465 protein-coding genes, 6 tRNA genes, 4 pseudogenes, 1 riboswitch and 1 other annotated feature (2 of these 477 only partly in view) are annotated in these 450071 nt (G+C 59.1%); of the genes and pseudogenes, 223 read left to right on the top strand and 252 right to left on the bottom strand.

What is annotated here, in order from left to right:
- Positions 1-1125: the 3' portion of a polysaccharide biosynthesis GNAT family N-acetyltransferase UppA gene (gene uppA / locus G6L97_RS04560; protein ID WP_111783135.1), read on the top strand. Its footprint begins 108 nt before the window's first position; only the last 1125 of its 1233 coding nucleotides appear in the window; the start codon falls outside the window, past its left edge; the stop codon is at positions 1123-1125.
- A gap of 21 nt (positions 1126-1146) precedes the next feature.
- Here uppA and uppB read toward each other — a convergent pair whose 3' ends face one another.
- Positions 1147-3411: a polysaccharide biosynthesis protein UppB gene (uppB, locus tag G6L97_RS04555; RefSeq protein WP_111783136.1), complete on the bottom strand. Its 2265-nt coding sequence runs from the start codon at positions 3409-3411 to the stop codon at positions 1147-1149.
- 209 nt (positions 3412-3620) lie between these two features.
- On the opposite strand from uppB, the gene uppC reads away from it, so the two are divergent.
- From uppC to G6L97_RS04525, 6 genes are all read left to right on the top strand, one after another.
- A complete protein-coding gene (gene uppC / locus G6L97_RS04550) occupies positions 3621-4193 on the top strand; it encodes a polysaccharide export protein UppC (protein ID WP_003512614.1) in 573 nt (190 codons plus the stop codon).
- A gap of 17 nt (positions 4194-4210) precedes the next feature.
- On the top strand, positions 4211-5353 hold the full coding sequence (gene uppD / locus G6L97_RS04545) for a polysaccharide biosynthesis type 4 glycosyltransferase UppD (RefSeq protein ID WP_111783137.1): 1143 nt from the start codon (positions 4211-4213) through the stop codon (positions 5351-5353).
- A gap of 221 nt (positions 5354-5574) precedes the next feature.
- The gene (gene uppE / locus G6L97_RS04540) at positions 5575-7128 is read left to right on the top strand and encodes a polysaccharide biosynthesis glycosyltransferase UppE (RefSeq protein ID WP_003512611.1); all 1554 of its coding nucleotides are present in this window, start codon (positions 5575-5577) and stop codon (positions 7126-7128) included.
- A complete protein-coding gene (gene uppF / locus G6L97_RS04535) occupies positions 7125-8366 on the top strand; it encodes a polysaccharide biosynthesis O-antigen ligase family protein UppF (RefSeq protein ID WP_111783138.1) in 1242 nt (413 codons plus the stop codon). Before uppE ends, uppF begins: the two co-directional genes overlap by 4 nt.
- A 78-nt stretch (positions 8367-8444) precedes the next feature.
- Positions 8445-8594 carry a hypothetical protein gene (locus tag G6L97_RS04530; RefSeq protein ID WP_003512607.1) on the top strand — a complete coding sequence of 50 codons (150 nt, stop codon included), beginning with the start codon at positions 8445-8447 and terminating at the stop codon, positions 8592-8594.
- A gap of 268 nt (positions 8595-8862) precedes the next feature.
- The gene (locus G6L97_RS04525) at positions 8863-9504 is read left to right on the top strand and encodes a hypothetical protein (protein ID WP_111783139.1); all 642 of its coding nucleotides are present in this window, start codon (positions 8863-8865) and stop codon (positions 9502-9504) included.
- Positions 9505-9600: 96 nt separating this feature from the next.
- On the opposite strand, the gene G6L97_RS04520 is transcribed toward G6L97_RS04525, so the two are convergent.
- The gene (locus G6L97_RS04520) at positions 9601-10137 is read right to left on the bottom strand and encodes a DUF1269 domain-containing protein (protein WP_111783140.1); all 537 of its coding nucleotides are present in this window, start codon (positions 10135-10137) and stop codon (positions 9601-9603) included.
- A 218-nt stretch (positions 10138-10355) separates the two neighbouring features.
- Between G6L97_RS04520 and G6L97_RS04515 the strand changes: the two genes are divergently transcribed.
- The 3 genes from G6L97_RS04515 (at position 10356) to G6L97_RS04505 (ending at position 11205) form a co-directional block, all read left to right on the top strand.
- Positions 10356-10432: transfer RNA gene (locus G6L97_RS04515), tRNA-Pro, on the top strand.
- A gap of 138 nt (positions 10433-10570) precedes the next feature.
- Entirely contained in the window at positions 10571-10831 is a 261-nt protein-coding gene (locus G6L97_RS04510) for a hypothetical protein (RefSeq protein ID WP_111783141.1), read from the top strand.
- Between the two features lie 170 nt (positions 10832-11001).
- On the top strand, positions 11002-11205 hold the full coding sequence (locus G6L97_RS04505) for a hypothetical protein (protein WP_013635930.1): 204 nt from the start codon (positions 11002-11004) through the stop codon (positions 11203-11205).
- Between the two features lie 59 nt (positions 11206-11264).
- On the opposite strand, the gene G6L97_RS04500 is transcribed toward G6L97_RS04505, so the two are convergent.
- The 7 genes from G6L97_RS04500 to G6L97_RS04470 all read right to left on the bottom strand — a co-directional run bounded on the left by G6L97_RS04500 (position 11265) and on the right by G6L97_RS04470 (position 17009).
- Positions 11265-11762 carry a ferritin gene (locus G6L97_RS04500; protein ID WP_111783142.1) on the bottom strand — a complete coding sequence of 166 codons (498 nt, stop codon included), beginning with the start codon at positions 11760-11762 and terminating at the stop codon, positions 11265-11267.
- A gap of 116 nt (positions 11763-11878) precedes the next feature.
- Positions 11879-12334, bottom strand: a complete 456-nt coding sequence (locus tag G6L97_RS04495) for a pseudoazurin (protein ID WP_111783143.1) — start codon at positions 12332-12334, stop codon at positions 11879-11881.
- Positions 12331-13152, bottom strand: coding sequence for an ABC transporter ATP-binding protein (locus tag G6L97_RS04490; protein WP_111783144.1), 822 nt, complete (start codon positions 13150-13152; stop codon positions 12331-12333). Before G6L97_RS04490 ends, G6L97_RS04495 begins: the two co-directional genes overlap by 4 nt.
- Entirely contained in the window at positions 13149-14201 is a 1053-nt protein-coding gene (locus G6L97_RS04485; protein ID WP_065704973.1) for a FecCD family ABC transporter permease, read from the bottom strand. Before G6L97_RS04485 ends, G6L97_RS04490 begins: the two co-directional genes overlap by 4 nt.
- 120 nt (positions 14202-14321) lie before the next feature.
- Entirely contained in the window at positions 14322-15416 is a 1095-nt protein-coding gene (locus tag G6L97_RS04480) for an ABC transporter substrate-binding protein (RefSeq protein ID WP_035198131.1), read from the bottom strand.
- Between the two features lie 312 nt (positions 15417-15728).
- Positions 15729-16283: a dual specificity protein phosphatase family protein gene (locus tag G6L97_RS04475; protein WP_162686632.1), complete on the bottom strand. Its 555-nt coding sequence runs from the start codon at positions 16281-16283 to the stop codon at positions 15729-15731.
- A gap of 138 nt (positions 16284-16421) precedes the next feature.
- Entirely contained in the window at positions 16422-17009 is a 588-nt protein-coding gene (locus G6L97_RS04470) for a YqaA family protein (protein WP_003512594.1), read from the bottom strand.
- A gap of 515 nt (positions 17010-17524) precedes the next feature.
- On the opposite strand from G6L97_RS04470, the gene G6L97_RS04465 reads away from it, so the two are divergent.
- Complete coding sequence (locus G6L97_RS04465; RefSeq protein WP_003512591.1) at positions 17525-18169, top strand: exopolysaccharide biosynthesis protein; 645 nt, start codon at positions 17525-17527, stop codon at positions 18167-18169.
- 3 nt (positions 18170-18172) lie between these two features.
- Here the strand turns inward: G6L97_RS04465 and G6L97_RS04460 are convergent, their stop codons facing one another.
- A complete protein-coding gene (locus G6L97_RS04460; protein ID WP_013635921.1) occupies positions 18173-18451 on the bottom strand; it encodes a hypothetical protein in 279 nt (92 codons plus the stop codon).
- 176 nt (positions 18452-18627) lie between these two features.
- Here G6L97_RS04460 and G6L97_RS04455 point away from each other — a divergent pair.
- Positions 18628-18702, top strand: a tRNA-Asn gene (locus G6L97_RS04455).
- Between the two features lie 91 nt (positions 18703-18793).
- On the opposite strand, the gene G6L97_RS04450 is transcribed toward G6L97_RS04455, so the two are convergent.
- Complete coding sequence (locus G6L97_RS04450; RefSeq protein ID WP_065704729.1) at positions 18794-19186, bottom strand: DUF2934 domain-containing protein; 393 nt, start codon at positions 19184-19186, stop codon at positions 18794-18796.
- 169 nt (positions 19187-19355) lie between these two features.
- Here G6L97_RS04450 and G6L97_RS04445 point away from each other — a divergent pair, with 169 nt between their 5' ends.
- Complete coding sequence (locus G6L97_RS04445; protein WP_013635919.1) at positions 19356-19595, top strand: hypothetical protein; 240 nt, start codon at positions 19356-19358, stop codon at positions 19593-19595.
- Between the two features lie 69 nt (positions 19596-19664).
- Here G6L97_RS04445 and G6L97_RS04440 read toward each other — a convergent pair whose 3' ends face one another.
- From G6L97_RS04440 to G6L97_RS04430, 3 genes are all read right to left on the bottom strand, one after another.
- The gene (locus tag G6L97_RS04440) at positions 19665-20108 is read right to left on the bottom strand and encodes a TIGR02594 family protein (RefSeq protein ID WP_025593218.1); all 444 of its coding nucleotides are present in this window, start codon (positions 20106-20108) and stop codon (positions 19665-19667) included.
- Between the two features lie 113 nt (positions 20109-20221).
- Positions 20222-20779 carry a methylated-DNA--[protein]-cysteine S-methyltransferase gene (locus G6L97_RS04435; protein ID WP_111783320.1) on the bottom strand — a complete coding sequence of 186 codons (558 nt, stop codon included), beginning with the start codon at positions 20777-20779 and terminating at the stop codon, positions 20222-20224.
- Between the two features lie 131 nt (positions 20780-20910).
- Positions 20911-21198 carry a DUF982 domain-containing protein gene (locus G6L97_RS04430; protein WP_003512562.1) on the bottom strand — a complete coding sequence of 96 codons (288 nt, stop codon included), beginning with the start codon at positions 21196-21198 and terminating at the stop codon, positions 20911-20913.
- A gap of 189 nt (positions 21199-21387) precedes the next feature.
- Between G6L97_RS04430 and G6L97_RS04425 the strand changes: the two genes are divergently transcribed.
- The 4 genes from G6L97_RS04425 (at position 21388) to sseA (ending at position 26175) form a co-directional block, all read left to right on the top strand.
- The gene (locus G6L97_RS04425) at positions 21388-22827 is read left to right on the top strand and encodes a cryptochrome/photolyase family protein (RefSeq protein ID WP_127966027.1); all 1440 of its coding nucleotides are present in this window, start codon (positions 21388-21390) and stop codon (positions 22825-22827) included.
- A gap of 122 nt (positions 22828-22949) precedes the next feature.
- Complete coding sequence (locus tag G6L97_RS04420) at positions 22950-23987, top strand: cysteine synthase A (protein ID WP_003512558.1); 1038 nt, start codon at positions 22950-22952, stop codon at positions 23985-23987.
- Between the two features lie 12 nt (positions 23988-23999).
- Positions 24000-24737 (top strand): alanyl-tRNA editing protein, encoded by a 738-nt coding sequence (locus G6L97_RS04415; RefSeq protein WP_111783148.1) that lies wholly within the window; start codon positions 24000-24002, stop codon positions 24735-24737.
- A gap of 16 nt (positions 24738-24753) precedes the next feature.
- Positions 24754-26175, top strand: a complete 1422-nt coding sequence (gene sseA, locus G6L97_RS04410; RefSeq protein ID WP_111783149.1) for a 3-mercaptopyruvate sulfurtransferase — start codon at positions 24754-24756, stop codon at positions 26173-26175.
- 141 nt (positions 26176-26316) lie between these two features.
- On the opposite strand, the pseudogene G6L97_RS04405 reads toward sseA, so the two are convergent.
- Both G6L97_RS04405 and G6L97_RS04400 read right to left on the bottom strand, forming a co-directional pair.
- Positions 26317-26956 (bottom strand): annotated as a pseudogene (locus tag G6L97_RS04405) (dihydrofolate reductase family protein); the annotation flags it as partial.
- A gap of 54 nt (positions 26957-27010) precedes the next feature.
- Positions 27011-27895 (bottom strand): DUF4344 domain-containing metallopeptidase, encoded by an 885-nt coding sequence (locus tag G6L97_RS04400; RefSeq protein WP_013635909.1) that lies wholly within the window; start codon positions 27893-27895, stop codon positions 27011-27013.
- A 162-nt stretch (positions 27896-28057) separates the two neighbouring features.
- Here G6L97_RS04400 and G6L97_RS04395 point away from each other — a divergent pair, with 162 nt between their 5' ends.
- The 3 genes from G6L97_RS04395 to G6L97_RS04385 all read left to right on the top strand — a co-directional run bounded on the left by G6L97_RS04395 (position 28058) and on the right by G6L97_RS04385 (position 31162).
- Positions 28058-28525: a DUF1203 domain-containing protein gene (locus G6L97_RS04395; protein ID WP_111783150.1), complete on the top strand. Its 468-nt coding sequence runs from the start codon at positions 28058-28060 to the stop codon at positions 28523-28525.
- A gap of 98 nt (positions 28526-28623) precedes the next feature.
- Positions 28624-28959 carry a PilZ domain-containing protein gene (locus G6L97_RS04390; protein ID WP_003512551.1) on the top strand — a complete coding sequence of 112 codons (336 nt, stop codon included), beginning with the start codon at positions 28624-28626 and terminating at the stop codon, positions 28957-28959.
- Between the two features lie 214 nt (positions 28960-29173).
- Positions 29174-31162, top strand: coding sequence for a bifunctional 2',3'-cyclic-nucleotide 2'-phosphodiesterase/3'-nucleotidase (locus G6L97_RS04385; protein WP_111783151.1), 1989 nt, complete (start codon positions 29174-29176; stop codon positions 31160-31162).
- A gap of 45 nt (positions 31163-31207) precedes the next feature.
- Here G6L97_RS04385 and G6L97_RS04380 read toward each other — a convergent pair whose 3' ends face one another.
- Both G6L97_RS04380 and G6L97_RS04375 read right to left on the bottom strand, forming a co-directional pair.
- A complete protein-coding gene (locus G6L97_RS04380; protein WP_111783152.1) occupies positions 31208-31759 on the bottom strand; it encodes a DUF2087 domain-containing protein in 552 nt (183 codons plus the stop codon).
- 200 nt (positions 31760-31959) lie between these two features.
- On the bottom strand, positions 31960-32928 hold the full coding sequence (locus G6L97_RS04375) for a LysR family transcriptional regulator (RefSeq protein WP_013635904.1): 969 nt from the start codon (positions 32926-32928) through the stop codon (positions 31960-31962).
- Positions 32929-33077: 149 nt separating this feature from the next.
- On the opposite strand from G6L97_RS04375, the gene G6L97_RS04370 reads away from it, so the two are divergent.
- Entirely contained in the window at positions 33078-33695 is a 618-nt protein-coding gene (locus G6L97_RS04370) for an FMN-dependent NADH-azoreductase (protein WP_003512545.1), read from the top strand.
- A gap of 42 nt (positions 33696-33737) precedes the next feature.
- Here G6L97_RS04370 and G6L97_RS04365 read toward each other — a convergent pair whose 3' ends face one another.
- The 3 genes from G6L97_RS04365 to ilvA all read right to left on the bottom strand — a co-directional run bounded on the left by G6L97_RS04365 (position 33738) and on the right by ilvA (position 36779).
- A complete protein-coding gene (locus G6L97_RS04365; RefSeq protein WP_111783321.1) occupies positions 33738-35003 on the bottom strand; it encodes a GGDEF domain-containing protein in 1266 nt (421 codons plus the stop codon).
- A 117-nt stretch (positions 35004-35120) separates the two neighbouring features.
- The gene (locus G6L97_RS04360) at positions 35121-35429 is read right to left on the bottom strand and encodes an HlyU family transcriptional regulator (protein ID WP_174002771.1); all 309 of its coding nucleotides are present in this window, start codon (positions 35427-35429) and stop codon (positions 35121-35123) included.
- 75 nt (positions 35430-35504) lie between these two features.
- Positions 35505-36779, bottom strand: a complete 1275-nt coding sequence (gene ilvA / locus G6L97_RS04355) for a threonine ammonia-lyase (protein WP_029658759.1) — start codon at positions 36777-36779, stop codon at positions 35505-35507.
- 79 nt (positions 36780-36858) lie between these two features.
- Between ilvA and G6L97_RS04350 the strand changes: the two genes are divergently transcribed.
- Both G6L97_RS04350 and G6L97_RS04345 read left to right on the top strand, forming a co-directional pair.
- Positions 36859-38316: a TrkH family potassium uptake protein gene (locus G6L97_RS04350; protein ID WP_003512541.1), complete on the top strand. Its 1458-nt coding sequence runs from the start codon at positions 36859-36861 to the stop codon at positions 38314-38316.
- 107 nt (positions 38317-38423) lie between these two features.
- A complete protein-coding gene (locus tag G6L97_RS04345; protein WP_003496638.1) occupies positions 38424-38678 on the top strand; it encodes a heavy-metal-associated domain-containing protein in 255 nt (84 codons plus the stop codon).
- A 391-nt stretch (positions 38679-39069) separates the two neighbouring features.
- On the opposite strand, the gene G6L97_RS04340 is transcribed toward G6L97_RS04345, so the two are convergent.
- From G6L97_RS04340 to G6L97_RS04305, 8 genes are all read right to left on the bottom strand, one after another.
- Positions 39070-40563 (bottom strand): ABC transporter substrate-binding protein, encoded by a 1494-nt coding sequence (locus G6L97_RS04340; RefSeq protein ID WP_013635898.1) that lies wholly within the window; start codon positions 40561-40563, stop codon positions 39070-39072.
- Positions 40564-40802: 239 nt separating this feature from the next.
- Complete coding sequence (locus G6L97_RS04335; RefSeq protein WP_174002769.1) at positions 40803-41813, bottom strand: ABC transporter ATP-binding protein; 1011 nt, start codon at positions 41811-41813, stop codon at positions 40803-40805.
- 12 nt (positions 41814-41825) lie between these two features.
- A complete protein-coding gene (locus G6L97_RS04330; protein ID WP_065661117.1) occupies positions 41826-42890 on the bottom strand; it encodes an ABC transporter ATP-binding protein in 1065 nt (354 codons plus the stop codon).
- Positions 42891-43031: 141 nt separating this feature from the next.
- Positions 43032-43937 carry an ABC transporter permease gene (locus tag G6L97_RS04325; RefSeq protein WP_013635895.1) on the bottom strand — a complete coding sequence of 302 codons (906 nt, stop codon included), beginning with the start codon at positions 43935-43937 and terminating at the stop codon, positions 43032-43034.
- Positions 43927-44871: an ABC transporter permease gene (locus tag G6L97_RS04320; protein ID WP_111783322.1), complete on the bottom strand. Its 945-nt coding sequence runs from the start codon at positions 44869-44871 to the stop codon at positions 43927-43929. Before G6L97_RS04320 ends, G6L97_RS04325 begins: the two co-directional genes overlap by 11 nt.
- Before the next feature lie 72 nt (positions 44872-44943).
- Complete coding sequence (cueR, locus tag G6L97_RS04315) at positions 44944-45432, bottom strand: Cu(I)-responsive transcriptional regulator (RefSeq protein WP_013635893.1); 489 nt, start codon at positions 45430-45432, stop codon at positions 44944-44946.
- An 11-nt stretch (positions 45433-45443) separates the two neighbouring features.
- Positions 45444-46466 carry a 2Fe-2S iron-sulfur cluster-binding protein gene (locus G6L97_RS04310; RefSeq protein ID WP_065658048.1) on the bottom strand — a complete coding sequence of 341 codons (1023 nt, stop codon included), beginning with the start codon at positions 46464-46466 and terminating at the stop codon, positions 45444-45446.
- A 12-nt stretch (positions 46467-46478) separates the two neighbouring features.
- The gene (locus G6L97_RS04305) at positions 46479-48983 is read right to left on the bottom strand and encodes a heavy metal translocating P-type ATPase (protein ID WP_162686651.1); all 2505 of its coding nucleotides are present in this window, start codon (positions 48981-48983) and stop codon (positions 46479-46481) included.
- Positions 48984-49412: 429 nt separating this feature from the next.
- On the opposite strand from G6L97_RS04305, the gene G6L97_RS04300 reads away from it, so the two are divergent.
- The 16 genes from G6L97_RS04300 to G6L97_RS04225 all read left to right on the top strand — a co-directional run bounded on the left by G6L97_RS04300 (position 49413) and on the right by G6L97_RS04225 (position 60447).
- Positions 49413-50615 (top strand): tyrosine-type recombinase/integrase, encoded by a 1203-nt coding sequence (locus G6L97_RS04300; RefSeq protein WP_174002767.1) that lies wholly within the window; start codon positions 49413-49415, stop codon positions 50613-50615.
- The gene (locus G6L97_RS04295; RefSeq protein ID WP_149909803.1) at positions 50608-51021 is read left to right on the top strand and encodes a hypothetical protein; all 414 of its coding nucleotides are present in this window, start codon (positions 50608-50610) and stop codon (positions 51019-51021) included. The genes G6L97_RS04300 and G6L97_RS04295 overlap by 8 nt, the downstream gene beginning before the upstream one ends.
- 80 nt (positions 51022-51101) lie before the next feature.
- Positions 51102-51341: a helix-turn-helix transcriptional regulator gene (locus tag G6L97_RS04290; RefSeq protein ID WP_149909802.1), complete on the top strand. Its 240-nt coding sequence runs from the start codon at positions 51102-51104 to the stop codon at positions 51339-51341.
- Positions 51342-51473: 132 nt separating this feature from the next.
- Positions 51474-51632, top strand: coding sequence for a hypothetical protein (locus G6L97_RS04285; RefSeq protein ID WP_174002765.1), 159 nt, complete (start codon positions 51474-51476; stop codon positions 51630-51632).
- Between the two features lie 173 nt (positions 51633-51805).
- Positions 51806-52900 carry a hypothetical protein gene (locus G6L97_RS04280; protein WP_174002763.1) on the top strand — a complete coding sequence of 365 codons (1095 nt, stop codon included), beginning with the start codon at positions 51806-51808 and terminating at the stop codon, positions 52898-52900.
- 3 nt (positions 52901-52903) lie between these two features.
- Positions 52904-54460: a DUF3987 domain-containing protein gene (locus G6L97_RS04275; protein ID WP_174002761.1), complete on the top strand. Its 1557-nt coding sequence runs from the start codon at positions 52904-52906 to the stop codon at positions 54458-54460.
- A 718-nt stretch (positions 54461-55178) separates the two neighbouring features.
- The gene (locus G6L97_RS04270) at positions 55179-55361 is read left to right on the top strand and encodes a hypothetical protein (protein WP_149909799.1); all 183 of its coding nucleotides are present in this window, start codon (positions 55179-55181) and stop codon (positions 55359-55361) included.
- Positions 55354-55551 carry a hypothetical protein gene (locus tag G6L97_RS04265; protein WP_149909798.1) on the top strand — a complete coding sequence of 66 codons (198 nt, stop codon included), beginning with the start codon at positions 55354-55356 and terminating at the stop codon, positions 55549-55551. Before G6L97_RS04270 ends, G6L97_RS04265 begins: the two co-directional genes overlap by 8 nt.
- Positions 55544-56263: a terminase small subunit gene (locus tag G6L97_RS04260; RefSeq protein WP_174002759.1), complete on the top strand. Its 720-nt coding sequence runs from the start codon at positions 55544-55546 to the stop codon at positions 56261-56263. The genes G6L97_RS04265 and G6L97_RS04260 overlap by 8 nt, the downstream gene beginning before the upstream one ends.
- Positions 56260-56721 (top strand): hypothetical protein, encoded by a 462-nt coding sequence (locus G6L97_RS04255; protein ID WP_149909796.1) that lies wholly within the window; start codon positions 56260-56262, stop codon positions 56719-56721. The genes G6L97_RS04260 and G6L97_RS04255 overlap by 4 nt, the downstream gene beginning before the upstream one ends.
- 79 nt (positions 56722-56800) lie before the next feature.
- On the top strand, positions 56801-57511 hold the full coding sequence (locus G6L97_RS04250) for a recombinase family protein (RefSeq protein WP_174002757.1): 711 nt from the start codon (positions 56801-56803) through the stop codon (positions 57509-57511).
- Positions 57512-57719: 208 nt separating this feature from the next.
- The gene (locus G6L97_RS04245; RefSeq protein ID WP_174002755.1) at positions 57720-57971 is read left to right on the top strand and encodes a hypothetical protein; all 252 of its coding nucleotides are present in this window, start codon (positions 57720-57722) and stop codon (positions 57969-57971) included.
- Positions 57971-58153, top strand: coding sequence for a hypothetical protein (locus tag G6L97_RS04240; protein WP_174002753.1), 183 nt, complete (start codon positions 57971-57973; stop codon positions 58151-58153). The genes G6L97_RS04245 and G6L97_RS04240 overlap by 1 nt, the downstream gene beginning before the upstream one ends.
- A gap of 6 nt (positions 58154-58159) precedes the next feature.
- Positions 58160-58741: an HK97 family phage prohead protease gene (locus tag G6L97_RS04235; RefSeq protein WP_174002751.1), complete on the top strand. Its 582-nt coding sequence runs from the start codon at positions 58160-58162 to the stop codon at positions 58739-58741.
- Positions 58738-59277, top strand: a complete 540-nt coding sequence (locus tag G6L97_RS04230; protein WP_174002749.1) for a hypothetical protein — start codon at positions 58738-58740, stop codon at positions 59275-59277. Before G6L97_RS04235 ends, G6L97_RS04230 begins: the two co-directional genes overlap by 4 nt.
- 915 nt (positions 59278-60192) lie before the next feature.
- Complete coding sequence (locus G6L97_RS04225) at positions 60193-60447, top strand: hypothetical protein (protein WP_174002747.1); 255 nt, start codon at positions 60193-60195, stop codon at positions 60445-60447.
- 46 nt (positions 60448-60493) lie between these two features.
- On the opposite strand, the gene istB is transcribed toward G6L97_RS04225, so the two are convergent.
- Positions 60494-61270, bottom strand: a complete 777-nt coding sequence (gene istB / locus G6L97_RS04220) for an IS21-like element helper ATPase IstB (protein WP_174004807.1) — start codon at positions 61268-61270, stop codon at positions 60494-60496.
- A 17-nt stretch (positions 61271-61287) separates the two neighbouring features.
- A complete protein-coding gene (gene istA, locus G6L97_RS04215) occupies positions 61288-62841 on the bottom strand; it encodes an IS21 family transposase (protein ID WP_174004805.1) in 1554 nt (517 codons plus the stop codon).
- A 782-nt stretch (positions 62842-63623) separates the two neighbouring features.
- Between istA and G6L97_RS04210 the strand changes: the two genes are divergently transcribed.
- The 3 genes from G6L97_RS04210 to G6L97_RS04200 are packed head-to-tail and all read left to right on the top strand — an operon-like array spanning position 63624 to position 64368.
- Positions 63624-63773, top strand: a complete 150-nt coding sequence (locus tag G6L97_RS04210) for a ribbon-helix-helix protein, CopG family (RefSeq protein ID WP_174002736.1) — start codon at positions 63624-63626, stop codon at positions 63771-63773.
- On the top strand, positions 63770-63985 hold the full coding sequence (locus G6L97_RS04205) for a hypothetical protein (protein WP_149909788.1): 216 nt from the start codon (positions 63770-63772) through the stop codon (positions 63983-63985). The genes G6L97_RS04210 and G6L97_RS04205 overlap by 4 nt, the downstream gene beginning before the upstream one ends.
- Positions 63982-64368: a hypothetical protein gene (locus tag G6L97_RS04200; RefSeq protein WP_174002734.1), complete on the top strand. Its 387-nt coding sequence runs from the start codon at positions 63982-63984 to the stop codon at positions 64366-64368. Before G6L97_RS04205 ends, G6L97_RS04200 begins: the two co-directional genes overlap by 4 nt.
- Positions 64369-64450: 82 nt before the next feature.
- Here G6L97_RS04200 and G6L97_RS04195 read toward each other — a convergent pair whose 3' ends face one another.
- From G6L97_RS04195 to G6L97_RS04150, 10 genes are all read right to left on the bottom strand, one after another.
- Positions 64451-64963 (bottom strand): hypothetical protein, encoded by a 513-nt coding sequence (locus G6L97_RS04195; protein ID WP_210247560.1) that lies wholly within the window; start codon positions 64961-64963, stop codon positions 64451-64453.
- A gap of 2 nt (positions 64964-64965) precedes the next feature.
- Positions 64966-65595 carry a DUF5343 domain-containing protein gene (locus tag G6L97_RS04190; RefSeq protein ID WP_149909786.1) on the bottom strand — a complete coding sequence of 210 codons (630 nt, stop codon included), beginning with the start codon at positions 65593-65595 and terminating at the stop codon, positions 64966-64968.
- Positions 65596-65973: 378 nt separating this feature from the next.
- Positions 65974-66059: transfer RNA gene (locus G6L97_RS04185), tRNA-Leu, on the bottom strand.
- Positions 66060-66200: 141 nt separating this feature from the next.
- On the bottom strand, positions 66201-66929 hold the full coding sequence (locus G6L97_RS04180; RefSeq protein WP_013635890.1) for a hypothetical protein: 729 nt from the start codon (positions 66927-66929) through the stop codon (positions 66201-66203).
- Positions 66930-67045: 116 nt separating this feature from the next.
- Positions 67046-67579, bottom strand: a complete 534-nt coding sequence (locus G6L97_RS04175; protein ID WP_003512531.1) for a MerR family transcriptional regulator — start codon at positions 67577-67579, stop codon at positions 67046-67048.
- Between the two features lie 275 nt (positions 67580-67854).
- A complete protein-coding gene (locus G6L97_RS04170) occupies positions 67855-68193 on the bottom strand; it encodes an integration host factor subunit alpha (protein WP_003512530.1) in 339 nt (112 codons plus the stop codon).
- 243 nt (positions 68194-68436) lie between these two features.
- Positions 68437-69408 carry a beta-ketoacyl-ACP synthase III gene (locus G6L97_RS04165; RefSeq protein WP_003512529.1) on the bottom strand — a complete coding sequence of 324 codons (972 nt, stop codon included), beginning with the start codon at positions 69406-69408 and terminating at the stop codon, positions 68437-68439.
- Positions 69409-69412: 4 nt separating this feature from the next.
- Positions 69413-70474, bottom strand: coding sequence for a phosphate acyltransferase PlsX (gene plsX, locus G6L97_RS04160; RefSeq protein ID WP_003512528.1), 1062 nt, complete (start codon positions 70472-70474; stop codon positions 69413-69415).
- A gap of 99 nt (positions 70475-70573) precedes the next feature.
- Complete coding sequence (locus G6L97_RS04155; RefSeq protein ID WP_025593091.1) at positions 70574-71137, bottom strand: YceD family protein; 564 nt, start codon at positions 71135-71137, stop codon at positions 70574-70576.
- Between the two features lie 8 nt (positions 71138-71145).
- A complete protein-coding gene (locus G6L97_RS04150; RefSeq protein WP_080798824.1) occupies positions 71146-71685 on the bottom strand; it encodes a ubiquinol-cytochrome C chaperone family protein in 540 nt (179 codons plus the stop codon).
- 270 nt (positions 71686-71955) lie between these two features.
- Here G6L97_RS04150 and G6L97_RS04145 point away from each other — a divergent pair, with 270 nt between their 5' ends.
- A complete protein-coding gene (locus G6L97_RS04145) occupies positions 71956-72486 on the top strand; it encodes an outer membrane protein assembly factor BamE (RefSeq protein WP_065661135.1) in 531 nt (176 codons plus the stop codon).
- Between the two features lie 75 nt (positions 72487-72561).
- Here G6L97_RS04145 and G6L97_RS04140 read toward each other — a convergent pair whose 3' ends face one another.
- The 12 genes from G6L97_RS04140 to G6L97_RS04085 all read right to left on the bottom strand — a co-directional run bounded on the left by G6L97_RS04140 (position 72562) and on the right by G6L97_RS04085 (position 84917).
- On the bottom strand, positions 72562-74700 hold the full coding sequence (locus G6L97_RS04140) for a sodium-translocating pyrophosphatase (protein ID WP_035251686.1): 2139 nt from the start codon (positions 74698-74700) through the stop codon (positions 72562-72564).
- Between the two features lie 219 nt (positions 74701-74919).
- Positions 74920-76143: an MFS transporter gene (locus G6L97_RS04135; protein WP_111783157.1), complete on the bottom strand. Its 1224-nt coding sequence runs from the start codon at positions 76141-76143 to the stop codon at positions 74920-74922.
- Positions 76144-76164: 21 nt separating this feature from the next.
- On the bottom strand, positions 76165-76662 hold the full coding sequence (gene nusB / locus G6L97_RS04130) for a transcription antitermination factor NusB (RefSeq protein ID WP_013635887.1): 498 nt from the start codon (positions 76660-76662) through the stop codon (positions 76165-76167).
- A gap of 4 nt (positions 76663-76666) precedes the next feature.
- Positions 76667-77113, bottom strand: coding sequence for a 6,7-dimethyl-8-ribityllumazine synthase (gene ribH, locus G6L97_RS04125; protein WP_025593086.1), 447 nt, complete (start codon positions 77111-77113; stop codon positions 76667-76669).
- 164 nt (positions 77114-77277) lie between these two features.
- Positions 77278-77910, bottom strand: a complete 633-nt coding sequence (locus G6L97_RS04120; RefSeq protein ID WP_003512513.1) for a LysE family translocator — start codon at positions 77908-77910, stop codon at positions 77278-77280.
- Positions 77911-78172: 262 nt separating this feature from the next.
- Positions 78173-78784, bottom strand: coding sequence for a riboflavin synthase (locus G6L97_RS04115; RefSeq protein WP_003512512.1), 612 nt, complete (start codon positions 78782-78784; stop codon positions 78173-78175).
- The gene (gene ribD / locus G6L97_RS04110) at positions 78784-80034 is read right to left on the bottom strand and encodes a bifunctional diaminohydroxyphosphoribosylaminopyrimidine deaminase/5-amino-6-(5-phosphoribosylamino)uracil reductase RibD (RefSeq protein ID WP_111783158.1); all 1251 of its coding nucleotides are present in this window, start codon (positions 80032-80034) and stop codon (positions 78784-78786) included. Before ribD ends, G6L97_RS04115 begins: the two co-directional genes overlap by 1 nt.
- Before the next feature lie 2 nt (positions 80035-80036).
- Positions 80037-80516, bottom strand: coding sequence for a transcriptional regulator NrdR (nrdR, locus tag G6L97_RS04105; protein WP_003512508.1), 480 nt, complete (start codon positions 80514-80516; stop codon positions 80037-80039).
- A 12-nt stretch (positions 80517-80528) separates the two neighbouring features.
- On the bottom strand, positions 80529-81818 hold the full coding sequence (gene glyA / locus G6L97_RS04100; protein ID WP_003512506.1) for a serine hydroxymethyltransferase: 1290 nt from the start codon (positions 81816-81818) through the stop codon (positions 80529-80531).
- Positions 81819-82028: 210 nt separating this feature from the next.
- Positions 82029-83360, bottom strand: coding sequence for a L,D-transpeptidase family protein (locus tag G6L97_RS04095; RefSeq protein ID WP_111783159.1), 1332 nt, complete (start codon positions 83358-83360; stop codon positions 82029-82031).
- Positions 83361-83735: 375 nt separating this feature from the next.
- Positions 83736-84245: a transcriptional regulator LdtR gene (gene ldtR, locus G6L97_RS04090; protein WP_025593036.1), complete on the bottom strand. Its 510-nt coding sequence runs from the start codon at positions 84243-84245 to the stop codon at positions 83736-83738.
- A 234-nt stretch (positions 84246-84479) separates the two neighbouring features.
- Positions 84480-84917: a DUF6163 family protein gene (locus G6L97_RS04085; protein ID WP_003512497.1), complete on the bottom strand. Its 438-nt coding sequence runs from the start codon at positions 84915-84917 to the stop codon at positions 84480-84482.
- 181 nt (positions 84918-85098) lie between these two features.
- Between G6L97_RS04085 and hemB the strand changes: the two genes are divergently transcribed.
- The 5 genes from hemB to G6L97_RS04060 all read left to right on the top strand — a co-directional run bounded on the left by hemB (position 85099) and on the right by G6L97_RS04060 (position 88310).
- Entirely contained in the window at positions 85099-86112 is a 1014-nt protein-coding gene (hemB, locus tag G6L97_RS04080) for a porphobilinogen synthase (protein WP_003512495.1), read from the top strand.
- A gap of 115 nt (positions 86113-86227) precedes the next feature.
- Entirely contained in the window at positions 86228-86686 is a 459-nt protein-coding gene (locus G6L97_RS04075) for an RDD family protein (protein ID WP_038490628.1), read from the top strand.
- A 176-nt stretch (positions 86687-86862) separates the two neighbouring features.
- Positions 86863-87630: an arginyltransferase gene (locus G6L97_RS04070; protein ID WP_065704982.1), complete on the top strand. Its 768-nt coding sequence runs from the start codon at positions 86863-86865 to the stop codon at positions 87628-87630.
- A 72-nt stretch (positions 87631-87702) separates the two neighbouring features.
- On the top strand, positions 87703-87924 hold the full coding sequence (locus G6L97_RS04065; protein ID WP_038490623.1) for an AbrB/MazE/SpoVT family DNA-binding domain-containing protein: 222 nt from the start codon (positions 87703-87705) through the stop codon (positions 87922-87924).
- Complete coding sequence (locus G6L97_RS04060) at positions 87921-88310, top strand: type II toxin-antitoxin system death-on-curing family toxin (RefSeq protein WP_065688205.1); 390 nt, start codon at positions 87921-87923, stop codon at positions 88308-88310. The genes G6L97_RS04065 and G6L97_RS04060 overlap by 4 nt, the downstream gene beginning before the upstream one ends.
- Positions 88311-88374: 64 nt before the next feature.
- Here the strand turns inward: G6L97_RS04060 and parC are convergent, their stop codons facing one another.
- Positions 88375-90627, bottom strand: a complete 2253-nt coding sequence (parC, locus tag G6L97_RS04055; protein ID WP_013635880.1) for a DNA topoisomerase IV subunit A — start codon at positions 90625-90627, stop codon at positions 88375-88377.
- 230 nt (positions 90628-90857) lie between these two features.
- Here parC and G6L97_RS04050 point away from each other — a divergent pair, with 230 nt between their 5' ends.
- Positions 90858-92048, top strand: a complete 1191-nt coding sequence (locus G6L97_RS04050) for a hypothetical protein (RefSeq protein WP_111783160.1) — start codon at positions 90858-90860, stop codon at positions 92046-92048.
- Positions 92049-92091: 43 nt separating this feature from the next.
- On the opposite strand, the gene G6L97_RS04045 is transcribed toward G6L97_RS04050, so the two are convergent.
- The 3 genes from G6L97_RS04045 to aspS all read right to left on the bottom strand — a co-directional run bounded on the left by G6L97_RS04045 (position 92092) and on the right by aspS (position 97278).
- On the bottom strand, positions 92092-93573 hold the full coding sequence (locus G6L97_RS04045) for a SulP family inorganic anion transporter (RefSeq protein ID WP_111783161.1): 1482 nt from the start codon (positions 93571-93573) through the stop codon (positions 92092-92094).
- Positions 93574-93647: 74 nt separating this feature from the next.
- Positions 93648-93703, bottom strand: a sequence feature (sul1 is cis-regulatory element that is thought to sense ions involved in sulfur or methionine metabolism; They are found in Alphaproteobacteria).
- Between the two features lie 76 nt (positions 93704-93779).
- Positions 93780-95234, bottom strand: coding sequence for a cell envelope integrity protein CreD (gene creD, locus G6L97_RS04040; protein ID WP_162686631.1), 1455 nt, complete (start codon positions 95232-95234; stop codon positions 93780-93782).
- Between the two features lie 256 nt (positions 95235-95490).
- Complete coding sequence (aspS, locus tag G6L97_RS04035; protein ID WP_174002732.1) at positions 95491-97278, bottom strand: aspartate--tRNA ligase; 1788 nt, start codon at positions 97276-97278, stop codon at positions 95491-95493.
- Between the two features lie 180 nt (positions 97279-97458).
- On the opposite strand from aspS, the gene G6L97_RS04030 reads away from it, so the two are divergent.
- The 8 genes from G6L97_RS04030 to G6L97_RS03995 all read left to right on the top strand — a co-directional run bounded on the left by G6L97_RS04030 (position 97459) and on the right by G6L97_RS03995 (position 105264).
- On the top strand, positions 97459-98730 hold the full coding sequence (locus G6L97_RS04030) for an MFS transporter (protein ID WP_003512472.1): 1272 nt from the start codon (positions 97459-97461) through the stop codon (positions 98728-98730).
- Between the two features lie 82 nt (positions 98731-98812).
- A complete protein-coding gene (gene rnd, locus G6L97_RS04025) occupies positions 98813-99973 on the top strand; it encodes a ribonuclease D (RefSeq protein WP_003512471.1) in 1161 nt (386 codons plus the stop codon).
- Positions 99974-100110: 137 nt separating this feature from the next.
- The gene (locus G6L97_RS04020; RefSeq protein ID WP_111783162.1) at positions 100111-100725 is read left to right on the top strand and encodes a hypothetical protein; all 615 of its coding nucleotides are present in this window, start codon (positions 100111-100113) and stop codon (positions 100723-100725) included.
- A 185-nt stretch (positions 100726-100910) separates the two neighbouring features.
- Positions 100911-101939, top strand: a complete 1029-nt coding sequence (locus G6L97_RS04015) for an adenylate/guanylate cyclase domain-containing protein (RefSeq protein WP_003512469.1) — start codon at positions 100911-100913, stop codon at positions 101937-101939.
- A 150-nt stretch (positions 101940-102089) separates the two neighbouring features.
- Positions 102090-103445, top strand: a complete 1356-nt coding sequence (locus tag G6L97_RS04010) for an esterase-like activity of phytase family protein (RefSeq protein WP_111783163.1) — start codon at positions 102090-102092, stop codon at positions 103443-103445.
- 160 nt (positions 103446-103605) lie between these two features.
- Positions 103606-103953: a YunG family protein gene (locus G6L97_RS04005; RefSeq protein WP_111783164.1), complete on the top strand. Its 348-nt coding sequence runs from the start codon at positions 103606-103608 to the stop codon at positions 103951-103953.
- Positions 103954-104125: 172 nt separating this feature from the next.
- The gene (locus tag G6L97_RS04000; protein WP_111783165.1) at positions 104126-104473 is read left to right on the top strand and encodes a hypothetical protein; all 348 of its coding nucleotides are present in this window, start codon (positions 104126-104128) and stop codon (positions 104471-104473) included.
- Positions 104474-104631: 158 nt separating this feature from the next.
- Positions 104632-105264, top strand: coding sequence for a DapH/DapD/GlmU-related protein (locus tag G6L97_RS03995; protein ID WP_111783166.1), 633 nt, complete (start codon positions 104632-104634; stop codon positions 105262-105264).
- 97 nt (positions 105265-105361) lie between these two features.
- On the opposite strand, the gene G6L97_RS03990 is transcribed toward G6L97_RS03995, so the two are convergent.
- The 5 genes from G6L97_RS03990 to G6L97_RS03970 all read right to left on the bottom strand — a co-directional run bounded on the left by G6L97_RS03990 (position 105362) and on the right by G6L97_RS03970 (position 111581).
- The gene (locus G6L97_RS03990) at positions 105362-105829 is read right to left on the bottom strand and encodes a GNAT family N-acetyltransferase (RefSeq protein ID WP_111783167.1); all 468 of its coding nucleotides are present in this window, start codon (positions 105827-105829) and stop codon (positions 105362-105364) included.
- 64 nt (positions 105830-105893) lie between these two features.
- A complete protein-coding gene (gene ppx / locus G6L97_RS03985) occupies positions 105894-107417 on the bottom strand; it encodes an exopolyphosphatase (protein WP_003512464.1) in 1524 nt (507 codons plus the stop codon).
- Positions 107414-109612: an RNA degradosome polyphosphate kinase gene (locus G6L97_RS03980; protein WP_075807550.1), complete on the bottom strand. Its 2199-nt coding sequence runs from the start codon at positions 109610-109612 to the stop codon at positions 107414-107416. Before G6L97_RS03980 ends, ppx begins: the two co-directional genes overlap by 4 nt.
- Before the next feature lie 98 nt (positions 109613-109710).
- On the bottom strand, positions 109711-110439 hold the full coding sequence (gene hdaA, locus G6L97_RS03975) for a DnaA regulatory inactivator HdaA (RefSeq protein WP_013635869.1): 729 nt from the start codon (positions 110437-110439) through the stop codon (positions 109711-109713).
- A 2-nt stretch (positions 110440-110441) separates the two neighbouring features.
- On the bottom strand, positions 110442-111581 hold the full coding sequence (locus G6L97_RS03970) for an AI-2E family transporter (protein ID WP_003512458.1): 1140 nt from the start codon (positions 111579-111581) through the stop codon (positions 110442-110444).
- A 296-nt stretch (positions 111582-111877) separates the two neighbouring features.
- Between G6L97_RS03970 and purM the strand changes: the two genes are divergently transcribed.
- The 3 genes from purM (at position 111878) to G6L97_RS03955 (ending at position 114691) form a co-directional block, all read left to right on the top strand.
- Positions 111878-112951 carry a phosphoribosylformylglycinamidine cyclo-ligase gene (purM, locus tag G6L97_RS03965; protein WP_003512456.1) on the top strand — a complete coding sequence of 358 codons (1074 nt, stop codon included), beginning with the start codon at positions 111878-111880 and terminating at the stop codon, positions 112949-112951.
- Positions 112948-113622 carry a phosphoribosylglycinamide formyltransferase gene (gene purN / locus G6L97_RS03960; protein ID WP_065658060.1) on the top strand — a complete coding sequence of 225 codons (675 nt, stop codon included), beginning with the start codon at positions 112948-112950 and terminating at the stop codon, positions 113620-113622. The genes purM and purN overlap by 4 nt, the downstream gene beginning before the upstream one ends.
- 133 nt (positions 113623-113755) lie before the next feature.
- Positions 113756-114691, top strand: coding sequence for an omptin family outer membrane protease (locus G6L97_RS03955; protein WP_111783168.1), 936 nt, complete (start codon positions 113756-113758; stop codon positions 114689-114691).
- A gap of 412 nt (positions 114692-115103) precedes the next feature.
- Here G6L97_RS03955 and G6L97_RS03950 read toward each other — a convergent pair whose 3' ends face one another.
- Positions 115104-115730, bottom strand: coding sequence for an NUDIX domain-containing protein (locus G6L97_RS03950; protein ID WP_025593009.1), 627 nt, complete (start codon positions 115728-115730; stop codon positions 115104-115106).
- Positions 115731-115795: 65 nt separating this feature from the next.
- Positions 115796-118015, bottom strand: a complete 2220-nt coding sequence (locus G6L97_RS03945) for a molybdopterin-containing oxidoreductase family protein (RefSeq protein ID WP_162686630.1) — start codon at positions 118013-118015, stop codon at positions 115796-115798.
- A gap of 29 nt (positions 118016-118044) precedes the next feature.
- Here G6L97_RS03945 and G6L97_RS03940 point away from each other — a divergent pair, with 29 nt between their 5' ends.
- Positions 118045-118908: a 23S rRNA (adenine(2030)-N(6))-methyltransferase RlmJ gene (locus tag G6L97_RS03940; RefSeq protein WP_174002730.1), complete on the top strand. Its 864-nt coding sequence runs from the start codon at positions 118045-118047 to the stop codon at positions 118906-118908.
- Positions 118909-118917: 9 nt separating this feature from the next.
- Here the strand turns inward: G6L97_RS03940 and G6L97_RS03935 are convergent, their stop codons facing one another.
- The gene (locus G6L97_RS03935) at positions 118918-119853 is read right to left on the bottom strand and encodes a lysylphosphatidylglycerol synthase domain-containing protein (RefSeq protein WP_019565412.1); all 936 of its coding nucleotides are present in this window, start codon (positions 119851-119853) and stop codon (positions 118918-118920) included.
- Positions 119854-120052: 199 nt separating this feature from the next.
- On the opposite strand from G6L97_RS03935, the gene G6L97_RS03930 reads away from it, so the two are divergent.
- Together G6L97_RS03930 and G6L97_RS03925 are read left to right on the top strand one after the other, a co-directional pair.
- On the top strand, positions 120053-120826 hold the full coding sequence (locus G6L97_RS03930; RefSeq protein ID WP_112650383.1) for a ribonuclease T2 family protein: 774 nt from the start codon (positions 120053-120055) through the stop codon (positions 120824-120826).
- 33 nt (positions 120827-120859) lie between these two features.
- Entirely contained in the window at positions 120860-121456 is a 597-nt protein-coding gene (locus G6L97_RS03925; RefSeq protein WP_111783170.1) for a glutathione S-transferase, read from the top strand.
- 115 nt (positions 121457-121571) lie between these two features.
- Here G6L97_RS03925 and G6L97_RS03920 read toward each other — a convergent pair whose 3' ends face one another.
- Positions 121572-122228 carry an outer membrane protein gene (locus tag G6L97_RS03920; RefSeq protein ID WP_003512439.1) on the bottom strand — a complete coding sequence of 219 codons (657 nt, stop codon included), beginning with the start codon at positions 122226-122228 and terminating at the stop codon, positions 121572-121574.
- A gap of 347 nt (positions 122229-122575) precedes the next feature.
- On the opposite strand from G6L97_RS03920, the gene G6L97_RS03915 reads away from it, so the two are divergent.
- The 5 genes from G6L97_RS03915 (at position 122576) to G6L97_RS03895 (ending at position 126816) form a co-directional block, all read left to right on the top strand.
- Complete coding sequence (locus tag G6L97_RS03915; RefSeq protein ID WP_003512437.1) at positions 122576-123364, top strand: SDR family oxidoreductase; 789 nt, start codon at positions 122576-122578, stop codon at positions 123362-123364.
- Positions 123361-125412, top strand: a complete 2052-nt coding sequence (gene uvrC / locus G6L97_RS03910; RefSeq protein ID WP_013635857.1) for an excinuclease ABC subunit UvrC — start codon at positions 123361-123363, stop codon at positions 125410-125412. Before G6L97_RS03915 ends, uvrC begins: the two co-directional genes overlap by 4 nt.
- A gap of 102 nt (positions 125413-125514) precedes the next feature.
- Entirely contained in the window at positions 125515-126102 is a 588-nt protein-coding gene (pgsA, locus tag G6L97_RS03905; RefSeq protein WP_003512433.1) for a CDP-diacylglycerol--glycerol-3-phosphate 3-phosphatidyltransferase, read from the top strand.
- Positions 126102-126356 carry a molybdopterin converting factor subunit 1 gene (moaD, locus tag G6L97_RS03900; RefSeq protein ID WP_019565410.1) on the top strand — a complete coding sequence of 85 codons (255 nt, stop codon included), beginning with the start codon at positions 126102-126104 and terminating at the stop codon, positions 126354-126356. Before pgsA ends, moaD begins: the two co-directional genes overlap by 1 nt.
- Before the next feature lie 4 nt (positions 126357-126360).
- Positions 126361-126816 (top strand): molybdenum cofactor biosynthesis protein MoaE, encoded by a 456-nt coding sequence (locus G6L97_RS03895; RefSeq protein ID WP_013635855.1) that lies wholly within the window; start codon positions 126361-126363, stop codon positions 126814-126816.
- Between the two features lie 60 nt (positions 126817-126876).
- Here the strand turns inward: G6L97_RS03895 and G6L97_RS03890 are convergent, their stop codons facing one another.
- Positions 126877-127773: a branched-chain amino acid ABC transporter permease gene (locus G6L97_RS03890; protein WP_003512428.1), complete on the bottom strand. Its 897-nt coding sequence runs from the start codon at positions 127771-127773 to the stop codon at positions 126877-126879.
- Between the two features lie 59 nt (positions 127774-127832).
- Here G6L97_RS03890 and G6L97_RS03885 point away from each other — a divergent pair, with 59 nt between their 5' ends.
- Together G6L97_RS03885 and G6L97_RS03880 are read left to right on the top strand one after the other, a co-directional pair.
- The gene (locus G6L97_RS03885; RefSeq protein WP_065704776.1) at positions 127833-128384 is read left to right on the top strand and encodes a CGNR zinc finger domain-containing protein; all 552 of its coding nucleotides are present in this window, start codon (positions 127833-127835) and stop codon (positions 128382-128384) included.
- Complete coding sequence (locus G6L97_RS03880; RefSeq protein WP_065704779.1) at positions 128381-128893, top strand: hypothetical protein; 513 nt, start codon at positions 128381-128383, stop codon at positions 128891-128893. The genes G6L97_RS03885 and G6L97_RS03880 overlap by 4 nt, the downstream gene beginning before the upstream one ends.
- 293 nt (positions 128894-129186) lie before the next feature.
- Here G6L97_RS03880 and ndk read toward each other — a convergent pair whose 3' ends face one another.
- A complete protein-coding gene (gene ndk / locus G6L97_RS03875) occupies positions 129187-129609 on the bottom strand; it encodes a nucleoside-diphosphate kinase (protein WP_003502118.1) in 423 nt (140 codons plus the stop codon).
- A 103-nt stretch (positions 129610-129712) separates the two neighbouring features.
- Complete coding sequence (locus G6L97_RS03870; RefSeq protein WP_038490568.1) at positions 129713-130408, bottom strand: glutathione S-transferase family protein; 696 nt, start codon at positions 130406-130408, stop codon at positions 129713-129715.
- Positions 130409-130664: 256 nt separating this feature from the next.
- Here G6L97_RS03870 and G6L97_RS03865 point away from each other — a divergent pair, with 256 nt between their 5' ends.
- Positions 130665-131711 (top strand): GGDEF domain-containing protein, encoded by a 1047-nt coding sequence (locus G6L97_RS03865; RefSeq protein WP_162686628.1) that lies wholly within the window; start codon positions 130665-130667, stop codon positions 131709-131711.
- Positions 131712-131781: 70 nt separating this feature from the next.
- On the top strand, positions 131782-133665 hold the full coding sequence (locus G6L97_RS03860) for an ABC-F family ATP-binding cassette domain-containing protein (RefSeq protein ID WP_111783171.1): 1884 nt from the start codon (positions 131782-131784) through the stop codon (positions 133663-133665).
- Positions 133666-133690: 25 nt separating this feature from the next.
- Here G6L97_RS03860 and G6L97_RS03855 read toward each other — a convergent pair whose 3' ends face one another.
- Positions 133691-135628, bottom strand: a complete 1938-nt coding sequence (locus tag G6L97_RS03855) for an EAL domain-containing protein (protein ID WP_111783325.1) — start codon at positions 135626-135628, stop codon at positions 133691-133693.
- A 747-nt stretch (positions 135629-136375) separates the two neighbouring features.
- Between G6L97_RS03855 and G6L97_RS03850 the strand changes: the two genes are divergently transcribed.
- Positions 136376-137302, top strand: coding sequence for a Gfo/Idh/MocA family protein (locus G6L97_RS03850; RefSeq protein ID WP_111783172.1), 927 nt, complete (start codon positions 136376-136378; stop codon positions 137300-137302).
- Positions 137303-137344: 42 nt separating this feature from the next.
- On the opposite strand, the gene G6L97_RS03845 is transcribed toward G6L97_RS03850, so the two are convergent.
- From G6L97_RS03845 to G6L97_RS03835, 3 genes are all read right to left on the bottom strand, one after another.
- Complete coding sequence (locus G6L97_RS03845; protein ID WP_003512406.1) at positions 137345-138373, bottom strand: sensor domain-containing diguanylate cyclase; 1029 nt, start codon at positions 138371-138373, stop codon at positions 137345-137347.
- Between the two features lie 157 nt (positions 138374-138530).
- A complete protein-coding gene (locus tag G6L97_RS03840) occupies positions 138531-138980 on the bottom strand; it encodes a DNA polymerase III subunit chi (protein WP_013635847.1) in 450 nt (149 codons plus the stop codon).
- A 25-nt stretch (positions 138981-139005) separates the two neighbouring features.
- Complete coding sequence (locus G6L97_RS03835; RefSeq protein ID WP_111783173.1) at positions 139006-140499, bottom strand: leucyl aminopeptidase; 1494 nt, start codon at positions 140497-140499, stop codon at positions 139006-139008.
- A 313-nt stretch (positions 140500-140812) separates the two neighbouring features.
- Here G6L97_RS03835 and G6L97_RS03830 point away from each other — a divergent pair, with 313 nt between their 5' ends.
- The 7 genes from G6L97_RS03830 (at position 140813) to G6L97_RS03800 (ending at position 149236) form a co-directional block, all read left to right on the top strand.
- The gene (locus G6L97_RS03830; protein ID WP_003512402.1) at positions 140813-141982 is read left to right on the top strand and encodes an LptF/LptG family permease; all 1170 of its coding nucleotides are present in this window, start codon (positions 140813-140815) and stop codon (positions 141980-141982) included.
- Complete coding sequence (gene lptG / locus G6L97_RS03825; protein ID WP_003512400.1) at positions 141979-143067, top strand: LPS export ABC transporter permease LptG; 1089 nt, start codon at positions 141979-141981, stop codon at positions 143065-143067. The genes G6L97_RS03830 and lptG overlap by 4 nt, the downstream gene beginning before the upstream one ends.
- The gene (locus G6L97_RS03820; protein WP_111783174.1) at positions 143067-145448 is read left to right on the top strand and encodes an LPS-assembly protein LptD; all 2382 of its coding nucleotides are present in this window, start codon (positions 143067-143069) and stop codon (positions 145446-145448) included. The genes lptG and G6L97_RS03820 overlap by 1 nt, the downstream gene beginning before the upstream one ends.
- Before the next feature lie 297 nt (positions 145449-145745).
- Entirely contained in the window at positions 145746-146693 is a 948-nt protein-coding gene (locus tag G6L97_RS03815) for a SurA N-terminal domain-containing protein (RefSeq protein WP_065661158.1), read from the top strand.
- 19 nt (positions 146694-146712) lie between these two features.
- A complete protein-coding gene (gene pdxA / locus G6L97_RS03810; RefSeq protein WP_111783175.1) occupies positions 146713-147735 on the top strand; it encodes a 4-hydroxythreonine-4-phosphate dehydrogenase PdxA in 1023 nt (340 codons plus the stop codon).
- Entirely contained in the window at positions 147735-148565 is an 831-nt protein-coding gene (rsmA, locus tag G6L97_RS03805) for a 16S rRNA (adenine(1518)-N(6)/adenine(1519)-N(6))-dimethyltransferase RsmA (protein ID WP_111783176.1), read from the top strand. The genes pdxA and rsmA overlap by 1 nt, the downstream gene beginning before the upstream one ends.
- A gap of 56 nt (positions 148566-148621) precedes the next feature.
- The gene (locus G6L97_RS03800) at positions 148622-149236 is read left to right on the top strand and encodes an alpha/beta hydrolase (protein WP_111783177.1); all 615 of its coding nucleotides are present in this window, start codon (positions 148622-148624) and stop codon (positions 149234-149236) included.
- A 27-nt stretch (positions 149237-149263) separates the two neighbouring features.
- Here the strand turns inward: G6L97_RS03800 and gmk are convergent, their stop codons facing one another.
- From gmk to fabD, 7 genes are all read right to left on the bottom strand, one after another.
- Positions 149264-149926 carry a guanylate kinase gene (gene gmk, locus G6L97_RS03795; protein ID WP_003512388.1) on the bottom strand — a complete coding sequence of 221 codons (663 nt, stop codon included), beginning with the start codon at positions 149924-149926 and terminating at the stop codon, positions 149264-149266.
- Between the two features lie 4 nt (positions 149927-149930).
- The gene (locus G6L97_RS03790) at positions 149931-150818 is read right to left on the bottom strand and encodes a YicC/YloC family endoribonuclease (protein ID WP_065688184.1); all 888 of its coding nucleotides are present in this window, start codon (positions 150816-150818) and stop codon (positions 149931-149933) included.
- A gap of 68 nt (positions 150819-150886) precedes the next feature.
- Positions 150887-152107, bottom strand: coding sequence for an endolytic transglycosylase MltG (gene mltG / locus G6L97_RS03785; protein ID WP_003512383.1), 1221 nt, complete (start codon positions 152105-152107; stop codon positions 150887-150889).
- Between the two features lie 365 nt (positions 152108-152472).
- Positions 152473-153735, bottom strand: coding sequence for a beta-ketoacyl-ACP synthase II (gene fabF, locus G6L97_RS03780; protein WP_111783326.1), 1263 nt, complete (start codon positions 153733-153735; stop codon positions 152473-152475).
- A 246-nt stretch (positions 153736-153981) separates the two neighbouring features.
- Positions 153982-154218, bottom strand: a complete 237-nt coding sequence (locus tag G6L97_RS03775; RefSeq protein WP_003502080.1) for an acyl carrier protein — start codon at positions 154216-154218, stop codon at positions 153982-153984.
- Positions 154219-154568: 350 nt separating this feature from the next.
- Positions 154569-155306, bottom strand: a complete 738-nt coding sequence (gene fabG / locus G6L97_RS03770; RefSeq protein WP_003512379.1) for a 3-oxoacyl-[acyl-carrier-protein] reductase — start codon at positions 155304-155306, stop codon at positions 154569-154571.
- A 99-nt stretch (positions 155307-155405) separates the two neighbouring features.
- Positions 155406-156350 (bottom strand): ACP S-malonyltransferase, encoded by a 945-nt coding sequence (fabD, locus tag G6L97_RS03765; RefSeq protein ID WP_111783178.1) that lies wholly within the window; start codon positions 156348-156350, stop codon positions 155406-155408.
- 222 nt (positions 156351-156572) lie between these two features.
- Here fabD and G6L97_RS03760 point away from each other — a divergent pair, with 222 nt between their 5' ends.
- The 5 genes from G6L97_RS03760 (at position 156573) to rplI (ending at position 160384) form a co-directional block, all read left to right on the top strand.
- Entirely contained in the window at positions 156573-157616 is a 1044-nt protein-coding gene (locus G6L97_RS03760; RefSeq protein ID WP_111783327.1) for an aldo/keto reductase, read from the top strand.
- Positions 157617-157907: 291 nt separating this feature from the next.
- Entirely contained in the window at positions 157908-158369 is a 462-nt protein-coding gene (rpsF, locus tag G6L97_RS03755) for a 30S ribosomal protein S6 (RefSeq protein WP_003512373.1), read from the top strand.
- A gap of 13 nt (positions 158370-158382) precedes the next feature.
- Positions 158383-158631: a 30S ribosomal protein S18 gene (gene rpsR, locus G6L97_RS03750; RefSeq protein WP_003496832.1), complete on the top strand. Its 249-nt coding sequence runs from the start codon at positions 158383-158385 to the stop codon at positions 158629-158631.
- Between the two features lie 188 nt (positions 158632-158819).
- Positions 158820-159794, top strand: coding sequence for a YybS family protein (locus G6L97_RS03745; RefSeq protein ID WP_111783179.1), 975 nt, complete (start codon positions 158820-158822; stop codon positions 159792-159794).
- Positions 159795-159808: 14 nt separating this feature from the next.
- Entirely contained in the window at positions 159809-160384 is a 576-nt protein-coding gene (gene rplI, locus G6L97_RS03740; RefSeq protein ID WP_003512362.1) for a 50S ribosomal protein L9, read from the top strand.
- 269 nt (positions 160385-160653) lie between these two features.
- Here the strand turns inward: rplI and G6L97_RS03735 are convergent, their stop codons facing one another.
- The 4 genes from G6L97_RS03735 to G6L97_RS03720 are packed head-to-tail and all read right to left on the bottom strand — an operon-like array spanning position 160654 to position 164145.
- Complete coding sequence (locus tag G6L97_RS03735) at positions 160654-161721, bottom strand: HlyD family secretion protein (RefSeq protein ID WP_003512361.1); 1068 nt, start codon at positions 161719-161721, stop codon at positions 160654-160656.
- A gap of 18 nt (positions 161722-161739) precedes the next feature.
- Positions 161740-163440 (bottom strand): MFS transporter, encoded by a 1701-nt coding sequence (locus tag G6L97_RS03730; RefSeq protein ID WP_162632957.1) that lies wholly within the window; start codon positions 163438-163440, stop codon positions 161740-161742.
- Positions 163437-163892: a MarR family winged helix-turn-helix transcriptional regulator gene (locus G6L97_RS03725; protein WP_003512359.1), complete on the bottom strand. Its 456-nt coding sequence runs from the start codon at positions 163890-163892 to the stop codon at positions 163437-163439. The genes G6L97_RS03730 and G6L97_RS03725 overlap by 4 nt, the downstream gene beginning before the upstream one ends.
- A gap of 40 nt (positions 163893-163932) precedes the next feature.
- Positions 163933-164145: a hypothetical protein gene (locus G6L97_RS03720; protein ID WP_127966030.1), complete on the bottom strand. Its 213-nt coding sequence runs from the start codon at positions 164143-164145 to the stop codon at positions 163933-163935.
- Between the two features lie 57 nt (positions 164146-164202).
- Here G6L97_RS03720 and G6L97_RS03715 point away from each other — a divergent pair, with 57 nt between their 5' ends.
- Positions 164203-165699, top strand: coding sequence for a replicative DNA helicase (locus tag G6L97_RS03715; RefSeq protein WP_003512358.1), 1497 nt, complete (start codon positions 164203-164205; stop codon positions 165697-165699).
- Positions 165700-165790: 91 nt separating this feature from the next.
- Here the strand turns inward: G6L97_RS03715 and G6L97_RS03710 are convergent, their stop codons facing one another.
- The 3 genes from G6L97_RS03710 to G6L97_RS03700 all read right to left on the bottom strand — a co-directional run bounded on the left by G6L97_RS03710 (position 165791) and on the right by G6L97_RS03700 (position 167744).
- Positions 165791-166093, bottom strand: a complete 303-nt coding sequence (locus tag G6L97_RS03710; protein ID WP_003512357.1) for an AzlD family protein — start codon at positions 166091-166093, stop codon at positions 165791-165793.
- On the bottom strand, positions 166090-166794 hold the full coding sequence (locus tag G6L97_RS03705) for an AzlC family ABC transporter permease (protein WP_111783180.1): 705 nt from the start codon (positions 166792-166794) through the stop codon (positions 166090-166092). Before G6L97_RS03705 ends, G6L97_RS03710 begins: the two co-directional genes overlap by 4 nt.
- 92 nt (positions 166795-166886) lie before the next feature.
- Positions 166887-167744, bottom strand: coding sequence for an AraC family transcriptional regulator (locus G6L97_RS03700; RefSeq protein WP_162686627.1), 858 nt, complete (start codon positions 167742-167744; stop codon positions 166887-166889).
- An 86-nt stretch (positions 167745-167830) separates the two neighbouring features.
- Here G6L97_RS03700 and alr point away from each other — a divergent pair, with 86 nt between their 5' ends.
- From alr to rarD, 13 genes and pseudogenes are all read left to right on the top strand, one after another.
- Positions 167831-169006 (top strand): alanine racemase, encoded by a 1176-nt coding sequence (gene alr, locus G6L97_RS03695; RefSeq protein WP_111783181.1) that lies wholly within the window; start codon positions 167831-167833, stop codon positions 169004-169006.
- Positions 169007-169071: 65 nt separating this feature from the next.
- Positions 169072-169245: a hypothetical protein gene (locus G6L97_RS03690; RefSeq protein WP_164876623.1), complete on the top strand. Its 174-nt coding sequence runs from the start codon at positions 169072-169074 to the stop codon at positions 169243-169245.
- Positions 169246-169437: 192 nt separating this feature from the next.
- Complete coding sequence (gene radA / locus G6L97_RS03685) at positions 169438-170838, top strand: DNA repair protein RadA (RefSeq protein ID WP_003512347.1); 1401 nt, start codon at positions 169438-169440, stop codon at positions 170836-170838.
- A 95-nt stretch (positions 170839-170933) separates the two neighbouring features.
- Complete coding sequence (locus G6L97_RS03680) at positions 170934-171521, top strand: CvpA family protein (RefSeq protein ID WP_003512345.1); 588 nt, start codon at positions 170934-170936, stop codon at positions 171519-171521.
- A 138-nt stretch (positions 171522-171659) separates the two neighbouring features.
- Positions 171660-173153: an amidophosphoribosyltransferase gene (gene purF, locus G6L97_RS03675; RefSeq protein ID WP_003512343.1), complete on the top strand. Its 1494-nt coding sequence runs from the start codon at positions 171660-171662 to the stop codon at positions 173151-173153.
- A gap of 150 nt (positions 173154-173303) precedes the next feature.
- Complete coding sequence (locus G6L97_RS03670; protein WP_019565381.1) at positions 173304-174044, top strand: SDR family NAD(P)-dependent oxidoreductase; 741 nt, start codon at positions 173304-173306, stop codon at positions 174042-174044.
- Positions 174045-174269: 225 nt separating this feature from the next.
- Positions 174270-175658, top strand: coding sequence for a cysteine--tRNA ligase (cysS, locus tag G6L97_RS03665; protein ID WP_111783182.1), 1389 nt, complete (start codon positions 174270-174272; stop codon positions 175656-175658).
- A gap of 256 nt (positions 175659-175914) precedes the next feature.
- A pseudogene (locus G6L97_RS03660) lies at positions 175915-176283 on the top strand (endonuclease domain-containing protein).
- Entirely contained in the window at positions 176280-176756 is a 477-nt protein-coding gene (locus G6L97_RS03655) for a GFA family protein (RefSeq protein ID WP_111783183.1), read from the top strand. Before G6L97_RS03660 ends, G6L97_RS03655 begins: the two are co-directional and overlap by 4 nt.
- Positions 176753-177217 carry a GFA family protein gene (locus G6L97_RS03650; RefSeq protein ID WP_111783184.1) on the top strand — a complete coding sequence of 155 codons (465 nt, stop codon included), beginning with the start codon at positions 176753-176755 and terminating at the stop codon, positions 177215-177217. The genes G6L97_RS03655 and G6L97_RS03650 overlap by 4 nt, the downstream gene beginning before the upstream one ends.
- Positions 177214-177693 carry a GFA family protein gene (locus G6L97_RS03645; protein WP_111783185.1) on the top strand — a complete coding sequence of 160 codons (480 nt, stop codon included), beginning with the start codon at positions 177214-177216 and terminating at the stop codon, positions 177691-177693. Before G6L97_RS03650 ends, G6L97_RS03645 begins: the two co-directional genes overlap by 4 nt.
- A gap of 3 nt (positions 177694-177696) precedes the next feature.
- The gene (pip, locus tag G6L97_RS03640; protein ID WP_111783186.1) at positions 177697-178653 is read left to right on the top strand and encodes a prolyl aminopeptidase; all 957 of its coding nucleotides are present in this window, start codon (positions 177697-177699) and stop codon (positions 178651-178653) included.
- A 215-nt stretch (positions 178654-178868) separates the two neighbouring features.
- Positions 178869-179777, top strand: a complete 909-nt coding sequence (gene rarD / locus G6L97_RS03635) for an EamA family transporter RarD (RefSeq protein ID WP_003512314.1) — start codon at positions 178869-178871, stop codon at positions 179775-179777.
- Positions 179778-179834: 57 nt separating this feature from the next.
- Here rarD and G6L97_RS03630 read toward each other — a convergent pair whose 3' ends face one another.
- Entirely contained in the window at positions 179835-181595 is a 1761-nt protein-coding gene (locus G6L97_RS03630; RefSeq protein WP_038490500.1) for a peptidoglycan D,D-transpeptidase FtsI family protein, read from the bottom strand.
- 194 nt (positions 181596-181789) lie between these two features.
- On the bottom strand, positions 181790-182410 hold the full coding sequence (locus G6L97_RS03625) for an LOG family protein (protein WP_003512311.1): 621 nt from the start codon (positions 182408-182410) through the stop codon (positions 181790-181792).
- A 156-nt stretch (positions 182411-182566) separates the two neighbouring features.
- On the opposite strand from G6L97_RS03625, the gene G6L97_RS03620 reads away from it, so the two are divergent.
- The 6 genes from G6L97_RS03620 to G6L97_RS03595 all read left to right on the top strand — a co-directional run bounded on the left by G6L97_RS03620 (position 182567) and on the right by G6L97_RS03595 (position 190322).
- Positions 182567-184570, top strand: coding sequence for a LysM peptidoglycan-binding domain-containing protein (locus G6L97_RS03620; protein ID WP_111783188.1), 2004 nt, complete (start codon positions 182567-182569; stop codon positions 184568-184570).
- Positions 184571-184679: 109 nt separating this feature from the next.
- Complete coding sequence (locus G6L97_RS03615; RefSeq protein WP_111783189.1) at positions 184680-186566, top strand: ABCB family ABC transporter ATP-binding protein/permease; 1887 nt, start codon at positions 184680-184682, stop codon at positions 186564-186566.
- A gap of 164 nt (positions 186567-186730) precedes the next feature.
- Entirely contained in the window at positions 186731-187429 is a 699-nt protein-coding gene (locus G6L97_RS03610; protein ID WP_003512305.1) for a phosphatidylserine decarboxylase, read from the top strand.
- A gap of 23 nt (positions 187430-187452) precedes the next feature.
- The gene (gene pssA, locus G6L97_RS03605) at positions 187453-188322 is read left to right on the top strand and encodes a CDP-diacylglycerol--serine O-phosphatidyltransferase (protein ID WP_111783190.1); all 870 of its coding nucleotides are present in this window, start codon (positions 187453-187455) and stop codon (positions 188320-188322) included.
- A 172-nt stretch (positions 188323-188494) separates the two neighbouring features.
- A complete protein-coding gene (locus G6L97_RS03600) occupies positions 188495-188626 on the top strand; it encodes a hypothetical protein (protein WP_003496883.1) in 132 nt (43 codons plus the stop codon).
- A 403-nt stretch (positions 188627-189029) separates the two neighbouring features.
- The gene (locus G6L97_RS03595; protein ID WP_111783191.1) at positions 189030-190322 is read left to right on the top strand and encodes a GGDEF domain-containing response regulator; all 1293 of its coding nucleotides are present in this window, start codon (positions 189030-189032) and stop codon (positions 190320-190322) included.
- Positions 190323-190397: 75 nt separating this feature from the next.
- Here G6L97_RS03595 and G6L97_RS03590 read toward each other — a convergent pair whose 3' ends face one another.
- Together G6L97_RS03590 and G6L97_RS03585 are read right to left on the bottom strand one after the other, a co-directional pair.
- Positions 190398-191159 (bottom strand): SOS response-associated peptidase, encoded by a 762-nt coding sequence (locus G6L97_RS03590; RefSeq protein WP_111783192.1) that lies wholly within the window; start codon positions 191157-191159, stop codon positions 190398-190400.
- A gap of 10 nt (positions 191160-191169) precedes the next feature.
- On the bottom strand, positions 191170-191493 hold the full coding sequence (locus G6L97_RS03585; RefSeq protein ID WP_026330795.1) for a YnfA family protein: 324 nt from the start codon (positions 191491-191493) through the stop codon (positions 191170-191172).
- 106 nt (positions 191494-191599) lie between these two features.
- On the opposite strand from G6L97_RS03585, the gene G6L97_RS03580 reads away from it, so the two are divergent.
- The 9 genes from G6L97_RS03580 (at position 191600) to G6L97_RS03540 (ending at position 197757) form a co-directional block, all read left to right on the top strand.
- Complete coding sequence (locus tag G6L97_RS03580) at positions 191600-192016, top strand: NUDIX hydrolase (RefSeq protein WP_003512297.1); 417 nt, start codon at positions 191600-191602, stop codon at positions 192014-192016.
- A 178-nt stretch (positions 192017-192194) separates the two neighbouring features.
- Entirely contained in the window at positions 192195-192635 is a 441-nt protein-coding gene (locus G6L97_RS03575) for a TIGR02301 family protein (protein WP_080798898.1), read from the top strand.
- A gap of 105 nt (positions 192636-192740) precedes the next feature.
- The gene (locus tag G6L97_RS03570; protein WP_003496894.1) at positions 192741-192998 is read left to right on the top strand and encodes a hypothetical protein; all 258 of its coding nucleotides are present in this window, start codon (positions 192741-192743) and stop codon (positions 192996-192998) included.
- Between the two features lie 14 nt (positions 192999-193012).
- On the top strand, positions 193013-193780 hold the full coding sequence (locus tag G6L97_RS03565) for a hypothetical protein (protein ID WP_026330794.1): 768 nt from the start codon (positions 193013-193015) through the stop codon (positions 193778-193780).
- A 190-nt stretch (positions 193781-193970) separates the two neighbouring features.
- Positions 193971-194819, top strand: a complete 849-nt coding sequence (ygfZ, locus tag G6L97_RS03560) for a CAF17-like 4Fe-4S cluster assembly/insertion protein YgfZ (protein WP_013635811.1) — start codon at positions 193971-193973, stop codon at positions 194817-194819.
- A 2-nt stretch (positions 194820-194821) separates the two neighbouring features.
- Complete coding sequence (locus tag G6L97_RS03555) at positions 194822-195457, top strand: YfbR-like 5'-deoxynucleotidase (protein ID WP_003512289.1); 636 nt, start codon at positions 194822-194824, stop codon at positions 195455-195457.
- The gene (locus tag G6L97_RS03550) at positions 195454-195972 is read left to right on the top strand and encodes a tyrosine phosphatase family protein (RefSeq protein WP_019565367.1); all 519 of its coding nucleotides are present in this window, start codon (positions 195454-195456) and stop codon (positions 195970-195972) included. Before G6L97_RS03555 ends, G6L97_RS03550 begins: the two co-directional genes overlap by 4 nt.
- Positions 195973-196051: 79 nt before the next feature.
- Positions 196052-196873, top strand: a complete 822-nt coding sequence (locus G6L97_RS03545; RefSeq protein ID WP_019565366.1) for a mechanosensitive ion channel family protein — start codon at positions 196052-196054, stop codon at positions 196871-196873.
- A gap of 200 nt (positions 196874-197073) precedes the next feature.
- Complete coding sequence (locus G6L97_RS03540) at positions 197074-197757, top strand: metal-binding protein ZinT (protein WP_038490476.1); 684 nt, start codon at positions 197074-197076, stop codon at positions 197755-197757.
- A gap of 117 nt (positions 197758-197874) precedes the next feature.
- Here the strand turns inward: G6L97_RS03540 and G6L97_RS03535 are convergent, their stop codons facing one another.
- The 3 genes from G6L97_RS03535 to G6L97_RS03525 form a co-directional block, all read right to left on the bottom strand.
- On the bottom strand, positions 197875-198693 hold the full coding sequence (locus G6L97_RS03535; RefSeq protein WP_003512280.1) for an ABC transporter permease: 819 nt from the start codon (positions 198691-198693) through the stop codon (positions 197875-197877).
- The gene (locus G6L97_RS03530; RefSeq protein WP_003512279.1) at positions 198690-199478 is read right to left on the bottom strand and encodes an ABC transporter ATP-binding protein; all 789 of its coding nucleotides are present in this window, start codon (positions 199476-199478) and stop codon (positions 198690-198692) included. The genes G6L97_RS03535 and G6L97_RS03530 overlap by 4 nt, the downstream gene beginning before the upstream one ends.
- A gap of 88 nt (positions 199479-199566) precedes the next feature.
- Positions 199567-200610 (bottom strand): ABC transporter substrate-binding protein, encoded by a 1044-nt coding sequence (locus tag G6L97_RS03525; RefSeq protein WP_065704825.1) that lies wholly within the window; start codon positions 200608-200610, stop codon positions 199567-199569.
- Between the two features lie 292 nt (positions 200611-200902).
- Between G6L97_RS03525 and G6L97_RS03520 the strand changes: the two genes are divergently transcribed.
- The 4 genes from G6L97_RS03520 to G6L97_RS03505 all read left to right on the top strand — a co-directional run bounded on the left by G6L97_RS03520 (position 200903) and on the right by G6L97_RS03505 (position 206963).
- A complete protein-coding gene (locus G6L97_RS03520; RefSeq protein ID WP_111783332.1) occupies positions 200903-202456 on the top strand; it encodes a VOC family protein in 1554 nt (517 codons plus the stop codon).
- Positions 202457-202697: 241 nt separating this feature from the next.
- Positions 202698-205469: a DUF2339 domain-containing protein gene (locus G6L97_RS03515; RefSeq protein ID WP_162686626.1), complete on the top strand. Its 2772-nt coding sequence runs from the start codon at positions 202698-202700 to the stop codon at positions 205467-205469.
- Complete coding sequence (locus G6L97_RS03510; protein WP_013635802.1) at positions 205466-206110, top strand: HD domain-containing protein; 645 nt, start codon at positions 205466-205468, stop codon at positions 206108-206110. Before G6L97_RS03515 ends, G6L97_RS03510 begins: the two co-directional genes overlap by 4 nt.
- Positions 206111-206120: 10 nt before the next feature.
- Positions 206121-206963: an MOSC domain-containing protein gene (locus G6L97_RS03505; protein WP_111783193.1), complete on the top strand. Its 843-nt coding sequence runs from the start codon at positions 206121-206123 to the stop codon at positions 206961-206963.
- Positions 206964-206994: 31 nt separating this feature from the next.
- Here G6L97_RS03505 and G6L97_RS03500 read toward each other — a convergent pair whose 3' ends face one another.
- Positions 206995-207729, bottom strand: a complete 735-nt coding sequence (locus G6L97_RS03500) for a class I SAM-dependent methyltransferase (protein WP_003512256.1) — start codon at positions 207727-207729, stop codon at positions 206995-206997.
- Between the two features lie 176 nt (positions 207730-207905).
- Between G6L97_RS03500 and G6L97_RS03495 the strand changes: the two genes are divergently transcribed.
- Positions 207906-209120, top strand: coding sequence for an MFS transporter (locus G6L97_RS03495; protein WP_111783194.1), 1215 nt, complete (start codon positions 207906-207908; stop codon positions 209118-209120).
- A gap of 2 nt (positions 209121-209122) precedes the next feature.
- Here the strand turns inward: G6L97_RS03495 and recO are convergent, their stop codons facing one another.
- From recO to rpoZ, 11 genes are all read right to left on the bottom strand, one after another.
- Positions 209123-209887 carry a DNA repair protein RecO gene (gene recO / locus G6L97_RS03490; protein WP_025592903.1) on the bottom strand — a complete coding sequence of 255 codons (765 nt, stop codon included), beginning with the start codon at positions 209885-209887 and terminating at the stop codon, positions 209123-209125.
- A 56-nt stretch (positions 209888-209943) separates the two neighbouring features.
- Entirely contained in the window at positions 209944-210321 is a 378-nt protein-coding gene (locus tag G6L97_RS03485) for a response regulator (protein WP_025592901.1), read from the bottom strand.
- A 136-nt stretch (positions 210322-210457) separates the two neighbouring features.
- Positions 210458-211210, bottom strand: a complete 753-nt coding sequence (locus G6L97_RS03480) for a Crp/Fnr family transcriptional regulator (protein WP_003512249.1) — start codon at positions 211208-211210, stop codon at positions 210458-210460.
- A gap of 182 nt (positions 211211-211392) precedes the next feature.
- Positions 211393-212343, bottom strand: coding sequence for a GTPase Era (gene era, locus G6L97_RS03475; protein WP_013635798.1), 951 nt, complete (start codon positions 212341-212343; stop codon positions 211393-211395).
- Between the two features lie 83 nt (positions 212344-212426).
- Positions 212427-213140, bottom strand: coding sequence for a ribonuclease III (gene rnc / locus G6L97_RS03470; RefSeq protein ID WP_003512245.1), 714 nt, complete (start codon positions 213138-213140; stop codon positions 212427-212429).
- A complete protein-coding gene (gene lepB / locus G6L97_RS03465; RefSeq protein WP_003512243.1) occupies positions 213137-213883 on the bottom strand; it encodes a signal peptidase I in 747 nt (248 codons plus the stop codon). The genes rnc and lepB overlap by 4 nt, the downstream gene beginning before the upstream one ends.
- A 211-nt stretch (positions 213884-214094) precedes the next feature.
- Positions 214095-214499: a holo-ACP synthase gene (gene acpS / locus G6L97_RS03460; protein ID WP_003512241.1), complete on the bottom strand. Its 405-nt coding sequence runs from the start codon at positions 214497-214499 to the stop codon at positions 214095-214097.
- Complete coding sequence (locus G6L97_RS03455; RefSeq protein WP_111783195.1) at positions 214496-215074, bottom strand: DUF2062 domain-containing protein; 579 nt, start codon at positions 215072-215074, stop codon at positions 214496-214498. The genes acpS and G6L97_RS03455 overlap by 4 nt, the downstream gene beginning before the upstream one ends.
- A 446-nt stretch (positions 215075-215520) precedes the next feature.
- Positions 215521-215667: a hypothetical protein gene (locus G6L97_RS03450; protein WP_003496944.1), complete on the bottom strand. Its 147-nt coding sequence runs from the start codon at positions 215665-215667 to the stop codon at positions 215521-215523.
- 196 nt (positions 215668-215863) lie between these two features.
- Positions 215864-218098, bottom strand: coding sequence for a RelA/SpoT family protein (locus G6L97_RS03445; protein WP_003512236.1), 2235 nt, complete (start codon positions 218096-218098; stop codon positions 215864-215866).
- Between the two features lie 132 nt (positions 218099-218230).
- Complete coding sequence (gene rpoZ, locus G6L97_RS03440) at positions 218231-218623, bottom strand: DNA-directed RNA polymerase subunit omega (protein ID WP_003512234.1); 393 nt, start codon at positions 218621-218623, stop codon at positions 218231-218233.
- 391 nt (positions 218624-219014) lie between these two features.
- On the opposite strand from rpoZ, the gene G6L97_RS03435 reads away from it, so the two are divergent.
- Together G6L97_RS03435 and G6L97_RS03430 are read left to right on the top strand one after the other, a co-directional pair.
- Entirely contained in the window at positions 219015-219584 is a 570-nt protein-coding gene (locus G6L97_RS03435; protein ID WP_013635795.1) for a LabA-like NYN domain-containing protein, read from the top strand.
- Positions 219585-219808: 224 nt separating this feature from the next.
- Positions 219809-221308 (top strand): globin-coupled sensor protein, encoded by a 1500-nt coding sequence (locus tag G6L97_RS03430; protein WP_065704832.1) that lies wholly within the window; start codon positions 219809-219811, stop codon positions 221306-221308.
- Positions 221309-221467: 159 nt separating this feature from the next.
- Here the strand turns inward: G6L97_RS03430 and smpB are convergent, their stop codons facing one another.
- Together smpB and dapA are read right to left on the bottom strand one after the other, a co-directional pair.
- On the bottom strand, positions 221468-221950 hold the full coding sequence (gene smpB, locus G6L97_RS03425) for an SsrA-binding protein SmpB (protein WP_174002729.1): 483 nt from the start codon (positions 221948-221950) through the stop codon (positions 221468-221470).
- Positions 221951-222111: 161 nt separating this feature from the next.
- The gene (gene dapA, locus G6L97_RS03420; RefSeq protein WP_003512226.1) at positions 222112-222996 is read right to left on the bottom strand and encodes a 4-hydroxy-tetrahydrodipicolinate synthase; all 885 of its coding nucleotides are present in this window, start codon (positions 222994-222996) and stop codon (positions 222112-222114) included.
- Between the two features lie 387 nt (positions 222997-223383).
- Here dapA and G6L97_RS03415 point away from each other — a divergent pair, with 387 nt between their 5' ends.
- Positions 223384-225456 (top strand): lytic transglycosylase domain-containing protein, encoded by a 2073-nt coding sequence (locus G6L97_RS03415; RefSeq protein ID WP_162686625.1) that lies wholly within the window; start codon positions 223384-223386, stop codon positions 225454-225456.
- 145 nt (positions 225457-225601) lie between these two features.
- Here G6L97_RS03415 and G6L97_RS03410 read toward each other — a convergent pair whose 3' ends face one another.
- The 3 genes from G6L97_RS03410 to G6L97_RS03400 form a co-directional block, all read right to left on the bottom strand.
- Positions 225602-226648, bottom strand: coding sequence for a porin (locus G6L97_RS03410; RefSeq protein WP_013635791.1), 1047 nt, complete (start codon positions 226646-226648; stop codon positions 225602-225604).
- A 264-nt stretch (positions 226649-226912) separates the two neighbouring features.
- Positions 226913-227203 carry a hypothetical protein gene (locus tag G6L97_RS03405; RefSeq protein WP_142851133.1) on the bottom strand — a complete coding sequence of 97 codons (291 nt, stop codon included), beginning with the start codon at positions 227201-227203 and terminating at the stop codon, positions 226913-226915.
- Between the two features lie 37 nt (positions 227204-227240).
- Positions 227241-228308 carry a porin gene (locus tag G6L97_RS03400; RefSeq protein ID WP_013635790.1) on the bottom strand — a complete coding sequence of 356 codons (1068 nt, stop codon included), beginning with the start codon at positions 228306-228308 and terminating at the stop codon, positions 227241-227243.
- A gap of 894 nt (positions 228309-229202) precedes the next feature.
- Between G6L97_RS03400 and G6L97_RS03395 the strand changes: the two genes are divergently transcribed.
- From G6L97_RS03395 to G6L97_RS03370, 6 genes are all read left to right on the top strand, one after another.
- A complete protein-coding gene (locus tag G6L97_RS03395) occupies positions 229203-230375 on the top strand; it encodes a tyrosine-type recombinase/integrase (RefSeq protein WP_174002727.1) in 1173 nt (390 codons plus the stop codon).
- A gap of 214 nt (positions 230376-230589) precedes the next feature.
- Positions 230590-230802, top strand: coding sequence for a helix-turn-helix transcriptional regulator (locus G6L97_RS03390; RefSeq protein ID WP_236773610.1), 213 nt, complete (start codon positions 230590-230592; stop codon positions 230800-230802).
- Positions 230799-231032, top strand: coding sequence for a hypothetical protein (locus tag G6L97_RS03385; protein ID WP_174002725.1), 234 nt, complete (start codon positions 230799-230801; stop codon positions 231030-231032). Before G6L97_RS03390 ends, G6L97_RS03385 begins: the two co-directional genes overlap by 4 nt.
- Before the next feature lie 80 nt (positions 231033-231112).
- On the top strand, positions 231113-231460 hold the full coding sequence (locus G6L97_RS03380) for a hypothetical protein (protein ID WP_174002723.1): 348 nt from the start codon (positions 231113-231115) through the stop codon (positions 231458-231460).
- Positions 231447-232256, top strand: coding sequence for a hypothetical protein (locus tag G6L97_RS03375; RefSeq protein ID WP_174002721.1), 810 nt, complete (start codon positions 231447-231449; stop codon positions 232254-232256). The genes G6L97_RS03380 and G6L97_RS03375 overlap by 14 nt, the downstream gene beginning before the upstream one ends.
- The gene (locus tag G6L97_RS03370) at positions 232253-232570 is read left to right on the top strand and encodes a hypothetical protein (protein ID WP_174002719.1); all 318 of its coding nucleotides are present in this window, start codon (positions 232253-232255) and stop codon (positions 232568-232570) included. The genes G6L97_RS03375 and G6L97_RS03370 overlap by 4 nt, the downstream gene beginning before the upstream one ends.
- Before the next feature lie 66 nt (positions 232571-232636).
- On the opposite strand, the gene G6L97_RS03365 is transcribed toward G6L97_RS03370, so the two are convergent.
- The 4 genes from G6L97_RS03365 to G6L97_RS03350 all read right to left on the bottom strand — a co-directional run bounded on the left by G6L97_RS03365 (position 232637) and on the right by G6L97_RS03350 (position 234035).
- Positions 232637-233047: a hypothetical protein gene (locus tag G6L97_RS03365; RefSeq protein ID WP_174002717.1), complete on the bottom strand. Its 411-nt coding sequence runs from the start codon at positions 233045-233047 to the stop codon at positions 232637-232639.
- Positions 233048-233133: 86 nt separating this feature from the next.
- The gene (locus G6L97_RS03360; protein ID WP_236773609.1) at positions 233134-233586 is read right to left on the bottom strand and encodes a hypothetical protein; all 453 of its coding nucleotides are present in this window, start codon (positions 233584-233586) and stop codon (positions 233134-233136) included.
- Positions 233587-233736, bottom strand: coding sequence for a hypothetical protein (locus G6L97_RS03355; protein WP_174002715.1), 150 nt, complete (start codon positions 233734-233736; stop codon positions 233587-233589).
- Between the two features lie 20 nt (positions 233737-233756).
- The gene (locus G6L97_RS03350) at positions 233757-234035 is read right to left on the bottom strand and encodes a DUF3892 domain-containing protein (RefSeq protein WP_174002713.1); all 279 of its coding nucleotides are present in this window, start codon (positions 234033-234035) and stop codon (positions 233757-233759) included.
- A 284-nt stretch (positions 234036-234319) separates the two neighbouring features.
- On the opposite strand from G6L97_RS03350, the gene G6L97_RS03345 reads away from it, so the two are divergent.
- The 6 genes from G6L97_RS03345 to G6L97_RS03320 all read left to right on the top strand — a co-directional run bounded on the left by G6L97_RS03345 (position 234320) and on the right by G6L97_RS03320 (position 237922).
- Positions 234320-235102, top strand: a complete 783-nt coding sequence (locus G6L97_RS03345) for a hypothetical protein (protein ID WP_174002711.1) — start codon at positions 234320-234322, stop codon at positions 235100-235102.
- A 293-nt stretch (positions 235103-235395) separates the two neighbouring features.
- Positions 235396-235890, top strand: a complete 495-nt coding sequence (locus G6L97_RS03340) for a hypothetical protein (protein ID WP_174002709.1) — start codon at positions 235396-235398, stop codon at positions 235888-235890.
- Positions 235887-236174 (top strand): hypothetical protein, encoded by a 288-nt coding sequence (locus G6L97_RS03335; RefSeq protein ID WP_174002707.1) that lies wholly within the window; start codon positions 235887-235889, stop codon positions 236172-236174. The genes G6L97_RS03340 and G6L97_RS03335 overlap by 4 nt, the downstream gene beginning before the upstream one ends.
- Complete coding sequence (locus G6L97_RS03330) at positions 236175-237272, top strand: phage major capsid protein (protein WP_174002705.1); 1098 nt, start codon at positions 236175-236177, stop codon at positions 237270-237272.
- 103 nt (positions 237273-237375) lie between these two features.
- Positions 237376-237624: a hypothetical protein gene (locus G6L97_RS03325; protein WP_174002703.1), complete on the top strand. Its 249-nt coding sequence runs from the start codon at positions 237376-237378 to the stop codon at positions 237622-237624.
- 64 nt (positions 237625-237688) lie between these two features.
- Entirely contained in the window at positions 237689-237922 is a 234-nt protein-coding gene (locus tag G6L97_RS03320; protein ID WP_174002701.1) for a cold-shock protein, read from the top strand.
- Positions 237923-238439: 517 nt separating this feature from the next.
- Here G6L97_RS03320 and G6L97_RS03315 read toward each other — a convergent pair.
- Entirely contained in the window at positions 238440-238868 is a 429-nt protein-coding gene (locus G6L97_RS03315) for a super-infection exclusion protein B (RefSeq protein WP_272438381.1), read from the bottom strand.
- A 165-nt stretch (positions 238869-239033) separates the two neighbouring features.
- On the opposite strand from G6L97_RS03315, the gene G6L97_RS03310 reads away from it, so the two are divergent.
- From G6L97_RS03310 to G6L97_RS03300, 3 genes are all read left to right on the top strand, one after another.
- The gene (locus G6L97_RS03310) at positions 239034-239396 is read left to right on the top strand and encodes a gene transfer agent family protein (RefSeq protein WP_174002697.1); all 363 of its coding nucleotides are present in this window, start codon (positions 239034-239036) and stop codon (positions 239394-239396) included.
- On the top strand, positions 239389-239850 hold the full coding sequence (locus G6L97_RS03305) for an HK97-gp10 family putative phage morphogenesis protein (protein WP_174002695.1): 462 nt from the start codon (positions 239389-239391) through the stop codon (positions 239848-239850). Before G6L97_RS03310 ends, G6L97_RS03305 begins: the two co-directional genes overlap by 8 nt.
- A gap of 137 nt (positions 239851-239987) precedes the next feature.
- A complete protein-coding gene (locus G6L97_RS03300; RefSeq protein ID WP_272438379.1) occupies positions 239988-241802 on the top strand; it encodes a phage tail tape measure protein in 1815 nt (604 codons plus the stop codon).
- A gap of 198 nt (positions 241803-242000) precedes the next feature.
- Here G6L97_RS03300 and G6L97_RS03295 read toward each other — a convergent pair whose 3' ends face one another.
- The gene (locus G6L97_RS03295) at positions 242001-242948 is read right to left on the bottom strand and encodes a DUF2971 domain-containing protein (RefSeq protein ID WP_174002691.1); all 948 of its coding nucleotides are present in this window, start codon (positions 242946-242948) and stop codon (positions 242001-242003) included.
- 837 nt (positions 242949-243785) lie between these two features.
- Positions 243786-244070 carry a helix-turn-helix domain-containing protein gene (locus tag G6L97_RS03290; protein ID WP_174002689.1) on the bottom strand — a complete coding sequence of 95 codons (285 nt, stop codon included), beginning with the start codon at positions 244068-244070 and terminating at the stop codon, positions 243786-243788.
- Between the two features lie 104 nt (positions 244071-244174).
- Between G6L97_RS03290 and G6L97_RS03285 the strand changes: the two genes are divergently transcribed.
- Positions 244175-244429, top strand: a complete 255-nt coding sequence (locus G6L97_RS03285; protein WP_174002687.1) for a hypothetical protein — start codon at positions 244175-244177, stop codon at positions 244427-244429.
- The gene (locus G6L97_RS03280; protein WP_174002685.1) at positions 244426-244665 is read left to right on the top strand and encodes a hypothetical protein; all 240 of its coding nucleotides are present in this window, start codon (positions 244426-244428) and stop codon (positions 244663-244665) included. Before G6L97_RS03285 ends, G6L97_RS03280 begins: the two co-directional genes overlap by 4 nt.
- 165 nt (positions 244666-244830) lie before the next feature.
- On the opposite strand, the gene G6L97_RS03275 is transcribed toward G6L97_RS03280, so the two are convergent.
- Together G6L97_RS03275 and G6L97_RS03270 are read right to left on the bottom strand one after the other, a co-directional pair.
- Entirely contained in the window at positions 244831-245508 is a 678-nt protein-coding gene (locus G6L97_RS03275; RefSeq protein WP_174002683.1) for a hypothetical protein, read from the bottom strand.
- Positions 245509-245607: 99 nt separating this feature from the next.
- Positions 245608-245698 (bottom strand) — tRNA-Ser (locus G6L97_RS03270).
- A 163-nt stretch (positions 245699-245861) separates the two neighbouring features.
- Here G6L97_RS03270 and G6L97_RS03265 point away from each other — a divergent pair.
- Together G6L97_RS03265 and G6L97_RS03260 are read left to right on the top strand one after the other, a co-directional pair.
- Positions 245862-246203 carry a hypothetical protein gene (locus G6L97_RS03265; RefSeq protein WP_003512218.1) on the top strand — a complete coding sequence of 114 codons (342 nt, stop codon included), beginning with the start codon at positions 245862-245864 and terminating at the stop codon, positions 246201-246203.
- A 96-nt stretch (positions 246204-246299) separates the two neighbouring features.
- The gene (locus tag G6L97_RS03260) at positions 246300-246476 is read left to right on the top strand and encodes a hypothetical protein (protein ID WP_164876626.1); all 177 of its coding nucleotides are present in this window, start codon (positions 246300-246302) and stop codon (positions 246474-246476) included.
- A gap of 3 nt (positions 246477-246479) precedes the next feature.
- Here the strand turns inward: G6L97_RS03260 and G6L97_RS03255 are convergent, their stop codons facing one another.
- Positions 246480-247280 (bottom strand): aldolase/citrate lyase family protein, encoded by an 801-nt coding sequence (locus G6L97_RS03255; RefSeq protein ID WP_111783196.1) that lies wholly within the window; start codon positions 247278-247280, stop codon positions 246480-246482.
- 7 nt (positions 247281-247287) lie between these two features.
- On the bottom strand, positions 247288-248505 hold the full coding sequence (locus G6L97_RS03250; protein ID WP_111783197.1) for an NAD(P)/FAD-dependent oxidoreductase: 1218 nt from the start codon (positions 248503-248505) through the stop codon (positions 247288-247290).
- A gap of 328 nt (positions 248506-248833) precedes the next feature.
- Here G6L97_RS03250 and G6L97_RS03245 point away from each other — a divergent pair, with 328 nt between their 5' ends.
- The gene (locus G6L97_RS03245; protein ID WP_013635784.1) at positions 248834-249181 is read left to right on the top strand and encodes a hypothetical protein; all 348 of its coding nucleotides are present in this window, start codon (positions 248834-248836) and stop codon (positions 249179-249181) included.
- Positions 249182-249340: 159 nt separating this feature from the next.
- Positions 249341-250453, top strand: a complete 1113-nt coding sequence (locus G6L97_RS03240) for a pyridoxal phosphate-dependent aminotransferase (RefSeq protein WP_111783198.1) — start codon at positions 249341-249343, stop codon at positions 250451-250453.
- Between the two features lie 412 nt (positions 250454-250865).
- Here the strand turns inward: G6L97_RS03240 and G6L97_RS03235 are convergent, their stop codons facing one another.
- The gene (locus G6L97_RS03235; protein WP_003496982.1) at positions 250866-251132 is read right to left on the bottom strand and encodes an SEL1-like repeat protein; all 267 of its coding nucleotides are present in this window, start codon (positions 251130-251132) and stop codon (positions 250866-250868) included.
- Between the two features lie 481 nt (positions 251133-251613).
- On the opposite strand from G6L97_RS03235, the gene G6L97_RS03230 reads away from it, so the two are divergent.
- The 5 genes from G6L97_RS03230 (at position 251614) to amn (ending at position 254804) form a co-directional block, all read left to right on the top strand.
- Entirely contained in the window at positions 251614-251952 is a 339-nt protein-coding gene (locus G6L97_RS03230; protein WP_013635782.1) for a DUF2147 domain-containing protein, read from the top strand.
- Positions 251953-252073: 121 nt separating this feature from the next.
- Positions 252074-252670 carry a P-loop NTPase family protein gene (locus G6L97_RS03225; RefSeq protein WP_111783199.1) on the top strand — a complete coding sequence of 199 codons (597 nt, stop codon included), beginning with the start codon at positions 252074-252076 and terminating at the stop codon, positions 252668-252670.
- A gap of 159 nt (positions 252671-252829) precedes the next feature.
- Positions 252830-253012, top strand: a complete 183-nt coding sequence (locus tag G6L97_RS03220; protein WP_013635780.1) for a hypothetical protein — start codon at positions 252830-252832, stop codon at positions 253010-253012.
- A 10-nt stretch (positions 253013-253022) separates the two neighbouring features.
- The gene (locus G6L97_RS03215) at positions 253023-253196 is read left to right on the top strand and encodes a hypothetical protein (RefSeq protein WP_003512206.1); all 174 of its coding nucleotides are present in this window, start codon (positions 253023-253025) and stop codon (positions 253194-253196) included.
- Between the two features lie 102 nt (positions 253197-253298).
- Positions 253299-254804 (top strand): AMP nucleosidase, encoded by a 1506-nt coding sequence (amn, locus tag G6L97_RS03210; RefSeq protein WP_003512205.1) that lies wholly within the window; start codon positions 253299-253301, stop codon positions 254802-254804.
- A 212-nt stretch (positions 254805-255016) separates the two neighbouring features.
- On the opposite strand, the gene G6L97_RS03205 is transcribed toward amn, so the two are convergent.
- From G6L97_RS03205 to G6L97_RS03195, 3 genes are all read right to left on the bottom strand, one after another.
- On the bottom strand, positions 255017-255487 hold the full coding sequence (locus G6L97_RS03205) for an OsmC family protein (RefSeq protein WP_025592887.1): 471 nt from the start codon (positions 255485-255487) through the stop codon (positions 255017-255019).
- 58 nt (positions 255488-255545) lie between these two features.
- On the bottom strand, positions 255546-256922 hold the full coding sequence (locus G6L97_RS03200; RefSeq protein WP_111783201.1) for an aspartate aminotransferase family protein: 1377 nt from the start codon (positions 256920-256922) through the stop codon (positions 255546-255548).
- Positions 256923-257132: 210 nt separating this feature from the next.
- Positions 257133-258041: a diacylglycerol/lipid kinase family protein gene (locus G6L97_RS03195; RefSeq protein WP_003512196.1), complete on the bottom strand. Its 909-nt coding sequence runs from the start codon at positions 258039-258041 to the stop codon at positions 257133-257135.
- Positions 258042-258275: 234 nt separating this feature from the next.
- Between G6L97_RS03195 and G6L97_RS03190 the strand changes: the two genes are divergently transcribed.
- The gene (locus G6L97_RS03190; protein ID WP_013635774.1) at positions 258276-259520 is read left to right on the top strand and encodes an MFS transporter; all 1245 of its coding nucleotides are present in this window, start codon (positions 258276-258278) and stop codon (positions 259518-259520) included.
- A gap of 286 nt (positions 259521-259806) precedes the next feature.
- Positions 259807-261180 carry a magnesium transporter gene (gene mgtE / locus G6L97_RS03185; protein ID WP_111783202.1) on the top strand — a complete coding sequence of 458 codons (1374 nt, stop codon included), beginning with the start codon at positions 259807-259809 and terminating at the stop codon, positions 261178-261180.
- A gap of 68 nt (positions 261181-261248) precedes the next feature.
- Here mgtE and G6L97_RS03180 read toward each other — a convergent pair whose 3' ends face one another.
- Together G6L97_RS03180 and G6L97_RS03175 are read right to left on the bottom strand one after the other, a co-directional pair.
- Positions 261249-262085, bottom strand: coding sequence for an undecaprenyl-diphosphate phosphatase (locus G6L97_RS03180; protein ID WP_003512187.1), 837 nt, complete (start codon positions 262083-262085; stop codon positions 261249-261251).
- Between the two features lie 120 nt (positions 262086-262205).
- On the bottom strand, positions 262206-262595 hold the full coding sequence (locus G6L97_RS03175; RefSeq protein ID WP_111783203.1) for a winged helix-turn-helix transcriptional regulator: 390 nt from the start codon (positions 262593-262595) through the stop codon (positions 262206-262208).
- A 103-nt stretch (positions 262596-262698) separates the two neighbouring features.
- Here G6L97_RS03175 and G6L97_RS03170 point away from each other — a divergent pair, with 103 nt between their 5' ends.
- A complete protein-coding gene (locus tag G6L97_RS03170) occupies positions 262699-263715 on the top strand; it encodes a zinc-binding alcohol dehydrogenase family protein (protein WP_111783204.1) in 1017 nt (338 codons plus the stop codon).
- Positions 263716-263770: 55 nt separating this feature from the next.
- Here G6L97_RS03170 and G6L97_RS03165 read toward each other — a convergent pair whose 3' ends face one another.
- The 4 genes from G6L97_RS03165 to G6L97_RS03150 all read right to left on the bottom strand — a co-directional run bounded on the left by G6L97_RS03165 (position 263771) and on the right by G6L97_RS03150 (position 268886).
- Complete coding sequence (locus G6L97_RS03165; protein ID WP_013635767.1) at positions 263771-264511, bottom strand: pentapeptide repeat-containing protein; 741 nt, start codon at positions 264509-264511, stop codon at positions 263771-263773.
- A gap of 302 nt (positions 264512-264813) precedes the next feature.
- Positions 264814-266478: an electron transfer flavoprotein-ubiquinone oxidoreductase gene (locus G6L97_RS03160; protein ID WP_111783205.1), complete on the bottom strand. Its 1665-nt coding sequence runs from the start codon at positions 266476-266478 to the stop codon at positions 264814-264816.
- Positions 266479-266982: 504 nt separating this feature from the next.
- Entirely contained in the window at positions 266983-267747 is a 765-nt protein-coding gene (locus tag G6L97_RS03155; RefSeq protein WP_003512171.1) for an isocitrate lyase/PEP mutase family protein, read from the bottom strand.
- Positions 267748-267965: 218 nt separating this feature from the next.
- A complete protein-coding gene (locus G6L97_RS03150) occupies positions 267966-268886 on the bottom strand; it encodes a cation diffusion facilitator family transporter (protein ID WP_111783206.1) in 921 nt (306 codons plus the stop codon).
- Between the two features lie 143 nt (positions 268887-269029).
- On the opposite strand from G6L97_RS03150, the gene G6L97_RS03145 reads away from it, so the two are divergent.
- Entirely contained in the window at positions 269030-269818 is a 789-nt protein-coding gene (locus G6L97_RS03145) for an SDR family oxidoreductase (RefSeq protein WP_013635763.1), read from the top strand.
- Positions 269819-269840: 22 nt separating this feature from the next.
- Here G6L97_RS03145 and G6L97_RS03140 read toward each other — a convergent pair whose 3' ends face one another.
- On the bottom strand, positions 269841-270818 hold the full coding sequence (locus G6L97_RS03140) for a sensor domain-containing diguanylate cyclase (protein WP_038490403.1): 978 nt from the start codon (positions 270816-270818) through the stop codon (positions 269841-269843).
- 299 nt (positions 270819-271117) lie between these two features.
- Between G6L97_RS03140 and G6L97_RS03135 the strand changes: the two genes are divergently transcribed.
- The 3 genes from G6L97_RS03135 to G6L97_RS03125 all read left to right on the top strand — a co-directional run bounded on the left by G6L97_RS03135 (position 271118) and on the right by G6L97_RS03125 (position 273704).
- On the top strand, positions 271118-272416 hold the full coding sequence (locus G6L97_RS03135) for an Hsp70 family protein (protein ID WP_003512167.1): 1299 nt from the start codon (positions 271118-271120) through the stop codon (positions 272414-272416).
- Positions 272417-272459: 43 nt separating this feature from the next.
- Complete coding sequence (locus tag G6L97_RS03130; protein ID WP_003512166.1) at positions 272460-273359, top strand: uracil-DNA glycosylase; 900 nt, start codon at positions 272460-272462, stop codon at positions 273357-273359.
- A 153-nt stretch (positions 273360-273512) separates the two neighbouring features.
- Entirely contained in the window at positions 273513-273704 is a 192-nt protein-coding gene (locus G6L97_RS03125) for a hypothetical protein (protein ID WP_003497027.1), read from the top strand.
- 161 nt (positions 273705-273865) lie between these two features.
- On the opposite strand, the gene G6L97_RS03120 is transcribed toward G6L97_RS03125, so the two are convergent.
- Positions 273866-274804, bottom strand: a complete 939-nt coding sequence (locus tag G6L97_RS03120) for a DMT family transporter (RefSeq protein ID WP_003512165.1) — start codon at positions 274802-274804, stop codon at positions 273866-273868.
- Between the two features lie 493 nt (positions 274805-275297).
- Here G6L97_RS03120 and pepN point away from each other — a divergent pair, with 493 nt between their 5' ends.
- From pepN to G6L97_RS03105, 3 genes are all read left to right on the top strand, one after another.
- On the top strand, positions 275298-277946 hold the full coding sequence (gene pepN, locus G6L97_RS03115) for an aminopeptidase N (protein WP_111783207.1): 2649 nt from the start codon (positions 275298-275300) through the stop codon (positions 277944-277946).
- A gap of 143 nt (positions 277947-278089) precedes the next feature.
- Complete coding sequence (locus G6L97_RS03110) at positions 278090-278410, top strand: carboxymuconolactone decarboxylase family protein (RefSeq protein ID WP_111783208.1); 321 nt, start codon at positions 278090-278092, stop codon at positions 278408-278410.
- Between the two features lie 238 nt (positions 278411-278648).
- Positions 278649-280985: a PAS domain-containing sensor histidine kinase gene (locus tag G6L97_RS03105; protein WP_019564062.1), complete on the top strand. Its 2337-nt coding sequence runs from the start codon at positions 278649-278651 to the stop codon at positions 280983-280985.
- A 62-nt stretch (positions 280986-281047) separates the two neighbouring features.
- Here the strand turns inward: G6L97_RS03105 and G6L97_RS03100 are convergent, their stop codons facing one another.
- On the bottom strand, positions 281048-284017 hold the full coding sequence (locus G6L97_RS03100) for a bifunctional [glutamine synthetase] adenylyltransferase/[glutamine synthetase]-adenylyl-L-tyrosine phosphorylase (protein WP_111783209.1): 2970 nt from the start codon (positions 284015-284017) through the stop codon (positions 281048-281050).
- Positions 284018-284340: 323 nt separating this feature from the next.
- Between G6L97_RS03100 and G6L97_RS03095 the strand changes: the two genes are divergently transcribed.
- Entirely contained in the window at positions 284341-285204 is an 864-nt protein-coding gene (locus G6L97_RS03095) for a MipA/OmpV family protein (protein ID WP_162686624.1), read from the top strand.
- 113 nt (positions 285205-285317) lie between these two features.
- On the opposite strand, the gene G6L97_RS03090 is transcribed toward G6L97_RS03095, so the two are convergent.
- From G6L97_RS03090 to G6L97_RS02990, 21 genes are all read right to left on the bottom strand, one after another.
- Complete coding sequence (locus G6L97_RS03090) at positions 285318-285743, bottom strand: thiol-disulfide oxidoreductase DCC family protein (protein ID WP_065661211.1); 426 nt, start codon at positions 285741-285743, stop codon at positions 285318-285320.
- Positions 285744-285934: 191 nt separating this feature from the next.
- Positions 285935-287344: a sensor histidine kinase gene (locus G6L97_RS03085; protein ID WP_111783210.1), complete on the bottom strand. Its 1410-nt coding sequence runs from the start codon at positions 287342-287344 to the stop codon at positions 285935-285937.
- A gap of 9 nt (positions 287345-287353) precedes the next feature.
- Complete coding sequence (locus tag G6L97_RS03080; RefSeq protein ID WP_013635754.1) at positions 287354-288112, bottom strand: response regulator transcription factor; 759 nt, start codon at positions 288110-288112, stop codon at positions 287354-287356.
- Between the two features lie 270 nt (positions 288113-288382).
- Positions 288383-289936, bottom strand: a complete 1554-nt coding sequence (locus G6L97_RS03075) for a Do family serine endopeptidase (protein ID WP_003512147.1) — start codon at positions 289934-289936, stop codon at positions 288383-288385.
- A 156-nt stretch (positions 289937-290092) separates the two neighbouring features.
- Positions 290093-290557 (bottom strand): cytochrome c-type biogenesis protein, encoded by a 465-nt coding sequence (locus tag G6L97_RS03070; protein WP_025592862.1) that lies wholly within the window; start codon positions 290555-290557, stop codon positions 290093-290095.
- A complete protein-coding gene (locus tag G6L97_RS03065) occupies positions 290554-292548 on the bottom strand; it encodes a heme lyase CcmF/NrfE family subunit (protein WP_003512142.1) in 1995 nt (664 codons plus the stop codon). Before G6L97_RS03065 ends, G6L97_RS03070 begins: the two co-directional genes overlap by 4 nt.
- Entirely contained in the window at positions 292545-293057 is a 513-nt protein-coding gene (ccmE, locus tag G6L97_RS03060; RefSeq protein ID WP_003512141.1) for a cytochrome c maturation protein CcmE, read from the bottom strand. Before ccmE ends, G6L97_RS03065 begins: the two co-directional genes overlap by 4 nt.
- A complete protein-coding gene (ccmI, locus tag G6L97_RS03055; protein ID WP_162694266.1) occupies positions 293054-294208 on the bottom strand; it encodes a c-type cytochrome biogenesis protein CcmI in 1155 nt (384 codons plus the stop codon). Before ccmI ends, ccmE begins: the two co-directional genes overlap by 4 nt.
- 143 nt (positions 294209-294351) lie before the next feature.
- Positions 294352-294780 carry a membrane protein gene (locus G6L97_RS03050; protein WP_025592860.1) on the bottom strand — a complete coding sequence of 143 codons (429 nt, stop codon included), beginning with the start codon at positions 294778-294780 and terminating at the stop codon, positions 294352-294354.
- 107 nt (positions 294781-294887) lie between these two features.
- Entirely contained in the window at positions 294888-296288 is a 1401-nt protein-coding gene (locus G6L97_RS03045) for a sensor histidine kinase (RefSeq protein WP_003512137.1), read from the bottom strand.
- Positions 296278-296949 (bottom strand): response regulator transcription factor, encoded by a 672-nt coding sequence (locus G6L97_RS03040; RefSeq protein ID WP_003512135.1) that lies wholly within the window; start codon positions 296947-296949, stop codon positions 296278-296280. Before G6L97_RS03040 ends, G6L97_RS03045 begins: the two co-directional genes overlap by 11 nt.
- A gap of 96 nt (positions 296950-297045) precedes the next feature.
- The gene (locus G6L97_RS03035; protein WP_003497070.1) at positions 297046-297300 is read right to left on the bottom strand and encodes a hypothetical protein; all 255 of its coding nucleotides are present in this window, start codon (positions 297298-297300) and stop codon (positions 297046-297048) included.
- A 139-nt stretch (positions 297301-297439) separates the two neighbouring features.
- A complete protein-coding gene (locus G6L97_RS03030) occupies positions 297440-297646 on the bottom strand; it encodes a hypothetical protein (RefSeq protein ID WP_019564069.1) in 207 nt (68 codons plus the stop codon).
- Positions 297647-297680: 34 nt separating this feature from the next.
- On the bottom strand, positions 297681-301484 hold the full coding sequence (locus tag G6L97_RS03025; RefSeq protein ID WP_111783212.1) for a baseplate multidomain protein megatron: 3804 nt from the start codon (positions 301482-301484) through the stop codon (positions 297681-297683).
- 17 nt (positions 301485-301501) lie between these two features.
- Entirely contained in the window at positions 301502-301936 is a 435-nt protein-coding gene (locus G6L97_RS03020; protein ID WP_111783213.1) for a C40 family peptidase, read from the bottom strand.
- Positions 301933-302817: a DUF2163 domain-containing protein gene (locus tag G6L97_RS03015; RefSeq protein ID WP_174002681.1), complete on the bottom strand. Its 885-nt coding sequence runs from the start codon at positions 302815-302817 to the stop codon at positions 301933-301935. The genes G6L97_RS03020 and G6L97_RS03015 overlap by 4 nt, the downstream gene beginning before the upstream one ends.
- On the bottom strand, positions 302814-303452 hold the full coding sequence (locus G6L97_RS03010; RefSeq protein ID WP_025592850.1) for a TIGR02217 family protein: 639 nt from the start codon (positions 303450-303452) through the stop codon (positions 302814-302816). Before G6L97_RS03010 ends, G6L97_RS03015 begins: the two co-directional genes overlap by 4 nt.
- A 90-nt stretch (positions 303453-303542) precedes the next feature.
- Positions 303543-304124, bottom strand: a complete 582-nt coding sequence (locus tag G6L97_RS03005) for a phage tail tape measure protein (RefSeq protein WP_111783215.1) — start codon at positions 304122-304124, stop codon at positions 303543-303545.
- Between the two features lie 97 nt (positions 304125-304221).
- Positions 304222-304443: a rcc01693 family protein gene (locus G6L97_RS03000; protein WP_013635743.1), complete on the bottom strand. Its 222-nt coding sequence runs from the start codon at positions 304441-304443 to the stop codon at positions 304222-304224.
- The gene (locus G6L97_RS02995; protein WP_111783216.1) at positions 304440-304796 is read right to left on the bottom strand and encodes a gene transfer agent family protein; all 357 of its coding nucleotides are present in this window, start codon (positions 304794-304796) and stop codon (positions 304440-304442) included. The genes G6L97_RS03000 and G6L97_RS02995 overlap by 4 nt, the downstream gene beginning before the upstream one ends.
- The gene (locus G6L97_RS02990) at positions 304796-305203 is read right to left on the bottom strand and encodes a phage major tail protein, TP901-1 family (RefSeq protein WP_003512111.1); all 408 of its coding nucleotides are present in this window, start codon (positions 305201-305203) and stop codon (positions 304796-304798) included. Before G6L97_RS02990 ends, G6L97_RS02995 begins: the two co-directional genes overlap by 1 nt.
- Positions 305204-305310: 107 nt before the next feature.
- On the opposite strand from G6L97_RS02990, the gene G6L97_RS02985 reads away from it, so the two are divergent.
- A complete protein-coding gene (locus G6L97_RS02985; protein WP_174002679.1) occupies positions 305311-306510 on the top strand; it encodes an MFS transporter in 1200 nt (399 codons plus the stop codon).
- A gap of 7 nt (positions 306511-306517) precedes the next feature.
- On the opposite strand, the gene G6L97_RS02980 is transcribed toward G6L97_RS02985, so the two are convergent.
- The 11 genes from G6L97_RS02980 to G6L97_RS02930 all read right to left on the bottom strand — a co-directional run bounded on the left by G6L97_RS02980 (position 306518) and on the right by G6L97_RS02930 (position 314968).
- Positions 306518-306913, bottom strand: coding sequence for a DUF3168 domain-containing protein (locus tag G6L97_RS02980; RefSeq protein ID WP_111783217.1), 396 nt, complete (start codon positions 306911-306913; stop codon positions 306518-306520).
- Positions 306910-307245 (bottom strand): phage head closure protein, encoded by a 336-nt coding sequence (locus G6L97_RS02975; RefSeq protein ID WP_065658132.1) that lies wholly within the window; start codon positions 307243-307245, stop codon positions 306910-306912. The genes G6L97_RS02980 and G6L97_RS02975 overlap by 4 nt, the downstream gene beginning before the upstream one ends.
- A 3-nt stretch (positions 307246-307248) precedes the next feature.
- Positions 307249-307818, bottom strand: a complete 570-nt coding sequence (locus tag G6L97_RS02970) for a head-tail connector protein (protein WP_111783218.1) — start codon at positions 307816-307818, stop codon at positions 307249-307251.
- 112 nt (positions 307819-307930) lie between these two features.
- Positions 307931-309199, bottom strand: coding sequence for a phage major capsid protein (locus tag G6L97_RS02965; protein ID WP_065661220.1), 1269 nt, complete (start codon positions 309197-309199; stop codon positions 307931-307933).
- Between the two features lie 37 nt (positions 309200-309236).
- Complete coding sequence (locus G6L97_RS02960) at positions 309237-309827, bottom strand: HK97 family phage prohead protease (protein WP_065661221.1); 591 nt, start codon at positions 309825-309827, stop codon at positions 309237-309239.
- A gap of 41 nt (positions 309828-309868) precedes the next feature.
- The gene (locus G6L97_RS02955; RefSeq protein ID WP_003512100.1) at positions 309869-310189 is read right to left on the bottom strand and encodes a DUF6107 family protein; all 321 of its coding nucleotides are present in this window, start codon (positions 310187-310189) and stop codon (positions 309869-309871) included.
- A gap of 187 nt (positions 310190-310376) precedes the next feature.
- Positions 310377-311543 (bottom strand): phage portal protein, encoded by a 1167-nt coding sequence (locus tag G6L97_RS02950; RefSeq protein WP_111783219.1) that lies wholly within the window; start codon positions 311541-311543, stop codon positions 310377-310379.
- Positions 311544-311729: 186 nt separating this feature from the next.
- Positions 311730-312053 (bottom strand): Dabb family protein, encoded by a 324-nt coding sequence (locus G6L97_RS02945; protein ID WP_003512096.1) that lies wholly within the window; start codon positions 312051-312053, stop codon positions 311730-311732.
- Positions 312054-312095: 42 nt separating this feature from the next.
- On the bottom strand, positions 312096-312734 hold the full coding sequence (locus tag G6L97_RS02940; protein ID WP_111783336.1) for a hypothetical protein: 639 nt from the start codon (positions 312732-312734) through the stop codon (positions 312096-312098).
- A gap of 450 nt (positions 312735-313184) precedes the next feature.
- The gene (locus G6L97_RS02935) at positions 313185-314444 is read right to left on the bottom strand and encodes a DNA-packaging protein (RefSeq protein ID WP_162686622.1); all 1260 of its coding nucleotides are present in this window, start codon (positions 314442-314444) and stop codon (positions 313185-313187) included.
- The gene (locus G6L97_RS02930; RefSeq protein ID WP_013635731.1) at positions 314441-314968 is read right to left on the bottom strand and encodes a hypothetical protein; all 528 of its coding nucleotides are present in this window, start codon (positions 314966-314968) and stop codon (positions 314441-314443) included. The genes G6L97_RS02935 and G6L97_RS02930 overlap by 4 nt, the downstream gene beginning before the upstream one ends.
- 253 nt (positions 314969-315221) lie before the next feature.
- Here G6L97_RS02930 and G6L97_RS02925 point away from each other — a divergent pair, with 253 nt between their 5' ends.
- Positions 315222-316862: an alpha/beta hydrolase gene (locus G6L97_RS02925; protein WP_065704941.1), complete on the top strand. Its 1641-nt coding sequence runs from the start codon at positions 315222-315224 to the stop codon at positions 316860-316862.
- A gap of 26 nt (positions 316863-316888) precedes the next feature.
- Here G6L97_RS02925 and G6L97_RS02920 read toward each other — a convergent pair whose 3' ends face one another.
- The gene (locus tag G6L97_RS02920; RefSeq protein WP_111783220.1) at positions 316889-317728 is read right to left on the bottom strand and encodes an SDR family oxidoreductase; all 840 of its coding nucleotides are present in this window, start codon (positions 317726-317728) and stop codon (positions 316889-316891) included.
- 143 nt (positions 317729-317871) lie between these two features.
- On the opposite strand from G6L97_RS02920, the gene G6L97_RS02915 reads away from it, so the two are divergent.
- Positions 317872-318243: a winged helix-turn-helix transcriptional regulator gene (locus G6L97_RS02915; protein ID WP_065704945.1), complete on the top strand. Its 372-nt coding sequence runs from the start codon at positions 317872-317874 to the stop codon at positions 318241-318243.
- Positions 318244-318347: 104 nt separating this feature from the next.
- Here the strand turns inward: G6L97_RS02915 and G6L97_RS02910 are convergent, their stop codons facing one another.
- The gene (locus G6L97_RS02910; protein ID WP_003512084.1) at positions 318348-318779 is read right to left on the bottom strand and encodes an Lrp/AsnC family transcriptional regulator; all 432 of its coding nucleotides are present in this window, start codon (positions 318777-318779) and stop codon (positions 318348-318350) included.
- Between the two features lie 147 nt (positions 318780-318926).
- On the opposite strand from G6L97_RS02910, the gene G6L97_RS02905 reads away from it, so the two are divergent.
- The gene (locus G6L97_RS02905; RefSeq protein ID WP_003512083.1) at positions 318927-320027 is read left to right on the top strand and encodes a saccharopine dehydrogenase family protein; all 1101 of its coding nucleotides are present in this window, start codon (positions 318927-318929) and stop codon (positions 320025-320027) included.
- Positions 320028-320164: 137 nt separating this feature from the next.
- Here G6L97_RS02905 and G6L97_RS02900 read toward each other — a convergent pair whose 3' ends face one another.
- Positions 320165-321625 carry a protein adenylyltransferase SelO gene (locus G6L97_RS02900; RefSeq protein ID WP_174002740.1) on the bottom strand — a complete coding sequence of 487 codons (1461 nt, stop codon included), beginning with the start codon at positions 321623-321625 and terminating at the stop codon, positions 320165-320167.
- 177 nt (positions 321626-321802) lie between these two features.
- Between G6L97_RS02900 and G6L97_RS02895 the strand changes: the two genes are divergently transcribed.
- The 3 genes from G6L97_RS02895 (at position 321803) to G6L97_RS02885 (ending at position 324886) form a co-directional block, all read left to right on the top strand.
- Positions 321803-322873 carry a sensor histidine kinase gene (locus G6L97_RS02895; RefSeq protein WP_233283638.1) on the top strand — a complete coding sequence of 357 codons (1071 nt, stop codon included), beginning with the start codon at positions 321803-321805 and terminating at the stop codon, positions 322871-322873.
- Positions 322874-322936: 63 nt separating this feature from the next.
- Positions 322937-324655 carry a glycoside hydrolase family 32 protein gene (locus G6L97_RS02890; RefSeq protein ID WP_038490330.1) on the top strand — a complete coding sequence of 573 codons (1719 nt, stop codon included), beginning with the start codon at positions 322937-322939 and terminating at the stop codon, positions 324653-324655.
- Positions 324656-324712: 57 nt separating this feature from the next.
- A complete protein-coding gene (locus tag G6L97_RS02885) occupies positions 324713-324886 on the top strand; it encodes a hypothetical protein (RefSeq protein ID WP_003512077.1) in 174 nt (57 codons plus the stop codon).
- 22 nt (positions 324887-324908) lie between these two features.
- Here the strand turns inward: G6L97_RS02885 and G6L97_RS02880 are convergent, their stop codons facing one another.
- Positions 324909-326297, bottom strand: a complete 1389-nt coding sequence (locus G6L97_RS02880) for an MFS transporter (protein ID WP_161986910.1) — start codon at positions 326295-326297, stop codon at positions 324909-324911.
- A 175-nt stretch (positions 326298-326472) separates the two neighbouring features.
- Here G6L97_RS02880 and G6L97_RS02875 point away from each other — a divergent pair, with 175 nt between their 5' ends.
- Positions 326473-326721, top strand: a complete 249-nt coding sequence (locus G6L97_RS02875; RefSeq protein ID WP_003512073.1) for a hypothetical protein — start codon at positions 326473-326475, stop codon at positions 326719-326721.
- A gap of 28 nt (positions 326722-326749) precedes the next feature.
- On the opposite strand, the gene cueR (G6L97_RS02870) is transcribed toward G6L97_RS02875, so the two are convergent.
- The 4 genes from cueR (G6L97_RS02870) to G6L97_RS02855 all read right to left on the bottom strand — a co-directional run bounded on the left by cueR (G6L97_RS02870) (position 326750) and on the right by G6L97_RS02855 (position 329409).
- Positions 326750-327175 carry a Cu(I)-responsive transcriptional regulator gene (gene cueR / locus G6L97_RS02870; RefSeq protein ID WP_003512071.1) on the bottom strand — a complete coding sequence of 142 codons (426 nt, stop codon included), beginning with the start codon at positions 327173-327175 and terminating at the stop codon, positions 326750-326752.
- A gap of 139 nt (positions 327176-327314) precedes the next feature.
- On the bottom strand, positions 327315-327923 hold the full coding sequence (locus tag G6L97_RS02865) for a class I SAM-dependent DNA methyltransferase (protein WP_111783222.1): 609 nt from the start codon (positions 327921-327923) through the stop codon (positions 327315-327317).
- A gap of 34 nt (positions 327924-327957) precedes the next feature.
- Positions 327958-328779 carry a class D beta-lactamase gene (blaOXA, locus tag G6L97_RS02860; RefSeq protein ID WP_111783223.1) on the bottom strand — a complete coding sequence of 274 codons (822 nt, stop codon included), beginning with the start codon at positions 328777-328779 and terminating at the stop codon, positions 327958-327960.
- A gap of 150 nt (positions 328780-328929) precedes the next feature.
- A complete protein-coding gene (locus G6L97_RS02855; protein WP_019564095.1) occupies positions 328930-329409 on the bottom strand; it encodes a YcgN family cysteine cluster protein in 480 nt (159 codons plus the stop codon).
- 255 nt (positions 329410-329664) lie between these two features.
- Here G6L97_RS02855 and G6L97_RS02850 point away from each other — a divergent pair, with 255 nt between their 5' ends.
- Together G6L97_RS02850 and G6L97_RS02845 are read left to right on the top strand one after the other, a co-directional pair.
- Complete coding sequence (locus G6L97_RS02850) at positions 329665-331860, top strand: transglycosylase domain-containing protein (RefSeq protein ID WP_013635720.1); 2196 nt, start codon at positions 329665-329667, stop codon at positions 331858-331860.
- Positions 331861-332041: 181 nt separating this feature from the next.
- Positions 332042-332500 (top strand): VOC family protein, encoded by a 459-nt coding sequence (locus G6L97_RS02845; protein WP_019564096.1) that lies wholly within the window; start codon positions 332042-332044, stop codon positions 332498-332500.
- 6 nt (positions 332501-332506) lie between these two features.
- On the opposite strand, the gene G6L97_RS02840 is transcribed toward G6L97_RS02845, so the two are convergent.
- Positions 332507-333406, bottom strand: a complete 900-nt coding sequence (locus tag G6L97_RS02840) for a LysR family transcriptional regulator ArgP (protein ID WP_111783225.1) — start codon at positions 333404-333406, stop codon at positions 332507-332509.
- Between the two features lie 294 nt (positions 333407-333700).
- On the opposite strand from G6L97_RS02840, the gene G6L97_RS02835 reads away from it, so the two are divergent.
- Complete coding sequence (locus tag G6L97_RS02835) at positions 333701-334309, top strand: LysE/ArgO family amino acid transporter (protein WP_003512058.1); 609 nt, start codon at positions 333701-333703, stop codon at positions 334307-334309.
- Here G6L97_RS02835 and G6L97_RS02830 read toward each other — a convergent pair.
- Entirely contained in the window at positions 334306-335694 is a 1389-nt protein-coding gene (locus G6L97_RS02830; RefSeq protein ID WP_111783226.1) for a M20 family metallopeptidase, read from the bottom strand. The genes G6L97_RS02835 and G6L97_RS02830 overlap by 4 nt on opposite strands.
- Positions 335695-335802: 108 nt before the next feature.
- Between G6L97_RS02830 and G6L97_RS02825 the strand changes: the two genes are divergently transcribed.
- Entirely contained in the window at positions 335803-336390 is a 588-nt protein-coding gene (locus G6L97_RS02825) for a DUF1214 domain-containing protein (RefSeq protein ID WP_174002677.1), read from the top strand.
- Positions 336383-336931: a DUF1254 domain-containing protein gene (locus G6L97_RS02820; protein ID WP_097101931.1), complete on the top strand. Its 549-nt coding sequence runs from the start codon at positions 336383-336385 to the stop codon at positions 336929-336931. The genes G6L97_RS02825 and G6L97_RS02820 overlap by 8 nt, the downstream gene beginning before the upstream one ends.
- Before the next feature lie 20 nt (positions 336932-336951).
- Here the strand turns inward: G6L97_RS02820 and G6L97_RS02815 are convergent, their stop codons facing one another.
- Complete coding sequence (locus tag G6L97_RS02815) at positions 336952-337140, bottom strand: hypothetical protein (RefSeq protein WP_013635714.1); 189 nt, start codon at positions 337138-337140, stop codon at positions 336952-336954.
- Between the two features lie 555 nt (positions 337141-337695).
- Here G6L97_RS02815 and G6L97_RS02810 point away from each other — a divergent pair.
- The gene (locus tag G6L97_RS02810; protein WP_003512047.1) at positions 337696-338604 is read left to right on the top strand and encodes a DUF2336 domain-containing protein; all 909 of its coding nucleotides are present in this window, start codon (positions 337696-337698) and stop codon (positions 338602-338604) included.
- A gap of 58 nt (positions 338605-338662) precedes the next feature.
- On the opposite strand, the gene G6L97_RS02805 is transcribed toward G6L97_RS02810, so the two are convergent.
- The 3 genes from G6L97_RS02805 to G6L97_RS02795 form a co-directional block, all read right to left on the bottom strand.
- Positions 338663-339016 carry a DUF1491 family protein gene (locus G6L97_RS02805; protein WP_003512046.1) on the bottom strand — a complete coding sequence of 118 codons (354 nt, stop codon included), beginning with the start codon at positions 339014-339016 and terminating at the stop codon, positions 338663-338665.
- Positions 339017-339128: 112 nt separating this feature from the next.
- Positions 339129-340052, bottom strand: a complete 924-nt coding sequence (locus tag G6L97_RS02800) for a peptidoglycan-binding domain-containing protein (protein WP_162633820.1) — start codon at positions 340050-340052, stop codon at positions 339129-339131.
- A complete protein-coding gene (locus G6L97_RS02795) occupies positions 340024-341553 on the bottom strand; it encodes a sensor histidine kinase (RefSeq protein WP_038490306.1) in 1530 nt (509 codons plus the stop codon). The genes G6L97_RS02800 and G6L97_RS02795 overlap by 29 nt, the downstream gene beginning before the upstream one ends.
- Positions 341554-342038: 485 nt before the next feature.
- Here G6L97_RS02795 and G6L97_RS02790 point away from each other — a divergent pair, with 485 nt between their 5' ends.
- Together G6L97_RS02790 and G6L97_RS02785 are read left to right on the top strand one after the other, a co-directional pair.
- Positions 342039-342464: a DUF5330 domain-containing protein gene (locus G6L97_RS02790; protein ID WP_025592804.1), complete on the top strand. Its 426-nt coding sequence runs from the start codon at positions 342039-342041 to the stop codon at positions 342462-342464.
- A 195-nt stretch (positions 342465-342659) separates the two neighbouring features.
- Entirely contained in the window at positions 342660-343076 is a 417-nt protein-coding gene (locus G6L97_RS02785; RefSeq protein WP_025592801.1) for a SufE family protein, read from the top strand.
- 4 nt (positions 343077-343080) lie between these two features.
- Here the strand turns inward: G6L97_RS02785 and G6L97_RS02780 are convergent, their stop codons facing one another.
- The 10 genes from G6L97_RS02780 to G6L97_RS02735 form a co-directional block, all read right to left on the bottom strand.
- Positions 343081-343938: a DUF6456 domain-containing protein gene (locus G6L97_RS02780; RefSeq protein WP_174002675.1), complete on the bottom strand. Its 858-nt coding sequence runs from the start codon at positions 343936-343938 to the stop codon at positions 343081-343083.
- Positions 343931-344353: a helix-turn-helix domain-containing protein gene (locus G6L97_RS02775; protein ID WP_003512040.1), complete on the bottom strand. Its 423-nt coding sequence runs from the start codon at positions 344351-344353 to the stop codon at positions 343931-343933. The genes G6L97_RS02780 and G6L97_RS02775 overlap by 8 nt, the downstream gene beginning before the upstream one ends.
- Before the next feature lie 390 nt (positions 344354-344743).
- Positions 344744-345172, bottom strand: coding sequence for a MucR family transcriptional regulator Ros (gene ros / locus G6L97_RS02770; protein WP_003512037.1), 429 nt, complete (start codon positions 345170-345172; stop codon positions 344744-344746).
- A 431-nt stretch (positions 345173-345603) separates the two neighbouring features.
- Positions 345604-345936: a monovalent cation/H(+) antiporter subunit G gene (gene mnhG / locus G6L97_RS02765; RefSeq protein WP_003512029.1), complete on the bottom strand. Its 333-nt coding sequence runs from the start codon at positions 345934-345936 to the stop codon at positions 345604-345606.
- Positions 345933-346319 carry a cation:proton antiporter gene (locus tag G6L97_RS02760; RefSeq protein WP_003512027.1) on the bottom strand — a complete coding sequence of 129 codons (387 nt, stop codon included), beginning with the start codon at positions 346317-346319 and terminating at the stop codon, positions 345933-345935. The genes mnhG and G6L97_RS02760 overlap by 4 nt, the downstream gene beginning before the upstream one ends.
- On the bottom strand, positions 346316-346795 hold the full coding sequence (locus tag G6L97_RS02755; RefSeq protein ID WP_013635705.1) for a Na+/H+ antiporter subunit E: 480 nt from the start codon (positions 346793-346795) through the stop codon (positions 346316-346318). Before G6L97_RS02755 ends, G6L97_RS02760 begins: the two co-directional genes overlap by 4 nt.
- Positions 346792-348369, bottom strand: a complete 1578-nt coding sequence (locus G6L97_RS02750; RefSeq protein WP_097101917.1) for a Na+/H+ antiporter subunit D — start codon at positions 348367-348369, stop codon at positions 346792-346794. The genes G6L97_RS02755 and G6L97_RS02750 overlap by 4 nt, the downstream gene beginning before the upstream one ends.
- A gap of 20 nt (positions 348370-348389) precedes the next feature.
- On the bottom strand, positions 348390-348767 hold the full coding sequence (locus tag G6L97_RS02745; protein WP_003512021.1) for a Na+/H+ antiporter subunit C: 378 nt from the start codon (positions 348765-348767) through the stop codon (positions 348390-348392).
- Positions 348767-349186: a Na(+)/H(+) antiporter subunit B gene (locus G6L97_RS02740; protein WP_003512013.1), complete on the bottom strand. Its 420-nt coding sequence runs from the start codon at positions 349184-349186 to the stop codon at positions 348767-348769. The genes G6L97_RS02745 and G6L97_RS02740 overlap by 1 nt, the downstream gene beginning before the upstream one ends.
- On the bottom strand, positions 349183-351552 hold the full coding sequence (locus G6L97_RS02735; RefSeq protein ID WP_003512011.1) for a putative monovalent cation/H+ antiporter subunit A: 2370 nt from the start codon (positions 351550-351552) through the stop codon (positions 349183-349185). The genes G6L97_RS02740 and G6L97_RS02735 overlap by 4 nt, the downstream gene beginning before the upstream one ends.
- A gap of 205 nt (positions 351553-351757) precedes the next feature.
- Here G6L97_RS02735 and msrB point away from each other — a divergent pair, with 205 nt between their 5' ends.
- Together msrB and G6L97_RS02725 are read left to right on the top strand one after the other, a co-directional pair.
- Positions 351758-352165, top strand: a complete 408-nt coding sequence (gene msrB / locus G6L97_RS02730) for a peptide-methionine (R)-S-oxide reductase MsrB (RefSeq protein ID WP_003512009.1) — start codon at positions 351758-351760, stop codon at positions 352163-352165.
- A gap of 116 nt (positions 352166-352281) precedes the next feature.
- A complete protein-coding gene (locus G6L97_RS02725; RefSeq protein WP_019564107.1) occupies positions 352282-352908 on the top strand; it encodes a LysE family translocator in 627 nt (208 codons plus the stop codon).
- 20 nt (positions 352909-352928) lie between these two features.
- On the opposite strand, the gene G6L97_RS02720 is transcribed toward G6L97_RS02725, so the two are convergent.
- From G6L97_RS02720 to G6L97_RS02700, 5 genes are all read right to left on the bottom strand, one after another.
- Positions 352929-353426 carry a GNAT family N-acetyltransferase gene (locus tag G6L97_RS02720; protein WP_003512007.1) on the bottom strand — a complete coding sequence of 166 codons (498 nt, stop codon included), beginning with the start codon at positions 353424-353426 and terminating at the stop codon, positions 352929-352931.
- Between the two features lie 107 nt (positions 353427-353533).
- On the bottom strand, positions 353534-354202 hold the full coding sequence (gene trhA, locus G6L97_RS02715) for a PAQR family membrane homeostasis protein TrhA (protein WP_003512005.1): 669 nt from the start codon (positions 354200-354202) through the stop codon (positions 353534-353536).
- A gap of 188 nt (positions 354203-354390) precedes the next feature.
- Positions 354391-354711: a TraR/DksA family transcriptional regulator gene (locus tag G6L97_RS02710; RefSeq protein ID WP_003512004.1), complete on the bottom strand. Its 321-nt coding sequence runs from the start codon at positions 354709-354711 to the stop codon at positions 354391-354393.
- A gap of 61 nt (positions 354712-354772) precedes the next feature.
- Complete coding sequence (locus tag G6L97_RS02705) at positions 354773-355183, bottom strand: universal stress protein (RefSeq protein ID WP_025592781.1); 411 nt, start codon at positions 355181-355183, stop codon at positions 354773-354775.
- Positions 355184-355224: 41 nt separating this feature from the next.
- A complete protein-coding gene (locus G6L97_RS02700; protein ID WP_141566650.1) occupies positions 355225-355473 on the bottom strand; it encodes a hypothetical protein in 249 nt (82 codons plus the stop codon).
- Between G6L97_RS02700 and G6L97_RS02695 the strand changes: the two genes are divergently transcribed.
- Both G6L97_RS02695 and G6L97_RS02690 read left to right on the top strand, forming a co-directional pair.
- Positions 355456-356316 carry a VOC family protein gene (locus tag G6L97_RS02695; RefSeq protein ID WP_111783230.1) on the top strand — a complete coding sequence of 287 codons (861 nt, stop codon included), beginning with the start codon at positions 355456-355458 and terminating at the stop codon, positions 356314-356316. The two genes, G6L97_RS02700 and G6L97_RS02695, sit on opposite strands and share 18 nt — an antisense overlap.
- Positions 356317-356399: 83 nt before the next feature.
- Positions 356400-357584 carry an AI-2E family transporter gene (locus tag G6L97_RS02690; protein ID WP_003512001.1) on the top strand — a complete coding sequence of 395 codons (1185 nt, stop codon included), beginning with the start codon at positions 356400-356402 and terminating at the stop codon, positions 357582-357584.
- Between the two features lie 7 nt (positions 357585-357591).
- On the opposite strand, the gene G6L97_RS02685 is transcribed toward G6L97_RS02690, so the two are convergent.
- The 4 genes from G6L97_RS02685 to G6L97_RS02670 all read right to left on the bottom strand — a co-directional run bounded on the left by G6L97_RS02685 (position 357592) and on the right by G6L97_RS02670 (position 360978).
- Positions 357592-358668 carry a bifunctional transcriptional activator/DNA repair enzyme AdaA gene (locus G6L97_RS02685; RefSeq protein WP_111783231.1) on the bottom strand — a complete coding sequence of 359 codons (1077 nt, stop codon included), beginning with the start codon at positions 358666-358668 and terminating at the stop codon, positions 357592-357594.
- Positions 358669-358784: 116 nt separating this feature from the next.
- A complete protein-coding gene (locus tag G6L97_RS02680) occupies positions 358785-359510 on the bottom strand; it encodes a polysaccharide deacetylase family protein (protein WP_013635693.1) in 726 nt (241 codons plus the stop codon).
- Positions 359511-359562: 52 nt separating this feature from the next.
- Complete coding sequence (locus tag G6L97_RS02675; RefSeq protein ID WP_111783232.1) at positions 359563-360471, bottom strand: dihydrodipicolinate synthase family protein; 909 nt, start codon at positions 360469-360471, stop codon at positions 359563-359565.
- A gap of 105 nt (positions 360472-360576) precedes the next feature.
- On the bottom strand, positions 360577-360978 hold the full coding sequence (locus G6L97_RS02670) for a DUF930 domain-containing protein (protein WP_003511997.1): 402 nt from the start codon (positions 360976-360978) through the stop codon (positions 360577-360579).
- 223 nt (positions 360979-361201) lie between these two features.
- On the opposite strand from G6L97_RS02670, the gene G6L97_RS02665 reads away from it, so the two are divergent.
- The 5 genes from G6L97_RS02665 to G6L97_RS02645 all read left to right on the top strand — a co-directional run bounded on the left by G6L97_RS02665 (position 361202) and on the right by G6L97_RS02645 (position 367725).
- Positions 361202-363301 (top strand): S9 family peptidase, encoded by a 2100-nt coding sequence (locus tag G6L97_RS02665; protein WP_111783339.1) that lies wholly within the window; start codon positions 361202-361204, stop codon positions 363299-363301.
- A gap of 495 nt (positions 363302-363796) precedes the next feature.
- On the top strand, positions 363797-364807 hold the full coding sequence (locus G6L97_RS02660) for an ABC transporter substrate-binding protein (RefSeq protein ID WP_019564115.1): 1011 nt from the start codon (positions 363797-363799) through the stop codon (positions 364805-364807).
- A 264-nt stretch (positions 364808-365071) separates the two neighbouring features.
- On the top strand, positions 365072-365980 hold the full coding sequence (locus G6L97_RS02655; protein WP_174002673.1) for an ABC transporter permease: 909 nt from the start codon (positions 365072-365074) through the stop codon (positions 365978-365980).
- Positions 365973-367079, top strand: coding sequence for a quaternary amine ABC transporter ATP-binding protein (locus G6L97_RS02650; RefSeq protein WP_111783234.1), 1107 nt, complete (start codon positions 365973-365975; stop codon positions 367077-367079). Before G6L97_RS02655 ends, G6L97_RS02650 begins: the two co-directional genes overlap by 8 nt.
- A 178-nt stretch (positions 367080-367257) precedes the next feature.
- Positions 367258-367725, top strand: coding sequence for a hypothetical protein (locus tag G6L97_RS02645; RefSeq protein WP_013635687.1), 468 nt, complete (start codon positions 367258-367260; stop codon positions 367723-367725).
- Positions 367726-367735: 10 nt separating this feature from the next.
- Here G6L97_RS02645 and dmeF read toward each other — a convergent pair whose 3' ends face one another.
- Positions 367736-368746, bottom strand: a complete 1011-nt coding sequence (gene dmeF / locus G6L97_RS02640) for a CDF family Co(II)/Ni(II) efflux transporter DmeF (protein ID WP_025592771.1) — start codon at positions 368744-368746, stop codon at positions 367736-367738.
- An 81-nt stretch (positions 368747-368827) separates the two neighbouring features.
- Positions 368828-369100 carry a Ni(II)/Co(II)-sensing transcriptional repressor DmeR gene (gene dmeR / locus G6L97_RS02635; RefSeq protein ID WP_003494395.1) on the bottom strand — a complete coding sequence of 91 codons (273 nt, stop codon included), beginning with the start codon at positions 369098-369100 and terminating at the stop codon, positions 368828-368830.
- Between the two features lie 127 nt (positions 369101-369227).
- Here dmeR and G6L97_RS02630 point away from each other — a divergent pair, with 127 nt between their 5' ends.
- The 4 genes from G6L97_RS02630 to G6L97_RS02615 all read left to right on the top strand — a co-directional run bounded on the left by G6L97_RS02630 (position 369228) and on the right by G6L97_RS02615 (position 371373).
- The gene (locus G6L97_RS02630) at positions 369228-369581 is read left to right on the top strand and encodes a hypothetical protein (RefSeq protein ID WP_111783235.1); all 354 of its coding nucleotides are present in this window, start codon (positions 369228-369230) and stop codon (positions 369579-369581) included.
- A 96-nt stretch (positions 369582-369677) separates the two neighbouring features.
- Complete coding sequence (locus tag G6L97_RS02625; RefSeq protein ID WP_065658158.1) at positions 369678-370091, top strand: MerR family transcriptional regulator; 414 nt, start codon at positions 369678-369680, stop codon at positions 370089-370091.
- A gap of 205 nt (positions 370092-370296) precedes the next feature.
- The gene (locus tag G6L97_RS02620; RefSeq protein WP_003511975.1) at positions 370297-370785 is read left to right on the top strand and encodes a GNAT family N-acetyltransferase; all 489 of its coding nucleotides are present in this window, start codon (positions 370297-370299) and stop codon (positions 370783-370785) included.
- A gap of 21 nt (positions 370786-370806) precedes the next feature.
- Positions 370807-371373, top strand: coding sequence for a type 1 glutamine amidotransferase family protein (locus tag G6L97_RS02615; protein WP_111783236.1), 567 nt, complete (start codon positions 370807-370809; stop codon positions 371371-371373).
- A gap of 105 nt (positions 371374-371478) precedes the next feature.
- Here G6L97_RS02615 and G6L97_RS02610 read toward each other — a convergent pair whose 3' ends face one another.
- The 6 genes from G6L97_RS02610 to G6L97_RS02585 form a co-directional block, all read right to left on the bottom strand.
- Entirely contained in the window at positions 371479-371793 is a 315-nt protein-coding gene (locus G6L97_RS02610; RefSeq protein WP_111783237.1) for a hypothetical protein, read from the bottom strand.
- Between the two features lie 4 nt (positions 371794-371797).
- Positions 371798-372514, bottom strand: coding sequence for a CbtA family protein (locus G6L97_RS02605; protein ID WP_111783238.1), 717 nt, complete (start codon positions 372512-372514; stop codon positions 371798-371800).
- A gap of 10 nt (positions 372515-372524) precedes the next feature.
- Positions 372525-372707, bottom strand: coding sequence for a CbtB domain-containing protein (locus G6L97_RS02600; protein ID WP_003494386.1), 183 nt, complete (start codon positions 372705-372707; stop codon positions 372525-372527).
- A 167-nt stretch (positions 372708-372874) separates the two neighbouring features.
- Positions 372875-373099, bottom strand: a riboswitch (cobalamin riboswitch).
- Positions 373100-373190: 91 nt separating this feature from the next.
- Positions 373191-374111: a c-type cytochrome gene (locus G6L97_RS02595; protein WP_111783239.1), complete on the bottom strand. Its 921-nt coding sequence runs from the start codon at positions 374109-374111 to the stop codon at positions 373191-373193.
- 85 nt (positions 374112-374196) lie between these two features.
- Positions 374197-374631 (bottom strand): c-type cytochrome, encoded by a 435-nt coding sequence (locus G6L97_RS02590; RefSeq protein ID WP_025592760.1) that lies wholly within the window; start codon positions 374629-374631, stop codon positions 374197-374199.
- A 115-nt stretch (positions 374632-374746) separates the two neighbouring features.
- Complete coding sequence (locus tag G6L97_RS02585; RefSeq protein ID WP_065702659.1) at positions 374747-375376, bottom strand: LysE family translocator; 630 nt, start codon at positions 375374-375376, stop codon at positions 374747-374749.
- 133 nt (positions 375377-375509) lie between these two features.
- On the opposite strand from G6L97_RS02585, the pseudogene G6L97_RS02580 reads away from it, so the two are divergent.
- Positions 375510-376224: pseudogene (locus G6L97_RS02580) on the top strand (helix-turn-helix transcriptional regulator).
- Between the two features lie 111 nt (positions 376225-376335).
- Here G6L97_RS02580 and G6L97_RS02575 read toward each other — a convergent pair.
- Together G6L97_RS02575 and G6L97_RS02570 are read right to left on the bottom strand one after the other, a co-directional pair.
- A complete protein-coding gene (locus G6L97_RS02575) occupies positions 376336-377205 on the bottom strand; it encodes a metallophosphoesterase (protein ID WP_065702663.1) in 870 nt (289 codons plus the stop codon).
- Positions 377206-377337: 132 nt separating this feature from the next.
- Positions 377338-377940 (bottom strand): superoxide dismutase, encoded by a 603-nt coding sequence (locus G6L97_RS02570; protein WP_003511955.1) that lies wholly within the window; start codon positions 377938-377940, stop codon positions 377338-377340.
- A gap of 220 nt (positions 377941-378160) precedes the next feature.
- On the opposite strand from G6L97_RS02570, the gene G6L97_RS02565 reads away from it, so the two are divergent.
- Positions 378161-378505: a hypothetical protein gene (locus G6L97_RS02565; protein ID WP_173994939.1), complete on the top strand. Its 345-nt coding sequence runs from the start codon at positions 378161-378163 to the stop codon at positions 378503-378505.
- A gap of 4 nt (positions 378506-378509) precedes the next feature.
- Here G6L97_RS02565 and G6L97_RS02560 read toward each other — a convergent pair whose 3' ends face one another.
- Complete coding sequence (locus G6L97_RS02560; RefSeq protein WP_003511952.1) at positions 378510-379052, bottom strand: GNAT family N-acetyltransferase; 543 nt, start codon at positions 379050-379052, stop codon at positions 378510-378512.
- A 95-nt stretch (positions 379053-379147) separates the two neighbouring features.
- Between G6L97_RS02560 and G6L97_RS02555 the strand changes: the two genes are divergently transcribed.
- Positions 379148-380035, top strand: coding sequence for a LysR family transcriptional regulator (locus G6L97_RS02555; protein WP_111783241.1), 888 nt, complete (start codon positions 379148-379150; stop codon positions 380033-380035).
- A gap of 173 nt (positions 380036-380208) precedes the next feature.
- Here G6L97_RS02555 and G6L97_RS02550 read toward each other — a convergent pair whose 3' ends face one another.
- Complete coding sequence (locus G6L97_RS02550) at positions 380209-382557, bottom strand: methyl-accepting chemotaxis protein (RefSeq protein ID WP_080799137.1); 2349 nt, start codon at positions 382555-382557, stop codon at positions 380209-380211.
- 260 nt (positions 382558-382817) lie between these two features.
- On the bottom strand, positions 382818-383699 hold the full coding sequence (locus G6L97_RS02545; protein ID WP_111783242.1) for a branched-chain amino acid aminotransferase: 882 nt from the start codon (positions 383697-383699) through the stop codon (positions 382818-382820).
- A gap of 393 nt (positions 383700-384092) precedes the next feature.
- Between G6L97_RS02545 and tam the strand changes: the two genes are divergently transcribed.
- Positions 384093-384863, top strand: coding sequence for a trans-aconitate 2-methyltransferase (gene tam, locus G6L97_RS02540; RefSeq protein ID WP_003511945.1), 771 nt, complete (start codon positions 384093-384095; stop codon positions 384861-384863).
- A gap of 108 nt (positions 384864-384971) precedes the next feature.
- Here tam and G6L97_RS02535 read toward each other — a convergent pair whose 3' ends face one another.
- Together G6L97_RS02535 and G6L97_RS02530 are read right to left on the bottom strand one after the other, a co-directional pair.
- Positions 384972-385340, bottom strand: coding sequence for a VOC family protein (locus G6L97_RS02535; protein WP_003511943.1), 369 nt, complete (start codon positions 385338-385340; stop codon positions 384972-384974).
- A 49-nt stretch (positions 385341-385389) separates the two neighbouring features.
- The gene (locus G6L97_RS02530) at positions 385390-386100 is read right to left on the bottom strand and encodes a helix-turn-helix transcriptional regulator (RefSeq protein WP_111783243.1); all 711 of its coding nucleotides are present in this window, start codon (positions 386098-386100) and stop codon (positions 385390-385392) included.
- A gap of 186 nt (positions 386101-386286) precedes the next feature.
- Here G6L97_RS02530 and G6L97_RS02525 point away from each other — a divergent pair, with 186 nt between their 5' ends.
- Positions 386287-387114, top strand: a complete 828-nt coding sequence (locus tag G6L97_RS02525; protein WP_013635670.1) for an aldo/keto reductase — start codon at positions 386287-386289, stop codon at positions 387112-387114.
- A gap of 21 nt (positions 387115-387135) precedes the next feature.
- On the opposite strand, the gene G6L97_RS02520 is transcribed toward G6L97_RS02525, so the two are convergent.
- The 3 genes from G6L97_RS02520 to G6L97_RS02510 form a co-directional block, all read right to left on the bottom strand.
- Positions 387136-387747 carry a LysE family translocator gene (locus G6L97_RS02520; RefSeq protein WP_111783244.1) on the bottom strand — a complete coding sequence of 204 codons (612 nt, stop codon included), beginning with the start codon at positions 387745-387747 and terminating at the stop codon, positions 387136-387138.
- A gap of 125 nt (positions 387748-387872) precedes the next feature.
- Complete coding sequence (locus tag G6L97_RS02515) at positions 387873-388679, bottom strand: AraC family transcriptional regulator (protein WP_111783245.1); 807 nt, start codon at positions 388677-388679, stop codon at positions 387873-387875.
- 70 nt (positions 388680-388749) lie between these two features.
- Positions 388750-389508 carry an SDR family oxidoreductase gene (locus tag G6L97_RS02510; protein WP_013635667.1) on the bottom strand — a complete coding sequence of 253 codons (759 nt, stop codon included), beginning with the start codon at positions 389506-389508 and terminating at the stop codon, positions 388750-388752.
- Positions 389509-389611: 103 nt separating this feature from the next.
- Here G6L97_RS02510 and G6L97_RS02505 point away from each other — a divergent pair, with 103 nt between their 5' ends.
- Positions 389612-390043 carry a winged helix-turn-helix transcriptional regulator gene (locus tag G6L97_RS02505; protein ID WP_013635666.1) on the top strand — a complete coding sequence of 144 codons (432 nt, stop codon included), beginning with the start codon at positions 389612-389614 and terminating at the stop codon, positions 390041-390043.
- A 9-nt stretch (positions 390044-390052) separates the two neighbouring features.
- Here the strand turns inward: G6L97_RS02505 and G6L97_RS02500 are convergent, their stop codons facing one another.
- The gene (locus G6L97_RS02500) at positions 390053-390445 is read right to left on the bottom strand and encodes a hypothetical protein (RefSeq protein ID WP_003511926.1); all 393 of its coding nucleotides are present in this window, start codon (positions 390443-390445) and stop codon (positions 390053-390055) included.
- A 311-nt stretch (positions 390446-390756) separates the two neighbouring features.
- Here G6L97_RS02500 and G6L97_RS02495 point away from each other — a divergent pair, with 311 nt between their 5' ends.
- Positions 390757-392319 carry a helicase HerA-like C-terminal domain-containing protein gene (locus G6L97_RS02495; RefSeq protein WP_111783246.1) on the top strand — a complete coding sequence of 521 codons (1563 nt, stop codon included), beginning with the start codon at positions 390757-390759 and terminating at the stop codon, positions 392317-392319.
- Between the two features lie 60 nt (positions 392320-392379).
- On the opposite strand, the gene G6L97_RS02490 is transcribed toward G6L97_RS02495, so the two are convergent.
- Together G6L97_RS02490 and G6L97_RS02485 are read right to left on the bottom strand one after the other, a co-directional pair.
- On the bottom strand, positions 392380-392730 hold the full coding sequence (locus tag G6L97_RS02490) for an Atu4866 domain-containing protein (protein ID WP_111783247.1): 351 nt from the start codon (positions 392728-392730) through the stop codon (positions 392380-392382).
- Between the two features lie 14 nt (positions 392731-392744).
- Positions 392745-393467, bottom strand: a complete 723-nt coding sequence (locus G6L97_RS02485) for an SDR family oxidoreductase (protein WP_111783248.1) — start codon at positions 393465-393467, stop codon at positions 392745-392747.
- A gap of 122 nt (positions 393468-393589) precedes the next feature.
- Between G6L97_RS02485 and G6L97_RS02480 the strand changes: the two genes are divergently transcribed.
- The gene (locus tag G6L97_RS02480; RefSeq protein WP_111783249.1) at positions 393590-394486 is read left to right on the top strand and encodes a LysR family transcriptional regulator; all 897 of its coding nucleotides are present in this window, start codon (positions 393590-393592) and stop codon (positions 394484-394486) included.
- Positions 394487-394532: 46 nt separating this feature from the next.
- Here the strand turns inward: G6L97_RS02480 and G6L97_RS02475 are convergent, their stop codons facing one another.
- The 3 genes from G6L97_RS02475 to G6L97_RS02465 all read right to left on the bottom strand — a co-directional run bounded on the left by G6L97_RS02475 (position 394533) and on the right by G6L97_RS02465 (position 396659).
- The gene (locus tag G6L97_RS02475) at positions 394533-395315 is read right to left on the bottom strand and encodes a VOC family protein (protein ID WP_065702682.1); all 783 of its coding nucleotides are present in this window, start codon (positions 395313-395315) and stop codon (positions 394533-394535) included.
- Between the two features lie 100 nt (positions 395316-395415).
- Positions 395416-395904: a DUF1579 domain-containing protein gene (locus tag G6L97_RS02470; RefSeq protein ID WP_003511919.1), complete on the bottom strand. Its 489-nt coding sequence runs from the start codon at positions 395902-395904 to the stop codon at positions 395416-395418.
- Positions 395905-395930: 26 nt separating this feature from the next.
- Positions 395931-396659 carry a DUF899 domain-containing protein gene (locus tag G6L97_RS02465; protein ID WP_025592728.1) on the bottom strand — a complete coding sequence of 243 codons (729 nt, stop codon included), beginning with the start codon at positions 396657-396659 and terminating at the stop codon, positions 395931-395933.
- Positions 396660-396809: 150 nt separating this feature from the next.
- Here G6L97_RS02465 and G6L97_RS02460 point away from each other — a divergent pair, with 150 nt between their 5' ends.
- From G6L97_RS02460 to G6L97_RS02445, 4 genes are all read left to right on the top strand, one after another.
- A complete protein-coding gene (locus G6L97_RS02460) occupies positions 396810-397256 on the top strand; it encodes a MarR family winged helix-turn-helix transcriptional regulator (protein ID WP_013635660.1) in 447 nt (148 codons plus the stop codon).
- A gap of 100 nt (positions 397257-397356) precedes the next feature.
- Positions 397357-397779: a YciI family protein gene (locus G6L97_RS02455; protein WP_111783340.1), complete on the top strand. Its 423-nt coding sequence runs from the start codon at positions 397357-397359 to the stop codon at positions 397777-397779.
- Between the two features lie 25 nt (positions 397780-397804).
- Positions 397805-397993, top strand: coding sequence for a hypothetical protein (locus tag G6L97_RS02450; protein ID WP_111783250.1), 189 nt, complete (start codon positions 397805-397807; stop codon positions 397991-397993).
- A 159-nt stretch (positions 397994-398152) separates the two neighbouring features.
- On the top strand, positions 398153-399667 hold the full coding sequence (locus G6L97_RS02445) for an ABC-F family ATP-binding cassette domain-containing protein (protein WP_111783251.1): 1515 nt from the start codon (positions 398153-398155) through the stop codon (positions 399665-399667).
- Between the two features lie 43 nt (positions 399668-399710).
- Here G6L97_RS02445 and G6L97_RS02440 read toward each other — a convergent pair whose 3' ends face one another.
- The 3 genes from G6L97_RS02440 to G6L97_RS02430 form a co-directional block, all read right to left on the bottom strand.
- Positions 399711-400472, bottom strand: coding sequence for an RES family NAD+ phosphorylase (locus G6L97_RS02440; RefSeq protein WP_164876627.1), 762 nt, complete (start codon positions 400470-400472; stop codon positions 399711-399713).
- Entirely contained in the window at positions 400432-400815 is a 384-nt protein-coding gene (locus G6L97_RS02435) for an MbcA/ParS/Xre antitoxin family protein (protein ID WP_003511907.1), read from the bottom strand. Before G6L97_RS02435 ends, G6L97_RS02440 begins: the two co-directional genes overlap by 41 nt.
- 96 nt (positions 400816-400911) lie before the next feature.
- A complete protein-coding gene (locus G6L97_RS02430) occupies positions 400912-401334 on the bottom strand; it encodes an organic hydroperoxide resistance protein (protein WP_003511906.1) in 423 nt (140 codons plus the stop codon).
- 193 nt (positions 401335-401527) lie between these two features.
- Here G6L97_RS02430 and G6L97_RS02425 point away from each other — a divergent pair, with 193 nt between their 5' ends.
- Positions 401528-401986: a MarR family winged helix-turn-helix transcriptional regulator gene (locus G6L97_RS02425; protein WP_038490190.1), complete on the top strand. Its 459-nt coding sequence runs from the start codon at positions 401528-401530 to the stop codon at positions 401984-401986.
- 78 nt (positions 401987-402064) lie between these two features.
- Positions 402065-402934 (top strand): hypothetical protein, encoded by an 870-nt coding sequence (locus G6L97_RS02420; protein ID WP_111783252.1) that lies wholly within the window; start codon positions 402065-402067, stop codon positions 402932-402934.
- Positions 402935-402977: 43 nt separating this feature from the next.
- On the opposite strand, the gene G6L97_RS02415 is transcribed toward G6L97_RS02420, so the two are convergent.
- The 5 genes and pseudogenes from G6L97_RS02415 to G6L97_RS02395 form a co-directional block, all read right to left on the bottom strand.
- The gene (locus tag G6L97_RS02415) at positions 402978-403241 is read right to left on the bottom strand and encodes a hypothetical protein (protein ID WP_272438355.1); all 264 of its coding nucleotides are present in this window, start codon (positions 403239-403241) and stop codon (positions 402978-402980) included.
- 12 nt (positions 403242-403253) lie between these two features.
- Positions 403254-403421, bottom strand: a pseudogene (locus G6L97_RS02410) (calcium-binding protein); the annotation flags it as partial.
- Positions 403422-403436: 15 nt separating this feature from the next.
- Entirely contained in the window at positions 403437-404006 is a 570-nt protein-coding gene (locus G6L97_RS02405) for a hypothetical protein (RefSeq protein WP_211391331.1), read from the bottom strand.
- Positions 404007-404272: 266 nt separating this feature from the next.
- Positions 404273-404998 (bottom strand): L,D-transpeptidase, encoded by a 726-nt coding sequence (locus G6L97_RS02400; RefSeq protein WP_013635657.1) that lies wholly within the window; start codon positions 404996-404998, stop codon positions 404273-404275.
- Positions 404999-405157: 159 nt separating this feature from the next.
- On the bottom strand, positions 405158-406066 hold the full coding sequence (locus G6L97_RS02395) for a L,D-transpeptidase (RefSeq protein ID WP_019564146.1): 909 nt from the start codon (positions 406064-406066) through the stop codon (positions 405158-405160).
- 167 nt (positions 406067-406233) lie between these two features.
- On the opposite strand from G6L97_RS02395, the gene G6L97_RS02390 reads away from it, so the two are divergent.
- Positions 406234-408954 carry a heavy metal translocating P-type ATPase gene (locus G6L97_RS02390; protein ID WP_111783253.1) on the top strand — a complete coding sequence of 907 codons (2721 nt, stop codon included), beginning with the start codon at positions 406234-406236 and terminating at the stop codon, positions 408952-408954.
- A 45-nt stretch (positions 408955-408999) separates the two neighbouring features.
- Here the strand turns inward: G6L97_RS02390 and G6L97_RS02385 are convergent, their stop codons facing one another.
- The 4 genes from G6L97_RS02385 to G6L97_RS02370 form a co-directional block, all read right to left on the bottom strand.
- Positions 409000-409965 (bottom strand): alpha/beta hydrolase family protein, encoded by a 966-nt coding sequence (locus G6L97_RS02385; RefSeq protein WP_111783254.1) that lies wholly within the window; start codon positions 409963-409965, stop codon positions 409000-409002.
- Positions 409966-410225: 260 nt separating this feature from the next.
- Positions 410226-411851: a cisplatin damage response ATP-dependent DNA ligase gene (locus G6L97_RS02380; protein WP_003511896.1), complete on the bottom strand. Its 1626-nt coding sequence runs from the start codon at positions 411849-411851 to the stop codon at positions 410226-410228.
- A 1-nt stretch (position 411852) separates the two neighbouring features.
- Positions 411853-412869 carry a ligase-associated DNA damage response exonuclease gene (locus G6L97_RS02375; protein ID WP_174002671.1) on the bottom strand — a complete coding sequence of 339 codons (1017 nt, stop codon included), beginning with the start codon at positions 412867-412869 and terminating at the stop codon, positions 411853-411855.
- A 226-nt stretch (positions 412870-413095) separates the two neighbouring features.
- Positions 413096-414628 carry an MDR family MFS transporter gene (locus G6L97_RS02370; RefSeq protein ID WP_162686621.1) on the bottom strand — a complete coding sequence of 511 codons (1533 nt, stop codon included), beginning with the start codon at positions 414626-414628 and terminating at the stop codon, positions 413096-413098.
- A 141-nt stretch (positions 414629-414769) separates the two neighbouring features.
- Here G6L97_RS02370 and G6L97_RS02365 point away from each other — a divergent pair, with 141 nt between their 5' ends.
- A complete protein-coding gene (locus tag G6L97_RS02365; protein ID WP_003511890.1) occupies positions 414770-415285 on the top strand; it encodes a MarR family winged helix-turn-helix transcriptional regulator in 516 nt (171 codons plus the stop codon).
- Positions 415286-415366: 81 nt separating this feature from the next.
- On the top strand, positions 415367-416026 hold the full coding sequence (locus G6L97_RS02360) for a glutathione S-transferase family protein (protein ID WP_003511889.1): 660 nt from the start codon (positions 415367-415369) through the stop codon (positions 416024-416026).
- Between the two features lie 99 nt (positions 416027-416125).
- On the opposite strand, the gene G6L97_RS02355 is transcribed toward G6L97_RS02360, so the two are convergent.
- Positions 416126-416746, bottom strand: coding sequence for a glutathione S-transferase family protein (locus tag G6L97_RS02355; RefSeq protein ID WP_013635651.1), 621 nt, complete (start codon positions 416744-416746; stop codon positions 416126-416128).
- Positions 416747-416972: 226 nt separating this feature from the next.
- Positions 416973-417965, bottom strand: coding sequence for an asparaginase (locus G6L97_RS02350; RefSeq protein ID WP_065702701.1), 993 nt, complete (start codon positions 417963-417965; stop codon positions 416973-416975).
- A gap of 73 nt (positions 417966-418038) precedes the next feature.
- Between G6L97_RS02350 and G6L97_RS02345 the strand changes: the two genes are divergently transcribed.
- Complete coding sequence (locus tag G6L97_RS02345) at positions 418039-418791, top strand: DUF3750 domain-containing protein (protein ID WP_003511884.1); 753 nt, start codon at positions 418039-418041, stop codon at positions 418789-418791.
- Positions 418792-418798: 7 nt separating this feature from the next.
- Here the strand turns inward: G6L97_RS02345 and G6L97_RS02340 are convergent, their stop codons facing one another.
- On the bottom strand, positions 418799-420142 hold the full coding sequence (locus G6L97_RS02340; RefSeq protein ID WP_065702702.1) for a chloride channel protein: 1344 nt from the start codon (positions 420140-420142) through the stop codon (positions 418799-418801).
- Between the two features lie 146 nt (positions 420143-420288).
- Between G6L97_RS02340 and G6L97_RS02335 the strand changes: the two genes are divergently transcribed.
- Together G6L97_RS02335 and G6L97_RS02330 are read left to right on the top strand one after the other, a co-directional pair.
- Positions 420289-420561: a YlcI/YnfO family protein gene (locus tag G6L97_RS02335; RefSeq protein ID WP_111783255.1), complete on the top strand. Its 273-nt coding sequence runs from the start codon at positions 420289-420291 to the stop codon at positions 420559-420561.
- Positions 420558-420857: a type II toxin-antitoxin system RelE/ParE family toxin gene (locus tag G6L97_RS02330; protein WP_065661272.1), complete on the top strand. Its 300-nt coding sequence runs from the start codon at positions 420558-420560 to the stop codon at positions 420855-420857. Before G6L97_RS02335 ends, G6L97_RS02330 begins: the two co-directional genes overlap by 4 nt.
- Before the next feature lie 3 nt (positions 420858-420860).
- Here the strand turns inward: G6L97_RS02330 and betA are convergent, their stop codons facing one another.
- From betA to betI, 3 genes are all read right to left on the bottom strand, one after another.
- On the bottom strand, positions 420861-422510 hold the full coding sequence (gene betA, locus G6L97_RS02325) for a choline dehydrogenase (protein WP_111783256.1): 1650 nt from the start codon (positions 422508-422510) through the stop codon (positions 420861-420863).
- Positions 422511-422581: 71 nt separating this feature from the next.
- The gene (betB, locus tag G6L97_RS02320) at positions 422582-424063 is read right to left on the bottom strand and encodes a betaine-aldehyde dehydrogenase (protein ID WP_111783257.1); all 1482 of its coding nucleotides are present in this window, start codon (positions 424061-424063) and stop codon (positions 422582-422584) included.
- An 11-nt stretch (positions 424064-424074) separates the two neighbouring features.
- Complete coding sequence (gene betI, locus G6L97_RS02315; RefSeq protein WP_174002669.1) at positions 424075-424695, bottom strand: transcriptional regulator BetI; 621 nt, start codon at positions 424693-424695, stop codon at positions 424075-424077.
- A 346-nt stretch (positions 424696-425041) separates the two neighbouring features.
- Between betI and G6L97_RS02310 the strand changes: the two genes are divergently transcribed.
- The 3 genes from G6L97_RS02310 (at position 425042) to G6L97_RS02300 (ending at position 428368) form a co-directional block, all read left to right on the top strand.
- Complete coding sequence (locus tag G6L97_RS02310; RefSeq protein WP_065702807.1) at positions 425042-425281, top strand: ribbon-helix-helix domain-containing protein; 240 nt, start codon at positions 425042-425044, stop codon at positions 425279-425281.
- Between the two features lie 182 nt (positions 425282-425463).
- Positions 425464-427266: a GGDEF domain-containing protein gene (locus G6L97_RS02305; RefSeq protein WP_013635646.1), complete on the top strand. Its 1803-nt coding sequence runs from the start codon at positions 425464-425466 to the stop codon at positions 427264-427266.
- An 88-nt stretch (positions 427267-427354) separates the two neighbouring features.
- The gene (locus tag G6L97_RS02300; protein ID WP_003511875.1) at positions 427355-428368 is read left to right on the top strand and encodes an NAD(P)H-quinone oxidoreductase; all 1014 of its coding nucleotides are present in this window, start codon (positions 427355-427357) and stop codon (positions 428366-428368) included.
- A gap of 383 nt (positions 428369-428751) precedes the next feature.
- On the opposite strand, the gene G6L97_RS02295 is transcribed toward G6L97_RS02300, so the two are convergent.
- From G6L97_RS02295 to G6L97_RS02275, 5 genes are all read right to left on the bottom strand, one after another.
- Positions 428752-429792, bottom strand: coding sequence for a sulfate/molybdate ABC transporter ATP-binding protein (locus G6L97_RS02295; protein ID WP_003511873.1), 1041 nt, complete (start codon positions 429790-429792; stop codon positions 428752-428754).
- Positions 429793-429803: 11 nt separating this feature from the next.
- Positions 429804-430673 (bottom strand): sulfate ABC transporter permease subunit CysW, encoded by an 870-nt coding sequence (gene cysW / locus G6L97_RS02290; protein WP_003511871.1) that lies wholly within the window; start codon positions 430671-430673, stop codon positions 429804-429806.
- Positions 430666-431523, bottom strand: coding sequence for a sulfate ABC transporter permease subunit CysT (gene cysT / locus G6L97_RS02285; RefSeq protein ID WP_038490139.1), 858 nt, complete (start codon positions 431521-431523; stop codon positions 430666-430668). The genes cysW and cysT overlap by 8 nt, the downstream gene beginning before the upstream one ends.
- 201 nt (positions 431524-431724) lie before the next feature.
- The gene (locus tag G6L97_RS02280) at positions 431725-432750 is read right to left on the bottom strand and encodes a sulfate ABC transporter substrate-binding protein (RefSeq protein ID WP_003511869.1); all 1026 of its coding nucleotides are present in this window, start codon (positions 432748-432750) and stop codon (positions 431725-431727) included.
- 245 nt (positions 432751-432995) lie between these two features.
- Positions 432996-433436 (bottom strand): RrF2 family transcriptional regulator, encoded by a 441-nt coding sequence (locus tag G6L97_RS02275; protein ID WP_025592702.1) that lies wholly within the window; start codon positions 433434-433436, stop codon positions 432996-432998.
- A 204-nt stretch (positions 433437-433640) separates the two neighbouring features.
- Between G6L97_RS02275 and G6L97_RS02270 the strand changes: the two genes are divergently transcribed.
- The 3 genes from G6L97_RS02270 to cysN are packed head-to-tail and all read left to right on the top strand — an operon-like array spanning position 433641 to position 436885.
- Positions 433641-434423, top strand: coding sequence for a phosphoadenylyl-sulfate reductase (locus G6L97_RS02270; protein ID WP_174002667.1), 783 nt, complete (start codon positions 433641-433643; stop codon positions 434421-434423).
- A 27-nt stretch (positions 434424-434450) separates the two neighbouring features.
- Positions 434451-435404, top strand: coding sequence for a sulfate adenylyltransferase subunit CysD (gene cysD, locus G6L97_RS02265; RefSeq protein ID WP_003511863.1), 954 nt, complete (start codon positions 434451-434453; stop codon positions 435402-435404).
- Positions 435404-436885, top strand: a complete 1482-nt coding sequence (gene cysN, locus G6L97_RS02260) for a sulfate adenylyltransferase subunit CysN (protein ID WP_003511861.1) — start codon at positions 435404-435406, stop codon at positions 436883-436885. Before cysD ends, cysN begins: the two co-directional genes overlap by 1 nt.
- A 79-nt stretch (positions 436886-436964) precedes the next feature.
- Here cysN and G6L97_RS02255 read toward each other — a convergent pair whose 3' ends face one another.
- Positions 436965-437192: a hypothetical protein gene (locus G6L97_RS02255; protein ID WP_111783258.1), complete on the bottom strand. Its 228-nt coding sequence runs from the start codon at positions 437190-437192 to the stop codon at positions 436965-436967.
- 103 nt (positions 437193-437295) lie between these two features.
- Between G6L97_RS02255 and G6L97_RS02250 the strand changes: the two genes are divergently transcribed.
- Both G6L97_RS02250 and G6L97_RS02245 read left to right on the top strand, forming a co-directional pair.
- On the top strand, positions 437296-437535 hold the full coding sequence (locus G6L97_RS02250; protein ID WP_111783259.1) for a hypothetical protein: 240 nt from the start codon (positions 437296-437298) through the stop codon (positions 437533-437535).
- Positions 437532-437852, top strand: a complete 321-nt coding sequence (locus G6L97_RS02245; protein ID WP_111783260.1) for a hypothetical protein — start codon at positions 437532-437534, stop codon at positions 437850-437852. The genes G6L97_RS02250 and G6L97_RS02245 overlap by 4 nt, the downstream gene beginning before the upstream one ends.
- 160 nt (positions 437853-438012) lie before the next feature.
- On the opposite strand, the gene G6L97_RS02240 is transcribed toward G6L97_RS02245, so the two are convergent.
- Positions 438013-438089: transfer RNA gene (locus G6L97_RS02240), tRNA-Pro, on the bottom strand.
- Positions 438090-438353: 264 nt separating this feature from the next.
- On the opposite strand from G6L97_RS02240, the gene G6L97_RS02235 reads away from it, so the two are divergent.
- Together G6L97_RS02235 and mqo are read left to right on the top strand one after the other, a co-directional pair.
- Positions 438354-438773 (top strand): hypothetical protein, encoded by a 420-nt coding sequence (locus G6L97_RS02235; protein ID WP_003511854.1) that lies wholly within the window; start codon positions 438354-438356, stop codon positions 438771-438773.
- A 389-nt stretch (positions 438774-439162) separates the two neighbouring features.
- On the top strand, positions 439163-440896 hold the full coding sequence (mqo, locus tag G6L97_RS02230) for a malate dehydrogenase (quinone) (RefSeq protein WP_025592695.1): 1734 nt from the start codon (positions 439163-439165) through the stop codon (positions 440894-440896).
- A 263-nt stretch (positions 440897-441159) separates the two neighbouring features.
- Here mqo and G6L97_RS02225 read toward each other — a convergent pair.
- Positions 441160-441234 (bottom strand) — tRNA-Gln (locus G6L97_RS02225).
- Between the two features lie 202 nt (positions 441235-441436).
- Here G6L97_RS02225 and G6L97_RS02220 point away from each other — a divergent pair.
- Positions 441437-442345, top strand: a complete 909-nt coding sequence (locus G6L97_RS02220; RefSeq protein ID WP_111783261.1) for an MBL fold metallo-hydrolase — start codon at positions 441437-441439, stop codon at positions 442343-442345.
- Positions 442346-442467: 122 nt separating this feature from the next.
- Here the strand turns inward: G6L97_RS02220 and G6L97_RS02215 are convergent, their stop codons facing one another.
- Positions 442468-443388: a DUF1499 domain-containing protein gene (locus G6L97_RS02215; RefSeq protein WP_111783262.1), complete on the bottom strand. Its 921-nt coding sequence runs from the start codon at positions 443386-443388 to the stop codon at positions 442468-442470.
- A gap of 507 nt (positions 443389-443895) precedes the next feature.
- Between G6L97_RS02215 and G6L97_RS02210 the strand changes: the two genes are divergently transcribed.
- From G6L97_RS02210 to G6L97_RS02200, 3 genes are all read left to right on the top strand, one after another.
- Entirely contained in the window at positions 443896-445260 is a 1365-nt protein-coding gene (locus G6L97_RS02210) for a dicarboxylate/amino acid:cation symporter (protein WP_111783263.1), read from the top strand.
- A 162-nt stretch (positions 445261-445422) separates the two neighbouring features.
- Positions 445423-445785 (top strand): MliC family protein, encoded by a 363-nt coding sequence (locus tag G6L97_RS02205; RefSeq protein WP_236762568.1) that lies wholly within the window; start codon positions 445423-445425, stop codon positions 445783-445785.
- Between the two features lie 184 nt (positions 445786-445969).
- Positions 445970-446242 (top strand): hypothetical protein, encoded by a 273-nt coding sequence (locus G6L97_RS02200; RefSeq protein ID WP_111783265.1) that lies wholly within the window; start codon positions 445970-445972, stop codon positions 446240-446242.
- Here the strand turns inward: G6L97_RS02200 and ppdK are convergent.
- On the bottom strand, positions 446220-448946 hold the full coding sequence (gene ppdK / locus G6L97_RS02195; RefSeq protein WP_003511838.1) for a pyruvate, phosphate dikinase: 2727 nt from the start codon (positions 448944-448946) through the stop codon (positions 446220-446222). The genes G6L97_RS02200 and ppdK overlap by 23 nt on opposite strands.
- A gap of 228 nt (positions 448947-449174) precedes the next feature.
- Between ppdK and G6L97_RS02190 the strand changes: the two genes are divergently transcribed.
- A protein-coding gene (locus G6L97_RS02190; RefSeq protein WP_174002665.1) for a VOC family protein crosses the window boundary here: on the top strand, positions 449175-450071 show its 5' portion. The gene runs 81 nt beyond the window's last position; the window shows 897 of its 978 coding nt (coding positions 1-897); its start codon is at positions 449175-449177; the stop codon falls past the right edge of the window.

Genomic DNA, 450071 nt, shown 5'->3' with positions numbered 1-450071 from the left:
TCCACTATCCGCGCCGACTGGGAACAGCTGGAGAGCGACCCGCTCAATTCGCTGCATCAGGGTTACGGCTGGTGCTCCATCTGGGCGCAAACGCAGGACAGACCCCTCCTCATCATTCGCGGCAGGCAAAGCGGAAAGACCGTGTTCCTGCTGCCGCTCGAAATCGTTCTGGAAGGCGGCATCCGCAAGGCACGTTTTCCCGGCGGCCGTTTCAACAATATCAATACCGGGCTTTTCGACCGGTCCTTCGCCGAAGCAGCCAACCACAAAACGGCGGCAGCCATTGCCCGCGAAGCGCGAAAGCTGCTGCGTGGCCAGGCGGATATTCTGGCCTTGCAGAACATACCGCTGATCTGGCGTGGCAGGGCCAACCCGCTCTCGCATCTGGCATCAGTCGAAAACCAGAACCCGGCCTTCCAGATTCCCTTACTGGCAAATTTTGAGAGCACGCTTCGGCAGATCAACGCCAAGAGGCGCCGGAAGAAATTCCGCATCCAGAGCCGGAGAGCCGAGGAAATGGGTGGTTACAGCCATGTGATCGCCCGTTCGCCACGGGAAAAGTGCGAATTATTGCAGACGTTTTTCCGGCAGAAGGCAGCCCGGTTCGCATCGCAGGGCATTCCGGATGTTTTTCGCGACCAATCGGTAAAAGACTTTTTCTATGACCTCGCAAATTTTCCGGAGATCGGCACAGACAGTCTTCTGGAACTACACGCCATTCGTCTGCATGGTCAAAATGAAGGTTTCATCGCTGCCATATCCGGCCTTTCGCGCAAGCAGGATCACATTATCTGCCAGTTCGGTTCTATCGATGAGACCTTCGCGGAAATCAGCCCCGGTGAGCTGCTGTTCTGGCTGATGATTGAACGGGCTTGCAGTGAAAATGCGGCGATCTTCGATTTCGGCGTCGGTGACCAGCCCTACAAGCGCAGCTGGTGTCCGCTTTTCACCGTGCAGCATGATATTTTCCTGCCGGTGACGTTGAAGGGCCGCGCGGCAGCCTCGGCCTACGTTGCCATTGCCCGGACAAAGAGCCTGATCAAATCCAATCCGGCACTCTATGCGTTCATTCAGCGTTTCCGCGCGGGTCGGCCGAGCATGGACGCAACGCCCGCTGCCGACTGACCGGTTATCGGCCGCAGCATCTCAGGCGGCGCTCAGACGGTCCGGTTTGCGCATGCCGGTCATCGGCAATGCCTGCTCGTAGCCGTGGGCAACCAGTTCTCCGAGGGTCTTTTCCAGCAATTCGCTATCATTACCGGGAACGGACACGACGATTTCCGCCGGCAGATTGCGCAGCATTTTCTCAAGGCTCGATATCTGCGCCGCGCCGCATTCCACCAGAACCGTGTCATAGGCGTCGGAAAGCGCGCTAAGGATCATCGTCAGCCGGTCGATCGCGCGCATGGCCTCTCGCGGCTGCGCATTGCCGCGCGGCACGATATGGGCATCGGAAAGCCGGTCGCCGTGAATGGTTTCGCCAAAGGCGGCGGCACCTGCCAAAAGGTCCATGACGCCCGGCAGTCCGGTCTCAGGCGCCATCAGGCGCGTCGGACAGGCCGATGCCGTCATATCGACGAGAACGACCGAACGGCCCATTTCGGACAGGGCGCGCGCCAGCATGACGGTGGTGGTCGAACCACTGTCGCCAGCTGGAGACACGACCGCTGCGACGGATTTCGCAAGACGGGTGGCGAGGAAAGACGCGACGGAGTCGATCGAGAAATTGTCGGCGTTGTCGATCTCTTCTTCCGCAGCGTCCACTTTCGCAGCCGCGGCGTCTGCAACCGGCAGGGCCGATTTGGCAGCAACGGCTGCGACCGGTATCTGCGCTTCCTGTTCGACAATGGACTGGCGGGCAGCGGCAGGCATGGAACGAACCGCAGGCGGCGCATCCTCTTCACGTGCGGGAAGCGGTTGCTCCGGCGTATCCGGTGTCTCATCCGTGTCAGCACGCGCTTTGGCGGGCGGTGGTGGATCGGACAGCGGCGGGACATGGGTCTTGCCCACCGGCTTCAACGCCCGCCCGGTGAACAGTTCCACGAGCATGACAACGATGCAGGAGAGAAGGAAGGCCGCCAGCGTGACGACAATGGTGATGGCGCCGGTCTTCGGGAAGTAGGGTTCGCGCGGCTCCACTGCAGTTGAAATCACGCGGGCATCGGCGGGCGTGGATTCGGCTGAACCGGCGCGCGACGTCGCCTCGCGGTAACGGGCGAGATAGGTTTCAAGAAGCTGGCGCTGAGCCGAAGCCTCGCGCTCCAGGTCGTTGAGGCCAACCTGCTGCTCACCGGCGCGTACGCTTTCCGTTTTCAGCACATTCAATTGCTGAACCAGTTGCCGCTCTCGCAGGCGGGACACATTTGCCTCGTTTTCGAGACTTGCGAGCACCTTGCGGGTCTCTTCCTGAATCTGCCGCTGTATGCCGTCAATTTGGCTGCGCAGCGCCTTGATACGCGGATGGCCTTCCAGCAGCGAGGAAGACAGATCGGAAATCTGGCTGCGCATGGCAGCCTCGCTTTCCTTCAGTCTCTGGATCATCGGCGAGGCGACGACGTCGGGGAAAGTATCGAGTGGGCGACCGCTCGAAAGCGCGTTGCGCACGCCCTCTGCCCGCGCCTCCGCATTCGCCCGCTCGCCGCGGATACGGCCAAGTTCGGTCGAGATATCGCTGAGTTGCCGGGTGGCGAGCGTTTCGCCCTGCCCTGCCGACAGAATATCGGACGAGGCGCGGTAATCCGCGACCTTCCTGTCCGCATCGCGAACCTTCTCACGCAGACTGGCGATTTCCGGCTCCAGCCAGCGTGCCGCCTCCGTGCTTGTGTCCAGTTTCGCGCCGCTCTGCAGCGCGATATAGGCCTTCATCATCGCGTTGGGGACTGCTGCCGCAAGCATGGGGTCCTCGGACGAGAACTCGACCGTGATGACGCGCGAGCTTTCGACCTGGTAGACCTGCAACCTCTCCTGGAACGCCTTCAGTATCCGTTCCTCTGGCGGCACCTGCTGCGGATCTTTCTTGACGCCGACAGCAACCAGCAGCTTCGAGACGAGAGAAGGACGCGCCGCCGGGTCAAGCTCCTGCCGCTCATAAAGCTTCATATCTTTCGCGACCTGCTTGATGAGGTCAACAGATTGCAGGATCTGCACCTGGCTGGAGATGGTCAATTCATCGAGCACGGGTTCGGCGGGCGCATTCGACTGCTGCGACGCACCGAAGGAGGCCGCGCGCGATTCGATGAGGACGCGCGCCTCGCCCTTGTAAGCGGGCGACATCATGCTTGCGACAACGAAGGCGGCGCCCCCGGCAAGCAGCGTGATCGCCGCTATCCTGCCCTTGCGCTGCCATATGGCAGCGACGAGCCGCGCGAGATCGATATCCACATCCCTGTCATCAATGCGATCGCCGTTCATACGGGCTCCGTAACCGAGATACACCTCGGGCGCTCAAATATAGAGGCCAATTTTCGCGAAGTTTAAGTCTTTCCGGTAACACAACAGTTAATTGTGACGAAGCCCACGAAATAAAGCCGATATTACCATCCTTGCGACTGGCTGTTTACCGCCCATTAACCCTAACAGAACGATAAGAATGCTCATAGTTCGACTCGGAGCCAGATGAGATGCCGCTCGCCGGATCACGACATGTCACCGCACTGACGCTTGCCGTTCTAACGGCCCTTTCCGGTTGCGCGGCATATCAACCTGCGCCCAAGGCGTTTCACGAGGGCGCCCTGCAGCCCTATCATGTCGATAGCGGTGACAGGCTGCGCATCAACGTATTCGAACAGACCGGGCTGACAAATACCTATACGGTCGATCAGGCTGGTTATGTCGCCTTCCCGCTCGTCGGTCAGGTTCCCGCCCGAGGCAAGACGCTGCCGCAGCTCGAAGCCGCCATTGCCGCCAAGTTGCGTCAGGGTTATCTGCGCGATCCCGATGTGACGATCGAGATCGATCGTTATCGCCCCGTCTTCATCATGGGCGAAGTCGGCCGTCCCGGCCAATATTCCTACGTGCCGGGCATGACGGCGCAGAACGCCATCGCCATCGCCGGCGGCTTCACGCCACGCGCCAATCAGGCCGATGTCGATATCACCCGCAAGATCAATACCGAGGTGATGACCGGCCGGATCGGGATCACCGCACCAATTCTTGCGGGCGATACGGTCTATGTGCGTGAACGCTTCTTCTGAAAAACGGAGCGGCTGACATGGCGGATGACGGTCGTCCCCTGCGCATCATTCACTGTTTCCGCTCTCCCGTCGGTGGCGTGTTCCGCCATGTCCGCGACCTGATCGAAGAACACGTCAAGCAGGGCCACAAGGTCGGCATCGTCTGTGATAGTTCGACCGGCGGCGCGCATGAGGAACGGCTTTTCGCGCAGATCGCCCCGATGCTGGAGCTAGGGTTGACCCGCCTGCCGATCAAGCGGTCGATCAGCCCCGGCGACCTCTGGGCGCTCGTTAAGTCCTACAACCATATCAAAAGTTTGCGGCCGGATATTTTGCATGGGCACAGCGCCAAGGGTGGCGCTCTGGCCCGGCTGATCGGCTCACTGTTGCGGGTGAACAAGTATCGCGTAGCCCGCCTCTATTCGCCGCACGGCGGCAGCCTGCATTACGATCGCAAAAGCCTTAAAGGGCAGCTGTTCCTGCGTATCGAGCGGTTTCAGGAGCATTTCACGGACGCCCTGTGTTTCGTTTGCAATTTCGAACAGGAAACCTACGAAACCAAGGTCGGCAAACCACGCACCCGCACGGCGATGATCTATAACGGCGTGCAGGAAAGCGAGTTTGAAACCGTGCCCGCCCGCGAAGGGGCAGCGCGCTTTCTCTATATCGGCATGTTGCGTGACCTGAAGGGCCCCGACATCTTCATCAGGGCATTCGCCAAGATGGAACGCAGCATCGGCCAGCCCATGTCCGGCGTCATCGTCGGCGATGGGCCGGACAGGGACAAATATGCTGATATGATCGTCAAGACCGGACTTTCGCAGCGCATTTCCATGCACGCCGCCATGCCCGCCAGACAGGCATTCGCGCTGGCGACCACGGTGGTGGTTCCCTCACGCGCCGAGGCGATGCCTTACATCGTGCTGGAAGCGCTTGCTGCGGGGAAAACCGTCATCGCCTCGCATGTTGGAGGCATAGCTGAGGTTCTGGGAGAAGACAGCGAGGCGCTCGTTCCGGCTGGAGACGCCGATGCGCTGGCAAAGATAATGGTCAAGGATGCCGAAAGCACGGACTGGGGGAAACGGGTGATGCCCCGCCCCGACAGCTTCAAGGCGAAATTTTCAACGCCTGTCATGGCCGACGACATGATGAAGCTCTATCGTCACCTGCTTTCCCTCTAGAAACATTTCAAAAACACGATTTTTAATTGTATATTCTGCCGTCCTGTAGAAACTCATCATAAACGTTTCTTAGCATGTTTCGGCTAGTTTCCTGCTCGTAGAGCGCACGTATCCGCACGGATGCGAAAACTGTGCTCTACCACTTTGAAGTTGCGCATCGTTCCCTTCGAAAATCGATTCCGATTTTCGGGCCGATGGGCTGGAGGGTGCGGACCAAAGCAATGACCAAGGCTGACAAGGGAAGACTTGAATTCGATCTGGCGACGTTGCGCCAGCAAATCTCCGAGCGCGATGCGGGTGAGCCTTCCGCATCGGAAAGCGTTGTTCTCAATCCGCTTGCACGGCAGATCGCCAACCAGCTTCGCGCCGGCAACCATTCGCCAAACATGGTCATAGGCCAATTGCGTCTTCTCGAATTTTCGATGCTTGCGATCATCGCGGCCATCGTCAACGGCATCGCTGCGCGGCAGGGGCTTGAAACCTTTCTTGCGGTTTTCGGCATTGGGGTGCTGGGCGCGGCGGTTTGCGTGTTTCTTTTGCAGGCTGGCGACTGTTACCAGTTGCCGACGCTGCGCGCGCCGCTGAAAATGTTTGCACGCATTCAGGGCGCCGTCTGTCTGTCCTTCGTCACCGTCGCCGGCATCCTTCTCCTGTTTTTGCCAGAAGCGCTGCATTCCTGGCAGACTTTTGCCATCTGGTACGCCACCGGCGCAATCGCCATTTTCACCGGACGGCTGATCCTCGGCTTCGCCATTCGCCACTGGGGCCGCAACGGCGTGATGGAGCGTCGCGCCGTGATAGTCGGTGGCGGCGATGCCGCCAAGGACCTCATCCGCTCGCTCGAACAGCAAACGGACAATGATATCCGCATCTGCGGCATTTTCGACGACCGGAAAAGCGAGCGTTCGCCCGATGTGGTTGCCGGCTACCCCAAGCTCGGCACCTTCGCGGAACTGGTGGAATTCGCCCGCCTGACGAAGCTCGACATGCTGATCATCGCCCTGCCGCTCAGTGCCGAGGCGCGTATCCTCCAGCTCCTGCGCAAGCTGTGGGTGCTACCCGTCGATATCCGTATCGCGGCCCATGCCAACAAATTGCGTTTCCGCCCCCGCGCCTATTCCCATGTCGGCGCGGTGCCGATGCTCGACGTGTTCGACAAGCCGATACGCGACTGGGATTCGGTCGGGAAAAGGGTGTTCGACATCGTCTTCAGCATTATCGGCATCGTTCTGTTGTGGCCGGTGATGCTGGGCGCGGCTATTGCCGTCAAAACGACATCCAAAGGCCCGGTGTTCTTCAAGCAGAAGCGTCATGGCTTCAACAATGAAACGATCAATGTCTGGAAGTTCCGTTCCATGTATACGGAACTCAGCGATCCCACGGCAAAAAAGGCCGTCACGAAAAACGATCCGCGTGTCACGCCGGTCGGGCGGTTCCTGCGAAAATCCTCGATGGACGAGCTGCCACAGCTTTTCAACGTTCTTTACGGCGATCTTTCACTGGTCGGGCCGCGTCCGCACGCCGTGCATGCCCAGACGGGCGACCTGAAATATACCGAGGTGGTGGAGCATTATTTCGCCCGGCACAAGGTCAAGCCCGGTGTTACCGGCTGGGCGCAGATCAATGGCTGGCGTGGTGAGATTGACCACGGCGACAAGATCAAGTTCCGCACCGAATACGATCTCTATTATATCGAGAACTGGTCGCTGCTTCTCGATCTCAAGATCCTGTTCCTGACGCCGATCCGGCTGCTCAAATCGGAAAATGCCTATTGACCCACACCGGTTACCAGCACGCACCGGATTTTGACGCACCGCTTGCTGCCATGCGGCTGGTCGGCGCGTTCTTCATTGCCTTCGGCGTCTTTCTTTCCGGCTTCGTGATTTCCGAACCGGCGCCCTATGAGCTGATGATGGTGGGGCAAGTAGCCATCTGGTTCCTGCTGGGATTGCGCCTTTCGCGCACCGTCGTCCTGCTTTTGTGCCTGCTGCTTGCCTTCAATGTCGGCGGTTATCTTTCGCTGACCACCATGGCCAATCTCGACGAGGGGCCGCTTTATCTCGCCGTGTCGACCTTTCTGGCGCTGACCTCGGTTTTTTATGCTGCGATCATCGAGGACAAGCACCAGCGGCTGCTGCTGATTTTCCGGGCCTGGCTCGCCGCAGCGTTGATTACCTCCCTGCTCGGCATCATCGGATATTTTCACGCCATTCCCGGTTTCGAGGTCTTTACCCTTTACGATCGCGCCAAGGGCGCCTTTCAGGACCCGAACGTCTTCGGTCCCTTCCTGGTGACGCCGTCGCTGTACCTGATTTACGGCCTGCTCTCCGGCAAGGCGATGCATGCGCCATGGCGGATCCTTGGCCTGCTCATTCTGTCTCTTGCCGTGTTCCTGTCGTTTTCACGCGCCGCATGGGGCCTTTTCCTGTTTTCGGCAGTGCTTCTGGTTTTCGTCATGCTGCTGAAAGAGCGTACGGCGGCATTCCGGCTGAAAATCCTCGTTCTGTTTCTCGTCGCCGTGGCATTGATGGTGGCAGCCGTCATCATCGCCCTGCAATTCAAGCAGGTAGCAGACCTGTTCTCCAGCCGCGCCTCGGCGGTGCAATCCTATGATGGCGGCCATCTCGGGCGTTTTGCCCGCCACTATCTCGGTTTCCTGATGGCGATGGAACATCCGCTCGGCATCGGCCCCATGGTGTTCGACGACATCTTTCCCGCCGCGGAACATAATATCTGGCTGAAGAGCCTGACCACGCATGGCTGGTTCGGCTTCGTCATCTATCTCACGCTGATCTGCTGGACCATTGCCGCCTGTTTCAAACTGCTGCTGCGCCAGCGGCCCTGGCAGCCGTTTCTCATCATTTCCTGGGTAACCTTTGTCGGGCATGTGATGATCGGCAACGTCATTGACACCGACCACTGGCGGCATTTCTTCCTGCTGCTCGGCATATTGTGGGGATGCATGGCTCTGGAAAAGCGCGAAAGCCTGCGCCGAAGCAGAAGTGCCACCTAAAGTCCTTACCCTTACGGAACCTTACATTATTTCATGCGTTTAGCCCGCGATCATGATTGTCAAACGGGGAGACATCCTATGACGCAGACGAACAATCTCTATTTTATCATTGGCGCACTTCTGGTGGTTCTTGTCGGGCTTGGAGCCTATGTATGGCACGAAGAAAGCAAACCGAAGGGGATCGAGATGAATATCGGCCCGAACGGTGTTTCCGTGCAGGAAAACTGAGCACTTCCAGTAAAAAATGCGTAGCGGTTTCATGACTGAAACCAAGGCATTGAGTGCGTCCAACGCTTCGTTTCATTAGAGACGCACTATATGTCCGCAAGCGTCGCGCAAAGTTCGGCTATTAGACCGGGTGCATCCCAAGCTTGAGACGGCTGGGGATACACCCGGTCTTCTTATGAGAGGAGACGAAAGGCGGGATCGAGAATCTTCGCCAAGCCGGTTCGGTATGCATGACGTGTATCGGCCTATCATGGAAACAGTGAGCGCAATGGTCTCCTCCGTCGACCTGTCCACACGCATCAACTCCACCAAACTCGCACTCAAGGCCATCAAGGAGCAGGAGGACAATTCCGCTTCCACCTCCTCGCCACGAACTGCGATCCTCGACTCCTACGGGATCGACACCTCGCCCTCCTCCACCAATACGCGGCTGACACAGCTTCTGGCGCAATATGCGCAAGTCTCCGGCACTGACGCGGAGACCGACGACACCAGCACGCAGGCGCCCTCCGGCGACATTACACAGGCCAGTTTCATGACAAGCCTGAAGGCGACGCTGGAAGAACTCTCCAAGGACCCCAGCAAAGCTACGCAAGCCAAGGCAATGCTGGAAGCGCTGGCCGCTGGAACGCTGACAGTCTCCGATCCGACCGAAGGCGCAAAGATAAAAGCCTGGGACGTGGAGGCCGACAAGACAACCACCTCAAAACCGGCAACCGAGATCACCACGACCGGCTGGAGCGATTTTCTGAAGGACCACCTCAAGCGCGACGGTTCCGCTTATGCCAAGACCACCGGTGGCGCCTATGTAGACAGTATTTCCGGCGACAATGCATTTTTTGGCAATGTCGGTAGTCGGTATTATTATCTGACCTGGCCGCAGCCTAAAACCGGAACGCTGACGGTTTAAGCCAACGTTTCCGGCAAGGGTCGCAAAGAGCGCCACCGCACTTTCATAGATCTGCTGCGACATGAATCATGCCGCAGCATTGTCTCCCTGGCTCGTTCAGACGGCAGGTGCTGCCGCTTGTTCCGTTCCGCCGGAAAGCGCCTTTTGCAGTTGTGCTTCCTGCTCTGGCGAAAGCGAGGTTTTGATGACCCGCCCACGAAGACCTTCCAGTTCCGCCATCACCTTTTCCGGCTGCACCTTGCGGATCAGCACGAACAACGCCGAAGAGCCATTCGGGATGGTTTCACCCAGAGATTTGATGAAATCGTCGTCGATGCCGTAATCCGTCAGCGACCCCGCAAGCGCACCCGTTCCCGCACCGATCGCGCCGCCAATCGCAAATCCCGCGAGCGGATTGAGGAACAGCAGGCCAACGAGGCCGCCCCAGAGACCACCGGAGAGAAAACCGGAGCTTGCACCGATCGCCGTCAGATTGACGCTCTGCTTCAGGTGCACCTTGCCGTTTTCATCGCGAACGACGACGACGGCATCTTCCAGATCGACCAGATATTCCTTTTTCATTCCAGCAAGTTTCAGAAGGACCCGGTCGGCATCTTCCGTTCCGTCAAAACCGACAACGACGAGTTCGGACATGTTTCATCTCCCTGAATTTCAGTTTCGCTTAGATTGGAACGCCAAAGAACACGGCAGGTTCCCGCCATGATGGAAGGATGATGTGTCACGCGTTTGACGGGCAACATCTTCGGGAAGAAAGTCCCTGCCCACCGTCCACAGCCTTTGTTCCTTTTTTCAAGAAAAGGCTATTTTCCGCTTGCGCCCTAACAGGCTTATATATAAACGGCTTTCAGGTTCGGAGCGTAGCGCAGCCCGGTAGCGCACTTGACTGGGGGTCAAGGGGTCGTGGGTTCGAATCCCGCCGCTCCGACCATTAAAAACAGATAGATAGCCAGTTCCCCCAGAGCTGGCTATAATTTTTTAAGCCACATTCTCGCCGGCGCCATGCGCGAATTGACAAGATGCGGTCTGGGTGTGCGTTTATCCAAGCCTGAGAACGAGGTGTGCGGTGATGGTCAAAAAAACAAAAATTGAACACTCGGAATTCTCAGGCGAATTTGAAGACGACGGTATCACGGTTCTGGTTGATATCTACCGGCCGGCCGGCACCCAGCAGGATTGGACGCTCGAGGTTATCAGCGAGCATGATGATGTCACCACCTGGGAAGAACCTTTCACGACAGACAAGGACGCCTGGGAAGAATTCCTGGCCACCTGTGAGAAAGATGGAATTCGCAGCTTCCTGAACGGCGAAGATCCATCCGTTCATTGACGCTTGACACTGCGGTGCGTGGCCGTGGCGGGCGCGAGTGCGTTCAACGATAATTCCAGAAATATACTCTTATTGCAAAGCCTGTGACCGTCCAGAGACGGCACGCATTTGCCTTGTTGACTCTCTGCTAAAATTAGAACATTTAGTGAACAAACGAGAGGTCAACCGATATGCCCGATGCGGAAAAAATCACCCCTGTACGGCCTGACGACATAGCTGGATATGTCATCCAGTGTCATGATGGCGATGCGAAGGCGGCTGTTGAAACGCTGCTGGGCGAAATCGAACATTTGCAGGAACAGCTTTCCCTTGCGGTTGCCATCATGGGAAAAGGCTATACGCGTGGATGGACGCCGGATTTGGGAAGTGACTGAACCAGCCACAAGCTGCGTTTGATGCAGCTTGTGGAATATCAGTGAATGCTGCGCAGCTTTCAGGCCTTTTCAGCCAGTTCGCCGATTTCGCGGTCAATCAGATAAAGCGCATTGGGACCGTCACCGATCAGCTCGATCTTGCCCATTATCGTGCGGCACAGGCTGTCCTCCTCATGCTGTTCGTTCACGAACCATTGCAGGAAGGATGTGGTCGCATGGTCTTTTTCAGACCGCGCGAGATCAACCGCTGCGTTGATGGCGGAGGTGACACGCGATTCGTGTTGCGCGACAATTGCAAACAACCCTTTGATATCGTTTGCGGTGACCTGTGGAGCCGGCAGCTCGGTGAAAATAACTGGAGCTCCGAGATCGTTCAGAAAGCTGAAGATGCGGTGCATATGCTCCAGCTCTTCGGCAGCATGGCCAAGCAGAAACTTGTAGCAACCATCGAGATTGCGCTCAGCCGCCCAGGCGGCTGCCTGAAGATAGGCGTGGTGGGCGCGCAATTCGCCGTTGAGCAGGTCGTTCAATGTCGTTTCGACTAGTTTATTTGCCATTGGTTTATCCTTGTTATGGTGATTGCAGCCAATTTTTTCGTGTGGGCTGCTTCACACACCCGGCGAGCGAGATTTGAGGGACCGAGCGTCCCATCCGGTCGAGCACGGAGATGGCGTCATTGCGCCGGCGTTACCTGTGCCAGAGCCGCGTCCAGCCTTTCGCCCTTCATGACCAGTTTGGGGCGCAGCTTCTCCGCCTTTTGCCTGACCGCTTCCAGATTGACGGGCTTGCCGACCTGGATCACGCCGATCATCGCCATCATCAGATGCGGTGGGCAATAATAGAGATAGACGCCTTCCTTCTCGACGGTAACGGTGAAGGCCTCATCAAGCTTGCCTTTCCAGGGCGTTACGCCTTCCGGAACGGCATAGGACTGCACGTAATGGCTGGAATTTTGCGGCACGAAGGTGATGGTGTCGCCGGGCTCTGCCTTTACATAGGAAGGCTCAAACACCATGCTGCCGTCCGCGCCGTAATTGAGCATCAGCACCTTGTGTTCGGCAGCAAAGGACGGCGCGACAGAGAAGGTTACGGCCAAAGCCGCGGCAAACGTCATCAAAAATCGTTTCATGCAATTATTCCTTCAAGGGTTTTGAAATGTTCGGGCAGCGGGTCGCCAGCCGGCTGAATGACGGGATTGCCGCGCCTGTCCCGCAAAACTTCCACCGTCACCCCGTAGGTCTCGGAAATGAGTTTCGGCGTGACGATATCTCCCGGCGCGCCGGTCGCCTTCAATGCGCCATCGGAAATCACCAGCAGGTTGTCGGCATATTGGCAGGCGAGGTTGAGATCATGCAGCACGACCAGCGTTACCCAGCCATTGGCGCGGGTTTCCTGCCGCACCAGATCGAGAAGCGCCACCTGATGTTTGAGGTCCAGCGCGCTGACCGGCTCGTCCAGCAGCATCGCCTGCGGCTCGCGCATCAGAACCTGCGCGAAAAGCGCCATCTGCCGCTGCCCGCCGCTGAGGGAGGCGATCTCCCTGCCCGCCAGATGCGCTATTCCCGCCTGATGCAGGCGTGTCATGGCCAGGTCGAGCGTCTCGTCGTCAATATGCAACGACAGACGCCCGAAACGGCCGAGTGCCACCACCTCCAGCACGCTGAGCGCAATATCGGCCGTGGTGTCCTGCGGCATGTAGGCAAAGCCATCGCGCCACTGCCTTATATACCGCCCCGCCCGCTCCCCGGCCCGAAGACGGCGGTCGCCGAGGCTGATCGAACCGGCAGCAAGTGGCAGATCGCCGAAGATCGCTCTCAAAAGGGTCGTCTTGCCCGTTCCGTTTGGGCCGATGACGGCATGAATATGCCCCGCCTCCAGACGCGCCGACAGCCCTTTCACAACAGTCTGTCCGCCGCGCTCGGCGGAAATCGAATCGAGAACCATCATCGGCCGCGCCTCTTCGGAGCGAAAATCAGCCACATCAGAAACGGCACGCCGACAATGGCCGTGACGATGCCAACCGGGAACAGCGCACCGGGAACGATCGATTTGGAGAGGATCGAGGCAGCCGACAGCATCAGCGCGCCGCTCAGCACCGACATGGGCAGGAAGAAGCGCTGATCCTCGCCCACGGTCATGCGGGCGATATGCGGCGCGACCAGCCCGATAAAACCGATGACGCCGACGAAGCTGGTGGCCGTCGCGGTCATGATGGCAACGATGACGAGAACCTTCATGCGCAGCCAGCGGACATTGATGCCGAGGCTTGCCGCCCGCATCTCCCCCATTCTGAGCGCGGTCAGCTTCCAGCAATCCGCCATCAGCAGGGCGCAGCAGAGGGCGGTCACGGCAGCGGTCAGGCCAAGCGTCGGCCAGGTCGCCTTAGTCAGGCTGCCGAACAGCCAGAAAAGAATCTGCTGGGACAGCTCCGGTGAGGACAGGAACTGGATGAGCGACAGCAGCGACTGAAACAGGAAAAGAAGCGCGATGCCGCCGAGAATGATGGTTTCGGTCGTCATCTGCCGCATGGAGGCCAGCGTGAAGAGAAAAAGTGCTGCGAGCATGGAAAAGACGAACGCGCCCAGCGGAACGGCAATCATGGCATCCAACCCGAGACCGCCAAGCGCCAGCACCAGCGCCGCACCGAAACCGGCCGCTGCGGCCATACCGAGCGTATAGGGGCTCGCCATGGGATTATTGAGCAGGGTCTGCATCTGCGCGCCACCTGCCCCGAGTGCCGCACCGACGGCAAGCGCCATCAACGCCATGGGCAGGCGAAGGCCGCGCACGATGGAATCGGTCATGGCGGCCCGTTCGCCAAGGCCGGTCAGCGACTTCACCACTTCGGCGGGCGACAGCAGCGAAGGACCAGTGGCGATATCGAGAACGAGGCTCACTGCCATCAATACGAAGAAGATAGAGACGACACGCCAGCGACGGCGCTCGCGCAGCCGGTGCGCACCGATGGCCTCGGCGTTGCGGGCAGCAATTGTCATGAAAACCTGCCTGAAAGGACTGTCTGGAAAAGCGGACGCCGCAACGGCGGCGTGCGCGAGATTTCGCCACTGTGGCGTCGAAGAAAGCACGTTTCTACGCCGCCACAGGCAAGCGCGATATCAATCCTTGACGGCGATGGCGAAAGTGCCTTGAGGCGTTACCGGAAGGTACTTCTTGTAATAGCCGAGATAGTTGGCGATCGGATCGACATCCTTGAACTGCTCGGGATATAGCTGCTTTGCGATGTACTGAACCATGGCGAAATCGGAGAGCGTGCGCGACGCACCCTGGTAAACACCGAACAGCTGGCCGTTCTTGATGGCGGGCAATTCGCTCCAGCCCTGACGGGCCTCAAATGCCTTGAGTTTCTCGCCTGCGTCTGCCGCCTTCACCGCCTGTCCCATGGGCAGCGCTGCCGGGTTTTTGTTGTTTTCGCGACCGGAAATGAAGATGGCGTCAGGCTTGGACGCCAGAACCTGTTCTGGATTGATCGGTCCCCACCATTCGACGAAGGGAGCGGCAATGTTGTCGCCGCCAGCCGCCGTGGACATGGCGCCCCACATGTTCTTGCCGTAGGTGAAAGAATATTCGGCCGGGCCCTTGTTGCCGAACTCGACATAGACCTTCGGTTTCGGCTTTCCGGACTTGGCGACCCGGTCAGCGACCTCTTTCAGCGAACCGGCATAGAAGTCGGCAATTTCCTTGCCACGCTTCTCCTGGCCGGTCAGGTCGCCAAAAAGCCGGGTCGAGGCGACGTGCCGCTCGACCGTCTGGGCGTTGTAGTCGACGACGACGACGGGAATGCCTTCTTCTTCCAGACGATCGGCATCGAGACCAAGCGCTTTGTATTGCCAGTCTGCCAGAATCACCAGATCGGGATTGAGGCTCAACACTTTTTCGACCGAGAAAGTCTGCGCTTCCACTTCACCGACATCGGCAATGTCGGCAAGCGAGGCGCGATGCGCGAGATGCATCTTCCAGTTGGCGGGTACCCAGCCTTCCCAGGCTTCGCGAGAAATGCCGACGACGGAATCATAGGCTTTCTCGCCGCCGACCGCCATGTAGTCCTCGAAGTAGAAACCGAGAACAACGCGCTTTGCTGGAAGGTCAACCTTCACTTCGCGTCCGATGACATCTGTGATGGTCTTTTGTTCAGCCATTACATAAGGGGCGGTAAAGAGAATAGACAAGAGCGATGCGGCAAGGCCGCTCATAAATGATTTTGGGGTCATGATGCGATCCAGAAGTTGAAACAAAGTCGCTCTATAAAAGATGATTAAAGGAGTCAACTTAATTGTTGGATCGCATAAGTTACTAATATATAGACAAAAAATGTGATTTCCGACGAACCTCGAGAGGGAGAAAGCGGGTCGCCTGATGAAAGACAGGCTGCGTCGTTGAGAACTCAACAGTTAAGAAACCAAGCGTTTGGGTCCCGTCCCGACCGTTGCGCGATCAGAACGGAACGCCAAATCCCGCTTCAGGAGATCGATCAGCAATTTTGCGGACGCTATGCCCGACCGTTTTCAAAACTCGTTTGAAGCAATTGTGAAGTCGTCGGCGATCGACATGTGTTCGACATTTTCCCAGGTCTGGTCCATGGCATAGGTCTCAGACAGATAGGGGATGCCGATATGGCCGTAGCGGACGGAAAGCTGGCTCTCAGCCGCCTTTTCACCGAGATACGCGACGCGGCCGAGATAAAGCGCGGTCGCAAGGCCTGTCCTGTCCGCACCGGACTTGCAATGGATGAGGATGGGCTTCGGCGCATCACGCATGATCGCGACCAACTGATTCACCTTGGTCATGTCAAGTTCGTGGCGGGCTGACATGCCAAAATCGATATGGGTCAACCCAAGCTCGCGCGAGGTTTTGATCTCATCCTTGTACCAGTCCTCGGATTCATTCTCTCCGCGCAGATTGATGACCGTCTTGATGCCATGGTCCATGGTATAGCGGACCAGCTGCTCACTGCTTGGCTGGTTGGAGCGGTAAAGCTGCCCTGCCACCACCTCGTGAAAGTTGCCGAGAAGCTGGATGGCGAGGAGATAACCGCCTGCGGCAAGCACAGCAATACCCATGCCCCCCAAGGAGCACTTCCATAATCTTCGCATAATAAATCGGTTCTCTCATTGGACGAGACAACCGATACAGCTGGATTCTGACAGTAGGCTGAAAGTTATGCGACAGTATTGTAAGAGTAGAAAAACTGCGTTTCGTCAGCGCACGAAAACGTAGACCGCATAGATGGCGATGAGCGCTGCGGCCACAGCGGCGGCAATAACACCAAGGCGTTTTTCGATGAAGTGGCGCACCGGTTCACCGTATCTTTGCAGCAACCCGGCGAGGATGAAAAAGCGCGCGCCGCGCGTGACGACAGCCGAGAGAATGAACAGGCCGAGGCTGATATTGGCCGCACCGGAGAGGATGGTGACGACCTTGATCGGCGGCAGATGCGCAAAGCCCGATGTCACCAGCAGGAGAATGATGGTCTCGTAATTTACCGAATTCTTGAGCTGCTCGAAGCTGTCCAGCTTGCCGTAAAATTCCAGAATTGGCCGCGCAATACTCTCGAAAGCATAGTGGCCGAGAAACCAGCCGGCAATGCCACCGAGAACGGAAGCGACCGTTGCGACGAGCGCATAAAACATCGCCTTTTTTGGCTTTGCCAGCACCATGGGCAGGAAAAGCACATCCGCCGGCACAACGAAGACGGAGCTTTCGACGAAGGCCACGATCGCCAACCACCACACGGCGCTTTTGCGCGCGGCAAGCGCCATCGTCCAGGCATAGATGTTTTTCAGCATTTCATGTCCCCGGGGAAGATCGTTTTAGACCGACGGCAAGGCGGGAGCCAGGCATCTCAGTGGCGGTTTGTCAGCGGCGGACGGTCTGACTATCGACCGCCACCAAATCAGGATTAGAGACAACGCAAGAGAATGGCAAATGTTGGAAGATTTATTTTTTGCGTTGCGGCAAATGAGAAAAACAAACAATTCCAGACCGCAGCGGCGAATGGTTGCTGCGATGCGAAATTTCATCCTCAGGTAGATAAACCGGCCTTTTTGCGGTAGAATAAGGTGTGGCGGAAAGAGGAGGAAGTTATCATGGACTATGTAAGCTTCATTACGTCGATCAATCCGGTCATACTGGTCATCCTGCTGATTGTTCTTCTCGCAGGCGCCTACAGCAGCTGGGTTTCCCACTGACAAAGGCGGGCGGCAGCACCGGTCCGAAAAGACGCTGATTTTCCATCGGCGGTAGGCATTCGGCCGGATGAATGTTATCAAACCCGGAGTTAAAGCAACTTCCGGGAAGCCTGATGTCGAACGAATTCGCATTCACTGATACGTCTGAAAAGCTCAGCACCACGCTCGAAAAGCTGATTGGGAAACTGCAAGGTCAGACGATCACATTGCGCGAGCTGATGGAGGCAATCGGCGAACAGGGCCTGCTGCTCATCTGTGCAATAGCTTCCCTGCCCTTCCTCATTCCGGTCTCCATTCCAGGCGTCAGCACCGTGTTTGGCGCAGCGATCATTCTCGTCAGTCTGGCCATCACCCTCAACCGTCTGCCATGGCTGCCGGCCAGGATTCTCGACCGGCAGATGGAAACGGCAAAGCTGGTGCCGGCACTCCAGAAAGGCGTCGCCATCGTCTCCAGGCTCGATCGCTTCATCCGCCCGCGCCTTCCGGCGCTGACGGCGGGCATCGTCGCCAATAGGGTGAACGGACTTGCGCTGATGACCGCTGGCGTGTTGCTGATGATGCCGCTCGGCTTCATTCCCTTCTCCAACACCCTGCCGGGCGTCGCCATCCTGCTTTTTTCGGCGGGTATGATCCAGAGGGACGGCGTGACCGTTCTCGGCGGGTATCTGTTTCTCATCCTGACGGCGATTTATTTTGCAGCACTCGCCTATGCCGCCTTCTGGGCCGGACAGGGCCTCAGCAGCTCGATGGGCGGCTGAGCCTTATTGTCCACCTCTATTGCGGGTGTTGCGACCATTGCGTCGCGATGCCCACCACACTGCCAGCCGCCGCCGCCTGCGGCGAACCGCCGGCAAATCGTGGGAAAGCACGATAAGACCAAGCGGGACCATCCAGAAACCGAGGATGGGCAAAAACCCGAGCGTTCCGCCCACCACCAGCGCCGAGCCGGTGGCGATCCTGCCGACGCGCGAACGCGGCATGGCAACGCTCCATTTTCCGAGATTGAGACGACCCGTTCTGTGGTCCATTCCAAATTTCATTCCATACTGCCCTTTAACATCTGGCCTGTGGATAATTTTTTCACCGTCGATAAGCCCGGAAAATCGGGACTCCGGCGAGATAAAACAAGATGAATGCGTTTTTTTTGAAAAAAGCGCTTGGCAAATCGGAAAAGCATTTGTATTACCCCGCTCACACCGCGCCAAGCAGCGCACGTTCCCTGGTAGCTCAGCGGTAGAGCATTCGACTGTTAATCGACAGGTCGCCGGTTCGAATCCGGCCCGGGGAGCCATTTTTTCCAAAATATGGCATGACGAGCGAGATGCCGCAGCATTCGCTCTATATCGATCTTGGCATAGGCGCGTAGCTGGGCGTTATTGACCTCAGGTCTTCTTCGCCACACGCTTCGTCGAAGTAGACGCGTTGGTGAGTGCCGGCGGATCGCTTGCCGGGAAACTTTCCTCTAGGCTTTCGGTCAGGTCGTCGTCTTTTCGGCTGGTCTCCGCTTTTTGCTCTTTCTGAAGAGATTTTACCGCTGGTGATTTGGCATTTTTTGCCGAAGCCTTATCCGCAGTCACCTTCTTCTGGACCAAGGACTTGGCGGCAGCGGGTTTCTTCGCGCCATTTTTACCATTGGTCTTTCCCGTTTCCGTGCTTGCCGAGACCTCCCGTTCCGCCTCCATCCAGTGGCGTTCGTGATGTCCCTCCGGCCTGCCTTCTCTCTCCCATATTGCGCGGGCTTTTTCGCGGATTGCTGCTTCGCGATCATGGTTCATAACGTCCTCCTCTTTGCGTCGCATCGGCTTTGACTGTGCCAATTGAAAAACAGAAATGGCCGGAAATTGTTCCGCGTCCGGAGATTGCGCATGCGCATTTCCCTGAAAAAAGGGAACCCTACTCACTGCAGGATCGTTTGTCCGGCAGGAACCCGCAGGAGGACCATCCATGAGCGATCCGAAACAGAAGAAAAACGAACCTCTCGATATCAAAGACGAAGATTTGCCGCGTTTTGAAACCGACAGCGAACTCAAATCGAAAGAAAGTGAGATTTACCCCGATGAATCCATAAGCCTGCGCGCACGCCGGCAGGCAGCGCGGCAACACGAGGATGCCTTCATCGTCGCCACAGACCTTGAGGATGACGACCAGCGCGATGCGGCACCCGGCACAAGGGAACAGCCATAGGGGCCTTAAAACGCATAAGGCGGGCCACAGCCCGCCTTTATAAGGATCGTCGTAAAATTGGTCCGGCCTTCAGCGACGCACGGAAACGATGGCCTTGCGGTTGAAGTTCGACACCTGCACACGGCCGGACTGATTGCCGCCGAGAATTTGCGCTGTCTTGCCGCTCATGCTCTTCAATATTCCGGCGTGATAACCGCGGCCGTTGCGAATGACGACAACATCGCCCGGTTTGGCGGCGGCGACGGGAACGGCATAACCGAATGACGTCCAGGATTTTGCAAATCCGTAGGATTTGGGCGATGCGCGCCCGGCCTTGCTGGCAACGGCATGCAGGAACAGGCCACACCACGGTGTGCTGCGGGGATTTGCCCCAAGAATATTCTTCAGGCTCTTGTTGTTTTTGGATTCATGCAGTCCGGTGTATTTTTCAGCCTGGTTCAGCATGCCAGCCGACGCGGGTGCCACGACTGTAAAAGCCAATGCAGCGGATAGAATTAACGCGGATACTCTCAAACGTCTCGCCCTTATGTTAGAGGGCGTCCGTGTATTGTGACAATTTAGCGACAATTTGACGAGAAAAGGGCAGAAATCAGACGGCTATTCATGTGGACTGATCTGTCATTGCTTTAAAACAGGCTGCCCTGTGCATCGTCAGCACGGCTGCGGCCGGCATTTTCGAGATCCAGCATACGTAATTTGGTGTTCGTTCCGCCCGGCGCGGAAAAGCCACCCAGCCGGCCGCCAGCCGCCAGAACACGGTGGCAGGGAATGATCAGCGGCACGGGATTTTTCGCCATGGCCTGCCCGACGTCGCGGGCCTTTTCCATGGAGAGGCCCAGCGTTTTTACGATACCGCCATAGGTCGTCGTGCGGCCCCAGCCGATATGCCGTGCCACCTGATAGACATCTAGAAAGAACCGCTCCTGCCCGGCAAGATCGAGTTCCACCGGCGTAAAATCAATCTCTTCACCATCGAAATAGCGGGTAACCATCGCAATCGCCTCACGGGCGCGTGTGTCGGGTACAGCAATGGAAGATGACGGCAGGCGTTTCTGGATAAGTTTCTCGGTTTCACCGGCATCTGCGCTGGGCAATTGCAGACGGGCGATACCGCGCTCTGCCCATGCGAGGCCGCAATGGCCGAGAGCTGTCGGGAAAACAATATAGCCGTAGTGGTTGGTCATTGCCGTATTCATCCGCTTTGCACGCGCACGATGCCATATCCTGCGTTCGACACAACCCGTTTCTGGCGGCGGATAAAACAAGGCCACCCGGCTTTACGGGTGGCCTTTCACATCTCAATCCGGCAACGCTGTCAGGATGCAAGTTTACCCTGATCTTCCACCTTGTTTCCGGCCTCCAGGAGGCATTGCGCCTGCCGGCTTGCGGTAACGAAGGCGGCGCGCGCAATCTCTCCAGCCACGTCCCCCATCAGCGAGGCGCGGCACAGACGCAGGGCCTGCTCATGCGCCTTGTCACCGCGTTGTGGCCATTCATGCTGGAGAAAATCGAAGGCCTCGTAAACGCCGTTGAAAATCCGGGGAGCACCGTTTTCCAAGGATATGGTAACAGGCTTTTCCCACTTAACGTCTTTCAGCAACATTGATTGTACTTCCATGCTCTATTAACCAGCGAAAAACGCCGGCTCCTCCAGTTGGTTCCCTTCACTTTCGGTTTCAAGGTCGAAAAAGTAGCCCTCGAAAAACCATGTGCCTCCAGCTTTCCATTCTACGCGATTTGAGGAACAAAGCGTTTCAACACTCGTTCAAGCGGAAGTGAACCGGATCCCTTCATGCCAACAAAATCCTCTCCTGTTATCGTCTGGTTCCGCAAGGACTTGCGTCTTGCGGACAATCTCGCCCTTCTTGCAGCGGTGGAGCATGGCGGCCCCGTCATACCGATCTATATCCGTGAGACATCCAGCGGCCCGCTGGGCGGCGCACAGGAATGGTGGCTTCACCATTCGCTTGCCTCTCTTTCCGCGATGCTGGAAAAATGCGGCAGCCGTCTACTGCTCAGAAGCGGCAACGCAGAGGAGACGCTGCGCCGGCTGATAGCCGAAACCGGCGCGGATGCAGTCCTCTGGAACCGTCGCTATGAGCCGACCGGCATGGCAACGGACAAGGCAATAAAAGAGGCGCTCGGGGACGACGGACTGACAGTTCGCAGCTTTGCCGGACACCTGCTGCATGAACCATCCCGGGTGCAGACCAAATCCGGCGGTCCCTACCGGGTCTACACGCCCTTCTGGCGGGCTCTGGAGGGCGGCGAGGAGCCACATACGCCGGCGGATGCACCGCAGAGCCTGAAGGCACCTGAGACATGGCCAAAATCGGAGAAACTCGATGATTGGAAGCTTCTGCCGGTCAAACCGGACTGGGCCAGGGGTTTCAGCGAGATATGGACACCCGGTGAAAATGCCGCGCGGGAAAAACTCGATGATTTCATCGATGGTGCCTTGAAGGGTTATGAGGAAGGCCGCGACTTTCCGGCGAAGGACGCCACGTCGCTTCTTGCGCCGCATCTGGCGCTCGGCGAAATATCGCCCGCCGCCGTGTGGCATGCGACGAAGGGGCTCTCACGCCATATCGCGTCCAACGATATCAGCCGTTTCCGCAAGGAACTCGTCTGGCGGGAATTCTGCTACCATCTGCTGTTCCACTTTCCCGAGCTGGACGAGAAAAACTGGAACGACAGTTTCGACGCCTTCGGCTGGCGGGACGATGACACATCTTTCAACGCCTGGACGCGTGGCATGACGGGTTATCCGATCGTGGATGCCGGCATGCGGCAATTGTGGAAACACGGCACCATGCACAACCGGGTGCGCATGATAGTGGCATCCTTCCTCATCAAACATCTACTTATCGACTGGCGCAAAGGCGAGAAGTGGTTTCGCGATACGCTTGTCGATGCCGATCCGGCCTCCAACGCTGCCAACTGGCAGTGGGTGGCGGGTTCGGGCGCGGACGCCTCGCCGTTCTTTCGCATTTTCAACCCCATATTGCAGGGGGAGAAATTCGATGCCGAGGGAGACTACGTGCGCCGCTTCGTGCCGGAGCTTGAAAAGCTTGAGCGAAAATACATCCACAAGCCGTTTGAAGCACCGAAAGAGGTGCTTCAAAAGGCGGGTATCGAGCTCGGCAAGACCTATCCCCTGCCGATCGTCGACCATGGGAAGGCACGGGAAAGAGCACTTGCAGCCTATGCCGCAGTGAAGAACAACGCATAAAATTGGGTATCGGCAAAATTTTGCGTGGCGAAGCCTAAGGCGGGAAGATAATTTCTTGCCTTGAGGCGGTTGTAACGGGACATAACGGCACCTAATTTCCGCTCAGACAAGAAGGCTCAATCATGACCATTCATCCCTCTGCGCTCAGTGCTATCGGCAACACGCCGCTTATCCGTCTGAAAGCTGCCTCTGAAGCGACGGGGTGTGAAATCCTCGGCAAGGCGGAGTTTCTCAATCCCGGCCAATCGGTGAAAGATCGCGCCGCGCTTTACATCATCCGCGATGCGGAACGGCGCGGACAGCTGCGGCCGGGCGGCACCATCGTGGAAGGCACGGCAGGCAATACCGGCATCGGTCTGTCGCTGGTGGCCAATGCGCTCGGCTACAAGACTGTCATTGTCATTCCCGAGACGCAAAGCCAGGAAAAGAAGGATGCGCTGAAGCTTCTCGGCGCAAAGCTGGTCGAGGTTCCGGCGGCACCCTATTCCAACCCGAACAATTACGTGAAGGTTTCCGGCCGCCTGGCAAAACAGCTGGCCGCGACGGATGAAAACGGCGCGATCTGGGCCAACCAGTTCGACAATATCGCCAACCGTCAGGCCCATATTGAGACAACGGCACCGGAAATATGGGACCAGACGGACGGCAAGGTCGATGGTTTCATTTGCTCCGTCGGTTCCGGCGGAACGCTTGCGGGCGTGGCTGACGGCCTGCGCGATTTCAATCCCGATATAAAGATCGGCCTTGCCGACCCTGAGGGCGCCGCCCTCTACGAATTTTACAAGCATGGCGTCCTGAAGTCGGAAGGCTCCTCTATCACCGAGGGCATCGGACAGGGGCGCATCACCGCCAATCTGGAAGGCTTCGCGCCGGATTTCTCTTATCGTATTTCGGATGCGGAAGCCCTGCCGGTGCTGTTCGATCTGGTCACGAAAGAGGGTCTTTGCCTCGGTGGCTCCTCCGGCATCAACATTGCCGGCGCAATCCGCCTTGCCCGCGAGCTTGGTCCGGGGCATACAATCGTGACGATACTTTGCGACTACGGTAATCGTTATCAGTCGAAGCTGTTCAATCCGGATTTCCTGCGCTCCAAGGGGCTTCCGGTTCCCCAGTGGCTGGCAACGAAAAGCGAGATTGCGGTTCCGTACGAAACCGTTTGAGGACATGCCGAAATGCCTGTGAATGCCCTGTTCCGTGACGATTTTTATCTTTCCACCGCAGAAGCGATCGTCACGGCGGTGCATGAGGATGGCGGCATCGAGCTCGACCAGACCTGCTTTTACGCCACGTCCGGCGGCCAGCCGGGCGACAGCGGCTTTCTCGAGCGGGCCGATAGTTCGCGCATCGAACTCGGCATTACCAAAAATGGCGCCGACAAGAGCGTTATCATCCATGTGCCGCTGGAAGGTCAGCCTTCGCCCGAGGTCGGTGAAAAACTGACCCTGCATGTAGACTGGCCGCGCCGTTACAAGCTGATGCGCATGCACACGGCCTGCCACCTGCTATCCGTCGTCTGTCAGTGGCCGATCACCGGTGCTGCCGTCGGCGAAGACGAATCGCGCGTCGATTTCGACATGTCGGAAACCATCGACAAGGATGAAGTCACGGCAAAGCTGATGGAACTGGTGAAAGCCAACCATCCCGTTTTCCTGCAATGGATTACCGACGAAGAACTTCAGGCCAATCCGGGCATCGTCAAATCCAAGAATGTGCGCCCGCCAATCGGCCTTGGCCGGGTCAGCCTTGTCTGCATCGGCGAAAACTCTACCATCGACAGCCAGCCCTGCGGCGGCACCCATGTTTCCGAAACGCAGGAAGTGGGCGATATTCACATTGCCAAGATAGAAAAGAAGGGCAAGGAGAACAGGCGGTTCCGCATTCGTTTCGGCACGCCTGAAGCTGCTGCCTGAAATCAGGAGAGACATCGTGAGCACGGATAAGAGCCGTTTCGTCGTTTCGGCGGACTGGGTAGAAAAGCAGCTCGGCACGGCCGGGTTTCGTCTCGTTGATGCCTCGTGGTATCTGCCGGCGCATAAACGCAACGGTGCGGAAGAATTTGCGGCGGGTCACCTGCCCGGTGCCGTGTTCTTCGATCAGGACAAGATCGCCGATCATGCAACCGGATTGCCGCATTCCCTACCCTCGCCGGAGTTCTTTGCTGAACAGGCGGGAGAGCTTGGCCTCAGCGACACTGATACCATCGTGGTCTATGACGGCCCCGGTTTCTTTTCCGCACCGCGCGTGTGGTGGATTCTGCGGGTGATGGGCGTGCGCAAGGCCTACGTGCTGGATGGCGGTCTTGACGGCTGGAAGCGCGAAGGCCGGCCGCTAGAAAGCGGCACGCCGGAGATCGAACCCGCCACCTTCACACCCGATTTCAACGAAAAGCGCGTGACCTCGCTATCGACCATGCGCGGCATCGTTGACAGTGGCGAAAAGCAGATTGCCGATGCCCGCGGCGCGGGACGTTTCACCGGCGACGAGGCCGAGCCGCGTGCCGGCATGCGTTCAGGCCATATGCCTGGCGCTCGCAGCCTGCCCGCCACCGCATTTTCCGAGAACGGCCACTTCAAGGACCTCACCGCCATCCGCAAGATGGTGGCGGATGCCGGTATCGATCTTGGCAAGCCAGTGGTGACGAGCTGCGGCTCGGGCGTTACCGCCGCCGTCATTACGCTGGCGCTGGAATCGCTCGGCCACCAGGATAATTCGCTATATGACGGTTCGTGGTCGGAATGGGGTGGACTGGAAGACACGCCTGTTGTCACCGGCCCTGCCGAACCTCTTCCCGTGGTGTCACATGGGCCGTTGAAGGCGCATGTCACGCAGCTTGAAATGACGGCGCCGCCGAAGGTCAGCCTTGCTATCCCCGTCAACATCCAGACGGCACTGATGCGGGTCACCGATATTCCCTTGCACTTCTACCGCTACATGTACTGGCGGGTGGGAAAACGTTGGCACTGGCAGAAACGCATGCGAATGAGCGATGCGGAACTGTCCGCCGTCCTCAAGGACCCGAAGAACAGCGTCACCGTCCTTTATATGAACGGTGCACCCGCCGGTTTCTTCGAGCTGAACAAGGCAAGCGACGAGGTAACCGAGCTTTCCTATTTCGGGCTTCTCGAAGAGGCAATCGGTGCTGGCGTCGGCAAGTGGTTCCTGTTGCAGGCGCTCTACGCCGCCTGGCAGGACAATCCGAAGCGCGTGACGGTGACCACCAACACGCTTGACCATCCGCGCGCGCTGCAACTCTACCAGATGATGGGATTTTCGCCTGTTGGTACCTATGAGGCCTGGGTAGAGCCGCTGTCCGATACAGAGCTTCTGGAAATCTCGCTGCGCAACTGAGTTCGTCACGTCGGGGATGGCCCGCGCTATTCCCCGACTATAGAGCAGATCGGACTGCTCCTCCCTCATTCCTTTGCTTGTCACAGGAATGAGGGAGTGGGAGGCAACCGCACATGAAACCATTGTGTAGTTTGCGACTCCGGCTTTATCGATAATCAAATGGGTCGCGCCCTCACCCGCCGAGGTCCCGGTGCAGCGATAACCAAGCGCAGGCAAATCCAGCCCCTCGAAGAGGTTTTCGCCCTTGCCGAGAAAGACCGGGCCACGCCAGATGCAGTTCGTCGATCATGCTTCCGGCCATATATTGCCGAATGGTCGAAACGCCGCCGCCGATCCGGACGTCCCTGCCGTTTGCCGCCTCCAACGCCATGTCGAGGGCGGCCTTGATGCCCGTGTTGACAAAATGAAACACGGTGCCGCCCTTCATCGCAAAGGAGGCGCGCGCATGGTGCGTCAGCACGAAAACCGGCACGTGATAAGGCGGCTCTTCCCCCCACCAGCCCTTCCAGTGTTCATCCGGCCAAGCACCGCGGATAGGGCCGAACATGTTGCGGCCCAAGATCCAGGCGCCGATATTTTCGAAACTCTTCTCGGAAAACTGCTCGTCCGTGCCGGTCGAGCCGCCTTGCTTGCCGAACATGCGGTGAAAGGTGCGGGTCTTGAACGCCCATTGATGCAGGGTTTCGCCATTCACACCCAGCGGGTTCTGAAGACTTTGATCCGGCCCGGCACCGTATCCGTCAATCGAAATGGCGAAATTTCGAACGACAACCTTCGGCATGGCAATATCCTCCCGTTTCAAGAGGACAGGTTGCCGTGCATCCGGTAACTGGCCTCAGATCTCTCTTTCCAGAGTGACGGCCGTCGGGGTATGCCCGCCGGCGGAACCTTTGTCTTCGGTAACGCTGTTGAGGAGATGATCGGCAATCAGCTCCGCCTGGAATTTACCCAGCTCGTAGCAATAGGTGATCTCACGTTTTTCGGCCGACCAGTAGACATCGGGACGCCCGCAGGACTTCGCCGTCAACTTGACCTCGCCTTTCAAGCCGTAAACGCCGAAACTGCGGCTGATAAGATCGAGAACCTTCGATTCCTTGACCATGATGGCGTAAGGTTCCAGCTCCGGATCGCGCGGCGGCACATAGCTCACGGTAAATCTTGATGGCGTCTGCGCGCGGTGGGGCGTCAGAAAATCTTCCCACGCCGATGCGATACGCGGATAGGCGGCGCCACATTTGGCAAATTCGTCATTGGCGAGCCCCATCATGGTGGCAAGATCACCATAGCCGTCTTTGTCGCGGCCGACCATCAGGCAGGCCATGTTGCGATCGCGGCTCCTGTCGGGAACAAGCGCCGAAAACACCGGTGCTTCGTGCTGGGGCAAAGCCTCCGTCTCGCGCGCCAGATACCAGCTGTCGGTAGCGTTGACGAGTGCGGTATCAAGCCATTCCTCGTTGGCCTGAAGGATGAGCGTGCCCGCCAGCTGATCGGCAGGTGCTTGCGCGCTGCCGGTCTCCGGCGCGCCGAAATCCGAGATCAGCATGCGTGCACCCTCGTGATAAAGCGAGAAGATCGCATTGCCGATGACGAAATTGACCGCCTGCTGGAGCTGATCGTCGGACAGGCCATCGAGACCGGAGGCGACCTGCGCCTGCGTGTCGATCGGAACCGTCAAAGAAACGAAAGCCAGCGGAACGGCGGCCAGAAAACGACGGAACATAAAATCAGACCTTCCGGGATCGAGGAGCGCCACTGATTCCCGATGCTAACGAGTCACGCAATGGGCTGGTTGCATCACCCGTCAAGAATCGGGTGGATAGAGGTCTGTTTCGAGATCATAGCTGCAAAGAAGCAACGCCGATCCCAACAGAAGGACCTCGCCATGACCGATCTCGTCTTTACAGCAATGCCGGCTAAGGAAGCTGAAGCTTTCCGGGCGGGAGCCGCCGACGCCTATGGCAACCCGCCGGAAAAGGCCGTTTCTCCAGGCGGCATGCCGTGCCGCCATTGCCTTTCCCAGATTAATGAAGGCGAAGGAATGCTGATCCTCGCCTACCGGCCCTTCCCTTCGCTCCAGCCCTATGCGGAAACGGGGCCAGTCTTTCTTCACGCTGAGGCCTGTGAGCACTATCCGCAGACGGATGCCCTTCCCCCGATGCTTAACAGCCCCGATTATATCGTTCGCGGCTATGGCACTGACGACCGCATCGTCTACGGCACCGGCGCGGTGACGGCGACGGACGAAATCCTTTCACGCGCAGCGCATATTCTGGAGCGGGCAGACGTCGCTTATGTGCATGTGCGCTCCGCCCGCAACAATTGCTACCAGTGCCGTATCGACACAGCATAATCGCGCGATTACTTGCAATTTTAAGCAAACGGCTAAACGGCTCTCAAACTTTCTACGTCATGATGCAAGCATCGGAAACAATTGATTTGAGTAGCGAAATGACAAACAACCTCAATATGGCGACCCGCACTGCGACCCGTAGCAAGACCCGGATCTACGCGACCGTGCACTATTTCAGCCAGTCGACCCGAGGCCGCGTGGTGGACCTGTCCGCCACCGGCATGGCGCTCGAACTGGACGGACCTTTCGCTGCCGCCAAGGGAAGCCGGGTGAAGGTGCAGAGTGAAGATCTGGGTTTCATCGAGGGTGTCGTGCAATGGCAGCACATGAACCGGCTCGGCCTGCAACTCAAACTTTCCACCAACACGCTGGCACAACTATCGTCTTATTTCCGCTTCTTCCACGAAGAAGTAAAACCGACTCTCGCCCGCTAAGCAGACGTTTCCGACAAGGGGAATGCGCAGATCGGACATAGCGCATTCCCGAAGCGGGCCATGCGCGCGCGGCCACCTTGTGGCAAAAAATTTATCAAACGGTTGAAAACTGGCCCGTCCGTCACGGGCTTGTCATTTTGATGATGGACTCCTCGGGGATTGCTTCTACCTTGTCGTTTTCCTGACAGAGCAAGCTTCATACGAAGGAGTTCCCATGTCGTCGCTTCTCGCTCTCCACCCCATCACTCGCCGTTCGCTTCTGGGTGGCATCGCCGCCTCTTCGGCTCTGGTGCTGTTGCATCCCTTCGCCGCACGCGCCGCAGCCAACCAGGCGCATCTGCGCATCATGGAAACGACTGACATCCACGTTCACGTCTTTCCCTATGATTATTACGCCGACAAACCGAACGACACGATGGGTCTGGCGCGCACCGCTTCGATCATCGGCGCCATCCGTGCCGAGGCCGGAAACTCGATGCTGGTGGACAATGGCGACTTCCTGCAGGGCAATCCGCTCGGCGACTACATCGCCTATGAGCGCGGCATGAAGGCCGGCGACAAGCATCCCGTCATCAACGCCATGAATGTCCTTGGCTATGATTGTGGCACGCTTGGCAACCACGAATTCAATTACGGCCTCGACTATATGTCCAATACGCTGGCGGGCGCCGGTTTCCCTTATGTCTGCGCCAACCTCACCAAGGGTCAGCTGGCTTCCGATCCCAAGCAGGATGAGCTGTTCTTCAAGCCTTACGTCATCCTCGAGAAACAGATCCGCGATGGTGCAGGCGTAACCAGCCCGGTCAAGGTCGGCATCATCGGTTTCGTGCCGCCGCAGATCATGATGTGGGATTCCAAGAATCTGGAGGGCAAGGCCCAGACGCGCGATATCGTCGAGGCGGCTAAAGCCTGGGTTCCGGTCATGAAGGAAGAAGGTGCCGATATCGTCATCGCGCTTTCCCATTCCGGCATCGATGGCAAGGGCCAGACCGATCGCATGGAAAACGCCTCGCTTTATCTGGCGGGCGTGGAAGGCATTGACGCCATCTTCACCGGTCACCAGCATCTGGTCTTCCCCGGTCCGAAGACATGGGACGGCATCGAGGGTGCGGATGCGGTCAAGGGTACGCTGATGGGCAAGCCGGCCGTGATGGCCGGTTTCTGGGGCTCGCATATGGGCCTCATTGACCTTCTGCTCGAAAAGGACGGCAAAAGCTGGAAGATCGTCGATTTCACCTCGGAGGCCCGGCCGATCTACCACCGCGACGACAATCGCAAGGTCGTTGCAGATGTCACGGACAAACCGGAGGTCATATCCGCCGCCAAGGCAGATCACGAAGCGGCGCTCGCCTATGTGCGTCGCCCGGTCGGCAAGACGTCGGCGCCACTCTATTCCTACTTCGCGCTGGTGGCCGACGACCCGTCCGTGCAGATCGTCTCCAATGCCCAGACGTGGTACATCAAGGACATGCTGAAGGAAGGGCAATATAAGGATCTGCCCGTGCTTTCGGCAGCAGCGCCCTTCAAGTCTGGCGGTCGCGGTGGTGCGGATTATTACACCGATGTCCCTGCCGGTGACATCGCCATCAAGAACGTCGCCGATCTCTACCTCTACCCCAACACGGTGCAGGCGGTGCTGATCAACGGTGCGCAGGTGAAGAACTGGCTGGAAATGTCCGCCGGCATGTTCAACACGGTCGAGGCCGGCGCAAAGGATGCGCCGCTCCTAAACGCGGATTTTCCGTCCTATAATTTCGACGTCATCGACGGTGTCACCTACCAGATCGACATTTCCAAACCGGCAAAGTTCGACAAGGACGGCAAGGCCGTCAATCCCGACAGCAACCGCATCGTCAATCTGCAATTCGATGGCAAGCCGATCGACCCCGAGCAGAAATTCGTGGTGGCGACCAACAATTACCGTGCAAGCGGCGGCGGAAAATTCCCCGATATCGCCGCCGACAAGGTGATCTTCGTGGCGCCCGACACCAACCGCGACGTGATCGTGCGCTATATCATCGATCAGGGCACCATTAACCCGTCGGCGGATGCCAACTGGTCCTTCGCCCCAGTTGCCAATACGACCGCCATCTTCGAGACTGGTCCGAAGGGTCGTAATTACGCGGCTGACATCAAGGGCGCAAAAATCGAGGATGCCGGCGACGGCGCCGAAGGTTTCGCAAAGTTCCGCCTCGTTCTCTAGAGCTTGCAGCCCTCCCGGCGTTTCATCGGCCGGGAGGGCATTTACTCAATTGCGGTCACTGACGATACGCAACAACAGTGGCAGTTCCGGCGGTGGCTTCTGCTCGATGCGTTGATAGTCGCTGCCATCGCGGTTACGGCGGATGAGCCGGAGACCCGCCATGTCACGCCGCAGCATCGCGGCATCTCCAAACAGGTGCAGACCATCGAGAAAGCTGCTGAATTCGCGCTCTGAGAAACTGCGACCGGCTGGTATTCTTGCCCACAGATACCAGAGGCACAGTTCCTGCTGGGAGCGGCGGGCCGGCCATTGCACCAATCTACCGGCAGCATCGACAGTCCGCGCGGTCTTCAGCACCCTGCCCTCATTGGCAGGCATTGTCTCCGGTCGTGTCTGCGGTGGCGGCAAGCCACTTGCTACGGGTGGCGTGCGCGCGGCGCGCAGATGCTGAAAGTTGCGAAACCCGGCAGCCCGGCTCAGAAGATTGAGCATCTCCACATGGCTTGGCTGGCGGTCCAGCCTGCCGATTTGTTCGCGTAGCGATTTGGCAAAGGTGGAGAGGTCGGCGATATCGATGGAAAAGATCGAACGTGGCATGACTTACCCTCAAGTGCCATTCCGAAGAGGTGTCGCTGATCGCCGGCTTCCGACTAGGCACGGGATAAGTGCTGTCAATCTTTCAAAATGCAGGTTTAGCTTCCCTTGCGGGACGGCGATGCCTCGGTGAACTGCTGACCGTGTTTCCTGTATAAGGCAGGCCATTCACCTTCGTCAATTGGTCACTCAGTCAACCCATGTCACTCGGCGGCGACAGAAATAGTCCGCTGTTTGCCTCCGGCAATTATCCTGTTGAAATCCTTCTGGTTAGGGCATGCCGACAGACGCTGCTGAAAGGCCGTGGCAAGCCACTGGCCAGCAGGACCGGCGGGTGAATCCACCCGGCGCAGCGCAAAGATTGGATATTCGCCCTGCTCATAAGCTTCGAGATCAAGTGCCTTCAGGCTGCCATTGGTCAGGTCGTTGCGCACGATCGATGCGGGCAGACCGCCCCAGCCGAGACCGCCCTTGATGAGCTGGTATTTCGTGGCAATGTCGCTGACCCGCCATGTCTTGTAGGACAGCACGTTGAAATCGCGCCCCTTGGTCAGCCCCGACGCATCGGTGACGACGAGCTGGACCTCCTCGCGGACATCGCCCAGAACCAGCGGCCTCTCAATCTGTGCCAGTGGATGATCGGCGGCGACGACCGGCAGCATGAAGGAATGGCCGACCTTTTCGACGACGAGTTCGTCATCCTGGCGCAACAGCGCCCCGCCGATGCCAATGCCAGCCTTGCGGGAGAGCACCATATCCATAACCATGCCCAACTCCCCCACATTGAGGCTGAGGGTAACGGTGGGGAATTCCTTGCGAAAATCGCGAAGCACCGCAACGACAGCTTCCGCCGGCACCATGGTGCTGATGGCGACAGAAAGCTCGGCCTCCAGTCCCTGCTTCAAACCCTTGGCACGCGCACGCATTTCCTGCAGACCGGCCACGATGCGCCTTGCATCTTCCAGCATGGCGCGACCCTCGTCCGTCAATCGAGGCTGGCGTACGCCATTGCGCTCGAACAGGCTGACTTCAAGCTGCGCCTCGAGATTGGCGATGGTGTAGCTGACAACAGACTGGGCGCGATTGAGCGCCCGTGACGCGGCAGAGAAACTTCCGGTTTCGGCAACCGTCAAAAACACCTGCAATTGGTCGAGCGTCGGGTTCGCGTCCATGTTCCATCCATTTCATCGATAGGTCGCTTCCACATTATCACAGTTTTCTTGATGGCATCAATTGGTCATATAGGGGGCAAAGGAAGGGCATCGTGCTCTCCCGCCCTCCCAAGGCGCCCGTCAATTCATCGCTTATGCAAGGAAAGACCATGTCCAACATTCTGCTCATCACCTCCAGCCCGCGTGGCGACGAATCGGTTTCCAACAAGTTTTCCGGCGAACTCGCAAACAAGCTGAAGGCCAAGTCGGCTTCCAACACCCTTGTCCACCGCGATCTTGCTGCCGACCCCATTCCGCATCTCGACACCGTCAAGACCGCTGCGATCCGCAAGGCTCCAGACCAGCGCACGGCTGAAGAAGCGGTTGCAGCCGATTATTCCGACAAGCTGGTTGCAGAGCTTATGGCCGCCGACACTGTCGTCATCGGCACCGGCCTCATCAACTTCAATATCTATTCCGGCCTGAAGTCGTGGATCGACAACGTCGCCCGCGCTGGTCAGACCTTCAAGTACACCGAAACCGGCCCGGTTGGTCTTGCCACCGGCAAGAAGGTCTACATCGTGCTGGCCGCCGCCGGCGTTTATTCCGAAGGCCCGGCTGTGTCGATGAACCACGCCGTTCCCTACCTCAAGACCGTTCTTGGCTTCATGGGCATGACGGATGTTGAAGTGATCTATGTCGAAGGTCTGGCATTTGGACCGGAAGCCGTTGAAAAGGCCGTTGCGGCAGCCGAAGCAAAGGTTGCCGAACTCGCGCAGGCCGCCTGAGGCGCCATTTGACACGTGGTGATGCCGGCTCGATTGCCGGTATCAGCCGACCCACATTCCGTAACGGCCGTGCACCTGATCGCGGCCGTTATTTTTTGCCGCATAGAGCCGCGCATCGGCTTCCGATAGCAGCGCGCGGAAAAGCTGCCCGTCCTCGAAAGCCGTGGCGACGCCGATGCTGACAGTCAGCGGCGAACCGTCCGGCCGTTGCAGATCCTTCAATATCGCCGTCCGCAGACCTGCTGAAAAGGCAAGTGCCCCCTCATGGGTCATCGTCGGCAACAGGGCCACGAACTCCTCGCCGCCGAACCGGTAGAGATGGCCGTGCGGTTGCACGATGCGTTTCAGAACGGCGGCGAATTCCCGCAACATCTCATCGCCCTGCAAGTGCCCAAAGGTGTCGTTGACGGTCTTGAAGTGATCGATATCGACGATCAGCACGCTGACGGGACGTTTCTTTTCCAGACATTCCACGACGACGGACGGCGCATCGAGTTCCATGCGGGCGCGGTCAGGCACACCGGTCAGCATGTCGCGGCCAGACCGGGACAGAAGCTCCTCGTAGCGTTCCCTGAAGGTGAGGTCGTTGAAGACATCGGCAACGCTGCGGCGCGTCAGGAAGCGGCCTTTCGCCGCCGTCAGCTTCAGATAAATGGCAAAGAGCAGAGCATAGATGGCAACGGCCACCATCTTCGCTTTCCAGCCATCGTAAAAGACATCGACCGGCGCGTTCAGCATATATCGCAACGCCGCGTAAAAGCCTGCCTGATCCAGGCTCAAAATCACCACGCCACAGATTGCGAAGCGCAGGACAATATGGCGCTGCAAATAGCGTCCCAGCTTTTCGTAAAACAGGATGATGGCGATGGCGTCGATATAAAGCAGGCTGGTTCCCCAGACCATCAGCACGCCCATCTCATCCAGAAATCCGGTATCTACCGACTGTCCGGGGACAATTGCCACCGTCGGATGGAAGCGGATGATCTGCACCATGATGATGGTGAGTATATTGCCGAGAAACAGGCCGTAGATCGGCTGGCGGACGACTGCCGCATCCTCGCGCATATAGAGCATGAGGATCATCATCAGTTTGCCGGCAAAAAGGATCGAGGAGCCGGGTGATACCACGCCAAATGGCAGCTCGACGTAAAAGACCGCCGCCAGGTAGGTTTCCAGGAAATGCATGACGCCCAGCGCGGTGAGAAAAACACCGATGCCGAGAATATGCCGGTAATGAAGGAATGCCGTCATTACCGAAAAATAGACGATGGCTTCCGCCACGAAGAGGGCCAAATTTGCCCATTGCATCGGCATACGCCCTATCGATCCACATCGCGCCGGTTCATCGGCGCGACTTCATGCCCTCTGAAGACGATAGGCCGAAGCAACCAACGGAATCTTAATGTCCAGCAGAAGAAACCGCCATCATTTTCCTGGGAAGAGCGATGCACCGTTCTGGTCGATGATCAGCTTTGCCTTGCGGATGGTGAACTCAACCGCATCGTCCATGCTGGTGAAGACATCGGCGCGCACGAATTCATGCACGAACGTTTCCTCGCCGTCCTTTTTCTCGATGCGGCCCGCCAAACGGACCTGGCCGCCTTCCTTCAGCGGCGTCGCATAGATCAGATAGTCTCCATGCACATGCGGTTCCGACTGCGCTGCCTTCTGCGGCGCATCCGCGGACTGGCCGGAGCCGAAGGCCGAAAGGATTTTGGAAAAAAACGATGCCATGGCTTTCACTCCCTTAATCTGTCTCGCATTTCGAAGGGCGGATATGCTCCGCCCTTCCCGTCGCTCTTATCCCGATCAGATGATCAGGTTCGACAGGATCTCGTTTTCGGTAATATCCTCATAGCCGAGGCCCGCAGCCTCGAAGCGCTCCAGAAGCCCTGCGAAGTTTTCCTGCGCGTTGGTTTCGATGCCGATCAGGATCGAACCGAAATTGCGGGCCGATTTCTTCAGATACTCGAAACGGGCGATATCGTCGTCCGGGCCAAGCAGATTGAGGAAATCGCGCAGCGCGCCGGGGCGCTGCGGCAGGCGCAGAATGAAGTATTTCTTCACGCCGGTGTAACGCATGGCGCGTTCCTTGACATCAGGCAGGCGCTCGAAATCGAAATTGCCGCCGGAGACGACGACGATAACCGTCTTGCCTTCCAGTTTCTCGCGGCCGAGCTTCTCCAGCGCGGCAATGGACAGCGCACCCGCTGGCTCCAGCACCACGCCTTCGAGGTTCAGCATCTCGATGATGGTCACGCAGATGGCGTTTTCGGGGATGAGCAAAACCTGCTCGGCCGGAAAATCCTTCAGCGCCTGAAAGTTGAGATCGCCGATGCGGGCAACAGCGGCGCCGTCGACGAAATTGTCGACCTTGGGGAGCGTTACCGCTTCGCCGCGCTCGAGGCTCCTTTTCAGGCTCGGCGCGCCTTCCGGCTCGCAGAACACGAAGTTGCCCTTTTCAACGGTGCCCGCCAGAAAGCCGGTAAGGCCTGCCGAAAGCCCGCCGCCGCCAACCGGCATGACAACCATATCCGGTTTGGTGCCTTCGGGAAGCTGGTCCATGATTTCGGCAGCAACCGTCGCCTGGCCTTCGATGATATCCTGATGGTCGAAGGGCGGCACCATGTAGGCGTCATTGTCTTCGACGTATTTGCGCGCGGCGGCGTAACATTGGTCGAAAATATCGCCCACCAGACGGATGCTGATGAATTCACCACCGAAGATACGGGTCTTGTCGATCTTCTGCTGCGGCGTGGTCACCGGCATGAAAACAACACCGTGAACGCCGAAATGGCGGCAGGCGAAAGCAAAGCCCTGCGCATGGTTGCCGGCCGAAGCACAGACGAAAACCTTGTCCTTGCCAGCCTTCGCAACAGCCTTGCGGAGAAAGTTGAATGCGCCTCTAATCTTGTAGGAACGAACCGGAGACAGATCCTCACGCTTCAGCCAAATCGACGCGCCATACCGACGGCTGAGATGTTCATTCAACTGCAACGGCGTTTCCGGGAATATCTCCCGCACTTCCCGCCGCGCTGCCTCCACAAGCTGCTTGTCCACGATTGTCAATCCATTGAAATTCATAATGGCACCCGCTATGCCATAGGAAGGCGTCAGAGACAAAGACTCATTTCACGCTGCCACGAACCCTGGGTTTCATTTCTTGAACAGCAATCTTCTGCGCTCGGTCATATATGTGGCGTCCATCTTCGGGCTCTATCTCGCGACGGCCATGTTCCTGCCCGCGCTGACGGACCTTTATTACGGCAATGACGACTGGACGGTGTTTGCGCTTTCAGGCTTCATGTGCGGCGGCTTTGCGCTTGCCTGTGCGCTGGCCACGCGCGCACCGATCGCGTCCTTCAACAAACGCTTCGGCTTCCTGCTCGTCAACGTGCTCTGGCTTGTATTTTCCATTGTCGGAGCGGTTCCGCTCTATCTGTCCGAGCTTGACCTGACGCCCGGTCAGGCCCTTTTCGAATCGGTCTCGGCCATCACGACGACGGGATCGACCGCCATATCCGGCCTCGATAATGCGCCGCAGGGCATTCTTCTGTGGCGGTCGTTGCTCTGTTGGCTCGGCGGCATCGGTATTGTCGCGCTTGGCCTCTTCATCCTGCCGCTCTTGCGCGTTGGCGGCATGACCTTCTTCCGCATGGAATCATCCGACACCGGCAATGACCGGCCCTTCGCGCGGCTGGCAAGCTTCACCCGCGCTTTCGTGGCGATCTACATCATCATGACCATCGCCTGCACGGTGGCTTTCGATTTTGCTGGCATGTCGCATTTCGATGCCCTCAACCATGCCATGTCGACGGTTGCGACCGGCGGTTTTTCCACCCACGACGCCTCGTTTGCCTATTTCAACAACACGGCGCTGCTTTGGATTGCCACCATCTTCCTGATCTTCGGCAGCCTGCCCTTCTCGGTGATGATCCTGCTTGCGGTGCGCCGCAGGTTGGAGACGCTGCGCGACCCGCAGATAGCGGTCTTCCTTGGCTATCTCTGCGCGATTTCCATCGCAGTCGGCGTTTATCACCACCTTAGAAACGGCGTACCGCTGGATACTGCGCTCAGCCACTCCTTCTTCAACATGACATCAATCCTCTCGACCGGTGGCTTTGCGAGCGACGACTACACGCTGTGGGGTCCGTTCGTTGTCGTCGTTGCATTTTTCGCAACCTTCATGGGCGGCTGCTCCGGCTCGACGGCGGGTGGTATCAAGGCCTATCGTTTTCTGATCATGTTCAATGTCGTTCGGGCAGGCCTCAAAAAGCTGATCTATCCGAACGCGGTTTATTCGGTCCGTTACGGCCAGCAGGTGGTCGATCCCGACACGATCCGGACGATCTTCCTTTTCGTCAGCTGTTTCATCGCGCTCTGGATCGCCGGCAGCCTCGCCATGAGCCTGATGGGTTACGATTTCCTGACTGCGACCTCGGGCGTTGCGACCGCACTTGCCAATGTCGGCCCCGGCATCGGCCCGATCATCGGGCCTGTCGGCAATTTCTCCACGATCAGCGATCCGGCGCTCTATCTCCTGTCTGTCCTGATGTTGCTTGGACGTCTGGAAATCCTCACCGTTCTCGTGCTGCTGATGCCGATTTTCTGGCGCAACTAAAATGCCGGTGCGCTTATTTTGGCTGCCTTAATAAAGCGCTTGACCTTCCCACGTTGGAATAGTCCAGGCTCCTGCTGTTACAAGTTCCAACCCAAGGAGAACCGCCTATGTGCACCGCCCACCAGCATCACCCCGAAACCGCTGCCGCACCTGTTGATGCCGACCTTTCTTTCCACGTTGAAGACATGACCTGCGGTCACTGCGCCGGTGTGATCAAGGGCGCTATCGAAAAGACCGTTCCCGGCGCCGCCGTTCATGCTGATCCGGCAAGCCGCACGGTTGTGGTTGGCGGCGTCTCCGACGCGGCACGTATTGCTGAAATCATCACCGCTGCAGGCTATACGCCGGAAGCGCGCGCCTGATTTGACGAGATGCCGGCGGCGGCCTTCATCCCTGCCGCCGGATCGACCTGCCTGCCCCCGCTTCACGCCGAGCTTGCGTGACAGCCGCTGGACGATACCAACGTTCGTCCTTCTCCATACCTCCCGCGGCAAGTGACTCTCCCTTTCGACCGGGGATGACAGTGGAGGTTTTCCCGGTTCCTGAAATTCATATTTTCAACGGCTGACAAGGTCTGAAAACCTGTCCTTCATCATGCTCGGGCCTGTCCGGGCATCTGATACCTATTGATTTTACGATAGGTGGAAAGATCCTCAGGACGAGGATGACGTTGAGTGTGGGCGATGGCCTGTCAACAGGCAAAACCCGGCTCTTTCGAGCCGGGCCATATCTCGTCAGCAATGTCACATTGGCCTATTTCACTGCCAGATCCTTGGTCATGATAAAGTAGTTGATCGGATGCGGCTTGAAGTTTTCGACCTTGTCCGAATAGGCATCGAAAGCGGTCTCATGGACGAGGTAGACGGTGACGGCTTCGTCGTAAATCCGCTTCGCCGCCTCGGCATAGATGGCGTAACGTTTTGCCGGCTCAGCCGCCATATAGGCAGATTTGATCAGCTTGTCCGTCTCCTCACTGCAATAATGCGAGATGTTGTAGCCGCCTCCGCAGGTATAGTCGGCGTTGAGGAACCCGATCGGTTCTGCAACATCGGTGGCATAACCGCGTGACAGAAGGACCATGTCGAAATTGCCGGACAGGAGATCGGGCTCGATCGCAGTGTAATCAGCAACGCGAACATCGACCTTGATGCCGATTTCCTGCAATTGGGCCTGAATAACGGCGGCAACATCCTTGAGTTCGGTTCTTTCAGTATAGGCCAGAAGTGTCAGCTTCAGGCTGCCGGGGGCAATGCCCGCCTCTTTCAGCAGAGCCTTTGCCTTCTCTATGTCATAAGCGGGCGTGACGTTTTGCGGCGCCCACGGCTCTCCCGGTGCGAAGGGCATCGTTGCGGGCTTTACCATGCCTTCATAGATGCTGTCGGCAATACCGGCGGTGTCGATGGCGGCCCGGATCGCCTGCCGAACCTTGATGTCCTTAAACGGCGGCTTCGAATTATTGAGCAGCATTTCCGTAATCCGGGGCACGGTAATTGGCGCAACCTTGACACCCTTCGTGGCTACAATGGTCTTTACCGCCCAAGGTGGAATCACGCGCGAAATTTGCACTTCACCGCTTCTTATCTGGGTGGCGCGGGTATCGGCATCCGGAATAAAGTTCACACGGCCGCCCGAGAGCTTCGGCATACCGTTCCAATAGTCATGGTTCGCCGTCAGTTCCATATATTGGCTGGCATCGACCTTGGTGATCTTGAACGGTCCGGTGCAGGTTCCGATCGGATCGACCTTGCCGTCCTTATAGGCGGATGGCGCGAGGATCGAAGTCGCCGGGCTTGCCATTTGCGCCGGCAGCAGCACCGATGGCTCGATGGTCGTGATCTTCACGATATCGTCGCCACCAACCTCGACGGCAGCGACCAGCTTAGGCGAAAAGGCCCGGGCCGGAACGGGCGCTTTCAGAAGATTGGTGAGCGCATTGACCGCGGCTTTTGCATTAAGCGGCTCGCCGTTCTGGAACTTCACGCCCTTGCGCAACTTGAACTCCCAAACCTTCGGTGAGGTTTGTGTCCAGGATTCGGCCAAGCCCGGCTCCAGTGCGGTGTCATAGCCGACGCGGACCATGCTTTCGAAACACCCTGCGCGCGAACCGAGATAGGCATCGTCGGAAGCCATCTGCCAGCCGGTCTTGACGCCGGTATAATCGTCATAGGTAATCGTATCGGCCTTGGCCGTTTGAACTGAAAACGAAAACACAATGGCGCTTGTCGCCAAAAGTACGTGCTTTATCATTGAATATTCCCCTTTTATTTTTGATGACAACGCTCAAAATTCAGTCGTCTCACGAGATTTAAGATATTAATAAGATAGATCTCGAAAGACATAAGAATATCCCTCGGACGATCCACGAACATCCGCTTGAATATCATTCATTTTATGTTTTTATACTCGGAATTTAATTCCGATATTAATTCACAAACGCACAAATCATCTGTTTTTACAGAACCAGAAGACTGTAACTGCGCTGCTCCTCAGCCCCATTCGCGCCAGTGATGGCAACGAGCGAAATGCTCCCCGGCAACATCTTCCAGAAGCGGTTCCTGTTCGCTGCAAATCTGCGTCGCATATTTGCAGCGGGTGTGAAACTTGCAGCCACTTGGAGGATTGAGCGGGCTTGGCAGATCACCATCCAGAAGCATTTCCGGTGCATATAGTCCGGTTTCATCAAGCATCGACGAGGCAATAAGAGCCTTCGTATAGGGATGCTTAGGCGCCCGGAAAAGCTCATCCCGGTCGGCGATTTCAACGATCCGCCCGAGATACATCACCGCGATACGGTCGCAGAGATAACGCACCACGCGCAGGTCATGGGAAATCATCAGCACCGTCAAACCATGACGACGCTTCATGTCCATCAGCAGGTTCAGGATCTGCGTGCGCATGGAGGCGTCGAGCGCCGATGTCGGTTCGTCGCACACAAGGAAACTTGGATTGAGAAGAAGCGCGCGTCCTATGACCACGCGTTGCAACTGCCCGCCGGAGCACTGGCTCGGATAACGGTCATAATAGGAGGCATCGAGGCCGACCTCCTCCAGCATCTTGAACACGCGCGCGATGCGTTCTTCGCGCGTGCCGATGCCGTTCTGGGCAAGCGGCGCTTCCATGCTTTGCCCTATGCGCATGCGCGGATCGAGCGCGGAATAGGGATCCTGGAACACCAGTTGCACGACACGGCGCATGCGCCGCAGCGTCTCGCCCTGCATGTGCAGAATATCGTGGTCTCCGATGCTGACCTCGCCCTTCGTCGCGTTGGTCAACCGCGTTATCAGCCCGGCGACAGTGCTTTTGCCGCAGCCGGATTCGCCAACGAGACCAAGAACCTCACCCTCGCCGATCGTGAGCGAAACATCGTCGACGGATTTGACCACGCGATTGCCGAAACCCGATATCGGATAATATTTGCACAGGTTGTTTGCGACCACATAGGGCTTGATCTTGCCATCCTCCTGAGGCCGGTTCGGTGTTTTGACTGTCGATAGCATCGCAACCCTCCTTCAGCAGACTGTGTGACTGGCATGGCTGCCGGCATGGTCGTCGTCGACCGCCCAGCACCGCGCCTTGCGACCTTCCGGCAAGGCATTCAGATCCGGCTCCGTTGCCATGCAACGGCCGCCCATGCCGGCCGACTGGGCAAGCGCGCAGCGGGGATGGAAACGGCAACCGCAGGACATGTCATGGGCCTGCGAGCTGGAGCCGGGGATCGTCAGCAGCTGCCCCTCGCTGTCGGTCGTCAGAAGCGAGCAGCTGATGAGCGCCTTGGTATAGGGATGTTGCGGCGCCTTGAGGATTGCCTGCGTCGGCCCTTCCTCGACAATGCGACCAGCATACATCACCGCAATCCGGTCCGCGAAAGCGGCAACGACCGAGAGGTCATGGGTGATGAGCAGCGTGGCGAGCCGCCGCTTCCGACGCTCATCGTCGAGCAGGCGCAATATTTGTGCCTGGACGGTGACATCGAGTGCCGTCGTCGGTTCATCGGCGATCAGCAGTTGCGGATTGCCGGAGAGTGCCGCAGCAATCATGACGCGCTGCGCCATGCCGCCGGAGAGTTCATGTGCGAAGCATTGCGCCCGCGCCGACGGATCGGGAATTCCAACATCCGAGAGCATGCCGACAACCCGGCCCAGTGCCGCATGCCGACTCATCTTGCGGTGGACCCACAGTGGCTCGGCGACCTGCGTCCTCACCCGGCTGGTCGGATCGAGCATTGCCTGCGGTTGCTGAAAAAGCATTCCGATATCGGCGCCGCGCAACGCATCAAGCTCGGAGGGCGAGAGAGCGAGAATGTCGCGCCCGGCAAAAGAAATGCGGCCGGAGTTGATTTCCGCGCCGTGCGGCAACAGCCGCATCAGCGACAGAGCCGTCATGCTCTTGCCGGATCCGGATTCGCCGACCAGTGCAACGACCTCTCCGGCATCGACGGAGAGCGTCAGACCGGAGATAACAAACTTGCGGCCATTTCCAGACGGCACCGAAACGTGCAAATCCTCGATTTCCAGAAGCGGTGTCCGCTCCGGGGCGATGGCCGTATTGGCATGCGTGTGTCCTTCGATATTCATAAGAGTTCCCCTTATTATTATTGCATCGGAGGCATGGGCGTATTTTCAAGCGGCTTCAGACGATAATACTCTCCTTGGGGCTATCGTGCCCTGTGTATGTTTGATCGGCGCGGGCGCCGGTCATTGCTCTAACCGCAGGCGTCAATGGCCGTTCGGTTTCCTGGTATCCATGTTCAGGCCGTGGCCGATCCATGTCACGCTCAACGCCGACAGGAAAATCGCCAGACCTGGTGCGATCACGAGAATGGGCATACGTTCCGCATAGGCCTGCGCATCGGCCAACATCAGCGCCCAGTCTGCGGCCGGCGGCTGCACGCCGAGGCCGAGAAACGACAGTCCGCCCACCGTGATCAGCTTGTGGCCGAAGCGCAGGAAGGCAACTGCTGCGATCGGCCAGATCGTGTTGGGAATGACATGCCGGAAAATAATGAAGCGGCGTGTGCATCCAAGCACCTCGGCGGCGCGCATATATTCTCGGGAATTGATCGAAAGCGTCAGTCCGCGTGCCAGTCGCGCAAAAGGTGTCCAGCCGACGATCGTCAGCGACGCGATCAATGTGCCATATCCCGGGCCGAAGATGGCGACGAGGAAAATGGCGATCACCACGTCAGGGATGGCGATGAGCAGATCCACCACCCGCATCAGGACTTCATCGACAACGCCGCGGCTGCGACCGCTGATGATGCCGATAAATGTTCCGATGGCGACCGACAGGATGACGGTGATGGCGGCAATCGTGACCGTGAAGCGTCCACCGATAAGCAGCCGGCTCAAGACATCACGCCCGAGATGGTCAGTGCCCAGCCAGTAGGCGGCGCTTGGCGCATTCAACCGCAGGCGAAGGCTTTGCTGCGCGGGATTATAGGGCGAAATCCACGGCGCGATGACGAGCAGCACGATGATGACGAGAAAAATCGCCGAACCCGCGTAGAACGTCCAGTGCCGCCGGCGGATGAAATCCGTGAACCGGAAAAGTGTCGACGGGCGCTTGGGCAAGGTCATTGGCATGGCGGCTACCGGCGCGCTCGGGAAGTGACTAATGGTCATGTTGACCTCGCATTGCTGGATTGATCAGGACATAGAGGCCATCGGCCAGGGTATTGATCAGGATGGAAAGGGCGACGATGCAGATGAAACCGCCCTGCAGCATGGGGATGTCCCGATTGACCACGGCGTCGTAAAGAAGCCGGCCCATTCCGGGGATGGCAAATATCACCTCCACGACCACCGATCCGCCAAGCAGGCCCGCAAGCCATAGGGCAAAGAAGGTGACGATCGGAAGCGAACCGTTGCGAATGCCGTGGCGCATGACCGTGCCATGCATGCCGAGACCGCGGCTGCGGGCCGCCGTGATGTAAGGCGCGCGCAGAACCTCAGCCATGGCGGCGCGCGTCACCTGCGTGAAATAGGCCAGTGGGCGCAGCGTCAACGTCAAAGCGGGAAGCACCATCGAGCGCCAGCTATCCCAGCCCGCAGACGGCAACCAGCCGAGATAAAGCGCAAAGACGAGCGCCGACATCGGCGCAAACCAGTATTCCGGCGTGGCAACGAAGGTCTGGATCATCAGCGTTGCGAAATTGTCCAGCCGGCCACCCGGACGCATCGCCGCCAACGTGCCGAGCGGCAAGGCGACGGCGACCGCAATCGCCAGCGCCGTCAGTGCCAATGTCACGGACACGCCGAGAGAGCGCAAAAGCTCACCCGCCACGGGCTGGCTGCTGGTGAAGGAAAAGCCCAGATCACCGCGCAGCGCGCCCGACAGCCATGCGAAATATTGGACGTAAAGCGGCCGGTCGAGCCCGAGGCTTAACCGAAGGGCCTCGACTGCATGCGGATCGAGCGCCGTATCGCGCATGCGCGAAAACAGAATGGTGCGAGCAGGATCGCCACCGGCCATGTAGGGCAAAAGAAACGCGATGACGGAGACGATCATCAGCATAAGGCACAGAATAAGGAAGCGTTGTATTATCTGTATCCACATTGCCTGTTCTCCTTCGCCGAAAATGGCCATTGCACTGCAATTGATGATCGGTCCCCGCCGGGGAAATGCGGTTTATTTCATGAGGCGCGGCAAATCCGTCACCACACCGGACGTGCCTTTCAGCATGCCGGAACGCTTGGGTAGGATCGCCACCGGCGTAAAATCGGGATCTTCAGATTGAGCAAGATCCTGAATGATCGGGCAATCCGGCTCACCATTGTCAGGGCAATAGGTCGCGATATTTCGCAGCGTGTCGGCCATCTCCCGAAGAGCATGCATCTTGGCCTCGAGATCTACGACATGTTCCATGACGATGCGCTTGACGTCGCAGGATGCACCGCCGGGATCGCGCCACAGGGTCATGAGCTGCCTGATCTTTTCGATCGAGAAACCGAGGTCGCGGCCGCGGCGGATGAAACGCAGCGTCTCCAGATCGTTGGTCGTATAGACCCGATAACCGGATTCCGTGCGGTTTGCGGATTTGATCAGCCCGATCGTCTCGTAGTGGCGGATCATCTTTGCGGAAACACCGGATGCGGTGGCGGCTGTACCAATGTTCATCGATCCTGCTCCTATCTTTCCGGGGTGAAAAACACGTCTGCATGAATGTCGGCGGTGCGGATGCCCCTTGCCAGGAGCTGCGGCACCGTTGCCTCGATCATCGCCGGCGGTCCGGCCAGATAGGCTTTCCAGCCATCGAGATCGTCGAAGTCGTCCGCCACGGCGGAACCGACATAACCGCGCCGCATCTGCGCATGGTATTCATTCGAGAGAACTGGAACGAAGCTCAGATTGCCGTAGCTTACGGCAAGTTCTTCGAAACGGTCGACCATGTAGAGGTCACGCTCGGCGCGGGCGCCGAAATAGACATGGATCGGGCGTTGCCGGCCCGTGGTCCGATCAGTGGCGACCGCTGCCTCTACCACCGCCTTCACCGGCGCCAGCCCCGAACCGCCGGCAATGCCGAGGATCGGTCCGCAATGCTTTTCCCGCAGATACGAAGACCCGAAAGGACCGACCAGCACGACAGGGTCACCCGCCTTGGCGTTCGCGAAAATATGGCCACTCGTGACGCCGCCGGGGACATGCCGGATATGGAATTCGATCAGGTCCTCATCGATGCGGCTGGCAATGGAATAGTCACGCGGCGAACAGTCCGGATAAAACAGGCGCACATATTGGCCGGCCTTGAAGGTAAACAGTTCGCGATCGTCGAGCCTGATGCGAATGAGCTTGATATCATGCGTCGCATCCACCGCTTCCGCGATGACGCCATCAAAGCGGCCGGCCGGAATATCGGCAAACTCATCCTCACCGTCGAGCCAGCCAATCGTTACGTCGCTCAACGGCACGGCGCGGCAGGCGAGTGTCAGCCCTTCCGCCTTTTCCTCTTCTGTCAACGAAAAGGGCGTATGCTTGAGAAGGTCGATCTCGCCTGAGACGAGGCGCGATTTGCACGCCCCGCACCGGCCCATGCGACAGCCGTGCGGATAGGAAATTCCGGCGGCAAGGGCGGCCTGAAGGACGGTCTCGCCCTGCGCTGCCACAATGCTACGTCCGATACGTGGCAAATAGACTGTGTTTCCAGGCGTCATCACATCCGCCCCCTATTCTGCCGCTGCGAGTTGCATGCCGGACGATCTGTCCAGCAGCGGCGGGCGGAAGCTTTTGAGACGCAGCGCGTTGGTCAAGACAAACACGCTGGAAAGCGCCATGGCTCCGGCAGCAAGAACAGGCGACAGCAGAACACCGTTGGCAGGATACAATATTCCGGCCGCCACGGGAACGAGTGCGGCATTATAGGCAAAGGCCCAGAACAGGTTCTGGCGGATGTTGCGGATCGTCGCCTTGGACAACGCAATGGCATTCGCGACACCGCGCAAATCGCCAGACATCAACACCACATCGGCGCTTTCTATGGCGACATCCGTACCCGTGCCGATTGCGAGACCTACATCGGCCGCCGCAAGGGCCGGCGCATCGTTGATGCCATCACCGACGAAGGCCACCCGCCGGCCATCGGCCGCAAGTCTTTTAACGGCCTCGACCTTGCCGTCAGGCAGTACTTCCGCCACCACTTCGTCGATACCAAGACGGCGGGCAATGGCTTCGGCCGTGCGGCGGTTATCGCCTGTTATCATCGTGACCTTGAGACCAAGCGCATGCAGCGCTGCTATCGCCTCCGGGGTCGTCGGCTTGATCGGATCGGCAACAGCGATGATGGCGGCCAGCCGGCCATCGACAGCGGCATAAAGCGGCGACTGCCCTTCCCTGCCCAGCCGGTCGGCATCGTCGGCGAACTTCGCAATGTCGTAACCGAGCTTCACCATGAAGCGGTCGGCGCCCGCCTCGACCTTGCGGCCGTCAACCGTTGCCGCAACGCCGAAACCTGGGGTCGCCTCAAAGCCGGCCGCGTCGGCAAGCGTCAGGCCACCATGTTTTGCCGCCTCGACGATAGCTTCGGCTATGGGATGTTCGGAACGGCTCTCAAGCGAGGCGACAAGGCGCAACACCTCATCCTGATCGAAGCCTTCGGTCGTGGTGAAATGCACCAGTGTCGGCTTACCGAGCGTCAGCGTGCCGGTCTTGTCGACGGCGATGACATCGGCATCACGCAAAGTCTGGAGAGCATCGCCGCGCCGGAACAGCACGCCCATTTCGGCTGCACGGCCGGTTCCGACCATGATCGAGGTCGGGGTGGCAAGGCCCATGGCGCAGGGGCAAGCGATGATGAGGACAGCGACGGCGTTAACCAGCGCAAAGGTCAAGGCCGGGTCCGGTCCGAGAATGAACCAGACGATGAAGGTGACGAGTGCAGCGAGCATGACTGCAGGCACGAACCAGTTGGTCACCTTGTCCACCAGCGCCTGTATCGGCAGTTTGTCGGCCTGCGCTGCCTCGACCATGCGGATGATCTGCGCGATCAGCGTGTCGGCGCCGACCTTCGTGGCGCGGAACGTGAAGGAGCCGTTTCTGTTGACCGTACCGCCCACGACTTCGGACCCAGCCGTCTTGGTCACCGGCACCGGCTCGCCTGTAATCATCGATTCGTCGACATAGGAAGAACCATCAAGCACCAGACCATCGACTGGCACTTTCTCGCCGGGACGGACGACGATGACATCGCCAGTCGCAACATCCTGCAGCGGCACATCGATGGTTTCACCATTGCGTATCACACGGGCGGACTTGGCCTGCAGGCCGACGAGCCGCTTTATCGCCTCGCTGGTGCGGCCCTTGGCGCGCGCCTCGAGGAAACGGCCGAGCAGGATAAGCGTGACGATCACCGCTGCGGCCTCATAATAGACATTGGCCGTGCCTCTCGGCAGGATTTCGGGCACGAAGGTGGCGACTACCGAGAACCCCCAGGCGGCGGCGGTGCCCAGCACCACCAGCGAATTCATATCCGGCGCCAGCCGCAGAAGTGCGGGGATGCCTTTTTTGAAGAACCGCAGGCCCGGCCCGAAGAGGACAAGCGTGGTCAGCGCGAATTGCAGATACCAGCTTTCCCGCATGCCGACGGTTTCCATCACGAAATCATGGATGGCGGGCACCAGATGCGAGCCCATCTCCAGAATGAAGACCGGCAGCGTCAGGGCAACAGCGGTGGCCAGGCTGATTTTCAAACCGCGCAATTCGGCTTCGCGCCGGTCCGGCTCGTCACCCTTGGCCTTGTCGGCGACGATCTCGTTTGCCTTGTAACCGGCTTGGCTGATTGCTTCGGCCAGCCTGGCGGCAGAGACGGCATTGCCGGCGACGCGGACGGTGGCGCGCTCCGTTGCGAGATTGACACTCGCGTCTGAGACACCGGAAACGGCCTTCAGCGCCTTTTCGACACGGCCGACACAGGACGCGCAAGTCATGCCCTCGATATCGAGTTCGATGGTTTTCTCGTCGACGCTATAGCCTGCATTTCGCACGGCATCGACAACGGCCGAAACGTTCGGCGCTCCTGAAAAAGCAATATCGGCGCGCTCCGTCGCAAGATTGACCGAAGCCTTGACGACCCCCGGCACCTTGGCAATAGCCTTCTCGACACGACCGACGCAGGAGGCACATGTCATTCCCTCGATGGCTATCGAATGGTTCGCCTGTATCTGGATTTGTGACATGCGCATGACCTCTTTTTCTCTTTACAAAAAAAAGATAGGGCTTCCCATCGTGGCAAGGTCAATAGGCTCTTTTGGATGATTTTCACGGAGAAATGCCGCGAGCGTGAACAAGCCCATTTTTTAGGCTGACTCATGCATCATGATGCAATCGATTGCCCGGATATCGACTATCCCGGCGCAGAATCCATCCGGAATGCCCGCATGTCGCAGGAAAACGGCAGAGAAATCTTTTAATTGGAGATGGAAATGGTGCGGACGGCGGGCATTTTTACCTTTTCCCAAAGCCGCCCAAACTAACCAAGCCGTACACAAAGACGCATAAAAGTTCTTTTATATCAATCACTTGAACATAAAAAACTAACCCTAGCTCGTCTTTACTAGCACAAGCCATCTGTGTACTCGTTGTGTATATTCAACCGGAGTACACAAATGGCGCAGATGCATAAGCTTACCCAAAAGCAGATCAACGAAGCGGCGCGGAAGCCGTGCGATACGGCGTACCGCATGAGCGACGGCAGCGGGCTTTCCCTGATGGTTAGGCCGGGCGGTTCCATGTACTGGTCAGTGCAGGTGACTATCAAAGTTCCCTATGGTCAAGGCAAGCGCGTGGAAGTCGGGCTGGGGCCTTATCCCTCGTTGGCCTTAGCTGATGCGAGGGAGGCGGCCAACGGGGTTCGCGACACGGCAGCGTCAGGCATCGATCCACGGGCCGCTAAAACCGCCGCGCTTGTAGCCGCCACTGCACCAGCGCCCAGCCGCCCCACACTGGAAGCCGTGTGCAAGCTTACGTTTGAGGCGAAGAAGGCCGAGCTTAAGGGTGGTGGCGTTAATGGGCGCTGGTACAGCCCGCTTGAACTGCATCTGCTGCCGGAGCTGGGGCAGACCCCGATTGAGGAAATTACGCCTGCAATGCTGGTCAACGTCCTGCGCCCACTTTGGCTGACCAAGGGCGAAACAGCTAGCAAGGTAATTGACCGCTTGGGGATGGCCTTCAAATACGCCAGCGCCATGGATTTGGATGTCAGCTTGGAAACCATGCTCAAGGTCAAGGTGTTGCTCGGCGCACAACCACGGCGGCCCCAGCATATCCCCTCCATGCCGTGGCAAGAGGTGCCCGCGTTCTACGCGAGCTTAAACGAGGACTTGGTGACGCACCTTGCCCTTAAGTTCCTCATCCTGACCGGGGCACGCAGCTACCCGGTGCGCTTCGCCCGTGCAGACGAAATGCGGGACAATGTGTGGTGGATACCGGCTGCCAATATGAAGGGCGGCGAAGCGTTCGAAATCCCGCTGTCAACCGAGGCCCAGCGCCTTGTCACGTTGGCCGCAGAAAGCGCTCGGGACGGCTACCTGTTCCCCAGCCCCAAGAAAGGCGTCATTAGCGACACGGCCACCATTGAACTGATGAAGGGTCGCGAGCTTAGCTACCGCCCCCATGGATTCAGATCGTCGCTTCGAGACTGGATGACGGAAGAGACGGACACGCCATGGGACACGAAGGAAAAGGTTCTCGCTCACAAGGTTGGCGATGCCACCAGCCGCGCATATGATCGGACCAAAGATTTAAAGCGCCGGGCAACCATCATGGAGGCTTGGTCGCAGCATTGCACGAAGGCGGTCATTAATGGTTGAGTTTCACTTTGACGCGGAACTGTTTGAGTCGGTGGCTGACCCTGCCCAGCACGTCCGCAATCTATGGCATGGACTAGACGGCGCAGTGGTGAAAGACCTGCCTAGTCGTATTGCCTTGGCTGCCGTGCCCGGCCACGGGTACGACGACCTTATGGCGTGGGCAAAAGAGCACCAGCACGAACTTGATGATGCCTGCAAGGCCGCCATCTTCGACGTTATTATGCGGGGGCGGCCAACGGTGAAAAGCAGCCACGGTCAGCGTGATTACAAACTTCGCTATATTGCTTGGGTACTTCGCAGTCAGCACAGCATGACGTGGTCGCAGGCGGTGCACCTACTGAAAAACACGGTGGCGCGTGAGCTATCCGAAGCCACCATTAGCGATGTGGTGAGGGGTAAAAGGTAGGACTGTCTTTTACCTCCTTTTCGGAAGAATCCCAAACTCGTAACTTCGCTCCATAAGCAACCAACGCAGGAGCGAAAGCAGTGCAATACCTTAATGTGAAGCAGGTGGCCGAAAAACTTGGCCGCAGTACCAACAACGTTTATGACCTTGTTGATAAAGGCGATCTTCCCAAGCCGGTTAAACTTGGCGGAACCAATATCTGGCGTGCCGACCTTATCGACAATGCAATCGAAAAACTGGCCAAGGTGCAGGGCGCAAACTGGTCTGCCTTTGCCCTCCCGCCCGCCCTCCCAGCGGCACCGCAGGGTGCGCGAGCATAAACACAATTAAAGAATATCCGAATAAACCCCGCCATTGAGCGGGGTTTTTATTTGCAATGAACTATGTAAGCCCCGTTTACAGGGGTAAATAACCATGTATTACTTTGGCCACAGCAACACTTGAGCAAGCAAATGGAAAAAGAAATCAAAACTGTACTGGCTGTTCGCATGGGCAAGGAAGACCTTGCTTTGCTGGACCGGCTGGCAAAACAGAACGGCGTAAAGCCGTCCACGTTTCTGCGCAAAGCACTGTGGCTGGCGGCGGAGCAGTCCAATGCGCAGGCCGCATAAAGCAAAACCCCCGGCATGCAACGGACCGGGGGTTTTAAGTTCGGAGTAACTTGGAATCACACACAGCAAATGAAATAAATCACCGCCGCACTAAGTACTACACAGCAACTTATTTGTACCATAGCGCGGCTTCCTAAGCAACAACAAACCCGCAGGAGTAACGGGAATGTTTAATGGAAAGCAGTATTATGGAGCATGTCTTTTGCGCCGGAAATGGCCAGAACGATACTCACGGAAGGCCGGTATTTTCAAATGGCAGGCCGAATCCTAACTATCTAAAACCGTACGATACTATCACCTATGCGCAAGTTGTAGAACTTGCCGCTGCTCAGGCGGTTGCCCTTGTGGGTCTTCCGAAGGGACAAGGCAGGTGGATGCAGGCTAGTGACTATAACGGTTACGACGCCCGCTTCGGCAATGCGCAGCACGCAAACGGCAAGTTCGCCGTAATGACCGGCGACATCGACAGCGGCAACCCCCCGTTGGAAATCGTTACGCTAATGGTGCGGCGCTCCATTGGTGAAGTGCGCTTTCTTATTTGGTCTACTCCCGGCAGCACAGAAGAATCAAAGCGCTGGCGCGTCATCGTACCGCTAGCAATAGCAATGACGGCCACGGGCTATAAGGCGATTCAACACGTCTGGTTCTCCCACCTCAAAGAGTTCGGCGTCACCTGCGACGAAAGCCTAAAGAACCCCGGCCAAATCATTTACCTGCCGAACAGAGGCTCGTTTTACCAGTGGTATGAGCATCAAGCGCCGCTCTTTGATCCTCGAACATACAGCCGTCTGGAGGCCGTTCAGGCATACCGTGCCACGCTGAACGATTCGGTACCGGCAGGCAAGGATCATGACGACTACGCGCCGCGCCTCGCCGTAAAGCAATATTTCAACACCAGAGACGTGATGCTTGCCGGTGGCTACGTGCAGGGACCGGGGCGCGATCTGCAAAGCTATTTCAGTCACGACAAAAAGGGCTTTGCCGTGGTCATTTACAGCGACGGCCGCTGGACTAGTCAGCATACCGGCGACCGCGAAACTTACAGCGGCCGAAGCGCTAATGGGCATCCAACGGGTGACGTAATCGATGTGCTGGAAAAGCTGCACGGATGGACGCCGGGAACGGCTGTTGCCGTGGGCAACATCATCATGGCCGGTTTTAATCCCGCTGGTATCCCATATCCGGCAGTGCCCCAAGCCGCCGCCCGCTGGTGGCTGCAAAAGCGCGAAGAACTCATGTCCGCTCTAACCACGCAATTCGGAATTTAAACCATGACAGAACAACCAATGACGACCGTGGCCGAGCGGGACGCACTTGAAGATTTTAAGGCAAGTGCGGCCACAAGAACCAGCAAGGAATCCGTTGCTAAACAACCGTTGCCGGAGGTGACATTATCGCCCGTTCCCAAGTTCGACAGTGCAACGCTCCTTCCGCCACAGTTGCGCTGGTGGGTTGAGGACGAAGCCCGTCGCGTCGGAGGACCCATTGAGTTTGTGGCCACGTCGGCCATTGCTGGCGCTGGCGCAATTGTTTCTCCAAAAAGACTTGTGCAGCTCACGCGACTAAACACGGACTTTAAGGTCGCCATGACCTTTTGGGGCGCGTGTGTAGGCGACCCGTCGACTAAGAAAACGCCTTGCACAGATGCCGGATTCAAACACCTAAAGGCGGTGGACAAAGCTGCAAGCCTTGATCTTAAAAATCAAATGCTCGCCTACGCTAAAGAGGAAAAGATTTATAAGGCCCGCGTGAAAGCGGCAGAAAGTAAGGTCATCGGACTATCCATCGGTATGGACGAGCAACCGAACAATGTGGACTTGCCGCAGAAGGTGGCCGAAGCCAAAATAGCGCTGAGTTTGATTGAACAGCAGGCTCCTGCACTGCCAACAAGTCGGCAGTATATTGTCAACGACACCACCATCGAACGGCTCGGCATAACACTGCAACATTCCCCCGGCGTGCTTTATTTCCGTGACGAGCTTATGGGCCTTCTGCACGACATGGAAAAGAAAGACCGCGCTTCGGACCGGCCCTTCCTGCTCCAAGCGTTCAACGGCACCAGCGGCTATAAGGTGGAGCGCATTTCGCGCGACGACGTATATATTGAGAAAAATGTGCTCACGCTTTTTGGCGGCATTCAGCCGGATAAACTGCGCACCTTGGTCCAGGCAGCACCGGATGGAACAAAGGATGACGACGGCTTCCTTGCGCGTTTCCACCTGATGGTTTTTCCAGATTGGGAGTACATGTCGGATGAAGACCGCGAGCCCCACGCAGAATCCTTTGAAGCCGCGCAGGCCGTATACGCACACCTAGCTCAACTACCAGAGGCGCAGGAGCCGCTGACATTTACGGAAACCGCCATTGTCAAGTTCCGCCGTTGGAAGGACGAGCACGAAAAACGTTTAGCCGAATCCAAGGACATGCCCTCAGGTCTTCGCTACGCGCTGGGCAAGTATGTCAAACTGTGCGGCGGCCTTGCCGGGCTGTTCTGCCTCATCGATAGGAAGGCCGACGTGGAGGATGCGCATGTGGAAATGGCGATTGCGTGGTGCCAGTTTTTGGAACCGCATGCCGCCCGCGTCTACGGCCTCAGTCAGTCAACCGCGCTAGTCGCCGCGCACATGGTTCTGGCTCGCAAGGATCGGCCGCAGGTGGCCGACGGGTTTACCGCCAAAAAGCTGCAACTCACTGGATGGGCTGATGTTACCAAGGATAACGTGCAAGAGATTCTGGATATCCTTGTGGAGTTTGGTCACTTGGAAAAGCGAGAGGCTCCAAGAGGTCCGCAGGGAGGTAGACCTTCTGTTCAGTACTTCTGGCAGTAAGCATTTAGGTGCACATAGTTCCACAAAGGGCGCGTCATGCGCCCTTTTGCATTTATGCTTATTACACAAGGTTTAGTAGGTTTGGTAGGGCTAGGTGCAGGCCCCTAGCCGTGCCCGCAAGGGGTACATTGTATATAAAAGTTATATGAAATATGTTAAAAAATGGGTTGTATGCGCAGGGGCGCGTAAGGCAGCTAGGGGCCTGCACCCACACCTACTAAACCCACCAAACCCCCAGCCGTAAATACGCAGGGGCACCGGCACCCATACCTACTAAGCCTACGCAACCTCCGGTTAGGTTTGGGGGCCTTAGTTCCAAACATCCACATGTCTGACGGTGACCAGCTAGAAAACTTCCGGAGTTTACGGCACAGTTTACGCATACATGCCGCCAGCTAAAATCATACCCGGAAACCGGCCATATTTGCCCACCAGCAAGCGCGCCGGGGTGCCCGGCCACTACCACCGCCAAAAACCTCTAAGCCCACCTACAAAGCCCGCTATGGCGGCTTTGCAAAATGCGTCAGGCATGCTGCCCCTGCCAACCTCGTTGGCCATTGCATCAGTTCAATACCAATTTTGCCCAAGCTTAATTGAGCCTACCCCGGTAGACAGTTTTAAGATGCAAAGTATTTTCTAAAGTAGAGCAATGAACTTTTGCTTGCGCGCCCGCGTACATGTAATGTGTAGTCATGCTAAAAGCAGTGGAGTTCTTGTAATGCTTGCAACAAAACCCAAAAAGACACCAGTAACAGTTTACCTAACGCCCGACGTTGCTCACCATGTTGCTATGGTGGCAATCAACGAGCGGCGCAGCTACAGCGCAGCTATCGAGAAGATTTTGGCCGACCATATGGCCTCGCACCCTTCCACGTCGGCCAGCGAGGCATCGCATGGCTAAGCTCCAGCGCCGTTACCGATACCCCCTCGGCACCCGTGTTAATCAGGACGTTGATGCATACGTTCGCTACCTCGCCCGCAAGGATGGCGTCAACGTTAGCAAAACGGTTGAACGCATCCTTGAGGAACACATGATGGCCGCCGCTCGTGCGTGGCGCGCTGCCCAGCAGAAAGAGGCATCCAATGGCTAAGCGCGCCCGCACGCCGCAGCTACCCCCGCCGCCCGGCGAAACTCCGCCATTGCCCCCGCAGCGCCAGCCGGATGGACGCTTTGCCCCCGGCAATCAATCCTCCGTTGGCAACAAGGGAAGGTTTGCCCGCATATTCCACACGGAGGACGAACTGTACGACGCGTTCTTCGCCTACCAAGCCTATCAGGACGCCAACCCCTACGACCTGTCAAAGCATACGCAGTACAAAGGCTCGCCGGTCAAACTGCCTGACGTGCAGCGCAAACCATATTCGCTCCTTGCCTTTGCCAAACACGCGGGCTTCCATCCACAGCGCTGGTATGACTGGAAGAAGCGACCGGACCTTAAAGATGCCGTTGAAATGATCGACGCCATAATTGCGGACGAGAAACTGACCGGGGCCATCGCAGGCATTTACAATGCTCTCATCGTGGCGCGTGACCTTAAGCTGGCAGAACGGACAGAGGTTGGTGGCTTGGATGGTGCCCCGCCCGTGGCCTTCACCATTGCCCCCATCGCAAAGGGCACCTTCCTGCCGCCAGACATACAGGCCCCCGAGCAAACCATATCACCGGCTGGGGACAGTGGTGCAAACCACGTCCCCTCACCGTTGGCCAACGAGAAGGGAGTCCCGCCGACGCTTGCGGGGCCGAAGCCGCAAACACAGGCTGAGCCGCTTGATATGTCCAAGGTGGAAGGCTGGGGGCAATGAACATCATGCAGGTATTGGCAAGAACGCTCGACCCCACCATCAAGCGCGGCATATGGGCAGTGCAGCGGGGGCACAGCCGGGGATGCGACACTGCTAGCGCCCCTCACCTCGCCGTTCGAGTCGATGTTAAGCCGCACGCAGACGAGGAAGCGGGATATGTCTACTTGCGCGAAGCGGTTTACCTTGATCCCGACTGGCACAGCTTCCCCGACTTCCTTGCCGCGCTGAAGGACCGATGCCGGGCGCACACGGTGGCGGTAAAGACGGAGGATGCGGGCACCATCGCAGACTTGCGCAAGGCAGGTTTCGCGGCAGTCCCTGCATACTACCAGAAGGATATCAAGCTTATCGTGCCAACGGGTTATGACGCGCATCTGGTGGCGCTGGTGACGCCGCTTGCCAAAGCGGCCACGGCGTTGGGGCTGTTAAAAGAAGAAGGCGGCGTGGTCTACCTCTAGCGATAGCTGTTTTAAGATGCTAGGCACAACTTAAACGTGAACCAATGGTGGTAAGCACGCTTAAGGAGAACACAGCATCATGACCAACTATGTAACGTACTATCGCGTATCGACCGCCCGCCAAGGTCAGTCAGGTTTAGGCTTGGAGGCGCAGGAAGCCGCCGTGAAAGCTTTCATAGCCAGCCGGGGCGCAACCGAGGTCGGGCGCTTCGTTGAAGTGGAGTCGGGCAAAGTCGCCGCCCGCCCGCAACTGGCCGCCGCCCTCACGTTGGCCAAGGCAAAGGGGGCGACCCTGCTAATTGCGAAGCTCGACCGGCTATCGCGCAACGTGGCCTTCATCGCCAACCTGCTTGAAGCTGGGGTGGAGGTTACGGCGGCAGACATGCCCAGCGCCGACCGCTTTATGTTTCACATCATGGCAGCCGTGGCAGAACACGAGGCCAAGGCAATTTCGCAGCGCACCAAAGCCGCGTTACAGGCCGCCAAGGCACGCGGCAAGGTGCTGGGCTTTGCACAGGCAAGCCGGGGGCCAAACGCCGCTAGCCGGGCCGCTGCGGTGGCGGCAGAAGCCCGTACAGCCGCTGCCAACGCCTACGCCAGCCGGTTGGGGCCGAAGGCTTATGCGCTGCGCACCCGTGGCCATACATTGCAGCAGATCGCCACCCATTTTGTTGAGCTAGGCGTGTCGCTGCCGAGGGGCGGCACCAACTGGACGGAAACCAATGTGCTGCTCCTGTTGCGGCGGTATGACGCGCTGCTGGCAGACAACCCACAGACAACCGCCGCTTAAACGTCCTAACCCACGCTTGTTAAGACCTAAAAGCCTCGCAGCAATGCGGGGCTTTTCTTTTACGTAAAGTATAAATGAACATTTGCAGACCAATAAACTTACGTATAAATTACGTAACACCAGCAGAAATGCTTGACATTCAATTACTATTCTGGAGCTGTCGAAAGTTATATTGCAGCACCTCAAGCTTACCGCAAAGGATATACTTGTGGCAAAGAAGCACATTTTTCAGGTTCCCATGGAAGAAAGCATGCGTGATCAGCTTAAAGCCGTAGCAACCGCCAAGGGCGTTTCAGCAGCGACCGCCGCACGCATCTACATCACCAAAGGCATGATGCATGCCGACCCCGCCACAGCAGCGCAGCGCATGGTTGACGCCGGGGTGGTTGTTAACGGTGCCCCCATCACGTTGGCCGAAGCCCTCAAGCTCGCGCCCTTCCTCACAGGGGAGTTTGCGTAATGGTCCAGATTCTTAAAGACGGCAAGCTGGTGCCATCCGCCCTGAAGGGTATCGACGTTGCCAAGCTGAACAACTCCGAAAAGCTGGGCCTGCACAACGCCATGCAGAAGTCAGCCGCAGGAGGCAAAATGTCCATCAACGACCTTCGGGCCGTGACCGACGCGATCACCAAATCAAGGTAAGCCCACATGACGTACCCTGTAAGCGGCTGGGCATCGACCCCGGGCCTCGATCACTACCGGCACGTTGTGCAGGCTGGGGCCTTTGATACCAGCATTCGCAAGAAGGGCCTCCGGGGTCCACAGGGGATTAAGTTCCTCGCCTACCACGACAGCAAGCTGCCACTTGGGCACATTAACAAGCTTGAAACACGGGGCAACCGGTTGTGGTTGGAAGCGGTCATTGAGGACGAGCTTAGCTACGGCAAGGATGTCGCTCTGGCTAGCAAAAGCCAAGGCGGCCTCAACTTCTCCGTTGGCTTCTACTTGCTTGACGCCGAGTGGCTTAAGGGGCCGGACGGGCAGGAATACCTGCTGATTACCAAGGGCGAATTGACCGAGGTTAGCGTGGTGGTGTTCCCCGGCAACGACGAGGCCACCATGACCAGCGAGGAGAAGGCGGCCCCCGGTACGCTGGACGCCGTTCTGGCCTCACTTGCGAAGACCTCAGCAACGTTAGCGAACCTCAAGTGCAGTGCACAACGAACCAATGAACCCGTGCCCGGCAACCTGCTGGGCCACATCCAGAAACTTAAGGAAGCGCTCAAATGAAACCGCAGGACATTGCCAAAATCCTCAACTACCGTGGCCCGGAATTCTACAGGTACGTCAAGGACTGCCTCAAGGACCACGGCCACGGCCTGCATGACAGCAAGTTGCAGGATTTCATGAAGTTCCCGCACAAGGTGGAGCTTACGGAAGATCAACTTGTGTTCCTCGGCGACGCCATCCACCAGCGTTTTACCAAGGTTGAAAGCTACAACGCCATTACCGGCGAACCCACGGGCTTTACCATGGTGCGGATGAAGGACAATGGCACCCAAGTGATTGCCGCCCCAGCGCGCCCCCCCACGTTGGCCAGCGGTGCACTCGACGCCATGCAGCGAACATACGTGCCGGGCGCAGGCAACACCATCGGCAAAACCACGGCGGCCAAACCGATGGTTACCACCACGGAAGAAGAGCTTCGCCACGCCGAACGCAAGGCGGCAGTCCTCGCCGAACAGAAGGCAGCCGCCAATGCGAAGAAGGCCCCCGTGCAGTCACTGCTCGGAGCCGGATGGGGCAAGCTGGTGGCAAGCGCATGAAGCTCCAGCCCGAACCAAAGGTGGTGCACCGGCCAATAACGGTGCAGCAGCCCCCGCCTATCGCGCAGGGGCCTAAGCTGGGGTGCGACGGCAAAAGCCCCCAGCGCGAGGACAAGGGTTAAGGGTCGACACAGCAAGGCACCCACATAGGACCCAAAGACATGGAACACGCATACTACTCGCAGTACGGATACGTACACAAAGTTGAAGGCCCGGCTCGCGAACTGCTTGAACGCCTTATTGCCGGGCCTGTTAGCATCACACCCTATCTGTACCACGTCGTGCACCAGCTTCGCGTAAAGTACGGGATCGTAGTCGCTACCCGCCTTACGCCGAAGGGCAATTTCTACATGCTCGCGGCCTCCGTTGACCCTGTCGAACAGACGCATCGGGCCTACGGGTTTGTGCGTCACGGTCATGCGTTTCCGACGCCTATCGAATGCGGGTGCCCCTGCGCCCCTTAATCCAAGTTCGCAGCGGACCCCCCCCTTGCCTCACTCGTTGGCCAGCTCAACGACCTCAATGAAGTGGGTGTTAAGGCAGCGCGTGCAGAAGGCAGCCGCCCGCCAGAAGTAGGCTCGTTTAAGAAATCTACGCGTTAGCCAACGCGGGTTAGGAAAGGAAACCAAATGTCTTGTTTGCCGGGGTGCACCCCTCAAGTCACCGCCTCCACTAACACCAGCACGTTCACGCCAGTGCAGCCGGGGCTCCGGCTCCTTAAAGGATACTACAGCGCCGGTGCGCTGTTCCTGGACGTGCCGATTGTAGGCTTTATGGACGGCGCGTGGCCAGTAGACAGCGCAGGCGTTGTTTACGACAGGGGCGAAAACGCGGAGGCCGAGCGCCAAGGGGTACATCTACGCGGTTGAGCGTCCCGGGGGCAGCGTACACGGCATCCGCTGGGAAAACGGGCGCATGGGAAGTATCGCGGATAACGGCTTCAACGGCGAGTGGATCAACCGGGAATCGTTCCTGCAAAACATGGAAAACGCCACGCCGCAGGAGAACCACGTTCTTAACCTCATCATTTCCGAGGAGTCCATCTACGAAGAGATTACCAGCCGGTACGCCATCGGGGAGCTTATCGATGTCCCCACGGTGGCCCTTGCCTGCGTATTTCGGGAGAACGGGACAGTCGTTTCAGTAAATCGCGGACAGTGGTTTCACTAATTCCGGGACAGCATGATGTGGTCGATTTTCGCCTGCCTGGTTGAAGTCATGAGAGATTGATTTCTCCGTTTTCAGCGCCGGTCAAGTGGGATGGTGTTTTTTGCCGTCGCATGCTGTCGCCTTCAAGGGCAATGCGGTGCGCATTGTGGATGATCCGATCGAGGATTGCGTCTGCTATTGTCGGTTCTCCTATCATGTCGTGCCACTGGGCGACGGGAAGCTGCGCGGTGATGAGCGTCGATTTCCGGCGATAGCGTTCCTCGAAGATTTCCAACAAGTCGAGGCGCTGTTGATCGGTGAGCGTGTGCGTTCCCCAGTCGTCGAGGATCAGCAACGGGACGCGGGCGAGTTTATCGACCAGCCGTGGAAAGCGACCGTCGAGCCTGGCAAGGCTAAGGTCTTCGAACAGACGCGGCATGCGCAGATACAGGATGGAATGATCGAGCCGGGCAGCTTGGCGACCGAAGGCGCAGGCAAGCCAGGTTTTTCCCGTGCCGGTCTGGCCTGTGATGATCATATTCTCATGCGCCTTCAGCCATGCCCCTTGCGCAAGCGACAAAGTGTTGCGGCGGTCGAGACCACGATGAGCGGCAAAGTCGATGTTCTCGATGCAGGCATCGGGAAAGCGGAGCTTTGAAGCTGCAAGCCGGTTGGTCAGGCGCTTGTCGGATCGCAGAGCCGTTTCCCGATCAAGCATCAGGCCAAGCCACTCGTCACGGCTGAGATCGCTGCTGTTGTTCTGAGCGGCAAGTTCGCGATAGGCCGTTGCCATTCCGGCAAGGCCAAGGGCCTGCATCTGTTCAAGAGTTGGATGTGTCAGCATGGGTCTTTCCTTTTCCTTCACTGGTAATAGGAGCCACCGCGGATGTTGGTGTGCGGCGGGGTGGGTTTTGCCGAATCGATCTGGGGTTTGGTCCGATCGAGACCGGATTTGAGAATGGCGGCGACAGAGGAATAGGTGATGGAGTTTATGACCAGCGCCCGCTCACAAGCCGCTTCCAGGCGATCCGTCTCATAACGGCGGGCAAGGGACAGAATGCCGAAAGCCGAGCGATATCCCTGTTCGGGATGAGGACGATCGCGCATCACCCGCTCGACCAGAATGGCAGTGTTCACCCCGATCCTTGCGGCTTGGTTCAAAAGTGATGCCGGCGTCGTGTTGGCATAACGCTGGTGGGATTTGGGCATGTGCTCGTTGATTGTGACATGCCCGGATCGCTGAGAACGCCTGATATGGCTGGCAATCCGCTTGTGATCGAGGAATATCTCGACCACCCGATGGGTAAGACGCACATCAACTTGTCGGCCGATCAAGCGATGCGGCACAGAGTAGAATGTCTTGTCGACTTCGACGTGGTAATCGGGATGGACCTTTGCCGATTTCCATTCCGCATAGTCGAATGGCGTCGCTGGCAGCGGCGCAAGCGCCTTTCTCTCCACCTCCTCGAACAGATCTCGGCGCGACTTGCCGATATGGCGCATCGGGCGGTTGTTCAAGTCGTCAAGCAGAACCGAGATCGCGGCGTTTAGATCAGACACGCTGAAGAAGCGCCGGTTTCTGAGGCGAGCCAGTATCCAACGCTCGACGATCAGCACGGCGCCTTCGACCTTGGCTTTGTCACGCGGCTTGCGGCTTCTGGTCGGCAGGATGGTCGTATCATAATGTTCGGCCATGGCAGCGAAGGTGGCGTTGAGCGTGGGCTCGAACCACAGAGCCTTGGCAACGCCTGCCTTCAGATTGTCGCACACGATCGCCTTCGGGACGCCGCCGAAGAAGCTCAGTGCGCGTTCCTGACCCTCGATCCAGTCCGGCAGTTTCTGGCTGAAGCTGGCATAAGCGAATGTCAGTGACGAGGCGGGAAGCATCGCCACGAAGATTTGCGCAGAGTGGATGACGCCGGTCGAAGGGTCGGTGATGGGGATGGTGTGGCCGGCGTAATCCGTCTGCATCACCGCGCCCGCCTCATGGCGGTTGCGGAAGGTTGCGTGAGCGCGGCGTTCGAAGGCGGCAAAACGGTCGCAGAACCATGTGTAGCCGTAGCCGTCGGGATGGCTCGCCCTGTATTCCTGCCACAGCAGCGTCAGCGTCACACCCTTGCGCTTCAGCTCGGCAGAAACGGACCGCCAATCCGGCTCGACCAGGTCTTGTGGCGGTCGACCAACCCGCCGGAAGAGATGTCGCTCCAGCGCGGCATCGTCATCGAGACCCGCAGGTAACGGCCAGACCGAAAGGCCGGTCTCCTTCGCTCGCAGCAGATACGTCGCCACAGAGGTTTTGCTGATCTTCAGGCGTTCCGAAACGGCGCGAACCGAAAGGCCCTGTTCATGCGTCAGCCGCAGTATCGATCGAATGTCTTTCACTGTCGTTCGTCTCGCTTGCTTCCGTCTTGGCATGGCCCCTCTCAACCGATGATGAGGAGGCAATCTGCCAGAACGGCGCTTGCGAAAATCGACCTAAATCTGCATCCGAGACTGTCTCGGAATTAGCGGAATCGCTGTCCCGTATTTACTGAAATCGCTGTCCGCGAATTACCGGAAGCGCTGTCCCGAGATTAGTGAAACACGCACCTTGCCACCGGGTACAGTCAGACCGTTACCAGCGCCACACTAAACGGGCTGTCTCAAAAGAACCTCGTTAATACGGAAATTGCAATTGGGAAGTTTTGGAGAAGCCAATGAACCGCTTTAGCCGAGCCGATCGCCTCGTTTACGCGCACTTCGTTGGCCTGCAAGAGCTGGGCCATCCCACGGACGTGGCTAGCCTTGTATTGCAGACCAAGCTGCCGCAGGCCACCGTAGAAGGACGGCTTGCGTCGTTAAGGCGAGGGGCTTTTTGAACGAAGAATAAAAAGGGGGCGAAAGCCCCCTTTTGCATCGCCCTGACGTACATCCGGCCAAGGGCGGTAACGCAGCGGTGCCGGTAGGAAAGTCCCATGGAACTAGGGCGAAGAACCCGGCACCGCTGCTAATGTGGTGTGCGCGCTGTCAAGCCATTGTCAGCATCCCCAGCAGCACAGGCCAACCCGTGTGTGGAAAATATGCCGCACCACGGCAACCCTTATACACGCTCCGGCGCACTCTCCAAAGTAGAACTTTATTTGAACTATGTAATAATAGTTGTATAATGCGCGTTTCACAGTTACTTAAAGTTAGTAACTGTAAAGGAGCATCAGCAATTGACACGCAAGATCAACATCATGGTCAGGCTTAGCTCGGACGAAGACAAAGCAGTCGAGGAGTTGGCAACGAAGCTTAACCTTGGCCGCGCCGTCTTGGCGCGCAAAGCGTTGCTTTATTTAGCTCAAGCCAACGGTGTGCGGACTTGAACAGCCCATTTAAAATACTTGACGTTGGGCTGCGGCCTGATGAGGTGGACAGCATATTTGCTATTGCCGCGTGTGACGCTGAATTCCGCCAAGCTATCGAGGACATAACCCTGCTTTGGGGCAAGGCCATCGACTTTCCCGCTAACAAAAGCGTGGCGGCAAACTTCTACCGCTTCGTTCTTTTCATGCACCATAAGGAGACCGTACATTGACTCAAGGGCAAAGACTCCCCATTGGCGTGCGCGCCGCAACTGCCAAGCAGTTCCTTGACCAAGCGCAGGATTATCTACTGCAAGGCGGAAAGAGCGCCCAGCGCCCTTTCGCGCACGCCATGGGAAAAGCGCTCAGCAACATCAACCGCGTTAAGGCCGTGGCCGCCTTCAACATCCTAGCCAAGCGTTACAACGAACTGGCCAACAGCCGAACGGATATCAAGCTGCTGGAACTGCGGGTGCACGACGAAGAGGGTGACGGCACTAGTGACCGCAAGCCGCCGCAGCGCAGCAAACTCTACCATGAGCTGCATATGCGGGCCGCCAGCACGCCCCAACCGTTGGCCGCAGTGTTACCCCCAGCCCCGCCGCCAAGCGCGTAGGCGGCCCGCCTACCCCGGTTTCCGGGCAAGATTTTACATACCGCGCCACGGCGGCACCGGGGCATAAAACCACGGGTAACCCTTATTTCTTTAACCCCGAAAGGAAGACAAGCTCCTGAACTACCGTACGAATTTCGGGAAGCAGAGGCTCAATATCTCTTCGCTGTGCGATATATCGCCTGCTATGCGCAGATTTGTCTCCAAGGTCTTTCAACTTGGGAAGCGCTTGCTTGGCGTTGCGGCTGAGATTCCATTTCGTCTCGGCCAGAGTCTTCGTCACCAAATCCCGTAGGAAAAAGAAGTCTCCCTCTGAGTTTTTGATTTTGCTGTCAATTTGGTGATGCTCGAACGCCTCAATGATCAGGGTCTCCACAAGCCGCCTCAGCATCACTGCCGAGGCGTCGTACCAGCCATTCTCGTATGCACCATTGGCTTGGTTAGCAATGTTCTCGATGTACTGGCGAGTTCCACGCACCAATGACAAGAACACAACTGGCTGCGTCTTCGAAAGGAAGCCTTCTTCTGGAGGTGACAACTGGCTAGCAAGATCAGCGCTAATCGCTTTAGCTGTCGCGACTAGGTTATCAATCGACATAATTATTCGTCTTTCCTGCCATACAGATGTTTCGACATGCTCTCGAAAATCTTGTCGATTTGTTGGGGAGTTGACTCCGCAGAAATGTGGATTTGTATATCTATGTGAAGCGCCGGTCCGCCATTTAAGGTCGGGCGCGACGGCGATGTGGGCGCATGATCGGCCGGTGGAGCATGAAGCGGACCAGCGTGCAGGTTCGTATCGGCACCGTTCTGTAAATTGTCAAATTCGGCTTCAGCAACCAGCGCTTTGAAGGTGTTTACTGTTTTCTGGATTACCTGCTGGCCCGCCGACGAACTAGTTGAAAATACGTGGCCAAGGTCAACGTTCGAACGCGCGTGTGCATCGGGATAAACAGCATAGAGTTCAGCATAGCTCTTCCTGATCGCATCTCCCAAAACGGCTTTGTAATTACCACCACGATACTCTTTCCAAAGAGGTTGTGGAACCGATTGACTATCAGTGAAGCCCACGAATTTGAGAACGCCTACCAACGAAGCATCGTTACTTGATGTATAACCAATGGTCTTCAGCCACACTCCATTACCTTTTGGTGGTATGCCCGTGGACCTAATTTTCGAAAGTATCCCAGGAATTTTTCCGGTCACTTTTGTGTAAGGAAAATCTGCCATTTGTCCCCCGTATAAGCGTTATTGCTTAGTGTTGCTGCGCCGAACCCTCAACTGAGTCGCAAGTTTAGCGGGTACTGTTCTAATTTCAACTCAGCTGTGTATACAGAGAGACGGCTGTATACCCTCAATATTCTACAGCGCGCCTATGCACCTGCTGGCTTTTCGCACCGTCGGCCTCCCCATAGGCGGCTTCCGGAACATGAAGGTGGTGTATTGGTGCCAGACGGGCGCGGGAATTTTTATGGTTTTCGCCGGACGAATGCTGAGCGTTAGCCCTAGCGCGCCCTAACTAACCATCGCCATTCGTGTATGGATTGTGTACAGGAAGCCCCAAAAATAAGCAAAAAGCCCGCAAATGCGGGCTTTTTAGTCTGCGAATGGTGCGGACGGCGGGACTTGAACCCGCAAGACCAATGGTCGGCAGATTTTAAGTCTGCTGCGTCTACCGATTTCGCCACGTCCGCATTGTCGCACCGCGTGCCAACAGGCCCCGGCGCTACAAAATTGCCTTGTCATTCCTCAGGCGCAGGATCGAACGAGACCCTGACCCCAAGCACCGACAGCGCCACATCTACACAGGCCGCACCGTTTCGGTCAACCGGGCCTTAGCCACACCAGGACTGATTTTTTGCCGAGACCGGATGAGCCAGGCCTTCCCGCACGAGTTGATCGGCAAAGGATACGCCCGAACGTGAAATCCGTTTGCGTTCCATGGCTTGCCCGCCGGCTGTTGCCGACGACGCCACATCGAATGCGCCAGCATTCAACATATCCCGCAACCGCACCTTGGCAATGAAACCGCGCTGACGCTCTTCCATGCATCGCGCCCGGTCGATCTGCGGGACCTCGATGCCGGCGAGCTGCATTTTCACGCCCTTCATCCAGAAGGTATTGCCATCGGCCACGCAATTGGTGAGACCTGAGCGACCACAAAAGGCAAAGGCGCCGCTTTTTTCTCCCAGCGAGACTTTTTCGACCGAAGGGCGTGTTTCCGGCAGGATAGCGGCAACCTGGCTCTGCTGTGCCGCAGGCGGCATGGCAATCGAGCGTGGCGGCACCGGACCATTGATCGGTGAAACCGGCGATGCGGGGCGGATGGCCGCCACCTTCTCCGGTGCGGCCGTCTCGCGTTTGGCGGCTACGGCGATCTTGGGGGAATTTGTCGTGGTGGATGTTGCCTTCGCGACATGCCGCTGCGGCATAAGACTGTCGCGATGTTCGTAAGCCTGAATGCCGCCGGCCACGACGCCCAGCATCAGCACCCAGGGCCAAACGCTGCCGCCGGCCGATTTCTTCGCCGTACGGCGTCGCGTTGTCGGTTTTCGATTGCTCACGATCAGACTCCTTTTTACGGAGCCGCATTATCGGTCAAGAGAGTTTCTGAAAGGTTGGCATTCCAGAGCGCCATCGCTTTTCCTGAAAATGCTCGAACAGAGTTGTGGATAAACGATCAGCGAACCTGATCAAGCAGCCGCTTGCATTCGAGAAGATCGAACAGCGCCTCCTGCAACAGCGCTTGGTCATCCTTGCCGATGCCAGATTTGCCGACTGATATCTCGGTATCGCTGTTACCGCCACCGAAGCCGAAAAATCGGCCGCTCGGCTTGGCTTTCGGGCGGCCGACGACCTCGTCTCCGTCCGGATCCAGCACGCGCGGTTCGGCAACTTCCTTTTCGCCGCTCGCTGCCATGATGGCTTCCATGGTAGCAAGATCGCCCGACGCGATTGCCGCCACGAAACGGTTTCCGTTGGTTTTCAGAAGTTTCTGCACACCTTTGATGGTGTAGCCGTGGTCATAAAGAAGATGACGAATGCCCTTGAGGAGATCGATATCATCAGGCCGGTAATAACGGCGGCCCCCGCCCCGTTTCATCGGCTTGATCTGCGGAAAGCGCGTTTCCCAGAAACGCAGCACGTGCTGCGGCAGGTTCAGCTCATCCGCCACTTCACTGATCGTCCGAAACGCGTCGGGGCTTTTGTCCAAACTTCCACTCCCATCCGGACCTTGAGCGCCATGCACCCAGCCGGACACTGAACAAGAACGCTTTTCACCAGCCGATACCGTGCATCATGTCTTGCGAAAAATCGAACCCGATCCTCGCACCGATGCCCGTGGCGGCAAGATACCATTTATCTAAAATTGATTATGATGTGAGTCGACCAGATTTCAACGGCTTGCACGTCGAAATTCAAGCATGTTCACAAGAAGAATGGGGATAAAGGCTTGCCATGCGGCAAAAAAACCGTGTTACAGCCGGCTTACGCCCCGGCTTTCTGACCCTTTTGCTTGGTCTTGCGAGCCGTATGCGCCTTCAGGATTCGCTGTTTCAGCACGTTTGACGCCTTGAAGGTCATGACGCGGCGTGGCGAAATCGGAACTTCCTCACCCGTTTTCGGGTTGCGGCCGATACGCTCGTTCTTTTCCCTGATCTGAAATGTCGCGAAGGACGAGAGCTTGACGACCTCGCCACGCGTGATCGCATTACAAATCTCGTCGATGATCGTTTCGACCAGTTCGGCGGATTCGGTGCGGGACAGCCCGACTTTACGAAACACAGATTCTGCAAGATCTGCGCGTGTCACTGTCTTCCCGGCCATTTTTCCCCACAAACCGTGTCTGAATTTTTCTCTAGGAGCCGCCGAGATTATTTCCCTTGTGGCGACCGGTCAAGGGATTGTTCCAGATTCATTTGAGGCTTTCGGCAATCAGTGCAATGGCTTAGAGCGACTGACGCGGTTTTGCCGCACGCGGGGGTCGCTTCAGCGCGTTTGAACGGGGTACTGCCGCAAAAATCACAACCGATTTTGTGCCAGCGCCCCGGTAAACGCTAAAATTTGCCGTTACCAGCGCAGCAGCACTGCGCCCCAAGTGAAACCGCCGCCCATGGCTTCCAGCATGACCAGATCGCCCTTCTTGATGCGTCCGTCACTGGCCGCAACGGCAAGCGCCAGCGGAATGGATGCGGCCGACGTATTGCCGTGCTTATCGACGGTGATGACGACTTTTTCCGGATCGATATTGAGCTTTTTTGCCGATCCGTCGATGATGCGCTTGTTGGCCTGATGCGGAACGAGCCAGTCGAGATCATCAGCCGTCGTGCCTGTCGCCTCGAAAGCCTGTTCGATGACGTCGGTGATCATGCCGACAGCGTGCTTGAACACTTCCCGGCCTTCCATACGCAGATGGCCGACCGTGCCGGTCGTGGAAGGTCCACCATCGACGTAAAGCTTGTCCTTGTGCGAACCGTCGGAGCGCAGCTGCGAGGTGAGGATGCCACGATCGCTGGAAGTACCCTCGCCTTCCCCTGCCTCGATTACGAGTGCGCCTGCACCATCACCGAACAGAACGCAGGTGGTGCGGTCCTTCCAGTCGAGAATGCGCGAGAATGTTTCGGCGCCGATCACCAGCACGCGCTTGGCCATGCCGCCGCGAATGTAAAGATCGGCGGTGGCCACGGCATAGACGAAGCCGGAGCAGACGGCCTGCATGTCGAAAGCGAAACCGTGGGTCATGCCGAGACGGTTCTGGATGTTTACCGCCGTTGCCGGAAATGTATTGTCCGGTGTCGAGGTTGCCAGAATGATGAGGTCGATATCATCGGGCGTCAGGCCGGCATTGTCGAGCGCCGCACGCGCCGCAGCCTCGCCGAGCGAAGCGGTGGTCTCGCCTTCTCCCGCTATGTAGCGCTGACGAATGCCCGTGCGCTGCACGATCCATTCATCGGAAGTCTCCACGACCCCTTCGATTTCACTATTGGTCATGACACGCTTCGGAAGCGCTGCCCCGAAACCACGTACGATAGAGCGGATCATTCCCTTATTCCTCGTCAGCCACGAGAGCTTCGGGCGCCGGGGGCGGAAGCCGTCTTGCGTGGTAAATCTTCAGATCGTTTTCAATTTTTGCCGTAAGACCGTTATGGACCATGTCGTAGCCGACATCGACCGCGGAGGCAAAACCGATGGCGTCCGTGCCGCCATGGCTTTTGATGACAATGCCGTTCAGGCCGAGAAACACGCCGCCATTGACCTTGCGCGGGTCCATTTTTTCTCGCAGCACATCGAAAGCGCTTTTCGCGAGAATATAACCGATCTTGGCAAAGAAGCTGCGGGAGATCGCCTCACGCAGAAGCGTGGTGATCTGGCGCGCCGTGCCTTCGGCGGCTTTGAGCGCAATGTTGCCGGTGAAACCTTCGGTCACCACCACATCCACCGTGCCCTTGCCAATGTCGTCACCCTCGACGAAACCGCGGTAATCGATGGTGCCTAGATCGGCCTCGCGGATCAGCCGTCCGGCTTCACGGACCTCTTCCTGACCCTTCACCTCCTCGACGCCGACATTCAGCAAACCGACGGTCGGACGGTCGATATCGAAAAGCGCACGCGCCATGGCGCCGCCCATCAGGGCAAAATCGAGCAATTGCTGGGAATCGGCGCCAATCGTGGCACCAACATCGAGCACGATGCTTTCGCCTTTCAGCGTCGGCCATATGCCGGCGATGGCCGGGCGTTCCACCCGCGCCATGGTGCGCAAACAGAATTTGGCCATGGCCATCAGCGCGCCGGTATTGCCGGCGGATACGACGACGTCCGCTTCACCGAGCTTCACGGCCTCGATGGCGCGCCACATGCTGGAGACATAGCGGCCACGACGAAGCGCCTGACTTGGCTTTTCGTCCATGGCGACCGAGATTTCACAATCGTGAAAGACCGATTTTTCCCGAAGTGCGGGATATTGTGCCAGAATGGGGTCGCACTTGCTTTTCTGCCCGTAGAGCAGAAAAGTCACATCGTTGTGCCGTTCAAGCGCCTTGGCGGCACCGGGTATGGCAACATCAGGGCCGAAATCGCCACCCATGACGTCAATCGCTATTCTGATCACTCGTCCCTTATCCTTTTTGCCGCCACTCAAGCGGATTTTGCGCGAAAATACCTGTTCCGGCCTGTGTTACAATAAAATTATTTCAGCACGGCGGCGCATTCAGTCTTTTTTCCAGTCTTTCAACACGGCGAAAGGCGACGGACGCTTTTCTTCTTCAGGCTCATTTTCGGTCGTATCGGTAAATTCGATATCCGATTTGCGCGGATAGGGATCGATCGCAAGGGCCGCGAATTCTGCAACCGTCGCGCCAACATCAATGCTGTCGCCGGTGAACTGGTCGGGAATGTCAGGGCCATTGGGGTCGAGTACGATCTCCCCTTCCTCATTGGTGACCATCCGCGCCAGCTTCGATCCTTCCGGCACGAAAATATGTTCGACGCTCTCGTCGATCTTGCTGGAAACCGGCTCCAGCGTCACGACGCAGGCTTGGGTCACGGCCGCATGCACCTCGCCCTTGATCTTCACGCCATCCCTCTTCCAGCGGGTAACCTGCAGTTCCGCCTTCAGATATTCGACGGAAACCACATCCCAGAATTTCGCCAGCGCCTTCAGTTCCTCGGCATTGGCTTCAAGACCAATCCTCACCGGATTGGCGGAAATATGGCCTACCTTTACGGGGTAGGAAAAAGGCAGATCGTCATTTGCGGCGTGTCGCGCGTTCATCGTAAACCTCATAGTCCAGGCAAAGGCAGCTTCAGGCTTCCGGTTGCTATCGTTTCTTCGGAGCCTGCGGAAAGGGTGGAAGACGCCTCCATCATCCAGCCCGCAAGCCCGTCCAGTTCCGGTGCCTTCTCATCTGTCTGGGGGTATATATTGCGCCGGAGCGCTGCGGCAAGGGCAACGGGGTCGGATGCATCCAGCGCCGCCGCATAGGATTCGAGCCGCCCGTAGAACATACCGGCAAATTTCTTCATGCGCTTCGGCACGCCCTGGTCGCCAATGCCGAGCTCACGGATGGAATGGTCGATATCCTGAAAAAAGGCGTCGACGATCTCCTGGGCGATTTCCTGCCCGCTCACACCGGAGGATTTGGTGCGGCGGAAATAGAGAATCATGATGATCGACAGCATCTCGAAGCGGCCCATCACCGTGTCTGGAACGCCGAGATCAAGATAAAAAGCGGGCGTGCGGGCCGCAGCCGTCAGGATCGCATATTGCCGGTCTACTATGGCGCGGTTGTTGTTTTTCTGTCTGAACAGCCCGAATATCATCGTTTTTTTCCGAACGGGGCTGGTGAATTCGCTCACCCGCCTATCGCACTTGTTGCATGATCGCCAAAGCTGGTTTACCGAAGCATCCACGAATTGCAATGCTGTCGCGGTCACGTTCGTCTTTCGGCTGAAACAGTCTAAGAGACCGGAAGAGTTTCCAAAGGCCGTGAAAGCGTTGAATTTGGGGGGTGATCGGGATTTTCCGTCCCCGGATTGACACAATCATGTGCACAGACACTGTGCACCACGCAATGCCGGAAGGTGCCATTCATGATCGCAGTCGGGGAAAAGCAGTTGAGCAAGCAGAAATCCGCAAGTCACGGTAAAATTCTGGGCAAGACCGCCATCGCAATCGTCGTCGCGTCCACCCTGCTTTCCGCCTGCACCAGCACCACCGATGTGTTCCACAACGGCTACGTCATGGACGAGCAGTCGCTTCAGCTGATCCCGGAAGGTTCCAGCCGCGAGCAGGTTCTGCTGACCATGGGCACGCCCTCCACCACGGCGACGTTCGGCAACGAGGTTTTCTATTACATCTCGCAGAAGCGTGTGCGCCGCGCCGCTTTCATGAAGCCGACGTTGGTCGAACAGAACATTCTCGCGATCTATTTCAACAAGGACGGCGTAATCGAGCGTAAGGCCAATTACGCGCTGCAGGACGGCAAGGTCTTCGACACGATTTCGCGTACCACCCCGACAGGCGGCAAGGATCTCACCTTCCTGCAGCAGCTGCTGTCCGGCGGCACCTCGGGCGCCAACATCGCCAAGAGCATTCTTGGCCAGAGCGGCAACACCCCCTGATCGGAAGACGGAACGAAAATTCAAAGGCCCGGAGATCGCTCCCCGGGCCTTTTTCTTTGTCGATGCTGCAACTCCTTAGTGGGCGAGAACCGCCAATAGCAGTAGCGCCACGATATTGGTGATCTTGATAGCCGGGTTGACCGCCGGACCGGCGGTATCCTTGTAGGGATCGCCCACCGTATCGCCCGTAACCGACGCCTTGTGGGCGTCCGAACCCTTGACGTGGCGCACGCCGTCCTTGTCGATGAAGCCATCCTCGAAGCTTTTCTTGGCGTTATCCCACGCACCACCACCGGAGGTCATGGAAATCGCCACGAACAGGCCGTTGATGATGACGCCAAGCAACGATGCACCGAGTGCGGCAAAGGCAGAGGCCTTGGAACCTGAGATAAGCAGCACGCCGAAATAAACGACGAGCGGCGCCAGAACCGGCAACAGCGACGGAATGATCATCTCCTTGATCGCCGCCTTGGTCAAAAGATCGACCGCCCTGCCGTAGTCCGGTTTTTCCGTTCCTGCCATGATGCCAGGCTTTTCGCGGAACTGGCGGCGAACTTCCTCGACGATCGAGCTTGCCGCCTTGCCCACCGCCGTCATGGCGATACCGCCAAAGAGATACGGAATGAGGCCGCCGAACAGCAGACCGGCAACGACGTAAGGATTGGCAAGGCTGAAGGATATTTCGCCGATATCCTTGAAGTAAGGATAGGTATCGCCATTGGCAGCGAAATAGGACAGGTCGTTGGAATAGGCGGCAAACAGCACCAGCGCGCCGAGACCGGCAGAGCCGATGGCGTAACCCTTGGTCACCGCCTTGGTGGTGTTGCCGACGGCATCCAGCGCGTCGGTCGCCTTACGCACATCCGGGTCGAGACCGGCCATTTCGGCAATGCCGCCGGCATTGTCAGTCACCGGACCGAAGGCGTCGAGCGCCACGATCATGCCCGCCAGACCAAGCATGGCGGTGACCGCGATGCCCGTGCCGAACAGGCCACCGAGCTGGTAGGTGCCGATGATGCCGCCAACGATGACAAGCGCCGGCAGCGCCGTCGATTCCAGCGAGACTGCAAGACCCTGGATGACGTTGGTGCCGTGGCCCGTGACCGAAGCCTGCGCGATGGAATTGACCGGGCGTTTGTTGGTGCCGGTATAATATTCGGTGATGACGACGATCAGCGCTGTTACCACAAGGCCGACCAGCCCGCACAGGAAGAGGTTTGTGCCGGTAATCTCCATTCCGGCAACCGTGCCGATGGTACCCCAGCCCACGGTCGCGTAAGTTGCCACGGCAAGCCCCGCAATCGAGAAGACACCGGTGGCAATCAGCCCTTTATAGAGAGCGCCCATGATGGAGTTGTTGGTGCCCAGCTTGACGAAGAAGGTGCCGGCAATCGAGGTCAGGATGCAGGCGCCGCAAATGGCCAGCGGGTAGACCATCGCGCTTTCCAGTATCGGCGTTCCGGCAAAGAAGATCGCCGCAAGCACCATGGTTGCGACCACCGAGACGGCATAGGTCTCGAAAAGGTCGGCCGCCATTCCGGCGCAATCGCCGACGTTGTCGCCGACATTGTCGGCGATGGTTGCCGGGTTGCGGGGGTCGTCCTCGGGAATGCCTGCTTCGACCTTGCCGACGAGATCGCCGCCGACATCTGCACCCTTGGTGAAGATGCCACCGCCGAGACGGGCGAAGATGGAGATAAGCGAAGCGCCGAAACCGAGCGACACCAGCGCGTCAATCACCTCACGCGATCCGGGCGCATGGCCGAGCACCGAGGTGAGGATGAAATAATAGATGGATACGCCAAGCAGCGCGAGGCCAGCCACCAGCATGCCCGTGATGGCGCCTGATTTGAACGCGATGTCGAGACCGGCGGCAAGGCTGTGGGATGCGGCTTGTGCGGTGCGCAGATTGGCACGGACGGAGACATGCATGCCGATGAAACCGGCAGCACCCGAAAGCACGGCGCCGATGATAAACCCGATGGCCGCGAGAGCCGACAGCAGATACCAGGCGAGAACGGCGACAATCAATCCGACGATGGCGATGGTGAGATATTGACGGGTGAGATAAGCCTGCGCACCTTCACGGATAAAACCTGCTATTTCACGCATACGCTCGTTGCCCTGATCGGCAGCGAGAACGCTCCTGGTCGTCCATGCCGCGTAAACCACGGACAGGACCCCACATAAAATCACTATGGGTATTACGGTCATGCGCACTTACCTCCCAAAAGGCCGGGTCTCACTCCCTCCCCGGCGTGGCGAACCATGTGCAAGGACAGGAGCGATCAAATGCGCGGCCTGTCCTGTCGTGGCCATTCTTCCCCTCCCAAGGAAAAATGACCTGCGCGGCAAGATTGCGTTGGCGAAAGGCGTGGCGTCAAGCCCACAAATTTGCCTGAAACATGAAAGGGGTAGAGATCGAAGGCGATCTTACGCGGCGTTTCTGCGCGGGGTCAGCAACAGCGACGCCACCAGCACGAGGCATAGCCCCGCAACCGGCCAGATAACGAGGTTCATGACCGACCAGCCCCAGGCCGTAAACACCTTGCCGGAAGAGAAGGACGACAGCGCTACCGTGCCGAACAGCACGATATCGTGAAAGCCCTGTACCTTGTCTGCCTCATGCGGGCGGTAGCTGGAGGTGATGATGGCGGTAGCGCCGATGAAGCCGAAGTTCCAGCCGAGACCGAGGAGAATGAGCGCCGCCCAGAAGTTCCACAATTCGATGCCCATATGGGCGACGACGGCGCAGGCCATCAGCACGACGAGACCGGCTGCAACGATTTTTTCCGCGCCGAATCGCGCAATCAACATACCGGTGAAGAAACTTGGGCCGAACATGGCGAGAACGTGCCACTGGATGCCGAGCGTCGCAAGTTCGGTGGGAAACCCGCAGCCGACCACCATGGCGAGCGGCGCGCCGGTCATCATGAAGGTCATCAACGCATAGGAACCGATGCCGCAGACCATGCCGGTAACAAACCGGTGCGTGCGTACGATTTCCGACAAAGGCCGTGCCGCCTGCGCGTGGATAGAGGCGGCCTTCGGGTCCGGCAATTTCAGGAATGCCAGAATGGCAATCGCGATGATGCCGAGCGGCACCAGCGCGATGAAAGCACCGGCGAAGGTGACCGGTGCGAAGACATCCTTGCCGAAAATGGCAAGCTGCGGCCCGATGATCGCCGAGACGATGCCACCCGCCAATATCCAGGAAATGGCTTTCGGCTTGTAGAAAGAGGGGGATGCGTCGGCAGCAGCGAAGCGGATTTTCTGCGTGAAGCCGCCGGAAATGCCGATCAGCAGCAGGCCGATCGCAAATAGCCAGAAGTCGGAGCGGAAGAGTGCCACGGCAGCAATGCCGCCGCCGATGGAGCACATCAGCGCGCCGACCATGAAACCCGCCTTGCGGCCGAGAAAACGCGATGCTGCGGCAACGCAGATGGCGCCCAGCGCCACGCCGATGTTGAAACCGGTAAGCGGCGCCGTTGCCAGCGACTTGTTAGCCCCGAGCAACTGGTAACCGGCAAGCGCGCCAACCGAGAAGCTCATAGGTGCTGCCGAGCCCATGATCGCCTGTGCGGCGGTCAGGAGGAAGACGTTGCGCTTCGCCTCGTCCAGTTGAACTTCAAGTCCGGGGACGGAAACGGCGCTCATATCTTCCTCACCTAACGTATTTTAGCGTTTTGCCTCGCCGCGTACCTGCTTGGCAATGCGGTCCAGAACCGCGTTCACCAGCTTCGGCTCGTCGTGCTCGAAGAAAGCACGGGCGATTTCGACATATTCCGTAACGATGACGGCGACCGGCACGTCCTTGCGCTCCAGAATCTCAAAAGCGCCGGCACGCAAGATAGCGCGAACGGTGGCATCAAGACGCGACAGCGGCCAGTCTTCCAGAAGTGCGGAGCGCACCAGTGGGTCGATCTTCGTCTGATCGCGGACGACGCCGGACACGATGGAACGGAACCAGGAAGGATCGGCCTTCAGATAGGTATCGCCATCGACTTCCTGACCGAGACGATGTGCCTCGTATTCCGCCACGACTTCCATCACGCCGGTGCCGCCGACATCCATCTGATAAAGTGCCTGCACGGCCGCGAGGCGCGCAGCGCCACGCTGGTTGGCGGGCTTTACCGAAGGCTGGCGCGGTTCGCCGCCATTTTCAACATCCGACATGCGTTCAGCCACCCAGTTTTTTCTTGAGCTCGATCATCGTCAGCGCCGCGCGGGCCGCAAAACCGCCCTTGTCCTTGTCAGAACGGCGAACACGCGCCCATGCCTGATCGTCGTTTTCGACGGTGAGGATGCCGTTGCCGATGGCCAGAGATTCGCTGACGGCGAGATCCATCAGGGCGCGGGAGGATTCGTTGGAAACGATGTCGAAGTGGTAGGTCTCGCCACGAATGACCATGCCGAGCGCTACGAAACCATCATATTCCGTGCCTTCGTTGTCGCCGCCATCCAGCGCCATGGCAATGGCAGCGGGGATTTCGAGCGCGCCGGGAACGGTGATGACGTCATAGGTTGCGCCAGCCTCATCCAGCGCGAACTTCGCGCCTTCGAGAAGAGCGTCTGCCATATCGTCGTAAAAGCGTGCTTCCACGATAAGAAGATGGGGTTTGGACATGGGATTTTCCTGAAAAGTTTCGCGCCGGATCATACCGGCTTTTGCGGCGGTCAAACCACGGCTGGCCGTTTTTGGCAAGTAATTTCATGTGTCACCCGCGCAAGAGGCCCCGTTTGCAAGACAATTGCGCAGGTTTTCGCCTTATCCGGCGCGGCTTACGAAAATCAGGTTTTCTGGAAAGCCAGATGCACGCCAAGCCCCATCAGCACCGTTCCCGCAGTGCGACGGGCAAGCACCTGCACCCTGCTGGAGCGCTTGAGCCGCCCGACCATCGCGCCCGCCAGAAGCACGCCAACCAGATCGGCGGAGGAAAAAATGAAATTGACGGCAATACCGAGGATCAGCAATTGCAGCCAGATCGGAAAGGCCGCCGCCGGATCAACGAATTGCGGCAGAAACGCCAGAAAGAACAGCGCCGTCTTCGGATTGAGCACGTCGACGATGATGCTGTCGATGAAGGCGCGCCTTGCCGATTTCGGTTCGATGGTCAGATTGACGGTCTCACCTTCAAGCTTGCTGCGCAGCATCGAGAAGCCGAGCCAGATGAGATAAAGCGCGCCACACAGCTTCACGGCCAGATAAAGCCACGGCACCGCCTGGAACAGCACCGAAAGCCCCGCCGCAGAGGCGACGATATGGAAATAGCAGCCGACATGGATGCCAAGCACCGCCATCAGCCCGGCAAACCGGCCGCGCGCCATGGTCTGCGCCGCCGCATAAAGCATGGCCGGGCCGGGAATATAGGCAAACAGGGCGGTGGTGATGAAAAAGGCTGTCAGCAGTTCGAAAGACGGCATGTCGTAATCCCCCTACCCCGTTTGGGCCTAAAGACGTCTTTATAGTGTTTGCGCGTCAATCGAAAGCGGAGTGCGGGACAACAACTGATCTGTCGCGATGGCGGAGGACGGTAAAGTCTATCCGGCATTCTGGCCTTGAGAGGTAATCCAGTCAACGCGCGTCTGCGCGACGGCAAGAGTCTTTTCAGCCCAAGGATTTGGGCCAGTCGGATACCGGCTCAAGGCCGAGAGTGTATTTCAGCACAATAGATGCCGAAAGGTGTTACGCCGAGGGAAACTCCGCAAGCCTTGCGGCATATCGCGCCATGGTGTCGACTTCGAAATTGACGAAATCACCCGGTTGGCGCTCACCCCATGTGGTGACTGTGAGCGTATGGCGGATCAGGAGCACGTCGAAATCCGTTCCGTCGACCGCATTGACGGTCAGAGAAGTGCCATCGAGTGCAATGGAACCCTTGGGCGCCACGAATTTCGCCAGATGGTCGGGCGCGCGCAGGCGGATACGGACCGCCTCACCTTCCGGCTCGACCGACAGAATCTCCGCCTTGCCATCGACATGGCCGGAAACGATGTGACCGCCAAGCTCGTCGCCAATCTTCAGCGCGCGCTCCAGATTGACGTGCGTGCCCTTCTGCCAGCCCGCAATCGTCGTCAGGCGCAATGCCTCTTCCCAGGCCTCGACCTCGTACCAGCGCTCGTTGCTGCCGTCTTCGGGCAGTTTGGTCACCGTCAGGCAGACGCCGCCATGGGAGATCGATGCGCCCATATCGATGGTCTTGGGATCGTAATTGGTCGCCACCCGCAGACGAATGCCTTCCGCCAGAGCTTCCAACTCGGACACGGTTCCAACATCGGTGACAATTCCGGTAAACATCAAAGCGGCCTTTCATAATCGAAGCAGCGATCCGGCCCGTAGGCGGTTTCGCTGACCAAAACATAATCGCCCGGAATATCGGCACGGCTGAGCGGCGTTTCAATCCCGCCTTCACCAACCACGACCGGGCTTTCAAACAGCATGATACGGTCCACGAGATCGGCTTCAAGGAACGATTTTGCGGCAAAAGCGCCGCCTTCGACCAGAAGTTCCGACATACCGCGTTCAGCGAGAATGTGAAGGAGGTTCTCGAGGGTTGGTGCTTGAAGGATTTCGACGCCTGCGTCGATCAGTTGTTGGCGACGGTGGTCGGGGCTACCCCCCTCTGCCCTGCCGAGCATCTCCCCCTCAAGGGGGGAGATCGATGGGGCGCTGCCTTGCCCGACATCGAAGGTTAACGAATGAGAGGTGGAGTCAAAATTTGAGCGAGCGGCCAGCCCCTTGCCGATCTCCCCCCTTGAGGGGGAGATGTCCGGCAGGGCAGAGGGGGGTAACGCCGCGACCGCAACGATCACCGGTACTTCGCGCGCCGTCTTCACCAGGTTCGACGTCAGCGGCAATTCAAAATGCCGATCCAGCACGATGCGCACCGGCGAGCGATCCTCGATACCGTCAATGCGAACCGTCAGTTCCGGATCATCCGCAATCGCAGTCCCGATCCCCACAAGGATGCAATCACAATGCGCCCGGAGTTCATGCACGGCGTGGCGAGCCTCGCGCCCGGTGATCGCCACCTGCCGCTCGCCTCTCCTGCCGATCATGCCATCAGCGGAAATCGCAAGCTTCAGAATCACATGCGGGCGTTTTTTCACCTGGCGTGTGAGGTAACCTGCAAGCGCTCTCTTGCCTTGTTCGCGCAGCAGGCCGGTTTCCACGACAATGCCCGCCTCCCGCAGGATGGAGTAACCACGACCGGAAACACGCTCGTCCGGGTCGTCAACCGCTACAACGACACGGGCCACGCCGTATTCGACCAGCGCATTGGCGCAGGGCGGCGTCTTGCCCCAGTGCGAGCAGGGTTCGAGGGTGACATAGGCTGTTGCGCCGCGCGCCGCTTCGCCGGCGATTTCCAGCGCCTGGCGTTCGGCATGAGGGCGGCCGCCAATGGCGGTCACCGCTTCGGCGATGATTTTTCCGTCCTTGACGAGAACGCAACCGACGGAGGGATTGGTCTCGGTTTGACCCTGATGACGCAGGGAAACCTCGATTGCCCGGGCCATGAATTTTTCGTCATCGGCGCGGCTCGTCACGTCTATGCTCCGGCGTCTGTATCTCGGGCGATCTTGGCGTTGATTTCGGCAATCACGTTCTCGAAATCCTCGGCATGACTGAAATCGCGATAGACCGAGGCGTAGCGTACGAAGGCCACGTCATCGAGGCTCTTCAGCGCTTCAAGCACCTGGAGGCCGATTTCTTCCGAGGGAATTTCCGTCTCGCCGGAACTTTCCAGACGGCGAGCAATGCCCGAGACGGCTCGCTCGATCCGGTCCCGGTCAACCGGGCGTTTGCGTAGCGCGATCTCGAAGGATCGCACCAGCTTTTCCCGGTCGAAGGGCAGCTTGCGGCCGCTTTTCTTGATGACCATCAGCTCGCGCAGTTGCACGCGCTCATAGGTCGTGAAGCGGCCGCCGCAATCGGGGCAGATGCGCCGCCGGCGGATGGAGGTGTTATCCTCCGCCGGACGCGAGTCCTTGACCTGTGTGTCTTCGGAACCGCAAAATGGGCAGCGCATCTCTTTACGTCCTTACATGTACGGATACATCGGGAAACGGTCAGTCAGGCCGACGACCTTTTCGCGCACCGCAGCTTCAACAGCAGCGTTGCCCTCATCCGAATTGGCGACCTTCAGACCATCGAGAACCTCGACGATCAGCTTGCCGATTTCGCGGAATTCCGCTTCCTTGAAACCGCGCGTCGTGCCAGCCGGCGTGCCGAGACGCACACCCGAGGTGACGAAGGGCTTTTCCGGATCGAAAGGAATGCCGTTCTTGTTGCAGGTGACGTAGGCGCGACCGAGAGCTGCTTCAGCACGCTTGCCGGTGGCGTTCTTCTTGCGAAGGTCAACCAGCATCAGGTGGTTGTCGGTGCCGCCGGAGACGACATCAAGACCACCTTCGATCAGCGTTTCGGCAAGCGCCTTGGCGTTCTTGACGACCTGTGCGGCGTAATCCTTGAATTCCGGCTGCAAAGCTTCACCGAAGGCAACTGCCTTTGCGGCGATGACGTGCATCAGCGGACCGCCCTGCAGGCCGGGGAAAACGGCGGAGTTGAACTTCTTGGCCAGATCCTCGTCATTGGTGAGGATCATGCCGCCACGCGGGCCGCGCAACGACTTGTGCGTCGTCGTGGTGGCAACGTGGCAATGCGGGAACGGCGACGGATGCTGGCCACCGGCAACGAGACCAGCGATGTGGGCCATATCGACCATCAGATAGGCGCCGACTTCATCGGCGATCTCTCGGAAGCGCTTCCAGTCCCAGATACGGGAATAGGCGGTGCCGCCAGCAAGGATAAGCTTCGGCCGGGTTTCCTTGGCTTTGCGCTCCACCTCGTCCATGTCGAGCAGGTTGTCGCCTTCGCGCACGCCGTAAGACACGACGTTGAACCACTTGCCGGACATGTTGACCGGCGAACCGTGCGTGAGATGGCCTCCGGAGTTCAGGTCGAGACCCATGAAGGTGTCGCCCGGCTGGAGCAGCGCGAGGAACACGGCCTGGTTCATCTGCGAACCGGAATTTGGCTGGACGTTGGCGAAGTTGACGCCGAACAGCTTCTTGGCGCGCTCGATGGCAAGCTCTTCAGCAATGTCTACGAACTGGCAGCCGCCGTAATAACGCTTGCCCGGATAACCTTCGGCATATTTGTTGGTCATGATCGAACCCTGCGCTTCAAGCACAGCGCGGGAAACGATGTTTTCCGAGGCGATCAGTTCGATCTCGTGGCGCTGGCGACCCAGTTCCTTCTCGATCGCGCCGAAAATATCCGGATCGACTTCGGCAAGCGGACGGGAGAAGAAAGCATCTGTGTTCGACATGGTGAAGGCTCCTGAAACAGTAATGCGATGGCGTCTTAGCGCCCTGCCCGAACAAGAGCAATACGGGCAGCGAGATTTGCCCGTCAAACTGCGACGTTGCGACAAAAAACGGCAGCTGTTTTTTCAAAACCAGCAGCGAAAATGAAAAAAGCCGCACCCGACGGGGTGCGGCCTTTCACTTAAATATAAAAACCTGATGGCAGCGCCGGATCAGTTGCGCGGCAACAGGTCGTCGTCGACAGGTCCAGCCGGCTGTTCGATGCCGGTGGTGGTGTTGAGCGCCAGTTCGGCGTTGCCGTCCTTTTCATAGATGTCGTCGCGGAACTGCACCACGCCGTCCTTCGCCGACCATGCGGTGATATAGACGAAATAGACAGGCACTTCCTGCGCCAGCTTGATCGGTGTGTTGACGCGGGTGGCGATGACGCGTTCCATTTCCTGACGCGACCAGCCGGGCGTGTCGCGCAGCAGCCAGCTTGTGAGGTCTCGCACGTTCTGTACGCGCACGCAGCCGGACGATTCGAACCGCATCAGCTTGTTGAACAGACCCTGCTGCGGCGTGTCGTGCATATATTCGTTGTTCGGATTGTGGAAGTTGATCTTCGTCGAGGACATGGCGTTGATCTTGCCGGGGTCCTGGCGGAACATCAGGTTCGGTGCCTTTGGCGCAAACCAGTCGACCGCCGTCGGCGAAACTTCCTGTCCCTTGCCGTCGATGAGGCGGATGTTGTTCCGCTCCAGATAGGTCGGGTCCTTCTGCATCAGCGGCACGATGTCCTTTTCGACGATCGAGCGCGGCGCTGTCCAGTAAGGGTTGAGGATGACTTCGTAAATCTTGGAATTGATGACGTGCGTCGGGCGGCTGGCGCGACCGACGACGGCGGTGTTGCGCAGGACGACGCGCTCATTCTCAACCGCCTCGATGACAGCGGCCGGAATGTTCACCATCAGGTGACGCTGGCCGAGATCGCCGGACATGGACTGAATGCGCACGAGGTTGGTCTGCAACTGCGCCAGACGGATCTGGGCCGAAACATTGAGCGCCTTGGTCGTATATTCGCCGCTGACACCATCGGCGGGAAGGCCGTGGCGGGCCTGGAAGCGCTTCAACGCACCATCGACATAAGAATCGAAGGCGCTGGAAATGCCAGCTTCGCGCGGCAGGTCGCCGGAAACCATCAATCGCTGGCGAAGCGCCTGAACGGAAGGATCGGAAACGCCGATCTGGAGACGCTGCTGGGTGACGGGTACGTCCGGCCAGCCGCCATTCTGCACGATCTGCTGATATTGCATGATCGCCTGCTGCATGTAGACAGGCGCTTCCCGTCCGAGAACCGGATTGTTGGAAACGACGCCAACGGCGGAACGCGACGAATTCGCGTCGAACTGGTCATCCCAGTTGCCGCGCCGCGATGAGCCCATGAGATCGTTGAGCGCATTCTGCGCCAGGGCCGGCGCGGCAAGCGCGGCAACACCAACGGAAACAGCCGAGCGCAGAAGCGCACGGCGCGATACGGATTCGGAAACGGATTTTTTTGTCATTCTACCTACCAGCCACTCTCTTCGGCATTCTCAACAATGCCTAAATCAATATGATTAACAAACACGTACAACGTGTCTGCCGGCCGGTAATGCTCAATACCCATGGTCTGGGCGCTATTGTCTGGCAGAACAGTCGGGACTTGCCACGACAGCAGGAGAAACCGCCGGCTCCTTCACCTTTGCGGGTCCCATATCAATATGGCCAATTCGTGTCACGGACCTTTTCTCACGAAGCTGTGTATGCCTGCAAAACAGGGCGAAAACGCACCTAGTAGACCGGGCTTGACACGCACAGGTGAACGGCGCCTCCAACACGAATCCGCAAGCCGGAGGCAAACCGATGCCCCCGGCGCTAACAGTGAAACCGCCGCGGAATTAGAGACGATAAGCGATCGAGTCGTTCCAGAAGCGATCGAGGCGCTGCAGCAGCTTGTTCATTTCGGAGAACTCGCCGGTGCCGATGCCGCCGACCTTTTCGATCGAGCCGACGTGGCGCTCGTAGAGGTGAGCAACCGTTTCTGCGATTTCCTGGCCTTTTTCAGTCAGGCTGATGCGGACCGAGCGGCGGTCGACACGCGAGCGCTGGTGGTTGATGAGACCGAGGTCTACCAGCTTCTTGACGTTGTAGGAGACGTTCGATCCGAGGTAATAACCACGCGAACGAAGCTCGCCGGCCGTCAGTTCGGAATTGCCGATGTTGAACAGCAGGAGCGCCTGAACGGCGTTGACATCATCGCGACCCTGACGATCGAACTCGTCCTTGATGACATCGAGGAGGCGGCGGTGGAGACGTTCCACCAGGTGCAGCGACTCCATGTAGAGCGAACGGATGGTATCTTCATGTGCGTCGGCAACAACGGCCTGCGGCTTTGCTTTGCTATTGATCATGACTGCCTCACTGTTTTGTTTGGCGGTGTGTTTGTTTGTCTCCCGCCTTGAGTGAGAACCTAATCAATGCGCATAAAATTCTACTTAAAAGCTACGATTAACAAATGCTTACCTGCATTTTCCCAAGTGGGTCAAACTTGTGGCGAAGCGGGACTGGCTTATCACCATGCATTACAAATCAAAGACTTAGCAATAAAATTCGACCGAAAACCAGGCTAAACTGCTTTATTCTTATGGTAAATCAATTCTTGCGCGCTCTTCATTCTGGCGCTGATCGAGCCAAAAAGCGACCAGGAATAGTATATAAATGGTTGCCACGAGACCGTGCATGACGGGTACAAGCGTGTTGGCGCCGAAGATATATGGCCACACCTTATACATGGCGATCTGGGTGCCGGCACCCAAGACCCACATGACTGCCCCCCAGGAGGCGCCGAGCCAGAGACCGAGCGCTGCGACGGGGAAAATCACCGCAAGCGCACTACCCGCCACTCGCCATGGCAGGTTAAGCATATCGAACCGCCCATGCCCGCCGAGAGAATATCCCGTCAGCATCGCCCAATATTGCAGGCCGAACCAGAAACAGGAAACCGCGACCAGCCTCATGAAGACCAGAAAGAGGATTTCCGTCAGCGGACGTTTCGGCAGAGGTTGAGAATCAGGTTCCATGGCCGGAAGATACGGTTTCGACGGGCGGGCGACCAGCCCATATTGAATTCGGCGGCTTGCCTTGTCAAAGCACCCTCGCCCACCGGGGAAGTCCAGGGGGAAACATTGTCGCATTCGCACGGCGCTTGCTTCGTGTTATGCAGCTTTCCTGACTTGGGTGGGATACGAAGGACATTCTTACATGCAGGACAAAACGCATCTGGTCGACGCGATCACCGGCCATCGCCGCATGCGCCGCAATCGCAAGGCCGACTGGACTCGCCGTCTGGTTCAGGAAAGCCGCCTGACCGTCGATGATCTCATCTGGCCGGTCTTCATCGTACCGGGCAGCAATATCCTCGATCCCATACCGGCGATGCCCGGCGTAAACCGCATGAGTGTCGATAAGCTGGTCGAAGCGGCGAAGGAAGCCGCCGATCTCGGCATTCCGGCGATTGCGACCTTCCCGAATATCGAGATGGACTTGCGCGACGAGACCGGCTCGAATGCGCTCGAGGCCAACAACCTCATTAATCAGGCGACCATCGCGGTCAAAAAAGCGGTTCCGAATATCGGCATGATTACCGATGTTGCGCTCGATCCCTTCACCAGCCATGGGCATGACGGCATTCTGCGCGGCGACGAAATCGTCAATGACGAGACCGTGGACCAGGTCGTTCGTGCTGCAATCCTTCAGGCCGATGCCGGTTCGGACATTATTTCTCCGTCCGAGATGATGGATGGCCGCATCGGCGCCATCCGCCGCGGCCTGGATGCGGCCGGGCACCAGAACGTCGGCATCATGGCCTATGCCACGAAATTCTCCTCCGGCTATTACGGTCCGTATCGCGAGGCCATTTCGACGGCCGGACTGCTGAAGGGGGACAAGAACAGTTATTACATCAGCCCCGCCAACGGCATGGAGGCGATCCGCGACGCAGCGCTCGACGTGGAAGAAGGTGCTGACATGCTGATGGTCAAACCCGGCTTGCCCTATCTCGACATCTGTTGGCGGCTGAAAGAGAATTTCGGGCTGCCCACATTCGCCTATCAGGTGTCCGGTGAATATACCCAGATCAAGGCAGCGGCCATGCATGGCTGGATCGACGGCGAGCGCGTGATGATGGAAACGCTTCTCTGTTTCAAGCGTGCAGGCTGCGATGGCATTCTGAGCTATTTCGCAGTGGAAGCCGCGCGCAAACTCGCGAAGGGCTGACAGCCGACGCTTATTGTATTCGGTCGTTTTCTTCCCATATTGTTTGCTGACACGGAATGCTGCCTGACGAAAAGCGCGTTTCGAGCTGTCATGTCTTCTCAGGAGAAAACGACCGATGAACCTCGACCAGAACCCTACCTATGTCGCACCGGACGACTGGCGCGCCTATAGCGGCGTCCTGAGCCGACGGGTCTTCGCGTTCCTGATCGATTACGCGATCGTTCTCCTGCTGTGCATTCCAGCCGCCGTGATCGTCTTCTTTCTCGGCGTGATTACGCTGGGTCTCGGCTTCTTCCTCTATCCGGCCCTGTTCGTCATCGTCGCGGTACTTTATTTCGGCGTAACGCTCAGCGGCCCGTCGCAGGCCTCACCCGGCATGCGGGCGATGGGCATCGCGATGGCGCGCATGGACGGACGGCGAATCGATTTCCTTCTGGCCACCGTGCACATTGCGCTTTTCTGGATCATCAACTCGGTTTTGACGCCGCTTATCCTGCTTGCAGGCCTGTTTACGGAGCGCTCGCGCCTCGTTCACGACTTCCTGCTCGGCACCGTCATGGTCAGAACCTACTGATATAAGGGAAAGCCACGAAAACGTGGCTTGCATATCAGGCAAATAGCGCATGGTGCAGTTGACGTTTTCCGTCATTTTGCCATTCTGTGACATTATGCATGTCGCTTGAAGCGTCGCCGCACCCCGTGAAATCGCGGCGCGCTTTCACAACAGACGCAGGAGGCGATCACGGTTCGATGAACACGCAGGCGACGCCCTCTCCCCAATTCTATCTTACGGCACCGGCCACCTGCCCCTACTTGCCGAACCAGATGGAGCGGAAGGTTTTCACGCATCTGGTCGGCCCGCGTGCGTCGGAAATGAACGACCTTCTGACCCAGGGCGGCTTCAGGCGTTCACAGAACATCGCCTATCGCCCGGCGTGCGAAACCTGTCGAGCTTGCGTTTCCGTGCGCATCCTTGCCGAACAGTTCCAGCCGACGAAATCGATGCGGCGCGTTCTCTCCATCAACAAGGATGTCGTCGCCACCGTTCATGCCGCGGAGCCATCCACCGAACAGTTCTCACTGTTTCGCCGCTATCTCGACCATCGGCACCAGTCAGGCGGCATGTCCGACATGTCGGCGCTCGACTATGCGATCATGATCGAAGACACGCACGTCAACACCCGCATCATCGAATACCGTGTGCGAGAGCCCGGCTCCGGCATCGATTCCAGCAAACGAGGTGAACTTCTCGCCGTAGCGCTGAGCGATGTGATGAGCGACGGGCTGTCGATGGTCTATTCCTTCTTCAACCCCGATCTAGAAAAGCGCTCGCTCGGCACTTTCATGATCATGGATCACATCACCCGCACACGCGCGCTCGGCCTGCCGCACGTCTATCTCGGCTACTGGGTCGATGGTTCTGAAAAGATGGGCTACAAGACGCGCTACCACCCGCAGGAGCATCTGACACCGCGTGGGTGGGAGGTTTATTTGCCTGCGGTAGAGACAGCCGAATAGATCCAGTCCAACACCGGCATTGTCTCACCGTGACGACCATGTTATAACTTGGTTATAACAGGAGTTGGCGTCATGAACATCACAATCCGGAAAATCGGTAATTCCGAAGGCATTATCATCCCAAAAGAAGTCCTGGATCGCATGGGTCTCAAGACGGGTGATACCCTTGAACTAAGGGAAGTCTCCGGGAACATCGAACTCGTCCCTGAACAAGCGGATTTGAGCGAGCAGCTTGAAGCTGCCCGGCGCGGCATGAAGAAATACCATGTGGCGCTGAGAGAACTCGCAAAATGAAAAAAATTAAGTGGCTGTCCCGAACTTCCATTGAAATAATACATCGGGAACAACTTGTTGAACATGGTGGCCTGCAAGGTCTAAAAGACGAGAACGCACTTGAGGCAGCTTTGGCACGCCCCCTTCACAAAGCCGCCTACGGTGAGGAAGACGCTCTAAGGCTTGCATCCGCCTACCTTTACGGGATAGCCCGCAACCACCCATTTTCAGATGGAAACAAACGAACCGCGTTTCTAGCGGCCTACACCTTCTTGTTCATCAACGGCCATGAAATCCACGCCGAGCAAGCTGATGTCATCGCTTTTGTTCTCGACGTCGCTGCCGGCAACATTGATGAGGACGGCGTTTATCTTTTTCTACGGGACCACGTCGTCCCACTCGATTAAACGGAAGCGCCGCACATCTTTCAATATGCGGCGCTTATTCTGTTTCTATCGATAGAGGATGGATTTACCCGCCAAATTTCCCGCTACGCGGAAAGCCCTTCGGTACGGTGCGGCCTACTGTGGCGCGGTCTGCCAGCCATTCGCGCAATTCCTCACCGACCTTGGTGAAGAGGCGCCCGGCCGTGTCGGACCAGCTCAAGCCGTCTGCGAGCGCGAAACATTTCACATCAACGACGCCGCCGTCCTTGTAGCGTTGCAGGCGCACGCCCTTGCCGCGTGACATTTCCGGCACCTGCGACAGCGGGAAAGCCAGAAGCTTGCGGTTTTCGCCAACGACGGCGACATGGTCGCCCGTAACAGGTACGGCGAGCTTGGCTTCGTCAGGCATGGCGACATTCATGATCTGCTTGCCCTTGCGGGTATTTGCGACCATTTCGCTTTCGGCCACGATGAAGCCGTTGCCGCCAGTCGAGACGAGCAGAAGCTTGCGCGACGGATCGTGAACGAAGGCCGTCAGGATGTCCTGATCGTTCTCCATATCGACCATGATGCGGATCGGCTCGCCATGGCCGCGACCGCCCGGCAGCTTGTCTGCGCCGAGCGTGTAGGCCTTGCCGCCGGTGGTCAACAGCAGCAACTTGTCGGTCGTCTGCGCCGGGAAGGCGAGCTTCGGGCCATCGCCCTCCTTGAAGGTGAGAGCCGACGTATCGGACATATGCCCCTTGAGCGCCCTGATCCACCCCTTCTGCGAGATGACGATGGTGACTGGTTCCTTTTCGATCATCGCCTGCTGGATGGCCTCGATGTCGGCATCCGGCGCATCCGCAAACTGCGTGCGGCGACGGCCGATCTCCGTTGCCTTGGCATATTTCTTTTTGACCTCGCCGATTTCCCAGGCGACGGTCTGCCACTGCTTTTCATCGGAGGCGAGCAGCCCCTCGATTTCAGCCTTCTCGCTGCTGAGTTCGTCGAACTCCTTGCGGATTTCGAATTCCTCGAGCTTGCGCAGATTGCGCAGACGCATGTTGAGGATGGCTTCGGCCTGATTATCGGTGAGTGACCACTTGGCCATCATCACCTGTTTCGGCTCGTCCTCCTCGCGGATGATACGGATCACCTCATCGAGATTGAGATAGGCGACCAGCAGGCCGCCCAAAATCTCGAGCCTGCGATCGATGGCCGCGAGACGATGGCGGGAACGGCGGACCAGCACGTCCTTGCGATGTGCCAACCATTCGCTCAGCACCTCGTTCAGCGCCATGACCTTCGGCACCCTGCCAAGCGACAGTACGTTCATGTTGAGCGGCAGGCGGCTTTCAAGGTCGGACAGACGGAACAGCGATTCCATCAGCAACGTCGCGTCGACGGTACGGTTTTTCGGAACCAGCACGATACGCACGTCTTCGGCCGATTCGTCGCGGACATCCTCAAGCAGCGGCAGTTTGCGGGCGAGCAGCAGCTCGGCGATCTTTTCGATCAGCCGCGATTTCTGCACCTGGAACGGGATTTCGGTGATGACGATCTGATAGCCGCCACGTCCGAGGTCTTCCGTTTCCCATTTGGCGCGCACGCGGAAACCACCGCGCCCGGTCTTATAGGCTTCGAGAATGTTCTCGCGGCTTTCGATGATCACGCCGCCGGTCGGCAGGTCGGGGCCGGGAATGAATTCCACCAGCTTTTCAACCGTCGCATCCGGATGCTTGATGAGATGCAGAGCTGCGTCGCACAGTTCATGGGCGTTGTGCGGCGGGATGGACGTCGCCATGCCGACGGCAATGCCGGAGGCACCGTTGGCAAGCAGATTGGGGAACGCGCCCGGGAGGACGACCGGCTCCTCATCTTCCTCATTATAGGTAGCGCGGAAGTCAACCGCGTCCTCGCCGATGCCTTCGAGCAGCAGCGCTGCCACATCGGTCATGCGTGCTTCGGTATAACGATAGGCGGCGGCGCCGTCGCCATCGATATTGCCGAAATTGCCCTGCCCGTCCACGATCGGATAACGCTGCGAGAAATCCTGCGCGAGACGGACCAGCGCATCGTAGACCGACTGGTCGCCATGCGGATGGAACTTACCGATAACGTCACCGACGATACGGGCGCATTTCTTGAAAGCCGAGTTGGGGCGGATGCCCATTTCGCTCATGGCGTGGATGATGCGGCGGTGAACCGGCTTCAGTCCGTCGCGCACATCCGGCAGCGCACGATGCATGATCGTGGACAAGGCGTAAGCGAGGTAGCGCTCTTCAAGCGCCGCCTTCAAATCGACCGGATGAATGTTATCGTCTCCGCCTGACGGAGGTACAAGATTTTTTCCCATGGTGCTTGACTAGCGGAAATGCCGATTCCCGGCAAGGAATTCGGGGGTCTCGGCTGTGGACGAAACGATGCCTTTTGTGAGGATTTTTATTAACTGCGTTGCGAATGCCGCAATGCCACCGTCATACGAATCGATCTAAATCCTGTAGACCTTTGAATAATCGCGAATATAAATGTCACCATTCACATTTAGAACACGGTGCACATCCGCACATTGAGGGAAGAAACACTATGAGACTGAAATCCACCCGGCAGATTCTTTTCGCAAGTGCCGCGCTTCTCGCGCTTTCCGCACCGGCATTCGCACTGGATGGCAACGACGTTCTGAAAAAGATCAACGCCGCCTACGCCGCGCAGGGCGGTGAAATCGCCGCAGGATCCGTCGCAGTCAACGGCGACACGGTGACGCTGAACGGCGTAACCTTTAATGCGGCTGCCGATCCGGCCAAAAAAATTCCGGTCGGCAACGTCACCCTTGAAGGCGTCGAGGAAAACAACGGCGCCTACAAGATCAAGAACGCGCGTTTCGACAATGTCGATTACAAGCAGGAAAACGTGGAGATCAAGGCTAACGACATCTACATGTCAGGTCTCACCATCCCTGCAGATGCGACGACGGGCACGATTGATGCGCTGATGTTCTACGACGAGGCGCATAGCGGTCCGATTTCCGTTTCCATCGACGGCAAGCAGGCTTTCTCGCTCGAGGAAAGCAGCGCAACGATGTCCGTCAGCGACGACAAGGCCTCGATCGGCTTCGATCTCGACGCATCCGGCTTCAAAGCCGATCTCAGCGAAGTCAACGATCCGGCCACGAAGGACGCAATTGAAAAGCTCAATCTGCAGGCCCTTTCCGGCAACATGACCATGAGCGGAAGCTGGGAAGTTGCCTCCGGCACCGTAGACGTCGAGGAATATGCCATCGACCTCGACAAGGTCGGCCGTCTCAACATGTCGTTCGGTTTCTCCGGTTACACACTCGCCTTCATCAAATCGATGCAGGAGACGGTGAAGGCGCAGGCTGCAAATCCGAACAAGGAACAGGCGGAACAGGCAGCGGGCCTTGCCATGCTCGGCCTGATGCAGCAGCTTTCCTTCGTTAATGCCGAAATCAGCTTCGAAGATGCCAGCATCACCAAGCGCGCCATCGACTACGCTGCAAGCCAGCAGGGTATGACCAGCGATCAGCTTTCCCAGACCATCAAGGGCATGGCGCCCATCATGATGGCTTCGCTCAACGTTCCGGAATTGCAGAACATGGTGTCGGCTGCGATCAACGCCTATATCGACAATCCGAAGAGCTTCTCCATCTCGGCCGAACCGGAAAAGCCGGTTCCCTTCCCGATGATCATGGGCGCCGCCATGGGTGCACCGAACACCCTGCCGACAATGCTCGGCGTCACGGTGACGGCAAACGAATAGCACAACAAAAAGCCCCGGTTACGCCGGGGCTTTTTACTTCTGGTCAGTGGATTGAGGCTGTCGCTCCATCCTGCTTGTCGTGCAGGGCGAAACGGTCGATCATATGGGCGCTCGCTTCGTTGACGCCGATCACCTCGACCGTCTTGCCGGTCTTGCGGAATTTCAGCACGACCTTGTCCAGCGCACCGACAGCCGAGATATCCCACAGATGCGCCTGTGTGACGTCGATGGTGACCGTTTCCACGTCTTCGGCAAAATCGAAGGCGGCGATGAAGCTCTCCGTCGAGGCGAAGAAAATCTGCCCATCGACGCGGTAGATGCGGTGCCGACCATCCGCGACAAGCTCTGGACGAACGTGGAAGAGTTTTGAAACCTTCCCCGCGAAAAACACGCCGGAGAGAAGCACGCCTGCGAGCACGCCTTTTGCGAGATCATGGGTCGCCAGCACGGTCCCGACCGTTACCAGCATGACGATGCTGGAAGACGGTGGATTGCGGCTGAGATCGAGAATCGAACGCCACGAGAAGGTGCCGATTGAAACCATGATCATGACAGCCACAAGAGCGGCCATTGGAATGATGCGGACAAGATCATCCAGCACCAGAATGAGGAACAGCAGGAAGGCGCCCGCCACAAAGGTGGAGAGCCTGCCCCTGCCGCCGGATCTGACGTTGATGACCGACTGGCCGATCATGGCGCAGCCGCCCATCCCGCCGATCAGCGCGGAGGCGATGTTGCCTGTCCCCTGCCCGATGCATTCCCGGCTCTTGTTGCTGCCGGTATCCGTCATGTCGTCGACGATCTGTGCCGTCAGCAGGGATTCCAGGAGACCGACGGCAGCCAGCGCTGCGGAATAGGGAAAGATGATCTGCAGCGTTTCGAAAGTCAGCGGCACCTGTGGCAGGGCGAAGACCGGCAGTGTCGAGGGCAGCTCACCGAGATTGCCGACGGTGCGGATATCCATGCCGAAAAACACCGCCACGCAGGTCAAAACGACGATGGCGACCAGCGGCGACGGGATGATTTTAGTGACCAGCGGGAAGAGATAGATGATCGCAAGACCAGCCGCGATCATGACGTATGTTGCGATAGGCACGCCTATCAGCTCGGGCAATTGCGCCATGAAGATCAGGATCGCCAGTGCATTGACGAAGCCGGTCATGACCGAGCGAGAGACGAAGCGCATCACCCGCCCGAGCCTTGCAAAGCCCGCAGCGATCTGCAGCACACCCATGAGGATGGTCGCAGCAAAGAGATATTGCAGGCCGTGTTCCTTCACCAGCGTCACCATCAGGACGGCTGTGGCGGCGGTTGCCGCGGAAATCATGCCCGGACGGCCACCGGTGAAGGCGCAGACGCAGGCAATGGCGAAAGAAGCAAACAACCCCACCTTCGGATCGACGCCGGCGATGACGGAAAAGCCGATTGCTTCGGGAATGAGCGCGAGTGCGACGACGATGCCGGAAAGCACATCGCCGCGAATATTGGAAAACCACTCACGTCTGTAAGTCTGAAATCTGTTCATTTGATTTTTTCGCAAAGTATGACGCACCGGCCGGAAACATGTCCGGTAGATTGAAAAAGAATGTCGGTGCTTTGCGTTGTCTGGCGGATCGGCGGCCAGAAGAGCCACCCGGAATTTCACCGGGTCCGTGGTGAATGCTCCACCTATAGACGGCAAAAAAGCGGGCAGCAAGTTGTCTGCCCGCCTTTCGATGCTGGCGATGCGCCTTACGAGGCTTCGCTGCGACCAATATTGGTGTTGTGCTGGGTTGGGCCGGTTCCCGACCAGTCGACCCTGCGGGTTGCGAACATGGTGGCAGCAATGGCGATGAAAGATATCAACGCGCCGGCCAGCAGCGCATATTCATCCTCATTCAGAACCAGATACATGACCCCATAAGCCACCACCAGAACCGTGAACAGGGCTATCCCGTTTTGGCGGCTATCGGTTGCGCTTCCGAGATAGGAGGAGATCAGGAGCGCTGTCAGAAGCGACGCCGCAGCATAGGCGATGGTGAAGCCCGTATGTTCCGCAAGTGCGAGCAGCAGCACGTAGAAAACGATCAGCGCCAGCCCCGTCAGCACGTACTGGATCCAGTGCACGCTGCTGCCGCCCCTCAGTTCGACGATGAAGACGGCCAGGAACACCAGAGAGATGAAGCCTATCGAATATTTGAGTGTCCGGGCGATGATCTGGTAGAATTTCACGGGCTCGACGAGGTTGATCCTCATCAGGCTGTCGGTCAGCGGCAGGCGCGAACTCTCGACCACGCGGTCTATGCCCCTTGCGAGATAGGGGATTGTCCAGTTGGCCGTGAAATCCGAGGCTGTGACGGTCTTTTCCTCCGGCAGGAACAGGCCTTCAAAGCCGGGATGCGGCCAGTTGGCCTTGGCCGCCAAACTGGTGGTCTGGCCGGCGGGCGCGACGGCAAAGCTGCCGGAACCATTCAGGGAGAAGGCTATATCGAAATCGAAGCCTTTTTCGACAAGGCCTCTTTCGATCGATCTGTGCACGCCGGCATCGGACCTGATGGACATGTCCTGCGCACCCGTGCGGGGCGCTATGACAGAGATATCACGCATGCCGGGATCGAACGGCAATACGGAACCGCCATCGATCCTGACACCGGCGCTCGAGCGAATGCCGGTCATATCCTGTATGCTGAGAACGAGAATGGCGCTGTCGAGGCGGGGCGTGCCGGAGAAGCGGGCGAGATCCTGAAGGATGCCGGCACCGAACCGGCCTTTGAGGACAAGGTCGCCATTATAGACCGGCAGGCTGTAGATCGACAGCCGCTTCTCCTCGGTCTTCAGATCGGCCGTGACATCAAGCGTTTCCGGCATGACCAGCGCCCATTCGGTCGTGCGATCGACGATGCTCTGGCCGTTCACCTCGCGGCGTCTTTCCACGTCGAAGGGCACGGCGAGATAAGGGCCGTTCACCACCTGATCGCCACCCCAGCCGCTGGCGATACGGCCCGAAACATCCTCGGCCCGCGAGGCGCGCTCTTCCGTCAGCGCCCAGACGAGAAGCAGCGGTACGAGCAGAACCATCGATATGAAACCGATCATCAGAAACTTGGCGCCCGGTGAGCGCAGGCTGACGGCGAAGCCGTTGCGAGGCGGGGCTGGCGGCATCTGCCCACCGGCCGGGGCGAGGTCTTTTTCCGATTCATGTGCCATTCTGAAATCCTTATAAATATGATCGCGCCGCAACCCCAAGCGAAGTTCGGCCGGCGCTGTCCCAAGTTTAAAATCCCCGATAGTCTTTGCGTCCCCAAAATGAGCGCAAAACTATACTGGGATCGGATTCCGGCTGATTACGTTCGGAATTCCGTTAAACTCGCGGTAAAATTGTGACTTTCCCACGTTCGTTGCAGAAACAGAAAGGGCCGGCGTCGCCGCCAGCCCTTATGTTCAAAACCCGTGGCGGTTAAGATCAGTCCTTCTTGGACGGAACCACGCGCAGCGCCAACTCGCGAAGCTGGGTCGGCGTTGCCGCGGACGGCGCGTTCATCAACAGGTCCTGTGCCTGCTGGTTCATCGGGAACAGCGTGATTTCGCGCAGGTTCTTCGCACCAACCAGAAGCATGACCACGCGGTCGATACCGAAGGCGCAACCGCCATGCGGAGGCGCACCGTACTGGAAGGCGCGGTAGAGACCGCCGAAGCGCTCTTCCACGTCGCTCTGCGACAGGCCGACCTTTTCAAAAGCCTTGACCATCAGCTCGGGCGACTGGTTACGGATAGAGCCGGAGGCGATTTCGAAGCCGTTGCAGACCGCGTCATACTGGAAAGCCTTGATGGAGAGCGGATCCTGCCCTTCCAGCGCTTCCATTCCACCCTGCGGCATGGAGAAGGGGTTGTGGGCGAAATCGATCTTCTTTTCTTCGTCGTTGTATTCGAAGAAGGGGAAATCGACGATCCAGCACATTTCGAAACGGTCGCGGTCAATCAGGTTCAGCTCGTCGGCGGCACGGGTGCGCGCCTCGCCGGCAAACTTGTAGAACTTGGCGGGATCGCCCGCGACGAAGAAGCAGGCGTCGCCCGCCTCAAGGCCAAGCTGCTGGCGCAGCGCCTCAGTGCGTTCCTCGCCGATGTTCTTGGCAAGCGGACCGGAGCCGGCGACCTTGCCTTCTTCTTCCTTCCAGAAGATGTAGCCGAGGCCCGGCTGGCCCTGGCTCTGCGCCCAGGCGTTCATGCGATCGCAGAATGCACGCGACCCACCGGTCTTGGCCGGGATAGCCCAGACCTGCACCTTGGGGTTGGAGGCGATCATGTTGGCGAAAACCTTGAAGCCCGAGCCATCAAAATGTTCGGTCACGGCTTCCATGACAATCGGGTTGCGCAGGTCCGGCTTGTCGGAGCCGTATTTACGGATCGATTCGTCATAGGGAATGCGCGGCCATTCTTTCGTCACCGGCTTGCCTTCGGCAAACTGTTCGAAAACGGCCGTCATCATCGGCTCCATCGTGGTCCAGACGTCTTCCTGGGTCACGAAGCTCATTTCGACGTCGAGCTGGTAGAATTCGCCCGGCAGACGGTCTGCACGCGGGTCTTCATCGCGGAAGCATGGAGCGATCTGGAAGTAGCGGTCGAAACCGGCCACCATCAGAAGCTGCTTGTACTGCTGAGGGGCCTGCGGCAGCGCGAAGAACTGGCCTTCGTGGATGCGCGAGGGAACGAGGAAGTCGCGCGCGCCTTCCGGCGAGGATGCGGTGAGGATCGGCGTCGTATATTCGGCAAAGCCCAGATCGCCCATACCCTTGCGCATGGAGGAGATGATCTGCGTGCGCTTGACGATGTTCTTGTGCAGGGTTTCGCGGCGCAGGTCGAGGAAGCGATACTTCAGGCGAACATCTTCGGGATATTCAGGCTCACCGAAGACGGGCAGCGGCAGTTCCTTAGCAACGCCCAGAACCTCGATCTCCTGCGCATAAAGCTCGATCTCGCCAGTGGCCATGCCCTTGTTGATGGTGTCCTCGGACCGCGCCTTGACGAGACCGTCAATGCGGATCACCCATTCACCGCGCACCGTCTCGGCAACCTTGAAGGCCGGGCTATCGGGGTCGGCCACGACCTGGGTAATGCCGTAGTGGTCGCGAAGGTCGATGAAGAGAACGCCGCCATGATCTCGCACGCGATGAACCCAACCGGAAAGGCGAACGGTTTCGCCGACGTCGGACTTGCGGAGAGCGGCACAGGTGTGGCTGCGGTAACGATGCATTTTAATATCCTGGAGCGTGTCGTGGGCCAGATGGGCGGCACTGTCGAAATTTGCCGGAAAAGCGCATGACCAGCCCGATTTGTCAAGGCAAAGCACAACAATGTCGCGTTCAGCCTGTCCTTTCGCGCGCCTTCGCTTTAGATAGTGCTTATTCAGCCCGCCAAACCGAGTCGGCCCGCAATGAGCCAGATCAGACCTCTTATCCCGCTTCTCGTCACCGCCGGCATTCTGATTGGCGGCAACGGTCTGCAGGGAACCTATATCGCGCTGCGGGGCCTGTCCGAAGGGTTTTCGGCCAGCACCATCGGCCTCATCAGCGCCGCCTACAGCATCGGATTCGCGCTCGGCTGCATTTCGGTGACGCGCCTTCTGCGCAAGATTGGCCATATCCGCACCTTCGCCACCATGGCGGCGGTCGCATCGGCCGCCTCGATCGCCATGCCGCTTGTTCTTCATCCCTTGTTCTGGATGTTGATGCGCTTCGTCATCGGTATTGCGGTCGCCTGTCTTTTCGCCGCGATCGAAAGCTGGATCAATGCGCAGGTGACGAATTCCAACCGTGCGCGCACGCTGTCCATCTATCGTTTCGTCGATCTCGGTTCCGTAACGCTCGCCCAATATATCATTCCCGTCGCCGGCATTGACGGGCCCGTGGTATTTTCGCTGATCGCCATGGCGCTCACGCTGTCGCTGGTGCCGATCTCGATTGCCGACAAATCCAACCCCGCGCCGCCGAAACAGATCCCGTTCAATCTTTTCGCGGTGTGGCGCATCTCACCGCTTGCCGTCGTCGGCTGCGTGGCTGTCGGCCTCAGCATGGCGGCTTTTCGCAACATCGGGCCAATCTATGCCGAACAGATCGGCCTTTCCGTCACCGCCATCGCCACCTTCATGAGTGCGGGCATCATCGGCGGCGTGGTCTTGCAATATCCGCTCGGCGTCTATTCAGACCGTTACGACCGCCGCATCATCATTCTCGCCACCACGGCGTGCTCCGTGATTGTCGGTCTGTTTCTCGCCCTGTTCGCCGGCTCGGACGAATGGAGCAACATCATCGGCGTCTTCGTGTTCGGCGCCTTTGCCCTGCCGCTCTATTCACTGAGTTCCGCCCATGGCAACGACCATGCCAAAGAGGGCGAACATGCGATGGTGTCTGCCGGGCTGCTGTTCTTCTGGTCGGTGGGTGCAACCGTCGGGCCGCTGCTCGCCTCCGTCCTGATCGACCAGTTCGGTCCCAAAGCGCTGTTCAGCTACACGGCCGCGATCCAGATCGTTTTCATCGCCTACACCATATACCGGCTACGGGTGCGCGAGGGAGTACCCGTTGAGGAGCGGAACTGGCGGTTCCGCCCGCTTTTGCGCACCTCGGCCTATTTTCAGAAGCTGGCCGCCCCTGCACCACCCAAAAACGACGGGCCGACGCCAAAACCACCTGAGAAAAACGATCCTTGAGCCTTCAAAAGCGGGCTTTGTATTGACATGCGCCCGGCAAAGGGAAAGTAAGACGGATAATTTTCACGAGTGGCCATTTGCAATGATTGAAACGACTGCCGCCCTCGCCGAAGCCTGCACGGAACTGGCGAAATCGGAATTCATTACCATCGATACCGAGTTTCTGCGTGAAACGACCTTCTGGCCCGAGCTTTGTCTCGTGCAGATGGCGAGCCCTACCCTTGAGGTACTGGTCGACCCGCTCGCCAAGGGTCTCGACCTTACGCCGCTGTTCGAACTCATGGCCAATCCCGATGTCGTGAAGGTTTTCCATGCGGCGCGTCAGGATATCGAAATCATCTATCATCTTGGCGGGCTTATTCCGCACCCGATCTTCGATACGCAGGTCGCGGCCATGGTGTGCGGTTTCGGCGATTCGATCTCTTACGACCAGCTGGTCCAGAGGATCAAGAATGTGCAGATCGACAAATCCTCACGTTTCACGGACTGGAGCCGCCGCCCGCTGACGGAAAAGCAGCTGGATTATGCGCTGGCCGACGTCACCCATCTGCGCGATGTCTATCTGGCGCTCAAGGCGCAGCTGGAGCGTGAAGGCCGCTCGCTTTGGCTGACCGAAGAGATGGACATTCTGGAATCGCGCGAAACCTATGACATGCATCCCGACGATGCCTGGCTGCGGTTGAAATCGCGCCTGCGCAAGCCGACTGAACTCGCCATCCTCAAATTTGTAGCAGCATGGCGTGAACGTGAGGCGCGGTCGCGCAACGTGCCGCGCTCACGCGTGCTGAAAGACGATGCGATCTTCGAAATTGCCCAACAGCAGCCGAAGGACACCGAGGCGCTGTCGCGGCTTCGCACCATCCCGAAGGGCTGGGAGCGCTCCTCCTCCGGCACCGCCATCATCGAGACCGTGAATGCGGCGCTGGCACTTCCGAAAGAGGAAATGCCGAAGGCGCCACGTCACAGCCACGCACCGGAAGGCTCCGGCGCTGCCGTGGAGCTGTTGAAAGTTCTCCTGAAGCTGACGGCAGACAAGCACGGCGTCGCAGCAAAGGTCATCGCCAACAGCGAAGATCTGGACAAGATCGCTTCCGAGGGCGAGGCTGCCACCGTGGCAGCGCTGACCGGCTGGCGGCGCGAACTGTTTGGCGATGTGGCGCTGAAGCTCATCAATGGCGAAGTGGCATTGCGTTTCGCCGGCAAGAAGGTCGAGGCGGTTGATGTGGCGGTGAGCGAGGCCTGATCGCCCGCGCCTCTCGCAGTTTTGCGCATTGTCCGGACGCAAAAGCGTCTCTGCTTTTACTGGACCTGCGCCAACCCAAATTTTGCCCGCATCGCGGTCCATCTCTTTGCAGATGGTCTCGCTTTGAGGGTATTTCCATGAAACCTGCCCGTGCTCTGCTGTTGGCCGCATCGATCGCGGCCGCAGGCATTTTCCCTACTCTTTCATCCACGTCAGCGCGCGCCGATGACGGCAAGGTCGATCTTCAGGGCGAATGGACGACCGATTGCCTTAAGATCGGCAAGAACGACCGTCACGGCATCGTCACGCGCATCACCATACGCGGTGGCCGCATGCATGCTGTCTCACAAATTTACGCCCGCAGCAGCTGCCAGCAGCCCACGGTGCAGGTGCTTTACGAAGGCACGCTGGATGGTGGCCTGAAGGACAACGACAGCATGCTCTTTGCCCATACCGTCACCTCGATCGCCATGACACCCAGCGACCCCGCGGTTGTCGAGCATTATAATGATGACCCGAAGGGTACCGGCTGCGGGTTGACTGGCTGGAAAGAGAATATTCCCTTCGATGTCGATGGTCGGACCTGCGCGGCCATCACCTTTGCCGCCAAGGGAGAAACCCTGTTCGACCGGGCATGGATAGACGGCAACCGGCTGCGTTTTGCCGCCTTCCCCGTCACATGGTCGAACCGCTCGCCGGACGACCGTCCGCAATCCCCGCTTGAAACGGTCTATTACAGAACATCCTATTAAGTAGTAGAGCCGGGTGCACAGCCCTTTTGCGGCAACGGGGCAACAGCCTTTCCAATCCTTCATGTGACCTTACCGAATGGTCACTTTTTGCAGCGCATTTTCCACATTAATGTCGCATATGACCTGAACAGAAGCTTCGCCTGACGGGGGCACGACGCTTCCCTTCCCCGAGATCAAGAACCGACATGAGAAAATTGCTGCCCATTCTGGATTACGTGGTGCTCTTCGTTGCCGTGGCCGGCAGCGGCGTGGCCTACGCGTTTCTGGAATATGGCGGCGGCGCGCTCATTGGCGCCACCTATGCGCTGTTCGCCTGTGCGCCCATCCTCGCCTTCGAGCGTGGTTACGTGCTGCCCGGTCTGTCGCGGCAGGTTAGCGCATTGCCGACACCGGCCTATATTGCCGTGGGCCTCATCATCTATGCCGTCCTCGTCTTCTGTGGCTTCGGGCTTGGCGGTACCATTCTGTGGGTTAGCGGCATATTTCCCGGCACCTGGAAACGGGCGGTGCATGCCGAGGTGCAGACACTGATCTTCACCCTCATCGTCTGCGGCATCATCGTTTTCATCATGCGCGTGCGCGAACTGCTGGGCCGTGACATCTTCATCGATCTCATTCTCGGGCGCTATCGCCGTCCAGTCAGCGAAGACCGCGTCTTCATCTTCATCGACCTCGTCGGCTCCACTTCGTTTGCCGAAACCCATGGCGACCTGAAGGCGCAGGAGTTTCTGGGCGAAATCTTCGCGAGCTACGCAGCCCCCGTCAGAAGACATGGCGGCGTCATTGACGACTACATCGGCGACGCGGCCATCATCACCTGGCCCTATCACATGGCAATAAGGCGGGCAGCCTGCGTGCGCTGTGTTTTCGATATCCAGGCGACCATCGAGGACAAGCGCGACATGTGGCTCGCCCGCTTCGGTGAAGTGCCGCGCCTTCGCTTTGCGATTCATGGCGGGCCGGTCATAACAGCCGAAATCGGCGTCGATCACCACAAGATCACGTATTTTGGCGACACGGTGAACACCACTTCGCGGCTCGAATCACTGAGCAAGATGCTCGGCCATCCCGTGCTGATTTCTGCCGATCTCGCCCATCAGCTGGTGCTACCCAAAGGTGTTCGCAGCGAATATCTCGGCGAACATGCTGTCAAGGGACGCGGGCAGACGCTCGGCGTGTGTACGCTCAGCCAATATCAGGCCCCAGCCGCCTGAAAAAACCCCTGAAAACAAACGGGTAGCTTCGTTTTCCGAGGCCGCCCGTCATCAAAATTCATCAAAGCTTCAAACTGCAATCACCTGCCTGTCATGTGGCACCCCTATCGCCTCAGTCCTGTCTTCAACAGGCATTGAGGGGTCTCCACCATGAAGCATATTCTTTTCGCACCTTTCGCCGTTCTTGCGCTCGCAACCGCATCCCATGCAGAGCAGGAGTTTCCGGCAAAGCTGGTCTCGCACGCCATTCTGCCCGCCAACACCATCATCGCAGCACCTGCCGATGCGCCGGAATACCTCAAGACATCCGCCAAGTTCACGACGGCCGACCGCAAGCGCGCCGAGGGTCTCGGCACCGTGCCCGGCAAGGATGGCGTTCGCCCGACCGGCCTCTCCATGCCGTTCAACGGCCAGGCCATGCAGGGCTTTTCCGGCATCAAGGCCATGGAGGACGGCAGCTTCTGGAGCCTTTCCGATAATGGTTTCGGCTCGAAGCTCAACTCCAGCGACGCCATGCTGATGCTCCACCACATCAAATTCGACTGGGATGCCGGCAAGGTTAACGCGCTGGAGACGGTGTTCCTTTCCGACCCGGACAAGAAAGCTCCCTTCCCCATCGTCATGGAAGGTTCGACCAAACGTTACCTGACGGGCGCCGACTTCGACGTCGAATCCATTCAGCCCGTTGCCGACGGCTTCTGGGTGGGCGAAGAGTTCGGTCCCTACATCCTGAAATTCACCCGCGACGGCAAGCTGACCGACGTCATCGCCACCAAGGCCGGCGATATTGAGGTGAAGTCCCCGGATCATCCGACCCTGGCACTGCCCGGCAACCCCACGCAGAAAATGCCCGCTTTCAACCTGAAACGATCAGGTGGTTATGAAGGCATGGCGCTCTCCAAGGACGGCTCGAAGCTCTACGGCCTTCTCGAAGGCCCGCTCTACACCGCCGAAGGTCAGGTCGAAAAGACCGAAGACGGCTCAACCGCCCTTCGCATCATCGAGCTCGATACCGCCAAGAAGGAATGGACAGGCCGCACCTGGCTCTACCCACTGGCGCAAGGTGGCGAAGCCATCGGCGATTTCAACATGCTGGACGAGAGCACCGCGCTGGTCATCGAGCGTGACAATGGCGCCGGCACCGCCGACAAGGCCTGCGCCGACCCGAAGAAGCCGGACGTAAACTGCTTTGCCGTACCTTCCAAGGTCAAGCGCATCTACAAGATCGAATTCAACGACGCCAATGCCGGCAAGGCGGCGCGCAAGATCGGCTATATCGATCTGCTGAAGATCTCCGATCCTGATAACAGGAAGCATCAGGGCGGCGGCAACGGTTTCTACGACATGCCGTTCGTGACCATCGAGAATGTCGACCGTGTCGACGCCACCCATATCATCGTCGGCAACGACAACAACCTGCCCTTCTCGGCCGGTCGTGCGCTGGACAAGGCTGACGACAACGAGTTCGTCCTGCTGGAAGTCAAGGACCTTCTCGACGCGAAGTAAGGAAAACGGTGCCGGAATACGTTCCGGCACCGTCAGCGCATCGGCGCAATCTCCAACTGAACGGAGCGTTCCTGCGGCCTGAAAAAGGAAGCGCGGCGCTCCGTTACTGTACCGACCCAACCTGACCCGGAACCCGGTTCCGAAACAGGAAAGACCCGTCATGCAGGACAATGCCGAACGACTGTATTACGCCCTGAGGAAAAGCTGGTCACTCGAAACCAGCAGCCTGTGGTCGAGAGAAAACCCAGCCAGGGGGCAAGGCGGCGTTACAGCTCTTGTGGTGCAGGATATTTTCGGTGGCGACCTCGCCAAAACCGTCGTTAGCGGCGCCGACCATTTCTACAATATCGTCAACGGCACCCGCTGGGATTTCACCTTCACCCAGTTCGATATTCCGGTCGGTTACGAGGACAGGCCCGCCACCCGCACGGAGGCGATGGCAGGGGCCACGCCCCTGCAATATGCCTATCTCAGCGCCTGTATCAGGAAGGCGCTGGGGCACTGCTGACCCGTTTGCCCATGCGCGCCAGTCGATTGTGGTTTTGCCCCACCGAATCCGGCATAGCGATCAGCTATTGAGTGTAGTTTCAACACTGCGATCTAGTCTTTCCCGCAAAGCCGACACAATCCATGCGATAGTATCGGTGAGCGAAATGGCGCACCGATAGGAGAGACGTTCGATGAGTGAGAGTTGCCCGGTTCTGACACCGGCTGAGCAGCAAGTTCAGGATATATTGGAACGGACGGAAGCGGCGATGATGGCCACCATTCACGCAGCGCTTGAGCGCGCCAGCAAACAGGCCGCCGAGGAACTCCAGGCCGTTGGCTCGGAAATACAGCCCCCGCCACATGACTATTTCGCCGCCGTCGCTCACCAGCAGCTTTTCCTGCTGTTATGCGGGGCCAACCCGGACACATTCGAGGGCGGAGACCCCGAAATCGCAGGTCATATCATTCGGAACGCTCAAAACATATCCGACCACTACTGGCAGAAGAAAAATGCCGCAGCGGATGTTTCGGGCAACTGACAGACTCTGCGTGAAGGCAAGATTTCGCTCCACGCGATGCAACACGCACAATCTGCATTTTTAGAGGGAATGACCGGACCGACCGGCTCCCTCGGCCTTTCCCACGTCACATGTCCTTCATCATCCCCGGTTAAGCAGGCCAAAATCCGGAGACTGGAATGGACTCGACCGCACAACTCAATCGCCCCAAGCTCGCAGAGACCATTATCCATTCGACAGCAAGCATAAGAGATTCAAGCCTCGGCGAATGCTGCGAAATTCTGGCGGATACCTCCCTGCACAATGTCGAACTCGGGAACTACTCCTATCTTGGACACCGCTGCATGGTCGGTGATGCGACAATCGGAAAGTTCTGCGCCATCGCCGCAGAGGTCAGGATAGGCGCACCGAACCATCCGATGGACCGACCGTCCATGCATCGTTTCAGCTACTGCCCGGAATATTACGCTACAGAGGCGGTGCGCGACCACGCTTTTTTCGATCGCCGCAAGGAGGATCGCGCCGTCATCGGTCACGATGTCTGGATCGGTCACGGGGTCATTGTCTTGCCAGGTGTAAAGGTTGGAGACGGTGCAGTGCTCGCGGCCGGCGCGGTCGTCACCAAAGACGTGCCGCCCTATACAATCGTCGGAGGCGTCCCCGCGAAGATCATTCGCGAGCGATTTTCGCGAACCGTCGCGGAGAAGCTGGCCTCTATCGCCTGGTGGAACTGGCCATTCGAGACGATCATGGCACGGCTTGCCGACTTTCAGTCGAGCGATATCGAAGCCTTTTGCGAGCGTTGGTACTGACACAATTCGTGCCCCAACGGCGAAAACGTCTGTTTGTTATTCGAAGAAAAATGCCAGCCGGCCGTCAGCCTCGCCACGGTGAGACAGAGTTGCAAAATCATGCAACCGACTTTTTCATATCGATGAGGATTTCACCTTCTCTTGACGGATGCGGGCGACGCCCGCACTCCTCAAAGCCGCAATCGCTGTAAAGCGCTATGTTCTTCGTCATCCGCATATTCGTGTAAAGGCGCAATTCGCCAATCCCACATTCCAAAGCGTGTAGCTCCGCGAAACGGAGAAGTGATTTCCCGATGCCTCTTCCCTGAAAGATGGGACTAACGGCTATGCTGTAAATCATGAGATATCGGTGATGGCTTTCGAGAACCACCAATCCAGACGTTTCGCCATCGGTTACGCTAAACCACACTTGTTCCGCAGAAATGCGCGGCAGGTAATCTTCAAAAGCGGGTTCAGGCGCAGCGCCCACGATTTGTAGATATGCTGGAATATAGGCCGCAGCACTGATCTCTTTCACGATCAGCGCTTCGTGCGGCAACGCCAGTCTAAATCGTGTCTCGGTCAACTGATCCCCTTAAGCCAGCTCCCATGTTGACCAGCATTCTATGCTACGTCATGCGCGCGACCATTTATTCGAACACAAACGCCAACCGCTTGCCCGTCAGTTTCGCCAGTTGCTGCAGGCGTCCGTCCAGACGCTCGCCGGCAAAATCGCAATAGGCGTGTGGCACGACGAATTCCAGATCCAGATCCGGATTGGTGGATTTGCGGAATTTCAGGTGATCGACGACACCGGGCATGGAGGCTGAGAAGAGGTAAACGACGCGCAGCAGGCCGCCCAGCAACTTGCCGAGTTCCAGCAGGCGGTCACCCGCCATGGCGGCAAGCGGCTGTGTGGTACCGTTGTCGTTCAACCCTTCGAAGCGGTAATAATTGGCAAGTGCAATATAGGCGCGGCCCGGATGGGTGATCGCCACGAAGGAGGAGTGGGCGATGATGTTGAGCGCCTGCAGGCCGCGATAGTCCGGATGTGCACGCCAGCTGATATCGGCCAGAAGGCAGGCCGCCTGCCGGTAACGGCTTTCCTCTTCCGTCTCCTCGATGCCGAAGACCGGAAAGGTGCGGCCGCTCCAGTCGGCCAGTTCGCGCGCATGTTCGGGCGAACGGGCACGCAGAATGGCAAGCTCGTCGGCCGTGACCAGCAGCGGGTCGGTATCCCGCTCCGCTTCCGTCAGTAGCGAATAAAGATAACCTTCGCGCACGCCCTGCGCCGAGAAGGCGATCGTTGCCGGCTTCATCGCCTTTAGAACTTCACGCATGGCGATGGCGCCAAACGGCAGAAGCGAACGGCGGTTCTTGGAGACCGCCTGCCAGGCCGGGTCCTTGCTGTCCCTGGAGACGATGACTTCTTCCAGAAAATTCAGCATTTCCGCCAGCGGCAATTCATATCCCTGCATCATGTGCAGCGGATAACCCGTGATCTCCATGTGCAGCTTGGCGATGTTTCGCCACGTGCCGCCCACGGCATAAAAGGTACGCCCCTCGCCGGCCGCCAGCAGCTTTGCGAAGGATTTGACGTGCTTGCGGGCAATTGTCGTCGCCTTCTCCAGCGAGCCATCCGATTGCTCCGACAACCGAAGGCCGCCGAGCGGCAGGGTGATGCCCTCGCCGCAGTTCTTGCCCTTGATGTCGATGAGTTCGAGCGAACCGCCGCCCAGGTCGCCTGCAATGCCATCCGGGTCGTGGAAACCGCTGATCACGCCATAGGCGGAATAAAGCGCTTCCTTTTCGCCGGACAGGACCTCGATCTCGCAACCAAGTATGGCTTCGGCTTCACGGATGAAATCCGGGCCGTTTTCCGCTTCACGCGCTGCCGCTGTCGCCAGTACGTAGAGTTGCTGCGCCTGCGCCTGTTCGGAAAGCGCATGGAAGCGACGCAGTGCCATCAAAGCCCGGCTAACGCCTTCCTCATGCATCCGGCCCGTGAGGGCCAGTCCCTTGCCGAGACCGCAAAGGACCTTTTCATTGAACAGCACGGCGGGCGCGCGGGAAAGACCTTCATATACGACGAGACGAACGGAGTTCGAACCAATATCTATGACGGAAACGGGGGCAAGGCCGGTCAGCCGCCCCTGTGCTTCTGATCGAGTCATTCAGCCTGTTTCTTGCGGGAAGAAATCAACCCGGCAATCAATTTGGGCGCACTTGATTTCAGGGCTTCACCACGTCCGGAAAGGCTGGGATTGGTCATGAAATAGTGCTGCGCGTTGAACGGTTCTTCGCCTTTACGCACCTCGATGCGCCTCGACGTTCCGTCCGCAAGTATCTCGTAGCTCTGCTGGTTGTCAATGAGATTGCCCAGCATAATCTGTGAAAGAACCTGCTCGTGCACGGTAGGGTTGGTGAGCGGCACCAGCGTTTCAACGCGGCGATCAAGGTTGCGCGGCATCATGTCGGCGGAGCCGATATAGACCAGCGCCTTGTCGGACGGCAGGCCGAAACCATTGCCGAAGCAGAAGATTCGGCTGTGCTCGAGGAAGCGGCCGACAATCGACTTGACGCGGATATTGTCCGACAGACCCGCAACCTGTGGGCGCAGGCAGCAAATGCCGCGCACGACGAGATCAATCTCCACGCCAGCCGCACTGGCGCGGTAAAGCGTATCGATAATCTCGGGATCGACCAGCGAGTTCATCTTCATCCAGATCGCCGCCGGCGCACCGCGCTTGGCGTGCTCGATCTCTTCGTTGATGTGCTTCACGATGCGCGCACGCAGCGTATAGGGCGAAATGGCGAGCTTCATGCCCTCTTCCGGTTCGCCGTAACCCGTGATGAAGTTGAAGATATTCGCCATGTCGTGGGCGATCTTCGGGTTGCAGGTGAAGAAGGACAGGTCGGTATAGATCTTGGCCGTGATCGGGTGGTAGTTGCCGGTGCCGAGGTGGCAATAGGTTCTGAGCTTGCCGTCCTCGCGGCGCACCACCATCGACATCTTGGCATGCGTCTTGAGTTCGATGAAGCCGAACACCACCTGCACGCCGGCCCGCTCCAGATCGCGCGCCCAGCGGATGTTCGCCTCTTCGTCGAAACGCGCCTTCAATTCGACCAGCGCGGTAACGGATTTGCCGGCTTCCGCCGCGTCGATCAGCGCGCGAACGATTGGGCTGTCGTTGGAGGTGCGGTAAAGCGTCTGCTTGATGGCGAGCACTTCGGGGTCGCGCGCGGCCTGCAACAGGAACTGCACAACCACGTCGAAGCTTTCATAGGGGTGGTGAACCACCATGTCTTTTTCGCGGATGGCGGCAAGGCAATCGCCGGCATGTTCACGCACGCGCTCGGGGAAACGGGCGTTGTAAGGCTCGAACTTCAGATCGTCGCGCGGTGCGCGCACGATTTCCGAGATGGTGTTGAGCGCGAGCAAGCCGGGCAGAACGGCAACGCGATTATCAGGCACGCCAAGCTCGTGCACCACGAACTGGCGGAGCGACTGCGGCATTTCGCTATCGGTCTCGATGCGGATAACCGAACCGCGGCGGCGGCGCTTCAGCGCGCTTTCGAAGAAGCGGACCAGATCTTCCGCCTCTTCCTCCACCTCGATATCGCTGTCACGGATGATGCGGAACGTGCCGAATCCACGGACTGTATAGCCCGGATAAAGACGGTGAATGAACAGGCCGACCACATCTTCTAGCGTGATGTAGCGGATGGCGTTTTTCTCATCCGGCAAACGAACGAAGCGGTCGAGCGCCGTCGGGAGACGCAACAGCGCTGTCATCGGCTCGCGGCCGTTGACGCTGTCGAGCTGCAGGCCCATCGAGAAACCGAGGTTCGGAATGAAGGGAAACGGGTGCGCAGGGTCGATGGACAGCGGCGTCAGCACCGGGAAAATACGTTCCTCGAACTCGGTGCCCAGCCAGGTACGATCCGCTTCGGAAAGTGCGGCAGGCCGCACGATGAAGATTTCTTCCTTGGCGAGATATTGCTGCAGAACCGCAAGCGAAGCCTGCTGCTCCATCTGAAGGTTGTCGATTTCCTTCAGAATGTCTTCCAGCTGCTCGGCCGGTGTCTTGCCGTCAGGTGTCTTGACCGTAATCTTCTGGCGCACCTGGCCTTCGAGGCCGGCGACGCGGACCATGAAGAATTCATCGAGGTTGGCGGCGGAGATGGACAGGAAACGCAGCCGCTCCAATAGCGGATGATCCGTGTTCAGCGTTTCTTCCAGAACACGGCGATTGAACTGGAGCCAGGAGAATTCGCGGTTGATGAAGCGCGCGGGGCTGTCCCAGAGGTTCTCGCCCTCGGTCATCGGCTGAACCTTGTTGAAGTCGTCCTGCACAATAGCGTCCATGTCCTGTACCATCCCCTGACTTTCCGTCCCGTGATCCTGCTGCATCCCGCGATCGTCCCTCTTGCCCGTATAACAGTTTGACGACGGAACTGTGACAGTCAATCGACCTCCAGCCCGCTACCCCTTGTCCCTTCGCCCATCGCGTTAAGGACTTCCGCCGCCAAGGGACGGGTTATCCTTGTTCCACGCGAAAGCGCCAGCCTGTCGATACGGTCCACAATCGTCTGCGCCGTATCGAGTGAACGCTCCATTCTGTTGACGATGTAGCCTATGAGTTTGTCATCCATATAAAGCTGCCGGTCGGCGAAGAGTTTCACCAGAACCTGTGCCAGAAGACCCTCGTCGGGCTCGCCTGTCTCCACCACAGTCACGGCTTTCAGGCGTGAGCGCAGGTCCGGCAAGGTCACCGGCCATGCGGCCGGCCATTGCCGGCTGGTCATCAAAAGCGTGGTGCCGTGCTGGCGCACGCTGTTGATGACATGGAAAAGTTCGGTGTCGTCAAAACCGCGGCGATCGGCATCCTCAAACAGAACCGGTCCAGTTTCGGCAAGGCGCGCAGCGCCAACACCGGCTTGCGGGTGGATATCCTGCGCGCTGCTGATATTTTTCCAGATATTGGCGAGATGCGATTTTCCCGAACCCGGAGGCCCGGCCAGCACCACCACGGGCGAAGGCCAGTTCGGCCATTCATCCACAAGGCTGACGGCAGCCTTGAGCGAGTCAGACACGAGAAGATCGTCCCTTCCGGAAGCGGACTGGTGTGAGAATGCGAGCGGCAGCTGCTCGGCCTTCGACCGGGCGTTGTCGTTTTTGATTTGGTCAGTCATCGTTAGCCCTGAGAGTCAACCTTGCCGGAGGACGTTTCCTGTTCTTCCCAGGGAAGGTTGGCGGCGTGCCCATGGTAAAGATCGCTTTCAAGATATCGCGACAATGCAAAGCGGACAAGCACGCCAACGGCTGCCGCCGCCGGCACGGCGACCAGAAGGCCGACGAAACCGAAAAGCGCACCGAAGGCGAACAATGCGAACATCAGCCATACCGGATGCAGGCCGACGCTGCTGCCGACGAGCTTCGGCTGCAGGATGTTGCCTTCGATGAACTGGCCGGAAAAGAACACGGCAAGTGTCAGAAATACATAGATATAATCAGGCCAGAACTGCACAATGGCAACGCCGACGGCAAGGATGAGGCCGACCATCGAACCAATATATGGAATGAAGCTGATAAGGCCGGAGAAAAGGCCGATCAGCAGGCCGAAATTCAGGCCCACCAAGGACAGGCCGACAGCGTAATAAACACCAAGGATGAGGCAGAGCGACCCCTGCCCGCGCACGAAGCCGGCAATCGTCCTGTCCATGTCGCGGGCGATCTGGCGGACCGTATGCACGTAGTCGCGCGGTATCCAGCTATCGACCTTGTCTATCATCCGGTCCCAGTCGAGCAGCAGGTAGAAAGCGACGACGGGTGTAACGACCAGCAGCGACATGACATCGACCAGCGATTTGCCGGAATTCCAGATCTGCGTCAGCAGGGTGCCAATGAAGCCCGCGCCCTCAGTCAGCAGCTTGGAAAAATTCTCCTTCACTGCATTGATCTGGTTGCTCACCCAGTCAGGCAGCAGATTGGCGTCCGCACCGGCGATCAACTGCTGCAGGGACGAGACATATTGCGGGATGCGCGTGATGAATTCGGATGCCTGGGCGGCAATCAGCGGAATGATGATGATGAGCGACAGCGCGAAAATCAGCACGAAGGAGACGAGGATAACGACGGTGGCCATCAATCGGCTCAGGCCTCGGCGCTCCAGCCAGTCGGCAACCGGATCGAGAAAATAGGCAAGTGCCATGCCCGCCACGAAAGGCAGGAGGATGGAGCTGAAGACCATCAGGAAAAAGATAAAGACGGCAAGCACGCCAATCCAGAAAAAAACCTGCCGGCGCAGGCTCGTACCGCTCACATGGGGTTGCATCCGTTCATCCTCTTGTCGCCGTGCCGTCATTGCCCATGAGGGAGATAGGATGCGCATATGCACATGGTCAAGGCCGGTGGCCCGGTAGCGATAGACACGGCAGTTACCAGGTCCGTGCAACAACGACGGGTTTTCAAGTCTGCGCTGCGCATATCGCCGTCGAGAGGCCCGAGGCACACAAAACGTCAAACCGTCGCAAAGCCGTTAAAAACCGGAGCTTTTGCCACTCAAACCCTTGCATCGGGCCCCGTCCCGTGCGAATGGCGACGCCAAAGGAACCAGCGGAGACGAGAGCGATGAGCCAGTCGGGCAAGAACGGTCTTACCTATAGTGACGCAGGTGTGGATATCGACGCCGGCAACCTGATGGTCGAAAAGATCAAACCGGCGGTGCGCTCGACGCGGCGTCCCGGCGCGGATGGCGAAATCGGCGGCTTCGGCGGCCTTTTCGATCTGAAGGCCGCAGGCTTTAACGATCCGGTTCTGGTGGCCGCCAATGACGGCGTCGGCACCAAGTTGAAGATCGCCATCGACGCGAATTTCCATGACACCGTCGGCATCGATCTCGTTGCCATGTGCGTCAACGATCTCGTCGTGCAGGGCGCAGAACCACTGTTCTTTCTCGACTATTTCGCGACCGGCAAGCTCGACCCGGATCAGGGCGCTGCCATCGTTTCCGGCATTGCTGCCGGCTGCCGCGAATCCGGCTGTGCGCTGATCGGTGGTGAAACTGCTGAAATGCCCGGCATGTATTCCGATGGCGACTATGATCTCGCGGGCTTTGCCGTGGGTGCTGCCGAACGTGGCCAGCTTCTGCCCGCCGGCGATATTTCCGAAGGCGACGTCATTCTCGGGCTTTCGTCCTCCGGCGTTCATTCCAACGGTTTTTCGCTGGTGCGCAAGATCGTTTCGATCTCCGGCCTTGACTGGGACGCCCCGGCACCCTTCGCAGATGGCAAGAAGCTTGGCGAAGCGCTGCTGACGCCGACGCGCATCTATGTAAAGCCGCTTTTGAAGGCAATCCGCGAGACCGGCGCGCTGAAGGCGCTGGCGCATATTACCGGCGGCGGCTTCCCGGAAAATATTCCGCGCGTTCTGCCCAAGCATCTCGCCGCCGAGATCGATCTCGACGCGATCGAGGTTCCGGCTGTGTTCTCGTGGCTTGCAAAAACCGGTGGCGTTGAAGCCAAAGAAATGCTGCGCACGTTCAACTGTGGTGTCGGCATGATCGTGGTCGTTTCGGCTGAAAATGCCGCCAAGGTCACCGATGCTCTGACGGCGGAAGGCGAGACCGTGTTCCCGCTCGGCCGCATGGTCGCCCGCGAAGAGGGTGCGCACGGCACGATCTACAAGGGCGCCCTCAGCCTATGATGAGCGCCGCCTCTCGATCTGGCCGCGCACGTGTCGTCGTTTTCATTTCCGGCAGCGGCTCCAACATGGTGTCGCTTGCCAAGGCCTGTCAGGAGACGGATTTTCCGGCCGAGATCGCCTGTGTAATTTCAGACAAGGCTTCGGCAGGCGGGCTGGAAAAGGCACAGGCGTTCGGTATTCCCACGCTCGTTTTCGAGCGCAAGACCTATGCCAGCAAAGCCGAGCATGAGGGCGCCATTCTGGCCGCACTTGGCGAGATTGCGCCTGATATCATCTGTCTTGCCGGTTACATGCGGCTGATCTCCGGGGATTTCATCGCCCCCTATGAAGGCCGCATCATCAATATCCACCCTTCCCTGCTGCCGCTTTTCCCCGGCCTGCACACCCACCAGCGCGCCATCGACAGCGGCATGAAGATTTCCGGCTGCACCGTACATTTTGTAACCGAAGGCATGGACGAAGGCCCGACGATCGCGCAGGGCGCGGTGCCAGTTCTTTCCGACGACACGGCCGAGACGCTGGCGGCGCGGATACTCACTGTCGAGCATCAGCTCTATCCGCTGGCCCTCAAGCAGCTTGCGGAAGGCAAGGTGCGGATGGAAGGTGGAAAAGCCATTTCCAGCGGCGACGCAAGTAAATCCGAGTATCCCAGCCTGATTTCTGTTTACTGATAAAGATTTCACCAAATTACAAAGATACTTAAAGTGGTATTTCCTCTAAAATAAACCGAACGTTTACCATAATCACCTCTAATGCCCGCAACGGCCCCGCATTTTGGAGCCCTCCGGTCATTCAGGAGCGATTATGCTATTTTCGAGGTTTTCCCTGCCGCTTTCGGCCGTTTTACTGGTGGGCACGAGCCTGCCGCTCGCCGCCGAGCAAAGCGGCATCACCGCTTCGCTCGATGCCGGTGTTCTAAACATCAAGGCCACCGAGACCTTTTACAACGGAAGCCACAAAAACAGTCAACTCGACTGGAAAACAACAAATGCCATGGCGTTACGCGGATCGCTCGGACTTGAGCTGTCACCCGAGTGGCGCATAAAAACGGAAGGTCGAATCGGCTTTGCTGGCGATGGCTACATGACCGACTACGATTGGCTGCCTCCCTATTACAGGGATACATCGAAAACTGGATGGAGCGACCGCTCACAGCACGGCGACACTCGCCTCGACCACTACCTGACCGGAAGCATCGAAATCAACAGAACACTGCTGGAAGACCCGTTGCAGCACCTCAGTGCCGGTATCGGCTTTCGCTATACCGACGTGCAGTGGTCCGCCTATGGCGGTGACTACATCTACAGTTGGAGAGGATTTCGCAATAATGTCGGTGAGTTCAACAATAGCGAAAAAGCCATCACCTACCGGCAGCAAATCCCCGTATTTTACGGCAATGTGACCGGTGGGCGCAAATTCGGGAACTGGTCGCTGAATGCCGGCCTCGAAGGCGGCGCAATGATCTATGCGAAAGCCACGGACGATCACTGGATGCGTTCAATCCGCTTCACCGACAAATTCCATGTTGGCGGCATGTTCGGAGCGAAAGCGGGCATCGCCTATGCCCTGACTGAGAATGCCTCCCTCTACCTGGATGGCGCATACGAATATACGAGCTTCGGTCGCGGTGACAAAACCCTCACACCGACTGGCGGAACTACCGGCCTGTTTTATAAAGATACGGCGGGCGGCGATATGCAGTCGCTTTTCGTTGGGGCCGGCGTAAAGGGCAGATTCTGAGTTGAAGGCTTCCGGTTGAGGCGGGAGAAGATGTTATTATCGCACGCAGAACGAAGCTGTGGCATGCCTCGTAAAAGCGAGCGATCCTCAATCTCGTCGACACCTCATCTCTGCGATGCGGACAGAACGGTCGCAACGAAAAAAGACAACTCCGGATGAGGTCAAGGCGTGGAAAGAAGAAGGCCGCAAGTAATGGCCTTTGTCGTGGACGCCTCGGTAGTCGCGGCTTGGTTCCCGTCTGACGAGGACGGCACAATCGCCGATCACGTCTCTATCATCCGCCTGGCACAAAACATGCGCTTCCCGCCTATGATGCTGCCTACCTCTCGCTTGCGATTTCGCACAATGTGCCTTTAGCAACACATGACAGGAAGCTTGCGGCTGCGGCAAAGCTGGAAAACGTTGCGCTCGCTTAAGGTTTGCGTAGAGCCGCGCGGTTCAACATCGCCCACTGCAACAAAATAATCGTCTTGGAATCGGTGATTTCGCCGGACGCGATCATCGCGAAGGCTTCGTCGAGGCCGTAGGTCAGAACCTCCAGATCCTCGCCTTCGGTTTCCAGACCACCGCCGCTGCCAGCCTGCACGTCGAGATCGATGCGGGCGACGAAGAGGCTGACTTTTTCGGTGAGCGTTCCCGGGCTGGCATACATGTCGAACAGGTATTCGACCTTTTCCACCGCGTAGCCAGATTCTTCCATCGCCTCGCGGCGAATGGCGTCGGCCGCATTGTCGTCATCGAGGAGCCCCGCTGGCACTTCGATCATGAAGCTTGGATCGCCGTTCACGAAGACGGCAGGGCGGAACTGGCGCACCATCACCACGCTGTCGCGTTTGGCATCGTATAGAAGGATGGCGGCGGCGCTGCCGTGATCGTGGACTTCCCTGATGATGCGGATTGTCTTGCCATCCGGCATGCGCTGATCGAAAATGAGCTTCTGCATATGCACGAAGCCCTTCCACACCGTTTCCTTTTCCACCAGCCGGACCCTACCGGAATCAGTGTCGGCCGGAACGTTTTTCGCTTGCGTCTGTGTCACCGGATATCCCTTGCCTGTCGCGGAAGTGTTCAGCTTGGCCCTGTTGCGGTGCAATATCAAGCCTTTCAGGCTTCGTCGTCGCGGTGGAGCCACACCTTGTTGTCGTGGAAAGCCGCGCCGCCATAGGGGGCGACGGCATCGGCGCCCGTCAGAACATTGATACCCTCGCCGTCCAGATGCGCCTTGTTGGGCCACAACCCTTCGGCAACCAGAACGCCGGGCCTCGCACCCTCCACGATTTTCGCATGGAGGCGCACTTCGCCGCGGCCATTGCCGATACGCACGATGTCGCCATCGGCTATACCGTTGCGGGTGGCGTCCTCGGAACAGATCATCACTTCCGGACGGCCTTCCTTCTGCACGGAGGTTTTCGTTTCCGCGAAGGTGGAGTTGAGGAAGTTGCGCGCTGGCGATGTCGCCAGTCGGAAAGGATGCTCTCCGTCGGCGGTTTCGATGACATCTACCTGATCCGGGAATTTCGGAAATTGCGCAACGGGCCCCATCACGCCGATGTTTTTCGGCGGTTTGTTTGGAGACGGCCCTGTCGCCCATTCGGGGCTGAAACGGAATTTTCCGTCACCATAACCAAAACCCTCGAGATAATGCGCCACCTCGAAAGAGGGCTGCGCATCGATCCATTTTTCTTCCGCCAACGTATCGAAATCGCCCCAGCCGCTGACTTTCAGCATATGATCGACATGGTCGCGAGCTGAAAGACCGAAGCCCGGCATATGGTCGATACCAAGACGTTTCGCCAGTTCTTCGATGACGAAGAGATTGGTGCGCACGGTTTCCGGCGGCTCCACCAGCTTGGGGCCAAGCAGAATGTGGTTCTGGCCACCGGCGCGGTAGATATCGTCATGTTCAAGGAACATGGTGGCCGGCAGCACGATATCGGCCAACTCGGCCGTCTCCGTCATGAATTGCTCATGCACGGCAACAAAAAGATCGTCGCGCAGGAAACCCTGTTTCACCAGCCGCTGCTCGGGTGCGACATTGACGGGGTTGGTGTTCTGGATGAGCAGCGCCGTCACCGGGCCACCATGTCGCAGCGCTTCCGCATCCCCCGTCAGCACGCGGCCGATCTGCGACTGGTCGAGCTGGCGCACGTTGGGGTCGGCATAGGCTGTGCCCATCAGTTCCGCCTTGTTGAGCCGGAAGATATCGCCGTTATTGTGGAAGGCGCCGCCGCCTTCATATTGCCAGGAGCCAAGAACGGTGGCGATCGAAAGGGCGGCATGCATGGCGACCGCGCCGTTGCGCTGGCGGGCGAAACCATAACCGAGCCGGAAGAACGTCTTTTTCGTCGTGCCCACGAGCCTTGCGAAATCCTCGATTTCCTCCACGGAAAGACCGGTGATTTCGGACGCCCATTGCGGCGTCTTCGATTTCAGATGCTCTTCAAGTCCCGCCGGATCGTCAGCGAAGCGCGCCATGTAATCGCGGTCGGCATAACCATCGCGGAAGGCAATGTGCATGATGGCGCAGGCGAGCGCCGCATCGGTGCCGGGACGCAGGACGATGCGCATATCGGCCTGTTTCATGGTCGGATTGTCATAGATATCGACGACGACGATCTTCGCGCCACGTTCCTTGCGGGCTTTTACCGCATGGGTCATGACGTTGACCTGCGTGGCGACAGCATTCGTGCCCCAGATGACAACGACATCGGCCTTGCCGATTTCGCGCGGATCTGGCCCGCGAAGCGCGCCTGTACCCATCACATAACCCGTCCAGGCCATGTTGGTGCAGATCGATCCGAAAAAGCCGGAATATTTCTTGGCGTGACGCAGGCGCTCGATGGAATCGCGCTGAACCTGTCCCATGGTTCCGGCATAGAAATAAGGCCAGATGGCTTCGGCGCCGTGCTTTGCCTCGGCTTTGACGAAGGCGTCAGCAACCTCGTCCAGTGCCGCTTCCCAGGATATCTCCTGCCAGTCGCCGGCACCCTTCGCGCCCTTGCGGCGCTTCGGGGTCAAAAGACGGCCGGGATGATAGATACGCTCTGAGTAACGCGCCACCTTGGCGCAGATGACGCCGGCAGTGTATGTATTGGCATTGGCGCCGCGCACGCGGCCGATGCTGCCATCGGCATTGATGTCCACTTCCAGCGCGCAGGCGCTCGGACAGTCGTGCGGACAGACCGTGTGGCCGATGCGCGTGGCACTTTCGGCTTTCGGGGTGGCGTTTTTAGCGGAAATCGGGGTCGCAAGGTTCATGTCTTTTCTATATTGCATCAGCGACGCGGCAAAAAGGCCGAAGTGACGTCCATCAAGAATATTCATCATCCCCATCGGGAAGCGAGACACATCCCATGAACTATCGCCACATCTACCACGCCGGCAATTTCGCGGATGTCCTCAAACACGCCGTTCTCGCCCGTCTCGTCCGTTACCTGCAGAACAAGGACAAGGCGTTTCGGGTGCTGGATACTCATGCCGGCATCGGCCTCTACGACCTGTCGTCGGAAGAGGCGCAGAAGACAGGCGAATGGCAGACCGGCATCGGCAAGCTGATGGACGCCGATCTGCCGGCCCCTGTCGCCGAATTGCTGGAATCCTATCTTTCCACCGTGAGAGAGCTTAACCCCGAAGGCGGCATGCAGTTCTACCCCGGCTCGCCGAAGCTCGCGCGCATGCTGTTCCGCCCGCAGGACAGGCTTTCGGCCATGGAACTGCACCCGGACGACGCACGCGCGCTGGCGCGTCTGTTCGAGGGGGATTATCAAGTTCGGGTGACGGAGCTCGATGGCTGGCTGTCGCTTGGCGCGCATCTGCCGCCGAAGGAAAAACGCGGCCTCATCCTCGTCGATCCGCCTTTCGAGCTTGAAAATGAATATCAGCGGCTGGCGGATGGGTTGAACAAGGCATATCGGCGTTTCTCCACCGGCACCTATTGCCTGTGGTATCCGCTCAAAAAAGGAGCACCGATCAAGGATTTCCACGAGCGGCTGCAATCCTTCGACATTCCGAAGATGCTGTGCGCGGAACTTTCCGTGAAAAGCGACCGGCTGGAAGGCTTGAGCGGCTCAGGCCTCATCGTCGTCAACCCGCCCTACACGCTGAAGGACGAGCTGCACACGCTGCTGCCATTCCTGAAGACGGTGATGGCGCAGGACAGATACGCCTCGCACCGCGCCTTCTGGCTACGCGGCGAGGAAAAGCCGGAAGAGGATTGAGGGCTTACCTCACCCCTTCCGCGCCTGTGCAAGCTGCGATCGCTCAAAGAACAGGATCACGAACAGCGCCATGATGAACGGGATGATGAGGTAGAACAGCCGGAACACCAGCAGCGCCGCAATCACGTCAGCCGGGTTCATATCAGGCAGGCCGGTGACGAACACCAGCTCCAGCACGCCAAGCCCGCCCGGCGCGTGCGAGATGAGCGCCGCGGAAAAGGAAATCAGGAAAATCCCGAGAATGATCATGAAACCGGGATTTCCGGCTTCCGGCAGCGCGAAATAGATGATGCCTGCGGCTCCGATCAGTTCGATCGGACCGATGACAAGCTGTTGCGCCACCAGTTTCGGCACGGGATATGGCAGAAAAAACGAACCGATTTTCAGCGGCCGCAGCTTCAAAAGACTGCCGAGCACATAAAGTGCGACGATGGCGAGCAGCAGGACGCCGGTTGTCGTTGATGCTTCCACGGGCAGGATGCCGGTAAAGCGCTCGGTAATGTCCGGTTCGTAGACCAGCACCAGACCGATGAGCATGATCGTTCCGATGATGAAGGTGAAAGAACAAAGGCCGACGAGAATGCCGACTTCGGCAGCGCTCAACCCTTTGGACGTATAGGCCCGATATCGGACGACGGCACCGGAAAACACGGATGCCCCGACATTGTGGGAAAGCGCGTAGGTGGTGAAGGAGGTGAGCGTGATGAAGAACCAGTTTACCTTCCGGCCGAGATGCTGGAGAGCGATGCGGTCGTAACCTGCAAGGGCGGCATAGGCGACAAGCGTCGACAGGCCGGAGCACACCCAGTCCCGCGCGCGAATGGCCGTGAGGCTTTCCCATAGATCATCGAGTGAAAGACCGCGCAGCTCGTGATAGAGCAGCCAGGCCGAAAAACCGATCGTTGCCAGACCAATGACGGGCCAGATGTATTTCTTCAATGTCATGCGGTCATGCCCGCCTATTTCCCCCAGCTTCACCCCAACCCGATTTCCGCACTCCGCAGAAGATTCGTTCGACTCTATTCGTTATGCGGCGAAGCTTTCAACCTTTTTGCCCGTTTGCCTCGTTCACAAATTTATGTAAGACCGCTTTGTCGTCTGCGGGCGATACGAGGTCGTCCATTTTCCGGAGAACGTGCACGAAATGAAGCGTTATGCCGGTTTCATCGCCCTCGGTCTTCTGTCGCTTGCGGCCCTTTGGTTTTCGCGGGAAAATCCGGCCCCGACCGGTTCTGCAACCAACCGGCAGACCCAATCCCAAACGCAGCCCGCCGGCAATTCCAGGCCCGAAATATCCCAGCCGGAAATTGCCCGACGAGACACGGGCAAAAGCCCTGTGCCCGCCGGAACAGGCTTCGATTTTTATGTGCTTTCGCTCTCCTGGTCGCCGGCGTTCTGCGCCAGCTCCGAAGGTTCCGGCAATCGCCAGCAATGCGGCAGCGACAGGCGGTACGGTTTTGTCGTACACGGGCTCTGGCCGCAAAACGAAACCGGATACCCCGAATTCTGCACGAGCAGCGAGCCGGACCGTGTGCCCGACGCAATCGGCCGCATGATGTTCGACATCATGCCCTCCATGGGCCTGATCGGCCACCAGTGGCGCAAGCACGGCGCCTGCTCCGGCCTTTCGCAGAAGGATTATTTTTCGGCAACACGAACCGCCTTCGAGGCGGTCAAGCTGCCGGAGACGATTGCCTCGGGCGCTAAAGGCGCCACCCTTTCCGCCGACGCCATCGAAACCGCCTTCACCGACGCCAACCCCGGCATGTCGAAACGCGGCGTCTCGATCAGCTGTGACGGAAAACGCCTTGAGGAAGTCCGTATCTGCCTCAACAAGGACATGACATTCCGCGATTGCCCTGAGCTTGACCGCAAGGGCTGCCGCGTCAGCGCTACCGAAATCGTCCCCATTCGCTAATACCCACACATCAACATATGTCAGGACCCGACTATGGAACTGCTTTATTCCGTCACTTCCCCCTACTCCGCCAAGGTGCGCATGGCCGCCCGCCATCTCGGCATCGACATTACCAACGTCGCCGTCGACACCAATGCCGAGCCCGCGACGCTGGTTGACAACAATCCGCTCGGCAAAATTCCGGTCCTGCTTCTGGACGATGGCGGCTCGGTCTATGACAGCGTCGCGATCATGCACTATCTAGACCGCCTTTCGGGCGGCAAGCTCTACCCGAAAAAGAACGGCAAGCGCACCGAAGCGGAAATTCTGGAAGCGCTCTGCGACGGCATCATGGATTGCCTGCTGGCCATCGTTTACGAGCGCCGTTCCCGCCCGGAGGACAGAGTTCACCAGCCATGGATCGACAAGCAGTGGAAAAAGGCGGTGAAGGGTCTGGATCATCTCAACGCCAACCTGCCGAAAACCGGCAAGAAGCTGCATGGCGGACATTTCGCCCTTGCGGCGTTGATCGGTTATCTCGATCTGCGTTTTGCAGGTGAATGGGCCGAAGGGCACGAGGCGCTGGCGCAATGGCCGGAAACATTCGGCAAGCGTTTCCAAGCCTATAAGGACATGAGGGCTGCCGCCTGACGCCAATGTGAGCGCCATGCCTGGCCTGATCGCCGGGCATGGATGCTGTAACTGATGGCAAAAACAAAAAAGCCGGGGCGTAAACCCCGGCTTTTCTTTACCGATCCTTGAAGGATCAGAACTTGACGCCGATACCGGCCTTGACGGAGTGGTCGTCGAAGCCGCGCGAGAACGCGCCGGAGTCCAGGCTGTAGTCCTTCTTCTGGTAGTCGCTGTAGCGATATTCCAGACGGGCAGTGATGTTGTCCGTAACCATGGCTTCAACGCCGGCACCAACGGTGTAGCCGAGGGCGGTTGCGCTGTCCTTGGAGGTCGCGTCACGTACCTTGTTGTCGGAGGCTGCGAGACCAGCCGTACCGTACAGCAGGAACGGGTTCATGTCGTAACCGACGCGAGCACGCAGCGAGCCGTTGACGCCCTGCTTGCCTTCGACGGCGTTGCCACCAACCGTACCAGCGGAACCGCGCTCGCGGCCGAGGTTAACGTCTGCTTCGGCACCGTAAACGATCTGGCCGTTCTGCATGTTGTAACCGCCGTAGATGCCGCCGCCGGCGCCCTTGGCGTCACGGCCGTCGTTGCTGGAGCTGAAACGGCCCCAATCGTAGTTGGCGGTACCACCGAGGTAAGCGCCGGTCCAGTTCTTGACCGGAGCGGGCTGGTCGTAGGCTACCGGTGCCTGCGGCACGTCGTTTACGGCGTCAGCGGCATGAGCAGCCGAGAAACCGGCGGCTGCAATGGTCGAAGCCATAATGGTTGCTACGAAAATACGCATGTTATTCTCCTTTCAGGACCGCGCCGTACTCAAAACATTGTTTTTAGACGCGGTAAATTCGTCGGGTTAATCGCCCCTCTGAAAATTGAATTTGATGGGAGAATGCGGAGATCAAAGAGCCAAAATGTGAATTGTTTGGGGCAGACACGTGACTAGAATTAGACGTTGCCTAATTGCCACAAGGGTTTTATTAACCCTACCGGAAACTTAATTTCCAATATATCGAATTTAAACTTAGTTATATTCAAATTAAATTTAAATTACATTACCAATAAAAATCCACACAATTCTTTTACGGCCCACGGACAGCTTGCGATTTGCGATTATATCCAGCAAATAGGGCGTGTATGAGCAAATGCAGGTCCGCTGTGAAAGAAAATATACCGAAGACAGTCTTGATAACGGGTGCCGCCCGGCGGCTCGGGCGGGCGATCGCCACGGATTTGGCCTCGCATGGCTTTGCGATTGCCGTCCACGCCAATGCCTCTATGGGGCAAGCCGAGGAATTCGCTAACGAAATAAGGCAAAAAGGCGGCAAGGCCGTTGCCGTTCAGGCGGATCTGACACAATCATCGCCAACAATGGCGCTTGTCGAACAGGCATCTTCGGCGCTCGGCCCGATAGGCGTCGTCGTCAACAATGCATCCATTTTTCTGGACGATTCGGCAGAAACGCCCGATCCGGCAATCTTCGACGCGCATTTTTCCGTGCATGTGCGGGCGCCTTCCCTCATCGCGGCCGCATTCGTTCAGCAATTGCCTCAGGATAAATCCGGACTGATCGTCAACATCATCGATCAGCGCGTACTTGCGCTAACGCCGCGTTTTTACTCCTATACGCTTTCGAAATCGGCCCTTTGGACAGCCACACGGACGATGGCGCAGAGTTTTGCGCCGCGGGTGCGCGTCAACGCCATCGGGCCGGGTCCCTCCTTCAAAAGCGAAAGACAGGCGCCGGAGGACTTTCAGGCGCAGATCGACGGCCTTATATTAAAGCGCGGTCCGGAACCCGACGAGTTCGGGCGGACGATTCGCTTTCTTTTTGATACGCCGTCGATCACCGGACAAATGATCGCGCTCGATGGCGGCCAGCATCTTGGCTGGGAAACCCCTGATGTGGCGGAGATACCTGAATGAACGGAAAGAAGCTGCCTGACGGCGGTATTCTCTTCGATGAAACCGATGACGAAGACGACGATGCAAACCTTGCCGCGACAGACGCGGCCGAGGCACCGCGCGACGTTGCCGGCATGGACTGGAATGCCGGCTGGAAAAACGAATCCGGCCTGAAGGGCATGGATCTGATCGGCGAATTCGTCAAACACCTGCCGAACTCGCCGGGTGTCTACCGCATGTTCAACGAGGCGAACGACGTTCTTTACGTCGGCAAGGCGCGCTCGCTGAAGAAGCGCGTCGGCAACTATGCCCAGGGTCGCGTGCATTCCAACCGCATTGCGCAGATGGTGCGGCTGACCGCCCATATGGAATTCGTCACCACCCGCACGGAAACCGAGGCGCTTCTACTGGAAGCTAACCTCATCAAACGCTTGCGGCCGCGCTTTAACGTGCTTTTGCGCGACGACAAGTCATTTCCGTATATCCTGATCACAGCCGACAATCGTGCACCGGCGATTTTCAAGCACCGGGGTGCGCGGGCGCGCAAGGGCGACTACTTCGGACCCTTCGCCTCTGCCGGAGCCGTTGGACGCACGATCAATTCACTGCAACGCGCGTTCTTGATCCGCACCTGCACCGACAGCGTTTTCGAAACCCGCACGCGTCCCTGTCTTCTTTACCAGATCAAACGCTGTTCCGGCCCCTGCACACATGAGGTGAGCGATGAGGGGTATGCGGAACTCGTCAAGGAAGCCAAGGATTTCCTGTCCGGCAAGAGCCAGAGCGTCAAGACCGCGATTGCCCGGCAGATGAACGAGGCGGCCGAGGATCTCGACTTCGAGCGCGCCGCCGTCTATCGCGACCGGCTGGCGGCGCTCTCGCACGTCCAGAGCCATCAGGGCATCAATCCGGCCGGCATCGAGGAGGCGGATGTTTTCGCCATCCATCACGAGGGCGGCATATCCTGCATCCAGGTGTTCTTTTTCCGCACCGGCCAGAACTGGGGCAACCGCGCTTATTTCCCGAAGGCCGACCCGTCCCTGCCCGGCTCGGAAATCCTCAATGCGTTCCTGGCACAATTTTACGACGACAAACCGGTCCCGAAGCAGATCCTGCTTTCCGAAACCGTAGAGGAACAGGAATTGCTGGCCGCTGCTCTTGGCGAAAAAGCCGGACACAAGGTCACGATCAGCGTGCCGCAGCGCGGCGAGAAGAAGGACATCACCGACCATGTTCTTGCCAATGCCCGCGAGGCGCATGGCCGCAAGCTGGCGGAAACCTCGTCTCAGGCGCGGTTGTTGAAGGGGTTCGCGGAAACCTTCAACCTTCCTTACGTGCCGCGCCGGATCGAGATTTACGACAACTCGCACATCATGGGCACCAATGCCGTGGGCGGCATGGTGGTGGCGGGGCCGGAAGGCTTCGTGAAAAACCAGTATCGCAAGTTCAACATCAAATCGACTGACATCACTCCCGGTGACGACTTCGGCATGATGCGTGAGGTCATGACCCGCCGCTTCTCGCGCCTGTTGAAGGAAGAGGGCAAGCCCGACCGCGCGCAGACGCTGACGCCCACACCCGAGGAAGCCGCGGACATGCCCTTCCCCGCCTGGCCGGACGTTATCCTGATCGATGGTGGTCAGGGACAGATGACGGCGGTGCGTGCCATCCTCGATGAGCTCGACATTCGCGACAGCGTGATTGCCATCGGTGTCGCCAAGGGTGTGGACCGCGAGGCGGGCCGCGAGCGCTTCTTTGCGGATGGCCGCAGCGATTTTTCCCTGCCGCCGCGCGATCCCGTGCTTTACTTCATCCAGCGCATGCGCGACGAGGCCCACCGTTTTGCCATCGGCTCACACCGGGCGCGACGCAAGAAGGAAATGGTGCGCAATCCGCTGGATGAAATTTCGGGGATCGGCCCAGGACGCAAGCGCTCGCTGCTGCAGCATTTCGGTACGGCCAAGGCGGTTTCACGCGCAGGCCTCAACGATCTGATGAATGTCACCGGCATTTCAGAAGCCGTAGCGCGGCAAATCTACAATCACTTCCATGAGAGCAGTGGCGATTGAAGGCGCACTGTCGCAACGAACTGCTAAAAAAACATAATAACGTGTTGACCCTATGCGTCAGGGGCGGCATCAAGGCAGCTTATCCAGACTGACAGGTTTCCCATGGCTTCGCGCGCATACAGCATTCCCAACCTTCTCACCTATGCCCGCATTCTGGCGGTTCCCGTCATCGTTTTGTGTTTTTACATCGAAGGAAAGCTGGAAAGCTCGGATTTTGCGCGCTGGACGGCACTTTGGCTGTTCATCGTCGCCTCGCTGACCGATTTTCTGGATGGTTATTTGGCGCGTATCTGGAACCAGACCTCCAATATCGGCCGCATGCTGGACCCGATCGCCGACAAGCTGCTGGTCGCCTCAGTGCTGCTCTTGATGGCAGCGGACGGCACCATTGCCGGCTGGTCGCTCTGGGCCGCCATCACCATTCTCTGCCGCGAAATTCTGGTCTCGGGCTTGCGTGAATATCTGGCGGCGCTGAAGGTCAGCGTTCCCGTCACCCGCATCGCGAAGTGGAAGACCACCATCCAGATGGTGGCCATCGCCTTTCTTCTCGCAGGTCCCGCGGGCGACAAGGTTCTGCCCTACACGACCGAGATGGGAATTACGCTTCTCTGGCTAGCAGCAGCGCTGACCATGTACACCGGCTACGACTACTTCAAGGCGGGTCTCAAGCACATCGTGGACGAAGAATGATGGCGCGGATCGTTTATTTCGCCTGGGTTCGCGAAAAGATCGGCACGGCGGAGGAGGAGCTGGATATCCCCTCCTCCGTTACCACGGCCGGTGAGCTGATCGCCTATCTCTCAACCCTTGGTGAAAACTACGAAGCCGCTTTCGAATTTCCAGATGTGATCCGCGTTGCGGTCAATCAGGAACATGTTGAACATGACGAGAGCATTGCCGGTGCGCGCGAGATCGGCATCTTCCCGCCAATGACGGGGGGATAACCGGATGCAGCCGACGGTCCGCGTGCAGGCACAGGATTTCGACGCTGCGGAAGAAACCCGCAGGCTGACGGAAGGCGACAAGAGCATTGGCGCGGTGGTGGCCTTCACCGGGCTTTGTCGCGATGATGGCGGCACGCTCGCGGCGCTGGAACTCGAGCATTATCCCGGCATGGCCGAAGCGGAAATGACCCGTATCGCGCAACTCGCCATCGAACGCTTCGACCTCCTCGGCCTCACCGCCATTCATCGCCATGGCAAGATCGCCACCGGCGAGAATATCGTCCTCGTCATTGCCGCTTCCCGGCACCGGCAGGCCGCCTTCGACGGCGCAAATTTCGTGATGGACTACCTCAAGACGTCCGCCCCGTTCTGGAAAAAGGAACATGGCAAGGATGGCACGAAGGGCGACTGGGTTGCCGCAAAGACGACCGACGACACGGCCAAGGACAAATGGCGGTAACGCTTTGTGTTTTCCCGCACTTCCGGACGAAAACCGGACGCCACCCCTCCTGGAAATGCTCTAGGGCGCTTCCACCCTGCTACGCATGACGATCAGCCAGCCCACCAGAAGCGCCAGAACCGCCGCATCACGCCAGATAACCGGGCCGTAACCGACCCATAGCGTTTCCGCGAATCCGACGGCAGCAGCCCCGAGCGCGCAGACGAGCGGGCTTGCATAACCGCCCGCTGCCGAAATCAGCACGACCTTCAGGCCGAACACCAGACCGGCACCGAAATCCATGGTGCCGTAATAAAACGTGGCGAGGACGCCGGCGATGGCGGCAAGCAGACCCGCTGCACAGTAGGACAGCAGGAACACCCTGCCTGCATTTACCCCGCACAGTGACGCGGCGAAAGCATCGTCCGACACCGCCTTCCAGCGTCTGCCAAAGCCGGAACGCTGGAGGTAGAAAGTGCCTGTGAGAACGAGCAGGCAGAAGACAGCCGTGTTCAGCATCTGCATCGACGTCAGGGTGACGGCGAAGCTTCCATCGGCCCAGAATCGCACCGGTTCGGACAAAAGCGGCGGCAGCCATAATTGTCGCGTGCCGGCGGCAAGTCTGGCACTTTCGGTGAGCGCGATCAGCACGCCAATGGAGGCGACCGTCACCGCATTGGGGGAGGCTTTAGCCAGGGGCCGCATCACCGCCCTGCCGATGAAAGCCGCCGCCCACAGACCGCCGAAAAGACCGGCCCCTGCCCCAAGCGCGAGTGTCGCAGGCAAGATCAGCCACAGCCGGTTCCAGCCAAAATCGGCAAACAGCAGACAGGTCTGACCGGCAAAAGCGAAGATCGCGCCATAGGTGACATCGGCCCTTTTCGTGACCGAAAAGGCGATGGCATAGCCGAACGCCAGAACCGCATAAAGCGAGGCGACCGGTACGGCATTCAGCAATTGTTGCAGGAAATAAGCCAATCCGTCCTCCCCATCGCATTATAACTGTTAAAATCCATTTTGATAGTTATAATGTCGCCATGACATTTCGCTGGACAGAACATCGTTTCGCAGGCGGCGCATTGGCCCTCGATGTCGCCAATAGCGTCATCCTGCGCGCGGACGCGGCAAAATCGGTCGACCGTTTTGCTGTGCCTGAGCAAATCGCCACTTTTGCCGAGGCGTCGACCCGACTCGGAGCGGAGCGCGACAGGTTTCCCGTCCTCATCGCGCCCGGAGCGGACAGGAGGCAGGTATTTCTCGATCTTCGCGAGGCGATCGACGATTATTTCCGCTCTTCGATGACGAGTGGCGACGATGACGACGGTCGGCTGGCCGGGCTTCTCTTCGCATGCGGCACGGCACTACGGTTGTTTCCCCTGCGAGAGAGCCTTGCCAATGCGACCGCCCATTCAGCTCTGTCGCTGCTTGCGGCGGAAACGCGGAAACGGCTGCGGATTTGCGGCAATTGCGGTTGGCTTTTCATCGACCGCAGCAAGAACAGAAGCCGCATCTGGTGCGACATGACGGTGTGTGGCAACCGCCAGAAAGCCAGCCGGCATTACCACCGCAAGAAGGAGGCGCAGGCATGAGAGGAATAACCATTCCGTTGCTGGCGATCACTACTGTGCTCGGTCTTTCCGGTTGTCAGCGGGACGAGCCGCGCGATGTCGCGAAGGTTTCCGGCCGCATGTTCGTCTTTAACTACCGTGTGGCGATTGCCACCTATCTCGTGACCTTGCAGCGCATCGCCCCCATCCGCGACGGCAGCACGCTGGAAGCGACCTTCGAAAATCCCCGCGGTGGCACCGAGCTGACGACCAGGGAGAAGATTTTCCCGGCAGATGAAAAGATCGCCGTTCAAAGTCCGCCGGTCGAATGCGTGAAGCAGGACCGCCCCTACAAGGTCACGATCCGCATCAAAGGGCCGGAAGGCGATGTACTGCAGACGATAGAGACCACCATCCGCTCCGACACAGACCAATCGCTCCTTCCCGCCAAACCGCTGACGGTAGGGCCGCTCTACACGCCCAACCCGGACGTGTTCAAAGCGGACGGCACGACGGATATGCGGCCAGTCGAGGGGTGTCCGGCGTCGTGACGATCGTCGGAGTAGACGAAGCGAAAATTGAACCTCCCCTCATTCCTGTGCTTGTCACAGGAATCTAGCCAGCCCACGTCCTTGGGCTGGACAGACTCTTTCGCCGCGCGGACGCGCGTCGGCTGGATTCCTGTGACAAGCACAGGAATGAGGGGGGCGGATGCTCGGCACAGGAAACAATCTACCTGCAAATAATACAAAAAAACGGAGCCTTTCGGCTCCGTTTCATCGAGTCTTTTCAGCGGCTTCATGCCATCGCCTGAGATGGCGATTCAAGCCGTTGATATTTTGAATCAGCCGACGATTTCGGTTTCGGCGAACCAGTAGGCGATTTCCTGTGCGGCGGTTTCAGGAGCGTCCGAACCGTGAACGGAGTTTTCGCCGATGGAAAGCGCGAAGCTCTTGCGGATGGTGCCTTCAGCAGCCTGGGCCGGGTTGGTTGCGCCCATGATTTCGCGGTTCTTGAGGATAGCGTTTTCGCCTTCCAGAACCTGAACGATGGTCGGGCCGGAGGTCATGCCTTCAACGAGTTCGCCGAAGAAGGGACGCTCTTTGTGAACGGCGTAGAAGCCTTCAGCTTCGCGCTTGCTCATCCAGACGCGCTTGGAGGCGACGATGCGCAGACCGTTGTCTTCAAATACCTTGGTGATCGCGCCAGTCAGGTTACGCTTGGTTGCGTCCGGCTTGATCATCGAAAATGTGCGTTCAATCGCCATGTGTCCGTTTCCTTTTCCTATAGAGAAAGTGGGCGGTCTTTACCCGCCCAAAGGCCCGAAAACAAGGGGGATCAACCACATTGCGACGATGGCTGCAGACATTTCACGCCGCTGTCACACTGCGGCCTCTGGCGTCGTGGAGGTCTAGGCAGCCTTCGAACCAGTCACGGACGGGGTCGTTTTCGGAAAACAGATCCGCTCCGGTGGTAATCCTTGCCCATTGCAGCGCACCGAAAACGATGTAGTCCGCAAACAGCGGCGATGAGCCACCGATGAAAGGCTGGAAGCCCAGCATGCGGCGGATCGGCGCCAGGAGCGCTGGGAAGGCCGCGATTTCCGCCTCACGGTTCGCCACCACATCCTCTAGCGTCCGGCCTAGCGCCTTCGTTCTGCTGTCGCGGAAATAAAGGCGGTCAGGCTCATCAAGCATATTGTGGATATCGAGCACGGCAATGCGGGTGATGGCCGGGTGCAGTACCGTCTGCGACCAGCTTTCAACGAAACGCGCCATCGCCTTGCCGCCTTCCCCGTTAAACAGCGACGGCCGCTCCGGATAGGCCTCATCCAGATAAAGGGCGATCTCGAAACTGTCGCTCACCAGCTGGTCGCCATCACGAAGGATCGGCACGGTCCTCGAAAAACCGTCCTCCACCGTCGGGATGACCGTGAAGGGCAAGGGACGCTCCTCGAAATCCAGCCCCTTATGCGCCAGCGAAAGCACGGTTTTCCAGCAATGGGGAGAAAACGGCCGTGCGCTATCGCTTCCGCAAAGTGAATATAAGGTTCTGGAGGTCGTCATAGGCTGCACCCTCTTCTGCTACATCGATGATGCGATATAAAAACGACCGCCGCGTGAAATCAAATCAGGATTTGTCATACTACTGATCAAAAACCGCATCCGGCGCGCAACAGTCCCCTCCACGAGAATGGGGGTCTCACGGCAATGAAAACCTCGTCAGGTTTAGCCTATTTTAAACCGTTGCTTGTAAGAATAATCGTGTTCAACAATCGGTTATCACCGGTGCATTCATAATTTATTGGTATTGGGGCTGTCAGTGACGTCAACGGCGGGCGATAAAAAACGCGAGAAGGCAAGGAACGGTCTCGTCTTTACAAAAATTGCTCAGTTCATCGACAAGATGAATATTGCACCGCTGCCGCGAAACTACGAACTGATCTACGAAATATTGTCGGGGCATAACCCGGCGATGGGACGCGATATTCTCGCCCTTGGCAACGCGCCGCAACAGCATGAAATCGATATTGTCGGCCAGAGACACAATCTGCCGGGTTTTTCGAAGATCGAGGCCGAGCAGATGGCAGCGACGGCCTTCGAGACGCTGAAGCAGATTTCCGCGCGGCTGGAAGCCGGCCTGCAACGCACCGAAACATTTATTGCCAGTCTTTCCGGGCAAGATCACTCCGAGCTGCCTGCAACGGAGCGGCTTGCGCAATTGATGGGCGATATTCACGAGGAACAAACGAGTCTCCGGCATTTCGTTTCCATGGGGCTGATGAAAATCCGCGAGGTTGAGAAAAGCCGGACCGATCTTCAGGCGAATTCCCTGCGTGATGCCTTGACGGCGCTTCCCAACCGGGCGGCTTTCCTCGAGAAGCTCGGCGACCTGTTTTCGGGCGCTCAGGGGGCATCAGCCACATCGCTTGTGCTGCTCAACATCGACCATTTCCGCGAAATCAACGGCAAATACGGCCCCACCGCCGGCAACAAGGCGCTGCGCCGGCTGGCAGCGCTTTTCCGCAAGACGATCAAGAAGGACGATTTCGTAGCCCGCATCGGCGGAAACGAGTTCGCTTTTCTGTTCGCCGACGTCTCGCAAAATACAGCTGAAGCAATTGCAGAGCGGTTGCGGCAGAACGTCGAGGCGCTGCGTTTCGTCACCAGTGAGGGCGACGGCGAGCATCTGACCGTCTCGATCGGCGTTGCGGCAGTGGACTGCACCGCGACATCAGCCGAATTTTTCAGCCATGCCGAGCTCGCCCTGCTGTCCGCACGCTGCGGCACGCGCAATTGCGTCATAGGCTACTCCCGGGACGTGGCTCAACGCAGCCGCAGCAGCTATCTGGCGCAGCTCGGCTGTTGAAGCTGCATATCTGATCTGGTGTGGCGCGCGCGCTCTTGCCTTGGCCACGCAGTTCGGCCAAAACGGCGCCATGATTACGATTACCGATCTCTCCGCCCGCATCGCCGGGCGCCTGCTTCTCGACCACGCCAGCGTGACGCTTCCGGCTGGCGTGAAGGTGGGCCTCGTTGGCCGCAACGGCGCCGGCAAATCCACTCTTTTCCGGGTCATCACCGGTGACTTTTCAGCGGAAAGCGGTTCGGTAACGATCCCGAAACTCGCGCGCATCGGCCAGGTTGCGCAGGAAGCGCCGGGAACGGAAGAATCGCTGATTTCCATCGTGCTTTCCGCCGACAAGGAGCGCAGCGCGCTGCTGGCCGAGGCGGAAACCGCAACAGACCCGCACCGGATCGCGGAAATTCAGGTGCGGTTGGTCGATATCGACGCGCATTCGGCCGAAGCCCGTGCCTCCAGCATTCTTGCCGGTCTTGGCTTCGATCACGAGGCGCAGCTTCGCCCCGCCTCTTCGTTCTCCGGCGGCTGGCGTATGCGCGTGGCGCTCGCGTCCGTGCTGTTTGCCGAACCCGACCTCCTGCTGCTCGACGAGCCGACCAACTATCTCGACCTTGAAGGCACGCTCTGGCTGGAAGACTATATCCGGCGTTATCCGCATACCGTCATCATCATCAGCCACGACCGCGATCTGCTGAACAATGCCGTCAATTCCATCGTGCATCTGGACCAGAAGAAACTGACCTTCTATCGCGGCGGATATGACCAGTTCGAGCGCCAGAAAGCCGAAGCAGACGAATTGCAGATGAAGGCGAAGGTGAAAAACGAGGCCGCGCGCAAACATCTGCAAAGCTTCATCGACCGTTTTCGCGCCAAGGCCACCAAGGCGCGCCAGGCGCAGAGCCGTATCAAGGCGCTGGAGCGCATGGGCACCGTCGCCGCCGTGATCGAGGATCACGTCCAGCCGATAACGTTCCCGGAGCCGGAAAAGCAGCCCGCCTCACCCATCGTCGCCATCAATGGCGGTGCCGTGGGTTACGAGCCGGGCAAATCCATTCTGAAGCAGCTCAATCTCCGCATCGATAATGACGACCGCATCGCGCTGCTCGGTTCCAACGGCAACGGCAAATCGACCTTTGCGAAATTCATCTCCGGTCGGCTTGCGCCGCAAGCGGGCGATCTTCGCATCGCCCCGGGCCTGAAGATCGGCTTCTTTGCGCAGCATCAGCTGGACGATCTCGTGCCGGACCAGACACCGGTCGAACACGTGCGCAAGCTGATGCCGCTGGCGTCTGAAGCGCAGGTGCGGGCGCGGGTTGCGCAGATGGGACTTGCGACGGAGAAGATGGCGACGGCGGCGAAAGACCTTTCCGGCGGTGAAAAGGCCCGGCTGCTGATGGGACTTGCGGCCTTCCATGCGCCAAATCTGCTCATCCTCGACGAACCGACCAACCATCTCGACATCGACAGTCGCCGGGCGCTTATCGAGGCGCTGAACGACTATAACGGCGCAGTCATCCTCATCTCGCACGATCGGCATCTCATCGAGGCAACTGTCGACCGCCTGTGGCTGGTGGCCGACGGCACGGTGAAGACCTTTGAAGGCGACATGGAGGAATATCGCGACCTCGTCGTATCTTCCGGAAAAAAGAAGGAAGAGAAGACAGAAGCCACCGCCGACCAGACATCGAAAGCCGACCAGCGCAAGGCCAACGCCGAAAAACGTGCCCAGCTTGCGCCGCTGAAGAAAAAGATCAATGAAATCGAATCTTTGACGGCGAAGCTTGAGAAAGTGATTCAGTCGCTCGACAAGGAACTGGCGGACCCTGCTTTGTACGAAAAGGCACCTGCCAAGGCCGCGCAGAAAGTCAAAGAGCGTGGCGAAGCCGCGAGCAAGCTTTCGGACGCCGAGGAGCAGTGGCTGATGCTTTCGAGCGAATATGAGGATGCGATGACGCAGTGATGCGTCATAAAGCTGGTGCGAAAATCTAAGCGCATTCCCTGCGAGGCTGCAGCCGCTCGAGCGGCACGGCGGGCGAATAAAGATACCCCTGACCGAAACGGATTCCCATCTGCATGAGCAGCCTGCTCTGCTCTTCCGTTCCGATACCTTCCGTCACCAGCGTGGCGCCGTAACGTTCGGCGCTTTCGAAGGCGAGCGCGATGGCCTCCCGGAACCGCGACTGTTCAAGCCGGGACGTCATCCAGTGATCGATCTTGACCTCCTCGAAGGGGAACCGCGCAAGCAGGGTGAGTGCCGCATAACCGGTGCCAAAATCATCGAGCGCCAGCCGCACGCCCGCTTCGCTCAATCTGTCGAAATTCTGCTGAACGATGTCGATGGCCGGTATCCTGCTCATCTCCGTCACTTCGATCGACAGACGGTGCGCCGGGACCCCCATCTCGTTCAAAAAGGCCACAACCCGCCCTCCGAAGCCCGCAGTGGCAAAAGACGATGCGGAAATGTTCACCGCCAAATGAAAGTCCGGGTCGAGGCCCCGCAGGTCGATGAGATCGCGGACGACGGCTTCGATCGTCGACCATTCAAACTCCACCAGCAGCCGGTGACGCTCGGCAATCTCCAGCACATAATAGGGCGAAAGCGGCTGTCCGCACGCATCCACCGCCCGTAAAAGAGCCTCCGCGCCAATCATGCGGCGATTGTGCATTTCGAATTTCGGCTGATAAAATATCGGCGGCTTGCCGGATCTGATCCAGTTGACCAGCATCTGGCGCACCCCCTCGTCCCGCGTGGCCTTATCGGCGAAGGAGAAGGGGAATATCTGCACCGGATTTTCGCTTCCTCGCAGCGCAAGACTAAGCTGCCGGAGGAAGGAAGCCACGTTCTGCCGGGAAAGCTTATCCAGATTAGCGGCACCGATTTTCAGATGCGGCACCGGTTCTGGATCCGCAGACCGTGAAAATGTACTTAACCCGTCGTGGAGACGCATTATCAGCCTTGTGCTTTCCGACTTCTCGAGCGAAATCCCCGACATGACGACTGCAAGCGTGGTATCGCCGAACATGAAGCTGCGCGGTGCATTGGAACTCGACAGCAGACCGTTGTCATCGTTGCAGATTTCCTGTGCCAGCCTCGGCCAGAAAAGATCGCCCCAATCCTCGCCCTGGCAGGCGGCGACATCGGCCATATTGACGATTTCTATGAGAAGGAGAGCGTGCGGAACGGCCGGCTCCTGCCGCATCACGACTTCGATATGGTCTTTGAGGGCGCGCCTGTTGGGCAGGCCCGTCAACGAATCCGTCCGCGCCGCAGCATCGCGTTTCCTTGCCTCTTCACGCGCCCGCGCCTCGCTGCGCAGCAACAGAAACAGACAGGCGATCATCGGCAACCCGACCAACGAGCCGAAGATGCGCCGTCCGACGTTACTGAGAAAAACGTCCTGATTTATCATGCTGAGACTGTAGGTCACGCAAACAGCGAACAACGCCGCGAAAATCCTGACCGCGAATACGCCGAAGACCTCGCGGACGCCGAGTTCAGTGAGACTGCGCCGGCGCATCCAGCCATACATTGCCATCCCGAAAGCCGAGATAATGCTCATATCCAGAAAAGCGGCCCCAAAGAGTGCCGGACCACCAAACAAAAATCGCCCTGCGGAGACGAGTGCCAGGCTTATCAAGCCGCCTTGCCAGGACCCCAACACGCCAGCCAGGAACAGCAGGTCAGAGCGGATATAGGGCTTGGAAGGCAGCTTGATGAACTCGGATACCAGTAGCGTCAGCAAGAAACCGGTAACCCCGAAGATGATGCCGTAGTAGATTTTATAACGAGCGTCATCGAGAGCGATGTTTCGCTGCAGAAGGATCAGCACCGACACCATGCCGACAAGGGCCGCAGCCTGGAGCAGCAGGAACGGCAACTCGGCGGCTGACGCGGCCGCCTGGGCGGCGATCAATTCCATCATCTCTGCATGTCCCCCGGTCATTACTATTCTTTTGCCGTGGTTCCGGCGTTTGACCTTCACAAATCCCGCGTTTACGCAGGAAAATCAGTACATATAGCCAATCGCTCCACACGACCTCTCGCTCCACCGCGGGCTGCCCTCGGCGAAATCGCCGGACAGGTGCCAACAGCAAGCGACTGACAAGACACGAGTTCGAGTACCTCCTCACCGCCGGCGTCGCACAATGCCGAGCAGGAAAATCAAGAAACGAAGCGAAGCGCCAACCAACAACCAAACGAAAAAACCATCGAGACAGTCTGCCGCACGAATTTTACGCCGACACTAAATAACTTAGTGTAGATAAGATGCGAGAATTACGCTGTATGTATTTATTTGACAATTGCCTTCGCTGAAATCCTGAAAAAATCCATATAACGATGTATTTTCAATTCTGATTATAATACATTTAATAATGAAATTTATATTGGTTTAAATATATAATATACGTTAATATTTAGGAACTTAACTTCGAGTTCGAATTTTAAAAGCATTAAGTTATGAAAATCAATACTTTTATATTTGAAACTATATTTTCACATTTCAAATATTAGGCAACATAAAATATGCATACCGATTTTTGCCATGCCGTTACGCACCGAAAAAAGACGAGACTTGCAAGGACGATCGCCTTGCTCCTTTGAGCGTTTCTGTTAAAAAACTCGTAAAGTCACACTTTATCCCACGCATCATACAAATGGGTCCCACTTCATGTCAGCCACCAAGCTTGCCATCGTCGGCGTCGGCAAAATCGTTCGCGACCAGCACCTTCCCGCCATCGCAGGCAATCCGGATTTTGAATTGATCTGCACGGCCAGCCGCCACGGTACCGTGGATGGCGTCGCTTCTTACGGCACCATCGAGACCATGCTGGAGGCCGTCGAGGATATCGAGGCCGTATCGCTCTGCATGCCGCCGCAGTACCGTTACGAGGCTGCATATGCGGCGCTGAATGCCGGCAAGCACGTTTTCCTCGAAAAGCCGCCGGGCGCAACGCTTTCGGAAGTTCAGGATCTCGTTCGCCTTGCGGATTCGAAGGGTCTTTCGCTATTTGCAAGCTGGCACTCGCGTTATGCGCCGGGCGTTGAAGCTGCAAAGGCGTTTCTCGCCTCGACAAAAATCGACAGCGTGCATGTCATCTGGAAAGAGGATGTGCGCCACTGGCACCCCAACCAGGAATGGATCTGGCAGGCGGGCGGTCTCGGTGTGTTCGATCCCGGCATCAATGCGCTGTCGATCATCACCCACATCCTGCCCCGCGCGCTGTTCCTGACCAAGGCAACGCTTGAGTTCCCGGAAAACCGCGACGCGCCCATCGCTGCCGAGCTGCATTTTTCCGACGTTACGAAAATGCCCGTGCGCGCCGAGTTCGACTGGCGCCAGACCGGCAAGCAGAGCTGGGATATCGTTGCCGAAACGGCGGCCGGGCAGATGGTGCTTTCGGAAGGCGGCGCGAAGCTCTCCATCAATGGCGAGCAGGCAGTGTCGGAACCTGAGCGGGAATATCCGGCGCTCTACGAGCGTTTTGCGGAAATCATCAAGGCCGGACGCTCTGATGTCGATCTTGCGCCATTGACTCATGTGGCCGATGCCTTCCTGCTCGGCCGCCACAAATTCGTGGATTCCTTCTACGACTGAGGAGCCGAAAGGCTTTTGGAAGCCTTCCGGAAGACAGGTGCATCAAAGGGCGCGGCTGACGAAACGGTCGCGCCCTGACTTTTTTGCCTGATACAGTGCCTCGTCAACGCTGCGCAAAAGCGTGGCGCGGTCAGCACCGGCCTGAGGGGCGATGGCGCCGCCAATGCTGAGACGCGCACCGACCGCCTGCCCGTCAACATCAAAGGGTTCACGGAAGGCTGCCAGAAGCCTGTCTGCCAGTCCGTTCATCACCTCAGACCTGCTGGGACGGGGTATGAAAATGGCAAATTCGTCGCCCCCCATGCGCACCACCGTATCTTCGCTGCGGATCGAATTGCGAATGCGGTCGGCGGCGGCGGTCAGTACCCGGTCACCCGCCGGGTGACCGAACGTGTCATTGATCGCCTTGAAACCGTCCAGATCGAGATAGAGCACGCCGAAGGCCTCGTTCTCACGCAGAGCCGCGCCAAGCTGGCCATCGACAATCGCCTCCAGCGCCTTGCGATTGTAAAAGCCGGTCAACGGATCAGTCATCACCGCATCCCGCAATTCACGCTCCGCCAGACTCATTGTGAAATTGGCCTTCTGTAGACGCAGCAGTGCGGCCGCCAGCAGCGCGAAGTGCTTCAGATTGTCAATTTCGCTTTGAGAGAATTTTCTCGGCACCGTATCGACAAGGCAAAAGGCGCCGACCACAAGACCCGGTTCCAGCTCGATCGGCGCGCCAGCATAGGAGCGCAATCCGGGACCGCCCTTCACATAGGACATGAAGCGGAAATCCGGATGCTGGGTCAGATCGGAAATGACCACGACATCCTGCCTGGCAATTACTCGGTTGCAGATCGACAGATCGCGCGGGCATTCCGAAAGTTGCATTCCCGCCTGTTCGGCAATATGGAGCCAGTCCTCGTCGACGATATGGACGGCCGCACGCGGGACGTCAAAGACGCCCTGCCCCAATCGAGACAGCACTTCCAGTTCCGGCATCTCGGCATTCTTGACGGACATGATTGACCGCACCGCGACCAGACGCTCTATTTCCCCGTCGGGCCGTGAAATCGCCTGTCCCATGATGATGTCCTTCTGCTGTTTCGTCTGTGGCAGCCGCCACCGTCCGTCACCTGTCGGCCGGATCAGACAGCTATGTCTGATTCGGCTCATAATGCGAAAACCGGCAGGCAGCGCCACATGCGAATTTTTGCCAGTCTTTTTGTGTGGGAAACTGTGATCAGGCCTTCTTCTGCCAGCGGCCTTCCGGCGACTGCTGCCAATAGGTCAGCGCATGACCTTCGGTCTTCAGCCTTTTCCAGTGGTTCCGCGCCATTTCCAGCTGGTAGGCATCATATCCGTCAAACATGAACACTATCCGCTCATAGCCCTCCACCGCCGGCGGTTCGGCACCGTCGACCAGAAAGCGGACACTCGCCTCGTTACCGTTCGCATTCGACGCCGTCAAAAGAATCGGCTGGTTTTGCGGCGCGGCAGAGGTATCCGTTGCGTGCGGCAGAAAACTGTCGTCACGAAAGGTCCACAGATGCGTGTCGAGGAAATCGCGGCGCTCCTCGTCCACCGTCTGGATCGCGACCTTCCAGCCGCGTTCCAGCGATTTTTCGAGCAAGGGCGGCAATGCATCCTCCAGCTTCGATTCCGTCAGATGGTAGAACAGGATTTCAGTCATCTGCGGACTTGCAGCTCCGGTCGCATCAATCTTCGTAATGGGCGCGAACGAGTTCGTTCAGCAGCCGCACACCGTAACCTGATCCCCAGGACTGGTTGATCTCGGTCATCGGCGAACCCATGGCGGTGCCAGCGATATCGAGATGCGCCCAAGGTGTTTCACCCACGAAACGCTTGAGGAACTGAGCGGCGGTGACAGAGCCCGCCAGACGGCCAGAGCTGTTCTTCATGTCGGCGAATTTGGAATCAATAATCTTGTCGTAATCCTTGCCCAGCGGCATGCGCCACAGCTTTTCCGCCGTAACATCGCCCGCCTGCGAAAGACGTGCAGCCAACTCGTCATCATTCGAGAAAAGGCCAGCCTGAAGATTGCCGAGTGCAACCGTGATCGCTCCCGTCAAGGTGGCGAGGTTGATCATGAATTTCGGGTTGAAACGTTCCTTGGTGTACCAGAGTGCATCGGCGAGAACCAGCCGGCCTTCGGCGTCGGTATTGATGATCTCGATGGTCTGGCCGGACATGGAGGCGACGATATCGCCGGGACGCTGGGCGTTACCATCAGGCATGTTCTCCACCAGACCGATGACGCCGATTACATTGGCTTTCGCCTTGCGGGCCGCGAGCGTGTGCATGAGGCCGGTCACGGCGGCAGCGCCACCCATGTCGCCCTTCATGTCTTCCATGTTAAGGCCGGGCTTCAGCGAGATACCGCCGGTATCGAACACGACGCCCTTGCCGACGAAGGCGATAGGCTCATCCTTCTTGGAGCCGCCGTTCCACTGCATGACCGCAAGCCGGGGCGGACGCGCCGAACCCTGCGCCACACCGAGAAGCGCGTTCATGCCAAGCTTCTTCAGCTCCTTCTCGCCGAGAATTTCGACCTCGACACCGAGCTTCTTTAACTCTTCCGCCTTTTCAGCGAACTCGACAGGACCAAGAACATTCGGCGGCAGGTTGACGAGATCACGCGCCAGGACAACGCCGCCCGCGACGGCCTCCGACACGGCAAAGGCCTTTTCCGCCTCCTGATGGACTGCCGTCACGATGACGATTTCTACTTTCTTCGGCGACTTCTCATCATCGGATTTCTTCTTGGTCTTATAGGCATCGAAGCTATAGGCACGCAGCAGCAGGCCAAGCGCAAAATCCGCAGCCGCCTGCGCACCGACATCGACGCCCGGGGCATCTAGATAGACGGCAACCTTGTCCGCCTTCCTGAAATTGGCGGCAGCGGTGCCGCCGGCACGCAACCAATCATGGGCGACAAGTTTCGCCGGCTTGCCGAGGCCAATGACGAGAAGCCGGTCGGCGCCCGAACCCTGCGGCGCAATCACGTCGAGTGTCGTCATGGACTTTGCGGAAAAGCCCGAAATCTTTGCCGCCCGTTCAAGCACGCCGCCCGGATCGGCTTCCGATGCGCCGGCAGCTGCCTGCGCCTCACCCGAGGCTTGCAGCACAACGGCAAGGGTATTTTCAAGCGAGGCGGAATTGGCGAAAGAAATATCGAATTTGGCGGACATGTTTTCCTGCTCTTCGTGGATAACTTGCGTATGCGCCCGATCATGGCCTTTTCGGCCCCCGGCGCAACCCTGCATTTTTAAAGGCTCACATTCTTTAAAGGCCGACATTCGCTAAAGGAAAGGCATTTTTGTGGAATGGCCGATCGCGTCATGAAACCGACAGCTTGTTCCACAAAAAGACACAGGCGGTGGAAAAATCATCGTGCAAAACATTTTTGTGAGCGTGCCGGAATAGCCAATTGCAAACGATGCGATTAGATAGGCGGAAATCCGGCGAGCGATCGCGCAGAAAAACAATGTCGACAAGGGCAGTATGAAGCTTCTCGAGAACTATATCCTGCGACGGACAACGCAGATGTTTCTGGTCGCGCTGCTGCCGGTGCTGGCCATCATCTGGACCATCCAGGTTCTCCAGAGAATCAACCTCGTCACCGATACCGGCCAGTCGATGGGCTCCTTCATGGCGCTGGCGACGATGATCCTGCCGACGCTGATCCCCGTCGTGTTGCCTTTCGCCCTCGTCATCGGCATCACCCAGACATTCACGGCGATGAACAACGATTCCGAGCTTGCCATCATCGATGCGGCCGGATCGTCGCGCTCTGTGATGTTTCGCCCGGTTATCATTCTGGCTGCCGTTCTAAGTGCGCTTTCCTTCACCATCACCAACTTCATCGAGCCGCCTGCCCGAAATTCGGCCAGGCAGATGGTGGCGGCTGCCTATGCCGACCTCCTCTCGTCGGTGATCGAGGAAAAGACCTTCCGCGCCGTTCAGGACGGCCTTTATGTGCAGATCGCCCAGCGTCAGGGCCGTATCCTCAAGGGCCTGTTCGTCGCCGACCGCCGCGATCCGAATTTCGATCTTATCTATTACGCCAAGGAAGGCATGATCGATGAAAGCGGCACGTCGCTGACGATGCGCGACGGCGAAGTCCAGCAGAAAACACCTGATGGCAAGGTCTCCATCGTCAAGTTCCTGTCCTATGCCTTCGACCTTTCGACCATGTCGGAAAAGCAGACTTCCGAACCGTCGCTTTCTCCGGGCGATGCGAGCCTCGGTTTCCTTCTCTCGCCAGACGAGAACAACGCGAGTTACAAGCGGTCTCCCGAAAGCTTCCGCAGTGAGTTGCACAAGCGCCTGTCGGACTGGATGTTCGCCTTCGCCTTCGCACTGATATCGCTGGTCATAGCCGCTGATGCACGCTCGCATCGTGAAGCGCGGATGCATCCGATGGTCGCTGCGCTGGTGACGGCCTTCATGCTGCGCTGGCTCGGTTTTTACGTCACCAACCAGGTCAAGCAGAGCGCGGCCTTCATTCCGCTGGTCTATGCCGTGCCGGGCCTCAGCGGCGCCGCCGCCGCCTTTATTCTCATCACGGGTCGCAAGCCGAGAATGCCGAAGATCATCGCGGATACGGCCAGCCGTCTGCGCCGTCTTTTCTCCAGCCGGCTGGCGCGAAGCTCGGGGAGCGGTAACGCATGATTTTCAGCACCCTCGCCCGGTATTTCCTCAAACGGTATCTGATCACGGCCATCTGGTTCCTGCTCGGCGTATCGGCAATTATCTATCTTGCCGATTTCAGCGAAACGGCGCGGCGCATGTCCAGCGTGCCAGGCTATTCTGTTCCAGGCGCACTTGGCCTCACCGCGCTTCGCCTGCCGCTGATCCTGCAGCAGACTATTCCCTTCATCGCGCTCTTCGTCGGCATGACGACGCTGATCTCGCTCAACCGGCGTTACGAGCTCGTCGTCACGCGTGCGGCGGGCGTCTCCGCCTGGCAATTCATCCTTCCTTTTGTCCTTGGTGCGGTCTTTCTTGGAATCCTGTCCGTCCTCGTCCTCAACCCTATCGCCGCCTGGGGGCAAAACCAGTCGCTGTCGATGGAAGCGGGCTGGCGTAACGAAGGCAGCGGCGGACGCCAGCAGGACATCATTCCCTGGATGCGCCAGTCGAGCGGCGGCCAGGATACGATCATCGGCGCCAAGAGCTTCGAAGACAACGGGACCATGCTTCTCGACGTGGTTCTGATACACCTCGACAAGGCCGGCAACATCGTCTCCCGGCAGGACGCGAAGTCGGCAAAGTTGGAAGATGGTTACTGGCTTCTTAACGGCGTCGCGGAAACCCGTGCGGGACATGTGCCAGTTCGGCAAGAGAGCACGCGGATCAGTACCAATCTGAGACGGGAATTCGTTCAGGAACGTATGACGCAGACGGAAACCGTTGCTTTCTTTGATCTTTCTCACAAGATCGAAGTTGCAAAGTCTTTTGGACTGTCGTCGAAAGCGCTTGAGACGCAGTATCATTTCCTGCTATCGACGCCCCTGCTTCTGGTTGCGATGACCTTGATCGCCGCGACAGTTTCATTAAAGTTCAGCCGCTTCGCCCAGTCGCGCTCCGTGATTCTGGGTGGAATCGTTTCCGGCTTCGTGCTTTATGTAGTAACCGTGCTCGTAAGGGCATTCGGGAGTGGTGGCGTTGTCCCTCCCACCGTCGCGGTCTGGGTTCCAGTCATCGTGGCGTTGGCTTTGGGGGCAACCATTCTGCTTCATCAGGAGGACGGCTAGTGGCGGTATATGACCGCGGGAATATCAGGCGGCTTTGGACGGCCCTTCTGACAGGTGCCGCTGTGTGCGCATATTTGGCATCCAGCCCGGTCGCTTTCGGCCAGGGTGGTTTGCTTGCGCCCGGAAGCCAAGACGATTCGAAACTCCTGCTTACGGCAAATGAACTAACTTATAATCGCGATTCCCAGCGTGTCATCGCAAAGGGTGTGGTTCGCATGCATTATTCGGGCTACCGTATGGTGGCCCAGCAAGTGGAATATAATCAGCAGACGGGCCGCGTGATTGCGCACGGCAACATCGAGCTGATCGAGCCCGGCGGCAACAAGATCTATGCCGACGAGATGGATGTCACTGACGATTTCGGTCAGGGCTTCGTCAATGCGCTGCGCGTCGAGACCCCGGACAATACCCGCATCGCGGGTGAAAGCGCCGAACGGCTCGAAGGCGACCGCATGGTCCTCAATAACGGCGTCTATACCGCCTGTTTGCCCTGCGCCGAACGGCCCGAAAAGGCGCCGCTGTGGCAGGTCAAGGCTGAACGTGTCATTCAGGACGGCAAGACCCATACGATCCGGCTGGAAAAAGCCCGCTTGCAGCTTTTCGGCCATTCGATCGCATACGTCCCGTTCCTGACGGTTCCGGACAATACGGTGAAGCGGAAGTCCGGATTCCTGTTTCCGCAGATGAGCATTACCGACAACCTCGGTTTCGGCATCGGCGTGCCCTATTTCCAGGTTCTGTCCGACACCTCGGATGTGACCGTTACCCCGACCTATTACACGACGCAGGGTCTGCTTCTGCAGGCGGAACTGCGCCAGCGTTTCGAAACCGGCATGCACACCGTGACTGTCGCCGGCATCAGCCAGCTGAAGTCCGATACATTTACTGCCGGAACCAGTGACGCCCTCAACGACAATCGCGGCATGATTGCCAGCAAGGGTAACTTCTCCATCAATCCGCGCTGGGCGTTCGGTTGGGATGCCATGGTGCAGACCGACAACAACTTTTCGCGCACCTATGGGCTGAAGGGTTACAAGAACGACGTCCAGACCAATCAGATCTATTTGGCCGGCACAGGCGAGCGGAACAGCTTCGATGCCCGCGGCTATTATTTCAACGTTCAGGATACGGACAACAACGAATCCAACGAACGCAAGCAGGCCATCGTTCATCCGGTTGTCGACTACCGTTATTTCGTACCGGATCCGATCTATGGCGGCGAACTTTCGCTGACCACCAACCTGACCAGCATCACCCGCCAGAAACAGGATGCCTACGCGCTTGGAGGCTATTCGCGGTTCAACGGGCTTGAAGGAAACTATACGCGTCTTTCCACCGAAGCCGAATGGAAGCGCACCTTCACGATGGATAGCGGCCTGCAGATCACGCCGATCCTGGCCGCCCGTGGCGATGCGCTGTGGACGGATATGTCGGCGGCAAGCTTTACATCGGGTGGCACGTCCTATGCCTATCAGGGCATGATGCAGGACGATGCGGCGTTGCGCGGCATGGTAACCGGCGGTCTGGAAGTGCGTTACCCCTGGCTGTTCACGGCGCTAAACAGCAACCATGTGATCGAGCCGATTGCGCAGATTTTCGTGCGTCCGAACGAACAATATGCCGGCCGCTTTCCCAATGAAGATGCGCAGGCTTTCGTGTTCGACGCGACCAACCTGTTCGAACGTGACAAGTTCTCCGGTTTCGACCGGATCGAAGGCGGCACGCGCGCAAACATCGGTCTGCGCTACAACGGCACGTTTGACAATGGCTACGGCATTCGCGCCATTGCCGGCCAGTCTTTCCATCTGGCGGGCGACAATTCCTTCGCCTCTTACGATCTGCTCAATGTTGGTGCCAATTCCGGTCTCGAATCCGACCGGTCGGACTACGTCGCCATGGCAGCCTTCGATGCGCCGATCGGTCTTTCGCTGTCGTCGAGCCTGCGCTTCGACAAGGACAATCTCGAGATCAACCGTTCCGAGACAGGCGTCAGCTATTCGGACCGCCGCCTCACCGGCAAGCTCAGCTATACGCAGGTCAAGGCGCAGCCGCAGTACGGCTACAATGAAGACCGCGATATCGTTCAGGCGTCCGGTACGCTGCGCATGGACGACAACTGGTCGCTGTTCGGCTCGATCAACTACGATCTGAACGGAAAATTTGCCGCCGAGCGCCGTATTGGCATTGCCTATCAGGATGAATGCACGATCTTGACGGTCAGCTACTCCGACGAGGGCAATATCAATTCCAGCCGGCAGGCCGCCAATGACTGGTCGATCAATGCCCGTCTGGCATTCCGCACGCTCGGCGATGTCAGCATCGGTTCCGCAAACGAGGACTGGGCCGATATGGATATCGGCTGGAAACCGAACAATTACTGAGTTTAAAGGCAGGCCATACAGCATCGTGGCCTGCCTTTTTGCCATCCAGCCAGTAAAAGTCACGGTTTTGCCGCAACAACGCGCCAGGGTCCGTCCGGTATAGAGCCATCGGGTTTCTTTCAACAAACCGACACATTGCCGTCTTGCAGATCGCGATGATATATACGTGGCAAATTCGCGGTGCGGATGCACAGGTGCAGATCTGAAAAGCCGGGGTAAGGAATATTCCCCATTGGCAGACAGAACAGATTGGCGGGACGGGGAAACAGACCCCCGCCCGACGAAAGGGAGAAGGATATGATGAATTTCGGAAAGACGGCTTTGCGTGGCGCTGCTTTCGCCTTTGCGATATTCGCCGTTCCCATGGCCGTTGCGCCCTTTGCCAGCCAGGCCTTCGCCGACAGCACGGTCAAGATCGTCGTCAACAAGACCCCCATCACCAATGATGATATTGCCAAGCGCGTCGCCTTTCTGAAGTTGCAGCGTCAATCCGGCAATCTCGCCGAAAAAGCGCGCGAGCAGCTGGTTGATGAGGCGCTGAAGCGCGAAGAAATCGGTCGCGTGAAAATGTCCGTCAGCACCCAAGAGGTCGATGCGGCTTTTGCGCGCTTTGCTGCCAACAACAAGATGAACCCGCAACAGCTGACGCAGATCCTCGCCAAGGCCGGCGTCGGTGCGGACCATTTCAAATCCTTCATCGCCGTGCAGATGAGCTGGCCGCGCCTTGTGAACGCCCGTTATGGTGCGCGTGGCAAGATGTCTAACCAGGACCTCGTCACCCGCCTGAGGGAACGCGGCGACAAGCCGGTAACGACGGAATATTTCCTGCAACAGGTGATCTTTGTCATTCCGGAATCGAAGCGTAATGCCATTACTGGCAAGCGCAAGGCCGAGGCTGAAGCCTCGCGCAAGCGTTATCCGGGCTGCGACCAGGCCATGACTTTCGCGGCCACCATGCGGGACGTGGCGATCAAGGATCTTGGACGGATTCTGGCGCCCGAACTGCCGGAAGAGTGGAAGCCTCTGGTGGAAAAGACCAAGGAAGGCGGCACCACAGGAACACGTGTGACCGAAAAGGGCGTCGAATATCTGGCAATCTGCAAGCAGCGTCAGGTTTCCGACGATTACGCAGCGGAAATGGTGTTCAAGTCCGAAGACCTGATGAAGGCCAAGGGTGGCGAAAACCCGAACGAGAAGAAATATATGGATGAGCTGCGCAAGAAGGCGCAGATCGTCAACACCTGATACGAGAGCCGGCCTTTCCGTGACACATGCATCCCTGCCGCTTGCCCTGACTCAGGGAGATCCAGCCGGTATCGGCCCTGATATCGCCGTTGCCGCCTGGGCCAAGCGCCGGGAGAACGGCGTGGCTCCCTTCATCTTCATCGGCGATCCCGATGTGGTGGCGAGTCGTGCGGCGCTGCTTGGCATACCGGTCAATATCGAGACCTGCGAAGCGGCGGATGCCGTCGGCGTGTTCGACCGTGCTTTTCCCGTTCTTCCTCTTCCCGTCGGTTTCGAGGTTCAGGCCGGCCAGCCGCATGTCGGAGCCGCTCATGCCACGATCAAGGCGATCGAGCTCGCCGTTGCCTTGACGGTCGAGGGCAAGGCCTCCGCCGTCGTCACCAATCCGATTGCGAAATCCGTGCTTTACGAAGCAGGCTTCGGTTTTCCCGGTCACACGGAATTTCTCGCCGATCTGGCTTTGCGCCTGACCGGCAAACAGGTGATGCCGGTGATGATGATTGCCGGACCCAAGGTCCGCGTCGTGCCGGTAACGATCCATATCCCAGTAAAAGACGTGCCTTCAGCGCTGACGGAAGAGCTGATCGTTACGACCTGCCGCATTATCGATGCTGATCTGCGGCAGAAATTCGGCATTGAAGCACCACGACTGGCGGTCGCCGGTCTCAATCCACATGCGGGCGAGGATGGGGCATTGGGCACGGAGGACCGCGATGTGGTTCACCCTGCGACCATACGGTTGAGGAAAGACGGGATCGACGCTTTCGGTCCCCTGCCCGCCGATACGATGTTCCACGATGCCGCCCGCAGGCGCTATGATGTCGCCGTCTGCATGTATCACGATCAGGCCCTTATCCCGGCCAAGGCGCTTGGCTTTGACGATTCCGTCAATGTCACGCTCGGCCTGCCCTTCATCCGGACCTCGCCCGACCACGGCACCGCCTTCGGCATCGCCGGCCAGGGCATTGCCAGCGAAACGAGCCTTGTCGCAGCGCTGAAGATGGCGGCGGAGATTTCTCTTCGCAGCCGGGTCGGCGCATAATGGCCGCGATTGACGGATTGCCGCCGCTACGCGATGTCATTCAGCGCCATGGGCTAGACGCTAAGAAGTCGCTCGGGCAGAACTTCCTGTTCGATCTCAACCTCACCCAGAAGATCGCCCGAACCGCTGGGCCGCTTGACGGCGTGACGGTCATCGAGGTTGGCCCAGGGCCTGGTGGCCTCACCCGCGCCATTCTATCGCTCGGTGCCAAAAAGGTTATCGCCATTGAGCGGGACAGCCGCTGCCTGCCGGCACTTGCGGAGATCGAAGCGCATTATCCCGGACGTCTTGATGTCATCGAGGGTGATGCGCTGAAGACCGATTTCGAGGCTTTGGTTCCCGCTGGCGAACCGGTGCGGATCATTGCCAACCTGCCTTACAATGTCGGCACGCAATTGCTGGTCAACTGGCTGCTGCCGAAAGAATGGCCGCCTTTCTGGCTCTCCATGACGCTGATGTTCCAGAAGGAAGTCGGCCAGCGCATCGTGGCAGAAGAAGGCGACAACCATTACGGCCGCCTTGGCGTTCTCGCCGGCTGGCGCACGGTTTCGGAAATGGCCTTCGACGTCCCGCCGCAGGCCTTCAGCCCACCGCCTAAGGTTACCTCGACGGTCGTGCATCTGCTGCCAAAGGAAAAGCCGCTGCCCTGCGATGTCGCGAAGCTCGAAAAGGTAACAGAAGCCGCCTTCGGCCAACGCCGCAAGATGCTGCGCCAGAGCGTGAAAAGCCTTGGCGGTGAAGTTCTGCTGGAAAAGGCAGGCATTGACGCGACACGACGGGCTGAAACGCTGTCGGTCGAGGAATTTGTGACGCTGGCGAACTGCCTCTAATTGAAGGCGACGTTTCGGCACTTCTAACGCGGGTGACAGAATTAGAGGACAAGCGCGTGGAGAGTGCCGGTTTTCACTACAAGCTCCACATGCCCGTCGGATCGCCTGATTGCGCGGTCGTGTTGCTACACGGTTCGGGAAGAACGGAGGAAGATCTCGCTTCGTTTGGCCGCGCCGTTTTTCCCAACGGCATTCTGTATGCTCCGAGAGGCATTGTGCGATGGGAAAATGGCTTTGCGTTTTTTCGCAGAAAGCCCGACAGACAACTCGATATCGACGACCTGAAACATCAAGCCGCCGGACTTTGCCGGTTTATCGAATTCGTATATCAGCAGACGGGGCAAAGACCCTTTCTCGCGGGATATTCAAACGGTGCGATCATCGCGGCTGAAACAATCTGCCAGAATCGTCATCTGTCGAGGGGTGCCATTCTGCTTCGGCCACTATCCCCCCGCAATAACGAGCATTTTCCGAAGCTCACCGGATATCCTGCGCTCCTGCTTGCAGGTGCACATGATGAGCGGCGGCATCGCGATGATGCGCCCCATTTGGCCGATCAATTTTCGATTGCGGGCGCGGATGTGGTACTGGAGACACTCGACACAGGCCACGGCTGGGCAACAGACGCGGCAGACGAGCGCCTGTCCCGGCAATGGCTACGTCAGCATTAGAGATAACACGCCGCTTTAACTGCCAAATCAGAGCTGCGGTTCTTCCGCAAGCAGTCCGCGCACGAAATCGAACATGCCGTGGCGGCGGTCGCGGCGCACACGTTCGGCCTTGACTATCGCTTCTACGGCCTCGAAGGCCGCCTGCAGGTCGTCGTTGAGGATGACGTAGTCGTAATCGCGCCAGTGCTCGATCTCGGCGCGGGAATTGAGAAGCCGGGTCTGGATCACCGCTTCGGTGTCTTCGGCGCGGCGGTGCAGGCGCGATTGCAGCTCGGTCATGGTTGGCGGCAGGATGAAGATCGACACGACGTCGGCCTTCATCTTGTCCTGAAGCTGTTCGGCGCCCTGCCAGTCGATGTCGAACAGCATGTCGCGTCCGGCCGCCATCGCGACTTCCACCGGCTCGCGCGGCGTGCCGTAGAAATTGCCATGAACCTCGGCCCATTCCAGAAGCTCATCGCTGTCACGCAGGCGCTCGAAGTCGCGCTTGGAGATGAAGTGGTAGTGGATGCCTTCAATCTCGCTCTGGCGGCGCGGGCGCGTCGTCACGCTGACGGACAGGCTAATGTTCTTGTCCTTGTCGAGCAGGTTGCGCGCTATCGTGGATTTACCAGCGCCCGATGGCGATGAAATCACCAGCATCAGCCCTCTGCGGGCAATCGTAACAGGGGAATTGTTCACCGGAACCATGGGTCTACTCCAGATTTTGGACCTGCTCGCGGAACTGGTCGATAACCACTTTCAGCTCTATGCCTGCTGCGGTTACCGCACTGGCGTTCGATTTGGAACAGATTGTATTCGACTCGCGGTTAAATTCCTGTGCAAGAAAATCGAGCTTGCGGCCAACTGGCCCGCCATGAGCCAAAAGTTCGCGCGATGCCTGGACATGTGCGTGTAGCCGGTCGACCTCTTCGCGCAGATCCGCCTTGGTAGCGATCAGTGCGGCCTCGGCGTGCAGACGGTCGCGATCGAGCCCGTGCATGCCATCGCCAATCAGGGCAATCTGCTGGGCAAGCCTTGCAGCGATCTGTTCCGGCTGGCGGGAAGGATCGTTTTCGATGAGGTTCACGAGTTGCTCGATCCTGTCAATCTGCCCGGACAGGATGGCAAACAGGGACGCCCCTTCCCGCTCGCGCATGTCCTTCAGCTTCTCGACGGCGGCGGCAAAGCCCGCAAGCACGTCGGCGTTGCGCGCGGCCTGCGCCTCGGCATCATCTTCCGCCTCGCGAAAATCGACGAGCCCGCGCAGCGACAGCAGCGTATCGAAGCTCAGCGGCTTGTCGTCGACGACGTCGCCCAATTCTTTCTTGAGAGCGAGAACTGCGGCAAGAGCATCGCGGTTGATCACCGCCTCCAGCCGATTTTCCGCAATCGCCAGCGTCAATCCCGCCTGAATATTGCCACGGGAAAGATGCTGTGCCGCGATTTCCCGCAGGCCCGTTTCCAGCGCTTCCAGACCGTTTGGCAGGCGCAGGCGCACATCGAGCCCCTTGCCGTTCACCGAGCGCAATTCCCACGCCCAGCGGTAACGGCCGGAGGTTCCTTCGCTGCGCGCGAACCCGGTCATCGATTGCAATGTCATATTCAGAAAGCCCCCATCATGCCGTGCAAAAAACCGGGCCTTGCGATGACAAGGCCCGGTCAGAACTATCAGTTATTGGCCGGTTTTTCCGCCTCGGTGCCGCCGGGCTGACCATCCACGACAACATCGGGATTGGCGCCGGAAGCCGCTTTTTCGGCCTCGATCTTGCGCCAGCGGCGCACATTGGCGTTATGTTCGTCCAGCGTCTTCGCAAACACATGGCCGCCGGTGCCATCGGCAACAAAGTAGATGTCATCGGTGCGCCACGGGTTGGCAACCGCCTCGAGTGCGGCCCGGCCCGGATTGGCGATGGGAGACGGTGGCAGGCCCTTGATGACATAGGTATTGAAGGGCGTCTGCTTTTGCAGGTCCGACTGGTAGATCGGACGGTCGGACGGTTTGCCATCGCCGCCGAAGAGACCGTAGATGATCGTCGGGTCGGATTGCAGGCGCATGCCCTTCTTCAGCCGGTTGTAGAACACCGAAGCGACATGGGCGCGCTCGTCGTCCTTGCCGGTTTCCTTTTCCACGATCGAGGCGAGCGTCACGAATTCCTCGACCGTCTTGATCGGCAGGTCTGGGTCACGACGTTCCCAGATCATGTCGATCAGCTTCTCCTGCGCCGCACTCATCTGGTTGATGATTTCCTCACGCTTCGTACCACGGGTAAAGCGATAGGTATCGGGGCGAAGGCTGCCTTCCGGCGGCAGGGTGGCGGGCAATTCGCCATCCAGCACCTCGTCGGCGGCAAGCCGCGCGAACATCTGCTTGACGGTCAGACCTTCCGGCAATGATACGGAATAAAGGATCGATTTGCCCGACTCCAAGAGCATCATGATATCCTTCATCGATGCGCCGGCCTTGATTTCGTATTCGCCCGCCTTCAGCGTCTGGTCCTTTTGCAGGTAGCTGCCCGTCATCAGGCGGAAGACACGGGCATTGGATACGACGTCATTGCGCTCGAGATTATTGGCGATCTCGATGAGGCCTGCGCCGTTGCGAACCGTGAAATGTGTGTTCGTCTGAAGCGGACCGGGCTCCTGGAACGCATTGATCATGTAATAGAAGGCTGCGACAGCAAGCACACAGACGGCAACCGCAAGCGTCATCAGAAAATTCAGGAAGATCACCAGCTGGCCATGGGCCTTGCGGGAGCGCTTCGGTGGAGCCGGCACTTTTTCCGGCCGAAGCGCTTCGGTTGGGGATTTCGGGATGATCGGGCCGCGATTGCCCTCACCCGCGCCGTCTCGTCCGTATGGTCCCTGGCTGTTCTGGTTCGTGTCGCTCACCGTCGGTCCTTTTCAGTTCGGCGTTGTCAGCGCTTTTTGCGCAGGTAATGCGGCAAAAACAGGTTCGGAATGCCTTCCTGCACCACATAGAGACATCGTGAAGACCTCATTGTCCTCCTTCACGAATCGTCGTTTCCGGCAAAGCCGGTCAAGGAAAGCCATCTGCGGCGGGAAATTCACCCGCAGCAGGAAATCATTCCGAAACCGGCAAACCGTCTTCCGTAAACGACTACAATATCGGCGCGAAAATCGAAATGGCTTTCGCAAGCCGCAATGCGTTCTTCAAACAAGAGCGCTCTCAGGCACCCGGCGGGAGGGAGCCGCACCGCTTTAGGCGGTTTGCGGCGCCGGGTTCTCGTCGTGATTTACGCTTCGTAGCGACGCAGTACGAGGGAGGCGTTGGTGCCGCCAAACCCGAAGGAGTTCGACAAGGCGACGTTGACCTGCCTCTTGCGCGCCTTGTGCGGCACCAGATCGATCTTCGTCTCCACGTCGGGATTGTCGAGGTTCAGCGTCGGCGGAACGATGTTGTCGCGGATCGCAAGCGTGGCGAAAATCGCCTCGATAGCGCCAGCTGCTCCGAGAAGATGGCCGGTGGCCGACTTTGTGGAAGACATGGAAATCTTCGACGCCGCGTCACCAACCAGCCGCTCGACCGCGCCAAGCTCGATCGTATCGGCCATGGTGGAGGTGCCGTGGGCGTTGATGTAGTCGATATCGTCAGGCGTGAGGCCGGCGCGCTTCAGCGCCATCGCCATGCAGCGGTAGGCGCCATCGCCATCTTCCGACGGTGCGGTGATGTGATAGGCATCACCGGAAAGGCCGTAGCCTACGACTTCGGCATAAATCTTTGCGCCGCGGGCCTTGGCATGTTCCAGCTCTTCCAGAACGACGATGCCGGCACCTTCGCCCATGACGAAACCGTCACGGTCGCGGTCATAGGGACGCGATGCCTTCTGCGGATCGTCGTTATGCTGGGTGGAAAGCGCCTTGCAGGCCGCAAAGCCGGCAAGCGCGATGCGGCAGACCGGCGATTCGGCGCCACCTGCGACCATGACCTCGGCATCGCCGAACGCAATCATCCGGGCAGCATCGCCGATGGCATGCGCACCGGTCGAGCAAGCCGTCACTACGGCGTGGTTCGGACCGCGCAGCTTGTGACGGATTGAGACGTGGCCGGAAACCAGGTTGATCAGACGGCCGGGAATGAAAAATGGAGAAATGCGGCGGGGGCCTTTGTCGCGCAGCGTATAACCCGCCTCGACAATACCTTCCAGACCGCCGATGCCGGAGCCGATCAGAACGCCCGTGGCGACCTGGTCCTCGTCCGTTTCGGGATGCCAGCCGGCGTCCGCAAGCGCCATGTCGGCAGCGGCCACACCGTAAAGGATGAACGGATCGATCTTGCGCTGCTCTTTGAGTTCCATCCAGTCATCGGCATTGAACGTGCCGTTGGTGCCATCGCCGACGGGAATGCGACAGGCAATCTTTGCGGGCAAGTCTTCGACTTCGAACTCAGTCACGAGACGGGCACCGTTCTGGCCGGCAAGCAGCCGTTCCCAGGTGATTTCCGTTCCGCATCCAAGAGGAGATACCATGCCGGTACCGGTGATAACGACACGCCTCATCGCCAACGCTCCGCCCTTATCCAAATCATCGGTCTTTTTGCAACGCCACACACCATGGAATGGCGGGAACATGCGCTGCACCATTTTGAATGTCCGCATAATCTTCCCCAGGCCGGAGCCGGTTCGGAAACTTATGCATTCGTCAGGACGCACGTCTTTCGGGCGCGTTCTGTTTCACGATAAAATATTGGCCCGGACAAGCCGGGCCAAGACGGGAGGTTGTTACACCTCCCCAATACAGGTCGATCAGGCCTGGGCCTTCTCAATGAACTTGACAGCGTCGCCAACAGTCAGGATCGAGTCAGCTGCGTCGTCTGGGATCTCGACGCCGAATTCTTCTTCGAAAGCCATGACCAGTTCAACGGTATCGAGCGAATCAGCGCCCAGATCGTCAATGAAGCTTGCGCCTTCAACAACTTTGTCGGCGTCGACGCCCAGATGATCAATTACAATTTTCTTTACGCGTTCTGCGATATCGCTCATGTCGGTTTCCTCGACCTTTATTTTGAAGGGAATGCCTTACGGCACCCTGCCCTGTTAGAAGCCCTCATGCGCCGTTCAAATCCGGCACTGCTGGCAAACCCGTTCAACCCGGTCCAAGCTAGACATCGTCGCGCAAAATCGCAACGGCTTCCTGTCTCTCCGGGACGACTGTTCACAGTCTTGGCCCGATTAACACGGTTTCAACCGGTCGAAAAGCCTGAAAACGCGCTAAGCACAACGTATGACAGGCAATTTCGCCGGAAACCGGCATGGAGGGTCTTGCGGCGCCCGACACCAAACAAGGTGCAGAAACAGCGCCGCAATCGTTTCAAGACGCCTTTCAGGTGGCGTCAGATCATCGCCATGCCGCCATTGACGTGCAAGGTCTGGCCGGTCATGTAAGCAGCTTCATTGGAAGCCAGATAAAGTACGGCCGAAGCGACTTCGGCGCCCGTTCCCATGCGCTTCATGGGAATGGCACCCATGATGGCGTCTTTCTGCTTGTCGTTCAGCTTGCCGGTCATCGCGCTTTCGATGAAGCCGGGCGCCACGCAGTTGACGGTGACGTTGCGGGTGGCGATTTCCTGTGCCAGCGACTTCGAAAAACCGATCATGCCAGCCTTGGAGGCGCAATAGTTCGCCTGGCCGGGATTGCCGGTGACGCCGACGATGGAGGTGATGTTGATGATGCGGCCGAAACGGCGGCGCATCATCGGATGCGTCAGTTCACGCGTCAGGCGGAACATCGCGGTCAGGTTCACCTCGATGACGTTGTCCCAGTCCTCGTCGCTCATACGCACGAACAGGCCGTCCTTGGTAATCCCGGCATTGTTGACAAGAATGTCGACGCCTTCCAGCTCGGCCTCGGCCTTTTCGCCCAGCGCCTTGACCTCGGCACGATCGGCAAGGTTGGCCGGGAAAATCTTGACGCGGTCGCCAAGTTCCGCCGCCAGGGCTTCGAGCTTTTCAACGCGCGTGCCGTGCAAGCCGACGGTTGCGCCCTGGCTGTGCAGAAGGCGGGCGATTTCCTCGCCAATGCCGCCGGTCGCGCCGGTTACGAGAGCCTTGCGGCCTGTCAGATCAAACATGTTCCGTTCCTTCTTTAGAGCAATTCCGCAAAAGCCTTTTAGCGAAATCGCATCGGGAATTACCGTAAAACAAAAAGCCGATGCGGGGCGAAGCCCGTCTCAACCGATAAGAGTGGCGAGAAGCTGGTCGATATCGGCAGCGCCGTTGACGGCAACGCCGTTCACCGTCTTGTCGATGCGACGGGCAAGACCCGTCAGCACCTTGCCCGAGCCGATCTCGTAAAGCTGCGTCACATTGTTGGCGGCGAACCATTCCACCGTCTCGCGCCAGCGCACCTGGCCCGTCACCTGCTCGACCAGCAAAGCGGCGATCTCATTGGCGTCGGAAACGGGGGCGGCACGCACATTGGCGATAACAGGCACGACCGGGTTATTCTTTTCGACAGCCGCCAGCGCCTCGCGCATGGCTTCCGCCGCCGGCGCCATCAGCGCGGAGTGGAAGGGCGCGGAAACCGGCAGCATGATGGCGCGCTTGGCGCCCTTTTCGGAAGCGATCGCAGCCGCCTTCTCGACAGCCGCCTTGCCGCCGGAGATGACCAGCTGGCCGCCGCCATTGTCGTTGGCGATCTGGCAGACGCCGAGAATGGAAGCCTCTTCACAGATTGCCGAAACAGCATCGTGCTCCAGCCCGATGATCGCTGCCATCGCGCCCTCGCCCACCGGCACGGCAGCCTGCATGGCATTGCCGCGGATGCGGAGAAGCCGTGCGGTATCGGCAATCGAGAAGGTGCCGGCAGCACAGAGCGCGGAATATTCACCGAGCGAATGGCCAGCGACATAAGAGACGGCGTCGGAGAGCTTCAGGCCCCGCGCTTCCAGAACTCGCATGACCGCCATGGACACCGCCATGAGAGCCGGCTGGGCGTTGGCTGTAAGCGTCAGCGTTTCTTCCGGGCCATTCCACATGATGTCGGAAAGCTTCTGGCCGAGCGCATCATCGACCTCCTGGAACACAGCCCGTGCTTCCGGATAGGTATCGGCTAGTTCCTTGCCCATGCCGATGGCCTGGCTTCCCTGACCGGGAAATGTGAATGCAATACCCATGGGATGTGGTCCTTCTTGTCTGGCCTTGCCTTTATTCTTTTCGACTTCCATTCACATTCCGGCCTGCGGAGTCAAGGCTTGAAGCCCGTCGGCACCCCATCGACGCGGTTTTGCCGATCTATTTTCCCCTTTCTTTTCATCATATTTTTTCTTGCACTGCGGCAATTCCCCATTACTTTCATGCCACCTTTCAAATATCTGGCCAAGCACCGGGACATTTCCATGAAACAGAGACTATTGGGCCGCACGGGCATTTCCGTGTCCGAAATTTGCCTTGGCACAATGACGTGGGGCACGCAGAACACTGAAGCCGAAGCGCATGCGCAGATGGATTACGCGCTGGAGAACGGCGTCAATTTCTTCGATACTGCCGAGCTTTACCCCACCACCCCCGTTTCCGCCGAAACGCAGGGACGGACGGAAGACTATATCGGCACATGGTTCGAAAAGACCGGCAAGCGTGACCAGGTCGTGCTCGCCACCAAGGTCGCCGGTTCCGGGCGTGACTATATTCGCGGCGGGCGCGATATCGATGCGAGCGCCATCCGCGAGGCAGTAGATACCAGCCTCACGCGCCTGAAAACGGATTACATCGACCTCTATCAGATCCACTGGCCGAACCGTGGCACCTATCACTTCCGCGGCGCCTGGAGCTTTGATGCTTCCGGTCAGGAAAAGGAGCGCACGCTTGCCGAGATAACCGAAAAGCTCGACACGCTCGGCGAGCTGGTAAAGGCCGGCAAGATCCGCGCTATCGGCCTTTCCAACGAAAGCGCATGGGGTACACAGAAATATATCGATATTGCCGAGGCCCGTGGCCTGCCGCGCGTCGCAACCATCCAGAACGAATATAACCTGCTCTATCGCAGCTTCGATCTCGACATGGCGGAAGTCGCGCATCACGAAGATGTCGGCCTGCTGGCCTACTCGCCGCTGGCGGCGGGGCTGCTCACCGGCAAGTATCAGAACGGCGCACGCCCTGCGGGCTCGCGCGGCACCATCAACAAGGACCTCGGCGGTCGCCTGCAGCCGCATCAGGAAGCGCCGGTCAAGGCCTATCTTGAGCTAGCCGCACAACACGGCATCGATCCGGCCCAGCTCGCCATCGCGTTCTGCCTGACACGCCCCTTCATGGCCTCCGCCATCATCGGCGCAACGACCATGGAGCAGCTGAAGGTGGATATCGCAGCAGCCGATGTGGCGCTATCGGAAGAGGTGCTGAAGGGTATTGCGGCGATCCATCGGCAATATCCGATGCCGATCTGACGACAGCGCAGCGCGCTTTTTCGCCTCCGGTCCTTGCATTCCGGGCAAAAATGGGTATAAGCGCGCTGTTCACAACACCCGGTCCAATTGGCTGGTGGCTGAACGGAGGGCTGGTTTCGGTAACGAAACAGCAGGAACCATAAGGTTTTTCCGGCCTCCCGTGTCTCCGCTCTCGACCGTCTCGAACAACGCTTTTCTTGCTTTAAGGCTTCGCAGCCTAACCAGGAGCAGTCGTTGAGGCTTAGCGCCGTTGCCGGGTGAAGGACGAAACGCAAGAAAGGCAAAGCTTAAATGGCTCTTTACGAACACATCTTCCTTGCCCGGCAGGATATTTCTGCCCAGCAGGTCGACGCACTTGTCGAGCAGTACAAGGGCGTTATCGAATCGTTCGGCGGTAAAGTCGGACGCGTCGAGAACTGGGGTCTGAAGTCCCTCACCTACCGCATCAAGAAGAACCGCAAGGCTCACTACGCTCTCATGGACATTGACGCTCCGGCGCCTGCGATCCACGAAATCGAGCGCCAGATGCGCATCAACGAAGACGTTCTTCGCTACATGACCATCGCCGTCGAAGCCCACGAAGAAGGCCCGTCCGCGATGATGCAGAAGCGCGACCGTGACGACCGTCCGCGCCGCGATGGCGACCGTCCGGATCGTGGCCCGCGTGAAGATCGTGGTCCCCGCGCACCGCGCGAAGGTGGCTTCGGCGACCGCGAAGACCGTCCGCGCCGTCCGCGCGAAGACCGTGCATAAGGAGAATTGACCAATGGCTGATACATCCTCTTCCCAGGCACGCCGCCCGTTCCACCGCCGTCGCAAGACGTGCCCCTTCTCCGGCGCAAACGCTCCGAAGATCGACTACAAGGACGTTCGTCTCCTGCAGCGCTACATTTCCGAGCGCGGCAAGATCGTTCCTTCCCGCATCACGGCCGTTTCCCAGAAGAAGCAGCGCGAACTCGCCCAGGCGATCAAGCGCGCCCGTTTCCTCGGCCTGCTGCCTTACGTCGTAGCGTAATGATTTGAAACGAGGCCGCGCTTTGGCGCGGCCTCGTCTTCCACGATGCAACTGACTTTTAATCAGTAGGTTGCGAGTTCAAATCCTTCCGCGTTGGGCGCGGATCGATACCATAAAACCCATGTTGGGGACGACGATCCTGATTGGACCGGTCCTCTAACTGCTCAAGTTTCCAGCAGGACAGCGAAGTGCAAAAGTTGAACCAGACAGTGCTGATCACCGGCGTTCTCGCCGGCATATGCGCCGCGTTTCTAACGCTTGGCGCAACGGCACAGTCGTCCTTTTCCTTCCTGCTTTACGCCGGTTCCGCCATGCCCATCTTCATCGCCGGCATGGGCTGGGGCAATCGCGCAGCCGTCGTTGCGATCATCACCACGGCTATCATCGGCGCGCTCGTCATATCGCCGCTTTTCTCGCTGACCATTGCGATCTTCACGCTGATCCCGGCGGGCTGGCTTTCGCATCTTGCCAATCTGGCGCGCCCGGCCTCGGAACTCGGCGGCCCGGATGACCTGCTTGCCTGGTATCCGCTGTCCGGCATCGTCCTGCATCTCTGCCTTCTGGTTTCGGTTGCCGTCGTCATTCTCGGCTGGATGATCGGTTACGGTCCCGATCTCGTCGCGAGCATGGTCGATCTGATGATGACCTCCGTGCAGAGCCGCGAACCGCTGTTCGAACCCAATGTCGAGGCACTGGCGCAGACGAAGTCGCTGCTGGTTCTGATGCTGCCGATCGTTCAGGGCGGCCTGTGGGTCATCCTTTTGTTTGCGGCCTATTATTTCGCGGCCCGGCTGGTCGGTTCCTTCGGCAAGGGTCTTCGCCCACGCGAGGACATTCCTTCCGCACTGCGTATGCACCGCAACGCCATCTTCGTTTTTCTCTGCGGCATCGTCGCCATGTTCTTCGGTGGCGTCGCCGCCATGGTCGGCGCAGTCGTCTGCGGCACCTTCGGCGCGGGCTTCCTGATGGCAGGTTACGCCTCGCTGCACAAACGCGCGCGTGGAAAGGACTGGCGTCTGCCGGTTCTCATCCTCGCCTATCTCTCGGCGGTCTTTGTCTTCCCGCTGCTTATCATTCTCGTTTTGGGATTGAGCGACGTGCGCAGCACGATCTCCCTCACCCCAACGCGGAAAACTGACAATACGAACGAAACCAACACATAGAAAGGATCAAGAAGATGGACGTTATTCTTCTCGAACGCATCAACAAGCTCGGCCAGATGGGCGAAACCGTAAAGGTTCGCGACGGTTACGCACGTAACTTCCTGCTGCCGCAGGGCAAGGCGCTGCGCGCCAACGCCGCCAACAAGACCCGTTTCGAAACCGAGCGCGCAACGCTTGAAGCCCGTAACCTCGAGCGCAAGTCGGAAGCCCAGAAGGTTGCCGAAGCACTCGAAGGCAAGTCCTTCATCGTCGTTCGCTCGGCTGGCGAAACCGGTCAGCTTTACGGTTCTGTTGCTGCTCGCGACGTCGTTGAAATCCTCGGCGCCGAAGGCTTCAACATCGGCCGCAACCAGGTTGAACTGAACACGCCGATCAAGACCATCGGCCTGCACAACGTTACCCTGCACCTGCACGCCGAAGTCGAGCTTCAGGTCGAGCTGAACGTTGCCCGTTCTGCCGAAGAAGCCGAGCGTCAGTCCAAGGGCGAAAGCCTCACCTCCGCCGACGCCATCTACGGCGTTGACGAAGACGCCCTGCGTCCGGAAGACTTCTTCGATCCGGAAGCTGACGGCAACGACGACGACGAATAAGATTTGGCCTTGTGGTCATAAGGAAAACCCCGGATGGCGACATCCGGGGTTTTTTTGGTTTTGTGACTGGAGTGTGTGGAGAGGTTACCCCCCTCTGCCCTGCCGGGCATCTCCCCCACAAGGAGGGAGATCAGCAGGGCGATCCCACATCGCTAATAGCCGCAACGTTGAGGTTGTCGAGCGCAAGCCACAATTTGATCTCCACCCTTGTGGGGGAGATGTCCGGCAGGACAGAGGGGGCGCCTCTCGGCATAACTCCAATAGCCAGACTACCTCGCCGCCGTCTCCGCCCCCTCAGGCGCCACGCTCTTGTCCACATGCACGACCACCGACATGCCCGGCGACAGATCCGCTGCCAGCGGCTGATCGGCGTCAATTGCGATGCGCACGCCGAGACGCTGGGCGATCTTCACGAAATTGCCGGTGGCATTGTCGGGCTTGATGACAGCGAATTCCGATCCCGTGGCGGGCGAGAACCGCTCGACGCGGCCGTTGAGCTTGCGGCGATGCAGGGCATCCACCGAGATCGTCACCGGCTGGCCGACCTGCATGCCCGCGAGCTGGGTTTCCTTGAAATTGGCGATGACCCAGACATCATGCGGCACAACCGCCATCAACTGCGTTCCGGCCGTCACATACTGACCGGTGCGCACGCCGATTTCGCCGAGCCTGCCGTCCACCGGCGCGTGAATTTCGGTATTGTCGAGATCGATCCTGGCGAGTTCGACCGCAGCCTCGGCATTGGCGACAGCGGCCTGCAGGGAACTGCGGTTAACGATGATCGTCTGCAAATCCTGGCGCGAGACCTCAAGTGCCGCTTTCGCCTGCGAGAGCGATGCCCTCGCCTTTTCAAGCGCGGCATGCGCCTCTTCCTGCAGGCTGGAGGTGCCGGCACCGCTTTTGATGAGGTTGTCCTGACGGTCTGATGCCAGTTGCGCCTGTTTCAGAGATGCCTGCGCGCTATCGACAGCCGCCTCGCTGGAACGGATATTGGCGTTGGCGGCGTTTTCCTGCTGGCGGGAATTGTCCAGTGCCGCTTTTTGCGTATCCAGCGCGGCTCCCGCCTGCGCCTGCTTCTGGCGGTAGATGCGGTCGTCGATCTTCGCCAGCAACGTACCCTGTTTGACCTCCTGATAGTCCTTCACCGGCACATCCACGACATAACCGCTCACCTGCGGGCTCATCGTCGTCACGTAACCACGCACGAAGGCGTTGTCGGTCATTTCGACGGTTGAGAGGAATGGCGGCAGGCGCCATGCATAGAGCACCAGCGCGACGCCGGCGAGGCCACCGAGCAGAACGAGAATGGAAACGGGGGTAAAAATCTTCTTCAGCATATTATCACTCTTGGAGGTTCAAGACTGTGGCGCCGGCGCGGCATCGACATTGTCCCGGAAAAAGCGGGGACGGATGCGCAGCCATGCAAGGTGGAGCAAAAGCGCCATGAGCGCCAGCGCCGCAACGGTGGAAATCAACAGGAACGTATCGTTATAGGCGAGCACATAGGCTTCCTTGGTAACCTGCTGGCCAAGGAGGGAAAGCCCCTCGGCCTTCAGCAGCGCCGGATCGGTGATGACGTGGCTGTAGGCGCCGGAAAGTTGCGACACGCGCTGGGCGACCAATGGGTTGGTGAGCAGGATATTTTCCACCAGAATATTGGAATGGAATTTTTCGCGCAGCGTCACGAAACTGCCGAGCAGCCCGGTCATCAACATCGATCCGGTGATCTGGGTGAACAGGAAGATGGTGATGAAATTCACCAGATAGGGCGCTCCGCGCGCAAGTGCGGCAGCGAACCCCTTTGCCATAACGGGCGGCAGGAACATGGCCGCACCGAAGGCGATCATCATCTGGCTCAGATACATCTGCGCTGGCCGCGTCAGATTGTTGGACTGGCTGTCCAGAAAAGCGCCGGCCGCAATCAGGGTAAGCGCAATCACATGAGCGGTATCGACATATTTCGTCAGCATCAGCCAAGCACAGGCCGCACCGCCGAGAACCGTCGCCAAAAGCACCAGAGCATAAAGCGTGATCGTCTGGTCGTTCAAAAGGCCAAGCTGCTGGTAGAAACTCACCGCCGTCGAGGATTGCTCGGAGGAAACTGCACGGTAGATGAGAAGGACCGCTATGACATGCAGGTTGGTTTTCGAAAAAATCCAGCGCAGGTCAAGCAGCGGGTTCTTGCGCGGCAACTCGATGACGACCATCAGCGTGAGAAGCGTGATCGACGTGGCCAGAAGCACGCCCAGCCACCATGTTTCGAACCACCAGTAAAACCGGCCAAGCGTGAGCATGACCGCAAGACAGCCAAGGCCACCCGCAAACAGAAGGTAGCTCAGAATATCCGTGCGCTCGATGACTTTCGCCCGCGGCGGCGGCGTGACTTTCAACAGGTAGATCAAGGCGAGCGAGATCAGCGCGAAGCCCATTTCCATCGTGTAGAGGGCATTCCAGCCGCCGATTTGCAGCAAGGAAGGCGAGACGATGCGCGCGAGCGGTGCAGACAGCAAGGTTCCGGTGAGCGCGATGCTGAAGCCCAGCGAGAATTTCCGTGCCGGCGGAAAGGCCTCCAGAATGTAGAGAAAGCCGAGCGAAGAAAGAGGTGCCGCCGCCATGCCGCTGAGGAAGCGGATGACGATCGCCGAATGCAAATCTGTCACGAACAGGTTGAGGCATGAGGCGACGACGAAGACGATGATCGAAAGTTCGGCAAAGGGCCGCAGGCCATATTGCGTTCGCACCTTGAACAGCGCGATGGAAAACGTGGCATAGGGGGCCATATAGGCGGCGGAAAGCCAGGCGACCTCGGCCACCGTGGCGGAAAATTCGCCCTGCAACTGGTATAGATTGGCCATGACGAGGTTCATGCCCAATCCTTGGGTGATGAAGAACGCCAGGCCCGCGAAGATGAAACACAGCCGCAGCCACACTGGCCGCTCCACCGGTTGCGGCGCGGCGGCCGCAGCAGCAGATTCCGGCGCGCCCGCCGGCTTTACCGTCACGTCGGCATTTTCAGAGGCGGTCTCATCTGCCGTTTGCGGCACCACGGTACTCACGATTGCGCCCTCCCGCTTGCCAGATTTTGCAGATTGGCCGAAAGCCTGCGCATGACATCCAGCGCCATCGCCAGATCCTGCGAGGAAACATCGGCGGCGATTTCAGAACGGAGCGATTTTGCCACCGCCTGCACCGTTTCGGAGGTTTTCTCGCCCTCCTCCGTCATGTGGATGCGTTTGGCACGGCGGTCGGTTTCGTCGGAGCGGCGCTCGATGAGGTTCTGTTTCTCCATGCCGTCAAGCACGCGCACCAGCGTCGGCGTTTCGATTTCCATTTCCTCGGCAAGCTCCGTCTGGGTCAGCGGCCCACGTCGCGACAGCGCGAAAAGCGCACGCGCACGCGCCAGAGTCAGGCCGCTTTCCCCTACCCGCGCGTCAAAAAATGCGCGCAGCTTGCGGGTGAAGGCGGACACCTCGTCCAGAAGCTGTTCCTTGTCGGTTTCGCGGGACATGTCAGCAAGCCTTATAATTAGCACACTACTTATTTTCTGCCTATTTATTTGGAAGCCTGCCGATTTTCAAGTTTCTTTCACGTCGGGTCTGCCATGCGATAAACTCATGGCAGCGAATCACGTTGCCGGGAATTTCCCGCACCTTGTCCCCACCCGCCTGTGGATTGCTGGGGACAACTGAAGATGTGATCCAGCTTCGCAGACAGGACGTCAGGCTGCCATAGAGTGTTGCAACAATATCATTGACTGCCATGGCCAAGGAAGCCAAACCCGAAGTGTAGTGGCAAGGCAAAGGGAGATCGTGCAAACCATGAACGACGCTGTGAGAAAGATCACCCCCGCGCAACCGGCGGAACCGCATTACCGCGAGGCGCCGAACAATATCGAGGCCGAACAGGCGCTGCTGGGCGCCATCCTCGTTAACAACGACGCCTATTACCGCGTGTCGGACTTCTTGAAGCCCGTGCATCTTTACGAACCGCTGCACCGCAAGATTTTCGAAGTGGCGGGCGACATCATCCGCATGGGCAAGACCGCCAATCCGGTGACCATCAAGACCTTCCTGCCCGCAGACGACAAGGTCGGCGACCTGACGGTGGCGCAATATCTGGCGCGTCTGGCGGCAGAAGCCGTTTCGATCATCAATGCGGAAGATTACGGTCGGGCGATCTATGATCTGGCGCTGCGCCGCGCGCTGATCCAGATCGGCGAGGATGTCGTCAACATCGCCTATGATGCGCCGCTGGACATGCCGCCGCAGGCGCAGATCGAAGACACCGAGCGCCGCCTGTTCGAACTGGCGGAAACCGGTCGCTACGATGGCGGCTTCCAGTCGTTCAACGATGCGGTGGCGCTGGCGATCGACATGGCGGGCGCCGCCTTCGAGCGTGACGGCAATCTTTCCGGCATTTCCACCGGCATCCACTCGCTCGACGCCCGCATGGGCGGCCTGCAGCGTTCCGACCTTATCGTACTTGCCGGTCGTCCGGGTATGGGCAAGACCTCGCTTGCCACCAACATCGCCTATAACATCGCCGCGACCTACGATCAGGAAGTACAGCCTGATGGTTCGTTCAAGGCGAAAAACGGCGGCGTCGTCGGCTTCTACTCGCTCGAAATGTCGTCCGAACAGCTGGCAACCCGTATCATTTCAGAGCAGACGGAAGTGTCTTCCTCGAAAATCCGCCGCGGTGACATTACCGAGGCCGATTTCGAGAAGCTCGTCGCCTGCTCCCAGATGATGCAGAAGGTGCCGCTTTACATCGACCAGACCGGTGGTATCTCCATCGCCCAGCTTTCCGCCCGTGCACGTCGACTGAAGCGCCAGCGTGGTCTTGACGTCCTGGTGGTCGACTATATTCAGCTGATGACCGGCGCCGGCAAAAGCGGTGAGAACCGCGTGCAGGAAATCACCCAGATCACCACGGGCCTTAAGGCGCTCGGCAAGGAACTCAATGTTCCCATCATCGCGCTTTCACAGCTCTCCCGTGCGGTGGAAAGCCGTGAAGACAAGCGCCCGCAGCTTTCCGACCTGCGTGAATCGGGCTCGATCGAGCAGGACGCCGACGTGGTGCTGTTCGTGTTCCGTGAAGAGTATTACGTCAAGAACATGGAGCCGCGCGATATTTCCGATCCGAAATATGCCGAGTGGGAGGCCCTGTTCGACAAGGTGAAAGGCACCGCGGACGTCATCATCGCCAAGCAGCGTCACGGCCCCACCGGCACGGTGAAACTCGCCTTCCAGTCCGAATTCACCCGCTTCGCGGATCTGGCCGACCCGAGCTTCAGCCAGTACGAAGAGCATTGATCTAAACCGAGGGCGGAACCGGGTCAGCGTTTCGCCCTGCCTGCTCTAAATCGAAACTGAGGAATCTTTTCAGAACTTTGGCGGGATTGCCTCACAATCCGATTCCGCGCAAAAGCGCCACGGTGACGACGCCGAGCGTTGCGGCTGGGAGCAGGCTGAGGCGGAGTGCCGCGACTGCCGTCACCGCGCAGGCGATTGTTTCCGCCATTCCGCTTGAGAATGCCGTTGGCGTCACCACAGCCATCAAGACCGCAGGCGGAACCACGCCGAGCGCTTTTTTCAGACGCGGCGTCAGGGTGAAATGGTTGACCAGCAGCAGACCCCCAAGACGCGTAGCGACGGTGGCCGCCATCATGGCGAGGATCGCCAGCAGGGTGTTCGTATCAAGCGTCATGCAGGCTGCTCCGCCTCGTCCTCGCAGCCGAAGGCTGCGACGGAAAGCCCCGCAAGCGCACCGGCGGCTATGTACCAGGCGCCTGGGACCAGCGCGTGCGTGACAAAGGCGGCGGCAGCGCTTGCCAGCAGCACCAGGCCCGTTTCCCTGCCCTTCCAGAACCCCATCAGCAGCACGATGAACACGGCCGGAAAAGCGAAGTCCAGACCGATGACCGTCATGTCGCCCATCACCGAGCCTAAAAGCGCGCCCGTGAGCGTGGCGATGTTCCAGACGAGGTAGATTGGCAGCGCAGCGCCGGTGAAAAATGCGGCCGTCAGCCTGCCGGCAACTGCCCTGAATTCCGATAGCGCCCAGGATTCGTCCGTCAGCACCAGCATGGCCGCATATTTTCGCCAGCCGGTAAAATCATCGAGCTTGCCAGCGATGGAAGCGCTCATCAGCACATGGCGAAGATTGACCAGCAGCGCGGCAAAACCGAGCGCGCTCCAGCTTGCCGGATGGGTCCACAGATCCAGGCCGACGAATTGCGAGCCACCTGCAAAGACGAGAATCGACATCAGCGAGGCTTCCAGCGGCGACAATCCCTTGCCGACCGCGACTGCACCGAACACGGCGCCGATCGGCACCATGGCGACCAGCAGGGGTGCCGCAGCTCTCAGGCCTGCGCCAAGCTCTGCACGTTTTTCCAGCACGGACATTGCATTCTCCTTTTCAGAGACATGCGATTACGCCTGCAAGTTTTTCCAGTCTTGAATGAAAGTGACGTTGCGCTTCGGAATGGCCACCAAAATCACGCCGTCCGAAATTGTCCCGGCGTGACGCCGGTGCGCGCCTTGAAATGCCGCGTAAAATGCGCCTGATCGGCAAAACCGCACAGCGCAGCCACCTCGGCCGGCATTTCGCCGGAACGCAGAAGACGGCGCGCGCGCCTTATGCGCACATCCGTCAGATAGGCATGCGGGGTGATGTGGAACTCCTTGCGGAAGGCCCGGATGAGATGCGCGCGGCTGAGACCAGCGATGGACGCCAATTCCTCAAGGCCGATATCGGTCTCGTAATTATCGGAGAGATAGTCGCGGGCGGTATGGACCGCCGTCTTCTCGCGGGTTTCAACGGCCAGGATAATGGCGCTGCCATGCCTGCCGAACAGTGCCGCCAGAACCGAGAACATGCCCTCGTCTGCCTCAAGAGCGCCGGACTTGGCCTCCAGCCTGCGATGCGCCATCTGAAAAGCGGCGGCCATCTGCGGATCACGCGGGAGAAACCTTGGAAAGGACGGCATTCCGTGGAAAGCCCTGCCCGTCACATCCTCGATAATATCACGCAGCAGCGATGCGTCGGGATAGATCATCCGATAACGATAACCGCCGCCACCCGGCGCACCATCGTGAATCTCGTCCGGATTGATGAGATAGAGATGCCCCGGCCCGGTCTGTTCCCTGGTGCCCTGAATGGTGGAAATCTGCGAGCCGCTTTCGATCGCGCCGATCGAGAAGGTATCATGCGCGTGCGGCGAATATTCATGTGTCAGGAACGTCGCGCTCAGACATTCCATGCCGCTAAAACGTGGGTCGCGCCAGAAACGCGTCGTTTCCGTCGCTGCAACCGGCATGACGTCTATGGCCTGTTCCTGCGAAACATTGTGCATAGAACGACTTTAAACCAATCGGTCATTACCGTCTTGAACAAAAGTGCTAGGGTCCGAACCGGTTCCAAATCAACCGGACGCATGGCATGACAGACGACTTCGAAGACACATTTCCCGAACACGAAACCGACGCTTTCGAACATGCGCCGCTGAGGCTGACCGTCGATCTCGGCGCGCTTGCCGACAATTGGCGCGACATGAAAAAGCGGTCCGGCAAGGCGCGGACGGCGGCTGTCGTGAAAGCAGATGCCTACGGGCTCGGTATCGAGGATTGCGGCGCGACGCTCTACCATGCCGGCGCACGCGACTTCTTCGTGGCAACGGTGTCCGAAGGTGCGACCTTGCGATCCTATGCACCGGAAGCGCGCATCTTCGTGCTGTCAGGCATCTGGCAGGGCCAGGAGCGTCAGGTCTTCGACAATGATCTCGTGCCGGTTCTGGCCTCGGAGGAACAGCTCTCCTTCTGGATGGCGACAGTTGCCGAACGCGGCGAACACCCCTGCGCGCTGCATGTGGATACCGGCTTCAACCGGCTTGGCCTGCCGCTGGACGACGCGCTGTTTCTGGCAGACGACGTGACCCGGCCTGCGAGTTTCGATCCGGTTCTGGTGCTCTCCCACCTCGCCTGCGCCGACACGCCGTCTTCGCCCATGAATAAGGTCCAGCTCGAATCATTCCGCAAGGTTAGCGCCGCTTTCGAAGGAATCGAATCAAGCCTTTCCGCTTCTGCCGGAATCTTTCTGGGGCCGGATTATCATTTCGATCTCACCCGCCCCGGCATTGCCCTTTACGGCGGCGAGGCAATCAACGATGTGGCAAACCCGATGCGGCCCGTCGCAAAGGCCGAAGCGCGGATCATCCAGATTCGCGAGGCCGGCGAAGGCCAGACAGTCAGCTATGGCGGCACCTATTTGCTGAAACGGGCGAGCCGCCTTGCCATCGCTTCCGTTGGTTATGCGGACGGATACCAGCGGTCGCTTTCCGGTTCCGGCATTCCATTGCGCGAAATGGGCCATGGCGGTGCTTACGGCATAGTCAACGGCCACAAGGCGCCGGTCGCCGGTCGTGTAACCATGGATCTCACCATTTTCGACATCACGGACATACCGGCAAACGCTGTCCGCACCGGCGATTATATCGAGCTTTTCGGCCCGAAAGTGCCGCTCGATGAGGTGGCGCGCGCCGCCGGCTCCATCGGTTACGAAATGCTGACGGGGCTTGGTTTGCGCTACGAGCGGCAATATCTGATGGCTGACGACTGAACCACGTCTTTAGCTCTTGGAAAGCGGAAGCGACCTGTGCTAAAAGAGAACAAAAGGAGATCGAAATGCCCGAAATCCATTTGAGCGAGCAGGACGAAAGGTTCATCGACGAGCAGGTGGCTGCGGGTGTCTATAGCGATGCGGACGCCGGCCGGGTTCACCGCTATGCCTCACAAGACGACTTCCTGAGCGATATCAAACGCGTTTCCGTGCAGCAAAAAACGGGGACCGGTCATTAAAATCCCCAATCTGGACCACGCGGGCAAGGCGCGATCTTGCCGAAGACCATGGGCCGGGCTTCGCAGTATTGCCTATCGTGAGCGCGTCATCTTTTTTCGCGTTGACGAGGCCGATCTAACCGTTCTGCGCTTGCTGCACCGCCACCAGGACAATTCCGCCAAAGATTTCAAACAAGAAGAAAACTGACATAGATGGCCAAAGCCAAGACCCAATTCGTGTGCCAGAACTGCGGCACGGTTCATACCCGCTGGGCGGGAAAATGCGAAGGCTGCGGCGAGTGGAATACCATCGTCGAAGAAGATCCGATGGGCGGCATCGGCTCCGGCCCCGGCAAGACGCCGAAAAAGGGCCGGGCGGTCGCGCTCACGGCGCTTTCGGGCGAGATCGAGGAGGCGCCGCGCATTCCGACCGGTATCAGCGAACTGGACCGGGCAACCGGTGGCGGTTTCGTGCGCGGTTCGGCGGTGTTGATCGGCGGCGATCCCGGCATCGGCAAATCGACCCTGCTGATGCAGGCGGCAGCTGCCCTTTCGCGGCGCGGACATCGCGTCATCTATGTTTCTGGCGAAGAAGCGGTGGCGCAGGTGCGTCTGCGCGCCCAGCGGCTGGGTGCGGCGGAAACCGACGTGCTGCTGGCGGCAGAAACCAATGTCGAGGATATTCTGGCGACGATTTCCGAGGGCAAACGCCCCGATCTCGTCATCATCGATTCCATCCAGACGCTATGGAGCGACACGGCCGATTCCGCTCCCGGCACGGTAACGCAGGTGCGCACCGGCGTGCAGGCGATGATCCGTTACGCCAAGCAGACGGGCGCGACCATGGTTCTGGTGGGCCATGTGACCAAGGAAGGCCAGATCGCCGGTCCGCGCGTGGTGGAGCACATGGTCGACGCCGTGCTTTATTTCGAAGGTGACCGCGGCCACCATTACCGCATTCTGCGCACCGTCAAGAACCGCTTCGGGCCGACGGACGAGATCGGCGTGTTTGAAATGTCCGATCGCGGATTGCGCGAGGTCTCCAACCCGTCCGAACTGTTCCTTGGCGAGCGCAATGAGAAATCTCCCGGTGCCGCAGTCTTTGCCGGCATGGAGGGCACCCGTCCCATTCTGGTCGAGGTGCAGGCGCTGGTCGCGGCCACCTCGCTCGGCACGCCGCGCCGCGCCGTGGTCGGCTGGGACAGTTCGCGGCTCGCCATGATCCTTGCCGTTCTGGAAGCCCATTGCGGCGTGAAGCTCGGTCAGCACGACGTTTATCTGAACGTAGCCGGCGGATACCGCATTTCCGAACCGGCTGCGGATATGGCGATAGCTTCTGCGCTGGTTTCCTCGCTTGCCGGTCTTGCCCTGCCTGCCGATTGCGTCTATTTCGGCGAGATCAGCCTGTCGGGCGCGGTACGGCCCGTCTCGCATACGGGCCAGCGTTTGAAAGAAGCTGAAAAACTCGGTTTCTCCGCCGCACTTCTGCCGTCTGCTTCGGCTGAATTGCCGAAAGCGGGCAAGGGGCGCTGGACGGAAATAGAAAGCCTGCCGGACCTCGTGGCGCGCATCGCCGGTTCCGGCAACCGGTTCAAACAGGTTGAGGACGACTAAGATTGATCCTTTCGCCAAGGGAAACAGTGGTGTAAGAGGATCGCACAATTGGCAAGGCAGCGCCTGACAGGGCGTCGCACCTCCGGAGTTGGTATATGCCCATTACAATTTTCGACGGCATCGTCATCGCCGTTGTTCTTTTCTCCGCCATTCTCGCGATGGTGCGCGGTTTTTCCCGCGAGATTCTGTCCATCGCGAGCTGGGCCGGTTCGGTCGCCGCCGCCTATTATCTTTTCCCGATCCTGCTGCCCTATGCACGCAACTATACCGATGACGACAAGATCGCCATCGCCGGTTCGGCAGGCGTCGTCTTCCTCATTTCCCTTGTCGTCATTTCCTTCATCACCTCGCGCATTGCCGATTTCATCATCGACAGCCGCATCGGTGCGCTGGATCGCACGCTGGGTTTCCTGTTCGGCGCAGCGCGCGGCATTCTCTTGCTGGTCGTCGCGGTTGCCTTCTGGAACTGGCTGGTGGATGTGAAGACGCAGCCGCAATGGGTAACCCAGGCCAAGTCCAAGCCTTTCCTCGACGGGCTGGTGGGCAAGCTGGAAGCGGTTCTGCCTGACGATATAGAGCCGCAGATCCGCGCCCGTATCCTCGGAAAACCGCAGGAACCGGCAGCCGCGCAGACGCCTGCGGAAGATGTACCGGCGACAAATCCGCCGGCAACGAATAATTGACACAGTGTCGCGCCTTGCAATGCATGCAAGGCGCGCTATTTGTGCTAAATATCAAGCACGACACAGACTGGCCGACCGGGAGACAAGCTCACCGGAGAGGTCTTTCGTTTTTCTCGGTAGAGAGCAAGGGCAAGCCGGATGATTGAGCCGCTTTCGCATTCCACTTTCAATGAAGAGATCGACGGCGACACGCTGCACGAAGAGTGCGGCGTGTTCGGCATTCTCGGCCACGCCGATGCCTCCGCCCTGACTGCACTCGGCCTGCATGCGCTTCAGCATCGCGGCCAGGAGGCAGCAGGCATCGTCTCGTTCGATGGCAAGCGCTTCCATCAGGAACGCCATATGGGCCTCGTCGGCGATCATTATACCGATCCGGCAACTCTTGCCCGCCTGCCCGGCTCCATCGCGATTGGCCATACCCGCTACTCCACGACAGGCGAAGTGGCGATGCGCAACGTGCAGCCACTGTTTGCCGAGCTGGAAGAAGGCGGCATTTCGATTGCCCATAACGGCAATTTCACCAATGGCCTGACGCTTCGCCGACAGATCATCGCCACCGGCGCCATCTGTCAGTCGACATCGGATACCGAAGTCGTGCTGCACCTCATCGCCCGTTCGCGTCACAGCTCCACTGCCGACCGTTTCATCGACGCCATCCGCCAGATGGAAGGCGGCTATTCGATGCTGGCGATGACCCGCACCAAGCTGATCGCAGCCCGCGACCCGATCGGCATCCGCCCACTCGTCATGGGTGAGCTGGACGGCAAGCCGATCTTCTGCTCGGAGACCTGCGCTCTCGATATCATCGGCGCGAAATTCGTGCGTGACGTCGAAAACGGCGAAGTCATCATCTGCGAAATTCAGCCTGATGGTTCGATCACCATCGATGCGCGCAAGCCTTCGAAGCCGCAGCCGGAGCGTCTCTGCCTGTTCGAATATGTCTATTTCGCCCGCCCCGATTCCGTCGTCGGCGGCCGCAACGTCTATACGACGCGCAAGAACATGGGCATGAACCTTGCCAAGGAAGCGCCGCTGGAAGCTGACGTTGTCGTTCCGGTTCCCGATGGCGGCACGCCGGCAGCGCTCGGTTTTGCGCAGGAAAGCGGTATTCCGTTCGAATATGGAATCATCCGCAACCACTATGTCGGCCGTACCTTCATCGAGCCGACGCAGCAGATTCGCGCTTTTGGCGTCAAGCTCAAGCATTCCGCCAACCGGGCGATGATTGAAGGCAAGCGCGTGGTGCTGGTGGATGATTCGATCGTGCGCGGCACGACTTCATTGAAGATCGTGCAGATGATCCGCGAAGCTGGCGCGAAAGAAGTGCATATCCGCGTTGCCAGCCCGATGATTTTCCATCCGGATTTCTACGGCATCGACACGCCTGATGCCGACAAGCTGCTCGCCAACCAATATGCCGATGTCGACGCCATGGCGAAATTCATTGGCGCCGATTCGCTTGCCTTCCTGTCGATCGACGGTCTTTACCGCGCCGTCGGTGGCGAAAACCGCAACAATGCGCGTCCGCAATTCACGGACCATTATTTTACCGGCGACTACCCTACGCGCCTTCTCGACCAGAACGGCGAGGCGATGGGCAGCAAGATTTCCGTGCTGGCCAGCAACGGCTGATAATCTCGAAATAACAAGCGGCCACCGGCTTCCGGTGGTCGCTTTTTTGTGGCGGGCGATTGAAACAGTGCCCGCTTCGGCGTTTTGATCGCTTGCGGTTGGCGTCAGGGGCTTCATAAAACAAGCGGAATGAATTTCGGAGGGGGCAAAATGACCATCAATCTCAAGGGCAGGATCGCGCTTGTCACCGGCGCGTCGCGCGGTATCGGCTATTTCACGGCGCTGGAACTTGCCAAGGCCGGTGCGCATGTCATTGCCTGCGCCCGCACGGTCGGCGGCCTCGAGGATCTGGACGACGCCATCAAGGCCGTCGGCGGCACCGCGACGCTGGTTCCCTTCGATCTCGCCGACATGAACGCCATCGATGCGCTGGGCGCCAATATCTTCGAGCGCTGGGGCAAGCTCGATATTCTGGTCGCGAATGCCGGCGTTCTCGGCGTCATCTCGCCGGTCGGCCATATCGAGGCGAAAGTCTTCGAAAGGGTCATGACCATCAATGTCACAGCTACATGGCGGCTGATCCGCTCGGTCGAACCGTTGCTCCTGCGATCGGATGCCGGGCGCGCGTTGATCCTGTCTTCGGGTGCTGCCCATAGCTGTCGTCCCTTCTGGGGCGTCTATTCCACCTCCAAGGCCGCCGTTGAGGCACTTGCCCGGACCTGGGCTGCGGAAACCGATAAAACCGCACTGCGCATCAACAGCATCAATCCCGGCGCGACACGCACCGCCATGCGCGCCCAGGCCATGCCCGGCGAAGACCCCGCAGACGTGCCGCACCCTTCTGAAGTTGCCGCCGCCATTGTTCAACTCGCCTCGCCTGAGCTTACCGAAACCGGCAAGCTCTTCGTGGTGCGTGAAGGCAAATTCCTGGATTACCGCCAGCCGGAATAGGCTTTTGGTCAAGGCGGTCTCTTAAGGTGCTTCTGGCGCCTGCGAGAAACGCTTGACCGCGAAACACCGGCACGCCATAAGGCAAGGCATGAAAACAACGATCTGCACCTGCTGCTGAATAATTTTTGCTGGTTCACCACCGGCCAGATCGTTTTCGTCTCCCCGCAAGGTCCAACAGACAAACGGTCCGGCCAGGACAATTGACTGCCTTTAGGGAACGCCCGCATGTCCTTGCGCCTGAAACTCCACAACACCCTGACACGCGAAAAGACGGAATTTGCGCCGATCGACGCCGACAACGTGCGCATGTATGTCTGCGGACCAACGGTTTACGATTTCGCCCATATCGGCAATGCGCGCCCGGTCATCGTTTTCGATGTTCTTTACCGGCTGCTGCGCCACGTCTATGGCGAAAGCCATGTGACCTACGCCCGCAACATCACCGATCTCGACGACAAGATCAACGCAAGGGCGCTGCGCGACTATCCGCATCTGCCGCTGAATGACGCCATCCACGCGGTGACGAAAAAGACCGCCGACCAGTTCCATGAGGATGTGGCAGCACTCGGCTGCCTGCAGCCGACCGTTGAACCGCGCGCCACCGACTACATCGCCGAGATGATCGACATCATCGAGAAGCTGATCGCACGCGGCCATGCCTATGCGGCGGGCGGCGAAGTGCTGTTCGACACCCGCTCGATGGCGGATTACGGCCAGTTGTCCAAACGCCCGCTGGACGAACAGCAGGCGGGCGCGCGCGTGGCGGTGGAAGCACACAAGAAGACCCCCGGCGATTTCGTGCTGTGGAAACTTTCCTCTGATAATGAGCCCGGCTGGGAAAGCCCCTGGGGCCGCGGCCGTCCGGGCTGGCACATCGAATGCTCGGCCATGGCCGGTCGCTACCTCGGCGAAGTGTTCGACATTCACGGCGGCGGGCTCGATCTCATCTTCCCGCATCACGAGAACGAAATCGCGCAATCCCGCTGCGCCCACGGCACGCAGGTGATGGCCAATGTGTGGATGCATAACGGCTTCGTGCAGGTAGAAGGCCGCAAGATGTCAAAGTCCGAGGGCAACTTCGTGACCATCTATGAATTGCTGCACACCGAAAAATTTGGCGGTCGCCAATGGCCGGGCGAGGTTCTTCGCCTTGCCATGCTGATGACGCATTACCGCGAGCCAATCGATTTTTCGGTGAAGCGTCTCGAAGAGGCCGAACGTCTTCTCGCCAAGTGGCCGGCGGCCGAAGCCTCCGACGCGGCACCGGATGAAACCGTGCTCGATGCGCTTGCCGACGACCTGAACACGGTTGCCGCCGTGCAGGCGCTTCACGCGCTGGCACATGCCGCCAATACCGATCCTGCCCGCCGCCTGCCCGCCTTTGCGGCCAGCGCCGCCCTGCTCGGCGTATTGCCGAAGAAAGCGGAAGTGGACGAGGCTATCGTTTCGGCAGTCGATGCCCTAGTGCAACTGCGTCTGGAAATGCTGAAGGCGAAAAACTTTGCAGAGGCGGATCGTTTGCGCGACGAGCTTTCCGAGAAGGGCATTCAGTTGAAGGATGGCAAGGATAAGGAAACCGGGGAACGGACAACGACCTGGGAGTTGAAGCGGTAATTTGCTGCTGCGGCTTGGGACTTACCCCCTCTGCCCTGCCGGGCATCTCCCCCTCAAGGGGGGAGATCAGATGCCGCGCGCTAGTGCGATAAGTCCCCGCGCATCCCATAGGCAGCGTGCTAGCCGCTTGTCGATCTCCCCCCTTGAGGGGGAGATGCCCGGCAGGGCAGAGGGGGTGATGCCCCACGACAGGCCCTTGATTTCGTCCACACCATGCTACAATCGCGCGGCAACCGTTCAAGTCGCGAGCATCCCAATGCCCCATGCCAAGGTCAGGCCCCGACATCGGGAACATGCTCGGCAGATGCGCAAGGCCATGACAGGCGCCGAACTCAAGTTCTGGAACGCCGTCCGTGCCCATCGTCTTGCAGGCCTGTCTTTCAGACGCCAGCTGCCTGTCGCAGGATACATCGTTGATTTCGCCTGCCCGTCGCATAAGATCATTGTCGAGTTAGACGGGTTTTAGCATGCGGAAGATGCTGCGGCAGACTATGATCGGCAACGAACGGAGACGCTCGAGCAGTGTGGCTGGCGGGTTCTGCGGCTCTGGAACGAAGATGTTGTGAAAGACATGGACAATGTCTGTCTCCACATTATCCGAACGGTAAAGGAGAGCCAACCATGACCACCTACACCGGCGGATGCCAGTGCGGCGCGATCCGGTTCCGCGCGACCGGCGATCTCAAGGACAGTTCCATCTGTCATTGCCGCATGTGCCAGAAGGCTTTCGGGGCCTATTATGCGCCGCTGGTTTCGGTGCGTGAGGTCGAATTCGAATGGACGCGTGGCGAACCCAAGCGCTTCCAGTCATCCAGCGTCGTCAAGCGCGGCTTCTGCCCCGAATGCGGCACGCCGCTGACCTATGAGGCGCCGGATGGCATGGCGGTTGCGGCCGGTGCTTTCGACGATCCCGCCGCCTTGCCGCCCACCATTCAGTGGGGCGTGGAACGCAAAATCGATTTCGTCGACAGCATCCACACGCTACCCGCCGTCCCAACGGAAGACGATCTGACCTCGGTCGACTATCTGACCAACCTCGTTTCCTACCAGCACCCCGACCATGACACCGAGAGCTGGCCCCCGGAGAGTAAACGATGAGCGAAACAGGCTTTTCCGGCGGCTGCCAGTGCGGCGCCGTGCGGTTTCATGCGGGCAAGATCGGTCGCCCCTCCATTTGCCATTGCCGCATGTGCCAGAAGCATTTCGGCAATTTCTTCGGTGCACTCGTCACCGCTGATCAGGCGCATCTGACATGGACGCGCGGCCAGCCTTCCCTCTTCCGTTCATCTGCGAAAATCCATCGCGGCTTCTGCAACAAATGCGGCACGCCGCTGACCTACCATTATCCTGGCGGCGTAGAGATCGCGATCGGCGCTTTCGATCATCCGGAGCGGATCGAACCGCAGGTGCAGGTCAATATCCACAAGCGCATGCCCTGGATCGAGCAGCTGTTTTCAAAACCTGCAATCGAGCAGAGCGTCGATGAGACTGATATCACCTCCTTCCAACACCCGGACCACGACACCAAGCTCTGGCCGCCGGAAGACGACCGCGCATGAACGGTTCAGAAAGCTTCAGCGGCGGATGCCAGTGTGGCGCCGTGCGTTACCGGATCGATGGCGGGTTACGCTATCCGCATCTGTGTCATTGCCGCATGTGCCAGAAGGCATCGGGCAACTATTTCATGCCGCTTGCAGCAAGTACCCGCGCGAAGTTTGAAATGACCCGTGGCGAGGCTTCGTGGTTCCAGTCGTCCGATCACGTGCGGCGCGGTTTTTGCGGACGGTGCGGCACGCCGCTTTTCTATGACATGCCGGATGCCGATTTCATCAACATCACGCTTGGTTCGCTGGACGAGCCGGAGCTGATAAAGCCCGAGGCGCAATCAAATCTCGACAGCAAAATGCATTGGTTCGGTGACCTTGACGGCTTGCCGGTCGAGCCGGAAGCTGCGCCGGATGAAAACCGGCTACCGGTCAACAACCGGCAACACCCGGATCGTGACACGGCCGAATGGCCACCCGAAGGAAAGTAAGACATGACCGAAGAATTGCGCAGCTTTTACCCCGAGATCGAACCCTTCGAGAGCGGCATGCTCGATGTCGGCGATGGGCACACGATCTATTGGGAGCGGGTTGGTACACGCGGTGCGAAACCGGCGGTTTTCCTGCATGGCGGTCCGGGCGGCGGGGTAAACCCCACGCATCGCCGCGTTTTCGACCCGGCACTTTACGACGTCATCCTGTTCGATCAGCGCGGCTGCGGTCGCTCCACGCCGCATGCGGAACTGGAAGCCAACACCACCTGGCATCTGGTTGCCGACATTGAAAGGCTCCGTGCGCTGTGCGGCTTTGAAAAATGGCTGGTTTTCGGCGGCTCCTGGGGCTCGACGCTGGCGCTCGCCTATGCCGAGACTCATCCCGAACGCGTGAGCGAACTGGTGCTGCGCGGCATCTACACGGTCACCAGGCCGGAACTGGACTGGTATTACCAGTTCGGCGTTTCTGAAATGTATCCCGATCGCTGGGAAAACTTCATAGCGCCAATTCCTGAAGCCGAGCGCGGCGAGATGATGCAGGCCTATAATCGCTATCTCACCGGTACGGACGAAGCCAAGAAGCTCGAATGCGCGCGAGCATGGAGCCAGTGGGAAGGCGCAACCATCGCCCTTGTTACCGATCCGGCGCGCGTCGAGGATTTCGGCGAGGATAAATACGCCATCGCCTTCGCACGCATCGAGAACCACTTCTTCGTCAATGGCGGCTGGCTGGAGGAAGGGCAATTGCTGCGCGATGCCGGCAAGCTTCGCAATATTCCGGGCGTCATCGTGCACGGGCGTTACGATATGCCCTGCCCGCTGAAATATGCCTGGCAGCTTGCCAAGGCCTGGCCGAAGGCGGATTTCCATATTGTCGAGGCAGCCGGGCATGCGCTGAGCGAACCCGGTATTCTTGACCAGCTGATCCGCGCAACCGATCGTTTCGGGGGGGAATAGGCAGGCCTTTCAGATGCTTGAAGCGGCCTGATGAGATAACGATTCACGCAGATTTTTGTGCGTGGATCATCCGTTTGGTCGCAAAGTCGCCTGTTTCAAGAGCAAATCGCCTTTTATTCATGCAGTTTTTCTCATGGACGCTTCACGGAAATGAATTGGCCCGCGCTACGCCGATCCGTTATGAAGGGCCATCCCTAATAATTGGCGGTACTCCCATGGCACTCGATAAAACGCTTCCGGCCCAAGAGGGCGGCGATAGCGCACGCGGTTTTGCTTTCGCGCTCTCCGCATATCTGCTGTGGGGATTCCTTCCCATCTACATGAAGGCGGTTGCGCATATTTCGCCGATAGAGGTCATTGTGCACCGCGTCATCTGGTCGGTGCCGATCGGCGCCGCCGTCCTTATCGCTCTCGGTCGCACGGCGGAAATCCGCACTGCGCTGAAAACCCCTAAAATGCTCGCCATGGCAAGCCTCACGGCTGCGCTCATCAGCATCAACTGGGGCATCTATATCTGGGCGATCGGCGCGGGCCGCGCACTCGATGCCGCGCTCGGCTATTTTATCAATCCGCTGTTCAGCATCTTCCTCGGCGCGGTACTGCTCAAGGAAAAGCTTTATCCGGCGCAGATCGCCGCCATCGGCCTCGTGGGGCTGGCCGTTGCGATCCTCACCTGGCATGCGGGCAGCCTGCCATGGGTGTCCATTGCGCTCACCGTGTCCTGGGGTTTTTACGCCTTCTTCCGCAAGACGCTGCCAATCGGCGCCACACAGGGCTTCCTGCTTGAAGTCATGCTTCTTTCCGTTCCGGCCGTGCTGGTGCTGGCCTGGCTTGCCATTAGCGGACAGGCGCATTTCATGGCCGGCAATGCGACCGACACCTGGCTGCTTGCGGCCAGCGGCATCGTCACCGCCGTTCCGCTTATTCTTTACGGCAATGGTGCAAAGCTTCTGCGGCTGTCGACCATCGGCATCATGCAATATATCGCTCCGACGATGATCTTCCTCATCGCCATCTTCATCTTCAAGGAACCGTTCGACATGGTGCGGATGGCGGCCTTTGCAATGATCTGGGTGGCGCTGGCGATCTATACCGCATCGAGCCTGATGCGGCTGAAGCGATAACCTTCCGCGTCATGCCAGCTCTCCACATTCCCGTATCTGTAACGGGAATGCGGGACTTCAATAATCGACCAGCAATTGCGGTGTCGCGTCATAACCGAAGCGCGGCTTTACGCCGAGAAGTCCAGCCGTCTGGGTGATGATTTCACGGGTCATGGGTGCGGCCGTCGAGGCAGCCGTGCGTCCTCCGTTCACGCCGGTCCTGGGGGCGTCGATCATCGTCAGCACGACATATTTCGGCTTGTGCATCGGAAAACCGGCAACGAAGGCGTTGAAATTGATATCCTTGGCATAACGGCCATTGATGACCTTGTCGGCGGTTCCTGTCTTGCCGCCAACGTGAAATCCTTCCACCTGCGCACCCCTGCCCGACCCTTTGATGCCGTTCCAGTTGAAAAGGTAACGCATATCGGCGCTCGTCTTTCCGTTGATGACGGTGCGGGAAAGCACTGCCGCATCCTCTCGGGAACGCGGCAGGAAGGTCGGCGAAATAAGGCTGCCGCCGTTGATAAGCGCAGCTGCTGCCACCGCCGTCTGCAAAGGCGTAGTGGCAACGCCATGGCCGAAGGAAATTGTGACGGAATTGATCTTCTTCCATGTTCTCGGCTGGGTTGGCGTGGCAACGCCAGGCATTTCCGTATCCATTCTGGAGAGAAGTCCCAGTTTCGTCAGGAACTGCTGGTGGCCTTCGACCCCGACCTTGTCGGCAACAGCCGCCGTGCCGATATTCGATGAATATTGAAACACTTCCGGGATCGACAGCGGGCGGTTCCGGCCCTTGAAATCCTTGATGGTGAAGCCACCCATGCGGATGGGCCGCGACGCGTCAACCACCGAGTTGAGCGTTATGGCACCTGCATCCAGTCCCATGGCAAGTGTGAAGCTCTTGAAGGTGGATCCCATCTCGAAGGTCGCATTGCTCATGCGGTTGAACCAGCCCTTTTCATACTCCCTGTCGATGCTGCCATCGGCAAGGGTGCGGGAAGGCTCGTTCGGGTCGTAATCCGGCACCGACGCCATGGCCAGCACCTCGCCCGTCTCCACATCCAGTATCACTGAACCGGCAGCCTCCGCCTGATAGGCGGTTTTCGCCTTCAGTACGACCTCACGCACGATGTTCTGCACCCGCAGATCGATCGACAACCTCACCGGCTCCAGCGGTGCACCGCTGGCAAGGCCGGTCGCGCGCAAGTCGGCCAGGCCCTGCTGGTCGAGATAACGTTCCATACCCGCAAGGCCCTGATTGTCGACATTGACGTGGCCGATGATATGCGAGGCTGCGGGGCCACCCGGATAAAAGCGCCGTTTCTCCGGCCGGAAACCGATGCCGGGGATGCCGAGGTTGAGAATATCGGCCTGCTGGCGCGGCGTCAGCTGGCGCCGCAGCCATTGAAAGCCGGTGTCCGAGCGCAATCTGCGGTGCGTCTCGCGCCAGTCGAGATTGGGGATGACGGTTGCGAGCTTCTCGACAACCTCATCCGCGTCCACGACCCGGCGCGGATCCGCATAAAGCGACACCATGTTGAGATCGGTCGCGAGCAGCGTGCCGTTGCGGTCGAGGATATCGGGACGGGAGGCGACTGCTGTAGCGCCGGTATTGATCCATGCGGTCGCGATGGGTTCGGCAAGGCCGTATTGGACAAGCCGTGCTGCAACGACGCCATAGATAACGGCAAAGACGGCGATCAATATTCCGAGTCGCTTTTTCGCGTCCACCCGGCGGCGGGCAGCGGAACCGAGGATCGCATCCCTGCCCTGAAACGGACTTCTCTGAATAATAAAATGCGTCCGGCTTTTCAGCCGCACCAAAAAAGCAATCATTCCCCAATGAGCCCCGCTATCATGGCGGCGAAAATCAAATTCCGCGCTCAGCCTACGCCTTGTAGACGCTGGCACAGGATCGGGCGCGGAGCCATGAAAACAGCGGGCAGGGCGATGCCGCAGTCAAATCTCTATTAATATACACTTAAAATTGTAACGAACCGCGTGGCGGCCCGTTAACATTTATTCGATGCCTAGAGACGGGAGATTACCGAGGGGTCGCCTTCCGGGTTCTGCTGCGCAAGCGCCCGGTCGATGATGGCGGGCACGATGTCCTTGACCTCATCGATGACCAGCGGGTTCAGAAGATGGGCGCGATGGATGAAACCCTGATCGCGCATATGCTGCACAAGTTCCAGCATCGGGTTCCAGAAGCCGTTGATATTGGCGAAGACAATCGGCTTGGCGTGACGACCGAGCTGCGCCCAGGTCATGATTTCGACGATCTCTTCCAGCGTGCCGACGCCCCCCGGCAGCGTTACGAAAGCATCCGAGCGCTCAAACATCATATGTTTGCGCTCATGCATGTCCTTGGTGACGATAAGCTCGTTCAATTGTCCGAGAGAATGGCGTGTAGCCTCCATATCGACCAGAAATTCCGGTATGATACCCGTTACTTCGCCGCCGTTGGAAAGAACGCCGCTGGCGACCGCGCCCATGATGCCCTTGGTGCCACCGCCATAGACCAGGCGAATGCCGTTTTCGGCAATGGATTTCCCAAGCGCGCGGCCTGCTTCCATGTGAGCCGGGTCACGTCCGGGCTGGGAGCCGCAATAAACGCAGATGGATCGAATCGCTGTATTTTTGTCCGTCATGATGGGAAGGAACTATGCCGGATGCGACACGTCAAGAAAATTTGGGAAATCCCTTGCAAATATGGCCTTTTACGGCCACGCCGCTTGTCTGGGGCAAGGTAAGACGCTAGCAATCTGAACTCGTGTAAAAAGCTTACAATACCCGGAGATTCCAGGATGAAAAACAATAAAGCCGGTTTGCTGGCACTGATCGTGCTGGGCATCGCGTCCCTGCTCATGATCTTTTTCGTCCTGCCTAGAATTTCCAATGACGTCAAACCGATCGGCGATGCCATCAACGAAGCGGGCAACGCAGTGAAGAACAGCGTTGAAATGGGCAGCGACAAGGCGGGAGACATCCTGTCCGACGCCGCTCAGGAGACCGCCAATATCGCCGACAAGGTCGGGCGCCTCGCGGCTTCCGCAACCCAGTCGATCAAGGATCTGACCACGCTTTTCGCCGATAGCAAGGTTCCGTCCGACGCCGACTTTGCGGCAGCACGCAAGAAGGTCGAGGCATCGCTCAAGGAACTGACCAATATCGAAATTCCAGAGACGCTGGATGAAACGACGTCGCGCCTCATCACCACGGCGCGCACTGCGGCCGAACGCACCACCGCTTTCCTGCGCGGTCTGCCGGATAGTGCAGCGGCGGCGGCGGCACAGGTTCGCCGTCTGGCGGGTGTCTTCACCGGCACCGACGATGGCGCTGCACAGCAGCCCCAACCCGCCGCTCCTGCCGCCGATGCAGCGCAGTCCACATCGGGCGCACCGACCTTCGACGTGCTCCGCGTCGAGCCCGATGGTTCGGCTGTTGTCGCAGGCAAGGCACAGCCCGGCTCCAAGCTTGAAATTCTCAGCAACGGCAAGGTGATCGCGCAGACGACCATCGACGGATCGGGCGATTTCGCCGCCGTTTTTGACAATCCCCTGCCACCGGGCGACCATGAGCTGGTGCTGCGCTCGACCGACGCCAGCGGCAAGGCAACGCAATCCGAAGAAGTCGCAACCGTTTCCGTGCCCAACGGCAAGGCGGGCGAACTCTTGGCAATGGTGTCCAAGCCCGGTGAAGCAAGCCGCGTGCTGGCAATGCCGGAGGCGGCACCTTCAGCACTCCAGCCCCCGCAAGCCGCGCAACCGGGTCAGTCGGCAACAGCTGCCGCCACCACGACGCCCGCGCCTGCCGCTGGTACCCCGGCCCCGTCCGCTGCCGCCGCTCCGTTGACTTCGACAGTTCAGGTAACCGCCGTCGAATTCGAAGGCTCGAAGATTTTCGTTGCGGGTTCCGCGCCTGCCGCTTCGAGCGTGCGCGCGCTGGTCGATGACAAGGAAATCGGCAAAAGCACCACGGAGGCCTCCGGCCATTTCGTCATCGAGGGCAATGTCGATCTTTCCGTCGGCAGCCATATCATCACTGTCGAAGAGCTGAATGCCGACGGCACGGTGAAGGTCCGCGTGCGCGTTCCATTCGAGCGCCCGCAGACCGACCAGGCAACCGTCGCCATGCAGGCACCGTCCGCAACGCCTTCCGCCGCCACGACGACCGCGCCCTCTGAAAACCAGAGCACGGCAAGCGACCGCGCTGCCTTCGAAAAGCTGCGCACGGATGTCGCCAAGGCCTTCGGCATTCTGTCCAATCTCTACAAGGATCAGGCCACACCGGCGCTCGACCAAGCCATTGCCGGCCGCTCCGCCGTGGTGATCGGCCTCAAGTCGCTCTCCGAGTTCCGCACTGCCGCAGGCACCGCGCCGTCCTTTACCGCCTTTGCCGGCGATATCGCCGCCAAGGCACGTCAGCTGCTGACATCGGTAGAGGCATGGCCGAACGACGTTGCCGGGATCGGCAAGGGCATCGCCACGCTGGCAAGCCGCCTTGCCGACCTCCACATCATCGCGCCGCCCGCACCTGCACCGCAGGCGCCCGCCGGTCCGCAGACCTTCGAGCAGCCGCCGCTTGCCGAAAGCCAGAACAGCGTCATCATCCGCCGCGGCGATACGCTGTGGCAGATTTCCCGCCGCGTTTACGGACAGGGCGTGCGTTACACCACGATCTACCTCGCCAACGAGGATCAGATCAAAAATCCTGACCTGATCGAGCCCGGCCAGATTTTCGGTGTGCCGGAGAAGGCACTGCCGAATGCGGAAGAACTTCATCGCAAGCGTCTGAAGAGCGGTTCCTGATCGTTCAAGACATTGCGGTGACCCCGCAACAACCCTACCTGTGACAAGCACGGCGGCTTTCCAGAGCCGCCGCCCTGCTGTCGGCTTCCGGCAGTGCCCGGAGCAAATGATGGCCACCAAGAAAAAAACCATTTCGGCGGATTCCAGCAATCCCACGCAGACCCTCATCAACCTCTGGCCCTACATGTGGCCGGAAGGCCGCCTTGACCTGAAAATGCGGGTAATCTGGGCGACGGCGTTTCTCGTTGTCGCCAAGCTGGTGCTGATCCTCGTTCCCTATTTCTTCAAATGGGCAACGGATGCGCTGAACGGCAAGCTGGACATGGTCGGGCTGGTTCCGGCCTTCCTGCTCGGTGCTGTCGCGCTTGTCATCGCCTATAATCTGACGCGGCTAATACAGGTCGGGCTCAACCAGCTGCGCGATTCGCTGTTTGCCAGCGTCGGCCAGCATGCCGTGCGCCAGCTCGCCTATAGAACCTTCGTGCACATGCACCGGCTTTCCCTGCGCTTCCATCTGGAGCGCAAGACCGGCGGGCTTTCACGGGTTATCGAGCGTGGGACCAAGGGCATCGAAACCATTGTCCGTTTCACCATTCTCAACACCGCACCGACCTTCATCGAATTCCTGCTGACGGCGATCATTTTCTGGACCTCCTACGGCTTTTCCTATGTGCTGGTCACGGTTGTCACCGTCTGGGCCTATATCTGGTTCACCGTGCGGGCCAGCAACTGGCGCATCTCCATTCGCCGCGCCATGAACGACAGCGATACCGACGCCAACACCAAGGCGATCGATTCACTTTTGAACTTCGAAACCGTCAAATATTTCGGCAATGAGGAGATGGAGGCGAAGCGCTTTGACGTCGCCATGGAGCGTTACGAAAAATCGGCGATCTCGATATGGACGTCGCTCGGCTGGCTGAACTTCGGACAGGGCGTGATCTTCGGCATCGGCTCCACTGTCATGATGGTGATGTCGGCGATGGCCGTGCAACGCGGCGAGCAGACCATCGGCGATTTCGTGTTCATCAACGCGCTCCTGCTGCAGCTTTCGGTACCGCTGAACTTCATCGGTTTCGTCTATCGTGAAATTCGCCAGGGATTGACCGACATCGAACAGATGTTCGAACTTCTCGAGGTCGAGGCCGAGGTTACCGACAGGGCGGATGCGAAGCCGCTTGTGGCCGGACCGGGTGCCATTTCCTTCCGCGACGTGCATTTCGCCTACGATCCGGAAAGACCGATCCTGAAGGGCATTTCCTTCGATGTGCCTGCGGGCAAGACGGTGGCGATCGTCGGTCCTTCGGGTGCCGGAAAATCGACGATCTCGCGGTTGCTTTATCGTTTCTACGATATTCAGGAAGGCGCCGTCACAATCGACGGGCAGGACATTCGCGACGTGACGCAAAAGAGCCTACGCTCGATGATCGGCATGGTGCCGCAGGATACCGTGCTGTTCAACGATACGCTCGCCTACAACATCCGTTACGGACGCCCTTCGGCAACGACCGAGGAGGTCACGGCAGCGGCGGATGCGGCCCAGATCAGCGCTTTCATCGGCAAACTGCCGGAGGGTTACGCCACCATGGTTGGCGAACGGGGCTTGAAACTTTCCGGCGGCGAAAAGCAGCGCGTGGCGATTGCCCGAACCATTCTGAAAGCGCCGCCGATCCTCATTCTCGATGAAGCAACCTCTGCGCTGGACACCCATACGGAACAGGAAATCCAGAGCGCGCTTGATATCGTTTCGAAAAACCGCACGACGCTGGTCATCGCCCACCGCCTCTCCACCGTCATCGGCGCTGATGAAATCATCGTGCTGAAGGAAGGTTTGATCGCCGAGCGCGGAACCCACGCCTCGCTGATGGCACAGAACGGGCTTTATGCCTCGATGTGGAGCCGCCAGCGCGAAGCCATTCGCGCAGAGGAAATGCTGCGCCATGTTCGCGAAACCGACGATCTTGGCGTTGTTGACCGCGGCGAACCCGCGCATTGACGGGCATAAACCCCTGACAACAGGGCGGCACACCAACCGGACCATTGCCGGGCGGGGAGTTTGGCTGTAACCAGCTAAGCGAACTTTGTCGCATGCCCGTATGGATGATGTCGTATCACGACCATATAAAGACGCGGCAGGCGGAAACCGGAGCAAGGAAACTTATGAATCTGTTCGACACCATTCGCAACACCATCGTACCGATCCACAAGGAAGGCTACGTCTTCGTGGCCGCCTTCTTCGTGGCATCGCTGGTGCTCGGCTGGATATCCGAACCGCTGTTCTGGGTCGGTCTGGTGCTGACGGCCTGGTGCGCCTACTTCTTCCGCGACCCCGAGCGCGTGACGCCGCAGGATGACGACCTGATCATCAGCCCTGCCGACGGCAAGGTGTCCGCCATCCAGACCGTCGTTCCGCCGCTGGAGCTGGAACTCGGCAAGGAGCCGATGGTGCGCATTTCGGTGTTCATGAACGTGTTCAACTGCCATGTGAACCGCGCGCCCGTGCGCGGCCGCATCGTCAATGTCGCCTACCGCCCCGGCCTCTTCCTCAATGCGGAAGTGGACAAGGCCTCCGAAGACAATGAGCGCAACGGCCTCGTCATCGAGACAGCGCATGGCAAGGTTGGCGTGGTGCAGATTGCCGGCATGGTCGCCCGCCGTATCGTCTGCTGGGTCAAGCCGAATGAACCAGTTGATGCCGGCGAGCGTTTCGGTCTTATCCGTTTCGGTTCGCGCCTCGATATCTTCCTTCCCGAAGGTTTTCAGCCGCGCGTTTCGGTGGGCCAGACGGCAATTGCCGGCGAAACGGTTCTGGCCGAGTTCGGCTCCGCCAAGGGTCCGGTCCTTAGCCGTCGCGGCTGACGAAAACAGGAAGGGCATGCGCCATGGAAACGCCGATCTCGGAGCCGCAACAGAACGGAAAACATGAGGGCCGCAACGACAGCGGCCGTGGGCCGCGCCTGAGGGAAATTCCCTTTCGCCTCGTGATACCCAACCTCATCACCGTTCTGGCCATCTGCGCGGGCCTGAGCGGCGTGCGCCTTGCCATTGAAGGTCGGTTCGAGCTGGCCGTGGGCATGGTGCTGCTTGCCGCCTTCCTCGACGGCATCGACGGGCGCATCGCCCGGATGATGAAGGCGACATCCAAATTCGGCGAACAGATGGATAGTCTGGCAGACATCGTCAATTTCGGCGTCGCCCCTGCCCTCGTCGTCTATATCTATATGCTCGATCAGGCGCGTTCGATCGGCTGGATCGCCGCCCTCATCTACGTGATTGCCGCAGGCCTTCGTCTGGCGCGCTTCAACGTCATGATCGAGCGCCCGGTGAAGGCGCCGTGGCAGAACGAATTTTTCGTGGGCGTTCCGGCCCCGATGGGCGCCATGCTGGTGCTTCTGCCTGTTTATCTCGGCTTCCTTGGTGTCGAGACGGGCAAGCCCTTCGCCTATATCGCCGCCGCCTACACCGTGTTGATCGGTTATCTTCTCATCAGCCGCCTGCCTGTCTGGTCGGGGAAGTCAGGTACCAGCCGCATTCGCCGCGATCTGGTGCTGCCGATGATCCTCGTCGTCGTGCTTTACGTCGCGATGCTGATGAGCTTCACCTGGGAGGTACTGGTTCTGACGGTTGCTGCCTATCTCGTGTTCATCCCCATCAGCGCCCGCCTCTGGCACCGCCGTTATGGCACGCTGACGATTGAGGAGGACGCGCATGACGACGCCAATGGCGGCAACGGCCTTGATCGCGGTATTTGAAACCGCAGGTATTATTTTTCTCCGACGAACCGTCGTTTGATGTGACACAAAATGTCGCAGCCCGAAAAGCGGGCTTCGCTTTCTTTCGCCTCGAATCCGTCAAGATTACCCACGAGAGAAGTAGCTCACACGCATCGAAACGGCGATTGACGTGAATTGTGGAGAAAGAGAAATGACGAACGAGACGAAGGCACAGCCGCAGGCGAAGCCCGACCTCAACAGCCACTACCGACCGCTCGGACTGAAGGCCGTTGCGGCCGCAGCCCTGATGCTGAAGCGTAAGCCTGCCGCCAAAACCGCTTGAAAAAATTCGCTTTTCTTGAAAGCACAGCATCCACGGCCTCGCAGACTTTGCGATGGTAACGGTCAATCCGAAAAAACACCCGGTTAAATGTGCGGCGCTAATATTAGCGCCGTCTCCGTTTGTACGGCCCCCATCAAGAACCGCATAACCGGCCTGTTTTATAAAACTTCCCGATCTGTAACGAAGCTGCAACCAAAACGAAGTAAAGTATTCGACTTCCACGGGACGACTGTACGGATAGTCTCGCATCGACTACTGAGCATCAAAAAAATTTCTACTTTAGCGATTCTTCCTGCTACAGCGAACAAGGCCGATTTTCGATGCCGTTGACAGGCGGTATCGGACCAATTCGGATGTTGCGGGAAAACCAACGAAGACGGGCCATGGGGGGGCTTCATACGGCATGCAGGATAAAATCCTTCTGATTGAAGATTCCGTTGCTCTTTCCATGCTGCTGAAGTCGCGGCTTTCGGAGGAAACGCCAGCCGAAGTGATCCACTGTGACAGCATGGCGCAGGCCGATATTCTGCTGCGCACCCATGATTTCACGCTGGCACTTACCGGTCTCAATCTGCCCGATGCGCCGAAGGGTGAAATTCTCGCACTTCTTGCCGACCACAAGGTGCCGGCGATCGTCTTCACCGCCACGGTGGATGATGAGGCGCGCAAGCGCTACGCCGAAAAGAAAATAATTGACTACATCGTCAAGGATGGCCATCGCACCGTTGATGCCGTGGTGAAAACGGTCGACCGGATTTTGACCAACAGACTGTTTTCCGTGCTGGTAGTGGATGACGTGCGGACGGCGCGTTCCGGCCTCGTGGAAATCCTCGAACGGCAGAATTTCAGGGTCAGCGAAGCCCATTCGGGCAAGCAGGCGCTGGAAATCCTGTCGCAGGACCCATCGATTCAGCTTGTCATCACCGATTACCATATGCCTGACATGGACGGCTACGAGCTGACGCGCCGCATCCGCGACAGCCGTTCCTCAGAAGACCTGCGGGTCATCGGCATCTCGTCCTCCACGGACCGGCTGCTTTCGGCAAGCTTCCTCAAGGCCGGGGCATCGGATTTCGTCTACCGTCCCTTCGTGCCGGAAGAATTGCAGTGCCGCATCGACAACAATATCGAAACGCTGAAACAGCTGAAACGGCTGCGCGAACTGGCAGAGCGGGATCATCTGACCGGTCTGCCGAACCGCCGCTCCTTCTTCGAGCGTACGCGGGCGCTGATGGACGTCATCAACGACAATGACGAGAACGGCGCAGTCGCCATTCTCGACATCGACCATTTCAAGAAGATCAACGACACGCTGGGGCATGATGCCGGCGACAGGGCGCTGAAGAAGCTTGCCGAACTGCTGCACGACATGTGCCATGAGCAGCGCCACATTCCCGCGCGCCTTGGCGGCGAGGAATTCGCCGTGTTCCTGCGCGGGCTCAATGCGCATGCCGCCTATCAATTCTGCGAGGAGCTGCGCGGCGCCGTCGAAAAGAACGGCCGCCAGCTGAGCGGCAGCAGCCTGGCGCTGACGATTTCGCTCGGTGTCGTGGAAATCGAAAAGGGCGAACCCTTCGACAATCAGCTCAATGCCGCAGACCAGCTGCTCTACCTCGCCAAGGCGAACGGCCGCAACCGCGTTTATTCCGACATCATGATCCAGGAAGGCCTGCAGAAAATCGGGCGGAACGGGTAAGACGGGCGCAGGATGGGCAACTGTGGAGTGACCGGGTCGATCCGCGATGACCAGCCTCAAATGCCAGCAAGCACATCAGAACAATGACATCTGGCCATCATCCTTAGGTAGCCTCATTTTCGCGAGCGGCGCGCTTTCCGGCACCGGCTCGATAAGGTCAGCGCCGACATTGGCGACCTTGTTGACCTTGTCCGATACCGGGATCATCTCGAAAAAATCATCCTGAACCGGGCGCATCAGGTCGGCCACCTCGCGCGGCTCCTGCGTCTTGCAATCCAGCCAGCGGCTGAAATCCTCCGGCGCGATTACCACCGGCATACGGTCGTGAATGCGGCCGATCGCGGCGTTGGCAGCGGTGGTTAGGATGGTGCCGGTATCGACCTCGGATCCGTCAGCGGAAGACCACGTCTCCATGAGGCCGGCAAAGGCGACGATGCCGCCGTTCTTCGGGCGGATGAAATAGGGCTGCGGCTTGCCGCCCTCCTCCTTCGGCGGGCGGCGCCATTCGTAAAAGCCGGTGGCAGGCACCAGCACGCGGCGATGGCGCATGGCGGCGCGAAAGGATGCCTTGCCGATGGCCGTTTCCGAACGCGCATTGATGAGCAGGGGGAAATCCTTCGGGTCCTTGACCCAGCCGGGCAGAAAACCCCAGCGCACCAGCATGGCCCGACGGTTGGGCAGGTTACTGCCGCGCTCCTGCCGTTCACCCTCCAGCACGATCAGGATCGGCTGTGTGGGCGCGATGTTGAAACGGGCGGGAAAATCTTCAAGGCCGATCAGGTCGAGATAATCGGCAATCTCTTCCGGTGTCGCTTTGAGCACGAAACGTCCGCACATTGTCTGCTCCTCAGGCCCGGGGACCGAATAAAATGATAGCCGTGCCCGCGAGGCAGACGGCACCGCCGGCGATATCCCATCTATCCGGTACTTGCCCCTCAACGCCCCAGAGCCAGAGAAGCGATGCGGCAATGTAAATCCCGCCATAGGCAGCATAGGCCCTGCCCGCGGTCTCGGTCGGCACAAGCGTCAAAGCCCAGGCGAAAGCGGCGAGCGCCAGCATGCCTGGCAGCAATATCCAGCCTGTCTTGCCAAGCTTCAGCCACGCCCAGAAGGAAAAGCAACCGGCGATTTCCGCAACAGCCGCCAGGGCATAAATAAGATAGACCTTCATTCCACCGTCTTCTGCGTGCACAATCGATCCGATTCCCGAATATACCATCGGTATTCCCGGACCAATATAGACAGGCCCAAGACGGCTGAAACAAGCGAAACCATTCATGACCCTTCGTATCAAGCCCCGCCCCGCCTCCTCCGCCATCGTCCGCAATGGAGATCGGCTGCTGCTCGTGCGCCGTATAAATCCGCCGTCGAAAGACATGTTCGCCTTTCCGGGCGGGCGCGGCGAAGAGGGTGAAACGCCAGCTGAGACGGCGCTGCGCGAACTTCAGGAGGAAACCGGTATCGTCGCGCGTAAACCGCAGCTGTTTGCGACGTATGACCTGCCGTCGCGCGACCCCGAGGGTGCGCTGACGAGCCACTATTTCCTCTCCGTCTTTACCGTGGAAACGGATGCGGACCCGGCGGTGACGGCGGCCGACGACGCGGCGGATGCGGGCTGGTTCACATTGTCGGAAATCCGCCGGTTGCCGGCACCGGAAAGCGTCGTCGAATGCGCCGAGCGGCTGCTTGCATGATTGCCAGCCAGCCAGAATCGCTATTATCTAGAGGATGTCGCGCAACACTGTGCAGCAGTTTTGCGATAACGACATGATATAGACCTAAAGCTGACGGGGCGGTCTGAAAGACCGCGATGGCTTTAGGACCAATCCGCCCGCCGGGTGTTCACGAGTATGTGTGGGGCAGAATAAAATTTTGATACGGCCAACCATTTTCCTGTCTTTTTTCCTGACCATGCTTGCACCCGCCGGGCAAGACGGCGTCGCTCATGCGCAGCCTTCGAAGGCTGCTTCCAGTGAGGTTCGCCCGCCGGAAGCACAACCGCCCAAACCCGCTCCCTATGACGACAGGCTGGCACGGCTGTCGGAGATATTGGGCGCGGTGCAATATCTGAGAACCCTGTGCCCTTCCTCCGGTCCGGAGGACTGGCGCAAATCGATGAGCGATCTTCTGGCGGCCGATACGGCCAACGAACCTGAAAGGCGCCAGCGCATGACGGCTGCATTCAACCGTGGATATCGTTCCTTTGCGGCCATCCACAGCAGTTGCACACGCGCCGCCGTCATGGCAGAAGAGGGCTACCGTAACGAAGGGGCAACACTCGCCCAGGAAATTGCGTCCAGGTTCGGAAATTAGCGGATTGTTAACCTCTTTTCGCCGCAGCCCGTGCCGTTTTGATAAAAGGCTGCTAGTGTTGTTAACAGGGTGGTAAGGACTTGCCCGCCCTGTCGAGGATGAAAAATGCAGACGAGCCGTAACGAAATCGACGACATGATCGTGCATGAAAAGATGCAGGTCGCTCTGGAACACCAGAACGAGGCATGGGCTGACGGCATGGCCGACGGCATCGAGCCGGAGATCATCGCCGATGCCGCAATCGCTCTGGCCATGCGCGAAACCATCCGTATGCACGGCGAAGCCGGTGCTGAAGCAATGCTGGAATCGCTGCGCCAGCGCATGCTTGAAGGCGAATTTTCCCCGCAGCGCGTGATACAGTAAAGTCGGGGTCTGTCATGTCTTGCCTGAGCAAGGGGCTTTTGCGCTCTTCCGCCATGCTGTCCATCTTGGCTGCCTTGACCGCCGGGTCCATTGGCTTGCCCAGCCGCGCCTTTGCGCTTTCCGAGCTGAAACCCGCACAAAATACCGAAGGCGAGCCGCAAGCCCAAAGTGGCGAACAGCCGCAACGGCCCCAGGCTCCTGAGCCCGACGAGATCGAAGGTGATTCGGACGGCATTCCCCTGCCCGACCCTCTGGTCGACCGTTCCGCCGGTCAATCGACCCAGCAACCCGCCAAGCCGGGCAATACGCCGGAAATGTCGGTCGTTATCGAGCATGATATTTCAAAGGCGCCGGAAGCTGTACGCAAGCTTCGCCAGCAGATCATCGACGCCGCCTCGTCGGGCGATATCGAAAAACTGCGGCCTTTCATCGCCGCCAGCGACAAGCAGTTCCGTATCGACGGCAATGACAGCGACGACCCGATCGCAGCGCTGAAAAGCTATTCCGGCGATCCGGACGGTCTGGAAGTGCTGGCGATCATCATCGATCTGCTTTCCACGGGTTATGCCCATGTCGACGCCGGCACCCCGGATGAAGCCTATGTTTTCCCCTATTTCTCCGGAAAGCCGCTCAATACGCTGACCGCGCCGGAAAAGGTCGAGCTGCTGCGCATCATCACGGCGGGCGATCTGGCTGATATGCAGGAATACGGTAATTACAGCTTTTACCGCATCGGCATTTCGCCCGATGGCAAGTGGAAGTTCTTCACCGCCGGCGATTGATCGCGCGGCGGTGCTTGCCGTTCTTTTGCAAAAATCCTAACTGTGCGGCATGAGCAATTCAGCAGAAGCGCATCGCGGTTCTGCAAATGGAACTGCGCGAAAACAAAAAGAGAGCATTTCTGCAGATTGCCTCGGGCAGCCCTCAGCGACCCTGGCCGGAAATGCTTTCGATGAACCGAACGGTGATGCCATGCCTTCCGCCTTTCTTGCCGACCGCCGCCTGATTAGAGTTTCCGGCACGGGTGCCGAAGAGTTTCTGAACAATCTGATCACGGCCGATGTTGAAAACCTGCCGCAAGGCGAGGCGCGCGCCTCGGCACTTCTGACGCCGCAGGGCAAGATCCTGTTCGATTTCCTGATCGCGCGCGATGGGCCGGATTATCTGATCGAATCGGGCGCTGCCGAACAGGATGCGCTGCTGCGCCGCCTGACCATGTACAAGCTGCGCGCGCCCGTTGATCTCAAGGCCGAACCGATAGAAGGCGTCAGCGTTTTCTGGAGCGAAAGCGTGCCGGAGGCGGGCGCGAAGGACGGCCGTTTCGCCAAGGCCGGCATCAATCTGTTCCGCGTGCCGGGTGCTTCAGCCTCTGGCGACATAACGGCATATGATGCCCTGCGCATTGAGCACGGAATTGCCGAATCCGGCCGGGATTACGCGTTGCAGGATGCTTTTCCGCATGATGTGCTGATGGATGTGAATGACGGCGTCTCGTTCAAAAAGGGTTGCTTCGTCGGTCAGGAAGTCGTCTCGCGCATGAAACATCGCGGCACGGCAAGACGGCGGGTCGTCACCGTTTCGGCTGAAAGCGCGCTTCCCGCAACCGGAACCGAAATCACCGTCAATGGAAAACCGGTCGGGGCGCTTGGAACCGTTTGCGGCAACACGGGACTTGCCATCGTGCGGACAGACCGCGTTGCCGATGCGCTCGCCTCCGCCACGCCGCTCATTGCCGAGAATGTTCCCGTGACTGTGGCCTTGCCGGCCTGGAGCGGCATCTCCTTCCCCGTCGTCGATCCTGCGGTACAGGCGGAGGAATAGGCGTGGCGCCCGCTAAAAGTCCGCGCGCCTGGCAGCGCATGCTTTCTGGACGGCGGCTCGACCTGCTCGACCCCTCACCGCTCGACGTAGAAATCGCCGATATCGCCCATGGTCTTGCCCGCGTCGCCCGCTGGAACGGCCAGACGCGCGGCGATCACGCCTTCTCCGTCGCCCAACATAGCCTCATCGTCGAAAACATTTTCTGCCGCATATGTGCGAATGCGACGCCCGACGATATGCAGATGGCGCTTTTGCACGACGCCCCGGAATATGTCATCGGCGACATGATCTCGCCGTTCAAATCCGTGGTCGGCGGCGGTTATAAAACCGTGGAGAAAAGGCTGGAAGCGGCCGTGCATCTGCGCTTTGGCCTGCCGCCGCATGCCTCGCGCGAGCTGAAAGACCGCATCAAGAAAGCCGATACGGTTGCCGCCTTTTTCGAGGCGACGGAGCTTGCCGGTTTTTCCATTGCCGAGGCACAGAAATTCTTCGGCCTGCCGCGCGGCATCACCCGCGATATGTTCGACATTATCCCGCTTCCCTCGACCGAGGCGCAGAAGCGGTTCGTTGAACGCTTCGAGGCGATCGAGGCGATGCGCGTGGTCAAAACCGGCAACGCGGCTGGAGGAGTTAAATGACTTCTATCGTCGTATCGCCGCTGTCGCGGATCGCGGAAATGGCCGTGAAGCACAAAGCCCGTGAAATGGTGACGCTGATCGCAAAGGAGCAGACCTTTCACCGCCCGGCGGTGATCTCAGCCGAAAGGCACCTGACCCTTGCGATGAACGACATCAGCTTCAAGGGCACCGGCGATCTCATCGCGCCAGACGATGCGCATGTGCTGCGGCTGATCGATTTCGCCCGCGAATGGGACCAGTCCGCACCGCTTCTCATCCATTGCTGGATGGGCGTGTCGCGCTCTCCTGCCGCAGCCGTCATTGCAGCACTCAGCCTTTATCCGGATCAGGACGAGATGGCGCTTGCGCTCAGCCTGCGCACCGCCTCACCTTACGCCACCCCCAATGCCCGCATCATCGCAATCGGGGACCGGTTGCTTGGGCGGGATGGCAGGCTGGTGGCGGCAATCAAGACGATCGGCAGGGGCGCGGATACGGACGGCAACGTACCCTTCGTGCTGCCTCTCTCCAACTGACGGCTCCGTTTTTGGCGGAACCCCTGCGGCATCCAGTCGTTACCAAAGTAGAACAGCAATAAGAATCACGGGATAATTCATGGAACAACAGGCAACGGATATCATCGTCGCATCGCAGGCAGCGGTACGGCAGGCGAGCACGCTGGCGGTGCAATATTCCTTTTCGATCATCGGTGCGCTGCTGCTTCTGATCATCGGCTGGCTGGCCGCGACTTTCCTGCAGCGCTGGGCTTTTCAGGGCCTGTCCCGCATCCGCGGCTTCGATGCGACGCTTGCCGGTTTCTTCGCAGGTGCCATCCGTTACGTGGTGCTTATTCTGGTGCTGGTCATGGTGCTTGGCCAGTTTGGTGTACAGACGGCCTCCATTCTTGCGGCACTCGGCGCTGCCGGCCTCGCCATCGGCCTGGCGCTTCAGGGCACATTGCAGAACATCGCCGCCGGCATCATGCTTCTGGTGCTGCGTCCCTTCCGGGTTGGCGAATATATCGAGACTGGCGCCGTGAGCGGCACGGTGATCGAAATCGGCCTATTTGCGACCGAGCTTAAAACCAGCGATGGGCTTTACCGCCTTGCGCCAAATTCCACCCTGTGGAACGTGCCAATCACCAATTACAGCCGCTTTCCCTCACGCCGCCACGAATTGAGCCTGACGGTTAAGAGCGACGAGGATCTGGCTGCGGCACAGGACATGCTGATGCGTGTGGTGCGCTCGGAAAGCCGGGTACTGCTGGACCCCGCCCCGGTTACCTTCGTCGATTCGGTCAGCGCCGACAGCGCCACGGTGAAATTGCGCTACTGGGCGCGCAGCGACAATTACTTCGCAACCACGCGTGACGTGACGAAGGCAATGAAGCTCGCTTTCGATGAGCGCAAGGCGGAATTAACCGCACAAACCGCGTGAATTGAGAGCGTCCCAGCCGCTCCCTTCTCCATACGACTTTTTCCCATATGAAAGCCGGCCCTGAGCCGGCTTTCACCATTTTTCCCGCAAGGGTGGCGGCAGGCGCTCTTGCGTCTGGCGAAGGACGTGTTTATACGACCTATGCGTAATGTTATTACATAACTTACCCTTCGATTTATAACCACATAAGGGCCAGAAGAATGCAAAAAACCATCACCCGCGTCACCGGCGCGCTTGCAATCGGTTCCATGCTGCTGATGACAGCCCCGGCACTGGCGGCCGGAAAAGACAAGACGTCCACCGCGCATAGTCACAGCCACGACCACAGCCATGGCCAGACCGAAGCCGAGAAACAGATCTACAAGGGTTACTTCGAGGATGCGCAGGTGAAGCCACGCATGCTTTCAGACTGGGAAGGTGACTGGCAGTCAGTCTATCCCTATCTGCTGAACGGTTCTCTCGATGGGATCATGGCGGAGAAGGCAGCCCACGGCGACAAGACAGCAGCCGAATATCGTGCCTATTACGAAATTGGCTACAAAACGGATGTCAATCGCATCACCATCAAGGGCGACAACGTGGCGTTTTATAAGGAAGGCAAACCAACGCAAGGCACTTATGTCAGCGACGGCCAGGAAATCCTGACCTACAAGAAGGGTAATCGCGGCGTGCGGTACATCTTCAAAAAGACCGGCGGCGATGCGGATGCACCGCAATTCATTCAGTTCAGCGATCACACCATCGCGCCTAAAAAAGCCGGCCATTACCACCTCTACTGGGGCAATGACCGCAAGGCGCTTCTGGACGAGGTGACCAATTGGCCAACCTATTATCCGTTCCAGATGGATGGCCCTGAGATCGTCGAGGAAATGGCGGCGCATTAAGACCGCACTCTTCCTGGTTTTCCGCAGCCTGTGGTCAAACCTTGAATTGTCACGATTTCGCCTTCCCCCCAGTGGGGAGAAGGCAACCAATGCGAGTTGATACGGCTCTTTCCCCGCTCACTGCCCCATGGTCGAGCGATGCGCCCAACCTGTCATGCGCTTTTCGAGCCAGGCCATGATCGCATACATGACGATACCTTCCACGGCGAGCATCAACAGACCGGCAAAGACCAGTGGGACGTTGAATTGGCTTTGCGCCGAACTCATCATATTACCGAGGCCATAATTGGAGGCGACGGTTTCCGATACGACCGAGCCGACGAAGGCGAGCGTGATGGCGATTTTCAGCGAGCCGAAGAAGTAAGGCATGGAGCGCGGAATGCCGACCTTCAGCATGATATCCATCTTCCTGGCGCCAAGTGCGCGCAGCACGTCCTCCGTTTCCGGCTCGATGGTGGCCAGACCGGTCGCGACGTTGACGACGATGGGGAAGAAGGAAATCAGGAACGCAGTCAGAACCGCAGGAACAGTGCCGATGCCGAACCAGATGACGAGGATCGGCACCAGCGCCACTTTGGGGATGGCATTAAAACCGATCATCAGCGGATAAAGCCCGGCATAGATGGTTTTAGACCAGCCGATAAAGAGGCCGATGGCGAGACCCGCCGCGACGGCAATCGCAAAACCGAGCGTGGTGGTATAGAGCGTCTGCAGTGAGTTCTTCCAGATCGGCGACCAATATTGCACGATGGCCTGCCCCACACGCACGGGCGACGGCAGAATGGTTGGCGGCATTTTCAGCGCATAGACCAGCAATTCCCACATTGCAAACAGCGCCAGCGTATAGAGCCAGGGGGCGGCCTTCACCCAGTTGACCCGGGCGATCAGCGGTTTCGACGGCGCGGTTGCCATGCTGCTTTCCACAAACGCACTCATGCCGCCACCCTCGCCTGCGCTATCTCGCCATGCAGTTCCTGCACCATGTCGTTGAAACCCTTGTCATACATGATATCCAGCTGGCGCGGTCGCGCAAAAGGCACGCGGTGTTCCGCCAGAACGCGGCCCGGCCTTGCACTCATCACGAAAATCTTGTCGGCGAGAAAGGTCGCTTCGCGCAGGTCATGCGTCACCAGAATGATGGTAACCCGCTGCGCCGTATGCAGATCACGAATGACGCACCACAGTTCCTCACGGGTAAAGGCGTCGAGCGCGCCGAAGGGCTCATCCAGCATGAGAAGGTCCGGCTCGTGGATCAATGCGCGGCAGAGATTGGCGCGCTGCTGCATGCCGCCGGAAAGCTGCCAGGGGAATTTCGAGCCGAAGCCTTTGAGGCCGACGATTTCCAGCAGGCGTTCGGCTTTGGCGACATATTCGGCCTTATGCGCGCGCAGACGCCGGCGGTGTTTCTCAACGATCTCTAGCGGCAGCAGGATATTTTCGAGCGTAGTGCGCCAGGGCAGCATCGTCGGGTTCTGAAACGCCATGCCGACAATGGAAACCGGTTCCGTGACCTGCCGCCCGGCAACGATGACATTGCCCTTTTGCGGAATGTGCAGCCCCGTTACCAGCTTCATCAGGGTCGACTTGCCGCAGCCCGACGGGCCGACGACAGCAGCGAATTCCCCCTTGTCGACCGTCAGGTTGAGGCCGGATACAGCCAGCGTTCCGGCCGCCCCGCCGTAACGCATGTCGACATTGTCTATTTCCACGAGATGTGACATCGCAGTCCCCTTTTCAGCCCCCCATGCTATTTAAAAATTGCAAACCGCCCGGACCGGCAAGCGATCCGGGCGGTCGCCGTGACATCAATCAGGGAAGCATGCGCTCTTCCTTGGGCGGCAGGTAAGCCGCGTCGAAGACCTGCTCTGCCTTGACGTTACCTTTCAGACCCATGGAAACTTTCAGGGTCTCGAGGGAGGCAGCAAGCCGGGCCGGATCGACGCCGCCCATGCCATTTTCCACCACATAGGGCGTCTTGATGTTCATGCTGTTGGCCATGTTGAGGCGTTCCAGCTCAATCGCGCTGTCGAGCGTCTCGTTACGCTTGAGCACGGCCGCCACGCCCTCTTCAGGGGTCTTGACGGAATCGGCGAAGCCCTTGGCCAGCGCCTTGAGGAAACCCTTGACGGCATCAGGGTTTTTCTCAGCAAAATCAGTGTTTACCAGCACAGCATTGCCATAAAGATTCAAACCATGCTCGGCCATCAGGATGGTCGAGATATCGTCATCGGCAATGCCCTGTTTTTTCAGGTTGAGGATCACCGAAAAGGCAAAACCGAAGACGCCGTCGACATCACCCTTGGCGAGCATCGGCTCACGCACCGGAAAGCCGATCGATTCGATCTTGATTTTGCTGTCGTCCAGCCCCGCGACCTGCTTGAAGGCTGGCCATTGCGCAAAAGCGCCATCCGGCGGCGGTGCGCCGAGTTTCTTGCCTTCCAGCGACTTCGGGTCGCCAGTGACACCAAGCGACTTGCGCCCGACGACGGCAAATGTCGGGCGTTCATAGACCATGTAAACGGCCTTGACCTTCTGGCTCGGATCCTCATCGAGGAACTTGATCACCGAATTGATGTCGCCGAAACCCATCTGGTAAGCGCCGGTTGCCACGCGCGGAATGGCCTCCACCGAGCCGTTGCCGCTGTCGATCGTCACGTCGAGGCCTTCGGCCTTGAAGTATCCCTTGTCCAACGCCAGCAGGAAACCTGCTGCAGGTCCCTCGAATTTCCAGTCGAGCGTGAATTTTACCGGCGTTTCGGCATGGGCGCTCGTTACCGGCAGCGACAGCCCGGCAGCGGCACCGACTGCAGCAATGGCCAGAGCTCTCGACAACAACCTACGCGTTAATATCATCTGTTCCCCCTGATGGTTATGGTTGGATTGGTTGCATAAGACCCAATTCCAGCCATCAAGGCAAGATAAAATTGCATACAAAATAGCCGTTATTTTGTATGCTTATTTTAAAGGCATTCTTGGTCAACCGGCAGGCAAAAAGCCCGATTTTTGCCCATCCCGCATGCAACGAAGCGACAGCAATATCGTTCACGCAGCGAACACAGCGTTCTCACTTGCCGGGGTTGCGGATCAGGCGCAGCGTGGGACAAATAGGGCCACAAACAGCAGGCAAAACGGCGGGGACGGCAAGATGAATTCTGCACTGGGCATACACCACATCACGATGATCACCCGGAAGGTGCAGGCGAATGTCGATTTTTACGCCGGCTTTCTGGGCTTAAGGCTTGTCAAACGCACTGCCGGTTTTGAAGATGCCATGCAGCTTCACCTGCTTTACGGCGACGGAAACGCCTCGCCCGGCTCGCTTTTGACCTTCCTCGTCTGGGAAGACGGTGGGCAGGGCCGCGTGGGTTATGGCCAGACGCTGGAAGTTTCACTGGCGATCGACCCTGCCAGCATTGGTTTCTGGCTGACGCGCGCGCTGAAATTCGGCATCCGCGCGGAGGGCCCATCCGACGAATTCGGAACCCCTGTCATCCGGTTGAAAGACCCTGACGGCCTGATCGTCAAGCTGGTCGGCACGAACGCCTTCGCCGATGCCACGCCGCATGTGACAAACGACATCCCCGCAGAAGACGCCATTCGCCGGATTTATGGCGCAACGATGCTAAGCGAGGTGCCGGAAGAAACCGTGGCGTTCCTCACAAGATATTTCGGCTACCGGCAGGAAAGCCAGACGGGCGCGATCCGCCGGCTCGTATCGCAAAGCGGCGACATCATCGACGTGCGCGACGCGACCGGCTTCTGGTCCAGCGCCCCGGGCACCGGCACTGTTGACCACATCGCTTTCCGCGCGAAGGATCTGGAGGAGTTGAACGCGGTTCTGGCCGAGTTGAAATCGCTGAACTCCAGCACGACGAATGCCCACGACCGAAAATATTTCCACTCGCTTTATGTCCGCGAACCGGGCGGCGTGCTGATTGAAATGGCGACCGACGCTCCCGGCATGACCGTGGACGAACCGCTGGAGGCACTAGGCGAAAATTTGTTCATCCCGCCACTCTTCATGAAGGACGAAGCGGATGTGCGCGTTGCGCTGCCGCAATTTTCGATGCCGGGCGAAGAACGTATCGTCTATCGCGACCTGCCCTTCGTGCACCGCTTCTATACGCCCGAAAAGCCCGATGGCAGCACCATCATCCTGCTGCACGGTTCCGGCGGCAGTGAAACCAGCCTGATGCCGCTGGCGCACCGGGCTGCTCCGGGCGCCACGCTTCTCGGCGTCCGTGGCCGCAGCACGGAGGAAGACATCGCCCGCTGGTTCCGGCGTCTGCCCGATTTCAGCTTCGACCAGAAGGATATCGTCTCGGAAGCGGAAGCCTTTGCCGCCTTCATTGACGGCGCCATTCGGTCCTATGGTCTGGATCGCTCTAAGCTGCGCTTCATCGGCCATTCCAACGGCGCAAATTTCTATGCGGCCTTTGCGGCACTCTACCCGGAGCTTGCCGGGGATGCGCTGCTTTATCGCCCGTTGCCGATTCTCGATAGATGGCCGGAAAGTGATCTTACCGGACGCAACTTCCTGCTCGTAGCCGGAGAACGCGACAAATATCGCGACAGAGCGGCAGATGTGCAAGGCAGGCTTGTGGCCGGCGGCGCGCGGGCAGAAGTGCAAATGATCGATGACGGTCACGATCTTGGGTTTGCCGATATCGAAGCGGCACGGCACTGGCTTGTGACGTGACATCTGACGATACTGCGTTGCCTCGTGGTTTAGTCTACCCCGCCGGCCAGAAAGCCACGGCAGCGGTATAAGGGGCAAAGGCCGTGAGATTGGGCAACGTTTTCCCCTCATCCGACCCTTCGGGCCACCGTCTCCCTGGCGGGGAGAAGAAACAAACGGCAACCTCCCGCATCTCTCAACCAAGCCTTGCATAAATTCGCCAAAACGGCTTTAAAAACAGCTTAGTAATTGGAGAGTCTGTTTGGAAATCCCGTTTCTCATCCTCGCCGTCATCGCAGCCTTCGTCTATACGCTGGTCGCAAGCATCCGCAATTCAAGCCGCATCAAGTCGCTGGAGCGTGAGGTTCACGGCCTGAAGCGGCTGATGGCCACCGGGGCGGCCTCTCCTCTTGCCGCACAGGCGGAGGCGGATGCAGCCGCGGAAAACCCGGATTTCAGGGCGGAAGAAGAAGATCGGGCTTTGCCGGAAGACGAGTTCGTCGAAACGGAATATCCGTCCGAAACCGAAGTGGCCGCGGCCATGGCGCCAGCGGAGAACCTTGCCAGCGCGGAAGAGACAAGTGCGCGTTCCACTGAGGCCGCATCCGCGTCAGCCCCGAAGGAAAGCTTCGAAAGTCTGCTGGGCGCACGCTGGGCAGTGTGGGCAGGTGGGCTGGCGCTGGCGCTCGGAGGCATTTTCCTCATCAAATATTCGATCGAGTCTGGGCTCCTGAGCCCGGCCGTGCGGCTTTCGCTCGCCGCCATTTTCGGCCTCGTTCTCGGTCTTGCCGGCGAAGCAATCCGCCGCAAGGCCGTGCCGGGCATCGCTACGACCTATTCCAACGCCATGATACCGGGCGTGCTGACGGCCGCCGGCGCATTGACGCTGTTCGGCGTTATCTATGCCGCCTACGGCATTTACGACTACATAAGCCCCACCACCGCTTTCATCCTGCTCGGGCTTGTCGCCTTCGCCACTATTGGCCTTTCACTTCTGCACGGGCAGGCGCTCGCCGGTCTTGGCCTTTTGGGCTCTATGCTGACGCCTGCGCTGATCGCCACCGAAACGCCTGATGTCTGGGCGCTGTTCATCTTCCTGACGATCTCCTGGCTCGCGACAGCTGCTGCCGCGCGCAGGCAGCGCTGGACCGTAGCTCCCTCGCTTGCCAATGCCGGTCTCGGCCTCTGGGCGCTCGGCTATATCGCCATCGCCGACACGATCAGTGCCGCACCTCCGGTCCTTGCGCTGCTCGTCATGCTTGCGGGTACGATCTTCCTCTGGCCCGGACGCTATTTCGACACAGCACCTGCCGAAACGGGAGAAACCGTAACTTCCGGGCGGCGCGCCGTTCGCGCCATGCGGCTTTTGCTGCGCCCGTCGCTTGCCATCAATCTCACCGTCTCAATGGCCGTGATCCTGCCGGCATTCAGCTTTCTCGTCATCGGCGCCGGCATCGACCTTCATCCGGCCGTGATTGTCTCAGCGCTCATCGCAGGGCTGGCTGCCCTTGGTGCTTCCCGCCGCAACGCGGTCTGGCCCGCCATTATCGCAGCACTTGGCGCGCAGGCTGCGGTCTCGATGATGTCTCGCTCCGGGCTCGATTTTATCGGCATCATCAACGATACCTCGATTGCGCTGCCGCCGGTTCGAACCGGCTACATGGCTGAAATCGCCATGGCGCTTGGTCTTGGCGCCGTTCTTTTGCTCTGCGGTTTTTCCTTCCTCAAACGCAAGGGCGCGGACGATCCGGATTTCGCCCAGCTCTGGGCGGGGATTGCAGCTCTCTTTCCGGTCTGGCTCGGAACCGCGAGCTTCGTCGAATATGGAAATCTCGGTCGTGACTGGCTGCATGCAGCCTATGGCCTCGGCCTCGGTTTCCTGCTGATCGCGGCTGCCGAATGGCTGCACCGACAAAACAACGAGGCCTATCGCAAGCCGCTCAACATCCTCGTGCTCGGCTCCTTTGCCGCATTCGCGCTAAGCCTGCACACGCTGACTGAGGGGCTTACGACAACCATACTGCTTTCCGTCATCGGTTTCGGTTATGTGCTGGCAACCCGACAGCGCAACTGGGATGTGCTGCCCTGGGTCATGGCGGTGGCAAGTGTTGCCGTTCTTGGCCGCATCGCCTGGGAGCCGACCATCGTCGGGCCGCAAAATCTTGGGCTCACGCCGGTCTTCAACGCGCTTCTGCCGGGTTACGGCATTCCGGCGCTGCTCGCCATCGTCTCCGCCTGGATGCTGCGCGACTGGCCGGGCTTCCGGGCAAAGAACTTCCTGCAGGCCATCGCCAGCCTGATGGGCCTGCTGGCGGTCGCAATCCTCATCCGCCATGCGATGAATGGCGGCACACTGGACGAAAGCGTGCCGACGCTTGGCGAACAGTCGATCTATACGCTGCTGACCATCGGTTTTTCAGGCGTACTGATGACGCTCGATTTGAAGAGCCCCAGCCCCGTCTTCCGTTACGGCTCGATGATTGCAGGCGTTATCGCCGTCATCAACGTGCTGGTGATGCATTTCTTCACGCTGAACCCCTATTTCACCGGCGAAAATACCGGCCGCATCCCGTTCCTCAACCTGCTGCTGATCGGTTACCTGCTGCCGGCGCTTGCCTATGGCGGCCTTGCCTATTACGCACGCGGCAAGCGGCCTGCAGCCTATGTCAGCCTGCTGGCCGTGGCGGGTGCCGCACTCGGCTTTGCCTGGGCCACGCTTTCGGTCCGCCGTTTCTGGCAGGGTGAAAACATTGCCAACTGGAAAGGCTTCCTGCAGGGCGAGACCTACAGCTACTCGGTGGTCTGGCTGTTGATCGGCGTATTGCTGCTCATCGTCGGTTCGCGCTTCAATGCCCGCAGCCTGCGTCTGGCATCCGCCGCCTTCGTGCTGATCTCCGTCGCCAAGGCATTCCTGATCGACATGAGCAATCTTGAGGGCGTGCTGCGGGCGCTGTCCTTCATCGGGCTTGGCGTCGTGCTGATCGGCATCGGTCTGTTCTATCAGAAAATCCTCACCCGGCAGCCGAAGACATGATCCCGGCTGAGGCTTTTGCGCCCTATGCGGCGCTTGCGCAGGACCTGATACCGCATGCCGCCGATGCGGGCGACGGCTCACACGATCTTGCCCATATCCACCGCGTCTTCCGCAACGCCATGCGCATCCATGCGGGCGAAGGCGGCGATGGTACGGTGCTGGCGGCGAGCGTGCTCTTGCATGATTGCGTAGCTGTGGAGAAGAACTCGCCGCTTCGCGCGCAGGCCTCACGGCTGGCGGCGGAAAAGGCCTCCGGCATTCTGGCCGGGCTTGGCTGGCGTCAGGCCGATATTGACGCCGCCGCGCATGCCATCACCACACATAGTTTTTCCGCCAATATCGAGCCGCAGACGCTGGAGGCAAAGATCCTTCAGGATGCCGACCGGCTGGACGCCATCGGCATGGTGGGTGCTGCGCGTTGCTTTTATATTGCCGGACGCATGGGTTCGGCGCTCTACGACCCGGCCGATCCGCTGGCAAAGGACCGTCCGCTTGATGATCGCGCCTTCGCCATCGACCATTTCGAAACCAAGCTGTTCAAGCTTGCGGATGGTTTCCGCACCGAAACCGGGCGAGAACTGGCAAAGGACCGCCATGAGCGGCTGAAACAGGTGCTGGACCTGTTTCTCGACGAAATCTGAGGAGACCTGAATGCGTGTGACCGAACTCAACATCTACCCGCTGAAAAGCGCGCGCGGCATTGTCCTCTCGAAAAGCGATGTTTCGGCGGAAGGCCTGCCCGGCGACCGGCGCGCCATGCTGACCGACCCTTCGGGCCACTTCATCACCCAGCGCGAATTGCCTGATATTGCCACGGTTCTGGCACAGCACGCGGATGGCGGCATGGTGCTTTCGCGGGAAGCAGGTGGCGAGATTTTCGCCATGCCTTCCGGGCAGCGCATGGATGTGGCCGTATGGAAATCGATCGTCAGCGCCAATATCGCCGATAGCGAAACCAACGACACATTGTCTGAGTGGCTTGGGCGCGAGGTGAAGCTGGTGTTCTTCGATGACATCGCAAAACGCATCGCGAGCCTTGAATGGACCGGCAACGAAACGCCCGTCACCTTTGCGGACGGTTACCAGATCCTCGTCACCACCACCGCTTCACTTGCAGCCCTTAACGACAATATGCGTGCAAATGGCGAGGACGCCGTTGGCATGGAGCGGTTCCGGCCCAATATCGTGCTGGAAACGGACGAGCCGTGGGCGGAGGATCGCTGGGCGGCGATCGAGATCGGCGGCATCCGTTTCGACTTCGTCAAGCCCTGCGCCCGCTGCATCATGACGACACAGGACCAGATCACCGGCTCCCGCGATGTACCCTCCCCCATGAAGGCCATGGGCCGCATCCGCATGTCCGGCGACCGGCGCGTGCCCGGACCGCTCTTCGGCTGGAATGTGACACCGCGCGGCGAAGGCAGGCTAGCTGTTGGGGATGCGGCAAAGGTAGTCGAGGAACGGCCGGACGGCTGGGCGATCAAGAGGCGTTAAGCTGCTGGGCCATGCATCTCACGATCTCGTATCAAGGCTTCTTCGCACCGACAATCAGGAAAATCGGACGGCGGTCTTCGTGTTTCATCTCCGGCCGCTCCGCCAGCAGGGCGGGATCGGGCCTCGGTTCCGCGAGCCGCGTGATCGCAAAGCCTGAAGTCAGCAGGGCGTTGAGAATGCCTGACACCGTGCGGTGATATTTGACGACATCATCCGCCATCCAGTTGGAATGGCGCACGCCCTCGTTCTGATAGTTATCGAGCGGCCAGTGCAGTATTTCGCCATCTTCGCCGTAGAACCAGTCCTGTTTGTCCAGCGCCGTGAACACGGGATGCTCGATGGAAAAGACAAAGTCGCCGCCGGATTTCAACACGGAGAAAACTCTCGCGAATGCCGCATCGAGGTCGCGGACGTAGTGCAGAGCGAGTGAGCTCAGTACCAGATCGAAGCTTTCCGGCGCAAAATCGATGTCCTCGATCGCGGCGCGGCGATATTCGATGCCGGGGCCGCCGTTTATCTCGGCGGCGCGGCGCAGCATATTTTCCGACAAATCGACCCCGACGACATGCGCCGCGCCCTGCTCTACGGCATGGCGGCAATGCCAGCCAAAACCGCAACCGAGATCAAGAACTGTCTTGTCTTTCAGCGTTGGCAACATGGCGCGCAGCTCATGCCATTCGCCCGCCTGGCGCAGTCCCTCCAGAGAGCGTGGCATGGCGCTGTAGCGCTCGAAAAACTGCGGGTCGTCGTAAATATTCTGCTTCATCGTTGCCTCACCTTGCCCGATGGCATTTCACCTGAGTGTCTCATCAATCGCACGAATAGTGCCGTCAAGAAAAGTTGCTAGTGGGGCAGCCTTGCAAAAGATAATATTCCTCTCATCAAAGGGGAATTTTGCGGCACAGCGTCCCACGGGGCGAGGCGCTGCATCGGGAGAGTTTCATGTCGCAAGCCACACGCCAAACCATGCCCTGGGCGATCATCGTCGCCGGGTCGCTGATCGCGGTCATGACCTTCGGGCCACGCTCGGCGATGGGCTTTTTCCAGCTACCCATGCTGGCCGATACCGGCTGGGACCGCTCCACCTTCGGACTTGCCATGGCGTTTCAGAACCTGTTCTGGGGTCTAGGCCAGCCATTCTTCGGCGCCATCGCCGATAAATTCGGCACCGGCCGTGTGCTCGTGCTTTCCGGCTTTCTCTATGCGGCTGGCCTCATCTGCATGTCCTTCGGCACTTCGCCCTTCTGGCTGCATTTCGGTGGTGGCGTGCTTGTCGGGCTTGGCATTGCCGCTGGTTCGTTCAGCGTCATTCTTTCGGCCTTCGCGCGGCATGTTACGCCGCAGCAACGCTCGCTTGCCTTCGGCATCGGCACCGCGGCGGGATCGGCGGGCATGTTCCTGTTTGCGCCAATCAGCCAGGGCCTGATTTCCACCTATGGCTGGTCGGACAGTCTCGTCTGGCTTGCCGTGATGATGATGCTGGTGCCACTGCTGGCCTATCCGATGCGCGGCAATTCCTCGTCCGGCAGCCAGTCGCAGACGCAATTCAAGCAGACGGCAGGCGAGGCGCTAAGAGAAGCGCTGGGCCACAAGAGCTATCTGCTTTTGACCACCGGCTTTTTCGTCTGCGGTTTTCAGGTGGCCTTCATCACCGCGCATTTTCCGGCCTATCTCGGCGATATCGGCATCGAACCCCGCTATGCGGTCATCGCCATGGCGCTGATCGGCTTCTTTAACATCATCGGATCGCTGGCCGCCGGCGTCATCGCCCAGCGTTATTCGAAACCCTATCTGCTGGCCTATATCTATATCGCCCGCTCAATCGCCGTCACCGCCTTCCTGCTTCTGCCGCAGTCACCGCTTTCAGTCATCATCTTCGCGGCCGTGATGGGCATCCTGTGGCTTTCCACCGTGCCGCCAACCAATGCGCTGGTGGCGATCATGTTCGGCACGCGCCATCTCGGCATGCTGGGTGGCGTCGTATTCCTGTCGCATCAGATCGGCTCGTTCCTCGGTGTCTGGCTCGGCGGCTTCCTTTACGACAAGCTCGGCTCCTACGATCTCGTCTGGTGGCTCGGCGTCGGCATGGGTATTTTTGCGGCCATCGTGCATTGGCCTATTCAGGAACGACCCGCACCTCGGCCAGCAATGGCCTGAGGCTATACCGCCTTATCGAGCGCAGGCAGCACCGCCTTGCGCTCCAGTGCCTTCAACGCCGCCTGCACGAAACCGTCGCGGGCGGCGTTTTCATTGAGGCCGCGTGGATCATAGACATGGCGGTTGAGGAAATGGGCGGTCAGGCGAAAGGCTGCCGCGAGGCTGTCGCGATCGGCGGCCTTCGACTGACCTTCGCTCAGGAAAGCGGGAAGCGAAAGCATACGCGCCGCATAGGGCGCCCCCGCCGTACTACAGACCGCCCTGCCCGTTTTGGGCGATACATAGATGAGATCGGTGCGCAGGCCCGTTGCCGCGCATTCCGTGAGATCGAGACCGAAACCAAGATCGTTCAGCACCGCCAGCTCGAACCGTACGAACAATTCGCCTGCATCGACCGGATCATGGAGATTGTCGAGAATGACGTCGAGCGCCTGATAGAGATGCGGATGCGGGTCACGCTCCGGCAAAAGGCGCAGCAACGCGCCCATGGCCTGCACGCCATACACCGCGGTTGCCGTTTCCATCAGTTGCGCCGCCCGCAACTGCAAAGGCTCAATGCGGAATTCGCCGAGATGGTCGTCAAGCCGCGCCCGCCAGATCACATCCACCCGGTTTCCCGCCTGCAGCACCGGCTGCATGCTGCGGGAGCGCCCGCCGCGCACCATCCCCAGATGGCGGCCGCGCAAACGGGTCATCACCTCGGCGATGACGCTGGTCTCGCCATGACGCTTTACGCCGAGAATGATTGCCTCGTCCTGCCACTGCATGAAATCTGTCCGAATTCCGATTCAAGCCCGATCATAACCGATCTGACGGCGAAACGTTATTCTTTTACGGTGTCACGCGCCGCAGCAACGAGCGTCGTCACGAAATCGGCGATTTCGTTTTCACCGAAAGGCTTGCCCAGCAAGGGCGCATGCACGAGATCTTCGGGAAAACCACTCGTGTCGCCATAACCGCTGACGAAACCGAAGGGAATTCCGTGATCGCGCAGGTGGCGGGCAAAATCGTAACTCTTGCCGTCGGAAAGGCTGACGTCGAGAAGCACGCAATCGGCGCCATCCCGCCCTAATGCGTCCTGTGCCTGCGCAAGTGTCGTCGCAATCGTGATGGTTTCAACGCCGATGGACTGGAGAACCGCCTCGACGTCAAGCGCCACCAGATATTCATCTTCAACGATGATGCAGCGTTGTGGCACCATGTTTCTTCTTCTTTCAACGTGAAGGGAACCAGACGGATTTGCGCCGCTGTCGCCAATGTGATTTTCAAGCGCCATGTCGACAGAGTTCGCAAATTACGGACCCAACGTCATTTAAAAAAGACATGTCGAAAAAAGATCAGATGAAGGGTCTTGGCCGCTTTTCATCGTTTTGCCAACCGGCAACATGGCTCAGTCCGGCATCGTCCAGCACCAGACAGCCCTTGTCCGTCCAGCGAATCAGACCGCGATCGACAAGCTTTCTCAAGGTCTTGTTGGTGTGGACGATGGAGAGGCCGAGCGTATCGGCAACGTGCTGCTGGGTCACCGGGATCGGCGTTTCGCCTTGCACGAGATTAACCGCCTTTGCCTTGCTGTAAAGGAACGCGATGAGGTAGGCAGCACGCTCGATTGCTGTGCGTCGGCCGATGCTGAGCAAGTGGTTGTCGAGCATGCGCTCCTCGCTTGCTGCAATCCACGTCAGGTCATAGGCAAGGGTCGGATGATCGGTGAAGAGGTTGTTGAGTCGCGAGCGCTCGAAGACACACAGTGTCACCGGCGACAGCGCCTCCACCGAATGCTGCATTTCCCCCATGACCGTGCCCTGCAGGCCGACTAGATCGCCTGGCATGACATAATTGAGGATCTGCCGCCTGCCGTCTTCCAGTGTTTTATAACGGAAAGCCCAGCCTTGAAGGACAGTGTAGAGATGGGCGCTGTGCGACCCTTCCATCAAAATGACGGAACCGCTTTCCACCGCCAGTTCCCCTGTCTTGAAACGGGAGACGAAATCCAATTCGGAAGAGGAAAAGTCCCTGAAATGCGGCAGGTCGCGCAAGGGACAGTGCTGACACGGGGTGGTGGAAATTCCGTTCGGTTTTTTTGGCGACATGAATATCCATCATCGAAAAAAAGGTTGCGCCCAATCGTTTTGGAACAACCCACCCGAATGCATTCGGTTCCCGATAAAAGGTTGAAGATATTCAGAATGTTCGTTGTGTGCCGTTCCGTTTCCGGCCGGCACATCCACATTCCTGTGCCTGTCACAGGAATATGGGAGGAACCGTATGTGCCTTATCCCCGCGGAAATTCCAGGCCCATTTCGCGGAAACGTTCGGGGTCGTCGCCCCAGTTTTCGCGAACCTTGACGAACAGGAAGAGGTGAACCGGCTGTTCGAGGATTTCAGACAGTTCCTTACGCGAGGCGGTGGAGATCGCCTTGATCGCGTCGCCGTTCTTGCCGAGAGCGATCTTCTTCTGGCTGTCGCGCTCGACATAGATCACCTGCTCGATGCGCACGGAGCCGTCCTTGCGTTCTTCCCACTTCTCCGTCTCGACATGCGAGGCGTAGGGAAGCTCCTGATGCAGACGCAGGAACAGCTTTTCGCGGGTGATTTCGGCGGCGAGCTGGCGCATCGGCAGATCGGAAATCTGGTCTTCCGGATAATACCACGGACCTTCCGGCAGGGTATCGACCAGATAATCCATCAGGTCTTCGCAGCCCGAACCGTTGGTGGCCGAAATCATGAAGGTCCGGTCGAAGGTCACGTGCTCATTGGCGGCGGCAGCAAGCTTCAGCAGATCTTCGCGCTTCACCTGGTCGATCTTGTTAAGGCAGAGGATTTTCTTCTGCGGAACATCCTTCAGCCCCTCGAGAATAGCTTCCGCATCACCCTTCAGGCCGCGTTCGCTGTCGATCAGCAGCAGGATGAGATCCGCATCCTTCGCTCCGCCCCAGGCCGAAGTGACCATGGCACGGTCGAGCCTGCGGCGCGGCTTGAAAATGCCGGGCGTGTCCATGAAAACAATCTGCGCATTTTTGTGAATGGCGATGCCGCGCATCACCGCGCGCGTCGTCTGTACCTTGTGGCTGACGATCGAAACTTTTGCACCCACCAGCCTGTTGACCAGCGTCGACTTACCGGCATTGGTCGGGCCGATAAGGGCCACGAAGCCGGAGCGGGTCGGAAGGGCGATGTCTTCGCCGGCAACGGCGGGGTTTTCGTGATCGGTCATGATATCCATTCAAGGTCTGAGGTATTCAACATGCGGCCACAAGGCTCGCCATGCGCTCGATTTTAGCGCCACTATCTTTCGGGCGCTCAGTTCTAGGTGGAGCTTTTCTGCCAGACGCCTTCGCGTTCCAGCAATCTGGTTGCTGCCACCTGTTCGGCTGCGCGCTTGGAACGCTCGACGCCGGTTTCCGGCTTTACGCCGGGAATTTCCACCGTCACGGTGAAGCTGGGATCGTGATCCGGTCCGGAGCGATCGTCAACCCGATAAGCGGGCGTAACCGCAAATCTGGCATGCGCCCATTCCTGCAATTCAGTCTTGGCATCGCGCCGTCCGGCATCCACGCGCGTTGCGCGGCCCTGCCAGTATTTCAGAATGAACTTGCGGGATGCCTCCAGACCACCATCCAGATAAAGAGTGGCGATCAGGCTTTCGACCACATCGGCGCGCACGTTCAGCATCGCCTTGCCGGTCAGCTTCTTCACATCCGATCCGGTGCGAATGAAATTATGCAGGCCCATTTCGTCGCCGATTGCGGCGCAGGATTCGGCGCTGACAAGCTGGTTGAGGCGAACAGAAAGCTCACCTTCGCTGGCGTTGCGGAAGGTGGAGAACAACAGCTCGGCAACACAAAGGCCGAGAACGCGGTCACCCAAAAACTCCAGCCGCTCGTAATTGCCCGCCGCAGCGGAACGGGCACTCGCATGGGTCAAGGCCCGGTCGAGCCGGGCCTTTTCCTTGAATTCATATCCGATCAACGCTTCGAGACGGGAAATCTCCGCAATCGACAGCGGCTTGGTCTTGCTCATCCCACAACCTTGAAGAGACGGTCCCAGCGCATGTTGGACGGCCAGTCCCAAATGCGGCTGAACGGCGTGTCATTGCCCAGCGAGAAGAAGATGACGCTGGCGCGGCCGATCAGGTTTTCTTCCGGCACGAAACCGACATCGAAACGGCTGTCGAGCGAGTTGTCGCGATTATCGCCCATCATGAAATAATGGCCTTCCGGCACCAGGAATTCCCGGGTGTTGTCGCCGCGCGAATCGGGCGACTGGTCGAGCGTGTCGAAGGTGACGCCATTATCGAGCGTTTCGCGGAACACCGGTACATTGGCGCCCGGATCGGCACGGTAATCGGAGGTGAAGGTGCCATCAGGCTGCTTCGGAACCGGCTGGCCGTTGATGAACAGCACGCCGTTCGTCACCTGGATGCGGTCACCCGGCAAGCCGACGAGACGCTTGATGTAATCGACTTCAGGATTGGGCGGCAGGCGGAAGACCACAACATCGCCGCGCTTGGGCTTGCTGAATTCGAGGATACGGCCGGAAAACAGGTTCGGCGAAAAGGGCAGCGAATATTTCGAATAGCCGTAGGAGAACTTGTTGACGAAAAGATAGTCGCCTACCAGCAGCGTCGGCATCATCGAACCTGAAGGGATTGTGAAGGGCTGAAACAGCACGGTGCGGATGACCATGGCCAGCAGCAGCGCCTGAATGATGACCTTGACGTTTTCCCAGAGGGCGTTCTGCTTCTTTTCAGCTTTTTCGGACACTTAAAGACCTGCCTGATTGTTTACCGGTTCCTGCGATTTGACGGAGGCGTCCGGGCCGTTGTTGCTCGCGACTGCGGCGGGGTGAAGCAATTTTTCACGCAGCCAGCGGCGCTTTCATATTTCTGCGACTTCTCTAGAACCTTTCCAGCCGGAAGGGAAGCGCTTCTGTCATACGCCTGCAAATAGGCCGCCAATGCGGCAGCCGCCGGTCTCAGTCGCTCACGGGAAGCGCCTCGATAATCACAAATGCCTGAGCGTAAGGGTAATCGTCCGTGATGGTCAGATGGATATTGGCGCGGTGACCGGCGGGCAGCATGGCCGCCAGCCTTTCTGCGGCACCGTTGGTGAGCGCCATGGTCGGCTTGCCGCCCGGCAGATTGACGACCCCCATGTCCTTCCAGAAAACGCCGTTCGCAAGGCCGGTTCCGAGCGCCTTTGAACAGGCTTCTTTGGCGGCGAAACGCTTGGCGTAGGATGCCGCGCGGTTCTTGCGGCCATCGGACTTGGCGCGCTCGATATCGGTGAAACAGCGGTGCGTGAAACGTTCACCGAAACGGGTGAGCGAATGTTCGACGCGGCGGATATCGATCAGGTCGCTGCCCAATCCAAGGATCATTTCAACATCTCCAGAGACGCGTTTTTATTGGCGGCGCGATGCGCGAGATTTTCCATCTTGCGGCGCTGGAAACCGCTGATGAGGCTGTAGACGGTGATATAGGCGATGACCGCGCTCACGGCCGCGGGCAAAAGCGCACCTACGGTCATGGGTTCCAGCACCGGCCTCCATATCTGCCGGAATTCGAGGTGGCTTAACAGCGCAACGAAATCCACATGCGCAACCCCCGCCTCCTTCTGTCGTCCGAGCAGGAAATGCCCGAGTTCCCAGGTGGACGCCCAGATGAACGGAAATGTCAGGGGATTGGCGAAGGTGGTGCCGAGTGCTGCCGCGACGAGATTGACGCGCATGAGGAAACCGAGCGCCATGGCGATAATGATATGCACGCCGAGAAACGGTGTCCACGCCACGCCGATACCGAGCGCGACACCGGCGGCAATCGAATGCGGAGACGCAGACAACCGCAGGAGACGCAGCTTCATATAGCGCAGCGAACGGGTAAATCCCGTGCGCGGCCAAAAGAGGTCACGAATCTTCTCTGAAAAACCAACGGGTTCACGGCGGCGAAACGGCATGAGGGCAGTCTATTTCATCGCCCCGGCTGAGCCAAGAGCATCGTATACGACACGGGGATTTCTTTTGCAGGCATATTTTCCCCGTCATTCCGGCCTTTAGCTGGAATTCCGCCCACACCCCGTTGCATCACCGAGTATACGAACCTTGCCGAACACTCTGACGTCATCCTCAGGCTTGTCCCGAGGATTTGCAAACGATTGATTGAATGCGAGGTTATCAGATCCCTGGGACCAGCCAAGGATGACGTCGAGGAAACAACCACCTCTCGCCGTCAAATTCGTTTCAAAAGCAGCGCGTCCTATCATTTAGACCGGACAGCGGTGAACGCCCGTTTGTAGCGCGCATTCACACAGCCTTACGAGACATGAGAAGGAGCTGACCGACAACGGCCACCCACCTTCCAAGTCCCATACGCATGGCGAACGGCTGCCATGCGCTGAGTGCATTACCGGCGGAACAGGCCGCGGTCGATTTCGCGCTGGCGGAACTCGAGGTCGACATTCGATACGGAGCCGCTGAGATATTCGAATTCGCGTTCCTGGGTCGTCTTGCCACGAACTGCACGGGCGATCTTGCGAAGCGGAGTAAACATGATTTCATGTCCTTTCAGTTTGGAAATGGCGTTTCTCATCGGGGTAGGACCACCGGCACGCCGCGTTTTCCGTTTTCAATTTCTGAAAGGAAGATAGTCGCAAACCACATGCGCGACCAGAGACAGTAAAAGGCCGCTGCCATGCACTCAATGCATAACAGCGGCCTTTTGGAATGTGCGAATGATCAAAAATGCCTCAATCGAAGGCACGTTTGACCGTGGATACGCAATCGAGGTCTTTCAGCTGCGACAGCAGCTGGTTGAGTTGCCGCAAATCCCAGACTTCGACATCCAGCGCCAGTTCGGAGAAATCCGTGCCGATGCGGACCATATTCAGGGCGCGTATGTTGACATCCAGCGTCGCGATCGATTGCGCCACGGAGGCGAGCGTGCCGGGTTCGTTCAGCGCGTTGATCATCACCCGCGCCATGAAGCGCGACTTGTTCGCCTCATCAAGATCCCAGCGGACATCAATCCAGCGCTCCGGCTCATCGTCGAAACGCTGCAGCGCCGGCGCCTGAATGGGATAGATGGTGATGCCCTTGCCTTTTTCCATGATGCCGACGATGCGATCGCCCGGAACGGCGCCGGCGGCACCAAAATGCACATCGACATTGCCGGAAAGGCCACGGATGGGCAGCGGGTCCGGTCCATCGAGCATTTCGGCTGCGCCATCGTCTTCCAGAACGGAGCGCGACTTTCCGGGGATCTTGAAGACCATACCGGAAGCGCTGCGCATGTTGAACCAGCCGTCGTCGCCGGTCATCTTCACCGTCACGCGCTCGTCCTGATAATCTGGATAGACTGCACGCAGCACGTCGAGCGAGGAGACCTCGCCGCGCCCGACGGCGGCGATAGCGTCTTCCACATCCTTCTGCGCCAGACGATGCAGCACGGGTTTTAGCGCGTCACGCGAGAAGGCCTTGCCGGCACGTTCGAAAGTGCGCTCCAGAATACGGTAACCGAGACCCGAATATTGCTTGCGAATGGCCATGCGCGTGGCGCGGCGGATGGCCGAGCGGGCCTTGCCCGTCACCACCACCTCTTCCCATGCGGCGGGCGGAACCTGCACGCCGGAGCGGATGATCTCCACCTCGTCGCCATTGTTGAGCCGGGTCACAAGCGGCATGATCCGCCCGTTGATCTTGGCGCCAACCGTGGTGTCGCCGATATTGGTGTGCACCGCATAGGCGAAATCGATGGGCGTCGCGCCACGCGGCAGCGCAATCAGCTTGCCCTTGGGTGTGAAGCAGAACACCTGGTCCTGGAACAGTTCCAGTTTGGTGTGTTCGAGGAATTCTTCCGGGCTGTCGCCTTCTGCCAGCGATTCGATGGTGTGGCGCAGCCAGGAATAGGCGTTGCTCTCCGGCGAGAGGAGATCGCCCTCCCCGTTTTCGCCGTCCTTATAGAGCGCATGGGCGGCAATGCCGAATTCGGCGATTTCGTGCATGCGCTTGGTGCGCAGCTGCAACTCAATACGCTGGCGCGAAGGGCCAACGATCGTGGTGTGGATGGAACGATAGTCGTTTTGCTTCGGCGTGGAGATATAGTCCTTGAAGCGGCCGGGTACCACGCGCCAGCGGGTGTGGACAATGCCGAGCGCCCGGTAGCAGGAAGGAATATCGTCCACCAGAATGCGGAAGCCGTAGACGTCGGACAGTTGCTCGAAAGAGAGCGATTTCGACTGCATCTTGCGGAACACCGAATAGGGCTTCTTCTGACGCCCCTTGACGCTGGCGCCGAGAAGGCCATTCGCCACGAGTAGCTCGCGCAGCTCGTCCTCGATCTTTTTGATGAGCCCTTCGTTGCGCGTTTCCAGTTCCTGAAGGCGGTTGGTCACCGTCTCATAGGCTTCCGGATTGAGGTAACGGAAGGACAGGTCCTCCAGCTCGTCGCGCATGTCCTGCATGCCCATGCGGCCGGCCAGCGGCGCATAGATTTCCATGGTTTCTTCGGAAATGCGGCTGCGTTTGTCCGCCGGCATATATTCCATGGTGCGCATGTTGTGCAGGCGGTCGGCCAGCTTCACCAGAAGAACGCGCACGTCGTCGGAAATGGCAAGCAGCAGCTTGCGCAGGTTTTCGGCCTGCTTGGCCTTGCGCGTGACGAGATCGAGTTTCTTGAGCTTGGTCAGCCCCTCCACCAGTCTGCCGATATCCTCGCCGAACAGCTCGTCGATTTCAGCGCGGGTAGCGGTGGTATCCTCGATCGTATCGTGAAGCAGCGCCACCGCGATGGTCGATTCGTCGAGATGCATTTCCGTCAGGATGGCGGCAACTTCCAGCGGATGCGAGATATAGGGGTCGCCATTGGCCCGCTTTTGCTGGCCATGTTTCTGCATTGCATAAACATAGGCCTTGTTCAGCAGGGCCTCATTCGCATCCGGTTTATATTTTTGAACCCGCTCAACGAGTTCGTATTGCCGCATCATGCGATATTCCACAAAAAGAAAGCGCGCCAACCTTGGGGTCGGCGCACAATGCTGCATCAATAGGGATCAGATTATGACGGCAAATATTGACAGACGGTAACCACCGCCTGCCAATGGCGTCATAAAGTCAGATCAATAGTCGTCATTTTTTTCCGGCGGCACAAGGCCTTCGATACCGGCCAGCAGTTCTTCTTCCGACATCTGGTCGAAAGTAACGGTTTCCGGCTGGTCGTCCTCTTCGCCATCGGCAGTAGCGGAGGCTGCCAGCGTAACCGGATCGGGCTCGGGCTCGTCCACTTCCACATGCTTCTGCAGCGAATGGATGAGATCTTCCTTGAGGTCGTCGGGCGAGAGCATCTCGTCGGCGATTTCGCGCAGAGCGACGACCGGGTTCTTGTCGTTATCGCGGTCAACCGTGATGGACGAGCCCTGGGAAATCTGGCGCGCACGGTGGCTGGCGAGAAGGACCAGCTCGAAACGGTTGTCTACTTTATCAATGCAATCTTCAACTGTGACGCGGGCCATTGCCTGTCCTTTGCGAGTCGTAATGTCGTGGATCAGAGCGCCGTGCTTTCTTGAGGATGCACAAGGGATGCTCTAACCTATTGAATCTGCGCTTCGTGCCTTGCGAAAAACGCTTTGGATTCCTCGCGACGAAGCCTTCCAGCTTCCGATACAGCCATTGGCCGCGGAATTCAAGTTTTTCCTGTCTTTGGCGTCTTTTGGCACCTTATTGCCCTTGTTTGGCGTCTGATGAACAAAATGTCTAGAAGAATTGTCTTGGAATACGGGTGAAGTTACCTTACTTAAAACGCAACGGCGCTACGCAAAATTCGTTGATACGACATGATTTTTCGCATTTGCGACCGGAAATAAAAGCCAGATAATGGCCTTTCCAAAAAAGGAATGGGATGGAATGTTCGATCCACGGGAGAAAATTGCGCTCTTTATAGATGGAGCCAATCTTTATGCAGCATCTAAAAGCCTGGGGTTCGATATCGACTATCGCAAGCTTCTTAAGGCGTTTCAGAAGCGCGGATACCTGCTGCGCGCCTATTATTACACCGCATTGATCGAGGATCAGGAATATTCCTCGATCCGCCCTCTGATCGACTGGCTGGATTATAACGGCTACAAGGTCGTGACGAAGCCGGCGAAGGAATTCACCGACGCGCTCGGTCGCCGCAAGATCAAAGGCAACATGGATATCGAACTTGCTGTCGATGCCATGGAACAGTCAGAGACCGTCGACCATCTGGTTCTGTTTTCCGGTGACGGCGATTTCACCAAGCTGGTGGACGCGCTTCAGCGCAAGGGCCGCAAGGTTTCCGTGGTGTCCACCATGGCAACGCAGCCCGCAATGATCGCCGACGATCTGCGCAGACAGGCAGATCACTTCATTGATCTCATGACCTTGAAGGCCGAAATCGGGCGTGATCCGAACGAGCGCCCTGCCCGGCACGTCGAAAGCCCCGAGACGATCTGATACCGGTTTTTAAGCCGCCGACCTAATGAGAACGCGTCCGTCTGCAAGGCGGGCGCGTTTTTGTTTGGCGCCACAACCGTGTATTCCTGCCGGAAAATTCCTCTTAAAATTAACAAACATCAAATTCGGCCAGTCAAAATTATATCTTGGTTAATTTTAGACGTGTCTAAATCACCCAACGGCACCAACGACATGATTTCGGTGTCAAATCAGGATGTTCAGACATGCATGGCCAAGTAAAAACCAATCAACAACTCGACGAAAGACTTAATTTTCTGGGGCTTGGCCAGGAGCAACGGCAAAACCTTTCGGACATGAAGGGCGTCATTACAGGCTCGCTCGACGCCTCTCTCGACCGGTTTTATGCGAAGGCGCGCTCCGTGCCGGAAACGGCGAAATTCTTTGCAAGCGACGCGCATGTCCAGCATGCCAAAGGCATGCAGATGAAACACTGGGCAAGAATTGCCTCCGGCACCTTCAACTCGGACTATACCGATGCCGTGACGGCCATCGGCCGTACCCATGCAAGGCTGGGGCTGGAGCCGAGATGGTATATTGGCGGTTACGCGCTGATGCTTGATGGCATCGTCAAAGCCGTCGTCAATTCAGAACTGAAGGGCCTTTTCCAGGAAAAGAAGGCCAAGAAGCTGAACGACGCCCTGACGGTAACGATCAAGGCCGCCCTTCTCGACATGGACTATTCGATCTCCGTATACCTCGACGTGCTTGCCGCCGAGCGGCTGAAGGTCGAGGAGGAACAGGCGCAGATGAAGAAGGAGCAGGAGCACGTTCTCGAACTGCTCAACAACGCCCTGAACAAGCTGGCGAATGGCGACCTTACCTCCAGCATCAATGAAAAGACTGCACCACAATTCGAGGGGCTGATTGCCAATTTCAACGCTGCGGTCGGCAATCTCGCGGGTGCATTCTCGCAGATCGTCGAGGAAGCCAACAAGATATCAGGCAATACGCGCGAACTGACATCGGCGACCGACGACATGGCCCGCAGAACGGAGCAGCAGGCAGCAGCCCTTGAGGAAACCGCCGCCGCCGTGGAGGAAATCACCACCATTTCCAAGCTTTCGGCGCAGCGCTCCGAAGAAGCCAAGGCCATCGTCGAAAGCTCGGCCGCCGAAGCGGCGCGGTCACGGGATGTGGTGACGGAAGCGGTAAAAGCGATGGGCGCCATCGAGGAATCGTCGCAGAAGATCACCCAGATCATTTCCGTCATCGACGAGATTTCGTTCCAGACGAACCTTCTGGCGCTGAATGCCGGTGTGGAAGCCGCGCGTGCCGGTGAAGCTGGCAAGGGTTTTGCCGTCGTCGCCCAGGAAGTGCGCGAGCTGGCACAGCGTTCAGCCAACGCCGCCAAGGAGATCAAGACCCTCATCACCAAATCCTCGGAGGATGTGATGCAGGGCGTATCGCTGGTCAATAAAACCGGGCAATCGCTGAATACGATCGGCAACAAGGTGGATCATATTCAGGAACATATCACCTCACTGACCAAGGCGGCCCAGGAGCAGTCCGTCGGCATTCAGGAAATCAGCGCCGCCATCAACAGCATGGACAATCTGACCCAGAAGAATGCGGCCATGGTGGAAGAAACCAACGCGGCCACGCACAATCTGAGCGATGTGAGCGCCAATCTGGCGGCACTGGTCAGCCGGTTCAGCGTTTCGGCGTCCACCTCCTATGTGGAGCGGACTTACAGGGCGGCGTGAGAGCTGTCTATTCAAGAGGCGAAAGCATCCCCGCTCTCATTTCTGTGCTTGTCACAACAATCTAGCCAGACCAAATCCTTGGGCTGAAAAGAACTCGCTCGCCGCGCAGACGCGCGGCGGCTTGATTCCTGCGACAAGTGCAGGAATGAGGGATGAGCTCTAGGCGTTGTTGCCCTTCAGCAGCCGCGACTTCTGCCGGTTCCAGTCGCGTTCCTTCTCCGTCTCGCGCTTGTCGTGCAGCTTCTTGCCCTTGGCCAGTGCCAGTTCCAGCTTCGCACGGCCCTTTTCGTTGAAATAGACCTTCAGCGGCACCAGCGTCATGCCTTCACGGTTGATGCCGGCGCGTAGACGGTTGATCTCGCGCTTGTTCAGCAGCAACTTGCGACGGCGGCGCGGCTCGTGGTTGAAGCGGTTGGCCTGCAGATATTCCGGCAGGTGGGAATTGATGAGCCAGATTTCATCGCCCTCGTCCGATGCGTAGGACTCGGCGATATTAGCCTTGCCTTCGCGCAGCGCCTTGACCTCGGTGCCGGTCAGCACCAAACCCGCCTCATAGGTGTCGATGATTTCGTAGTTGAAACGAGCCTTGCGGTTTTCCGCAACGATCTTGTTCACCACGCGCTGGCTGCCATTGGGGGCCATGATATTTCAATCCCTTGTTTTTCTTATTGCGCCTGCGGCTTGTCCGCCACGAGCGGTTTTCACGTTTCTATTTAGTATCGTCGTTACGAAAAGAAAAGGCGCGCGAAACGGCTTCTGTCGCGAAGCAGTCCCATTGCGCGCCTTTGGGTTTCAGGTGTCCGTCAGTTCATCAGGCCGGCATGCTTCAGCGCCGCGTCGATTGCCGCTTCCGTTGCCGGTTCCAGCGTGCTCATCAACGGCGAGCGGACCTTGCGGTTGCCGCCACGGGTCTTCGAAAGCGCATATTTTGTGCCGCAGACACCAGGTTCCATGAAGATGGCCCGGTGCAGAGGCATCAGGCGGTCCTGATACTCCAGCGCCTTGGCGTAGTCGCCTGCAAGCATGGCCGCCTGGAATTCAGAACAGAGGCGTGGCGCAACATTGGCGCTGACCGAAATGCAGCCGACGCCGCCATGGGCGTTGAAGCCGAGTGCCGTGCCATCTTCGCCGGACAGCTGGATGAAATCCTTGCCGCAGGAAATCCGCTGTTCGGAGACGCGGTCGAGCTTGCCCGTCGCATCCTTGACGCCGACGATGTTCTTGTGCGCCTTCACAAGCGCACCCATGGTTTCCGGCGACATATCCACCACCGAACGCGGCGGGATGTTATAGATGACGATCGGCAGTTTCACCGCTTCCGCAACTGCGGAAAAATGGGCGAAAAGCCCCTTCTGCGTCGGCTTGTTGTAATAGGGGGTGACCACCAGCAGCGCATCCGCGCCGGCATCCTGCGCGTGCAGGGCAAGTTCGATCGCTTCATCGGTATTGTTGGAGCCAGCGCCCGCGATGACCGGAACCCGTTTCGCCGCTACCTCGATGCACAGCTCGACCACACGTTTGTGCTCGTCGTGGGACAGGGTTGGAGATTCCCCCGTCGTGCCCACAGGCACAAGTCCGTTGCTGCCTTCGGCAATCTGCCATTCCACATGGGCGGCAAATGCCTGTTCGTCCACGGCACCATTGTCCGTGAACGGGGTAATGAGGGCGGGAATTGATCCCTTGAACATACAAAGCTCCTGGCGCCGAGCCGGTTCATGCTTCGGCCGCATTCGATGGTTAAAACCGGCACACATTAGTGCCAGCCCTTGGCGCCGACAAGCGCAAAGGCAGCCTATTTTGTCCGAAATTGTCGGAAGTGTGACAGTCGCGGAAGCTCACGCGGCAGGCAAAAAACGAGGCGGTGGAATTTTACGCCGCTCGCAGACCGGTGAATAAAAGTTGATTGGAGTGCCGAGCGGAAAGTAAGGTTTCGTTAAGCACAGTCTCCGTAGATTCCAGAGCGGGATCTGAGGCGAAATTCATAGGTGCAACGCACTGGCGCATTTCGCAATCCCGCTGCAATGAAACGACAATACAAGAAGGTCGATTGTTTCCGTCCAGTGATGAAGAGCGGTATGAAAAAGACAGTTTGGGGATTGATGGCGGCAGGTCTTGCCGCGACCGTTTGGAACGCGCTGGCCGGCCCCGTGCCGGAAGCTGCCGTGCCGCTTCCCTATGTGAAGCCGAATGCGCCTGCTGTTCCCGCCTTCATGCCGGCCTCGCCCGAAATTACCGGCGCCATACCACGCCTTAACCGGCCTGACGATGCGAGCCAGCTTAAAGCCGGACTGGATGCGCTTTCCAGCCGCGACACGACACGCGCCATCGCCCTTCGCAACGCCATGCAGACAGGCAGTCTCGACCGGCATATTCTTACCTGGGCGATTGCCATTTCCGGGCAGAGGGACGTGCCCTCCGCCGAAATCACTACAGCCCAGAGCGAGCTGGCGGGGTGGCCGGGTGCGGCGACGCTGCGCGCCAATTCCGAAAAGGCGCTTTACCGCGAAAATCCACCGGCACCCCAGGTGCTTGCCGCTTTTGCCAGCGGCCGGCCGGAAACAGCCGAGGGCACCGTTGTGCTCGCCAAGGCCCTCACCTCTTCCGGCAAGGCTTTGGAAGCACAACGCCTCATTCGCCAGCTCTGGGTGAGCGAAGGCATGGACAAGGACATGGAAGACCGTGTTCTTGCCGAGTTCCCGACTTATCTGACGCCCGCCGACCACAAGGCGCGGATGGATTATCTGATGTATCGCAGCCGAATCGGCCAGGCGAAACGTTTCGGTGATCTCGGCAAGGCGCAGTCGCTCTACAATGCCTGGGCCGCCGTGCTGCAGCGCTCAGGCAATGCCGTGGCGCTGCTGGGCAAGGTCGACGCCAACTTGCGCAGAGACCCTGCTTTTCTCTTCGCGCGCATCGAGAATCTGCGCAACCAGCAGAAATATCCGGAAGCCGCAGCACTTTTAAAGCAGGCGCCGAAGGACACGGCAAAACTCGTCAATCCCGGCGAATGGTGGAACGAGCGGCGAATCATCGCGCGCGGCGTCGCCGATCTCGGCGATTTTGCCGAAGCCTATCGCATCGTCGCCAATCATTCGGCCACATCAGCCGTCGATGTTGCCGATGCGGAATTCCATGCTGGATGGTATGCGTTGCGGGCGCTGCGCGATCCCGCCACGGCCTCACGCCACTTCAACACCCTTTTGCAGACCTCGAACCGGCCACTTTCCGCCTCGCGCGCCTATTATTGGCTCGGGCGGGCGGCGGAAGTGGGCGGGCCGGGCAATGCCCGCGATTTCTTCACCAAGGCGGCTGCCCATTCCGGCACCTTTTACGGCCAGCTTGCTGCCGCACGAATCGATGCAAAGACGCTGAACGTCACATACCCTGCTCCGAGCGCTGCCGACCGTGAACGCTTTGCCGGCCGCGAAGCGGTGCGGGCCATCGACAGGCTGGAAGCCGCAGGCTACGGCTGGCGGGCCGACAGCCTCTACAGGTCATTGGCAGATCAGCTCGACAGCCCGGGCGAGCTTGCCATTTTGGCAGCAAGGGCGGAGGGCAACGGCAACCATCAGGTATCACTGCAAATCGGCAAGACGGCCTTCAGCCGCGGCATCGATGCGGCCGCCCTTGCCTATCCGCTCGGTGTCATTCCCGCCAGTGCCAATATTGCCGGCTCCGGCAAGGCGCTTGCCTATGCCATCGCCCGGCAGGAAAGCGCCTTCAACCCGGCCGCCGTCTCCGCTGCCAATGCCCGCGGACTACTGCAATTATTGCCCGGAACCGCCAAGGGCGTGGCCGGGCGCCACGGCCTGCCCTACACGCAGGCGATGCTGACCAGCGACGCCGGATATAACGCCACGCTCGGCGCACATTATCTCGGCGAACAGATCGACAGTTTCGGCGGCTCCTACATCCTCACCTTCATCGCCTATAATGCCGGCCCGAAACGTGTGCCGGAATGGATCGCCCGCTATGGCGACCCGCGGGGCAAGCCGATCGACGATGTCGTGGACTGGATCGAGCGCATCCCCTTCCCCGAAACCCGCAATTACGTGCAGCGGGTGATGGAGAATTATCAGGTCTACAAGACGAGGCTGGGGCAACAGGCTGATATTGTCGATGACCTGCGTCATGGGCGGGCGGGATAGAAGACCGGTTCATCAGTTGACTACTGTCAAAATATCAAAGCACCGGCAGGCCCGGTGCTTTTTTTGTTTTCAGGATTTACCGCACTCAAACGAAAAAGCCCGGCTCGAGAGCCGGGCTTTCCATCACTGACAATGTCAGATCAGATTAGAACGTGCGCTGAAGGCGAACGAAGCCGGTCCAGCTGTCGCCGGTCGGACCATCGACGTCCTGGTAGTTTGCAGCGATCTTGGCATCGAGACCCTGGGTGATCTTGTAATCAACCGTCAGGCCAGCGCGCCATGCATCGTTGTCGCCGGTGAAGTCACCATCAGGAGCGATATCGATCGTACCGAGGTACTGAGCGCCGGGGGTGATGGTCAGCTTGTCAGTTGCCTTGATTGCGTATTCAGCAGCAACTGCCCACTCGGACTCTTCGTAGTAGTAGTTTGCGCCAGAAGCCCAAACGCCAGAGAGACCGAAGGTGCCGGGACCGATGTCAGCCGTCAGGATAGCGCGGATTGCACCATTTTCCTGGTCGGTGTCATAGGAGCCGAGCAGGTTGGCAGAAACTGCGCCGAACTTCGCACCGATGATGCCGCTGACGCCGACGTTGTTCGGGCCTTCAAAGACGCCACCCTTGGCAACGCCGAGGTTGGAGTTGCCGTCACGTACCGAGTCGAGTTCTTCAACGCTGATACCAGCATAGAACGAACCAGCATCGTAGGTGTAACGCAGAGCGTTGCTACGGGTGGAGTTCGAAGAAAGGATATCGGTTTCGCCGGAGAGATCGTCATCCCACCAGGTGTACATGTAACCGACCTTCAGGCCGCCGAGTTCGATGAAAGCCTGGTCGACGTTGACGCCACGGTCGCTGTCGTTGTTGGCCTGGCCACGAAGACCGATGTAACCACGCAGAGCGCCGAGTTCGGTGTCGGTGCGGGTGTCGATGTTGAACTGGGCGCGCGTGAACGAGTTCCAGTCAGACGTACCGGACTGGTTACGACCGAAGTCCGTCTGGAAACGGATGTAACCGTCGAACTTCAGGCAGGTTTCGGTGCCGGGGATGTAGAAGAAGCCGGTGCCGAAAGCGTCGCAAACGCGAACGTATTCCAGGGGCTCAGGCTCAGCAGCGACGATAGCGTCGGCAGCGTGAGCGCCGGATACTGCTGCGAGAGCCGCAGCGGAGCCGATCAAAAGGCTCTTGATGTTCATGGTTGACCTCCAGTCAAACGCTTAATTTTCTAAGCAGCGGGTGGGGAAACACAACTAAATGCGTGCCGCTTATGGAGATGATTAGAGCCAAAACCGGCCGGGGAGGCAATCCCAATGATGACAAAAGGAAGACAGTAAGGGGACCTTAGTTTTGCATTGTTGCGAAATAGCTACAATTCTAACCGACGGGCAGCACTTCCTAACAAAACGTTAATAATTCATGCTTTTCAGCGACTTAAGCGAAATGCCGATAAATGAGATAAGTCATTCCTCATCCCACCGCCAGAATTCTGACATCGCTGCGCCATGGGAAATCGTCTGAAACGCGGTGCCATTGGTGGGAAATCGGGCTGTCGGCAGCAATGCTTCCATCCGCAGCAGGAGAGAATCAGTTCCCAGTTCGACAGGCCCAAAACAGTTGAGTGGCAGACGAATCGGCAACGATACAAACCGACTTAAGCCGTAACGGAAAGTCGCCGGGATATCGAAACGCCGGCCAATCGACGCTTTGCCTGCCCCTCGCCAATGTGCATCAAACGAAAAAGCCCGGCTCAAGAGCCGGGCTTTCCATCACTGACGATGTCAGATCAGATTAGAACGTGCGCTGAAGGCGAACGAAACCAACCCAGCTGTCGCCGGCACCCGTATCAACACCTTCGGTGCCGTCTACGTCCTGGTAGTTAACCGAAACGAGCGTGGAGAGGCCCTGGGTGATCTTGTAGCCAACAGCTACGCCAGCTTTCCATGCATCGCGATCGCCAACCCAGTCGTTGTTAGCGCCGAGGTCGATCGTGTTGAAGTACTGGAAGCCGGGGGTGATGGTCAGCTTGTCAGTTGCCTTGATGGCGTATTCAGCAGCAACGGTCCACTCGGACTCTTCGTAGTAGCGGTTTGCGCCAGAAGCCCAAACGCCAGAGAGACCAAGAGTGCCTGGGCCGATGTCAGCCGTTACGATAGCACGGACTGCGCCTTCTTCAGCATCGGTGTCGTAGCCGCCGAGCAGGTTGGCAGAAACTGCGCCGAACTTCGCGCCGATGATAGCGTCGATACCTACGTTGTTCGCACGCTCAAACGAACCGCCCTTTAGGAAGTCGTCGGAGATGTTGGAACCGCCGCGAGCAGCTTCCAGCTCTTCAACAGCAACACCAACGTAGAACGAGCCAGCGTCGTAGGTGTAGCGGACAGCGTTCAGACGGGTCTGGTTAGAGCTGAGTACGTCAACTTCGCCAGAGAGACCATCATCCCACCAGTTGTAGTAGTAACCGACCTTCAGACCGCCGAGTTCGATGAAAGCCTGGTCAACAACAACGCCACGGTTGCTGTCGTTGTCAGCCTGGCCACGAAGACCGATGTAACCACGCAGAGCGCCGAGCTCGGTGTCGGTGCGGGTGTCGATGTTGAACTGAGCGCGCGTGAACGAATCCCAGTCAGACGTGCCGGACTTGTTACGGCCGAAGTCGGTCTGGAAACGGATGTAACCATCGAACTTCAGGCAGGTTTCGGTGCCGGGGATGTAGAAGAAGCCGGTGCCGAAAGCGTCGCAAACGCGAACGTATTCCAGGGGCTCAGGCTCAGCAGCGACGATAGCGTCGGCAGCGTGAGCGCCGGATACTGCTGCGAGAGCCGCAGCGGAGCCGATGAGAAGGCTCTTGATGTTCATGATTGACCTCCAGTCAAAGTTTTTAAGTGGGTCTGGGTACTTTTGCCGAAGGACAGCATTCCCTGCCCCATTCCCGTGTTCTTAGAAGCCAAACGATCCACCGCCTCGCTTCTGGTCGTGAAAATACAAAAGGTTTCGCCGCTTGCAATCGCCAACATCCGATAAAGCGCATTTACGTACATGCTTCATTTCGGTTTGTTGCGGAAACAGCACACAGTGGGCACACGGCCCATAGGCGGCTTTACCATGCGTTAAGAAATGACTTGAAAATCCGTTAGTTAGCGCGGTTAACAAGGTCTTTCTAAACTATAGGCCTTTTCGGAGATCCCTTGCCCCGCAGGGGAAGGGCGACGGAAACTTTTGCCCCGCTCCGGCGCCACACTTAGTATGGCTCCCCGGTGCGCACAGAGAAACAACAGTGAAACCCGAGCGGTTCGCCGCCGATTCCCCGATCAACGATTCGGCTCGCAGGCTCCGGCACCTCAATTGTTTGGCCGATTGCGTCCGCAAGCGTTACGGGACGAGTCGCGAAAACGGCGCGGGATACGAGTTTGTGTCACTTGGGTACAGAGTGCTTTATAACTGCCTGCAAGAAACGAGGGGCAGAATCGAGTCGGCCCATTAGCTCTCTCCACTATCCTGCGGTTTATCGTAGGGGTCCGGCGTTTCGCGAAACGCACTGAAGAACGAACTGGCATACGGAAACGCATGCTTTGGGTGTCTGCTGGGAAGAAGTAGCTGTTTAGGGAGATTTATAATTTCAGGCTTCGTGCCGAAATGGCGGAGAGGATGTCCGCCGCGCTTCGTAAGCTATTGAAATTATTGATACGATTTCGTTGACAATGGCCGTATTTGCCATAATTTCATGCATAAAGTTATGACAACGGGCGAAGCATGGCGCGCAATAAGCTTTCAGAGACCAAGATAAAGACGCTCACAAAGCCGGGTATTTACGGCGACGGCGACGGCCTTTTCCTTCGCGTGCGCGCCGGCGGCAGCCGCCAATGGGTCTTTATATACAAACGCGCAGGTAAGCGCGTCGAGATCGGTCTAGGCGGCTATGGCCAAGGCACGGCACCAGTACCGCTGGCCTTGGCACGGGAAAAAGCGGATGAGGTTCGCGCACGTCTGGCGCGCGGCGAGGATCTGGCCACGCGCAAAACCTTCGCCGACGTCATGGAAGACGTCATTGCCGTGAAGGAAGCCAGCTTTAAGAATGAGAAGCACAAGGCGCAATGGCGCATGACGCTCGATGAATATGCAAAGCCGCTGCACAAGAAGCCGGTAGGCGACATCACACGCGACGACGTTGTTGAAGCCCTGAAACCTATCTGGACCACCATTCCAGAAACCGCCGACCGAACCAGAATGCGAATCGCGGCGGTTTTGGACCACGCGCGGGCACGCGGGCTGTTCACCGGTGATAACCCGGCCAGCTGGCGCGGGGGCTTGAAAGAGCTCTTGCCCGCACGCAGCAAGCTGACGCGCGGCCACCATGCAGCGGCGGCATATAAAGACATGCCTGCCATTATGGCGAAGCTTCGGGCAAGTGACGCCGTTTCGGCTCGGGCTGTGGAGTTTACCGCCCTCACCGCTTCACGTTCCGGCGAAGTTCGCGGCGCAGTCTGGTCTGAAATCGATTTTGCTCAGGCGGTTTGGATTGTGCCGGCTGAGCGAATGAAGGCTGGACGTGAGCACCGTGTTCCGCTCACCGGCCGGATGCTGGCTATCCTTGAGGCGCGTAAGCAGGCGGCGACCGGTGACCTGGTATTCGAGGGCGGCAAGGAAGGCGCGGCGATATCGGATACGGCAATGGTGAAAAGTCTGCGGGCCGCGTCAGAGGACAAGTCCATTACGCTGCACGGTCTGCGCTCATCCTTCCGCGACTGGGCAGGCGATACCACCGGCCACCCCCGCGAGGTTGCGGAAGCTGCCCTTGCCCACGCCGTGGGTGATGTCGTTGAGCAAGCATATCGCCGGAGTGACGCGCTTGCGAAGCGGCGCGCCATGATGGAGGACTGGACCGAATACTGCGAAAGCAAGGTTTCAACAGTTTCCAAATCTTGACAAATTTGTAAAATCGGTCTATTAAATGAGCGTCGCAATTGTGGTGGTTGCGGCAATCGGTGGGGTGGTGCCCGCCAAAAAGCAGCGCCGGGAAAACCGGCTCATTGGCGCCCAGCGCCCCTAACCTTCACCGGCATCAGCCGGCAACCGAACCTTCTCAAAAATCTTCGTTCCATTTCACGCCATGACTCTGTCTTGGCTTCGAGGAGTCACCATGACCATTCCAGCGAATGACAACAAGCCGCGCCTGATGACGCCGAAAGAAGCAGCAGCCGCAACGACTATGTCGCGCGTGCTGCTTGCCCGCATGTCCAAAGAAAACCGCTTCCCGCAGCCGGTGCAGATCGGCTTGAAGCGAATCGCTTACGTCCGCGCCGAGGTTGAGGCTTGGATTGAAACTGCGATTGGCGCGAGGGCGGCGGCATGAGTTCCGTTCAAGATTATCTTGGCGCATTGAAAGAAGAACGCAAAAAGCTAGTGGTGCAGGCTGCGGAGACCGGCGAACTTGCCGCAAGCATGAAATCGCTCGCGACAGTCCAACTGGCCATTATCGCTTTCGAAGCCGTCGCATTTGAGAAAACCGCTGCGAACCGTTTTGACGCAGCCATTGAGGACATCAACCGCGTTGCAGCGGCGCGCCAAGCCGGCCTCATCTAAAGGAAACCGCCATCACCTCCAACAACCTGCCGACGCCTGCCGGCAGGCGCGCATTCGTGCGCTCTCCAGAAAGGATTGAGATGGACCACCGATCGCTTAACGACGACGATATCGAGCGTCTAACCGATTACATGACCGCTGGCGCATATGTGCTCAAGACAAAGAACGGTTTTCGCATTCCCGCCCTGGTCGTGGAGCAGTGGCGCGAACACGGGTTTGCCGTCCTGCGCACTAACGCCTTGGCAGCGCGCTACGGCGTCGGCCGCAAAACCATGTGGAACACCATAAGGGGCGCGATCGATGCCGGTTTCATTAAGGAGATCGGGCGCACCGAGGAAGGCCGCGCAATGTACATCCCTGTCGTCGAGCGCGGGGATGATTGGCGGGCGGCACATGACGCACGGATGGCTAAATATGAGCAAGCCTGATCACGCTGGCGGTCCCGTCGACCGTATAGAACTCTTAGGAGCCATCATCGACGATGAGCGCGTGCGGCTCATCCACATCAAGACCGCGCGCCACATTCTCAAGCGCTATTACCAAAAGCATGGCAACGCGCGCGCCAGTGTTAGTTTCTTGCAGCAAGCCACCGGCCTGACTAGGGGCAGCGTCGCAAGCGCAACAGAGGATCTTGTTGACTGGGGCTACTTCACCCGCGTCATGGGTTCCGGCAAACGGCCCTCACAATACCACCCGAATTTTAGCGTCCTACAGTCGCCGGACACTACTAGTGTCCTACCGTCACAGGACGAAACAAAATCAAGCGTCCTACAGCCACAGGACGAGATCGTCCTACGGTCACAGGACGCTAAATCTGGTAGCGTCCCACAGCCGCAGGAGCAAACTCATTTACTTGTCTCGGCTACAGCCAGAGACAAAGTAAATACATCCGCAGCGGGCGCGGGGTCGGGCCTGTCGGCCGCCCCGGCCCGTGCGTCTGAAGATCGCGTGATGACCATTGTCTCGAGCCACATTGAGCACGACAAAGACGATGGATCAGACTGGCTTCAAATGGAGCTCGAGGACGCCGATGGCGCCAAAGAGCAATATGCCGTGTGTGTCCAAAGCGACGAAGATCAAGGCATGCAGGAACGCGGTATGAAAAAGCTCGAACGACTGGCGATCGCTCTCGGCATCGACCAGATCAATAAGCCTAGCGACGTGATAGGCATTCCGCTGCTTCTTACGGCGAGCGACGATTTTCTTCCGCTGGAGGCCGCATGAACATAGCCAACGACTTTCACGCGCTGGCCAACCGGCTGGCGCGGCTTGCGCCAAGCCACCGGGATCCGTTCCGCTTCCATGAGGAAAAGAGCGAGCTTGTGCATGAATTGCACATGCTGGCCAATGCCGTTGCGGACGCCCTTGGAAGGATCGAAGCCAATGACAACACCGCTGGGTTCGCGCCCGGTGGATACATGTGCAAATGCAGTGACTGCGGCAAGCGGTTCACCGGCGACAGCGCTCTTGGCGGTGCCCGCAGTGTGACCAGCAACCACTTCCAACAAGGAAGTGGTTCGGAAATTCCTAATAACTGAGTTGTGGCAATTTTTGCCATGACTGGCTATGGCGAAAATGACGGACCACATGCCCGAGAGAGAACGTCAGGGGTTCTCGGTATCAAACAACGGCGCATTACCGCTGTCACGGTGAGCTTCGTTCTCCCAAATTTTCCATCCTAATATCGGCGCGGCATCCGGGGTTAATTTGAACGAGGCGCTTGATTGTAGGTCAATCACAAAGTTAAAGCCGAAGATGTTTCCGTTCGATGGACCGAACACCATGACCAGGCCGGGGGTATCAATATAGAGGCGTGCCTTTCCCCTTGATTGTCGTTCCCCACAATAGGTTTCGGATCCGTGCTCCTCTTCAAGCAGCCACTCACTTCCGTAGGAAAGACATTCACGCGGCCCGCCATTGTAATCTAGCCAGATCATGTTGGTTTTGAAGTCTGCGCCTTGAAGTATCCCCACCCTTGGCGCTTCACCTTCGACACGTTCCAAAAAAAGCGCCAATACTGCTCCAGATCCATAACTGAAACGGAACAGATCACCCGGCACAAGGTCGTCGACTGGTGTTCTTCGGAGAGCTCTTGATCGTATCATGGTCGCCTCGATTTTGATCGGAAGTCTCGGATATTTTGGAATGTATGTTTCGCATGTACGAGCCGATCTAGCTCATCTCGCAAGTCGTCGTCTTCGTTGATCATATTCAAGAAATCGGTGATCATGTTTTTCGCAAGCCTACCAGTGCGTCCTGCCATCTGCCCGTCGAGATAGATGGCGCAGGCCATCTCGAGATCATTAGCGAGCTCACCGAACTCGCTTTCCCATAAAGTGACGTTTCCGCTCTTTTGCGCCTGGTGGATGCGGTCAACGCGATCCATTATATCAGATCGCATCTGGCCAATTGCAGCAGCCGAAACAGCTAACCGATCATTACGCATTTGGATCGTTACGGCCAGCAAGCCCAACAAACCGATTGGCAGGCCGACTGCTGTTACGGTATTCGCCAGCCATGACAAGTTTTCTGAAGAAGCCAACCACTGAATCAACTAGCGGCCACCCCCTGGTTTTGGCTTTGCGATTTTGTCCTTATTACCAGCAGTGGAAAAAGATTTTTGCTGGGTGTTTTTGACACCGTCTTGAGTGACGCGTCCGGTTTGCTTATTAGCGGGAATTGAAGTTTTTTTGTCGTTCGACATTTTACTTGCATCCAAAAAAATCAGTTGCACTCTGGAAGCGACAACAGGTTGTCATTCCATTTTCCGTCTGCGTAAGTCCTTACGTACTTCCCGTTCTGCCCATTAACGACACCAATGTCGCCGCGGTTTCCGTTTACATAAGTGTAGAAGGTATTTGTCTTCGCTTCGATTGAAGCAATGACCTCAGCCCTCGTCCACTTCCAACCACCACCAGCATTCGGATTGCCTAGATGAGTAATACCCTCGTGGCTGCTGTTTCGATCTTTTTTATTGATACATGTCACAAGCACATCTGCCATAGCGAATCTCCGTTATACCAAGGGAATTATCTTCGTATGATTGCTGTAAAGCAACAGAAATTCAGCGATCTAGGTTTTTACTCACAGCGAATAATATAACTTCTTACATAATTCGTTATGGCGTATAATTTTACTGGATATATTTCAATTATACATCTGCGGTAGACATCAAAAAATATTCTCAAATCGACTACCCGTTTTCGCGCCTCTCTCGGAAAGTATGTGTGTCCGACATCTTGTCGGTATGCAGCTCTCAACACCCTCTTTCATAAGGTGACGGCCTAATGGAAAAAGACAATCCGGTTTTTGACCGGCGCGACACGCCGACTGCAATTTCTCTCGATGCTGGCGAATGGTCGCCAAGACGCGCGCGCATGAAGCGCGGAGACGTCGTGCTCATAGCAGGAGATCCCTTACCGAAAATTTTCTTGTCGGTTGCGCCTCACGACGAGGTGGAGAGGTTTCGCGCGAACGGAACCGCCTGGTACGCCTCCAATGGCTTCGACGGCCAAGCGGCCAATGACAATGCCGATTGGCCGCTGCAGAAGCTTTTGCGAACCGAAGGCAAAGACTACTTCCTTTCGCTCGCAGGTCGGTACCGAGACCTGCACGACACCGCTTCGCGGCCGACGCAGTTGATCGGCAAGGAATGCGAAAACCTCTTCTTCGTAGAGAACCAAGATGCAGAAGGCCGGTCAAAAGGCGTTAAGGTCGTGACAGGCAAGAAGGCGAACCCTGACACCGCGCCAACCAAAAAGACATCTGCCGGCGAGACCACCCGCAAGCTTGCGGCACCGGTGCCTAAGAAGTGGAACGGCGACTGGCCAATCCTGGCGGCGATCGATGCAAAGCGAGAACTAGCGATCCTTCGCGCCAAGCTGGCTTATGTCCCGGCCATCCTTGAAGCTTTCGAGTGGTCGGTCGTCGACGGCATGACGCTCGACGAAATCGGCAAGCGGCTCGGCGCAGGGAGCAAAGGAGCCAAAGGTGAGGCGCGCGCCAGGATATTCGACGGCCTCGGGATTGTGGATCGCCATTGGCGTGCTCAAGACAGGCTCGCCGCATAGGGGTACCCCATTTCCCCGCGCTACAGGGTATAAGAGAGAGAGGCTCGCAGCGATGCGGGCCTTTATCATTTCCGGCAGCCGTCACTGCCGTGATGGTGGGTTGCCGCGCGCGGTAGCTCACCCCAGTTTCCAATCATGGTGCGCACGGATGTACTGCCACCCTGAAATCCCGCGAGTGGTATCGCGGTTCGATCGCGCGCTCTGCCGACGTCTGTCTCCTCGACGACCGGCAGAGCGCCTGCGATTTTTTAAACACCCAAAACATTCATTTCCAAAAATGAAAGGAGGCGACCGTGCGAAAAGCTGCGGCATGCTTTGCCATTTCAAAGACCCTCGGCATTGGCCTAGGTCGCGTCACTTCATTGGCGCAACGTGCTGCGGATGCCGGCGTTCTGCCCAAGGCCGTAGGACGCACCTATCCACCCCTCTCCGCTGACCAGATGGCGCGGCTACTTATCGCCGTGCTGGCCGACAACGGTCTCGGCTCAGTAGGCGAAAGCGTCGACAAGTTTGCCCGTATCCATTCCCCAAGGCTCTGCATGTCGCTCGTTGAGGCTATTGCAGCCGCGTTCGACGGCGGCCGGTCAAACCCGTTTTTCCCGGTCATCAAGAGCATTGTGCTGCGCAATGATCTGGAAAACCCGGGCGTCGATATTCTCGCCGATGTCTGCGGCCAAGGCGTCCATGCCGTTTTCGGTGCCACGCAGACAACCGGCGCTGTGAAGCAGGCGCTTGTTGCCGGTCCCGCGTTCGAAGCGCTGGCGAAAGAATGGCGGGCTGCGCAATGACGTCTGAAGTTACGCGCCTGCTCGCAGAAATTCGAGTGGAGGCAGCGACAAAGAAGGCTGAAGTTTCAGCCAACCCCGTTGCCGCTGCAATCGAAGAAGCCATCCAAAAGCACCGGACACCCGAACAGATCGCTGCGCATCGCGATCTATACCGCCAAGCCAAGCGGCACGTCGTCGAAATCGACGCATGGAATGCCGCCAACACAGACAAACCCGGACGAACGTATCTGCCGCACATGCTTGCCTACCTCGGCGCGTTCTCCTATGTCGAAAAGGACACCTGAATGACTGACAATATCGCTGCAAAAATCGAGCAGCTTGGCTCCGCTTTCAACACCGCCACAACCGACCTGTCTGAGCGAATTTCCGGCCTTGAAAAGAGCTTCGCCCGTATGGACGGCCACGCCAACGACAACTTCGCCACGGGCGAAAGCCTGGCAACAGCGCTGGTCAACACGCCGGCCTTCAAGGAGTTGAACGGTGGCGCCAATCGTGGCCGCGCTTATGTCGAATCTGCCGCCATCACATCAGGAAACACGACCGTCGGCACTGGTCGCTCGCAGGGCACTTCTCTTGTCCCCGCCGATCGCCGCCCCGGCATAGTCGCACCAGCCCAGCGTGTTCTCACGGTGCGTGACCTCATCGCGCCCGGCAAGACCACTGCCGGCTCGATCGAATTCGTACAGGAAACCGGCTTCACCAATAACGCGGCACCTGTCGCCGAGACTACGCAAAAGCCCTATTCTGACATCACGTTCGACCTGAAGACCGCGTCGGTTCGGACCATTGCGCACCTCTTCAAACTCTCCAAGCAGATGCTTGATGACGTCGCCGGGCTGGTCTCCTATCTGGATCTGCGTGGCACAACCGGCTTGAAGCTGGTCGAGGAGCAGCAGCTTCTGTTTGGTAGCGGCACTGGCCAGAATATCCTTGGCCTTATTCCCCAGGCGACCGAATTCGACGACAGCCTACGCCATACCGGCGACACTCGCGTCGACACCATTCGCCGCGCCATCCAGCAGGTGCGTCGCGCCGAGTATACCGCAACCGGCATCGTCATGAACCCGGACGATCTGGCCGAGCTCGAGCTGACGAAAGACGCCGGCGGCAACTATATCATCGTTGACCCGGTGGAAGGCGGCTCGGGCCGCATCTGGCGCCTGCCGATTGTCGACACCACCGCCATGCCAGCCGGCCAGTTCCTTGTGGGTGCACTCGCTACTGCCGCGCAGGTCTTCGACCGACAGCAGGTTACTTTCGAAATCAGCACAGAAAACGCTGACGACTTCGAGAAGAACATGGCGACTGCGCGCATTGAAGAACGTCTGGCTCTGGCGGTCTATCGCCCAGAGTCTCTGGTCGCCGGTGACTTCGAGGCCTAATCGCCAAGCATCCAGATAGCGTCGATATGAGTGGCCGCGCTATCACCGGCCTGCTGCTGAGCACCGGCAGCAGGCCACCCCTTTTTCTTTTTTGGAGAAGCACATGGAAGCAACACGCCTCGATGTAACAGCGCATGTAAAGTCTTATCTTGAAGGCTTCCGTGCAGCCTTTCAGATGGCAACCGAAATGCTTGAAGAAGAGCTCGGCAAGGATGATCCGCAGGCAGAAGAAGGCGGGCCATTCGAGATGGATCACGGCACTGTCCTTGTCACTGAGGCGATCATCAAGCCAGAGACAGATGAAGAGCTTGCCGCTCGCATCAAGCGCCTTCGCGCCAAACAGTTGATCTGATTGCGACGCACTGTTCGCTCAGCCATCTAAAGATCCACCCTTTACCACGTATGAGGACTGAACAATGCCATCAGGCAAGATCATAAAGTGGATGACCGATCGCGGTTTCGGTTTCATCCAAGAGGAAGGCGCACGCGAGAAGGGCGGCGACTTTGTCCACATCACAAGTATGCCGGATCATGATGCGCCACGCATCGGCCAGCGATTTGACTATGACCGCGTCACGGGAATGGACGGTCGAGCAAGGGCAGTAAACGTCCGCGAGGTGACGACGTGGGGTGAGGCAGCGTACCTCTGACCCACCGGGGTGGTCAAAAAGTCCAAGACCCCTCAGCTGCGGACCGGCGGGGGAATGCACTTTTAATGCAAACACAGATTTTTGCCTCGCGCGTGCGCAAGCGCGCGTGCGAGAAATCATTGAGTTTTTTGGCTTACGCCAATCGAGCTAAGTGTGAGACTGATCGAGAGGAACTTACCAGTATGCACAGCCGCGCCAAAAGGGTTTTCGACACATAGCGCCGGCCTCTATGATGGAAAATCGTTAGACGAGGTATTTTCCCACAGCTACTTTTCCTGGCTGTAGAGGAAAGAAATCGTTCAACGATTTGCTCATGATCTGCTCATTAGTCACATTTAGACCTCGCAGATTTGCGGGTATCAGGTTCGCCGCTGCATTGCGATCCGGTTCTGATACATGAACCACGTACCGGTCTATACCGTCTTCCAAATAAAATATCCATCCGGCGTTCGACACGTTGCTCTCCTGCTATGCAATTATGAATTACGAAATGCCTACTTTGCTGCGCATCTCTATTTTATTCAAGAAGACTTCGGTTCTTTTCGAGATACTCTCGTGCCCACGGGTGCAATATGTAGGCAAACCTAGTCATTCTCAATGACAAATTGCTTGCGCGGTGTGCGATATGCTTGTTCACAAGCAAATTTATCGCACCAGTGTTGGCATCTTCGTAGACGGTGGATTCTCCGTCGATAATAAACAGGCGGAGAATAGCCTTCTCGTCCGATGTGAGCGAGTGTAGGTTTTTTTTGTGCGTTTGAACAAAGACCCATCCGCTTACCCACGGCTTTAGAAAAATTGCTGCGCTCCAGATGGCATTGGTAACCAACGCCGAAGAGGACAGCACAAATGCCGCACCGATCCAGAGCCTATACTCGCTTCTGAAACCGTCTATCCCGAGTATTTTCGCATAGTCGTTTGGAGCGAAAAGCGTCAGTGCCGACAAGACTAGTATCGGCAGGGCAATCTTAGAGCTTATCTCCCGCGAGAACATATCTGTGAGCCAACTAGGCATCGAGACCCCAACTCTTGGCGCTAAATTCTCGCAAGTATTGCCGTGGAAGTTCGTCGCGTCGATGCAACCCGCCCACAATCCACAAGGAAAATCTAAATGACCACAGCACAACCATTTGCAATCGTCGAAGAAGACTTTGCTGACGGCACGTATAAATTTGCACTGACCTGGGATTTGGCCAGTGAATGGGAAAAAACAACGGATCGCTCTATGTATGCGACGCTGCTTCACGCTGTCCGCACCGGCATCGTCAATCTCAATGACGCACGCGAAATTCTGCGCCTCGGCCTGATTGGCGGGGGCACGAAACCTACAGATGCGCTGCGCTTGGTTCGTAACTACGTCGAGAATCGACCCGCGGCAGAGAATTTCCCATTAGTGGTTCGGGTGATGGATGCCGCATTCCACGGCAAGGGAGGCGCCGCAGACGAAGCCGAGCCTGCCGCAGTAAATGGCTAGGCGGACCCTTGAAGGCTGGGACCGACTAAAGCGCCGCCTTGAAAAAATCCCAAAGGCTGTGCGCGAGCAGACCCAGCCTGCAATCACTTCCGCCGCACAGGATGTGGCCGCCGTTATGAAGGCGCTGGCGCCAGTCGACGACGGCGATCTGAAGGACAGCATTGAGGTTACCCCCGGCGGACAGAAAACCCCACCACATAGTCAGCCAGGTCGCTCGACTGTTGTACCTGCAAACGCCGCGATGATTACAGCCGGCAATAGCAAGGTAAGGTACGCCCACCTCGTTGAGTTTGGGACACGAGCCCACCTCAATGGCGGCCAATTTGCGGGAACAAAAAACCCCGGCAGCAGGGCGCAGCCGTACTTCTTCTCGGGTTTCCGGCTGGCGCAGAAAAAGGCCGCAGCCAAAATCAAACGCGCGATGTCCAAAGCCGTCAGGAGCAAAAAGAAATGAGCGTAGAGTACGAACGACTTGCTGTCCTCCTGGAAGCACGCGTTGCCGACTTTGAAAGAAAGATCGCCGGCGCAACACGTAATGCCGATCGCAATTTTCGGAAGATTGAGGCTTCGGCTGAAGGAATGCGGGCCCGCTTGAGCAAAGCTTTCAGTTCAGCTGGTGACGTAGCAAAAACCAGCCTTGCTGGCCTGTTTGCAGGGGTTGCTGCCGGTGGTGTTGGTGGTCTCGTTGCTGGTTTCGCGGCAGCTACGAAAGCCGTTGCTGAGTTGGGCGACGCCGCGAAGATGGCCGGCGTGTCCGCAAAGTCCTTTCAGGAATGGCGCTATGTTGCGGAACAGGCCCGCATTCCAATTGACGCCATGACGGACGGCCTCAAGGAAATGTCCCTGCGCGCCGATGAGTTTGCGCAGACCGGTAAGGGCAGCGCTGCGGAGGCGTTCCAGCGGCTTGGCTTGTCGCCTCAGGAGGTCAAGGAGCGCCTTAAAGACCCATCCGAATTCCTGTTGCTGCTGATCAACCGCACAAAGCAGTTGAACGACACCGCCGCTGGCGTTCGCATCTTTGACGAACTATTCGGGGGCACCGGCGGCGAGCGCATGGTTTCGCTCTTGGCTCAGGGTGAGAAAGGAATTCGCGCCCAAATCAAGGCGGCGAATGACCTGGGGATTGTCATCAATGATGACCTCATCAATCGCGCTGCGGAACTGGACGCAAAATTCAACACCATCGTGCACACGGTGGGCCAGAACCTAAAGGCGGCTATTGTTTCGGCTTCGGATTCGCTGGTCGATTTCATCGACCGTTGGCGGGCAACCGAAAGCCAGATGGCCGGTACGCTCACCGCGCGCCAGGCTGAAGTCGACAGCAAGCGACTTGATCTCGAGAACAAGATCCTTGAAACCACCAACAACCAGTTGCTAACGCAGCAGCAGCGCAACAAGGCGGTCGGCCAGTACCGCATTGAGCTTCAAAAGCTGACTGAGGAGAGCGGCGCGATTGCCGGCGCACTGGGCACAAAACTGCCCGAGGTCTCCAAGACGACAGACCGCACTTTCACGCCTATCACCCCTCCGGACCCGAAGGCCGAAAGCGCGAGGGCAAAAGCCACAAGAGAAGCGGAGCGAGAGCGGCAGGCCGTGACCGACCTGATTGCGCAGCTGGACTTCGAATACTCGCTGATTGGCAAGTCTGCCGCTCAGCAGGACAAAATGAACGCGCTTCGCCAGGCGGGCGCAGCAGCAACCGCTGAGGAACAGTTGGCCATTGCCAACAAGATTGACGCCATCAATCGCGAGTCTGAGGCTTATGAAAAGACCAAAGCGGCAGCGGAAGAAGCCCGAGACGCGGCGCGTGATTTCGCTGGCACGTTGGTTGACGGCTTTATTGAAGGCGCAAGTGCCGCTGAGGTGCTTGGCAACGCACTGAAGAACCTTGGCAGCCGTCTGATCAACAGCGGACTCGATAGCCTGTTCAACATGGGCGGCGGCGGACTGTTCGACATCTTCAAGGGTGGTGGCGGTGGCTTCCCTTCGGCTCCTGGCGGCCTTTATTCTGAAGGCGGCTACACCGGCGACGGCGGAAAGTACCAGCCTGCCGGCGTCGTGCACAAAGGCGAGTACGTGTTCGACCAGGCAGCTGTAAAAGCTGCCGGCGGTCCTGCAGCCATGGAGGCTATGCGGCGCGGCCTGAAAGGATACGCTGATGGCGGCTACGTCGGCGCAATACCGGCGCTTTCGCCGCCCAGCATTCCCGACATGAAGTCCATCACGGGTGGCGGTGGTGGTGGCGCGGTAACCTTATCGCCAGTCTATCACATTGACGCCCGTGGCGCGGACGTTGCAGCCGTGGCCCGCCTTCAGGCCGGTTTGGAAAAGACGAACCGCGATCTGAAAGCAAACATCATTGAAACCGTCAGGAAGGCCCAAAAGGGCAACGTGAAGTTGGGGTAAACCGATGTCTCTAATTTACATGCAAAAATTCGAAACCTGCATCAAGGTCATTTCTGACGGCTGCGGTTGGGATGAGGATGGCAACGTTGCTTGGCTTGGGCTCGGCGGTCCCTCGGGATCCTTGGCCAGCGGTAGTCGCGTTTCGGAAATAACGGCGCTGGTATTTAAGCGGTAAAGGCGCATGACATCGAAACGATGTCAGCGACGGATTGGGATGGTAGAAAAGACCGTCTCACACTCATATCCATTATCGTCCAAGAATTCTTTTAGAGCCAAATCGGAAACGCGTGAGTAGGGCGAGGGGCCGACTGTCACTAGCGATATAGGCAAACTCTTTCCGTCCTTTCGTCCCCACTGAAAGTACGGCACCACGCCGAGGTTACTAGACCTATATCGTCTCGCGACACCTTGGTTTCGGAGGTCGACGGTGGTTGTCACCAATCGCCATTCTTGTTCTGCCTCAAAAGCAGGATTTTTGAAACTCAGCGAGAGTGCCACAAACTCCAGGGCTGCACCTTCATACAATTTATCTTCTTCTTCCGGTGATGGAGAACCATCAGGATAAATCTCATTAACTGCGCGGTGAATTCCTAAGAAGAAGTCGTGACAAATCGCAATCATCTCAGTCGCATCATAGATAACTTTTACAAGATAAACCGGAAAATCGTAAATTCTATTATCGTAAAGGGAACTGACGTCTACCTCCAGCGAGTACGGAACCACATCCTTGCCGTAGTCTCTCCATTGGTTCAAAAGGTTGTTTTGCGAACTCATGCAGAAAACGACAGGAATCAGCGTATTGACAGCTTCCCTTATCGCTTCGAGCAGGCGATCTCCAACTTCCTTTTGAACTTCTGGATGGTCATTGCGATAAGACTCGATTGCCAAGGCGGCAATGTTCTGTGCGGTATAATTCTCGGAGCCGTCGTTCAGAAAACGGCTATCCGAAAATCTAAAATTGTTATTAGAGATGATCCCAAGCAGACCTTCGGAACTCGTGTAGTGATAAAGTTTGCTTGGAATAACAGGCGCATATTTTTTAAGCGTTGCCGCAGCCGCTCCCGCAAAGTGATGTCGCCGCGGTGGTAGTTCCGGTTCGTCCTGCTTTTTAAGTGCTGACGGTTTTTCTTTTTCAACATGAGTCAATACAGGGCCTCCCAAATTCTACGCTGTTGCCAGATGGTGCGGTGAAGAGTTTCCCGCTTAAGGCGCTTTTAAACAAAAATGCCTGCAAAAGATGGCTCGGGGCTTTGCAGGCCGGACGGATTATTGAAGAATGCCTCTTGTCCGGGACAAGTGAGGGAGGATCGGCTGCAACCGATCCTCCCTCTTCCGGGGTCGCCAGTGTCCGGGGAGCAGGTCATTATTGCGGTTCTAAACGCATCTGCTCTCCGGCACGCGCACATTATGACTCTGGAATCGGCGCGTTTGTCTCCACATAGAGTAACTATCCACAGGCGATTTGTTCAAAACACTCGTTCTGCCTGCGGTTTTCATAATCACGAGCGGCCTATTTGCCGGTCAAGAAAATCCACAAGCCATTAATCCAAGTCGCCAAGTTGGCGATCTGATCAACTGGGGAATTTCCCCACTATAGCCGCCAATCTCACCAGACTATAAGCGCTAAAGCCTCGCCCCACTCCATCGGTACAGCGTTTCGCTGAATGGTAGCCGCAATAGGATATAGCTGTTGTCAGCTACGCGTGCGGCAGCCGCGCCCCTGCAAAGGAGGTTCGGCTGCACTATCCGTGCACATACGGCGTCAGGGCTGTCTATGAAGTTGATGCCCCTCACCCCGACAACCACGGCCGTCACGCCATTAGGGATCGCGCCAATGGGCTGGATGACAAAAATGCGCAGGCCACCAAGCCATGCGCCCAGGACCATGAGAAGGACGGCGATAAGCGCCAACGGTAGTTTCATCTTTGCCCCCAAGTCAGGGTAGCAAAATGATTGAGGCGTTACCGCCGGTCAAGCCCGCCGCTAGATTGGTTTATGGACAACCGCTCCACCAACGGCATCAGGATCACCGCCAATCCTTATACGCACGCCGTCGGGATCAATAAACTCTGCGAAACGCCATTTACCCGGCTCGATCTCATCGCCAATTTCTAAAGCCGTCTGAAGAAGGTGGACGGTGGAAGTCTTCGCGTCTGAACCGTTCTCAATCCGCGTGACTGTGTTGGCGGTAATACCCGCTTTTTCAGCCAGGTCTCGCACACCCCAACCAAGTCCGACGCGGGCCATTTTAAGCTGAGTGGCGTTCATTTTTGGTACCCTGTACAAATACATGTTGACACGGTTAATTTCGTGTGGCTTGATGTGTACACAGTACAAATGCAGCGACACAAAAGCAACAAGGAACGCCCGATATGGTTAGCGAGTCCCAAATAGATACGGTTAATGAGTCGTTCCCCAACCTTGAGGCTGAGGTGTGTGACGTTTTCAACTCCACACGAATTGCGCTGGACTACATCAGCGCCCAGTTGGTGGCTCACATGGACCACGACGACGCCAACACTGCGGCGTACATCCTTCATGATGCTGCGAACCGCGCGGAGGTACTGAAAGCCAAATTCTATGCGGCTATGGATGCGCACCACGCGGCCCGGAGGGCAAGGGCATGAGTCACGTTGTCATGCACGGCGCGCTCGCCCTTGAGGAAGTCTCCATTTCTCTCTGTGAAGTGCGCAAGGTTATCGACTTGATTTCCCTAGCGGCAGACGGCCCGGATCCAGATAGCCCTTTGGCATTGCCGGGTATTAGCGCGACCGCAGCACTCGCCGGCGCCCGGATAGATGAGTTGACTGAGCGGTTGGACGCTCTTGTCCGGGAATGGTTGAAAGAATCACGTCCACAATAATTCCCAGCTGGCCTTATGACATGCAAGGCCAGCCACCTTGCCGGTGTGCGCCTTCGGGCTGCATCCGGTCCTTTATCACCGAGGAGACCTAGACGCACTTCGCGTCTGGGATCAAGCGCCACCACAGCGCCAACGAGGCTCGCAGGATTCACCACCCTGCGGGCCTCAGCCCTGTTCATCACCTGACATGATATCTTTGGAACGCGAATGCATCCTTTCCTTGAACTTCGCTTCGGCTTCGATTGAATGTGCCGATTTTAAATACAATTTTATGTCGTCGAAGTTCTCAATGGCATTCTCGATAGGCTGATCGTCTGGAAACAAGTCCCTGAGTTCGTCAAGATATTTAAGAATGACCTGACGCTCTCGGTCTGTGAGCTCGTCTCTGCGCTTTCGGTCAAGCTGTCTGGCGAACGACGATATTTCCGAGCGTGGATAGAGCCCCACTCTAATCAACTTGAACGCAGAAGAAAGGGAGTAGACCGAGCAGGCAATAGCGAAAGAGATTACCAAATGCGGCGTGAACCACCACATGGTTTCAGACTGCGACCCACTTCCAACCGCAGCTAAAGTGATAACACCTGAGAACGCGGCTATTGTCGCGATGTGACGCAGAACCTCTAGGTGCACCACCCCGCGTCGAACCATCTCCAGGTCCGCAGTTAGACGTTTTAGGCGCCTAATCACCCATTTTTTGTGACGTAGGGTAAACGAAGCACCGTACCACCTAGTGATCCTTTCCCTCACGGGAAAGAAGAGAATAGTGAGAATTGCCGTTGCGATTGCCGTCTTTAGATTATCCGAGAACGCCCACTGGATTGATTCCCAAAGAAACTGGATCAAAGTTGGTCCCCAACCATGGCGTCTGCGGGATTGTAAAATCCTCACCAAGTTATGGCAAGCGGCAAAAAAAGACGAATTATTGAATGAAATCAAGGGTAATGGCGGAGAGGATGGGATTCGAACCCACGATACGCTTTTGACGTATACTCCCTTAGCAGGGGAGCGCCTTCGACCACTCGGCCACCTCTCCGGTGCGGCCTGATTATTGCTTTAAAAAAATGAATGCAAGGGTTTTTCGCCAAGAAGCCGAAAAACCTGTTGGCCGAACACCCGCCAGCGAAACTTTGCGGGCCATTGGGGAACTTCTTCTCTTCCGGCACGTTCTGGCTTCGGTAACAAAAAGAGGTGTTCTAATGGCTCAGACCAAACTGAATGTTGTCGAAGATACGATCGAAAACCAGATTGCGGAGTTGCGTTCGCAGATTTCGTCTCTCTCCAAGTCCGTTTCCGCTCGTGCGGAAGGCGTTGGTGAAGATGCATCCGAATTTCTGGATGAGGCTCGTGGCCGCGTTCGCAAGGCGGCAAGCAATGTGCGCGCCCAGGGCCAGAACGTTGTGGAAGCAGTCAAGGAAAACCCCGGCACTGCAACCTCACTGTTGACTATCGTCGGCGCACTCGGCTTTGCGATCGGTTATGCGGTCGGCGCTGGTACGCAGCAGAGTTCTTCGAACAGCAGCCTTTATCGCTGGCGCTGATTGCCGCACTAGAGGCTAGAATTCAGGCAAGGCGGGATACGTTCCGCCTTGCCTGTTCGCATTTATTTCAGAGAATTGACGAACGGGGGGGCGGAAATGATGTTCAGCAGCGATCTTGAAGAAGCATTGTCGGATTTCGCGAGAGATCACGGCATTGACAGGGATGAGGCTATCCAGCGCATCGTCCGCGCGGCACTCATCAATAATGGTTATCTCGCTTCCGGCGAAGAAGGCATTCCGCCGGAAAAGCTGAACGCCAGCAACGATGACTAAGACTCAATATCCGGATTTGGATGGCGCAGGCGCTGCCCCGCCCTTGTAGCGGCTGGAAAGCGCACGCAGTGTATTGGAAAACTCCGTGACATCTGCGCCAACAGCCACGAAAGATGCGCCGAGTTCCAGATAACGGCGATTGAAGGTCTCGTTGAAGGTGAGAATGCCGGCAGCTTTGCCGGCCGCGACGATCTTGACGATCGCTGCCTCTATTACAGCCTGCACTTCCGGCTCGTCCAGCCTGCCGAGATAGCCCATATCCGCAGCAAGATCGGCCGGGCCGATGAAGATGCCGTCCACACCTTCCACCGCAAGAATATTGTCGAGATCATTGATCGCGGCGCGCGTTTCGGCCTGCACCAGCAGGCACACGCTGTCGGACGCACTGTCGGCATAATCGGTTATGGTGTTGAAGGCTGAGGCGCGGGCAACCGCCGCCCCCATGCCGCGAATGCCGCGCGGCGGATAGTGCATAGCACTGACCAAAGCTTCAGCCTGCGCCGCCGAATCGACCATGGGCACCAGAAGCGTGCGGGCGCCTGCGTCCAGCAGCTGCTTGATCATCCAGCTTTCGCCAACGGGCACACGCACCACCGGTTCGGCGGGCGATGTAGCGAGAGCGCGCAATTGGTCGATGATGCTGCGAAGATCGTTCGGGCCGTGCTCACCATCGATGACCAGCCAGTCAAAACCCGCTGTTCCGGCAATTTCCGCCGTGATGGCCTCACCCATATCGAGCCAGAGGCCGATTTGCGGCCTGCCGGCGTGGATGGCTGTTTTGAAACGATTTTCGGGAGCGGGCATGATGTCCTCAGGAAAGCAGTAATTTCAGATCGGCGGACGGGTCCGCCAGGATGGCGCGATCCGGCTCAGCGCCGGTATCGAGCAGTTTTTTGCCGGAAACATAAGCCTTGGCATCGTTGACCGCGTCGACCGCCACGAATCGCCCGTCGCGGAAATACCAGACCGACCAGCTGCCTTCGCGCGCGCCGGGCCGCAGCACCGTCTCGTCATAACCGAGGTTGAAGCCGGCGATCTGCAGCTTTACCTCGTATTGATCAGACCAGAACCAGGGTTTGGCATCATAGGCGACTTCAGCGCCTGCCAGTACGTGAGCGGCGGCCTCGGCCTGATCAACCGCGTTCTGGACTGATTCGAGACGCACAAGCTGGCCCCGCCACGGCAGCAACGCGCAATCCCCCACCGCGTGGATATCCTCGTCCGAGCTGCGGGTGTGTTCATCCACCACGATGCCATTGCCGACATCGAGGCCCGATTCGCGGGCAAGGCGATCGTTCGGGGTTACGCCAATGCCGACGATGACGAAATCCACGTCAAGCACCGAACCATCGGAAAGCTCGGCAGCGGCCACCCGGCCATCCATGCCGACGAGCCGCACGAGGCCGGTCTTTTCGCGGATGGAGACGCCGTGCTCCTGATGGATGCCGCGCATGATATCGGCGGTTTCCTTTGCCGCCACGCGCTGGAGAATGCGGTCGGCCATTTCGATCAGCGTGACCTCGAGACCGAGCTTGCGGGCGACGGCTGCCGCTTCCAGACCGATATAACCACCGCCAATAACCAGCAGCCTGCGGCCGGGTTTCATTTCCTCAAACAGCCGGTCAGCATCGCGCTTGTCGCGGACGGTCAGAACCCCTTCGAGATCGCCGCCGATGCTGGCGGGCAGCTCGCGTGGTGCAGCGCCGGTCGCCAGTACCAGCTTGTCGTAGGAAAGCGTGCTGCCATCCTGCATGCGAACGGATTTGGCAGCGCGGTCTATCTCCTCCACGAAGGTGGAGAGCCGGATATCGACATTGTTTTCCGCGTACCACTCCTCAGGCCGAAACATCAGCCGGTCGAAGCTCATCTCGCCTAAAAGGTATTTTTTCGACAGTGGCGGCCGTTGATAAGGATAGGCATCCTCCGAGCCGATGATGGTGATGGGGCGCTCATCCTTCAGCGCCCTGAGCTTTGCCGCCAGCGCGAAAGCGGCCTGCCCCGCCCCGACGATTACCAGCCTTCCCGCCACATTTCACTCCCAGAACAATCGCCAATGGGCAGATTTGCCGCACCCTGCGAAGCCATATTGCGGGATCAGGCGTAACGCCAAGTACGGCCCGCGTCAACCGTACAGCGCCACCAGCCCGGTGCAAGCATGACACATTATCACCCCATACTGCGACACCCTTGCAACCGGAAGGAGCCGGATGCATTTCCTCAAGGGAAACATCGGCTTCCGACAGGCGGTCTGGCCCATGTCGAGACGCAGAACAGACAATTGCGCGGATTTCCTTCACGCACTGGCAAGGAAGCCGCGTTAAAATTGGCATCAGGAAAAGGCAATCCGGGAGGTTGTCATGGCTTTACATATTGATCACCGTCAAAGCGTCCCGCAGGACGAGCAATACGAGAAGTTTCAGATCGACCGGCCCGGAAAGATCACCTTCATCGGGCATCACCTCAGCGCCAAGGATACCATGCGCTGCCTGGTGCGCAGCATCTCGCTTTACGGCGCAGAGATCGAGGTCAGCCCGCATCTGGAGATGCCCACTAATTTCTATCTGGAAATTCTCGGCATTCGCGATGAGATCGGCTGCAACCTGATCCGCAGGGAAGAGGAAAAGGTCACCATCGGATTCAACATGTTGATCGACGCGGAATTCCTGCACCATGTGCGCAGGCTGAGTTTCGAGACCAGCGTCTGAGCCGCATCGGCCGATTCGCGGCCGAGTCTTTCTCTCACGGCGCGACGGTGGAAAAAACTGTTCCAAAACAGGCATCCGGTAACCGGGCGCGACTTGCGTCCGGTTTTTTTGCACCTATTGTGTGCCGGGTTTTCAAACAGGTACTGGAAATCTCAGCCAATGTCCGCTTTCTCACGTCTTACGCCGCTTGCCGTCTCTCTTCCTTCAACCGTTCCCTTCGTCGGCCCGGAAGCCATCGAGCGGGGCCGCGGCCTGAAGGTGGAAGCGCGGATAGGCGCCAATGAAAGCGGGTTCGGTCCTGCCCCATCCGTGCTTATGGCCATGCGGGATGCGGCGGCCGAGACCTGGATGTACAGCGATCCGGAAAATTTCGAACTGAAGGAAGCGCTCGCCATCCACCACGGCGTTTCGCGTGGCAATATCGCCATTGGCGGCGGTGTCGATGGTTTGCTGGGTGAGATCGCCAGGCTAATCGTTGAGCCGGGAACGCCGGTGGTCACCTCGCTCGGCGGTTATCCTACCTTCAACTACCATGTGAACGGCTTTGGCGGAAAACTCGTGACCACGCCATATGTCGACGATCACGAGAACCTCGACGGGCTTCTCGATCTCGTCATCCGGGAAAATGCACCGCTGGTCTATTTCGCCAATCCCGACAATCCGATGGGAAGCTGGTGGGAGGCAAGCGAGGTCGTGGCCTTTGCCCGTGCGCTGCCGGAAACCTGCCTGCTCATTCTGGACGAGGCCTATTGCGAGACCGCACCTGCCAGCGCCGTGCCAAGCATCGACGCCCTTATCGGCCAGCCGAACATCCTGCGCATGCGGACTTTCTCGAAAGCCTATGGGCTTGCCGGCGCCCGCGTGGGGTATGCCATCGGCACGCTCGGCAATGTCGAAGCCTTCGACAAGATCCGCAATCATTTCGGCATGGCACGCGTTTCGGTCGCCGGCGCATTGGCGGCGCTGAAGGATCAGGCCTATCTGCATGACGTCGTTGGAAAAATTGCGGTGGCTCGAGATCGCATTTCCGCGATTGCCCGCAATAACGGCCTCTCACCCCTGCCGTCGGCAACCAATTTCGTCACCATCGATTGCCAGCGCGACGGCACTTACGCCCGCGCCATCGTCGACGGCTTGATGGAACATGGCGTGTTCATCCGCATGCCGGGCGTGGCGCCGCTCAACCGCTGCATTCGTGTGAGTGTGGGACCTGATGACAAGCTTGATCTTTTTGAACAGGCATTGCCGAAGGTCATCAAGGCGCTGGGTTGAGGTTTCGCTTGCCTTCTCCTCATTCCTGTTCTTGTCACGAGGAATCGAGCCAGCCCAAGTCCTTGGGCTGAAAGGAGTCTTTCGCCACACAGACGTGTGCCGGCTGGATCCCCGTGGCAGGCAAAGGGATGAGGATGGCGAGCCAGGCGGCATATGGTGCGATCGACCATTGCGTGCATCGATTCAACATCCTCTGACAAACCACTGTTCGCGAATCGTTTTCCATCAACCGACATCGCCAGACATAAGAAAACCGCGCCGGCCTTGTTCCTGCCGGTCGCGGTTTGATGTGTCAGCGCAAAAGCTCCTTTTCAAAGCCCTCGCCGCATTCCCCTTCGGGTTTACTTTCGTTTGTACCGGTCATCGGGACTGGAGGGAACCGGACCGGAAATTCTGTCGCGGATAAGGTGCGTCAGTGCATCGTCATCCAGTCGCGTGCGGCACGCAGCGCTTCGGCCAGTTCCGCCTTGGTCATGTTGCGGGCAAGATCTGCTCGCAGCGAAGCGGCTCTTTCCGATCCGCGGATCGCGGCGATGTTGAGCCATTTGTGGGCGGCGACCAGATCCACCTTGCATCCCCGGCCGGTCGCATAGACCAGGCCGAGATTGCAAAGGGTGTCGGCGCGGGTTTCGCCACCGGCAACTGCCATTTCGATATCGCGAATTTCAAAGCGTGCCATCGTTTTAATCCCTGTCTTCTCGCCTGTTTCATCAAGTGCCTTCTTGTCGAGGCTAACCTTTGGAACTGCCGTCTTTTGCGGCTTTTTTGTTCTTCCGGCCGGCAGGTTTTCCCTGCGCTTTTGATGACCCCAATATGTCATGAGGCTTTCAACGGGCGCTTAAAAGGCATGATTAATGGGCCGCAAACAAACTGCAAACGATTGGTAAAATTGGGTTTTTGTTAAATATCACGAGGTGCGGAAATTAAGGACTTTCGAGCGAATTTTACGAAAACTTTAGAATTGGATTTCAACCCTTCATTCACCACGATCCAAACAACGGTTTTTCGAATTGCCCCTCTCCCACTCTCCTGACCGACGCAAATGCCGTCTCGCAGCTGGAATTTTCTGTTTCCTTTTACGTGAACGTCAAATACTATCCGCATGCCCGTGCGGAGGACGAAACGGGCAAAGAAAGCGCGACATGGACGGAGGAGTTTTTATGAAGCGTGTGATGATGATTGCCGCAGGCCTGCTGATCGGCAGCAACCTTGCTTTTGCTGCTGAGCCCATTGAAGGCAACTGGAAGACGGCGAGCGGCGAGACAGCCGTAATCGGCCCCTGCGGCGCAGCTTTCTGCGTGACGCTGAAGACAGGCAAACATGCGGGAAAACAGATCGGCAAGCTTTCCGGCAAGGGAAACAGCTATTCGGGCGATATTACCGATCCCGCCAATGACAAGACCTATAGCGGCTCCGGCACCGTTTCCGGCAATTCGCTGAGCATGAAGGGCTGCGTGCTGAAAATCCTGTGCAAATCCCAGACCTGGACGCGGTTGTGAGATAAGATGCGGCGGACAGGCTTGTAACAGCCTGTCCGTCGTCGCAGACGGACGTCATGTGTAACGCATATATCCGCTGATGTATCGTCGCGGCCCGAACGAACACTCTTAAGAGCGACGCATGCCTGCCACCCTTTCCATAATCCTGATTTCGGGTACGTCCCATGTCGGCAAAAGCACCCTAGCCGGCCTGTTAAGCGAAAAACTCCACTGCGAGGCAATTTCAACCGACAGCCTGGCACGCCACCCCGGGAGGCCATGGCCGGGCATACCCGCGCCTGTGGAGGAATATTACAGGCAGCTGTCGGCAGAAACGATCCATTGGTTTCTGAAGGTGCATCACCAGAATATCTGGCCGCTTGTGCGCGGGCTGATCGACAGCAAGACAGGCACTGGCAATATCGTCATCTTCGAGGGCGCGGCCTTGCGGCCGGAATTTATAGCGCCCCTGCTGGGCAGCACGGTTGCCGGGGTCTTTCTTCACGCACAGAATGACTTTCTCTCCGACAGAATGCGCGCGCATGCAGGATATAAAGATGCGACGGCGGGCCAGCGCCGGATCATGGACGCCTTCATTGAGCGGTCCCTGCGCGAAAATACCGAAATGCTGGCATCCGCGCGACACCATCACGTCCCGATCGTCGACATCGCCAATCCCGAAGCATTCGATGGCCTCGTCAACGAACTCACAGCCCGTGCGGTAGCCTCTCCGGCGTGATGCAAAAGAAGGCAATTTGAGGCCGCTGAAGCCAGCCACCGCCCTAATTCACACTGGAAGTATCCCGTTAATCTCCCTGAACACCATATGAACCGGGGTCTCAGGGTCCGTTCAGTCCGAGTGTGGCAAAACTCTGTCCATGAACTCCAATAAAGGGGAATGGACATGACAAAGTTGATCAGCCGGCTGGCAATCTTCGCGTTTCTCATGGCGATCTTCGCCATGTCCTTCGCCTCGCTCGTCGTTAATCCCAACCGCAGCTTTCAGCGGGTGAATGCGGGTGCGGCGCTTGCCTGCCAGCACAGCCCGGCACCCGCCGCCAATTGCCCCGTCGTGCTGTGAGGACCAGCCGATGACGACGATCTTTTCCAACGGCCTGTTTTCCGCACTGAGACTGGTGCTGATGGCATCGATCTTTCTAGGCCCGGTGGCGGGACTTGCAGTTTACAAGGCAGATCCCCGCCCGGCATCAAAGGGCGCCGGTTTCGTGCTGCTTATGAGCCTGCAACGCGGCGCGCTCGGCTGAGATTTCACCGCCCGCCCTTTGCCGCAGCCATTTTTCCGTTTCTTTTCAGTTTCTTCGTATTTCTGTCGCTTGCCTGTCGAAATAGGCCTCCTATAATGGGCCATGACAATAGCAAAACGAACGATTCCGCCCTTCTCCTTCATCAGCCCCGAGCCTTTCGCGCCGCAGACGTTCACGGACCCGAAAGAAGCTGTCGAGGCTTTGACCGCGCTTTACGAACGCAATACGGCGTTCCTCATCAACTCCTTCACCGAACTTGCCAAGGGTGCGCCGATTACCGGCCGCTACCGCGCCTGTTATCCGCAGGTCAGCCTCGAGACATCCACTTTCGGTCATGTCGATTCGCGCCTTTCCTACGGCCATGTCACCTCCCCCGGCGTCTACACGACGACGATCACCCGGCCGGAGCTTTTCCGCCACTACCTGAAAGAGCAGCTGGGGCTTCTGATCAAGAACCACGGCGTTCCGGTGACGGTTGCCGAATCGGCCACGCCCATTCCGCTGCATTTCGCCTTTGGCGAAGGCGCTTATGTCGAGGCGGCGGCGGCATCTTCGCTGTCCGACGTGCCGTTGCGCGATCTTTTCGACACGCCCGATCTCAACAACACCGACGATCTCATCGCCAATGGCGAATATGATCAGGTGCCCGGCGAACCCGCGCCGCTTGCGCCGTTCACCGCGCAGCGCATCGATTATTCGCTGGCCCGCCTCAGCCATTATACGGCAACGAGCGCCAGCCATTTCCAGAACTTCGTGCTGTTCACCAACTACCAGTTCTATATCGACGAATTCGCCGCATGGGCGCGGCAGTTGATGAAGAATGGTGGCGAAGGCTACACGGCCTTCGTGGAGCCGGGCAACATCATCACCCCCGCTGGCTCCGACAGGCCGGACACGGATGCGGTGCTTGGCCGCCTGCCGCAGATGCCAGCCTATCACCTGAAGAAAAAGGGCCATGCCGGCATTACGCTGGTCAATATCGGCGTCGGCCCTTCCAACGCCAAGACGATCACCGACCATATCGCCGTGCTGCGCCCGCATGCCTGGCTGATGGTTGGCCATTGCGCCGGCCTGCGCAACAGCCAGCGCCTTGGCGATTATGTGCTGGCACACGCCTATGTGCGTGAGGACCACGTTCTGGACGACGACCTGCCGGTCTGGGTGCCGATCCCGGCTCTGGCGGAAGTGCAACTGGCGCTGGAAGGTGCGGTTGCGGAAGTCACCGGTTACGAGGGCTTCGAGCTGAAGCGCATCATGCGTACCGGCACCGTCGCCACGATCGACAACCGCAACTGGGAGCTTCGCGACCAGGCGGGCCCGGTCAAGCGCCTGTCGCAATCGCGCGCCATCGCACTCGACATGGAATCGGCCACCATCGCGGCCAACGGCTTCCGGTTCCGCGTGCCCTACGGCACCCTTCTCTGCGTCTCCGACAAGCCGCTGCACGGCGAATTGAAGCTGCCGGGCATGGCGACGGAGTTCTACCGCACGCAGGTTGCGCAGCATCTGCAGATCGGCATCCGCGCCGTGCAGAAACTCGCCGCCATGCCAACGGAAACGCTGCATTCGCGCAAGCTCAGAAGCTTCTACGAGACGGCATTCCAGTAAATTTGCGCATCCATGTCCTCAAGGTGGTGATGTTGCTCAGACACCTTGAGGCGCTGCAAAGGCTGGAAACCTTTCCGTCGTCATCCTCCGGCTTGACCCGAGGATCCACCACCGGTCGACTATGGATCCTCAGGTCAAGCCCGAGGATGACGTTGAATTTGGGCCGAGCAAAGTAATCCGCTACGCGCGCTGGGGAAGCAACTACATCCGTCTCAAACCACCTTCACCGTCCCCTCCACACGCACGGGAAAATTCACCGACCGGGCGATGAAGCATTTGTCGTGGGCATCGTGGTGCAACTCATCAGCCCGCGCAAGATCACCCTTGGAGATGGTGATGACCGGCTTCAGCACCACCTCACTGAATTGCCCGGCGCCGTCCTTTTCCATAACCAGCGTGCCTTCGGCATTGTCGACATAGTCTTCAACGATGATGCCGTTGACGGAGCAGAAATGCAGGTACCATAGCTTGTGGCAGGCTGAGAGCGAGGCAACAAGCAGGTCTTCCGGGTTCCAGCGGGAGGCATCGCCGCGAAAGGCGGGATCTGAAGAGCCAGCGATATCCGCTTTTCCGGACGTGGAAATCGTGTAGTCGCGTTCATAGTCACGGTAGCCCGAGGTACCCTTGCCGCGATTGCCGGTCCACTTCACCTGAACGGCATAGTGATGTTCCTGTCCTGCCATTTCTTTTCTCCCTTAGAGTTTTTTTTCGCATTTCCCGGACGTAAAACAACTACGCGCTTTATTGGAAATGCTCTGGTGTATCGCGCAGGTGATCGAGCCCCTTGCGCAAAGTCTCGATGATCTGGTCCACCTCCGAGCGGCTGATCGTCAGCGCCGGTGAGGCCAGCATGCGGTCGCCGGTGGCACGCATGACGAGGCCGTTTGCCAGGCAGTGGTTGCGCACGGCGGTGCCGATGTCATCCGGCTTGGCAAAACGCCTGCGGGTCGCCTTGTCGACCGCAAGCTGCAGGCCACCCATGAGGCCGACATTCACTGCCTCACCCACCAACTCGTGGTCGGTGAGGCTTTTCCAGCCTTGCGAAAAATAAGGGCCGATATCATCCCGCACCCGTTCCACCAGCCCCTCATCCTCGATGATACGAATATTTTCCAGAGCGGCGGCGGCGCAGACGGGGTGGCCGGAATAGGTGAAGCCATGGTTGAAATCACCGACCTCGGACAACATCACCTCCGCCACCCGGTCGGAAACGAGGACGCCGCCAATCGGCAGATAACCGGATGACAGGCCCTTGGCGACGGGCGCGAGGTCCGGCTCCACGCCGAAATGCTGGTAGCCGAACCACGAACCGAGGCGGCCGAAACCGCAGATCACCTCGTCGGACACCAGCAGAATGTTGCGCGCCTTGCAGATGCGGGCGATTTCCGGCCAGTAGGTTTCCGGTGGCACAATGACCCCACCGGCGCCCTGAATGGGTTCCGCTACGAAAGCCGCGACATTCTCTTCACCGAGCTCGTCTATCTTCGCTTCCAGTTCGCGGGCCACCTTCAGGCCGAATTCCGCGGGTGAGAGATCGCCGCCTTCCGCATACCAATAGGGTTGGCCGATATGGGCGATACCCTCGATCGGCAGATTGCCCTGCTCGTGCATCCACTTCATGCCGCCGAGCGAAGCGCCGGCGACCGTAGAGCCGTGATAGCCGTTGCGGCGAGCGATCACCTTGGTCTTCGTCGGATGGCCGAGCGCCTTCCAGTAGACCCGCGCCATGCGGAACCAGGTGTCGGTGGCTTCCGAACCGGAATTGGTGAAGAACACATGGTTCATCTTCGGCCCGGCACGGGAAGCGATCTTCTGAGCCAGAAGTGTCGCTGATGGTGTCGTAGTGCCGAAAAAGGCGTTGTAATAGGGCAGTTCGTTCATCTGGCGCTGCACGACATCGGCGATCTCGCGGCGTCCGTAACCGATATTGACGCACCATAGTCCGGCAAAGGCGTCGAGATACTTCTTACCAGTGCTGTCATAGATGAAGACGCCTTCTGCACGCTCGATGATGCGGGTGCCGCTCGCGTTCAGCTTACCCATATCGGAAAAGGGGTGCAGGTGATGGGCGGCATCGATGGCGGCAAGGTTGGACACCGGCTTGGAGACTTCATTCATGACAGATCGCACTCCCGCAAAGACGACGGCGTCTTCCGGAGCCGCACCCAACCGAACATGGCCGGGCGGCTTCGATTTGGCAAGACTGGCGTTTTTTGGGGGATCGAGACGATGATTCGGCCTTGCCGCTTGTTTCTACTCCCCGCCGGGGAGAAGAAATGCGCCGCTACCTTTAAGCAGGTTCGATTGCACCGTTATCGAGGTGGTGCGCTACGCCAAGACCCCTCGCCCCACCAGCACCTTCAATTCGCCGGCATGGACCTCAAGTGCCACGTCGCGCTCCATCGGCAGCAATTCGCCATCGATGACGCAGCGCACGTCGTGGCGCTTCTTGGGGAAATGGAGTTCCACACCCGTGACGGTCGTGGCCGTTACAGCAGCGTTTTCCTTCAGCTTGCCGCGCAGGATGTCGAAAGCGAGCCTTGCGACGCCCGAGGGGCGCAGGGGATCGGTGAGATAGAAGCCGAGGTGGCCGCCCGAGACATTATCCGCGACCAGAAGCGAGTTCTGCCCGAATTCATTGTTGGAGACGGAAATTGCTGACACCTTGCGGCGCTGCGTCTTGCCATTGACCGTATATTCCACCTCGAAGACCGGCGGATTGAGAATGACGCTGATGGCGGCGCGGACGCTTGCCTTGATCTTGCCAAGGCGGGAGGCGAAGGCGAGATTGTTGCGATAGCGCACCATGCGCGAATGCAGGCCTGCGGAAAACTGGTGGACGAAAAGACGGCCGTTGGCGCTGGCGATATCAACATTGGCGATCTCGCCATTCGCCAGTGTCTCCAGGACCTGGCGGATATCGAGCGGCAGCTTCAGCGAGCGGGCGAACAGGTTCATGGTGCCGGCCGGTACGATACCGAGCGCGATGCCGTGTTTCCAGGCGATACCGGCAGCGGCCGAAATCGTTCCATCACCACCGCCGGCAATGATGCCTTCGATATCAGGCTCATCGGCGGCGCGTTCCATCTCCTCGACGACTTCCTTGCCGGAGACCACGCGGCAGTCGATCGTGTGGCCGGCGCGGGAAAAGACCTCGCGGGCGTGGTCGCAATAGGCATCCATATCCGTGGTGCGGAAGGTGCCGCCGTCACGATTGAAAATTGCAATGAGCTTCATATTTCCAACCTGATCCTGTGAGGCAGCCGCGCGTAAATGCTTGGGGTTATATAGGGTTCCAAACACCATCGCGTGAAGATGCTCTTTTGCCGAGAATCGCTCTACCGCAATGCATCATTTCATGTTAGATATCACTTAAGGTCATTTTCATGACCGCGCATCTCCAGTCAGGGCAGGCCGTTCCCATACGGTCTTGCCCTTTTTTCTGTGGGGTCCTTCCCCTTTCAGGTCGCAATGAGCCATTCGAATTTGTCGGAAGCCCGCCTCGAGGCGGAGAGTGAAACCGTTGTTGCGGCAAGGCCTGCCGTGGCACTGACGCCGTTTGCCGTCGCACTCATCGAACTGGCGCTTGCCGCCGGCGGTTTCGGCATCGGCACCGGCGAATTCGCCATCATGGGCCTGCTGCCTGACGTCGCAACGACCTATGGCGTCACGGTGCCCCAGGCAGGTTACGTCATCACGGCCTATGCACTGGGTGTCGTCATCGGCGCTCCCATCATCGCGGTGCTGGCTGCACGCATGACGCGGCGCACCCTGCTTCTCGGGCTCATGGGACTTTTCGCACTCGGCAATATCTTGAGCGCAGTCGCACCTGATTTCCTGAGCTTCACCGTGTTGCGCTTCATCACCGGCCTGCCGCACGGCGCCTATTTCGGCGTTGCAGCGCTGGTGGCCGCCTCCATGGCGCCAATCCACAAACGTGCCCGCGCCGTTGGCCGCGTCATGCTCGGCCTCACCATCGCCACGCTGCTTGGAACGCCGCTTGCCACTTTCTTCGGGCAGATGCTTTCCTGGCGCGCGGCCTTCATGCTGGTCGGCGGCATCGGGCTGTTGACCGTTGCCCTGCTGTGGCTGTTCCAGCCGCGCGACAGGGTAGAGGAAGGTGCCAGCGTTTGGCGTGAACTCGGGGCTTTCCGCCGCGTGCAGGTATGGCTGACGCTCGCCATCGCGTCGGTCGGTTTCGGCGGCATGTTCTCGGTTTTCAGCTATATCGCCAAGACCACCACCGATGTCGCGATGATGCCGGTTTCCACCGTCTCCATGGTGCTCGCCCTCTTCGGCATCGGCATGAATGTCGGCAATGTGGTCGGCTCGCGGCTGGCCGATATCTCGCTCAACGGCACGATCGGCGGCATGCTCGCCTTTAACGTGGTGGTCATGGCCGTGTTCGGCATGACGGCGCATGACCCGTTCATGATGTGTCTCTGCGTCTTTCTGATCGGCTGCGGTTTTGCCGCCTGCCCCGCCGTGCAGACGCGGCTGATGGATGTGGCAGCGGATGCGCAGACGCTTGCGGCTGCCTCCAACCACTCCGCCTTCAACATCGCCAACGCGCTCGGCGCATGGCTTGGCGGCATGGTCATCGCCATGGGCTATGGATATGCCTCCACCGGTTATGTGGGCGCTGTTCTTTCGCTTCTCGGGCTTGGCGTTTTCCTTGTGTCCGTCACCGTCGAACGGCGCGCAAAAGCCGGCTGAAAGCCGGTTTTTCAGCGGCCGGAACACCCGTTCCGGCACCTGCAATAAACCTTACGGAAATTTCACGATCGGCTCGCTTGACTCTTTTTGGTTTCGGGCGCAACACGGCGTTACGCGCAGGCCGTGACCCGGCACAGCGCGGATTTTAACGGAGCATCATTTGATGTCTAGCGACAGTAGTAGTCGATTGCCTTTGCCGAAAGCGGCGAACGGGAACTGATCCGGCACCTGTCGGCTCACCACCGCGTTCGTCGTAATCGGCGAATCGACGGAAAGGTGAGCAATCATGAACTTCCACACCCTCTCCCAGAGAGCCAGCAAGGCCGCACGTCTTCTCCGCAGCGGAAATGCCGGTTCCACCACCATTGCAGAACGCGTCGAGCACCTCAACACACTCGATACGCATGAGGCAGTCGCTGCCCTGCTCGCCATGCCGCATGCAAAGGCCGTCGCCATTCTCGACCGGCCGGAACTGCATGACGCAGCCGCCATCATTGCCGGCATTCCGCTTGACCAGGCCGCCCGCTTCGTCAACCTGATGTCAGACGACCGCGTTGCCGACGTCATGGCGGAAATGGACGAAGAGCCGCGCGCAAAGCTGTTTTCCCGGCTGGATCGCACAACCGCGCTCTCCATCAAACATCTGATGGGTTATCCGCCGCGCACCGCCGGCTCGATCATGACCACGGAATTCGTCAGCGTGCCGGATAGCTGGACGGTGGAACAGACCCTTTCGCACATCCGCGTCGTCGAGCGGTCGCGTGAAACGGTCTATGCCATCTATGTTCTGGCGCAGGACGGAACGCTGTCCACCGTCGTGACGCTGCGTCGCCTGCTGACCGGCGAGGCCGGCGCCTCCATTCTCTCCGTCGCATCGAAGGAAGGCATCGTCTGTGCCAGCCCCTTGATGTCGCAGGAGGATGTTGCCCGGCTCATCCGCAAGCACGACCTTCTGGCGCTTCCCGTCGTTGACGACCACTCGCATATCCTCGGCATCGTCACGGTCGACGACGTGATCGACACCATGATCGCCGACACCACGGAAGACGCTCACAAGTTCGGTGGTATGGAAGCACTCGGCAAGCCCTATATGGCAATGGGCTTTCCGGACATGATCCGCAAGCGCGCAGGCTGGCTGGCTGCCCTGTTCCTGGGTGAAATGCTGACGGCAAGCGCTATGCAGCATTTTGAAGGCGAGCTGGAAAAAGCCGTCGTGCTGACTCTGTTCATACCGCTCATCATGTCATCAGGCGGCAACTCCGGTTCGCAGGCCACCTCGCTCATCATCCGGGCGCTGGCGCTCGGCGAACTGAAGCTTTCGGACTGGTGGCGGGTGCTGCTGCGGGAAATCCCGACGGGCCTGACGCTCGGCTGCATTCTCGGCGCCATCGGCTTCCTGCGTCTGACCATCTGGCAGCAGGCAGGCTTTTATGATTATGGCGACCACTGGCTGCTGGTGGGCGCCACCGTCTTTGCCGCACTCGTCGGCATCGTCACCTTCGGCTCGCTGGCCGGCTCCATGTTGCCATTCCTGCTGCAGCGTCTGCGGCTGGATCCAGCCAGCGCATCTGCGCCGTTCGTCGCCACGCTGGTGGATGTCAGCGGCCTCGTCATCTACTTCTCGGTGGCGCTGGTCATCCTCAGCGGCACGCTGCTCTGAAACACAAAAGGCCCGCTCGAAAGAGCGGGCCTTTTCATTTGCAGAGTTTTCGACAGGGCAACCACCCCTCAACCGCCGGCGCTGATAACGCCCGTTCCGAGAAGTCCCAAAAGAATGACGCCGATGACCACCCGGTACCAGACGAAGGGCATGTAGCTCTTGGTGGAGACCAGCTTGAGGAAGACAACGATCACGGCGTAACCGACGACGAAGGCGATCAGGGTTGCGAGCCCCGTCTGGCCCCAGCCTACAGGGTTCTCCTCGCCGATGCTTTTGAACAGCTGGTAGAAACCGGAACCGAAGACGGCGGGAACGGCGAGCAGGAAGGAATATCGTGCGGCCGCCTCGCGCGTGTAGCCTAACAGCAGGCCGGCGCTGATGGTGCCGCCCGAGCGCGAGACGCCGGGGATGAGCGCCATGGCCTGCGCGAAACCGAACAGGATGCCATCACGCCAGATCAGCTGGTTCAGCTTGTAGCGCTTCTTGCCGATCCTGTCGGCGACCCCGAGAATGATGCCGAAGACAATCAGCATTACGGCGGTGATATAGAGATTGCGCAGCGAATGCTCGATGGCATCCTTGAAAAACAGGCCGAGCAGCACGATCGGCACCGAGCCGACGATGATCAGCCAGCCAAGCCGCGCATCGGACTTGTCATAGGGTCCGAGGCGAAGGTTCTGCCGGAGCCAGGCGGCGGCGATCCGCATGATATCGGACCAGAAATAGACCAGCACCGCCGCTTCCGTGCCGATCTGCGTAATCGCCGTGAAGGCGGCACCCGGATCCGCACCGGAGGGCAGAAACTCCCCGGCTATCCTCAGATGCGCGCTTGAAGAAACCGGAAGAAATTCCGTAAGTCCTTGCAAAAGGCCGAGAAATCCGGCCTCCAACCAACCGATGCTCATGTGATTTGGTGTCCCTGCTGCGAATCGAATTCGCAGCATTATGCATCAAACCGGGCAAATCCGTGTTGCATCGCACCATGAAAAAGAAGTGCGGGAGGGCTTGGTTTTACCCGTTATTTTTCAGGCTGCCTTCTCCGCAGCCTCGGGATGAAGGGTGTATTTCGCACCGTTCTTGCACACAACATGGGCGTCGCCCCAGCTTTTCAGCGCCGAGATCACAGGCTTCATGGTTTCGCCAAGTTGCGTCAGCGCATAGTCCACGCGCGGCGGCACCACCGGGAAGACGGTGCGCGAAATCAGGCCCGCCTCTTCCAGTTCCCGCAGCTGCTTGGTGAGCATGCGCTGGGTGACGCTTGGGATGTGGCGGCGCAACTCGTTAAAGCGCAGGGTGCCCTCGTTGATGAGGTGATAGAGGATCACGCCTTTCCATTTGCCGTCGAGAAAACTCAAGGCAGACTCCACCGGGCAGCCCGGAAAATTGCCGGTAAGCTTGGCGCGCGGTCGCGACATCACAGTATCCTTTTTGTATGTATCATCACAAAATGTGCATTCTTGTGATCGATGTTCATATGTATCAAGTAAGAGGCACGCAAACAAGCAAAGGAGACTGTTCATGCGCGCCATCGGTTACAAGACGAGCCAGCCCATTACCGCAACGGATGCCCTTATCGACCTCGACCTGCCGCAGCCGGAGGCGACGGGGCATGATATTCTGGTGGAGGTGAAGGCGGTTTCGGTCAATCCTGTTGACACCAAGGTTCGCCGCAACCAGGCGCCGGAAAACGGTGCTGCCCGCGTGCTGGGCTTCGATGCGGCGGGCGTGGTGAAAGACGTCGGCGACAAGGTATCGCTGTTCAAGCCCGGCGACGAGGTGTTTTACGCTGGTGTCATCAACCGCCCCGGCTCCAACAGCGAATTCCATCTGGTCGATGAGCGCATCGTTGGCGCCAAACCGAAGTCGCTGAATTTCGAGGAAGCGGCGGCACTGCCGCTGACCGCGATCACGGCCTACGAGACGCTGTTCGACCGGCTGCGGGTGACAGAGCCCGTTCCGGGTGCGGCAAATGCCGTTCTGGTGATCGGTGGCGCCGGCGGCGTCGGCTCGATTGCCATCCAGCTTCTGCGCGCACTGACCGATCTCACCGTCATTGCCACGGCTTCGCGGCCGGAAACGATGCAATGGGCCAAAGACCTCGGCGCGCATCATGTCGTCGATCACAGCAAGCCGATTGCCCCGCAGGTGGAAGCGCTCGGCCTTGGTGCACCGGGCTTCGTATTCTCGACCACCCATAGCGACATTCACGCCGCAGACAGCGTGGCGACCATTGCGCCGCAGGGCCGTTTTGCGCTGATCGACGATCCGGCCGGCGGTTTCGACGCCATGGCGTTCAAGCGCAAATGCGTTTCAATCCATTGGGAAATGATGTTTGCCCGCGCGGTATTCCAGACGCCCGACATGATCGAACAGCACAAGCTGCTCAATCACGTTGCTGAACTGGTCGATGCCGGCAAGATCAAGACGACGTTGACCGAGGTTTTCGGCACCATCAACGCCGCAAACCTCATCAAGGCCCACGCCTTGATTGAAAGCAACACGGCCAAGGGCAAGATCGTGCTTTCGGGCTTTTGATCTACACGTCACACGAAGTGGGAGGTGCGCGCCTGATAAAGCGCGCCCTTCCCGGTCAATCGTCTTCCGGATCTTCCGGGCATGGCCATGCGGCAGGCGTCGTCAGGCCGCTCGGCAGTTTTGTCTTGGCGTCGCCGCAGGCGATGTCGATCTGTTTCTGCTCAAGGCCGGTGGCGGCGGAAAGATCGACCCCCTCTATGCGGGTCAACAGCAGGAAGGCGTTGGCAAAATCCACCGCGCCGCCGAGCTTTGCGCCCTGGAAGCTGGCACGCGACAGATTGGTCAGCGAAAATTTCGAGCCGGACAGGCTGGCATCTTGAAACTCGGCACGCCCGAGTTCAGCCTTGGTAAAATCCGCGCCGTCCAGTTTGGCCTTGTTGAAATTGGTCCGCTGCATTTCCGCATTGATGAATTTTGCGCTGGTGGCGTCGGCGGCGGAAAAGTCACTGCGGTAGGCTTCCACCTTCGTCAGGTTGGCGCCCTGCAGGTTCGCCTCTCCAAGAGCCGTCCGGATGAGTTTCGCCTTTTCAAGATTGGCGCCCTTCAGCGAGGAGCCGCGCAAATCCGTATAGGTGAAATCCGTGCCGTAAAGCATCGCCGAATCGAGGTTGCTGCCGCCCAGCATCAGGAGGCGCTTGTTGCATTCGCGCCAGTCGATGCCGGCCATGGCGTCGGCGCGGCAGCTGGCGGCCATCAGCGGGCTGCCACTGAGCGAAACGGCAACTACCATACCTGCCGCCAGACCGGCGACGATCCTTGTATTCCGCACGATATTCAGCCTCTGAAAGCCGGACATTCCATCACTCCTGCCGCCGGGCGACGGCCCAAACGCAACATATGCACATTCAAGGCGTTACCGCATTCCTGGCCCACAATCCATGGACCATGCAAAGCGACAACACCCCAACATCCTATATGTAAGAAATCGAAGGGCAATCCACAAATACTAGGGGGGACGAGACTTTCGATGCCTCGCGCACGCGACGTCATCCTTTCGCTTGTCGCCAGGATCCAACCACGTATCGTGAAATCAATCGGTTGCAGATGCCCGGGGCAAGCCCGGGCAAGACGAAGGTTGCCGGCAGACCGGCATCACCATCACATATTGGCGTAAACCGGCCCTTCGCCACCCTGCGGCGGCACCCAGTTGATGTTCTGGTTGGGGTCCTTGATATCGCAGGTCTTACAGTGCACGCAGTTCTGCGCGTTGATCACATAGACCTCCTCGCCGTCCTTCTCCACCCACTCATAAACGCCGGCAGGACAATAACGCGTCGAAGGACCGGCATAGACGTCGTGTTCGGAACGCTTCTGCAAGTCCATATCCTTCACCTGAAGATGCACCGGCTGGTCTTCCTCATGGTTGGTGGAGGACAGGAACACCGATGACAGCCGGTCGAAGGTCAAAACGCCGTCCGGTTTCGGATAGGCGATCGGCTTGTGTTTGGAGGCCGGCTCAAGGCTCTGCGCATCCGTCTTGCCGTGTTTCAGCGTGCCGAAAACGGAGAAACCGAACAGCTGGTTGGTCCACATGTCGAGACCGCCAAGGCCGACGCCAACAAGCGTGCCGAACTTCGACCACAGAGGCTTGACGTTGCGCACACGCTTCAGGTCCTTGCCGATATCGCCGTCACGCCATTCCGCCTCGATCTCGGCCACTTCATCATGGGCGCGACCGGCGGAAATAGCCGAGGCGATTTTTTCCGCCGCCAGCATGCCCGACAACACCGCATTGTGGCTGCCCTTGATGCGCGGCACATTGACGAAACCGGCCGAACAGCCGATCAGCGCGCCGCCGGGGAAAGTCAGCTTCGGCACCGACTGGTAACCGCCCTCGGTAATCGCGCGCGCGCCATAGGAAATGCGCTTGCCGCCCTCGAAAGTGTCGCGGATGGCCGGATGCGTCTTGAAGCGCTGGAATTCCTCAAACGGATAAAGATAGGGGTTCTTGTAATTGAGATGCACCACGAAGCCGACGGCAACGAGATTGTCCTCCAGATGATAGAGGAACGAGCCGCCGCCGGTCTTGAAACCGAGCGGCCAGCCGAAGGAGTGCTGCACGAGGCCCTGTTTGTGGTGTTCCGGCTTGACCTGCCAGAGTTCCTTGATGCCGATGCCGAATTTCTGCGGTTCGCGATCTTTCGAAAGGTCAAACCTGGAAATCAGCTGCTTGGCGAGCGAACCGCGCACACCTTCTCCAACAAGCACATATTTGCCATGCAGCTCCATACCGCGCGTGAAGGCGGGGCCGGGTTCACCGTTCTTCTCGATGCCCATATCGCCGGTGGCGACACCGATCACTGCGCCTTCTTCATTATAAAGCACTTCGGTGGCGGCAAAGCCCGGATAGATCTCGACGCCGAGCGCTTCCGCCTTTTCCGCCAGCCAGCGACAGACCAGCCCAAGCGAGACGATGTAATTGCCGTGATTGTTCATGAGCGGCGGCATCATGAAGTTCGGCAGACGGATGGAGCCGGCCGGGCCTAAGAACATGAACTGGTCGTCCTTGACCTCGGTCTTGAAGGGATGCCCCTCTTCCTCACGCCAGCCGGGCAGAAGCCGGTCGATGCCGATGGGATCAACCACGGCACCTGAGAGAATATGCGCGCCGACTTCAGCACCCTTTTCCAGAACGACGACCGAAAGCTCCGGCTCGACCTGCTTCAGACGGATCGCGGCGGCAAGGCCCGCAGGACCCGCACCGACGATCACAACGTCGAATTCCATCGCTTCGCGTTCCGGCAGTTCCATCGCTTCCGTCATCTTGTCCTCTCACCTCGCCGGTCCCATCCGGCTGTTGTTATATCCGCTTCCGGCATTCGCACCGTGTTGCCTGCACTGGCCGAAAAGCCAGTCTGCGACAACACATTCGCCCTAGCCTGTCTTCGCAAAGCACGACGGCTTTGTCGAGCTTCCATAGCGGCAAAACATGTCGCACGCCACTCAATTGTCAGACAACCTGATGAGTATTTTATTACTTTTACGTGCACGTAAGATTGAGAATAGGAGTTGAGTGGGTGGGCGTCAAGGTTTGTCATTATTTGATGGCAAAGGATTGCCAATTCCAAGGATTGCACCGAGCCCAAGTCGCCAGGGCGGTCAGGACGCTTCCCGCCGTTCATTGCAGCTCGCACTCCCAGCCATCCGGCCGGCCGAAAACTCGAGCTGCAAAGTGTTTTTCCGCCAAGGCCGACTCAGCCGGGCTAACGCCGCTCTTCCGACTTTGACCTCAGCAATGATGAGATCAGGTCAGTACAAGAGTTGCTTTCAGGCAAAAACGCGTGCGCTGTTTTCCAAGTCTCCAGCCACCTTGATGTATGGCGTGGGGCCAAAACTGATCCGGGCCACACCAAGGTCTGCCAGCTCTCGGATATCTTTCAGGTCGCCCGATATCATAACATTGACCGGTAAAGTCGCGCGGTCGCATATTTCTTTGATCAGCTTTTTGTCTTTTAGCCCGGGCACGAAAAAACCATCTGCTCCTGCCGCCTTATAGGCTGCCCCGCGAGCGAGCACCTCATCCAGCAAGACCGCATGATCGATGCCCTCATCTGCTTTGAGAAACACGTCCGTTCTCGCATTGATGAAGACCGGGACACGGTGGTCTTCGGCAGCGCTGCGAATAGCTCGAAGCCGGTCCACCTGATAATCGACATCATAGAGGCCCGTCCCGTGCACCACCTGATCCTCGAAGTTCAATCCGATGACGCCGAGGGTGAGTAGACGACCTACGTTGCGCCTGACCGTTGCAGCATCACTCGAATAACCGCCTTCAAAATCCACAGTGAGAGGCAGATCGATGCATTTCATTATTCGAGCGACGACCGCCAGTGCGTCATCGAGCGGCATCTCCTCACCATCCGAATAGCCTTGCGCGGCAGCAACGGACCAGCTTCCGGTTGCAATGGCCTTCGCACCGCTGCGGGCAACGGCCATCGCGCTTCCTGCATCCCAGATGTTGTAAAGGACGATGGGATCGCCCGGAATGTGCAAGCTTCGAAACTTTTCTGCACGTTCAATCTGATTGCTCATTTTGGTGTCTCCCGTGTGCTATCTTTGAGCTTTCGCTCAATTTCGTTCAGCCGTCGCCTGTTCTAAAGGCCGCGGCCGTTACCTGGAAACGACTAGCACCGGGAAAATGCTCAGAACGCCGATTTTCGGGCACCTATTTCTTTTTGTCTAAAATTACGAGAGTCCTCTACTTGCGAATCAGGATGAGTACCGCAAGCAGCTAAAATCAAACATCCCGTTCAAACCGCCCATTCCTCATCCGTCGTAAACACAATCGTCAACCACCGATCCGTCCCCTCGCCGCCGAGTGCATCGCCGATCTCGTCGCGGATCGCGTCCCATTCTTCGAGACGCCGGGGTGGCCAGTTTTTCGGGACGATGAAGAAGAGTTCGATCTGGCGGCCTCGACCCACGCGGGCGACATAGGAATAGTGCGAGGCGAAGCCGAATTTTTCGACGGCTTCGGCCGCTACCCTGTCCACATGCTGCTTGAATTCAAAAGGCGTCACCAGAAGGATGTCGGCGAGCGCCTGCTTCACATTGCCGAGCGGCATGGGAATGATGATGAGGCAGACCAGCGCAAGAACGGCGGGGTCGATATAGGGCGCGATCCACTGATGCGCCGTTCCCGTCAGCCCGTAGCCGATGGCGAAGGCGAGGAACAGGGCCGCGCTCAGGAGCGCGCTCATCAGCCAGCTTTTGGCGTCCAGCGCCACGAAGGCCGATTTCAGTCTGCGGTTCTGGCGTTTGACGAACCATGCCATGATGAGCGAAACGGCAAAGCTGACGAAGGTGACGATGATGGCGTAATCGAACTCGATCGATCTGCCGCCGTCCATCAGGCTGTCGATGGCGTTGATCAGGGCATAGATCGCAGCGCCCATCAAAAGCGTGCCGTTGAGGCCGAGGACCATCGGCTCCAGATGCCAGAAGCCCATGGTGAAACGCTCTGCCAGCCTTCCACCGGGCCGTGGGGCGGCGGAAGCCGCGATCAGCCGCGCCACCAATAGCGCCAGCACCGTCATGAAGGCATCCGTCAGGGCATAAACGCCATCGAACACCACCGCGAAAGAGCCGGAAAACAGGCCTGCCCCAATGCCGAACGCGGCCAGAAGAACCGTGATGGCAATTGAGAATTTCAGCAGAGATTGTTCGGTCATGACGCGTATTTAACCTTCAAAAGCGGGCGCCGCCTTCCTATAAACAGCACAGATGGAGCGGGATAGCGAAAACTGTGGACGGTTTTCGCCTGTAGTCACGCTTCGATTCTTTGATCCGCTGCAAACAAGACAGGACAAAACCCATGGATCTCGGCATTTCCGGCAAACGCGCCCTCGTTCTCGCCTCCTCTCGCGGCCTTGGGCTGGGCATCGCCACGGCGCTGGCGAATGAAGGCGTGAATGTTCTTCTCGTTGGCAGAAGCAGCGAAAAGCTGGACGCGAACTGCAAGACGATCAATGCACTCGGCAAGGGCAAGGCCGACTGGGTGCGGGGCGATCTTGGCGATGACAATTTCGTCGAGGCCATGGTTCAGGCCGTGAACGACAAGCTCGGCGGCATTGACATTCTCGTCAACAACACCGGTGGCCCGACGCCGGGTCTTGCGCAGGAGATCACGACCGAGAAGCTGGAGAGCTTCTTCCAGTCGATGGTGCTGCGCGTCATCACGCTCACCAATGCGCTGCTGCCGCAGATGAAGGAACAGGGCTTTGGCCGCATCCTGACCGTTGCCTCCTCCGGCGTGTTCGAACCCATCCCCAATCTGGCGCTCTCCAACACGCTGCGTGGGGCGCTGGTGGGCTGGAGCAAGACATTGTCGAGCGAAGTGGCCGGTTTCGGCATCACCTCCAACCTTCTTCTGCCCGGCCGCATCCATACCGACCGCATCGACGAGCTGGATGGCGCCAATGCCAAGCGCCTGGGTAAAAGCATGGAGGAAATCCGCGAGGCTTCGGTCAAGAGCATTCCGGCAGGCAGGCTTGGCACGGTAGAAGAATTCGCCGCCGCCGGGGCTTTCCTCTGCTCGGTTCCGGCAAGCTACATCACCGGCACAATGCTGCGGGTGGATGGCGGCGCGGCGAAATCGAACTGACGCCGGTGAGACGCCGGAGCGGTCAAGAGGCCGCTCCGTAGACTACGAAGCGGTTTCTGCCGGTATTCTTGGCTTCGTAGAGTGCCGTGTCGGCGCGGCGCAGCACATCGCTCGCGCTCTCGCCGGGATCGGCAAAGGCAATGCCGGCCGAACAGCTGTAACGGAAATCCGGCACATCGCTCAGCGGCGATGCCTCTGTCAACGTCGCCAGCAGCTTCTGCATGGTGCTTTCCGCGCTCAGCATTCGCGAACCGCTGAGAACGAGCAGAAACTCCTCACCGCCGATCCGTCCCACCAGATCGTCCCGGCCGATCGCGGCGGAAAGCCGGGTGGCGAAATCCTTAAGGACGAGATCGCCGCAGGCATGCCCGAAACGGTCGTTCACCGCCTTGAAATGGTCGATATCCATGATGATCACCGCAAGCGCCTGCGCCTTGTTGGGGCCAAGCATCTGGTTGAGGATATCCATGGCATAGCGGCGGTTGCCGAGGCCCGTGAGTTCGTCGCTCAGCGCCGATTTCAGCGCCCTGTCGCGCTCCTGCCGCAGATCGCGCAACTGGATGCCAAGCTCGGAAACATCGGTCACGACACACAACATCCAGCCGCCCGGCAGCGTCGTTTCCGTCGTCAGCATCCAGCGTCCATCATTCAGGCTGGTTTCGATGGTGCGGTAAGGCAACTTGCCGCGCCTTGTCCGCGCCGAGCGCAACCACAGTTCGAAATCGGTGGTTTCGACCGCCGTTCCTGTCGAGCTGCGATACCCGCCGCGCATCAGCTCCATCCAGTTCGGAAAACCGTCCGGAGCCATGCCCAGCGCCTCGCGGAAGGCCGCATTGGCAAAGCGCAACTCATCGCTGCCATCGAAAAGGGCATAACCCTGCTGCGATGACGCCATGAGGTTCATAAGCTGGGAATGGAAAATTTCCACGTCGCCGCGAATGAGGACCTCCGGCCCGGGCGGCACATCTTGGAGGGCGGAACATGCCTGCTTGCGGGACATCTGGACTTCCGGGTTACAACGCGACAGCTACAATTAAGAAAGCTCCCTGAGGATATAGCCTTTATCTATACTTTGCGATTGCGAAAAAATATTTAATTTGCATCGCAAAACTGTATTTATAACGGAAAATTACTTTATTCTAATGTTTTAATAAACCGAGAACTGGCGCTTGCCATTCTGCCGGGCCTGTGCAATCAACCGCCCTCCTCTGACATCGGGATGCCAAATGCGTCCCTTATTCTCACGCCGGGCCGCCTTTGGGCCGGGCGAGGATTTCTATCGGCGACAAGGATATGGCGATGACGCAAAAGCGGGCACTGGGCCTCGATTTCGGCACGACCAACACGGTCATGGCTCTTTCCGACGGCGGCGGCGAAAGCCGCTCCATGCAGTTTACCAGCAGCGCTGGCACGGATGACAGCATGCGCACCGCGCTCTCCTTCATGAAGGATTCGGGCCTTGGTGCGGCTGCCCTGCACGTGGAAGCGGGCCACGCAGCCATCAGGCAATTCATCGACAATGCGGGCGATTGCCGCTTCCTTCAGTCGATCAAGACATTTGCGGCCTCGCCGCTCTTCCAGGGTACGTTGATCTTCGCCAAGCGCCAGAGCTTCGAGGATTTGATGGACGTGTTCCTGCGCAAGCTGAAAACCTATGCGGGCGCAGAGTGGCCAAGCGACGTCTCGACCGTCATCGCCGGTCGCCCCGTGCGTTTCGCCGGCAGCAATCCGGATGAGACGCTGGCGCTCTCCCGCTACAACGAAGCGCTGACGCGTGCCGGTTTTCCGGAAATCCACTATGTCTACGAGCCGGTGGCGGCCGCCTATTATTTCGCCCAGAGCCTGAAGAAGGACGCCAATGTGCTGGTGGCGGATTTCGGCGGCGGCACCACCGACTATTCGCTGATCCGCTTCGAGACCCATGCCGGCAAGCTTTCCGCCACCCCCATCGGCCATTCCGGCGTCGGTGTCGCCGGTGACCATTTCGACTTCCGCATGATCGACAATCTGGTTTCGCCGGAAATCGGCAAGGGCAGCAAGTTCAAGAGCTTCGACAAGGTGCTGGACGTGCCTTCCGGCTACTACGTGAATTTCGGTCGCTGGAACCAGCTGTCGATCTTCAAGACCTCGAAGGAATTCACCGATCTGAAATCGCTGGTGCGCTCGGCGCTGGAGCCGGACAAGCTCGAACTCTTCATCGATCTCGTGGAGCATGACGAGGGTTATCCGCTTTATCAGTCGATTTCCGCCACCAAGATGGCGCTTTCCTCGGCCGAAGAAGCGGAATTCAACTTCGCGCCGCTCGGCAAGGCCGGCCGCAAAATGGTCAAGCGCAGCGACTTCAACAACTGGATCGCCGACGACCTCGCCAAGATCGAGGGCGCGCTGGACGAAGTTCTGGAGAAGACGCAAGTCGCGCCTGAGGCAATCGACAAGGTGTTCCTCACCGGCGGCACCTCCTTCGTGCCGGCGGTGCGCGAGCTTTTCACCCGTCGCTTCGACGCGGACCGGATCGAAACCGGCGGCGAGCTGCTCTCGATTGCCCATGGTTTGGCCATGATCGGCGAAAGCGGTGACATTCAGCGCTGGACAGCGTGATTTACGGGTTCCCCGGGCGGGGAACATGGGATAATTTCACCCCATGATCGCCGCTCACGACCTCTCCCCGGCCGAACTCGCCGCGCTTCTGCATTTCCATGCGGATGCGGGCGTGGACTGGTTGCTGGAAGACGGACCTGTTGACCGTTTCGCCGAATTTGCCGCCTCCCGCCCTGCCCGACCGGCAGCGCGTCAGGAAAGTTCTGCGCCCGCACACCAGATGGACAGCGGCACGGAGCGTCGTGCCGATGCTCCGCAGCGGCAGACGGCAGGTCGCAGCGCGCCGACGAGAGGCGCGCCGCCTGCTCCGGCACTTCAGCAGAATGTTGCCATGCCGGACGAACAGGCCGTGGCGGCTGCCCGTTTTGCGGCTGAAAGCGCAAGGTCGCTTTCCGAACTGAAAATCGCGCTTGAGGGTTTCAGCGGCTGCAACCTCAAGAACAGCGCCCGCAACACGGTATTCACCGAAGGCGACCCTGCTTGCGCCGTCATGGTCATCGGCCCGATGCCGGATGCGGATGACGACCGCGAGGGCCAGCTTTTTGCCGGCAAGACCGGGCTGCTGCTCGACCGTATGCTGGCCGCTATCGGCCTTGACCGCGCACGCATCATGCTCGGCAATGTCGTGCCCTGGCGTCCACCGGGCAACCGCCCGCCGACTCAGGCCGAAATGGATATTTGCCGCCCCTTCATCGAGCGCCAGATCGCACTTGCGGAGCCGAAACACCTGTTGCTTCTTGGCAACTTGACCGCACGTTTCTTTTTCGGCGGCACCGGAACGATCCATACGCTGCGCGGACAGTGGCGTGATGTCGCAGCCGGGCACCTGGTTTTACCGGCGCTGGCGAGCCTGCATCCGCAGGAACTTCTAAACGCACCTGCCAGTAAGTCATTGGCATGGCAGGATTTATTGGCGTTTCAGGCAAAAATCTCCGAAGGCTGATTGCCTGATTCTTACTCAGAGTAAATGAAGTATGAAAAAAGCCATGCGTATTACGCATAACAGCGGCGCGCTGACCCGGCTTGCCGAATCCATGCTGCACTGCGATAAGCCAGCCTGTGTCTTGGGAGGAATTCGGTTTAAGGAACCAAGGCAATGACCACTCGCTTCCGTCCGGTACATTCCGGCTTTGAAACGCTCCGACTGGCGGGCCTCGGCCCTCGATCCAGTCAGGGTTACCATCGTTTCGGCGCTGCCGCTAACGAACAGATGACCGCACGTGCTGCCATGCAGCAGGTTCGCGTCACACGTCCTGCAGCTGTCTTTGCGGATTTCCGCGAGCGCTGAGAGCACTCAGGCCGGTGTAAAACCGGTCCATATCTTTGATTGCGCGCTGGCGTCTTTCTTCGGGAAGGCGCCTTTTGCATTTGCGGGACTAGGCGCCGAAACGACAACGGCTCTGGCGCCGACGATGCCGCATGTTTGCGACCTCCGCCAAATTTGGTGCGTTACCCCTGCGGCGTGGAGGCCTTGCGTGCCGCTCGTCTCGCCAAGCCCAGCTGGTGCTCGCGGAAAATGATGAAGATGCCGGCGAAAATCACGATTGCCGTGCCGATCAGCATGGTGAGCGTGGGAATGTCTCCGAACAGGATATAGGAGACCGCTATCCCGAAAACGATGGAGCTGTATTCGAAGGGCGCGATGGTTGAGACCTCCGCGTGGCGATAGCTCTCCGTCAGGAAGATCTGTGCGACGCCGCCACAAATGCCGCTGGTGATCAACAGCACGGCCTGCTTGGTATCCAGAGCGCTCCAGCCGAAGGGTACGCTGACGAGCGAAAGCAAGGTGGCCGTGAGCGAGAAATAGAGAACGATGGTCGGCGTCTTTTCCGTTTCCACCAGTTGCCGCACCTGGATCATTGCGAGACCGCCAAGTGCTGCCCCGCATAGCACGGCAATCGCGCCCAGCCCCTCGCCCGCGGCAAAACCGCCTTCACGCAACAGGGTCATCTTCGGCCACAGGATAACCAGCACGCCCATCATGCCAACGAAAACCGCGCTCCAGCGGTAGATGCGCACCTTCTCGCGCAGGATGAAGGCGGCGAACACGACGGCCAGCAGCGGTGAGGCATAACCAATGGCGATGAATTCCGGCAACGGCAGCAGCGTCAGCCCGTAAAACCCGCAGGCCATGGAGAGAATGCCGAGAAACCCGCGCTTGAAATGGCCGATGAGATTGTTGGTGTGCAGCGCGCTCGTTAGCGCATGCAGCCAGGCAAGATAAACGACGATGGGGATGATGGCGAAAGCGGAGCGGAAGAAAGTGATCTGACCGGCCGGCACATCGGGACCGGAGGCTTTGATACAAGTCTGCATCACCAGAAAAAAGCCAACCGAAATCAGCTTCAGGCTTATCCCCCGAAAGGGATTTGTCGGTTCGGCGTTCATCGGCAGTTACTCATATCGGCTGCGCAAACACGCCATCGGGAGATTGTTCATGCGGGGGAGGACGACGCGGGGGAATTGGATTTGCCCAAGGCTAGAGCATTCCCGAAGCGCTTTACAACAAAAAATGTTATTTACCCATGAATTCCGTTGATCTGGTGAGGCGCAGGATTGCTTTCCCCGGCTTGTGGCCTCCTCACCCCCATTGTTCAGGCCTTCGGCCCTAATGGCGACGTGAGAATCAGACCAAAAGCGACACGCGCTAAAATTTGAAGAAAATAAAATACAATTTCAGCAATCGTTCAACATTTGCTGGCATGGTCCGCAGGTCCGGCGGCGACAGAATCGTCTGCAGGGCCGGCAAAGCCTTCCATGGCAGGACAGAACGTCCTCCCGATGCGCACATGATTGTGACGAATACTCTACCTATTTTACATCCGGGCCTTATGACGACATGATGCCCGGAGGACAACGACAAAGTTATTCAGGAACAGTCATGCGAACAGACACGGGCCAGATCGTTCACCTGGCAGATTACCGCCCCACCGATTTCGTTCTGGAGCGGGTGGATCTCACCTTCGAACTCGACCCCAAGAATACCAAGGTCGAAGCCCGTCTGATCTTTCATCGCCGAGAGGGCGTCGATGTGTCAGCGCCGCTCGTTCTCGATGGCGACGAGTTGACGCTTTCGGGCCTGCTGCTCGATCAGGTGGACATTCCCGCAAGCCAATATGACGCGACGCCCGATAGCCTGACGATCCGCGATCTGCCTGCGGAGACGCCCTTCGAAATCTGTGTCACCAATTACATCAATCCGCAGGTCAATACGCAGCTGATGGGGCTTTACCGCACCAACGGCGTTTATTGCACCCAGTGCGAGGCGGAAGGTTTCCGCCGCATCACCTATTTCCCGGACCGGCCCGATGTTCTGGCACCCTATACGGTGACGATCATCGCCGCGAAGGAGGGCAATCCGCTGCTGTTGTCGAACGGCAACTTCCTCGGCGGCGGCAATTACGATGAAGGCCGCCACTTTGCAGCCTGGTTCGATCCGCACCCGAAACCCAGCTATCTCTTTGCGCTTGTCGCCGGCGATCTCGGCGTGGTGGAAGACACGTTCACCACCCTTTCCGGCCGCGAAGTGGCGCTGAAGATCTATGTCGAGCATGGCAAGGAGCCGCGCGCGGCCTATGCCATGGATGCGCTGAAGCGCTCGATGAAGTGGGATGAGGAACGCTTCGGCCGTGAATACGACCTCGATATCTTCATGATCGTCGCCGTGTCCGATTTCAACATGGGCGCGATGGAGAACAAGGGTCTCAACGTCTTCAACGACAAATTCGTGCTGGCCGACCCGGAAACTGCGTCCGATGCGGACTACGCCAATATCGAGCGCATCATCGCGCATGAATATTTCCACAACTGGACTGGCAACCGCATCACCTGCCGCGACTGGTTTCAGCTGTGCCTGAAAGAAGGCCTGACGGTCTATCGCGACCAGGAATTTTCCGCCGACATGCGCTCGCGCCCGGTCAAGCGCATCGCCGATGTGCGTCACCTGAAATCGGAGCAGTTTCCAGAGGATTCCGGTCCGCTGGCCCACCCGCCACGCCCCGATACCTATCGCGAAATCAACAACTTCTACACGACGACCGTTTATGAAAAGGGCGCCGAAGTCACCCGCATGATCGCCACGATCCTTGGCGAAGACGACTTCAAGAAAGGCATGGACCTTTATTTCGAACGTCATGACGGCGAAGCGGCGACTGTTGAGGATTTCGTCAAGAGTTTTGCCGACGCCAGCGGCCGCGACCTGTCGCAGTTTTCGCTGTGGTACACCGAGGCCGGCACGCCGCTCGTCTCCGTTTCCTCCGCTTACGATGCCGCCAAGGCGACCTTCAGGCTGACGCTGGAACAGACCGTCGCACCAACGCCCGGCCAACCGGTGAAGCAACCGCGTCATATTCCGCTGTCGCTGGCGCTGATTCTCGACAATGGCCAGATCGCCGAGCCGCAGGCTGTTACGGGCGGCGAATACCGTGACGGCGTGCTGCATCTGACCGAACGCAACCAGACATTCTCCTTCTCCGGCGTTTCATCGCGCCCAGTGCTGTCGCTCAACCGCAGCTTCTCGGCGCCGATCAACCTGCATTTCGAACAGAGTGCTGCCGATCTGGTGCAGGTTGCCCGGCACGAGACGGATATGTTTGCCCGTTTCCAGGCGCTTACCGATCTCGCTTTGCCGGCGCTGATTGCCGCCACCAGGGCCGTGCAGAACGGCCAAGAAGTACGCTCGGACGCCGACCTTATCGCAACGCTGATCGAAATCGTCGGCGATGCTTCGCTTGAACCCGCTTTCCGCGCACAGGCGCTGGCGCTGCCGAGCGAAACGGACATCGCTCGCGAACTGGGCGGCAATACCGACCCGGACGCCATCCACAAGGCCCGCAACGCGACGATCAAGGCCATTGCCACGGCCGGTCTCGAAACGCTCCGCGGGCTCGCCGACAGCGACGGCAATGGTGAAGCCTACAGCCCCGATGCCGACAGCGCCGGACGGCGTTCGCTTCGCAACGGCGCGTTGAGCTTCCTTGCTTTTGCCGAGGGAACGCCCGACAGGGCGGCAAAGGCCTATGCCAGCGCCACCAACATGACAGATCTTGCGCATGCGCTTGGTGTGCTGACCCAACGTTTCCCCGACAGCGCGGAGACAAAGGAGGCGCTTGCCGCCTTCGAAGCCCGCTTTGCCGACAATGCGTTGGTTCTCGACAAATGGTTCTCGCTGCAGGCCGCCATTCCTGGCGACGGCGCGCTGGAACGTATCAAGGCGCTGATGACGTCGAAACACTTCATCGCCTCTAATCCCAACCGGGTACGGTCGCTGGTGGGCACGCTCGCCTTCTCCAACCCTACCGGTTTCCACCGCGCCGACGGTGCCGCCTACCGGTTCCTCGCCGAGCAGATCATAGCCATCGACAAGCGTAACCCGCAGCTTGCCGCGCGCATTCTCACCTCCATGCGCTCCTGGCGGTCGCTGGAAGCAAGCCGCGCCGAACACGCCAAGGCAGCACTTTCGACGATCGCCGAAGCAAAAGGTCTTTCGACGGATGTCAGCGATATCGTCGGGCGTATTCTGAAAGGATAATACCCGGCGAACATTCGCCAACTCCCCTATTCCGGACAATGCCTGTGCGCCGTCTTGATTTCCGTCAAGGCGGCGCAACGCATTGCGCGACACAATCGTCAGCGACAGGCCGGAACGCGGCCGCAAGCGGAAAGGGACTTCAAATGACGGATATTTCCAACACCAGCAATTCGTTCCAGCGTTTCATCACCGAGGCCCCGGCCCATCAGGCGGTCTGGCTTCAGGCCGTGCAGGGGCTGGGTGCGGCGTCCACGCTGGATGCCAAGACGCAATGCCTGGTCTATATCGGCATTCTTGCCGCACTGCGGCTTGAAGGCGGTGTGGCATTTCATGTGCTGGAAGCCAAAGCGCATGGCGCAAGCCGTGACGACATCATCAGCGCGGTGCTGACCGGGCTTCCCGCCGCCGGAAACGGCGTTCTCGGCGCACTTGGACCTGCTCTCGAAGCTTTCGACAGGGCTTGAGAACCACCGGCCGTAACACACCGGAACGTCCCAGACCGGCCATCCGGGTGTCGGTTTTTCCAATGCCTGCCGCCGCTGTGAAGACCGTAACGCGCTGTCCCGAAAAAATACGGAGTCGGTTCAAGGGGTTAAAATTCTTTTAACTTTTGCCTCTGGACACGGCGAATCGCATTTGATTCACTATGCATATTCGAGCGGCGGCGCTTCGAATCAGTGGGGATATCTTGAAGGCGGGACAATGACGAACGTGCGGCGGGCGACTGCGGGCGATGAGCGGCCGTATGCCAAATTTTCTGATCTTGCGGCCTGGGGCGAAAGGCTTTCCAGCGACCTGATGGGTTTGATGAACGGCTCCGACCGCCCGATGCCGCAGGTCGAGACCCTGCTGAAGCGCCTCATTCCCATTCTCATTCTTGCATTTCTCGTCGTCATCGCGGCGTCACGCATGCTGGGCATCGTTGCCGAATATAGCCGCATGGAAGAGGCAGCCCGCCACTCTACCGCACTGACAGCGCTGACGGCCAAAGCAGCCCTTATCAACAACGGTATTGTCTTTGCCTCGCAAGAGCGCACCCGCGCAGAGGCGAGCCTTGCCGCAGCGCTGCCTTCGGGCAGCCTTGCTGATGGCACGATGGTGCTTCTGTCGGGCAGCAACGGCCGGATTTTCGCCGGCGCCGGCAAGGGCGCCACGCTTTACATCGGCACCTCCCTGCCGGCTTTGCTTCCCGAAATCGCCATTGTTCAGCGTTTTCCCGGCGCGCCCGGCACCATCGAAACCAATATCGACAACCAGCCGCATTATGCGACGATGATCCCCTTCGGCGACGATGGCGGCATGGTTATCGCGGCGCGCTCGCTTGAGCCGATCCGTTCTTTCTGGCGCAGCGAAATCGCCATGAACGTGACGCTGTTTGCCGGAATCTCCTCGATCCTTCTCGTCGTGCTCTACGCCTATTACATGCAGGTCAAACGCGCCCGCGACGCCGACGACATCTTCGCCGAATCGAACCTGCGGGTGGAGACGGCGCTGTCACGCGGCCGCTGCGGCCTGTGGGACTTCGATCTTTCCACGCGGCGCATGTTCTGGTCCGGCTCGCTCTACGAAATCCTCGGCAGACCGCCGAAGGCCGCACCGCTGTCCTTTTCCGATGCGGCGCGCATGATGCATTCCGAAGATGGAAACCTCTACGAGCTTGCCCGTGCTGTCGGCTGCGGTGATCTGCGCCAGATCGACCAGATCTTCCGCATGCGCCACGCGAAAGGCCACTATGTCTGGCTGCGCGCCCGCGCCCAGGTCATCCGCACCAATAATGGCCCACGCGTCATCGGCATCGCCATGGACGTGACCGAGCAGCACCGCCTTGCGCAACGTTATGCCGAGGCAGACCAGCGCCTTGCAGACGCCATCGAATCCACCTCGGAAGCCTTCGTGCTGTGGGACAAGAATGACCGTCTCGTCATGTGCAACACCCATTACCAGAAAGCTTACGGCCTGCCGGACAGCGTTCTGGTAGCGGGCACCGAAAAGAGCGCCGTGCAGGCGGCTGCGGCACGCCCGGTTGTGGAGCGGCGCGTTGCGGACCCCGATCAGTCCGGCCTTTCGCGCATGACGGAAGTGCAGCTTGCCGATGATCGCTGGCTACAGATCAATGAACGCCGCACCCGTGACGGCGGCCTCGTCTCCGTCGGCACCGACATTACGCTTCTGAAGCGCCATCAGGAGCGCCTGCGTGACTCCGAACGCCGGCTGATGGCCACCATCGGCGATCTTTCCGCCTCGCAGCATAAGCTGGAGCGGCAGAAGACGGAGCTTTCAGACGCCAACGCCAATTATCTCGCCGAAAAAGAGCGCGCCCAGGCGGCAAACCTCGCAAAGTCCGAATTCCTCGCCAATATGAGCCATGAGCTGCGAACGCCGCTCAACGCCATTCTCGGCTTTTCCGACATCCTGCAAAACGAGATGTTCGGCCCGGTTGGCTCGCCGAAATATTCCGAATATGCCCGGGATATCCACGACAGCGGCAAGCACCTCCTAAATGTCATCAACGACATTCTCGATATGTCCAAGATCGAGGCCGGCCATATGCGGATCAACCGCGAGACAATCGATCTCGCGCCGCTGATCGAGGAAACCCTGCGGCTGACCGCCATCCAGGCGGAACAGAAGAACATCACCGTGCAGCAGAAGGTCTGCGCCGGGCTGACGATGCAGGGCGACCGCCGCGCCATGAAGCAGATCATGCTCAACCTTCTGTCCAATGCCGTGAAGTTCACCGGTAATGGCGGCCGCGTAGCGCTGCGCACCCATGTGCATCAGGCCGCCATGATCCTCACCATCGCCGATACCGGCATCGGCATTCCCGCCGAGGCGCTTGACAAGATTGGCCAGCCCTTCGAGCAGGTGCAGAGCCAATACGCCAAAAGCCAGGGCGGCTCAGGCCTCGGGCTCGCCATCTCGCGCTCGCTCGTCAGGCTGCATGGCGGCACGATGAAAATCCGCTCCTGCGAAGGCAGAGGCACGGTGGTGACGATTATCATCCCGCATGCGGCAGGGTGCTGTGGCACGGTGCATTGAGGAATATCGGGCTGTGCCCCTTGCGTTGCAGTAAGTGAAGGCAGAACGCGCGATACCCACCATCACCCGCCATTCTTCACCGTTGCCACAAACGCCTTCCTGACAACCTTCGCCAGCCGCTTCACCTCGCCCTCCAGCGTGGAAATATCCGGGCAATCCCCGGCCCGGCAAACCAGATCGATAAGACCGGCAGGCGCTTCCTTCGGATTGAAAGCACCGTCGATGCACAGCCGCACGATCTGCGATATCTCGGTGTAAAGCGCCGTCGCCGCCATGCAGTCGTCGAAGGATTGCTGCTCCATCACCGGGGCGGCCAGCACCTGCAATGCCTCTGCCGTGTTGCGACCCGGTTCGTGCGGCTGGAGACCCCTGGCGGGACCGACCAGCGCCAGATATTGGGCGATGAATTCGAGGTCGATCAGCCCACCATTGATGAGCTTGAAATCCCAGATGTTTTCCGGCGGCTTTTCCTGTTCAATGAGGCTTCGCATTTCCAGCACATCGGCTGAGACTTTCGCCACATCGCGCTTCTGGGACAGTACCGAGGCGATGATGCCGCGCGCATCTTCCATCAGCGAGGCTTTGCCACAGATCAGGCGAGCGCGGGAAAGCGCCATATGTTCCCAGGTCCAGGCTTCCTCGCGCTGGTATTTCTCAAAGGCGGAAATGCGCGTCGCCACCGGCCCCTTGTTGCCGGAGGGGCGAAGCCGCATGTCCACCTCGTAAAGCACGCCTTCGGCCGTGGGCGCCGATAGTGCGGCAATCAGCCTTTGGGTGACGCGAGTGAAATAACGCACCACATCGAGCGGTTTTGCGCCGGTCGATTCATGGGCGGCATCGTTGTAATCGTAGAGGAGAATGAGGTCGACATCCGAACCCGCGGTCAGCTCGAAGGAGCCGAGCTTGCCCATGCCCATCACGGCCACGCGCCCGCCCGGATATGGCCCATGTGCCGTCTCCATCTCCGAGAGAACGGCATTCAGGGCCGCTTCAATTACCAGATCGGCAAGATGGGTGAAGGCGCGGGCGGCGATCTCGCCACGGATCGCGCCTGTCAACAGCCGCACGCCGATGAGAAAGCGCTGCTCGGCGGCGAAAATACGGAGCCGGTCGAGAATATCCTCATAGTGGCGGGCATTGGAGAGGAAATTGCCCATGCGCTGGGCAAGATACTCGCGCGTCGGCACGTCGCTCATCAGCGCCGGGTCCAGCATGCCGTCAAAAACATGCGGGCGGGCGGCGATGATTTCGGCAAGGCGCGGGGCCGACGACATGATCGTCACCAGCAGCGACAGCAGCGCCTGATTGTTGCCGAGCAGCGAGAAGAGCTGGATGCCCGCCGGTAGCCCGGAGAGGAAATTATCAAAGCGCAGCAGCGCCTCATCCGCCCGCTTGCTTTCGCCAAAGGCGCGCAGCAGATCCGGCGTAAGCTCCGTCAGCCGCTCGCGCGCCTCGACCGATTGCGTTGCCCGGTAGCGGCCATTGTGCCAGGTGCGTATGACGCGGGAAATATCCTCCGGCCGCTGAAAACCAAGTGCTGAGAGGGTTTTCAGCGTATCTGGATCGTCCTTCTGGCCCGTGAAGACCAGATTGCCTGCCTCACCGGAGAGTTTCGTCTCCTGTTCGAACAGCGCCGAATAACGGCGCTCCACCAGCCGCAGCACCTTTTCCAGCTTCTCGGAAAACGCCTTGGTATCTTCAAAACCGAGCATGAAGGCAATGCGCTTCAGTTCGGTTTCGGTGTCGGGCAGCACGTGGGTCTGCTCATCGCGCACCATCTGAATGCGGTGTTCCACCTCGCGCAGGAACCAGTAGGCGTCCGTCAGGCTATCGCGCGTTTCGGCATCGATCCATTTCGCTTCGGTGAGCGCCGCCAGCGCCTCCTGCGTCGCGCGGACCCTGAGCGCCGGCATACGGCCGCCGGCAATCAGCTGCTGCGTCTGCGCGAAGAACTCGATCTCGCGGATGCCGCCGCGTCCGAGCTTGACGTTATGGCCCTTAACCGCAATCGCGCCATGGCCCTTATGCGCATGGATCTGCCGCTTGATGGAGTGAATATCGGCAATCGCCGCGTAATCGAGATATTTGCGGAAGATGAAAGGCGTCAGTTCGCGCAGGAAATTGTCACCGGCCTTAAGATCGCCGGCCACCGGCCGCGCCTTGATATAGGCGGCGCGTTCCCAGTTTTGGCCCCTGCCCTCGTAATAAAGCAGCGCCGCTTCCACTGGAATAGCGAGCGGCGTCGAGCCGGGGTCTGGCCGGAGCCTCAAATCGGTGCGGAAGACGTAACCGTCTGCCGTGCGTTCCTGCATGATACGCACGAGGCGGCGCATCATGCGGCCGAAATTCTCTGTCGCAGCATAGGGATCATCGATAATGCCAGCAGAGGGTTCAAAGAACACCACTGCGTCGATGTCCGAGGAATAGTTCAGTTCGCGCGCGCCGAGCTTGCCCATGCCAAGCACGATCAGGCCGGAACCTTCGCTTGGCGCGGCCACGTTCTTCAGTTTGAGCTTGCCGGTCTCATGGCCGACAAGCAGCAGGTGGTCGATGGCGGCCGACAGCGAAGCATCCGCCATGTCGCTCAGCCAGCGCGTGGTATCGCGGGCGGTGAAGATGCGCGCAAGATCGGCAAGCGCTGCGACGAAGGAAAGCCGACGCTTGGCGATCCTCAAGCGCGACATCACCTCGTTTTCGACGGGCACGCCGCCCTCTTGCCCCGGCTTCCAGCAATCGCGCGCTTCACGGACGAGATCGGCCAGTAGTGGCTCCAGCGGCTTCGAAATCGCGAGCGTCAGCAGTCCCTCGTCCGCCGCGGCCATATCGCGCAGATAGGGCGACAGCGTGAAAGCCGCAGCGATGAAGTCCTTCAGCGGGCTTTCGGCGGCAAGAAGCGCGGCCACAGCTGGCTCGCCCTTGGCGATATCCTTCAGCGTGGAGAGAACGGATTTCAGTTCCGTCTGCGTATAGGGGCGGATAACTCCCGGCAGAACCTCGCTCAGCCGCCTTTCAGCGGTTTCCCGTTTCGTCACTGTCTCTCTCCCTCTCCCCAGCGACCCATCCTTGCGCTTCGACCGTGCCTGATTCTCAGGAAGGATCGCTCCCCGCAAAATCGTCCTGCCGCCACGCATTGTCGAAGCTTCCGGGCGCATACACTCCGCGTTGTAACAAATGCGTGGCGCTTTGCGATCAGGAAAACCGTTTTTGCCGATCTTTTCCGCGGTCTGGCCTGCGGAAGCGCCATTTCAGTCGTGGCCGGCAATATCGCGTAATGTCTCCGCAATTATGCCCACGTAGCGTCCTGCTCAACGAAACCCGACTCCCAGGTTTTGCAACGCTTGATGCTGCAACGGATATGATCATGAAACAGATTTTTATAGTGAAATGGCAAAAGAACCTGCGTGCAATGGCGTTGTGCCTGACCGCGCTGCCCTTGGCGCATGCCGTCTGCACGCCCGTCCTCGCTGCCGATCTCGGCAAATCGGACAGGTTCGCCGAACCGCAGGGCAATTTCGACAATGCCCGCTACAGCAGTTCCAGTGAGTGGAAAATCACACTTGGCGTGGGTGCTGCCTACGCTCCCAAATATGAGGGCTCGGACAAGCTGGAAGCAGGCGCGGTTCCCCTGGTTTCCGTTGAGTATGGAGATACGCTGAGCATCGATTTCAGTGGCGTCACCGTCAACCTGCTGAACAGCAACGGCTTCAGACTGGGCGTGAAGGGCGGCTGGGAAGCCGGGCGCAAGGAAAAGGACGACAAGAAAAATCTTCGCGGAATGGGTGACATCAAGGCGGGCGGCGTGGTCGGCGGTGTTATCGCTTATGGCATCGATCCCTTCGAGGTCTATGCGAAAGTGGACAAGACCATCAGCGGCAGCGAAGGGTTGACCGCAACCGTCGGCGCCAGCGTTTCGCACAAAGTCGACCAGTTCATCCTTGGCGCGGACCTCTCCGCCACCTGGGCGGACGACAAGCACATGAAATCCTATTTCGGCGTCACCTCGGCCCAATCCGCCCGTTCCGGCCTGCGCCGCTATGACGCCAAGGCAGGCTTCAAGCGCATCGACGCCAGCGCCTCCCTCACTTACCTTATGACCGAGAACTGGTCGATCACCGGCGCCGGCGGTGTTGGCTTCCTGCTGGGCGATGCCAAGGAAAGCCCCCTTTCGAAAAAGGATATTCAGCCGTTTGCGATGGTGGGCGTGGCTTATACGTTCTGACCCGATGGCGACGTGGCGTTGCGGGGATGCGTAACCATCTCCGCAACGCCGTCACGTGTCTGTCCCGCCGCCTGAAATTGTCGCCTGCCCTGGGCGGAGGATCGTCGCTAAGTTCAGAGAATCCTGTCCCTGTATTCCGGCGGCGCCACCCAGCATTGCGCACGTTTTCCGAACCAACGGTAGCGATTGCGGGCGACAAAACGATAGACGGGATCGCGCAGAAATGCGGGAATTATGCGCAACATGCCAAGCAGCCGCCAGGGCATGCCAAGCGCCTCATAGATCGCAAGAACGCCGTCGCTATCCTGTCGCACCCTGTCGCCATCGACAACGAGCAGGCTGACCGGATTTTTGGGGTCCATTCCGTGCCGCCGGTAGATTTCCGTGCCGACGGCTCCCTGCATGGAGGCCAGCCGGAAATATCCGGCCTTGTCATGCCGCAGTACGAATTGCGCATTCACCGAACACAGCACACATTCGGCATCGAACAGAATGATCGGTCCATGGTGGTCGCCGACCAAGGGGGCCATGTTTGCCATCGATCATAAGTCCTTTTGCCGATCGCGATGCGATCCCCTCATAAAGTGCAGCTGTAGAACCTTATAAGATATTCTTCCGATCATCTTTCAATTCAATCTCGAGAGACGATTATTTCTCGGAGGTGAACGAATTTCCGCACAAATAGCGGTGACCAGCCGGTGCTGGTGTCGGCGGCGTTGGACAGCGCGGCTTACTGGGTCGAAACGGGAAAGATCATCGAGACGGTCAGGCCCGGGCAGACGGAATTTGTAGTGTCGGTGTCCGACAGCGCGAGCGATCCGCCGTGCAATTCCATCACGGCCTCCACCAGCGACAGGCCTAGCCCCGTGCCGGGTTTGGAGCGACTTTCGTCCAGCCGCACGAAACGTTTCAGCACCTCGCCGCGCTTGTCGGCGGGGATGCCGGGGCCGTTATCGGAGACGGACAGCACGATGGCGTCCGGTTCGCTCACCAGACGCACGATGAGTTTTTTGTCGCTCTCGCATTCGCAGGCATATTTCATGGCGTTGTCGATGAGGTTTGAAAGCGCCTGGCCGATCAACTCACGGTTGCCCTGCACCGAAAGACCGGGTTCGATCTCGGCCTCAAGCGTAAGTCCCGCGTCCTCGGCCACCGGTTCGTAAAGTTCGGCGCTGTCGGCGGCGATTGCCGACATGTCCACATCGGTCATTTCGGCGGCGATGGAGCCGGCCTCGACGCGGGAAATCATCAACAATGCATTGAAGGTGCGGATCAACTGGTCGGATTCGGCGATGATGCCTTCGAGTGCCGCGCGCCGTTTCGTTTCGTCGTCGTCATCCAAGGCGGCGGCTGCCTTGTTGCGCAGCCGCGTCAGCGGTGTCTTGAGGTCGTGGGCGATGTTGTCGGACACCTGCCGCAAGCCCTCGTTCAGCTTTTCGATACGGCCGAGCATGGCGTTGAGCGAGCCGGACAGCCGGTCGAACTCGTCGCCGGAGCGGCCCTGCGGCAGGCGCTGCGAAAGATCGCCGGCCATGATCTTCTTGGTCGCTGCCGACATGCGGTCGATGCGTTTCAAGGCATTGCGGCCGATGCCGAACCAGATGAGCAGCGCACCGGCGCTCATGATGGCAAGCGCCACCATCAGCGCATTGCGCACCAGCGCCCGGAATTTGGTGGGCTCGCCGAGATCGCGGCCGATCAGGATGCGCAGGCCGTTGTCCAGCATGAAGACATTGGCGGTCGCCATATGCTGCACGCTGTCGCCGCTTTCGGAATAACGTTCGTAACGGAAGGGGAAACCCGTCCAGCCCTCCTTGTCAAACACGCCGGGCTGCACGGAAGCGACGTTGCCTGCAAGGATTTCGCCATTGGGGCCGGCGATGATGTAAAGGCTCGCCCCCGGCTGGCGGGCACGGCGCTCCATCATCCGCAACAGCGGGTTGATGCCGCCGCGATTGTAGATGCGCTGCACATCCGACACTTCCTGCAGCACCGCGTCACGCGTCTGCTGGTTCAGCAGCCGTTCGGAAAGGGCGGTGACATAAAAGACCAGGAAGGCTGCACAGAGCGCAAACAGCAGGATATAGAGCGCAGAAAGGCGCACCGCTGTTGACCGGAACAATATTCTGAGGCGGACCATTTTCGCCAATCAGCCCTCGTCCTTCATCATGTAACCCGCGCCGCGAATGGTCTTCAGCAGCGGCTTTTCGAAGTCCTTTTCGATCTTCGAACGAAGGCGGGACACATGCACGTCGATGACATTGGTCTGCGGGTCAAAATGATAATCCCAGACGTTTTCCAGAAGCATGGTGCGGGTCACCACCTGGCCGGCATTCTTCATGAGATATTCCAGCAGGCGGAACTCACGCGGCTGCAACAGGATTTCCTTGCCGCCGCGCCGGACATCATGGGACAGCCGGTCAAGTTCGAGATCGCCGACACGGTAGACCATGTCCTGTTCGGGTTTGCCCTTGCGGCGGCCCAGCACTTCGATGCGGGCGAGAAGTTCGGAAAAGGCATAGGGTTTGGGCAGATAATCATCGCCGCCAGCACGCAGGCCGGTCACGCGGTCGTCCACCTGCCCAAGCGCCGAAAGAATGAGAACCGGCGTCTCGATGCCGCGCCGGCGCAGCTCGCTGATGACGGAAAGTCCGTCGCGGCGCGGCAGCATGCGGTCGATCACCATCACGTCATAGGAATTCTCGCAGCCCATGAACAGGCCGCTTTCACCATCGCTCGCGTGGTCGGCAACGATACCGACTTCCCGGAACGCCTTGGTCATATAGGCCGCAGCCTCGAGATCGTCTTCAATAACAAGAATCTTCATGTGCGGGACAATAGCGCCCTCGCCCTTTTCCGCACAACCGGAAACAGATGCGACGGACATTTCCTGAACCTTGTTTTCCATGAGATTTCCTCCTCGGTGCTGACTGGACCGGCTTTGTGGGTCCTTGTCTTCTCCCCGGCGGGGGGAAGGTGGCCCGAAGGGTCGGATGAGGGGGCAAGGGCGCGGTCTATCGCTGGCCTTGCCCTTGATCCCGCTGCCGCGACCTCCTCCTCCCTAGCGGAGAAGAAACAAGCGGCACGCGCGTTCCACATACTCTGTCCCGCCCTCAAGGGGAGACACAGTCCCGAGCGACGCCGGCTCGAAGAAGAACCGGCGTCGCATCTCAGATTATCAACCCTGGTCGATATCCAGTGCGATGAAGCGGCTGCCGCTGTCCGTCTGGATCTGGAACAGCGCCTTGGAGCGTCCGTCCTTCTTCGCCTGCTCGAGAACCTTCTCGATATCGGCGGCAGAAGCCACCTGCTGGTTGTTGACGGAGGTGATCTTCTCACCCGTCTTCAGGCCACGGGCAGCGGCGTCGCTGTCCGGATCGACATCAGTGATGGCAAGGCCGTTGCCGTCGTCAGCGGGCGCAACCGTCAGGCCGAGGCTCGACAGCACCTTTGCGCTGGAAGGCTTGCTGCCACTGTCGTTTTCCTGGCCCGGCGTTGCCTTGGAGGCATCGTCGCTTGCGAGATCGCCAAGCGTCACGGTGACCGACTGCGACTTGCCGCCGCGCCAGAGCGAGATTTCAACCTTGCTGTTTGGCGTCATGCTGCCGATGCGGCGCGACAGATCGCGGGCATCCTTGACCGGGTCGCCATTGACGGCGGTGATGATGTCACCCTGCTTGATGCCAGCCTTGTCGCCCGGCGAACCGGACTGCGGCGAGACGACGAGCGCGCCCTTCGCTTCGGCAAGACCAAGCGACTCGGCAATGTCCTTGCTGACGGGCTGGATCTGCACGCCGAGCCAGCCGCGTTCGACCTTGCCGTCCTTTTGCAGGTCGGCGATCACGTCCTTGGCAACGGACGACGGGATGGCGAAAGCAATACCGACATTGCCGCCAGATGGCGAGAAGATCGCGGTGTTGATGCCAACGACTTCACCGTTGAGATTGAAGGCGGGACCACCGGAGTTGCCGCGGTTCACGGCGGCGTCGATCTGCAGGTAATCGTCATAGGGGCCGGAGCCGATATCGCGGCCACGGGCGGAAACGATGCCCGAGGTTACCGTGCCGCCGAGGCCGAAGGGGTTACCGACGGCTACGACCCAGTCACCGACGCGAATCTTGCTATCGTCGGCAAACTGCACATAGGTGAACTTGCGGTTCACATCGACCTTCAGCAGCGCCAGATCGGTACGCGGATCACGGCCAACGAGCTTGGCTTCGAGTTCGGTACCGTCATTCATCACCACCGTGTAGGCGGAGCCGTCATCGACAACGTGGTTGTTGGTGACGACATAACCGTCTTCGGAGATGAAGAAGCCGGATCCTTGAGCGACGGGGCGCAGCGGACCCTTGCCGTCACGGTGACGGTTCGGACCACGGTCGGGACGGTCCTGGTTGGGGCCGCCGAATTCCTTGAAGAAGCGCTTCAGGGGATGGTCGTCCGGCAGCTGGTCGAGACCACGGCCGCCGAAATTGAAGGAAAAGTTGCTGGAATCATCGGAAGCGGGCTGCACGTTCGACTGGACGCGAACGGAGACGACGGCGGGCGAAACAGCCTCGACCACATTGGCGAAGCTCGGAACCTGCGGCGCAGTCACCTCCACCGGAGCGGCAAAGGAATGAACGATCGGTGCGGCGATGCCTGTGGAAAGCATCAGCGCGGCAAGACCGCCAACGGTCGTTGCCTTCAGAACCGTCTTCAGCGAGGAGCGTCCGTTTTGCGAGTGAGACATGGTGTACCTTCTTTCTTCATTCAGACTGGAACCCGTTTGACCGGGGGAGAAGCGGTGGATGATGAAGATATAGTAGGCGACACCTTACAGCGAAGTGTCTGACGAATGAAAAAACCGTAATGTTGAAAAAGAACCGAGGACGGATATGAAAATCGGTTATTTTTCAATGAGATTACGAATTCTCTCTTCTTCGTCCGCGCTCAGTTTTTCCGGCCGCTCCTGGGTGGCGCGCCGACGCGAAAAAACGAGGATGGCGAATATTCCCGCAAGCGCCAGAACGATGGGCGCGCCCCACAAAAGTGCGGTGCGCAGGCTGAAACGCGGTTTCAGCAGCACGAATTCGCCATAACGAGACACGACGTAGTCGACTACAGCCTGATCGCTATCGCCTGCCACCAGCCTGTCCCGCACCAGAACGCGCAGGTCCCGTGCCAGTTCGGCATTGCTGTCATCGATCGACTGGTTCTGACAGACCATGCAGCGCAGTTGAGACGTGAGATTGCGCGCGCGCTGTTCCAGTGCGGGGTCTTTCAGCACCTCGTCCGGGTTGAAGGCGAAGGCCGGCCATGACGTAAACATGAGAACGAGAAGGAGCGTGAGCCCCGCCACAACCTCCCTCATTCCGCCGCCTCCGGCATCGCGGCCGTTTTTGCCGGCTTCGCCTTGCGGCTCGGTGCGCCCACCCTCAACCGCCTGTCGGAGAGCGATATCAAACCGCCGGCCATCATGAACAGCGTGCCGCCCCAGATGCACAGGATGAAGGGTTTCCACCAGATGCGCACTACCATGCCGCCATCCGCCATCGGGTCACCGAGCGAGACGTAGAGCTGGCTGAGGCCGAACGTCAAAATGCCCGCTTCCGTGGTCGGCATTCGCCGTGCGGTGTAGAGCCGCTTGGAGGACCAGACGTCGGCTACTTCCACACCCGCCTTGCGTATGGTGAAATGGCCGCGATCCTCGGTAAAATTAGGGCCGACGGCATGGCGGATGCCATCGAAGGTGAGACTGTAGCCGCCCGCCTTCGCCTCCATGCCCTGCTTCATTTCAAGAACGGTTTCGGTCTCGAAGGTGGTGACGGTGACGATGCCAAGCACGGTGATGCCAAGCCCCATATGGGCAAGTGCGGCGCCGAAGGCCGAACGCGGCAGGCCCTTGAGGCGTCGAAAAGCGATGCCGAAGGCCAGTTTGCCGAAATTGGCCCGATACCAGAGATCGGCAAGCGCCCCGAAGATCAGCCAGAAACCGGCTGCGATGCCAAGTGCGGCGAGCACCGGGCCGCCGTTCTCCACGTACCAGAGCGTCAGCCCGGCAAGGGCTGCAATGGCGGCCGCCACATAAAGCCTCTGGAAAGCGCCGAGAAGATCGCCGCGCTTCCAGGCGAGCATCGGCCCGAAGGGCGTGACGATCAGGACCGGGATCATCAGGAGGCCGAAGGTGAGGTTGAAGAACGGCGCGCCGACCGAGATTTTTTCGCCTGTCAGCGTTTCGAGAATGAGCGGATAGAGCGTGCCGATCAGTACCGTTGCGGTCGAGACCGTCAGGATCAGATTGTTGAGGACCAGCGCCCCTTCGCGTGAGATCGGCGCGAACAATCCACCCACCTTCAGCGAGGGCGCACGCCATGCGAACAACGCGAAAGCTCCGCCGATGAAAACGGTAAGGATGCCGAGAATGAAGATGCCGCGGCTCGGATCGGTTGCGAAGGCGTGCACGGAGGTCAAGACGCCGGAGCGCACGAGGAAGGTGCCGAGCAGCGACAGCGAGAAGGTCATGATCGCCAGAAGCACGGTCCAGATTTTCAGCGCTTCGCGCTTTTCCATGACGAGTGCCGAATGCAGCAGTGCGGTGCCCGCAAGCCATGGCATGAAGGAGGCGTTTTCAACAGGATCCCAGAACCACCAGCCGCCCCAGCCGAGTTCGTAATAGGCCCAGTAAGATCCCATGGAGATACCTGCCGTCAGGAAGGTCCATGCGGCGAGCGTCCACGGCCTTACCCAGCGCGCCCAGGCCGCATCGATCCGGCCCTCCAGAAGTGCAGCGACGGCGAAGGAGAAACAGACTGAAAAGCCGACATAACCGAGATAAAGCAGCGGCGGATGTATGGCGAGGCCGAAGTCCTGAAGGATAGGGTTCAGGTCCTGCCCTTCGGCCGGCACCCGCTCCAGACGCATGAACGGATTGGAGGTGAGCAGGATGAACAGCAGGAACGCGACGGAAATCCAGGCCTGCACGGACAGCACATTGGCTTTCAGCGTTTCCGGCAGGTTGCGACCAAAGACGGCAACGAGCGCGCTGAAAAACACCAGGATCAGCAGCCACAACAGCATGGAGCCCTCATGGTTGCCCCAGACGCCGGTCAACTTGTAGAGCATCGGCATCAGCGAATGGGAGTTTTCCCAGACGTTGCGCACGGAGAAATCCGAGACCGCATAGGCCCGCGTCAGCGCCGCAAAGGACAAGGCCACGAGCAGGAACATCACGACGGAGCCGAGCGAGGCGATATCCATCAGCGCCCGGTCGTTGCGGCGCGCGCCGATCACCGGCAGCGTCGAGACGATCAGCCCCACGGCGAGTGCCAGAACCAGAACGTAGTGGCCGATCTCATTGATCATTTTATCGCTCCGGTCTTGTCGGCTGAAGCCCCCGCAGGAGAAGGCGCTGCGCCGGAAGGTTGCCCGCCCTCTCCGGTGTTCTGCCACAGGCCCTTGTCTTTCAGCCGGTCGGCCACTTCCTTCGGCATGTAGTTTTCGTCATGCTTGGCCAGAACGCTGTCGGCAACAAAGCCATGGGTCGCGGCATCGAAAACGCCTTCCGTCACCACGCCCTGCCCCTCGCGGAAAAGATCGGGCAGAATGCCGGTATAGCTGACGGGCACGTTTGCTTCACCGTCAGTCACCGTGAAGCTCACCGTGCGGCCCTCCCCGCGCTTGACGGAGCCTTCCGCCACCAGCCCACCAAGGCGGATGCGGGTGCCGGGATTGACCGGCGTCTTCTCCAGATCGGCCGGCATGTAGAAATAGGCTATGGACTGGCCGAAGGCGAACATGACGAGCAGCACGGCCGCGACGATGAAGCTCATGCCGCCGCCGATGATTGCGAGCCGTTTCTGTTTGCGGGTCATTGCGTCACTCCCTGCGGCATCGCGCGCCCTTGCCCGTCCATGCGAACGGGTCCGGCGGAAACTCCCAATTCCTTCGCCAGCGCCAGAAGCTGCTTACCCTCTTCGCCATCAGGCGGGAAAACCTGCAAACCGGCTCTCAGTGCCTCGCCCGCCTTCGCTGCATTGTTCAAGACGGAGTAGGCGCGCACGAGGCGCATCCAGCCTTCGAAATCACCGGGATTTTCCTTGAGCTTGGCGTCGAGGCTCGCCACCATGCCCTCGATCATCGCCTGCCGGTCGGCGGGCGTCATGTCTTTCGCCGCCGCCACGTCGCCTGCGGTCGGGCCGGGCGCTGCCTCGCCGCCGGTTCTGGCGATATGTTCCCGCACCAGCGGCAACCATGGCGCACCGGCTGGTGCATCCGCCGCCAGTGCTGCAAAGGCCGCACGCGCCTCCTGCGCCTTGCCCGCCTGCTCCAGCGACAGCGCCAGATAAAAGCGGGCGCGTGGATTGCCGGGTTTCAGCCGCTCGGCTTCGGCAAAGGCCTCACGCGCAGCCTCGATGACGATGCCGTCATTGCTCGCCACCAGTGTTTCGCCAAGTCCCGTCAGCCGTTCTGTGCTCGGCCCTTGCAAACGAAGCGCGTTGCGATAGGCAAGCTCGGCATCGCCAAGCCGCATCGTCTTGAAATAGATCGGCGCCAGGATATCCCAGCCTGCACCGTCGTCGGGGTTTTCGGCCAGGTGCCGCTCGGCACGGGCGACCAGAAGGTTCATGTCGTTACCGGGTTGCTCCAGACGTGCCTCGAGCGGCATGTCCGGCACTTCCGGACTTCCCTTCCAGATGTAAAGACAGAGGCCAAGTGCGGGCAGCAAAACGGTAATCAGGGTTACGGCGAGATTGTGCCGTAGCGGTCGGGCGCTGCTTTCAGCGTCTTGACGGGTATCGGCTGCGGCAAGCAGCCGGCGGCCGATTTCGGCGCGGGCATATTCCGCCTCCGTCTCGCCGATCAGGCCAGCGGCACGCTCGCGGTCCAGTTCGGCAAGCTGGTCGCGATAGACTGCAACCTCGCCCTCGCGGCGCGTCTGCGACACCTCGGTCTTCCGCATCAGCGGGTACATCAGGACGATGGCGACAGCCGCCGTCAATATCGCAACGACAATCCAGAACATATGGCTCAATTACTCGAATGCACGGCACATGGAAACATGAAGCGCGGAGATGACGCGAATTTGAGACATCACGCCGCACCGCCCGGCATCCAGGTGCATCGCTATAGCCCTTCCTGTCACTCGGAAAGGTCCATGACCTTGATTTACGTCAAAGGAGACCAGCTGCCATCGGCATTGCGACAGGCCGCACCGCGAACCCGGGTTTCCTTTTCATCGACAGTCAGCGTGTGGGAATATTGCCGGCAATTCTGGTTGCCCACCTGATAGGGCGCATTGGCAACCACCTGGCCGCTGGCATCGTCGCCGGTCCATGTCACCGGCGTACCGACCGGGGCGGTTTCCAGTGCGCGATATTCGGCCTCGAGCGCTTTGGTGCGGTCACCCTTTTCGAGCTGCAGACCGCTTCGTCCGACAATGCCGCCCTGCATGTTGGCAAGGAACGGCGTTGAAGGTTGTGCCGAACCGCCGAACAGACTGCCACCGGCCGAGCGGGTGCCCGTGGTGGTGCAGGCGCTCAGCATCGATACGCACAGGATCGAGAGAAGTGCCGGGCGTGACACCAGCGAACGCATCGTCACGGAGCGGCAGCCATCATACACGTCAACCAAACCCTGTCCTCTTTTCCTTACCGCACCGCGCGTTATATATCGGCATTGAATTTCTTGCCTTTTTTCTTGCCTCACGCAAGCTCTTTCGAGAGGCCAGGCAAAATCAGATCGGCTTTCAGGCCACCTATCCCGCTGCGCGAGAGGGAAAAGTGGCCATGGTACTCAGACACCACTTCGGAAACGATCGACAATCCGAGGCCGGTGCCAGGACGGCTTTCGTCCAGCCGCCTGCCGCGCTTCATCGCTTCGCTTATCTGCCCGGGCTCCAGCCCCGGCCCGTCATCCTCCACGATCAACTCCACCCATGAGCGCCGGCCCATTTCGGGGTCGGAGGACGGGTGAGTGCCGGTCGCAAGCGTGACGACGACTTTGGTCTGTGCAAAACGCGCGGCATTCTCGAGAAGATTGCCGACGATCTCCTCCAGATCCTGCTGTTCCATGCCCAGCACCGCCCCCGGATGCTCGAAATTCAGCTCGAACTGCTTGTCGGGGTTGAGGCGGCGCATGACGCGCACCAGCCGTTCCAGCGCCGGCTCCGCTTCCACACGGGCAAGGATCGAGCCGCGCTGGGCGGCAATGCGGGCGCGCGAAAGATAAGACTGCACCTGCGCCTGCATGGCGTCAGCCTGCGCGCGCACCAGATCGCCATGCTGCGGCTCCAGCGTGCGGGCCTCGTTCAGAAGCACGGCAATCGGCGTTTTCAGCGAATGTGCGAGATTGCCGACCTGCATGCGGGCGCGCTCGACAATGCGCCGGTTGCTGTCGATCAGCGCATTGACTTCGTTCGCCAATGGCTGGATCTCGCGCGGGAATTCGCCTTCGAGGCTTTCCGCCTCCCCGCCCCTGATCTTTCCGAGCGCCAGACGGGCCTGATCGAGCGGCCGCAGACTGTAGAGAATCGCAAGGCCATTGACGACCAGACTGCCGACACCGAAGACGGCGAGCGCCAGATAAAGGCTGTTGGAGAAATTGCGCACATCGTCTTCAACGACATTCAGGTTGCCGGAAACGCGGAAACGCGCCGCACGGCCTTCACCATCCAGCACGACTTCCGTTTCCGCCACCCGGACCTTGTTGCCCGCCTCGTCGGTCACGGCATAAAAACGCTCGTATCTGTTATCGAAGGGAGCATCGATAATGCTCGGCACCGGCAAGGACGCGACGCCGAGCGAAGAGGAGACCAGCGGTGCCGTCTGGAAATTGCCGAGCGGCTCCACCACCCAGTACCAGCCGGTATCGGGCTGCGAGAACCGGAGATCGCCGAGCTGCGGGCTGCCGGCCAGCGTATTCTCGTTCGAAATCGTCACGGAATTAATGACGTTATAAAGCTGCGCCCGCAGAAGATCGGTGAAGCTGCGCTCCACGCCCTGCCGGTAGAGCGTCGAAATCACGACGGCAATGACCACCAGCGCCAGCGCCGACCAGGCGGAGGCGAGAAGAAGAACGCGGGCGGTAAGAGAGCTACTTCGCATCTGCCGGCGCTTGCATCCGGTAACCGAGGCCACGGATGGTCTCGATCAGATCAACCCCGAGCTTCTTGCGCAAACGTCCGACAAACACCTCGATCGTGTTGGAATCCCTGTCGAAATCCTGATCGTACATATGTTCGACCAGCTCCGTGCGCGAGACGACCTCGCCCATGTGATGCATGAGATAGGAAAGCAGGCGGAACTCATGCGAGGTGAGCTTCAGCGTCACGCCGTTGACCGTTGCCTTGGAGGATTTGGTATCGAGCTTGACCGGTCCGCAGACGAGTTCGGACGAAGCGTGGCCAGCGGCGCGGCGGATGAGCGCACGCACGCGGGCAAGAACTTCTTCCACATGGAAGGGCTTGGTCACGTAATCGTCGGCACCGGCATCGATGCCCGCCACCTTGTCGCTCCAGCGGTCACGGGCGGTGAGAATGAGGACCGGCATGGCCTTGCCCGCCGCGCGCCATTTCTCGACGACGGTGATGCCGTCCATCTGCGGCAGGCCGATATCGAGAACGATCGCGTCATAGGGTTCGGTATCGCCGAGATAATGGCCTTCCTCGCCGTCAAATGCCTGATCGACAACATAACCGGCTTCTTTCAGCGCGTCGGTCAGCTGACGATTGAGATTGGCATCGTCCTCAACCACGAGAATACGCATTATCCGCCCTTTCCTTACGTCCCGGCCCGCGCGCGCGTCGCCGGTCATGCTAACTGTGTCGGATTGTTTTCCGATATTTCGGCGATGCGGGCAAGGCTACATCGGCACGCGCATCGTTACCTTGCGCGGGCGCTCGCCATTACCCTGGACGAGAACGGTAACTACACAGGACTGACCGTCACCGGAGGGATAGACCGAAAGAAGCTGACCACCGGTTTCGCGCACCACGCGGGCAACGGCCGCGCCGCAATCGCTTGCAGCCAGAATGTAATGGCCCTGCAAATCAGCCTCGGGCGCCGTGAAACCGGAAAGCCCGGCTGCAAGCGTCGCGATGATGAGAGGTGATGCCATTGCACAAATCTTCCAAAAAAATCGGCTGCGTCTCGAACCGTATTGTGACCGAATATGTAGCGCAAAGCGTCTGAATGGCAAATGAATGCCGCCCCCGACGCTACGACGCACGGCGGGGACGGTATGGGCGCTAGTGGCGTCAACGGATGGCACGTGTTGCCGAAAGGCGGCCGTAAAGTGCGACGAGGCCGCCAATTCCGCCCGCAACGGTCACCAGTCCCTCCGCCAGCTCGCCGTGCAGGCCGGCGGGAAGATCAAGACCAGCGACGCTGAAAAGCGGTGCGAAAACCGCAACCAGGGCGCCCCAGATAGTGCGCGATTGATACCATGCCTTGGTACTATCCATAATCTCGTCCTTTGCGTTGTTTTTCAGGTGGTTGTCAGAGTGGGAGAACGGCGTGCGCCGCCACTCCCAGAGGCACCGCACGGCCGAGCTGACGGACACGCACGGAAATGTGATCCCGCAAGGTCGGGAAATCTGTGAGTTCGTCCGCTTTGGGGTACAGCCAGAAGGGTTCGGAGACCTCTGCCGTGCGTCGAACGGCCTCGCGATCCAGCACCTCCACGCGGTAACGCTCGAACGGCTCTTCCAGCGGTATCTCGCTCGCGTCCCAGCCATCGGCCTCCATCCGGCCTCGGCGCACCCAGCGCAGCAAAATGCCGTCCCTGCGCCGCTCAGCCGCAAGATGCACTGGCGCAAGCGGCGTTTCAGCCCGCAAGCCACCCTCGAAGACAAAAGGACCGGCGGGGGCGCCCGCCATTCCCGCCGCCTCGGCGATCCAGTTCAGCCGCCGTCCGCGTTCGGTCGCGGCAAGACCGAGCGGCTGCACCGCCGCGTCCAGCACCACGACAGGGGTGCCCACCGGCGCGCCAATGGCCAACGCATCTTCCGTCCCGCCAAGCCCACGCAACAAAGCGGAAAGCCGCCAGCGCGCGGGCGCAATTTCCTCTGCGCGCGCGAAAGCGATGATCTCCCAAACACCGTTTGCGGCCCTCACCGCCATGCGGTTCTCGCCGTTCAGCACCGAAAGCTCCGTGGCCGAGGAAAGCTCGCCGGATGGCAGATCGATCAGGATGGTGTTTTGCCGGTCGAAACGGCCGGAGGGGCCTGATGTCAGCGGCATGGCCAACGTGCCGATCATCGCGGGCCGGTCAAGCACGGCGCGCTGCCGGTAGCCTTCCGTGCCTGCGGAGGACGAAACGACGATTGGCCGCCATGGCCGTGCAAAAACGGCAATCCGCGCCGAATTTTCAGACGCCGTGCCGTCATGGCGCGGCAGGTCGAGAAACAGCACCTCCGGGGCAAAACCTTCCGCGCCGTTTGCCCCGCCAACACGACGCTCATCCACAGCGCCCGAAAAAGCAGCGGATGCGGCGGAAAAGGCGCGCGCCTCCACCTGCCGTACAGTACCGTCCTCAATCCGGCTAACCAGGAACCTCCCTGCCGGAGCCTCCGAAAACACATTCTGCGGGAGACGGATGCAATCGCCGGGTTCCAGAGCGATATCTGCGGGCGGCAACGCAAAACGCAGCGTGCGCCGCGCCTGCCTGTTGTCACGCAACAGGGCCTCAGCTGCGACTTCCGCTGTTTCCGCCGGGAGTGCTGCGCTAAGGTCGAGCCGCATGACGCGGCTGCCGGCATTGTCGATACGGCGCGAACGCACGCTCGCCTGCTCGTAGTCCAGCGCCGGATTGAACGAGGTCAGCACGGCCTCTGCGGCGAAATCGCTGTCATGGCCGCGATTTTCCGACCACAGCGGTTCGTCGTCCAGATCGGCCAGCACGGCAGCGTCACGCACTGGCAGAACCGCCGTATTGCGAGAGCGGAAGCGCAGGGTTCCGCCGTCCTCGGCCACATCCACCTGAAACGCCGACATCAACGGCTCCAGGAGGTTGCGGGCCGAGGTCACGTCGCCCTGCACATATCCCGTCAGATCGCCACTGACGGCAGAGACGTCGAAGCCGGAAAATCCATGGTCCGTCAGGATCGCGGCGATGGTATCGGCAAGTGTGGCAGTCCCAAGCCGGCCGTTTAGCCAATGGCCGGTACGCCAGTTGGCCCCATCGCTCCAGGCCGCGCCGTTCTGCGGAAAGGCGGGGAACGGCCGCGCATCCCAGGTCCACATATAGACGCGGTTCGGATCCACCATCGCCGCATCTCCCTTCCCCCTCCAATGGTCGAGATGCGCCTCCAGAAACCGTCGCTGCTGGCTGTCGGCGCGGCTTCTGCGGGAAAAATAGGGATAAGCGTTTTCCGCCGATTTCGGATCGGGAAAGACATTCGGGCGCGTCGCACTCTTGTCCACCGCCGGGCAGCCGAGTTCGGTGAACCAGATCGGTTTCGACCCCGGCACCCATGCGGTTGGCGTCAACTTCTCCGCGCCGCGCACCCGGTCAAAATGGGCATTCTGCCACCAGCTTCGCAGGTCCTTGTAGCGGAATACCCACGGCTTGCCCCTGAGACCATCAGTGATGGGCTTGCGTCGCCGCGCCGCGCGGTCGGCATCGCTGGCGTAATACCAGTCGAAACCCTCGCCCGCCGTGATGGCATAACGGAAGGCGCTAGCATCGTCCGGGCCGCTCATACCATCAGGATTGCCGTTTGTGGCATCCTCGTCGCGCCACTCGGAAAGCGGCATGTAATTGTCGATGCCGATGGCATCGATATCAGGGCTTGCCCACAGCGGATCTAGATTGAAGAACACGTCGCCGGAACCGTCCGCCGGCTGATAGCCGAAATATTCGCTCCAGTCCGCGCCATAGGTCAGTTTCGTTGCCGACCCGACAACGGCGCGCACATCCGCCGCCAGCCGCACCAGTTCCTCCACGAAAGGAAAGGCGTCGTTATGGTCGCGCAGGCTTGTCAGCCCGCGCAGCTCCGAGCCGATCAGGAAGGCATCCACCCCACCCGCCTGCGCCACCAGCGCCGCATAATGCAGCACCATGTGGCGATACCCCTCAGTGCGGTTGCACAAGGTGGAAATCTCCGTGCGCGTGCCTGCACTGCGGTCGGGCGAACCTGCCAGGCCCGGTGCCGGAAAACAGGTGATGCGTCCGCGCCAGCCATAGGCGTCCTGCTCGCCTTTGCCGTAGGGGTCCGGCAGGCCGTTGCCGGCTGGCACATCCATCATCACGAATGGATAAAGGCAGACCTTCAGACCACGCGCCTTGAGGTCGGCTATCGCCTGCACAACGCTTTGATCATCCGGCGTGCCACCATACGCCGGGCCGCCGCCGTGATGGCTGACGAGATGCGCTTGCCCACGCGAAACACCGGCGACGGACCATGCCGCACTTTCCCTGTCGCGACCTGCCACTTCCACACCCGGCAGAATGCGGCATTCGCCCGCGCGCATGTCGGTGCCGAACCAGCTCACCACCAGCGCCACGCTTTGCAGATTGGGGCACAGCGCCTGCAATTCGTCGATCGCGGCCTGCCAGTCGGTCAAGGCCGTCAGGCAATTGCGGTTCATGATGCGACTTTCGCCCATGCCGGTGCGTTCCGAAACCTGCGCCGTGGCGTAACCGTGTTCCGTCGCACCGGGAATGACGGTGATGGCACGGATGGCTTTTTCCAGCCGGCCGACCGGTCGCACCACCTCGAACTGCATCAGCGGAATGCGGTTGCCATAGCTGTCAAGCGGCAGGCGTTCGAACACCACATAGGCCAAACCGCGAAAGGCGGGTGCATTGCCTGCGCCCTGTTTTGCCTCGATCAGCGGATCCGGTAATTGCGTCTCGCTGCCGGGATAAAAGCGCATCTCGATGGCGCTCAGGTCCAGTTCCCGCCCATCGGCCCAGACGCGCCGCACCATGGCCGCCTCGCCCTCGCACAGCCCGACGGCGAGATTGGCGAAATAGCGGAAGGTCTCGACCTTCGGGCCGCGATTGCCCTTGCCGCCACGACGCGTCACCTCGACGCTTTCCTCAAAGCGCGTCGCCCAGATCAGCGTACCGCCGATCCTCGCCGTGCCGTAAAGCCGGTTGATGGCAGCGCCTTCGTCCGCACCCGGAATACGCGCTGTGGAAAGCCGGGCGCCGGACACCGTCCGCCCGTTCGAAAGCAGCGCGCGGTCGACGGCATGGCCTGCCAGCGCGCCAGCCGCGCGGCCGATGATGGCACCCACGGGGCCGAAAACGCCGCCGAGTGCTGCACCCGCCGCCTGAAAGAGAATGGTCGCCATGGTCGCCTCGAAAAATGTCAGGGTTCGGGAAAACGGAAGACGCCGGCAATACGTCGCTTCCAGCAGGGCACCAGCGCCGAGCGCACCACTGCCACCTGTTCATAGGCATGGATGAAATGCTGCGGCCCGGCGAGGATGCCGAGATGTTTCGCCGCTGCATCGGCCCGCCAGCGGAACAGCAGCAGGTCGCCCGGCATAGCCTCTTCCATATCAGGCACCGCCGAAAAATAACGTGTCGCGGCCTCCAGCAGCCGGTCCTCGCCGCCCCGCTCGGCCCAATCTGGTGCGTAGGGCGGCGGCAGTTCCGGTTCCTCGCCGTAAAGCGAGCGCCAGATGCCCCTGACAAGGCCGAGGCAATCGCAGCCAACGCCTTGCAACGACGCCTGATGCCGGTAGGGCGTGCCGATCCAGCCTTGCGCGAGCGCCAGCACTTTTTCTGAGGTACTGCTCATGGAAACAGCGCCTCGCCGTCATGGGTCTGGCCGCCGCTGGCGTAGGAATAGGCGAAATCCGCCCCCGGCAGATGCGGAAAGCCACGAAAGTTCAGGTAATTGGCGAATTTCGCCTTGCAGGTCGCAAAACTCTTGTCGCAACCGGCGATGACGGAAAAAACATCACCCGGCTGCGGCGGTTGCTCCGGAGCGAGCCACAAGGACAGAAGCGTGCCGCCATCGCGTTTCTCGTGGCCGTCGAGATCGAAACCCTTGCCGGCAAGTTGGCCGCTCAGAAACTGCAATTTCCCACGGCTGAAGAAACCATCGGCGAAAGCGTCCAGCCCTGTCACCAGCAGGTTGCCCGCCGCGTCCGTGCCCGCAACGCTGCCGGTGCCGGTAAATCGCTTGAGATCGACGCCGCATCGCCGATCACCAAGGGCGGCATCGCAGCGCCGCCCATAGACCCTGCCCTGCGGCTGGGAAAGACGATGGGCGATGCTGCGCAGCTCGGCACGAAACGCTCCGCCCGCCCGTGTCACCTCGCCGATTTCGCGCATGTTCAGCAGCACATGCTGTTCCGGCACCTGCCAGTTGACGAGGTAAAGCGCCACCTGCGCACCATCGAAACGTCCGGCGGCCAGATCGCTTTCGAAAATCGCCTCACTGGAAAAGCCGCCCGTCACTTCGCCCGCACTCGCGCCAAGTCCGGCCTCGCTGTCGCTGTCACTCGCACCAAAACCGCTTGCGGCCAGGTAGGCAGTACCGGCGAAGGAAAGGGTCCCGTCATGGTCTGTAAAACCGATGACCTCGCCGTCCTTCAGCGTCACTTTCCAGCAATGGCAGGTGGTCGTGGCCTCGCCCGCCAGATGTTCGGCCAAAACGGCAGGAATGGTCTTCATGGCAGGATTTCCATCAATGGAATGGAGGGAATGCGGCCCGCCTCGAAGGCGGTAAGGTTCACGTCGATGCGGTCGATTGCAAATCGCACCGGCACGTCGAATTCGAAACCGGCCCGGATTGCGGCACCGGCAGGCGGCGCCTTACCGGCGCGAAACGTCACCGTACCGGTCACATGGTCGACCGAAAAATCCGACAAAACGGCTTTCACCCCATCGACTGAGATGATGACCGAAGCCTCGACCGGCTTCTCCACCCGCCGGGTGAAAGAACCGCCCGCATCGGCATAGGTCTTCACCAGCTGAAAAGCCGTCGTCGTGCCGTCACCGGTGCCAATCTTCTGGTCGCTTGCAGCAGGTGTCTGGCCCGGCGGACATGATTTGAAATCCACCGGGTCGCGAAACCGAAAGCCATGGAGTTCACCGCGCCGCGCCTCGAAAAAGGACAGCACCTCGTAAAGATCGGCAACGGAGCGAATGCCCGACCCTGCGTCATAGGCGCGTCTGGCATTCTTCCAACGCTGGTTGCGGTTCTCCCGCCCATTGGAAAGGTTGACGATATCGGTTCTCCTTACCGGCCCGCCGCTCACGCCAAGCGCCAGCCTCAGCGGAAACCGCACTTCATGAAATGCCGCCATGTCGTTGTTCCTGGATTCGTTTTGATAGTCTGGGAAAGATGGAAGGGTCACGCTCGACACAGAGGTCTTGCAGGGAGGAGGTCCAATCCGTCACAGGCCGCGCTGGCCACGCCCGACGCTGCGCGCCAGCATGGCGGCGATCTGGCCTTCACTTTTTCTGAAGCTCGCCGCATCCGTCGCCGTCACATTGAAAACGATCTGCGCGCCGCCGCCACCCGCCGGTGCGGCAACACCGAGCGCCCCATCCGAACCACGCTTCAGCGGCAGGATCGCCTCGGCACCCGCTTCGCCCATCAGGCCAAGCCCGCCGCCCATCGGAAAGAAGGCCGGGCTTGCGACCACACCGCCATCGGCAAAGGGCGTGATACTGCGTCCCGGCACCCCGCCATCGGCAAAGGCAAACAGCGAACCGCCGCCATTCAAAAGCCCGCCCACAGCATTGCCGATCATGTTCTCAAGCGGCTTCAGCCCGGCGGAAAGCGCAATGCCGGAGAGCCGTTCGCCAAGCCCGCGCAACACGTCATCCAACCCCTTGCCGCCCGTCACCGCGGCCTGCATGGCAGAAGTCAACGCCGCCCCGAACCGCTCGGAACGCCGTTCGAGATCACCCATCACCTCCGAGAGCGCTTCCGCTTCCTCGCGACTGTCCGCAATCGATACTTCGCCTGCCATCACGCTTGCCTTTCTGATTCAAAACGGAACCGTAGATGTTTGAATTGCCTGGTCGTTTTCACGAAAGATGCCCGTCCCCCAAAATAGCAAACCACACTCACCCATCCGGAAACCGTCGCATCATCGCATCCATCGCCGGGCGGTCGAGGGTGTGGAAAGCGGGGCGGATGCCGCCGGTCATGGCAAAGAATTCCCTTGGCGTCAGCCGCCAGAAGGTTTCGGAGGAAAGCCGCAGCAGGTGGAAACCGGTGTGTATTACCGCCTCCCAGGGAAAAGGACGCGGCGTCAGATCGCCCACCTCACCTGCTGCGGCACTCAAGGGTCCGGCGGCGTGCCCCTCGAACCGGCAAAGGTGGCTGTCAGGAGATCGGCGACGATGGCGGCGTGGCCGGCAACGCCGCCTTCCACCGTGGCTGCGGCCACGTCCTCATCGGAAAACACGTTGCCCGCGCCGCGCAGACCTGCGCCGATCACCCGTATCATATCGGTCGCCTTCATACGTCCGGCTGCGAAACGTTCGGCGAGCGCGGTGAGATCATCGGCCTGAAAGGCGGTTTCGAGTTCGGCGAGAGCGCCGAGCGTCAGGCAAAGAACGCGCCTTTCGCCATCGATCAGCGCCTCGATCTCGCCGCGATGGCGGTTCGCCCGCCCGTAACGTAACCCTTGCGGCATCACAGTGCTCCGAAATTAAGGAAACCGGCCGATTCCAGCGCGGTCTCGAATTGCACTTCGCCATCGTGGCGACCGGAATATTCGAGCGCGACGATCTGGAACGGCCCGGTGATCGTGCCAAAGTCAGGAATGACGATCTGCCAGCCCGGAATGGAGCCGGCGAAAAATGCGCCACGCACCAGCGCATCGCTTGCCTGATCCTTGAAGATGCCCGACGCCGTCAGCGATGCCCGCTGCACGCCGGCGCCGGCCAGAAGCTCGCGCCAGCGCCCGGCGCTTTCGCCGTCGGTAATATCGACCGCCTGCGCGTTGAAGGCCAGACGCTTGGTTCTGAGCCCCGCCACGGTCACATAGGAGCCGGCGTTGTTGAACTTCAGCAGCAGGTCCTTGCCCTTCTGCGCCACCATGGTGTTCTCCCTCTCGTTTCGATTGATGTCGTCTCGTTTGATGTTGCCGGGTCGCAACTGGCCTGCTACCAAAAGCATTCCCGCATCTCGCACCCGCGATTTTCATCATGTCTGATGCCACCCCCTTCACGTCTCGCGCGCGCCTTATCGGCGTGCTTGCGGTTGGGCAGGTCGTCAGCTGGGGCACCGGTTTCGACATGCTGGCCATACTGGGGCCACGCATCAGACAGGAACTGGCCATCGCAAACGAGGTCGTTTTTGCCGGTCTCACCGTCATGATGACGATCAGCGCCCTCTGCGGCCCGCTTCTGGGAAGAACGCTGGTGCGCCGTGGTGCCGCCCCTGTTCTTGTGGCGGGTTCGTTGCTGTTCACGGCGGGTTTTGTCGTGCTCGCCTTTGCGGGCGGCGTGATAAGCTACGTCCTCGGCTGGGTCGTGATGGGTCTGGCCGCGACCTGCGGCCTGACGACGGCGGCCCATACGGCTGTGGTGGAACGTGTCGGCGCGGAAAGTGGCCGGTCGCTGACGCTTCTGATGGTGTTTACCGGACTTTCGGCAGCGGTTTTCCTGCCCGTCACCACCGTCGCAGATCAGCACCTGGGCTGGCGCGGCACCCTTTTGGTATATGCCTGTCTGCAGATATTCGTGCTTCTCCCACTCTATGTTTTTGTCCTTCCCGGACGAAGGACGAGCAATACTCAGGGCACTTCGAAAGGCGCTGCGGTCTCGACATCGCCTGTCGATACGCGGCGCGCCTTTCTGCTTCTGGCGGCAATGACGACGCTTAGCGCCTTCACAGCCTTTGGCTTTTCGCCGCTCCTGCCTCTGCTGCTGGTCCATGCCGGCGCATCGCAATCGCTCGCCGTGCAACTGGCAGCCGTGCGCAGCGTGCTTGCGATCATGGCGCGCGGGCTGGATTTTCTGCTTGGAAAACACGGCAATCCCTTCGTCACCTGCATGATCGGCTTAGGTATGCTGCTCGCATCCTTCGTGCTATTGCTCGTTTTTGCCCCGGCCATGCCCGCTTTCATCGGCTTCATCATTTTCTTCGGCTTTGGCGCGGGCGTGCTCACCGTCAGTCGCGCGGTGTTGCCGCTCGCGGTATTTTCACCGGAACAATATGGCCTTCAGGCCGCGCGTATCTCCCTGCCGCAGAACCTTGCCATTGCCGTGGCGCCCGTCATTTTCACGCTGGCGTTGGATCGCGGCGGGGTGGCGGCCATGCTCACCATCGCCGCCGTGCTGATCAGCATTTCGTTTCTGCTGCTGATCGTGCTCTGGCGCACCGTGCGCAAACAGAATTCCTGAACCGACCCTATTCCGTTACCGCCCTGAAACGCATTTCTGCGAGGAAGTTCCGTGTCTTCGGATCCCGCCGCGAACGGCTGGAGAGAAGCTGCAGATTGACGAGCGAGATACCGACAAGTGGAAAGGTGGCATCGTCGAGCAGGGTTTTCACCCGCCCGGCAATCTCACCCGCGCACCTGCGGCCATTGGCATCGCTCCAGATGTCCAGCGACAGAAAATGTTCTTCGGCCTTTTCCGTCGCCGTCGAGTAATCGCGGCTTTCAAGTTCGCCGATAACGATCAGGGGCAGGATGGCGCGCGGCAAAAGCCGGTCGACGATACCGCCGGGGATGAGCGCCATCAGAGCAGCGTCGCCGGAAAGTTTTGCGAAAATCGCCTGTAGAAGCACATTTGCGGCACTCACGGGCTTTCCTCCTCACAGCGGCAGACGATGAAACGGCGGGTCTCGTCCGGATCCATCACGGCCCGGATCGCCAGAATGCGCCGTCCCTTGCGAAAGCGCATTCCGGCGGCAATGTCGCTGCGCCAGACCAGCCAGACGCGGTGGGTGATTGTTACGCCCTCAGCCGAGGCCCGCTCATGCGAGGCATTCGAAACAGGTTCGATAGCCGCCCAGAGCGAACGCAGGAAACTCCAGCTTTCCGCGGCCCCACCCTGCCCGTCCGGTACCTCACTGCGCACCTCCAGCTCCAACCGCGCCGTAAGCTTGCCGGGGTCGAGAAAAACGAGGTTCATGGCTCAGAGCCCCACACGGCAGAACGGCGACACCAGCCGCTCGTAACCGGCCGGAACCGCTGCGGGTTGATTTTCCAGAGCAACGGCACCGCGGAAGGCGAACATCTGGGCCACATGCATCAGCATGGCGCGTTTCAGCGTATCGGGCACATCGGTTCCCGCCTCACCGTAACCGGCAATGAAGTCGATCTCGATGCCGTTCATCACCCGTCCGGGGGCTGGCGGGTCGCGCAGCCACAGCCGCGCCGGGCGCGCCTCGCCGTCAAGCAATCTGTCGGCGGCTGTGATGTCGGCCGCACGCCCTCGACCGTCAAAAACCAGAATCGTTTCGATGGTTTGCACCGGTCCCTTACCAATCAGAATCATGCCACTCGGCGGCCACCGGTCGAGATAGAGCCGCCAGGTCTGGCGTATCAGGCAAAGTCCTGTCGTACGTTCCAGATGCTCGCGGGCGGTACGGATCAGCGCAGCCAGCAGCGCATCCTCGTCGCCGCCGTCGAGACGCAAATGCGCCTTCACCTCGGCAAGCGTCAGCGGCTCCGCCTGCGGCGGATGAATGAGGGCATAGGTCATGGGGTCTCCGGATATGGGACAGAAAGAATTCCGGCCGAAAGCGTTTGGCGAAAATGTAGCATCCGCACGCCGTCACCCCCGACTTGGTCCGGGGTGACGGGGAAGATTGTGGTCAATTCACCCCGAACTTCACCAGCTTGATCGCCTCGAAGTTCTGCACGCCGCCGCCCACGCGCTTGGTCGTGTAGAACAGCACATAGGGTTTTGCCGAATAGGGATCGCGCAGGATGCGTACGCCGGTGCGGTCCACCACGAGGTAACCGGCGCGGAAATCACCGAAAGCGATGGCGAAGCTGTTTGCCGCGACATTCGGCATGTCTTCGGCCTCCATCACCGGAAAGCCCATCAGCGAGGCGGGCTGCCCGGCGGCCGCGGGCGGATGCCAGAGATAGGCGCCGCTGGTATCCTTGAAGCGGCGCAGCGCCCCTTGCGTCTTGCGGTTCATCACGAAGTTGCCGTTCTGGCGGTGGCCTGCCTTCAGTCCATAGACGGCATCCAGCAGCACATCCATTGGCCCCGCGGAGGCGAAGCCACCCGCAACACCGGTGGCGACATAACCGATATTACCCCAGCTCCAGCTGTCATTGGCGACGGCCGTATAAGAGAGGAAACCCTTCGGTTTGTTGGTACCGTCGCCGGCGATGAACGCCGCTGCCTCCTGTTCGGCAAAGGCAATGTCCACTTCCGAGGCGATCCAGGCCTCGATATCCACGGCCGCATCATCCAGCAACCCCTGGGTTGCGGCAGGCATGGCGTAGAGTTCCATGGTCGGGAAGGAAAGTTCGGAGAGCTTCGGTGTCGTCGTCTCGGGGCGAGCCGCCGTTTCAGAAACCCAGCCGGTGGCAAATCCGCCCGGCGAAAACGGCTTCTTCAGCACGGCAGTGGAAACCTGCCGCACGGTCGCCAGCGACCGGATCGGTGAAATCGCCGTCATGCGGCGGCCGATCTCGCCATCCGTTTCGGTGGGCAGCAGATAACCACCATCGACGCCTGTCGATCCGGCAAAGGCCTTGGCCTCCAGATCGCGCAGCGCGCCCTCCTCACCCCGGCGGATATAGGCCTCGAAGGCGGCCTTGTGCTCATCCGTATCGAGGGAATGCGCCTGCTTGCGGCCGAGCGCCGGGCGCGCTTTCTTGAGCGCCAGATCATCCATGATCTTGCGGTTGTCATCGAGCGCCTTGTCGATGCGGTCGAGCTTGTCGCGGGTCACGACGTCGGACCCCATCTTGCGTTCGATATCGGAAAGCCGCTGGTCGTTGGTGTCGCGGAAGGCCTCGAAGGCCTCCATGAACTCGTCGAAGGCCGCCGTCATCGTATCGGGCACGGCCTTCACCTGCGGCGCAACCGTCATTGCGGCCGGTTTTGTCATCTGGTCTGTCATGTCGCCATCCTTGTTTTCGGAAGTGTTTGGGAGGAAGTCAGCGTTTGAAGGCTGTGTCGAAAAGCGAACGCGCCGCGCGGCGCATGGTGCGCACCAGCTCGGTTTCGCGGTCGCGGAAGAAGCGGGCGTGTTTGACATCCGATACCCGCGCGGACGGCAGCATCGGAAAGGTCACCACAGAGATTTCCCAGAGATCGGCCTCAAGAATGCGCCTGACGCCAGAGCGTGCCGCCTTGCCGGAGCGCCCCTCCTTGCTGGACCGTACCGTGCGAAAACCGATCGAAAGCCCGTCCAGCGCGCCTGTCTTCATCAGCGAATGGACCTCGCGCGAACGGGCGACGCCGGGGGCGAGAACACCTTCCACGTAAAGCCCGCGCTCATCCTCGCGGATGGTGCGCCATGCGCCGATCGGCTCGGCCGGATCGTGCTGGTAGAGCATCCGGATACCGCCCGCACCGCGTTCCTCGATGGAGCGGCGGAAAGCGCCGCGCTCGATCACGTCGCGGCCGAGATCGACCTCGCCGAAGACGCTGGCATAACCGGAAAACGTGCCGTCGCCAGCTATGCCGCGCAGTTCCAGATTGGCGAATTTGCGCGTGGCGGGGCGCGGCCCGCGATAGACGTGCATGGGAAACTCCTGCGATGTGAAAAGGGGGTGCCGCGTGGAGGCTAAGCGCGCGGACGGGCGTTGTAACGGTCGGCCACGCGCACCAGCAGGCCAAGCCCCCACCAGGCCACCATGCTGGCAGCGGCAGAGCCCGCCACCATGATTTCCCGGCCGGAAAGCGCGCCGGCAATCTCGAGTTGCTGCACGATCCACAGGCCCACTGGGCCGCCGAAGATCATGCCGCAGGAGACGCCGGTCACGAAACGGCTCGCCGCCTCGCGTTTGCTTTTCGGCAGGAGGTAGACGAGCGACACACCCGCGCCTGCGACGGCACCGGTGATGCGGGCGGCCCAGATGCCGCCTTCATTGGCGAATTCAGACATGGGTAATCATTCCGGTTTAGGATGTGAAAAATCGGACAGACGCGTCGCGTCGCCCGCAGGTCGGGTGTGCGGTTTCAAAACGCCATTTCGCGAGTCTTCAGAATCGCTTGAACGGCGAACCTCACAAAACGATTCCGCTGGTTCAGAAATTGGTCGAAGACGCAGCCCGGTGGCTCAAGCACAATGGCTAATACCCCACCGCCTCCCGCTTTTCCTCGTCGGTCAGAAACGACGCTGCGCCGATCCTTGTCCACAGAGCGTCCCGCTCACCGGCAAGACCGGCGATCCTGTCGAGATCCGGTTCCAGCCGCAGCCCGGAGCCGAAAATCGGCGACAGCCAGCCGCAGAGCCGTGCCGCCGTGCGGTTGACGAGCGGCAGCACGGTGAGACGATAGAAAGCGCGGTTTGCCTCCTGGTAATTGGCATAGGTATTGTCGCCGGGAATGCCGATCAGCATCGGCGGTACGCCGAGTGCAAGCGCGATGTCGCGTGCCGCACCGTTGCGTGCTTCCAGAAAATCCATGTCGCGCGGCGAAAGCCCCATGGCCTTCCAGTCGAGACCGCCTTCCAGAAGAAGCGGCCGGCCTGCATTCATCGCGCCCTGATAACCTTCCTCCAGCTCGCGCTTCAGCCGCTCATATTGCTCGGTGGAGAGATTGCCACCCTCTTTCGGCTGATAGACCAGTGCACCGGAAGGGCGAGCGGAATTGTCGAGCAGACGTTTGTTCCACTGGCTCGCGGCATTGTGCAGATCGAGAGCCGCGCCCGCCGAAGCAAGGGGAGCGAACCCGGCCCGATCGTCCAGCGGATGAAAAAGCTTGAGGTGAAGCAGCCCCAGCCCGTCACGTTCAGCGGCAATGCGCCTGATGGCGCGGCCCTCGGCACGATAATCGTAACCCAGGGGCCAGCCATCCTCGCCTTCGATGATGCTCACCCTGTCCGGCCGCAGAAGATGCAGCTCGCGCAGTCGTTCGCCGACCACTAGCGGCTCGATATAGGCGTTGCCAGCCAACATCAGATGGCCATACAGCGTCTCGAAAAAGTCCGGCCCGCCCATATGCGCGCTGGGCTTGCCTAGAAGTGCGAGCAGCGGATGATCGCCGATCTCCTCATCGCCATCGTAAAGCAGCCAGCTCACCGATGCGGAGGCTTCTGCCACCATGCGGGCGGCGCGGTGCGCTATCGGGTTTCTCATGAAGCCCTCGCGGGCGAGTGCGGCATAGGAGCGGCCGGTCCAGAATGCCTGCCCACCCTGCGCCGCAACCGCCATGAAGCCGCCCGCCGCTGTCTTGCGTTCAGGCACGGCTCTGCCATCCGCCGGGCGCCGCCACGGCAGGGAAAACGGAAATCGCATGGAATTATCCTTGTTTTAATGCGGGCTCAGTTTCCCGCCAGGCCCTCATCCCTGTGCTCGTCACAGGGATTCAGCCAGCCCAAGTTTTTGGACTGAAAGCACTCGTTTCGCCGTGCAGACGCGCGTCGACTGGATTCCTGTGACAAGCACAGGAATGAGGATCGAGAGCCCGAGTCTTGACGAAACTTACCGGATTGGCGCTTTCACTGCCGTATCGCTGTTGAAATCAGCGGCAACCCGCGTCTCGCGCAGCGGCTTCACCGTACGCGTCGAAAGATCATAAGCGGGGTCGGCTTTGTAGGCCGCGAGCGCCGCCTCGTTTTCGAACTCTCCATAGACGATGAAATCGACCGAATTACCCCATTGGTCCTTCTTCACATTCTCGCCGATTTCCAGCTTCAGCGAATGCGGTATGGCGGTGAGGCCGGAGAGCCCCTTGCGCACGGCGTCGCGGTTTTCCTCGGGAACGGTGAAAAAAACGATATGGCGGATCACGGTGTCACCTGTCATGCAAAATTCGAATATGGCCCTTGCGGCCTTGCTAACGGGTTATCATCTGGCCCGCGCCGGTTCAATCCGCGCCGCCAAAAGGGCGCGATGAAATGCCCGGCCGTAGTCCCCGACAAGCCGCGCCCGGTCGAGGCCATTGATGATGGCGCGCGCACCCTCCCAATCCTCACGCTTGCCCTCGAAGACATCGGCAAGCTTCCGGCCGGTAAAGCTGCCGGATACCATGCCGTGGATGAGGATCGCGGTTGCCACATCCGGTTCCATGGCGCGCTCGGGACGCTCCAGAAGGTCCACACCGGTCAGCTGCGACATGGCCTCGTAATTGCGGCGATGCGTCAGTTGCACGAAACCGCGCCCGAGCCAGCTTTTGCCCTCGGCGTCTGGCCGCCAATAGGGTTTGCGCACCATGGGCAGCCTGCCTGCCGCAAAGGCCCGGTCCAGCCTTGCGATCGCCTCGGAATCGTTTGCCGCCAATGTCTCGCGCACCGGCTGCATGGTCGCAGCCGTCTCGTGAAAAGTGGTGGCCAGCATGTAGGCGAACCAGCGGGGATCACCGCCCGGCAGGGCCTTGCCGAAGCCGGCCAGGATCGTCTTCGTCCCGTCAAGCTGTGTAGCTCGCAGGCGACCACCGTAGATGGAAATTCGCACCGACGCGAAGAATCGCGCCTCGTCATAGGCCACAGCCGGCTCCTGAAAATCGGGGGCGATATCACCCTTTGTTTTTTCCACATGACGGCCGTCAGAACTAAATCGATTTGAAAAAATCCTAATCGATTTTAATCCGCTGACCGGGGCTTTGAGGTAAAAAATTCCTTGAGTTGCGGAACCTTAGCGCGCTAACTCCATTCACCGCGCACTTCCGCAGCGTTGACCATTCAAGGAGGAATGCCACCATGACAGCGACAATCCCCCAGACCGTTTATGACCGGCTTGAAAACGAGTGGCGCCAGATGCGCGAAACCGGTTCTCAGCCGAAACCCGCGCAGTCTCCGAAGAAGTAGCATCTGCCAGACGTCCGATTTTGGGCGTTAACGGCGACCCGGATTTCTTCTCCCCGCCGGGGAGAAGAACCAATATGCATCGGCTAGATGGGCAATTGGCTCTCATTCATGGGGCCAATTAGCGCCTATATCACATTCCGCGCACCCTCGGCTCACTCGCCACAGTCGTCGTCAACGCCGTTATTGCCCAGACCAGCGCATCCAGCCGGTCGGGCGAGCGTCCGGATGAAAGACCGTCGGGTCCGAAATCCGCCATCTGGTCGGTTAGTTTTTCAAACCGTGCGGCGTGGCGTACCCTGCCCTGTTCGTAGAGTGCCGCCACCGGCTCGGCGCGGGTGAACTTGCCCCGGCTTGCCCGCACCAGGGTCAGCGGCAGATTGGCGTCTATGCTCTGCAACATTGCCCGCACCATCTCGCCGCCCTGATTGACTTCCGCCGCCACCCGGTCGGCCTCATGACGGCGAACGGCAGCGACAACGGCCCGCGCCCAGCCGGCCGGTGTTTCACCTTCCACCGAACAATCCGCAAGCACGACCAACTTGCCTGATATGCCAAGCCCGGCCGCCACGATGCCGCAGCAGGAATTTTCACCGATACCGGCGGGCGGGTCTACCGCGACCACGATCCGCGCCAGCGGCTCATGGTCGGTTTCCACAATTGCTTCCAGATCGGCACGTTTCCATAGCGCGCCTTCGCGCTCATCAATCAGTTCGCCGCCGATCTCCTGACGCCCCAGCCGCGTGCCGCCGTAACGGTCGTGCATGGCTTTCAGGAAACCGGGTGAGAGATTTTGCGCATTCATCGCCGTCGGCATTTTGGCCACCCGGCTCGAAGGGTCGGCGAGAAGCGCCTTCAGGAGCGGAATGGGCCGTGGCGTCGTCGTCACCAATTGCCGTGGGGCCTCACCCAGACGCAGGCCAAATTGCAGCATGTCCCATGTTTCCTGCGGATATTTCCATTTTCCAAGTTCATCGGCCCAAGCCATGTGAAATTGCGGGCCGCGCAGGCTTTCTGGGTCTTCAGAGGAAAACACCTGCGCCATGGCCCCGTTTGGCCAGATAACCCTCCGGCGCGATACCTCGAAGGCGGGGCGGCAACGGCGGGCGATACGGCAGATTCCGGAAATGCCGTCAATCATCACCTCACGGGCATCCCCCAGCGTTTCCGCAACAAGCGCGATGCGCAAATCAGATTGCTTGCCGGCGGACGCAATCCTGTGCACCCATTCGGCCCCGGCGCGCGTCTTGCCGGATCCGCGCCCGCCGATCAGAAGCCACGTCCGCCAGTCACCCTCAGGCGGCTGTTGCGGCAGGTTACCGATGAAACGCCAGTCGCGCAGAAGGGTGAAGACCTGCTTTTGCAGTTGGGGTTCGCTCGAAACATCCGTCATGTGTCAGCTTCTGTAGATGCACTACGAGCCAGATCGGCCTCCAGCCTCGCGCGGCATTTCTGTTCTGCCAGTTCGTCGATGCGTTTGAGAAAATGCGCCACCGCCATTTCGTAATCTTCGGTATCGGCTTCGTCCTCGCCGGCAAGAGCCTGCCTCTCTTCTGCCAGCACCCGTTGCAGGGCATCGATCCGTTCCAGTGTGCGCACAATCAGCGAAAGCTGATCCGTTGCGGCCTTCACGTCGGCGCGCGCCTGTTTGCCCGAGGCATCCTCCACCGTTGATAAAAATGCCGCTTCGCTTGTCTGCCGCAGGTTGCGGTACATGCAGAACTGTTCGCGCATCTCCACCGTCAGCTCGTTCAGCAATTGCCGCAGATTGCCATTGCGCGCCGCATCTTCGGCAGCCAGCTTGTCGGCCCGCGATTTTATCTCGGGTGCGGCCTCCAGCCTGCCCTCGCCGCCATAGGCGCAGCTTTCCTGCCAGACGCCGTGGAGCGCCAGATCGCAATTGCGGATATTTGCCATGAGGTGGACCTGCGAGAGAAATGACGTGTCGCGGAAAAAGCATCGGCTAAACCGACCTTTGCCGCTCAGCCGCAAATCTCCGACTGTGACCTAAACCTATCAAACCACCGTCACGCTGTAAAGGATTATTTTCCTATAATTGTGATTTTTATCCTGCTAACAGGGTTTGCACCCTCGCCCACCGCATACTACACTCGTGCCAGACGGCGGGAAAAAGGGGCAAGTCAAGTTGTTGAAACAATGGGTTGGGCGGTTGTTTGCGGGTCTTTCGGCAACCGGCATCGTCTTTGGCACTATTCTGTTCTGCGCTTCGCTCACGCCGTCTCTTCTGCCGCGCACATGGCTGATGCAGGGTGTGCTGTGCGGATTTTCCTTTGCCATCGGTTATCTGATCGGCGTGGCGCTCACCGCCATATGGACCTATCTGGAATTGCCCCACCCCTCGCGCCATAACCGGCGCAGCATCCGCTTTCTCATCGCCCTTGCCAGCGCGATAACGGCGATCGCGTTTCTTTGGCAGGCGAAAGACTGGCAGAATTCCATCCGTATCCTGATGGAGCTCGATCCGTTGCCCAGCGCCCACCCCACCAAGACCGGCGGCGTTTCGGTGCTGGTCTCCGCCCTCCTCATCGGCGCTGGACGGCTTTTCCAGCTCATCCGGCGATTCTTCTCGGTGCGCAGCCGTCACTTCCTGCCGCGCCGGCTCGCCAATGTGCTCGGTATAGCCGCCGCCATCGTGCTGTCATGGATGCTGCTGAACGGTCTGATCTTCGATATCGGCCTGAAGTTTGCCGATTCCTCGCTGAAACAGGTGGATGCGCTGATCGAGCCGGATGTACCGCGCCCTTCCGATGCGCTCAAAACCGGCAGCAGCGCTTCCCTGATGACATGGGAATCGCTTGGCCGCAGAGGCCGCGAATTCGTGGCCGGCGGGCCGGAGGCACAGGAGATTTCCGCCTTCACCCACCGCCCGGCCAGGGAACCGCTCAGGGTCTATGCAGGCCTGAATTCTGCGGCAACGCCCGAGGAAAGGGCAGCACTTGCGCTGGAAGAGCTGAAGCGGGTTGGCGGGTTCGAGCGCAAGGTGTTGCTGGTCGTCATTCCCACCGGCACCGGCTGGATCGATCCGGAAGCGCTTGATACGGTCGAATATCTGCATGACGGCGATATCGCCAGCGTTGCCGTGCAATATTCCTATCTTTCCAGCTGGATCGCGCTTCTGACCGAACCAGATTACGGTGTGGAAACGGCGCGCGCGCTGTTTCAGGCCGTCTACGGTTACTGGACCACCCTGCCGAAGGAGACGCGCCCGAAACTCTATCTGCACGGGCTGAGCCTCGGTTCGCTGAACTCGCAGAAATCATCCGATCTTTACGATGTGCTCTCGGACCCGTTCCAGGGTGCGCTGTGGAGCGGTCCGCCCTTTTCCAGCCCCACATGGCGCATGGCCACCAATGGGCGTGTGGCGGGTACGCCGGAATGGCTGCCGCGTTTCCGCGATTCCTCGGTCATCCGCTTCGCCAACCAATATACCACTGCGCATATGCCTGATGCGAAGTGGGGCCCGATGCGCATCGTCTATCTGCAATATGCCAGCGACCCGATCACCTTCTTCGAGGCCGCATCGCTTTACCGGCGACCGCAATGGATGGTTCATCACGGCCCTGACGTCTCCACATCCTTCCGCTGGTTCCCGGTCGTGACCCTGCTGCAGCTCGGTCTTGATGTTGCCGCCGCCACCACGGCGCCGATCGGTTACGGCCATGTCTACGCGCCGGAGCACTATATCGATGCGTGGATGGAGGTAACCGCACCGCAGGGCTGGAATGCGGATGATATCCAGCGGCTGAAGATGTTGTTCAAGGCCCGCCGCGGCTCCACCGATCCGGCGTGACGCGACGGGCGTGTCGTTTCTGAGCGTCAATCCTTCAGCGCGGCCACATGGTCGGCCACATAGGTTTCCAGCGAGCGCGGTGCGTGGCCGGTCAAAGTCTCGACATCACCGGTGACCGCCGACGTCCAGCCTTCGCGCACCGGATAGAAGATCGACGCGAGGAAGGCGGCGTAATCCTTCGGAACGCCAGCGCCGGTCAGAATGCCGATGAAAACATCGTCCGAAACCGCGCTATAGCCGACCGGCTTGCCGATGGCCTGCGAGATGATCGCGGCCGCCTCGCCGTAACTCAAAGCCTTCGGCCCGGTCAGGTTGAACGCCTTATTGTCGAAATCCGTCGAGGTCAGCGCTGACGCTGCACTGTCGGCGATATCGCGCACGTCGATGAAGCTCGACTTGCCTTCGCCTGCCGGAACGGCGATCTGGCCGTGTTCGATGCCGGCCTTCCAGTAGGTGTGGAAATTATCGGCAAACCAGTTGGGGCGCAGAATGACGTAAGGCGCGCCGGAAGCGATGATCTTCAGTTCCACCTGGCGATAGGGAATGGAATCGTCGGCATCGACGCCGAAGACGCTGAGGAACACGATCTTCACATTGCGGCGGGCAGCTTCCTCGACAACCGGCGTCAGCGCGTCGATTGCATCCAGACGCCCGCCAGCCAGGATCAGAAACAGACGATCGACGCCATCGAAGGCATCCGTGTAGGTCGAGGCGTCGGTGTAATCGAAGCGCACCCCTTCCGCGCCTTCGGCTGCCTTGCCGGTGCGCGAGGCCGCTTTCACGCTTTCGCCCTTGGCCAGAAGCGCCTTTACCAGCGGCGTGCCGATGGTGCCGGTGGAACCGATTACGAGTATCTTGCCAGTCATCTCAAATCTCCGTAGTATCTAGTAGAAACCATGTTTCGAAAACATACGTACTGCGTATTCGAAATCAGGAAAAGAGAGCACTTTCCGGTTATCTGGTATCCTCAAGGAAACCGACCCGGGCTTTTCAGAGCGGGATGAGACCCATGGAACATGTCTATGACGTTTACGAGGATCGCTGCCCCACACGCATGGTGCTGGACAGGATCGCTGACAAATGGGCGCTGCTGATCCTCGACAAGCTGCGGGTGGACGCGGTGCGCTTCAACCTGCTGCGGCGGGAAATCAAGGGCATTTCGCAGAAGGTTCTGTCTCAGACGCTGAAAAAGCTCGAGCGCGACGGCCTGATTTCGCGGCAGGTCTTTCCGACGGTGCCGGTCACGGTCGAATATTCCCTGACGCCGCTCGGGCGCACGCTGACCGACACGGTTGCGGCACTGGCCCACTGGGCGGAGGGCAATATGGACGCGGTGCTGGCGGCGCAGAAGGCTTATGACGAGAGGGGTGGGTTAGGGTAAGGCAAGCCCCCACCTTCCTGATTTCTGTGCTTGTCAAAGGAATGAGGGGGGACGAGAGCATTGCGCGCACTCGTCCGCCTTTCGCCTGCCAAACCCTCCAACGCCTACCGCGAAATCCGCGTGGAAAGAATGATCGACGATAGCGTGCGTTCCACGCCGTCCAGCGCGCCGATCCTGTCGATCAACCGGTCAAGGTCGAGAATGGAAGGTGCTGCCAGAATGGCGATCAGGTCGAAAGTGCCGCTGACCGAATGCAGCGTTGTCACCTCCTTGATGGCAGTGAGCGCCGCCGTCACGCCGGGCAGCGCCTTTGGCCCGATGGTGATCAGCACATGGGCGCGCACCAGCCCGGAAAGATAGCTTTCCGAAAGTCTCAGGCCATAACCGGCGATCACCCCTTCGGCCTCGAGCCGCTCGATGCGAGCCTGCACGGTGGTGCGCGAAAGGCCGAGTTTGCGGGCCAGTTCCGCCACCGGCATGCGGGCGTTTTCGGAAAGCAGGGCGAGCAGCGCCCGGTCCTTGTCGGCAATCGTCATAATGACCAATCCTGTCGTCTAATTGTCCAATATTAACCCGCTATCCGCGCATAGTGAAGCTGCGAATCGTCCAAAAAAGCTGGCATTCTGTCTATGAAGCGCATCCGGTGCGCAGAGGCATATGAATTTACTGCGGGGAACAAAAACATGAAAAACATCGTCGTCATCGGCGCGGGCAATATCGGTTCAGCCATCGCCTGGATGCTGGCTGTCACCGGCGATTATCGCATCACGGTTGCCGATCGCTCGGCAGACCAGCTGACGAATGTGCCGGCGCATGAGCGTGTCGACACTGAAATCGTCGACATTGGCGACCGTCCGGCGCTGGAAGCGCTGTTGAAAGGCAAGTTCGCCGTGCTTTCCGCTGCGCCCTTCCACCTGACGGCGGGCATTGCGGAAGCTGCGGTTACAGTCGGCACGCATTATCTCGATCTGACTGAAGACGTCGAATCCACCCGCAAGGTCAAGGCACTGGCGGAAACGGCTGAGACCGCGCTCATTCCACAATGCGGCCTCGCCCCCGGTTTCATCTCCATCGTCGCCGCAGATCTTGCCGCCCGGTTCGACAAGCTGGACAGCGTGCGCATGCGTGTCGGCGCGCTGCCGCAATATCCGTCCAATGCGCTCAACTACAACCTTACCTGGAGCACGGACGGGCTGATCAACGAGTATATCGAGCCCTGCGAAGCCATCGTCGAAGGCCGCCTCACCGCCGTTCCGGCGCTGGAAGAGCGCGAAGAGTTCTCGCTCGACGGCGTGACATATGAGGCCTTCAACACCTCGGGCGGCCTCGGCACGCTATGTGCGACGCTGGAAGGCAAGGTGCGGACGATGAATTACCGCACCATCCGTTATCCCGGCCATGTCGCAATCATGAAGGCGCTTTTGAACGACCTCAACCTGCGCAACCGCCGCGATGTGCTGAAGGACCTGTTCGAAAACGCCCTGCCCGGCACCATGCAGGACGTGGTCATTGTCTTCGTTACCGTCTGCGGCACCCGCAACGGCCGGTTCCTGCAGGAAACCTATGCCAACAAGGTCTATGCCGGCCCCGTTTCCGGCCGGATGATGAGCGCAATCCAGATCACCACCGCAGCCGGTATCTGCACGGTTCTCGACCTGCTTGCGGAAGGCGCCCTGCCGCAGAAGGGGTTTGTCCGGCAGGAAGAAGTGGCCCTGCCGAAATTCCTGGAAAACCGGTTTGGAAGATATTACGGCGCGCATGAGCCGCTGGCCCGGGTTGGGTGAGTTAAGGGGAGCAATCGGCCCCGACACTGTCATCCTCGGGCTTGTCCCGAGGATCTAACGTCTCACGAAATCGATAGGTCGCAGATGCTCGGGACAGGCCCGAGCATGACGACGAGCGGCGGAATGCCTCTCCCAAATCACGTCCCGCAAAAGGTCCGAAACACCTTCTCATCGCTCATCGGCGGCTGCATGTAGACGAAATTGTCCGGCCGTTCCTCAAATGGCGTGGCAATCGCCGCCAGCATGGCGTGGAACGGTTCGAAATCGCCGTCTTCCACCGCCGCCTCGATCAGTTCCTCGATGCGGTGGTTGCGGGGAATGATGGCCGGGTTGACGGCGAGCATCGCCCGCGACCTCTCGGAGGCAGAGACTTCTTCCCGCCCGGCCCGCTCCCGCCAGCGCGCCAGCCATGCATCCGCCGCCGCGATATCGATGAACATGCCGCGAAACGGCTCGGCATCGCCCTCTACCGCGTGAGAAAGACGCCGGAAGGTCAGCGTATAATCGGCTTCCGATGCCTGCATCAGCGAAAGAAGCGCCTGCACCAGCTCGATATCGCCCTCCTCTTCGCCCGTCAGCCCAAGCTTTTCGCGCATGCCGGCAAGCCAGCGCTTGGGAAACGCGGCGGCGAAATCAGCGAGCACGGCGTTTGCGAGTTCGGCTGCTTTCTCCACTTGAGGGTCAAGCCGCGGCAACAGGCATTCCGCCAGCCTTGCAATGTTCCATTGGGCGATGCCCGGCTGATTGTTGAAGGCGTAGCGCCCCTGTGCGTCGATGGAGGAGAACACCTTGTTAGAATTGTATTCGTCAAGGAAGGCGCATGGACCGAAGTCTATCGTCTCGCCGGAGATCGCCATATTGTCGGTATTCATCACGCCGTGGATGAAGCCAACCATCATCCAGCGGGCGATGAGTTCGCACTGCCTCTGAGCGATGCCCTGCAACAGGGCGAGATAGGGATTGTCCGCGTTTTTCACTTCGGGATAGTGGCGGTCAATCACATAATCCGCGAGATTTCTGATCCCCTCATCATCCTCGCGCGCGGCGAAGAACTGGAAGGTGCCGACCCTGATATGGCTTGCCGCAACACGGGTGAAAACCCCGCCCGGCAGACCCACCTCGCGCTGCACCCTGTCACCGGACAGGACGGCGGCGAGCGCCCTTGTCGCGGGAACGCCGAGCGCGAACATTGCCTCGGAGACGATATATTCGCGTAGCACCGGGCCGAGCGCCGCGCGCCCGTCGCCCCTTCGCGAAAACGGCGTCGGGCCGGAGCCCTTCAGCTGGATATCCCGACGTTTGCCGTGTTTGTCGATGACTTCACCGAGAAGAATGGCACGACCATCGCCGAGCTGCGGCACGAAACCGCCGAACTGGTGGCCGGCATAGGCCATCGCCAGCGGCTCGGCCCCTTGCGGTACCACATTGCCGGAAAAGATCGCCGCCAGCCTGTCGTCGTCGAGGCCTGAGACGTCGAGAAGAAGCTCGTCTGCCAGCGCCCGATTGAAGGCGATGAGGCGTGGCGCCTTCACCGGCGTTGGCAAGACGGCGGCGCTGAACCTTTCCGGCAGGCGGGCATAGGAATTGTCGAATGTGATCACGGGTAAACTCCCTGCTTTTACCTGATATGGCCCTTTTTCCGCCCGGTTGCGAGGGGTGAATAGCCACAATTACGGGAAGCCGCAGCGAAGTTTGGAAAAATCAATTTGAACTACAGGTATATTTGAACATACAAACATCCAATGAATGAGCCGCAATGCAAGCAGGATAAATTCGTGCCAGAGTTCCCCTATGACGACAGTGAAATGGGCGAGGCCATCCGCCGCTTCGACTGGGCGTCGACAAGCACGGGGCCGATAGAGACATGGCCGGTATCACTCAAAACCACCGTGCAGATGATCCTCAAGCAAGGCCATGCAATCTGTCTGTTCTGGGGGCCTGACCTCAACATCGTCTACAACGACGCCTACCGCCCGTTTCTCGGGCTGAAGGAAGAGGGTGCGCTCGGCAAGCCGTTTCACATCATCTGGTCCGATGTCTGGAACGATGTGAAACCCTTCGTTGATCAGGCACTCTCCGGCAAGGGCACGTTCGCCGAGGACATGCATCTCGTCATGGACCGCAACGGCTACCCCGAAGACACCTACTGGACCTTTTCCTACAGCCCGCTTTACGACGACCAGGGCAAGATCGCAGGGCTGATAGACATAGCCGTCGACACGACCGGAGCGGTGCAGAGCCGCAGCCGGGAGGATCTTCTGCGGCGCGAACTCGTCCACCGGGTCAAGAATACGATGGCGATCACCACGGCGGTCGTCAGCGCCACCCTGCGCCATTCGCAGACGCTTGAGGATGCGCGCGACACCATCAAAAGACGTATCGCAGCACTCGGCAACGCCCAGAACCTCATTCATGCTTCGGGAAAGGGTGCCAGCATCTCCGCGCTTGTCCGCGAGTCCGTTTATCCGCATCTCGACGACAAGGCGCGCGTAACGATTTCCGGACCGGACATGGAAATCGCGCCGCAACAGGCGCTGGGCCTGTCTCTGGCCATTTATGAACTGGCCACCAACGCGATGAAATATGGCGCACTTTCTAACGAGAGCGGCAAAATCGAAATCTTTTGGACGCTGGACGAGGATGACCGCTTCGAACTGCGCTGGCGCGAGACGGACGGACCTGCGGTCAGGACGCCGACGCGTACGGGTTTCGGCTCGCGGCTGACCAACCAGATCGTTGCGGCTTACTTCTCCGGCGAAGGCCGCACCTTCTATCATCCAGACGGGCTGCTGTTCGAGCTGGATGGCAAATACGAGGCTGGCGACGGCGAAACCTCTGGCGGTTGAACTTTCTTTCGTCCCATTCGTTGCGTTTCCTGAACCAAAGTAGCCGCAACGAAAGGAACGGGAATGACCGTCGTTGAAGCCGTAGCCGCCGAGCCGGAAAGCGCAATCCGCATCCTGCACACCGATCTGCCTGTTAACGCCACTTTCCATGTGTGGCTGAAGGCGAAAAAACCGGCGGAACCCGGCGCCGTCTCCTTTTCCAATGCGAATGGAAAATTCGCTGAGGTTTCAAGCCTCAACACGGAAGAGTTCGGATTTAGAATCTATCAGGTCTTCGGCGGCGGCCATGTGGAACTGAGCTACGATACTGTCACGACCGCCGTTTCCGTCATCTACTGGTTCACTGCCGCCGACGTGCTGGAAACCGGCATAACCGTCGTCCATACCAAGCCGGACAATGCCGCACCGGAACTGCCTGACAGCTACCACTTCCGCCCGCCCTTCGGCTGGATGAACGATCCGAACGGCTTTGGCCGGTTCGAAGGACGGCCGCATCTGTTCTACCAGCATTATTCACACGGGCTGCGCTGGAACACCATGCATTGGGGCCACGCGGTTTCCTCCGATTACCTCCGCTGGAGGCATCTGCCGATCTTCCTCTTCCCTTCCGAGGACCTGACGACGCGGCCGGACAAGCGCGGCGGCGCTTATTCCGGCTCGACAATTCCTTTGGTCGAAGGTTCGGGCATCCGCGTGTTCTTCACCGAGCAGGTGCAGGATCGCATTCCCGAACAGCAGATCCAGCTCACCGCCACTTCTTCCGATCTCATCATGGCCGGACAGGCCGAAGTCATTCTCGGCCATCGCCCGGACGGACAGGGGCTGACGCCGGATTTCCGCGATCCTTACGTCTTTCGCGGCCCGGATGGACTTTGGAAAATGCTGCTCGGAAGTCAGAGCGACGGTGGCGGCGTCATCCTGCTTTACGAGACGCTGGACCCGACGGCGGCGTCAGGCTGGACCTATGTGGGCAAGCTTTGGGTGGAAACGCGCTACAAGACCACTGCCATTGAATGCCCCTGCCTTCTGCCGCTCGACGGCCCGGCCAATGCCCGATCCACGCGCTGGGTTCTGGTCTATGGGCTGATGCATTCAGAAGACCCTGAAACCGGCCGCAAGAACCTGACCATGGCCGATGTCGGCTGGTTCGACGGCAAGGTCTTCACCAAGGAATTTGGGCAGGAGCTGGATTTCGGCACCGACAATTACGCCTTCCAGGCGTTTCTGGATGGCGACAGCATCATCGGCATCGGCTGGCTCGCCAATTGGGCGGATGCCAATCCGGAGATCGATTTCCCGACATCCATGACGCTGCCGCGCCGGATCCACTATTCGAACGGCGAGCTACTGACCCCGCCAATCGGTGCGGCGGAAAGCCTGCGAAGCCATATTGTCGATCGCACGCGGTTGGCGGCCGGGGAGCGCGTCACCTTCATCAACGGTGCGGTGGAGATGCTGATCGAGCTTGCTTCGCCCGGCACACCGTTCGAGTTGGTGCTCGATCATCCCGTGGTCACACTGGGCCTCATCGCCGATGAAACGGGCCTGTGGATCCGCCATGATGACGGGCGCGATGGCCCCTCGCCGCACTATATCGCCAGAGGGGCAAGGGCCTCGCACATCCGCGTCTTTCTGGACTACGGATCCATCGAAGTGTTCGCCAACCGCGGCCGGTATGTGGGGACAAAACGCATAGAGGGTTTCGAGCCCGTGCGTTCAGCGCTCCTCAAGGCAGCACCGGGGGCTGTAGTGCACGCCACCAGCTGGGCGCTGCGTCCGTGAGGAACCTTTTGGCGGATCTGCTGTTGATAAGCAGCAACCGCTCAAAGGAGAAACGGCATGACAAAAATCAGCGATTCCCGCGATCCCATCCTGTTTCCGACAGAAGCCAACGAAAACAAGACCGAGAAAAAACGCGCGGGCAAGGGTGTCGTCATCATTATTGGCGCAGTCGCGATCATGGCTTTCGTGGTGTATCTGGCGGCGATCACCATCGCCACCACGCAGTCTTAACCGCACACACGCCGCAGAGGCGTCAGCGCTGTCCGCTTCGCAAGCCGCGGGTTGTCAGGATCGCCAGAAGCGAGACGATGACACCCAGCCCATAGAGATAGAGCATCGGCATCGTCACATCCGCACGATCGATCTGCAGAACGAGATCGCTCGCGGCAGCAACGGTGCCGCTTGCACCCGCACCGGCCGCGGCACCCAGCGTCGCGACCGTAGGCAGCAGCGCGCCCGTCATCTTGCGCTCCTCTTCCGGCGCGGCTTCCATGGCCGCCTGGCTGATGCCTGCCCAGGACATGCCGAAAGCTGAACCGATCAATATCTGCCCGATCAGCATTTCCGGCCAGTTCCCCGTCGCCAGCCCAAGCCCGAGCAGCGCACAGCCCGGCACCATCTGGTAGGGTCCGTAATGCAGGCAAAGCTGCCGCAGGCGGCCCGAACGCAGGCTGCCGATCAGCATTGCCACGAAGCTCCAGGCAAGCGGCATCGTCACGACGATAAAACCGGCGAAGGTCGGCTCATGGTGCCAAAGATTGATGGCGACATAAGCGAGATAGACGCTGCCGAGTGCGTGGGCATAGGACATCAGGAACAGCACCCAGAAACCGCTGCCAAGTACCGTTTTCAACCGGAAGGAATCCCTGGGGAACAGGCCAGTGGAAGGCTGGATGCCCGCCTTCAGCGATGCCCACAACAGGGCCGCACCAACCAGCAGCGACATGATGCGCAGACCGGCATCCTCAAAGGCGGAGGGTGCGGAGAAAGCCAATGCGCCAACAAGGCAAAGGAGCAGCGGCACCATCGGCTTGCGCGAGGTCGCGACCGACCGTTCCGCCGAGACCGCAATCGCCGTATAGGCCAGCAGCAGCACGATCAGCGGCGCAGACAACAGGAATGTGGCGCGCCAGGAGATGTGCTCCGTGGCAAACCCGCCGGTGAGCGGCCCGACGAAGGACGCCACCGCCCAGATGGCCGCCTCGATGGCAAAGACCTTCGGCAGTAGAGCCGAGCGAAAGCCGGCAGGTATGAGGCTGTAACACACGGCCACGATCAGGCCATCGGCAAGTCCCTGCAACGCCCGGCCGATGACGACCCATAAAAAGCTGTCAGCGAGCGCCGACATGACGGAGCCGAAGGAAAAGATAAGGCAGCACAGGAATAGAACGCTGCGTGCGCCAAAACGCTCGCGAAACAGAACGGCGGTGACACCGCCTGCCACGGAACCGACGAAATAGAGGCTGTAGGCCCAGCTATAGAAGGCCGCGCCGCCAATCTCGCGCACCGCGACCGGCAGGGCCGTGACTACTGCAAACTGGTTGAAGGCATGCAGGCCGATACCGGAGGAAATGACGGTCAGAAGCGAGAGGTTCGCCCCACCAAGCAATTCCGACCAGCTATTTTTCTCCGTCATTTCCATACTCGTCAAAGCCGTATCCTTTCCATTCTTGCGATACGGCGGGCAAACTAGAACCTCAAGCACCATTGAGGTCAAGGCGCCTTTTCACCTATTCCGCTCGAGCGAACTTGCAGGCATCAGGAACCCTCTGCCTCCCCGGTCGTTTGCGCAATGACCAGACAGAAAGGATACCACCATGGACCGCAAGAAAATCACACCTCTCAACGAAGACGCCATGGACGAGGAACTGCTCGATCTCGATATCGACGCCCTTCCGGCAAAGGGAGAAATTCCGCAGTCCATCGAACATGAAATCGAGGAAGAAGAGGCCGAGAGCGAGGACGACCCCTATCAGGAAAGCGACGAGGCCCTTCCCGATGACGCGGAAGAGCGCGTGATCGACCGCAATCCCTCGCGCGAAGGCGGTGCGTTCGACGAGGTTTAGGGACTGGCGGCGGGGCGGGATGCGGCCGTCAGTGGGCCTTCGCAGGCTTGTGGGCGGCCTTTTCGACGCCGGCCGCTAGATCATCGAGGATCGGGCAATCCGGCCGGTGGTCGCCGCCGCAGCAATGGGCAAGGTGGGACAGCGTCTTCACCATGCCCTTCATCTCGGCAATCTTCTGCTCGAGATCGGCGATATGGCCGAGCGCAATGTCCTTCACCGCCGAACTCTCGCGGCTCTTGTCCTGCCAGAGTTTCAGGAGCGTTTCGGTCTCCTCCAGCGAGAAGCCAAGCGTGCGTGCCCGCTTGATAAAGCGGAGATTATGCACGTCCTGCTCGCCATAGACCCGGTAGTTGTTGCCGGTGCGGGCGGCAGGGGTGATGAGGCCGATCTGCTCGTAATAACGGATCATCTTGGCGGAAACGCCGGATGCATCCGAAGCCTGTCCGATATTCATAATGCCACTTCCCTCGGGGCGACTTTCGCCCGTTTATGGCTACTATGTAAGGATTCCCATTATGGGAAGGTCAAGGGATAACGACATTTTTTATCGCACGCACAATCGTGAGTGCCTGGCAGGGCTCTGAATTCGATGATTACGCCGCCACACGTCTGGCGAGATAAATCGTCGCCCCACCGCAATCGGGATCGTTGACGATGTGGTCGAGAAGTCGAAACCCGTGCGCGGCAAGCAGGCTTTCATATTCTTCGCGAGCGAGGCTGGCATGGTAAAGCGGTTTTCCCTGAAGGGTCCCCGTCGCTTCCCCGTGTCCCGGCCCGGCCGTGAACATCAGTGCGGCGCCGTCATTGGCGTGCTGCCGGAAAATACCGAACATGCGGCGCTGATCGTCGGCTTTCAGATGGAAAAAACTATGCCAGGCAATCAACCCGTCGAAGCGGCAACTCAATTCGAGTTCACGCATATCGGCCACCACCCAGCGCTTTTCCGGAAATCTGGTGCGGCAAATTTCTATCAGGGGATATGACGTATCGATGCCGGTCACGTCATATCCGTTGCCGATGAAGTAGCCGGCAATCGGCTCGCCTGAACCGCAGCCGATATCGAGGATGGATCCGCCCTGCGGCAAAAGCGACGTGAACCGATCCAGCCAGGGTTTTTCGGCGAGGGAGCGACCGCGCAGCCTGTCGAAATCAACCCCATGGTCGGTGTAGAGCTTGATCACATCGTTGGAGGCGTCCGCCATGTCCGCTTTTCCTTGGGGCTGGTCAGCCGTGTAATCATCTGTGCACTGCCAGCCGGGCAATATCGCGCAGGAAGGCGTCGCGCACTGCGGGGCCGAGCGGTTCACTCGACGGCTTGTCGGCAACGCGAAGCCTTGCGAAGACGATGTGCTGGCCTTCGCGCTCCGCCCAGCCAACGAACCAGCCGAAGGGGCGGCTTCGGTCGGGGTTGCCTTTTTCGTCGCGCATGAAGCCTGTGCCGGTCTTGCCGTGCACGCTCCAGCTCTCCGGCGCATCGAACACCGGCACGATCGCCCGCGTCTTTGCCTGCGCGTCGCGCGAAACCGGCAGATTTCCGGCCAGAAGGCGGCGGATGAAGCCCACCTGCTCGACCGGGGAAACGGTCAGGGAAGCACCGAGCCAGGAATGGGTGAGACCGTTATTCTTGCCGGGCTCACCCGAGACATCGGCATTGCCGTAACCCAGCCGTTTGACATAGGCGGCGAATTTTTCCGGGCCGAGGCGGCGGGTGAGTTCGCGCGAATACCACAGCACCGAATCCTGCTCCCATATGGTCGGATCAACCGTCTTGCGGTCCTGCGCGCGGGCTTCCGTGCCGGGTTTCCAGTCCCATGAGGGGGTCTTGTCATCCAGCAGGATGCCGGCGTCATAACCGATCAGAGCCAACGGCACCTTGAAGGTGGAGGCCGGCGCCACGCGCTGATCGCAGGCGCCCTGCTGGTTGATGACAGCGCCGGTCTCGATGGAGGTGACCAGTGTGCATTCAAAAGCCTGCGATTGCTGGGCGGAGGCGGAAAGCGGCAGAATACCCTGAAGGGCAATGCACGAAAGAACGATGGCGGGCAGCCGATAGCGCATGCGTTTTGATGTCCCTCGTCCGCATTCTGCGGATCATATGCCGGAATGGATGAACGGCGGCCCTTGTTTCAGGCATGCCGTTCTTCCGAAACATGCCTTAAGAAAACGATGGGGCAGGAATAGGACCAACACGAAAATTGGCGACTTCCGTCAGCTATTCTCTTTTTCGCCCGCCGTCTCACCCACTGTGAGCGGCCAGTCCACCACATAATCCTCGAAATCGTCAACCTCCACGTCCAGCTCGTTGACGGTGCGGCCGCGCGCGGAAATGCCGGCCTGATGCACCGTGTTCACGTCGCCGGAGACGAGATAGTGCCACCAGTACAGATCCTTGCCATCGCGTACCAGCGCGTAGGCGCAGGTGGGCGGCAGCCAGCCGATTTCGTGCACCTTTTTCAAATCAAGCTGGATACAGTCCGGCACGGTGGCGCGGCGGTTCTCATAGTCGGAGCACCGACAGCTTTCACCGTCGAGCAGCTGACAGCGGACCGACGTGAACACCACTTCGCCGGTGTCCCAATCTTCCAGCTTGTTCAGACAGCACAGGCCGCAGCCGTCGCACAGGCTTTCCCATTCCTGGCCACTCATCTCTTCCAGTGATTTGGTTTTCCAGAACGGCGCGTCATTCATCGTTAACATTTCCGTTCCATTTTGATCTCTTGGAGGGCAAGGTTTAACCGATCCCTAATCCTTAATATCGTATCGCCAAGGGCTGGTTTGTACGATATTTTAGCATTTTGGCGAGTGGCAAAGGGTCATTGACCCGCGAGAGGCCGCCGCGTCAAGCAATTCCAGCAGAACCATGTCATGGTTTTGCGTCCGGAATTGGATGAAGCGCAGAAACATCGACAATCCGCGTTGCGTTGAACAGGAAAACATCGCCAGGTGCAGGAAGAAAAAGACGATAAAAACGGTCGCAAAAAGCGGCACATCCTGCTGAGAATCGATAGCTTTATCGACTCCGGCCTGTGGACGGCTGCGGCAAGGCTGGTGGATTTCTGGGAAGACGTCACCATTGCCTCGCGCAAACTGCATGTGCGCGGCTGGAAGAAGCTTCTCGTCAACCTGACATGCGACGCGCTGACCTTCGGAACGGCCGGCTGTGTCGTTCTTCTGGCGCTTGCCATGCCCGCCTTTGAGGAGACCAAGAAGGACTGGCGTTATCGCGGTGATTTTGCCGTGACCTTCCTTGACCGTTACGGCAACACCATCGGCCATCGCGGCATCATCCATGAGGATTCCGTCCCGATCGACCAGATGCCGGATCATTTCATCAAGGCGGTTCTGGCCACCGAAGACAGGCGTTTCTTCGACCATTTCGGCATCGATTTCATTGGCCTTGCACGCGCCATGAGCGAGAATGCCCGCGCCGGCGGCGTCGTGCAGGGCGGCTCGACGCTGACGCAGCAGCTTGCCAAGAACCTGTTCCTTACCAATGAGCGCTCGCTTGAGCGCAAGATCAAGGAAGCCTTCCTCGCCCTGTGGCTCGAGGCCAACATGTCGAAGAAGGAAATCCTCAGCCTTTATCTCGACCGCGCCTATATGGGCGGCGGCACGTTCGGGGCAGCAGCGGCGGCGCAATTTTACTTCGGCAAGAACCTGACCGATGTCACGCTTGCCGAATCCGCCATCCTCGCCGGCCTGTTCAAGGCGCCGGCCAAATACGCACCGCATGTCAACCTGCCCGCCGCACGTGCGCGCGCCAACACCGTGCTTTCCAACCTGGTGCAGAGCGGGCTGATGACCGAGGGTCAGGTGATCGGCGCGCGGCGCAATCCAGCCACCGTCATTGACCGCGCCGATGTGAAGGCCCCGGATTATTTCCTCGACTGGGCGTTTGACGAGGTACAGCGGCTGGCGGCGCAGGGCAGGTTCAAGGACCATACCGTCGTCGTGCGCACCACCATCGATACGGGGCTGCAACAGGCAGCCGAGCAGGCGATGGAAATGGAGCTGCGCGAGTATGGCGAGGGCTACCGCGTCAAGCAGGGCGCGATGGTGATGATCGAGAACGGCGGCGCGTTGCGCGCCATGGTCGGCGGGCGTGACTACGGCGAAAGCCAGTTCAACCGCGCGACGGCGGCGCTGCGCCAGCCGGGATCCTCCTTCAAGGTCTATACCTACTCGGCCGCCATGGAAAAGGGCATGAAGCCGGAGACGCTGATTTCCGACGCGCCCGTGACCTGGCGCGGCTGGTCTCCGCAGAATTATGGCCGCTCCTACGCCGGCAAGGTGACGTTGCAGGTGGCGCTTGCCAAATCCTACAACACCGTGCCGGTGCGTCTCGCCAAAGACGTGCTCGGCACGCAGGTGATCGTCGACACCGCCAAGGCGATGGGCGTCGCCACGCCACTGCGCAGCGACAAGACCATTCCGCTCGGCACATCGGAACTGACGGTTCTCGACCAGGCGACGGCCTATGCCGTGTTCCCGGCCGATGGCATGCAATCGCGCCGCCACGGCATCGAGCAGGTGCTGGATTACGAGGGCAAGGTTCTCTACGATTTCGGCCGTGACGAGGAACCCGCCAAGCGGGTGCTTTCCGAAGAGGCCAATTCGAAGATGAACCAGATGCTTGTCACCATTCCCGTGATGGGAACGGCCCGGCGCGGCGCGCTTGAAAACGGCATCGTTTCCGGCGGCAAGACCGGCACATCGCAGGCTTACCGCGACGCCTGGTATGTGGGCTTCACCGGCAATTACACCACGGCGGTCTGGTTCGGAAACGACGATTTCACGCCGATGAACAACATGACCGGCGGCGCGCTTCCCGCCATGACCTTCAAGCGGCTTATGGACTACGCCCATCAAGGCATGGAGCTGCGCCCCATTCCCGGCATCCAGAACCCGCTGCCGACAGGCGCGCGCCCGCAGCCTTCGGCCCAGGTCGCTGCCGCATCCGCCACCGCTGCACCTGCCATGCCGGCACTCACCCGCCCACGCTCGCTCTCAGCCGAAGCAACCCGCGTCATCCGTTCCATCGCCAAGAAGATGAAGGAAGCCGCGCCTTTGACCGTCACGACGCAAAAGGTTGCGGATGCGTCGTTGCGGGATGGCCCGGGGGATGCGGCCCGGCGGTGACGGCTTGGCAACCTTGGCTCATAATGCTGAAGGCGTTTTTCCCTCCAGATTGCTGCCTGCACTCGGCTTTAGAAAAATCCACATTTGGCGCTTGACCTCAATCATGGTTGAGGTTGCACAGTCCGGTTGCAAGAAAGCGAATGCCCGAAAGGCGCAGCGCTAAGGCAATTGAGGACAGGAAATGGTGAAAGTAAAAGCATTGTTCGAGACGCATTTGACGGTTTCGAACCTGGAACGCTCGGTTGAGTTTTATCGTAATGTTGTCGGCCTGGAGCTGGCACAACGATTCCCTGAACGGAATGTGGCGTTCTTCTGGACCGGCGAACGTGGGCATTCGATGCTTGGCCTATGGTCCATCCAGTCCGCACCCATCAATATGAGACTGCACATCGCCTTCAGCGTCGATTTTGATCAGCTTCTCGCCGCACCGGACTATCTACGCCGGAACGGCGTAACGCCGCTCGGTTTTGACGGCGAAAAGGAGATCGACGAGCCCGTCGTCTTTCCATGGATGCCGGCAGCCAGCGTCTATTTCAAGGATCCCGACGGCCACTCGCTTGAATATATCGCGTTTCTTGGCGGCGAAGCAAAACCGCAGATTCCGCGCGTGTTGAACTGGAGCGAATGGCAGACTATTTGATCTGCCTCAGGAAAGAAGCGCCGCCCGTGCTGTTTCCACCACATGGGCGGTGAGCGTGCCGAGGCGTTCAGCGGCGAGCCGATTGACCTGCCAGTAAAGCGGGATATCGAGCGGCGTGCCGGGAACGACTTCCACAAGCCGCCCCGCCTCAAGGTGCTCTCCCACCAGCTGCACCGGGTTAAGGCCCCAGCCCATGCCGGCAAGACTTGCCTTCACGAAACCGTCGGTCGAGGGCAGCCAGTGGGTGGGATAGGATATATCCTCACCCAGCGCTTTTTTGATCCAGCTGGCCTGCAGCCTGTCCTTCTGGTTGAAGGTAAGCCCCGGCGCGCGGGCAAGCGTGGCGGGCGTGACGCCATCGGAGAAATGGCGCGCCATGAAAGCCGGGCTGGCGGTGGCGTGATATCTGAGCACACCGAGAGCCAAGACCCGGCAGCCCTGCACAGGCTTGGCATGGGCGGTGACGGCGGCGAGCACCCTGCCCCCGCGCAGCCATTCCACCGTATGGTCCTGATCGTCCACCGCGATGTTGACGAGATAGTCGCTGCCACCGGTGAATTTCGAAACCGCGTCGAGAAACCATGTGCCGAGACTATCGGCATTGGTGGCAATGTTGAGTGTGACACGCTCTGCCGCCGCGCCCGCTTCCGAAAGAACCGGAAGCTGCCGGAACAGTTCGGTTTCCAGCATGCCGACATGGTCCATGTGCCGGCAGAGCCACTCGCCCTTTTCCGTCGCCATGCAAGGATTACCGCGCACGATCAGCACCACGCCGAGGCGCTCCTCCAGCTGCTTGATACGCTGGGAAACGGCCGAGGGCGTGACACACAGCACCTGTGCCGCCTTCTCAAAGCTGCCAGTCTGGGCCACGAGCGCCACGGCGCGCATGGAAGGATAGTCCAGCATCACAGGCCTCCTTGTAAAGATTGATATGGGCGTGGTTGGCGGGAAGCGTCCGGGCAGTAGCAGTAGCACTCTCCTCTTCCCTCATTCCTGTCCTTGTCACAGGAATGAGGGTCAGGCGAGGTGCCCGCACATGAAATCGCCCTGTCGCATAGTTTTTGCCCGTCATTAGTTTTACTTACTTGAACTGAGTTTGTTTAATTTGATTAAACCATGTGAGGGAAATATCAAAGCACTCGGTCTGGAAGCGGTGGCATCATCCATCCGCACAGGCAGAGACAAAAGGCAGCAGCCAGCATGGACATTCAGATCTTCTTCACCGGCCTGACGATGGGTCTCAGCCTCATCGTTGCCATCGGCGCGCAGAATGCTTTCGTTCTAAAGCAGGGGCTGGCGCGCTCCCATGTCTTTGCCGTCTGTGCCACCTGCGCAATTTCCGATGCGCTGCTGATCACCGTCGGCGTCTTCGGTTTTCAGCGGATAAGCGCCGTCATGCCGGCACTCGATCCCATCATGCGGTATGCCGGTGCGGCGTTTCTCATCTGGTATGGCGCGAAAAGCCTACATTCGGCCCTGCGTTCGTCGGAGGTGCTTTCGGTGGCGGAAAGGCGGGAGGCGAGCCTCTGGCAGACGCTTGCCATTTGCCTGGCGCTGACCTTTCTCAACCCACATGTCTATCTCGATACCGTCGTGTTGCTCGGCACCATCTCCACGCAATTTCCCGGCTTTGAAAAAACCTTCGCGGCGGGTGCCGCCACCGGCTCCCTGCTGTTCTTCTTTTCGCTGGGTTACGGCGCGCGCTGGCTGCGCCCGATCTTCGAAAAGCCGTCCGCCTGGCGCATCCTCGAAGGGGTTATCGCCTTCACCATGTGGGCCATCGCCTTCAAGCTGGTCATGGGAGCTTAAAGCGGAGGGGTATCTCCCTCTCCGAGGTCCCAGTAAAGCCCGGCCATGATGGCAAGCGCTTCGCGGGCAATCTCTTTCGGCAGATGTTCGTTCGGCGCATGCTGCGAGCAGCCGGGATAAGAATGCGGCACCCAGATGGTGCGCAGTTTCAGTATATCGGCAAAGATATCGTTGGGCAGCGAGCCACCCAGATTGGGAAGAAGTGCCGGTTTCTTGCCCGTCGTGCGGGCCATGGAACTCAGAGTGAAGCCGACCCATGGGTCCTGCGGATCAAGCCGCGTGGCGCGGAAAATCTCGTCGCCGGCGGGTACGATCCGAACCATGCTGAACCCCTGCCGGTCGAGATGGCGGCGGATGGCGGGCAGCACCGCTTCCGGATCGATGCCGACAACGAAGCGCAATTGCAGCCGCGCCCATGCCCGTGGCGGAATGGCATTGACCGGCGCGCGCGGATTGCCGGTCTCGAAGGCCAGCACCTCCAGCGCACACCAGCCGAACACACGCTCGGCGGTGGAAAGGCCGGGCTCGCCCCAGTCAGGATCGATTTTCGGACCATCCGGGCCGCCATCGATCTCGCAATCGGCAAGCGCGTCACGCACCGCCTGCGGCAGTTCGTCGGGCACCAGTTCGGGCACGCGGATCTGCCCGGATGGGCCAACGAGGCTTGCCATGGCATGCGCCAGCTGCACGCCGGGATTGGACAGCGCCCCGCCCCAATTGCCGGAATGATGGCCGCCTTCCCGCGCCTCGATCACCAGATCAAAGGTAATGCCGCCGCGCGCACCGAGAAAAACGGTCGGCCGCTCCGCATTCAGGCGCGGGCCGTCGGAGGCGATCAGAAGATCGGCTTTCAGCCGCTCGCTATAGTCCCGGCAAACTTCCCTCAAGCCGGGAGAACCCCTCTCCTCGCCCATCTCGATCAGATATTTGGCGTTGAACCCAAGTCTTCCACGCGTCTCCAGCACCGCTTTCAGCGCCGCCATGTTGACCGAATGCTGCCCCTTGTTGTCGGCGGTGCCGCGCCCGTACCACCTGCCATTGCGCTCGGACATCACGAAAGGCGAAAGGCCTTCTGGCCAGCCGTCGTCAAGACCGCGCACCACATCGCCGTGGCCATAACCCAGCACGGTCGGCAGATTTTCACCCTCGAAACGTTCGGCGATCAGAAACGGCAAATCCGCCGCCGGGTCGCGCAGGATCGTGCAGGAAAACCCTATGGCGGTGAAAGCGGGCTGCATCTCGCGCTCCAGATAGAGCGCCAGCTCGGCACCGCGCGCCTTATCCTGGCTTTCGGTGCGCAGCGAAACGCGCCGCGCCAAGTCCTGCTCGAACCTGCCATCGTCGAAAAAGCGGGTGGCGTGGTCGATGGCGGCTTGTCGCGACATGGTGGAATCCCTCTTCTGGTCATTTCCATCAAGACTAAACAAGGCGTACCATTTTCCAAACAGGGAATCAGTGATAGTCCTCGACCTGTTCAAAAACGGGAAAACAGCGTGTTTCGAGTTCCATTCTTTGTCGGCATCGCCCTATTGATCGCCTTTGGCGGCGGCATTGCCGCGACGCTGGCAGCACTTGAGGCGACATCCGGCTTCGGCTCGATCCGCATCGGCTCATGGGATGCCTTTCCGGAAGCGCAGACGATCGAGGCCGATCCCTACGCCAAGTCGCACCGCGCCGATGCCGGCAAGCTGCTTTATGGAACGGCCGAGGGGCTGGCCTTCACCGCCTCCGTCGACAGCGACGGCCAGCGCCTGACCGGCGAATGCCGTTACCAGCTGGCGGGCGCCGTGCCGCCCTCGCGGTTTTGGACGCTCTATACCGCCGACCAGCAGGGCAATGTTCTGGCGGAAGATGCCGGACGACCGTTTGCGCTCAATTCGCGCACGCTGCTGCGCAGCGCCGATGGCGGCATCGACATCACCATTGCACCCGATGCCCAGACCTATAACTGGCTGGCCGTGCCGCAGGGGCAGACATTCAAGCTGGTCATGACGCTGCTCGACACGCCGGTTGCCGGCAGTTCCGGCCTTATCGATATCGCCATGCCGCAAATCCGCAAGCTGGGGTGTGGCAATGCTTAGGACCCTCCTCGCCATCCTCACCGGCCTTGTCGCCGCCGCCGTGCTGCATGTTGTCATTCTTCTGGCGATACCGCATTTCAGCAATCGCGACGCCTATACCCGAGCGGTGGCGGAAGGTAAGCCGCATCAGTTTCATCTTCTCGAAGAGACGACGGAGAAAAAGACACTGGGAAGCGGCGATCCCTTCATGCGGGTTGCCGTCTGCACCTTCAATATCGAGGAAAAGCCCGTCAGACTGACGGCCATCGGCGCGGTGCCCTTCTGGTCGGTCGCGGTTTACGACAAGGCGTCGAACGAGGTGTTCAGCATGAACGACCGCACGTCCGCAGGCGGGGTGATGGATATTCTGGTGGCGGATTCGGTGCAGATCGCGGCCATTCGCAAGGCGCAGCCGCCATCGCTTTCACAGGCCATTCTGGCGGAATCGGATCAGACGGAAGGGTATGTGGTGTTGCGGACCATGGTGCCGCAGCCGAGCTTCGGGGAAGAAGCGGAACGGTTCCTGAACGAGGCGAAATGTCAGCCGACACCCTGGAAATAGCGCCGGTCAATCAAGCGTAATCAGGATTTGAAGGCGGTTTCCGGTGCGGGCTTGCGCTTGCGCGCATCCTTGCCAGCCGGTTCCGTATCGCGTTTTTCATAACGCACGCCGGTAAACAGCACGACCTTTGCCGGGCCCATAACCTTGCCGGACATTCCGGCCGGGCGCAGGCTTCGTCGGGCTTCGGCGATTGGAATAATAACTGCCATGCTCGTCTCCTCTTCGGGAGTCAATGTTGCCCATGGGAACCGCGCAAGCCTCGTCTTGCGTCGGGAATTTCAACACCATCACATTGCGCATAATCCAGCCCACAGACTGGTTTTCGCACGACCCAAAAATCGATGGCGATTTTGCAAGGTGTCGTGCGCATATCAAGGCTTCGGCATGCCATTTTCGAAATTATTCTATCAATCAGAATAACATGGAATCCTAATACTGCCCATGAAATTAGAAACAGACAGAGGTTAATGATCCGTTAACCCTAATCGCCGGGCGCCAACTTATCCTTCATAAAGCTGCACCCGTTGAAAACAAAGGCGAGACGGCAAGGTTCCATGACGTTTTGTCCGTCACGAAGGTTTTAAAATTTCCTTGTTGATAAACGCACAATAACGCTTGCCACCCCCCATAGTTAACAGGGTGTCAACGGATTTGCTCTAATTTGAACCGATATTGTGTTTGCGTTTTTGTTGGGTAGTGCGTTGACCGACCGGTTTCGAGAACTTGAGAGGCCAAGAGCCGTGAGGAAGAAAGATGTGGTGCTAATGGCCACTGTCACGAATTTTGAGACTGTTCCCCATCCGTCAAAAACGGACCTTCGGCAGTTTGCCGAGCTTTTCATGCCGCTTTTCAACGCTTCCACCGAAGAGGCCAAGCGGGAAGCCATTGCAGCGCTTTCCCAGCATCCCAACGTGCCTTCGGCGGTTGCCTTCTTCATCGCCTGCCAGCCGATTTCCATTGCCGCCCCCTTCCTGATTTCGTCGAAGTGCCTTGATGACGACACGCTGATCACCATTGCCCGCACGCAAGGGGCCGCCCATGCGCGCGCCATCGTGCGGCGCGAGGACCTGTCGCCGACCGTCATCGACGCGCTAGTCGGCCTGCGGCACATGGAAGACCTGAAGCGACCCGATGACGCGACGCCTCCCGCCATGCCGGAGCCCGCCATTGCGCAGCCGGCAGACGCGCAGATCAAATCCACCGCCGTGGAAGAGGAAATGCGCCAGCGCATCAAACGGATGGCGCATCAGCTCAGCCGCCCGGAAAGCGACGTTCTTGGCCTGCGCCGCCTGAGTGACGTGCAGGAAGCGCTGCTCGTGCGGTTCGCGCGCGAGCGTGATGCGCGGCAGTTTGCGGTGACGCTGGCGGATTCGCTGTCGTCCAGCTACTGGCTGTCGGAGCGCATCATGCTCGACATATCAGGCACGCAGCTCGCCACCACCCTGATCGGGCTCGGCATGGAATTTTCCGAAGCCGCCTTCATATTGCAATGCTTCTATCCGCATCTTGCCGCCGCAGAAGGCGATATGAGCCGCGCCGAGGCCATGCTTGACCGCCTCGAAATCATTGAATGCGAAGAGCGGGTGGAAAGCTGGCGGCGCGCCGACAGCTACACCCACGGCCGCGAACGACCGAACCACAGCGCACCTGTCATTCACAGAACGGGGACGTGAGGGTTAAGGCGGCCACCCCTCGCCCGGAGCAATTCCGGGCGCAAAGCTGATGCACGCTTTAAATCTTCGGTTGGTCCACCAGCGTCAGGAGAGTGCCGATCTCGTCCGTTTCGATCTCGACGACCCACAGATCGCTGTCGAAGCGCCGCTCCCTTTCGAGAAGAGCAGCACTTTCCTCCCCCTCCACACCCGCAAGGCGCGTCTCGAAACGGCGTTCGGCCCGGACCTCCTCGTCCTCGGCAAAACTCTGCGGCGCGGGTCCATAGAGGTTTTCGCGGCCATCACGAAGGCGCTGGCGGATGAAGATCGCACCGGCCTCTTCCGCACCCTTCTTTTCGACAGCGGCAAAGCCACCAGCGGAAAACACGCGGCGGATAAGGGCTGATACGAAGATTTCGGATTTGAGGCGCATTGGGGTGCTTTCGATGGAAGCGGCAGGCCGCTGCCTGTCCGTGTTGTTTCGCTCTCTTCTTTCCTCGTTCCTGCGCTTGTCACAGGAATGGGGAGAGTTGAGACCCAGTCCCCTAAAGCGCCCCGATCGATTTCAGCTTCTTCAGCACGGCTTCGCTGGGTTCACCGGTCTCCGGCAGGCGGTAGTGTTTTTCGAAATGGCGGATGGCGTTGCGGGTCTGCTCGCCGGCCACACCGTCCACCTTCACATCGGCATAGGCGATGTTGATCAGTCCCTGCTGGATCTTTGCAATCAGATCGCGGCTCACCGGCTTTGAAGCGGCGGCAGCGCTGTTCAAGGAGACCGGTTCGGCCTTGGGACGAGGCGCTTCAGCCTTGCGGATTGCGGCCGCGACCGGGTCGATCTCAACGCCGCCGCCGGTGTTGGCGTCGGAAGGCCGATCCTTCGGAATTGCGGCGACGGTTGCGCCGTCGATCCTGAGCGCCGCCAGCACCCGTGTCGTCGGTTCGCCGGTCTGTTCCATGCCGAGTGTTACTTCGAAGAACATGATGGCGGCAGCCGTGCGCGGTCCCATCTTGCCGTCCGCCTCGCCTTCGTAAAGCCCTCGTTTTTTAAGTTCGGCCTGAATATCGGCAACGATCTGCTGCGGCTTCTGGTTTTCCGCCGCAACCGATGTCGCGGGCGTCGCCGTTGCGGCCGCCGGTTGCTGTGCCGTTTCGGTTTCGCTCGGGCGTTCTATGCGGAAGGTCGTGACATGGCCCTGCGTGCCGAGCGGCTCCGCCGCGCGATAGCCGGCAATGCCGTTCGGGTTTGCCGCATCGCGGGTACGCAGGAAAGGAGACGGGTGAACGCCCGGCTGGTACCAGAGCGCGTTGGCGGCGACAAAACCGAAGACGACCACGAAGGCGCCTGAGCCGCCCACCAGTTTCGGACGGCGCAGGAGTTCGCGCCCGATGGCCGAAACCACCAAGGAAACAATCCCGGCGCCAATCTGGGCCGTTGTTTTCTTAGGCGATTTTCGCTTTCGCGGGGCCATCGTCACCATCCTTCCTCATAATCGCGGCCATTTCGCCGAGCCGTTTGATGCGCGGCGGAAACTCCACCATGCATTCGGTTTCAGCGTTTTCGCCACCTGCCATGCCGGAACCGTCGGCAGGCAACATGATCGTTACGACCGTCCCCGCGCCGGGCTGGCTGGTGATGGCGAAAGTGCCGCCATGCAGTGCTACCAGACCCTTGACCAGGGACAATCCCAGACCCGTGCCCTCATAGCGACGGGTATATTCATTCTGGACCTGCATGAAAGGCTGGCCCAGGAGTTCAATCTTGTCGGATGCGATGCCGATGCCGGTATCGCTGACCGTCAGTTTCAGCATCCTGCCTTCACGCGCAGCATCGATCGACACTACACCGCCGGCATCGGTGAACTTGATGGCGTTACCGGCCAGATTGATGAGAACCTGGCGGATGGCGCGCTGGTCGGCGGAGATTTCGCCGATACCGCGCTGGATGCGGCTGGTCAATGTCAGACCTTTTTCCTTCGCCTGCAAGCCTAGCATGGCCTCGCAGGACGAGATGGTTTCGCCGATCGGGAAGCTTTCCATCATCAGCTCGTAACGGCCCGCTTCCAGCTTGCTCATATCCAGCATGGTGTTGACCACCGACAGGAGATGCGCGCCGGACTGGCGGATCAAGCCGACATATTCCCGCTGGCGGTCGTTTTCCAGCCGGCCGAAATATTCGCCCGCCAGAATGTCGGAAAAGCCGAGGACGGCGTTGAGCGGGGTGCGCAGCTCGTGGCTGACGGCAGCGAGGAACCGCGACTTGGCGTCGTTGGCCGATTCCGCCTCCGCCGCCTTGCGGGCGACATCGCGGCGCAGAAGTTCCATCTCGGTAACGTCGGAGAGCTGGGCGACGACGCGGCGTAGCCTGCCGGCCGCATTGCGGATCGCCGTCATTTCCATACGCGCGTGGATGAACTGCGCCTGGCGCGATTTCGCGCCGGTTTCGAACCGCAGTTCCACGCTGGACTTTTCCTCGCCCTGCCGCAGAAGGTCGAAAGCCTGCATCAGCTCGATCCGATCAGAAACATAGACATATTCGGCAAAGACATGGCCCTTGCAGGCCTGAAGATCGGCTGGAAACGTTTCAAGGTCGCGGCCGGAGACGCGCTCGACGAGGCCGTTTTCATTGATGGTGAGCACGAGGCCGGGCACCTGTGATGCCGCAACGAGGTCATCGTCGCCGGCTTGAGCGGACAGGGACGCTGCGCCACGGGCAGGACGCGAAAAGGCGATCAACAGGGCGGCTGCGGCCAGATAGAGCGCCAGCACCAGAGCGGCGCCGATGGGCAGCGCGATGGCGGGGCTGAAGACGAGGCTGAACAGGGCGGGAACGACCAGAAAGCCGACGGCGCTGAAGGCAAACAGGCGGCGCAGGCGCGCAACGGTGCCGGCACGCCTTTCGGCGTCCTCCTCCATACGCGCAAGCCATCTGCCTGCGGCATGGTCGACCAATGCGACCGCTTTTTTTCTCATATTACGCAATACCAAACCTGAATCCCTGAGACGGATCTAACGGCTCCGACAATAGAAGCCCGCGGCTTAAGGAATGGATAAAAAGAACGGCACCAAACAGCCTCGAAATGCGCCGCAGTCCCATTACGGAGCATTTCAACCAAGCTTTGACAATCATGGTTAATGACGGGTAAGCGACGGATTTCGCTTTATTTTTGCCATCGCGTTAACCTTTGTGGCAGCACGGGTGAGCACTTTTGCCCGGAACAGACGGCATCTGTCGCAATTATGCTTAACATGGACTGTTAAAATGCGACGGAATTGCTGGAGCCGGTCCCGATGCGAGGAGAATAGATACAATTTGAATTAAATTGCGCGGCTTTTTGCAATTGGCTGTTCGCCGGTCGTCTGTAGCTTCTCTCCAAGCCCGAAAAACGGGACAAAGGCCGATGACCCAAAACGGGCGGGGCTTCAAAACAAAGATCATCTGGCAGGGTAGTCTGACAATGTGGTTTCTGATCAAAGGAACATTCTGGTTTTCGCTGGTGCTGGTCGCGCTGTCCTATTTCGGTAGCAGCAACGATCCGACCAAGGAACCTTCGGCATTCGATATTCCCAGCGCCGTTTCGGCAGCCGGTGAGGCCTATCGTTATGTCAGCGCCATCTGCATCGAAAAACCCGACGTCTGCGTCAAGGGCGCCGAAACCTTCCACGCGCTCGGTGAACGGGCAAAGGAAGGCGCCAAGGTCGCCTATGAATTGCTCGACGCGCAGCTTGCATCCGGTGATAAAACGGCACCCGCAGCCGAACTCGCCAGCGAGAGCGAAAAACTGGCCGCAGCACCGGCGATCAGCGTCGAATTCCCTGGGAATGCCGACATGCTGAAGACCGGCACCATCATTCCCCTGCCGCAGAAGCGCCCCACCCCCTGATATTTTGCGCCGCCGCTTGACGCCGCGCCGCCCCTTCTCTGCAGCCGGATATGTCCGCCTGCGTGACTGCCTGCCAAACTTGCCCACGGAAACCTGTTTCCGTGGGCTTTTTCATGGTCCGCATGGTTCAAAACCGTCCACACTTGCCCTATATCGTAGCAAAGCATGGCAATAACGAACGATACGGCGCGCAACATGGCCTCTCTCGATACGATCCTTGACGATTTCGCCTTCCTCGACGACTGGGAGGATCGCTATCGTTACGTCATCGAACTCGGCAAGGCGCTTCCCGACCTTGCGGAAGACAAGCGCACGCCTGAGAACAAGGTGCAGGGCTGCGCAAGCCAGGTCTGGCTCGTCAGCCACAGCGATGGTGCGGAAGATCCTCTCATGACCTTCGAGGGCGATTCCGATGCGCATATCGTGCGCGGCCTCGTCGCCATCGTTCTTGCCGTCTATTCCGGTAAAAAAGCTTCCGAAATCGCCGGTCTGGACGCCATTGAGGTGTTCGACAAGATCGGGCTGGTGGAACATTTGTCCTCGCAGCGCGCCAATGGCCTGCGTTCCATGGTCAAACGTATCCGCGAGGAAGCGAGACTTCTGACCGCCTGAGCCTTCATTCTGTTGCCATCGTTGGCGCCATCGGCGGGCGATAATCTTCGTCGCCCCAATGGTGGCTTGCCCTTCTGCTGCGTTGCGCTTGCGGCGCATAATGCCGGGCAAGCGATAGCAGAGCGGCCCGCAGCAGCAGTTTTGCCGAACGCGCCGGCCATTGCCGCTCGCGCTCTACGGCCTCCAGCCCCTTTTCAAAGCAGCAGATATCGATGGCGACACCTGAAAGTTCAGGCCCCATAGCATCGGCTGCACGGGAAAACCGCATCCGGGCGGAAATCGCCGCATCGGTAAGATCGAGCTTGCCACCCGCCTCCCCCTTCGTGCGGCTTGCAATTTTCGGCTCCCATGTTGCCGTCACCTTCGGGTTCAATTGCGCGCGGTGAAAATCGGCGGCGAGGCGTTCGCCCGCCTGCAAGGCGTCGCTGGGGAAGAATGCCGTGCCATCCTTTTCCTTCAGCCGTGAAAGCCCTGTCAGTGGCGAGCTATTGAGGTTGCGCCGGGCCGGCTGCCTGTCCTTGCCGACATCCAGAACCACCGTCTGCAAATCCCAGTGCTGTTCCTGAAAAATCTCGTCGCGATCCCTGGCTATAGCGCGCTTCAAATAGGAGGCGAGCGGCGGCGCGGCGGAGAGCGTGTTTTCACGTCTCTCGATCAGCCCCGAAGAGAGGGCTAGCTGCACCGTGGCGGCCGGAAACCGCAACGCCGGACGCCCTTTCCTGCCGTTCCCGGCCTCCGGTCGCTGCAATACCACATCGCCGCGATCCTCCGATATCTCAGCCGTGCCCGCAGCAATGCAGCGCAGGAGCCGCAACAGGTCAGGATCGGGAAGTATCGATGGAGCGCTTTTTGTCTCACTCATCCCGAACACCCTTCATCACGTTGAAAATGCTGCCGGAAAGCCGCTCCAGTGTGGCGACGAACTCGTCAAAGGCGGGTTCGTCGCGACGATCCTCAACCACCTGGCATGCATGGCCGACTGTCGTTCTGTCCCTGCCGAAACAGGGGCCGATATCTGACATGGGAATACCGAGCTGCACATGGCACACATACATGGCGATCTGGCGGATATGGCATTCGGTGCGCCGCCTGTCCCGGCGCGCAGCCACGCGATCGCCGGTCAATTGCACCATTTCACCGGCCAGTTGCCGGACCAGCCGGCAAATCCGGGAAATCTCATCCCGCCCGGCAGCAGGCGGAAAACGGCGGAAATTGCTATCGGCAACCTGCACACAGGGCCGAAAGGGGGCAGGCAAAGACGATATGTCCGAAGGCATATGCAACTCCTTTACGAATAGGAATTAATTCATACACCTGAGGATGGACGCGGGGAAGGGCAAATTTGGCGTCGAAAAACATGCGATTGATTTCGCTTTGTTTTTGAATAAAGGTGACGCTCGGACAAGGATTTTTTTCCTCTTCCAAAATTGCGCGCGGCAATAAAAAAGCCGGTCTAAGGACCAGCCGGATATAACACTAGGTGCAAGTTGTGTATGGAGCGGGCATGTGCGCCCTGCCGCCATCTCCTGCTAAGGGAAAAGGTCACGGCGGCGAGTTAAGGGGCAAGGCCAGCAATATGCTGCCAAGGTCCCCTTTATCCGGCGCTTCGGGCCATCTTTCCCCGGACGGGGAGAAAATACAGCCGCGACACAATCCGTCTTAGAAAATCAACGGTTCGCCTTGCGGCGCTGACCGAGACCCATTTCCTTGGCGAGCCGCGAACGGGCTTCGGCATAGGCGGGAGCAACCATCGGATAATCGACCGGCAGATCCCATTTTTCGCGATATTCTTCCGGCGTCATGCTGTGATGCGTCGTCAGGTGGCGTTTGAGCGACTTGAACGAGCCACCACATTCCAAACAGACGATATGATCGTCCTGAACTGACTTGCGAACGGACACAGCAGGCTTCTGCTTTTCAACATTGACCGCCACCGATGCCGGTGCCGATGTTCCGCTGAGTGCCGTATGAACATCCGAAATAAGGCCGGGAAGCTCAGTTACCGGAACGACGTGGTTGCTAACATAGGCAGCCACAATATCCGCCGTCAGTTCGACCAGCAGATCCTGGGCGTTACCGTATGCAGTTTCCGTCATTTAAGTATCTCCTGTTATTTATCTCCAGACACGGATGAACGCCGCATCGAGCGATGTGAAGTTACCCGGTGCCCCTCCTTCGCCCTGTTGAAACCAACGTGAAATCTACCCCTAGATTTCAAGCGAAACCGGAAACGAATTGATCCGAGATTCAACTTGTAGCCCGCGACATGGCCAACAAAGGTCTGATCAACCATAGATTAGACATTAATAAAATGCCTATGCCGACCATGAAGAGGCTAGATGCAAATCGCAATAAGCAATTTTACACTTAATTTGGATAGCATCAAAACAGCAAAAGTCAAATTCCTATTATGATTTTTTCAGTCCAAAACAGTCTAATTGGAATACAAAAAATCACGGGTAATAAAATACTATGCCAAGTAGTAATGCAAAACGAAGACCCCCCATTATTAGGGGGTAATTCAACTTCAAATTTTCTTTAGGTCATCAACTACCGATTTATCAGCAAGTGGATAACCTGCCTTGTGTGCAGCCATTGCAAGAAGATGTGCGGAGACCGGTGCTGTCAGAACAAAGAAAAAGAAACCGGCAAGTGCCCGTGCCAGCGTCGATATTTCCGTGGAATGAATGCCAACGGCCAGCAGCAACAGGCCTGAGCCCACCGTTCCCGCCTTGGAGGCCGCATGCATGCGGGTGTAGACATCCGGCAGGCGATTAAGCCCGATTGCCGCAATCAGCGAGAAGGCGGCACCTGAGACCGTCAGTGCCGCAACCAGAATAGCCACGATCCAGCCCATCATCGACCGCCCCTTCTTTTTCCACGCCTGGATACTTGTTTTTCAGGCTTTTCAACAACTTCCGATGCCCGCTCGCCGTCGAGAACAGCCTTTGTCCTGCGCCTGCCATCTGCACCGCGCGACAGGACGAAGCGGGCAAAAGCCACCGTTGCGAGAAAACCCACCAGTCCGAGCGCAATGGCGATATCGACATAAAGATCGACGCCGGTGCGGATGGCGATAACCGCAATGAAGCCGATGGCGATACCGACCAGCATGTCGAGCGCGACGATTCGGTCCGGCAAGGTCGGACCGACGACGACGCGATATACTGTCAGCAAAAAGGCAGCGGACAGTACAACCGTGGCAAGTACAGTTGCAAATGAAACTATGAGTTCCGGCGTCATCCCTGAAACGCCTCCATGATCTTTTTTTCGAAGCCGTTTCTGATGTCATTCTTGGCGGCTTCGATATTGCTGCAATCGATCGCGTGGACGTAGAGCGTTGTTTTATCCTCGGAAACATCGACCGAAAGTGTGCCGGGGGTCAGCGTGATGAGATTGGCAAGCAGCGTGATCTCGAAATCCGTCGTCAGCCTGAGCGGATAGGCGAAGATACCGGGCTGCACATCGAGCTTCGGCCGCGTCACCATCACCGCCACCTTCCAGGCCGATAGCGCCAGCTCCTTGAAGAACAGCAGCAGCAGCGACAGCACGCGGACCGGACGCAGCCGATGACGGCCGCCCTTGGGGATCTGGTGACGGATAAGGCCGAGCGCCAGCGCCGAGACGATGAGGCCGAAGAGAATGTTCGCCGGCGTGACGCTGCCGCTCACAGCGAGCCATACGCCAACAAAGAGCAGTAACAGGATGTAGCGGCTCATGGTCTGCTCCCCTCGGAAAACACCGACTGGATATAGGCTTCGGGGTTGCCAAGCCCCGCAGCCGCCTGCTGGCTGAGATTGAGCAGGCTTTCCGGAAACAGGCCGAAGAACACCACCAGCAATGTCAGCCCGACCAGCGGGACGAAAGAAGGGGCCGCCAGAGGCGACGCAGGCAGCGACGGCGCCTGGCCGGTTGAGGCCACTGCCGGGCGCCAGAAACATAAGAGGAAGACCCGCCCGAAGGCGATGGTGGCGATGAAGCCGGACAGGAGAAGTGCGGCGGCAAGCCACCAGGCGCCGATATCGATCGCCGATTTGACGAGAACCACCTTCGGCCAGAAGCCGGAAAACGGCGGCAGTCCGGAACCGGCGAAAAACAAGGCGAGCGCGAGGCCCGAAAACCACGGCGCCTGCCGATAAAGGCCACCGAGCGAAGTCAGGGTAAAACTGCCGCCAAGGCGGGCGGCGTGGCCGGCGGCGAGATAAAGCGCCGTCATCAGCACCATGGAGTGCAGCGCGTAAAAGATCGCGCCAGCAACGCCGGAGGGCGTGCCGATGGCGATGCCCGCCATCATGTAACCGATGCCCGATATGACGATGTAACCGAGCATGCGGCGGATATCGTTCTGTGCGAGCGCACCCATGGCGCCGAGCACCATTGTCAGCGCCGCAGAGATGGCGATGACGATACTCAGCTCCTCCCGCTCGACCGGAAACAGCATGACCATGACGCGCAGCAGCGCGTAGATGCCGACCTTGGTAAGCAGGCCGCCGAACAGGGCGGAAACGACGATGCGCGGCGTGTGATAGGAGGCGGGCAGCCAGAAATTCACCGGAAAGGCCGCCGCCTTCATGGCGAAGGCGAGAGCAAACAGGCTGGCCAGCGTCATCAGCGGAGCCGTGCCGCGCAGCTGCGTCGCCTTCAGCGCGATATCGGCCATATTGAGCGTGCCGAAGATGGCATAGAGATAACCGACCGTGATCAGGAACAGCGTCGTGCCGATGAGGTTGAGGATGGCGTATTTCAGCGCGCCATCGATCTGCTCGCGCGTGGAGCCCAGCACGATGAGGCCGAAGGACGAGATCAGCAGCACCTCGAACCAGACATAGAGGTTGAAGAGGTCGCCGGTCAGGAACGCACCGGTGACACCCGCCATCAACAGCATCAGGAATGGATAAAAACCGTATCGCCTGCCGCTGGCGTCGATATCGGCGCTGGCGTGGATGGCACCGGCCAGCGCCACGATGGCGGCGGCGAGCGACAGCAGCGTGCCGGTCAGATCAGCCGTAAAGGCAATGCCGAAGGGTGGCAGCCAGCGGCCCATGACCATGGTGAACGGCCCTTGGGTCACGACCTTCCACAGAAGCGCAGCATCGAGCAGTACCAGCAGAACAAGTGCCGTGATTGCAATGGGCGCATGCAGACGCATGGTGTGGCGCAGCATCATCAGCACCGCACCTGCGCCGATTGAGAGCGCGACGGGAAGGATGATCAGCCAGTCGGATAGCGGCACGGGTGCCGTGACCAGCGCTGCGGAAAGATCTGATATTGCAGAGGTGGTGGATGAAGCCATGTGTCTGTGCCCCGCCCCGCTCAATAACCGAGCGGCGGCAAAGGCTCGCCTGCCGGTTCTGCGGTGCGCATTTCGTCGGTGTCGTCGGTCTGCAATTCCTGGAACGCGCGCCAGGTCAGCACCAGCAGGAAACAGAAGAAGGAAAAGGAAATGACGATTGCCGTGAGGATAAGCGCCTGCGGCAGCGGATTGGCGGCACCCGCCGGCAGGGCGTCCATGCCGGGCGGAATGATCGGCGGCACTTCGCGCGTCAGCCTTCCCGCCGTGAACAGCAGGAGGTTGACTGCGTTGCCGAGAATGGCGATGCCGAGCAGCATGCGGATGCTGTGACGCGAGAGCATGAGATAGATCGCCACCGAAAAGAAGATGCCGACGAGAATGGAGAAGACAGCTTCCATCAGTCGCTATCCCTTTCTTCCAGAGCCAGCGCAATGGAGGTGATGGCACCGACCACGACGAGATAAACGCCGATGTCGAAGGACATGACGGTGGAGAGTGGCACTTCCACACCGAGCAGGCTCGGATAGACCCACAGCCCGGTCATGAAGGGCACGCCGGCTGCAATCGAGACGAGACCAGACAACATCGCCAACAGCAGCCCCGCGCCGGCAATGGACAGCGGATGGTACACGATGGCGCGCCGGACTGCGGCCACACCATAAGCGATGCCGTAGATCGCCAGCGCCGAGACCGCGATCAACCCGCCAATGAAACCGCCGCCCGGCTCGTTATGGCCGCGCAGCAATACAAAGATGGAAAACAGCACCATGAGGCTGGTGACTACGGGGGCGACGGTGCGCAGGATAAGCGTGTTCAAGCCCGCGCTCCCTTCTTCTTCGCTATTTTTGCTGGGCCCTTGATGGCAGCAGCCGGGCGGATGCGGATGAGCGCGAGAATGGCCAGGCCTGTTATCATCACCACCGCAATCTCGCCCAGCGTATCCGTGCCGCGGAAATCGACGATGATGACATTCACCACATTCGCCCCGTGGGCGATGACCTTGGAATAGGTGTTGTAGAAATCGGTTAGGCGATTATCGAACGACGCTTCCGTCGCCCGCATCAGGAACAGGGCAAAGCCGGTTCCGCAGGCAATGGCGATGGTGCTGTCCAGAAGCTTCTGGCCAGGGCCGCGATGGTCTGACGGCGACAGGCGAAGCCTTGTCATGACCAGCGTCAGAATGACCACGGAAAGGGTTTCGACCATGAATTGCGTAAACGACAGATCGGGCGCACCGAACAGCAGGAAGATGACCGCCACCGCAAACCCCTGAATGCCGAGCGCGATGATGGCCGTAAGCCGACTGGACGCCGTGAGCACAGCGACAAGGCCCGCAACCGCGATGGCAATGAAGGTCAGCTCATGGATTTTCATGTCGTGCGGCCACGCCGGCATGGACGGCATTTCGCCATAGAGAAACAGCGGCGCAAGCAGCACGACGGCGATGACGGCGAAAGTGGCGGTGACGTAAAATTCCAGCCTGCCGGGCTGGATAAGCCTGACAACGTGGAACGAGATTTTGACCAGCGTTTCGATGAAAACATCGAAGCCCCTGTCCGGCCCTGCACCCAGCGCCTTGAAGGTGCGCACCATCAGGCCGCGAACGGCGGAAAGCTGCATATAGAGGACGATGCCGAGCGCGATCGTCAGCAGCGACAGGCCGAGCGGCACGCCGATATGGGGAATGAGCGAGATTTCCACCGGGCGCGCCTCACCCGCGATCGCGCTTGCCATCGGCGTCGAAATGTAAAAATGCGAAAGGCCAGCGAAGAGAGCGATGGTCAGCCCCTTTATCGCCAGCAGCGCCGGGCCGAGCCACAGCAGCAGTGGTCCCTCATGCGCGTGTTTCGGGGTTTTCACGGGCTTGCCGAGGAAAGGTTTCAGCGCCACGGCAAAAGCGACGGCAAACATCAGCGCATTGCCGAGAATGGCGATGCCGGTGAACAGCACGGCACGCGGATTGCCATGCGCCAGCGCATAATAAATCTCTTCCTTGGCGAGAAAGCCGAAAAAGGGCGGCAGGCCGGCCATGGAGATGGCTGCGGCAAGTGCTGCCGCAAAGGTGATCGGCATGGCTTTTCGCAAGCCGCCGAGCTTCGTCACATCGCGGGTTCCGGTCTCGTGGTCGATGATGCCGGCAACCATGAACAGTGCGCCCTTGAACAGCGAATGCGCCACCAGATAAAGCACAGCCGCCTCTATCGCGTGGTCCGAGCCAAAGCCGGTCAGCATCACCAGCAGACCGAGCGAGGACATGGTGGTATAGGCCAGCATCAGCTTCAGGTCGGTCTGGCGCACGGCGAGCAGCGCGCCGGTCAGCATGGTCAACCCGCCGAAGAACGGCAGCAGGATCTGCCAGGCAGCGGTATCGCCGAGAACGGGGTTGAGGCGCATCAGAAGATAGACGCCGGCCTTCACCATGGTTGCCGAGTGCAGATAGGCCGAAACCGGCGTTGGTGCCTCCATCGCGTTGGGAAGCCAGAAATGGAACGGGAACTGCGCCGATTTGGTGAACGCGCCGCCGAGAACCAGCAGCAGCGCAGCCAGATAGAACGGGCTGTCGCGCAATATATCGCCGCCACGCACCAGCATGGACAATTGCGTCATGCCGCTCATGTCCCAGATGAAGATCAACCCGGCGAGCAGCAGCAGACCGCCGCCGCCCGTTACCACCAGCGCCTGTAAGGCGGCACGGCGTGCGGCCGGGCGCGCATGGTCGAATCCGATCAGCAGGAAGGAGGTTATCGAGGTCAGTTCCCAGTAAACGAACAGCATCAACAGGCTGTCCGAAACCACGACGCCCAGCATCGCGCCCATGAACAGAAGCAGGAAAGACAGGAAGCGGCCCTGCTGCGGATGCCCCTTCATGTAACCGCCGGCATAGAGCACGATCAGCAGACCGATACCGGTGATCAGAAGTGCAAAGGTCAGCGACAGGCCGTCGATGAACCACGAAAAGCTGAGGTTGAAACTTGGAACCCAGACGTAACCGCCCGTGACCACGCCGCCAGCCGCCACCTGCGGCAGCATCAGTGCGAAGTGGACAAAAGCCAGCGCGGGCGCGATCGCCAATATCCAGACGGCATTGTGACCTAATCTTTTCACCAGCATCGGTGCGGCAAGCGCTGCCAGAAACGGCAAAAACAGCGACAGGAATGTCAGCTGCGTGACATCTGATGTCATTCACATCTCCCAGGGCTTCCCCTACCCCTGTACGCCCATGAATGGCGTTCTTTTCAAATCGTATTTTTCAGTTAAGGCATAGACACCGCCATCTCAACCCAAATCGACTCTCATACCTGCCCATAACGTACTCGTTATGACAGCTGCCCTCTTTCAATCTGCAGCGCCGATGCCTATTTCTGGCAGGAACAGAAAGGATCATTCCATGAGCGATCTGACATCCCCGAAAGTGAACAAGAGCGATGCCGACTGGCGCGAGCAGCTGACGCCGGAGCAATATCGCATCCTGCGTGAACACGGCACCGAGCGCCCATTTACCGGTCCCTACTGGGACACGTTCCAGAAAGGCCTCTATCGCTGCGCCGCCTGCGACGAACCGCTGTTCCTCTCCGATACCAAATTCGATGCAGGTTGCGGCTGGCCGAGCTATTTCGAACCGGTGAAACCGGGTGCGGTGACGGAACATCGCGATGCGACGCTTGGCATGGTGCGCACCGAAATCCGCTGCGCCAATTGCGGCGGCCACCTCGGCCACGTCTTTCCGGACGGCCCACCGCCCACCGGCCTGCGTTATTGCATCAACGGCCATTCGATGGTGTTCGAACCGATCTGATGAGAGACAGGTAACGGCCGGTTGCCTGCCGGCCGTTTTTGCGAAGAAAATGACCGTCTCGACAGCCGGACCGGAGAGTGAGATTATCGCGATCTCACTCCTTCCGGATCACCGTCATGGCGCTCGAAACCATCCTCATATTCATTCCCGCCTGCTTTGCCCTGAACATGGCGTTCGGGCCAAACAATCTTCTGTCGATGACGGTTGGTGCGCGATACGGCATGGCAACGGCAGTGATGGCCGCGAGCGGCCGGCTGGTTGCGTTTGCGGGCATGATCGCGATCGCCGCTTTGGGCCTCGGCGCACTTTTGATGGCTTCCGAAATGATGTTTTCGCTGATCAAATGGATCGGCGTTCTCTACCTGCTGTGGATCGGCTTCAAGCTCATCCGCTCAAGGGCGGATGTCACCGCTCCCGATATCTCCTCGGGCAACGGAAATATTCTCAAGACCTATCTGCGGCAGGAGTTTTTTGTCGCCTCCGGCAATCCGAAGGCCATCCTGATATTCACGGCCTTTTTCCCGCAATTCATCCAGCAGGACGCCTATTGGCAGAGCTTCGCCACGCTCGGGGCAATTTTCCTGCTGCTCGAGGTGGTGGCCATCACCGTTTATGCCTTTGTCGGTTCGCGACTGTCCGGTCTTATGCGCAATGCGCGCGCCCTGAAGCGCGTCAACCGGATCAGCGGCTCGATGATGATGGCTTTCGGTGTCATGCTGGCCTTCGCCCGGCGCCCCGCCTGAGAGAAATCCCGGCCCGCGTACTAGTTCAGTTTAAGCTCCATGCAGGTCAGGTCCAGCCAGCGGCCAAACTTGGTGCCCACTTCCGAAAACCGGCCGGCAACGGTGAAACCGAGGCTTTCGTGCAGGCGGATGGAGGCGGCGTTTTCCGATTCGATCGCGGCGATCAGCACATGCACATCGTTGCCGGAGGCGTGGTCGATGAGCGCCTGCATCAGCCGCTTGCCGATGCCGTGGCCGCGCGCGTCCTTGTGGACATAAACCGAATGTTCGCGGGTGTGGCGATAGCCGTCGAAGGCGCGCCAGTCGCCATAGGAAGCGTAGCCGGCAACCTTGCCGTCAAGAATCGCGACGATCACAGGAAAGCCACGTGACTTGCGGGCGGAAAACCATTCCTTGCGGTTTTCCAGATCGACCAGCACTTCGTTCCAGATCGCCGTCGTGTTCAGGACCGCGTCGTTGTAAATCTCCATGATGCCGGAAAGATCGTCCACGGTGGCATCGCGCAGTTCCAAACTCATTATCGTTCGCCCTCATTCTTGTCTGCATCGCGCGCCCAACGTTCCGGGGCACGACCTTCAGGCGAGCATTAGGCGATGACGCGGATGGCTGTCCAGTGCTCTCTAGCTCAGGAAGACATGGGAACGAGGCTGAAGGAAGTGACCACGGCAAAATAGTGGACAACGGCGGCGGCAACGACGAAACCGTGCCAGATGGCGTTCTGGAATCGCAGCTTTTCCCAGACGTGGAAGACCACGCCGAGCGAATAGATGACACCGCCAGCGACAATTAGCCAGAGCGTGACGGGGGCCAGATGCGTTGAGAGCGGCTGCACCACCATGATGCCGCTCCAGCCCATGGCGAGATAAAGGCCTATGGCGACCCGGTCGTAACGGCCGGGAAACAGGCATTTGAGCAATATGCCGCAGATGGCGGCAAGCCAGATCAGCCCCAGCATGGTGGCAATCAGCGGCTCGTGGATACCGCGCATCAGGAACGGCGTGTAGGTGGCGGCGATCAGGATGAAGATCGCCGAGTGATCCAGCCGGCGCAGGAACCATTTTACGTTGGAATGCGGCCAGATATTATAGGTGAAGGACACGGAAAGGCAGGCGACAAGGCCGAGTCCGTAAATCCAGGCGGCCGCGATGGCGCTGAGGCTGCCCCAGACGGTCGCGTAAAAAATCAGCGCCGTGGCGCCCACCAGCGCAAAAACGATACCCACGCCGTGGACGATACCATCGGCGACAATCTCGTGAAAATCATACTGGCGACCAAACCGCCACACGTTACTCATAGTCCATTCCCGTTTGCCTGCTTGTGGCCAAGCATGACGGCAATATTAGACAGGAACAAGACAGCAGCCGGTTAACGGCGATCAAATTGCGTTCCGGGCTGTTGCGAAAGGAGAGGTTGATCGGTGGCCTCGCCGTTTCCCTCATTCCTGCGCTTGTCACAGGAATGAGGAGGGAAAAAGGAGCGCCCTCACAAGGCCGCAGCGCATTCCTGGCAGAACGGCGTATAGGGCACGGCTTTCAGGCGGTCTTCCGAAATTTTCTTGCCGCATTTGACGCAGGTGCCGTAGGTACCGTTCGCGATGCGGTCGAGTGCGGCGTCGATGGCGCGCAACTCGTCCTGGCCCACCTGCCCAATTTCATCCAGCACCTCGTCATTGCTGCGTTCAGCGGCGCGATCGTCGTCATCGGGGTTGCGCGGTTCTTCGAAATCCGCCTCGATTTTGTGCAGGCGGCTGTAAAGCTCGCGCTGGCGGTCGCGCAGGATTTTCTCGTAACTTTCGACATTCATGGTCTTCTCCTCCAGCCGGTGCGGGCGAAAATCGCCCGCAACCCCAAGATTTCAACTCACTTTACCTGTCAATCAGCACCGAGCACTTGGCATGGCGCACCACGCGGTCGGCGGTGGCGCCGATGAAATAATTGGTAAAGTCAGGCATATGCGATGCGATGATGATGAGATCGGCCTTGTGCTCTTCGGCAGCGGCTATGATTTCACGCGCCGGCGCGCCGCTTCTGATTTCGTGCTTGCCCTTGAAGCCGGCCTTCGCCTGAATATCCGCAAGTTTCGTCTTGGCATCCTTGATGGCATTTTCGATGAGGTCTACCGGCAGGTCGATCGCCATATAGCCGGGCAGTTCCTCAACCACATTGATGAGGACGATCTCGCCATCGACATCCAGCAGCGCCTTGGCCTTGGCGAGAATCTTCTCTCCCTTGTCGATGGCGCTGAGGTCTACCGGTACGATGATTTTCTTGTACATGGCTATCTCCTTTGGCGTAATCTGCCGTTCACGTGTCGGGCTCATATTTCCCTGCCGATGCGCCCTTCGCCTTGATTGAAGTCAAAGCCGCGTCGGAGCAGCAACAGGGGCATTGTCAACGAATAGTGGACGGTCAATCGCCAGATGGCGATCTTTGCTGAACGACAAAACCCGCCCATATTCACCACAAATGAACGCCGCAAAGCGGCGTCGGCTGATGCAGACGCGCAAATCCGCGTCGTCAGCACGCCGGATTCAATATGGAGATTATGATGAGTGAAATCAAACAATTCGCCCTGACGCGGCCGGCTTATGTCGGTCAGGCTCATCTTGTCGTTCACGATCTGCCGCGCATTTCGGAATTCTACCAGAAAATCATCGGCCTCTCCGTCATCGAGAAAAGCCCGAGTGGCGAGGTTCTGGGCGTCAACGGCCAGCCGCTGCTCACACTTTCCACCTCCAGCACGGTTGAACGCGCGCCGCGCAATGCCGCAGGCCTGTTCCACACCGCCTTCCTGATGCCACGCCGCGAGGATCTGGCCCATTGGCTGGCCCATGCCGCGCACAACAATATCCAGCTTCAGGGCGCATCCGACCATCTGGTGAGTGAAGCGATCTATCTGGCCGACCCCGAAGGCAACGGCATCGAGGTCTATCGCGACCGGTCGCCCTCGGAATGGACCTACCAGCAGGACGGCACGGTGGAGATGGCTACGCTCCGCCTCGACCTACAGGCGCTGTATGACAGTGCGCCGAAAACGGCGTTCGAGGCCGCCGCCGATGGAACGGCCATCGGCCACATGCATCTGCAGGTCGGCAATATTCCGCAGGCAGATGAGTTTTATCAGGATGTACTGGGGTTGAAGATCATGGCGCGTTATCCGGGTGCCAGCTTCTTCGGCTCGGGCGCTTATCATCACCATGTGGCCGCCAATATCTGGAACAGCCGCGGCGCCACGGCCCGCAAGGACAACATGACGGGCCTTTCGGGCTACTCGCTGAAGTTCAACGATAGTGCGGCGCTCGATACTGCAATGGCCGCTCTCGACCGGCTGGAAATAGCTACGGAACGGCAGAGCGACGGTATTGTTCTCAAAGATCCGTGGGGCATAGGCCTGAAGCTTTCCGCGTAAAGACCACGGGGCGGCAGAAATTTTTGCCGCTCCGGAACCGCCTCATTTTTCGAACGTTTGATGTCTTATTGGGGGACAGTTCGATGAATGAGAATGCCAGGCCGGAAAAAACCGGCATATTGGGCAATATCGGGCGGCGCGCCGCAAACGCTCCGTCGACGAAGGCCGACCCTTTCGAGGGTCTGGCGTCTGGGTCGCACCGTGACGACGCGCGCAGCCAGCAACCGCTTGGCCGAGAAGCGCTCGATGTGGCCGTTGCATGGTCGGTTATCGGCATTTTTCTCGTCGTCATGATGGCGGTCATTCATGAATTGTCTCTGATCCTAATACCGGTGGTGCTGGCGATTGTCGTGGGCATGATCCTCGGCATCGCGGCGGAAAAGCTCAGTTCCTATGGCATTCCCGGTGCCGGTGTGGCGGTCATTCTCTCCGGCCTTGTCGCGGCCGTGATGTTTTTCGTGATCAATTCGCTGATCGACCCGTTGTCGCAGCTCGCCTCCGAAGGACCAGCGCTGATCGAACGCAGTATGGACCGCTTCCTGCCCTATCTTCAAAGCATCCGATGGCTGAACATTTCGGCAGCAACCTTCAGCATGGGGTCGATTTCAATGGAGTCGCTCATTTCGCGCAGCGGTGAGATAATTTCCCTGCTCGGTTCCAACGTCACCCCCGCAGTCGTTCAGGGCATGATCTTCCTCGCCGCGCTTTTGATGTTCCTCTACAGCCGCCTGCGGCTGCGCAAGGCGATCATCATGGCCTTTCCGGCCCGGCACCAGCGGCTGAGGGCCATTCGGATCATCGCTTCGGTGGAAGAAGTGCTCGGCACCTATTTTGCCACGGCAGCGCTGATCTATGCGGCGCTGGGCGTGACGATGGTGGCGATCGCCTATTTCGGCGGGCTGGCCATGCCGCTTCTGTGGGGGCTTTTCGCCTTTCTCTCCAGCTTCGTGCCATTTCTCGGCATCACCGCCATGACGGTGTCGCTGGCGGTGGCAGGCATTATCACGCATGACAACATGGTGCTGGCATTGCTGCCATCCGCGATCTTCTTCACCATTCACCTGTTGATGGAAAACCTGGCCTTTCCGGCAGTGGTGGGCCGCAACATGGAGATCAACCCCTTCCTCGTCTTCGTGATGATCATCTTCTGGACGTGGATGTGGGGTGCTGCGGGCGCCATGCTGGCACTGCCGCTGTCGCTGATCGCCATGACAGTAACGCGCGAGCTGTTTCCTTCACGCCGCATCGTTCCAAACCTGCCGGCCTGAAGGCCGGTCAGGAGGCGAGAGGAATGCGGAACTTATCGGCCATGCGCCGCTCGTGCTCGATCAGCCATTTCTTGCGCCACAGCCCACCGCCATACCCGGTCAGGCTGCCATCTGCGCCCAGCACCCGGTGGCAGGGAACGACGATGGCGATCTGGTTAGCGCCATTGGCGCGGGCGACGGCACGCACGGCGGATGGCCGTTGCATCGACGTCGCAAGCGAAGAATAGCTGACGATCTCTCCCGCCGGTATCTCCCGCAAGGCGTGCCAGACATCGCGCTCGAAGGGTGTGCCGTGTCCGGCAAGCCGGGTTTCGAAGTCAGCCGAGCGCCCGGCGAAATAGGCCGCGAGTTCTGCTGCGATCTGGCCGGTGACCGGCGTCCTGCCCAGCACCATATCCGCGCCGGTGCGCGCCTTCAGCCGCTTCAATTCGGCCGGAAGCGCTGGACGGTCGGCAAATTCTAGAAGATGCAGGGCGTGATCATCGGCAACCACCAGCATCGGACCGATCGGCGTGTCGATCCAGTCGCCCTTCAGAAACCCCTTGCCCTTCATGGCGGCGGGAGAGGTGCCGAAGAACTGATTGATGGCCGAGCGGAAACCGCTGCCGGATTCATATCCGGCATCGATCTGCGCGCCGATCACGGCTTCTCCTGATGCGAGGCTTGTCGCCGCATCTCCCAGCCGCCGCAACCTTGCGATTTCCAGAAAACTCATGCCGAAACGGCGTTTGAAGGTGCGGCGCACGGTAGAAGGGTCATGGCCCATTGCCACCACATCCTCCTCACGCCAGCGCCGCGCCGGTTCGTTTTCCAGTGCCGTCAGAAGGGTGGTGACGGTTTCATCCGCCGTGCCATAGGAAAGCATCGGCTTGCAGCGCTTGCAGGGGCGGAAGCCAGCTTCCAGACATTCGGCGATGGTTTCGCGAAACCGGCAGTTTTCGATCTTCGGCTTTCGCGCCGTACAGGTAAAGCGACAGAAAATCTTCGTCGAGGTCACGCACACATAGGCCACGCCCTCATAGGCGGGGTCCTTGTTCACAAGGGCGGAATATAGGGTTTCGGTGTCGGGGCGTTTGAACAGCATGGGAGGATGCTAGCGCAAATTTGAGCGGTATGCCGCCGAAAAACGGGCGTGGATGTGGGATGCTCATTTCCCTCGTTCCCGTGCTTGTTACAGGAATGAGGAGAGAGTCGCCCCGCTCAATTACCCGGCGGCGTAAACGACGGGTCGTCCAGCCTTGTGAACACCACGCCGCGGGCCTTCAGCGCCAGAAGTCCCCTCACCACGCCCTCACCCGCTTCGTGGGTAGGCTGATTGATGTGGGAGATGATGACGTCGCCGTCCTTGGCCGAAGCGATGTGCTTTGCCGTGGCGGCCGCGCCCAGAAGCGAGCCGCCATCGCCATTGACGGAATAACCCGCCACCCGCATGCCGAGCCTGTTGATGGTGGCCATGGACGAGGTGGTATATTTCGCCGTCGCACCGCGAAACCATTGCGGTTGAAGACCGGTCATGGCGACAATTGCCTGCCTGCCGCCCTCGACCTCCTGCTCGACTGCCGCTTCCGAACCGGCAGCGGCAATGCCGTAGATGGCAACGGGCTTGTCCACCGCTGGCACATGGTTTTCGCCGTGGTTTTCAATCTCGAACAGATCCGGATGCGCCATCATTACGGCAAGCGCTTCGCTATTGTGCTTCAGCCAGCGGGCAGTGACGAAGATCGTCGCCGGTATCTTTTCCTGCACCAGCGTATCGAGAATGCGATGGTCGGTCTTGCCCATGCAGGCGTCCAGAGTCATCGCCACCCGCACCCTGCCGTCATGCCTCGGCGTCATTTTCAGCGTCGGCTCGACGAGACCCGTCCCCGCGAAGGCGGCAGTGGAGAGCGACAGGAAGAGAGCGGCAAAGGGCAGGCTACGCAGCATTTTTCAGTTTCCGAAGGGTAAGATGTGGCAATCCGCCTGCAAAACGCCCGAATTATGGCGCGGCTTCCAGCGTTGACAGAGCGTTCAGCACCTCTTCCACCCGCTGGCGCTCCGCGCTGGTGAGCGACAGGATTGGCCGGGGCGGCTCGCATGCCGTTACCGACAAAGCACTGGCGGCGGCGTAGATCACGCGGATACTGCCGAATTCCTTGAAGAGCGCCCAGAGCGGCTGGAAGGCCAGATCGAGCCTGCGCGTCTCCTCCGCATCCCCGGCCTGAGCGGCGCGCATCAACCGCAATGCCGGAACCGGCAGCAGGCCCGCAACGACGCTGTACCAGGCATCGCCGCCGGCAAGCGTTGCTTCCGCACATCCCCAGTCGCCGCTGTAACCGATGGCGAAATCATCCGTCAGTTTCGGCCGCAGCCGCGCAAGCTCTCCCGCATAGTCGGCATCGGCCGGCAGCGGCATCTTTATGGCACGGATATTCGGGATATAGGCGAGCCTGACCAGAAGCTCATCGCTGAAGGAGAATCGCGTCGTCGTCGGGTTGTTGTAGATGGCGAGCGGCAAATCGGTTGCGCCGGCGACGGCGGCGAAATGGTGATAGGCCTCTTCCTGAGTCAGCGGCGTATAGGAAACGGGTGCCAGAAGCAGCGCATCGGCACCGGCAGCTTCGGCATCCTTCGCCAGCGCCACGGCCTCATCGGTGCGCAACGCGCCGACGCCTGCCATCAATGTGCGCCTGCCCTTGAGGACGGCATGGGCCGCCTCGACTGCGCGCCGCCTCTCGGCGCGCGACAGATACATATAGGTTCCGGTGCTGCCGAGAATGCCGATGGAATCGACCTCCGCCGCATCCAGCCGCTCGACGAGGGCGGAAAAGGCTTGGCTATCCACCTGCCCGGCCTCGTCAGCGGGCGTGATCGGAAAAGCCGAAAGTCCCTTGAATTGCTTCGCCATGTTCTCGCCCCTCAATTCGATCGAAGGACAGCGTTACAGACCCATTGGCAGGGCGGCAAGAAAAGCGGGGTTTAAACCGGCGACCGCGGACGAAGAATTCCCCGATCAGTCATAAAGATACAACTTCTTCCACTGCTCTTCGGGAATCTTGTCGCCGACACGGTAATCGAAGGACTGGATGGAGAGGCTGTCGCTTTTCAGCTGGCACTTGTATTTGAGCTTGTACCATTCACCGGCGCTTCTGAAGACTGCACCCGACGCCTTGATCGAATTCTTGCCAACCTCGGGATCACCGAAGGTATAGGCAATGACCTTATCCGGCTTCATGCCCTTCTGCTCCGTCGCGATCCGCTCCATCGCCTCTATGTCGCAACGCTGCTCCAGACGCTCCTCGGGGGCGAGCACGTTCAGCTGCCGCATGACGTTGGCGTCTATTGCGAAAGCGGGTGTAGATGCCTGCAAGGCAAGGAAAAACGCAGAAAGAGCAGCGGGAAGAAACTTTCGCATGGGATCCTGTCAGTTTTCGTTTGTTCTTATCGATGCACGGCAGGCCGGTGGCAGGCGCGTATCATCGCTGATTTGCCGGATATTGCCAAAATGTGATCGAAAACTGACGAAATTGTGCCCAAGCCTCATTTCACCTGTGGAGATTTGAAACTTGATCGGTGGTGAGGGGCACTCTACATCTTGGGTGCCGCCCACGCATTTTTCATACGAAAGCGAGTTTCCCTTGCCGATTTTCAAGAACCTGCCCGCCGCCCCGACCGCCGAAAAACGGCCCGTCCAGGATACGCATCACGGCATCACCCGCACCGATGACTACGCATGGTTCCGGGCCGATAACTGGCAGGCCATGTTCAAGGACCCTACCCTGCTCGACCCAGCCATCCGCGCCCATCTGGAGGCCGAGAACGCCTATATGGAAGCCGCAATGGGCGACACCAAGGCGCTTCAGGAAAAGCTGTTCGAGGAGATGAAAGGCCGTATCAAGCAGGACGATTCCTCTGTTCCGGTCAATGATGGACCTTATGCCTATGGCACGCTGTTCGTGACCGGCGGCGAGCAACCGCATTATTTCCGCACCCCGCGTGATGGCGGCGAAAAGCACGTGCTGCTTGATGGCGACAGGGAAGCTGAAGGCAAGGATTATTTCCGTCTTGCCGGCCTCGACCAGTCTTCCGATCACAGTCACGGCATCTGGGGTTATGACGACAAGGGTTCGGAATATTTCACGCTGCGCATCCGTAATCTCGAAACCGGTGAAGACCTTGCCGATGTCGTGGAAAATACCGGCGGCGGCGGGGCATGGGCGCCTGACGGCAAGAGCTTCTTCTATACGCTACAGGACGAAAACCACCGCCCCTCGAAGGTCTTCCACCACATCATCGGCGAGCCGCAGTCGGCCGACCGGCTGGTCTATGAGGAAAAGGACCCCGGCTTCTTCATGGGCGTCGGCGCGTCCGTGCTCGACGACTTCATCTTCATCGACATTCACGACCATGAGACCAGCGAATACCGCATTCTTTCCACCAAGGACCTGATGGCCGAGCCTGTTGTGGTTGCGGAGCGCGAGGAAGGTATCGAATATTCGATGTGCGAAGGCGGCGATGTCTTCTACATCCTCACCAATGACGGCGATGCCAAGGATTTCCGCATCATGGAAGCGCCGGTGACCGCGCCGGGCAAGGAAAACTGGAAGGAGGTCGTGCCGCATGAGCCGGGTCGCCTCATTCTCTCCGTCGATGCCTATGCCCGCCATCTGATCTGGCTGGAGCGCCGCGACGGCCTGCCGCGCATCGTTATCCGCGATCGCCGCACGGGCGAGGAACATTCCATCGCCTTTGCCGAGGAAGCCTATTCGCTTGGCCTGCATGGCGCTGCAGAATACGACACCGATGTCATCCGCTTCTCCTACTCCTCGATGACGACGCCGAGCCAGTTGTTCGACTACAATATGGTGACGCGCGACCGCACGCTGCTGAAAACGCAGGAAGTGCCTTCCGGCCACAATCCCGACGACTACATTACCCGCCGCATCATGGCGCCTGCCCAGGACGGCGAGTTGGTGCCGGTCTCGCTGCTTTACCGCAAGGATGTAGCGCTCGACGGTTCGGCCCCCTGCCTGCTTTATGGCTACGGCGCCTATGGCATCACCATCCCCGCTTCCTTCTCCACCACAACGCTGTCTTTGGCAGACCGTGGCTTCATCTATGCCATCGCTCACATTCGCGGCGGCAAGGACAAGGGTTTCGAGTGGTATGAAACCGGCAAGATGAAAGACAAACAGAACACGTTTAAGGATTTCATCGCGGCTGCCGATCATCTGGTCAAGGAAGGCTTTACCTCCTACGACCGCATCATCGCGGAAGGCGGTTCGGCAGGGGGAATGCTGATGGGCGCCGTCGCCAACATGGCCCCGGAAAAATTTGCCGGCATCATCGCTGCGGTTCCCTTCGTGGACGTGCTGACGACCATGCTTGATGACACGCTGCCGCTAACCCCGCCGGAATGGCCGGAATGGGGCAATCCGCAGGAATCGGAAGAGGAATATCAGTGGATCGCCGCCTACAGCCCCTATGACAATGTCGGGGAAAAGCCCTATCCGCCACTGCTTGCGCTTTCCGGCCTCACCGACCCGCGCGTGACCTATTGGGAACCGACCAAATGGGTGGCGAAACTGCGCGAAAAGACGACGGGGGAAGCCCCGATCCTGCTAAAGACCAACATGGCGGCTGGCCATGGAGGCAAGTCGGGCCGTTTCCAGCGGCTGGAAGAAATTGCCTTCGAATATGCCTTCGCACTGAAGGTCGCGGGCAAGGACACCGTCTGACACGCTGCATGCAGAAACGGGCGGCGATCCAATCGTCGCCCGATCTTATTTTGGACGAAAATACCTGCGAAAATCTCGTTATTGAATATTTTTTCCACAAATTATCACACGCATCTTTTATTTAAATAACATCTTTATCGACATTGAATTTTTATTTCCAGTTGCTGCAACTCATAATATATCTTCCGCAAACACAAATAATTCCCATGTATTACGTCACCGGGAAAAATGTTCCGGAAATCGAACGCATGGCTGCGTTGCGCCATTTCGCATTGCAATATCACTTTTCGGCCGTATTATCCGGGCCGTTGACATATTCATGCGCCTTTTCGCCGCCTTTCTCGCGGCAATCCTGCAGCACGTCTTGCGGATAATCTTATCGCCGGATTTTTTCGGCTTTTTCATGCGCCATGTCAGTTCGCCCTTGGCAATCCGGGCTTTGCAGTGCTCCCGCTTTGCCAACTGAAAACACTGCATCAGACTTGGAGGTCTCCCATGAAGAAACTCCTGGCCTCGACCATTCTCGTAACGGGCTTTACCATCGCTGCCGGTGCAGCAAATTCCGCCAACGCCGCAGAAACATGTGGCAGCGTCACCATCGCCGAAATGAACTGGGCGTCCGCCGGTGTTGCGGCTTACGTCGACAAGTTCATCATGGAAAACGGCTATGATTGCACGGTCAACGTCATCAGCGGCGACACCACTCCCACATTCACCTCCATGAATGAAAAGGGCCAGCCGGATATGGCGCCCGAAATGTGGGTGAATACCCTTGGCGCCCCCTATGAGGACGCCGTCAAGAAGGGCAACCTGATCCAGGAAAGCAAAATCCTGAGTGAAGGTGGCGTTGAAGGCTGGTGGATTCCCAAATATCTCGCCGACGAACACCCTGATATCAAGACAGTTGAGGACGCACTCAAGCATCCCGAGCTTTTCCCGGCGCCGGAAGACGCCAGCAAGGGTGCCGTGTTTGGCTGCCCGCCGGGCTGGGGCTGCCAGCCAACGACCGCCAACCTGTTCAAGGCACGCAAGGCCGACGAGAAGGGCTTCGCCCTGATCGATACCGGCTCCGCCGCGGGCCTCGATGGCTCGATCTCCAATGCCTATGAGAAAAAGCAGGGCTGGCTCGGCTATTACTGGTCCCCGACGGCCATTCTTGGCAAGTACGACATGGTGAAACTGGACGATGGCGTGGCACTCGACCGCGAGGCCTACGACAATTGCATCGCCAAGCCTGATTGCGCCGATCCCAAGCCAAACGCCTATCCGGTGGCAGAGGTATTCACTGTTGTCACCAAGGACTTCGCCGAGAAGGCCGGTCCTTCCATCGACTATATCCGCAAGCGGCAGTGGGACAACGAGACCGTCGCCAAGGTTCTTGCCTGGATGGATGAAAACCAGGGCACCAACGAAGACGGCGCGGAATATTTCCTCGAGAACAACGAGGATATCTGGACGAAGTGGGTTTCGCCCGAGGTGGCAGAGAAGATCAAGGCTTCGATGTAGTGCATCCGGAGGGTGGGAAAGCTCGGGTTTGTATCCGTGGCTTTACCCCCCTCTGCCCTGCCGGGCATCTCCCCCTCAAGGGGGGAGATCGGCCTGCGGCAAGGCCTCGCTCCACTCCAACCTAGCGGATGAAGCGATGTGGCGCGTCTTGCCGATCTCCCCCCATGAGGGGGAGATGTCCGGCAGGACAGAGGGGGGTGCCCGCACGCTCCAGCGACTCCATTGTCCCTCCCATTCATCCAACCCAAAGGGAAAACAACAATAATGGCCCTCTGTAACTATCTGCCGGATATGCTGTGCAAGTTTCCGGCCATCGATAACGGCACGATGCGTGTGGCACGCAAGACCATCGATGACGGTTTTCGCGATATCGTGCGCAATTACGGCGATGCGATCGATGTGATCGTGCATCCGCTGCAGCTCTTTCTCAACTCCTCGGAGCGGCTGTTCATCCAGACCCCGTGGATCGTCACCATGCTGGTCATTCTGGCGATCGTGCATCTGGCCGGGCGCAGCGTCAAGATCACCGGTGGCACGGCCATCTCCCTGCTCATGATCGGCGCAGTCGGCCTCTGGCGCGACGCCATGACGACGCTTTCCATCGTCGCCATCGCCACGCTGATCGCCATCGTCATCGGCCTGCCGCTCGGCATTTTGATGGGACGCTCCGAACGGTTGCAGCGTATCATCAATCCCGTGCTCGACGTGATGCAGACCCTGCCAAGCTTCGTTTATCTCATCCCCGTGGTGGTGATTTTCGGCATCGGCAAGGTACCGGGCCTGATCGCAGTGGTGATCTACGCCATTCCGCCCGTCATCCGCCTGACCAGCCTCGGCATCCGCCTGGTAGACCGGGAAGTGCTGGAAGCCGCCGATGCCTTCGGCTCCTCCAACGGCCAGAAGCTGTTCAATGTGCAGCTGCCGCTGGCGTTGCCCACCATCATGACCGGCATCAACCAGACCATCATGATGGCACTCGCCATGGTCGTCGTCGCCTCCATGGTCGGCGTCGGCGGTCTCGGCAAGAATGTGCTGCAGGCCATCAACAACCAGTTTTTCACGGTGGGCTTCCTGAACGGTTTCGCTCTGGTCGCCATCGCCATCGTGTTCGACCGGGCAAGCCAGGCTTTCGGCAAGCGCCTGCAGAAATACCGCGAGGTCTCCCATGGCTAAAAGCATCGAAATCAGGAATCTTTACAAGATCTTCGGCAAGCATCCCGAGAAGTACCTCGAAGCGGTGCGATCAGGCATGGACAAGGTCGAGCTGAACGACAAACACAACCATGTGCTTGGCCTCAACAACATCAACATCACCATGCCGGGCGGCAAGATTACCGTGGTCATGGGGCTTTCCGGTTCCGGCAAGTCGACGCTGATCCGCCACATCAACCGGCTGATCGACCCGACCGCAGGTGAGGTCCTCTACGACGGCGAGGACATTTGCGGCATGAGCACTTCGGCGCTGCGGAAATTCCGCCGTCACAAAACGGCGATGGTGTTCCAGAAATTCGGCCTCCTGCCGCATCGCACCGTGCTGGAAAACAGCGTCTACGGCCTCGATATTCAGGGCATGCCACGCAAGGACAGCGAAGAGAAAGGCCGTTACTGGCTGGATCGTGTCGGTCTTGCCGGCTATGAGGATTATTATCCGAACCAGCTTTCCGGCGGCATGCAGCAGCGTGTTGGCCTTGCCCGCGCGCTTGCCAACGATGCCGATATTCTCCTGATGGACGAGGCCTATTCGGCTCTCGATCCGCTGATCCGTGTCGATATGCAGACGATGCTGCTCGACCTTCAGCAGGAGCTGAAAAAGACCGTGGTGTTCATCACTCACGATCTGGATGAGGCTTTGCGGCTCGGCGACCACATTGCCATTCTGAAAGACGGCCAAGTGGTGCAGCAGGGCGACGGCCAGAGCATCATCCTTTCCCCTGCGGATGGTTACGTCACCGACTTCGTGCGCGACGTCAACCGCAGCCGCGTGCTTCAGGCGACCACCGTGATGGAGCCGCTGACGGCGAAACCCGAGGGCATGTCGGTGCCGGAAAACGCGACTCTGGAAACCATCGCCCGCGATATGTCGGAGGCGAACGAAACCAGCGCCCATGTGGTGGATGAAGACGGCAAGCCAGTCGGCGCCATCGGCCTCGACACGCTGGTGGCGGCGATGGTCACGCCGGCACCTCAGGAGACGGAGGCCGGGGTGGCAGTCGTGGAGGAAGCGGAAAAAATCCCGGAACCGGCGGCGCCTGTGGAAAAGGAAACTGCGTAATCCGGCACCAACAGGATTTGCCTTTCTTTCAGAGGACCGAAAAAGCCCCAGCCCCGCTGCGCAAAAGACATCGGAGCTGGCTGGCCGCGCCCAAACTCTTTCGTCATACCGGCCTAGAGCCGGCATGACGGGAGTGGGGTGTTTGGCGCCAGAGTTTGAGCGGCACAACAGGGTCGCCATGGCGAGCACGACGCGAAGTGTGGGCAAGGCCGGCAATGCCCGCCTTCCCATCCAACCATGCAAAAACGAAGCACCCCTTTGCCACGTGTCAAGCCGGGAACGACATTGCAATGCAGCAAGCGCAAGCTTCGGGCAAGCCGCCGCCGTTAACCATTTGTTAACTTTTGAACGCGGAATCACTGGCATGCAGATCGAAAGCAATATTGGCGGATACAATTATCAGGCTCGTGTCCGCGACATCGAAAAACCCGGCAGCGCGCAGAGCGCGCCCGAAGAACAAGCCGTAAAACGCGGCCCCGGCAACCCGACCGTTTCCAGCACCGTTCTTTCCCGTTCGCTGGCCAACGTGCTGTGGGCCGTCGGCAATGGCAGCGCGCCGGCCCACACGCCGGCTGCGACCTCCGCCGAGGACAAGGCAGAAGCGCAGGCCGAATGGGTGCGCAGCGCCTATTCCGAATACGAATAGATGATTCCGATCAGGCCCTTGCCGGGCTGACCTCCACCGTTACATGTGAGAGTTCATGTATGGCTGCAAGCTTCTGCTTGTAGAAAGCCGGTGCCTTCGGCACCTGCGAGTGGATGGCGACAATGGCGGCGTGATGCCCCGGCCCCACCTGCCAGACGTGCAGGTCGGTGATGCGATCTTCTTCCGTTTCCACGCTTTCACGGATTTCCTGCGGCAAGTCCTCCGTCAGCGGAACTGCATCAACCAGCGTCGTTGCCGTGGAGCGAATGAGTCCCCATGACCAGCGGGCAATCACCACACCGCCGACAATACCCATCAACGGATCGAGGAAGGACCAGCCGTTCCACTTGCCGAGCAGCAGCGCGACAATGGCGAGAACGGAAGTCAGCGCATCGGCGAGTACATGCAGATAGGCTGCGCGCAGATTATTGTCCCTGCCGCCCTTCGCTCCGTGCTCGCCGTGATGCGCGTGCGAGCCGTGATCGTGATGGGCGTGGCTGCCATGGCCGTGATGGGCATGCGAACCATGTGCGTGACCATGGCCATGGCCGTGATCGTGGTCATCCTTCAACAGCACGGCGCTGACGAGATTGACGATGAGACCGATGACGGCGACGAGGATCGCCTGATTGAAGTCGATCTGAACAGGATTGAAAAGCCGCATCGCACTTTCGACGGCGATGAGCAGCGCCACCACCGCCAGCACGATGGCGCTGGCAAAACCGGCGAGATCACCGAACTTGCCGGTGCCGAAGGTGAAGCGCGGATTGCGCGCCTCGCGCCGGGCATAGAGATAGGCCAGCGCCGAGATGAGCATTGCGCCCGCATGGGTGGACATGTGCCAGCCATCCGCCGTCAGCGCCATGGAACCGAACCAGTGGCCGGCGACGATCTCAGCCACCATCATGACTGTGGTCAGCGCAATCACCATCCACACGCGCTTTTCATTGCGCTCATGGTTCCGGCCTAGGAAAACATGGTCGTGGCCGGACGCTGCGGAAAATTCGGATGTCGTCGTCATGTCGCTAATCCTGTTCGATCCTGGAATATTCTGTTTCACGCATGTCTTTTCCCAAAGCCGCGGACACTTTTGGGAGAGAGGTTAGCGGATGTAGGTCTTCAGCACCTGGGCCAGCTCTTCCGCCGCACGCGCCCGCTCGTCTTCATTTTCGGCGTGCACGACGTGCTCATGCAGATGTTCCTGCATCACCTCCCCCGTCAGGCCGGAAAGCGCACCGCGCACCGAGGCCAGCAATTGCAGCACCTCGCCGCAGGGCTTGGAATCGTCCAAAGCACGCTCCACCGCCTCCATCTGCCCCTTGAGGCGACGGATGCGAGCGAGAAGCTTCTCCTTGTTGCGGATCGTATGGGACATGAGTACCTCATATACTATAGGGGGGTATACTATATTGCGATGTTTTTTGGTTCAAGCCCTGCGCGACGCAACCTTCGCGAATGTTTCGACCCCTAAAAATACCCCATGAAACTTAGGGGACTCAGTCATGACGACTATCGCAGCAACAACCAGCAGCTATTACGCAACTCCGGTCCGAACCCTTGAGCCGACAAAGACCAGGGAAACAAATGCAACCACCGAGGCCTTGCTGGAACTGACACGGGCGGCACACCGCGCGATTTCCAGCGCCGAGAGCGTTGCCGTTTCCGCCGCACCTGCCGCCGCCAGCGTTTCCGCCGGACTTGCCGCAGCACTTTGGAACCTGGACAGCGGCGCACAGGCCACAACCGAACCGGCGGTAGATATCGCCGCATCAGCGCAGCCTGACGCCGCCTCCAGCATCGAGACAGAAGTTCTCAAAGCCCTGGCGCAGGCACTCGGCGTGGATGCTGCCGCCTGACACCCATTGAACGGCAGGCTGAAAAGCTATATCTCTAGAGACTAGAGCATCCGGCTCGTTCTTGTCCCGGCTGCTCTTGAGGATATGGAGAAGGCAATGCTGTCCATCGGTGAATTGTCCAAACGTACCGGCGTGAAGGTTCCGACGATCCGCTATTATGAGCAGATGGGCCTCATCCGCGAGGCAGACCGCTCGGAAGGCAACCAGCGCCGTTACGAAAAATCCGATCTCGAAAGGCTGGCTTTCATCCGCCATGCCCGCGATATCGGGCTCAATATTGACGCTATCAAAGAATTGATTGCGCTCAGCCAGCACCGGCAAATGCCGTGCGAGGGTGCGGACCGCATTGCCGCCGAACACCTCGCCCATGTGCGCGAAAAAATCAGCAGCCTCAAGAAGCTCGAGCATGAGCTGGAACGTATCGTCTCCCATTGCCATGGTCATTCGATCGAGGATTGTTATGTCATCCGCGCGCTTTCCGACCATGGCATGTGCGAAGGGGAGCATTGATGCTGAAGAGCAGGCTTGACAGATTTCAGATTCGAGCGCATTGCATGGACATGATCAACGAACGCGCACCCATCTCCTGCTCGTACTTTTGGGCCTACCTGTAAAGGGCGGCTCGACAGATCATTTTGTCAACAAGCCGCCGTCAGGCGGCTTTGTTGTTTTTCAAGCGTCCTGACGGCACCGATAAAACCGAAGGACCAGAAAAATGACCGAAGATAGTTCCCTTACACTGGAAAGACCGCCCGTCGTCATCATTCGTGGCGCACGCAAGACCGATTTGCCTGAGCTCAATGAGATGATCACCCTGCTTGCCACCTTTCATGGCGATGCGGCGGCGATTACGCCGGCGAAACTGGAACGCGACCTGTTCGGCCCGCTTCCCTGGGTGCATGGGCTGGTTGCGGAAGCCGACGGCGCATTGATCGGTTACGCCCTGATGCTGCCGCTCTACAGGGCGCAGGAAGGCCGCCGCGGGCTTGAGCTGCACCATCTTTTCGTGCGTGACGGTCACCGCGGACATGGCACCGGCCAGCACCTGGTTTCCCGCGCCCGCGATATCGCCAAGCGCCTCGGTTGCGACTATCTTTCCGTCAGCGCCACGACCGGCAATGTCGCCGCGCATCGTTTCTACGAAAGCATGGATTTCGCGCCGCGCCCGGTCACCGGCATGCGCTACATGCAGTCTATCGCCTGATTGCAACCTTCGGAGACGGCCATGACACGGATTGCCATTGCGCTTGCGCAGGATTTTGCGGACTGGGAACCGGCGCTGCTTGCCGCCGCCGCGCGCGGCTATCTCGGCGTCGAGATCGTTTACGCAACCCCGGACGGCCGGCCCGTGGTTTCAATGGGCGGGCTCAACGTTACGCCCGACACATCATACGACGCGCTTGATCCTGCTAACATCGATGCGCTCGTCATTCCCGGCGGCCTCAGCTGGGAAAAGGGAACGGCTGTCGATCTTGGCGGGCTGGTACAGCGGTTTCGCGAGAAGGGCCGACTGGTTGCCGGCATCTGCGCGGCTGCCAGCGCGCTTGCAGGCACGGGCGCCCTTGATGACGTCGCCCATACCGGCAATTCGCTCGCCTCTCACAAGGCCTCTCCGTCCTATCGCGGCGAAGCGCTCTATCGCGACCAGCCGAAGGCGGTCAGCGATGGCGGCATCGTAACCGCAGCCGGCAGTGCACCGGTCAGTTTCGCAGTGGAAATTCTGAAACACCTCGGCCTCTTTGGTCCGGAAGCCGAGGCGGAACTTGGAATTTTTGCGGCGGAACACCGGTGAAGCTCACCTTGGTGTCGAGAGTTTTGCGGATCCTCCCACCCTCATTCCTGTGCTTGTCACAGGAATGAGGGTGGTGGAGAAGTTAAGCCGCGAGACCATCACAAATCACCCCTGATCAAGCACCCGGCAGACACGGGGCGCGACATCCCCGCACTCCCCCGCAATCGCACGGCGGATATCGCGGCTGTTGAGATGCAGACTGCGACCGGCCGGTAAAGCCGAGCGTTTTATCTTGGCAAGGGCTGCGGCCGTAAAGGCAGCCTCATTGTCATGAAAATAGGCGAGCGCCGCTTCCCGTTCCGGGCTGACGACGAGGACTGCCTTGAAGGCAAGGCGGTGCACGGCGCAGAAAGCGCCGTGACCGGGAACGGCAAAACGCAGCGCGTCGAGTTCCTCACTCCATTCGGCTGCGTCCTGCATGGTTTCAAGCCTGCTGGAAGCGCTTCAGGAAAAACGCGCTCAATGTTCCGAGCAAGGCCCAGAAGACAAAGCTGGTCACGGTGGCGGCAACGATGAACTGTCGTTCCAGCGGCAGCGGTGCCAGCGCATGTTCACCTTCCGGCGGCAGGGGCGCGCCCACCACATGTGGTGCAACGATCAACACCAGTGCGAGCACGATTGCCCAGGGTTCGCGGCGGAATGCGATCAGCGCAATGCCGCCTGCGGTCGCCGCAACCGTCGAAAGCCACCAGATTTGACGCGCCTCAAGCGCGGCCGCCGGGCTGCCCGGTAGTTCCGGCGGCAGGCCGATCATCGGCGCAAGCATGACGGCGGCAAAACCGGCCACACCCCACAAAAGGCCTTCGCGCCAGCCGGCATTGGTGCCGCGTAGCGAGATGAGGCCGGTGAGCACCAGTGCATAACCGATGGCGGTCAACACGTTGGCGGCGACCGTATAGGCGGTGCGCTCGAGGCCGTCGGCCGGAGACCAGGCTTCCTCGTTATGTTCGTGCGCGGGAACGGCAGCGCCGGTCGTGGCCGGAGCATCGTGGCTGTGGGGCGCTTCGCCACCGGCATTTTCATAGGTTTCCGCCTTCAGGATCAGCGGCGTGGTGCCGAAAGCCTGCATGGCCGAAACGGCGAAGCCGCCAACGATGCCGACGAGGACGGCGGTAAAAACGATATTGCGAAAGAACGACATGCTTCCCACCTCAATGGCAAGGGAAAGCATTGGCATGACGTGTGTCATGCGCGGCGTTGTGAACGGCTTCCACATGCGAAAAGCCGACAAAACCGACGACGAACAGACCAAGCACGATCGCCGTCAGCGATTGCGCGAAGCTGCCCGTTTTTGCTGAAACGGCGGCATTTGCCGTATTCTGGTTGATGGACATGGTGACCCCTCTTACGGCGCGACCCCGCGCCTTTAGACGCGGCGGAACGGCAAAACGCCGTGCAGCCGCATGCGATACACTTCACCACGGGGATACGAGACTGACACAGGGCGGCACGTTCAAGCGCCACCACCCTGAAATTCCGCTCTTCCGGACACCCCGCCGGCATGGACATTTCCGTGATGGCAGGTCTCCTGGCTTACGGGTCAAAACCTGAAACACCTTCCCGGCATTGCCCTCGCCCATATCCGGCGAGATGCTTACCAGTGGCATTTCGTTTCAGGCTCTCCGCTCACAGTTGCGGGGGCAGCCACGAATGAGGATGTCTCCCTATCGTGTTCCCTTTTCACCTTCCGGAACGCCCGGAAGGAACCATCACAGGATCGTTATCCGATGGGTGTGGGTGGGAGTCAATGGCAGGCCGGCGTGAGAATTGCGCGCCGTGGCTGGATGCCGGATGAAGTCCGGCATGACGGCAAAGGGCTACCGTGCCGGGATGGCCTTAAGATAGGCGGCGATCGCATTGCGGTCTTCGGCCGTCAGATGCGCCATGTTCTGCTGCACCTTGACCATGGAGCCGCCGACGCTGTCGAATTCCGGGGTGAAGCCGGTTTCCAGATAGTTGGCAATATCGGCCGCCTCCCAGCTTCCGACGCTCTGCGAGCCGGGGGTAATATCGGGAATGCGGCCCTCGCCTTCGGGATTTGGACCACCGGCCAGCCATTTGCCATCGAGAAAACCGCCAAGCGGATTGCGCGGCGTGTGACATTCGCCGCAATGGCCCGGGCCTTCCACCAGATATTGGCCGCGCAGCAATTCGGCATTGGCGTCGGCAAGCTCGACGCGGGGTGGCGCGGATGTATCGAAATAGAGGAATTTCCAGCCGCCCAATGCCATGCGCATGTTGAAGGGAAACGGCAGTTCGTGATCCGGCGCGTCATTCTGGCTGGCGGGCAGAACCCGCAAATAACCGAAGAGGTCGTTGATGTCCTTTTGCGTCATGCGGGCATAGGAGGCGTAAGGGAAGGACGGGTAGAGATGTTCGCCGTTCTTGCCGACGCCGCGCGTCATCGCATCGCCGAATTCCGAAAGCGTCCAGCCGCCAATGCCATGCTGCGGATCGGAGGAAATATTGGGCACATGGAAGGTGCCGAAGGGGCTTTTCAACGCTTGCCCGCCCGAAAGCGTCAAAAGCGCATCGCCATTGGCATCTGGTGCCGCATGGCAACTTGCGCAGCCGCCCGCCCAGAACAGCGTTTCGCCATTGGCAAGGTCCGGCTCGCCAAGGCTCACCCAGTGGCTGGGTGCCTGACGCACAGGCGCGGTGACCCAGGCGAAAATGCCGAAACCGGCAATGGCCGCCACCGCGATCCCGCCCGCGAGCTTCGTCCAAATGGAGGCCATGACCCCTCTCCCAATTATCACCTGATGAGATCAGGCATCATTCCCGCTGAAAAAACGCCGCCGGGAAGCGGCGTTCTTAATAGGATCACTTCTTCAGACGGTAGGTCTGGTGGCACGCACCACAATCGGCACCGAGGGTCTGCATGGCGGCGGTGACGCCTGCCTGATCGGCGGGAAGGCTGGCGAGGACCTTGTCCGCATCGGCACCGAGCTTGGCGGCCTTGGACTTGAAGTCATCGAAATTTTCCCAGATCGCGGGTGCCGCAGCACTGCCGGTCTCGCTGCCCGGGGGAAACTGGTCGGGGAAAGCCTTGGCGTTGGTGCTGATGGTCGTCACGGCAGCCTTTACGGCTTCGGCGTCATAAGGCTTCTGGCCCTTAGAGATGGCAGCAAGCGCCCCCATGGAGCCGCCGATCTGCTTCATCATGCCTTCACGTTTTTCGACTTCGCCGGCAGCGTAGACCGCTCCGGCGCAAAGACAGCCGAAAAGCATGGCCGCCGCGATGGTTTTCAGTTTCATACACTCTCTCCTTGATTCCGGCAGATGCCGAACGCGCGATAACGGCGCGAGGATGCACTTTCCGCATGGCGAAAAGAAGTCACATTGCAGTGAATTTCCCCAAGAAAACAGAAGTCTAGGAGAGTGCTTCCCAAAGCGTAACCAGGGCTGCGGCAATCAGCATGAAACCGGCGGCGCGGCCGATGAAAATCGTCGCGGCAGGCGAGGAAACGAGCCATGCCCGGCTTTTATCCGCCGTCAGCGCCAGAGCGCCATAGACCGTGAACTGCGTGATGGCCACCATCGCGCCCATTACCAGACCCTGCATCCAGATTGGACCATAGTCGGGTTTGAGGAATTGCGGATAGATCGCCATCATGAAGAGATAGGCTTTCGGATTGGAAAGGCAGGTGAGCACGGCCCGCCAGAACGCCTTTCTGACAGAGGCGCTCGCCTGCGCCTCATCGCCATTGACGGTGATAGCGCTGCGCATCAGGCCGACGCCGATCCAGACCATGTAAGCGGCGCCGGCGACCAGCAGCGGCAGGAACAGCGACGGCATCCAGGCGGCAAGCATGCCGACGCCCAACGCACCGTAAAGTGAATGCACCATGCCGCCGGCGCTCATGCCGCTTGCGGCGGAAAGCCCGGTTCTTTTGCCACCCGTCAACGCACTTGCCAGCACGAACAGCATATCCATGCCCGGCAGGATGATGATGCCGAACAGGACCAGAAAGAAAAGCCAGCGATTTTCGGCGTAACTCATGTCAGTATCTCCCAAAACAGTTTTCGACACATTCGGGAAAACTCATGTTTCTCAATGTGTTTTGCTGCTTATAGGAAAAGCCAACTGACAGCGTTGTGTCAGTTGCGTTGAGAAACCACCGGGAAAAACGGCAATGCGCAAGGCATCGAGACTGTTCGAGATCATCCAGATCCTGCGGGTGGCGCGCAGGCCGATCACCGCGCAGACCATTGCCGAGGCACTGGAAGTCACGGTGCGCTCGGTCTATCGCGATATTTCGGCCCTTCAGACCATGCGCGTGCGAACGCGGCGTCGGTTACATCCTGCGTCCCGGCTTCAACCTGCCGCCGCTGATGTTTTCCATCGAGGAGACGGAGGCGATCGTGCTTGCGCTCGCCATGGTCGCGCGCACGGGCGATACTGAATTGCGGCAGGCGGCCAAAAAGGTCAGCGACAAGATTGCCGCATCCCTGCCCGAACCCCTGTCGAAAACCCTGTCGGCCAATGCCCTGCACGCCTGGGGCAGCATCGCGCCCTCACCCGCCGGCGTCGATCTTGCCATGGTCAGGCGGGCGGTGCGCGACGAGGAGCGGTTGGACATAACCTATGGCGATGAAACCGGCACCGAGACCCGGCGACAGATCCGGCCCATCGCCATGATCTATTATTCGGAGACGACCAACATCGTCGCCTGGTGCGAGCTAAGGCAAGCGATCCGCAATTTCCGCTCCGACCGCGTTCTGACCTGCAAGACAACCGGCAGCTTTTTCAAGATGGAAGGCGAAAGGTTGCGGCAATTGTGGATGAGCGGCTGGCAGAGCAATCAGCTTGGGACTTCGGAACGAACGACGAATCAAGCCGGCGCGTAAAAGCAACTGATTTAGCGCGTCTTTCAACCTTCGTTGTGTGTCGGGGCCCCCGTCTCAACCGTCATTCCTGTGACAGGGACAGGAATGACGGTTGAGAGGGTGGTGCTGACTTCAAAGCAAGGCAGCGTTATGCTGCAAGTGCTCCAGCACCCTATCGTCCTCCCGCCCGAAACCGCGGATGACGATTCGGTCGGCAAACACATCGGCAATGGCGAAGGTGTTCTGGTCGGGCGTATCCACCATGCCCTTGAAGTTGACGAAGTGAGTGTTGCCCTGCACCCCGTAATTGCCCTCATGATTATGGCCGCTGAACCATGCGACGACCGAAGGGTGTACATCCAGAAGATCAACGATGCGGGGCGCGTCCCACATATTATGGGCGTTGTTCGGATAGACCGGATAGTGGCAGAGAATGACCACTTTTTCACCCGCCGCATCCGCCTTTTGCAGAACGGTCCGCAGCCATTCGAACTGTTCGTCGCTGAGCGACGCATTCCAGTCCTGCGCATTGATCGCACCCACCTCTTTCAGGCGCTTCAGACGCTCTTGCGCCAGCGTGCGGCGCGGATCGCCCGGCGGCGGGGCAAACAAGCTGACCTCGCTGCCGTCAAGCACCACGAAACGTATCTCACCGATAGTGAAATCGTGCCATGGCGACGCCATGCCGAGGCGGGCATGGATGGCGGAGAGGTGTTCGGCGGCAACGGCGAAATCGTGATTTCCCGGCAGCATCACCGAAGGGTGGCGAAGCTGCTCGTAGACGCCAAGGATCGCATCGAAATTTTCAAAACCGCGATCGATGATATCGCCCAGCGTTACCACGAAGGCCAGTTCCTCGCGATTGAAGGCGTCGATCGCTTCGCCAAGCTTTTTCGGGCTTTCGGCATAATACCGGCCCATATCCGGGCGGGGTTCGGCATCGGCATATTGGGGATCGGCAACAATGCCGAATGAGAAGAGCGGTGTGGTTTTTTCAGTCATGATGCGCCGCGATAAACCGGGCGGATGACAGGCTTGTGACAAATGGAAGCGACACGCTGGATTGTCGACCTCAAAAGCAGAACACCCGGCCTTTGGGGGGCCGGGTGCTCAAAAAATTACAATCCGCAAAACTTACTTGGAAGCGGCTTCGTAACGCTCCAGGACATAGTCCCAGTTGATGAGGTTGTCGACGAAGGCTTCGAGGTACTTCGGACGCAGGTTGCGGTAGTCGATGTAGTAGGAGTGTTCCCATACGTCGACGCCGAGGATCGGTTCTGCGCCATGAACCAGCGGATTTTCGCCGTTCGGGGTCTTGGAGATTTCGAGCTTGCCGTTCTTGACGGAAACCCATGCCCAGCCCGAGCCGAACTGCGTGGTGCCGGCAGCGATGAAATCAGCCTTGAACTTGTCGTAACCGCCGAGATCGGAGGCGAACGCCTGTTCCAGCTTGCCCGGCAGCTTGTTGCCGCCGCCGTCCTTCTTCAGCCACTTCCAGAAATGGACGTGGTTGTAATGCTGGGCAGCATTGTTGAAGAGACCAGCATTGGTGCCAAAGGACTTCTTCACGACTTCCTCAAGCGAAAGGTCGGAAAGACCGGCTTCCGCCGCCAGCTTGTTGCCGTTGTCGACATATGCCTTGTGGTGCTTGTCGTGATGGAACTCGAGCGTCTCGCGCGACATGTATGGTGCAAGCGCGTCGTAGTCGTAGGGGAGTTCAGGAAGTTCGAAGGCCATGGTTTTTACTCCTTTTTGCAGCGGGTTACCGCTCCTAGAAACCGTGTGAGCGGACCATAGGAGCGAACCTCTGTTTGGGCAACCTGTGAAATATCAAAATGTTCCGACAAAAGAGAAAATTCCTCTCAAGCCAGCCGCCACCACATTTGTTTCACAACCCTGGCGTACTGTTTTCCACCCTATCGGTTCGCTTTTGATGAAATTGCAGGAAGGAAATTCCATGACCCGCCCCATGATCCATCGCGCGCTGCTTTTCGCCGTCTTCTCCTCGCTGGCGCTACCCGCCGTCGCATCGTCTGACGATGCCTGGAAGGAATTCGTGGCGGATGTGCAGACGGCGTGCCTTGGCGCCGGCAAAGACATGATCGAGGACGCCAAGGTGGTGGTCGATCCGGTGGGCAGCGAGAATTATGGCCTCGCCGTCCTCACCGGCAAGGCCAAGGGCGCGGATGCGACGATCAGCCATATCTGCGTTTACGACAAGAAGACCAAGGCCGTCGAACTCGGCAGCGAGCTTGCCGGCGATACGCTGAAGGTTGAAATCCCCGGCTCCACCAAGCCCTGAGGTTTCAGAAACGGGGCGTGGTGTCGCCATCGCCCAGCGCGCGCTGCATCAGCACCGTGTCCAGCCACTGGCCGTGTTTCCATCCGATGGACTTGAATGTGCCGACATGCTCGAAACCGGCGGCGCGGTGAACCCCGATGGAGGCGGCGTTGGCGCTATCGCCGATGACCGCAATCATCTGCCGAAAGCCGCGCGAAGTCGCATCCTCGATCAGCGCATCGAGCAGCTTGCGGCCAATTCCCATGCCCTTCATGGCCGGATCGATATAAACGGAATTCTCCACAGCAGCACCATAGGCCGGGCGCGGACGATAGGCGCCGGCATAGGCATATCCGGCTACCTTTCCGTCGATTTCGGCGACGAGATAGGAGTAGTTGCCTTCCACCAGCAATCGGCGGCGCTCAAGCATCATATCCACGCTTGGCGGATCGATCTCGAAGCTGGCGCGGCCATGCAGCACGGCATCCCGGTAGATTTCGGTAATGGCTGGAATATCCGCCTCCTCGCAGGGGCGGATGGTAAGGCTGGAAATTGTGGGAAGGGTCATTCTCGTGTCCTGTGGTCATTCACGGCATTATTGTGCATTGCGGCTCAGTCAAAATAAAGATTATCTGTCTTATACAAACGATAAGGTTTTCTTTGATGATGGACCTCGATCTGCGGCAGGTGCGCAGCTTCATGGATGTCGCCGAACTCGGCAGCTTTTCCGCCGCAGCCGATAAGGCGGGGCTGACGCAGCCGGCCATCAGCCTGCACATCCGGCTGCTGGAAAAGCAGCTCGGTGTGCGGCTGATCGAACGGGTCGGCAGGCGCGCGCAGCCGACGGCGGCGGGCCGGGACTTTCTCATCCATGCAAGACGGATTGCGGAAGAAGTGGCGCATGCCATCGATACCGTAGCCCCTCATCGCAGCGGCGTGACGGGACGCCTGCGCATCGGCACGGGCGCCACCGCCTGCATCTATCTTCTGCCGCCAGTGCTGGGCAAAATCCGCCAGGTGATGCCGGGGATAGACATCGTCGTGCAGACCGGCAATACCCACGATATACTGAGGCTTCTCGAAGCCAATACGATCGATGCGGCGGTGGTGGCCCTGCCGGCCAGCGGCCGCAGCCTCGATATCAGCGACATCCATCTCGATGAACTGGTTGCGGTGTTCCCGCTTGGCACCATCAGCGACGCAACAATCCTGGATGCCGAGACGCTTTCGACACAGCCATTGCTGCTTTACGAGGGCGGCAATACGCGCAAGCTCGTGGATCAATGGTTTTCGGCAAGCGGCCGCACCGTTCAACCCGCCATGGAACTGGGCAGCGTCGAGGCCATCAAGAAACTGGCGGGCGCGGGCCTTGGCCTTGCCATCGTGCCACGCATGGCGATGGAGCATGAAGGTGCTGCATCGGGGCTTGAATGGCGCTCGCTCGAGCCGCCGCTCGAACGGCGGATCGCCCTTGCCCTCAGACGCGACAAGCACATGACCGCGCCACTAAGGGCGCTCGCTGCTGCATTGCCAAACCTACAGAAACGATGAAGCCCGCGTCGATTTCGGACGCGGGCTTCGATCTGTTGGTGCTTGCGACTTTTTGTTTCGTCATGCCGGACTGGATTCGGCATCCAGCCACGGCGCGTCTGCGCCGTGAGAAGAGTCGTACGCGATCAGAGACTTGACCGCGCTGGACCCCGAAGCCAAAGGCAATCTCGTCCTCAGAACTCAGTCCAGTCATCACCCTTCACGGCCAGCGCGGCATTGCCACGCGAAGCGGTGACCGGGCGGGATCTGGACGGCTGGGAGACGGGTGCACGTGCGGGGCTTGCCTCACGCATGTGCCTTGCCGTCTCGCGCAATGCGGAGGTCTGCTGACCGAGCTGGAACTGCGCCAACAAAGCCTGGAGATTGGCACATTCCTGCGCAAGACCCGCACCGGCCGCATTCATTTCCTCGACCATCGCGGCGTTCTGCTGCGTAGCCTGATCCATGTGGTTGACGGCGGTGTTGACCTCGGAGAGACCGGCGGACTGTTCCTGCGCCGCGGTGGCGATGGCGTCCATATGCGTGTTGACGGACAGTACGAGCTGCTCAATCTCGGAAAGTCCGACGCCAGTATCGGCGACAAGCTTCACGCCCTCACCCACCGCAACGGCTGACGTGTTGATGAGCTGCTTGATTTCCTTGGCGGCCTTGGCGGAACGCTGGGCCAGTTCGCGCACTTCCTGTGCAACGACTGCAAAACCCTTGCCCGCATCGCCCGCCCGCGCCGCCTCGACGCCCGCATTCAGCGCCAGAAGGTTGGTCTGGAAGGCGATTTCGTCAATAACACCGATGATCTGGCCGATCTGGCGCGAGGAATGCTCGATGCGTTCCATGGCGGAAACGGCATCGCGCACCACCTTGCCGGAAAGATCGGCCTTTGCCCTTGCCTCACGCACCGTGTCGCGCGCATCGCTTGCCCGCTTGGAAGTGGCCGAAACATTGGCGGTGATCTCTTCCAGCGCGGCAGCGGTCTCTTCCAGAGAGGCAGCCTGCTGCTCCGTGCGGCGGGAAAGATCGTCGGATGCCGACGAAACCTCGTGAGCGCCGCCATTTACCGTCTGCACGGACTGGCCGACACTTGTCAGCGCTTCGCGCAGTTGAACGACCGAGCTGTTGAAATCGTGCCGCAGCGCCTCGAATTGCGGTGCGAACGGCGTGGCGATCTCGCAGACCATGTCGCCGGAAGCGAGACGACGAAGACCGCCCGCCAGCGAACCCGTGGCCTGATTGAGCCGTTCTTCGGCCTCGGCCTCGGCGCGCTGCTGCAACTCGATACGGTCCCGCTCGGCCCGCTCGCGGTTGGCCAGGGCTTCGGATTCCAGCTGCCTGTTGCGGATTGCCGCCTCGCGGAAGATTTCCACCGCGCGGGCCATCTCGCCGATCTCGTCGCCGCGTTTTGCGCCGGCGACATCGATCGAAAGATTGCCGCCCGAAAGCTCCATCATCGCGTTGGTCAGGCGGCTGATCGGCCGGGTGACGCGCCCGACGATGACGGCAAGCGACAGGATACAGAGCGCCAGCGTCGCGATGAAGACGACGAGATAGATCATCGCATCGATGAAGGCGTCCTGTTTGGCCTGTGCGGCATTTGCGTCCAGAACATCCATGGCGGCAGAAGCGATTTTCGCAATCGTGCCGAGGTTTTCGGTGACGGTGGTGCGCCAGCTGTCCATGGTGAAGGCAGGCGTGCGACCATTCATGAGATCGTCGATGAGCTTGGCGCGCTGCGTGCTGAAATCGCCCTTGAAGTAAGTCTTGTCCGCCGTGGCGTAGATATCCTTGAGCGATTGCGGCGTCGATTCATGCGTAACCAGATCGCCGGTCGCTTTCCAGGCGAAAGCCGCACCGGCATCGAATGCGCCGAGCTGCTGCATCTCCTGCGCCGTCAGTGGACGGTTCTGGGCAACGGCAGCGTTGAGAATGACGGTGGCGCTGCCGCCAAGGGCACGGGCAGACCAGCCGTAAGAGCGCAACTGGATCAAACCGGTCTGACCCTGATCGAGAGAGCGAACAGTGCCTTCAAGCGCCGTCGAGCCCGCCTCGAGCGAGGCGAGGAAATCGCCGCCGAGCGCCATGACCGTCTTGTCGAGCCCGCCTTCGCGCCGGTCAAGCGGCAGCGAAACGTTGGCGTCAACCTTCTTTCGCAATTCGACGAACTGCGCGTAGACATCTTTAACGCGCTTCAGCGGTGCCTGAAGCTGAGTGTCTTCAAGCGACGAAGACTGCGTGAGGAATGCCGTCATGGCAGCATCCACCTTCTGGCGTGCGGCCTGCACGCTGGCGACGCTGCCCGTCGATTTCGACGGATCGAGCGTCAGTGCCGTGGCGCTGTCGCCGCGTTCACTGCGGAAATTCAAAAGAGCGTTGAAAAGAAGCTTGTCGAGCGAGACGAGTTGCGCAACCTCTGAAAAGGTGCCGGCGCGATTGGCCGACCGCCACAACTCGTTTCCGACCAAACCGGCCAGCGCGAGGCTGATGGTAAGAAAAAATCCTACAAGTACATTACGAATGCTGAAAGACATCTGGCGGCCCTCGTTAGCCGGAAGGGAAGATGCTGCAAACTACGTGTGGTTTGTCTAAAATTGGATTAAATTCCCCTCAGTTTTCGCGGGAAAATACTGCACTGCAAAAACAAAAGGCCACGGCAAGCCTAACGCCTGCCATGGCCCTGATCGAAATACGTGTCAGCTTTGCCCACCAGACAGAAAATCACATTCGATTTTCGTCCGTAACGATGCGCAGATTAAAGAGAGTCAGAGCGTCCGGCAGGACGCACGGCGCTCTAGACGTCTGCGCCGAGACGTGCCCAATCCATGTAAAGATCGAGCGCCTTGCGGGCGACCGGGCCTGCCTGCAATGCGCGGTCATCCAGTTTCACAACAGGGGAAACCTTGGAATAATTGCCCGAGCAGAAGATTTCATCCGCCCCGCGGAAATCCTCGACCGACAGGGTCGCTTCGCGCACTTCGAAACCGGCCTGGCGCAGAAGGCTCATCACCCGCGAACGGGTGATGCCCGCAAGGAAGGTGCGGTTCGGAACCGGGGTGAAGACGACGCCGTCCTTGACCATGAAGACGTTGGACGATGCCGATTCAGCGACATTGCCGTTCATGTCGCACATCAGGGCGTTGTCGAAACCGCGTGCACGGGCTTCCAGAATGGCGCGGCCGCTATTGGGGTAAAGGCTACCGGCCTTGGCATCCGTCATCGCGGTTTCCGGTGAAGGACGGCGCAGCGGCGAGACGGTGAGTGTCAGCGATGCGCCGGCATTCATCGGCGCTTCGAAAAGGCACAGCGCAAAACGGGTGGAATTGGCATCGGGCGCGACGACGCTGCCCGGCGAACCGTGTTCTGCCCAATACATCGGCTTGATGTAGATTTCGGTCTTGCCGTCGAATTTATTGACGCCTTCCAGCGCCAATGCCTCGATCTCTTCCGCCGTCATGGTCGGCTTCATGCCCATGTTGATGGCCGAGCGGTTGACGCGCTGGCAATGCAGATCGAGATCGGGAGCCACGCCATCGAACCAGCGCGCGCCGTCAAACACCGTGGAGGCCAGCCACATGGCATGCGAGGTCGGGCCGATGAGCGGCGGATTGCCGGGCAGCCATTGACCATCAACATAGGTCCAGGTGGTTGATCGGGGTGCGGTATCGACGGTCATGACTGTCTCCTGTCTTGAGCATCTCCGCCTTTCTGCAAAAAGCGAAAGAGCTCCATCTTTTTCGTCCTGCCACATTGCCGCACGCAAAACCGCTTCGCACTTTTGCTGGCAATGCTCTGAAATCGGCGGGAGTGAATGCCTCTGACCGGGTGAGGTCAAGTTTTAATTGCCGCCATGTCTTATTTTGATGGAAAATAACAAATGCATGCCCTGACAAAGACGTTTTGTGAGGCGAAACAAAAGGTTGATGAATAGATCCATCACAATAATTCATGCATTGGATGATGGCGGGGGGATTTCGCCCATGCGATGCTGGCAGTCTGACGGCGCTTGCAACGCCCTTTACCATTCTTGTTCGCCGATCCGAATGCAACACGTCAGCAGGAGAAAATCATGGCATGGTCCGCCCAGCAATATCTGAAATTTGAAGACGAGCGGACACGCCCGGCAAGGGATCTTCTGGCGCAGGTGCCGCTGGAGCGCGTGCTGAACGGTTACGATCTGGGCTGCGGCCCGGGTAATTCCACCGAGCTTTTGACCGATCGTTACGGCGTCAACGTCATCACCGGCATCGACAGCGACGACGACATGCTGGAAAAGGCGGCGGACCGGCTGCCCAACACCCGTTTCGGCAAGGCCGATCTCGGCAACTGGCGGCCCAGCCAGAAGGCGGACCTGCTTTATGCCAATGCGGTGTTCCAATGGGTGCCGGATCATCTTGCCGTTCTTTCGCAGCTGATGGACCAGCTGGAAAGCGGCGGCGTTCTTGCCGTGCAGATGCCTGACAATCTGCAGGAGCCGACACATCGCGCCATGGAGGAAACGGGAGCAGACGGCCCCTGGAAGGACAAGTTTGCGGATGGCAGATTACGCCGCAAACCCCTGCCCGCGCCATCAGCCTATTTCGATGCGCTGACACCGAAATCCGCGCGGGTGGATGTGTGGCACACCATCTACAACCACCCCATGAAGGATGCGGAAAGCATTGTGGAATGGGTGAAGGGTACGGGTCTGCGCCCCTATCTTGCCGCCGCCGGCGAGGAACACCGCGAGGCCTTCCTCAACGACTATACCAGGCGCATCGCAGCCGCCTATCCGCCCATGGCGGACGGCCGGCTGCTGTTGCGTTTTCCGCGCCTGTTCGTGGTGGCGGTGAAGAAGTAGCGTAGTTTTCGCCTCCCCTCATTCCTGTGCCTGTCACAGGGATGAGGAGAGCTTAGAGTACGACATGGCTACGACACTATTTAGCCAATCGGCCTCAACGCATTATCTCTAACCCGCGAAGGCGTAGACCCTCAGACGATGGCCGTCGGGGTCGGCCGCAGTGAATGTGTAGCCGAAGTCCATCGTGCCGGGCTGCTGCAAAATGGCGATGCCCTTTGTCTTCCAGTCGGCGAAGGCTTCATCCACCTGCGCATCACTTCCGACGCGGAAGGCAAGCTCGCCGCCACCGCCCGTTAACGATGCCTTCGGCTCCACCGTATGCCTCGACCAGAGGCCGAGCTTCATGCCGTTTTGAAGCACGAAAAGGGAGAATGTCGGAGAGGCTTCGACCGGCTCTGCGCCGAGCAGGGCTTTATAAAATTCCGTGCTGGCCGGCGGGTTGTCGACGTAGAGAATGGTGAAATCGGGGTGGGTCATGGCTGTTCTCCTTGAGTTGCGGATGAACAGGTTCTAGACCCCCGTGCTGTCAGTTTTTGTCAGCATGATTTTGTTGCCGTCGCTGTTTTTCCCGCTCGCGCCAGTCCTTCAGCAGGGACTGGCGGCGGCGGGGATAACGCTTGTCCAGAGGGTTGAAGCTCTCGATGCGGTCGGCCCGGAAACTGCGGAAATCCTGCCGCGTCTCGCACCATGCCAGCACCACTCGCACCAGATCGAAAAAAGCGAGCGCGAAGGGCCAGATCACCCGCTCCGTCAATTCTCCCTTCTCGTCGCGATAGGTCATCACGACCTTACTCTCCTTGCGAATAATATCGCGAATGGCGGCGAGATCGACGTGGATGGTGGCCATGGCCTGCCCGGGGCCGACAAGCAGGGTGGAATTGTCGAGTTCCTCACGCAGAGCATCGGGCAAAACGGCGGCAATCTTGACGAGTGCTGCGCGGGCGGCCTGCGCCAACCCCTCATCGGCACGGCCCGCGACCCATCGCGACCCGAGCACAAGCGCCTCGATCTCCTGCTGCGAAAACATCAGCGGCGGCAGCAAAAAACCGGGACGCAGCACATAACCCACACCCGCCTCGCCCTCGATGTCAGCACCCTGCGCCTGAAGTGTTGCTATATCGCGGTAAAGCGTGCGCAGGCTGACGCCGGTTTGCGCGGCCAGCGCCGTACCGCTGACCGGCATGCGGTGGGCGCGCAGGATCTGCAACAGATCAAGAAGCCGTTGTGAACGCGACACGCGTGGTTCCTCCACATTCCGATCATGCCATCTACGACGTTTCACCATCGACTGGTAGCCTCGCGCACAGCGCCTCGCAATGGCGAGACGCTTGAAACCAATGGCGCTGACACCAGTTAATAAAAGACCGCTTCCCCATCCGGCAGTCCTTGCCGGCCATGTTTGCAATAAACAGGAGAGACATGCATGTATGACGTCAACGCGAATGGCGCGAACATTCCCGCCCTTGGTTTCGGCACCTTCCGCATTCCGGAAGAGGATATCAGGCGCATTTTGCCGGAGGCGCTGAAACTCGGTTTCCGCCATGTCGATACGGCCCAGATCTACAAGAATGAAGGTGCGGTTGGCGAAGTGATCGCAAAGTCCGGCATTTCCCGGCACGATATTTTCCTGACCACCAAGGTCTGGGTGGACCGCTACCGCCACGCTGATTTTCTCGCCTCCGTCGATGAAAGCCTGCAAAAGCTGAAGACGGATTATGTCGATCTCCTGCTGCTGCACTGGCCGAAAAGCGATGTGCCGCTGGCGGAAAGGATCGGCGCGCTGAACGACGTGCGCAAGGCCGGAAAGGTGCGCAATATCGGCATTTCCAACTTCAACGTGGCGCTGACGGAAGAGGCGGTCAAACTCTCCGATACTCCGCTTGCCACCAACCAGATCGAATACCATCCCTATCTGGACCAGACGAAGGTGATTGCGGCGGCGCGCAAACACGGGCTTTCGGTCACTGCCTATTATCTGATGGCGGATGGCAAGGTGCCTGATGATTCGGTTCTGAAGGATATTGGTGCAAGGCACGGCAAGACGGCCGCACAGGTGGCGCTGCGCTGGGCGGTGCAGCAGCCGGATGTCGTGGCGCTTTCCAAGACCGCAACCGAAAGCCGCCTCAAGGAGAATTTCGACATTTTCGATTTTGCGCTCTCGGAAGAGGAAATGCAGGCGATCCACGCGCTTGCCAAACCCGATGGCCGCATCGTCAACCCCGGTCACCTCGCACCCGACTGGGACGATTGACAGCGTGAACCCGGTCCGGTCTCACCGCTGCGTCAACGCCAGTTTCGCCCCGAGCGCCACAAACGCGGCGGCGAAACTGCGTCTCAGCCAGGTGAGCACGGCCGGGCGTGCCACAACCTGCCGCCTGACCGAGGCGGCAAAACAGCCGTAGAGCGCAAAGACCAGAAACGTCATGGCCATGAAGATCAGCCCGAGATCGACCATGCGCCACGTCGGAGAAACCTCCTCCGGCGCGATGAATTGCGGCAGGAAAGCAAAAAAGAAGATCGACAGTTTCGGGTTCAGGAGATTGATGAGGATAGCCTCACCGATGACCCTCCCTGCCTTGCGGTGCTCCTGCTTGTCGTCGATCTTCAGCGCCCCATCTTCCCGAAGCGTGTTCCACGCCATGTAGAGCAGGTAGGCGACACCCAGATATTTGATCACGCCGAAGGCAAGGGCGCTCGCGTGCAGAATGGCCGCAAGTCCGGTGATGGCGGCCAGCAGATGCGGCACGATGCCGAGCGTGCAGCCGAAAGCCGCGACGACGCTCGCCTTCGACCCTTGGGACAGGCCGGCGGCCAGCGTGTAAACCATGCCTGTTCCGGGCGAAGCGGCGATGATCAGGGATGTGATGAGGAATTCGGGCGTCATGGATTCTGCAAGTCCTGTTGAATGGAGGACAGGAGCTTGACTGTGTCCGACGCGGGGGTCTTGGATGAAATTGCAGCGTTGAGGCTTGGAGGCTCGCGTCTGTAGCCCTATTACCCCAACCTGCGCTACGAAACCGCCGCCCTATACGCCGCGGGCGTCACCCCGAACTGCCGTACGAAAAACCTGTTCAAATGGCTCTGGTCGGAGAAACCGGCAAAAAAAGCCACATCGGCGGGTGGAGCACCCTTGGCCAGCGCACCCCGTGCCAGATGCAGGCGTCGCTGCAAAAGGTAGCTGTGCGGCGTCAGCCCCGTGGTCTTGCTGAAGGATCGCAGGAAGCGAAACTGGCTCATGCCGGCCTCCTGCGCCAGATCGGTTAGGCGCAATGGCCGGGCAGGATCGTCATCGATCCTGCTTTTCGCCCGTCTTATGCTATCGGGCGCTGCCGTCTCGCGTGGTGTTGCCACCGTTTCCATTGCACCCACGAGCAGCATAAGCAGGGTCTCGTCGCAGCGAAGGGTGTCACCCGGGCGATCAGTTGCCGTCACGGCTGAAAAAAGCACGCGGAACCGGTCCGCCAGAGGCCTCGTATCGACGGGATAGGCGAATTCGAAAAAGCCGTGATCCTTTTCGATGATATCGGCAATGGCGGCCTGCACGATATCGATGTCGAGATAGATCATCCGCCAGGCGCGCCCGCCCTCTCCCAGCGGAATACCGTCATGAACCTCATCCGGATTGACGGTGATGACATGGCCGGCTTCAGCCTCCACCATGCCGCGCCCGCTCAGCGATTTCTGCGCGCCGCGCTCCACAAGGCCGATGCCGAACTGGTCGTGCATGTGACGTGGAAAAGAGCGGTCGCTAACCGCAACCACGGCAGCAATACCGGGCATGGCGGTTTTCGGCATCAGGAATTGACGGCTGCCCATGAAAAGCTGGCGCTCCCTTTAAAGAGCGCCACGCTATCACAGGCGATGCGTCCGAGACAGGGCCGGGCCTTTACGGATGCATGCCGTTGACCATCGAAAACACCTGATCAAAATTGCCGTTCTGCGCGGCGAAACGCAGCGGCTTGCAGCGTTCCACAACCACTTCCTTCTCATCCGGGCGACCGCCGAGAATGTCCATCACTTCCGAAATGAAGGCCTCGAGCGGCATGGCTCTTTCGTCGCTTGCCTGGCCTTCCCCCATCAGCGTCGTCTGCACATAGGGCGGCACGATTTCGATAACCTCAACCGAGGTTTCTTTCAGCTGTTCGCGAAGTGCGACCGAGTAGGCATGGATGGCCGATTTGGTGGCGCTGTAGGTTGGGGTGACCACCATGGGCACGAAGGCCAAGCCGGAGGATACCGTGAGCACTGTCGCTTCAGGCTGCTTGAGGAAATGCGGCAGCAGCGCCGCCGTCAGGCGAATGGGCGCCAGAAGGTTGGTGGCGATGGTTTCCTCCGCCGTGTCCAGATAGTCCGGGGCCGAGGCGATGTCCTCCGGCCGCATGATGCCGGCATTGTTGATGACGGCGTTGAGCGTCGGATGTGTCTTGATGAGATTGTCGGCGAAAGAGCGGATGCCTTCGGCGTCGGTCGCGTCCATGACCATCGCGGCCATGCCGGGATTGGCGGCCGTTACCTCATCCAGCACATTCTGGCGGCGGCCGGAAATGACGACCTTGTTGCCCAGCCGGTGAAACGCTTCCGCCAGCGCCCGGCCGATGCCGGAGCCGCCACCGGTGATGAGAATGGTGTTGCCTGTCGTTTTCATCGAAAAGTCCTTTGCCTGTTGGATGACGGGAAATTAGCGGCTATACTCTCCATTCGTAAGTAGGCACCCAAAAGAATTATACTTACCCAAAGGAGAGTGTGAGATGAAACGGTATGCCGCCGATCCCATGATCGAGAACAGGCGCAAGTCTCCGCCGCCCACGGAAACCGATCCGGTCATCGAGGCGCTGGTTGAGGATATCATCGCGAAAGTGGCGGACAAATGGACGATGCTGATCCTTGAGGTGCTGGAAGAACATGGCACGCTTCGCTTTACGCAGATCGGCAGGCTGGTCGGCACCATCAGCCAGAAGATGCTGACGAAAACGCTGAGGCAGATGGAAAGCGACGGACTGGTGCGCCGCACCGTGCACCCCGTCATTCCACCGCATGTGGATTATGGCCTCACGTCTCTCGGAGAGACCCTTGGCAGCGCCTTTTGCGGCGTGTGGATATGGGCGGAAACCCACCATGCGGAAATAGAAGAGGCGCGGCGCCGATTCAATGAACAGCCGCCGCGCCCCGCTATCGAATAAAATGTCGCCTTACGCGAACTGGCTGAGGCCCGGAACCGAAGCGATCACCTGATCGACAGTCTCATCGCCCGCGTGCTGGCGAGCAACGGCGATGGTTTCCTTGGCGAGCGTGGTGATTTCGCTCATGCCGATGCCCTGGCTCATCAGCTGCTGGCCGAGACCCATGATGCCGCCGCCGCCGATCGCGCTCATCAATCCGCCCAGCAGACCGCCGCCACCAGCGCCCTCGCCATTATACTGTGCCACGAGATCGCTGGCACCCGGAATGGCTTCAATCATGCGGGCGATCGGACCATCTGCCGCCTCGCGCTGGAGAAAACCCAGAATCATGCCAACAGCCTTTTCGGCCAGCGCAGGGTCTATGCCCGCCTTTGCGGCGATCTGGTCAACGACTTCGTTCATTCTTGCCTCCTGTTGAAAAACGACGCCAACACCGAATAACTGACGTTAACGTCAACGTAAAACAATCTCATGCCGCATTCAAGCGGGCGGCAGGCGGGTGCGGCAACTTTCATGAAGCGGTTTTTCTTCATCGCCATCAAGCAGTTGTTGCGCCTTGAAACTGTCCTTATAAGATCATCACAACCATACTATGAAAAGGCCGCTTTGGCAGTAGCGGCCAGAGGGTGCCGTAAAAGTTCAATTCGGACATGACCATCTTCAAATCGATCGCGATTTAAGGGGCATGCATCAGTCGCAGGAGAAAATGGTCGATGTTGCAGGACGGACAGATCTATATCGGGACCAGCCGCAATCCGGACGACAGCCTGAACAAAGGTGAATATCTGGAGCTGAAATTCGGCAACCGCCACGGCCTGATCACCGGCGCAACGGGCACGGGCAAGACCGTGACCCTGCAGGTTCTTGCCGAAGGTTTCTCGCAAGCCGGCGTTCCCGTTTTCTGCGCCGATATCAAGGGCGACCTTTCCGGCATCGCCGCGCAAGGCGAAACCAAGGACTGGGTGCAGAAACGTGCCGAACAGATCGGTTTCACGGATTTTTCCTATGGCAAATCGCCGGTGATCTTCTGGGATCTCTACGGTGAAAAAGGCCATCGCGTGCGCGCCACCATTGCCGAAATGGGCCCGCTGCTGCTGGCGCGGCTGATGGATGCTTCGGAAGCCCAGGAAGGCGTGCTCAACATCGCCTTCAAGATCGCCGATCAGGGCGGGTTGCCGCTGCTCGATCTCAAAGACCTGCAATCGCTGCTGAACTACATGGGCGACAATGCAAGTGCGCTGTCCAGCCAGTTCGGCCTGATTTCCAAGACCTCCGTCGGTTCGCTGCAACGCGGGCTGCTGGTTCTCGAACAGCAGGGTGCCGCAAACTTCTTCGGCGAGCCGGCGCTGAACATTGCCGACATCATGCGCGTCGGCACGGACGGGCGTGGCACGGTTTCGGTTCTCGCCGCCGACAAGCTGATGATGAACCCGCGCCTTTACGCCACCTTCCTGTTGTGGATGCTCTCGGAGCTCTTCGAGGAACTACCGGAGGTGGGCGACCCGGAAAAGCCGCGTCTGGTGTTCTTTTTCGATGAGGCGCATCTGCTGTTCAACGACGCGCCAAGGGTGCTCGTCGAGCGCGTGGAGCAGGTGGTGCGGCTTATCCGCTCCAAGGGTGTGGGCGTCTACTTCGTGACGCAGAACCCGCTGGACGTGCCGGAAACCGTTCTTGCCCAGCTGGGCAACCGCGTGCAGCATGCGCTTCGCGCCTATACGCCGCGCGAGCAGAAAGCTGTGCGCACCGCAGCCGATACGTTCCGCCAGAACCCCGCCTTCGACACAGCCGACATCATCACCACGCTCGGTACGGGCGAGGCTCTGATTTCGACCCTGCATGACAAGGGCGCGCCCTCCATCGTCGAGCGCACCCTTGTGCGGCCGCCCTCGGGCCGCGTCGGGCCGCTCACCGACGCCGAGCGCAAATTGCTGATGGATACCGGCCCGCTTGCCGGTCAATACGACAGGGACGTGGACCGGGAATCGGCCTTTGAAATCCTCAACGCACGCGCCCAGAAGGCTGCGGAAGCCGAAGCCGCCAAGCGCGCGGAAGAGGAAAATGCCTCCAGCCAGTCCGACAGTGCCTCGGGACGCTGGCGCCTGCCCGGTTTCGGCGACGAGGAACCCACAAAGGCCTCCACCACCGGCGCCCGCAAGACGAGCGGTTATCAGCGCGAAACCGTGATCGAGGCGGCAATGAAAAGCGCCGCCCGCTCGGTTGCCACATCCGTGGGCCGCGCCATCGTTCGCGGCATACTGGGAAGCCTGAAGCGTTAAAACAGATAATCCGCCCGGCCTCGATCAGCCGGACGGATTTTTTCCTGTTAGCGTGACGATTCACGGCTCGCGATAGAAAATCATGCCGCCGTGGTAGAGCACATCGTCGATGAACTCGCCATCGGCGGTAAAGCCGGTATCATCCCAATAGTCGATATGGTTGCCCCTCACCTCATAACGCCCCTGATAGGCGCTTTTGCGTTTGCCGCGCGCCTCGTCGTAGCGGCCATCAGGCAAAAGCTCCTGACGGATATGGCCGTCGCCGGTGACCCACATGCCGATATAGGGGTGGCTTTCGGTCTGGGCCATCTTGTCCATATTCCCTTTCACGGCACGATCCTCCTGATGGTGGCCGGTATCGGCGGCGGCCGTTGCGAGTACAAGGGCAAGCGATGTCGAAACAATCTTCATTGTCCCGATCCTCCCTATGCGGCGGTCGGGCGGACGACGATTTCATTGACGTCCACGTCGTCGGGTTGTTCGATGGCATAGCGGACTGCGCGGCCAATGGCGTCCGGCTTCAATGCTATGGCCCGGTAGCTTTGCATCAGCTCCGCAGCGGCCGGATCGGTGATGGTGTGGGCAAGTTCGCTTTCCACCACGCCGGGATGAATGCAGGTAACCCGCAGGTCGCGGTTTTCCTGTCGCAGTCCGTCCGAAATCGCCCGCACCGCAAATTTCGTCGCGCAATAGACGGCAGCCGTGGGCGAAACGGCGAGCGCACCGATGGAGGCGATGTTGACGATGTGGCCGGATGCGCGGGCGGTCATCTCAGGCAGAACGGCGGCGACGCCATAAAGCACGCCCTTGATGTTGACGTCGATCATGCGGTCCCATTCATCGACCTTGAGGGACGACATCAACGATAGCGGCATGATGCCGGCATTGTTGACGATGACGTCGATCCGTCCGAACGCTTCACGTCCCGCCGCAGCAAAAGCCTCGACACTCTGCCTTTCCGTGACGTTAAGGGGATGCACGACAACCTCAGCGCCCGTTTGGCGCAGTTCGTCGGCCAAGGCCTGCAAACGGTCCATACGGCGCGCACCCAGAACCAGTTTCGCGCCTGCAGCGGCAAGTTCTCTGGCGATACCCTCACCTATCCCGCTCGACGCACCTGTTATGAGAATAACTTTGTTCAATGTCATGGCTTTCTCCTTGGCTTTACGGCCCGCTTTTTCGAGAGGAGGCCGTTGCAGGAAAGATAAAGCTTTGCCATTGTCGTGATAATTACCCCAATGATAACCTCCATGGATATATTTGCTAACCAATGAATGTTGATCTCAACGCGCTTTCCACCTTCTGCATGGTTGCCGAGGAACGCAATTTTCGGGCTACTGCGGACAGGCTCGGCGTAACACGGTCAGCCGTCAGCCAGACCATCCGCAGGCTTGAAGAAACGATGGGGATAGCGCTCGTTCAGCGCACAACGCGCAGCGTTAGCCTGACGGAAGCGGGGAAACAGCTTTACGCCGATGTTTCGCCATCCATCGGCAACCTCATGCAAGCGACACAGGCCGCCTCTTCCCTGAGTGGAATGCCTCGGGGGCAATTGCGGCTTGCCGTTTCCTCGATAGCGGAGCGCTTCTTGTCCGGGCCATTACTGGCGCGCTTTGCTGAAATCCATCCGGAAGTGCAACTCGATATTGTCGTGACGGATGAGGAATTCGATATCGTCGCCGAACATTACGATGCCGGCGTGCGTCTGGGGGAGCTGATCGCGCAGGATATGATTGCCGTTCCGGTTTCCGGGCCGCAGCGGCAGCTCGCCGTCTGCTCCCCGCAATATCGAGATCGCGTCACCTTACCGACGCAGCCGCGCGAACTGATCCATCACAGATGTATCGGCTGGCGCCCTCGTCCGGACGTTGCGCCATATCGGTGGGAATTTGCCGAAAACGGCCGGGAGTTCGCGGTCGCGGTGCAGCCGGACTTCACCACCAACGACATGCAGTTGATGATAAAGCTGGCCTGTGCCGGCGCCGGCATCACATTCGGCATGGAAGAGACCTTCCGTCCCTACCTGGAGAGCGGCCAGCTTGTTTCCATGCTGGAGGACCATTCTCCGACTTTTGCGGGATTTTATCTCTATTATCCGAATCGACGTCATCTTGCGCCGAAGCTCCGCGCCTTTATCGATCACGTTCGGCTACCGAGAAACCGGTAATCTGCCGGAGTAACCTCCGGCAGATCGGTATGTCAGCCCAGAAGGGTTACTTCTTCTGCGACAGCAGCGAGAAGAATGCGCCCTGCGGGTCCTGGCAATTGACGATCCAGCTCTCGCCGGGAACCTCCATCGGGCCGTTGACGACCTTGCCGCCACCGGTGCTGACCCGGGTGATGGCGTCATCGATGCCGTCGACGTTGAAATAATAACCCCAATAACAGGTGGGCGCACCCGCCATACATTTCATCATGCCGCCGACGACCTTGCCGTTATGGGCGAAGATGCGATACGGGCCCATTTCTGCGCCCATGTCAAAATCATGGTCCTTGGTCCAGCCGAAGACCTCACCGTAAAAGGCTATGGCGTCGTCGACATTGTTGGTGGCAAGTTCGTACCAGCCGACGTGACCCGGCAGGTTCTGCGTCTCCTGCGGAAAACCGCCGGTTTCCATCGGCAGCGGCGTCATGATGCACAGAACCGCACCGGAAGGATCAGCCACCACGGCGAAACGACCGATCTCCGGGATATCCTGCGGCGGGCGCCTGACCGAACCGCCCTTTTCCGCGAAAAGTTTTGCCGTGGCGTCCACATCGTCAACGCCGACATAACCGGTCCAGTTGGGAGGAATGCCCTGGCTCTTGTGTTCTTCGGTCAGTTCCATGATGCCGCCCATGCCTTTACCATCGGCCTCCAGCACCAGATAGGGCATTTCCGGCGAACCGAAATCCTTGGTCTGCCAGCCGGCGACATGACCATAGAAGCGGGCACCCTGCTCCATGTCAGGCGTCATCAGTTCAACCCATATGAATTTTCCGTGTGTATCGGACATTGAATCTCTCCGGGGTTATGGCGTCATTTTTCTGGCGATCGGCCGCCGCAGGACGCGGCAGCGCATTATTCGGCGCGATCGGGCAAATTCCGGCGGGGCGTCACGCCTTGCGCTGGAACTCCGATGTCATGAAGGTCTTGAAACTGCCATCCGGCTGCCGGACGCTGCCGGAAAAGCTGCGGTTATTGTCGTCGTGCAGCACCAGCACGTCGCGATAGGTATCGATGCGGCCGGAACCGTCAAAGGCCGGTCCTTCCGCTTCGAGTGTCAGGGTCTTGCCGTCGTCTTCCAGCCAGCCCTTGTAGACCCAGAGATTGGTCATCATCGACCCCACCCAGGTGCCGACGAAATGGCCCTTGGCAGGGTCGAAACCCACGGTGATGACAGCCGTCATCTCCGTCCCGTCAGGCATCTTGCCGGTGCCGTGCCCGATGATCCACAGCCCGCCGATGGAGCTGACGGTTTCGGTGAACCGCTGGGCGGGGTCATCGGGATCGTATCCCTCATGCCCGGAACTGGCGGTCATGACCCAGTCGCCGACGATCCTGCCCAGGAACGCGTGTTCCTTCTGCGGCTTGGCATTTTCCATTGTCGTCTCCTCCTCCTCGTCCTATTTCAGTGGCAGCAAGACGCGGCCTTGGGCTCGTCCTCGTACTGGTCGTGCCGGCGCACCCAATCCATTACACCGTCTTCATTACGGCCTTTTGGCACCAGATCGAGCAGCATCAATGTACCGAGCGTCTCTTCCATGCCGCGGGCATAGGCGGAATAGCTATGGTAAATCCTGCCGTCCTCGCCCTTGGCGAAAATGCTGACGCCGTGCAGGTCCTTCAGGTCGCCCATCGGCTCGATCTCACGGTAATTGTAGGTGATCGCCCCGCTCTCGATATCCTCATCACGGAAGGAGGCCTGATAATCATAGTTGAAGTCGCTGCCGTTGGCCGAGACCCAAGGGAATTTCCAGCCCATGCGTTTTTTATAGGCCTCGATCTTTTCGAGCGGTGCGCGCGAGACCGCAACGAAACCCGCATCGCCGTGCTTCAGGTGAACCATCGCACCATCGACATGGTCGGCGAAAAAGGAACAGCCGGTGCAGCCCTCCTCCCAGTCGGGTGCCAGCATGAAGTGGTATACGATGAGCTGGCTGCAATTGCCGAAGAGTTCCTTCAGCGATTTCGGGCCGGACGGCGCGTCGAAAATATAATCTTTCGTCACCTCTTCCCATGGCAATGCGCGGCGCGCCTCGTTCAGCCTGTCGCGCGCGCGGGTCAATTCCTTTTCCTTCACCAGCAGATCGCGGCGGGCCGCAAGCCACTCCTCATTAGAAACGACGGGATGAGACATGATCTTTCCTCCTTGGATCCGTCTTTCACCACGGCACCGCTCCGCCTCCATGGTGGGCGCCGCCTGTGTCTGCATTGAAAGCCAGGAAAACCGTCAGCAAGGCTACAGGTTCCGCTTGACTAATTACGTTGATATCAACATATATAGTCCATGTCAAACGCCAGCGTGATTCCTTTTTCGGCAACTCTTTTAGTGCGGGACTCCTGTCTTTGCCTGCATGCGCAACGTGCAGCGCGGGCGCTGGCGCGGCTGTTCGATAACGCATTGAAGCCCGTGGGCATCAACAACGGCCAATTTTCCCTGCTGATGTCGCTCAACCGGCCGGAGCCGCCGCCGATGGGGCCGGTCGCCAATCTTCTGGCGATGGACCGCACGACGCTGACGGCAGCGCTGAAGCCACTGGAGCGGCGTGGGCTGGTCAGTATCGAGCAAGACCCAAAGGACAAGCGCGGCAAGCGGCTGCGGCTTACGGTGGAAGGCATGGCCGTACTCACCGCCGCCTTCCCTATCTGGCAACAGACCCACGCCGAAATCGAGGCCCGCATCGGCAGCGGCGACCCCGACCGGCTGCGCCGCGACCTCATTGATCTCGGCTGACGGGAAAGCGGCATATTGCCACTTTTATCCGTGAAAATGTCATCTACCCGTCGTGCCGGGCGGCGAAACTAACGAGGAAGACGCAACAAGGGAGGAAACCATGCGTGTTATCGTTTTCGTAAAGGCCACTCGCAGCAGCGAGGATGGCATAATGCCGACCACCGAACTGATGGAAGCCATGGGCAAGTTCAACGAGGAACTGGTCAATGCCGGCATCATGCTTTCCGGTGATGGCCTCCACCCCTCCTCCAAAGGCAAGAGAGTTGTTTTCGATGGTGACAGCCGCAGCGTGATCGACGGCCCCTTCCCGCACACCAACGAGCTGGTTGCCGGCTTCTGGCTCTGGAAGGTGAAGGACATGGATGAGGCCGTGGAGTGGGTGAAGCGTTGCCCCAACCCGATGCTGGAGCGCAGCGAGATCGAAATCCGCCCGATGTTCGAAATGGAGGATTTCGGCGACGCGGTGACACCTGAAATCGCCGAACATGTGGAAAAACTGCGCGAGCGCGTGGCAAAACACTAAGGGCGCCGCGCTGGAGGGCTGGAGAATGCGGGTCGCCGTATTCTCCGGCACCACCCTCCTCTTCAAAAGCCATTGCCTCGAACCCCTGCCGCTGTTAATTGTTGGACTGTTGAACACGTATCAAGAAAGGAGGCTTCGCATGGATATTTCCTGCTTCTGGCGCAACCGCCAGATCTGCCACCTTTTTGCCCTGCAGACGCGTTTGCAGGGCTGACCGGAACACCAAAACTCTGGTTTGCCCGAAAGGCCGCGCAGAATGCAGCTTGTCTGCCGTTGCGCATGTTTTCACGACGGATCACCTCGAACCGATATCCCGTACTGCATTGTCGCAGACCACGGTTCGTCACAGATCCGTTTTGCCAGAGACAATTTCATGACCCTTATCACGCTTCGAAACCTCGGAATCATTCTGGGAAAGCCGCTTTTTTCCAATCTTGGCCTCACCGTGAATGCCGGAGACCGCATCGGCATCGTCGCCGCGAATGGCCACGGCAAATCCACCCTGCTGAATTGCCTTGCCGGTGAACTGGACGCTACCAGCGGTGATATCACCCGGCTGCGCGGGCTGACGCAGTCCATCGTCCACCAGCACCTGCCCTCCCCGCTTCTGGAAAAGACGATGCGGGACGCCGTACTTTCCGCGCTGCCGACGGATGAGATCGACAATGAGAGCTGGCGCGCCGACATTATTTTTGATGCCATGCTGGTGCCGGAACCCTATCGTCATCGCCATTTGAAAGAGCTGAGCGGTGGCTGGCAGCGACTTGCCATGCTGGCGCGGGCGTGGATCACCGAGCCTGACGTTCTCCTGCTCGATGAGCCGACCAACCATCTCGACCTCGAGAAAATCAACGTGCTGGAAAGCTGGCTCGGTCAATTGCCGCGCGAGACGGCGGTCGTCATCGTCAGCCATGACCGCGCCTTTCTCGACAATGTCACGAAGACCACGCTGTTCCTGCGGCCGGAAAATTCGGCACTGTTCCGGCTACCTTACGGCCATGCGCGCACGGCACTCGAAGAGGAGGATGCCGCCGATGAGCGGCGTTTCCAGCGCGACATGAAAACCGCGCAGCAATTGCGCCGGCAGGCCGCGAAGCTCAACAATATCGGCATCAATTCGGGCAGCGATCTTCTGACCGTCAAGACCAAGCAATTGCGCCAGCGTGCCGAGAAACTGGAGGAGAATGCGCGCCCAGCACATAGCGAGCGCTCCGCTGGCAAGATCCAGCTCGCCAATCGCGGTACCCATGCCAAGGTTCTGGTCACTCTGGAGGATGTGCCGGTCTCGACGCCGGACGGGACATTGCTGTTTCGCACCGGCCGGCAATTTGTCCACCAGGGCGACCGCATCGTCATTCTCGGCCGCAACGGCGTCGGCAAGACGCGGCTGATCTCGCTTCTGAAAGCGGCGGTGATGGATGAAGGCCAAATACAGGACGGCATAAAGACCACGCCTTCGCTGGTGGCCGGATATGTCGATCAGTCGCTTGCCGAAATCGACGACGACAGCACGCCATTTGCGCTCATGACCCGCCGATTCGACATTGGCGACCAGCGCATACACGGCCTGCTTGCGGGTGCCGGTATCGACATGGAAATGCAGAAACGTCGGATCGCAACGCTTTCCGGCGGCCAGAAGGCGCGGCTCGCCATGCTGGCGCTGCGGTTGGCGGAACCGAATTTCTACCTGCTGGACGAGCCCACCAACCATCTTGATATAGACGGGCAGGAAGCGCTTGAGGCGGAAATCATCAACCGTTCGGCCAGTTGCGCCTTCGTCTCGCATGACAGGAGTTTCGTGCGGGCGGTCGGAACACGTTTCTGGCTGATCGACAAGCGCAGGCTGGTGGAAGTCGACGATCCCGAAGCGTTTTTCGCGTCGGCATGAGGCCCGTCAAACGGGCTGAGAGTAAAAACAAGCGAAACGCCCGTCAGCCCAACAGGCTGGCGAGGCGTGGATCACCGGAAAAATCCGCGACCGCAAACCCTGTTCTGCGCATCGGAAATTCGCACAGTGCCTGCACCCCGGTCTTCGACAGGCGGATGCGCCAGCTCATCCGTTCCACCGGCATTTTTTCGGCAAAGGCTGTCGGCGACAGGACCGCGATATTGAGGCCACCTGCGGGATCGCGCACCGAGCGGTAGAGGATCGCCTCGATCTTCGCCAGACGCGCCTGCTCGGCCAGCGCCTGGCATGGCTCGTAATTCTGCAGGTCGGTCCACAGCGCCTCGTCCCGGTTCAATTCCGGTTGCGTCAGGTCCAGCGCCGCATCGGTGGCGATACGGGCGGCAAAGGCGGAATAGTCGGCGGGATTGGCAGGCAGCGGTGTGCCGGGAGATTCCGCATAAAACAGCAGCCGGTAGAAGGCCATTTCGGCAAGCGCGGTTTCCACCTTGGCTGCGGCGTAATAAACGCCTTCGGTAAAGCCAGCCCGGCGGAAACGCGAGCCATGGGGATAGGCCGCACCATACCGGAAGGGCGTGGCAAGAAGATAATCGAGCCCGGCGCATTCCGGCGGAAATGGCCGCTTGCTCGCCTCCAGAATATCTTCCAGCAGCGATTGCTCCTCCACCGTATCAACCAGCTTCATGGTGGAAACCTGATGCTGCGCTTCCACCAGCCGCCAGTATTTTCCCGATGCGGCGCGCTTTTCAGACAGGAGCGCGTCGGGCGTCCAGATAGGAGAGGACATCGATCAATCCGGTAATGGTGGTGAGCCTCTCGGCAGGCACGGCGTTGAGCGCCGTATTGTGATTGCGCAGCCAGTTTTTGGCTACCGCCTCGTCGCCGCCGGCGATTGCATCCAGCGAACGGAAAACCCGGATCAGCAGCACCGCAAGCTCGAAAGACTTGGCGCCCGGCTCCAGCAGGAAATCGAGCCGCTTCATGCGCGACACCGTCGGGGCGGAAACACCGAGAATATCCGCGGTGCGGGCCGCGTTAAGGCCCAGCCGCTCGGCAGCGGTCATAACGGCCTTGGTGACGACCCTGCCCTGCGAAGCAGGATCCATGGCGGTCTTGGCGTGAATATTCATGGCATATATCCTTTCCCTAGAAAGAATATAGCACTTTTCTTTCCATAAACAAGAAGGCCGGGGATTAACCCGGCCTTGCTGCTGGAATTTGCTGGATCAGGCCACAGAGACCGGCACTTCCGTAGAGGTGCGCATGGCGTGGCTGTAAGGGCACACGATGTGGGCGGCGGCTACCAGTTCTTCTGCCTTTTCGCGCTCAAGACCGGGAATGTTGACCTTCAGCGACACTTCGATGCCGAAGCCGGTGCCGTCTTCGCGCGGACCGATGCCAACGGTTGCCGTCACAGTCGTGTCTTCAGGAATCTTTACCTTCTGCTTGCCGGCGACAGCCTTCAAGGCGCCGAGGAAGCAGGCGGAATAACCGGCTGCGAAAAGCTGCTCCGGATTGGTGCCGCGGGCGCCATCGCCGCCGAGTTCCTTCGGAACGGTCAGCGTTACGTCGAGCACGCCGTCTTCCGACTTGGCGTTGCCGGCGCGGCCACCGGTGGCGGATGCTTTGGTCGTGTAGAGAATAGGCATGGCATTTACTCCCGTTGGGTTGGTGTTGGGTTTCTTATAATGCGCAATTCAATTGTGCGCAATATAATTTTGCACATTGAATAAAAAATTGTTTTTTGCGATAATTTCACGAAATTTCGCCGCGCATCCATGTGGCAGGAACCGAAAGGCAGGGCTGATTGTTCCCTTCCCGGTTGATTTTTGGAGCAGAACAATGGGCGCAGAGAGCGACGACACCAATTTGGAAAGCCTGTTGAGGCTGGACCAGCAGATATGCTTTGCCCTTTACGGCGCGGCGCACGCTTTCACCCGCGCCTATAAGCCGCTGCTGGACCCGATCGGCCTGACCTATCCGCAATATCTGGTCATGATGGCCCTGTGGGAAAAGGAAACCTCCACCGTGAAGGCACTCGGTGAAATGCTGGGCCTCGATTCGGGCACGCTTTCGCCGTTGCTGAAAAGGCTGGAACATGCCGGGCTGATCACCCGCAAACGCGGAACTGTTGACGAGCGGCAGGTGCTGGTGGCCGTAACGCCCAAGGGCGCCGATCTCAAAAAGGAGGGCGTGAAGATCATGGCGGCAATCGGCGACGCCACGGGCTGCGGGCTGGAGGAACTGGTGCAGCTGCGGGACCAGGTGAATGCGCTTAAAGATGGGCTTGCGAGGAGCTAACCCCTGAAAAACCAGGGGTCATAAAGCATCTGTTAACCACTTCCCGATAAAGTTGCATTTATATTTTATGCAGCTAAAATGACTTATGGCTGCGTTCCAGCCCCAGAAGCCGATGAAGGCATTTTGCGGCAGATTTCAAAAGGCATGGCGATGGCTTTTATCTCTGCAAATTCAATGGCGCTGACCATTCTCAATCAAACTTTTTCAGTGACAAAAATATCGAGCAAAGATGCCGCAAGCTCGATACTCGCGATGGTATCCGGAGGCCAGCAAAGAACTGCACAGGCCATTGAGACGATTTCGACGCTCGCTTCGCAGGCTACCAAAGCAAAGCTGGAAACCGTCGCAAAAAAAGAAACCGTCTCCGCCGCCATTCCGCAAGCAACGATGAGCGCCATGAATGCCGCGGCCACGAATATGATGTCGTCCTACTACGTCAATCCGATTGAGCACACGGCGGAAAACGCAGAGGTCATTGTGAGAAGCCTCATTGTGAACGCCGCTAGAGCCAATCCGCACTTCGAGCCAGAACTCATCGTACCGCCGAGGGAGGAATATAACGATCAATATGCAGCATGGGGTGCGAAACGTATCGCCAATGGCGAAGATGAGGCTTTGGTGAAAAAACAGGTAGATTATTTTACCAGCGACCGCATTTATAATACGCAAGTAAGTGCAGCGGAATTTCGAAAATCGACTAACGGGTGGTTCTCTCAAGTTGCGCGCGAGTACATCAAATTCGACGTGATGGCCCTGAAAACTTTCTCCGGCTCAGCCCTTAGCCTGAAATATGATGAAAACGGATATATTTCCGTCACGCCCGGAAGCCTATATTACGAAAGCGGACAAAAAATGCTCAGCTATACTGAGAATGGTGAGCTGGAGATTTATGACACGGCTGGAAATATAACAAAAAAATACTCAAAATACGATCTGGACAACTATTAGCGATGAAGGGCTCCGCCGCCTGCTGCGACGTAGCCCATTCTGATCAGGCGTAATGGCCAAACTCAAACATCGAACTGTCAAGTGCCGCAATCGAAACTCCGGTCAAGACAATTGACACTCCGCCCGTGCTTATAGTCGCATATCCATTGGCGTTTTCAACGATGGTCAAATCAGCAAATTCGTCCGCAATAATGTTGTCAAAGCGCAATCGATCGATGCCTACTTCAAAATCTTCAATATGGCTGGTTGCGCCCTGAGTTCTGAATTGGAACGTATCTTGTCCAATGCCTCCCCACAGGTAGTCCAAGCCTTCACCGCCGTCTAGAAGATCTTTTCCGGCGTTCCCGTACAGATTGTCGTTTCCGGCGCCACCCCGTAATTGGTCGTCACCATCTCCGCCGAGAAGCCGGTCGCTCCCCGATCCGCCATACAGTTGATCGTTGCCGGCTTCGCCAAGTAGCTCGTCGTTTTCTGCATCGCCATACAGAAGGTCGTTGCCGCCCTAGCCGTTGAGGTAATCATTTCCATCGCCGCCATACAACTTATCGTCACCTGCCGCGTACAGCTGTGCGGCCCAAGGATTGGCGCTGGTGGAGTCACCAAACAACCTGTCATTTCCCCCATTGCCATAAAGCGTGTCGTTGCCGCCGTCTCCTTCGACAGTTTCTCCCAGTTGGCCACCTATGAAGGTATTGTTGCTCTCACGACCGTAGATCGTCACGCCAGACGACATGGATGTCACGCTCGAAAAATCTACCGTTCCAGCAAAGTAAACCGGTTTTACAGGCCACTGGCTGAACTGGTTGAAATCTATCTTTTCAACGCTTTTCAGGCCGTTATCGCTAATCATTACGGCAGTCCATACGTAACGATAGGTTGGCGCGACATAAATCTTGTCCTCACCCTGACCGCCATCAAAGCGCTCCCATCCATTGCGCACGCCTCCTAGGCCACCATATGCGCTGCCGCCAAGCTGGAACACATCGTCCCTCACAACACCATAGCGATCACCGTAAAAAAACTCGCCGTAGCTAGTACCGACCTGCCAACTATTTGAGAGATAAAGAGTCATGCCATTCACTCCTCGATTAACGACAGAGATATTAGAATGATTGCAATGCAGGAAATTCATTTCGAAAATACTTATGAATACCCAAGCCAACTATAGTATAAAATCAATAAAAGTCACGAAATTTCTAAATACACTACAGAATTGATTATTAACATTAAGAATAATATCGATATATTAGAAATAAATAATGGCCACAACATGCTTCATGTTGCAGCCATTATTCGCCAGTTCATTTAGCGGATGCCTATCAGAGCTTCCAGTCAGACCTACTGCCAAACAACCACACGCGCCTTCTGCGGCACGCGGTCATAGAGGTCGATGACGTCCTGGTTCATCAGGCGTACGCAGCCGGAAGAGACGGCCTTGCCGATGGAGTTCCATTCCGGCGATCCATGCAGGCGGTAAAGCGTGTCCTTGCCGTTCTGGAAGATATAGAGCGCGCGGGCACCGAGCGGGTTTTTCAGGCCCGGTGGCATGCCGCCGTTCTTGGAAGAATATTTGACCAGTTCCGGCTGGCGGGCGACCATTTCGTCCGGCGGGGTCCATTTCGGCCATTTCTGGCGCCACTGGATGACGCCTTCGCCGGACCAGGCGAAACCATCGCGGCCGATGCCGACGCCGTAACGCATGGCGCTGCCGCCCTGCTCCACGACATAGAGGAAACGCGAGCGCGTATCCACGACGACGGTGCCGGGGCGTTCGCCGGTCGGATCGACTACGCGCTGACGATAATAACGCCGGTCGATCTTCTGATAGGGAACCGCGGGAATGACGTAACCGCCATCCTCGACCGAACCGTACATGACGGCCAGTTCCGCATCGCTAACGCCCGACGAGAACATCTGGCGGAAATCGCTGCCGATGCTGCTCGCCTGCTGGCGAATGGCTTCACCCGTGCCGGAAGAAGCGCAGCCCGCCAGCAACGAAGCGGAGGAAATACCCAGAAGGGAAAGGAAAGTGCGTCTGGAAAGATCTGTGTCGGTGCTTGTCATAAGGCCGGATTGTCCCACATTTCGAACGGCTATATCGCCGTTGTACATCGTTTGTTCCACGTACACAGGCGTATTGCGAAAATAGTTAACCGACCGCTAAAAGCCAGCCAGAAGGCGCTGGGGGAACCCCACGATGCAGCGCTTTCTTTTAGAAAGTGGTCAGATAACCACAATCTGTGCGCCCTTCGGTACGCGCTCGTAGAGGTCGATCACATCCTGATTGAGCATGCGCACGCAGCCGGACGAAGTTGCCTTGCCGACGGACTGCCAGTCGGGCGTTCCGTGCACGCGGTAAAGCGTGTCCTTGCCGTCCTTGAAAATGTAAAGGGCACGCGCGCCGAGGGGGTTGTTGAGACCCGGCGTCATGCCGCCATTGGCGGCGGAAATGGAGGTGAGTTCCGGCTGGCGCCTGACCATTTCGTCGGGCGGCGTCCAGCGCGGCCATTTCGCCTTCCACTGGATCTTGCCGCGACCCGACCAGGCGTAACCGTCGCGCCCGAGGCCAACGCCATACCGGATAGCCTTGCCGCCCGGCTGCACCAGATAGAGAAAATGCTGCTTCGTATCCACGACGATTGTACCCGGCGCTTCCGCTGTCTGGTAGCTCACCTCCTGGCGGAGATAACGCGGATCGATGCGACCATAGGGAATGGCCGGCAGGGACCGGTCGTCATCGCGGATCGGGCCATACATGACCCGGTGCAGCGGATTGGAGACCGGAAGCCCATAGGCCATCGCCTGACCTTGCGCCTGCGGCACATTCAATCCCTGCACCTGCGGCGCGCTCAGGCCCTGCCCGCGCACCGGCGGGCCGTATTCCTGATGGAAGCGGGTTCTGAACAGATCCGGCGGGCGCGTGGAAAGCTGACCCGGCTGTGGTGGCAGTTCCGGCTGGCGATTGGAGCTTACGGAATTGAAATTGAACACCGGCGCCGTTTCCTGAACGAAGACGTCCGGGTTCATCCGGCTCGTATCCGTCACGAAAAGGCAGCCGCTCAGGAAAGGCAGCAGCGCAATAACCGCCAGCGAGGCCGCCCGGCGGCAGTTTTTCAATAGGAGTGCTGTCATCTGAACCGCTTCATGAAACCAAGTTTGAAGGCATGATGCATTGCGCGGCTGGCGCGAGGCTGGTGTGTGCCTTTCAAAAAAAATCGGAAAAGCGCATTTTTGCCCTTGAACCTCTAGTTGCTAGAGGTGCCAGATTGGCTGTCGAGTGGAATTCAGGAGCTAGAACCATGAATATTTCGACACGCGGCAGTTTGAACGGGGAATCAGGAGACCTGACCTTCACGGTCGGCGGCATGGATTGCGGCAGCTGTGCGGCGAAGATCGAAACGGCGCTCTCCCGCCTGCCCGGCGTTGCCGACGTCAAGGTCTCCGTTGCGCGCGAAAGGCTGAACCTTTCGCTGGCGGAAGACAAAACGTCGGTCGCAAAAATCGAGGATACGCTGCGCAAACTTGGCTTCAAGCCCGCTTTGCTGCCGCAGGACAAGGCTCCGCGCGAAAAGATTGCGGCGGAACATCACGATCATGGGCATGATCATGACCATTCATCGTGCGGTGGTCATCACCATGCGGAAGCAGCACCGAGCATCGAGCAGAACAATGCCCTGACCTTCTCTGTCGGCGGCATGGATTGCGGCAGCTGCGCGGCCAAGATCGAAACCGCGCTCTCGCGTCTGCCCGGTGTTGCCGACGTCAAGGTATCCGTTGCGCGCGAAAGGCTGAACCTTTCTCTGGCAAACAACAAAACCCCGGTCGACAAGATCGAGGACACGCTGCGCAAGCTCGGCTTCAAGCCTGCCTTGCTGCCGCAGGAAAAAACCGCACTCGGCAAGGTCGAAGAACATAATCACGATCATGCGGACGACCATGACCATGGATCATGCGGCGGTCATCACGGCCATGATCACGATCACAAACATGATCATTCAGGCCACGACCATTCGAGCCATGACCACGCCGACCACGACCATTCAAGCTGCGGCGGCCACCATCATGACGATGCGAAGCACGCGCATAGCCACGGGAGCGTTGAAACCGTCGCGCAGAGCGCCGACATAGGCCACGCCCATGGCGCGGATGAAAAAGGCGTGTGGTGGCGCACGGCCAAGGCGCGCAACACCTTCACCGGCACCATTCTCGTGGCCGTTGCCTATGCGGCGGAGCTTGGCTTCCCGGCATGGGGCAGTTACGCCTTCATCGTCGCAACGCTGGTCACGCTGTTTCCCATTGCGCGCAACGCCTTCAACGCCGCGCGTTTTGGCGCGATCTTCACCATCGAGATGCTGATGACGATTGCCGCCATCGGCGCCATCATCATTGGCGAGGCGGAAGAAGCGGCGATCGTCGTTCTGCTGTTCTCCGTTGGCGAGTTGCTGGAAGGCTTTGCCGCCGCACGTGCCCGCTCGGGCATCAAAGCTCTCGGTTCCCTGCTGCCAAAAACGGCACTGGTGGAAGAAAACGGTACGCTTCGGCAGGTGGCCGCCGATAAGGTTCGCATCGGACAGGTGGTCGTGGCGCGTCCGGGCGACCGCATTGCAGCCGATGGCGTGGTGATGGAAGGCGAATCCAGCGTCGACGAATCGCCGATGACCGGCGAGAGCATTCCGGTCGCCAAGGAAAAAGGCGCACGCGTCTTTGCGGGTTCGATCAACCATGACGGTTCGCTGCGCATTCGGGTCGACCGGGCGCCGGAAGACAACACCATTGCCCGCATCATCACGCTCGTTGAAGAAGCACAGGACGCCCGCGCCCCGACCGAGCGCTTTATCCAGAACTTCTCGCGTTATTACATGCCGCTGATCGTCGCGATTTCCGCACTTACCATCGTCGTGCCGCCGCTTGTGGGCGTTGGCGATTGGGACACCTGGATTTATCGCGGTCTCGCCCTGCTGCTGATCGGTTGCCCCTGCGCACTCGTCATTTCCGTTCCGGCTGCCATCGCCTCCAGCCTTTCGGCTGCGGCACGGCACGGTATGCTGGTGAAGGGCGGTGCGGTTATCGAGATGCTGGCACGCACCGAAACCGTGGCCTTCGACAAGACCGGCACGCTGACGCTCGGCGAACCTGTCGTGACGGATGTGGTGGCTCTTGACGGCAACGAGGCCGGGCTGATCGCGCAAGCCGCAACCATCGAGAACGAGTCCAGCCATCCGCTTGCCAGAGCCATCGTCAACCATGCCAACAAGGCAGGCGTAACTCCCCTGCCCGGCTCGGAGATCAAGGCGATTTCCGGTCGTGGCATGCAAGGCACCGTCGGCGGCAAGCGCCTGTTCATCGGCGCGCCGCGTTTTGCAACCGAAGTCGGGACCGTATCGACGGAACTTGCAGAGCGCATTTCCGCACTGGAAAGCGAAGGCAAGACCGTGGCCGTCGTCATGGCCGAGGGTGCGGCAAGCGGTCTCTTCGCCATGCGCGACGAACCGCGCAAGGATGCGGCAGAAGGCATCAAGGCACTGAAGGAGATGGGTATTTCCTCGCTTATGCTGTCTGGCGACAATGCCCGCACGGCAAAGGCAATCGGCAACAAGCTGGGACTTGAAGCGCGCGGCGAACTCCTGCCGCAGAACAAGGTCGAGGAAATCCGCAAGCTTGCCCAGAAGAAAACCGTGGTGATGGTGGGCGACGGCATCAACGATGCGCCCGCCCTCGCGGCTGCAAGCGTCGGTGTCGCCATCGGCTCAGGCACGGATGTGGCGATGGAAGCGGCGGATGCAGCGCTGATGCGCAACAATGTCGGCGATGCTGCCCGCCTGATCGGCCTATCGCGCGCCACCATGCGCAATATCCACCAGAACGTAACGATCGCGCTCGGCCTGAAGGCGGTATTCCTGGTGACAACGGTTACCGGCCTCTCCGGCCTGTGGCTCGCTGTCTTCGCCGACACCGGCGCTACGGTTCTCGTCACCGCCAATGCCATGCGGCTGCTCGGCTACTTCAAGAAGAGCGCCTGACTTTACGAGATGGCCGAAAGCTGCAACGCGGTTTTCGGCCCTTTTTTATGCAAATTCGTTGAAAAAGCGGATGCTTTCCGTCACGGCGCCCGGCACCACGCCATTGTGTGTGCCGGGCAGCAGTTTTTTGTCGACCTTGAATCCCGAATACACGGCGCGATCGACGAAAAGCTGGTGATCGGCGTCGAACGGGCGCTCCTCCGTGCCGCGCAGCAAAAGCGCCGGGCATTTGAGGCTGGGGCCGAAACAGACCGAAGAGCGCATGATGAATTCCCGCTCGTCGGTTTCGTCGAAACAGAGTTCGTCCGAATAGCGGTTGAAGTAACGCCATGAATTGACGCCCGCCGAAATCGGCGCGGCAGCACGGAATTTGCGGCTCATGACGGCCAAAAGCGTTAGCGTGCCGCCATTGGAATGCCCGGCAATGAAGAAGCGTTTCCTGTCGATACCGGGCAGGCTTTCCAGATAGGTCGCCGCCGCCAGCGCATCCGCTGTTTCGTCGTAGAAACCGGAATAATTGCCGTTCTGGCCGTTTTCGCCCCGGAAGGACGGCAAAAGCACCACGAAACCCGCCTCCCAATAGGGCTTCATCATCGCCCAATGGCCGTCACCGGTGGCGTTGCCTCCGTGCAGGAAAAGCACCGCGGGTTTGAGTACCGTCGAGGGCTGATAATGGGAAAGCCAGGCCACAAGTTCGATGGAACCATCCGGCCCGCCACGATAGGTGACCCGTTCCGCGCCCGGCGGTGTGCCGAGCGGCGATGATTTTTCCGGAGCGGACATTTTGCGCAGCAAATGGGTATGGAACCGTTTACGCGCCTCGCCGTAATCCTGCTTTTCCAGCGGCAGCACCTCGGGCGTGGGAATGCCCGCTTTCGCACCTGCGGGCAGAAGTGCCGCTGCTGACAGGCCCATGGCACCCACAAGCAGATTGCGCCGCGTCAGGCTCCTTAAGGTCGCGCCGCTTTCTTCCTGTCCGAATGCTGAGGAGAGAAAGCGTTTATCTGGCATATGCGCACCTGAGTGATCAAAACATTAGAAGCAGTTCAGCACTGCGGCGAGAGGCTGTCCAATCACGGATTCGCGAATGACAACAATGTATTCGCAGCCATCATGGCATTTTCTGGACAAAACATTCCCTTACTCCTGGGCTTGTCACAGGAATCCAGTCGACGCGCATCGGCGCGGCGGGAAGAGTCCCATCAGCCCAACGACTTGGGCTGGCTGGATCCCTGTGACAAGCACAGGGATGAGGGAGACAGCGGAGACCCCTACCCATCAACGCCATCGATCATCGCCACAAGCGTCGCCAGGCGATCCGCCTCCGCCGGGAGTTTGTCAGCGCGAAGCCTCGCAATGCGCGGAAACCGCATGGCAACGCCGGATTTGTGGCGGTTGGAACGGTTGATGCCCTCGAAAGCCACCTCCAGCACGAAACCGAAATCCGGCGTGGCGCGCACCGCGCGCACGGGCCCGAAACGCTCGACGGTATTGTCGCGCACGAACTTGTCCAGCACTTCAAGCTCCGCATCGGTAAAACCGAAATAGGCCTTGCCAACCGGCACCAGCTGTTCACCATCCTCCCCTTCCGCCCATACGCCGAAGGTGAAATCGGAATAATAACTCGAGCGTTTGCCATGGCCGCGCTGCGCATACATCATGACAGCATCGATATTGTAGGGATCGCGTTTCCACTTGAACCACGGTCCCTTGGCCCGGCCGGCCTGGTAGGCGCTGTCGCGGCGCTTGATCATGACGCCTTCGATCACCGGATCGGGCGGCGCGGCGCGCAGCGTATTCAGCTCGTCCCATGTTGAAAAACCGATGAGCGGAGACAGGTCGAAGCGGTCATGCGGGGCATGTTCGATGATATCCGACAGGCGGCCACGGCGTTCTAGATAGGTCTGCGCGCGAATGTCGCTCTCACCATCGAACAGCAGGTCATAGGCGCGGATGAAGGCCGGATAGTCATCCTGCATCTTGGCCGTCACCGTCTTGCGGTTCAGCCGTTGTTGAAGGTCGGAAAAGGTGCGCGTGAGATTGTTGGAGCGCGCCGTGCCACCAATCAGCAATTCACCATCCATCACGCCTTCGAAATCGATGGCATCGAGCACGTCGGGAAATGCGCCGGAAATATCGTCGCCGGAGCGGGAGTAGAGTTTGCGCGTCTCGCCTGCGCGGGAAAGCTGCACACGGATGCCGTCCCATTTCCACTCAGCCGCATAATCGGCAGGGTCCAGACCATCGAGATCGCCGTCTGCAACCGGGGTGGCCAGCATTACCGAGTGAAAGATGGCGGGCGTTGCCAGAACCGGCCGCTCGGACTTGCCCTCCAGCCAGGCGAAAAGCGTCGTGTAAGGCGGCGTCAGACCGTGCCAGAGGGTTTCGATTTCGATGATGTCCTTATCCGCGAAATCCGCCAGTGCCTGCCGCGCCAGCCGCGCCGAAACGCCGATGCGAAGGCTGCCGGTTGCGAGTTTCAGGAAGGCGAAACGCGAGGAGGTATCGAGCCGGTCGAGCAGATCGCGCACCGCTCCGCGCACTTCGGTGCGGCCGAGCGAATTCATCAGCGTCACGACTTCGCCAAGACGGGGATCCTGCGCCTCGGAATCATCCAGACCGCCGATATTGCCCCAGACCAGCGAGATGGTCTCGGCCAGGTCGCCGACATAATCGTATGAATAGCGGAACAGCACCTCGTCCATGCGCTCCAGCACCAGCTCGCGCAGCATTGCGGGCTTGACGCTTTTGAGGTCCAGCGTGCCGGCAATCGCCGCCAGCCCATACCCCCGGTCTGGGTCAGGCGTATCGCGGAAATAATCGGTCAAAAGCTTCAGCTTGCCGTTGCGCGATGGGGTGAGGACAAGTCGGTCGAGAAGGGTGGCGAAGGCTTTCATCTCAATCCCCCTCGTCTTCGTAACCGACAAGATGCAGCGGTTTGGCAGCAATGCCCTGCAATTCGCACCAGCGCACCAGCGCCTCCTCGCGACCATGCGTGACCCAGACGGCCTGCGGGCCAATTTCCTTGATGGTTTCCAGCAGTTCCGGCCAGTCGCAGTGGTCGGAGATGACCAAAGGCAGCTCCACGCCGCCCTTTTTCGCTCGCTGTCGGACCATCATCCAGCCGGACGCGAATGCGATCAGCGGCTCGTTGAAACGGCGCGCCCAGCGCTCCTGAAATGCAGAGGGCGGGCCTACGACGATCGCGCCCTTGAAGATGGCGGGATCGCTTTTTTCAAGCGTCGCGGGGCGCAGCTCACCGAGATCGATGCCTTGCGACACGTAATAATCGCAAAGCCGCGCCAGCGCGCCGTGGATATAGATGGGATCGGCATAACCATTGTCGCGCAGGAGCCTGATAACGCGCTGCGCCTTGCCGAGCGAATAGGCGCCGACCAGATGGGTGCGCTCGGGAAACTGCTTGATGGAGGTGAGCAGCTTGCCGATTTCCACCCGCGGCAGCGGGTGGTGAAATACCGGCAAGCCGAAGGTGGCCTCGGTGATGAAGACATCACACGGCACCGTTTCGAAGGGTGTACAGGTGGGATCGATACCGCGCTTGTAATCGCCGGAGGCAACGATGCGCATGCCATTCATTTCCACGGAGATCTGCGCCGAACCCAGCACATGGCCCGCCGGGTGGAAACCGACGGTCACGCCGTTTACCTCCACCGTCTCCCCGAATGCGACCGCCTGCTCGCTGCCGCAGAAGTCCTCGCCGTAACGGATGCGCATGATATCGAGCGTCTGGCGTGTGGCCAGCACCGCCCCGTGGCCGGCGCGGGCGTGATCGGAATGGCCGTGGGTTATCAACGCGCGCGCCACCGGCCGCACCGGGTCGATATAAAAATCGCCCGGCGGGCAATAAAGACCCTTGGGCGTGGAGTTCAGGAGCTGTTCCGGCTTCATATTCATTGAGATAGGGCCGCCCGCGCGAATTTAAAGTGCTGCGAGCATAACGCGGAACGGGCGTTAAATTTCCAGGGGTGCAGTTTTGTTTTCGCGCTCAGAGGTCGCGGGTATATTGGAAAGGCCCGGAACCATCCCTCATCCTTGTGCTTCTCACAGGGATGAGGGAAGAGCAAGTTGCCGGAGGAAGGCGCAGCTCGAGTTCACCGCGCCTTATAAGGACAGCCGCCCCCTACTCCCCCGCACTTTCCGCCGGCTTGGCCGCCTGTACTGCGGCTGGCAACCGGACCGGTTTCAGCATCAGTGCTGCGGCAAGGCCGATGGCGGCGGTTGCGGCGGCTGCGAAGAACAGCGGCGTGAAGGCATCCGAATAGAGCGAGGCAACGGCTGCCTGCGATGCCGCGGGCAGTTCGGAGAGCATCTTCGGCGTCAATTCCTCAATCCTTCCGACACCCGGAATGGTCACGTCAACGCCCTTGAGGCTGGAGGTGACGATCGCGCCATAGACCGAGATGGCGATTGCTGCGCCGCCCATGCGGGTGAGCGTCACCGCGCCGCTTGCGGCACCGATATCGGCCTTCGGCGCGGAATTCTGCACGCCGATAATCGGTGCCTGCTGACCGAGGCCGACGGCGAAACCCTGCGCCAGCATGAGAATCGCAATCAGCCAAAGCGGCGTTCCCGCATGCATCTGCGTGAAGAGCAGCATGGCGATGACATTGATAGTGAGCCCGGCCACCGAAAACGGCTTATAGACGCCGGTGATCGAGATCAACCGCCCGGCCGACAGGGAACCCATGACGATGCCGCCGGTGACGGCGATGAAGAACAGGCCGGCATGGGATGGGGAAAGCCCCGTCGTGGTCTGCAGGAACAGCGCGTAATAATTGACCATGCCGATGCCAATGCCGCCGCTGGTCAATGAAACGATCATCAACAGCGGAAAGGTGCTGTCCTTGAAGAGCCTGAGCGGCACCACGGGTTCCGGCGCGCGACGTTCCACCTGCACCCAGAGGAATGCGGCGATGACGGCGAAAGCGATAATACCGAGGCTGGGACCTGCAATAAGCGAACCGAACAATTCGCTGCTGTCGGCCCAGAAGACGACGCTTGCGATCGTCGCTGCCAGCAGGACGGCGCCGAGATAGTCGATCTTCGGCTGACGCGCGGGACGGCGGTAGGGCAGCAGGAAAATCAGGCCGGTGATGACGATAAGCCCGAGTGGCAGGTTGATGAGGAAGATCGACCGCCAGCCGAACAGATCGCTCATCGTGCCGCCGAGAATAGGCCCGACGCTGCCGGACGCCATGATGGTGAGGCTGGAATAGCTCTGGTAACGGGCTCTTTCACGCGGTTCGAACAGATCCGCATTGACGGAGAAGATCGACACCATGATGCCGCCGCCGCCAAGGCCCTGAAGCACGCGGGCCGCGATCAGGCTATCCATTGACCAGGCCAGCCCGCAGGCGAGCGAGCCGAGTGTGAAGATTATAACCGCCGCGATCATCACGTATTTTCGCCCGAACAGGTCTCCGAGCTTGCCATAAACAGGCATGACCGCGCTGCTGGCCAGAAGATAGGCCGAACCGATCCAGCCGAAACGCTCCAGTGCGCCGAACTCGCCGACGATGGTGGGCAGCGCTGTCGAGACGATCTGGTTGTCGAGGGTAGCCATGAACATGGCCAACATCAGAAACAGGAAAACGATGAGCCTACGCCGGTGATCCGACACAAGCGGCGCCACGGGGGCAACGGACATATCCATGAAAAATCTCGTTGAGTTTCGGCAATTTTGCTGCGACAATTTGTGTGCTATTAGCATATATATGTCAATGGCAAGTTTTTGACATCCATGATATTGGCGCTAAATGTGATCGCAAATCGGGATTGAAAGGAACGGCTGAGCGTGTCGACTGAGGAAGACTGGAACGAGGATCTGCCCGAAGACATCAAGCGCATCGGCAATACGATGACGCGTATGCGCATCATGATCGGACGGCGCATCATCGGGCGCATGGCGCTTGCCAAGGTGGCTCCGGGTCTGGAACTCTCCCATATCGACGTTCTCGATATATTGCGCCGCGCGGACGGTGATGTCACCGTTGGTGCGATTGCCGAGGGCATGCGCATCGACCCCTCGCGCGGCAGCCGGGTGGTGGCGGATATGGTCGGGCGCGGCCTGTTGAAACGCGGCGTCTCGCAGGAGGATGCCCGCCGCAGCATCGTTGAGATCACACCACTTGGCACCAGTCTGCTTCAGGAAATGCGCCGGACCAAGATGAGCGTCATCCAGGATGTGATGGATGGATGGCCGGAGGAAGATGTCGAGACATTCGCGCGGCTTTTCGATCGGTTCATCGACCGTTTCGAGGCCCGGCTGTCACCGGATACAGACCTCCTGACGGATCAGAAAAAATCATAGTTGACCCTGACATCCACAACTTCACTTTAAAAGGACGAGACCTTAACGTGCCGCCATCGAAAAGGTAAAAGGGTGACTTCGATGTTGACGATCTATGGTGTCTACCGTTCCCGCGCCACGCGCACGCTCTGGCTTGCCGGGGAACTGGGCATGGAATTCAAGCACGTGCCTGTCGTGCAGGCCCGCCGCGTTGCCGATCCCCTGGCCGCAGACGCGCCGCTCAACACGCTGTCCCCCGCGTTTCTGGCCATCAATCCGATGGGCACCATCCCCTGCATCGAAGATGACGGCATGGTGCTTTATGAATCCATGGCCATCAACCTTTATCTCGTCCGCAAATATGGCGGACCGCTCGCACCGGTCGACCTGAAGGAAGATGCGGCGATGCTGCAATGGTCGTTCTTTGCCGCGACCGAAATCGAGACCAATTCGCTGAAGATTTCCTCCGCCATCGCCGAAGGGCTTTCGGAAAGCGATGCCGGCAAAGCGGTGATCGATGTCGCCGCGCGTCTTTTGAGGCGGCCCTTCCGGGTGCTGGAGCAACATCTTGCCAGCCACGATTATCTGGTAGGCGACCGTTTCACCGTCGCCGATCTCAACGTGGCGGAAATCGTCCGTTACGCGCAGGGCCACCAGCCGCTGTTTGACGCCCATCCGGCGCTGAAAGCCTGGCTGGAGCGCTGCCAGGCCCGCACGGCATTCAAGTCCATGTGGGACAGCCGGGCCGCCGAGGCGGCGTGAACGAAGGCACTAGCTAGGGGATAGTTGGCAGACCTCTCTTCGCACTCGACGTCATCCTCGGGACAAGCCCGAGGACGACGAAGCAAGCTTTTTAGCACATCACCCCTTCTCACCCGCCAGCGCCCGCTGCACGGCCGGGCGCTCGTTCATGCGCCTGAAGTGATCATGCACCTTCGGGAAGCGGGCGATATCCACGCCGTCGCTTTCCAGCCAGCCGGACATGACGAATAGATAGGGATCGGCGACCGAATAGGCGGTGCCCAAGACCCACGGGCCGTGCAGCATGCCGTGCTCGATCAGTTCGAAACAATCGGTCATGGTCTGCGGCACCTTCGCTTTCATATCCGCCAGGGAACTATCCTCGCTCGCCCAGCGGCTGCCGCGCCGGCCATGCGCATGGGCGACATGCACCGTGGAGGAAATGAAGGCGTTGAAGGCTTGCATCAGGGCGAATTCGAAGGGATCGTCGAGTGGGGCGAGTTTCTTCTCCGGAGCCATCTGCGCAATGAAGGCGAGGATGGCAGGCGTTTCCGTCAGCACCCCGCTTGCCGTTGCCAGCGCTGGCACGCGGCCTTTCGGGTTGATCTTCAGGAATGCCTCGGAGCGCTGCTCGCCCTCGGCGAAGTTGACGCGATGGGCCGTGTAAGGCAGGCCGGATTCCTCAAGCACGATATGGCTGGCGCGGGAGCAGGAACCGGGGGAGAAAAACAGTGTGAACATGGATATGCAACCTCCAGGGCAATGAGGGGCGCCCACCTCCTCGCGTGCAGACGCCAGCCCCTGCGGCGGCGATCTGGCAGACCATCACATGCAAGGGCAATCCATCATCCTGCCGGCAGCGGGCCGCGTCAAAGGTTATTTCTGAAGCGTGTCGCGTTTAACCGAAGGCATACCGCGCGCCTTATTTTTTGTCTTAAGCCGCTGCGCAGTTTTACAGGAGATGCCTCTAGAGGCCGACAACCCGGATATGGCCGACATGGATGCCGTTCCAGTTGCGCATCTGCCGGTTTGCCATGGCAAGCAGCGCCTCGTTCTCGGCGCCATCGAAATATTTCGCCAGCATTGCGGCAATCATCGCTTCGGCCGCACGCGTCGTGCCGTCTTCGCATTTCACCGCCATGGCGATGCCCTTTTCCGGCAGTGCGGCCACGAACACGCCTTCTGCTCCGGTCTTGGCGAAAATCCTGCCCGGCGCGATCTGCATCAGCCTGGTGCAGGTGCGGCCGGTGCCCGCCACGTAAAAGGGTTCCGCCATGCAGGCGTCAAAGAGCCGGCGAGAGGCTTGCGCGCGCCCGGCCTCCAGCCCCCTGCCCGTCGCCATCTTGGCAAAACCATGCGCCAGACCCTTGAGCGGCACGGCATAAGTGGGGATCGAGCAACCGTCCACGCCGCAATTGTCATGGCCAAGCGTCGCACCCGTCAGGCTTTCCATCGTCGCGCGGATTTCCCGCTGCAGGGGGTGGTCGTAACCGACATAGCCCTTGGGGTCGGTGCCTGTGTGACAGCAGGCGCAGATGAAGCCGGAGTGCTTGCCGGAGCAGTTATTGTGAAGCGCCGTCGGCTTTTCCCGCGTGCGGGCCTGATGGATGATGGTCTTCTGGTCGGAAGACCAGTGCGCGCCGCATTCGAGCGTATCCACATCCCTGCCCGCCCTTGCGAGCATGGAGGCGGCGAGCGCCGCGTGTTCATCCTCGCCGGAATGGGAAGAGCAGGCAAGCGCCAGTTCGCGATTGCCGAAGCCATAGGCATCCGCCGCGCCGCTTTCCACCAGCGGCAGCGCCTGCATGGCCTTGCAGGCAGAACGCGGGAAAACGCCACGCTCGACATCACCAGCTGAAAACACGACGCCACCATCGCCATCCACCACCACTGCAAGACCCTGGTGGCGGCTTTCGACCAGACTGCCCCTGAGGACTTCGACGGTAACGGAATTGTTCATTTTTGCGGCCTCAAAAAGTTCTGATTTTATGTCGTTGATAGCGCAATTGATTTTTCGATGCACGAGGCTATCAGTGAAATTTGCAAAACGTCTGCTGCTGGCGATTGCCATCATCTATCTGCTGCCAGCTCTGGCATCGGCGGGGTTGTGGGCCATGAGGGATCACCCGCAGGGCTGGCGTGACGCGCGCTGGTCTTCTTCCGGCACCCTGCCGCAAGCAGGTGCCGACCGGCAGGCGGCGGTTTACGTTTTTTCCGCCATGACCGGTGGCTTTAAAGGCTCCGTCGCCAGCCATGCCTGGATCGTGCTGAAAAAGCCGGGCGCGACGGCCTACGATCGCTACGACAAGGTGGGCTGGGGAATGCCGATACGCCACAATGGCTATCCGGCGGATGCCTATTGGTATTCCAACACGCCGCGTCAGGTGGTGGCCATTCATGGGGCGGCAGCGGAAAAACTGATCCCGAAGATCGAACAGGCGATTGCCGACTATCCCTATGGCAAACCGGGCGGCTATCGTATCTATCCCGGTCCCAACTCCAACACTTTCGTTGCCCATGTGCTGCGCAGCGTGCCGGAGCTCGGTGTGGTTCTGCCATCAGACGCGGTGGGCCGCGACTATCTGCCCAACGGCGCGTTTTACCACGTCGCCGACGACTGGAAGGATGCGAGCCTCTCGCTTGGCGGGTTGTTCGGTATTTCGGCCGGCGCACGCAGTGGCTTCGAGGTCAATTTCCTCGGCCTGGTCGCGGGTTTCGATTTCAGCCGGCCCGGCGTGAAGATACCGGGACTTGGCTATTTCGGAGTGGCGGGTATCCGCGCGTAAAGTCGGGTCAGGTCTCAGCGGCGTGTGCTGCGCGTTTAGCGCGGATGCTCTGGGCAATAAAAACACGCGACAGGCCGTGATAGAGCGGCTCCCGGGAGAACAGCCGGGAGGTTAGATATCCCAGCATCGATGCCACCATGATGGGGATGACGCCGTCATGATTGCCGGTCATTTCGAGGATGATTACGAAAGCCGTCATGGGGGCCTGCACCACGCCCGCGAAATATCCCGCCATGCCGACAATGGCGCCAAGGCCGATGCTCGTACCCAGCAAAGTCGCCATCGTACTGCCAAAGCCCGCGCCCACGGACAGCGACGGCGCGAATATACCGCCCGGAATGCCCGACATCATCGCCAGAAACGTGGCCGCCAGCTTTTCGATGAAGAAGAAGGCCGGTGCGGCCTGGCCCTCGATTGCGGCGCGCGCCTGTTCGTAACCCGTTCCGAAGGTCGCGCCATCAGTTGCAATACCGATGACGGCGGAGGCAAGGCCGCAGGCGGCGGCAACCGCCAGCATCCGCCTTGACGGCATGGCCTGGGCGAAGCGCCGGATACGCGCGGACAGGCGCAGTGCGCCCGCGCTGAACAGCGCGCCGAACGCACCACCACCAATGCCGCAGACCAGCACGAGCAGCCAGTCCATCATGGTTTTCGCCATGACGGAACTGGTGCCAAAGTAAGTATAGCTGCCGACCAGCGCCAGCGAGGCAAGGCCGGACAGGATGACGGCGGTAAGGACGAGGCCGTTTGCCCGGGATTCGTAGGTCCTGCTCATTTCCTCGATGGCAAACACGATGCCGGCCAGCGGTGTGTTGAACGCTGCGGCAATACCCGCCGCTGATCCGGCAAGAATAAGACCCTTTGCCTGTGCCATGCCGCCCCAGCGCGCCGCCTGAAGCATGATCGAGGCCCCGACCTGCACGGTTGGCCCCTCTCTCCCGATTGACGCACCGGACAAAAGCCCGACGACCGTCAGCAAGACCTTGCCGAAAGCGAGTTTCAGCGACAGGAGCCGCGAACGATCCGCGTCGTCACGCAGGTGCCGCGCGGCGATGGCCTGGGGAATGCCGCTGCCGCCGGCATTGGGAAAAACCGTCAGCGCCAGCCAGGCGCACAGCGTGAAACCGAGCGGCGTCACGACAAGCGGCAGCAGAAACGCCCATTCGCCAGAAGATGTTGCCGAGAAGAAAAGATGCTGGGCGCGATCCGCCGCCCAGGCAAAACCGACGCTGATAAGGCCCACCGCAATCGCGCCGATCCAGAAAACCGCCCTCGGCTTCCACACCCGCCATGAACCCCACACAACACGGGAACGGCGGAGCATCTTCAGCTTTTTGTAGTCGACGGGCATGGGGATCCAGATCGGTGATTTCAGTTATTGTCGGGCGGGAGGCCCTTTTATCGGCCTGCCAGCCGGCGATTGCAAGTTTTGCATTTGACTCGTTGCGACAGATGGCAGAAGCTGCGCATCGCAAATGCAACGCATGGAGAGAAAAGATGAAAACCGCAACTTTGCCTTCGCTGCGTGTAACGGCGGATTTCCGCGAGGCGGCAGAAAGCGTTCTGAAAGACGGCGAGACGCTATCGTCATTTGTCGAGGATTCGGTCCGCAGGCAGGTGGAAATCCGCAAATCGCAGGCGGAATTCATTGCGCGCGGGCTGGCGTCGCTCGAACAAGCGGAGCGCACCGGTGTCTATTATAGCACCAACGATGTTCTTTCGATGATGCAAAGAAAACTCGATGCTGCGAAAGCCGCGAAACGGAAATGACATATCAGCTTCGTTATACCGAAGAAGCACTGGCGGATTTCGATCGCATCTATGATTTTCTGATCGCATACGACATCGATGTGGCCGAGAAGGCCATTCACGCCATAAGAGCAGGATTAGACATTCTCAGCGATTTTCCCTTCAGTTGCCGTAAGGCATCTTCTGAAAACGGGCTGATACGTGAACTCCTCGTGCCGTTCGGGTCATCCGGCTATATCGTGCTGTTCCGCATCGACGGCCCGGAAACAGTCACCATTGCCGCCGTTCGCCACCAGCGCGAGGACGATTACCATTGATCCTCACCGGTCGCTGACGGCCGCGCGCGGGTTTACCCACGGCTCCTGATTGGAGCGCGGCAGCGGGGTTTTGCCAAGGATGTGGTCCGCCGCCTTTTCGCCCGTCATGATCGACGGACCGTTCAGGTTGCCATAGGTCACGTGCGGGAAGATCGAGCTGTCGGCGACCCGCAGCCCCTCCACGCCGATCACCCGGCATTCGGGATCAACGACCGCCATGGGGTCGTTCCTGTCGCCCATCAGGCAGGTGCCGCAGGGGTGATAGGCGCTTTCCAGATGTTCGCGCAGGAAGGCGTCGATCTGTTCGTCCGTCTCTACCTTTTCGCCCGGCTGGATTTCAGGCCCGCGAAAATCGTCGAAGGCTTTCTGGCCGAAAATCTCGCGCGTGAGGCGCACGCAATGGCGGAATTTTTCCCAGTCTTCCGGGTGGCTCATATAGTTGAAGCGGATGACCGGGTCGTCATGCGGATCGGCGGAACGCAGCGTGACATTGCCGCGCGACTTCGACAGGTTGTAGCCGACATGTGCCTGAAAACCATGGCTTTTCGCAGCAGCCTTGCCATCATAGGAGATGGCGACGGGCAGGAAATGGTACTGGATGTCAGGCTGTTTCAGGCCAGGCGCTGAACGCAGGAAGGCGCAGGCCTCGAACTGGTTGGAGGCCCCTAACCCGCCTTTCGACAGCAGCCATTGCGCGCCCGCGACCCCCTGCCAGAACCAGGGCAGCCAGGAGTAAAGCGACACCGGCTTGGTGGAGACCTGCTGGAAATAAAACTCCATATGGTCCTGAAGGTTTGCGCCGACACCCGGCCGATCCGCCTTAACCTCTATGCCCATGTCCTTCAGATGAGCGGCAGGCCCGATGCCCGAAAGCATCAGCAATTTCGGCGAATTGAAAGACGATGCCGAGACGATCACCTCACGATCGGCCCTGATGGTTTCCACCCCGCCCCTGCGCTCGATTTCGACGCCGACGGCACGGCCGTTCTCGATGTCGACCTTGCGGGCGAAGCCATTGACCAGCGTGACATTACCGCGCTTCAGCGCCGGCTTCAGGTAGGCATTGGCGGCGGACCAGCGGCGGCCATTATGGATGGTCTGCTCCATCAGGCCGAAACCTTCCTGTTTGGAGCCGTTATAGTCGTCTGTCAGCTCGAAGCCTGCCTGCGCACCAGCCTGAATGAAGGCGTGGAACAGCGGATTGCTGACCGGCCCGCGCTGAACATGCAGCGGCCCATCCGTGCCGCGCCACCCCTCTTCGCCGCCATGGCTGTGTTCCATGCGCTTGAAATAAGGCAGCACATCCGCATAGGCCCAACCATGCGCGCCCAGTTCCTCCCAGCGGTTGAAATCCTCGGCATGGCCGCGCACGTAAACAAGGCCGTTAATGGAGGACGAACCGCCGATGACCTTGCCGCGTGGGGCGGTGATGCGGCGATTGTCGAGGTTCGGTTCGGGTTCGGAGAGATAGCCCCAATTGTAGCGCTTCATGCTCATCGGCCAGGCGAGTGCGGCCGGCATCTGGATGAAAGGCCCGAAATCCGAGCCGCCAGCCTCAATGACAATCACCGAATAACGGCCGTCTTCCGACAGGCGATAGGCGATGGCGGAGCCTGCGGAACCGGAACCGACGATGACGTAATCTGCGTGCATGATTTGCTCTCTCTTCAATGAGCGTTGGTTCCGATTAACGGGCTGAGGGTGGGGTCCCCCCCCACCAAATCTCAATAAGGCGCGTCCACCTTCCCCGTGCTCACATAAACCGTCTTCAGCTCGCTATAATGATCCAGCGCCGCCGCCGAATTCTCGCGCCCGAAACCAGACTGCTTGGAGCCGCCGAATGGGATTTCCACCGGGCAGAGATTGTAGGTGTTGATCCACAGCGTGCCCGCCTCCAGCTGGTCGACCACGCGATGAGCGCGGGCCAGATCGGCGGTGAAGACGCCGCCGGCAAGGCCGAATTCGGTGGCGTTGGCGCGGGCGAGAACCTCATCCTCATCGTCGAAATCCAGCACGCACATGACCGGGCCGAAGATTTCCTCGCGCGCGATAGTCATGTCATCGGTCACATCTGCAAACACGGTCGGCTGCACATAGGCGCCCTCGCCTGCAACATTGTTGGGAATGCCGCCGCCGGTTACCAGCGTCGCACCCTCCGCCTTGCCCTTTTCGATATAGCCAAGCACCTTTTCCTGCTGGGCTTTGGAGACCAGCGGGCCGAGATGGGTGGCGTAATCCAGGGGGTCGCCGAGGATCATCGCCTCGGTGCGGCGCTTCAGGTTTTCGAGGAAGCGGTCCTTTGCCTTTTTCTGCACGAAAACGCGGGTACCGTTGGAGCAGACCTGACCGGAAGAATAGAAATTGCCGAGCATCGCACCGCCGACAGCGCTTTCGATATCGGCATCGTCAAACACGATCAGCGGCGATTTGCCACCGAGTTCCATCGTCACATGCTTGAGATGCCCGGCGGCGGCGGCCGCCACCTTGCGGCCGGTGGGCACCGAGCCGGTGAGCGAGACCTTGGCGACATCCGGGTGGTTGACCAGAAGCGGGCCGGTATCGCGATCACCCTGAATGACGTTGAACAGGCCCTTGGGCAGCCCTGCCTCGATCAGGATTTCGGCAATCTTCAGAGCGCCGAGCGGGGTGTTTTCCGAGGGCTTGAAGACCATGGCGTTGCCGGCAACGAGCGCCGGGGCCGCCTTCCAGCAGGCGATCTGCTGTGGATAGTTCCATGCGCCGATGCCGACACACACGCCGAGCGGCACGCGCTTGGTATAGGCGAAATCGCCGCCGAGCGGGATGTAGTTGCCGTTCAGCGCGGAAGGCGCGATACCGCCGAAAAATTCGAAGGCATCGGCACCCGAGGTCGGATCGGCGACGATGGTTTCCTGGATCGGCTTGCCGGTATCCAGCGTTTCGAGCGTGGAGAGCGCCTCGTTGCGTTCACGCATGATATCGGCGGCGCGTTTCAATATACGCCCGCGCGCCATGGGGCTCATCGCCGCCCATTCCTTCTGGGCGCGTTTGGCCGATGCAATGGCGCGCTCGACAATCGCGGGCGTTGCCGCATGCAGCTTTGCAATGACTTCGCCGGTGGCCGGAAAGACGCTTTCGAAAAGCGTGCCGGCATTGTCTTCGACATAGTCGCCATCAATGAAATGCGAGGCTTTGGGCTGCGCCCTGAGAGACGTCGCGATAGTCATGTCGAATACTCCTAGAGAATGCGGACGGACGGCTTCGGGCGCTGTCCATCAGGATATGGTTTGAGCTGCAAGTCGAAATAGTCTTCGACAAGGGCCGGCGCTGAGGCGAGCCCAAGCGGGGCCGAACGCAGGCTGTGCCTGATATACAGCCCGTCGATAAGGGCTGCCGCCCCTTCCGCAATGCGCGCGGCGTCATCGGGTGGACATAGCCGGTTCAGGCTTGCCATGAGGTTCGAGCGCAGGCGACGGGAATAGAGCACCAGCAGGCGGCGCGTTTCTTCCGAGCGCTGCGCCTCCACATAAAAGGCAAGCCATGCCGCCACCGTCTCGGGCGTGAACTGGTCGCTCTGGAAAGAGACGTGAACGATGGCGCTCAGCCGTTCGCGCGGGCCATTGGCGCGGGTCAGCGCCGCCACCGCATCGCGCCTCAGATCCCGCAGCAGGCTGCGGATGGTTTCCAGAAGAAGCTGCTGCTTGCTGCCGAAATAATGATGCGCAAGCGCCGGCGATACGCCCGCTTCCCGGGCAATATCCGACATTGTCACATTCAGCGAACCATGGTGGCCTATGGTGCGTAACGCCGCATCCACAAGCGCCTTGCGGCGCAAAGGCTCCATTCCGCTCTTGGGCATAAGGGTCTCCTTGATGGCGGGCAAAATATTCTTGATTGATCAATCAATCAATAAAAAACGCGCCATTTCATGTCGCTGATTTGCCATGGATCAAAGAAAACCGGGCAAGGCCGGATAAGACTAGCCGCTCCCATGCTGAGGAGCCGCTCACAGGGGAAAAACTAAACCGTGATATACTGCAAATTGGGAATGGAACACGTTTCGTGCTAATATGCAGAGTGATACAAATTTCGCTGGAAGCGGCGCCAGACGAAAACTGAAAAAACGCCCGCAAGACCGCGATCCCCATCAGGTCCCGACACGGACCGGAGATGCCTTCGCAACGGTTGAACAAGGGAGTGATATCATGCCAATGGTGACAGTATCGATTTCCCCGGAACAGGCAGCAAGAATGCGCGAGGCCGTGAATAGCGGCGCCTACGCATCCGGCAGCGAGGTCGTAAGGGCCGCGCTGAGACTATGGGCGGCATCCGCTGCCGCAAACGGCGCAGATACAGAGGCTGCAGCACCTGTCGAGGCGGATCGCGAACGCCTGAATGTCGCGGAACTTTACGCCGCTCACACCGGCCATGTGCGCCGGGCCTGAGCGCCTGCCGGATACCCCTGGCTATTGAGGGGCCCGTGACAAAACCTTCATTAAAGCTTCACAGTCGTGAAAGCTTTTGTTGACCTGTAATCTGCGATTGTCTGCTGAAAAGAGACAAGTTTCCGTGTGTGCATTTGACTTGTCATGCCACCAACGGGAACTGGCAATAGCGGAGAACAGAAATGCCGGCCGTAACGCTGGAGAACGATGTCATAAGGCGGTTTGCCTCCGGGCACATGTTTCCCATGGCGAAGCTTGTGCTTGAAACCGCGTTTCAGCCGATCGTCGAGGCGACGACGGGCACGATTTTCGGATATGAATCACTGATGCGCGGCCATGACCGGCTTGGGTTTTCCAACCCGCTCGCGCTTCTCGACCAGGCTGCCGAGGATGGCGAGCTGAAGGCCTTCGAGCAGATGCTGGCGAGCCGGGCGCTCGCTAAATTCTCCACCCTGGCGGATTTTTCCACCACCACCCTGTTCCTCAATCTCGATGTAAGGCTTATCCCGCACGGGGACGCCATTCTCGACAAGCTCGTTGGCCATCTGGCGCGGGCGGGCATTCCGGCCTCCTCCATCTGCTTTGAACTTTCCGAACGTTTCGACAATACCAGCGTGCCGGAGTTCAAGGCGCTGATCGCCCGCATGCGCAAGGAAGGTTTCAAGCTGGCGATCGACGATTTCGGCGCCGGTCACGGCGAGATGAAGCTTTTATGCGACTATCCGCTTGATTACCTGAAGATCGACCGGCATTTCATCAGCGGTGTCGATCATCTTCCGCGCAAGCAGCATCTCGTGCGCAACATCGTCAACATCGCTCATGTTCTCGGCGTCCGGGTCATTGCGGAAGGCATCGAGACCGAAGCGGAATTTCTCACCTGCCGCGAATATGGCGTCGATCTGGTGCAGGGCTGGCTGATCGCCAGGCCGACGGTTTTCACCAGCGAACTTCCCGAGAGCTTTCCGCACCTCAACCGCGTGGGCGTGGCGCGGCGCAACAGCCAGTCGCTGGACGAAATCCTCATCCGTCGCGAAATAGAGCGTCTTCCCACCGTCTATGAGCATGACAGCGTCGACAGCGTCTTCGAATTGTTCCGCAGAAACCCGCAGCAGGCGTTTTTCCCGGTTCTCAACGCCAATGGCGAACCGCGCGGCGTCATCAACGAATATCACCTCAAGGAATACATCTACCGGCCTTTCGGGCGCGATCTCCTCAAGAACAAGATCTACGAGCGCACCATTTCCCACTTCGTCGATCCTGCGCCGATCGTGGGTCTCGACGCCGATGCCGATCAACTGATGAACATGTTCGCCAGCATGGGCGGCAGCGCCTGCATCATCCTGACCGAAAACATGCGTTACGCCGGCATCGTCTCAGCCGCATCACTCATCAAGGTCATCAATGAAAAACAGCTCAAGATGGCGCAGGACCAGAACCCGCTGACGGCGCTGCCGGGCAACCGCGCCATCGGCGGCTTCATCGCCGACAGCTGCGGCGATGGCGATGAGACCCGTTTCTTCTGCTATTGCGATTTCGACAATTTCAAACCCTTCAACGATAAATACGGCTTCAATGCCGGTGACCACGCCATCACCCTGTTTTCCGCACTGATGCGTCGCTACTTTTTCGCCGGCGACTGCTTTCTCGGCCATATCGGCGGCGACGACTTCTTCGTCGGCGTGCGTGACTGGGCGGTGGAGGAACTGACGGAAATCCTCGAGCGGCTGCTCAGCGATTTTCACGGTGAAGTGGCCGAACTCTATTCGCCAGAGGACCGTCAGGCTGGTCGCATGGTCGGGCTGGACCGTCGCGGCAATGAGCGGGATTTTGCCCTGCTGCGTTGCTCCATCGGCGTTCTCACATTGCCAAAAGGTTTGATCATCGCCAATCCCGAGCGCATCGGCAGCGAGATCGCCGGCATCAAGACAGCCGCGAAAGAAAACGAAGGCGGCCTCGTCATCCGGGTGTTTGGGGAGACAAAATGACATCAGCGACAAAGGGCCTCCTTCCCTAAGCGGTACATCTGTCCTAAATCTTCAGGTAACGCCGACAAATGAGGAATTGCCCCTGGCCATGCCCGAAAATGTGACCCTGCCCGAAAAAATGCGCTTCATCGACCTTCCCTCCCATGGTGGCCCGGAGGTGATGCAGCTTTCGCAAGCACCTTTGCCAACCCCCGCCAGAGGCGAAATCCTGGTGAGGGTCGAGGCGGCCGGCGTCAACCGCCCCGATGTCGCGCAGAGGCAGGGCGCCTATCCGCCGCCGAAGGACGCAAGCCCGATCCTCGGCCTCGAAATTGCCGGAGAAGTGGTGGCGCTCGGCGAAGGCGTCAGCGAATTCAAACCTGGCGACAAGGTCTGCGCGCTCGCCAATGGCGGCGGTTATGCGCAATATTGCACCGTGCCGGCCGGTCAGGCCCTGCCCTTCCCCAAGGGGTACGACGCCGTCAAGGCCGCCGCGCTGCCGGAAACCTTCTTCACCGTCTGGGCCAATCTCTTCCAGATGGCGGGCCTGACCGAAGGCGAAAGCGTGCTCATCCACGGCGGCACCAGCGGTATCGGCACAACCGCCATCCAGCTCGCCAAAGCCTTCGGCGCTGATGTCTATGCGACGGCGGGTTCTGCGGAAAAATGCGAGGCCTGCGTCAAGCTTGGTGCCAAACGGGCCATCAATTACCGCGACGAGGATTTCACCGCCGTCATCAAGGCCGAGACCGATGGCAAGGGTGTCGATGTGGTTCTCGACATGATCGGTGCGGCCTATTTCGAAAAGAACATTGCCGCACTCGCCAAGGATGGCTGTCTGTCCATCATCGCCTTTCTGGGCGGCGCCGTGGCTGAAAAGGTTGATCTGCGGCCAATCATGGTCAAACGCCTGACCGTCACCGGCTCCACCATGCGGCCACGTACCGCTGACGAGAAACGCGCCATCCGTGATGAGCTTATCGAACAGGTCTGGCCACTCATCGAAAGCGGCAAGGTTGCGCCTGTCATCAACAAGGTCTTCACGCTGGACGAAGTTGTGGAGGCCCACCGGCTGATGGAAACCAGCAATCATATTGGCAAGATCGTGATGCGGGTGTCCTGATCAGACCTCTTGCATTAATGACGAATCGTACTACCTTCTAGTTATGTTCAACGTATCGGAAGGAGGTGATCCAATGTCTAATGAGATTTCGGTCTCTGGTGCAGGCAATGGAAAGGGTGGGTTTTCGACGGGGCAGCCCTCGGCGTAAAAACCTCTTGCCTTCGGAACGTTGAGAAACAGTCCCGGGTCTGTAAACAGGACCAAGCTCATGGAAGGGTCGCCTCTGGCGACCCTTTTCCGTTTCTGGGGTTATCGGCGCGTTTACCCGGTTCCCTCATCTCTGTGCTTGTCACAGAGATCCAGCCAGACCAAGTGTTTGGGCTGAATGGATACCGGCTCAAGGCCAGTATGACGGGGAACCGCCAGCTGCAGCCGCATCTGCCCTACTTCTTGCCAAACACCTTCCACCGTGTCGGACGAAACCGCAGTTCGGCACCTACCGCCACGGCGGCGTTGAGCGGCACCTCGATTTCGAGGTGATAGGGGTCATGGCCGTTATTGGCGATGTCGATTTCGGCGATGCGGGTGCCGGCGAGGCGGCGACAGGTGGTAACCTTGCCGTAAAGCGCGTTTTTCTCGTCGGTCAACACCACATCTTCCGGACGGAAGAACAGCTCGCCCTCACCTGCGCCATTTTCGGCGACGCCGATGCTCTCGCCCTGAAACACCACCTGGCCGTCGCGGATCGTCACCGGCAGGCTGGAGGATTCGCCGATGAAGGAGAAGACGAACGGGGAATTGGGCGTGTCGTAGACGTCATCCGCCGTGCCGACCTGTTCGATCTTGCCCTGGCTCATGACGACGACGCGGTCGGCCAGTTCCAGTGCTTCTTCCTGATCGTGGGTAACGAAGACGGTGGTGTGGCCCGTGCGGTCGTGGAACTCGCGCAGCCAGCGGCGCAGTTCCTTGCGCACCTTGGCATCGAGTGCGCCGAAGGGTTCATCGAGCAGCAGCACCTTCGGCTCGATGGCGACTGCGCGGGCAAGTGCCACGCGCTGACGCTGGCCGCCGGAAAGCTGGGTGGGGTAGCGCTTTTCGAGGCCGGTCAGATGCACCATGTCCAGAAGCTCCGAAACTCGCCTGCGGATCTCCGCTTTCGGCGGGCGGGAGGCGGAAGGGCGCACCTTCAGGCCGAAGGCGATGTTGTCGGCAACCGTCATATGGCGGAACAGGGCGTAGTGCTGAAACACAAAACCGACATTGCGCTCCTGCACCGAGCGGTGCGAGGCATCCTCATCGCCGAAGAAGATGCGGCCTTGGGTCGGTTGCTCCAAGCCGGCTATGAGGCGCAACAGCGTCGTCTTGCCGGAACCGGAGGGACCGAGTAGCGCGATCAGCTCGCCGGAACGAATGTCGAGCGACACGTCGTTCAGCGCCGGAAAGCGATCAAACTGCTTGGTGATGCCGGAAACTTTCACTTCCATGAATATGCCTTTCAATGCTTGCCGGCTGCGTTGCCCGCGCCAAAGCGTATTTCGAGAATGGTTTTGAGAACGAGCGTCACGAGCGCCAGACCAGCCAGCAGCGTCGCCACCGCGAAGGCCGCGCCGATATTGTACTCATTATAGAGTATCTCGACATGCAGCGGCATGGTGTTGGTCTCGCCGCGAATATGGCCTGATACGACAGAGACGGCGCCGAACTCGCCCATGGCGCGGGCGTTGCAGAGCAGCACCCCGTACAGCAGTCCCCATTTGATATTCGGCAGCGTGACATACCAGAAGGTCTGCCAGCCGGTTGCGCCAAGCGAGATCGCCGCCTCCTCATCGCCATTGCCCTGCTCCTGCATCAGCGGGATCAGTTCACGCGCGACGAAGGGAAAGGTGACGAAGATGGTGGCTAGCACGATGCCCGGAACAGCAAAGAGGATTTCGATGCCATAACTCTTCAGCCATGGCCCGAGCACGCTGTGCGAAGAGAACAGGATGACATAGACCAGACCCGATATGACCGGCGAGATCGAGAACGGCAGGTCGATCAGCGTTATCAGGAATGCCTTGCCCTTGAACTCGAATTTCGCAATCGCCCAGGCGGCGGCGACACCGAAGATAAGGTTGAGCGGCACCGAAATGGCGGCGACAAGCAGTGTCAGACGGATGGCGGAGAGTGCATCCGGCTCGACGATCGCTTCCCAGAAGGCATCGGCGCCTTTGCGAAATGCCTCGAAGAACACCGATACCAGCGGCAGCACGAGGAAAGCCGCAAGGAATAGGAAGGCAATGGCAATCAGCACCAGCCGGGCAGGCAGGCTCTCGCTGGCGGGATCGCGGAACGGTCGGGACGAGGTGCGGGAAGCATCAGACATAACCGTACCTCTTGCGGCTCCAGGCCTGAATGAGATTGATGAGGAACAGCATGGCGAAGGAAATGATCAGCATGATGGTGGCGATGGCCGTCGCGCCCGCATAATTGAACTCCTCCAGCCGTATGACGATGAGGAGCGGTGCGATTTCCGAGACGTAAGGAATATTGCCGGCGATGAAGATGACCGAACCGTACTCTCCGATACCACGCGCGAAGGCGAGTGCGAAGCCCGTCAGGATGGCGGGCGTGAGGCTTGGCAGCAGCACCCGGCTGATGGTCTGGAAACGGTTGGCGCCGAGCGTTGCCGCCACCTCCTCCACCTGCCGGTCTATTTCTTCCATGACCGGCTGCACGGTGCGGACCACGAATGGCAGGCCGATGAAGATCAGCGCGATGACGATACCGGTCGGCGTAAACGCGATCTTGATGCCGAAGGGTTCGAACAGCGAGCCAACCCAGCCGCGATTGGCATAAAGCGTGGTGAGCGCGATGCCGGCAACCGCCGTCGGCAGGGCAAAGGGCAGATCCACGATGGCATCAACGAAACGCCGGCCGGGAAAACGATACCGCGTGAGAACCCAGGCGACGATGACGCCAAAAACAGCGTTCACCAGTGCGGCGATGAAGGCGGTGCCGAAACTGACGCGCAGCGCATTCAGCGTACGGCTATCGACAGCGATCGCAATAAAATCTGCAAAACCAAGTTTCGCCGTGGACCAGACGAGGCCGCCGAGCGGAATAAGAATGATGAGAAACAGATAGACGACCGTGTAACCGAACGTCAGGCCGAAGCCGGGTATCACGCTCGATTGACGCCACTTCCACCTGTTTCCGGATGTATTATTGCTCATCAACGCTCCGGATAATCTTTAGTTTGGCACATTTCCGGACAGAAAACCGGGGTCCACTTTTCCTGGAAATGCTCTCTGGGAGCCGGTGTTCCCCGGCCTTGTTATAAAGGATCGACCGGCACGGTGTCCGGTCGATCGATTTGTCGTTTTTCAAGTTCCCTTAAGCGGGTTGGGCGGATTTGTCTTCAGCCCATCTTCCGCTTACTTGGCGGGCTTGTAAATCTGGTCGAAGATGCCGCCGTCACCGAAATGTTCAGGCTGCGCCTTGGCCCAACCGCCAAACTGCGGATCGTCGATGGTGACGAGCTTGATGTCGGGCAGCTGCTTCAGCAGATCCTTGGAAACAACTGCGGGGTTCGAAGGACGATAGAAGTGCTTCGCCGCGATATTCTGACCTTCGTCGGAATAGAGATATTGCAGATAGGCTTCCGCCGCCTTGCGGGTGCCCTTGGCGTCGACGTTCGCGTCAACCACGGCGACCGGCGGCTCGGCGAGGATCGAGATTGGCGGCACGATGATGTCGAAGGCATCCGCGCCGAATTCCTGACCGGCCAGATAGGCTTCGTTTTCCCAGGCCAGCAGCACGTCGCCGATCTGGCGCTGCGCAAATGTGACCGTGGAGCCGCGGGCACCGGTATCGAGCACCGGAGCGCGCTTGTAGAGTTCGCCGACATAGGCCTTGATCTTGTCCTGGTCGCCCTTGAACTCTTCATTCGCCCATGCCCAGGCGGCGAGATAATTCCAGCGTGCGCCACCAGAGGTCTTGGGGTTCGGGGTAACGATCTGCACGTCGCCCTTTACCAGATCGCCCCAGTTATGGATGCCCTTCGGGTTGCCCTTGCGGACGAGGAACACGATGGTGGAGGTGTAGGGCGAGGAATTATGCGGCAGGCGGCCGCGCCAGTCCTTGTTGATCTTGCCGGAATTCTGGACGATGGCATCGATATCGCTCTGCAGCGCCAGCGTCACCACATCGGCTTCCAGACCGTCGATGACCGAGCGAGCCTGCTTGCCGGAGCCGCCATGCGACTGCTGGATCGTGACATCCTCACCGGTATCGGCCTTCCACTTCTTGGCGAAGGCTTCGTTGAAATCCTTGTAGAGTTCGCGGGTCGGATCATAGGACACGTTAAGCAGCTTGGTCTGCGCGGCAGCCGAGCCGACACCTCCCAGAGCCAGCGATAGACCGAGAGCGAAAACGCTCAAACCGGACAGAAGCTTGGACATCGGTATTCCCTCCTGATGAAGATGGCTTAACTCTACTGGACCGGTAGAGTTGGTCAATGAGGCCGAATACGATCGAAAAAGTGTTTCCCGAGAGCGTTTCCACGGGCAACAAATACAGCGCAGCATAGGCGAAAGGCGCAACAAGCGTCGTGTAAAACTTTGCTGAATGCAAAACCGTTTCACATTTTTGACGATTTTTTGGCGTTACGGCGAAAAATATTCAGGGGTTTTAGACGATTTTTTCGTCAGGCCGTCAAAAGTTCGGGCACTTCCACGCCTGCAACGGCATCCGCAACGGTGGTGTTGAAAAGGATATTGCGGGTGGCATCGGCCACGCGGGCGAAGACGTGGCGTATTTCGCACTGCTTTTCGCCATCGCAATCCTCGCACCGGCGATAGGCGGTCTGCGACAGGCAGGGCAAGGGAGCGAGCGGCCCGTCGATGAGGCGCAGCACCTCGCCGAAGGTGATATCGGCAGCCGGGCGCGCCAGCAAATAACCACCCTGCTTGCCGCGCCTGCTTTCGACGATGCGTTCCTTCTTCATTTCGAGAAGGATCTGTTCAAGGAATTTTTTCGGAATGGCCTGTTCGCGGGCAATATCGGAAATTTGCACAGGACAGCCGCCGTCGGCCTTTGCCAGCGAAAGAAGCGCCCTCAGCGCATATTTTGCCTTCTGCGAAATCATCGTGAAACCAGTAGAACACAAGCCCGGATACCCGGCAATTCCGGCTTAGCGCAGAAGTTGTCACAATTCAAATCCAAGCTGCAAAGAAGGTGAACGGGCATCTTTTGCTCATAGATCGTGCGCGTGAGGCATTTTTGCTCTGAAGTGCAGCGCACAAAGACTGTCATTTCTGTTCCAGAGGCCCGATTTCAACAATAATCGGCCATGGAAATCCCGGACGTGACAATGACGATCAATTCAGCAAATGCCTCTGCCGATACCGCTTCCCTCGACGCCACGCTTGCCGGGCTCGATCTTGCGGGACGACTTTACTTTATCGCCGGTCTTGGCGGCCGTGCCGTCTTCACCACCAGCCTCGGCATCGAGGATCAGGTCATCACGGCGGCCATCGGCACCCACCGGTTGCCGATCGACGTCGTGACGCTGGAAACCGGCCGGCTCTTCAAGGAAACCGTCGATCTCATCGAGGAAACCGAGGAACGCTTCGGCATCGACATCCGTCGCTTTCGGCCCGAACAGGACGATATCGACGCCTATGCCGAAAAATACGGCCTCAACGGTTTTTACGAAAGCATCGAGGCCCGTCACGCCTGCTGTCATGTCAGAAAGCTGATCCCGCTCGGCAAGGCGCTGGAAGGTGCCACCTTCTGGATCACCGGGCTCCGCCGCGGCCAGTCGGGCAATCGTGCGACCACACCTTTTGCCGAATTCGACGCTGAGCGTAATCTGATCAAGGTCAATGCCTTGGCGGACTGGGACATCGACCAGATCAAGGCCTATGTCGCTTCTGAAAACATTCCCGTCAATCCGTTGCATGCGCGTGGTTACCCCTCCATCGGCTGCGAGCCGTGTACACGCGCTATCAAGCCCGGCGAGCCTGAGCGCGCCGGACGATGGTGGTGGGAAAACGACGAGAAGCGCGAATGCGGTCTTCACGTCGCCGGTGCGGACCAGACGTCCGCCATTTCCGCCATCCCACAACGATAATCATTCAGACCAGTTCCGGAGTTTAAAATGTCCAACGCAGTCCACGAGACGGACAGCAAGAATACTGTCGCATCCAAGCCGCCGCTCGATCCGCATCTGAAGGCGCTTGAAAACGAAGCCATTCATATCTTCCGCGAAGTCGCCGCCGAATTCGACAATCCCGTGATGCTCTATTCCATCGGTAAGGATTCGTCCGTGCTGCTGCATTTGGCGCGCAAGGCATTCTTCCCAGGCCGCGTGCCCTTCCCGCTGCTGCACGTCAATACGGGCTGGAAATTCAAGGAAATGATCGAATTCCGCGACAAGATCGTCAAGGAATATGACCTCGATCTCATCTCCTATACAAACCCGCGCGGCGCGAGCGAAAACGTGACGCCCTTCACCCACGGTTCGGCGCTCTACACCGACATCATGAAGACGGAAGCGCTGCGCCAGGCGCTGGACGCCGGTCAGTTCGATGCCGCCTTCGGCGGTGCGCGCCGCGACGAGGAAGCAAGCCGCGCCAAGGAGCGCATCTATTCCTTCCGCACGCCGGACCACAAATGGGACCCACGCAACCAGCGCCCTGAGCTGTGGAACATCTATAACGGCATGGTCCGCAAGGGCGAAAGCGTGCGCGCCTTCCCGCTCTCCAACTGGACCGAAGTCGATATCTGGCGTTACATCGAGGCGGAAAACATTCCGCTGGTGCCGCTCTATTACGCCGCCGAGCGCCCCTATATCGAGCGTGACGGCATGATGATCCTTGCCGAAGACGAGCGGCTGGAGCTGCTGCCCGGCGAAGAGATCCAGCACGGCTCGATCCGCTTCCGCACGCTCGGCTGCTTCCCGCTGACCGGCGCGATTCACTCCGAGGCGGCGACGCTTCAGGAGGTCATCGCAGAGCTGGAAATCGCCACCGTTTCCGAGCGGCAGGGCCGCGCCATCGATCGAGACCAGTCCGGCTCGATGGAGAAGAAGAAGCGCGAGGGCTATTTCTGATGACCGCCGCTGCTACCAACACCGCCTCCACGGCCACCATTCTGCCCTTTGCCGAACATTCGAAGGCGACGCGTGATACGCGCCCGCTTCGTCTCATCACCTGCGGCAGCGTGGATGATGGCAAATCGACCCTGATCGGCCGTCTCCTGTGGGACACCAAGGCCGTCAAGGAAGATCAGGCCGCCACCCTGCATCGCGATAGCGGCAAGCAGAACGATCTCGGCCTGCCCGATTTCGCGCTGCTGCTCGACGGGTTGCAGGCAGAGCGCGAACAGGGCATCACCATCGATGTCGCTTATCGCTATTTCTCAACCGACCGGCGCGCCTTCATCGTGGCCGACACGCCCGGCCATGAGCAATATACCCGCAACATGGCGACCGGCGCTTCCACGGCCGATCTCGCCGTACTTTTGGTCGATGCGCGCACCGGCATTCTGGAACAGACACGCCGACACGCCACCATCGCGGCGCTGATGGGCATCCGGCAATTCGTGCTGGCCATCAACAAGATCGACCTGACGAATTACGACAAGGCCGGTTTTGAGCTGATCGCCCACGAATTCCGCGATTTCGCCTCCGACCTCGGCATCAAGCAGATCACAGCCATTCCAATGTCGGCGCTGAAGGGCGAAAACGTCGTACTATCAGGCAAGGCCTCCATGCCCTGGTATGAAGGCCCGACGCTGGTCGAAACGCTGGAGCTTGCCACGGTGCGCTCGGCGCAATCGGGTGGTTTCCGCTTCCCCGTACAGCGCGTGTCGCGCCCCGGCGAAAGTTTCCGCGGTTATCAGGGCACGGTTGCCGGCGGCTCGGTCAAGCCGGGCGACAGCGTTGTCGTGCTGCCGTCAGGCATGGTCGCGAATGTCAAGCAGATCGTCACTTTCGATCTGGTGCGTAACGCCGCCGTTGCTGGTGACGCGGTCACGCTCGTTCTCGACCGTCAGGTGGACGTCTCGCGCGGCGACATGATCGTGTCCATCGAGGCACAACCGCAGACAGGGCTTGCCTTCGACGCGCAGATCGTGGCGTTGCAGCCAGGTGGCATCGAGGCCGGCAAACGTTACTGGCTGAAAAGCGGCAGCCGCCGCCAGCGCGTCAGCGTGCAGCCGGTCAGCCAGCTCAACCTGAAAGAAGGCGAATGGCAGGCGCACGAGACATCGCTGCCGATGAACGCCATCGGCAAGGTGCGGCTCTCCTTCGACGAGACGGCGATCTTCGATGCCTATGAGCAGAACCGGGCAACCGGCTCCTTCATCCTGATCGACCCCGACACCAACAACACGGTGGCGGGTGGCATGATTGCCGGCAAACGCAGCGTTGGCGCGACGGAAGAACAGGGTGACCGCGTCATTCTCTCCCTGCCCGCCCATCTGGCCGAGAAGCTTCTGGCAAGCGAACTGCTGGCCAAGCACCGCGACGAGATCGACATCCGCCGCACGGATGGCGCGACAGCCTCACGGCTGATCAGCGATCTGGACTGACAGACACGCGCACACAACAAAAAGGCGACCGTCCAAGCGGTCGCCTTTTTTGTTTGAAAGCCTTTGGATCAGGCCTCGTTTAAAACACGAACATGTAAAGCAGGATGATCACAAAAATCGGAACACCCATCGCCCACAGTGCAATACCTTTTAGCATGTTATCCTCCATCGTTGTTGTGGTGGGATAACGGTTGAGGCGCGGTTGCGTTCCCTGCGACTGCGCTGACGACGGGTTCATCGCAGTCGATAACGTCAAACGCATCAAGTTTGCGACGCTTGGCAGAGCCCAGAAGATGGCCAGCGTCATGGCGCTGTGTTCAGGCACGGTTAATGACCGACACCTCACTCTCTCAGCAATGGAACTGCGTGGTTCAGCGCACGTTAGTGTCCGTCATTGGGAGATGAAGATTATGAAAATTCTGACTGCAGCGATCTGCCTGGTTTCGGTGGGCATCCTAAGCGGCTGTGTCGATGATCGAGGCTACCGTAGCGGCGGATATTATACGACTGGCGTGTACTACCGCACCTATGAACGCGATCGCCACTACCGTGACTATGACCGTCGTGACTGGCGCGACCGGAGGGATTGGCGTGATCGGAGGGATTGGCACGATCGTCGCGACTGGCGCGGTGATTACCGCTACCGATGATCGACTGGACCTACATTCAAGACCATTGGGATTGGGCGGGGCACATTCTAGAGGCCGTCATCATGGCGGCGATTGTCGCCGTTCTGTTTCGCCTGCTCGTTAGCTGGCGAATGGCGTGGATAATCGGGCTGGCCTTCGCCGCCGGTCATTTTCATGGCAGGGAAAAGCGGGACTACGAGGTGTCCGTAGAAATGCCTCCTCCCCATCTGGAGGGTTATTACTTCTGGAATTGGTCCTGGGATGGTTTAACCGACTTCTGGCCGACGGCTCTTGTTTGCGTTTTGCTCATTCTCCCGTTGGCGAGTAGGAGAAATTGACATTCCGTGCAATCACCAAAGTCGTGATTTGCAGCCGCGGACGCCGAATGCGTTTACCCCTCCGGTTTTAAACGGTCAGGTCTCGGTACGATGCCTTGATCCAAGGATATTCAGAAGTGTTGGGATCATTTGAAAGCCCCGGGAAATATTAGGCTTAAGCTGGTCGGAGTGAGAGGATTCGAACCTCCGACCCCGTCGTCCCGAACGACGTGCGCTACCAGACTGCGCTACACTCCGTGACCAGCGGCGCTTCTATAGACCAGCCTCCAGCATTCGACAAGCGGCATATTGCATTTTTTGTGACAAGTTTTCAACGCGCTGCGAAGGGCGGTCGCCAAGTGCCTGCCGCACCGAGTGGCGTGTGGGAAAACGTTACAAAAAAGCAATTGTGGCAGGAAATTTTCGTCAAGCGGCACAGCTCCCCTGCCCGTCGCCGCCAAATCTGCTAGGGGAACGTAATGACCGGCGGGAAGCCGGACACGGCACAAAGGACATTTCACCATGCTATTTCGCAGCGTAACGCTCGCAGGGCTCGCCATTGCGCTCTCCGCTTGCACGACATCGACGGGCTCTGCCCCTTCCTTCACCCAGAAGAGCCCCGTTGAAACGCGGTGGGTCGGTCAGTCCGCAGGTATTTTCTTTGCAAAATTCGGCCCGCCGCTGAGCGACACGGAAACCGGCAGCTCGACCATCTATAACTGGCGCGGCGGTTACAAGAAGGCCACCATTCCGGCCAAGTTCGAAGAAGGCAAGGACGGCAAGAAGGGTCGCCAGATTTCGCCCGCCCGCACCGCCTCGCTCTCCTGCACGGTTCAGCTCACCGTCTCCAGCGACTACACGATCACTTCGGTACGCACGGTTTCCGACCGCCCCGGCGTCAACGGCCCGAGCTATTGCGCGGAATTCCTCGCCGCAAACTGAGTTTTCGTCCAGCAGACGAAACGAGCCAAGGCCTGCCCTAACCGGCGGGCCTTTTCACTTTTTTGCGATTATTCTTATTTTTTCTGAATTTTTTTCACACGGACCAGCGCGACCTGATCCGCCAAGCGCGGCAAACGCCGAATTGACGGCGTTTTCGCGATATTCGCGCTTGAGACACTTTCAACCGTTTGAAAGCACCGTCTAATCCTCGCGACCACAAAAATGACAATCCGCAAAATGGCAAAAACAGCCAATGCGACCTTATGTCCCGGCAAAATCCACGCAAAATCGCTTGAACTGGAGTGAATAAGTCAGGGTTGTGCCTGTTTCGGCTTTGCTGTAACGGGGCGGCTGGGAGGAGTGTTTTTAACACAAAACAAGAATCAGGTATGGCCGTGACTCCCATCGATCAAGACAAATCCCAGCTCACTGATCTTTCCTCAGACGCGCTTCCCTCCCATGCGCTTCCAATGAACCGCAGACAGGTTCTCGGCACTGCGCTCGCAGGGCTTGCAGCGACAGCGCTGCCGACATCCTCGCTTCTCGCCAATACGGCTACCAAGAAGGTCGACGTGCTTCTGATCGGTGGCGGCATCATGAGCGCGACGCTCGGCGTGTGGCTGCGTGAACTGGAGCCAACCTGGTCGATGCAGATGCTCGAGCGGCTGGACGGCGTGGCGCTTGAAAGCTCCAACGGCTGGAACAACGCCGGCACCGGCCATTCCGCGCTTGCCGAGCTGAACTACACGCCGGAAGACGACAACGGCAACATCAAGATCAGCCAAGCCGTCAACATCAACGAATCCTTCCAGATTTCCCGGCAGTTCTGGGCATGGCAGGTACGTAACGGCGTTTTGAAGAACCCGCGCTCCTTCATCAACCACACGCCGCATATGAGCTTCGTCTGGGGCGATGAGAACATCGCCTATCTCGAAAAGCGCTACGAGGCGCTGAAGGCAAGCCCGCTTTTTGCCGGCATGGAATATTCCAGCGACCCCGAGCAGCTTAAGAAATGGGTGCCGCTGATGATGGAAGGCCGCGATCCTTCCCAGAAGATCGGTGCGACCTGGTCTCCGCTCGGCACCGACATGGAATTCGGCGAGATCACCCGCCAGTTCGTTTCGCATCTGCAAAGCGACCGGAATTTCGACCTGCAGGTCAACAGCGAGGTTTCCGATATCCAGCGCAATGCCGATGGCAGCTGGCGCGTGACCTATAGCAACCTGAAGACCGATGCTGAGCAGACCGTGGATGCGAAATTCGTGTTCATCGGCGCCGGCGGCGGTGCGCTGCATCTGTTGCAGATGTCCGGTATTCCGGAAGGCGACAATTACGCCGGTTTCCCGGTTGGTGGCTCGTTCCTGATCAACGACAATCCTGACGTGACGATGCAGCATCTGGCCAAGGCCTACGGCAAGGCCTCGGTCGGCTCGCCGCCCATGTCGGTTCCACACCTGGATACCCGCGTGCTTGGTGGCAAGCGCGTCATCCTGTTTGGACCTTTCGCCACCTTCTCCACCAAGTTCCTGAAGGAAGGCTCCTATTTCGATCTCGTCTCCTCCGTCACGACAAGCAATGCCTGGCCGATGGTGCGCGTTGGCATCGATGAATATCCGCTGGTGGAATATCTCGCCGGCCAGCTGATGATGTCGGACGACGACCGCTTTGCCGCGTTGAAGGAATATTTCCCGAACGCGAAACAGGGCGAATGGCGTCTGTGGCAGGCGGGCCAGCGCGTGCAGATCATCAAGCGCGACGAGGAAAAGGGCGGTGTACTCAGGCTCGGCACGGAAATCGTCGCCGCGCAGGATGGCAGCATCGCCGGTCTGCTCGGCGCCTCCCCTGGCGCCTCCACGGCCGCACCGATCATGCTGAGCGTTCTGGAAAAGGTCTTCAAGGACAAGGTGGCAACACCGGAATGGCAGGCCAAGATCCGCCAGATCGTTCCGAGCTACGGCACCAAGCTCAATGACGACCCGGAAAAAGTGCAGCAGGAATGGGCCTATACGGCCGAACACCTGCAATTGCCGACCCCGCCGCAGATCGATCTTGGCGCGCTGAAGGGCGCGGGAGCGGCACCTGCTGGCGCGCCGGTGAAGAAGGTTCCGGATATCGCGCTTTAAGGCTTAGCCGCGATTTTAAGTTTGGACGCCGCGTGTCTTTGGATGCGCGGCGTTTCTGTTTAAGCAGGCCTTTAACACACACGCGTCATCCTGGCCTCTTAGCGAGTATCCATGGATTTCAACGGCTTGTGGATCCTCGGGTCAAGGCTGATGATGACGGAGGACAGGTTTTCGCGCGTCACAACATCCGGGATCGCAGCGAAATAGCTCGGCTGGTAGATGCACGCCGGCACCTGTGCACGCTGTTCTGATTTTGGAAGTGATGGCTGGGGCGCCAGGATTCGAACCTGGGAATGCCGGTACCAAAAACCGGTGCCTTACCGCTTGGCGACGCCCCAACAGGGCAGCTTGGGCGAAACGCTGCTGCCTGAACCGGGCCTGATTAGCAAAGCCTGCCCGACGCGGCAATGACCTGACGGCTTATTTTTTCACAAAATCCAAGCTTTTTGGATGCCGCGCCTGACATGGCATGTTAGGGCTTGGCGATTGCGCGGCTGAGGCTGCGGCTTTGCGTGGCATAGCATATTTCAGGAGGTCTTGATGGCGGACCCGGCATTCGATCTCGATTTCAGGCCGGCCTATGGCGAGGCGGTTCCCGTTGCCCCGCTCATCCAGCGCATCACCGTCAACAATCCTTCCGCGTTTACCTTCCATGGCACCAACTCCTATATCGTCGGCGACCGGTCCGTTGCCGTCATCGATCCCGGCCCGGAGGATGAGGCGCATTTTCAGGCGCTGATGGCGGCGCTTGATGGCCGCGAGGTCACCCATATCTTCGTCAGCCACACACATCGCGATCACTCGCCGCTTGCGCAGCGGCTGCGGCAGGCGACCGGCGCTATCACAGTTGCGGAAGGCCCGCACCGCGCCGCCCGGCCACTGCATGTGGGTGAGACCAATCCCTTTGCCGAAAGTTCCGATACGGCTTTCGTGCCGGATGTGGCACTTGGCGACGGGCAGAGCCTTTCCGGCGACGGCTGGGCGCTGACGGCACTGCACACGCCGGGGCACACCGCCAACCACGCCGCTTTCGCACTGGAAGGCAGCGGCATCGTCTTTTCCGCCGATCACGTCATGGCCTGGGCCACCACCATCGTCGCACCGCCTGATGGGTCGATGAGCGATTACATGGCCTCGCTGGAGCGCCTGCTCGCCCGCGACGACCGGCTGTTCCTGCCCGGCCATGGCGGCCCGGTCAACGATCCCGCAGCCTTCATGCGCGGGCTTCGCGCCCACCGCCGCATGCGGGAACGGGCGGTTCTGAAGCGCATCCGGGAAGGCGACCGGCGGATCGCCGATATGGTGAAGGTGATCTATGCCAGCACCGACAAACGCCTGCACGGGGCTGCGGCACTTTCTGTACTCGCGCATATCGAAGACCTGATCGAAAAGGGCGAGGTGCGGACCGAGGGTGCGCCTTCGTTGCTGGGGGAATATTTTTCGGCGTGAGGCAGGCGTCTGGGCGCAACGCTCATATCGGCGTCATCATATCCGGTTCAAAAATTCAACCACCGTCGCATTTCCCCGTCGTTCCGGCATTGAGCCGGAATGACGAAGAAGGAAACTAAGCCTCAATTGTCGTTCAGGCCTTGCATTTCCGCATCCAGCGCATCGAGATAGGCTTCTGCGATTGCTGCTCCCATGCCAAGATCGTGCGGGCCGTAACGGGAGGCAACGCGCACATCGACGATCGTGGTTTCCGCCTCCTCTTTCAGGCGGATGAGGATGTCGAAACGCAGGCCCCAGATGCGCGTGCGCTTTTCGCCCTGCATCAGAACCACGCCGCTGCCGTTAAAGAAGGTGGGCTGCGGTGCCTCGACCGGCCGTGCCATGGGAACCGGCACGATGGAGGGCAGGTCCTCTACCGGCGCTTCCTCGGTGGGCTGCGACTTGTCCTGTTCGGGAACGCCGACGGAGGGCGGCTCCACCGTGCCGATGACGCCTTTGGTATGGGTGATGCGGATGCTCTGGGCGGCGGCCATTTTTTTGGCGGCGGTGTAGATGCGGTCTATCGCACCTTCATAACGGCGTCCGGCAAGGCTCGCATAGGCCACCGCCTGCGCGTCCCGGTCCGCTTTTGCAACAGTGGCCGGTCTTGCCAGCCATTGCTGATTGGCAACGGGCGGCACCAGCCATCCCGGCGCATCGGCAAGATCGGTGGAGATGTCGTATATCTTTGGCTGCTGCCAGTACAGAAATGCGCCGTAACCGACGACGCCGAGCGGCAGCGCCGACAACAGCAGCGCGGCAAGCGCAGAAAGGCCGCCGCGCGCACCCGTGGTCCACAGCCGTTCAAGACCAACCAACGCCAGAAGCATCGCCACCAAAGCGATTCCAGCGGCTATCATCAGCAGGCCGACGAGATCGGGCGTCGTCAACGGTCCGAAACGGTGGATGCCGGCGGCGACAAGAAAAAGCGCCAGCGCCGCCATACCGAGATAGCGGGAAAGATAGGCTGCAACTGAAAAAGGCCGGACAAAACGCACAGTCATGGAAGCGGATATCCGTTAGATCGCATTGGCGTAAAAGCGTTGCACCCGAAATCTGGCAAGGGAATCACCTGCATATGATGTCATAGACCGGATTTGCGGTTAGGAAAACAAGGACGCGTCTGATCTGCGGGTAAAGTGCGTAAACCCGCCTTTGTCGCGCCGGACTTGATCCGGCATCCAGCCACGGCGCGTCTGCATGCTGAAAGAAGCCTCCCGCGATCAAGGACTTGATCGCAATGGACCCCGGATCTGGTCCGGGGTGACGGAGTGGGAACGCAACGGCCTCAGCCTACATCGTTTTGAGCGCGTGAAAGGCTGCGCCCACGATAGAGCGGAATATTTTTCCGCATTATCTCCCCTTAAGAGAATAATGCATCGGCAGTGCAACAAATACGCAAGCTCATCCCTTATTTGCTGAGGAAATCGGCGTATTCTTCGTCCCTTCCTTCGAGAATGCGTGTAAAAAGTGCATTATCCTCGTTTTCTTGCATAAAAAAGAGACAAGCCATGTCACAGGCAACGACGCCAGCCCGCTCATCCGGGTCAAAACCCTTTTATCGCAACTTCGGCTTTCAGGTTCTGATCGCCATGGTCATCGGCCTGCTGCTCGGGCTCGTTGCGCGCAATATCGGTCCTGATGCCGCCGGCAGCCCGAACTGGCTTTCCGTGACGTTGCAGACCATCGGCAGCATTTTCGTGCAGCTGTTGCGCGCGCTGGTGCCGCCGCTGATTTTCACGGCCATCGTCGCCTCCATCGCCAATCTCAAGAACCTCTCCAATGCGGCAAAGCTCGTCTGGCAGACGCTTCTGTGGTTCGCCATCACGGCGCTGATCGCCGTGGTCATCGGCATCGTCCTTGGCCTCGTCATTCAGCCGGGCGTGAACACCGCGATTGCCAATACGGCAGCGGCAGCCCCCTCCTCCACCGGTTCCTGGCTCGACTTCCTGAAGGGTCTCGTGCCGGCCAACGTGTTCGGCCTCGAGGCCTCGACCAAGGTCAATAACGGTTCCGCTAGCACCTTGCTGAACTTCAACGTGTTGCAGCTGCTCGTGGTGTCGATTGCCTTTGGTGTCGCGGCGCTGAAAGCGGGCAAGGCGGCGGAGCCGTTCCTTGCCTTCAACCAGTCGCTGCTTGCCATCGTGCGCAAGATCCTGTGGTGGGTCATCCGCCTCACGCCCATTGGCACCATCGGCCTGCTCGGTCGCGCCGTTGACCAATATGGCTGGACGACGCTTTCGCAGCTTGGCTGGTACGCGGCGGCCGTTTATATCGGTCTGGCGCTGGTTCTCTTCGTGGTCTATCCGGCGCTGCTTCTCGCCCATGGCCTGAAGCCATCGCGCTTCTTTGCGGGCGCATGGCCGGCAATCCAACTCGCCTTCGTGTCGCGCTCTTCTATCGGCACCCTGCCCGTCACCGAAACCGTGACGGAAAAAAGCCTCGGCGTGCCACGCGAATATGCCGCCTTCGCCGTGCCGCTCGGCGCCACCACCAAGATGGACGGCTGCGCCGCCATCTATCCGGCGATTTCAGCGATCTTCATCGCCCAGTTCTTCCAGGTGCCGCTCGGCATTCAGGACTATGTGCTGATCGTGTTCGTCTCGGTGCTTGGCTCGGCCGCAACGGCGGGCCTGACGGGTGCCGTGGTGATGCTGACGCTGACGCTCTCCACGCTCGGTCTCCCGCTCGAAGGTGTTGGCCTGCTGCTCGCCATCGACCCGATCCTCGACATGGGCCGCACGGCCGTCAACGTCGCCGGTCAGGCGCTGGTGCCCACCATCGTCGCCAAACGTGAAGGCATTCTGGACGAGGCAGTCTACAACAACGCCAAGGACATCGAGGCACTCGATGACCGCGACGCGGTTCCTGCCTGAACAAAGAACCACTGAAAGTGGTGCCGCCGGGGTGGTACCTTCATATCTCCATAATGGGCGTCGCTATCACTTTAGCGACGCCCACATTGACAATAATCCCAAAAATATTGAAGTATAAATTTGCGAATCATCAATTTTAACTGCAATTATCATAATATAATTATGGAAAACAAAATTGCACCGAGAAAAAATATGAAAAAATTGTCTATAATTCTCCTGAGTATTTTCTCCTTCATTGCATTCCCTAATTTGACCGCAGCAGCGGGAACAACTGTTGATTCCGTATCCTATTCGTGCGCCAACAACGAAGTCCTACGTGTAGTTTACGTCAACGGCGTCGATGGAAAAAGCTTCGCGATCCTCCAACAAATGGAAGAAATGATCCCTATGGCGGAAACAATATCGGCGTCCGGAGCGGTCTATAACGCAATAGACCCGAACTATAGCTACACTTTGCGCACGAAAGGCAACAACGCCTCGCTTGAAGATAGCAGGGGCACGATACTGGACGGCTACTCAGAGTAATAATGCAAAACAAGAACGGGTGGCGGCCGCGGCCATCCCTGGCGTGAAAAGAAGATTGCGGCATCAGGCAATAATGGACGATGCAACTTTCCAGTCTTCACCCGCTTTTCCCGATCATGAATCAGGCGTATTAATCGCGGCAATAAAAGTGCCGCCCGGCTGTCATGTTCTTGGGAGAAACAAAATGCGCGTTTCCATCGTCTTAGGTTCGCTCACCGCTCTACTGGCGCTCACCGCCTGCCAGACGCTGACGCCGGAAGAGCGCCGGGCGCGGGATGAGGCGACATGCCGGGGTTATGGTTTCCGCCCCGGCACCGACCCCATGGCGGGTTGCCTTCTCGATCTGGAAATGGATCGTCGCGCCGACAACCGCGCCTGGCAGGCGCAGATGAACCGCGACATGTTCTATCGGCCGGTGGTGGTGGAGCGGCGGATCATCGTCCAACCAAACCCCTGACCGGAATGAAGGCGACATTGCTGGCGGTTTCACCCTGCCTTGCCCTTGCGGCAAGCGTCGCCTGCGCGGCGGCAAGACGCGCGATGGGCACGCGGAAGGGCGAGCAGGACACGTAGTCGAGATCCGCATCCTCGCAGAAATGGATCGAGGCCGGGTCGCCGCCATGTTCGCCGCAGATGCCGAGTTTCAGCTCCGGCCGCGTCTGGCGGCCGCGCTCGGCGGCAATGCGGATCAGTTCTCCCACACCGTCGAAATCGAGCGAGATGAACGGATCGCGTTCAATAATGCCCTTGCGCTGATAGGTATTGATGAAACGTGCCGCGTCGTCACGGGAAATGCCGAAGGTCGTCTGCGTCAGATCGTTGGTGCCGAAGGAGAAGAACTCCGCAGCTTCCGCAATCACATGCGCGCGCAGCGCCGCACGCGGCAATTCGATCATGGTGCCGGTCAGATATTCGAGCGTCATGCCGGTCTCTTCCGCCACCTCGGCGGCCACAGTGTCGATGACAGCCTTGACGTAATCGAGTTCGGACCGGAGGCCGACCAGCGGCACCATGATCTCAGGCACGACAGGCGCACCGGTGATGCGCGCCGCCGCAACCGCAGCCTCAAAAATGGCGCGCGCCTGCATTTCGGCAATTTCGGGATAGGAAATGGCAAGCCGGCAACCGCGATGGCCGAGCATGGGGTTGAATTCGTGCAGCGCATCCAGCCGCTGGCGGAATACGGTCTGCGGCATGCCCATGGCGGCGGCGACCTCTACGATCTCGCCATCGCTCTTCGGCAGGAATTCGTGCAGCGGCGGATCAAGCAGGCGGATCGTCACCGGCAGGCCGTGCATGATCTGGAAAAGCTCGGTGAAATCCGAACGCTGCATCGGCAAAAGCCGGTCAAGCGCTGCCCGCCTGCCCTTTTCGCTTTCGGCGAGAATCATCTCGCGCATCACATGAATGCGGTCGCCTTCGAAGAACATATGCTCGGTGCGGCAAAGACCTATACCTTCTGCACCGAAAGCACGGGCGGCGCGGGCATCGGCCGGTGTATCGGCGTTGGTGCGCACTGTCATACGGCGCAGATTATCGGCCCATTGCATCAGCTTGCCGAAGTCGCCTGACAGTTCAGGCTGCGTCATCGGCACTTCACCTTTCATCACCCGGCCGGAAGAGCCGTCGATGGTGATGACATCGCCGCGTTTCAGCATGCAACCAACGCCGATCAGCACCTTGTTGCGCATATCGACGCGCATCGAACCCGCGCCGGTAACGCAGGGAATGCCCATGCCGCGCGCCACCACGGCGGCGTGGCTGGTCATACCGCCGCGCGTCGTCAGAATGCCTTCGGCGGCATGCATGCCGTGAATATCTTCCGGACTGGTTTCGATGCGGACCAGAATGACGCTTCGGCCTTCGGCTTCCGCAGCGACCGCTTCTTCCGAGGTAAAGACGATCTCGCCGGTTGCCGCACCCGGGGAGGCAGGCAGGCCGGAGCCGATGATGGGCCGGGAAATACCGGGATCGATGGTAGGGTGCAGCAATTGGTCGAGCGATGACGGCTCGATGCGGCAGACGGCTTCTTCCTGCGAAATCAGCCCATCCTCGACCATATCGACGGCGATCTTCATGGCGGCGCGTGTGGTGCGCTTGCCGGAACGGGTCTGGAGCATCCAGAGCTTGCCGCGCTCGATGGTAAATTCCAGATCCTGCATGTCGCGATAGTGGGTCTCCAGCCGCTTGCAGATCACCATGAACTCGGCGAAAGCCTCCGGCATCAGCTTTTCCATGGAGGGTTTGTCGGAACCCGACGCCAGCCTCGCAGCCTCGGTGATGGATTGCGGCGTGCGGATGCCCGCAACCACGTCTTCACCCTGGGCATTGACGAGGAACTCACCGTAAAGCTCCGCCTCTCCGGTGGAGGGATTGCGGGTGAAGGCAACGCCGGTTGCCGATGACGAGCCGAGATTGCCAAAGACCATGGCCTGGACGTTGACCGCCGTGCCCCAATCGCCGGGAATATTGTGCAGGTGTCGATAGGTCACGGCGCGATGGTTCGTCCAGCTGGCGAAGACTGCACCGATCGCGCCCCAGAGCTGAACATGGCAATCCTGCGGGAAAGCCTCTCCCAACTCGTCCTCGATCAGTTGCTTGTAAAGCGCAACGACATGCTGCCACTCGACCGCCGACATATCGGTATCGTATTCATGGCCGAGCCGGCCCTTCTCATCTTCGAGAATTTCCTCGAACAGCTCATGGTCGAGACCCATGACGACATCGGCATACATCTGGATGAATCGGCGATAACTGTCCCAGGCGAAACGGGCGTCGCCCGCATCGTGGCCCAGCGCCTGCACCGTGCGGTCGTTGAGGCCGAGATTGAGCACCGTGTCCATCATGCCCGGCATGGAGGCACGCGCGCCTGATCGGACCGACAACAGCAGCGGCGTCTGGCTGCCGCCGAATGTCTTGCCGGTCACGGCTTCCATGCCGTGAAGGCCGGCCATGACCTGCAGCTTCAGCTCTTCGGGGAGATCGCGGCCGTTCTTGTGATAAAGGGCGCAAGCATCGGTTATGATGGTGAGGCCGGGGGGAACGGGAAGGCCGAGACTTGCCATTTCGGCAAGGTTTGCACCCTTGCCGCCCAATATAGCAACGTCACCTGCCCGGCCTTCGGCAGCACCGTTGCCGAAGGTATAAACCCACTTTTTCATTCCACGCTCTCCACCCAGAAGCGTTGTCATTTTTCTATCATCTACAGCATTGGCAGCATGTTGGAAACGCCACAACGTCCAGTTTACATCGCAGTGCAGCATAATTGCGGCGAATTGCGCGCCAGAATTGCCGCAAAAGCAAAATAACAGCGTTACTGACGCATTCGTGTAGTGCGCAGAAACGGAGTGTTCCCTAAGCCATCCACATCGCCCAAAAAGAGATTATTCATGCAATTTACTCGCCGCCACACGTTGAAATTTGCCGGAATTTCTTGCGCCGCCACCGCCCTTGCCGGTGCTCTTAGAGCAGAAGGCGACCCAACCGCAGCAAGTGCAGGCACCGCCCTTCCCTTTGCGCTGACCACGCCGATGCATGTCAGTCAGGCGGCGCTTCGCGTGCGCGATCTCGATCCGATGATCGATTATTTCCGTTCCGTGCTCGGGTTGAATGAGGTTGCGCGCAACGCACGGGGCGTGACGCTCGGCGCCGGCACCGTTCCCCTGCTTGATCTCGTTCACAAGCCAACGGCGGATTATGAAAGCCCCACCTCAGCCGGCCTGTTCCACATCGCCTACCTGATGCCCACCCGCAAGGATCTGGCGCGGTGGCTGGTACATGCGGCGTTAAGGCAGGTGCCGCTCACGGGCTTTGCCGACCATAATGTCAGTGAAGCGGTCTATCTCAACGATCCCGAAGGCAACGGCATCGAGGTTTACAGCGACCGGCCGAAGGACACATGGGTCTGGAGCGGCAGCGTGGTTAAGATGGGGACCGAACCGCTCGACGTCGATGATCTCGTAACGCTGACCGACACCAAAAAGAGCGATTACGAGGCCGCACCTTCCGGCATGCGCATCGGGCATATTCACCTGCGGGTCGGCGAGATTGCCACCGCACGCGCCTTTTACGAGGAAGCTGTTGGTCTCAAACCGACGCAGGATGCCCGTTCGGATGCCTCCTTCCTGTCATCGGGCGGATATCACCACCATCTGGCCGTCAACACATGGAACAGCCGGGGCGCGAAAGAGCGCAACGCCACTGAAACCGGCCTCGACTGGTTCTCTCTTGCCATCAAAAATCCCACGGACCTTGAAGCGCAGAAAACGCGGCTGCGGGCGGCCGGT

It is taken from the genome of Agrobacterium tumefaciens (genome assembly GCF_013318015.2).
Classification (GTDB): Bacteria; Pseudomonadota; Alphaproteobacteria; order Rhizobiales; family Rhizobiaceae; genus Agrobacterium; species Agrobacterium tumefaciens.
This window is presented reverse-complemented; position numbering and strand designations above follow the sequence as displayed.

Bases quoted from the DNA above. Each gene is read 5' to 3' on its own strand.
- G6L97_RS04075 (WP_038490628.1), top strand. From the start codon at position 86,228: ATGAACCTCGACCAGAACCCTACCTATGTCGCACCGGACGACTGGCGC.
- G6L97_RS02300 (WP_003511875.1), top strand. From the start codon at position 427,355: ATGCCCGAAAATGTGACCCTGCCCGAAAAAATGCGCTTCATCGACCTT.
- G6L97_RS03105 (WP_019564062.1), top strand. From the start codon at position 278,649: ATGACGAACGTGCGGCGGGCGACTGCGGGCGATGAGCGGCCGTATGCC.
- G6L97_RS02820 (WP_097101931.1), top strand. From the start codon at position 336,383: ATGCTTAGGACCCTCCTCGCCATCCTCACCGGCCTTGTCGCCGCCGCC.
- G6L97_RS02950 (WP_111783219.1), bottom strand. From the start codon at position 311,543: ATGCGATTTCCGTTTTCCCTGCCGTGGCGGCGCCCGGCGGATGGCAGA.
- G6L97_RS03080 (WP_013635754.1), bottom strand. From the start codon at position 288,112: ATGGAAAACAAGGTTCAGGAAATGTCCGTCGCATCTGTTTCCGGTTGT.
- G6L97_RS03850 (WP_111783172.1), top strand. From the start codon at position 136,376: ATGTCAGCCACCAAGCTTGCCATCGTCGGCGTCGGCAAAATCGTTCGC.
- G6L97_RS03435 (WP_013635795.1), top strand. From the start codon at position 219,015: ATGTTCGATCCACGGGAGAAAATTGCGCTCTTTATAGATGGAGCCAAT.
- G6L97_RS04340 (WP_013635898.1), bottom strand. From the start codon at position 40,563: ATGATAAAGCACGTACTTTTGGCGACAAGCGCCATTGTGTTTTCGTTT.
- G6L97_RS04435 (WP_111783320.1), bottom strand. From the start codon at position 20,779: ATGACCAACCACTACGGCTATATTGTTTTCCCGACAGCTCTCGGCCAT.
- pip (WP_111783186.1), top strand. From the start codon at position 177,697: ATGACCGAAGAATTGCGCAGCTTTTACCCCGAGATCGAACCCTTCGAG.
- G6L97_RS02455 (WP_111783340.1), top strand. From the start codon at position 397,357: ATGCGTGTTATCGTTTTCGTAAAGGCCACTCGCAGCAGCGAGGATGGC.
- G6L97_RS04505 (WP_013635930.1), top strand. From the start codon at position 11,002: ATGCCCGATGCGGAAAAAATCACCCCTGTACGGCCTGACGACATAGCT.
- G6L97_RS02970 (WP_111783218.1), bottom strand. From the start codon at position 307,818: ATGACCTATGCCCTCATTCATCCGCCGCAGGCGGAGCCGCTGACGCTT.
- creD (WP_162686631.1), bottom strand. From the start codon at position 95,234: ATGGCACATGAATCGGAAAAAGACCTCGCCCCGGCCGGTGGGCAGATG.
- rplI (WP_003512362.1), top strand. From the start codon at position 159,809: ATGGACGTTATTCTTCTCGAACGCATCAACAAGCTCGGCCAGATGGGC.
- G6L97_RS02205 (WP_236762568.1), top strand. From the start codon at position 445,423: ATGGAAAACAAAATTGCACCGAGAAAAAATATGAAAAAATTGTCTATA.
- G6L97_RS03705 (WP_111783180.1), bottom strand. From the start codon at position 166,794: ATGTCCGTGCTGGAAAAACGTGCAGAGCTTGGCGCAGGCCTGAGAGCT.
- G6L97_RS02745 (WP_003512021.1), bottom strand. From the start codon at position 348,767: ATGGAAGCTGTCTTCTCCATTCTCGTCGGCATCTTCTTTTCGGTGGCG.
- G6L97_RS02720 (WP_003512007.1), bottom strand. From the start codon at position 353,426: ATGAGTTTGGAACTGCGCGATGCCACCGTGGACGATCTTTCCGGCATC.
- G6L97_RS03240 (WP_111783198.1), top strand. From the start codon at position 249,341: ATGTCCGCTTTCTCACGTCTTACGCCGCTTGCCGTCTCTCTTCCTTCA.
- G6L97_RS02490 (WP_111783247.1), bottom strand. From the start codon at position 392,730: ATGAAGATTGTTTCGACATCGCTTGCCCTTGTACTCGCAACGGCCGCC.
- G6L97_RS04470 (WP_003512594.1), bottom strand. From the start codon at position 17,009: ATGCTGAAAAACATCTATGCCTGGACGATGGCGCTTGCCGCGCGCAAA.
- G6L97_RS02400 (WP_013635657.1), bottom strand. From the start codon at position 404,998: ATGACAAGCACCGACACAGATCTTTCCAGACGCACTTTCCTTTCCCTT.
- G6L97_RS02335 (WP_111783255.1), top strand. From the start codon at position 420,289: ATGAAAACCGCAACTTTGCCTTCGCTGCGTGTAACGGCGGATTTCCGC.
- G6L97_RS03190 (WP_013635774.1), top strand. From the start codon at position 258,276: ATGAGCCATTCGAATTTGTCGGAAGCCCGCCTCGAGGCGGAGAGTGAA.
- G6L97_RS02760 (WP_003512027.1), bottom strand. From the start codon at position 346,319: ATGACGCCGGAACTCATAGTTTCATTTGCAACTGTACTTGCCACGGTT.
- purF (WP_003512343.1), top strand. From the start codon at position 171,660: ATGATTGAGCCGCTTTCGCATTCCACTTTCAATGAAGAGATCGACGGC.
- G6L97_RS03040 (WP_003512135.1), bottom strand. From the start codon at position 296,949: ATGCGTATTCTCGTGGTTGAGGACGATGCCAATCTCAATCGTCAGCTG.
- G6L97_RS03180 (WP_003512187.1), bottom strand. From the start codon at position 262,085: ATGAGCATCGGTTGGTTGGAGGCCGGATTTCTCGGCCTTTTGCAAGGA.
- G6L97_RS04140 (WP_035251686.1), bottom strand. From the start codon at position 74,700: ATGACCGTAATACCCATAGTGATTTTATGTGGGGTCCTGTCCGTGGTT.
- G6L97_RS04050 (WP_111783160.1), top strand. From the start codon at position 90,858: ATGAGACTGAAATCCACCCGGCAGATTCTTTTCGCAAGTGCCGCGCTT.
- G6L97_RS02350 (WP_065702701.1), bottom strand. From the start codon at position 417,965: ATGAACAATTCCGTTACCGTCGAAGTCCTCAGGGGCAGTCTGGTCGAA.
- gmk (WP_003512388.1), bottom strand. From the start codon at position 149,926: ATGGTTCCGGTGAACAATTCCCCTGTTACGATTGCCCGCAGAGGGCTG.
- G6L97_RS03160 (WP_111783205.1), bottom strand. From the start codon at position 266,478: ATGACGGAAGCGATGGAACTGCCGGAACGCGAAGCGATGGAATTCGAC.
- G6L97_RS04430 (WP_003512562.1), bottom strand. From the start codon at position 21,198: ATGTTGCTGAAAGACGTTAAGTGGGAAAAGCCTGTTACCATATCCTTG.
- G6L97_RS03255 (WP_111783196.1), bottom strand. From the start codon at position 247,280: ATGCCCGCTCCCGAAAATCGTTTCAAAACAGCCATCCACGCCGGCAGG.
- G6L97_RS04265 (WP_149909798.1), top strand. From the start codon at position 55,354: ATGGCTAAGCTCCAGCGCCGTTACCGATACCCCCTCGGCACCCGTGTT.
- G6L97_RS03155 (WP_003512171.1), bottom strand. From the start codon at position 267,747: ATGAGCAATCAGATTGAACGTGCAGAAAAGTTTCGAAGCTTGCACATT.
- G6L97_RS04030 (WP_003512472.1), top strand. From the start codon at position 97,459: ATGAGCCAGATCAGACCTCTTATCCCGCTTCTCGTCACCGCCGGCATT.
- G6L97_RS02380 (WP_003511896.1), bottom strand. From the start codon at position 411,851: ATGAAAGCCTTCGCCACCCTTCTCGACCGACTTGTCCTCACCCCATCG.
- G6L97_RS04095 (WP_111783159.1), bottom strand. From the start codon at position 83,360: ATGACAAAAAAATCCGTTTCCGAATCCGTATCGCGCCGTGCGCTTCTG.
- G6L97_RS02545 (WP_111783242.1), bottom strand. From the start codon at position 383,699: ATGACCGTCGATACCGCACCCCGATCAACCACCTGGACCTATGTTGAT.
- G6L97_RS03945 (WP_162686630.1), bottom strand. From the start codon at position 118,015: ATGAATATTCTTGATGGACGTCACTTCGGCCTTTTTGCCGCGTCGCTG.
- G6L97_RS02855 (WP_019564095.1), bottom strand. From the start codon at position 329,409: ATGAATGACGCGCCGTTCTGGAAAACCAAATCACTGGAAGAGATGAGT.
- G6L97_RS02275 (WP_025592702.1), bottom strand. From the start codon at position 433,436: ATGATTTCGCAGAAGGCAAAATATGCGCTGAGGGCGCTTCTTTCGCTG.
- G6L97_RS02565 (WP_173994939.1), top strand. From the start codon at position 378,161: ATGACCCGCCCCATGATCCATCGCGCGCTGCTTTTCGCCGTCTTCTCC.
- G6L97_RS04280 (WP_174002763.1), top strand. From the start codon at position 51,806: ATGGAAAGCAGTATTATGGAGCATGTCTTTTGCGCCGGAAATGGCCAG.
- G6L97_RS02890 (WP_038490330.1), top strand. From the start codon at position 322,937: ATGACCGTCGTTGAAGCCGTAGCCGCCGAGCCGGAAAGCGCAATCCGC.
- G6L97_RS03670 (WP_019565381.1), top strand. From the start codon at position 173,304: ATGACCATCAATCTCAAGGGCAGGATCGCGCTTGTCACCGGCGCGTCG.
- ppx (WP_003512464.1), bottom strand. From the start codon at position 107,417: ATGACTCGATCAGAAGCACAGGGGCGGCTGACCGGCCTTGCCCCCGTT.
- G6L97_RS03700 (WP_162686627.1), bottom strand. From the start codon at position 167,744: ATGCACAATGTTTCGCAGGAACAGGCCATAGACGTCATGCCGGTTGCA.
- G6L97_RS02945 (WP_003512096.1), bottom strand. From the start codon at position 312,053: ATGACAGGTGACACCGTGATCCGCCATATCGTTTTTTTCACCGTTCCC.
- G6L97_RS02340 (WP_065702702.1), bottom strand. From the start codon at position 420,142: ATGCCCGTCGACTACAAAAAGCTGAAGATGCTCCGCCGTTCCCGTGTT.
- G6L97_RS03335 (WP_174002707.1), top strand. From the start codon at position 235,887: ATGACGTCTGAAGTTACGCGCCTGCTCGCAGAAATTCGAGTGGAGGCA.
- G6L97_RS03050 (WP_025592860.1), bottom strand. From the start codon at position 294,780: ATGCGTTCGCTGGTGTCACGCCCGGCACTTCTCTCGATCCTGTGCGTA.
- G6L97_RS02680 (WP_013635693.1), bottom strand. From the start codon at position 359,510: ATGCTGCGTAGCCTGCCCTTTGCCGCTCTCTTCCTGTCGCTCTCCACT.
- G6L97_RS03855 (WP_111783325.1), bottom strand. From the start codon at position 135,628: ATGATGGAATTGATCGCCGCCCAGGCGGCCGCGTCAGCCGCCGAGTTG.
- G6L97_RS02880 (WP_161986910.1), bottom strand. From the start codon at position 326,297: ATGGAAATGACGGAGAAAAATAGCTGGTCGGAATTGCTTGGTGGGGCG.
- G6L97_RS02885 (WP_003512077.1), top strand. From the start codon at position 324,713: ATGACAAAAATCAGCGATTCCCGCGATCCCATCCTGTTTCCGACAGAA.
- G6L97_RS03170 (WP_111783204.1), top strand. From the start codon at position 262,699: ATGCGCGCCATCGGTTACAAGACGAGCCAGCCCATTACCGCAACGGAT.
- G6L97_RS02390 (WP_111783253.1), top strand. From the start codon at position 406,234: ATGAATATTTCGACACGCGGCAGTTTGAACGGGGAATCAGGAGACCTG.
- G6L97_RS03150 (WP_111783206.1), bottom strand. From the start codon at position 268,886: ATGACCGAACAATCTCTGCTGAAATTCTCAATTGCCATCACGGTTCTT.
- ribH (WP_025593086.1), bottom strand. From the start codon at position 77,113: ATGTCCAAACCCCATCTTCTTATCGTGGAAGCACGCTTTTACGACGAT.
- G6L97_RS02445 (WP_111783251.1), top strand. From the start codon at position 398,153: ATGACCCTTATCACGCTTCGAAACCTCGGAATCATTCTGGGAAAGCCG.
- G6L97_RS03690 (WP_164876623.1), top strand. From the start codon at position 169,072: ATGCCCGAAATCCATTTGAGCGAGCAGGACGAAAGGTTCATCGACGAG.
- G6L97_RS03595 (WP_111783191.1), top strand. From the start codon at position 189,030: ATGCAGGATAAAATCCTTCTGATTGAAGATTCCGTTGCTCTTTCCATG.
- G6L97_RS02780 (WP_174002675.1), bottom strand. From the start codon at position 343,938: ATGAGTGAGACAAAAAGCGCTCCATCGATACTTCCCGATCCTGACCTG.
- G6L97_RS04230 (WP_174002749.1), top strand. From the start codon at position 58,738: ATGAAACCGCAGGACATTGCCAAAATCCTCAACTACCGTGGCCCGGAA.
- G6L97_RS04270 (WP_149909799.1), top strand. From the start codon at position 55,179: ATGCTTGCAACAAAACCCAAAAAGACACCAGTAACAGTTTACCTAACG.
- betA (WP_111783256.1), bottom strand. From the start codon at position 422,510: ATGCACGCAGATTACGTCATCGTCGGTTCCGGTTCCGCAGGCTCCGCC.
- G6L97_RS04375 (WP_013635904.1), bottom strand. From the start codon at position 32,928: ATGGACGCGAACCCGACGCTCGACCAATTGCAGGTGTTTTTGACGGTT.
- G6L97_RS04285 (WP_174002765.1), top strand. From the start codon at position 51,474: ATGGAAAAAGAAATCAAAACTGTACTGGCTGTTCGCATGGGCAAGGAA.
- G6L97_RS02460 (WP_013635660.1), top strand. From the start codon at position 396,810: ATGTCAAACGCCAGCGTGATTCCTTTTTCGGCAACTCTTTTAGTGCGG.
- glyA (WP_003512506.1), bottom strand. From the start codon at position 81,818: ATGTCGAACACAGATGCTTTCTTCTCCCGTCCGCTTGCCGAAGTCGAT.
- G6L97_RS03455 (WP_111783195.1), bottom strand. From the start codon at position 215,074: ATGCCGTTTCGCCGCCGTGAACCCGTTGGTTTTTCAGAGAAGATTCGT.
- G6L97_RS02355 (WP_013635651.1), bottom strand. From the start codon at position 416,746: ATGTTCACACTGTTTTTCTCCCCCGGTTCCTGCTCCCGCGCCAGCCAT.
- G6L97_RS03350 (WP_174002713.1), bottom strand. From the start codon at position 234,035: ATGGCAGATGTGCTTGTGACATGTATCAATAAAAAAGATCGAAACAGC.
- G6L97_RS04070 (WP_065704982.1), top strand. From the start codon at position 86,863: ATGAACACGCAGGCGACGCCCTCTCCCCAATTCTATCTTACGGCACCG.
- G6L97_RS02470 (WP_003511919.1), bottom strand. From the start codon at position 395,904: ATGGAAAATGCCAAGCCGCAGAAGGAACACGCGTTCCTGGGCAGGATC.
- G6L97_RS03995 (WP_111783166.1), top strand. From the start codon at position 104,632: ATGGACTCGACCGCACAACTCAATCGCCCCAAGCTCGCAGAGACCATT.
- G6L97_RS03345 (WP_174002711.1), top strand. From the start codon at position 234,320: ATGGAAAAAGACAATCCGGTTTTTGACCGGCGCGACACGCCGACTGCA.
- rsmA (WP_111783176.1), top strand. From the start codon at position 147,735: ATGGCCGCGATTGACGGATTGCCGCCGCTACGCGATGTCATTCAGCGC.
- G6L97_RS02405 (WP_211391331.1), bottom strand. From the start codon at position 404,006: ATGACTCTTTATCTCTCAAATAGTTGGCAGGTCGGTACTAGCTACGGC.
- G6L97_RS03230 (WP_013635782.1), top strand. From the start codon at position 251,614: ATGAAGCGTGTGATGATGATTGCCGCAGGCCTGCTGATCGGCAGCAAC.
- G6L97_RS02550 (WP_080799137.1), bottom strand. From the start codon at position 382,557: ATGTCTTTCAGCATTCGTAATGTACTTGTAGGATTTTTTCTTACCATC.
- G6L97_RS02800 (WP_162633820.1), bottom strand. From the start codon at position 340,052: ATGGCCCCGCGAAAGCGAAAATCGCCTAAGAAAACAACGGCCCAGATT.
- G6L97_RS03175 (WP_111783203.1), bottom strand. From the start codon at position 262,595: ATGTCGCGACCGCGCGCCAAGCTTACCGGCAATTTTCCGGGCTGCCCG.
- G6L97_RS04525 (WP_111783139.1), top strand. From the start codon at position 8,863: ATGGTCTCCTCCGTCGACCTGTCCACACGCATCAACTCCACCAAACTC.
- G6L97_RS02960 (WP_065661221.1), bottom strand. From the start codon at position 309,827: ATGCACGTCTATCGCGGGCCGCGCCCCGCCACGCGCAAATTCGCCAAT.
- G6L97_RS04060 (WP_065688205.1), top strand. From the start codon at position 87,921: ATGAAAAAAATTAAGTGGCTGTCCCGAACTTCCATTGAAATAATACAT.
- tam (WP_003511945.1), top strand. From the start codon at position 384,093: ATGGCATGGTCCGCCCAGCAATATCTGAAATTTGAAGACGAGCGGACA.
- G6L97_RS03140 (WP_038490403.1), bottom strand. From the start codon at position 270,818: ATGTCCCGCAAGCAGGCATGTTCCGCCCTCCAAGATGTGCCGCCCGGG.
- purN (WP_065658060.1), top strand. From the start codon at position 112,948: ATGATGAGCGCCGCCTCTCGATCTGGCCGCGCACGTGTCGTCGTTTTC.
- G6L97_RS02675 (WP_111783232.1), bottom strand. From the start codon at position 360,471: ATGGCGAAGCAATTCAAGGGACTTTCGGCTTTTCCGATCACGCCCGCT.
- pssA (WP_111783190.1), top strand. From the start codon at position 187,453: ATGGAAACGCCGATCTCGGAGCCGCAACAGAACGGAAAACATGAGGGC.
- G6L97_RS02810 (WP_003512047.1), top strand. From the start codon at position 337,696: ATGGCCACTGTCACGAATTTTGAGACTGTTCCCCATCCGTCAAAAACG.
- G6L97_RS04325 (WP_013635895.1), bottom strand. From the start codon at position 43,937: ATGACCATTAGTCACTTCCCGAGCGCGCCGGTAGCCGCCATGCCAATG.
- G6L97_RS04465 (WP_003512591.1), top strand. From the start codon at position 17,525: ATGTCGAACGAATTCGCATTCACTGATACGTCTGAAAAGCTCAGCACC.
- G6L97_RS03385 (WP_174002725.1), top strand. From the start codon at position 230,799: ATGAGTTCCGTTCAAGATTATCTTGGCGCATTGAAAGAAGAACGCAAA.
- G6L97_RS04480 (WP_035198131.1), bottom strand. From the start codon at position 15,416: ATGAGCGGCCTTGCCGCATCGCTCTTGTCTATTCTCTTTACCGCCCCT.
- G6L97_RS02310 (WP_065702807.1), top strand. From the start codon at position 425,042: ATGCCAATGGTGACAGTATCGATTTCCCCGGAACAGGCAGCAAGAATG.
- G6L97_RS03205 (WP_025592887.1), bottom strand. From the start codon at position 255,487: ATGGCAGGACAGGAACATCACTATGCCGTTCAGGTGAAGTGGACCGGC.
- G6L97_RS03215 (WP_003512206.1), top strand. From the start codon at position 253,023: ATGACGACGATCTTTTCCAACGGCCTGTTTTCCGCACTGAGACTGGTG.
- G6L97_RS03395 (WP_174002727.1), top strand. From the start codon at position 229,203: ATGGCGCGCAATAAGCTTTCAGAGACCAAGATAAAGACGCTCACAAAG.
- G6L97_RS04460 (WP_013635921.1), bottom strand. From the start codon at position 18,451: ATGAAATTTGGAATGGACCACAGAACGGGTCGTCTCAATCTCGGAAAA.
- G6L97_RS03445 (WP_003512236.1), bottom strand. From the start codon at position 218,098: ATGATGCGGCAATACGAACTCGTTGAGCGGGTTCAAAAATATAAACCG.
- G6L97_RS04395 (WP_111783150.1), top strand. From the start codon at position 28,058: ATGACCGATCTCGTCTTTACAGCAATGCCGGCTAAGGAAGCTGAAGCT.
- G6L97_RS03110 (WP_111783208.1), top strand. From the start codon at position 278,090: ATGACGGATATTTCCAACACCAGCAATTCGTTCCAGCGTTTCATCACC.
- G6L97_RS03840 (WP_013635847.1), bottom strand. From the start codon at position 138,980: ATGACTGAAATCCTGTTCTACCATCTGACGGAATCGAAGCTGGAGGAT.
- G6L97_RS03410 (WP_013635791.1), bottom strand. From the start codon at position 226,648: ATGAACATCAAGAGCCTTTTGATCGGCTCCGCTGCGGCTCTCGCAGCA.
- G6L97_RS02620 (WP_003511975.1), top strand. From the start codon at position 370,297: ATGACCGAAGATAGTTCCCTTACACTGGAAAGACCGCCCGTCGTCATC.
- G6L97_RS02210 (WP_111783263.1), top strand. From the start codon at position 443,896: ATGTCACAGGCAACGACGCCAGCCCGCTCATCCGGGTCAAAACCCTTT.
- G6L97_RS02915 (WP_065704945.1), top strand. From the start codon at position 317,872: ATGGAACATGTCTATGACGTTTACGAGGATCGCTGCCCCACACGCATG.
- betB (WP_111783257.1), bottom strand. From the start codon at position 424,063: ATGACTATCGCGACGTCTCTCAGGGCGCAGCCCAAAGCCTCGCATTTC.
- G6L97_RS03645 (WP_111783185.1), top strand. From the start codon at position 177,214: ATGAACGGTTCAGAAAGCTTCAGCGGCGGATGCCAGTGTGGCGCCGTG.
- G6L97_RS03725 (WP_003512359.1), bottom strand. From the start codon at position 163,892: ATGTCCCGCGAAACCGACAAGGAACAGCTTCTGGACGAGGTGTCCGCC.
- G6L97_RS03005 (WP_111783215.1), bottom strand. From the start codon at position 304,124: ATGGCAGGCGAAGTATCGATTGCGGACAGTCGCGAGGAAGCGGAAGCG.
- G6L97_RS04300 (WP_174002767.1), top strand. From the start codon at position 49,413: ATGGCGCAGATGCATAAGCTTACCCAAAAGCAGATCAACGAAGCGGCG.
- G6L97_RS02905 (WP_003512083.1), top strand. From the start codon at position 318,927: ATGAAAAACATCGTCGTCATCGGCGCGGGCAATATCGGTTCAGCCATC.
- G6L97_RS04310 (WP_065658048.1), bottom strand. From the start codon at position 46,466: ATGACGCCTGGAAACACAGTCTATTTGCCACGTATCGGACGTAGCATT.
- G6L97_RS02725 (WP_019564107.1), top strand. From the start codon at position 352,282: ATGGCGCTCGAAACCATCCTCATATTCATTCCCGCCTGCTTTGCCCTG.
- G6L97_RS03940 (WP_174002730.1), top strand. From the start codon at position 118,045: ATGAACTATCGCCACATCTACCACGCCGGCAATTTCGCGGATGTCCTC.
- G6L97_RS03650 (WP_111783184.1), top strand. From the start codon at position 176,753: ATGAGCGAAACAGGCTTTTCCGGCGGCTGCCAGTGCGGCGCCGTGCGG.
- smpB (WP_174002729.1), bottom strand. From the start codon at position 221,950: ATGGCCCCCAATGGCAGCCAGCGCGTGGTGAACAAGATCGTTGCGGAA.
- mgtE (WP_111783202.1), top strand. From the start codon at position 259,807: ATGAACTTCCACACCCTCTCCCAGAGAGCCAGCAAGGCCGCACGTCTT.
- G6L97_RS03980 (WP_075807550.1), bottom strand. From the start codon at position 109,612: ATGGACGCTATTGTGCAGGACGACTTCAACAAGGTTCAGCCGATGACC.
- fabF (WP_111783326.1), bottom strand. From the start codon at position 153,735: ATGAGGCGTGTCGTTATCACCGGTACCGGCATGGTATCTCCTCTTGGA.
- G6L97_RS03590 (WP_111783192.1), bottom strand. From the start codon at position 191,159: ATGTGCGGACGTTTCGTGCTCAAAGCGACACCGGAAGAGATTGCCGAT.
- G6L97_RS02585 (WP_065702659.1), bottom strand. From the start codon at position 375,376: ATGAGTTACGCCGAAAATCGCTGGCTTTTCTTTCTGGTCCTGTTCGGC.
- G6L97_RS02660 (WP_019564115.1), top strand. From the start codon at position 363,797: ATGAAGAAACTCCTGGCCTCGACCATTCTCGTAACGGGCTTTACCATC.
- G6L97_RS04045 (WP_111783161.1), bottom strand. From the start codon at position 93,573: ATGAACAGATTTCAGACTTACAGACGTGAGTGGTTTTCCAATATTCGC.
- G6L97_RS04450 (WP_065704729.1), bottom strand. From the start codon at position 19,186: ATGAACCATGATCGCGAAGCAGCAATCCGCGAAAAAGCCCGCGCAATA.
- G6L97_RS03545 (WP_019565366.1), top strand. From the start codon at position 196,052: ATGGAACAACAGGCAACGGATATCATCGTCGCATCGCAGGCAGCGGTA.
- G6L97_RS03380 (WP_174002723.1), top strand. From the start codon at position 231,113: ATGGACCACCGATCGCTTAACGACGACGATATCGAGCGTCTAACCGAT.
- G6L97_RS03430 (WP_065704832.1), top strand. From the start codon at position 219,809: ATGCATGGCCAAGTAAAAACCAATCAACAACTCGACGAAAGACTTAAT.
- G6L97_RS02650 (WP_111783234.1), top strand. From the start codon at position 365,973: ATGGCTAAAAGCATCGAAATCAGGAATCTTTACAAGATCTTCGGCAAG.
- G6L97_RS03535 (WP_003512280.1), bottom strand. From the start codon at position 198,693: ATGAGTGCGTTTGTGGAAAGCAGCATGGCAACCGCGCCGTCGAAACCG.
- G6L97_RS02865 (WP_111783222.1), bottom strand. From the start codon at position 327,923: ATGGCGGACGCCTCCAACGATGTGATCAAGCTCTACACCGACCATGGG.
- dmeR (WP_003494395.1), bottom strand. From the start codon at position 369,100: ATGTCCCATACGATCCGCAACAAGGAGAAGCTTCTCGCTCGCATCCGT.
- purM (WP_003512456.1), top strand. From the start codon at position 111,878: ATGAGCCAGTCGGGCAAGAACGGTCTTACCTATAGTGACGCAGGTGTG.
- G6L97_RS04365 (WP_111783321.1), bottom strand. From the start codon at position 35,003: ATGCAATGGGCAAATTTGGCCCTCTTCGTGGCGGAAGCCATCGTCTAT.
- G6L97_RS02520 (WP_111783244.1), bottom strand. From the start codon at position 387,747: ATGACGCCCGAATTCCTCATCACATCCCTGATCATCGCCGCTTCGCCC.
- G6L97_RS03720 (WP_127966030.1), bottom strand. From the start codon at position 164,145: ATGGCAGTCAATGATATTGTTGCAACACTCTATGGCAGCCTGACGTCC.
- G6L97_RS03775 (WP_003502080.1), bottom strand. From the start codon at position 154,218: ATGAGCGATATCGCAGAACGCGTAAAGAAAATTGTAATTGATCATCTG.
- era (WP_013635798.1), bottom strand. From the start codon at position 212,343: ATGGATATCATGACCGATCACGAAAACCCCGCCGTTGCCGGCGAAGAC.
- uppC (WP_003512614.1), top strand. From the start codon at position 3,621: ATGCCGCTCGCCGGATCACGACATGTCACCGCACTGACGCTTGCCGTT.
- G6L97_RS03680 (WP_003512345.1), top strand. From the start codon at position 170,934: ATGCCCATTACAATTTTCGACGGCATCGTCATCGCCGTTGTTCTTTTC.
- G6L97_RS02575 (WP_065702663.1), bottom strand. From the start codon at position 377,205: ATGACTGAAAAAACCACACCGCTCTTCTCATTCGGCATTGTTGCCGAT.
- G6L97_RS03135 (WP_003512167.1), top strand. From the start codon at position 271,118: ATGACGCAAAAGCGGGCACTGGGCCTCGATTTCGGCACGACCAACACG.
- G6L97_RS04330 (WP_065661117.1), bottom strand. From the start codon at position 42,890: ATGAATATCGAAGGACACACGCATGCCAATACGGCCATCGCCCCGGAG.
- G6L97_RS04260 (WP_174002759.1), top strand. From the start codon at position 55,544: ATGGCTAAGCGCGCCCGCACGCCGCAGCTACCCCCGCCGCCCGGCGAA.
- G6L97_RS03880 (WP_065704779.1), top strand. From the start codon at position 128,381: ATGAGAGGAATAACCATTCCGTTGCTGGCGATCACTACTGTGCTCGGT.
- G6L97_RS02220 (WP_111783261.1), top strand. From the start codon at position 441,437: ATGGCGGACCCGGCATTCGATCTCGATTTCAGGCCGGCCTATGGCGAG.
- G6L97_RS04195 (WP_210247560.1), bottom strand. From the start codon at position 64,963: ATGTCGATTGATAACCTAGTCGCGACAGCTAAAGCGATTAGCGCTGAT.
- G6L97_RS02930 (WP_013635731.1), bottom strand. From the start codon at position 314,968: ATGGCAAATATCCGCAATTGCGATCTGGCGCTCCACGGCGTCTGGCAG.
- G6L97_RS04390 (WP_003512551.1), top strand. From the start codon at position 28,624: ATGACAAACAACCTCAATATGGCGACCCGCACTGCGACCCGTAGCAAG.
- G6L97_RS02245 (WP_111783260.1), top strand. From the start codon at position 437,532: ATGATCGACTGGACCTACATTCAAGACCATTGGGATTGGGCGGGGCAC.
- G6L97_RS03570 (WP_003496894.1), top strand. From the start codon at position 192,741: ATGCAGACGAGCCGTAACGAAATCGACGACATGATCGTGCATGAAAAG.
- G6L97_RS03325 (WP_174002703.1), top strand. From the start codon at position 237,376: ATGGAAGCAACACGCCTCGATGTAACAGCGCATGTAAAGTCTTATCTT.
- G6L97_RS02600 (WP_003494386.1), bottom strand. From the start codon at position 372,707: ATGTCCATCAACCAGAATACGGCAAATGCCGCCGTTTCAGCAAAAACG.
- G6L97_RS03280 (WP_174002685.1), top strand. From the start codon at position 244,426: ATGAGTCACGTTGTCATGCACGGCGCGCTCGCCCTTGAGGAAGTCTCC.
- ppdK (WP_003511838.1), bottom strand. From the start codon at position 448,946: ATGAAAAAGTGGGTTTATACCTTCGGCAACGGTGCTGCCGAAGGCCGG.
- G6L97_RS04240 (WP_174002753.1), top strand. From the start codon at position 57,971: ATGGTCCAGATTCTTAAAGACGGCAAGCTGGTGCCATCCGCCCTGAAG.
- G6L97_RS03860 (WP_111783171.1), top strand. From the start codon at position 131,782: ATGATTACGATTACCGATCTCTCCGCCCGCATCGCCGGGCGCCTGCTT.
- G6L97_RS04445 (WP_013635919.1), top strand. From the start codon at position 19,356: ATGAGCGATCCGAAACAGAAGAAAAACGAACCTCTCGATATCAAAGAC.
- rarD (WP_003512314.1), top strand. From the start codon at position 178,869: ATGGCACTCGATAAAACGCTTCCGGCCCAAGAGGGCGGCGATAGCGCA.
- G6L97_RS03970 (WP_003512458.1), bottom strand. From the start codon at position 111,581: ATGCAACCCCATGTGAGCGGTACGAGCCTGCGCCGGCAGGTTTTTTTC.
- rpsR (WP_003496832.1), top strand. From the start codon at position 158,383: ATGGCTGATACATCCTCTTCCCAGGCACGCCGCCCGTTCCACCGCCGT.
- recO (WP_025592903.1), bottom strand. From the start codon at position 209,887: ATGCAGTGGCAGGACGAGGCAATCATTCTCGGCGTAAAGCGTCATGGC.
- G6L97_RS04415 (WP_111783148.1), top strand. From the start codon at position 24,000: ATGCCTGTGAATGCCCTGTTCCGTGACGATTTTTATCTTTCCACCGCA.
- uppB (WP_111783136.1), bottom strand. From the start codon at position 3,411: ATGAACGGCGATCGCATTGATGACAGGGATGTGGATATCGATCTCGCG.
- G6L97_RS02685 (WP_111783231.1), bottom strand. From the start codon at position 358,668: ATGCTGTTCAAACGCCCCGACACCGAAACCCTATATTCCGCCCTTGTG.
- ccmI (WP_162694266.1), bottom strand. From the start codon at position 294,208: ATGTTCTGGATTGTCGTTGCGATATTGACGGCGGCTGTCGCCATCGTC.
- G6L97_RS02920 (WP_111783220.1), bottom strand. From the start codon at position 317,728: ATGACTGGCAAGATACTCGTAATCGGTTCCACCGGCACCATCGGCACG.
- G6L97_RS04425 (WP_127966027.1), top strand. From the start codon at position 21,388: ATGCCAACAAAATCCTCTCCTGTTATCGTCTGGTTCCGCAAGGACTTG.
- G6L97_RS02755 (WP_013635705.1), bottom strand. From the start codon at position 346,795: ATGAGCCGCTACATCCTGTTACTGCTCTTTGTTGGCGTATGGCTCGCT.
- G6L97_RS02610 (WP_111783237.1), bottom strand. From the start codon at position 371,793: ATGCAGGACGCAGCCGAATGGAGTGAGGAACTCGACGCGCTGCGTTTT.
- G6L97_RS03620 (WP_111783188.1), top strand. From the start codon at position 182,567: ATGAAAAACAATAAAGCCGGTTTGCTGGCACTGATCGTGCTGGGCATC.
- G6L97_RS04255 (WP_149909796.1), top strand. From the start codon at position 56,260: ATGAACATCATGCAGGTATTGGCAAGAACGCTCGACCCCACCATCAAG.
- cysD (WP_003511863.1), top strand. From the start codon at position 434,451: ATGTCCAACGCAGTCCACGAGACGGACAGCAAGAATACTGTCGCATCC.
- G6L97_RS02630 (WP_111783235.1), top strand. From the start codon at position 369,228: ATGACGACTATCGCAGCAACAACCAGCAGCTATTACGCAACTCCGGTC.
- G6L97_RS04380 (WP_111783152.1), bottom strand. From the start codon at position 31,759: ATGCCACGTTCGATCTTTTCCATCGATATCGCCGACCTCTCCACCTTT.
- G6L97_RS03415 (WP_162686625.1), top strand. From the start codon at position 223,384: ATGAAAAAGACAGTTTGGGGATTGATGGCGGCAGGTCTTGCCGCGACC.
- G6L97_RS03235 (WP_003496982.1), bottom strand. From the start codon at position 251,132: ATGGCACGCTTTGAAATTCGCGATATCGAAATGGCAGTTGCCGGTGGC.
- G6L97_RS02570 (WP_003511955.1), bottom strand. From the start codon at position 377,940: ATGGCCTTCGAACTTCCTGAACTCCCCTACGACTACGACGCGCTTGCA.
- G6L97_RS02475 (WP_065702682.1), bottom strand. From the start codon at position 395,315: ATGTCCGATACACACGGAAAATTCATATGGGTTGAACTGATGACGCCT.
- G6L97_RS04275 (WP_174002761.1), top strand. From the start codon at position 52,904: ATGACAGAACAACCAATGACGACCGTGGCCGAGCGGGACGCACTTGAA.
- G6L97_RS02435 (WP_003511907.1), bottom strand. From the start codon at position 400,815: ATGAATATTCACGCCAAGACCGCCATGGATCCTGCTTCGCAGGGCAGG.
- G6L97_RS04420 (WP_003512558.1), top strand. From the start codon at position 22,950: ATGACCATTCATCCCTCTGCGCTCAGTGCTATCGGCAACACGCCGCTT.
- fabD (WP_111783178.1), bottom strand. From the start codon at position 156,350: ATGGGTATTGCATTCACATTTCCCGGTCAGGGAAGCCAGGCCATCGGC.
- uvrC (WP_013635857.1), top strand. From the start codon at position 123,361: ATGAACGGAAAGAAGCTGCCTGACGGCGGTATTCTCTTCGATGAAACC.
- G6L97_RS03095 (WP_162686624.1), top strand. From the start codon at position 284,341: ATGATCATGAAACAGATTTTTATAGTGAAATGGCAAAAGAACCTGCGT.
- G6L97_RS04485 (WP_065704973.1), bottom strand. From the start codon at position 14,201: ATGACAATTGCTGCCCGCAACGCCGAGGCCATCGGTGCGCACCGGCTG.
- G6L97_RS04170 (WP_003512530.1), bottom strand. From the start codon at position 68,193: ATGGCCGGGAAGACAGTGACACGCGCAGATCTTGCAGAATCTGTGTTT.
- G6L97_RS02875 (WP_003512073.1), top strand. From the start codon at position 326,473: ATGGACCGCAAGAAAATCACACCTCTCAACGAAGACGCCATGGACGAG.
- G6L97_RS04085 (WP_003512497.1), bottom strand. From the start codon at position 84,917: ATGGAACCTGATTCTCAACCTCTGCCGAAACGTCCGCTGACGGAAATC.
- G6L97_RS02510 (WP_013635667.1), bottom strand. From the start codon at position 389,508: ATGAAAACGACAGGCAACACCATTCTCATCACCGGTGGCGGCTCCGGC.
- G6L97_RS03495 (WP_111783194.1), top strand. From the start codon at position 207,906: ATGTCGCAAGCCACACGCCAAACCATGCCCTGGGCGATCATCGTCGCC.
- lptG (WP_003512400.1), top strand. From the start codon at position 141,979: ATGATTTTCAGCACCCTCGCCCGGTATTTCCTCAAACGGTATCTGATC.
- fabG (WP_003512379.1), bottom strand. From the start codon at position 155,306: ATGTTTGATCTGACAGGCCGCAAGGCTCTCGTAACCGGCGCGACCGGC.
- betI (WP_174002669.1), bottom strand. From the start codon at position 424,695: ATGCCCAAGAGCGGAATGGAGCCTTTGCGCCGCAAGGCGCTTGTGGAT.
- G6L97_RS03075 (WP_003512147.1), bottom strand. From the start codon at position 289,936: ATGTCTCACTCGCAAAACGGACGCTCCTCGCTGAAGACGGTTCTGAAG.
- G6L97_RS03225 (WP_111783199.1), top strand. From the start codon at position 252,074: ATGCCTGCCACCCTTTCCATAATCCTGATTTCGGGTACGTCCCATGTC.
- G6L97_RS03760 (WP_111783327.1), top strand. From the start codon at position 156,573: ATGAAACAGAGACTATTGGGCCGCACGGGCATTTCCGTGTCCGAAATT.
- G6L97_RS02935 (WP_162686622.1), bottom strand. From the start codon at position 314,444: ATGACGGATGTTTCGAGCGAACCCCAACTGCAAAAGCAGGTCTTCACC.
- G6L97_RS02235 (WP_003511854.1), top strand. From the start codon at position 438,354: ATGCTATTTCGCAGCGTAACGCTCGCAGGGCTCGCCATTGCGCTCTCC.
- G6L97_RS03450 (WP_003496944.1), bottom strand. From the start codon at position 215,667: ATGTTTACTCCGCTTCGCAAGATCGCCCGTGCAGTTCGTGGCAAGACG.
- istA (WP_174004805.1), bottom strand. From the start codon at position 62,841: ATGCCAAGACGGAAGCAAGCGAGACGAACGACAGTGAAAGACATTCGA.
- G6L97_RS02385 (WP_111783254.1), bottom strand. From the start codon at position 409,965: ATGCCAGATAAACGCTTTCTCTCCTCAGCATTCGGACAGGAAGAAAGC.
- G6L97_RS02750 (WP_097101917.1), bottom strand. From the start codon at position 348,369: ATGGCTTCATCCACCACCTCTGCAATATCAGATCTTTCCGCAGCGCTG.
- G6L97_RS04190 (WP_149909786.1), bottom strand. From the start codon at position 65,595: ATGGCAGATTTTCCTTACACAAAAGTGACCGGAAAAATTCCTGGGATA.
- pepN (WP_111783207.1), top strand. From the start codon at position 275,298: ATGCGAACAGACACGGGCCAGATCGTTCACCTGGCAGATTACCGCCCC.
- G6L97_RS03480 (WP_003512249.1), bottom strand. From the start codon at position 211,210: ATGTCGCCAAAAAAACCGAACGGAATTTCCACCACCCCGTGTCAGCAC.
- G6L97_RS03070 (WP_025592862.1), bottom strand. From the start codon at position 290,557: ATGAGGGAGGTTGTGGCGGGGCTCACGCTCCTTCTCGTTCTCATGTTT.
- G6L97_RS03045 (WP_003512137.1), bottom strand. From the start codon at position 296,288: ATGCGAAGTAGCTCTCTTACCGCCCGCGTTCTTCTTCTCGCCTCCGCC.
- alr (WP_111783181.1), top strand. From the start codon at position 167,831: ATGACAGACGACTTCGAAGACACATTTCCCGAACACGAAACCGACGCT.
- G6L97_RS03370 (WP_174002719.1), top strand. From the start codon at position 232,253: ATGAACATAGCCAACGACTTTCACGCGCTGGCCAACCGGCTGGCGCGG.
- G6L97_RS02910 (WP_003512084.1), bottom strand. From the start codon at position 318,779: ATGACGATTGCCGACAAGGACCGGGCGCTGCTCGCCCTGCTTTCCGAA.
- G6L97_RS02965 (WP_065661220.1), bottom strand. From the start codon at position 309,199: ATGACAGACCAGATGACAAAACCGGCCGCAATGACGGTTGCGCCGCAG.
- G6L97_RS02835 (WP_003512058.1), top strand. From the start codon at position 333,701: ATGGACATTCAGATCTTCTTCACCGGCCTGACGATGGGTCTCAGCCTC.
- cueR (WP_003512071.1), bottom strand. From the start codon at position 327,175: ATGAATATCGGACAGGCTTCGGATGCATCCGGCGTTTCCGCCAAGATG.
- G6L97_RS03030 (WP_019564069.1), bottom strand. From the start codon at position 297,646: ATGGATAGTACCAAGGCATGGTATCAATCGCGCACTATCTGGGGCGCC.
- G6L97_RS02985 (WP_174002679.1), top strand. From the start codon at position 305,311: ATGTCTGATGCCACCCCCTTCACGTCTCGCGCGCGCCTTATCGGCGTG.
- G6L97_RS03920 (WP_003512439.1), bottom strand. From the start codon at position 122,228: ATGCGTATTTTCGTAGCAACCATTATGGCTTCGACCATTGCAGCCGCC.
- G6L97_RS03500 (WP_003512256.1), bottom strand. From the start codon at position 207,729: ATGAAGCAGAATATTTACGACGACCCGCAGTTTTTCGAGCGCTACAGC.
- G6L97_RS02370 (WP_162686621.1), bottom strand. From the start codon at position 414,628: ATGGATATGTCCGTTGCCCCCGTGGCGCCGCTTGTGTCGGATCACCGG.
- amn (WP_003512205.1), top strand. From the start codon at position 253,299: ATGACAATAGCAAAACGAACGATTCCGCCCTTCTCCTTCATCAGCCCC.
- blaOXA (WP_111783223.1), bottom strand. From the start codon at position 328,779: ATGCGCTATCGGCTGCCCGCCATCGTTCTTTCGTGCATTGCCCTTCAG.
- G6L97_RS02705 (WP_025592781.1), bottom strand. From the start codon at position 355,183: ATGTACAAGAAAATCATCGTACCGGTAGACCTCAGCGCCATCGACAAG.
- G6L97_RS04345 (WP_003496638.1), top strand. From the start codon at position 38,424: ATGTGCACCGCCCACCAGCATCACCCCGAAACCGCTGCCGCACCTGTT.
- aspS (WP_174002732.1), bottom strand. From the start codon at position 97,278: ATGCATCGTTACCGCAGCCACACCTGTGCCGCTCTCCGCAAGTCCGAC.
- G6L97_RS04165 (WP_003512529.1), bottom strand. From the start codon at position 69,408: ATGATCCGCTCTATCGTACGTGGTTTCGGGGCAGCGCTTCCGAAGCGT.
- G6L97_RS02360 (WP_003511889.1), top strand. From the start codon at position 415,367: ATGTTGACGATCTATGGTGTCTACCGTTCCCGCGCCACGCGCACGCTC.
- G6L97_RS03265 (WP_003512218.1), top strand. From the start codon at position 245,862: ATGGCTCAGACCAAACTGAATGTTGTCGAAGATACGATCGAAAACCAG.
- G6L97_RS03020 (WP_111783213.1), bottom strand. From the start codon at position 301,936: ATGAGCAGTACCTCAGAAAAAGTGCTGGCGCTCGCGCAAGGCTGGATC.
- rpoZ (WP_003512234.1), bottom strand. From the start codon at position 218,623: ATGGCCCGCGTCACAGTTGAAGATTGCATTGATAAAGTAGACAACCGT.
- G6L97_RS03845 (WP_003512406.1), bottom strand. From the start codon at position 138,373: ATGGGACAGGCGATTTCACGGCCCGACGGGGAAATAGAGCGTCTGGTC.
- G6L97_RS03390 (WP_236773610.1), top strand. From the start codon at position 230,590: ATGACCATTCCAGCGAATGACAACAAGCCGCGCCTGATGACGCCGAAA.
- G6L97_RS04250 (WP_174002757.1), top strand. From the start codon at position 56,801: ATGACCAACTATGTAACGTACTATCGCGTATCGACCGCCCGCCAAGGT.
- G6L97_RS02735 (WP_003512011.1), bottom strand. From the start codon at position 351,552: ATGACATCAGATGTCACGCAGCTGACATTCCTGTCGCTGTTTTTGCCG.
- ros (WP_003512037.1), bottom strand. From the start codon at position 345,172: ATGACGGAAACTGCATACGGTAACGCCCAGGATCTGCTGGTCGAACTG.
- G6L97_RS02995 (WP_111783216.1), bottom strand. From the start codon at position 304,796: ATGCCGCAAGGGTTACGTTACGGGCGGGCGAACCGCCATCGCGGCGAG.
- G6L97_RS04155 (WP_025593091.1), bottom strand. From the start codon at position 71,137: ATGAACGCGCGACACGCCGCAAATGACGATCTGCCTTTTTCCTACCCC.
- G6L97_RS03090 (WP_065661211.1), bottom strand. From the start codon at position 285,743: ATGGCAAACATGGCCCCCTTGGTCGGCGACCACCATGGACCGATCATT.
- G6L97_RS04115 (WP_003512512.1), bottom strand. From the start codon at position 78,784: ATGTTTACCGGAATTGTCACCGATGTTGGAACCGTGTCCGAGTTGGAA.
- G6L97_RS04370 (WP_003512545.1), top strand. From the start codon at position 33,078: ATGTCCAACATTCTGCTCATCACCTCCAGCCCGCGTGGCGACGAATCG.
- G6L97_RS03220 (WP_013635780.1), top strand. From the start codon at position 252,830: ATGGACATGACAAAGTTGATCAGCCGGCTGGCAATCTTCGCGTTTCTC.
- hdaA (WP_013635869.1), bottom strand. From the start codon at position 110,439: ATGACTGACCAAATCAAAAACGACAACGCCCGGTCGAAGGCCGAGCAG.
- G6L97_RS03485 (WP_025592901.1), bottom strand. From the start codon at position 210,321: ATGGTGCCACAACGCTGCATCATCGTTGAAGATGAATATCTGGTGGCG.
- G6L97_RS02495 (WP_111783246.1), top strand. From the start codon at position 390,757: ATGTTGCAGGACGGACAGATCTATATCGGGACCAGCCGCAATCCGGAC.
- G6L97_RS03085 (WP_111783210.1), bottom strand. From the start codon at position 287,344: ATGGTCCGCCTCAGAATATTGTTCCGGTCAACAGCGGTGCGCCTTTCT.
- G6L97_RS03715 (WP_003512358.1), top strand. From the start codon at position 164,203: ATGAACGACGCTGTGAGAAAGATCACCCCCGCGCAACCGGCGGAACCG.
- G6L97_RS04135 (WP_111783157.1), bottom strand. From the start codon at position 76,143: ATGAGCGCCGTTTCCGTCCCCGGACTTGAAGTTCAACTGGACGAGGCG.
- G6L97_RS02560 (WP_003511952.1), bottom strand. From the start codon at position 379,052: ATGACCCTTCCCACAATTTCCAGCCTTACCATCCGCCCCTGCGAGGAG.
- G6L97_RS03285 (WP_174002687.1), top strand. From the start codon at position 244,175: ATGGTTAGCGAGTCCCAAATAGATACGGTTAATGAGTCGTTCCCCAAC.
- G6L97_RS02785 (WP_025592801.1), top strand. From the start codon at position 342,660: ATGGCCTCTCTCGATACGATCCTTGACGATTTCGCCTTCCTCGACGAC.
- G6L97_RS03035 (WP_003497070.1), bottom strand. From the start codon at position 297,300: ATGGCATCACCTCTCATCATCGCGACGCTTGCAGCCGGGCTTTCCGGT.
- G6L97_RS03165 (WP_013635767.1), bottom strand. From the start codon at position 264,511: ATGTCCGGCTTTCAGAGGCTGAATATCGTGCGGAATACAAGGATCGTC.
- G6L97_RS02270 (WP_174002667.1), top strand. From the start codon at position 433,641: ATGGAAATCCCGGACGTGACAATGACGATCAATTCAGCAAATGCCTCT.
- hemB (WP_003512495.1), top strand. From the start codon at position 85,099: ATGCAGGACAAAACGCATCTGGTCGACGCGATCACCGGCCATCGCCGC.
- G6L97_RS03025 (WP_111783212.1), bottom strand. From the start codon at position 301,484: ATGGCGACCATTCTCTTTCAGGCGGCGGGTGCAGCACTCGGCGGCGTT.
- mnhG (WP_003512029.1), bottom strand. From the start codon at position 345,936: ATGATGGGCTGGATCGTGGCTATTCTGGTTGCGGCACTGACGGTCTCA.
- rpsF (WP_003512373.1), top strand. From the start codon at position 157,908: ATGGCTCTTTACGAACACATCTTCCTTGCCCGGCAGGATATTTCTGCC.
- G6L97_RS02710 (WP_003512004.1), bottom strand. From the start codon at position 354,711: ATGAATGTCGAAAGTTACGAGAAAATCCTGCGCGACCGCCAGCGCGAG.
- G6L97_RS02990 (WP_003512111.1), bottom strand. From the start codon at position 305,203: ATGGTGGCGCAGAAGGGCAAGGACCTGCTGCTGAAGTTCAACAACGCC.
- G6L97_RS04020 (WP_111783162.1), top strand. From the start codon at position 100,111: ATGAAACCTGCCCGTGCTCTGCTGTTGGCCGCATCGATCGCGGCCGCA.
- G6L97_RS03065 (WP_003512142.1), bottom strand. From the start codon at position 292,548: ATGATCAATGAGATCGGCCACTACGTTCTGGTTCTGGCACTCGCCGTG.
- G6L97_RS02975 (WP_065658132.1), bottom strand. From the start codon at position 307,245: ATGAACCTCGTTTTTCTCGACCCCGGCAAGCTTACGGCGCGGTTGGAG.
- G6L97_RS02695 (WP_111783230.1), top strand. From the start codon at position 355,456: ATGAGTGAAATCAAACAATTCGCCCTGACGCGGCCGGCTTATGTCGGT.
- G6L97_RS02790 (WP_025592804.1), top strand. From the start codon at position 342,039: ATGTGGTTTCTGATCAAAGGAACATTCTGGTTTTCGCTGGTGCTGGTC.
- G6L97_RS04150 (WP_080798824.1), bottom strand. From the start codon at position 71,685: ATGATATTCGGGCTGTTCAGACAGAAAAACAACAACCGCGCCATAGTA.
- G6L97_RS03200 (WP_111783201.1), bottom strand. From the start codon at position 256,922: ATGAATGAAGTCTCCAAGCCGGTGTCCAACCTTGCCGCCATCGATGCC.
- G6L97_RS04360 (WP_174002771.1), bottom strand. From the start codon at position 35,429: ATGGCATCGTTTTTTTCCAAAATCCTTTCGGCCTTCGGCTCCGGCCAG.
- G6L97_RS03625 (WP_003512311.1), bottom strand. From the start codon at position 182,410: ATGACGGACAAAAATACAGCGATTCGATCCATCTGCGTTTATTGCGGC.
- G6L97_RS04495 (WP_111783143.1), bottom strand. From the start codon at position 12,334: ATGAAACGATTTTTGATGACGTTTGCCGCGGCTTTGGCCGTAACCTTC.
- G6L97_RS03330 (WP_174002705.1), top strand. From the start codon at position 236,175: ATGACTGACAATATCGCTGCAAAAATCGAGCAGCTTGGCTCCGCTTTC.
- ygfZ (WP_013635811.1), top strand. From the start codon at position 193,971: ATGCCTTCCGCCTTTCTTGCCGACCGCCGCCTGATTAGAGTTTCCGGC.
- G6L97_RS03550 (WP_019565367.1), top strand. From the start codon at position 195,454: ATGACTTCTATCGTCGTATCGCCGCTGTCGCGGATCGCGGAAATGGCC.
- G6L97_RS03955 (WP_111783168.1), top strand. From the start codon at position 113,756: ATGCTATTTTCGAGGTTTTCCCTGCCGCTTTCGGCCGTTTTACTGGTG.
- G6L97_RS03125 (WP_003497027.1), top strand. From the start codon at position 273,513: ATGACCACTCGCTTCCGTCCGGTACATTCCGGCTTTGAAACGCTCCGA.
- G6L97_RS03710 (WP_003512357.1), bottom strand. From the start codon at position 166,093: ATGACGCTTGATACGAACACCCTGCTGGCGATCCTCGCCATGATGGCG.
- cysT (WP_038490139.1), bottom strand. From the start codon at position 431,523: ATGAGCAATAATACATCCGGAAACAGGTGGAAGTGGCGTCAATCGAGC.
- G6L97_RS03525 (WP_065704825.1), bottom strand. From the start codon at position 200,610: ATGATATTAACGCGTAGGTTGTTGTCGAGAGCTCTGGCCATTGCTGCA.
- dapA (WP_003512226.1), bottom strand. From the start codon at position 222,996: ATGTTCAAGGGATCAATTCCCGCCCTCATTACCCCGTTCACGGACAAT.
- G6L97_RS02505 (WP_013635666.1), top strand. From the start codon at position 389,612: ATGAAACGGTATGCCGCCGATCCCATGATCGAGAACAGGCGCAAGTCT.
- G6L97_RS02655 (WP_174002673.1), top strand. From the start codon at position 365,072: ATGGCCCTCTGTAACTATCTGCCGGATATGCTGTGCAAGTTTCCGGCC.
- G6L97_RS03565 (WP_026330794.1), top strand. From the start codon at position 193,013: ATGTCTTGCCTGAGCAAGGGGCTTTTGCGCTCTTCCGCCATGCTGTCC.
- G6L97_RS03655 (WP_111783183.1), top strand. From the start codon at position 176,280: ATGACCACCTACACCGGCGGATGCCAGTGCGGCGCGATCCGGTTCCGC.
- G6L97_RS02305 (WP_013635646.1), top strand. From the start codon at position 425,464: ATGCCGGCCGTAACGCTGGAGAACGATGTCATAAGGCGGTTTGCCTCC.
- G6L97_RS02430 (WP_003511906.1), bottom strand. From the start codon at position 401,334: ATGCCTATTCTCTACACGACCAAAGCATCCGCCACCGGTGGCCGCGCC.
- G6L97_RS02625 (WP_065658158.1), top strand. From the start codon at position 369,678: ATGCTGTCCATCGGTGAATTGTCCAAACGTACCGGCGTGAAGGTTCCG.
- G6L97_RS02555 (WP_111783241.1), top strand. From the start codon at position 379,148: ATGATGGACCTCGATCTGCGGCAGGTGCGCAGCTTCATGGATGTCGCC.
- G6L97_RS02450 (WP_111783250.1), top strand. From the start codon at position 397,805: ATGCGGGTCGCCGTATTCTCCGGCACCACCCTCCTCTTCAAAAGCCAT.
- G6L97_RS03505 (WP_111783193.1), top strand. From the start codon at position 206,121: ATGCGTGTGACCGAACTCAACATCTACCCGCTGAAAAGCGCGCGCGGC.
- pgsA (WP_003512433.1), top strand. From the start codon at position 125,515: ATGGCTTCGCGCGCATACAGCATTCCCAACCTTCTCACCTATGCCCGC.
- G6L97_RS03310 (WP_174002697.1), top strand. From the start codon at position 239,034: ATGACCACAGCACAACCATTTGCAATCGTCGAAGAAGACTTTGCTGAC.
- G6L97_RS03130 (WP_003512166.1), top strand. From the start codon at position 272,460: ATGATCGCCGCTCACGACCTCTCCCCGGCCGAACTCGCCGCGCTTCTG.
- G6L97_RS02840 (WP_111783225.1), bottom strand. From the start codon at position 333,406: ATGCTGGACTATCCTTCCATGCGCGCCGTGGCGCTCGTGGCCCAGACT.
- ccmE (WP_003512141.1), bottom strand. From the start codon at position 293,057: ATGACCCGCAAACAGAAACGGCTCGCAATCATCGGCGGCGGCATGAGC.
- G6L97_RS03790 (WP_065688184.1), bottom strand. From the start codon at position 150,818: ATGACATTGCAATCGATGACCGGGTTCGCGCGCAGCGAAGGAACCTCC.
- G6L97_RS03600 (WP_003496883.1), top strand. From the start codon at position 188,495: ATGACGAACGAGACGAAGGCACAGCCGCAGGCGAAGCCCGACCTCAAC.
- G6L97_RS03520 (WP_111783332.1), top strand. From the start codon at position 200,903: ATGAATTCTGCACTGGGCATACACCACATCACGATGATCACCCGGAAG.
- rnd (WP_003512471.1), top strand. From the start codon at position 98,813: ATGATTGAAACGACTGCCGCCCTCGCCGAAGCCTGCACGGAACTGGCG.
- G6L97_RS03830 (WP_003512402.1), top strand. From the start codon at position 140,813: ATGAAGCTTCTCGAGAACTATATCCTGCGACGGACAACGCAGATGTTT.
- uppE (WP_003512611.1), top strand. From the start codon at position 5,575: ATGACCAAGGCTGACAAGGGAAGACTTGAATTCGATCTGGCGACGTTG.
- G6L97_RS02590 (WP_025592760.1), bottom strand. From the start codon at position 374,631: ATGAAACTGAAAACCATCGCGGCGGCCATGCTTTTCGGCTGTCTTTGC.
- G6L97_RS04010 (WP_111783163.1), top strand. From the start codon at position 102,090: ATGAAGCATATTCTTTTCGCACCTTTCGCCGTTCTTGCGCTCGCAACC.
- G6L97_RS03615 (WP_111783189.1), top strand. From the start codon at position 184,680: ATGGCCACCAAGAAAAAAACCATTTCGGCGGATTCCAGCAATCCCACG.
- G6L97_RS02615 (WP_111783236.1), top strand. From the start codon at position 370,807: ATGACACGGATTGCCATTGCGCTTGCGCAGGATTTTGCGGACTGGGAA.
- G6L97_RS02805 (WP_003512046.1), bottom strand. From the start codon at position 339,016: ATGCGCCTCAAATCCGAAATCTTCGTATCAGCCCTTATCCGCCGCGTG.
- G6L97_RS04145 (WP_065661135.1), top strand. From the start codon at position 71,956: ATGATCGCAGTCGGGGAAAAGCAGTTGAGCAAGCAGAAATCCGCAAGT.
- G6L97_RS04335 (WP_174002769.1), bottom strand. From the start codon at position 41,813: ATGCTATCGACAGTCAAAACACCGAACCGGCCTCAGGAGGATGGCAAG.
- G6L97_RS02500 (WP_003511926.1), bottom strand. From the start codon at position 390,445: ATGAACGAAGTCGTTGACCAGATCGCCGCAAAGGCGGGCATAGACCCT.
- G6L97_RS04235 (WP_174002751.1), top strand. From the start codon at position 58,160: ATGACGTACCCTGTAAGCGGCTGGGCATCGACCCCGGGCCTCGATCAC.
- G6L97_RS02795 (WP_038490306.1), bottom strand. From the start codon at position 341,553: ATGAGAAAAAAAGCGGTCGCATTGGTCGACCATGCCGCAGGCAGATGG.
- G6L97_RS04475 (WP_162686632.1), bottom strand. From the start codon at position 16,283: ATGGGTATTGCTGTGCTTGCCGCAGGCGGTTATCTCCTCGCCATCCAG.
- G6L97_RS03815 (WP_065661158.1), top strand. From the start codon at position 145,746: ATGATGAATTTCGGAAAGACGGCTTTGCGTGGCGCTGCTTTCGCCTTT.
- G6L97_RS03540 (WP_038490476.1), top strand. From the start codon at position 197,074: ATGCAAAAAACCATCACCCGCGTCACCGGCGCGCTTGCAATCGGTTCC.
- nusB (WP_013635887.1), bottom strand. From the start codon at position 76,662: ATGTCGGATGTTGAAAATGGCGGCGAACCGCGCCAGCCTTCGGTAAAG.
- cysS (WP_111783182.1), top strand. From the start codon at position 174,270: ATGTCCTTGCGCCTGAAACTCCACAACACCCTGACACGCGAAAAGACG.
- G6L97_RS04000 (WP_111783165.1), top strand. From the start codon at position 104,126: ATGAGTGAGAGTTGCCCGGTTCTGACACCGGCTGAGCAGCAAGTTCAG.
- mqo (WP_025592695.1), top strand. From the start codon at position 439,163: ATGGCCGTGACTCCCATCGATCAAGACAAATCCCAGCTCACTGATCTT.
- G6L97_RS04065 (WP_038490623.1), top strand. From the start codon at position 87,703: ATGAACATCACAATCCGGAAAATCGGTAATTCCGAAGGCATTATCATC.
- G6L97_RS03400 (WP_013635790.1), bottom strand. From the start codon at position 228,308: ATGAACATCAAGAGCCTTCTCATCGGCTCCGCTGCGGCTCTCGCAGCA.
- G6L97_RS02690 (WP_003512001.1), top strand. From the start codon at position 356,400: ATGAATGAGAATGCCAGGCCGGAAAAAACCGGCATATTGGGCAATATC.
- G6L97_RS02330 (WP_065661272.1), top strand. From the start codon at position 420,558: ATGACATATCAGCTTCGTTATACCGAAGAAGCACTGGCGGATTTCGAT.
- G6L97_RS02465 (WP_025592728.1), bottom strand. From the start codon at position 396,659: ATGTCTCATCCCGTCGTTTCTAATGAGGAGTGGCTTGCGGCCCGCCGC.
- G6L97_RS03895 (WP_013635855.1), top strand. From the start codon at position 126,361: ATGCAGCCGACGGTCCGCGTGCAGGCACAGGATTTCGACGCTGCGGAA.
- G6L97_RS02420 (WP_111783252.1), top strand. From the start codon at position 402,065: ATGACTTATGGCTGCGTTCCAGCCCCAGAAGCCGATGAAGGCATTTTG.
- G6L97_RS02595 (WP_111783239.1), bottom strand. From the start codon at position 374,111: ATGGCCTCCATTTGGACGAAGCTCGCGGGCGGGATCGCGGTGGCGGCC.
- G6L97_RS02485 (WP_111783248.1), bottom strand. From the start codon at position 393,467: ATGACATTGAACAAAGTTATTCTCATAACAGGTGCGTCGAGCGGGATA.
- G6L97_RS03260 (WP_164876626.1), top strand. From the start codon at position 246,300: ATGATGTTCAGCAGCGATCTTGAAGAAGCATTGTCGGATTTCGCGAGA.
- G6L97_RS04490 (WP_111783144.1), bottom strand. From the start codon at position 13,152: ATGATGGTTCTCGATTCGATTTCCGCCGAGCGCGGCGGACAGACTGTT.
- G6L97_RS02815 (WP_013635714.1), bottom strand. From the start codon at position 337,140: ATGGCAGTTATTATTCCAATCGCCGAAGCCCGACGAAGCCTGCGCCCG.
- acpS (WP_003512241.1), bottom strand. From the start codon at position 214,499: ATGATCCTTGGATTGGGCAGCGACCTGATCGATATCCGCCGCGTCGAA.
- G6L97_RS03610 (WP_003512305.1), top strand. From the start codon at position 186,731: ATGAATCTGTTCGACACCATTCGCAACACCATCGTACCGATCCACAAG.
- G6L97_RS03870 (WP_038490568.1), bottom strand. From the start codon at position 130,408: ATGACGACCTCCAGAACCTTATATTCACTTTGCGGAAGCGATAGCGCA.
- G6L97_RS02280 (WP_003511869.1), bottom strand. From the start codon at position 432,750: ATGTCCAAGCTTCTGTCCGGTTTGAGCGTTTTCGCTCTCGGTCTATCG.
- G6L97_RS03145 (WP_013635763.1), top strand. From the start codon at position 269,030: ATGGATCTCGGCATTTCCGGCAAACGCGCCCTCGTTCTCGCCTCCTCT.
- G6L97_RS04400 (WP_013635909.1), bottom strand. From the start codon at position 27,895: ATGTTCCGTCGTTTTCTGGCCGCCGTTCCGCTGGCTTTCGTTTCTTTG.
- G6L97_RS03585 (WP_026330795.1), bottom strand. From the start codon at position 191,493: ATGAAGGTCTATCTTATTTATGCCCTGGCGGCTGTTGCGGAAATCGCC.
- G6L97_RS03935 (WP_019565412.1), bottom strand. From the start codon at position 119,853: ATGACATTGAAGAAATACATCTGGCCCGTCATTGGTCTGGCAACGATC.
- G6L97_RS04385 (WP_111783151.1), top strand. From the start codon at position 29,174: ATGTCGTCGCTTCTCGCTCTCCACCCCATCACTCGCCGTTCGCTTCTG.
- G6L97_RS02605 (WP_111783238.1), bottom strand. From the start codon at position 372,514: ATGTCGTTCTTTCGCAATATCGTTTTTACCGCCGTCCTCGTCGGCATC.
- G6L97_RS04005 (WP_111783164.1), top strand. From the start codon at position 103,606: ATGCAGGACAATGCCGAACGACTGTATTACGCCCTGAGGAAAAGCTGG.
- G6L97_RS04530 (WP_003512607.1), top strand. From the start codon at position 8,445: ATGACGCAGACGAACAATCTCTATTTTATCATTGGCGCACTTCTGGTG.
- G6L97_RS02425 (WP_038490190.1), top strand. From the start codon at position 401,528: ATGGGCGCAGAGAGCGACGACACCAATTTGGAAAGCCTGTTGAGGCTG.
- G6L97_RS02215 (WP_111783262.1), bottom strand. From the start codon at position 443,388: ATGACTGTGCGTTTTGTCCGGCCTTTTTCAGTTGCAGCCTATCTTTCC.
- G6L97_RS02395 (WP_019564146.1), bottom strand. From the start codon at position 406,066: ATGACAGCACTCCTATTGAAAAACTGCCGCCGGGCGGCCTCGCTGGCG.
- G6L97_RS03530 (WP_003512279.1), bottom strand. From the start codon at position 199,478: ATGTCACATCTCGTGGAAATAGACAATGTCGACATGCGTTACGGCGGG.
- cueR (WP_013635893.1), bottom strand. From the start codon at position 45,432: ATGAACATTGGTACAGCCGCCACCGCATCCGGTGTTTCCGCAAAGATG.
- G6L97_RS03195 (WP_003512196.1), bottom strand. From the start codon at position 258,041: ATGAAGCTCATTGCAATTTTCAATCGTGACGGCGGCACCTTCCGCACC.
- G6L97_RS04295 (WP_149909803.1), top strand. From the start codon at position 50,608: ATGGTTGAGTTTCACTTTGACGCGGAACTGTTTGAGTCGGTGGCTGAC.
- G6L97_RS03120 (WP_003512165.1), bottom strand. From the start codon at position 274,804: ATGAACGCCGAACCGACAAATCCCTTTCGGGGGATAAGCCTGAAGCTG.
- G6L97_RS04225 (WP_174002747.1), top strand. From the start codon at position 60,193: ATGGGAAGTATCGCGGATAACGGCTTCAACGGCGAGTGGATCAACCGG.
- G6L97_RS02955 (WP_003512100.1), bottom strand. From the start codon at position 310,189: ATGTCTGAATTCGCCAATGAAGGCGGCATCTGGGCCGCCCGCATCACC.
- G6L97_RS03835 (WP_111783173.1), bottom strand. From the start codon at position 140,499: ATGTCCGCCAAATTCGATATTTCTTTCGCCAATTCCGCCTCGCTTGAA.
- G6L97_RS04120 (WP_003512513.1), bottom strand. From the start codon at position 77,910: ATGCCGTCTTTCGAACTGCTGACAGCCTTTTTCATCACCACCGCCCTG.
- msrB (WP_003512009.1), top strand. From the start codon at position 351,758: ATGAGCGATCTGACATCCCCGAAAGTGAACAAGAGCGATGCCGACTGG.
- rnc (WP_003512245.1), bottom strand. From the start codon at position 213,140: ATGAGCAAGACCAAGCCGCTGTCGATTGCGGAGATTTCCCGTCTCGAA.
- G6L97_RS03925 (WP_111783170.1), top strand. From the start codon at position 120,860: ATGGAACTGCTTTATTCCGTCACTTCCCCCTACTCCGCCAAGGTGCGC.
- nrdR (WP_003512508.1), bottom strand. From the start codon at position 80,516: ATGCGCTGCCCATTTTGCGGTTCCGAAGACACACAGGTCAAGGACTCG.
- G6L97_RS02645 (WP_013635687.1), top strand. From the start codon at position 367,258: ATGGCGAGCACGACGCGAAGTGTGGGCAAGGCCGGCAATGCCCGCCTT.
- G6L97_RS03305 (WP_174002695.1), top strand. From the start codon at position 239,389: ATGGCTAGGCGGACCCTTGAAGGCTGGGACCGACTAAAGCGCCGCCTT.
- G6L97_RS03915 (WP_003512437.1), top strand. From the start codon at position 122,576: ATGAGCAAATGCAGGTCCGCTGTGAAAGAAAATATACCGAAGACAGTC.
- ilvA (WP_029658759.1), bottom strand. From the start codon at position 36,779: ATGAATTTCAATGGATTGACAATCGTGGACAAGCAGCTTGTGGAGGCA.
- trhA (WP_003512005.1), bottom strand. From the start codon at position 354,202: ATGAGTAACGTGTGGCGGTTTGGTCGCCAGTATGATTTTCACGAGATT.
- G6L97_RS02255 (WP_111783258.1), bottom strand. From the start codon at position 437,192: ATGACGCTGGCCATCTTCTGGGCTCTGCCAAGCGTCGCAAACTTGATG.
- dmeF (WP_025592771.1), bottom strand. From the start codon at position 368,746: ATGACGACGACATCCGAATTTTCCGCAGCGTCCGGCCACGACCATGTT.
- G6L97_RS04510 (WP_111783141.1), top strand. From the start codon at position 10,571: ATGGTCAAAAAAACAAAAATTGAACACTCGGAATTCTCAGGCGAATTT.
- G6L97_RS02375 (WP_174002671.1), bottom strand. From the start codon at position 412,869: ATGAATATGAAGCCGGAACAGCTCCTGAACTCCACGCCCAAGGGTCTT.
- moaD (WP_019565410.1), top strand. From the start codon at position 126,102: ATGGCGCGGATCGTTTATTTCGCCTGGGTTCGCGAAAAGATCGGCACG.
- G6L97_RS04320 (WP_111783322.1), bottom strand. From the start codon at position 44,871: ATGTGGATACAGATAATACAACGCTTCCTTATTCTGTGCCTTATGCTG.
- G6L97_RS02200 (WP_111783265.1), top strand. From the start codon at position 445,970: ATGCGCGTTTCCATCGTCTTAGGTTCGCTCACCGCTCTACTGGCGCTC.
- G6L97_RS03290 (WP_174002689.1), bottom strand. From the start codon at position 244,070: ATGAACGCCACTCAGCTTAAAATGGCCCGCGTCGGACTTGGTTGGGGT.
- G6L97_RS03375 (WP_174002721.1), top strand. From the start codon at position 231,447: ATGAGCAAGCCTGATCACGCTGGCGGTCCCGTCGACCGTATAGAACTC.
- uppD (WP_111783137.1), top strand. From the start codon at position 4,211: ATGGCGGATGACGGTCGTCCCCTGCGCATCATTCACTGTTTCCGCTCT.
- G6L97_RS02670 (WP_003511997.1), bottom strand. From the start codon at position 360,978: ATGCGAAAGTTTCTTCCCGCTGCTCTTTCTGCGTTTTTCCTTGCCTTG.
- G6L97_RS04015 (WP_003512469.1), top strand. From the start codon at position 100,911: ATGAGAAAATTGCTGCCCATTCTGGATTACGTGGTGCTCTTCGTTGCC.
- G6L97_RS03245 (WP_013635784.1), top strand. From the start codon at position 248,834: ATGGCTTTACATATTGATCACCGTCAAAGCGTCCCGCAGGACGAGCAA.
- cysN (WP_003511861.1), top strand. From the start codon at position 435,404: ATGACCGCCGCTGCTACCAACACCGCCTCCACGGCCACCATTCTGCCC.
- G6L97_RS03320 (WP_174002701.1), top strand. From the start codon at position 237,689: ATGCCATCAGGCAAGATCATAAAGTGGATGACCGATCGCGGTTTCGGT.
- G6L97_RS03930 (WP_112650383.1), top strand. From the start codon at position 120,053: ATGAAGCGTTATGCCGGTTTCATCGCCCTCGGTCTTCTGTCGCTTGCG.
- G6L97_RS02830 (WP_111783226.1), bottom strand. From the start codon at position 335,694: ATGTCGCGACAAGCCGCCATCGACCACGCCACCCGCTTTTTCGACGAT.
- G6L97_RS02845 (WP_019564096.1), top strand. From the start codon at position 332,042: ATGGTGAAAGTAAAAGCATTGTTCGAGACGCATTTGACGGTTTCGAAC.
- G6L97_RS03010 (WP_025592850.1), bottom strand. From the start codon at position 303,452: ATGGCGGCATTTCATGAAGTGCGGTTTCCGCTGAGGCTGGCGCTTGGC.
- G6L97_RS02440 (WP_164876627.1), bottom strand. From the start codon at position 400,472: ATGTCCTCTCCTATCTGGACGCCCGACGCGCTCCTGTCTGAAAAGCGC.
- G6L97_RS04305 (WP_162686651.1), bottom strand. From the start codon at position 48,983: ATGTCACAAATCCAGATACAGGCGAACCATTCGATAGCCATCGAGGGA.
- G6L97_RS02295 (WP_003511873.1), bottom strand. From the start codon at position 429,792: ATGGAAGTGAAAGTTTCCGGCATCACCAAGCAGTTTGATCGCTTTCCG.
- G6L97_RS03510 (WP_013635802.1), top strand. From the start codon at position 205,466: ATGATCCCGGCTGAGGCTTTTGCGCCCTATGCGGCGCTTGCGCAGGAC.
- G6L97_RS02535 (WP_003511943.1), bottom strand. From the start codon at position 385,340: ATGACCCACCCCGATTTCACCATTCTCTACGTCGACAACCCGCCGGCC.
- G6L97_RS03885 (WP_065704776.1), top strand. From the start codon at position 127,833: ATGACATTTCGCTGGACAGAACATCGTTTCGCAGGCGGCGCATTGGCC.
- G6L97_RS04500 (WP_111783142.1), bottom strand. From the start codon at position 11,762: ATGGCAAATAAACTAGTCGAAACGACATTGAACGACCTGCTCAACGGC.
- G6L97_RS02250 (WP_111783259.1), top strand. From the start codon at position 437,296: ATGAAAATTCTGACTGCAGCGATCTGCCTGGTTTCGGTGGGCATCCTA.
- G6L97_RS04520 (WP_111783140.1), bottom strand. From the start codon at position 10,137: ATGTCCGAACTCGTCGTTGTCGGTTTTGACGGAACGGAAGATGCCGAC.
- G6L97_RS02525 (WP_013635670.1), top strand. From the start codon at position 386,287: ATGTATGACGTCAACGCGAATGGCGCGAACATTCCCGCCCTTGGTTTC.
- G6L97_RS03015 (WP_174002681.1), bottom strand. From the start codon at position 302,817: ATGAAGACCATTCCTGCCGTTTTGGCCGAACATCTGGCGGGCGAGGCC.
- G6L97_RS02515 (WP_111783245.1), bottom strand. From the start codon at position 388,679: ATGGGCAGCCGTCAATTCCTGATGCCGAAAACCGCCATGCCCGGTATT.
- parC (WP_013635880.1), bottom strand. From the start codon at position 90,627: ATGGGAAAAAATCTTGTACCTCCGTCAGGCGGAGACGATAACATTCAT.
- G6L97_RS03355 (WP_174002715.1), bottom strand. From the start codon at position 233,736: ATGTCGAACGACAAAAAAACTTCAATTCCCGCTAATAAGCAAACCGGA.
- ndk (WP_003502118.1), bottom strand. From the start codon at position 129,609: ATGGCGATTGAACGCACATTTTCGATGATCAAGCCGGACGCAACCAAG.
- radA (WP_003512347.1), top strand. From the start codon at position 169,438: ATGGCCAAAGCCAAGACCCAATTCGTGTGCCAGAACTGCGGCACGGTT.
- istB (WP_174004807.1), bottom strand. From the start codon at position 61,270: ATGCTGACACATCCAACTCTTGAACAGATGCAGGCCCTTGGCCTTGCC.
- G6L97_RS02480 (WP_111783249.1), top strand. From the start codon at position 393,590: ATGAATGTTGATCTCAACGCGCTTTCCACCTTCTGCATGGTTGCCGAG.
- cysW (WP_003511871.1), bottom strand. From the start codon at position 430,673: ATGTCTGATGCTTCCCGCACCTCGTCCCGACCGTTCCGCGATCCCGCC.
- G6L97_RS02775 (WP_003512040.1), bottom strand. From the start codon at position 344,353: ATGCCTTCGGACATATCGTCTTTGCCTGCCCCCTTTCGGCCCTGTGTG.
- G6L97_RS03580 (WP_003512297.1), top strand. From the start codon at position 191,600: ATGACCCTTCGTATCAAGCCCCGCCCCGCCTCCTCCGCCATCGTCCGC.
- G6L97_RS03735 (WP_003512361.1), bottom strand. From the start codon at position 161,721: ATGCTGAAGAAGATTTTTACCCCCGTTTCCATTCTCGTTCTGCTCGGT.
- G6L97_RS03630 (WP_038490500.1), bottom strand. From the start codon at position 181,595: ATGATTGCTTTTTTGGTGCGGCTGAAAAGCCGGACGCATTTTATTATT.